Source organism: Cellulophaga fucicola (assembly GCF_900119145.1).
Taxonomy (GTDB): domain Bacteria; phylum Bacteroidota; class Bacteroidia; order Flavobacteriales; family Flavobacteriaceae; genus Cellulophaga; species Cellulophaga fucicola.
Window position 1 is genome coordinate 692,058 of the sequence record NZ_FPIY01000001.1, and the last position, 461,373, is coordinate 1,153,430.

Below are 461,373 nucleotides of genomic sequence, written 5' to 3' on the forward strand. Positions count from 1 at the left end.
TTAATCTTGGTGGCGGCGTTATTACAGATTTAGGTGGTTTTGTTGCTTCTACTTTTAAAAGAGGCATAGATTTTATTAATGTACCTACCACTCTGTTATCTATGGTAGATGCATCTGTTGGCGGAAAAACAGGCGTTGATCTTGGTTCTTTAAAAAACCAAGTTGGCGTTATAAACTTACCGAAAATGGTATTAGTTATTTCTTCTTTTTTGGAAACACTAGAAGAAAGGCAGTTACACAGTGGTTTTGCAGAAATGCTTAAACACGGGTTAATTAGAGATAAAAAATACTGGAACGAACTTAATCTTGTATCTGACTTTAATAAGTTAGACGAATTTATATATGATTCTGTAGTTATTAAGAACGATGTTGTTATGCAAGATCCTACAGAACAAAATCTACGTAAAATATTAAATTACGGACACACATTAGGACACGCGGTTGAATCTTACTTTTTAGAAAGTGAAAGTCATAAGACTCTTTTGCATGGTGAAGCAATAGCTGTTGGTATGGTGCTAGAAGCGTATTTAAGTAACAAGCTTACAGGTTTAAGTGACGATTCTTTAAACGCTATAAAAAAGACCTTTATAAATAGGTATGGCAAAGTTAGTTTTACTGATGAGGATATTAAAAACATACTTACTTATTTAAAGTTTGACAAAAAGAATTCTCACGGGAATATTAATTTTGTTTTATTAAAAACTATAGGAGAATGCCAAATAGACGTTATAGTTTCTGAAGATTTACTGTATAAGTCATTTGCATACTACAAAGTTTAAGTAGCACACCTACATAAAACACCTGTTACACAACTCTTTACAAAATTTACGTGAAAAAAGTTTTAGCTTAGATCTTATAACCTAAAACCAACTTATTATGTTACGTAAAATTGTAGATTACAAAAAGTTAGACCACACTATAGCCGCTAAATTAATAGAATCTTATCCGCACGGGTATGGAGACGGAGACATTATTATCTTTAAAAATAGTAAAGGAGAAAGTATAGAAGCTGTAGAGGTAAAAACAGAAGAGATTGTATATATGGTAAGAATAAGCAAAAGCTTATCTAATTTTATAGCAAACTTTGATGAGATTATAGAAAAAGAATTAGAAACTTCAGCATCTATTAACTTAGAAGATGTAGAGGAAACCGAATAAAAACAATCTCCCCCTATCTCTCTTAAATATATCTTTCTAATATTATTTTAGAATGATGTTCCTGATGTCCACATAATACAAAACCGGCAGCAGCAGTACTCATAGGTGAGTTACTAGCAGAACCTCTAAACCTTAACTGATCATCGTTTAAATGCTTAAACAAAGAAATAGTAGATGCTCTAACGTCTAAAAACTCTTGCAGTAAACTTTGTTTAGTTCTCTTATTTGCTCCAGATACGGGTACATAATCATCTTGTTCAAAACCAGGTAGAGGTGTTGCATCTAATCTAGAAAAGCGCATTGCCCTATACTGAAAAATACGTTCGGTATCTATAATATGTAATAAAGCTTCTGCAATTGTCCATTTTTCTGGTGCATATGCAAAAACTAATTTTTCATCAGGTATTGCGGCTAATAATTTTTTAAATTGCTCTCTTCCTTTTTCTAACGCTATTAATAAACTTACATCTTCAACTAAGTCTATATAGCCTTTGTAATAAGGATTGTAATCTTCAGGTGTTAATTCAGTTGCTTTCATATTATAAAAATAAAAAAAAACCCAATGTAAAAACATTGGGCTTCTTAGTTATTAATTTGTTTCAATTAAAAAAATTACAATTCATTAAAAATTGTATGCATTAAACGCTTTTTGTCGTTAATGCTTTCTTCTAAAGAAATCATTGTTTCTGTTCTACTAATACCATCAATATCATCTATTTTAAAGATAATATTTTTAGCATGTTGCGTGTCTCTTGCTCTAATTTTACAGAAAATATTAAATTTACCTGTTGTAATATGCGCAACCGTAACGTAAGGTATGCCAATTAAACGCTCTAATACAAATTTTGTCTGATGTGTTTTTTCTAAAAAAATACCAACATAAGCAATAAAAGAGTAGCCTAACTTTACATAGTCCAATGTTAATGAAGAACCTTGAATAATTCCGGCTTCTTCCATTTTCTTTACCCTAACGTGTACAGTACCAGCAGATATTAATAATTTTTTAGCAATATCTGTAAATGGTGTTCTGGTGTTATCTATTAACATATCCAGAATCTGGTGATCAATTTCGTCTAACTTAACTTTAGTCATTATATAATTAAATTTGGAACAAAAATAGTAAATTAAGAAGATATACGCACTAAATATGTATTTTTTTTATCAATAATGCAATTATTTTACATATACTAATTAAACTGTTAATTTCCAAGCAAACAATCACTTAAAAGCATATTGCTTTTTACGTATTCTAAATCGCTGTTTATTAATAGATTAAGTTTTTTGTGTGCAAAAAAAAGATCTAGATTATTTTCATCAACAATTGTTGGCTCAAAAACAACTTTTCCGTTTTTTAACACTTCCTTGTAAAGAACCCCTAAAGAATCTGCTTCTGGATGCGTAGTTGCTATAGATTTAGTATTATATATAATAAGGTCTAAAAATTGCTTACCATTCTCTGGAATATCAAAATAAGAGTCAACTTTATATAGGTCTAATTCATTATTAACAATAGTTTCTACTCCTTTTAATAGAGAATAAAAAATAAATTCTCTAGTTTTCTCTCTGTCATAGTCTTCTGGGTAGTGACCGGACTCAAATAAAATAGTAGGTGTATTTAACATCTGGAACGCATCGCCAACACAATTACTATTAAAACCATCATCATATCTACCCACTTGGCCAGGAATATAGTTCTGTAAAACGCTATTCATAGCTACAATTAACTGCATGCTTTTATCTCTAGAAGCAGACATACCTCTTTCTTTATTAAATGCTGGTGCTAAAAAAGAGACTGTAGCTGGCTTGTTTGTTTTACCAACATTAAATATTGTTCTTTGGTCATGAAGATTAAAACAAAAATCTGGTTTAAAATCTAAATATACTGCTCTAAGTATTTTACTCTCTGGCTGACTCCTGTCTTGTGCATCTCTATTTAAATCAATTTTATTCGCATTAATTCTTGTGTACGCAGCAGCGCCATCTGGATTTAAAATTGGAATAATACGCAGTGTGCAATTTTTTAAAATAGACAAAGAAAGATCTGAAGATTTTTCTAAAAAATGTATTAAATCTAAAACAGCTTTTGTGGTTGTAGATTCGTTTCCATGCATCTGAGACCACATTAAAATTTTTGTTTTTCCATGACCTATAGTTATCATTTTTATAGAGGCATTTAAAACAGATTTTCCAATCTCTTTTATTTCATCTTTAAAAACTGTCTGTTCTAAAAAGGGAAAAACATCTTCATTGGTAACATAACGCCCGGTTACATTTTTAACCTTAGACTCTTTAAATATTTTCTCAAAATTCATCATTACAAAAGCTACTATTATGGTATAAAGATAACGCTATATTAAGTTACATTTGTAACACTTTAAATTACATTTGTAATTTAATTCATTACAAATGTAAACTACCAAACTTAGTAATTAAGTTAAATTGATTACATTTGTAACGTAGTTATGTTGCAGGTATCAATATTTTTTATGCAAAACACATAAATAGCTATATTTCAAATACTTGAAGTACTTTATTTAAATTTAAATAAAGCTATATTGGATTTTTATCAAGAACTAAAAAGAAGAAATACTGAACAAAATAAGTAATACATAGTTACAATGGTAAATTCAGAAGAGTTTATAAAGAGATTAGAAAAAGTAATAAACTATTACGGTTTAACCGCAGCAGCATTTGCAGATAAAGTAGATGTGCAACGATCTAGTATATCTCACCTATTATCTGGAAGAAATAAGCCGAGTTTAGAATTTGTTTTAAAAGTAGTAACTCAATTTCCTGATGTAAATTTGTATTGGCTGCTTAACGGAAAAGGAACTTTTCCTTATGTAAAAAAGAAAGAGATTACCCCTGCTCCAAAACCCATTACGGAAGAGAAAATTTTAAAACGTGAGGTTAAAAAAGAAGTAAGTAAAGTGATTATTTTTTATACTGATGGCTCTTTTGAAACGTTTGATAAAAATGAAAAAAAATAAGCCTTATTTTAACAGATTAAAAATCAAAATACTTCCTTTAATTATTTATTTTTGTAGTATGAAAATAAAATATTTTTACCTGCTTATTACTGCTGTATGTTTTTCATCTTGCTATAACCCTGAAAGAAAATGTGCTGATTTTAAAACTGGAGAATTCACCTTCGATTATGAAATTAATGGTGAAGAAAAAACAGGAAGATTTACTAGAGACAAGGAATTTAGTGTTGAGTATTACGAAAACAAAATAGACAGCTCCTCTGTTCGCTGGATTAACGATTGCGAGTTTGTACTTAAGTCTTTAAACGATCAAAGCTCTATTCATTTTAAAATATTAGAAACAACCAAGGAGAGTTATACTTTTGAATATAGTAATGCAGTTAGAGATCCGAAAAAAGAACTAATTGTAAAAAGAGGAACAGCTACAAGAGTTAAATAATATCTTATAATGTATTTTAAAGCGATTTAAAGACGCTTAATGGTTTATGTTAGGCTGTCACGTGTTTTGAAATAAAAAATAGCGCAAAACAAGTTATTTTATATAATATTATTAAAAACAAAAAGCCTCGTTGTTATAAACAACGAGGCTTTTTTATTTACAAACATTTAAGATCTTAATTAGGACGCTCAAATGAAGATTCAGGATTTTGCTTAGTATGTTCTTTAAATTCTCTCTGCTGTTGCTTAACGGTCATTGTGCTACCATCATGGCTCCAGCCTGGAGGGCCAAATATATACATTAATTTATGAGATAGTTTTTTTGATTTTTTCATATCCATCCAGATATCTTTAAACTCGTGTGTTAAAATTACGATTGGATTGTTAGAGTTTGGCGCATGAATAACACCATACTTAACATCAATACCATCATCTAAAGGTAGCCAAGTACCAAACATTCTATCAAAAATATTTAAAAAACCGCCGTGATTTTTATCTAAATACTCTACGTTTTGCGCGTGATGAACTTGGTGCATTGTATGAGTATTCATAAATTTTTCAAAAATACCCAATTTAGGCAATAATACCGTGTGTAATTGAAACTGCCATAACGCTTCTATTCCTAGGCAGAATACAACCATTTCTGGAGAAAAACCAATTGCAGGCATCCACATATAAAACAATGGTTTGTATAAAAGTGTAAACCATCCGTTTCTAACAGCTGTACCTAAATTAAAGTTATCAGATGAATGATGTACTATGTGTGCAGCCCATAAGATTCTAATCTCGTGATTAGCTCTATGAAACCAGTAATATGTAAAATCATCTGCTAACTGACAAAGTAGCCAAACATACCAGGCATAACCAAAAGATTGATATCCCATAATATTAGTATGCACGCCATCTACTAAAGGATTAAAGAGTTCAAAAACAAATTCAAATATTACAATTGCAGAGATAACTTTTAAAGCTGCTGCTAAAATAGCCGAGCCAACACCCATAAATCCACTGGCAAAAAGGTCTTTCCAGTCGTACAAATCATGATGCTCTTCGTGATTTTTACTATATGTTAATTCTAGTAAGATAAAAATTATAAACGCAGGACCGCCATAAACTAACGGGTTTGTTAAATCCATAAAAATATTTTTTGTTTGCTAAGGTAACAATATTAAAAGTTAATTTTTCTAAAATAAAGTTGTTTGTTCTGTGTCGTCATCATTAGAATCATCATCAGAATTCGTTTTTTTAGAATCCCCTTCTTCATCTTTTAGCTCCTCTTCTTTTTCGGGCTCCTCTATTATTTCCTCTATCTCTTCATAAGGCAATGACTCTAATACATTCGCAGATTTTATCTTATCTGCAGTTAACTGGTTACCTAAAGCTTTAATTCCTTTAATTGATATAAAATCTTCTATATTAACTTCTTGATTTGGCTTTTGGTCTTTACCTCTTGGTTTTGTAAATTCTAATTCTACCATTGGTCTCCAATCTGTAGAAACTAATTCTAAAACAGATTTAGGGTGTTCAGATATAAATAATTCTTCTTTATTTTCTTGTTCTACAAGAAAACGTTTTACATAATAACGTTCTTTTGCTCCATCAAAATAAATAGCAGAAATTGGTTTTTTAGGATTCCATTTTTCTAAGACAATCATATCTTCATCAAAATGAATTGTAATTTCTGGCTTAATGGTTTTAACAATTCCTTTTTGTGTAATAATCAAAATTAAATCATCACCCTTAAATTCACCTAGTAACTCACCTCTTCCGTCTAAGTTAAGCCTACCTACAACTTCATCAAACCAAATTTTACGAGGCTTAAGTGTAGAAACTCCTTTTTCTTTTAAATCTATGCGCTTTACAGCGTATTTACTAACAATATTTCCTTTTGAAGACCTTCCTTTGATTAAAATATCAGAAAAATCCATATCCCATTTCAGCTTTTTAACACTACCAACCTGTCTTAGGTGCACTGTAACAACTTCTGCTTCTCCGTTAGGGTTAGCAGAAAAATACAGAACTTCAGAATGTGGCTTCCCGGTTGTTAGCGGATAAAGCCTATCTCTTGTGACAGATGTAACATTAAATCTTTTAATATAGCTAGGTCCGCCCTTACCATCTTTATAGATTAGGTTGTAAATGGTGCGTTTGTCCTTTTTCTTAAATACAGCTACGTGAATAATATTCTTAGCTACAAAAGTCTTAGAGTCAACCTTAGACACCATCATATTGCCATCTGCAGTAAATACAATAATATCATCTATATCACTACAATCTGTAACGTATTCATCTTTCTTTAAAGAGGTTCCAACAAAGCCTTCTTCCCTGTTTACATAGAGTTTAGTATTTCTGATAGCTACTTTTGTCGCTTCAATATCATCAAAAATTCTAATTTCCGATTTACGCTCACGATCCTTACCATATTTATCTTTAAGGTTTTTAAAGTAATCTATAGCAAATTGAACTAAATGTTCTAAATGATGCTTCACTTCTGCAATTCGCTCTTCTAAGCTATCTAGTAATTGTTGTGCTTTGTCTAAATCGAATTTAGAAATACGTTTGATACGTATTTCTGTTAAACGAGTAATATCTTCTTCTGTAACTGCTCTTTTTAAATGCTTCGTAAATGGCGCTAACCCCTTATCTATAGCTGAAATAACTCCTTCCCAAGTTTCTTCCTCTTCAATATCCCTGTAGATTCTATTTTCTATAAAAATACGTTCTAATGAAGAAAAGTGCCATTGCTCTTCTAATTCGCTAAGTTGAATTTCCAATTCAGCTTTTAACAACTCTACAGTGTAATCTGTAGAACGCTCTAGCATTTCTGTTACACCTATAAATAGCGGTTTGTTATCTTCAATAATACAACCCAAAGGCGAAATAGACGACTCGCACGCAGTAAAAGCATACAAGGCATCTATAGTTCTATCTGGAGATATACCAGAAGGTAAATGCACTAAAATTTCTACATCTGCAGCAGTGTTATCCTCAATTTTCTTAACTTTAATCTTGCCTTTTTCGTTAGCTTTTAAGATAGAATCTATTAAAGAAGAAGTGTTAGTTCCGTATGGTATCTCATTTATAACCAGTGTATTCCTGTCTAGTTGAGCTATTTTTGCTCTAACTCTTATTTTTCCTCCACGTAAACCATCATTGTAGTTAGAAATATCTATGATGCCAGAAGTAGGAAAATCTGGAAACAACTTAAATTTTTGACCTTTTAAATGTTTAATTGAAGCATCTATTAATTCTATAAAGTTGTGCGGAAGTATTTTTGTTGATAAACCTACAGCAATACCTTCTGCTCCTTGAGCTAATAATAATGGAAATTTTACAGGAAGATTTATTGGTTCTTTTTTACGACCATCATAAGACTGTTGCCAATCTGTAATTTTTGGACTAAAAACAACATCTAAAGCAAATTTAGATAACCTAGCTTCTATGTATCTAGATGCTGCTGCCCTATCTCCTGTTAGTATGTTACCCCAGTTACCCTGTGTGTCTATTAGTAAATCTTTTTGACCAATTTGCACCATAGCATCCGCAATACTAGCATCACCGTGTGGATGATACTGCATTGTGTGACCAACAACATTAGCTACTTTGTTGTATCTACCATCATCTAACTCTTTAAGCGAGTGCATTATTCTACGTTGCACAGGTTTAAAGCCGTCTTCTATTGCAGGGACAGCACGTTCTAAAATTACATAAGAGGCGTAATCTAAAAACCAATCCTTGTACATCCCTGTAACTTTGGTAAGTTCGTTTTTGGGATCGTCTATGTTACTATCTAGATTCTCGTTAACTTCTTCGTTCTCTTCCATAAAGAAAGACTCGTGTTTATCTGGTTTATAATTAGTTTTCCTCGACTATATCAAGTTCTACTTTAAGGTTTTCAATTATGAATTTTTGTCTGTCTGGCGTATTTTTACCCATATAAAAACTAAGTAATTGCTCTATAGACATTGACTTGTCTAGCATTACAGGTTCTAAGCGAATATCTGCTCCAATGAAGTGTTGAAACTCATCTGGAGATATTTCACCTAAACCTTTAAATCGGGTTATTTCTGGCTTACCACTTAACTTCTCCATAGCATCAGCTTTCTCTTCTGGACTATAACAGTAAAAAGTTTGTTTCTTGTTACGAACTCTAAAAAGTGGAGTTTGCAATATATATAAGTGGTTTTCTTTTATCAACTCAGGAAAGAATTGCAAAAAGAATGTAATTAATAATAATCTAATGTGCATACCATCTACATCGGCATCTGTTGCAATAACAATGTTATTGTAACGCAGATCCTCCATAGACTCTTCAATATTTAATGCAGCTTGAAGCAAATTAAACTCTTCATTCTCGTACACTATCTTTTTAGACATTCCGTACGAGTTTAATGGCTTACCACGTAAACTAAATACAGCCTGAGTATTTACATCTCTAGACTTAGTAATAGATCCAGATGCAGAATCTCCCTCTGTAATAAACAAGGTTGACTCTAATCTTCTATCTTTTTTTAAATCTCCTAAATGTACACGACAATCTCTAAGTTTTTTATTGTGTAAGCTTGCTTTTTTAGCTCTGTCTTTAGCTAATTTACGTATACCAGATAAGTCTTTACGTTCGCGCTCTGCTTGTATTATTTTACGCTGTAATGCATCTGCAGTATCTGTATTCTTGTGTAAATAATTGTCTAAATACTTACCAACAAAATCATTAATATATGTACGTACTGTTGGGTATTTACCCCCCATATCTGTAGAGCCAAGTTTTGTTTTAGTCTGACTCTCAAAAACAGGTTCCATTACTTTTATAGATACAGCAGAGATAATAGACTTACGTATATCAGAAGCTTCGTAGTTTTTTCCGTAAAAATCTCTTATTGTTTTTACTATAGCTTCTCTAAAAGCTGCTTGGTGAGTACCACCCTGTGTAGTATGCTGACCGTTAACAAAAGATTGGTATTCTTCACTATACTGGCTTTTACTGTGTGTAATAGCAATTTCTATATCGTCACCCTTTAAGTGAATAATAGGATATAGTAAGTCATCTGCATTATTGTTTTCTTCTAAAAGATCTTTTAATCCGTTTTCAGAAAAATATTTTTCACCATTAAAAACTATAGTTAAACCAGGATTTAAGTACACATAGTTTTTAAGCATACGAATTACATACTCGTTTCTGTACTTATAGTTTTTAAAAATAGCTTCATCTGGAGTAAAAGAAACTTTTGTTCCTTTTCTTTTTGAGCTTTCTACTGGTCCTTCTTCTGCAACAAGGTTACCTTGACTAAACTCTGCCCATTTTGATTGTCCCTCTCTAGAAGATTCAACCTTAAAAAAGTTAGACAAAGCATTTACTGCCTTTGTACCAACACCATTTAAACCAACGGACTTTTTAAATGCTTTAGAATCGTACTTGCCACCAGTATTCATTTTGGATACAACATCTACAACTTTACCTAGTGGAATACCACGACCATAATCGCGCACCTTAACAACATTGTCTCTTATGCCAATTTCAATGGTTTTACCGGCGCCCATTACAAATTCATCTATACAGTTATCTAAAACCTCTTTTAGAAGTATATAAATACCATCGTCTGCAGATGAACCATCACCCAATTTACCAATATACATTCCAGGACGCATACGAATATGCTCTTTCCAGTCTAGCGAACGGATATTGTCTTCTGTATATTTAGTATTGTCTGACATTGATTTAGGATAATTTCACTTTGCACGCTAATATAGTAAGTGTTAGAAAAAAATGAAACTCCTACGGCTTAAAGTAATTAACAATAGTACTTTTTATTTTGTTGATAGATAAAAATTAAGTAGTTACAAAATCATATTCCTTTTAAAAATGAGTATTTTTAACACTAACTCATAAAAAAATGCCACAACTTTTGTTGTGGCATTTTTTTTATTTCATAAGAGTATGTTTAATTACACATTAAATCTAAAGTGCATTATATCTCCGTCTTTAACTATGTATTCTTTACCTTCTACACGCATTTTACCTGCTTCTTTTACTTTAGCTTCACTACCGTAAGTAACATAGTCGTTGTAACTAATAACTTCCGCACGTATAAAGCCTTTTTCAAAATCGGTATGTATAACTCCTGCAGATTGTGGCGCAGTAGCTCCTACTGGTATTGTCCAAGCGCGAACTTCTTTAACACCTGCGGTAAAATAAGTCTCCAAGTCTAATAATTTATAAGCACCTCTAATTAATTTAGCAGAACCAGGCTCTTCTAGGCCTAAATCCTCTAAAAACATTTGGCGTTCCTCATAGCTCTCCAACTCTGTAATATCTGCCTCTGTACCTACTGCTAAGAAAATTACTTCTGCATTTTCTTTAGCAACAGCCTCCTTAACTTTTTCTACAAATGCATTACCACTTACCGCTGCATCTTCATCTACGTTACAAACGTACATTACCGGTTTGTCTGTAATAAACTGTAAAGGCTTTACAAACTCTATTCTATCCTTCTCATCTATTTCAATAGCTCTAATAGAAGTCCCTGCTTCTAAACCTTCTTTTATTTTTAAAAGAACAGCTTCTTCTTTTTGTGCTTCTTTATTTCCAGTTTTGGCTGTACGCTTAACTTTTTCTAGCTTTTTATCTACAGTTTCTAAATCTTTTAACTGTAATTCCATATCAATAGTCTCCTTATCCCTAATAGGATCTACAGAACCATCTACGTGTACTATATTATCATCATTAAAACAACGTAAAACGTGTAAAATAGCATCAGTTTCGCGAATATTTCCCAAAAACTGATTCCCTAATCCTTCACCTTTACTAGCTCCTTTAACAAGACCTGCAATATCTACAATCTCTACAGTAGCTGGTAAAACGCGCTCTGGGTCTACCAATTCTTCTAATTTCTGCAACCTTGCATCAGGAACGTTTACTACTCCAATGTTAGGCTCTATAGTACAAAACGGAAAGTTTGCACTTTGCGCTTTTGCATTAGATAAACAATTAAAAAGGGTAGATTTCCCCACGTTTGGCAATCCAACAATACCTGCTTTCATTTCTAATTCTATTTTTAGTGCCGCAAATATACCATTTATAAATTTTCAAGAACAAATAAAACGTTTTTGATTACCTTTAGATTAATAAAAACCTAAATATCAACCTATATGAAAAAAAATTGCATTCTTATTTTTAGTCTTTTGTGCTTCTCGTTCGCGTTTAGCCAAAGCACAATTACGGGTACCGTAGTAGACGACCAAGGAGCTCCACTTGCTGGAGTAAATATCCTTGAAAAAGGAACTACAAACGGAATATCTACAGATTTTGATGGTAAATACTCCATTGACACCCAAGCAAACTCCACACTTGTATTTAGTTACATTGGTTTTACAACGCAAGAAATTAGCACGTCTGGTAAAACAACAATTAATGTAACTTTATCTGAAGGTATGCTTTTAGACGAAATACAACTAGTTGGTTCTAGAAGCCCAAGAAGAACAGCTACGGACACCGCTGTACCTATAGACGTTTTAGATGTAGCAGAAATAGCATCTAATACGGGGAAAGTAGAAGTTAATGATATTCTACAGTATGCTGCTCCTTCTTTTAACGCCACTAAACAATCTGGATCTGATGGTGCTGACCATATTGTACCTGCTTCTTTAAGAGGTCTTGGTCCTGACCAAACGCTTGTTCTAGTAAACGGAAAAAGAAGACATCAATCTTCTTTAGTGAATATCTTTGGAACAAGAGGTCGTGGTAATTCTGGAACAGACTTAAATGCTATTCCTGCTTCTGCAATTAAAAGAATAGAAGTTTTAAGAGATGGTGCTTCTGCACAATACGGCTCAGATGCCATTGCGGGTGTAATTAACATTGTATTAAAAACCAATACAGATGGTTTTTCTGGCGGTGTAACTTACGGAGCTTATAGTACTGCTATTGGAGATGGATGGGCAGAAGAAACTGGTGAAACTTTATATAATGTAGAGGGCGAAAATAGATTAGATGGCAAAGACAAAAGGTTTGATGGAGCTACAACTAAAATAGACGTAAACTACGGTATGCCTCTTGGGCAGAATGGTGGTTACCTTAATTTAACTACAGAGTTTTTATCAAAAGAAAAAACACTTAGACCTGGTTTCTCTTGGAGAAAAGGGTATGGTGGCGCTGCTATTGACGGATTTAATTTTATGATTAACTCTGCTGTTCCTATAGATGAAAACACAGAGGTATATGCTTTTGGTGGCAGAAATTACAGAGATACTAATGCAAATGCTTTTTCAAGAGATGGTTTTGCAGATGGCGACAACAGAGCTGTTCCTAGCATCTATCCTAATGGTTTTACTCCACAAATTACGTCTTTAATTACCGATGCTTCATTGTCAGCAGGTGTTAGACATAAGATGGAAAACGGATGGAATATGGATTTTAATAATACGTATGGTAAAAACAATTTCCACTATTTTGTAAAGAACACAAACAATGCTTCCTTAAAAGATGCTTCTCCAACAGATTTTGATGCTGGTGGTCACTACTTATCTATGAATACTACAGGATTAGAGTTTAATAAGTATTTTGAAGATGTTGCAGCCGGTTTAAACGTTGCATACGGATTTGAATACAGAACTGAAAACTTTGGTATTTTCTCTGGAGAAGAGGCTTCTTATTCTTTATATGATGATAATGGCGTTGCCGTTACAAATCCAGCTACACAATCTGCTGCGCAAGATGGTAATGGAGACGATTTACCTGGTAGTTCACAGGGTTTCCCTGGTTATGGCCCTGCTAACGAAGTAGATCGTAGTAGAACTAATTATGGTATTTATGTAGATTCAGAGTTAAATGTATCTGAAGAATTTATGGTTGGCGGCGCTTTACGTTATGAAAACTACAGTGATTTTGGGAGTACATTCAACTTTAAACTTGCAAGTAGATATAAAGTAAGTGACAATTTAGCTTTTAGAGGTTCGGTTTCTTCTGGCTTTAGAGCTCCTTCTTTAGCGCAATTATACTACAACTTAATCTTTACAAATATTGTTGCTGGTAGATCTGTTCCTTCTTTATTATCTGCTAACAATAGTACAGTAACTAAAGCTTTTGGAATTGGACAGTTAAACGAAGAGAAGGCTTTTAATGCTAGTTTAGGTTTTACATATACAAACGGTGGTTTTTCTGCGACTATAGATGCATACTCTATTTCTGTAGATGACAGAATTATTTTAACAGACAATTTTACAGACCAAACTGTATTAGGCCCTCTAGGCGTAGATGCTGCACAATTCTTTGCCAACGGTGTAGACACTAGAACATCTGGTTTAGATATTGTATTAAACTATAGTACCGCTCTTGGTAGCGATGGAAAATTAAACATTGGTCTTATTGGTAACTTAAATGACCTTGAAGTAAAAGAGATACACAATGGCAACTTAAATGAATTCACATTTTTTGGACCATTATCTCAGGCTTATTTAGAAGCTGCAGCGCCAGATTACAAATTTGGACTTAATCTTGGTTACTCTACTCCTAAATTCAACATACAGTCTACTTTAACACAATTTAGTGAAGTGCAACTACAAGATTTTCAATGGGTAGATACTCCCGCTACAACACAAGCAGAAGCAGATGCTTTATACCCTGTAGCTACAGATATTTATGAAGCTGCGTTAGTAGTAGATCTAAGTGCTGGATATCAATTTTGTAAAAATCTAAAATTAACAATCGGCGCTAACAACTTATTTAACAAGTACCCTACTCCACAATTTGATGGATGGACAGATCAAGGTGGTTTAGCAGATTCTGTACAAATGGGCTCAGATGGAACCTATATTTTTAGTAGAATTAATTTTAATTTCTAAAAAAGAAAATATATAAATGCAAAAAGCGAGGACAATTGTCCTCGCTTTTTTTATGTAATAGAATTAAATACTATTCTTCAGGATGCATAAAACGTTGCTTCCCTAATAACTCTTCTTCTGTTTCAACAATATCATCATCTGGCACACAACAATCTACAGGGCAAACTGCAGCACATTGTGGTTCTTCATGAAAACCTTTGCACTCTGTACACTTATCAGGAGAAATATAATAGATCTCATCGCTTATAGGTTCTTGAGATTCATCAGCATCTACTTCTTTACCGTTAGGCAAAACCACCTTACCTTCTAAAGATGTACCATCTGCATATCTCCAGTCATCTGCACCTTCATAAATTGCTGTATTTGGACATTCTGGTTCGCAAGCACCACAATTAATACATTCGTCTGTTATTATTATTGCCATAATTTATATCAATTTTTAGACTGATATTTAATCAGTATATCTACTTTTGCACAAAGGTAAACCCTATTAAATCACTATACAAATAAAATGGCTAAACTTGAAGATAGAATAGTTGCTTTTTCTAAATTAGGAACTTTGTTTGCAGATTATTACGAATATGCAAGCTCTGAGAAACAGATAGAAACTAAAAATAAATGGGTATCTAAACTGCATGATGCTGTACACACAGCTAGCTTACATAACGGTTGGTTTACTGAAGAAAATATTCTTTTTTGCTTGCAAAGTTGGAGTAAGTTACTAACCCAAAAAGAGTTAAATAATTGGTTTAGAAAATATAACTTAAATACACTAAAAAACAAGCGTGTGGCTATAATAATGGCAGGTAACATTCCACTTGTTGGTTTTCACGATTTTTTAGCTACTATTTTAACAGGCAACACTACACTAATTAAGTTATCATCTAACGATAAAATACTTTTACCTTTTGTTTCTTCATTTTTAATAGAACAACTACCTAGTCTTGCAGATTCTGTAGTTTATATAGAAGGAAGGTTAGATAATTTTGATGCGGTAATAGCTACCGGAAGCAATAATACAGCCCGTTATTTTGAACATTACTTCGGCAAAAAGCCAAATATTATAAGAAAAAGTAGAAATTCAGTTGCCGTTTTAACAGGTAGTGAATCTAAAGAACAACTAGAAAATCTTAGTGAAGATGTATTTAGATATTATGGTTTAGGCTGTAGAAGTGTGTCTAAATTGTTTGTTCCTAAAGGATACGATTTTGACTCGTTCTTTAAAGCTATGTACCCAAAACAAGATATTATACACCACGTTAAATACGCTAATAACTATGATTACAATAAGGCTGTGTATTTAATGAGTGAGTTTAAAATTTTGGAAAATGGCTTTTTAATGATAAAAGAAGACCCTAGCTACGCCTCTCCTATTTCTTCTGTTTTTTATGAGTATTATGATACTATTGAAGAGTTAAAAGAAAAATTAAATACAGACAAAGAAAAAATACAATGTATTGTTTCTAATGGTTTATTAGATAATGAAGTTGACTTTGGGCAAACGCAACTGCCTAGTTTAACAGATTATGCAGACAATGTAGACACTGTTGAATTCTTGTTGAAAACATCCTAGAATTAATTAAAATTAAAAAAGGTCTATTGCTATAAAAGTTAGACCTTTACTCAATATTTAAATAAATTTATTACAGAGTTAAATAATTAGCATATAGCTAACTAACTCACAAACATTAATTGGTTTGCATGTACCAATTACAAACAAATTCTTACAAATGAAAAAACATAATTTTAGCGCAGGACCTTGTATATTACCACAAGAAGTATTGCAAAAAGCATCAGAAGCTTTATTAAATTTTAATGACTCTGGATTATCTTTAATAGAAATATCTCACCGTAGTAAAGACTTTGTTGAAGTAATGGACACTGCTCAATCTTTAGCCCTAGAACTTTTAGACCTTAAAGGTAAAGGTTACAAAGCTTTATTTTTACAAGGTGGTGCTAGTATGCAATTTTTAATGACAGCTTATAATTTATTAGAAAATAAAGCAGGTTATTTAAATACAGGTACTTGGAGTGATAAGGCTATTAAAGAAGCTAAGTTATTTGGAGAAGTAGTTGAAGTAAGATCATCTAAAGATAAAAAATTCAACTATATACCAAAAAATTATATGGTTCCTGCAGATTTAGATTATTTTCATTTAACATCTAACAATACCATATTTGGAACTCAGATAAAAGAATTTCCAAAAACTAAAATACCAATGGTTTGCGATATGAGTTCTGATATTTTTTCTCGTAAATTAGATTTTTCTCAGTTCGATTTAATCTATGCCGGAGCACAAAAAAATATGGGTCCGGCTGGCGCAACTTTAGTTGTTGTTAAAGAAGATATTTTAGGTAAAGTAACAAGACAAATACCTTCTATGTTAGATTATAAAGTACATATTAGCAAAGAAAGTATGTTTAACACACCTCCTGTTTTTGCCGTGTATACATCTATGCTAACCCTACAATGGCTAAAAAACCTAGGTGGCATAGAAGCTATTGAAGAAATTAACAATAAAAAAGCGCAGCTTTTATATTCAGAGATAGATTTAAACCCATTGTTTAAAGGGTATGCAGAAAAAGCAGACCGTTCTAATATGAATGCTACCTTTAATCTAACAGATGAAAAATTAAAAGGTTCTTTTGATGCTATGTGTAAAGAAGCAGGTATTAATGGCATTAACGGTCATAGATCTGTTGGTGGCTATAGAGCATCTATGTACAATGCACTTTCTTTAGATAGTGTTGGTGCACTGGTAGACGTAATGAGCGATTTAGAAAGAAACGCATAAGTTGTTATAAATAATTTAAGATTAAGTATGAAAAAAATATTAGCAAACGACGGTATATCTCAAAATGGTATAGACGCATTAGAAAAAGCTGGTTTTTCTGTAAGCACAACAACTGTAGCACAAGAACAGCTTGCTAATTACATAAACGAGAACAAAATTTCTGCTTTACTAGTACGTAGTGCCACACAAGTACGTAAAGATATTATAGACAGTTGCCCTACTTTAGAATTAATAGGTCGTGGTGGTGTTGGTATGGACAATATAGATGTAGATTATGCCAAAGAAAAAGGCCTACACGTTATAAACACACCTGCAGCCTCTTCTGCTTCTGTAGCAGAACTGGTATTTGCTCATTTATATAACGGTGTTCGTTATTTATATGATGCCAACCGTATTATGCCTTTAGAAGGAGATAGCAAGTTTAAAGATCTTAAGAAAGCCTACGCTAAAGGAGTAGAGCTAAGAGGTAAAACTATAGGTATTATTGGTTTTGGAAAAATAGGACAAGCAACAGCACAAATAGCACTTGGTGTTGGTATGAAGGTGATTTATCATGATATTAAAGTTGAAGAAGCTACAGTTGCTGTTTCTTTTTTTGATGGACAATCAGTTTCTTTTAAGCTAAAAAATACACCTAAAGATCAACTTTTAAAAGAATCTGACTTTATTACTATTCACGTTCCTGCACAAAAAGGGTACACTATTGGTGAAGCCGAGTTAGATAAAATGAAAGATGGTGTTGGTATTATTAATGCAGCTCGTGGTGGTGCTTTAGATGAAGTTGCTTTGGTTGATTCTCTAGAAGAAAACAAAGTTTCTTTTGCTGGTTTAGATGTATATGAGTCCGAGCCAAATCCAGAAATTAGAATTTTAATGCATCCAAAAATTTCATTAACACCACATATTGGTGCTGCCACTAAAGATGCACAAGATAGAATAGGTGAAGAATTAGCACAACAAATTGTTTCTTTACTGAAATAATTGCAGCTTATCGGTTATTCTATAATAGCATTATTTTTTTTTGTAAATTGAAGCATTATTAAACATTAACTAAACAAAAGAAATGTCAGGATTATTAGATTTATTAAACAGCCCATTAGGGTCGCAGATTATTAAAGGTGTTGCTGGTCAAGCAGGAGAGTCTGAACAAAAAACAGCAGGTGTTTTAAGTATGGCGCTACCTTTATTAATGGGTGCAATGAAAAAAAACACAGCTACTCCAGAAGGAGCTCAAGGATTAATGAGTGCTTTATCTGGTAAACATGACGGTAGTATCTTAGATAACTTAGGAGGTTTATTTGGTGGTGGTGTAGATGACAATGTTATGAACGATGGTCAAGGCATTTTAAATCACGTATTAGGAGCAAAACAACCACAGGTAGAAAATGCATTAAGCCAAAAAGCTGGTGTAAGTTCTGATACTGTTGCAACTATTTTAAAAATTGCAGCTCCTCTTTTAATGGGGGTGTTAGGTAAACAAGCTAAAAATGAACAAGTTGTTGAGTCTAACGGAATAGGAAACCTACTAGGTGGCTTATTAGGAAATGATGACAACAGTAATAAAGAACAATCTTTAATTGAATCTTTTTTAGATTCTGATGGAGACGGTAGTATTTTAGACGATGTTGCTGGTATGGTACTTGGTGGAGACAATAAAAGTGGAGGTTCTGGAATTGGCGGCTTATTAGGCGGTCTTTTTGGAAAATAAGAACACTTAAATTATATGTAAAAAAGCCACTTAATTTTATTGAGTGGCTTTTTTGTATCTTAGAGTAAATCTAAAAGCTATGAAAAAACAAATTTACTTGTATAGTCTATTGCTAGCTACTACTCTATTTTTAAATAGTTGTGTTAGCTCTAAAGAAGTTGTAACTATTTCTGATGCAGAAAAAGAAATCTTTACAGAAAAAGAAGGCGAGCCTGTTGTAATTGCTGATGAAGAATCTGAATACGAAATAACAATTATAGATCCAGGGTTTAGCGCTTGGCTAGTTAGTTATGCAAGGCCAGAGCAGTTTTATTCACAAAATTACCTTGAAACAAGAAATAGAGTTTATGTAACTGAGTGGAATGCAAGAGCAACACAGCCCTTTAGATACGACCCTAATTTGTACGAAATGCAAATAAATTACAATTCTAATACAGATTACGGCTACGAGGTTAACTATAAACTATACAATTACTTCATTTATTTTCAAAGAAAGTACAATCAACGTCTAGGGTATTTTGTTCCTCGCATATAAGCTATTATATTTGCGACCGATTAAACACTACTATGGAAAAATTAAAAAAACGTTGGGGAATAGATTCTAATTTCGCCATTGTTATGATACTTCTTGTTTTTGCCGTAACAGGATCTTCTTCTTTAAAAATTGCAAGACCATTTTTAGAGTTCATAGGTTTTACAAGAGAAATTTTTCCTGAGGACTGGTATTACGCTATTCCTTACTGGGCAGTACGGATTTTAGTTATTTTCCCAATCTACCAAATATTGCTAGTTGCTTTTGGTTGGTTATTTGGTCAGTTTAAATTCTTTTGGGCTTTTGAAAAGAAAATGCTTTCCAGACTGGGTTTAGGACGTTTTTTTAAATAAGAGTGCTTTATCAATTTAAAATAATAAAAACTTTTTAAGCCATTTACTAATTCAGCTCGTACCACTCTACATTTTCTAAATTAGCACGTCTGCCCATACTTTTAGGCGCGTAATTTTTAGCTAAGTAGTTTACTATTATATCTTCATTTTTACCCAAGTCCCAAAGGTTTTGGGTTTCTTGCATCCAACGTATTGTAGCAACCCATCGCTCTTTAGTCATTCTATTTTGAGTAACCATTTTGGCAGAGTGGCAGCTAGTACAATTATTCACTACAGTCATTAATCCGTCATCATCAACAAAACCTGTTCTTAAGTGTATGCCATCTTCAATTTTGTCCCAATCATCTTCTTCAATAGTATTTTCTACTACAACAGGTTGCAATTCTTCATCAGTATTAAAAGCAGATAAACTAGGATCTACAAGCGCATATATAGCAAATACAGTACCCAAAAGTACAACGCACCATACCATAATAAGCATTCTGTAGACTTGCTTAGCTTGGTCTTTAAATTTATTTTCTTCGCTCATCTATTTCACTTTTACAGCTATTCTATGACAAGCATTGTTTAAATATCCTTTAGGATTCCATCCAGGAACCAACATTGGTTGCCCTACTCCATTAGCATCAGTTGCTCTAGCCCAAATTTCATAATACCCTTTTTCTGGAAATGTAATTGTAGCATTAAAATGTTGCCAAGCCAATCTATTTATTGGTTTTTCTATAGCACATGTTTGCCAAGTAGCACCAAAGTCTATAGAATATTCCATTTTATCAACCTCTAATTCTCCTGCCCAAGCATGACCACGAACGTTTAGTTTTTTTTCTAAATCTATCATTGCTCCAGATTTAGGATAAGTTATTAAAGATTTTACAGGCATAGACTCAATAATCTTCATATCCTCATCTTTTACCTTTTCTCCTGGAGCAACAGTGTTTTTTGGAACCCTATAAGCTGGCGCTTTCATTTTAGCTCCGTCGTGCTCAATATTACGCACGCTAATACGGTTTAACCATTTACCAGAAGTAGATGCAGGCCAACCACCACAAACCAATCGTAACGGATATCCGTGAGCTGCAGGGATATCTTCTCCATTCATTTTAAAAGCCACTAAAGTTTCATCTTGTACTGCTTTACGCATTGGTACACCTCTAGAAATAGGTTCTTTATTTGGGTCTCTACTGATATGAGAATCCGCTGCGTGATACCCAATATATACCGCAGAATCTTTTACACCAACATCATTTAGAATATCTTTAAGTCTAACTCCGGTCCAGTTTGCACAAGATACTGCACCAACCGTCCATTGGTTGCCTTTTGCTGGCGGATTAAACTCTGATCTGCCATTACCACCACATTCTACAGTAAGTTGATAAGTATACTGCTTAAATTTTGATTTTAATTCTGATAAAGTATATGTTTTTTTCTGCTGTATAGATTCGCCATCTATGGTAAGTGTCCAACTAGAAACATCTATATTTTCTGGAGGAATTCCGTTATTTCTGATAAACATATTTTTGTTAGATGTTACTTTCTCATCTAACAAATGTGCTTTAGCTTCTATATTCCAAGGTTTATCATTTAAAATTACCATTTCCTTATCTAACCCAAATAAAGTAAATGGGTCTGTATCTTGCAAAGCTAAAGGTTGGTAATTAAGTGGCATTTTAGAACCAAAAACAATATCTGCTCCAATAATACCTGCCATAGTGGTTAGCGTGGCTTTTTTAACAAAATTTCTTCTCTTCAAATCAGTTCTAGGATATAATTATTACTCAATTTCTCCCCTATTTCTTGCCTTAATATTAAAAATCATTGCTACAGTTACAGCAGCAGCTGAAATAATACCAACATAAAAACCAATGCTTAAGTCGTTATAATCTGCAGTAAGTAGGTGCATTAAAATTAGTAATAAACAGAAGAATATTACAATAAATGGTATAATTTTTTTACTCATACTATTTTTTAGTGATAACTTTATCTAGTTTAGATCCGCTAATTACATAGGTATATAACCACATTAAGGTGAAAGATGGTATAAAATCTGTTCCTGGTATTAACTCTTCTACAAGAGATACCATACCAGCTGCTTTACCTGCAGTACCTTTATACATTCTAGTCATTAACCAAAAAGAAACTGGCGCCCAAACTACATCAGAAAATTCTCCTATTCCTAAAACGGAAAACGATAGCATTCCTACCGCATCAAAAAGAAGACCTAAGAACAGGTCTCTATATTTGTTATTTTTATTATTTGTCATATTAAAATAGTTAGTGTACTCTACTAATATACAAAAGTAATGCCAGTGTTTTTTATGACAAGCTAGAGCTAATCAACTTTAAAAACTCATTACGTGTTTCTTGCTTTTCAAACTGACCTCTAAATCCAGATGTAGTTGTAACAGAATTTTGTTTTTGTACTCCGCGCATCATCATACACATATGAGAAGCCTCTATAACTACAGCAACACCTTGTGGTTTTAATGTATCGTTTAAACACTCTAAAATATCGTGTGTTAAACGCTCTTGCACCTGTAATCTTCTTGCAAATACATCTACAATTCTTGGTATTTTACTTAAACCAACAATGTGTCCGTTTGGTATGTATGCAACATGTGCTTTACCAAAAAATGGAAGCATATGATGTTCGCACAAAGAATACAACTCTATATCTTTAATTATAACCATATCGTCATAATCTTCCTTAAACATTGCAGCCTTTAATATTTGTACTGGATCTTGCTCGTACCCTTGTGTTAAAAACAACATTGCTTTTGCTGCTCTTTCGGGTGTTTTAACTAAGCCTTCTCTTTCTATATCTTCGCCAACGCCCTTAATTATTTTAGAATAATTATCCTTTACTTCGTCTGCGGCTTCTAAATTATACTCCTCAAAATTTTTATAAAAAGACATAGTATATATTTTGTTTAAATCTAGTTTTTAATCTGTTTAAGAACTTATAAATAGAAAAAGTCCTCTTCTCTTTCAAAAATAGGTATTAAAATTGAATATTAAATACCGCTTTCTTTTATTTATTTTTGCCATATCACAGCTAATGACTACTTTCATCGGCGAAATAATAAGGGAATGATAAAAGCTAAAAATATTAGAAAGTTTTACGGGAAACTTCAGGTTTTAAAAGGTGTAAATCTTCATATAAAAAAAGGTGAAGTTGTTTCTATTGTTGGTGCTTCTGGAGCCGGTAAAACAACACTATTACAAATATTAGGAACTTTAGATAATCCCGATTTACAAAAAGATTCTTCTTTAGTTATTAATGATACAGATATTACATTATACAGTGAAAAAAAAGCTAAGAAATCTGCTCAATGGTTATTTTTTCTAAAAATAATATACTCCATACTTGTTGTTGTTTCACTTTTTATAAGTCCTGGAAACCTAGATGAATATGTAATGCTTACTATCAGAATTATTTTAGTTATACCCTTATTAATATTAGGTATTTTTCGTTTTATTAAAAAAGAAGAAAAATCTAATGATCTTTCATCATTTAGAAACGAACATATTGGCTTTATTTTTCAATTTCACCAATTATTACCAGAATTTACAGCTTTAGAGAATGCTTGTATCCCTGCTTACATAAGAAAAACACCTAAAGAAGAAGCTGAAAAAAGAGGAAAAGAACTTCTAGATTTTCTTGGTCTTTCTCATAGATACCACCATAAACCTAGTGAATTATCTGGAGGGGAACAACAGCGTGTTGCTGTTGCAAGAGCTTTAATAAACAACCCTTCTATTATTTTTGCTGATGAACCTAGTGGTAACTTAGATTCTGAAAGTGCTGATAACCTGCATAAATTATTTTTTAAATTACGAGATGAATTTGGACAGACCTTTGTTATTGTAACACACAATGAGGAACTTGCAGATATGGCAGATCGTAAATTAGTAATGGTAGACGGACAAATAAAAGAGTAGAATGCTAAAAGAAGTTTATCAGTTTTTAAAAGATCCTGAGAATACCAAAGACGAGAATACCAATTTTACATACAGAATAACCGTTTTTATAAAATTGCTCTTTTGGGGCTTGGCCATAGGTGTTGGTATTGTAATTTTTAACTCTATATGGGAAGTTACAGGTATTTTAGAACCTAATAAACACGCTATAAGCAAGGCTTTTGAAGAATATAGTACTCCTGTATTAGGATTACTAATAGTTATAGTGGCTCCTGTGTTTGAAGAACTTCTTTTTAGAGGTCCGCTTGGCTTTTTTAAAGACAATAAAACATTTAGAATTATACTATACATCTCTATTATACTATTTGGAGCAGTACATATTACAAATTTTGAAATTACACCAACGGTTTTAGCATTATCACCATTTTTAGTAGCTCCACAGTTGGTTTTAGGTACTTTTGCATCATTTATACGTGTTAAGTTTGGCTTAGTTTGGTCTATGCTATTACACGCTAGTCATAATTTTATGTTGTTTTTACCAATTCTAGCTCTTAAAATCTTAGATATTCCTATTGAATAATGACAAAAGCCGAATTAAAAGAGTTTTTAGATCTAAAGGTTATACAGTATAACAATCCAGACTTTATAACCTCAGATCCTATACAAATTCCTCATAGTTTTACTAAAAAGGAAGATATAGAAATTGCGGCATTTTTAACCGCTACAATTGCTTGGGGTAATCGTAAAAGTATTATTAAGAATGCAACACGAATGATGGAGCTTTTAAATAATTCTCCGCACGACTTTATACTACACCATTCTGATGATGATTTGGGAAATTTTAAAGGTTTTGTTCATCGTACTTTTAATGAAATAGATTTAACCTTTTTTGTACAGAGCTTAAAAAACATTTATATAAATCACGGTGGCTTAGAAGCTGTTTTTAAAACGCATACCAAAGAAAACGACTTACAAACTGCTATTTCTAAATTTAAGACTACTTTTTTTGAAATAGAACACCCTTTACGTACTACAAAACATATATCTGACCCTTTAAAAGGTTCTGCAGCTAAACGTATTAATATGTTTTTACGTTGGATGGTGCGAGACTCAAACACAAATGTAGATTTTGGTATTTGGAAAACCATTGACCCTGCACTACTCTCTTGTCCGTTAGATGTGCATTCTGGTAATGTAGCTCGTAAATTAGGATTATTAAAACGAAAACAGAATGATGCTAAAGCTTTAGCTGAATTAGATAAAAGCTTGCGTAAACTAGATCCTAAAGACCCATCTAAGTACGACTTTGCTTTGTTTGGTTTAGGTGTTTTTGAAGGGTTTTAGACTAGGTTTTTAGTTTTTCTCTATTCTCTTAATTCTTGACTCTTAACTTCTAACTCTAAATCACCTCAAAAACAAGTTCATCTCCAGTAAATTTCTGAGCTAAAGTATGCAAGGCTGTATTTGTAAGCTGTAATACTCTTGGGTAACCACCTGTGGTTTGGCAATCTTTCATTAAAATAATAAGTTGTCCAGATGGCGTTAATTGTACTGTTCCAGGTAAAACTACAGAGGTAATTATAGGTTCTAAAGTATTAGGCAAAAGCTCTGTTAGTTGGTATGCCATTCTACTATTATTTTTTGAAACCCTAAACACTGCATTTAATAGTTTTTTCTGTTGTTGAATAGTTAACTTATTAAACTCTGGCCCTTTATGCACAGTAATGATTTTTTCTTCTAAATAAACATTATTTACAGCTAAACTAGCGTTTGATTGTTTTTCTATAGTTACAGCATTTTTAATAGGTAAAAGAAGATTTTTTTGTATGGTTTTATGTTGAGTTACGTTTTTAAACATACTTCTACTTTTCATAACAACATCAGTTAAAAATCCGCCTAAAACAGCAATATAGCCTCTAAAACCACTCTTTTTTACTCCAAAAGACAAAATATCGTCCTTTTTCACAACAATTGTACTATTATTATTTATAGGTATGCTATTTAATTTTGGCTGAAAATCACCTCCTGAAATACATATTTTAGTAGTACATAAAAACTGAAGTTTTGGACCTGTCATTGTAAACTCTAAAACGGCATTATTTTTAGCATTTCCTAATAACAAATTAGCTATTAAAGCAGCTCTTTCATCCATTACACCTGCGTAAGGCACTCCGTATTGCTGATAGCCAAACCTACCTAAATCTTGTACCGAGGTAAAAAAACCTGTTTGCAACACTTTAACCATTGTAATCCTCACTTTCTATTTGAAAAACATTAGCATTAATTAAAGTTTTAATATCATCATACTTCTTTTTTGTAACCGAATAAAACTGAATAGCATCTCCTGGTTTAGCAAAACAAGGAACATCTTTGGTTACATCAAAAAAAGGAAGTGGCGAGTTGCCAATAATATTCCAACCTCCAGGGCTTTCTACAGGGTAAACTCCCGTTTGGTTACCTCCTATTGCCACCGCACCTTTTTTTATTCGTAACCTAGGCGTTGCTTTTCTGGGCATTATTAACTCTTCTGGCAATCCGCCTAAATACAAGAACCCTGGTAAAAAACCAATAAAGTAAACGGTATATATTGGAGCAGTATGTTGCTGTATTATTTTTGAAATAGAAACTCCCTTTTCTTGTGCTACAAATTCTAAGTCTATTCCGAAATCGGCATCATAACAAACCGGAATTTTAAATAAGGTTTTAATTACTGATGCCGCACTTAAACCTTCTGCATACAAATCCTTCAAAAGAGTTACTTTGGCACTTAAATCGACCTTAAAATCATTAAAAATAACCAATAAAGAGTTGTACGCAGTAGTTACCTGTACGTTAGTTGTTATTGTTGCTTCTATTTTTGTTTTAAACGCCAAAATATCATTTAAAACATCTTTATCTATAACAGGGTTCCACTCTACTAAAATAGAATGTTCACTATATATTTTATAGGTTAGTTTAAAACTCATAGATTAAACAATATCAATATTATAAACCTCTAGTTTTTCTTTTAATTGTTTTAAAATTATAGCTGCATTTGGGTTGTCTCCGTGTACACAAAAAGTAGTTGCTTTAATTTTCTTTTCGGTTCCCTGTACAGTTATTACAGATTGATGCACATACATTGCATATACGTGATTAAATAAATTATCAAAATCTTCTATAACTGCATTTTCTTTAGACCTAGAAACCAAGGTTAAATCATCATTATAATTGCGGTCTGCAAAAGCTTCGTAAACAATTTTTACATTATTCTCTAATGCTACGGTTGCAATGACAGAATTGTATGGCACATATAACTTTACTGGTAAATTAATGCTTTTAACCACATTTACCACTACAGTTGCTGTTTCTAGATCTACAGCAGCTAAATTATACAAAGCGCCGTGTGGTTTAATATGGTGTAGTGTTGTTTTTTCTGCTGCAATTATCCCTAATAAATCTAAAATCTGTTTTTGAAGAGAATCAAAAAGAGCACTGGGAGACATTTTCATTGCAACTCTACCAAAATTCTCTTTATCCGGAAAAGACGGATGCGCACCAATTTTAACACGGTATACCTTAGCTAGTTTTACAATGTGTTCCATTAGCTTTAAATCGCCCGCATGACCACCACAAGCTATGTTGCAAGAAGAAATAAAAGGCATTAATTTAGACTCGTTACCAATACCTTCTCCTAAATCTACATTAATATCTATTGTTTTACTATTCATTAAAATAAGTTTAAAGAAAACACTTTGTTTAGGGTTGCTACAGATAATAAAATGCTTATAGCTAGTATTATAAAGCCAAGAATATTCTGTATTATATTGTTTTTGTAAATTCCTAAAACCGATTTTTTATTCATTATCCACAACAAAAAGGCGGCGATTATAGGCAATAAAATACCGTTGGCTATCTGTGCAAATTTTATAACATCTATTGGCTTAATTCCAAGAGAAGAAAAGAGCACACCTAAAAGTAAAATAAACATCCAAACGGCTCTAAACTTACCAGATTTAAGACTTGTAGACCAACCCAAACAGCCAGATGTAACATAGGCAGCTGCTAACGGAGCTGTAATTGCGCTAGTAATACCAGCCGCAAACAAACCAATTGCTAAAAAGTACTTAGCAAAACTGCCAAACAAAGGCTCTAAACCTTTTGCTAAATCTGCTGCAGAATTAATTTCGCTACCTTGTATAGCAGCAGCAGAAATTATAACACACATAGACACTACACCACCTAAAATAACGGCTATTATTGTATCTTTTTTAGCGTGATTTAAATCTGATACGGATTTCCATTTCTCGGTAACTAATGAAGCGTGTAAAAACAAATTATATGGCACTACTGTTGTACCTATTAAAGCAATTACAGTTAAAATACCTTCTTTAGGTAACGATGGTTTAAAAATACTACTAAATATTGCTGTAATAACTGGTTTTGTTATAATTGCAGTTATTAAAAAAGCCAAACTCATTGATATTACTAGTGAAATCAATGCTTTTTCTAACACCTTATAATTACCTATATAAAGCAATACAAATGCAATTACCCCTATTAACAAGCTTAGATAGTTAAAAGAAAAAGTACCAATATTAAAATAAGAATTACCAACTATAGTCTCTAAGCCTAAAATACTACCGCTAATATTACCTGCCTCGTATACCGCATTACCAATAACAATTGCAGATAGTATTAATACAATAGTAAACCATTTTAAAAATGGGTTCTTAATTTCTGTTCTAATAATTTCGCTTAGTCCTTTTTGAGATACAATACCTACTCTAGCAGACATTTCTTGCAAAACAATAGTAGCAACAATAGACAAAACCATTGCCCAAAGCAATGCAAACCCAAAATGAACACCTGCTAACGTACAAACTGTTATGGTACCAGGGCCAATAAAAGCTGCTGCTATTAATGGGCCTGGACCTATATTTTTAAACCATTTTTTTATCATTCTTATTGGTTGACTAGTTATTTGATAAAATAATGCTACTTAGACAAACAAAATAGTAAGCTTTTTATATGTAGAGTTATTAAATCTTAGTTGAAAGATAAAAAAACTTATACGCAATAAGGTTTAAATAGGTATAATATTAAAATGAATACATATAATTAAGCAAATAATACCTGCCTAATAAATTCGTTTTTTGAGAGTTAATAGAAAACTCATTTACATTTCTCTGTATAAATGAAGTGTTATCTAATAAATTAACCCCTTTTAATCCCAATTGCCAATTTTTATTTTGAGGCCTATACATTATATCAAAATTTAAGAATGAATTGGTTGTATCCTTGTCTGTAAAATTTGGAATAAAATAATTATAAGAAACAGTACTAAATAAAGACCTTGATGGTTTAAATAGTAGTTTAAAATTATTTTCTAAAGACCTATTTACAAATAAACTCTGGCTTACGGTTTCCTGATAAGTAAACTTAGTTGTATTCTCAAAATTAATTGATGAATTAAAAGCGGTTTTTAAGAAAAGACTATTAAACAAATAAAGAGCTTTATTGTCTCTTAATCCTGAATTATTAATGATGTTTTTATAATTATAAATTGAATAGTTTGATGAAATTTTGAAATTGGTTTTTATTGATGGTATTAATTTTGAAAAATTCAAGAAAAAACTAGTATTATCTGTGTATTCATTTAGAAAAAAACTTGTTGTTTTTATAGCGTTTTCATTTATATCTGTATCTGAAAAATAATTACCTTTTTGCTTTAAGTAATCTACTCCAAATGATAATGTTAACTGATTAAAAAGATCATTTTTAGAGTACATAAGACTATATTTTTGATTTTTTCGTGTTGTAATATCAGGAATATTATTTTTTACCATACGATTACTAATTAAAACTTGGTTCTCAAATACATTCTGAATTTCCTGTGAGTTTTGATTAAAACCTGTATTCAAATTTAAATACGAATTTCCATTAAACTTATACATCACTGATAATGAAGGCTCAAAAATAAAAATATTTTCATCTAAGGGGTTTGTAGCGCCTTCAAATTCCTGATAAAGTTGCTGAAAAGAAAGTTTAGGCGAAAAAGAAAATTTTCCTATTTTCCAATTATATGATCCTTGAGTGTATATGCCATTTTTAATAAAATTTACATCATTTAAACTACCATCAACTGCTAACTCTTGCGTGTTATTTTTGCTAATTAAATTAGAATAAAAAGTTTCTTTATCTAAATTAAATCCTACTAAAACACTGTATTTATTGTTTTTTTTGCTTTTACCTAGCAAAACTGTTTTAAAAGCCGTGTAGTATTTTTTAGAAGAATTACTTTGTATATCACTATTAAAATTTTCAGTATTAAAAACAGAAGGATCAATGGTAAAATTTTGATCTAAATTATTAAAAGAGTTTGCTAAGTTAATCTGTAAAGCCTTGTTTTCTGACACCTTGTTGGTATACTCCAAGTTCTGTTTAAACAATTTATTTTGGGTATTAAGTAGTGAATTAAAATCATTTTCTTGGTTAGATATAGTTCTATATTCTGTATCTATCGTTTCATCTCTAAAACTAACGTTATACTCTAACAAAGAAGTTTTAGATGTGTTGTACTTTAATTCTAAATCTCCTCTGTACTGTAAGGGTTTTTTGTTTATATGATTATCATCAAAAATTGCAAAATGCTCATTACCAGTAATTATAATACTTTCTGAGAACTGGTTACTGTTAATTTTATCTAACAAATAATATAAATTTACTTTAGCCTTTAATTTATCATTTAATTTATAAATACTATTAAAATTAGTAAACAACTGACTATTTTGATTTGATAAATTGTTATTAGTAACCTGATTAATATTATATTCTGGAATTATACTTTGAATGTAGTATTTTTCATCCTTTAACTGCTCTTGCGTAATTTGATTACCAGAATAATTAAAAGGAGACGAATTTTTACCAATAGTATTGTAAGTACTTACAGCAAAAGATTTATGTATTTTATTTATTGCTAATAAATTTGTTGATACATCTAGCGGGCTTTTTTTAGAAGTAGTAAAACCACCTAGTCCAATGTCTATACTACCAGAAATGTCACTTCTGTCTTTTTTTAGTTTTAAATTTAAAGCAACTTTTTGACTATTTTCAATTCCTTTTAAAAGTCTGTTTTCAGAGTAGTTTTCTATAGCTTCAATTTCTTCAATTAAATCTATATTTATATTTTTAGTACCTATAGTATAATTGTAATCAAACAAATTATCTCCTTCAATTGTGACAGTTTCTATAGATTTACCCCTATAACTAATATTACCCGTACCACTATCAACCTCTATACCCGGAAGTTTCTTTAGTAAGTCTTCTACTTTTCTTTCTGTACCATCTACATAAGAATCTACATTATAAGTGACTGTATCTTCTTTTATTGTAAATGCTTTCTTTTTTTCAACTACAACTTCATTTAAATATTCAATTTTTTCTTTAAACAATACAAACTTAAAATTTAATGTATCTAATGGTTTTAATATTTTTATCTCCTCTGTATAATCCGTATACCCTGTGGCTTTAACAGTTAAAAAGAAACTGTTGGTGGAGTAACTTTTTTTAAGTTTATAAGTAAATGTCCCTTTAGTAACAAGTATAAACTCTTTAATTACATTATCATTACTAGGTTCTTTTAACAGTATTTGTGCGTTTATAGGTGTATTATCACTAGTAGTAACAGTACCTTGTATTACTTGTGAATAGCTTAATGCTATACTACCAAGTAAAAGAAATGGTATTAGTAAAATTTTAGAACAAAAGAAATTTTTCAAAAGTTATGTGTGCTATTAATTTTTAGAAAATTTCTTATGGTATTTATCTAATGCATCATTATACTCTTTGTCGTCTTCATCTATATATAATTCAATACCACCTCTAGAAGATACAACACCTCCAATATTTTCATTAGGCCTATAACTTAAAAGCTCTATTGCTTTTTTTTTGTACAAGTCTTTATAATCCTGCCAAGTTAGTGCGTCTTTTGTATCAAAAGGATTTTCTAAAACAGCTAACTTTACCTTGGTATTTTTAATGCCTATAGGTTTAAAAGATATAAAGTTATCTATAGATTTCATCTCTAAAATCATACCTGGTAAGCCATCATATTTATAAGGGCCACCAACAGGAAGATCTGTCGTAAACCAAGCCTCATACTTTCTCCCTCTAAAATCCATTGTTGCCAATTGGCATTTAAAACCTAAAATTTCTTTAGTATTATTTAGTATACTCCAATTAAAAACATTTAGACTGTCCTTAACAACAAAATATTTGTAAGCAACTTCATGTTTAGAGTAAAAGGTACCATTGTTGTAATCCTTAAATAACGTAGTTATATTTTTACCTGTTGGCGTAAAAGTTAATCTAGAATCGCCATCTTCATCTGTAGTTACAACTTCTGTAATTTTTGATTTGCTTTTTTTTGAGTAAAATGATTTATTTAGCTCTACAAATTTATTTAGCTCATAAACACCTATAAAAGGTCTTCCTCCTTCTTCAATTGTTAAAGTTCTTTCATACTCTATTTGATATATATTGACAGAATCTTTCTGCGCAAATAAATAAAATGAGCTAATTGTAATAAAAATTAGACTAAGTACTTTTTCTTTCATACTATATTGAATGTCTTTAAATCAAAAAACAAATATAGTATTTTTCTTGCTTAATAGGATATTAAAACTTACCCTAACCACCCCTCTCTGTCTAAACTACGGTATTGTATGGCTTCAGAAATATGATCTCCCAAAATAGCGTCTGAGCCTGCTAAATCTGCAATAGTTCTTGAGACTTTTAAAATTCTATCGTAAGCTCTGGCAGATAAATTTAAACGTTCCATTGCTGTTTTAAGCAATTCTTTAGAAGGTACATCTAAAGGACAATACTCCCGTATTTGTTTGGTATTCATTTGGGCATTATAATGTATGGTTTCTAATGCTTCAAAACGCTTTGTTTGTACTTCTCTTGCTGCTGTTACACGTTTACGAATTGTAACACTACTTTCTCCTTTTCGTTCTTCAGAAAGTTTATCAAAAGGAACCGGAGTAACTTCTATATGTATATCTATACGATCTAACAAAGGCCCAGATATTTTACTTAAATACCGTTGCATTTCTGCTGGTGAAGATGATACTGGAGCATCTGGATCGTTAAAATAACCACCAGGACTAGGGTTCATACTCGCAACCAGCATAAAACTACTGGGGTATGTTACCGTAAAACGTGCTCTGGCAATGGTTACTTCCCGATCTTCAATAGGTTGACGCATAACTTCTAGGACTTTACGCTCAAACTCAGGAAGTTCATCCAAAAATAGAACTCCGTTATGCGACAGCGATATTTCTCCCGGTTGAGGGTAACTTCCGCCACCGACTAAAGCTGCGCTGCTAATTGTATGATGGGGATTTCTAAACGGACGCTGGTTCATTAGTCCAGCGTTTTTAATTTTACCAACCACACTGTGTATTTTTGTAGTCTCCAGAGCTTCATGCAACGTCATTGGAGGTAAAATTGAAGGCAAACGTTTGGCAAGCATTGTTTTTCCTGCTCCAGGAGGGCCAATTAAAATAATATTATGTCCGCCTGCTGCAGCAATTTCCATACTACGTTTAATACTTTCTTGTCCTTTAACATCGCTAAAATCGAACTCAGGAAAATCTAAAGTTTTATAAAATTCCTCTCTAGTATCTACTATGGTTTGCTCTAAAGGCACATCTTTATCAAAAAAATCTATAACCTCTGTAATATTTTCTACACCGTATACTTTTAAACCAGTAACAATAGCTGCTTCTTTTACGTTTTGCTTAGGTAAAATAAATCCCTCAAAACCTTCATCTTTTGCTTTTATAGCAATGGGTAATGCACCTGTTATTGGTTGTAAACTTCCGTCTAAAGAAATTTCCCCCATAATAATATACTTTCCTATAGCATCAGATTTAATCTGACTAGAAGCACTTAAAATACCTAAAGCAAGGGTTAAATCGTATGCAGAACCTTCTTTACGTAAATCGGCCGGAGCCATATTTATAGTTATTTTCTTTCCTGGAATTTTGTAACCATTGTTTTGTAAAGCCGCAGCAATTCTATAATTACTTTCTTTAATGGCATTATCTGGCAAACCTACTAAATGGTAGCCAATACCTTTACTAATATTTACTTCTACTGTAATAGTTGTAGCCTCTACCCCAAATACAGCACTACCAAAAACTTTTGTAAGCATTCATTTTTAATTTTCTTAAAAGTAAGAAAATTATTCTAAAAGTTAACAAGTGTTAATCAAAAAGCAACTGTACAATAATTGACTCTATCTTAAAATCAATTTTACTTCTCTTCTGCTTTAAAGATCAATAAAGATTTTTTTGTAGAAATAATCTCTTCTTTATTCATCATCATTTTACGAAACTCGCCTTTATTATACATTTTAGCTTGGTCATTGTAATGAGAGCTAAACGGATTACCAGATTGCCCCGTAGGCAATATACTTATACTATTTTCTATATCAGAAAAATCTATAACCCTACGTGTAGATGGTCCAGATGTTACTTTGTATTCACCAGTTTCATCATAGGTAAAGCTCATATTGTTTATTACTTCTTTTGTGCCATTTATAGGAAAAGGCCCCACATTAAAGTATTTGCGTAATGTTTCTACTTTACCAATAGGGTGCTCGTGTTCTAGGGTGTGTATTTTACCCCAAGTCCAAGTAGATATGTCTTTACCAAACTGTTTTTCTAATGATGCAACTGCTTGCTCAAAAGAAATTTGAAAAATATCTTTTGAGGTTTCTACTTTTTCAGTTGCTACATTATCCCACCAAATAGAAGTTGTATTGTTTACCAAAGGCGCAATTAATCTCTTATGAAAATGTGTTGATAGTAGTTGTGTAAAAAGCGCATCACCCAACTCATCTTTAAACGTATTTTTAAGCATATAAAACACCCAACGTTGGTACACACTAGATTCTACGCTGTTTACCGTGGCCTCGCCTTCCCATTTACTTAAATCGTCTAGGAGTTTAATATAGCTTTTATCTAAATTGGTAATATCTAAATCCTTAGCCATACTTGTTGCTAAAGACGGGTCTACTGCAGAGGTTACATCTGTTATCATTTTAGAAACAGCTTCTTTATCCCAATCGTTTTTAGGCTTTAGCAGTTCTACAATTCGTTTTGCTCTATTTTCTGGTAAGTAATATCCAGGAAAAAATAGACCATTTACGGTGTCTGGCTGGTTGTTTGCAGAATACACATAGTTCCAAGTCGGGTTTTCTGCGTGCGGATTTTCAGAAAAATCTAAAAACTCACCACGCTCTTGTTTGCCACTTGCTCCATCTAAAACAAGTTTTGTATTGGTGCTATCAGGCATTCTATACAGTTTTGCAGTTGCCCACCAAGCCACATTACCTTCTGCATCGCCATACATAATATTTAATCCAGGTGCGTGTATATCTTCTAAATGACGTTTAAAAGTGTTCATCGTCTCAGAATGAGACATTCCGTACAAAGCACTTAACAACTTATTTTCTACCTTAGTATAAATCCACGAGATAGTCACTGGTTTTTCTCCTGTAACACTAGCAGCAACATTGTTTACAACAGCTCCGTGCCTTGTAGATTTTACAGTAAATTTAACATCATCTTCTCCTTTAACCTTTATTATTTTTTCTTTGTACGTGTATTTCTCCCAACCATTTTCGGTTCTGTACAAAGTAGAGTCTTGTGGGTTTGTTTCTTCAAAATAAAAATCGACATCGTCATTCTCAAACATAGTTAAACCGTATGCCAATTGGCGACTATGAGCCAACAGCGGAAAAGGAACACCTGCTAAATGGTATCCGTATTTTTTATATGTTGGCGTACTAATATGAGCCTCGTACCAAACAGATGGTTGAGAAAAGCCTATATGCGGATCGTTAGCAAGAATTACATTTCCATTTTTTGTTTTTTCGGGTGATATAACCCAACTATTACTCCCCTCGAACATTGGTAAAGGCAAATCTTTTAAGGCAGAAGCTAATTTTGAAGACAATCCAAGTTGAAGCGTATCTTTTAAAGGATTGTAATTTTTTATATAGGTTGATGTTGGAATGGTTTCTATTGATAAATCTTGCAAATATGCGGGCCCTAGTTTGTCTTTTATTGTAGTTAAAAAAGGATCTGTTTTGTGTGCCATAGCAAAACTAAAACCAATGTAACCAATGGTATTGTACACATCTTTAAGCTCAAAAGGTCTTTTTTTAACACCTGTTAAATAAAACTCTACCGGAGTTGGACCTTCTTCTATAAACTGATTAATACCATCTAAATAAGCCTCTGTAAGCAGAACATAATCGCTATTAGGGTCTAAGTTAGCTACTGTTTCTTTAGAATAATCGTCTATACCTAAAGCCAAAAACAGTTTATCTGTTTCTACTAAGTCTTCTCCAAAAATTTCTGATAATTGACCTGCACTAATACGCCTAAGCAACTCCATTTGCCACAATCTATCTTGTGCATGTACATAACCTAAAGCACGTGTAGCGTCTTTTTCACTAACACCATAAATATGTGGTATTCCGTAAGAATCGTAATAAACATCTACGTTTTCTGATAAGTTTTTGAGGTTTGCTTCTCCTTCGTAAACAGGAGTTAAAGAGTAAAGAAAAATACAAAGTCCTAACACTAACAATCCTAATATTGGAATTGTTATTTTTAGTATCTTTTTTAATCTGCGCATAACCTTAGGTTGTTTGCCTAAAGGTAGAATTAAATTTTATAAATAGAAATCTATTTTTTAATGTAAAATGCACAAAAAAAATAATAACTACTGTAACAAACTGATTTTTAAAATACTAGAAACGCCATCTTTTACGCTAAATCTGTTATCTGCCCTTTTACCAACAACCCAAACAATTTTATTTCCAGAACATAAAAGCCATTGCTCTTCTTTAGCAACCACACTTAGTTTAATATCTTTATAATATTTACTTAGTTTCTTTTTTCCTTGTTGTCCAAACGGATAAAAAACGTCTCCTTGCTCCCATTTACGTAGCACTAACGGAAATTCTAACTTTGTTTTATCTATGTAAATTGTAGCGTCATTAGTTGCATCTAAAGCAGAAACCTGTTCTAACTTTAAGTAAATCGGGTGATCTACTTCTGCTTGCTCTTCGTTTATTAAATAGACATCAGAACTATGTTCTTTTAGCTCCTGTAAGAGCAATACGTCTCTATCTTTAACCAATCGATGAGTTTTAGACAAAACCTGCTTACCGCTCATTGTAGTTAGCAAATTGGCAACATCTTGCCATTCTGTAAAACCATACTCGTTAAACAAAGCGTACATATAGGTTTTAGTAGGCTTGTATTGCAACAATTCTAGAACAGAAATCTCTGTTACAGTGTCTTTTTGCACAAACAATTGCTCTTTAATTTGCTTTATATGGTTATTAGCAAGGGTTGCTGTTTCTTGTAAATTAGATTGAGTATTTTCAAAATTCTGCAAAAAAGTAGGATGTAATTCTTTTAATACAGGAACAATTTTATGGCGTATTTTATTTCTTAAATACTTGGTTTCTTTATTGGTTTGGTCTTCTCGCCAAGTTATAAAATTTGCCTCTGCAAAAGCAACAATTTGTTCTCTTGTAAAAGGTAATAAAGGGCGTGTAGCAAGTTCTGTTTTTGCTGGTATACCAACCAAACCATCTACACCTGTACCTCTAGAAAGATTAATTAAAAAAGTCTCTAAATTATCGTCTGCTTGGTGGCCTGTAACTACAGTTTTTAGTTTATTTTTTTCTAGTAATTTAGCAAACCAATTGTACCTTAGCTCCCTAGCAGCCATTTGAATAGACACTTTATTACTATCAACATAACCATTTGTATCAAAATTAGTTACATAAATTTCTTTATTAAGTTTATTTGCTAATTGTCTTACAAAATCTTCATCACCATCACTAGCAGCATCACGAAGTTTAAAATTACAATGTGCTATAGAAAAATCTAAATTACATAGAGCACACAAGTGCGTTAAAACCACACTATCTACACCACCACTTACTGCCACTAAAAAAGGATATTTTAGTAGTAACGGAAAGTTTGTTTTAATATGATTTTTAAATTCTTCTAACACAATACAAATGTATATAAAGTTAAGACACTTTACCTTCTAAAACCTGCCTCATTGCCTTTGCCTTTAGCAAACACTCCTCATACTCCTTTTCTGGGCTTGCTTTTGCAGTAATAGCACCACCTACAGAGAATGAAACATACTTTTCTGAAGCATTATACAAAATACTACGAATAACTACATTAAAATCGAAATCTTGATCTGGCGTAATATACCCAACGGTACCACTATATACTCCGCGTTTTGTAGCTTCTAATTCTTCTATAATTTGCATAGCAGAAATCTTAGGAGCACCCGTCATACTTCCCATTGGAAACGTTTCTCTTATAATATCTACAGGGTTTTTATCTTCTTTTACAGTTGAAGTAATAGTTGAAATCATTTGGTGTACTTGACTAAAAGTATATACTTTGCATAATTCAGATACTTTAACACTTCCTTTCTCTGCACTTTTAGATAGATCGTTACGCACCAAGTCTACAATCATTATATTTTCTGCGCGTTCTTTCTCGTCTTCAGCCAAAGTAACACGTAATTTTTCATCTTCAACTTTATCTAAAGATCGTTTTGCAGTTCCCTTTATAGGCTGAGAAATTAGTTTTGTTCCTTCTTTTTTTATGTATCGTTCAGGAGAGGCAGAAGCCAAATATTTATCGTTTAACTTAAGAAAAACAGAAAATGGAGCTTCAGATATTTTATTAAGTTCTGTATACGTTTCTAAAGGATTTATCTGTGTATCCTCTGCATAGAATTCCTGACAAAAATTTGCCTCGTAAATATCTCCTCTATGTATTTTTTGAAGCATTTTATCAACCCTACTAAAATAATCATCCTTAAAAATTCTCATTTTAATATGTATATTTTTTTCTGATGTTGTTTCTGCTTTTTCTTTCTTAAATCCTGTTATCTCTTTAAAATCGGGCTCTATTTCGTCATCAACCATATTTAAATACAAAAAATGAACTGTATTTCCCTGTAGTTGAATAATTTTTTTAGGTTGAAAAAAATACAATTCTGGAAAACGAAGTCCATCAAAATTAGCCGATTTTAATCGTTCTACATTATTCTTTAAATCGTACGTTAAATAACCAAAAATCCAATCTTTAGTCTCTGTTTGATACGTTTTTAGATCATCAAAAGCATTAAAACTATCGGTAGACAGAGCTGTAAGCGCATCTGTAGCCAACATACCGTCATAAGAACTGTATTGGTCTTTGTGCCCATTACTATCTAACCAAACTACTTCATGAAATTGCTGACTCCATTGCAATAGTTGTGTTTTAAAGGCCAAAACATTATCAACGGTAAAAGAAAGAGATGTTCTCAATATTTTAGATTTTTGCTAAAAATTGGTCAATTGCTTCTTTGTGGCTTTTATTAAGATCTGGATCTATAATGCCATCTTCTTTTAAGTTATCATAAAAAGATGGTAAAGAGAACGTAGCTGCAATTTCTGCTCCAAAACGAGGTAACATACCACTAGCCTGCTCTTTTGCGCTAATAGCTGCTCTTTTACCCGGAGAAGTAGATAATAATAGTACTTTTTTGTTTTCTAAAAAATTACGATCGTATCTAGACAACCAATCCAAAAGGTTTTTAAAAAATGAAGACAAACCACTATTGTGTTCATTTACAGATAAAACAAGTGCATCTGCATTGCTAATGGCTTCTTTAATTTCTTTTAACTCAGCCGAAAAACCCTCGTTCTTTTCTAAATCTTCACTATATAAAGGAAGGTTAACCGCAGCCATATCTAACAAAGTTACATTATGATCACTTAAAAGACCAGCTGTAAAATTTACTAATTTGTAATTAATAGAAGAGCTAGAATTGCTTCCTGCAAAGGCTAAAATTTTACTCATTTTATATAGTTTTTAACGAAAATACCTTAAATAAGGATCAATTGCGAGCATTTTAGCTAATTTTGCAAACGAAAAAACCAAAACCACTTGTAAAACAAGCAAATAGCTTTTTTATAAAAACCGAATGAAAGAGAATAAGTACAGATTATACTTTATAGACGCTATGCGTGCTTGGGCAATTTTAATGATGTTACAAGGACATTTTATAGACGGACTTTTAGATTTTGAATACAGAGATAAGACAATTCCGGCTTACGCTATATGGAGCTATTTTAGAGGAATGACGGCTCCTGTTTTCTTTACAGTATCTGGTTTTATTTTTACATATTTATTAATTAGAGGTGATAAAAAAGGATTTAAAAATCCGCGTGTAAAAAAAGGAATTAAAAGAGGTTTACAGCTATTACTTATTGGCTATTTACTTAGAATGAACCTTTTTAGTGTCTTATTTGGTGAAATTTTTGATTCTTTCTTCTATGTAGATGTTTTACATTGTATTGGATTTTCAATTTTAGGCATTATAGGCTTGTATATACTTACGAGCAAAACTAAACCCGTTGTTTTTTCATCAATCTTATTAGCCATTACTATAGTCTTGTTTATTTTTGAACCTACTTACGAAAAGTTAACGCACGACTATATACCTAAAGCACTTGCTAATTACCTAACCAAAGCAAATGGCTCTGTATTTACCATAATACCTTGGTTTGGCTATGCTACTTTTGGTGCATTTATGGCAATGTTATTTACAAAATACAAAGCATACAAAAAATTATATACTTCCGCAATCCTTATCTGTAGTGTAGTTGGCTTGTTTTTAATTTTTGGATCGTCTCCTTTATTTACTTTAATAAGTGATTTTACAGGAAGTAATTTTCTAGAACCTGTTTACACCAATAATTACTTATTTATCCGATTAGGAGATGTACTTCTTATATTTTCAATCTTTATGATATTACGCTCTTACATAACCAATAAAGTTGTTTTAAAAATTGGACAAAACACACTTGCTATTTATGTAATACACTTTATTATTCTTTATGGTAGCTTTACAGGTCTAGGGTTTTATCATTTCTTTAAATATTCTTTAAATCCCATTCAAGTTATAATTGGTGCTATTTTATTTATGGTAGCATCTACTTATTTGGCGTTATTGTATGATAAACACGAACTTAAAATTAAATCTAAAATAGAAAAGCTGAAATCTGCTACTTTAAAGCTATTTAGACTAGCTAAAAATTAAGTCTTGCTATTTTTTGATCTATTCTTTTAGGCTATGTTTACAGCCAAAATAACTATAAAAATGAGCGACGACAAACTATATACTCCAATTAAAGTAGCATTAGAAAAAGATAAAAACTACGGATGGTGTACGTGTAGCCACAGTAAAAATCAACCATTTTGTGACGGTTCTCACAAAGCACACAATGCAACTCCTTCTTTACGCTTTTCTGTAGAAGAAGCTAAAGTTTACAATATGTGTACTTGTAAATTAACGAGTAACCCTCCTTTTTGCGACGGGTCTCACAAAAAATAAAAATATTACGCTTATAAAAGAATCCTTAGGTAACTACTTAAGGATTTTTTTTGTTTAAAAAGATAGTTTAATTTCAATTCTATTAGTGCCAGAATTAAAAGTTATATAATTTTGCGATTAGATACTATTTATAGAATGAAAAACACTGAAACCATTTACAAAACTGTATTAACTATTGCTGGAAGCGACTCTGGTGGTTGTGCCGGCATACAAGCAGATATTAAAAGTATAAGTGCAAATGGCGGGTTTGCAACATCTGCAATTACTGCAATTACAGCGCAGAACACTGTGGGCGTTAATACCATATTTCCTATTCCTGTATCAGAAATTAAAAACCAGATACACGCGGTGTTAAGCGATATATCTGTAGATACAATTAAAATAGGAATGTTACAGTCTGCAGAAGTTATTGAAGCTATTGCACAAACCTTAGCTCAATACCCAATAAAATCAATTGTTTTAGATCCTGTTATGGTTGCATCCTCTGGTCAGCTTTTAGTAGATACCTCTGCTATGGATGCCTTAAAGTCATTTTTACCAAAGGCAACACTAATAACACCAAATATCCCTGAAGCACAAGCTTTATTAGGGATCAATGCTGTTTCTGCAGATACTATGCCCGATATAGCCAAAAAGCTAGGAAAAACCTTTAAAACGTCTGTACTTTTAAAAGGTGGACATTTAGAAAATTGCACCACTTTAATGGATGTATTGTATGTCTACGACACAGACAGCCTACACAACTTTACAAAAACGCAAATAGACACTAAAAATACGCACGGTACTGGTTGTACTTTATCTTCTGCTATTTCAACACATTTAGCATTAGGAAATACACTTAAAGAAGCAGTACAAAGAGGAATTACTTATACACACCAAGCTATTGTAGCTGGTAAGAGCAAGGAATTAGGAAAAGGTAATGGCCCTGTAGATCATTTTTACAAACTACACTAAACAATAAAAGGCTGCTCAATAGAGCAGCCTTTTATTTATATTACTAAAAATGGAGCTTATATATGTAAAGCTCTATCTCCTGTAGCAGCTAAAGCCGCTTCTTTTATTGCTTCTGTAAATGTTGGGTGAGCGTGAGACATTCTAGATATATCTTCTGCACTAGCTCTGTACTCCATAGCAACAACCGCCTCTGCAATCATATCTGCAGCACGTGCACCAACCATATGTACCCCTAAAATTTCATCTGTAGTTTTATCTGCAAGTACTTTTACAAATCCGTCTAAATCCATACTAGCTCTAGATCTACCTAAAGCACGCATAGGAAACTGACCTACTTTATATGCTACACCAGCTTCTTTTAACTGCTCTTCTGTTTTACCAACAGCAGCAACTTCTGGCCAAGTATAAACAACACCTGGAATTAAGTTGTAATCTATATGTGGTTTTTGACCCGCAATAGTTTCAGCAACAAAAGTACCTTCTTCTTCTGCCTTGTGAGCTAACATAGCACCTTTAATAACATCACCTATAGCGTAAATATTAGGAACATTAGTTTGCAAATGCTCGTTAACATCTACTAAACCTCTATCTGTAAGTTTTACACCTGCAGCTTCTGCATTTAAACCATCTGTATATGCATGACGCCCAACAGCTACTAAACAGTAATCTCCTGTAAATGTAACTTCTTCGCCTTTTTTATTATCAGCTTTAACTATAACTTCATCTCCTTTTCGCTCAACAGATTTTACTTTGTGAGACAAATTCATTTTAAACTTCTGCTTCTTTAAAACTTTATTAAGTTCTTTAGAAACACCAGCATCCATTGTAGGTACAATACGGTCCATATACTCAACTACAGAAACTTCTGCTCCTAATCTTTTGTATACCTGCCCTAATTCTAATCCAATAACACCACCACCAATAACAATTAGGTGTTTTGGTATTTCTTTAAGTTTTAATGCCTCTGTAGAAGTTATTATACGCTCTTTATCTAACTTAATAAATGGCAATGTAGATGGCTTGCTACCAGTTGCTATAATTGTGTGTTTAGCTTCAATTTCTGTAGACTCCTCACCAACTATAGAAATATGCGTAGCATCTTTAAAAGAACCAATACCTACGTAAACATCAATTTTATTTTTCTTCATTAAAAAATCAATACCACCAGTAGTTTGGTCAACAACTGCTTGCTTACGAGAAATCATTTTCTCTAGGTTGATTTTAATTTCGCCAGGAATATCAATTCCGTGCTCTTCAAAATGCTTTACTGCATCTTCATAATGATGAGAAGAGTCTAATAATGCTTTAGAAGGAATACAGCCTACATTTAAACATGTACCACCTAAAGTTGAATATTTCTCTATTATTGCTGTTTTCATTCCTAATTGTGCACAACGTATAGCTGCAACATACCCTCCAGGACCTGAGCCAATTATGGCAACATCATATGAATTCATATATTTTTCTTTGATTAAAGTTGTAAAATTAGCACTATTTTTTGTGGTTATAAAATTATAAGACCACCGTATTTTTATTATAACAAATTTTTAGCTTTTTAGATAAATAAAACACGTAGTTATCTAAACGCCCAATTCTATTGCTGTAGTATGTTTAACTTCATTTATAACAAAAGAACTACGTGTACTACCAATATGGTTTAACACGGTTAATTTGGTTACCATAAAATCTCTAAAAGCATCCATATCTTCTACATAGACTTTTAATATATAATCATAATCGCCACTAACATGATAACACTCAACTACTTCCTTTAGTTTTTGCACTTCCTTTTCAAACTGTAATAAAAACTCTTTAGAATGTTGTATTAATTTAATATGACATAGAACCACAAAAGATCTCTTTACTACTTTCTTATCTAACAAAGCTACGTATTTTGTTATTGCTCCCGTACGCTCTAATCGTTTAATACGCTCATAAACAGCAGTTACAGATAAATTTAAATGCAAAGCATACTCTTTTGTTGTCTTTTTACAGTCGCTCTGCAGTAATGCCAATAATTTTACGTCTGTTTCATCAAAACTTGCCATATTTTCTTAAAATTGAAGTAATTCTGATTAAAAATAGATTAAAAATCTATAATATTTAAATTAGATAGATTTATTTTAATCAAATTACAAAATAGATTGACAATACTACTGCTTAAATCTACTTTTAGTACATAACTAACAACTTAAAATTTGTAAAATGGACTACAAAGCATCAGACAAGCTACTAGATTTACAGTACTTTGGAGAATTCGGAGGTGTTAACCCTTCTATTTCAGACTCATCTACCTATACATTTATTTCTGCCAAAACAATGTCAGACACATTTGAAGGTAACACAGAAGGTTGTTACTTATACAGTAGACATTCTACACCTTCTAATTTATATTTAGGTGAAGCTTTAGCTGCTTTAGAAGGCACAGAATCTGCTAACGTTTACGCGAGTGGTATGGGCGCCATAACATCTGTAATTATGCAGTTGTGTAGCACTGGCGATCATATAGTTAGTAGTAGAACTATATATGGAGGAACTTATGCTTTTTTAAAGAATTTTGTAAAAAAGTTTAATGTAAATACATCTTTTGTTGACATTACCAATGTTGATGCTGTTGTCAATGCTATTACACCTAATACTAAAATGATTTATTGTGAAGCAGTTAGTAATCCGCTTTTAGAAATAGCCGATATAAAAGCATTAGCTGCACTAGCAAAGAAGCATAATATTCCGCTTGTGGTAGATAATACATTCTCTCCATTATCTATTCTTCCTGCTAAACTAGGAGCCAATATTGTAATACATAGTTTAACCAAGTTTATTAACGGAACTAGTGATACAGTTGCTGGTGTGGTTTGTGGTACTGCGGATTTTTGTGCTAGTTTAAAAGATGTAAATAATGGTGCAGCAATGCTTTTGGGTAGCACTTTAGACAGCTATAGAGCAGCATCAATCTTAAAAAATATGAGAACGTTACACATCAGAATAAAAAAGCATAGTGAAAATGCTTTGTATCTATCTCAGAATTTCGAAAAGGATGGTTTACGAGTTGTATATCCAGGGTTAAAATCGCACCCAAGTCACGAAAAAATGAACAACCAAATGGTTGCCGAATATGGATATGGTGGTATTATGACTTTAGATATAGGTTCTCTAGAAAATGCCAATAAATTAATGGAACTAATGCAAGAACGCAATTTAGGGTATTTAGCAGTAAGTTTAGGGTTTTACAAGACATTGTTTAGTGCTCCGGGTACATCTACATCATCAGAAATACCGATGGAAGAACAAGAGCAAATGGGACTTTCTAATGGTTTAATACGTTTGTCTATTGGCTTAGATAACGACATAGATAGAACATATAAAATGATGAAAAAATGTATGGTAGATTTGGGTATTTTAAAATAACTAGACCTAGCACATAACATTTTAAAAACTTGCAAGAAACGCACCAAAATTGTAATATTACAAGGTAATTAACTAACTAATTTTAATGCATAACCAAAACCTAAGTACCTCAGACCCTAAAAATGAGCACATTGTAGAAAACAAGGAATTAAATTTCTTTGAAGCTTTAATCCCGGTTATTATTTTAATGTCGCTTTTAGCATACAATATATTTTTTGTAGAAGGTCAAGAGTGGTTTGGTGGTTATACCAACCAAATAATACTTTTAATTGGTGGTGGTGTTGCTGCAATTGTTGGTTTATACAACAAAACCTCTTTGCTTACAATGGCAAAAGAAGTTTGGGAAAACCTTAAAAGCGTTTTTATACCAATTCTAATCTTAATTATGGTTGGTGCATTAGCAGGTACTTGGCTTGTTAGTGGTATTATACCTGCTATGGTATATTATGGTTTACAAGTACTTAACCCCGCTATATTTTTACCTGCATCTGTTATTATAGCTGCCATAATATCTATTGCTACTGGCAGTAGCTGGACAACTTCTGCAACTGTAGGTATTGCGCTAATAGGTATTGGTACTGCCTTAGGCATAAATCCTGGTATGATTGCTGGAGCTGTTATTTCTGGAGCATACTTTGGAGATAAAATGTCTCCTTTAAGTGATACAACAAACCTTGCTCCTGCTATGGCTGGTACAGACTTGTTTACTCATATAAAATACATGACTATAACAACAGTCCCAACACTAATAGTTACGCTTATATTTTTTGGTATTTTAAGTGCTAATATAGACACCTCTGGTACTACAGACACTGCATTTATATTAGACACTATAAACACAAACTTTACTATTACGCCGTTATTATTTATAGTTCCGGTTGTAGTTGTTGCTTTAATCTTATTAAAAACAAAGCCAATTGTAGCATTGCTTTCTGGTGTAGGTTTAGCTATTGTTTTTGCTTTTATTTTTCAGCCTAAACTTTTAGATAAGTTAGGTGAGTCACAAGTAAGTTCTATTGTTACCGCTGTTTTAACAGATACCTCTGTTTCTATAGACGACAGTGAACAAATAGCTAATTTTTCTACTAAAGAGTTAGCGTTAATTAAAGAAAATGAGGATTTAAAAAATATTTTTACAGATACTGATCTAGAACACATTTACACAAAGGAAGATTTAGCAGCTGTTTTTACTACTCTTACAAAAGATAAAGCAATCTTAGCAACTAAAGCAGACAACCTAGATAAGCTAATCACTAAAAAAAGATTAAAAAAATTATTTAGTGCTGGTGGTATTAATGGTATGCTTTGGACTATTTTACTTATTTGTTGTGCAATGGTTTTTGGCGGTATTATGGATGGTATTGGAGCATTAGCTAGAATTACAAAAGCTCTACTATCTGTAGCAACAACCACCTTTGGCTTGTTTGCAAGTACAGTCGCTAGTTGTTTAGGTCTAAATGCTATTGCAAGCGACCAGTACTTAGCTATAGTTATTCCAGGTAAAATGTTTAAAAAAGCATACGAAGACAAAGGTCTTGCTCCAGAGAATTTAAGTAGAACCTTAGAAGATTCTGGTACCGTAACATCTGTATTAATTCCTTGGAACACTTGTGGTGCTTACCAGTCTGGTGTTCTTGGTGTTGGCGTAGGAGAATACTTTATATATGCTATGTTTAACTGGTTAAGTCCGTTTACAACTTTACTTTTTGCTGCTTTAAACATTAAAATTAGACAGCTAAAAGAGAAAAAAGCATAAAACTAAATACTGCATAAAGAAAGCTTATTGTTCTATAAACAATTAAAATTTTATTGTTCCACAGAAGGATATTTGTGGGTTATATTTGCATTAATAAAATGTATAACCTTAAATAAAAAATAAAATGGCTTTTGTAGGAAAAAAATTCCCGGATTTAAATGTTAATGCAATGAATGAAATGGGTGACACTTTCAAAATAAACGTTTTGGAAGAAGCTCAAAAAAACAACAAAAAAGTATTATTATTCTGGTATCCTAAAGATTTTACTTTTGTATGTCCAACAGAATTACACGCTTTTCAAGCTGCATTAGCAGAATTTGAAAAAAGAAATACAATAGTAATTGGAGCTTCTTGTGACACTGCAGAAGTACACTTTGCTTGGTTAAGTACTCCAAAAGATAATGGTGGTATAGAAGGTGTTACTTACCCAATATTAGCAGATAGCAACAGAAACTTAGCTTCTACTTTAGGAATCTTAGATATATCTAACGAAACTTACAATGATGAAACAGGAGTTATAACTGTAGATGGTGACAATGTTACTTACAGAGCAACATACTTAATAGATGAAGAAGGTACTGTTTTTCATGAAGGAATTAACCACATGCCTTTAGGAAGAAATGTAAATGAGTTTTTACGTTTAGTAGATGCTTACACTCACGTACAAAAAAACGGTGAAGTTTGTCCTGCAAACTGGGAAGAAGGAAAAGATGCTATGCAAGCTAACGCTAAAGGTACAGCAGAATATTTAGCTTCTCACTCTAACTAATTTTGGTATGTTACTAGAACTAGAAAAAGACAACTTAGCAGAACTAATTGCTGAAAACGACAAAGTTGTTGTACAGTTCTCTGCTACTTGGTGTGGAAACTGTAGAATTATGAAGCCTAAATTTAAAAAAGAGGCTGCAGAAAACGAATCTATTACATTTATTTTAGCTGATGCTGAGAAATTTCCTGAATCTAGAAAACTAGCCAATGTAGATAATTTACCTACGTTCGCTACATTCGAAAATGGAAGTATAAAAAACCAGACGCAGACAAATAAATATGATGTTTTAAAAGAATTAGTACATGAAATTGCCAGTAATTAAACACCTTACAAGTTTTATAAAAGAGAACGATGAAGATTACGTTCTTGAAACAATTGAAACATTAGAGGCGCTTACAGAAGTTTCTTCTATTAAAGATGAAGAGCTAGATGTTATTGGAGAACTAATTTCTAATATGTATGGTGCTTTAGAGGTGCAAAAATCTATAAAAGAAGGCGTACCAGAAAAAGAGGCCATTAATCAGTTTATGAAACGTGTATTAGGTTCTATAGATAAGTAAACAGTTTAACTACTGTTCTTAAAAAGCCACAATTCTAAATTAGAATTGTGGCTTTTATATTTTAAAACGTATTTCTTTTATAAACTCACTATTTAAAATATAAAAACCCTGAAAATGAGCTTCAGGGTTTTTGTTTCTTATGAAAAATTGTACTTATTGTTGCCTATGACAATAGTGCAACTAAATCATCTAAACCTTGCATTTTAGCGTGATCTAAAGCAGAGTTCCCTCTCTGATCCTTAACTGTTTTATCTGCATTTTTAGACAGCAACATTTTAATAATAGATTGTCTATTAAAAGTAGCTGCATAAATTAAAGCAGTAGCTCCAGATAAATTTACAGCATTAACATTTGCTCCTTCAGCAATTAAAAACTCAGCAATAGCATCAAAACCTTTAAAGCAAACTCCCATTAAAGCAGTATTACCAGATGCATCTTTATCTTCTATAGACGCATTATTTGCTAATAATACCTTTGCTACATCTAAATAATTATAATATGTAGCCAAAATTAAAGGCGTAGAGCCACGGGAATCTTTTATGTTCACTAATTCTGGATTAGCAGTAACCATTTGTGTTACTTCCTCTAATTCATTAGCACGTATTGCATTAAAAAATGCAGTTGTTATATCTGTCATATTATTTATATAAAAAAAGGGATAAATAGTGTAACACTATTTATCCCGTATTAAACTGTTATTGTTCTTAGTAGTTTTCTAATTCAGAAATACCTAAAGCTCTACGGACACCGTTTCCGTATGCAATATCTGCTTTGTCAAAAAGACCTAACTGTCTTTCTATAACTGGCATAGAAACTCCTTGCATTGCAGCAGCTATATTGTTAAATAGTCTATTTTTTTGGTCGTCATTAAACATCCTGAATAAATCTCCTGGTTGCCTAAACTCACCATAAGTATCATTCTCTTCATAACGTTTAACATCACCGCTAATTTTCATTGGTGGCTCTTCTACGCTAGAATCTTCAATTGGTCCGCCTTTAGAATTTGGCTCATAATACGCATCTGGATTACCAAAATCGTTTGTAAAGAAACGCATAGCTCCATCTTTATGGTAGTGATTTACTTCTGACTTAGCAGCATTTGCTGGTAAAGCCTCGTAATGTGTACCTAATCTATATCTATGTGCATCCGCATAAGAAAATATACGTGCTTGTAATACTTTGTCTGGAGAAAAACCAATACCCGGAACAACATTAGAAGGCGAATAAGCTGCATTTTCTACAAATTGCCAGTAGTTTTCTGGGTTTTTATTTAACTCCAGCTCCCCTACTTCTATTAATGGGTAATCTGCGTGCGGCCAAACCTTAGTTAAATCAAACGGATTGTATGGTGTTCTTTCAGCATCTGCCTCTGGCATTACTTGTATTTTTAAAGTCCACTTAGGGTATTCTCCTCTTTCAATAGCTCCAAAAAGCTCTTCTTGATACTTTTCTCTAGTCTCACCAATTATTTTAGCCGATTCTTCATTTGTATAATGTTTATGTCCTTGTTGCGTTTTAAAATGAAACTTCACCCAAAAACGTTCATTATCCGCATTCCAAAAACTAAATGTATGAGACCCGTAACCGTTCATATGCATAGGTGTAATTGGTATACCTCTATCAGACATTAAAATAGTTACTTGATGTAAACTCTCTGGAGATAAAGACCAATAGTCCCACATTGCTTCTGGAGAGCGCATGTTTGTTTTAGGATGTCTCTTTTGTGTATGTATAAAATCTGGAAACTTATAACCATCTCTTAAAAAGAATACTGGTGTATTATTACCAACCATATCCCAATTACCTTCTTCTGTATAAAACTTTACAGAAAAACCACGTACATCTCTTTCTGTATCAGCAGCTCCCATTTCACCTGCAACGGTAGAAAATCTATTTAAAACAGGTGTTTTTTTACCTACCGATGAAAATATTTTTGCTCTAGTATATTTACTTATATCGTGTGTTACAGTAAATGTACCCATTGCTCCCCATCCTTTGGCATGCACAACACGTTCTGGTATGCGCTCTCTATTCTGATGCGCTAATTTTTCTAATAATTTATAATCTTGCATTAAAACTGGACCTCTATCACCAGCTATTTGTGAACGCTGATTGTTTGATACTGGAGCTCCTGCAGATGTGGTAAGTTTTTTATTTTCCATAACGATACTATTTATTTGTGTGGTAAAATTAGTAAAATATCTAGCGGAACATAAGTTAAGAAATTGTTTGATCTTATCAAAGAATAAATTTTACTTATACCAATGTAAGAAGCAATTGTTTTGCCTTATAATTAATTAGTTATTGGTGTTGGATACTTTTTTATTCAAAATAGTTACATATCACTCATATATTTTTTAATTTCACACCAAAATTAAAACACATCAATTATGGCTATAGTTACATTAAAAGGAAATAAAATAAATACAATAGGGAATTTACCAGAAGTTGGAAGCTCAGCTCCTGATTTTAAACTAACTAAAAACGATTTATCTACAGCTACTTTAGAAAACTACAAAGGTAAAAAGGTAGTTTTAAATATATTCCCAAGTGTAGATACAGGTACTTGTGCGCAGTCTGTTAGACAATTTAACAAAGATGCTGCTACATTAAACAATACAGTTGTTTTGTGTGTATCTAAAGATTTACCATTTGCACAGGCTCGTTTTTGTGGCGCAGAAGGTTTAGATAATGTAGAAATGTTATCAGATTTTAAGGATGGTAATTTTGGTTCTCACTACAACGTATCTTTTTCTAACGGACCTTTAGAGGCTCTTTTATCTAGATCTATTGTTGTTTTAAACGAAGAAGGTAAAGTTATATATACAGAACAAGTTGCAGAAACGACAGAAGAACCAAATTATAAAGCGGCTTTAGAAGTTTTATAATATGCCTAAGGAAAATTTTGCATTAAACAGAATACGTAGTGTTGGTTATGCTTTAAAAGGTGCTATATTACTTTTAAAAACAGAAGCTAGTATTAAAATTCAATTTTTTATTGGTATTTTAATTACCGCTTTAGGTTTTTATTTTAATATATCTAGCTCTGAATGGATTTTTCAGACATTTGCTATTGGTATGGTAATGGGTATTGAAGGCCTAAATACAGCTGTAGAAAAAATAGCAGATTACATACAACCTGAATTCGATGTAAAAATTGGCTTTATTAAGGATGTTGCTGCTGGTGCTGTTATGATTGTATCTATAGCAGCATCAATAGTGGGGTGTATTATTTACCTCCCAAAATTTTTTAACTGGTAACCAATACATTGGTTATTTATAAATAAAGGAATACATATTTAATGGCAAAACAGACTACTAAAAAGAAAGCAGCTACCCCTAAAAAGAAACGCAGTCTTGGCTTATCTAAACAAAATAAGATATTGTTAGGTAGTGTTATAATGCTGTTTGCTATTGCTTTATTTTTCTCTTTTACCTCTTTCTACTTTACGTGGCAAGAAGATCAGAGTTTGTTATCTGAATTTGCAAATAGAAACGAACAAGCAAAAAACCTATTAAACAAATTTGGAGCCAGTATTGGTCATCTGTTTTTATACAAAGGTTTTGGTGTATCTTCTTTTATAGTACCCGTACTTTTATTTTTATCTGGATTAACACTCTTTTTTAGTTTACCTAAAAACGGTTTAATTAAAAAATGGATTTGGGGACTAATATTTATTTTATGGTTTTCTGTTGCTTTTGGCTTTTTTGCTAGTAGATGGCCTTTGCTAGGAGGTTTAGTTGGTTATGAAATGAATGATTTTCTTCAAGATTACGTTGGTAAAATTGGAGTATTGCTGCTGCTTATTTTTGGGTTGATATTTATTTTGGTTCGTCTATTTAAATTTACCCCAGAAAACGTATTGCATTACTTTAAACAGAAGAAAACTGCCATATCTGAAGAATTTAACTCTGCAAATGATATTAAAGAAGATACTGCTGAAGAAGATAAAAAATCTTCTGTTACAGAAAAAGTAAAAGAAGAAGCTCCTGTAGTTGTAGAAACATACACCCATAAAGAGAAAATACCACCTCTAGAAAAAGAAGTTATTAAAGAAGATAATAGCTTTGAGGTAACGGTTGCTAAAGAGGAGGAAGAAATTATTCCTGATAGTTTAGATATACAGGTAGAAAAAATAACTGAAGAAAAAGAGGAAATAGATAACCTTGCAGATAAACTAGTTGATGATTTTGGAGAATTTGATCCTACCTTAGAATTGGCTAATTACAAGTTTCCACATATAGACTTGTTAGACCAACACGGAACTAACACTGGTATTACAATTAACCAAGAGGAATTAGAAGAAAACAAAAACAAGATTGTAGAAACTCTTAAAAACTACAAAATTGGAATTGCACAAATAAAAGCTACTATTGGACCAACAGTTACATTGTACGAGATTGTTCCGGATGCTGGTGTGCGTATTTCTAAAATTAAAAACCTAGAAGATGATATTGCTTTGTCTTTAGCTGCATTAGGTATACGTATTATAGCCCCAATCCCTGGTAAAGGAACTATTGGTATAGAGGTTCCTAACAAGAACCCATCTATAGTATCTATGCGTTCTGTAATTGCCAGTACTAGATTCCAGAAAGCAGAAATGGAACTGCCAATTGCTTTTGGTAAAACTATTAGCAACGAAACTCTAGTAGTAGATTTAGCTAAAATGCCTCACTTGCTTATGGCGGGAGCTACAGGGCAAGGTAAGTCAGTTGGTTTAAATGCTGTATTAACATCACTTTTATATAAAAAACATCCTGCAGAGGTTAAATTTGTATTGGTAGATCCTAAAAAAGTAGAACTTACGCTATTTAACAAGATCGAACGTCACTTTTTAGCCAAATTGCCAGATTCTGAAGATGCCATTATTACAGACAATGCCAAGGTTATAAATACCTTAAATTCGCTTTGTATAGAAATGGATAACAGATACGAGTTGCTAAAAGCTGCAATGGTACGTAACATAAAAGAATACAATGTTAAGTTTAAGGCTCGTAAATTAAATCCGAACGACGGACATATGTTTTTACCATACATTGTATTGGTAATAGATGAGTTTGCAGATTTAATTATGACCGCTGGTAAAGAAGTAGAAACACCTATTGCACGTTTAGCACAGTTAGCTAGAGCCATTGGTATTCACCTTATTATAGCAACACAAAGACCTTCTGTAAACGTAATTACAGGTATTATAAAAGCCAATTTCCCTGCTCGTATTGCATTTAGGGTAACCTCTAAAATAGACTCTAGAACCATATTAGATGCACAAGGCGCAGATCAATTAATTGGTCGTGGAGATATGCTTTATACACAAGGTAACGATGTTATACGTGTACAATGTGCCTTTGTAGACACACCAGAAGTAGAAAAAATAACAGGATACATAGGATCGCAGAGAGCATACGCAGAAGCGCTTTTATTACCAGAATACGTAGGTCCAGATGAGTCTGGCACAAGTATTGATAATAACATATCAGACAGAGATATTCTGTTTAGAGATGCTGCAGAAGTTATTGTAATTGCACAACAAGGATCTGCCTCTCTAATACAAAGAAAATTGAAGTTAGGTTACAATAGAGCAGGTAGAATTATAGATCAATTGGAAGCTGCTGGTATTGTTGGTCATTTTGAAGGAAGTAAGGCTAGACAAGTTTTAGTACCAGATATGATGGCTTTAGACCAATTATTAGACAACGAGAAAAAATAACAATTAATAACCATTACGATGAAAAAATTAGGAGTTTTAATATTTATTTTAATAGCAAATGTATCCTTTGCTCAAAATTCCGCTAAGGCAAAAACCTTGTTAGATCAGGTTTATAACAAAGTTACTAGTTACAATAACATTTTTGTAGACTTTAAACACTCACTAAACAATAGTGAAGCAAACATAAATAGAGAAACAAGAGGAGACGTTACGCTACAGGGAGAAAAATACCTTTTTAATTACTTAGGTTCTATGCAGTTATTTGATGGTAAAAAGGTATATACCGTTGTTCCAGACAACGAAGAAGTAACTATAGAAGACAAGTCTAACGACGATAATGCTATGACGCCTTCTAAGATGTTAACTTTTTACAAATCTGGACATAATTATGCTTGGGATAAATTACAAACTATAAACGGAAGAAAAATTCAGTATATAAAATTAATTCCTATAGATTCTAATTCTGAGATAAAATCTAGACTTTTAGGTATAGATGTAGAGACAAAGCACATCTACAATCTTATAGAAACAGGTGACAATGGTACAAAAACCACAATTACTGTTAATTCTTTTAAAACAAATCAGACTTTATCAAAAAGCTTATTTACTTTTGACCTTAAAAAGTACGAAGATAGCGGGTACTATATCATAAGAAACTAAGCCATTGAAATTATTAGATCGTTACATTCTAACAAAATTTTTATTCAACTTCTTCAGTTCGTTTGCAATATTGATGTTAATCTTCATATTTCAAACGATCTGGTTGTATATAGGAGACTTAGCTGGTAAAGGTTTAGACTTACTTATTATAGGTAAGTTTATTTTTTACTTTATGCCAAGTCTTATAGACAAAGTATTGCCTTTAACGGTGGTACTTTCTTCTATTTTAACATTCGGTAATTTAGCCGAAAATTATGAGTTTGCTGCGATGAAAGCTTCCGGTATTTCTCTACAACGTGCAATGCGTACCATTGTAGTATTTGTTTTATTGCTTGGTGTTGTTGCTTTCTTTTTTGCAAACAACGTAGCTCCTGCTGCTGCACATAAAGTATATAATCTTAAACGTAATATTGGTAACGTAAAACCTGCAGCTATAATTGCTGAAGGAATTTTTAGTGATTTTGAAGGTATGAATATTAAAGTTGATAAAAAGTATGGAGAAAACGACCGCTTTTTAGAGAACATTATAATTCATAAAAAATCTAATAAGGTAATTAGCAATGTTGTTATTAAAGCCAAAAAAGGCGAATTAGTTAGCAGTGAAGGATCTGATATTATAAAACTTATTCTTAAAGACGGTAATTACTACGAAGATGTACAAAGTAAGAATAGTAAAACAAAGCTAAAGCTACCATTTGCCAAAGCTAAGTTTAACGAGTATATTATTAATATACAGCTTACGGGTATGGGCGATAAAGATTTAGAAGAAGATCGTAATGTAGATACTGAAAAAATGAAAAAAGTATCTAGACTTATTGTTGATATAGATTCTATTAAACAAGACAATGTAAAAACCATAAAGGCAATTGCTAAAAATATAAGCGATAGAGCTGGGGCTTTTAAACCCGATTATGGTTTTAACAATCTTAAACCAAAATTACAAGATAAAGAAGGTGGTGCAAAACTACCTAACAATGATAAAAAAGTAGTTAAAAAAGATACTGTACTATATAATGGTGACATTGTAGCTCTTTTTAAAGAACCTATGCAAGCACAATTATATAGCACAGCTCATAGCTTAACAACAGCAGTATTAAGCTCTGTTAGTGCTAGAAAAAAAGAATTAGAAATAAAATATCAACGTTATAACATACACGTATTGGCTTTGCATACAAAATATGCTTTAGCTTTTTCTTGCATTATATTATTTTTTGTAGGAGCTCCTTTAGGTGCTATTATTAGAAAAGGTGGTTTAGGATTACCAATGGTTATTGCCATTGTGCTATTTTTAGCTTACTATTTTTTAGGTGTTTTTGTTGGCAATTCAGCTAAAGTTGGTAAAATATCTCCTGCCCTAGCGGCTTGGATTCCGGCTTTGGTAATGCTACCATTAGGTATGTTTTTAACAATAAGAGCAACAAATGATAAAGGCCTAATTTCTTTTGGCGATATTATTTATATGATTAAAAAAAGATTTATTAAAAATTCCAAGACTAAAACTGATGGAAAATAAAGTACAATTAAATACAATTGAAGAAGCAATAGAAGACATCCGTAAAGGAAAAGTTATTATTGTTGTTGATGATGAAGACAGAGAAAATGAAGGAGATTTTATTGCAGCAGCAGAAATGGCAACTCCAGAAATGATAAACTTTATGGCTACTCACGGTCGTGGTTTAATCTGTGCCCCTTTAACAGAAGATCGTTGTGAGGAATTAGATTTATCTATGATGGTGAAAAACAATACTGTTCTTCATAACACACAGTTTACCGTATCTGTAGATTTAATTGGACACGGCTGTACTACAGGTATATCTGTTCATGATAGATCTAAAACTATAAAATCTTTAGTAGATAATACAACAAAACCAAGTGATTTAGGAAGACCTGGTCATATATTTCCTTTAAAGGCTAAAAATGGAGGTGTTTTACGAAGAACAGGACACACAGAAGCCTCTGTAGATTTAGCTCGTTTAGCCGGTTTTAAACCAGCTGGTATTTTAGTTGAAATTCTAAATGAAGATGGTACAATGGCTCGTTTACCAGAACTTTTAAAAGTTGCTAAAAACTTTGATTTAAAAATTATTTCTATAGAAGATTTAGTTGCATACCGTATGCAACACGATTCTTTAATTGTTAAGAAAGAACATTTTACAATAGAAACTCGTTTTGGAGAATTTAAACTACATGCATACGAGCAAACTACAAATAACCAGATACATATAGCACTTACTAAAGGTAATTGGAGCAAAGACGAACAAATACTTACGCGTATTAACTCTACCCTGGTAAACAATGATATTTTAGGTACGCTAACAAACAATCCTGACAAAAAGTTAGAAGATATGTTTGCGGCTATTAATAAAGAAGGCAAAGGCGCAATGGTATTTATTAACCAACAGTCACAATCTTTGAACTTATTAAATAGATTATCTCAGCTTAAAGAATTACAAGGAGACGGATTAGTAAAAGCTCCTAATGTAAATATGGATAGTAAAGATTTTGGTGTTGGCGCACAAATACTACACGACTTAAATATTAGTCAAGTTAAATTATTAACAAACACACCACAAACTAGACGTGTTGGTATTGTTGGTTACGGTTTAGAAATTATAGACTACGTTACATACTAACTAGCATACATTATTTATAACATATAAAAAATCCCTTAAAACTTAGTCTTAAGGGATTTTTATGTATATAGAACCTTGTATACAAATTACAATTTAATTACTTACAATACAGATTTTATTGCTTTTACCATATTGGCAGCTCTTTGCTCTACTTCTTCATCTGACCATCCTAATTTAACCAAACAAGATATAGTTCTGCTTATCCAGTGATCAGATTTAGAAAAGTCTGACTTGCTATAGTCTGGCAATTGCTCTTTAACCTCGTTAGGTAATTTACCTAAAGATGTTAAGTTTGTTAAGTGAGCCCATTTTTTGTAGTAATGCCAGTTATTTGCATACCAGTAGAAACAAGCATCAACACTATTTTCTCCTAAAGCTTTATGCGCTTTCTTTGTCAATTCTTCTGTTGGTAAAAATATAGATAAGAAAGAGTAGTTTTCTTCACCTCCTTCTGGTACAGCTCTAAATGTTACTTCTGGTATTGTAGACAATGCATTACGTAAAATAGTATACGTTTTTTTCTGTATTGCAATAAACTCATCTAATCTTTTAACCTGCGCTACACCAACAGCTGCGTGTAATTCAGAAATTCTATAGTTGTATCCTAAAAATGGGTGATCTTCCGCTCCCCTATCTTTTCCTATATGATCGTGACCATGATCTGAATAATGATCTGCGTTTTTGTAATACTGTTCATTATTAGTAATTATAGCACCACCTTCTCCACAAGTAATTGTTTTTACGTAATCAAAAGAAAAACAACCTAAATCGCCATAACTACCTAAAGGTTTACCCTCATAAGTACCACCAATTGCCTGGCAAGCATCTTCTAATAACAAAAGGTTGTGTTTGTCGCAAATAGCCTTTAATGCACTTAAGTTAGCCATAGAACCGCACATATGCACAGGCATAACTACTTTTGTTTTTGGTGTTATTGCTTTTTCAACCGCTTCTGGATCTAAAGTTAACGTATTATCAACATCAACTAAAATAGGAACCGCTCCTAATGCTAAAATAGACTCAAAACTAGCCACAAAAGTAAATGTTGGCATAATAACTTCGTCACCTGCACCAATTCCTGCACTAGCTAAGGCTACAGTTAAAGCAGCAGTACCACTACTAACCAATTGCGCATAACCTACTTCCATTCTTTTTGTTAAGGCTTCTTCTAGTTCTAATGCTTTCCAGTGGTTGTTACGCATACCGTCAAAACCATAACGCATTAAAACTCCTGAGTCTAGCACATCTTGTACTTCTGCTCTTTCCTTATCTCCAAAAAATTCAAATCCTGGCATATTGTATATTTTTCTTATTTGTAATTTACTCTTACTGCAGAATAAAGCTGCATCAATTTATTTGTAAAGTTAGTAACTTTTACGCTATTTCTATAACGCAATCTACAGTCTCTTTACGTACTTTTTTAAAGGTTGCAAACATATCATCATCTGCCCTATATCCTATTGGTAAAACTAAAACAGAAGCCACATTTAAATTAGCTAAGCCCAATACTTTATCATATTCACTTGGTATAAAACCTTCCATAGGGCAAGCATCTATGTCTTCTACAGCACAAACAGTTAGTAAATTACCCAAGACCAAATATGCTTGGTTTACTGCCCACTGTACAACTTCTTCTTTTGTTTTAGTTTTAAAACTCTGTATTAATTGCTCTTTAAATGGGTCTAATATGGTAGAACTTGTGCCCCTAACCTCTTGTACACGCTTAAAGTAGTTGGTTATATAAGTTGCATCTATTTCTTTTTCTATACACAAGACTAATACGTGAGAAGCTTGCGCTACCTGTGGCTGATTGTAAGAACTTGGCACCAATTGTTGCTGAATATCCTTATTTTTTATTACCACCAATTTAAGAGGTTGTAAACCGTAAGAAGTTGCTGTTAAATTAAATGCTTCCTTTAGCAAAGCTACTTTCTCGTCTGTAACTAATGCGTCTGCATTAAATTTTTTAACAGCATAACGCCATTCTAATTTTTTTATAATGCTCATTTTTTATCAACTTAATTAAAAAAACCAAAGTTTTACCGCCATAACAATTATCATAAGCATTAAAAACTTTTTTATAAAACCGTCTCCTCTAGCAACAGAAACTCTACTTGCCAACCAAGCACCAGTACCATTACCAATTGCTAGTATTAGACCTATTTTCCAAATTACCTTATCGTGGTAAATAAATACTGCCAAAGAAGAAAATGTATATATTAAAACCACAGCTACTTTTGTTGCATTTGCACGCACTAAAGTCATATGGTTTGCAAAGTGTAAAAATAAGATAACAATAAACCCAAGACCAGCATTTATAAAGCCGCCATAGATACCAAAAAAGAAAAAGGCAATAATACCCACCCACAAGTACTTACCTGTTATACGCTCTTGTATATCTGCTGTTTTTAATTTGGGCTTAAATATAATGATGAGCAAAACAACCATCATAACCACAGCGAGTATTTTATTAAAAGTAGCACCACTAACATCTACGGCTATGTTTGCGCCCACAATAGAGCCCAGCATTGCGGATATACCCAAGTATATGTTAAACGGGAATGTACTTACACCTTTGCTCTTAAAACCAGCAACACCCAAGATAGATTGTATAAAAACAGCTATTCTATTAGTACCATTTGCAACACTAGGTGGCATACCAAAAAAAATAAGTACCGCTAAAGAAATTAGCGATCCACCACCTGCTACAGTGTTTATAAAACCTACTACAAAGCCAACTAGTACTAGTAGTAGATAATGATACCATTCTTCCATAGCGTGCAAAAATACTGTTTTATGGTCTTTTTATATAGTTTTTAAGTGATTAGTACTTTTATGCGATAGAAAAGATAAAAAATCTATACTATTAAAAGCATTGAAAAACACGTAATACATTAAAAATATGCTGCTTACTTTTTATATAAAATATTTTAAAATTTTATTATTGCATATTAGTTGCATTAAATTAAAATAATAATAATATATTTGCATCTTGTTAACGCAACATAGTTGTAATAAAAAAGTATTGCTTGTAGTCATTTATGAAACTGAATAAGTTTAAAAATAACATTACATATTTATTACTTGCCATTTTCTTTACAATGAAAATAGCAGGGCTACATTCTTTTACTCATCTAGATAATAATCATGAGCATACAGACTGCGCTATTTGCGAATTTATAGCGTTACAAAATAGCACTCCAATACTTTCTGTAGATCTCAATTTTACAGAAACCAATACGCACCTATTTATTTTTATACAGGAACCTATTATAGCTTACAATGTATATTTTTCCGGCGTAGCTAATAGTGTTCAGTTATTTTGTAGGCCTCCTCCCCTTTATTGCTAATTGTCTTTTATGCTTATGGTTTTCTTTATACAAAATAGGTCCTGTTTGTTTTATTGCAGCGCCAACCTTATTTCGTATAAAAAATAATACATAAAGTTATGGACGCATCCATTAGTTAAACATCATTATAAAAATATATAACAGCTAATTATGCTTTATAAAATGCTGAGTATATGCTTATTCATTAGCGTATGCTCTATTGCAAATGCGCAAGATTCTTTTAATATAAAAGGTTCTGTGCTAGATGCCAACACCTTAAAACCAATAGAGGGAGCTAATATTACGGGTACAAATTTATTTGCCATTTCTACCTCTACAGGAGAATTTTTTATTAAAAATATCAAAAGACAAACTAGTTCTATTACGGTATCTCACATAGGTTATGCTTCAGAAATCGTTACTATCACTACAAATAAAGATATTAAAGTACTTTTAAAAGAGTCTTCTACTGTTTTAAATGAAGTAGCTGTTACTGGAAAATCTAACATCAAAAAGGCAAAAGAAACACCTATGGTTACACATACGGTTACCAAAGAGTTTCTAGATAAAAACAGAGAAAATAGTCTTATGCAGACTTTAAGTAAAATACCAGGTGTTAGCACTATTAACATTGGCTCCGGACAAAGTAAGCCTGTTATAAGAGGACTTGGTTTTAACAGGGTTGCGGTTGTACAAAACGGAATAAAACACGAGGCACAACAGTGGGGTAATGATCACGGACTAGAAATAGACCAACAAGGAATTGAAAATATACAAATTATAAAAGGTCCAGCTTCATTGCTTTTTGGGTCAGATGCTATTGCTGGTGTAGTTCATATTCAACCAAATAAAGTCCCGCTACAAAAATCTTTTAAAGGCGAAGTAAATATTCTTGGAGAAAGTAATAACGATTTATTGGGCATTTCAGCAGGTATAAGAGCTAGAAAAGAAAAATGGTTTTACCGTACTAGATTAACGTACAGAGATTATGCAGATTATAAAGTGCCTACAACTAAAATTAACTATGAAAATTACGTTTTTGAGCTTCACAATAATAATTTGAGAAACACTGCCGGCAGAGAAGCTAACGCTAGTGTTAGTATTGGTTACGTAGACAATACCATAAAAACCGAAACACTGTTTAGCAATGTAAATGCTAAAAACGGATTTTTTGCAAATGCACATGGCTTAGAAGTTAGAACGTCTAAAATAGATTATGATAGCTCTAACAGAGACATAGACCTTCCGTACCATAATGTAAATCATTTTAAAATTAGCAATAACACTACGGTAAACACGGGTAATCACATATTACATTTTGATCTTGGTTTTCAAAATAATAAAAGAGAAGAACACTCAGAGCCTATTCCGCATGGGTATATGCCCAAGCCACCAAATACTAAGGAACGTGTTTTTACTAAAAATACCTACTCCTTAAATGCCAGAGATGCATTTAATATTAACAACAAACATAATGTTGTTCTGGGTGTAAATTTAGAGCACCAAAACAATACAATTGGGGGTTGGGGATTTTTAATTCCGGAGTATAGCCGTTTCACCGCTGGTGTTTTTGGGTACAATCAATATAAAATAAATAAAAACTGGCATATTTTAGCTGGTGCTAGGTATGATTATGGAGTACTAAAGACTAGCGCTTATAACGATTGGTTTAGATCTACTGTAAAAAATGAAGACAATACCACTTCTCAGGTATACTTGCAAAGAGCAAAAAACAAAACACTAGATTTTAAAAATATAAGCGCTTCATTTGGTGTTAGTCACATTAAAAACAACACAACGTACAAAGTAAATTTAGGTAAAAGTTTTAGAATGTCACTAGCTAACGAGTTGGCATCAGACGGAGTAAACTACCATATGTATAGGTTTGAGAAAGGTAATCTTGACCTAAAACCAGAGGTAGCTTATCAACTAGACTTAGATATAAATCACACTAAAAAACAGTTTAGTTTAGGCATTAGTCCTTTTCTTAATTTATTTGAGAACTACATCTATTTAAATCCTACCTCTAATTATTTTGAGACTTTACAAATTTACGAATACACACAAAGTAAAGTTTTTAGAATTGGCGGAGAATTTAGTGCCAGTACCTCCGTTATTAAAAACTTAGAGCTAGCTGCATCTGCAGAGTATGTGTACTCAAGACAAACAAGCGGATTAAAAAAAGATTTTACACTTCCGTTTTCTCCTCCTTTGTCTGGACTGTTTTCTGCGAGCTATAAAATTAAAGATTTTTCAGTTTTTAAAACACCTGCAATTAGCGCGGACTATAGAATTACTGCCGCGCAAGAAGAAATTGTACCACCAGAGCAAACAACGGACGGTTACAATGTGTTACATATGTCATTTACATCAAAATTAAACATCTTTAAAAATAATGCACCAGTAGATGTACGGCTAAAATTAAACAACGTATTCAATACCAAATATTACAATCACACTAGTTTTTATAGACTGATAGATGTTCCAGAAGCTGGTAGAAACATTTCGGTGTCATTAACAATTCCATTTAAATAAATATAAACAACAATTAAAATTAAAAACAATGAGAACAAACATTAAAATTTCCAACTTTAAATTTTTAGCAATCGTTGCTTTTCTAGGACTCTTTTTACAATCTTGTAGTAGTGATGATGATTCTAATGCTTTAAATGCTCCTACTATTACAGATTTTGAGTATGGTGAAGGTGGTGATCATTCTACAGAACAATACGTTTACAAAGGTTCTGACATTCATTTAGAAGCAAAAATTAATGCTGAAGCTACAGTAAAAAGTATTTCTATTAGCATTCATGCACACGACTTGGAAATAGGTGAAGATGAAGTTGACTGGGATTTTGAAAAGGTGTATACGGATGAAAAATACCTAGCAATAAATCCAACTTTTCATGAACATATAGATGTACCTGCAAACATACCTGCTGGTGAGTACCATATAGAGCTGGTAGTTACAGATGAAGAAGGTAATAGCACAGAAATTGAAGGTCATATAGATGTTAAAGATCCTATAGAATTAAGTGAAATGTCTATTGATGAAAGCGTTGCTAGAGGAACAGATTTTCACGCAGAATTTATGATTAATGCTGTTAATGGCATACATAATATTACTGTAGATGTACACGCTCACGGACTTACTTTAAAAGACGGTGAAGAAGAATGGCATTTTGAAAAAGAGTATTTAGAAAAGTACCATGAGAAAACTGAAGCTGAATTTCATGAGCATATAGATGTACCTGCTACTGCACCCGCTGGCGAGTACCATATGGTTTTTACTGTTGAAGATGAAGACGGTAATTCTAAAAAATACGATACACATATAAATGTAACTGAATAATAAAAAAATACCGCATAGAGAAAAACACTCTATGCGGTTTTAAAGTCATTAAAAAATGAAAGTTAAGCTAAAATACCTTTTCTTTTTATCATTGTTTGTTATTATAACTTCTTGTTCTAGTGATGATAATAGTGATAAAGATGAAGAAAAACCAACAATTAGTATCAATTATACTCAAGGTTTTCCGCAACCTTGTGTGCAATTAGTGAAAGGAGAAACATATAGTTTTAGAGCACAGGTTACAGATAATAAAGCTTTGGCATCTTACAGCTTAGATCTTCATAATAATTTTGATCATCACACACACGATGATCAAGAAGGAATATGCGATTTAGAACCTGTAAAACAAGCCGTAAACCCTTTTATTTATATGGAGAATTTTACGGTACCAGAAAATTCTATCAGTTATGAAATAGCCGTAAACCTAACAATTCCGGATGATATTGATACAGGTGATTACCATTGTGCCTATTCTGTAACAGACCAAACAGGATGGCAGTCTAGAACATCTATAGATATAAAAATAATAGACTAGTTGCTTCAAAAAAGTAGTTTTAATACTGCTATTTTTAAGTTAAAACTATGCTTAATTTTGTTTTGCACTCCAGTTGCATTATTTTTGTACTATGGGTATTGTAAGAAAAACAAAGTCGGTTAAAATTTTACACGATGAATTTGAAAAAAGTTTAGCTGCAATTTCTGTAACTACATTAATTGAGCGTTTTAGTGCTCAAATGAATAAAACTACTATTTATCGTGTTTTAGATAAGTTTGAAGATGACGGCTACTTGCATTCTTTTTTAGGTAAAAATGGCCATAAATGGTATGCAAAATGTAACGGATGCTCATCTAGCAATCATTCAGATGCCCACCCGCATTTTCAGTGTTCTAACTGTGGTAAGGTAGATTGCCTGCCTGCAGATGTTGTAATACCAAAAATTCCTAACAGAATTGTAGATGTTTCACAAGTACTATTACAGGGTAAGTGTGAGCAGTGTTACTCGTAAACAAATAATATAATTAAAGTATACTAAAGAGATAATCGTGATTATCTCTTTTTTTGTTTATAAGTAGGTACTAACACAAAAGGGATTACTACATTAACGCCAGTTCATATTTAAGTCTGCAAAAATATGTTCATTCTATTTGATTTGTATTTACTAAATTAGGTGCTTATACAAATAACCAATTAAATAAATAACCATATCAATACATCTGAAAGAACTTATAAAATGAATAAAATAATCGGAATTTTATTGATAATTCTATTTTTGATTTCATGCAAGAATTCTGAAAAAAAAGAAACAGAAAACAATACTGAATCTAAATACGAAATCGCTCAAGAGGAATTGACAAAATGGAAAATAAACCAAACCGAATCGATTGCCCAGAAAATTCTTGACTTACCTAAACTTCAATGGATTTATCATTCTGAATTGAAAGAAAGATTACCTGTAAAAGTTATGGAAACAGAGATAATTGAAAAGAATTTTAATCTTAATAAGTTTGGACAAAAAGTTAGAATATTATCGTTAACCGAATTAGAAAACGAAGGAATTAAAGATTTTGTGATAATTGACAAAATGAAAATCAATAAAGACACAATTAAATTTGAACTGTCTTATAAAATAGAAGGTACTGGTTGCAGCGGAAAGTTCTTAAAACAAAATGGAAAATGGACAATTCTCGATTATTCAGTTTGGGAAAATTAAAAACGTAAGGCAACAGCGCTGTATTTAAGAAAAAACAATGAACATAACTAAAATAACATACAAAATATCCTTTATAACCGGATTAGTTTTCTTTCTAATTGGTCAGATTATATTGTCTAATGGTAATGATTTTGTATACGCTCAAGAACCTATTGATTTTGCTCATTGGTTTTTATTACTTGGAGTAGTTTTACTAATTCCTCAAGTTGTTTCTTTTCCAAAAAAAATCTTTAGCCTAATTGGAATTCCTGTAACATTAATAGGTATTACTTGCATTATTGGAATGTGTGTAATAGATTTTATTTGGTGGAGCTTTCCAAACGAAGAAATGCGTAATGAGTTCACTAATCATATCTCGAAAGTCCCATCAATTTGGAAACCTTTTATGAGCATAGGACCAAACTCTAAAATTTTTAATCTTGGTTTATTGATTTTAAGTTTTAATTACCTAAAAAACAGCAAGATAGGAATAGTGATTATTTTAATAGCTAATCTAATTTTGTGGCATATTATCCCATTACCTTTTAGACTAATTTTTGGATATACATTAACTTTAATTGGTTTTAGTCTAATTTTAGTTAAAAGTGGTAATAAAAACATGCTACAATAACGTCTATAATACATTGCTACCCCTCGCCTACTTACTATAATCCTCGCAGACTTTCTATTCTGTTTTTATTTCCTAAATTAGGTGCTTAAACGCGCCACTATTCATATACATAATCGTTCGTTAGCAGTAATTAAAAAAAATATTAAGATGAAAGAAGCCGATTTATTAGATTAACAATACCTTCCTGTGATTACGATTAACATATAGATTCTAATTTAGAATTAATTAAACCTTATGAATAAACCAGTAACGTATACCTATATAACTGTTCTTATAAATGTTCTTTTTGCAATGCTTCTTTTTTTTAGTATGTCAGGAGGAACTATAAACCCAATAAAAGAATTTTTTGATTATATTATATATTTCTATTTAAATTTTACAGCAGCATTAGTTGCTTTATTTGTTTCAAGTTATTACGCTGGAAAAAAAATGGGGAAACTTATTTGTGAAAAAAAATGGAATTCAATTCTTGTTGGTATGATTGGACTAATGGTTATTTTAATTTGCGGAGTTCTTGGCGGGGCAACTGTTGGGTTTCTAGAAGAAGGCATAATGAGAGGTCATAATGTTTCTGATTCTATTGTTGATTATTATTTTAAACCATTATTTTGGATTTTAATATTTGGATTTATCCCAACATTTATTTCTGGAGCATTTTTAGGTAAAAAAATAAAGAAAACGTGTTGCAAAACTATATAAAATTAATTAGTACTTCTTACCTACTTCTACTTCCTATAGCTTCTGCAATTCTATTTGGTTTTTATATACTAAATTAGGCAATTTAAACACGTAACAAACACTATAAAAACAAAATACAGAAGAACTAAAAAACCTAAAATTAAGTCCAAAACAATTTTATAAAATATGTCTGCAAAAAACTATCTTATTATTATATACGCTATATTTTCAACATCATTAGTTGCTCAAGATACTATTATGCTTAAAGAAGACTTATTATCTGATCGAGAAGATGGCCTGTACATTACTTCTTCTCAAGATTATCAAAAATTTCCAATTAAGGGTTCTAAAGAGCAAAAGTCAATTTTAAGATTTAATAATGGTTTAGGTCTTTCCTTATTTAAATCATTAATTGTGAACAAGGATAAAATTGGCATTCAACTAGATAAAGAGTTAATTGATGGGTATTTTAGATCTAAAAAAAACACTATAGCTTTTGTTTTTAATGATACTATTTACCAACTAAGTAAACCCAATAAACTTTTTATAAATAAGGCCATTTTTAATGTCGAAAATTTATCCGAAGATGATAAAAATAAGATCATTAATTATTTTAAAAAATTACCAACTTCAGAAACTCAATATGAGTTTCAAAATAGTCTAAAAGAACGTAATTATGAAAAAGCAGACTCTCTTTTTAAAAATGGTGCGTATGCCTTAAAAAGTAATTATTCTGATGCCTATAATGAAAGAGACACACTATTAATTAATTATTTAAAAAAAATAAAATATACTCCAAAAGCAAGAAGCTTGGAAGAGGCTATCGAGCTTAGAGACACAGAATACTTATATAACTCTGAAGATTTTATAAAGAATACACCACAAAATCAAGACATGTTAGATAACCTTTTTATGAAAGCTTCTCGACATAGTTCAAAAGAAATTGTAGCCTTTTTTTTAAATCTTGGAGCTAACATAAATTTGAAGCGCACAATGATACACCTTGATTCAGATGATACATATGTTAATGCTTTAGATTATGCTGTTATTTATGGCGAAATCGAAGTGTTTGATTATCTAATTTCAAAAGGCCTAATTGGAGCAGACCAAACAGCATTTATAAGCGCTTGTCTTAACAATAATCAGTTTATGATAGACCACTTACTAAAAAACGGTTATAACATTAATATCCAAGATTCAAAAGGTCGTAATTCCTTACATTATTTATTAAATTACGCAAAAATAGACCGAGCAATACTAATTATAAGCAAAGGAATTAATGTGAATTTAGCAGATGAAGATGGCAATACAGCTTTGCATAAACTAGCTTCACTTACACATAAGCCATTATTAGAAAGTTACCGTACTGTTGTTATAAATCGTTATGATTTAGAAAAGGTAGCCTATAACCTAATAGAACATGGAGCTGACGTAAATTTAAAAAATAAAAATGGCCATACCGCATTAGAGATTGCAAAGGGAGCTGATGGTGAAATAAGCCCCTATCATAGTAACACAAATAAAGAATTAATAGAACTACTTAAAAGAAATATAAAAAAGTAAAGACTAATTCCTTTTGAGAAGTACTAGTACAAGAATATAGAACTAATCAAGATTTAAGATAAGTAACATTTACTTAATTAGATGCTTTAAACACATAAAACCGTTAAAACTAACTTATATAATTAAAAGAATGAAAGCATTAAAATATCTAAATTTATTGATAATTGTTGTTACTTTTTCAGGCTATTCGCAAGTAAGTAAGAAAACCATAATAACAATTGATAAGAATAGTTATTTAGAATACCCAGCCGTTTTTCTTGACTTATCTAGCGGATTATTAATTAAAGTTGATCGTAATTTAAAAGAAATTGATGCTGACCTTTGGATAGAACCAAATGATCCTGAAATTAATGGATTAGAAGAATCTTTTGATGGAGGAATTACACATATAGGAGATAATGTATTGCTAAGAGTACTTGAGAATGGGGAAAAGGAAATGGAGGTTAAAAAAATGTTTCCAGACACATATGTAAACAGTGTTGATAGAGGAAAAATTAAAGCAGACCTAAAATTTATAGTACACACAAGTGAAAGCTTATTTTATATCATTAAAATAATTTCGTTTAGCAAAGAGAATCAAGAGATAACATTAGAATATCAGAAAATATAGTAACAATAGACATAAGCATTACGTGTAATTTATAATAAAAAATGAGAACTGAAAAAAGCCACTTTTGGATAGGTAAATTTGAAAACGAAAGTCTATACTATAATTTTATTGCTGAGGATGACAGTAGGTATGAATTAGAAGACTATGATGCTATTCCTGTCTCTAAATTTGCAAAATCGCAAGGAGAGATATGGATTGATCACGATTTTATGGAATCTAGATTTGAAAAACCAACAAAGGATATAAAAAATCAGTTTAATAAATACTCTTATTCTAACCATTGGGAATCCGAACTTGAAAATAGATGTTCTAAATTAAGTGAGTCTGAATTTAATACTCTAATTTTTATAAGTGAAGACCAAATTAAAAACCCAAAATCTATAAAAGAGACTGGAATAACTCTTGAATACCTTGGAGTTATTGAATACGAAATATAAAAATTAACTCAATAAAAACTATAAAGTATGAAATACATATTATTACTAGGGCTATTCTTATTTCAAATCATTGGTTATGCCCAATCTGCAGATGTTAAAACCCAACCTGAAAAAGATGAAGAAAAGCTGTTACTAACAGTTTTTCTTAAACACGATCAGAGTATGAATTTAAACGAGATTGAAAAGATAAGAACAGAGCAAGGTTTTTATGAAAATTTTCCGCCAGAAGGTGTTTCTGTTGTTAATTGGTTTGTAGTTATGGGTGTTGGCCAAATGGTAGTTTTAGAACTACCTGCTTCAAAATTAGCAGCTGTTAACTTGGCTATTGAGAGAACTGCCTGGAAAGCTTTTAAATCAGAGTTTTATCCAACGTACGACCTATACCCTATTATGGAAAAAAAATTAAAGAATAAATCAAAGGTAACGTACTAGATTCTTAACTGTTATAAACAGTCTAAAAAATTAAACACAAAAAAATATGGGATTATTTTCATTCTTCAGCAGTAAAAAGAAAGAAGAAAAAGAAGAGTTTACATTTATTACAGATTTTAAAAAACACTTAATAGACAATTTGCTTATTGTTAATTTACCAGTGAATTGGATACCTTATGATAGTGATAGGTTTAGAGCAAAAACAGATGACGGAAAGCTACAAATGTCTCTTGTAAACTATGAAAATAAAGAAAAGAATAACGTAGCAATAAATAGTCAATTTTTTAAAGACTTAAAATTAGACTTGTATGATGTTTTTGTAACAGAAGGCGAATATGAAGCTTATGATGACTTAAAAGTATCAGATTCCTATATAACCAAAAGCTTTAAGGTAGACGATGAAACACAATATTATTATACAACTGCCAAAAATGTAAATGGTAGGTTAATTATAACAGATATAATTGTTAGAGACATTGGAGCGTATGATAAAAAAATGCAACCATTGCTTCAAATAATAGGACATTCTATGGAAGTAAAATAAACTTGATCTTAATTGTACAACAGAGAAAAAAAAGTTCAAAATTAAAAAACACCTAACTAATTACTATTCATAATAATAACTTAAGTTTTCAGGAGATAAACTACCCTAAATAAATTTATTTTCAAAAATAATTAATTCTAAAGTGTAACAAATACTATTTTTTTAATCAAAGGGATACAAACAATTAAAAAACAATAGTATTATGAGAAAATTAATTAGAATTATTACCCTATTCGTTATTACCATAAGCAGCACTACTAGCTTTGGCCAAAATAAAGAAGTAACTCTAGGCAAGACAAAAGAAGCTAAAGCTTTTACCGTAGAAACTGTTGGACAAGGTGAGCCAGTTTTATATCTTCCAGGATTTGCAACACCTGGCTCTGTATGGAAAGAAACTGTTGAGAACTTAAAACTAGAAAGAAAATCGTACCTGTTTTCTTATGCAGGCTTTAATGGCAACCAACCTATAGAAATGCCTTGGTATTCAAATATAAAAAATGCTATTATTAACTATGTAAAAGACAATAATATGTCTAACATTACTATTGTTGGTCATAGTATGGGCGGAAATTTAGCTGTTGATATAGCCGCTAAATTACCTAGTAACGTTTCTAAAATTATTATAGTTGAAGCATTACCTTGTATGCGAGAAGTAATGATGCCTAATGTACCTGCAGAAAACTTTTATTACGAGAGTCCGTATAATAAACAAATGCTAGAAATGGATGCGCAGCAATTTAAAAATATGGCAACTATGATGGCGGCGAATATGACCTTAAAAGAAGATAAAAAAGAAATAATAGCAAATTGGATAGCTGAGGCTGACAGAAAAACGTGGGTTTATGGATATACAGATTTATTAAAACTAGATTTAAGAAACGTCTTAAATAAAGTAAGGTGTAAAACCTTAATAATAGGTGCATCTTTCCCAGACGTAAAAATTGCAAAACAAAACTATGAAAAGCAATACCTTAACTTACCAAACAAAACAATAGTTATAGCAACTAACAGCAAACACTTTTTAATGTTAGATCAACCAGAATGGTTCTATAAAACCGCAACAGATTTTTTGGTAAATGAAAAATAATAAAAACGAACCTTTTGAAACAATTTATCGCCAACACCATCCAATGGTTTTACAAATGTGTTTGGGTTTTGTTAAAGGAGATAAGGATACTGCCAACGATTTGTCTCAAGAAATATTTATTAGTGTATGGAACAATCTAGATAAATTTAGAGGTACATCTTCTTATAAAACCTGGATTTACAGAATAACAGTAAACACCTGTTTGCAGTATGTAAAAAAGGATAAAAAAGAAAAAACAGTAACAACAGTAGACCTAGAGAATAAGGCTGCTACCATAGAAACTGAAAGCACAAAAAACAACAATGTTTCTGACTTATATAAAGCCATTGGAGAACTAAAAAAAATAGACCGTTTAATTATTATGATGGTTTTAGAAAACCAAGATTATGATAGTATCTCAGAGGTTATAGGTATAAAAGCAATAAATGTGAGAGTTAAAATCCACAGGATTAAAAAACGTCTTGAAACAATTTTAAAAAATAATAAAAATGAATAGCGATTTTAAAGAACTGCAAAACACCTGGGAAAGCAGCAAAAATAATCTTGATCTTTCTGCTACAAACTTTGACCATCTATATGCCAAAATAAAGAAGAAAGAAAAAGAAAACTATTTTTTCTATTACGGTACAATTACAATCTTGTTAACCACACTTATAGTAATTTCTCTATTCTTTTATTATGTTGCTCCTGTAAAGGAAGTATTAAGTAAGGTTGGTGCCGGATTAATGATTTTTGGTTTGGTATTTAGAATTTTAATTGAAGTGATTAGCATCTATAAAGCAAAACAAATTAACAACTTAGATACTACCTTAAAAACCACTGAAAACACTGAGAATTTCCATCAATTTAGAAAAATAATTCACAAAGTTATTGCGCCTATAATTATAGGGTTATATACTATCGGTTTTTATATGATAACGCCTGAATTTAGTGCACATATGGAATCTTGGAATATTATATTAATTGATGTTTCTTATGTTGTTATTGCCATCATTCTTTTCATTGTAATTAGAAAAGGAGTTAAAAAAGAAATGCAGAAACTAGCAGATATTATAAAGTTAAAAAAAGAAATAACTGAAGAAAATTAAGACTAAAACGCTAGCAATGTACTTAAACATTGCTAGTACTTGCTTACTTCCTAAAGTTCTTTTGGGTTTTACGCTAAGGTTTGTCTATATTTAATTTACCTGCGTAATACACAGCCCAAAAAAAGCTAACTCTTACAAAGCATTAAAAATTAATTGGAGGAGAATTAGCTAGCCTAACTCAAGGTCTTGTGAGCTATACCTCTAGTATAGGCATTAAATATGATGGTTGGGGAACAGCAATTGAGAAATAATATAAATACGAATGTTTAAACTACATAAAAGAGACGCTAAAAACAATTTACTATATGTAGAATGTTGGACTTCTGAGGAAAAACTAGGAATTGTACACACAGGTAAAGTTGGTAAAGACGGAGACACTGAAGAGTTTGCTATTGGAGAAAAATTTAAAACAAGTTCTGAATTTCTTAATCATTTTAAAAATCACTTTAAAAAACTAGGGTATGTAGAGTTTAATGAAGCTGATTTAACCTGGTTAGTTGTTCAGTTTGAAATGAAAAGTCTGAAAGGAAATAAAAGAGACCATTGGCTAAAAGATAAAGTTTCTGAATATCTTAACGAGGAATTAGGTTGGAGAGGAATTGGACATATAGATGGGTTTGATATGGGAGAACAGATTGCTTTTAAAGGCAAGTATGCGCTTAACATATTTTGCGAAGTATATGATGAAGAAAAAGGAATTGCTGCCATTAAAAGGTGTCTAAGGGAATATAGGTTAGACTATACTAGAATAAAAATTGCTTCTCGTCCATATCTGTCAGATGGTGGTTTTCAATTAAAGTATTCAGCAAAGAAAAAAGACCAAACATTTAGTATATAAAAGTTATTTGCTAAAAAGTAGTAAGGTTATAAAAAAGTGTATGAAATATAAAATAGTACTAATAGCATTATTATCATTAAACTGTAATTGTAAAACAGTAACGTGTTCTCTTCCTATACAAAATTACAATCTTGATAAACTTACAACCACATTGGTTGAGTTAAAAGAAATTGATAGTTATGGTACTACTTTAACCATACCGGCCAACAACTACCCTATTTACCCTAATTGTAATTCTAACATTTCTAAAAAATGTTTTGTAGATGTATTAAATACCGAAGTACAAAAACATTTTACCAATGAACTTGCCAAAAATTTAGACTTAGTTAATGGAAAAAAAAGAACTAATATCTTCTTTGAATTAGATAGTATTGGAAATATAATTAATATATCAGCAAGATCTCCTCATCCTAAACTAAAGGAAATAGGAATTTCAATTATTGAACAAATTCCTAGGATGAAACCTTATCTAAAAAATGATAAACCTACTAACCTTAAATTTGATTTTACTATTTTGTACGTTGTTGAATAAATACTAAAACAACAAATACTGAAAAGTTGGACTTCTAAATAAAATTAGTTTAAAAAATGGAAGTCATATCTAATCAAAAATGCTGCTATCAGCCTAAAAAATTATTATGAAAAAATTAGTACTCGTTTTAGTTGGTGTTGTTTTAACATCTTGCACAACCAATTACCTTGAAAAAAAGTACGAGAAATCTTCAAACAGCGATAATTTAAAAGAGATTTCAAATTTAATTCCTGAAGCTGATTTTAAAAAATTAAAAGATTACATAGCAGATTCTGAAAGTAAATATATCAACTTAGGTGAAAATACATATCAAAATTTACTTTTAAAGGCACAAGAAACGTATCGTGAAAAAGAGCTTCTAAAAAAAGAAGCAGAAGAAAAAGAAAAGCTAACAACATTTTTGTGTACAGAAGAATGGACACAAGAAGATTATGCCATACAAATAAAAATACCTAGCGATTCTGAAGAAAACGTAAACAATGCAAAAGAACTGCTAAATATGGGCATTATAGGATTTAAAGGAGTAGAATTAATCTATAGTGTAGAGAAGAATGTGTACGGTACTTTTTTAAAAGCTAAACTTGGTGGCGGTTTTAAAAAAACGTACTCCGGAAAAAATAGAAGCTTTAAAAAGTATTACCCAGACGGAACTTTTATTAATTATTTTAAAAACGATAGTTTAAATGCCTACAAAGGAAGTTGGGAATTTACAGATACAAATTATATAAGTGAAAGTCAACCAGAAAGATTAATAGGACGATTTAGAAAAAAAAATATGTACCATAAAATTATTCTTTTAGACGAAAAAACATTTTTGTTTTACAACGATTTTGATAAAGACATTATTACGTCAATTAAAATGGTACACCAGATTAAAGAGTAATTTAACAAACTGGGTTTTTAAAGTACATTAAGTAATAAAGATTCACTGCGTGCATCCCAAGTAAGTATCCCTAGCAAGCATAAAACCCTAACAATTTTTATTTTTTAAAACTACTAGTGAACTACAAGCAAAAGGGATTACTACGTTATCCCTCCTACGGCATTTTGCAAATGCCTAAATCTTAAAACCAAAAAAACCGCTAGAGTAAACTCTGCGGTTTTTAGTTTTCAAGCTTTGCGCTTGTCTGCGGAGAAAGAGGGATTCGAACCCCCGGAGGTGTGACCCTCAATAGTTTTCAAGACTACCGCATTCGACCACTCTGCCATTTCTCCAAGTGTCTCATCAGGTATTCCCTGATTGCGGGTGCAAATATAAGAACCTTTTTTTATTCTATAAAAGATTTTAGTGCTTTTTTCTGCTTTTTTTATTGTCAACTGCGGTAAGTCTTTGTTTCTTAAAAAATTAGACACTAAAAAAAATTACAAATTAACTTCTTGGTTTGCCAAGTTGCCTATCATAAAGTACAATACTGCCTGCAACTGCTACATTTAAACTTAAGGTAGATTTAAATTTTACTAAAAAGTGCGACTCCTCTATGGCTTCTTTGCTTAAACCGTGATCCTCTGCTCCCAATAAATACACACAACGTCTTGGGTGCTTAAATTCTTCTAGATCTAGAGCAGTATCATCTAACTCCACTCCCACTATCCTTGTACCAACAGGAATATTATTTTTAAACTCAGTAAACGTGTTGTAATGGTAATACGGAATAGACTTTACAGCATTGTGTGTATCGCACGCTTGTTTAGCATATCTATTGCCAATAGTAAAAATAAAACTTGCCCCTAGGTTTTGAGCAGTTCGCCATAAAACTCCCAGATTCTCTGGTGTTTTACCGTTCTGAATACCTATACCAAAGTATTCATTTACAAAATTGCTATTCATACCACAAAAATATTAAACTTTTAATAATTCTAAAAGGCATTTGTAGTGTTGCACGCTAATTTAACCAACCATTTGTCCATTTTACACTATATTACAACCTATAAAAAGCACAGTAATAACCATTATATACCAATAACACATTGAATTTTAAAACTATAAGCTACCCGTTTTTAATCCTTATTGTAACTTTTCAACTTTCTTGTGGCTCAGATAATAGCCCAGTAGAACAACCAAAAGAAGAGTCACAAAGTCAAGATACAAACACAGAGGAAAGCACAGAAGAAACCAATACTAATGATTCTGAAAACGCAAATGGTTTAAATGGTGATGTTGCACCCTCAGAAAACTTTAATCTTACTACCTGGAATATTAGTATCCCCATAGATACAGATGCCAACAACAAGGCCGATACTGTAAAAGAAGACGAATTAAATAACGGCTATGAAAACACAGATTACTTTTACACGGCTACTGATGGCGGAATGGTGTTTAAATGCCCTGTAGAAGGCTTTAAAACATCTGAAAACACAAAATATACTAGAACAGAACTAAGAGAAATGCTACGCGCTGGCGATACCAACATAGAGACACAGGGTATTACTAAAAACAATTGGGTTTTTGGTAGCGCACCACAAGAAGATATAACTAATTCTGGCGGTTACGATGGCCAATTAAATGCTACACTAGCCGTAAACCACGTTACCACAACTGGTGACGATGACCAAGTAGGAAGAGTAATTATTGGCCAAATACACGCTAATGATGACGAGCCGCTGCGTATATACTACCGCAAACTACCTCACAACACTTTAGGGAGTATTTATATAGCACATGAAGAAAATGCTGCCGATGAAACGTTTTATGACCTTATTGGTAGTAGATCTAAAAGTGCAACCAACCCAGAAGATGGTATTGCTTTAGATGAAAAATTTAGTTATACCGTAAAAGTTACAGGCAATAGTATGTGGGTTACCATTAACAGAGACGGCAAAGATGCTATTGAACAATTTGTAGATATGACCAACAGTGGTTACGATGTTGGCGGACAGTATATGTATTTTAAAGCTGGCGTGTACAACCAAAACAATACCGGTACTGCTACAGATTATGTACAGGCTACTTTTTATAGCTTAGAGAGTGGGCATAGTGAGTAGAAGATATTACTGATTTATTATTTTATCTCTAAAAGAATATTTACCAAAATGTCTTGTAATTCTTTTGTTTTTCTAAATTTATGTTTAAAAAAATTTAGAGTAAAGATATGTGGTAAAATAGAAAAGAAAGTATAAACTGCTAATACCAATATTAATAAATAAAAATATTTTAGATCAGATTCTTTATATATACTATCTTTTATTTTTTCTATCATATCCTCTTGAAATACAGCATCAACTATTTCTTTAAAAAAAGCAGATGCTATTAATGCTATAGCTCCAATAATTAACAGTAGAATTGCTAGCTCTGTATTTTGTCTATGCCTAAGTCTAGATATTATATATGCTATATTTTTCTCACTAAATTTTATTTTCTCTTTTTTAAAAAAACTTTTAATTTTCTTTTTTCTTATAAAAAATAAAACTGGAGCTAAATCTCCATTATCAACATTAGCTTTTTGTTTAGAGTTTAGTTTATTATTTTTATGTTTAAGCTGAGTTTTTATACTTTTTACCCTTTTATTATCTAAATAAAAAAATAAACCTTTTTTTCTATTGTAAAAAAACAGAATGTCCAATTGAAACAACAGTAATATACTGTAAGAAATGATATGATTTAGTTGTAAGGCAATAATAAAAAGTATACCAACACTAAGTATGTATATAAATACAGCATAATTATATAATTTTTGTAGTGGACAAAGCTCACTCACAACTAACTTATTGAAAGACAGTTTTTTGCTATGAAAACTAACTAATTTATCTACCATATTAAAGTTTTTAAATTTAAAAAAAGCAATTCATCTTTTGTTTTTTGATGAATTTATATCTTTAAACGAAAATATCTTCTCTTATTTTTTAATATTGGCTTTACTATTCCATTTCACTATTTATGGTTCCCATTATTTCTCTAAAACTATTCAATCCTGATTCTATGTTTTCAATTATTTCATTTGCTAAAATGTCTGGGTCTGGTAGATTGTCTAAATCAGTTAAACTTTTGTCTTTAAGCCAAAAAATATCCAAACTCGTTTTGTCTCTAGCAATGATTTCATCATAGGTGTATTTTCTCCACCTTCCTTCTTCGTTTTCTTCGCTCCAAGTTTCTTTTCGTTTGTTAATGTTCTTGCCATTATACAACTCGATAAACTCTTTTAAATGCTCTTGACGCATTGGACTTTTCTTTGGCGTGTGATGTACGTTTGTTCTGTAATCAAAAAACCAAACCTCTTTTGTCCAGGCTTCTTTACTTGCAGGTTTGTTGTTAAAAAACAAAACATTTGCTTTTACACCTTGAGCATAGAATATTCCTGTTGGTAATCTTAAAATTGTGTGCAATTCTGTTGTTTTCATTAATTGCTTACGCACTTCTTCGCCAGCTCCACCTTCAAACAAAATATTGTCAGGAAGCACAACAGCTGCTTCTCCGTTAATTTTTAATTGTGTTTTTATATGTTGCAAGAAGTTTAACTGCTTGTTGGAAGTTGTTTCCCAAAAATCTTGACGATTATAACTTAAATCTTCTTTTACAATTTCACCTTGTTCGTTGGTAAACGTCATACTGCTTTTTTTACCAAAAGGCGGATTTGCTAACACATAATCATAGCGTTCACCATCATCTGAAATTAAAGCATCATTTGGATTGATAAACGATTCGCCATCTATTTCTCCAATGTTATGCAAATACATATTCATCAAGCACATTCTACGTGTATTGGCAACAATTTCGTTTCCGTAAAAGGTTTTGTTCTTTAAAAATTCTTTTTCTTCTCTGTCTAATTTATTGTTGGCTACAATCCAATCGTAAGCAGCTAAAAAGAAACCACCAGTTCCACAGGCTGGGTCAACAATAGTTTTCATTGGTTTTGGCTGAATACAAGCTACCATTGTTTTTATCAATGCTCTTGGCGTAAAATATTGACCAGCTCCACTTTTGGTATCTTCTGCGTTTTTCTCTAAAAGACCTTCGTATATTTTACCTTTTATATCTGCTCCCATCATTGACCAATCTTCTTTGTCAATTAGATTGATGACTTTTAGCAATTTGGCTGGGTCTTGTATTTTGTTCTGACTTTTGGTAAAAATTTGCCCAAGCGTTCCTTTTTCTGTAGAAAGTGTACGCAATAATTGGCTGTAAAACGATTCTAATTCTGCACCACGTTTGCTAGATAAGGTTTCCCAATTACAAATTTCTGCATCTGCAATCTCGTTGCCTTCTACGTCTTTTAGCTTTGGAAAAACCAAACCTTTATTATAAGGTGGTTTGTTTAATTCATCTGCCATTTTTAAGAATAGCAAATAGGTAATTTGTTCTAAATAATCTCCATAACCTACACCATCATCACGAAGTACATTGGCAAGGTTCCATATTTTTGATATTATGCTTGAATCTGTCATTTTATTTATTTCTATTTAATACGCTAATTACTAAACGTTTTACAGTTTCCATTTCTTCGGGTTTACTTGAAGCTATAAAAAGGGTTAAACTCGCTAGTGTATCATTACTAATTATAGGTTGTTTTTTTGTATTGAAAAGCATATTGTTTTGCTGTAAAAACTTCAGAAAACAGGCTGCTGCTATCCGTTTATTGCCATCCACAAACGAGTGATTTTTCACGATTAAATATAAAAGCATTGTTGCTTTTTCTTCTAATGTGGGGTAAAAATCATCTTCTCCAAATCCTTTTGCAATTTGGGCAACAGAACTTTGAAAGCTTTTATCTTTTTCTTTACCAAATACATCACTATCAAATTCTGCTAGCATCTGATTGATTAATTTTTGATAATCTTCTAAATTTGGGTAATCAGCTTTTCTTTTAGTTAAACCTTTAGCATCTAATTGTTCGTGGTCGTAATCATCTAATAAGCTTAAACCTTTGGCAAAAACAGCCAGCCATTCATTATCTGCCGATTTTTCTTCAATAGCTCTACTTAAAATGTTAATGCCATTTTTTAGTATTTGTACTTCTTGTTCTTTTTGTGCTAACCGTTTTTCGTTAATGGTATAACCTTTTACCAAATGGTCTTTTAAGGTTTGTGTTGCCCAAATTCTAAATTGTGTTCCTCTTTTTGAATTAACTCTGTAACCTACAGAAATAATCGCATCTAAATTGTAAAATAGAATATTTCTATTCACTTGCCTATTTCCTTCGGTTTGAACTACCGAGTATTTCTCGGTAGTTGCTTTTTTGTCTAATTCTTTGGTTTTAAAGATGTTTTTTAAATGCAAGCCAATAGTATCCGAATCTTTGTCAAACAATTCTGCCATTTGTTTTTGATTCAACCAAATAGTATCGTTATCCAATCGTACTTCTACATTGGGTTTGTCACTATATAATACTATTTCTCCTTTATTATTCATATTTAATTTTGAACTGTCTCATATTTTGCGATTGTTGCTAATTTATATTTTAAAGATATTGCAAAAAACGCAACAACTCTATTAAATGAACTGTTCGGAAATTCCGACTAGTTGCTTTATTTCTTCTTTTTCTCTGCCTTTATCTTCTGTAGCAAAACACTAGCAGGCTCATAATTCTTATCTGCTTTACATTTAGCAATTTCTGCTTCACTTAATAACTTACCCTCAAAAGCTTTTTTAAGAATACTTTGGCGTAAGGCTTGGGATTTTTCTAAACTGTCTGCAATATCTTTTTCTACGGTATCACAAACCGATAAACGACTTTCTATTTCTTGGACAATTTGGTGTTGTTCTTCTAGTGATGGAAATGCTATTGGTGCTTGTCTAATTGTTCCCATAGATAAAGATGGTTGTGCTACTGCTTTAACAGCAGACATCATTAAACTCTTACCAAATGCAGATTGAAGAAATAATTCTAAATATTTTGAGTTTAAATCAAAATAGGGTCTTGCCATTCCAATATTTGGACCTAGAAAATATCTTTGATTGAAAGGTACCATTGCAACATTACCAGTACCAGCACCAACAAACACTATTAATAATTCTCCACCGAAAATTTGTGAACGCTTAAGTATTTTAACGCTTTCAGATTTTACTTTTGAAAAATCAGTTTTTTTAAAACCATTTGTACCAGCATTTTCAGCTTTTAATACAGGTAAATCTCCATCTTCATCATAGTTAACATAATCAGTATATTCAAAACCAGCTAACTTGGTAACAAAGCATAAACTTCCTATTTGAGCCCAAACCCAATTGTTTGGTATGACCCATTTTCTTTCGTTATGTCCGTTATTTGGTGCATCTGGAATAGTTAAAGGTCGTGGCTTTTTAGGTTTTTTTCCAACCTCTCCTGTTTCTTTCCATCTTTTTAACTCGATTTCCCATTCTTCAATTTGGTTATTGTAAAAAATCTGTCTTCCAGTTTCGATTTGCTCTAACAATTCATAAGCAGAAGGTAAATCTGTTTGTTTCTCTCTCCATTCTTTTGTCAATTCTCCCTCAAAAGCCTTTTTTAAAACCGCTTGTCTATAAATAACCAATTGTTCTTGTGCTATTTTAAGGTCGGCAATTCCGCTATCTAAACTGCTAAATAATTCTTCTATTTTGTTGACAATTGCTTTTTGGATTGGTAAAGGTGCAATTTTGAATTTTACAGAATTAAAACTCGTTTTATTCACTAAAGCAACAGTAGTAGAAGTACTTAATTTTTCTAACTGATTTCTAAAACTAACAGATTGAGCTTGATAAAATGTATATTTAGGGTCAATACCAGCAATTGGCTTTATAGCATTTATTTGCTGATTAAAGGCAACTTCTTTTTTATTGATTCCAATTCTCCCTAAATTACCTATGCAGGTAACTAAAACAGAGTTTATTGGCAAAATTCGCGCTTTGATTTTACCTTTTGCACTCAAAAATTCAGCCGAAGTTTTGAGAAAATTATTATTTATTTGGGGTGGTTTTATAAATGGTATTTCAGAACCATAATTGTCTTTATCTTTTTTTGAAGGTGTATTTCCTGTAACGGTTTCAAATGCTTCTCCCAACGCAGCTTCTATCCAATCTTCTCTCATTATGCTGCTAATACTTCATTGAGTTCGTTAATAATTTCATTCATTTGGTTACCAAATAATTGGTGCATTTTTCCTTTTCCACCTTTGGCATCAAAAGGTGTGTAATCTAAATCATCTATTTCTATATGATAACTACTCACAACGTGGTCTTTTATCATTCGTAGCCAGTCTAATTGTTCTTTTGTAAAGCGATTGTGTTGTCCTGCATTTTGCTTAAAAATCCACGTTTTAAAATTGTTTTCTATGGTTTTGTCGTAGGCTTTTAATTCGCTGTCTATTCCACAACCTCTTCTAATTAACGAAACTAAAGCAGTTAATTCGTCTTTTGGTTGTTTGCTTTTTACGACTTCTAAAGTTGAATACGCATCCCAAACATAATCAGGTGCTAATAATGGTTTTTCTAATTGTAGTTTTTCCATCACCTCTTTTATCATTTTAAACGTAATGTCTCTACGATTGTAGGGTTGATTATAAAAAATACTCAATGCTTTGATTTCGTCTTTGTTTGTTTCTAAATATTCGGTAAAATCTTTTACAATTTCAGTTGCTTTATCTACAGAAGTGGTTTCCCATTCGCTTTTTGTAACTGTATCTATGTTTACGCTATCAATAATTTGTTCGTGTTGTTTACGAACATTATCTAAATAACCATTTAGCTCTCCATTAAATGTTTTGCTTGCTTCTAGAATCAATTGTTCTTGCGCTTCATTTCGGCTACGCTCAATGAGCGCTGGCGTTCTATCTTCTACTGGAATTTTGTCAATTTCAATTTGTGCTTTGGTTTCAATTTCGTCTTGGTCGAAAGCTGTAATTAACTCTTTGGTAATTTGTTTTAAGTTTTTACCACCAGAAAATTCTAATAATCTATCTTTTTCTTTTTCTGTAATTTGTTTCTCTAAACGAATTAAACGGTTTGCCAATGACAAAAACAAATCTTCGTCTGCAACTCCCATTGTTACTGCTCCCAATAAATCTTTCATTGGAACAGATGGTTTACGTTCTAAAGGTCTGCTGTCTGTTTTTTTAGACTTGGTAGCACCCACAGCATCTACAATTACGAAATGTGTTTTGGTTTTAGCCGTTTTGGTTACTAATTGTAAAGAATCACTATTAATAGTTCGTGTTCCACGACCTTTCATTTGTTCAAAATAGTTGATGCTTTTTACATCTCGCATAAACAATAAAACCTCTAATGGTTTTACGTCTGTTCCTGTTGCAATCATATCCACTGTAACTGCAATTCGTGGATAATAAGAATTTCTAAAACGATTCAACACCGATTTTGGGTCTTCCTCAATTTTATAAGTTACTTTTTTACAAAAGTCATTTCCTTCATCAAATTCCTCACGAATGATTTTTATGATATCGTCTGCGTGACTGTCTGTTTTTGCAAATACTAATGTTTTTGGTACTTCGTATTCGCCATTTTCGTCAATACGATTTGGATAAATAGTCGTTTTTAAAGCCTTTTTGTATTCACGAATGATGTTTCTAATTTGACTTGGATTGACAACTTTTTTATCTAAATCGTTGCGTTTGTATTCGGTGTCTTCATCTTCTTGTTGCCAACGTTTTTTACGTGTCAGTTTATCTCGTCTATCAACAAACCAACCTGCTTTTATGGTTTCTCCTTTTTGAGAAATCTCCGTTTCAATCGTATACACATCATAAGGAACGTTTACACCATCTGTTACAGATTCTTCATAAGTATATTGGCTAACTACGTTTTCATTAAAAAAACCGAAGGTTCTTTTGTCTGGTGTTGCAGTTAAACCAATAAGAAAAGCATCAAAATAATCTAATACTTGTTTCCACAAATTATAAATAGAACGATGCGCTTCGTCAATGACTATAAAATCAAATTGTTCAATGGGTACTTTTGGTGTGTACTCAACAGGAACAGCCTTGTTTTTTGACATTTTATTTTGAAGCCAAGAATTTTCGTTTGGATTTTCTAGTTCAGCACTTTCGTCTAATTCTTCTCCTTTTAAAATAGAGTAAAGGCGTTGTATTGTTGAAATGCAAACCTGACTATCTGAAGCAATATAACTTGACGATAGACGCTGAACATTGTACAATTCTGTAAATTTTCGGTTATCGTCATTTGGCTGAAAGGTCATAAATTCCTGTTCTGCTTGTTCTCCAAGGTTTTTGGTGTCAACCAAAAATAAAATACGTTTTGCATCTGCGTGTTTTAACAAACGATACACAAAAGTTGCTGCTGTAAATGTTTTTCCAGCACCAGTTGCCATTTGAATTAAAGCTTTTGGTCTGTTCTTTTTGAAAGAATGTTCCAGATTGTTTACTGCTACAATTTGAGCCGGACGAAGTCCTGTTTCATCTAGTGCAGGTATTGACAACAATCTTTCTCGAAGGCTTTTTCCTTTTTTTAACCATTCTGCAATTGTTTCTGGTTTGTGAAAACTAAAAACATTTCTACCTCTAGGTTTTGGGTCTCTGTAATCTGTAAATCTTGTTATGGTTCCTGTGCTTTCATAAACGAAAGGCAAAAGGTCGTTATTTAAGTATTTTAGTTTGGAAGTAGCATAGCCTTTTGATTGTTCTTCAACAACTGTAAGTCTGTGTCCTTCGTCTTCACGTTTCGCTTCTATAATACCAACAGGTTTTCGGTCTACGAACAACACATAATCGGCAGGTCCAACATCAGTTTGGTATTCACGAACTGCTACACCTTTATTTGCAGATAAATTAACCTTGCTCTTAGATTGTACAACCCAATTGGCAAGACGAAGCATTTCATCTATCTTATCGCGTGCAATTTGTTCTGGGGTTTGATTCATCAATTATCTAGTAGTTACAAATAGTAACTTTTTTAAAAGTTTAAATATACTTATTTACTATAAATTCTTACTCGTAAATATCCTAAAAAACAATATATCTTCATTACGCTTTTCCGTAATGTTCTCAAAAAAAATAAATCTACATTAGTTAATATTAACCACTGTTATTTAACTTAATAACAACTGTAATTGCAAACGCAGATATATTATAATTTTAGCCAAGTAATGTAATTCTATTTTATATAAAACAAGACTACTAATGTATAAATGGGTACAAATACTTTATAGTTGGCAACCTTATAGCACTAATTGTCTTTTTGGGCTTCTAAATAGCTACAAAACTGTAGTAAAAAGAAAAAGCCACTACAATGTATTGCAATGGCTTTTTATAATGTGTTGTTGGTATTACTCCACAATCTCGTAATCTATATCTAGTTTACGTAACGCACGTAAAGCAGAGCCTGTGTTTTTATCTTCTATTTCTATATCTACGGCATCGCCTTCTAAAAGAATTTCTGTTAGCTCATTGGCCAAGGAGTTATCTGTTGCAGAAATTTCTGTTATGCATTTGGCTATGGCTCTTTTATCTGGTCTTTGAGCATCACAGGATAATAGGTTTATTTTCATAATTGTGCTTTATTATTGTACCGGGTATACTTACTGTTTGTGTGTTTTACACAATTTAGGCAATAAAAACCCAAATTAGGGATATACTTGACTATTAAACACAAAAAAGCCCAAAAAGGGCTTTTACAACTAAATTTATATAGGGTTGCTTTAGTGTTCTAAATTATGCAATGCTAGTATGGGCACATTTGTATTGTTACCTAGGTCTTTTACCATTGGGTTAGAGAATATACTACCAAAAAAATTGTGTTTTTTGTTTACAAAAGCTATCATACCACTATCTCTACTTTGTACAAACGAGCGCACACCATTGTGCAGATTTTGGTTGTATAATTTATGATGCGTAAATGTAGTGGGTGCTAATATTTGGTTTAACACCGCTTTATTTTCTATTTGCAGTTTGCTAAAATCTATGTCTTTCTGTATATACAACACACGTATTGCTGCATTTGCCAACTTAGAAATTTCTAGTAAAGCTGCCAATTCTGTTTCTTTATAGGTTGTTTTAAAACTGGTAGGAAATACAATTTCTGCGGCTACTTTAAACTTAATATGCCCAGGAATGGCTAGTACAGGGCAGCCTCTAATTTTTTCCATTGTTACTACTGCATTACTACCTAAAATTAAGTGTTTGCTGTCTGTTTCTCCTCTTGTACCCATAAGTACCAAAGCAATATCTTTACTTTTAATAATCTCTTTTAGGTTGTCTGTGAGGTCACCAATTTCTATAAGATACTCAAATGTATGGTTGGTGTTTTTAGCGTTAAAAGGAGGTTGTGTTTTTAACGCTTCCATCTTTTTTTCTGCTTCGGCTTTGGCTGCAATTAAGGTCTGGTCTACATTATCTAAGCTTAACAGGTTGCTTTTGGCGTACCCTGGAACGTAACAAGAGTGAAAAATAAAAAACTGACATTCCTCCTCTTTGTAAAGCTGGGTTGCATAGTGTATGGCGTTATTAGAATTTGCTGAAAAATCTGTGGGTAATAGTATCCTTTTTATCATAATAACTATAGTTTTAAAATTGATTAAAAATTGAATGTAACGTCCATAAACTTTATTGCAAACGCGCATAAATTAATGAAACTGAATGCACATCAACCTATATAAAAAATCTACGCTTTGTATTTGCTGCCGTAAAAACAGCTTATAAATTAGTAACGACTAATGTTCTGTAGTACTAAAAATGGTATTTTAATTTGTAGTCCAATATCCTCTATGGTAGAACTGTATAGTATGTTCTCTAGATAAGAATGTCTGCGGTTTACCATTACTAACATATCTATTTTTTGATCTGCTATGGTTGTATTTATACTCGCTGTTATATCTGTCCCAGCTGTTTTTAAATTAGTACATCTATTTTCTTTAAATGAGCTGTCTAAAAACATTTTATTGTCTAATTGTCTGTGAGATGATGGTTTAAAATCTGACACATATAAGAAATTTACAGTCGCACTATAGTTTTTTGCTAAGGTGCTTAATAACTTTAACTCTCTGCGTCTGTAAGATAGCATATAATCTGTAGGAAAAAGTATGTTTTTAGGATACTCTCTGTGGTAGGCTGCTGGTACTGCTAAAACCGGACATTCTACATATTTTATAACTTGTAAGGTGTTGCTGCCAAAGGTAATGTTACGGTCGTTTGTTTTGCCTTTAGTACCCATAACAACCAAGTCTGCATTTTGTTTGTCTACAATTTGGTTTATCTCATCTACCAAACTACCAAAACTAGCAGTGTACTTATATGTATGTTTTGGGTTAGGTGAAACTTCTAATATTTCTGCAACTTCTTTTTGTAATGCTTTTTCTATTTTTTGCTGATAAGCATCTTTATATTCATCAAAACCTTCCCTATCTAATGTAGTCGTATTTTTATATACTTCGTCTGCATAGGCGTGCAGAATAGTAATTTCACTTATATCATGCTTAAATAAATGCACGGCATACATTATAGCATTCATAGATGTTTCTGAAAAATCTGTGGGTATTACTATTTTTTTCATCTTGATTGGGTTGTTTTAATTATGTTCTAATTTAACCTCTAATCACCAGATATAAAATGACTTATATCATATTTTAAAAATACCTTACGTTAAAAAATCAGGATTTTTATACTCCGGGTCTGGGTATTTGTAAAAACCCTCCCCTGTAGAAACCCCTAATTTATTTTTATCTATATAATTCTCTTTTAAGAATTGTACTGTTTTTATTTTTAACTCATCCTTAGTTTTTCCTGCTGTTATTTTATCAATATTATAGGCGGTTGTAATGCCTACAACATCTAAAATACCAAAAGGACCTAAAGGAGCGCCTGTGGCTTTCATCCACGTTTTGTCTATGGTTTTTGGATCTGCAACCTCACTAACCAATAAATCTGTTGCAGCTGTAAGTAATGGTACCAATAAGGAATTAAGAATGTATCCTGGTTGCTCTTTATGTAATGGCAAAGCTAGCATACCTATTGCTTTGGCAAATTCTACTACAGCGTTAAAAACATTTGGGTCTGTGGTAGCGTGTCCCATAATTTCTGCCGTATTATGTATCCAAATGGTATTGGCAAAATGTAACGCTATAAATTTTTCTGGTCTCCCAGTTGCCGCAGCAAATGTACTTGGTAAAAGTGTAGATGAATTGGTAGCAAAAACGGTTTTCTCTGGTGCTACTTTTGCTAGTTTATGATAAAAATCTATTTTTATCTCAGGGTTTTCTGGTACTGCTTCTATTAGTAAATCGGCATTTTTTACTGCTATTTCTAAGTCCGAGTTATACCTTAGGTTTTTAAACGTTTTACCTATCTGTTCTTGAGTTGCATTTAAATCTGTTTTAAAAGCATTGCTCATTGTTTCAAATTTTGCTTTTGCTTTTTCTAAAACAGCATCATTTATATCGTAAACAGTTACATTAAAGCCGTAAAAAGCAGCCTGAAAAGCTATTTGATATCCTAAAACACCACTACCAGCTATGGTTATATTCTTGAAATTCATATGTATTATGTATTTGTAGTTACAACAAAACCAACATTCTAAATTTTAAGAATATCTGTTGGTGTTTCTATTAAAATGGTAATATCTCCTCTTAATGCAATGGGTTGTTTCATTATATTAGGGTTATGTTGTATCATTTTTATCCAATCGTTAGTAGATAAACTATGAGGCTCAAATTTAGAGGTATACGCTGGGTGTTCTTGGTTTACAAGGTCTGATACCGCTATATGCAACCGGTCTGCTAGTTCTATAATTTGTATTCCTGTGAGTTTTTCTTTTAAGATATCTATTTCATGTATACTATAGCCTTCTGTTTTTGCATAGGCTAGGGTTTGCTTTGCCCTAACAGATTCTGAACTGTAATACAGTGTAATTTGCCTATTAGACGTAGCTATTTCTCCCATAACTTTGCATTCTGCTTGTTATACATTTTTTATATATGATGCTTTAATAACTCCTTTAAACCCTCTAAATAGTCTTGTAATGCTTTTTTATTTAAATGAGAACTATGGGCTTCTTTAAGCGTAATTGGGTTTTCATCCAAGTTGCGATAAAGTTCTGGGTAATTGGTCTCTATCTCTGTTGTAAGGTCTGTAATTTCTTTTAAAATATCATCTACACTTTTCATAGTTTTTATTTTTAAAAGTTACAACTTAATCCACCAAGTCTGTGTATTGTCTTACTAATTTTTCACCATCAATAATATATTCTGTGATACCAAAAATTTCCTTTCTGTTTTTTCTAAAATCTTTTACAAAACGTGATAAATTGTCCTCTAAAATACCGTGTTCGGTTCTAAACTTATGAGAATCATATGCAAAAGGGTTTTCTATAAGCTCTGTTAAATGGTGTAAATGTTTTGTGGTACGCTCTAATAAGCTGGTGCATTGTTTGTCTACTACCAACAGACTAATTTCTATCTCCTTAACCAAGTCTAAATTCTCTTTTTTAGAAATCCACATTAAATATTTCTCTATAAGTTCATGTAAAAACTTTAAATCGTCCTTATAAAACAAAAGATCAGATTTCCAATGCTCTGTTAATACGTATAACTCTTGCCAATTAGCTTCATTAATATATTGGTCTTTTGGTCTGTTTCTAAAATCGCTCATACTATTAATTTTTATAGTAAAAGTAGGTACGTAAGTTTGCTTATAATATGACTTAAGTCATTTGTAAAACAAAAAGAATGCTGTAAATTATTCCGTTATTAAAGTAATTTATGCTTTATGTAGAATGAACTTTATTCTTCTTTTAAATTTAAAAATAGAGTACTAACCTCCTTGTCCGTTTTCTAAATGTAGAGAAAAATAATATTCTAGCAACAAGAACAATACACACAAACCACCATATAAAATTAGCATCAATCTTGGTTTTATTTGTTTATATAGTGCTACAATAAATACAATTACAAATATTGCATTAATCGCTAAATAGATGGGAAATAAAATATCCTTACAGAACCTAGTGTAGGTAGTTAAATGTCCGTCTGGAAACCCTAATAAAGCTTGTTTGTAATAATAAAACAATGTTACTATTACTGAAACAACCAAGCCTGTTACCGCTACCCTATTCTTTACTACTATTGTTTTTTTGTTTTTCAAAAACACGTATGCATTTAGTCTAATAATTACAGAGGCATTAGCTTTTATACTTTCTTAATAAAAGCATTCTAAAACGTAATATACCCATTAATACAAGAGCTGGTAGTACAACAATTAAAAAACTAAGTATACTAAACATCCACCAAGTAAAATCTAAACCGTGACTATATGCCGTGCCAATTATTAGACCTGCAACTATACTTGTTATTACTGCACTACCGCATACAGCAAGTATGTATTTTTTGGGAGAAACAGAAGCATAATTTTTACGTATACCTAAAATTAGTGCACAGATAAGAGTTATTCCGGTTATTAGTACATATATCATTTTTACAATTTTACGTTACTATCTCTAGACGTTTATTCTTTTTTTGCGTGTGTTGTTTACTCTTTACTTGTTACTTTTTTATGCTCTATATTGTAATTGTTACTACTGTTGTTAAAAGGATAAAAGAAATAAACTGTTCCTATATCCGTTTTTTTAAAGTCTGTTATTATAGTATTTCTGTTAAGAAGCCCTATTCTAAACTTAGATGAGTAATACTTATTCACAAATATAGTTGGTATGGCATACGTTATTCTTCGTTGTTCAAAATAGCCATTTTTTACTCTACCCTTAATATCAAAAGACTTTAATATGCTATCTTTTACAGTAATAGTAACGTTTAACCTCTTTTTACTAACTGATTTTAATGTAATTAAAAAAGGCTCTTTTTCTTTATAAACTAAATTATAGACAGACTCTTGTTCTTTTCTAGTGTAAAAAGAACCCCAAAACAACTCTAAAGAATATGCAGGGTTCTCTATATTATTTTGATAAGTGCCATCTATTAAATGCAAATTATCTTTAGTTAACTGTATTGTATTGTCTGGTGTTTTAACCTTTTTAAATGGTGCACAAGAACATATTAAAAGTAAAAAACATAGATATGTGGTAATTTTATATAAGTTCATACAGCACATTTTTATTATTAAGCTTTACGTTCTATTATTTTAAAAATTAAAATACTTAGTAATGTACCCGTAATAAAACCGAACATTAAATAATATCCAAAATCTACTTCTTTTAAATTATCAATTTCTCCAGAAATAATACCTTGTATGTACATATTAATTCTAAAAGACCAAAATAAGATACCTGTACTACAAATAATAAAGTAAACCAATCCAGATATAGATTTTAGTTGTGTTACCTTTTTAACAAATAAATACAGCAAAGGTACACTAGCAATAGTTACTGGTATTATAAGCCTTTTAAATACACTATCTTTAATATATTCACTAGCTAACGTAACCTTTGTACCTGCTACATAAGAAATAGGAAAGTCATACGTATAGTCTTGTATTAAAAAACCTGTTACACCAAGTATAACAATTAAAATTACGTACTTAACTATATTAATCATTTAAAAAAGTAAGGTTATGGCATACTATTAACATTACAAAGTTAGTGCTAATTATAGTGCAATATAAGCCTATTAATAGCGAGAACAAACTCCCTTTTTACAGGGTGCTTGTAGAGTTATAAAAGATTAGATTATATATGATGTAGTAATTTTACTTGTCCAATTCTTTACATCTTCAATTGAAGCCTTATCTGCATTATCTACATAAAAATGGTTGCAAATATCTAATCCGCAATAGTTAAAAATACCTGTATCAGATGTCAATTTTAGTGCTTTATCCATACCAATACTCTCGTATTCTAATTTAGATTTTCCGTGTGTGTTTATAATTGTAATTTTAGTTCCTTTAAGCAAGCCACATTGTACACCGTTATTATAACAATATGCAAAGCCATAGCTAAAAACACGATCTATATATCCTTTTACTATAGCTGGCATCCCTGTCCACCAAATAGGATAAATAAAAGTAATATGATCTGCCCACAAAATTAAGGATTGTTCTTTTTGTACATCTTCTGCCACCTGTGCTTTACGTTGCCCAGCCATATCTTGTAAAGACAAAACAGGATTAAAATTAAGCTCGTATAAATCTCTTACAACAACTTGGTGTTTGTTATCTAGTAAGTTTTGCTCAATATTTTGCTTAAATAAATGATTTAAACTTGTATTATTAGGATGCGCGTAAATAATTAAATGTTTCATTTTTTTATCTTTTTTTAGTTTGATAAAACAAAATTAGCGCAATAAAACACCCTAAAATTGTACAAAAACGAAACTACTTCTTGGCATTGCAAACATCTTTAATAGATTTTAAATAGTGTTTAGGAGAGTGATTTGTAAAATAATTAAAATCTCGTATTAGCTGACTTTGATCGTAATAACCACAAGCATCTATAATAGTAAACCAATTTACTTTAGTATTCGACTTTTCTAACAACTCTATTGCTTTTATAAACTTTAAATACCTACTTTTTTCCTTAGCAGAATAGCCAAAATACTTTTTGTGTTTTAATTGTATTGTTCTTTCACTTTGTTGAGTATCTAGTGCTATTGTTTTTATAGGATTAAAAATAGAATAGACGTTTTTATAGTCTAAAAAAGAATTAAATGCTGTTTCACGATTTTTAAGATACGGCTTGCAGAAGTCTAAAATTAGACTAATTTTTTTATTTATATTTTCAGCTTTAATTAAATGCCAAAGATTTACAAAACAGTTTAAATTTAGAGAAGCATCTAAATTTAATTGCACGTTATTAGAGAATAGTACTTTACCAAAAAACCGATAAAATGCATCGTCCTTAAAACTTACAACTAGCATTTCTGATTTAGCTGACAATGTATACTCCAACGCTTTTTTAATGGGCCCCAAAACAGTAAATTTTTCTATGCATACGGTAGAATTATCATCTGACTTAAAGAATATAGGAGTACCAAAACTAAAAACCATAATAATATTAAAGTTAGGTAATAGTGATTTAACAATAGGCTTTTTTGTATTGTTTTGAGAAAAATAAAAGTGAGAAAAAATGTCTTTAAAATCCTGAGGAACAGGCATTCTTTTACTCACATAATTTAGTGCTTCTTTTTGCATAGTATCATATTTAATACTTCTTAAAATTAATATTTTAATTAAACTCCTCCTATTCTCGTTCTTCTATTTTTATAACTAAAAACAAAAACACTCAACTAAAACACAAAACAATAGTAATAGACTATTGTAAAATGTAAAAGTTGAGTGTTTGGTGTGTATTGGCAAAAACTCTATTACCTAAAATCGTCGCAATTTATTTTAGTAATAGTAGTTTCTAACCCTAATTCTGGTGCGCCGCCTTCTATTACAGCAGTAGTATCTTTTAAATAAATTTTAAGTGTTGTTTTACTTTGTTTTCCTTCTTGAAAAAAGTCGTACCTAGCATCTATAACATTATCTTTTATAGTGCCCATTAACATACCGTTACGTCTGTCTTTTTCAGCAGGCAACCAAACATAGCTGCCTATTACAGTATCGCCTTTAATTGTAAGTAGTAGCTCTACAACATCTTTTTTAGTAGTATCGGTCTTGTATACAAACTCATTTCTATAACAAAGAGTGCTACTAGTAACAACAGGTTTATGCTCTTCTGTTGTAGTTGCGTCTTTTTCTAAACTCTCTTCTTGCTTTTCTATGCTTTGTTCTTCTATATGTTGCTCTTGCTTTTCTGTGTTTTTACAAGCTGTAAATAGCAAGCTTGCAAACGCAAGCACAGCGCTTATTTGTAGTATCTTTTTCATATTAAAATCAGTTTTATAAACTATCTATTTTTAAATCATATTTTGTAAAATAATAGTAGTGGCAAAGGTATTCCAAAAAGAACAAACTTTAAACTTAAACCCCTAAATATGCCCGTATATATTGCTTTAGAAATACCTGTATACTAGTTTTTTAAAAGCTATCTTTGTCGCATATATTATTTATATGTTTATGTTAATTATCGCTTACTACTTCTAAAGCGCATTATAAAGACAATTTCTTTATGTCTTTATTCTAATTAATGAAACTCTAGTGGCCAACTTAATGCCTGATTGCTAGTAAGTAACTATTTAGTAATGGTTTTTAATCTTACGCTTTGCTAATCTCATTAGTCTGCAATCCGTTTCAATTTAATAGAAATATGACATTTTTAAAAATGGGTGTTATTGGTACATCTAAAAAAGAAGATGAAAGGCGAGTTCCTATTCACCCTGAACATTTAAAAAGGCTGCCAGAAAATATACGAAAGCAACTAATTTTTGAAAAAGGTTACGGCATACCATTTAATGTACAAGACGAAGAAATTAAAGAATTAACTGGTGGTTTGGCCTCTAGAAATGAAATTCTAGCAGATATTGGTGCTACAATTATAGCTAAGCCTATTTTATCAGACTTTAAAGAAATAAAAGAAGGTGGCATTATTTGGGGGTATCCACACTGCGCACAACAACCCATAATTACACAAACAGCCATAGATAAAAAATTAACCTTAATTGCTTTTGAAGATATGTATGTGTGGCATCCTAATGGACAAATAGGCAGACATACGTTTTATAAAAATAACGAAATGGCAGGCTATAGTGCTGTTATACATGCGTTACAATTAAGAGGCATAGATGGCCACTATGGTAACCAAAGAAAAGTACTAATTTTTAGTTTTGGTGCTGTAAGCAGAGGTGCTATTTACGCCTTAAAAGCACATGGTTTTAGAGATATTACTATTTGTATACAAAGGCCAGATCATGAGGTTAGAGAAGAGGTTTTAGACGTACATTATAACAGACTTAGACGTGGTAAAAAAGGAGAACCTAGATTGGTTGTTGTAGAGCATGACGGTACAGAAAAGTCTTTGTTAGAGGTAATTAATGAATCTGAAATAATAATTAACGGAACATACCAAGATATAGAAGATCCTATTAATTATATTAACGAAGATGAAAAATCTATGCTTAAACCTGGTACGCTTATTATAGATGTAAGCTGTGATGACGGTATGGGATTTTACTTTGCTACACCTACTACGTTTAAAAACCCAATTATAAAGGTAGACAAGATAGATTATTATGCTGTAGACCATACACCTAGTTATTTCTGGGAAAGTGCTTCTAGGTCTATTTCTGCCGCTTTAATAGTACACTTACCTTCTATTATTTCTGGACGCGAAAATTGGGATAAAAATGTCACTATTAAAAACGCTATAAATATAGATAAAGGTGTTATTGTTAAAGACAACATTTTAAAGTTTCAGAACCGAAACAAGAACTACCCGCACCACATTAAGAGTTAGTAAAACACCCAACTAAACTCTATTCTTTTTAACTACAAAGCCTGTTTTAAAAACAGTACAATAAGCACAAGTAACTATAATTATGAGTACAGATATAACTATAAATAAACCAAAACCTATACCAACAAAAAAAGGATTGCAATTGTTTAATAGGTCTGCAGATGTAAAAAATACAATGCAAACATTAGAAGCAGGTAAATCTGTATTAATTACCGATTTTTATAGTAATGGTTTAACATTGCTTAAAGAGGTACAATTGTACCTTAAAAGAAGAATGCCTAACAAAACGTTTAACGAACAACGTGCCTTTAGAGCTGCATACCGTAAATTATCTAATCTAATTTTAATAGAAATTGCAGACCAAAAACTAACGGTAAGCAAAGCACCCTCTATTGGTTGGTTGCAAAAATTTTATGCGGAAGAAAAAAGTAGTTTTTTACTTCCTTTTCCGCAAGTGCAAGGTTTAAATAGCTCTTGGCAATGGTATACAAACGGAATTATTATTCCTGTTTTGCGTAACAAAATACACCCATACTACGGTACATATTTCCCTACTAGATTTGACCATCTAATCCTTTTCGATAATTGGTTAAAACGATATTCTGGACCTAAAAAAACAGCTATAGATATTGGTATAGGCAGTGGTATATTATCTTACCAAATGGTAAAACACGGTTTTCAGAAAGTATTTGGTACAGATACAAATCCTAATGCTATTGCTGGTTTAAAAGAGTTTTTAGGTGATACTAAACTATCTAGAAAAATAGAATTAGACCAAGGACATTTATTTGGTGCTTGGGAAAAGCAAACCGAGTTAATTGTATTTAATCCGCCTTGGTTGCCTAAAACTAGTGAGAACGATAAAAACGATGAAGCTATTTATTATAATGAGACCTTATTTCCTGATTTCTTTACTGAAGCAAAAAAAAGGTTATTACCTGATGGAAAACTCGTAATTTTGTTCTCTAACTTAGCAGAAATTACTTCTGTTACCAAAGACCACCCTATTGAAATAGAATTGGCCAAAGGAAACAGATTTACATTAGAAAAGTGTATTAAAAAAACAGTAAAAACTGCATCAGACAAAACAAAAAGAGATCAACATTGGCGTGCTTTAGAAGAAGTACAACTATGGATCTTAAATCATAAATAACAGAGTTTACTAAAGATACCAACAAATGCCTAATCTTGATATAATATATGAAAACAACGATTTTATAGTTGTAAACAAAACAGCCGGACTTATAAGTGAGAAAAGCCCTTTTGAAGACATAACTATAGAAAGTTTGGTACATAGCCATATTTTAAAAAGCAAGAAAAAGCCTTATATAGGTGTTATACATAGGTTAGACCGTGTAACAAGTGGTGTGTTGGTTTTTGCTAAAAAGAAAAATGTTTTAGTCGCTTTTAACGAACTTTTTAGCAGTCGCAAAGTACAAAAAACGTATTTGGCTGTTGTTAAAAATAAACCCGCAAAAGACAAAGGTATCTTGCAAAACTTTTTGGTGAAGAATTACAAAGAAAAAAGAGCAGATATTGTAGCATCTAAATCTAAAGAAGCCTTGCAATGCAGTCTTTCTTACGAGATTATAGATCAAAACAATTATGGTTATTTATTAGAAGTAAAGCCTAAAACGGGTCGTTTTCACCAAATAAGAGCGCAATTAGCACATTTGGGATCGCCTATTCTAGGAGACGATAAATATGGTTCTAAAGAAGTATACGCACCATTATCTGTATGTTTACACGCTTGGAAATTAACGTACCAAAAACTAGACACTAACGAACAAATTACATTTGAAGCTCCTTTGCCTAAAAATGCGCAATGGTCTTTTGATAAGGTATAGATTTTAGTACTTTAAATAAGAAACAAAAAAGCCGCAAGTTGTATTAACTTGCGGCTTTTTATATAAAAAAACTGTAATTAAAGCTTATTTTACTACTTTTTGCATAAAATTCCTCATTTTTTCAATAATGATGTCTGCATCCTCTTCCAAAGCAAAATGTCCCGTATTTAAAATGTTGTAATCTATCTCTTTAACATCTTTTTTAAATGCTTCTGCCCCACTTTCTGGAAAAAAAGCATCGTTTTTACCCCAAACAATTAAAAGTGGCGGTTGGTTGTCTCTTAAATATTGTTGCCATTTTGGGTACAATTTTACGTTGTTTTGGTAATCGTAAAACAAATCTATATTAACCTTATGTGCGTTTGGTCTAGACAATCTTAAAAAATCTAAATGCCAAGTATCTGGATTTACATTTTCTGGATTTCTTGTACCGTGAGTGTATTGCCACTCTAAACCTTCTAAAGTAAATGCATGTAATAGAGCATTCTCGGTAGCTGTAGTCCTGTTTGCCCAAAGTTGTCTTGTACTTGCCCAAGCATCTCCTAAACCAGCCTCATACGCGTTACCATTCTGGTTTATAATAGCTGTAACACGCTCTGGATGTGCTGTTGCAATTCTAAACCCAATTGGTGCGCCATAATCTTGGATCATAAGTGCATAAGAGTTTATTCCTTTTTTCTCTAAAAAAGCATCTATAGTAACCGCAATATTGTCAAAAGTATACTCGTAATCTTTAGATAAAGGAAAATCACTAGCACCAAAACCTGGATAATCTGGAGCAATTAAATGGTAGTTATCTGCCAATTGATTTAATACTTTTCTATATTGATGAGATGATGACGGAAAACCGTGTAATAAAACTATAGTTGGGTTATCTGGATTACCAGCCTCACGGTATGCTATATTTATACCGTTAATTTCTGTTTTTTTAAAAGTTGTATTGTGCATATTTATTGTGTTTTTTGTTTCTGTTATGTTTTGGACTGTATCTTTTTTTGTACCATTACAGCTAAATAATAGTACTGATGCTGCTACGCAAAGAGGAATTATTTTTTTCATTTACTTGTTTAATTAGTGTTATAATTTTCGGTCAGATTCTTTAATAGACACATCGTTAATACTGGCATATCTTTTTTGCATTAAACCATTAGCATCAAACTCCCAATTCTCGTTACCATAAGCTCTAAACCATTGTCCTTGCTTGTTTTTATACTCGTACTCAAATGTTACAGCTATTCGGTTATCATTAAATGTCCATAACTTTTTATGTAATTTATATTCTAGTTCGTTGTTCCATTTATCAGCTAAAAAAGCTTGTACTTCTGCTCTACCGTTTATAAATTTATCCCTGTTGCGCCATTCTGTATTTAAGGTATATGCTTTAGATATTTGTATTGGATCTTTGCTATTCCAAGCATCTTCTGCTTTTTTAATTTTCTCTATGGCCGTTTCTTTGGTAAAAGGTGGTAACGGGTATTTTTTCTCCATAATTTTATATATTTTACCGAACGTTCGGTAATTAACTTTGATAAAACTTTTAGTGTTTTAAATATCTGTTTTCAATATTTTTTAAGGTGTTTTCAAAAATTGAAGTATCATTTAACCCTTTCGTTAAAATTAAGCTTCCTTGAATTTCTATTAACGTTTGTACTGCGTGTTCTTTAGCCTCTTTTTCATTAAACTTTAAAGCCAAACCTACATTTTTAAAAGCTTTTATATACTCTGTTATACCACCACTAATATGGCCCTCAAACAATTGCAAACCATTATCCATAGAAAATGCTCTAAATACGCACGTATCCTTACCTCCGTTGTAAAGTATTCTTATATGGTCTATTGCTTGTTTTAAACGTGCTTGTGGTACAATAGATTCATCATTTAAAGCAAAAAAAATAGTCTCTTTTACCCATTCTTCAATATGACTAAAAACAGAATTTGCCATTTCTTCTTTCCCATCGGGGAATCTATGGTACAAACTTGCTTTTTTTAAACCTGTTGCTTCAGATAACTCTTTAATACTTGTCCCCTCATACCCTTTAGCTCTAAATACTTTACCTAAGGCAGTTAACAAATCTTTATCTAATACTTTCTGTGGTCTCATATTGCAAAATTAGAATAAATATTTTACTTTACCAATCGTTCGGTAACTAATTTTGATTTAAAAACAATCTTATATTTTTGAATGAAAATATAACAGCTGTAAATACAAGAGCTTTATATTAGTAAGAATTACCGTAAAAAATTATAAACTAGTTATTTAATTAAAGCTTAATTGAATAACTAAATCCCTAAGTGCCATTATGTCTTTCTTTAGCTCATCTAAAGATTTTTTAGGGGTATAATTATCTTCTTCTCTTGGTTTAAAAGCTGCATTGGGATCTTTTTTAAGCTCAACAATATAGTAATTAAGTCCTATGTTATACGTTGTAAGATTTGTTATTGGATAACTTATGTCACCAGCTTTTTTTATACTGTCTGCTAATTCTTTAGACAATCTTTTTTCTATAGTAAAATTTGTTGTGTTATAAAATACCAGTTCACTCAAGTTATCAGAATTAGAACCTAATGTTTGCAGCACTTCTCCACTTTCTAAGTTGTAGAGTTCTATGATGTAAATATAGCCAGTTTCTTTACCTTCTTCAGTATTACTTATAAACTCCATTTTTATCTGTAAATGGTCGTAATCATAGATTGTATAACTAGTCATTTCTACGTTTTCCTTTTCAGATTTGTTTTTTAAAACCGCTCTTCTGTCTTTAATCTCTTTTTCTAAATACTTTATTCTTTCTTTTTTTTCTGCTACATAGTCATTCGCAATTTTTTCTATATCTTCAAAGGATTTATCTTCTATTGTTTTTAAATAAATTTCATTAATAGATGTACCATCATATAGCGCTGCTTTATTTATCTTCTCTCTTGTAGATATGGTCTTAATTACCATTAAATTATGATCTAACTTTTCTTGCTCTAATGTACTTTTACCTTGCTTAAGTTCTTTTACTATATTTTCAATTTTTACATCTTTATCTAACTCTATGCAGCTTGAGAAAGCAATGAATAAAAAAATTAGTAGAAGGCTTGCTTTATTTTTTAACATCTTATATTGTTTTTAATTGAATATTTAATCAACCACTATGCTCTATTCTATTTGCTGCGACCAATTTTATAGTATTGGAAGTAGTTTTATGTAATTACTAAGCAATAGTTTTTGTAAACAACAAAAAGTTACTAGAAATAACAGTCGCTTAAAGTTATTCATCTTCAATTAATTAGTTATTTTTTTGTTGATCTACGCCCATTTAAAGGTGTGCTATAATATCTGTGTAAACACCTTTATCACTAGGAACATCGCCGTTAGGAAATAATTAGAACATAGGTTACATTATCCTTGATTAATTGTAATGCGGCGTCTAACAAGTTAATTTCTTTAGCTTCTGTTTGGACAAACCCAAATTTCAAAACTAAAAGTATTTTTTTTATAAAACTATAATTTTATTTACAATCTGAAGACTTTAATTGTCTTAACTCTAAGACATTAGTAAACGCGTAAGTACCATCATAATCTGCAGCAAAACCATATTTTTCCTTACCTCTATCTATAATTTCAATAGTAGTATAAATTGGTGTGTATGGTTCCTTTCCTAGAACTAAAGCATAGTAAAGTTTCTCTAATTTACCTGTTTCTTTAGAGTTATCAGTAATCCAAAATACTTTATCACTACCACAAGGCTGAAAACTAGCAACTTCTACTCCAAAGATTAATTTTCCGCTTATGGTCTCTGTTTTATATGCAGTTAAATAATCTACCTCTTTTTTTAAACCTTTTATGGTATCTTCTAGCCGTGCTATTCTACTACTCATAAAAATATCGCTCTTTGTTTTATTGCTTTTTTCTGTATGTAAATTAGAAGCATATTCTTTGTCTTTACAAGAAGTAAAAAATAGAGTAGTTAGTAATATTAGAGATAAAGTGTGTTTTAGTTTCATACCATCTTTTTAAAATTGCACTATAATACTGCGGTTAACACTATTTAGATACTGCAAAGATGTAGTTATTTTAGTAATCTTGTAAACCTATATATAGTGAAAACGGCACCCATTTTACAGGGTATTTTTACAATTTAAACTACAATTAATTATTTTATATAAATATTTCATTAGCCAAAAGACCTATAACAAATCCACCAATTATTAAAAAAACAGAGAAAATAATGGATAAAATTGATAAAAGCATAAAAAAGCTAGAATGTTTTTTATTGACTTGAACCATAGCTTTAGAGTCTCCTGAGTCTTCACCCAAGTTTGGAATACCATTATATAGTGCGCGTTTAACTTTAGAAGCATCTTCTAAACTAATAGTATATTCTCCTTTTTCAGCATAAAAGTGATACATCTCTTTTATACCTGTATCAAAATTATTTACCCTTGGTCCAAAGAAAGAAATTCTTATTTTTAGTTCTGCTTTTGTTTTAAAATTAATTATCCGAGGCTTTTTAGTGTAAAGAATATTTTTTTTAAATGCTACAGCTTTATACCAAACAGCATAGTTCCCAGGTTCATCTACTATAAAATTAGTTTCTTTTTGATGAAAAGAAAATTCTGTTATTAGATCTCCTCTAAACTTTTTTCTTAAAAGCTTAATGCTAAAATACAATGCTACTGATCCTAAAGGAATAAGGCAAAAGAACAATACTTTAATAATTATTATTTTCAATTTATTTATTTGTTTTTTACACTACTAAAAAATTATTCTTTTATTGGTGTTATTTTTCCGTTTGACGCTATCTTAAAATACGTTATTTCTTCTTGTTTGTCATCAGTCCAAAGAATATCTGTAATGGTAAGTTTATCTCTTTCAATTTTAGATTCTGTTCTAGACCAGCCTTCTGCTATTTCATCATAAGAAATTGTTTTATAATCTATTAATTTGCCATTTAAACTGTAGTTAATTAAAGTAGATTCCATTTCGTGGTCTCCTTTGTATGTAATTATAACTAGGGAATAAAAATCTTTAGAAAATTCTAATCTATATGATGCAATAGATTTGTTGTCATACCCTTCTTTAAAATAATTGGGAAATATTTTTTGTAACTGAAGTACAGCAACTGCTTCTTTGTTATAAAAATTGTCTTGACTAAAATTATCAAAGTTAGTAGTATCTAAAGTTGGTAATGTTCTTATTTTAATTAAACTAGCGATAGTTTTAAAATTACTTGCTTGTTGTGTTGTTGGTGTTTTATCTTCTATTCCTCCCGTATAATACGTTAGTCTCGGATTCTTTTCTGCATAATCTTCAGGAAATATTAATGTATATACAAACTGAGTATCATTAACCCATTGAAAACTATTAAATATACAAATGTCATAATCCGGATTAACCTTACCTAAATAAATAAATTTACCATCTATTTTTTTTTGAAGAGAATATATAACACATTCCTGACCACTATAGTAACCGTTTAGTCGATACTTATTTGTAGGAGACGGAATTAAGTGTTCTGGATTACCAATGGTATTATTAGACTCTCCTGTTTTTATATTTAATACCATATCTGAAGAATGCCCACCCTCTAGCAATAAAATACCTAGATCGGGATAATAACCAGACCATCCTTTAGAAAATCCATAGTCATTAGATTCTTGACTTACTATTAGTTTTTGTCCATTATCTAATGTAATACTTTCAATAGCATCATCTCTTAAATAATGATCATCATAAAAAATTGTTTTCCAAATAACCTTATCTTTTAATAAGGTTTTTATAGAGTCTAGATTGCCTATTTTTTTATAAGTATGCGTTGCTTTAGGCAATTTTGAAACTATTTTTTTGTACTCTAATTCGTTTATTTTTTTAGTTACAATTTTTAAATTAGGGTTGTTATATTGCTTTAAATAACCATCAAAAACATAACCTTCTTTTTGTATTTGTTCCTTTTCTTTAGAAACCAAATATAAATAATTATCATATTTAATTTTAACCCATTTACCCATAACTGGTTTGCCGTTATCATAAATGGTTAATGGTATAGCGGTATCTTCAATTTTTTCTACTAAAACTCCATACGGTATTTTAGCAATTTTGCTTGCGTTTACACTTGGTTTTTCCCTAACGTTTAGTCCGCTTTCTGCGTTAATTAAGTATTGCTCTTGTGCATAACTGTTAAAACTAAAAAAAAGCAACAACAGTAATATATTTGGTAATTTCATAAGTAATGATTTAGTGCCTTTCTTAATTTTATAATTAGACATTGCAAATTACCGTTTCTAATGAATTAAAATATCACTGTATTAAGGGATTATAATAAACTAGTTATAAAGTGCTGTAACTGTCTCTAAGTTGGTCTTGTTGTTAATACTATAAAAGTAGTTTAATTGCCATTCTTGAGTTTTTAATGCTTGTTTGCTTATTACTACATCCCAACTAGGATACACTCTAAATGCCCTTTTACCTTCTTTCTTATCTGTAGATAGTATTCCTTTTTGTAGTAGAATAGATTTAGGAAATACAAATTGCCCCATTTTATCTTTATACACAACGTTTACAATAAAAAAATCTATTGTATCTGTTTTATTAAATGGTATTATTGGTCCATCATTGCTACGTTTCCAAAAGGTAACAAACTGACCTGCTTTTTTAGGTGTAATTTTAGCGTTTCTGCTAATAATAGTCCTTCCATTTAACAGAAACCTACAGGCCTCATACTCCTTACTTTCTAGCTCCTCTATAAAATTTGATATTTGAAACCCACAAGCATCATAAATTTTAGTTTTTATTAGGTTTAGGTTCATTATTTTGGTCTAAATCTTTATCTATTATCTTTTTAATGTAAAGTGACCTGTTAAAACAATGGCACCATCTAAGCTTGTAAATTTATACCAATAGTCTGCAGATGGTAATCTTTGCCCATTAAAAGTTCCATCCCAGCTACCATTTACAGCATTAAACTGTTTTAAAAGTTTACCATAGCGATCGTGAATTGTAACTATACCTTCGAGAGTAAATAATTCTTGATCTACTTTCCAAACGTCATTAATACCATCTTGATTTGGTGTGAAAAAATTAGGGAATTTAGATTTTATAGCTTCTTCTGAATCTTCACAAGCCAACAAATCTATTCTTACCTCAAAACTTGTTTCTTCTGTACAAGAACCTCTCTGGTTAAAAATATAAATTGTTTGCGTTTCTGTTATACTATCTCCTGAGCTTAATCTTAAACCTTGTCCGTTTGTTTCTGTAAAATAGTTTCCATTCATAATAGTTGGCAATATGTAAACGCCACATTCTGTTACATCTTCTAAATCGCCTACCAATAATGGAGGTTCTACTGTAATTCTAAAATTAGTTTCGTCTGCACAAGAGCCAATTCCTGTATGTATATAAATAGTCTGCGTGTTAGTTATAATATCTCCCGCTTGCAATTGCATACCATTAGTATTGGTTTCTGTATAATAGTTGTTACCAACACTTAGTTCTGGCAAAATGTAACTGCCACAAGCAATAACATCACTATTACTATCTGCAACTATAGGTTGCGTAGCTATAAGTTTAAAATTAGTATCATTATAACAACCACCCATATCTGTTACTCTAACTGTTACGGTTTGGTTATTAGGTATTGTATTTGTATAATTATTAGTTAAAGTTAAGGGTGTTCCGTTAGGGTTTAGGTAAGAAACAACAACACCACTCTGCAAACCTACGGCTTGAGATTCTATACTTGCTAGGTCAAGTGTAAAATTAGTATAACCATCTTCATCTAAGTCACAAGAAAATATATCATTTACAGTATTAACTGCGGGGCCTGTTAGGTTTACTGTTAACGTAATAGGATTACGCTCTAGACTTAAATCCGTTACAATTGTACTAGTTATTATACAAGTATAAGTGCCAGAATCTGTGGTACCTAAGGAATTTAACACCAAATCTGCGCTAGTTGCTCCAGAAATAGCAGTGCCATTTTTAAACCATTGGTATACGTTAGCTCTACCACTAACTACGGTAGAAAGTGTAATAGAAGACCCAGAACAGCTAGTTAAATTTTCTACATCATTTACATTTGCTTGTGGACTATAAAAAAAACCAAAAAGTTGTTCATTATAATGAGTAAACTGATCTTCAAAATCACCAAACTCAAATTTATTACCATTAATTTTTAAATTTTCTCCATTAGAACCTGTTGGATCTGCAGTAAGAATAGTTGTAAAATCTGGTATTACCCCTTCAAATTCATTATTTCTAATATCAATTGAATTTATATTAATCCAGTTGATAAAAGACGGTGATAACTCTCCACTAAACTCATTATCTGCTAAATTTATTTTTTTTAAATTGGTAAAACTTGAGTAGCTCCCTGGAAGTTCTCCAGAAAAAGAATTTAATTGTAAATCTAGAGTTTCAATAGTTGTCCAACTAGAAAACAACGGTGATAGTTCTCCTGACATTTGGTTTACTGATAGATTTAATGTTTTAATATTTGTAAAATTTTGGAAACTCTCTGGTATATTCCCTGTAAGTTGATTTTCATATGCCTCAAAACTACTTATATTGCTCCAGGCTCCAAGAGTAGAAGGTAATTCACCAGAAATTAAATTTAGCTTAACACTAAATCTATTCATTTGTGTTAAATTACCTAATGAGGATGGTATGGAACCTGAAAGAGAATTACTAGTTAATAACATAGTATTAACGCTAGTTAAATTACCAAATTCTGGGGGTATAGATCCAGAAATACTTGTTGCATATATGTTAATATATTGTAAATTGCTTAAGTTACCTAAACTTGGTGGTAGTACTCCACTTAAATCATTACTTCCAAGGCTAAGTGATCTTAAACCCGTTAAATTTCCAAATTCTGTTGGTATAGATCCCGTTATTAAATTTCCTGAAAAGTGAAATAGATTTAAATTTATTAAATTTCCATATTCGGGATACAAAAATCCCGTAAAAGGGTTGTTAGACAATTGCAGAACTCTTAAATTCAACATATTAGTAATCTCTATAGGAATTTCGCCACTAAAATCATTATTGCTAATCTCAAATACCTGTAATTGATTCAACGTAGTAAATTCTATCGGAATTTCACCACTAAAATCATTTCCAGATAAATAAAGAGATCTTAGATTGGTAAGTTGGGCAATTTCTGGAGGCATTGTTCCAGAAAAATTATTTCTGGCTAAGTCTAAAGTAACTAAAGATGTAATGTTATATAAACTTAATGGTATTGTACCTGTTAAATTTTCTGCAGGTAATCTTAGAGTCTTAAGTGAACTTAAATCTTCTATTTCCGGAGGTATTACTCCTGTTAAGTTATTTGCTGCGTTACTGTTCCTTGTAGGGTTCATATCAATAGAAACAACGTTTCCGCTTGTAACCGTAACTCCATACCAATCGCTAGTAACATTACCACTAAAATCCCAATCGTTGGTTGGGTCTGCATCGGTTTCACTAACCCAATTAGGACCATCTGTTGCAATATAAAAAGCTAATAAAGCAGCTTTCTCCTCAGGAGTAACTTGGGCAATTAATACAGTTGTAAAAAAAAAGAAGAGTATATATGTAAAAAAGCGCATCAGATATATTATTAAACTATAGTTAAAAAAGGTTAATGTGTTTAGCTAAAATACGATTTTAGAATTGTTAAATAGACATAACTAATTAAATAATACTTACAATTTAAACTAAGAATAATTCTACACTAAGAAACAAATTAAAAATAAAAAACCCTATAACATTACTGTTACAGGGTTTAAAAAAATGTATAAAACAATTGTAAACCTACTATAATTTGGCACTTAAGGACTCTAACCTTCCTAATTCATCAAACTCAGCGGTTATAATTTTACCATCTTTTAATCCATCAATTTTATTATTATTGATATAAAGTTTAAAATCGCGATCTATTAAATAGTTTTTAAATGCCTTTTTATGGTCTATTGTAATAGCACTAATTAATTGCGGAAAACAAGTTAAAACCATCTCTAGTTCTGCCTTGTTTATTGCTGGTACTTTACTATCATCTATTGTAACAATAAGTGTTCCTTGTCCGTAGTTAGCACTATAATAACTTTTAGAGTTAAATACTCCGCTAGCTAGCATACCTATTTTATGCTCAAAACCTTCTTCTACATTAAAATGACCGTCTGTTAGTTCTTTAATGCTCTTCTCTTCACCTATCTCCTTTAGTTTATTAGACTGTACTAATAAACTTTCTGGAATTCCGCTTTGCGTATTTGCCCAGCCCCACATCCAAGAATTGGAATTAAAAGATAACGAACCAATTACCTGTATAGGAAATTCTAAATCACCAAAAAGAATACTTTCTTTGCCCATATCTAATTGCCAACCATTATCCCCAATAATATCCCCAAATATTAATTGTTTTTCAAATGATAAACCAGCATGGGCTTCAAAAGCATCTTCTAGTGAATTAAAATCTACCTTATTCAAGGTTTCAAACTTATGTATATCAATTTCTGTATTGTCTGTATTTTGTTCCATTCTTATTTTTAAAATAAATTAGTCTTTTAGAGTCTTACTATTCGTTTTCAGGATTAAAAAACAAACCATAATCTGACATTCCTATTGGAAATTTAGTCCTTGCTAACCAGTTACCGTCGTATAAAAACTCATTAGGTTTCATCTTTAAATAACGGTCGAACCTATTTCTTGCTAATTTTACTATTTCCTTGTCTATACTATGAGTTGTATTTTTTATGTAATTCACAAATTCTACATTAAAATTTAATAACGTAATCTGTGTTTTATCTCCAACGGTATAGACATCTAATACTTTATAATAAGAAGGTTGCTTAATAAGATTAAAACCATACTTAGCTACATCAGGATTAATTTTTGCCATATCAACAGCCTTATTACTTGCTATTGCAAACCTTAAATTTTTACCCAAACCTTCTGCAAAAGAAGATACGTCTGTTAATCCTTTTTCTTTAACAATCTGATTTATTTTGTACTTAGCTATTAAACCTGCATACAAGTCACAATCTCTATAATACAATAACAAACCCACGTAGGTATCTTTGGTTGCCGCTTCAGATATCTTTAATTCATCTTCATAACTCATCTTCACAAGGGTTTTTCTATTTATAGAAAAGCAGTTTAAACAATCTTATCTATTTAGATATATTGTGCTTCATTGTTGCCATTATAGGTTCAAAAAAACTGGTCTCTTTAGATACCGTTCTTTTTTGTACTATAGAATAAGGGAACGTTGTATATTCTGGATTTTCATGACGTATACAAATCTCTGCACCATACTCGTCTGTAATATGTTTCCAGTTTGTTTTAAACTCCGTATTTAACACCTCGCCATATGCACTACCAAGACCAAACTCAATCATTCTATCGTTTGGCTTTTCTGCACTGCTAGAATTAAAATCATCTATATTTTCATTTGAAATATATGCAGCTGTATCTGCCAACCAAAGTCCAAAGACTTCTGTTAATAATTTAGCTGTAAATGTGCCGTCAAAACCTGGTACATATTTTTTACAAATTGAATATCCTAAATCTAAATATAGCTCTAGTACATTATATTCGTCCTCTGTTAAATCTCTAAGAGTAGATTGCATATAAACTAGTATTAAAGGTTATTTTCTAATAACTCTATAAGTACTTTTGTTCTTCTGCTTACATCTGGTGCATTACTAACAGGACAATGGTTTACTTCTAAAACACCATCTTTAAAAGTATAAGCATGTGTTGGGTTGTGGTGGTTGTCTCTATTTACAACAACAACTTTTTTAAGACCTTCTTGTAACGCTTCTTTACCTAAATCGTCTGCAGTAATTGCTGTAAAAGCTTCTATAAATGGCTCAAAATAGATTTGTGAGTACGTGTCCATATATAAATGAGTAAAACGATCTTCAAACAAAGTATCCCATTCTACTTCTAAAGGAACATCAAAACCAGCAGCTTTATCTATTTGCTCTTTTAATGCAGGAAGTTTTTCATCTTGGAATTGTTTTGTGATTTTTTTCTCTTTAAGTCCCATATTACTATATTTTAAGGTTATTTTTTTATTTAATACCCTAAAACTATACTAAATATGGTAAGACTTGTAAACGGTTTTACAAGCGTAGTTTTTTGTTTTAAATTCGTTACAATGCAACTATAGATTCGCTAAAAATTGTTTTAAATAACTTTTTTTTCTTGAAGACACAGGCACCTTATCACCGTCTTTTAAAACAATATCGTTTACAACAATAGAGTCTATATATTTTATATTAATTAAGTGAGATTGATGCACTCTTACAAAGGCTGAATCGTTTAGCATACTCTCATAATACTTTAAATTTCTGGCGCTCATAATTTTTTTATTCTTTGTATAAAAAATTGTGTAACTCCCATCAGACTGGCACCTAATAATATCATCCATTACCAAAACGTGCTGCTCCTGTGTTGTTTTAATTAGTAATGTATTTTTTGCATCGTTCTCTTTTTCTTTACTTGTAGTAGTGTTAAGCAAAGTGTTGTATTGTTTTTCTTTTTTATAGGAAGCTTTAAACCTATCCATAGAAGCTGTTAGTTCATCAGAGTCTATTGGTTTTAGTAAATAATCTATAGCATCTATGCGTATTGCTTTTATGGCAAAATCGCTATAAGCCGTAGTAAATATAATTTTAAAGTTTATACTATCTAGCGCATCTAATATGGTAAAAGCATTACCACCAATTAATTCTATATCTAAAAAAACTAAATCTACAGTGTTGCTTTTTAAAAATGTAATTGCATCACTAACCGTATCTATTTTGGCTACAATATCTACTCCTTTTTGAGTATATTGTAGCAGTTTAGATAAGGTGTTTAGTGCATTAAACTCATCTTCAATTATCGCAATTTTTATCATATAAAATAAATTTTAAAAGATACTTTAGTTCCAACTGCTTGTTGTTCTAAATTGTATAAATCTTCTATTTTAAACGTTTTTTCTTCACCTTTTTTACGCAACTTTAATCGTTCTATAAAAATATCTGTAGCGTGTAACTCTGTAGACTTTTTCTGTTCTTTAGCTTGATGTGATCTACCTATACCATTATCTGTTACAACAAAACAAAGAGCATTGTTCTCTTTAAAAATTTGCAATGTTAAAACACCTCCAGATTTTTTATCCTTAAGCCCATACTCTATTGCATTCTCTAAAAATGGTTGTAAAAGCATAGGAGGTACTTTTAAACTTTTTATATCTTGATCCTTGGCAAGGTCTAATTGATACACAAAAGAGTTATGAAAACGCAATTGTTGTGTTTCTATATAGTTCCCAATCATACTAATTTCTTGCTCTAACGCAATTTCTTCTTTACGTACATAATCAAAATTTTGACGAATAAGTTTAGAGAATTTTGCAATGTAGTTTGATGATTTTATAGGATCTTGATCTAATGTTACATTTTGTATTGCAGCAAGCGTATTAAAAATAAAGTGCGGATTCATCTGTACTCGCAATAAACTTTGTTCTAGTTGTGATGCTCTATTTGCTGCCTTAAGTTTTGTTATATACAAATAAGAACCTACTAGAATTAATAGCAATACTAGAGCAACTAAAACACTACCATAAAGCAGCCTGTTCTTTTTATTTAGTTGCTTTTGATATAATAAATCTGCCTCTTTTTCTTTAGCTTGGTACTTAACAGTAGCAAAATGCAATAAACTCTCTGTTTCTTTAGCTTGGTTATCTATCTGTAACTGATCTCTTTGTAATTGGTAATTTAAAGCTTGTTCAGAATTATTACCACGAATAGCAATTGTTATCAGCTTATCTAAAATTTGTATTTGCTCTGGTATATTTTTATTTTGCTGGTATATTGTAAAAGCTTCATTGTAGTAGAGTTTAGCTGTTTCAAAATCGTTATTTACAAAATAAGCGTAACCCAAACCTTTGTATGGTGCACCGTTAATTGCACCTATGTTTTGGTTTAATTTAATTGCTCCTTCTAAAAAGGTAGCCGCAGTTGCATATTTTTCTGTTTCTATATATGTGTAACCTATATTATTAAGTATGCTAACAATGGTCTGCGGAGACTTAGAATTTTGTCCCAATTGCAAGGCTTCTTGGTAAGTTTGCAGTGCCTTGTTGTATTCTTTAAGTTTTAAATAAATACTTGCAATATTTCCTTTTATTGCTATAATAGAAGTTGTGTCTTTCTGGTCTACAAAAATACGATCTGCTTTTTTTATGTATTCCATTGCTTTAGGATAATCTTCCAAACTAAAATGCAACTGAAATAACTGATTGTTCGCCTTTGCTAGTAATCTTTTATCTTCTAATAAATTGGCATTTTGTAAAGCTTCTAAAGCAAATTCTTGAGCTTTTTCTATATTTTTTAATCTTAAATTTGCCGCACTTAAAGTTATTAAACTCCTAGTTTTATTGTAAGTATCTTTTTGTTTTGCAAATAATTCAGTTGCTTTTTGGTGCTCTAAAATAGATTCTACATACAAATCGTTTATGTAATAAATCTCTCCTTTTTTAAATAACAAAAGCGCTTCTTGCTCTGGGGTTATTTCAGGGAAATTAAGTTTTAAACTGTCTAAATTTTGTATGCCTTTTATAGCATTATATTGCGCTAGGCTGTCTGCAATGTCTATACTAGTAGTAAACTCTTTTTGGCTAACATTAGATTGGGTACAACTGTATAGTAAAAAGAATAAAACTGCGTAAATTAAAACTTTACTTAAAAAGCAATATTTCATAAATATGTTATGCTGTTCTTAGAAAAACGAAACTACTGTATTCCTTTTAAAAGAGAAATTATTTTAACATCTAAAATAGCAAATACAAAACAATTAGTAGCACTTATAAAAGGTAATCTAAATTGTATAAAATCAACACTACTTTAGTTTCTTTAAATAAAATAAAATGGATTATACAAAGACAGTAGATGATATATGCATAGGTGGTGGTTTTGAAATAACACACAAAATAGAAGTAACCAAAAAAATTACTCCTAAAATTAGCATTGATGATGCCTATTTTTTAATCTATGACTGGCCAGACGATAAGGAAGGTGCCAATACAACCATTACTATAAGCTTAACGTACTTTTTTGTATTAGAAGATAAAAAGTATGAAATAGGTACTAAAAATACATTTTATGATTATAATGTTTCTAGTTACAAAGACAATTTAAAGAATTGGTTTACTAACGATGTTTATCCTTTAATTGTAAAAAGAGCTTTAGAAATTTCTAAAGAAAAATTAGAAGAAGAATTTGGGGTTTCTTTAACTAATACAACACCTTTTGACACACAAGAAACCAAAGCAAAAAGACTAGCTAACAAAGCTTTAAAAAGCTGTTTAATAGATACTGTTTAAACAACGAACACTACCTATTTAGAACCGAAGTAAAAATTAAATTACCATATAAAAATGAAAAACGATTTACTAAAAAAACAAGAGACTTTATACGGTAATTTAAACTTTGCTACAGAGATAAAAAAGGACAACATTGGAATTATAAAGCATTTTATAGCGAGTGAAAAAGAAGCGTACGAAAACAATTTTCAAGGGCAATTTTATCCTTCATATCATTACGAGATTAACAGAGTAATGAGTACTAAAATGCTTAAAATTTCTGATGAAGATATTTACCTAGCATTTTATTACCAACTTAAATTAGGAAATATATACAAGCCTTTAGAAAAGCATTACAGCTTATTTTTAAAAGCTGTTGCACATAATATTGAAGATAACGATTTAGAAAACACTTTTTTAACCGCAGATATTTTATATCTATTGTTTGGCATAAAAAACAATGAAAACTCAGATTCTATATATGATGTGCTTTATAATGATTATGTAGATCTTTTAAAATTTACAGGGCTTTGCAATAGCTATACCACCTACCCTAACCTTAGAAAAAAGCACGCACGTTTCTCTCCTTTTTTAAACAACAAAATACTAGTAAATCGCATAAAAAATGGGTTCGACTATTATTTTAAAAGTAGTTTTTTAACAGCTGGGTCTCTATTATTACTGCTGCTAGACACTAATACAGAGTCTAAGACTGTTTTGTTAGACTTACATAATAGCAACTTAAAAAACACCGATGTTTGGTTTTTAGGTAGCTTTTATATGGATTTTAAGAAAACAGAAGCGAACAAACAACTTTTAAAAGATTTGTATAGCAAATACCCTAAAGAATGGATAGATGAATACCAGAAAACAAATTGGGATTTATAATTATCTAAGTTAACTTTTATTTAAAAGAAGGTTTTAAAGTAATCCTCTTTTTTGAGTAGCAACATTTGCTATTTTTATTTTTAATACCATATTGTGTACTTGTTTCTGTATTCCATTTTACAGTAAAACTATCTGTAAACAGTGCATACACTTCTTCTTCGTTAATTTATATGTCTATACTCAACTCATAATTAATATTAACTAAAAAGGCAATAAATTAACTAGACAAAAACTAGACAAACACATATTACCCGCAAGTTACAACTAGACTTACCTTAATTTTTACCTACTTTTATTTCCTGTAAATTTTACAATCAACCAAACCAATTAACATTTTATTACTAAACCAGGACTAAAACAATACGCTATAAAAATTTTTAACTACGTATTTAAGCGCTTAAATAAATAGGAAAATATTAAAAATAGCAGCAGAAAATAGCAAATTTATATTTTATGATGTTTTCAACACTTAAACTAAAAACCGGAGTAAAAACAGCAATCTTAATTTTAATTCTGTTTAACCTAACAAGTACTTACAGCCAAAACAATAGACAAAAAGAAAATATTTTAAAAACAGCCAGAGAATTGGCTCACAAAAATCCTGATAGTTCTGCTTATTATTTTAATCAAAAAATAGAGTTAGATCTTAAAAGCAGAGATACTATTTCTGCCATAAAAACTTTAAAAGAACTATCAATTTTATACTCTCATAATTTAAACTACAGCAAATCTTATGATGGGTACTGGAAAGCACTTTTATTAGCCGATAAAATTAAGGAGAACAAATTAACTGCAGACATATACCAAGAAATTGGTTGGTTATATAGTTTTTACAAACGAGATGATAAAGCCTTAGAGTATTTTAATAAGAGTATTAAACTTAGAAAAAAAGAATTTGCTAAAAATGAGTCTAATGCCCACTTTATAGCTAGTGATTATTTTTCTATTGTAAACCTACACAGATGTAATAAGGACTATAAAAAAGCTACACAATACTTAGACTCCTGTATTTTCTATCAATCAAAATTATATCCAAAAATAACTAGTTATTATATTATTGCAGAACAAGCATATTTAGATGCTGTTAATGGTGATTACGACCTTGCATTAGAAAAACTAAATCGTTGTAAAGAGCATTATAAAACTAAAGATAAAACTTACCTAGTAGTTATATACAGCCTTACTGCGGATGTTTATAGAATGATGAAGGAGTACGACAAAAGCATCTTAGAATATAAAAAATCTATAAGTCTATCTGAAAATAGTAAAAGTCATTTAAACTATAAGCTAAAAGCTTATGAAGGTCTTAAAGATATTTATCTAGATTTAAAAAATTACAAAGAAGCATATTATTACCTAGATAAAGTAACCACACTAAATAATAGAATATTTGGTATTACTAGTGAAAACAGTAAGCATCTTTTAGAAATTAAAGATAATTATAGGCTAGAAAAAGAAAAACAAGAAGATGCGCTACAAGAACAATTAATTGCAAATTATGAGCAAGAAGATAAAATATGGCTTTTAAAGTCAATTATTTTAATAATACTTATAATATCATTGCTTTTTTACGGCGTTGTTTTAATAAAACAAATAAAAAACAAACATAAAAACGAAAAGCAAATAATTGCCGAAAAGCAAAAGTTAAAAACTCAAAAAACAAACGAAGTTTTAGAGTTAAAAAACAAAGAACTTACCCAAGCTGCATTACGATTAATAGAAAAAGATGAATTTATTGCTGGTTTGCACAAAAAAATAGAGAGTGCAGGAGATACAGTAAATAAGAAAGTTATTTTAAGAGCTCTTAAAACGTTTCAAGGAACTCCTAGTAAAAACTGGACAGAGTTTGAAGCTAGATTTACTACCATAAACCAAAGCTTTTACGAGAATCTTAGAATTAAGTTCCCAGAGCTTAGTCAAACAGATCAAAAAATTTGCGCCTTAGTTCGGTTAAATTTTCCTAGTAAAGATATGTCTAAGCTATTAGGCATTTCAGTAGAAAGTGTACACACATCTAGATATAGATTAAGAAAAAAACTAGGCTTAAAGAGAGAAGATAATCTAGAAGATTTTATAAGTAGGTTTTAAACAATAAACCACAATCCAAGCTGAGTATAAGTTCAGAAATAAAAGAACTTACTGTATAAAATTGAAATCATAAAATGCTGATGTTAAAGACTTAACAATAACAAATAAAAATAAATTGTTCATAAGAAGTCTAGTTAAAACAGTCTTTTAGCACCTTTTGTTTAGTTCTAGTCTAGTTAAAATAACACACATATAGGTTAATATAAACAACATTTGTAAGTGATTAACTTAAACAAACTATTTATGAAAATTAAAATTAATTTAACAAGAAGGCTGAAACCCAAATTACTCGTTTGGGCGCTGTTCTTCAGTTTTACCTTTGGGTATGCGCAAACTAGTGAAATTAAAGGTACTGTTATAGCCGAAGGTTTTCCAATTGGAGGCGTAAATGTAATAATTAAAGGTACAATTAACGGTACTTATACAGATTTTGACGGTAACTATACAATTAAAGCAGAAAAAGGAAGCACACTTCTTTATAGCTATGTTGGTTATAAAACCAAAGAGATTTTAATAACAGATCAAAAAAACATTAATGTAACCTTAGAACCAGATGCTGCTGCTTTACAAGAGGTTATTGTTATTGGATATGGTACACAAAAAAAGAAAGAAGTTACTGGTGCTATTGTTAGCGTTAGTAATGATGTAATAGAAAAAACAGCTACATCAGATCTTGGTACTGCTTTACAAGGGCAAGTTGCTGGTGTAAACATACAAGCTAGTAGCGGTAGACCTGGAGAAGCTGCTAACGTACAAATTAGAGGACTTGGTTCTGTAAGCCCTAATGCATTAGGTCCATTATACGTTGTAGATGGTATTCCTTATGAAGGCAACCCAAATATTTCTCCAGAGCTTATAGAAACTGTAGACATTTTAAAAGATGGCGCTGCGGCATCTATATATGGTACAAGAGCATCTAATGGTGTAATACTTATTACAACCAAAAAAGGAAAATCTGGGAGTGTTAAAGTAGATTTTAGTACTTACACAAGTATACAAGATATTACTTCTGGTACGCCGTTAATGAATACGCAACAACAGATCTATGCAGAGAATGTTATGCTTAAGGCTTTAGGTCGCGATCCGTTAATATTCTTTTTTAACCCTAATGCTTTAGATTATGATTCTAATTTTGTTAAGGATGTTCAGAATGATGGCGCACCTATAAGAAATTATAGTTTAGGAGTTTCTGGTGGTAGTGAAAATTTAACTTTAAGTTTTAATACAAACTACTTTAACCAAGAAGGTGTATTAGTTAACTCTGGGTTTGATAGGTTATCTACACGCTTTACAGGAGAGTTTAGAAAAAATAAATTCAAAGCATTTGCTACTATTGGGTATACTAACGAAAATAGAGAGCAAGAACCTTGGGGATTGTATGAGTATTCTATATCTCAAAAACCTTGGCAACCACCACTAGATAATTTAACAAATGTTGGTGGTAATGGAGTTCAAATACCAGTACGTAACGCCATTTTATATAGTTATTTATCTCAGCAACTAAATAATGAAGATGAGCGTAAATCTACTAGCGTAAACATTGCTGCTAATTTACAATATGAATTTTTTGATGGATTTACGTATAAAATAAATCTTGGTAGAAACACGTATGATTATAGACGTTTTTTCTTTCAACCACAGTATTTGGTTTATGATAATGATGGTTTAAACGCTACTGCATCTAGAGAAAATGCAAGACTAAATGAAGATTTTCTATTTACAGAAAGAAATGTAATTGAAAATATGTTCACTTATAAAAAATCTTTAGGAAAACATAATTTAAACTTTTTAGCTGTTTTATCTTATGAAGATTTTAAATCTAAAGCATTAGGTTTAGGTGTTAATTTTAGTGAAGAATCTGGTAACAGTTCTAAAACATTAGGTTCTGGTAGTGATCCTATAGCTCCTACGTCTTATATAGATGAAAGAAAATTAGCTGGTAAATTAGGAAGAGTACAGTATAATTTTGATGAAAAATACTTGCTTTCTGCAAGTTACAGAAGAGATGGTTCTTCTCGTTTTTCAGAAAAAAATAGATATGGCGACTTTTTTGGTTTCTCTGCTGGTTGGAATCTGCATGAAGAAAATTTCTTAAAAAATGTATCGTTTGTAAACCAGTTTAAACTTAGACTCAGTTATGCAGAATTAGGAAACCAAAACATACCATCATACTCATACATCCCTTCTATAGAAAGTGGTGTTAACTATCCTTTTGGTGGTAACGAGTCTTTAAGCTTTGGATTAACACAAAGAAGGTTTGTAGATCCTAATATTAAATGGGAAACAACTATATCTAAAAACATTGGTTTAGACCTTACTTTATTAGACAACAAGCTAAATATTACAGCAGACGTTTACCAAAACGATAAAAATGATATGTTACTAGAGGAGCGTTTACCAGCATCTGTAGGTACTTATCATCCTAACTCTAATGTATATGATACTAAGGTTATTAACGCGGGTAATATGGTTAATAAAGGTATAGAATTAGCTGCTAGCTTTAAAAACAGATCTAAAAAAGGAGATTTTGGATACACAGTTAGCGCTACGTTTACTAAAAATGATAACGAGGTTACCAACCTTAATGGTACTTCTAGAGGTTATGGTAACGGAACTCCTTCTACTGTATTAGGTGGCAATACAGATTTTACTACATTTTTAGCTGAAGGTTATGAGGCAGGTTCTTTTTTCTTAGTGCAACACGCTGGTGTTATTAAAACACAAGATCAGTTAGATGCCTATAAGGTAATTGACAAAAGTGCACAGCTAGGAGATATGATGTATAAAGATATAGATGGTAACAATGTTATTGATGATAATGACCGTGTGTACTCTGGATCTGGACAAGCAGATTTTGAGGCTGGTTTAAGTTTAAATTTAGATTATAAGAATTTTGATTTTTACATTCAATCTTACTTTTCTAAAGGAGCAGAAATTTATAACGGAGCTAGGTACTACGCATATACACAAGGTAGACATTATGAGCAATTTTATATGTGGAGTCCTCAGAATCCAACTTCTGATGTTCCTACAGACAGACAAAACTCTATACACAACAACGTAAGATCTAGATCTGATTACTTTTTAGAAGATGGCTCTTACTTTAGAATTAGAAATATAAGTCTTGGTTATACTCTTAAAGACATACCAGAATTAGGATTAAACTCAGCAAGACTATACATCTCTGCAACTAATCCATTTACGTTTACAGAATACACAGGTTATGATCCTGAGGTTGGTGGCGATGGTATATTTACTAGAGGAATTGATAAAGGTAACTACCCAGTTGCAAGACAATTTTTACTTGGAGTGCAATTGCACTTTTAATAACTGATTAATTTACAATTATGAAAATATCAAAAATACATTTAGCTATAGCAACATTAGTTTCTATACTTATATTCACAAGCTGTAATGAAGACAGGTTTTTTGATCAAGAAAACCCAAACGCTATTACTTCTGAAACTTTTTGGAATACACAACAACAGTTTAATAGCGGATTAACCACAGCATATGGTGCTCTTCAGTTTCAGAGCATAAGTGGTGGCGATTTACAATTCGAAATGGCTCTAGGAGACATTGCTGGTACAGAATCTTGGTACAGACCAACAACTTTTAGAAATTTAACGTATACAGATGCTACGTATTACGTTACCGATAAATGGAATGAACTTTATATTGGAATATTTAGAGCAAATCAAATCATAGAATTTATAGAGCAGGCAGATGATGCTAACTTTATAGGCAACAGCAAAGCAGAGATTGAAGCGCAAGCAAAATTCTTAAGAGCTTTTTTCTATTTTCAGGTAGCCAATACTTACGGTGGTGCTATTTTACACACTAGTATTCCTAAAACAGATGAAGAATTAAATAAACCTATGTCTAGTATTAGCGAGGTTAACTCTACTGTAATAATTCCAGATTTATTATTTGCACAAAGTAATTTACCAACATCTTGGGGACCAGATGATACTGGTAGAGTTACTTGGGGAGCAGCAACTTCTTTGTTAGGTAAAGTATATTTATATGCAGAAGATTGGCCAAATGCAGTTACACAATTTAGAAATGTAATTAATTCTGAGTTATACCAATTAACTCCTAATATAATGGACAATTATACAGACGAAAACGAATTTAATAGCGAGTCTATTTTTGAAGTAGCCTACTCAGCAGATCTTAGTCCGGGTGTATCTGGTGGTAATGTAGATGATACTCCTGGTACTACAGGTGCAGAAGCTTCTAATATGGCTACAGCTTTAGGTCAGTTAAGTTTTGGAGCTTTTAATACTCTTTTACCAACATACTATTTACACGAGCTTTTTACAAATGATGAAGTAGATTCTACAAACCCAATTAATGATGGTAATACGTGGTCTAAAAGAATGAATTCTAGTATTGTACCTATCAACGGTGAAGGCTTGTATTACGGGTTAGAAATAGGAGAAAAAGGCGGTTGGGCTTTTGGACAAAGTGCTTACATAAAAAAGTTTACCAATTGGTACAGCTTAAAGGCAGAAGATAGTAACAATAGATCTGGTATTAACTTTAGACATATAAGACTTGCAGATGTATACTTAATGTATGCAGAAGCTGTAATTAATAATAGTAACGACTTTAATACTGCTATTACATATATAGACCTTGTTAGAAGCAGAGCTGGTGTAAAAACATTACAACAGTATATGGATGAAAACGGAGGTATGTTTCCGCAATTACACATAAGTAAACAAGTACATGGTACACAACCAATGGTTACTGCATCTCCTAATACGGTAATGACACATATACAAAGGGTAGAAAGACCTTTAGAGTTATGTTATGAAGGTCACCGCTGGAAAGATTTGGTAAGATGGGGAATTGTTAAAGAAGTATTTACAGAGCTTAGAGCAGATGAAGTATGGAGAACTGAACATTTAGCAGAATTAGAAATAGATAACAACGGTATAGCTCCTTTATTTATTAAAGAGCGTATAAGGCCAGATTTCTTTTTATCTTCTGGTAATTATGATTCTGCTACACACGATTACTTGCCTGTACCTGCGCAAGAATTACAAACAAACGACAATTTTAACGACTAAATAACACAACATGAAACATATATTAAGACCTAAATTAATGGGGTTGGCTTTTATGTCTTTTCTCTTTATTGCTTCTTGTAGTGAAGACGATACAGAAAACTTAACAGAGCCTAGTCATAGGATAGTACTAACTTCTGAAATGGATTTTGAAAACAAAGTAGAAATTAACAACAGTATTACTTTTGGTGATGCATCTCCTGGTGTAGTGTCTAGAGAATGGAATTTTCCTGAAGGCGCAGCAAATGTTACTACATCTACAGAGCAAAATGTAAAAGCAGTATTTAAAAAAGCAGGAATACATAATGTAACTCTTAATCAAACTTTTAAGAACGATGCTTACGTTGGTACTAAACTTAAAGGCAAAGAGTTAGACACAACAATTGTTGTAACTGTTTTAAATCCTGTAAAAACATCTATTATAGCTAACTACGTAAATCCAGACGGTACTTTAGGTGCTGCTCTAAATATTAGCGAAAACGCAGAAAACGAGGTTGTAGCTAGCAGATCTGTACAGTTTTCTTATGTCGTAGACGGTGAACCAGAAAGTTTTATTTGGAATATAGAAGGTGGCGATCCTGAAACTTTTAATGGTGCAGATACAGAGGTTAATGTTAAGTACAAAAGACAAGGTATTTACGATCTAAGGTTTGCTGCAACAAGACAAAGACCTTTTGGTGGAGACACAATTTCTTTTAAAAACTTAATAAAAGTAATACCATCCACAGACCCTGTTGACTTAGAAAAAGTTGCAGATAAAGACGGTTCTATTGCACTTGTATTTAGTAGAGAAATGGATGAAGCATCTATAAACCCTGCAGACTTTAATGTAACAATAACGAATAACGATGTAGATATACCTAATACAATTGGGTCTGTTTCTGTAGATAGCAATGAGGGTAACGTTGTAATAATTACATTAGATGGCACCACTATTTATAATAACGACATTGTAAAAGTGAGCTATACTAAAGGTGATTTACAAACATTAGATGGTGTAGCTGCAGATAGCTTTGTAGACAGTCAGCTTATATTTGATAAAGTAAATATTTTAAAAGAAGCATCAGATTATGATTATAGTTTTGAAAATTCTACTGCATCTAACTGGCCATATATGAATTGGGGTGCTCCTTGGGATGCTTATAGCTTAGAAATTTCTAGTGACCAAGCTCAAGACGGTACTAACAGTGCTTATATAGAAATGGATGCTGCTGGCGGAATGATTATTGGACACAGAACAACTGCTGGTGAAGACATTACTTTTCCTGTAGAAGCGGGTAAAACGTACGAAATTGGCGTATGGGTTTACGTAACAAGTTTAGGTAACAATAATGCTGCTGGTTTTGATCCGGATTTACGTTTCTTTTGGTTTCCAGATACAGATTGGGCCGTTGGTGGTAACCCAACTTTTGGCACAGACTTTTCAGTAGGCGAATGGGTATATAGCTCTACTTTTGTTGAGTTTAGCACAACTGGTGATAAAACTTTTCAGATAAGAGGTTATAACCAAGATAATGCTGATATAATTAGTTTTTATATGGATAACTTAAGTGTTTCTGAAGCTTCACTAAGACCATAAAGAACAACTATATTTTTTAAAACTTGCTCTTGTTTATTACGCCAAACAAGAGCAAGTTTTGTATTTTTATAACTCATACTTTTTATTAAATGAAACTAAAATATGTGTGTCCGTTTTGGGGCCAAGAAGGTACAACTGCTAAAGAGTTTATAAGTAAAGTTATAAATGCAGGTTACAATGCGGTAGAGGTTAATATACCAGCAGACAATAACTTTGAAACCGAACTAAAATCTGTTTTAAACGACTCTAAACTAGACCTTATTGGTCAGCAATGGTTGCAACCATTAAACCAGTCTGCCAAAGAATATAGTAAACGGTTAGAAGATAGGTTGTATAAACTAGCCGAGTTTAATCCTATTTTTATTAACTCTCATACTGGTAGGGATTTTTTTAAGTTTGATGAAAATTGTGATATCTTAGAAACTGTTTTTAAGTTTGAAGAAAAAACAGGTATTTCTGTTTACCACGAAACACATAGAGGTAGGTTTAATTATAGTGCAAAAGCAACTGAAGACTTTATACAAAAGTATTCAAATTTAAAACTTACAGGAGATTTTTCGCATTGGACAGTAGTATCAGAAAGCTTACTAGAAGACCAAATACTATCCTTAGAAAAAGCAATAAACAACACAGAATATTTACACGCTAGAGTTGCAGACACACAAAGGTCACAAATAAATTATCCTTTCTCAGAAGAAAACAAAATATACTTACAAACCTTTACCAACTGGTGGAAACAAGTTATTGCAAATGCACAAAACTCTGATAAAGGCACTTTTTATATTTGTCCAGAATTTGGTCCAAATCCGTATATGCCATACCAACCAAACACCACTACTCCATTGGTTAGTCAATGGGATTTAAATGTAAAAATGATTGAGTATTTAAAACAACAAAACCTTTTAGACAAATAAGCTTTTATCTTTATAAAAAAGCAACAGCAAACTCTTTTGATAAAGGAATACTAGCATCTGCTAGTTTTTCTTTATCTACTTTTTTTCCTTCTTTTATAAATTTTGTTCCAAAAACATATGCTTTTGTATGGTTTATAGCATTTACAGCTAATAATTCATCATTATTAAAATACCAAACCGATATTACATTTTCCTTATCCTGCTCTTTTCTAACTACAATATCTGTATAGTTATCTGCTAAGCCAACTATTTGAAACTTTACGTTATATTGATCTGACCAAAACCAAGGAATAGTATTATAGTTTAAAATAGCACCACAAATGTTAGCTGCTATTACTTTAGATTGGTCTACTGCATTCTGCACAGATTCTAATCTTACATACGTTTTGTAATGTAAATTATAATGATAACTACAATCACCCACAGCATATATATCTGGATTACTAGTTTCACCTTTATTGGTAACAGATATGCCATTATTTAGAGTTAACTCAGCCTGTTTGGCAAGGTCGGTATTTGGTACTACCCCTACTCCTAAAACAATAACTTCTGCTGTAAAATAAGATTTGTCTGTACAATAAACCTTAGTTACATTAATACCATTCTCTAAAGTATTTTCAACTTTATTTACTTCTTTATTTTCAAAAATTTGAACTCCATTTTTAGTGTGTAAATCTCTAAAATAATCTGATATTACAGTTGTAGCTACTCGTTTTAAAATTCTAGATTCACGCTCTAAAACTACCACCTCTGCTCCTATCTTTTTTAAAGATGCCGCAGTTTCTAACCCAATATATCCACCGCCAATAATTACTACTTTTTTAGTTTTACTAGCATTAAAAGCCTTTTTAATTGCTACAATATCTGCTGCTGTACGTAAACAAAAATAAGAAGCGTTAGCTTGTAAACCTGTTATTGCTGGTATTATAGGTTTAGCACCAGTTGCAAGTACTAATTTTGTATACTCAATTTTAGTTTCATCATCTAAAACCAAATAATTATTTGCAGCATCTAAACGGACTACTTTTTTGCCTAATAGTAGTGTTATATCATCTTTTTTATAGCTTTCTACAGGTTTTAATAAATTTGTAGTAGAGACAGCATCTGTTAAGTATGTTTTAGATAAAGGAGGTCTGTGATATGGTAACTCTGGGTCTGCATCTATTAAAACAATTTTACCCAACCATTTTTCCTTTCGCAAGTTAAATGCAGTATTTACACCTGCGTGACTTGCTCCTATGATTACGCAAATATCTTTAGAAGTACTCATACCTATTTTGCTACGGTAAGAACAACATTATCTATTGCATCTGATACTGAAATTTGACAACAAAGCCTGCTATATTCATTGGCATCATCTGCTAACTCTAGCATATCGGTTTCTATTTCACTTGCTACACCAACCTTATCTACATCTTCTGGCGCAACAAATACGTGACAAGTAGCACAAGAACAAACACCACCACAGTCGCCATCTATACCTTGTATATTATTATTTACTGCCAACTCCATAACAGAACCCGCAGTAGCTTCTACAGTTATTTTTTCGTTATTACTTGTTATAAATGTAATTTTTGCCATCTTATCTTTTCTTAAATGTTGCTTTTAAAGAGTTGTACCCAACTTTACGGGTAAACTCTCCTAAATTTTCTATATTTTCTTCAGCTTCTAAAACAGTAATATCACCTACTTTTTCTGCTAATAATTTTAATGTGATTCTCATAATTTGTCTAGCGTGCGTAGCGCCTAAGCAATTGTGGTGACTAAAACCAAAACCAACGTGTGGGTTAATTTTTCGGTCTAAAACAATTTCATTAGCATTCTCAAAAACCTTCTCGTCTCTATTAGCAGAAGCCCAACATAATGATATTCTACTATCTGCTTGTACAGCGTGCTCGCAAACTGTAGTATCTTCTGTTACTACGCGCCCCATATGTGTTAGTGGTGAAAAATACCTTACAAACTCCTCTACCGCATTATTAATAATTTCTGGTGTTGAATGTAACTGTTCTAATGCTTCTTTATTTGCAGAAAAATAACTTATACTATTAGTTAGTGCATTAATTACCGTATCTCTTCCGCCAGCAAAGGTTAATATTAAAACACCTTTAACTTCTTCCTTTGTAAGCTTTTTGCCTTCTACTTCTGCGGCCAACAATGTGCTATATAAATCGCCTGATGGGTTTGCAATAGCCTTATCTATTTCTTCATCTATATAATTATACAGAATAGCTGCTTTATCACCGTCTAAAGCTTCTCCTTCGCTTCTAAATACGTGAGTTCCCCAAGAAATCCATTTAACTGATTTGCTAAAGGGTACGTTTAATAAAAGAGTTAATGCTCTAGACTGTATTACCAACGCTAAATCTGTAACAACATCTACCTTATCTCTAGACAAAACATCGTCTAAAACTGTACTAATAATAGTAGTTAATTCTTTTTTATAAGCATCTTGTAACGGTCTTTTAAACCAAGCATCTAGCAGAGATCTATATTCTTTATGCATTGGTGGGTCTACCTCAAAAGGTATTTGGCGTGTGGTACGTATATTTACCTCAGAAGGCACAACAATACGACCTGGAACAGCTTCTGAAGAAAAAGATTTGTAGTTATGGGCTGCCTTACGTACATCTTTATGCTTTAAAAGCATAACAACCGGATCTCCTTGATCGTCCATTTTTCCTATTCCAGATTTTTCTCTCTCTTCTTTAAAAGCATCTGCAAATTCACATTTACCCATAAGTATTGTTTTTGTTGTTTATAGACCAAAACAAATATCTGCCTTTACTTAGATATATAAATTCTCTATTTCATCAAAAAAATAAACTATTTTATCAGCATTTAATTTAAATAAAATATTAATCAATTAAATAAGCTATATTTAATTGATTTTTAAGAGTTATTTACTAATAATATTTAGCATTAAATGAAGCCTATATTAGAAACAATTCCGTTAGGAGTAGAAAAAAGTATTATAGCTTTTAACTACATAAATAAAGATTTTGAAACCCCTTGGCATTTTCATCCACAATTAGAACTAACCTATATTGAAGAAAGCTATGGAACAAAATTTATAGGTGACTATGTTGGTGCTTATGAACCAGGAGAAGTAGTTCTAATACAATCTAATGTACCACATTGTTGGACAAACGATAAAAATACAACAGCAAATTCTAATTCTTATGTTGTACAATGGAACAAAGATATTTTTACAAAAACACCTGAATTACAAGAGTTAAGCACCTTATTCCATTTAGCCTCTAAAGGCTTAATTTTTAATGTAAATGAGTGTAAAACACTTGTTCCTTTGTTCAAAAAAATTATAACAGAAGAAGGAAGCAGCTTGTATGTATCTTTACTGCAACTCTTATTAAAGTTAACAACTATTGAACATAAACCGTTATCTAACAGTAGTTTTACAAAAAACATATCTAACGAGTATACTAGCAAAATATCTAAAATTCATTTATTTATAGCTGAAAATTATAGTCGAAAAATTTACTTAAAAGAAGTAAGTAAAGAGGTAAATATGTCTGAGCAATCTTTTGCTCGGTTTTTCTTGAAAATTATGGGCAGAACTTTTTTTGTTTTTTTAAACGAATACCGCATAAATATAGCTACTAGAATGTTACTACATACCAATAAATCTGTGTCAGAAATTGGTTATGCCTGCGGATATGAGTCTCTACCTTTCTTTTTTAAAAAATTTAAAGAAATACACAATTCTTCTCCTGGCAACTATAGAAAAGGCTAAAATAAATTAATTGGTTAGTATCTAATTATTTTACAAAATGCCATTCAAAATTATTGAATTTTTGAGAAGAAAAAGTAGTCATTAACTTTGTAAGTTCTTCTATAGACTCTATATCTATTTCGCACTTATCTGTATCTAAAACAAGTTTTTTACTTTGTTTAAACTTCTCCTTAAAATCTGAATTTTTAGTAAGTTCTTTTAGCTCTTGTAAATTACAAGAATTTATATGTTCTGTTTCTTTTAGATATCCTTTCTCCTTAGTGTTTATGTGTTCCTGACTCGTTTTAACTAAGGAATAAAATTTCTTGGCAACAATTTCTCCTATTCGTTGTAATCTATTGTTATTTATAACATTACCATATAAATTGTAGTTATCTACATTGGCACTTATGTATTTTACATCTTTCGTTTTTAAATACTTCTTAAAGTTTTTATCGTATAAATTATGTAACTCTTTATTGTATTTATCTAGAAGATCATCGTTAATTAAATCATCTATATAAACGCCATTAAAATTTACCCAAATAGGTGTAGATGCTATTAATTCTATATGAATATTTATATAATTACTAGCTTCATCAGATGCTTTAAAATGATACTCGTATGCCAACGGAACTTCTTTAAATGGAGTAAAATTAAAATCGGTTTGAAGAAATTTAAAGTGTGTTTCTACAGCGTATTTAACTTCATAAAGTAAGCTATTCATAAAAAACAATTTTTAGCCTGTATACTAATATTCTTCAATAGTTGTAATTATTCCGTTTCTATAAAAAACTCCTATAACATCAGTGGCATTGGAGTTTATTGACTCTAGTGATACCTCAAAATCTAAACTTTTACCATTCATTGAGTATATTGCAGCTAGATAAAAATCTTGTTTCCAATTTAGATGTTTCTCAATTTTTCCGCAATTACCTTTAGCTATCTCTACCTCTAACTTTGAAATAAATTTGGTCTTCCAATTCTCTATTAATTGACTCGCGAAATTTAAATGGTTTGCAAACGGACCAGATTCATTTCCTTCTAAAAAAATAGAAGTTTCTTCTGCTTTAGGCTCTAATGATACCGTTGTAGACCAAGAATAAATTTTAGTCTTGTCTTTTCCTCTAACACGGTCACTTGTAATTTTACCTAATATAGGGTGAGTAATAGTCTTTTTTTTACCAAGAAAAAAGTCAAGCATAGTTGTTTGTTTCTAAGATTTAAAGATAGATTTTATTTGGTAAAGAATTAACTCTCTAATTCTTTCATTTTTTTAAGTATTAGCGGTACAAACAATGCAAATTTAGCATTAAAATCTTCTTGAGATGTTGCCTTGTTCATAGTTTCAACCATTGTAGACCAAGCTTTATGCAATGCATCTTCTATAGTCGTGTTATTTTCTGCAAACTCTATATTTAAAGCTTTTAAAAGGGGTAATGTATCATTATCTTCATAAAAACCAGATTCTTTTACCATAAAAAACACTTTTTCTAGTGTTGCTTCTCCTTTTAATAAATCTGTTACCGCTAAATTTCCTTTGTTAGCTCCCACAAGCTCAAAAGTATCTATCATTAAGTTTTGTACTTGTGGGTCTATATTTTCTTTTAAACGTAATTCGCTCATCAATTATTTATATTTTAAAATTTGCTGTTACTCACTAATAACAATTCCGTTTTTCATTTCTTCTTTGCTTGGTTTTTGAAACCAAGTTTCCATAAAATCAAAATTCTCTTTACTTACTTCAAACTCAAACGTATCTCCTTTTTCAGCATTTCGTTTCATTACTCGGTTTAGCCTAGTTTCTTTAGAAATATCTAAAAAGTGAGTTTTAAGCTGGTATCCATTAATCTCTGCAAAATTTCTAAACTTTTCTCTGTGATCATATTTAGAAAGACCAAGGTCTAATATTGCATCTGTTTTAGAAGCTTCTAACTGCTGTACCAAATTCATAATTAGTACTTCTGCCCTATCAATTCTTTCTAAAAACCACTCTAAACCGTCTTCTGGTTTTTTATCGGCAAGAAATAATGCATTATTCCATGTATCAATAGAGAAAATTATTCCGTTTGTTTTACTTTTCAACTCGTTTGCATAAGTTGTTTTTCCGGAACCAGTATTTCCTACTATTAAGTGAATCATTTTTATGTTTTACAAATTATTAGTAAACTTTTTACTTTTTATTCTTCTAACGGTACGTGACCAACAATACTACCTTCTTTAACTACAAAAAGCATATTAGCTATAGGTGCATTACCAAAACTATCGTCTTCCCAAGTGTGCTTATGTAAATATAGAAATGCGTTTATTAATCTTTTATCTGCATCTTTAGAAATAACCATCATACAAGTTCTTCTTGGTATAGATACTAATAATTCTTCTGCTTCTAGCATTTTATGAGCTTTTAGCATATGATTAACAGACAAGATTCTTTCACTAGCAAAATCGGTTCCGCTAGAGGCTAAAGATTTATTCTCTAATGCTTCACAAAATTCGAATTCAGTTTCATAATTTTCTAAGTTAGCAAATGCTTCTTTTAAGATTTCCTGACCATCCTTTTTTTCTAAATCTCTTTTTGTAAGAAAGATAAAATTATCTGGCGTATCGTAACCATAACCAACTACAACTTCTAAATCACCATCTTCATCACTCCCAATTAAATTAGATTTTAGAGCTCCTGCCTTAATACCAACCCAATTGGCAGGCTTTAAAATTGGATAAATTTTATAATCTCCGCTTTCTGCTTGTTCCGCTAATTTTGCTATTTCCTCTTCAGATTTGTCTTTACCTACTATAGTTTTACTCATATTATTTGTTTTAAATTACTTAAACTTATAATGAAATTATAGTAAATACTTTAAGTAATAAAACCCTTTTTATAAGTGTAGCTAACGGTTTTATATTTGATGTTTGTTGAACTAATTTAAATTTTCGCGTTTAATTTTTTTTAGGATTTGGAGTAAGGCTATTGTTCATCCATTCTAATTTTAGTTTCATTTTAGATGATTTCTCCCAGTTAAATTCACTATTACTATCTTCAGAGTCTTGACCGTTTTCTTTTATGTAAATAATCTTATTTTTTTCTCCTAACTCATCATTAGAAAAGTAAATGTTTTCTGATTCCCAATACCCTATCAACTTTAAAATTTTTTATCTACTCCAAGGTAATCGCATTCTTGTGCGTTTCCTAAATAGTACAGTATTACTATTAGTATAAATAAAAAGTGTTTCATTATTGATTTTTTAGTGTTTACACTACTCTATTTTATGCTGATAAATTAATTTCTAGTTTTTAACTCTTCCTTTATTTTTTTCATACTAATGATGTTAATAGGGATCATACTTCCTGTTGAAAAAGCAACCACCATTAATGGTATAAATACACCGTTATTATCTTTTAGTATTAAACCGTATATACATATTGTAAATAACAAAAATACAACCACACTAAGTGCTATGGTTATTGCTTTTGTCATATTTAATTCTCCTGTTAATTTATCTGTTGACTTATCTTTTAGATCTTGTGTTTTCATCTTGGTTTTTATTGTTTGGTTGGTTTGTATTTAAATATACTTTAAAAGAAAAGCTACTAACGCCATTATCATTAAATAAGTAATATTCCCTAAAGCGTATGCAAAAAATGATTTTAAATAATTCTTAATTTTAAATTCTCCAAAAAATTGACCAATAGCCCAAATAATATATATAAAGTAAACTAAAGTGCCAATAAGACCTATTATCGCACTATTTAAAACTGAAGCCAAAAGAATAAAAACTCCTAGAATTATAAAGGATTCTCCTAATACAAATGATAAGAGAATAAAAATTTCATAAATATTATAATTTGTTTTTCTATAAAATAGCTTTATCCAAAATGCAATAAAAACTCCCATTATTAACTGAGAATAGCCAAGATTATTTTGCGACCAATCTCCAATTTCTTTAGATCTTAGTTTTCCTTTTAAGCCTTCAATTTTATCAATATTAAACAGGCTAAAATTAATATCTAATAGACTAATAATTAAAGAAAAAAATAAGGATGTAAAAATTAGAAATATAATTGGTTTTACATACTTTTTTCTATCTTCAAAAAGAAATTCTCTAACCGATTTACCAGGCTTAATCAGTAAATTTTTTATTGTTAAAAAAAGTCCTTTTTCTAAATTAAGTAAACCTTTAATTTCATTGTACAGATAGTCCTTGTCAATCCTTTTTAACTCAGATTTACGCCCTGCAGTATCTCTTAATTCTTTATTCATTATAATTTATTAATCTTAAAAAGTTAAAAGAAAATGCTTTATCATCTACAATATTTCTGTTTAAGTTAAACCTTAATTATTTACTGCTATTAACTATTATTTTTTCTTTTTAGGCATAATAAATAGATAAAAAATTATTGTTGCAGCAATAGCAACAATTATAATAAGTGTAACTCTAGGCATATTTTAGGTTTTTATGAATTATAAAATTTTAAGTATCACAAGAAACATCGTCCCATTCTGCATCCATATGGTTTACAAGCCAATTTAGCGCATAATGTCTCTCGTACACAACACCACCGTGAACTTCTTCTAACTGTTGTTCGTTTATTCTAGCATCTACACAGGCCCAATCTAAACGGTAATACAAATCGTTTACATCTAATATTTCTGATGTGCTTCTTAATTGAGTTTGTGCATTAATAAAATCCCACGGGTTTTTATTTTTTCCTATAGGATAATCTTCTATTGGCACATTATTTAAATCTGCTAATTGATTAGGAAAACCTAAATCATCTACCTTATTTAAAGCCCAATAAAGCGTCCAAATGCACTCGCATTTCCAAGTTTCGTGATTTTTTTGCTCGTCTGTTGGGTTTTCTAAAAATACTTTTTCTTTGGCTGTTACCAAATTAGACAAATTATGTTCTAAAATATAGTTAATTGCATCTGCAGCAGACATTGTATTAAATGCAACCTGATTGGTAATTGCTAAAATAGTTAGGCGTTCTGCTACTTCTTTAGCAGAGCGTATTTTTACATTATTTTCACTATCTATAAACGGCAAGTGTTTATTTACTTTTATGTTTTTAGACTGAATAAAAGCATCGTTTTTCTCTTTTCTTATTTTTTGATCCTCAGTAATTTCTACTTGCGGCTTGTCATAATACTTAGAGTCTATATTTACGGTTAAATCTTCTATTTCGCACTTACCAGTAGCGTCTATAATTAGGTCTAAGTTTTTATCTAAAAAATGCTGACCATTAGATTTTGATATAATAGTATCTGGTTGAACAAAAAGGATAGCATCTAATTCCTGAGCCAAGTTTTGTATCACCTCCTTTAGATTTTTAGTTGTTCCACTTTCTTGCTGAATAGAAAACTCTGAGTTTATTGTTTGCACTTTAGCCAAGCACAAACCTTTTACCTTATCGTTAGTTGTTGGCAACGAGTTTATATACCCATACAAACCTTTTAGATTCTCGTTTAAAGGGCACTCTTTACTTTCGTGAATTTGATAATCTGGCTGTAATCTTTCTCTTTTATTAATTACCAGCTTACTGTCTTTACCAAATAACCCACCTTTAGTTTCTGCTGTTATTAGGTTAGAATTATCTGTAGTAGTAACGCTTATATTTACATTAGAAATACCTTTTTCTAGTACTTCTACAATTTTATCTACACCTATTTTATGTGTGTATACGGTACAAATCATATTTATTTACTATTAAGAATTTATAGTTTTTTAATTTTTATATATTGATGTTAAGATTTAAACAATCATTCCTGATTTCTTGTTATTTACAAGCTGCACATAACCAATAAAATAAAAAGGGATATTATCTTCTACTCCATTTACTAAACGCTTTTCAACTTTGTCATTAGCTATAATTGAAGCTTCAAAATTAGGCTGACCAGTAACAAGAATTGGTTGATTTAATTTATCATACCAAAAATATTTTCCTCCAAAATTTTGTCTTGCTACTTCAAAAATATATGAGCCAACTGACGTAATTATATTTTGTTGTTGTTCATTATTCATCTCAGTATAAAAACCTGAAGCTTCTTCTAAAATATTTTCAACAACTTCTAAACTCTTAACGGAATAATCTAACCCTTTAAAATTTTCTGAACTGCTCCTAACAAAGAATTCAGCAGACTTAGTCATATCACTTATAAATTTGTTTTGTTGATCATCTTTAGATGTTTCACTTTTATTTGTATTGTTATCTTTCTTTCTAAAGAAATTAAATAGACCCATTTTTTATTTTAATTATTTTTTATTAGCCATTGCTAAATTGTATTCCTTAACTAATTTTTTTAGTTTAAATTTTAAAGTAATTGTGTCTTTAAATCCTAAATCTAAATTTTTCATAATATGATTAGGATTTTGCTTTCTAACATAAGCTGTTTGTATTATTGTTTCCTGCACAACTTTAGTACTAATATAACCAACTTTGTGTTTGTGAGTCTTATTTCCTATTTCTATTTTTTCTTCGTGATATCCATTGTGTAGTAAAAATCCAAATCCACAATAAACGGCATTCAATTCTGTTAAAAGTTCATTCTCTTTTACAAACTCTTTTTCAATGTTATGTTTTCTCATTAAATAATAATGCGACATTTCGTGAGCTAAAATTGCTATTTTTTGATGAAAATTTTGAGTATTTGTATTTGCATTAATATAAATACAATTTAAATCATCTATCATTTCAAACTTTCCGGCTTCAACATTGTTAAGTGTTAAGATCTTTATAGGCTCTTTAATTAATAAATGTTCACGCATTTCGTCTGCAATTATTTGCAATTTTTCCTGAAGATTTAGTTCATAACTAAATGGTTTATGCAATAAATTTTGCGTAAGTTGATAATTACTTTTTGTGCATTTTTTAGGTAAAGATTCTTTTAAAAACATTAAAATTTTTAAAATTCTTGGTTTCTCAACCTCATAAAAATAATCTTTCAAATTTGGGTATATTTTAAGTTATTTATGAACTCCTTTTATCACATCTTCGTATTAAATAAAAGTTATTACTCTCAAAAACAAAAGATAGTTCTTACAGTGAGTAATTTAAAAATTGTTTTTTAATGTGGCAAGCAATTACTCTATATAAGTATTTATAGAGCAGTCTAGGTTGCAATTTTTTACAAGCATTTTTCTAAAACCTATAGCTAGGTCATAGTTATCAAAAATAAGAGCTTCAGTAATACTATCACTCAATATTAGTTGCTGCAACAAATACTCTACTACGTATTTATTTTCTGCTGTAAAAAGTACAAATTTAGTTGTATTCAACCTGTTGAGTTTGTTTGTCTAAGATTTTTCAAATGTAATAAAACCAAATTAAACTTATAATATAAAAAGCCCTTCTATAAAAATAGAAGGGCTTTTACATCAATCTAAAAAATTGATATTATCTGTATAATGTAAAGTGACCAACAAACTCTCTAGTATCGCTTTCACCATTTAACTTAATTACATACCAGTAGTCTCCGGTAGGTAAATCTGTATTTTGGTATAAACCATCCCAGCCTTGTTCGTTATCTTTTAACTTATAAACTTCTCTACCATAACGGTCAAAAATAGTAATATAAATATCTGGAAACTGATCTATGTTTTTAGGTATCCATAAATCGTTTTGTCCGTCACCATCTGGTGTAAAGAAATTAGGAATTTCTATATCTATAAACTCCATAAATATGGTTTGTATAGACTCGCATCCGTTTTCATCTACTACTCTTACAGTATACGTATCGGTTTTCTTAATATAGAACGTATTATCTTCTCCGTTATTAACATCGTTAAAGTAATAAGTATATCCTGGTTTACCGCCAGTACCTAAAGCAGTAATCTCGTTTATACTTTGCTGCTCTACAAATAACGTTAATGGAGCAAAATCTTCAATTTCAAAATTGATTGTATTTGTACAACCATTTGCGTGTGCAATTGTTATAAAGTGCATACCAGGTGCCATATTTGTAAAGTCTGGACTTAACACCATTAACGCAGGGTCTGCAGTATCTAAACCATATAACACATCTGATGTTACTGTTGGATCTTCAAAAATAAGCGAAATGCTATTGTTTGGAGTATCGCCAGTACACTCGTAAATTACTTCTGGAGTAACATTTAAGTTTGCACCTGCTTCTATTTCTATAACCTGGTTAGTTATACAACCCATTGCATCTTTTACAAATATTACATAACTACCGCTTGCTAAATCTGTAAACAACATTCTGCCTTCTACAAAATCTGCATCGTCGTTACTATTTATACTTGTACTGTATGCAGATGTACCACCAGTTGCTGTAACCGTTATAGTACCATCTTCTTCACCTGCACAAATTTCTGGTGTAGATGTTAAACTCATACTTAATACTTCTGGTTCTGTAATAGTAAATTCTACTAACTCAAAACAACCCTTAGCATCTTGTACAATAACACTGTAATTCCCAGCTATTAATTCATCAAACGTATTTTCATCATCAAACTGATTTAAGTTTGGAGATATTGCATATTGATAATCACCTGAACCACCTGTTACATTTAAAACAATACTACCATCATCATCACCATTACAACTAACGTTAGTAATTACTGGAGTTGCATTTAATGCTGTTGGTTCTGTTATTGTTATTACAGAAGACATTGTTTCACAATCTTTACTTTGTACGTTTACATAATAAGTACCCATTGGCAAGTCTGCAAATATTTCTGATGTTTGGTATGCTCTAACCACTGTTGTTAAAGCTACATCAGAGAATAAACCGTATTGGTAATTACCAAGTCCGCCATCTGCTCTTGCACTAATTAATGCTGTACTTTCTCCGTTACAGTTAATTATTGCTGCACTAGTATCTATTGCCAATGTTAATGGCGCTATTGGAGCAATTACAACCTCGTTAGATAATGTAGAAATACAGTTAAAGTCATCTTTAACAAAATATTTATATGTACCATCTGCAAGACCTGTAAACAGATGTGTATTTGGTCCGTTTGCATTGTTCATTGCTGTATATGTTACACCATCTGCACTCCACGTATAAGGACCTGTACCACCAGTTGCAGATAATTCTAATTCTGCACCTGTTGTACAACCTAATGCAGTTGTTGTAACTAATCTTCCGGCTGGTTTTAATGGATCTACAATTTCTAATATTGATGATTCAAAAGAACAGTTAATGTCATCAAAAACACTAATGTTATAAAAACCTGGTCCTATGTTAGAAAAGGCTGCTGTAGTCTGACTAACTGTGCTTGATAGCAAAGTAGTACCAGCTGCGTCATCATATGTATTTAAAATATACCTGTAATTAGGTGATACATTTCTTGTATTTAAACTTATAGATATAGATGCATCATTATCTCCAGCACAAACTAAATTAGTTGCAGCTATTGTTCCTGATATTGCATCTGGTACTAACAGCTCAAAAGCATTAGAGAATGTGTCTGCACAACCTAAAGTATCTTCTATAGTTACAGAATATTCACCCGCATCTAAATTCTGAAATATGAACGAGTTAACATTAGTTTCTGTAGTACTTACCATAGTAACATTATTTACAATAGTAATAGTATATGGTCCAACACCACCTGTTGGCTTAATATTAGCTGTTCCCATATCATTAGTACAACCTGCTTCTTGATATACAACTGGCTCTAAACCTAATGCTGCACTTGGCGTAGTGATACTAAATATTCTGTTTTGAGTACAACTTGGAAAACCATCTTGTATAACCTCTACTCTGTAGTTACCTGCAGGTACATTTACTGGAGCAGTTGGTCCAAAACCAGTAGAGTTACCATTTCTAATTGCAATACCATCATCTGTTGGATCTGCTGGCGTACCATTTGTTTGGTAAACTCTAAAAGTGAAATTACCAGTATACGTAGGATCGCTCATTGTAAGTCTAATTTCACCTTCATCCCCAAAACAAACCACATTAGATAATACCTCTACATCTACAGTAAACGTATTAGGTTCTTCTACAATATGCTCTACTGTAATTTTACAACCTGTAACCGTATTTTCTACTAAAATAGTATGTGTACCTGGTTGTAAATCTGCAAATACATTTGAAGCCTGCGGTGTTCCACTTGGCAATAATGTAAATTGATAATCTCCTGGATTAGTTGCATAAGTTGAAATACTACCAGTAACATTTATACTAATATCTTCTCCTAGATTAGCACAACTAATAGCATCGTCTACAGTTACTGAAGCCAAAATTAATTGATCATAGGCATTAACAGTTACTGTTTCTTCTGCACTACATCCATTATCATCAAAAACACGAACAATAACATTTCCACCAGCATAATCTGTATATGTGTATGTTGTAGCAGTACCATTTTGCAAGATAGTACCTGTTGCAGCATCCTCAAACTCATAACGAGCATATACGTTACTACCTCCTAAGATACTTGACGCATCTAAAACAATAGTTGCATTGTTACTTGTATTATCTGTTGTACATCCAAACTGATTTACTGTAGGTATAGCAAACGTAATTATATTTGGCTCACCTACTATAATAGTAGTTTTAGTTGTAACACATCCGTTAGGGCCTGTTCCTGTTACTTCATATGTAGCAGCCGCAAGATTTATAAACGAATTTGTAGCTGCATCATAAGTTGCAGCAGGTGTTATTGTATATGTTAATGGGTTATTTCCATTGTTTATTTCTACAATTTTAATAACACCATCTGTTCCTCCATTACAAGTAACATCTTTAGGTGTTGCTGTAAAGTCTGGTTGTATTGCCGCAGGAACATTTACAGTAAAGGTTCTTAAACATTCTGGTGTAGATGTGTTTGTATCATAAACCTCTACAGTATAAACATCTGCATTAGGTAAAGAAGCAGTATCAGATGTTGTAAACGCTGTTCTTGCTATAACTTCTAATGCTGATGAGTTTAAAATTCTATACTCATAATTACCAGAACCTTGTGATGCTCCAATTAAAATTTCTGCGTCATTAGTACAACCTAAGCTTTTTTCTAAAGTTGCCGATGCTTGCAATGTAGGGAATACCTCTACTGTATCTGAATCTGTACAACCATTACCATCTTTAACAAAAACAGTATAGGTATTTACAGCTAGATTGGTAAATACTCCTCCATTGTCTACATACGTAACACCACCATCAATAGAATATAATAATGTTGTTGAATCACCAGCAGTAGTATTTATTGTTACCGTTGCAGATGTATTACAATTATCTACATCTACACTTGCTATTGCAGGTGGAGCAGATAAAGACATATTTATAGTTCCTAAAGGATACTCACAACCGTATTGATCACTAATGCTAACAGCGTAATCTCCAGCAGCAGAACCAGCAGGTATCTCTAACGGATTATCTGTTGTACCAGTTGCTACAGGGTTTCCTAAATCATCTGTAACTGTAAACGTATATGTACCTCCACCACCTGTGATATTATCTACAGAGATAAGACCTGGATTAGCACAGGAAATATCTTCTAATTTATTTAAAGTTGCAGTTATAGGCTCTAATTCTTCTAACAATAAATTCTCTGAAGCTGATATACACGTATCTGTAGCACCATCAATTTCTGTTATTTGAATAAAGTATTCTCCCTCTGGTAAGCCAGTTATACTAACATCTTGAGGAGAAACAAAACCTGTGTTTCCTCCACTATCCGTAACTAAAGTTGCTGTACCTGTAGACATATCATATAGCTCCCATCTAAATTGAGAACCATAAGGAGCTTGATTATCTGTAATTGTATATGTAATACTACCATTAGAAGCACCATCACAAGAAGGTGTAGAAACAAAATCTATTTCTAAAGGTAGTGGGTCTATAATATCATTTACATTTCTATCACTCTGACGCACACAACCGTTAAAATCACGTACATAAAACACATAAGTTCTACCTGGCACTAAACCTGTCCATGTATAATTACCATTACCTGCGGGAACAGTTACTGCAGAACCTGAAGTGTCATTAATCGTCCCACCTGCAAACCAAGTAGCAGTAGCAGGGTCAAAATTTGATGGATTATCTGAAAAAGCATACTCATAACCAGGTGTACCCTCTGTACCTTGTACTTTTACTTGTAACTCGTTACAATCTACCACAATTGCAGTTAATTGAATATCTAAATCATCTAAAGGATAAGGGATAGTGAACCTTGGGAAATCTGTTTGACAAATTGTATTTCCAAAACCATCTACCGTTCTCATAGAAGGATAAACACTTTCTCCTGATAAATAACCTGTTAATATATCTGATGTTCCTGGAACCGAATTATCTGCAGTCCAAGTAGCACCTCCATCAGCACTAAATTCAACTGTTCCTAATGTACTTGTATAGTTAAAAAATTCAAAACCATAATCATTAGGGTCTACACTAGAACAAGAAGATGGTAAAACACCTCTATATTCACCTGTTAACTCATCTGGGTTGTTAATAGTTACATTAGGAGTAGTTGTAACTGTACACCCACTAGCATCTGTAATATTAATTGTATAATTACCAGGCGTTAAATTATAAAACGTTTTTGTGTTATCTATTACGTTGGTAGCTGTCTCATTTGAAGCTCCTGCGTTATCTAAATCTATAATTTCATACGTATATGGTGCTATACCAGACGTTACCTCTACAGCTATAGTTCCTAAACCATTATAACATTCAGGATCTGTTGGTGTAGCAGTAAAAGTTAAAGGAGTTGCTGGATTCACTGTTACGGTCTCCATAAACTCACAATGTGGGTCTGCTGCACCGTTGTCCCATACATATACATCATAAGTGCCTGCATCTACAGCAGCTACAGTTAATGTATTTGTTGTGCTAAAGTCTGCAGCCGTTACTGGAGTTGTAGTTGCAACAAAAGCATAAGCTAAATTACCATCTCCACCAGTTGCATCTACAGTTATACTACCATCTGCACAAGAACTAACATCTACAACATTTACTGTTGCATTTAAAACAGGTTGTATATCTATTGTCTTTAAAACTGATACACAACCAAAAGCATCTGTTACTTCTACATCATAACTACCATTAGCTAAACCTATAAATGTATGTGTTACACCCGTTGCTGGTGTTGGAGTAATCCAAGAACCACCATTTATTCTAAAATTATAGTCACCATTACCACTTGTAACTGTAACAGTTACTGTAGCGTTATTAGCACCATCATAACAAGATGTAGCAGTTAAATCAAAATCTATATCATCAAATTTATCTACTGTTATAGCTATAGTTGATGCAACCTCGCACCCTTTTGCATCTTTAACACGAACTACATAATCTCCTTCAGTAACATTTATAAAATCTACTTCTGTTTGGTATGCTCTAACTATAGAGTTATCTGCAGCTCTTTCTAACTGATACTCATAACCTGGAGAACCACCTGTAGCAGAAGCTGTTAATGTTGCTCCTGTATTAAAACAAGTGTACTCTGCAGTTTCACCTAAACTAGGTACTATTGCTGATGGCTCTGTTAGGGTTGCATTAAAGTTTGTAATACAAGCGTTATCACTAACCTTACGAACTTGTACATTATACGTACCATCTGCTAAACTTGCTGCAGTTGTTACTGGTGATGTTAAAGATGTTACCCAGTTTGTACCACCATCTACAGAATATTCAAATCCTGTTGCTGCATCAAAATTAGAAACTTCAAAACGAATATTACCATCTGAACCACCATTACAATTAGGATCTTTTGTTCCTAGTAATGCTGCACTAAACTCTTTATTATCTTCTACTACAACAGTAACATCTGCGGTTTTTTTACATAATTCTGGTGCCTGTGAAGCTTGTATATCATCTATAATTAAATCATTACCATCGTTACTGTTTACATTGTTACGTATAACAATACCTACAGTAGTATTAGCACCTGGGTTAAAGGTTACTGTACGGTTATGCCAATCATCTACATTTGTATTTTTAGGAATCTCTGCTGTTGCAACACTAGAAATAACAGTACCAGAAGCATTTACTAACTCTATTGTCATTTCTGGATTATTACCACTACCACCAACTTGCATTAAGTTGTATGCCCATAAAGAGAAGGTAATATCTTGATTAGGTAATACCTCTATTCCTGTTCTAGACCATAAAACACCATTTAAAACAGGTGAAGCATATACGTCTGAAAATGTACTAACATCTATAGCTAAGAAACGACCGTCTGTTAAACCTGTATGATCATTAGGACTTCTAAAAGTAGGAACAGGATTGGTTACTAAATTAGTAACAGTATATTCACCATTAACTAAAATACCTGCAGGACCTCGGTTACAAGCTGTTGCTGCACCACTTTGTGGTTCATAACAATAATCTGATCCTATTTCTGCTATTTGTGTAGTTACACCTGCTCCAAAATTCTCTAAGAAAAGAGTACTTTGACCTGGCGTTATTGTTGTTCCATAACCTACTGTAATAGTTTGTGTACCATTAGTTACTCCAGTAAATATGTTATTATCTGCTGGTGTATTGTCTGTACCATTAAATTTATAAGTAAATGTAAAATCTGTTGTATTAGAAGGTGTTATAGTTATAGTACCATCACCATTACAAGCATAATCTACTACACTCGTAAAGTTTGGATCTGCCATTACTGTTGGCACTGTTAAATCCATAGTAAAAGAACAACCTAAAGCATCTTCTAAAACCAATGTATAATTTCCAGGAGCAAGATTTTGAGAATCTAAAGCACTAAAACTAGCACCGCCGTCAAAACTATATTGGTAAGGACCTTGACCACCAGAAGGGTTTAATATTTTTACTAAAGCACCCAATGGATTACAAGAAGCGTCTTCTATAATAGAAGCTGAAGCCGTTAATCTAAATGGTTGATCTATTTCATAATCTACAGTTGTTATACAACCCGTAGTTGGTGTAGTACCACTAGAATCCATAACAGTAATAGTGTGTATACCAGCAGCTAAATTATCAAACGTATTTGGTGTTTGGTACGTTGTACCACCGTCTAAACTATATCTATATGGAGCTGTACCGCCTGTAACATTAATTGTTAAGGTTGATGTAGCAGAATCTGCACACGTAATTGTACTATGTGTCGCTGTTATTTCTGGTGCTCCTAAATCTTCAATAGTAACCGGAGATGAAATAGCATAACAACCATTACCGTCCCTTAACACAAAAGTATATTCTCCTTCTTCATTAGGATAATATGTTAATGGAGTTCCACGGTATCCAAATAAGAAACTAGTATTTTCAGTAAAAGCAGAATCTGGAACAGAAGCCTCATCAGCATACAATAACACACCATTTTTACTATAAATAGCCATTTCATAAACAGGACTTGGCAATCCGCCTGATGGTGTTAGATTAATTATACCTGAATTACACGTAATGTTTTCTGATGTAACAGCTACTAATTTTAGTTCTTCTATACTTGTAACGGTTATGCTTTGCGAGTTTTCACAACCATCCTGCGTTGTTGTTAATACAATATAGTTTCCTGGAGTAAGTCCTGTAAATTCATGCGTGTTATCTTTTTCTGTAGGATGATTACTTATTGGAGAACCATCACCACCATTAGTACCATCGTCTAAACGAAGTTCATAACTATAATTAGGTAATGCATTTAAGACTTGTACACGTATTACACCACCAGTATTACAATCTTCTGGTGTTGTACTTACTGTTACTGTAAAATCATCTTTTCTTATACCTATATCTTCTGTTTCAAAAACACAACTACCAACGATAGGTGTATTATCTGCTGGGTTTAATTGTGTAGCTTGTACTTTATATGTACCGCTAGCAGCAATGTCAAAATTTGGTCCGTTACTGGCAGAAAAAGGAACAACAATAGCTCCACTAACTGCATCTACTAACTGAAAACCATACCCTGATCCAACATTTGTAATTCTAATGTTACCATCTGTATCACATAAAATGTTTTTAGAGGTATATTCTATATCTAACTCATTCTTATATACTGTAAAATAAAAACGACTAAAACAACCATTGTTATAACGAATAACAACTCTAAACTCTCCACTATCTGTAATAGTAAAATTGTCTAAATTAGATACTTCGTTCCAAGTACAAGTACCATTTTTATTACCACAATCATCACCTGCATCTGAACAACTAGTTTCATCTAATTTTTCCCAAGTAATACTTAATGCATCTGTAATACCTAATTGTATCGTAGCTTCGTCCGAAGAACCACATAAAAATATTTTAGGTAATAAATCTCCATCAATAGGACAAGTAGCAATTTCTCCTTGTAAATCATTATCTGGATTTACATCGCTATTTACTCGGTTAAAATAATCTACTACAGGGTTTGTTTGTGTTGTTCCAAAACGTTCAACTTTTATACGTTCTATTAAATTAGGACAACTACCATCTGATGTTTTCTCTACTATAAAATCGCCAACAACTGTTGTACGGTATGTAGCAGGGTTACCATCTGGATCACCGTCATTTAATACTGTATCTGCAGCATCTACAACGCCATTATTGTTTGTATCTAATACCCATTTGTAAGATACAAAGCCTGCTCCTGCAGTTAAAATAGCATCGTCTCCACAAAGTTGAACTGTTCTTGCTAAATTACATCCTGCTAAATCATTTAAAATAGAATTACTAGCAACCTCTACTGTTCTAGAACAAGCACCAATAGATGTTGAGCCACCCTCGTCTGTAAATGTATTTGTATTAATTGTTCCTTGATATGTAGAATATGCAATGTTTTCTAATGTAGAAGAACAAGCTGCTACAAAATCTGAACAATTTGCAGTAATTGAAACTTTTATTCTTATTACATATTCTGTATCCCCTACTTCTACTAAGTTATTTGGAATAGTAAAATTTAATGTATGGTTAGCAACATCTTCTGTATAAGATGCGCCTGGCGCACCAGAAAAATCTACTCCGTCTAAAATAACGTTCTCTGGTAGTATATTTCTAATAGTATAATTTGTAGCATTATCATCTCCTGTATTTTGAAAACGAAGTACATATTGCATTGTTTGACCAAGGCTCACTGCATCACCGTTAATATCATTACCCGATAAATCTTCAACTGTATTACCTAATAAAATTTCTGGTGCTAAAACGGCAACATAAGGTGCTGCTATTACTGTACCATCTGTAGGATCTACAGCTGGTGTTCCCGCACCGTATACTCCATCATCACCACCATCTGCATTATCATCTTTATAATATTCATTAGCATCACTACAACCATCACCATCACTATCTAGATCTAAATGATCTGGAATACCATCATTGTCTGTATCTAAATTAGCACAAAACCCTGTGAATGAATTTGTATTGTAGGCTAGAAAAGCAATATCTGCATTACTAGATAATTCTAAACGTAAAAATGCAACATCATTTATACTGCTAGCAGGTATACCAAATTCTGATAATTCAATGGTTGCTAAACGATAATCTCTGAATGTATTTGAAGAGAAAACACTCCCATTAGAGTTGTAAACATCTAAATTGTAAGAACCCACTACGGTAGATAGAGCTCCACTTCCAGAATCTTTTACCTGTACAGCATTACCTAAAGGGGCACCACTAGCATCGTATAAGCTAATAATATGGCCAGATCCTCCAGGTTGAGCAATTTGTGTTAATAAAATGTCCGGAACACCATCACCAATTGTAGATGCTACAATTGGGTCTATTTCATATACCCAATTATTTCCAATATTAGCTATTGCAGTACCTAAATCTAAACTATTTTGACCATTGGTTAATAATGGATTTAATGGGTCCGAGGTAGGATCGCCTACTACAGTTAAACCTAGTGCGTTATTAGCATCACCATCATTAAGGCTAGCTTCTATAGTCATTTCGCCATAGATATTATTAGAAGGTGTTAATCCCAACCAGTTAGATTCTGAAATATTTAAATCAACCGAACCGTCATTATTAGTATCAATACCATCCATCAAACCATTGTTGTTGGCATCAAAAATATCGTCATCTATAACACCTGTAGAAAAAGTAGTACCACCAGATGTAAAAGCTAATAATTCATGAGAAAGATTTGGTCTTATACTATTTATACTCGTAGAAGAGCTTCTCCATAAATCATTAAAATTTGTAAAAATTTCAGTTATAGGGGTTCCACCTTGAACTGTTGAAGCAGGAGTACCAAAAGTTACATCACCAGAAATAGTACAAAGTTGTTCTACAGAATCATAGATACCATCATTGTCATCATCTAAGTCTATAGAATCAATAACACCATCCTTATCATAATCATTATGCACAATAATTCTTGCAGAAGGGTTATCTGTAGTAATGTTTGTGTCAGTTTGGTCTTGCGTATTAGTAACTATATTTACTAAGCTCAATAAAGGTAATATATCTATTTCATCTCCACGAACTACTAATTCTAACTCTGCAGTATCACCACCATTAAGTGTTCCAATATTCCAAACATTACCACTAAAAGAGCCGGTAATTGTAAAGTTAGATACTAATGTTAATCCTGTTGGAATATTATCTGTAATTTGTAAATTTGTTATTGGGCCTAGGCCTAGGTTACGTACTTTAATAGTAAACGTAGCTGTTTCACCCTCCACAATTTCGGACTTATCTACCGTTTTATCTACCACAACATCTGGGTCACAATACAGTGCGTTAATTGGTTGAGAATCATACGTACAAGGTCCTTTAGTTCCTCTTACAAAGAATTCTCCTGCTCCCGATGGAGCATAATTAGGACTATTTGCTCCAGGAATAAGTACTCCATCTTCATACCATTGATATGCGTCAAAATTACCTGTGGCTTCAAATATTTCAGAACCAACAAAGCATCCGCTTCCTCCTCTAATCTCTAGAGTAACCTCAGGAACTGTATCAAAACCAGAAAAATATCCGGCAACACCTTTAGCCCCATCATATCCAAAAAATCCAACAGCTACTGGACCTGTAGATTGTACACTTATATTTCCATTTAAGTTAGGAATAAAAAATGTTTTCCAATCTGATGTACCTGCAACAGGTACAGAAGCAGGCATTGATGTAATCTCTGTACCATTTTCATACACCTTAATATTTGCATCTGGTGTATTTACTGCTGCAATAATAGTTACACCACCAGTTACTGTAGTTCCTCCCATATTTCTAATGTCTGGAATATTATCCATAACATCTGGCAACAAACAGTTTACTGGAGCAACAAAATTTAAACCTTGTGTGTACACTGCTGACGCACCTGCCATACATTGGTATGCGTAAGCATCTTTAGAAGTTTGCACAAACATATTTGCACCAACAGTATTAGACGAATAATAACTACTTGGTATTTCAAAATAATCTCCTTCATCTATGGTTGCAATTGGTGTTGTACCACCATTTACATATATATTAGTATTATCTGCTGTTCCTATTATTAAAGGAAACTCGGTAGTACCATTTGTATTACCATTACCTCTAACAAAAACATAATCTTTTCCTAATCTATTTTCTGGTACAGGCTGATCTATACCTGCATCACGATTTGATGAGCCAACCTGGCGACCAAAATTCATAGCACCATTACTAATAACGATATCCTTAGTAGAAGTAACAGAAGCACCAATCCAACCATCTCTTTGTGCTTGTGTTGGTGAGTTACCTACGTATGCTTCAAAAACAAAAGATTCATTTGCATTTAATGTTATTTGGTATGTATTATCTGTAATTCCTGCTACATTACCACCTAATCTAAATTCACAATTAGGATCGTACCCAGAAACAGTAACCAAAGTATTATCTTCTGTAGCCATAATACCTAATGTATTAGATTTAGAAGAGTGTTGTCCTAAATTTGGTACGCCTCCCCATTTAAATCTAGTACCCATTGCAACCCTTCCTTTAGATGTTAAAGATGCTGCCTGTGATGGTGAATATCCTCTATAATTTACGTAGAACTTATTACCACTAGGAGATTCAAATCGTAATCCACTATTGTTTAAAACAACACCAGTATTATTATTGTCTACGAGCGTTATATTATTATCACCATTGCCAAGTGTATATACAGCCGGACTAACATTTGATATATTAAATGTTGCTATTGGTGTTGTACTTGTTCCTCTATAGGCATTAACAGTAAATGTTGTTGGCTCTGGAGTAGACAAATAAACAGCTTGCTGTTGTATAGCTTGGTTGTTTTGTCCTTGCTTTAGCGGCGGTAAGTAATGAAGATCACTTAACTGAGCCTTCATAGATAAACTAAAGCCTAACGCTACTAAAATAAAAATAAGAATTCTTTTGATCATTGGGTATTTTTTGGTTCTCACTACGCGTGTTAATACTATCAAAAAGAACATTAAGTAGGCATAAAAACAATATTTTGTTGTAAAATGGCTATAGGTTGTTGCCACAATAACAATTGTGAACATCAGTAAAAATAAAAAGTAAAATGATTTTTTTATTTATGTAAAAAACATCGGTGAATGCACTGTTCTTTACCAATCGGAAGAAATTTGATAGCAGAAAAACAAAGTGAACTTCATCGCGTTTTTACGTATTTCATCCGATTTTTATTTTGTGTTTTTCAAAAGTTTTTAAAAAAATAGCAGGTTAGATTATAGTAATAATCTAACCTGCTATTTTTTGTTTTTAGAAGTGAAAATTATTTATTCTCCCATAAATCATTCATTTCTTCTAATGTTTTCCCTTTTGTTTCCGGAATAAATTTCCAAACAAATAATGCTGCTAAAACCCCCATTAAACCATAAATCCAGTATGCAAAACCGTGATTAAATTTTTCAATTAAATAACTGTTTTTATCTATCATAGGAAACGTCCAAGACACAAAATAATTGGCTATCCATTGCGCTGCAACTGCAACAGCTAATGCTTTTCCTCTAATATTATTTGGGAAAATTTCAGCCAAAAGAACCCAAGCAACCGGTCCCCAACTCATAGCAAAACCAGCAACATAAACTAGCATACAGGCTAAAGCAAAAACACCTAATGAACTGGTGTAAAATGCTGTACCTAAAGTAAACATAGCAATAGCCATACTTATGGCACCAATAATCATTAATGGTTTTCTACCAATTTTATCTACAGTTTGTATAGCCAAAACAGTAAAAAGTAAATTAATTGCCCCAACAATAATGGTTTGTAATAGAGCTGCATCTGTACCTGACCCCATACTCTTAAAAATTTCTGGCGCATAATACAATACTACATTTATACCCACGAACTGTTGAAAAACAGAGAGTAATACACCTATTATAATAACTGGTATACCATATGAAAATAATTTTGCAGAGTGATTGGTAACTGTATTTTTAATCTGATCTAAGATCAACACTGCTTCTCGTTCACCATTTACCTTAGTTAGTACATCTAATGCCTTTTTAGTGTTGTATTTTAAAACCAATGATCTTGGTGTATCTGGTACAAAAAATAATAAAAATAAGAATAAACTTGCAGGTATTATCTCTGAGGCAAACATCCACCGCCATCCAACGGTATTTAACCAAGTATCATCTCCTTGACTAGAAATAAAGTAATTAACAAAATATACTATTAGCATACCAAAAATAATAGCAAACTGATTCATTGAAACTAACTTTCCTCTTTTATTAGCTGGAGCAATTTCTGCAATGTACAAAGGTGATAACATAGACGCTAAACCAACACCTATACCTCCAATAATACGATAAACAATAAAAGTATACATAAAAGTATGGTCTGCTTCTCCTATAGGTTTCACAAACAATTCTGGCATTGCGGAACCTATTGCAGAAACTAAAAATAGAGAAGCAGCTAAAATTAACCCCTTTCTTCTACCTAAGATTTTGCTAATTAAACCTCCAAACACACCCCCTATTATACAACCTATTAAAGCACTAGAAACTAAAAAACCCAAACGAGCATTAGCAGCTGTTTCTGATAAACCAAAAGGCAAAACAAAAAATTGTTCTAATGAACTTACTGTTCCAGATATAACTGCAGTATCATAACCAAAAAGGAGTCCTCCTAAAGTTGCTACCAAAGTTAATCTCCATAAAAAAAAGGTATTAGTGGATGTTTCCATAAGTCTGCCAGGTTGTTATAGGTTAGTAAAGGTGTTTTTAACTAAAAAAGATGTAAACTATAGTAACTAGTTTACATCTTTTTTCTATTGATCTATATATATTGATTTATAATGTTTTCAAACAATTCTTGCTTTCCACTTTTTAAATCTAGTTCACCATTTTCTTGTGCAATTTTATACAAATCCTGAAGGTTAAGCTTTCCTTCTTCAAACTCCTTACCTTTTCCTTCATCAAAAGAAGCGTAGCGTTGTGTACGTAACTCATCATAAGTAGAAGAAGTTATAATTTTATCTGCAGTTAGTAATGCCCTAGCAAAGGTATCTGCCCCTCCAATATGTGCTAAAAACACATCTTCTAAATCTGTAGAATTTCTACGAATTTTAGCATCAAAATTTACTCCACCTCCTTGTAAACCACCAGCTTTTAAAAATACCAGCATAGCCTCTGTTGTTTCTTGTATATTATTAGGAAACTGATCTGTATCCCATCCATTTTGATAATCGCCACGGTTTGCATCTATACTACCAAGCATACCTTCATTAGCTGCTACTTGCAACTCGTGCTGAAAAGTATGCTGTGCCAATGTAGCGTGATTTACTTCTATATTAATTTTAAAATCTTTATCTAATCCGTATTTACGTAAAAAACCAATTGCAGTAGCAGAATCAAAATCGTACTGATGCTTCATTGGCTCCATAGGTTTTGGCTCTATAAAAAACGTACCTTTAAATCCTTGAGCTCTTGCATAATCTTTAGCTGTAGTTAAAAACTGTGCCATATGGTCTAATTCTCTGCCCATATCTGTGTTTAACAAAGACATATAACCTTCTCTACCACCCCAAAACACATAGTTTTCTCCGTTTAAAGCAATAGTAGTGTCTAATGCTAACTTTACTTGTGCTCCTGCCCTAGCAACCACATTAAAATCTGGATTAGTAGCAGCTCCGTTCATATACCTTGGGTTAGAAAAACAGTTTGATGTTCCCCAAAGTAACTTCACTTTTGAAGCTTCCATTTTATCCTTTAGATAATCTGTAATACTATGAATTCTTTTTTCTGACTCTACTAAAGTTGAACCTTCATTAATCAAATCAAAATCGTGAAAACAATAATAATCAAATCCCATTTTTGTGATAAACTCAAATGCTGCATCTGCCTTATCTTTTGCTGCTTGTAAAGGGTCTGATGAAGTATCCCAAGGAAAATTCTGAGTTCCTGGTCCAAAAGGATCAGAGCCTTGACCACAGAAAGTATGCCAATATGCAATGGCAAATTTAAAGTGCTCTTTCATTGTTTTACCTGCAACTACTTGGTCTGGATTGTAGTATTTAAATGCAAGCGGATTTGTAGATTCTTTTCCTTCAAACTTAATGTCTCCTATACCTTTAAAGTATTCTTTGTTACCAATTAACGCCATATTATTTATGTTTTAAGATAGTTTCTAATTCGTTTTTCCATTGCTCATATGCCAATAGATATAAAGCTTTTTCTTTTAATGGTTTATATGTTTTTACAAGATCATTAGTAATACTATTATTTTTAAATGCTGTAAAATCGCCATCTATTACGCCTGCCGCTCTTGCCGCTCCAACAGCTCCTGTTGTATTATATATTTCTATTTCGTGACCAATTAATGTAGCCACTGTGATTGAAAAAATTTCGGATCTAAACAGGTTGTCGTTCCCTGCTCTAATTACATTAATAGTAGTATTATCATCTTTTAATATTTGCATTCCGTAAGCAAATGAAAAAGCAATCCCCTCTAAAGCTGCCCTAAATAAATGTGCTTTTGTATGTTTATTTAAATTTAGATTACAAAAATGGGTACCTATAGTTTTATTATTATACATACGTTCTGATCCATTACCAAAAGGAATTAAACTTAAGCCGTCCGAGCCAACAGAAATGTTAGATGCCATTCTATTCATTTCCTCATAACTACTTACTCCTAAATTATCTTTTAGCCAACGGTATTGTATTCCTGCTCCATTAATATTTAAAAGCTTACCCAATATGGGTTGTTTTTGAGTATAGTTAACGTGCGCAAAATGATTAATTCTAGATGTTTCTTTAGACTCTACATTGCTTGTAACAGCGTACACCACCCCAGATGTACCACCTGTAGCTGCAACTTCTCCATGTTTAAGCACATTTAAAGAAAGAGCGTTATTGGGTTGGTCACCAGCTCTATAATTTACAGGAATACCAACAGGCAAACCAGATGCTATGGATGCTTTCTGCGTTACAATACCCTGATTGGTAAAATTTGATACAATAGTTGGAGTTAAATCTGCACTAATACCATAATGTTCTAGTAAAAATGATGCCAATTCATCATTTTTAAAATCCCACAAAATTCCTTCAGACAATCCGTTTTTTGTAGTGTTTACTTCCCCGGTAAATTGCATAGCAATAAAATCACCTGGAAGCATATACTTATAAATCTTATTATATAATTCGGGTTCGTTATCTCTAACCCACTTTAATTTAGAAGCTGTAAAATTTGCAGGTGAATTTAGTAGTCTTGTTGCGCATTCTTTTTCTCCAATCTTATTAAACGCATTTTTTCCTATTTCTACGGCTCTACTATCACACCAAATAATAGAATTTCGTAAAGATTTTAATTGTTTATCTACAACAACTAAACCGTGCATTTGGTACGATATTCCAATACCTTTTATTGTTGATGCATTTATACCTGTTACTTTAATGGCTTTTTTTGTAGCCGTACAAACATGTTGCCACCATACATTAGGATCTTGTTCTGCCCAGTTTGGATAAGGAGCAATAATTTCCATTTCGGTTTCTGGTTCATTAAGTACAATTACCTTTTTACCTGTAATAGCATCTACTAATGCTACTTTTACTGAAGAACTACCAATATCATACCCTATATAATACATACTTATAAAGATTCTCTTATTATTAACTGTGTTGGAATATAACTTTGTAAAGGCCCTTCATTAGTAACAAAAGAAGCTGCTGTAGAGCCTAATGCCTTAAAATCTGTGGATATTACGCTTATGCCCTTGTAGATGAATTTTTTCATAGGGGTTTCATTATAAGATAAAAAACCTACATCCGTACCAGGTTCTAAATTCTGCTCTTTACATTGTTCTAAAAAGTTACCTAAAACTCTATCACTAACACTTATGTAAGCCTCATTTTTAACTACCTTAAAGTCATTTACATCTAAAACAACATCATAATCTAAATTGCTTTCTTTACAGAATTTTTTAAAATATGTAACCGTTTCAAACGGGTGATATGTAAATGTAGGATACACAAAAACTAAACGTTTGTATTTTTTAAAACTAGGGATAGCATCTTTTAATGCATTAGAAAACGAAGCTCCAAAATCTTGAAAAACATAATTATTATTTTCCTTTGCAAATATGTTCCAGTCAATTAAAAGTAAATTACTGGTATCAAAATCAGACAAAACCTCTGCTACTTCCTTATTATTAAAATTCATAACAACATACTTATAGTATTTACCTTTACTATTATTAAGTATGGTTTTAAAATTGTCTATTTTATAATGATGAAACTGTACATCTACAATTATGTTTTTAGGTAAATTATTCACAAAAGAATGATACAAAACCTCTTTATAAGCCTTAAAAGTATCTAAAACCAAAAGCACTTTTTTGGTTTCATTAGCTATATAATATCCCTTGTTTGGAACGGATACTACTACTCCATTTTCCTTTAAAATGGAATAAGCTTTAAATACTGTATCTCTAGATAAACTAAAATCTTTACATACTTTATTTACAGAAGGTAAAGCATCACCGTTTGTTAAAGCATTACTAGCTAAAGCATCATTAATTGCATTTACAAGTTGTAAGTATTTTGGAATATCACTATTAGAGTTAATTTTAAATTTCATAATCCGTTCTGTTCTGTTCTGGTTTGTCAAATATAAAATAAATTTTCTAAAAATAGTATTGACATTAAAATTGTAGGTAAATTCTTGTTTAGGATATGTTATTCAACCAAGAAAAGTATCACTTCATCTAAAAAACATAATACAAGGTCACTATTTCCTATTATAGTTAAAATAATGTTAATACTCAAAAACTATAATAAGCGTAATTAACGTATATGTATTGTAATCCATCAAATATATATTAGATGACTTACTAAATAAAAGTTAAAACCTTATAATGAAGGTAAATTCCTATATTGCGTCTTTATAATTTATTTTTGATAAACCCTACTTATGAATTACAACAAAAAGTTTAAATCTGTTTTTTTGTTACTAGTCTTATTGGTTTACCCTATTTTTAGCTTTGGAAAGCTTAATCCCGACTTACCAAAAGCAACAATAGATAGTATTTTAAAAAGTACAAACGCTACAGGTTCTACTTTAGAGTTGTTCAATTCTAAAAACGTATTTTCTTTTCAGAGTATCAAAAATGAATTTTCCGTTCCTACACCTATTCTTAATGATAGAAATGAAGCTGCAGCAGTTTTAGAAGAAATAGACTTAAAAGATACTTGGGTTAACACTCTTTCTAATAATGATATTGTAACCTTACCTGTTGGTATTAAAACCACCGTTAGTGAAGTAGAATACTCTATTGGTATAGCAAAAGCAACAATACACAAAGATTATACAGAATTAACCGTTTTTGCTAGAGTTAGATTGCCGCAAACTGATGATAATGGAGATCCATTAGAAATATTTTTTGGCGCAAACAATGTAAAGCTTTCTCATGATGGTGGAATTTTTGGTGATGCCAACCTTGTACTTTTAGGTGATGTGCAAATACCTTTTAACGCTGGGAATTGGTTGTTAGAACTTAAAGGTGGTTTTGACTATAAAACAGGAAATACAGATAACCTTACATACGTTACTATAGACTGTAATGGTGTAAAAGAAATGGGTTTAGCAGCTGAGGTACAATTCTCAAGGAGTTTAATTATACCTGTTACAGACCTTGGCGAACCGGAAGAAAAGTTTAAAAGCGTAAAAAGAATAGATGGTTCTACGGCACAAATTGACAATAGAGTAACAGGTAAATTTTCTATGGTCGCTAGTGGATGGAATGATATTGTAACTACCATAGATCTTCAACCATTTGCACTAGCAAAACACCCAGATAAATTTGTTTTTAATTTAAATGAAGCTACATTAGATTTTAGCGATACTCGTACTCCCGATATTCCTTTTCCTCAACATTACCAAGAAAAAGGATTACTATTGCCGAATGCCGAATTGTGGCGTGGTGTTTATGTACAATCTTTAGAAGTATCATTACCAAAAACCTTTAAAACATCAGAAAGTATAGCCAAACAAGAACGTGTTAAGTTTACTGCGACTGATATGATCATTGATAATAATGGTGTGTCTGGTCTATTCTCAGCAGAGAATATTATTCCACTAGATAAAGGAAGAACCAACGACAAAAAAGCTTGGGCCTTTTCTGTTGACTCAATTGCTGTAGAACTTACTACTAATCGTATAACTAGTGCTGAGTTTAATGGGCAAATAGTGCTACCAATTTCGGCTAAAAAAGAAGATACTCCTACGACCAAAGAAGAAGGCAAAAAACTAGGATTATCCTATAAAGGTTTAATAAGTGAAGAAGAATACCTTGTACGCGTTGCTACTGCAGATACATTAAACTTTAATGTATGGCAGGCTGAAGCACAATTACTACCTAATTCTTTTATTGAACTAAAAGTAGCCAATGGCAACTTTAAACCTAAAGCCGTATTAAATGGTCGTATGGCTATCTCCGCTAGCCAAAAAGAATCTTTAGAAAAGGAAGGTACCAAAGATGCTGATAGTACTATGGTTAATTTTAAAGGGATAGAGTTCCAGAATTTAGTACTACAAACAGAAGCCCCTATTTTACAAGTAGATTATTTTGGATATAAAGATGAAGTTAAACTTGCCAATTTCCCTGTTTCAATAGCAGATATTGCTTTTAACTCTAATGACCAAGAGGCTGGTATTTCATTTGATTTAAAAATAAACCTAATGGGTAAATCTGATAAAGGTTTTGCTGCGGATGCAAGATTGGGTATCATTGGTAAGTTTAGTGAGGAGAATTTTGTTCAAAAATGGAAGTACGATCGCATAGATCTTTCAGAAATAAATATTGAAGCCAATATGGGCGCCGTTAAAATAAAAGGAGGGTTACTCCTTATGAACGATGATCCTATTTATGGCAATGGCTTTTCTGGCAATATAGAAGGTACTTTTAGTGCTTTTGGACCAATTACGTGCAAAGCTATTTTTGGAAAAAATGAATTTAGGTATTGGTATGTAGATGCTGCGGTACATGGCCTAAAAATACAAGCAGGACCTATACAACTATCGGGGTTTGCCGGTGGTGCTTTTTACAAAATGACAAGACGAGCTAATGCTGGTCCAGACTTTTCTCCTTCAGGACTTTCTTATATTCCTAATGATGATACTGGCTTAGGTGTAAAGGCAATGATTTATGGTGGTATTCCTGATGAAAAAGCTATTAAAATAGGTGCTGGTTTTGAAATTGAATTTAATAGTAGTGGCGGTGTAAACAGGTTAGGTTTCTTTGGAGAGGCAGTTGTGATGCAAGCTTTTGAAATTGAAAATCCAGTTGCTAGCTTATCAGAAAAGCTAAATGAAATGGTAGACACTGAAGCCCTTAACGGTGTTATGGATAGTAAAATGGGAAAAACTTTTTTAGATAAATCAGTTGATGAATACAAACCCATAAAAGTTGGTAAACAAGGTATTACTGCTAATATAGGAATCGAATTTGATTTTGCTAATAAATCTTTTCATGCCACAATGGATTTATATGTAAATGTTATTGGTGGTGCTTTACAAGGTAGAAGTTCTGGAGGAAGAGCTGGCTGGGGTGTTGCTCATCTATCAGAAGAAGAATGGTATGTATACATGGGAACACCAACAGACAGACTTGGTTTAAAATTAGGTATTAATTCTTTATCTGTTAAAACAGGTGACTATTTTATGTTAGGTGATAATATCCCTGGTAGCCCTCCTCCTCCTGAAATTGTAGCCGAAATTTTAGGTGTAGATGCTGAAACACTAAACTATATGAGGGATGAAAATGCTTTGGGAGACGGACGTGGTTTTGCCTATGGAAGTGATTTTTCTATTGACACAGGAGAAATGAACTTTCTAATGTTCTATGCTCGTTTTCAAGCTGGTGTAGGGTACGATATTATGTTAAAAAATTATGGTGATGCTCAATGCGTTAATACTGGTGATCAAGTTGGTATTAACGGTTGGTATGCAAACGGACAAGCTTATGCGTATTTACAAGGAGAATTAGGTATCAACTTAAAGTTATTTTTTGTAAAAAAACGGATTCCAATTATAAAAGCTGGCGCTGCTGTTTTATTACAAGCCAAAGCACCAAATCCTATTTGGATGCGTGGTTATGTAGGCGGACATTATGATTTACTAGGAGGTTTGGTTAAAGGTAAGTTTAACTTTAAAGTAACTCTTGGTGAAGAATGCGAGTTTGACAATGGGTCTCCACTAGGAGGTTTAAAAATTGTAAGTGATTTAACTCCTAGAGATGGTGAAACAGAAGCTGATGTTTTTGCAACTCCACAAGCAGCATTTAATATGGCTGTGGAAAAAGCTTTGACAATTCCTGAAGCAGATGGTGACCATATTTATAAAATTACCTTAGACGAGTTTAAAATTACAGACGAAAATAATACAGTTATTCCTGGAGCTTTAGAATGGGGAGAAAACAGTAACAATGTTACTTTTGTTCCTGAAGATATACTACCTCCATCTACTGCTTTAAAAGTTAGTGTAACGGTTGGTTTTAAAGAGAGAGTAAATGGAGTTTACCAAATAGTAATGGTAGACGGTGCTCCCGCTAAAGAAACTGAAGAACGTTCGTTTACAACAGGTGGGGCTCCTGAGTATATTCCATTAAAAAACATAGTATACTCCTACCCTGTTATAGATCAAGAATATTACTACCCAAAAGAATATAATAATGGGTATATACAATTAAAACAAGGTCAAGATTACTTGTTTGACGATTCGCAATGGAAAAGTGAATTGGCATTAATTAGTGAAACTGGAGAAGCAGAAAAACCTGCATTTTCATATAATAATTCAAGTAATACTATTAATTATACATTACCAACATTAGACAAATCTACTACATATTCATTATCAATTTTTAGTAAACCAAAAAATGTAAGTTCAGAAACTACATCTACTAGAACAGAAAACAATACAGATTTAGGAGATGATAACACTATGACTGTAACAGACAACAATGCGCAATCTGTTTCTAAAGATGGTAGTATAGAACGTATTGGTTATAATTTTACAAGTAGTGCTTACAATACATTTGCAAAAAAAATAAAGGCTATAAAAGTGGACAATTATGGTTGGGGCAAAATTGCAAATGACGTAGTTTATCTATACAATGCTATAGATAACCACGAGGCTTTTGAAACAGCAGAATTGGTTGGTACAGCGTACACGGATAATATGCCAATGGTAGTTGCAGAGTCAGATTTAAATGACAATTATTTTAAGCAAGATATTAATCCAATTTTATATCAAAAATATAGTTCTGGATCTTATAAAATAGAACGTCCAGAAGATCCATATGGTTTACCACCAAAAAGAGCATTACCGTTGTTTACTAATTATGTTACTAACATTGCTTATGGTATTAATAAAGGATGGACAAGAACACATTTTCCGTTTAGATACAATTTACCAGAGATTTACAAATTAGATTACACTACTACTAAAACTAACGTTTTAAATGATTACGTAGATGGTATAATTACGTTAACCAATCCCAACACAGCAATACTAGACACAGAGTATATTTTTATTCCAAAAGGTACTTATACTATAAAAGTACAATATGTTTTACCTGGTAATAAATTAGGTAGCTCTGCAACAATGAATTTTAAAAATCCATTAGACCTAGACTAATAAAGTCCAAATAAAAAAGAAGATAAAAAGCTAAAAATTTAAATATGAAAAAAACATTTTTGATTGCAACACTTATGCTAAGTTCTTTATTCATTTCTTGCAATAGTGATGATGATAATAAAAGCGAACAAAAAGTTTTAGATCCAATAATTGGAGAGTGGATACAGACTAATTTTACAACTAATTTAATAATAAATGGTGAAGAAGGCCCTACTAATGTAGAAGACCTTGAAGATTGTGAAGGAAATGATTTCATCTTAAATATTAATGAAGATGGTTCTTTTAAATCTGGCAAAATTGAAAACCTTGATACGGGAGAATGCGATTTTCAATTGGGCTCTTGGAAAAATATTGGTGACGGCAAATATGAGTTTTCCGGCACCTCATTTACTACATTTATTTTAACACCTGAATTTGTTGGAAATTCTTTTAAACTAGAAACAGAAAGTACTGATGAAGATGGCACACAACTTTCTAGAATTACATACTCAAAAAAGTAATTACATATAAAAACAAATTGTCTAAACCAACTAATTTTTTAAATTAAATGAGATTATTATTAGTCATTAGCTTCTTTTTCTCTGTACTGTTTTCTTTTGCTCAGCAACAAGACAGCATTACATCGCCATCTATACAGGCTATTGCCAGAGCGCAGCAAGGCAAAATTCTAGTGCGTTGGGCGCCAACAGATGCTATTGTATGGCAAAGAGCAAATACTTACGGCTATACACTAGAGCGTTTTACTGTATATAGAGATGGTAAAAGATTAGAATCACCAGAGCAAAAAATAATTGCTACAGGCACTTTAAAACCTGCTCCAGTAGAATCTTGGGAAGAAATTTCTATGACTAATGATAACGCTGCCATACTAGCACAAGCAATTCACGGTGAAGATTTTGAAGTTGGTACAGATGAAGGTGAACTAATGGCAATTGTAAATAAAGTAGAACAATTAGAACAACGTTATTCTTTTGCCTTATTTGCTGCTGATATGAATTTTGAAGCTGCAAAATTAGCTGGCTTAGGGTTTGAAGACACTAATATAAAAAGTAACGAAGGCTATTTATACCGCGTAAAATCTGCTATTCCAATCGAGTTAGCGGCTAACGTAAAAGAAGGTTTAATATATATTGAAGCTTCTAACACAGAAGCATTACCAGCTCCTATAGATTTAGTGGGTGTTTTTAACGACAAGGAGGTATTACTTACGTGGGAATATGAGCTTTTTAAAAGTATTTATGCAACGTATTATGTAGAACGTTCTGAAGACGGTACCAATTATAAACGTTTAGACGACTTACCATTAGTAAATCTAAACAACACAGATAAATCGCCTACAAAGCGCATGTATTATGTAGATACATTAGCTCAAAACAATAAAAAATACCATTATAGAGTATTAGGTGTTTCGCCTTTTGGAGAGCAAGGTGAACCTTCAAAATCTATTGTTGGCCAAGGTCAAAAAGCTCTTACTGCTACACCTTTCGTTACAAATCATAAACTAATAGGTGAAGCGGATGCTGAAATTTATTGGGAATTTCCTAAAGAAAAAGAAAATGAAGTAGCAGAATTTCAAATAAGAGCTGCGACAAAAGATAATGGTACTTATGAAACAATAAAAAAAGGAATTACACCTCAAACAAGAACAACAACGTTAACTACACCTTATTCCACAAACTACATAAAAGTAGTTGCTATGGGTAAAGACAGTACAGAAACAGCATCGTTTTCTGCTTTAGTGCAACTTATAGACTCTATTCCGCCTGCAAAACCAGTTGGGTTAATTGGTGTTATGGATAGCTTAGGAATAACCACTATTACTTGGGAACCTAATAGAGAAAAAGATATGTTGGGCTACCGTGTTTTTAGAGGGAATATTAAAAACGAAGAATATGCACAAATTACAATAGATCCTGCTACTACAAATAAGTTTACAGATACAGTACAAGTTAAATCTTTAAATGATAAAGTATACTATACTGTAGTAGCTGTAGATAACAGATACAATAACTCCGACTACTCTGAAGTGTTGGAAATTAAAAAACCAGATGTTGTACCTCCTTCCTCTCCTATTTTTAAAGAATATAAGGTTAATAAAAATGGAGTTTCGCTTTCTTGGATTAAAAGTGTAAGTGCAGATGTAGACAAACATCAATTATACCGTAAAAATAAAAGTACTGTGAGCGAATGGGAGTTGATTTTTGAAACCAATGACACTATCACAAATTTTGAAGATACTAAAGTGGCAGCTGCAACAAAATACACCTATAAAATTCAGGCTATAGATGATAGCGGACTGATATCTGCGGACTCACCTAACCTAACCATAGAAACAGCTTCTAATACAGAAGACAAAGTTTTAAAGGGTTTAAATGCTACAGTAGACAGAGAGCAAAACAGCATTACACTAAACTGGCGAAAATTACCATCTGAAATTAAAGAGTTGGTCATTTTTAAATCTAAAAAAGAAGGAAAACCTTCTACTTGGAAGCAATTGCCAGCAACACTTACAAAAATTATAGACAACAATATATCTCCTAATAACATCTACATCTATCAAGTACGTACCGTATTTGCAAATGGTAGTTTTGGAACTTTAGAGACTATAGAAGTAAATTATTAAGCTATGAAAAAAATACTATTTATATTATTTATATTAATTAGCTGTGCTATTAATGCACAAAAATCAACAATAGAAATCACTAATTTCAGCTATGAAGTAGAAGGAGATGAAAGAGTTTGTGGTAGTAATATTGTTTTAACAGCTGTTTTTGATGATGGTTCAGAAGAATTTTTCGCCCATAGGAAAGGAAAAGAAAGAAAAGGTACACACACTTATAATTATGATAATATATTAATAGAATATTCAGGTAGAAAGTTAAAATCTTTAAAAGTTTTTGCAGATGTAACAGAAAAAAGAGCTTCTTGTAATGGTAGTAGAAATTCCTATTTAAAATTTGATCCTGAAATAAAGTTAGAATCAAATTCTTGTTTTAATAATACTATTAATTACACAAATCGAAATGAAGGGGAATTTGAAGTTAGACACGATGTTAGATTTGATTATAAAATTTCTACTTCGGTTGATGTTACGAGTAGTAGTGGTTCCCTTGGTTATGAAGATGCAAAAACTATAGAGGCAGATCCTTCTTTTAGTGATGATTCTTATAATTGGCAATACCAAATAGTAAATAATACTACTGCAATGCCAAATCCTAATTTATGGACAAATATAACAAGACCTGCAACTCCTAGCTCTTTAGAATTTGTAGCTAGTGATATTTTAACAGCTAATCCACCGGAATGGTATTTTAATAAATATATTTATTTTAGAATTAAACCTTGTTATGATAACCAGTCACCAGGAAGTACTCGTTTCTATAAAATCCTCCCATCTGCACCCCACATTACAGCTATTGAAAATAATACTGGCTTACGCTGTAACGGCACAGATGATGCAGAAATAACTCTTGTTTTTGATAAAAATTTAGAACCTGGTGAAAGTTTTGCATTGGAAGTTTTAGACTTATCTGTTGAAACAGGTACCAATGAAAATGGAGAGCCCTTGTATGCTAAAATAACTATAGATCCTAAATTTGATAATATTACAGCTGATGACATCATTAATGATAGATTAACCATAACTGGGTTACCAGGAAGTACTGATGATGGTTTTCGTATTGAATTTCTTGGCGGTACTACCCTTTTTGCGGATGGTGATAATCATAAAATTGAATTTAATGTTTATGAGCCTGAATTTGTACAATTTACGCTTTCAGACCCTACCGATGTAAACTGTAACGGAGGACAAGATGGTACTGTTTTAATTACCGCTGAAGGTGGTACAGATAGTAACTACCAATACCAACTAACAAGACCAGATGGTACTGTTGAAGATTGGGTTAATTTTGATAATACATTTACACATACAGTTAGTGATTTATCTGCCGGACTTAATAAAATTAAGGTTAGAGATGGCAATGAATGTGTTGCAAAAGAATTAGTACCTGATGAGGATGGTAATGATACTCCAGATCATGATAACGATTTAACTTTAGAGCAATTAATTGAAGAACCTGCAAACGTACTTGATTTAGAATTTTTACCGGTAACAGTTGATAGATTAAACGATAGTAACGACGCTACCGCAAATGGCTTCACTGATGGCCGTATTATTGCAGTAGTTACTGGTGGTACAGCACCTTATAATGTAGTATGGACGAATAAAAATACTGGAATTGAAGTTACAACTGTTTCTAACTCTACATATGATGCAGATGAAGAAAGTCAAACTTTTACTTTAAACAATATTGGAGAAGGCACGTATACTTTAACTGTAACAGACGCTAACCATACTCAAGCAACACAAAAAACTACTTGTTTTGCAGAAGGTGAATTTTCTATTGAAGATCCTGATGAATTACTACTTACTATTGAAGAAACAAACCCTGTTTCATGTAATAGTACAAACGAATTTAACAATCCTGTTGGAGACGGACAATTAGTTGCCCACGGCACTGGAGGTATTAAATTAGATGCTTTTGCAAATAACGGATTACCATATTATTATACTTGGAAAAAAGAAGATGAAAATGGCGTTTTTCAAGAACTTACAGAAGAAAAAGATAGCATTATTAGCAATTTAACTGCCGCTCGTTATGCAGTAAATATAAGAGATGCAAACGGTATTGTTATTGGTAACTATGTAAACAATAGTTTGGTTAATGAGACTGATGTTATTCACGACTTACTAAATCCAGAACCTTTTGTAATTACTTTCAACAAAGGAGATTTACTATGTTCTGATGGTACTGAAGGTTGGGCAGAAGCCTCAATCACGGGTGGAACTGGTTCGTATACTTTAAACTGGTCTAATGGGTCTACAGAATCTAGAATTGAAAACCTAGAAAAAGGAACTTACCTTCTTTTTGTAACTGATGAAAAAGGATGTCAGGCTACAAGTCAGGTTATAATTGATGCTCCTAACCCACTCCAAGTTGCTATTTTAGAAGAAAACGATCCCGTTTGTAACAACGGATCAGACGGTGTAATATCTTTAGGTATAAGTGGAGGGTTAGAAGATTACACCTATAATTGGCTTAAAGACGGTGATGTCATATCTAGTCAGACTGGTTTTTACGCCAATAATTTAACCGCAGGTACATACACAATTACAGTTTCCGATGCTAATTTATGTTCAGAGACAGTTGAAATTACACTTGAAAATCCTAATCCAGATTTAATTAGTTTAGGAGAAGACAGATTACTTTGTGGCGGACAAAGTGTTGTTTTAGATGCAACATACCAAGGGAATGGTACCACATACTTATGGACATCGGATAATGGATTTACAAGTACAGAACCAAGTATAGAAGTTGCCGAAGCTGGCACCTATACTGTAGAAGTTACAACTCTTCTTGGTTGTAGTGGTGGCGATAGTATTATAATTACAACATCAGATACACCAATAGATGCACACTTTATTGTAAGTACACAGGCTTTTGCTGGTGAAGAATTAGCCTTAGTAAACATTAGTGAACCTATAGGCGATAAAGTAGAATGGTTTTTACCAGAGGAAGCTGTAGTTATTGCTAAAACAGATGAAAATGTTATTCTTCTGTTTGATGAACCTGGCTCTTATGAAATATTACTACGATCTAACCAAGGAACTTGCTTTTTAGATTATATGAAGACTATTATTATTGGCGAAGCAGAAAACATTCCAGATATAGGCGATGCTGTAATTCCTTTTATTCAGGAATTTAAAATATACCCTAACCCTTCTAGCGGAGAATTTTATGTAGACATTTTACTTTCTGAGGCTAGTTCTATATCACTTAAAATATTTAGTATGGCTTCTCAAGGTTTGGTACACGAGCGTAAAGAAAAAGCTGCAGTTAATTTCAATTTAGAGTATGGTACAACATTGGCCTCTGGAACATATGTTTTGTTACTAGAAACTGCTAAAGGAAGTGAAATAAGAAAAATTATTATTAAATAATATGCAACACCTAAAAAACAGTATTCTTCATTTTTTCTCTGTGTTAACAATGTGTCTTTTTAGCGCTAGTTGTACACAAGAGCAAGCTGTACCTGTTGTTATAGATTTTGAAATAGCAATAATTAACGAAGATTACTCTATACCAGTTACGGTTAAAGTTTTAAACAAAACTGTTGGCGCAGACGCCTACTCTTGGTCTTTTGTAGGAGCGGATAGGGAATCTAGTACAGATAGGAACCCTGGTGCTTTAGTCTACAATACTAAAGGTGATTATACCATACGTTTAGATGCTTCAAATAAAGACGGATCTGCAGATAGTAAAGAAGTTACATTTAGTATAGATGCAGCTGTAGAAGTTGCTTTTGATGCCGAAATACAAACTAATAATTTTGCGCCTGCATCAGTTTTAATAACTAATAACACAAAAGGAGCTACAACTTATAATTGGACGTTTGCAGGTGGTACACCAGAAACATCTACAGAAGAACAACCGGGAACAGTAGTTTTTAATGAACCTGGAGATCATCTTATAACATTAGTGGTTGGTAACGGAAAAGAAACGCATCAACTAGAAAAAACAATAACGGTTGCAGATGGTTTAGTAGCAGATTTTGATTGGGAAGTTGCTTTTCAGGATGATGATCTTCAGATTCCAGTAACGCTAACAATGCAAAACAATAGTACAGGTGTTTTAACGTACAACTGGACTTTTACAAATGCTACACCATCAACTAGTACAGAAGAAAACCCAACTGTTACTTTTAACGCAGAAGGCACACAAACGCTTACGTTAACAGTTTCTAATGATAAAGAATCAAAATCGATTTCTAAAACTATAGAACTTATAGCCGATACTAATATTAGAACTTTAACCAATGTAAAATTCGGAATTAATACAGCGCATAACAACAATACTATTGGTGCTTTTTATTCTGCCACAAATAGAGAAATCTACAATAAAGAAGAACTTGGTGCCATAGATGGTAGTCTAATAGACATAGTCTTTTTTGGCTTAGGCGAAGACTTTTCGTTTAACAAATTTGTTTCTCCAGACGATTTAAGCACTACTACGTTTCCTGCATTAGCAAATGCACAAAACACACGTATTATAAATTCTCAAGAACAATGTGGCTGCTCTACATTACTAACTGTTGCACAATTTGATGCCATAACAGATGATAGTGTATTAAACGGTTTAACCGTTACAGAAACAAACGGAGGATCGCAGCATTTTACAGATGCTACAGTACCTAGAATTGTATTATTTACTACTGCAGACGGTAGAAATGGTGCTATAAAAATAAAAGAATATGTAAAAGACGGACAAGCCTCTTACATACTAACCGATATTAAAATACAGAAACAGTAAGATGAATATACGTAATTTAATACCTTTTAAAACAAGCATATTAAGTGCATCTATAAACAAGTTTTTAGGTGTCGCATTAATATTGCTCGTACTACTTACGAGTTCTGTAGCATCGGCACAAGTATTCCCCGTACAAGTATCACCACAGTTAACACCTCCTTATAGTTTAAAACTGTCTGACTACAGTACTACTACCGCAGAAAAACTATTGGTAAACTTACTTTTAACAGATGTTAATGAGTCGGACTTACAAGTTCGATTACGATTTTCGATTTCTGGAAACAGTGTGCGTATACAATCTAAAGATTTTGTGCAAAATGCCGCTCCAATACAATTAACTGGTGGTATTCCGTTGCGCTTATCTAACCTAGATTTACAGCCCTATTTTGACTTACAAAACTTAGATGGCATTACACCTAGCGAATACAGCAAACCACTACCAGATGGACTATATCAGTTCTGTTTTGAGGTTTTTGATTGGACTACAGGAAGACCTTTATCAGAAAAAAAATGCTTTCCTGTATATTTGGTCTTAAACGATCCTCCTTTTTTAAATTTACCACAAAACGGAGAACAAGTACCGGCTAGAGACCCTCAAAATCTTATTTTTCAATGGACGCCAAGACACGTAAATGCTACTGGTGTAGAATATGAGTTTGAGCTGCGTGAACTTTGGGATACTCAAGTAGACCCACAGACGGCTTTTTTAGCTTCGCCCAACTTATACCAAACTACTGGTTTTGCCAATACCCTACTCTACGGTCCTGGAGAAACTAGCCTTTTAGAAGGCAAAACATACGGCTGGCGTGTGCGTGCTGTTGTTAGCGATGGTATTAGTGAAACTGCGGTATTTAAAAATGGTGGTTACAGTGAAATTTTTTACTTTACCTATACTGGCAAGTGTGATGCTCCACAGTATATTTTAGCAAAGTCAGAGGGAACAACCACAGAAGAAATTACCTGGCAGCAAAACCCAGACCATATCAACTACCAAATACAATTTAGAAAAGAAGGTGGTAGTAATAATGTGTGGTTTGAGTCTGAAACGGTAGAAACTAAAAAGAAATTGTTCTTTTTAGAAGCAGAAACTACATATGAATATAGAGTTGGTGGCCAATGTGTACAAAACGGTGGCTATAGCTACTCTGCTGTTAACACCTTTACTACACCTGGCAAAGAAGATGCTAGTGAGTACAATTGTGGCATACCACCAGAAATTGTAATTACAAACCAAGACCCTTTACAGCAACTTGGTGTTAATGATGTTTTTACAGCAGGTGATTTTCCTGTAACTGTAAAAGAAGTAAACGGTGGCAATGGCAATTACACAGGTTGGGGCTTTATTGTAGTTCCTTACTTAGGAGACACACAAATAAGGGTTAGTTTTAACAACATACAAATTAATACAGACAAGCAATTAACAACTGGCCTTGTAGAGACAGAGTATGATGAAAAGTTTGCTACTACCGGTGGTGCTGGTATGTCTGATGTATCTGAACTAACTGAGCTTATTGAAGGTGATAATGATATTGATAATATAAATGTAAACTTTGTTATTCCTCCAGATTATTTTGAAGATTACATTACTGTTGAAGACGGACAAGTTGTAATCACGAACCCTAATGATGCACAAGTTAGAACTTCTCCTTTAGGTGATGATAAAGTTATTGTAGATAGTGCTGGCAACACCTACCACGTAGATGCAGAAGGTAATGTAACCAAAGGTGGTAAAATAGACGAAGGCGGACCTGTAAATGCAGATAATGTAGAAGGTGTAACCAAAAACGGAGACATAGAGTCTTTAACTGCCAAAGGTATTACTGTAACTTTTAATACTAAAGGAACTTACGGTTATGATAAATTACCAACAGGAATAAATAATACCAAACTAAATGAAGAATACAAAACTATAAAAGATGCACAAGGTGGCAATTATGAGATTGTAAACCACGTAGCAGAAAAAAACGTACCTTCTTTAATTACAGCAACGGTTGCAATATCTAACTCGGACTACAACATTGATGATCTTATTTTTAAGACCAAACAAGGAGAGTTATTAACGCATACAAAAGCTACCAACAACACTATTAACTTAAGTGTACAAGGAAGGTATACTTTTGAGAACGAACCTATTTACGCTGTTGTAAAATCTAAACAAGATACTACCAAGCAGCAAACAGCTGGTGCCTTTAATTTGTGGCATTTATCTAGAAAAACTGTAGACGTTGTACTCGTTTCTGTAGACGGTGCACAACTACCAACCGCTTTGGAGTTAAATACAATTTTTAACCAAGCTGCAACTACGCTTAATATAGAAACTAAAAGTGTTTCTTTAACTAATGGCTTATTAGGAGCCGACAATAAATTAGAAATTGGAGACAAACCTTGGTTAAACACCTATAACCAAGAGCAAAAAGCCATTATAGCAGATTTAAAACAAAAAATAGACTACCAAAAAGATAAATACTACGTCTTTACATTTAATTCTAACTTTATTACAACTAAATCTATAGCTGGTTTTATGCCACTAAAACGCCAGTTTGGTTTTGTATTTAATGGCGGATTAGATGCTACTGAGGAAGGAAAAGAAGATTTAGCAAAAGTAACAGCACATGAAGTTGCTCACGGTATTTTTGCCTTACAACACCCTTTTACAACTTATGGAGATGACATAAAAGGAAAAACTCTTTGGCTTATGGACTATGCCAACGGTGACCTTTTAAGCCATATGGACTGGGCACAAATACACAACCCAAATTTAAAATTCTATATTTTTCAAGATGAAGAGGATGGGGAGAGTGCTACTTTTTATAATTTAGAATTACTAAAACCATTTGCAAATTTAGATGGTACATATACTTTTATTTCAATGGCAGGTAAGCCTATTACTTTACCTTCTAATATTACAAGAATTGAATTTTCAACAGGAGATGATGTTAATCTTGAAAATTGTCAAGATAATTTCTCAATTATTCCATTTGGTGCTTTAAAGAGTTTTTCGATTGAAGATGATAAATATCGTTTTTGTGCAGTTTGTAATTCAAATGAGTTTACAGGTTATTATAAAAGTTATTCTGAAGGAAATTGCTCGGGACTATTTACAGAGAACAGATCAAAAGAAGGAAATGTAAAAGCTATAACGGGATTACCGTGTCTTAGTGGTGGCCAAACAACCTTTCAGTTTATTCGGTTGAATAATTATTTTAAAAACTATAACTATTCAAGTTTAAAAGATAATAGTGGTGCTGGCAAAAGATTACCATACAATCATATTATTGATTATTTAAGTTATGAAGAATTAAATAACAATGATAAAATAAATATGATTGCTGAATTCAAGCCAAATTATGACACAGACATCATCAACTATCTAACCTCTCTTAAAATCTGTGATTGTGGTGATACAAATTTAAATAAACGTGCATATGCTTTTACTTATGCCACGCAATTACAAAAAAATAAACAATATCTTGAGTGTTTCGAATCAGGTATTCCATTATTCTTTTTTAATGACAATACAGATCCGAACGCTGATTTGTCTTATGTTTATTTTTCTGACTGGCAAAGTTCAAACATAAATGGTTTTTCAACTTTAAAATCGCATATTGAAAAGTTTAAACATTTATCTGAGCATTTTCCAAATTGGAATGGAGTTTCTGACTATTTAACAAAATTTGTTCCTGAGGAATTTGCTCCTGAGGTTATCAATGAAATGTTAAATTCTATCAGCTTAGCTCCAACTTCGAATGACGAATACCTGGATGACACGATATGTTTATGGAAAAGTATAAATCTTATAGATAGGCTAGACCTAATACATTATTTTGCTGATAATAATGGTATTTCAGATAGAACTGAGGAAATTCTATTAAATCTTATCATCTATTCTGGTTATGATGCAGAGTTTATCATAGATGAACTTAAAGGGTTTAATAATGATTTCAGTTTACTTAAAAAAGTTTGGAATGTATTAGACGGTAATGAAAAATCTGTGTTTGTAAATTATATAGCAAAATGGCTACTTACAAACGAATTTAAAAACTCTGGACAATTAGTATATGATACTTATAATAATGAATGTGTAAATTCATTTAGAAATGAACCTTGCGATTTAAATCTTTACAAAGTTTTACCATTATTTAGAGCAAACTTTTTTGATATAGATTCTTTCAATATTGATATAGGTCCAGGGGGATCAAGTTATGAAGTTGATTATTATTTGGAGACTAAATTTAATGATTTAAATAAAATAAATATACAAGTTAAATCCAATGCTATTAATTTCTCTAACATAGAGGATTATTGGGATTACTTTAGTGGTGCAAAAGAGATTTTCAATCAAGAAATAAATCCATTTCAGCCAATTGTACTTGAGGTAATGGAAGACATCCAAGTAGGTAGTACTTCTTTAAAAAAAGGACAAGTTTTAACAGTACCTGCGATCTTCTTACATTGGTTCGATAGCACTGTAGACTTAGAACAGAATCTTATTGCATTAAAAGTAATTGCTGACATTGCTGCTATTTATTTAGCACCATTTACTGCTGGAGGATCAACAATATTAGCTTCAATAGAAATAGGTATGGCCTCTACAGATATTGCCATTACATTATTGAATGAAACATCTGATAATGTTAATCCAGAAATGATTGAAACTTGGAATGCTATTTATGGACTATATAATATAATGTTTTTACCAAAAGCATTAGTCTCGGCTGGAGAGTTAACGGCTAATGGCACTAAAACTTTATTTACGTTTGTAAAAAGTGCCACAAAAGCATCAAAAATTAAAAAAATATTAATAAATAAAAACTTTTTAAATTCATTTCTCACTGATTTTAGAGCGCTATCATCGACTAAAAGATTAGCTCAAATTACCAAAATGGATAATTTAATATTGGCTTTAAAGAATTTAAAAGGAGTAAACTCTATTTTAACTAGAGATTTATACCGAGTATTAATTGAGGTAAGAATGAAGAGTTTTAATGTTCACCTTCAATCTTCAACTAGGTATATTGAATTATTTGTTGAAAGCTCATCAACTGCTTTTCAACCTTACTTAGCTGTAAAGGACGGGAATACATTATTAAGCTTAGCTAAAATAGAACTAACAAGTAATAAAACAATAAAATTCTTAAGTGATATCAGATGGCTACCTTCAAATATTACAACTACAACAGCTATTGCAAGGTTAGATGATATAGAGGTTATAAAAAATAATCTAACTGAAATAAAATTTCTTGAAATAGTTGAAGACATAAGTAATCCAGGACAATTTTATATCAAACCTATTACAGATGTTTTAAATACCAATCCGTTATACAAAACAGTTAAAGTATCTCCAAATAACAGTAATCTATACCCAGAAGGCTTTAGAGATATAGCTATTAATGAAATTGTTCCAATGCACGGTCCTCGTAGAAATACTAACCCGAATGGTGTATCTGACGTTATAAAAGTGCTTAACACAGAAGGTTTTAAGGTTCTAGAGCCAACTTTAATTAATCCTGTAAGGGTTGTTGAGTTACCTGACGGAACTAAAATAATTATGGATGGTCATCACAGGGTCCTAGGAATGAAAACCCTTGAAGAAACCAATGTTCCTGTATTATATACTACCTATGATAAAATTGTAGAAAATATAAGTCGTGGAGGATCAATTGAACCAATATCAAATTTATATTATGTACTTACAATAGGTAAAAAAACGGGTAATTATGAAGGAGACTGGCTACCTGAACATACTTCGTTAACTAATGCAAAAAAACAAGAACTAATAAATGCTGCAGAAGAATTTATTAGAACTGATTTTCCAGAATTCGCTACAGGATTATCCCAGGAAGATTTTGATATACTTCTTAATAATGTACAAGCGAAACTTGGAGATAATATTGAGTTTGATAGTTGGTATGACAATATCGGTGAAGACCTTTTAACTAAATTAGATAATTTATCTGCTGATAAAATCGAAAATTTAGGGAAACATTTAAAAGAATCATCTAAGCTTGCTATTGAAATTAAAAAGAATCCTAGTTTAGTTGATAGTTGGGATCTTATAATTACAGCAATAGGACAAAACACAAAATTCGCTACTGATAATGCTACTTTGGCAAAAGTTAGTACTATGTTAAAGGAAGGGTCTATATTGCGTCAAAGATATCCTGACAATTATGAACAAGTCTTAAAAGAAATTTTAAAAGCTGCTGAAAACTCGCCTTGTACAACTTGTCCAGAGGCATCAGGATTGACTAAAGCATTTCCTTCAATGGAAAAACACTTAGATAATGTCAATTATTTTATCGAAAATTTTGAGATTAATGGTACAGCTGATAAGTTTTTTAATTGGATGAGAGGTAAGGCTAAAAACGGGAGTAATCTTTCAGAAAATAGCACCTTAAAATCTGAAATGGCACAAACACTAAGTGAACTAAAAACAAGAGGCTTTAAAGAAGCTGATGTAGAATTAGGTGCTAGGTTTAAACCAACAAGTAGTACTTCTAAAATGTCTGATATTAGAAATAGTAATTTAGATATAGAACTTAAAAATAAAGATTTTCCAAATGCAAATACTGCAGATGGTAAATTATCAAAACAAGAAATAGAACAGGTATTTGGTGCAGAGGGTGCATTTTCTGTAAAAACTAAATTATCAGATTATGAATGGAAAGTAAATCCTCTTAGAAAAAATGCTAATGAAAATAATTTAAAAGAACTTTGGAAAAAAGCATTTCAAAACACAAATGCTTCAAAAGGACTAACTAAGACACAGATTTTTAATAATATGAATGACGAATTAAAACAAAGTTTAAATCTTACAGGTTTAAATGCTCAATCAAAATTCACTGAACTAATTGGTGATGTTAATTCTAACTTGTATAGTTTTATAAAATCAGAATAAATGAATTTTTACAAAAAAAAGGAGATATCGAAAGTAATTAAGTATTCTAAAAATAATAACTTATATTTTTTAACGAATAAAAAGTTATTTTTTAACGAAAAATCATTTTCGATATTTGACACACCTGTTGATGGTTTTGAAATATTTAATAATAAGGTATATATAAATGACTGGAATGGCAACTATAAAATTTATAAAACTTCTGGAGAAGTTATTGAAAAAGGAGAAGGAAAAGCATTTTTCCATTCAAGCAATTCATATTTAGGGTATCAATATCTAAAAGAAGGGAATATTCAAGAAGCATTGATTGATAAAAATGAAGTAATTCTTAACTTGGATATTATAGATAAAAAAAACTCTATTAATTTTTCAAATAAAAACATTTACTGTTGTTTAATAAACAACGAAATCTACGCCTATACTCTTCCTAAAGCAAAATTGCAATGGAAATTTGAATTATCAACACTAGGTAAGTTTGAAGACAGAGATGGCAACTTACAAAACTATGAAGTTCTTAAATTTATAGGTGTTTGGAAAGACTCTTTGCTAGTAGCCTGTTCAGGTCAAATGATTCTTGACATTAATATTCAAACAGGTGAACTAAATAGAAAATGGCAAGCATTGCCTGGTTATGGAAGTTCTGCTTTTCAAGGGCGTTTGCAACATAAAATACCTTCTACTGATGGTTTTCAGCTAGATATTTCTAAATCGTACCTATACCACTTAGCAGGTGCTTATTTAGTAACAATAGATTTAGTTACGGGCAAAGCAGCTTATCAGTCATTAAAAAAAACTTTAGAAGAGCACGTCTTTTCTGGTTTTAGATGGAGTACTGGCTACGCAGAAGATGAAACTCACATTTATACTATAGCAGAAATGAACCGTTTAGAGTTAGGTTTAGACTATATACCGCAATGTATTGTTGCATTTAATAAAAAAACACTAAAAATAGATTGGCACTATAGGTTTGAAGGAGATTGGGTAAAAACTGATATTCCTCAACTAGCCAATAATAAACTATACCAACTTAGCGGAGATAACACATTGTATATTTTTGAAAAAAAAGAATAAATAAAACAAAAAAACACCCAAATAAAGTAAACTCTATTATGAAAAAACAATTGCTTATTGCCTCATTATTTTTAGTATCCCTTGGTGCCACGGCGCAAAAAATAAAAGAAAAAAAAGGAGAGATATTTTTAGATAAAGTAAAAGTTGCCAATATAGAAAAGGTAAAAACGGAGACACCTAAATACTACCAAATATCAGACGTAGATGGTAATCCGCTATTTAAAGTAAAAACTTTTGTTTACAAGTCTATTTTATTTCATGATGATGAAACTACAGACTACCACGTGGTTACAGGAGACAAAATACAAGACACACTTGCTATAGTAGAAAAAGGCTTTTACATTACGCAAAAAAGAATTGTAAAGTACTTGGTAGAAGCTGGCTTTTTAAATAGTAATGGCTATAATGAAGCTAATATTCCTAATTTAATTGCAAAATCTACCAAAATACCAACAAAATTGGTAGAGTTACAAAACAACGAAAAAGAGCTTAAAAAACACATTGGCTACAAAGTAGAAAGAGACTTTGAAAATCGTGATATTTTTATAAAAACCTATGCTCCTAAACAAACAACTAGTATTAAAAGTACTATGGTAGTTACTGCTACTGAGTTAGAAATTTACCAAAATACTGCTACAGAAGAAAACCCAGATAGTGAGCCTTTATTAATTGGTTACGGTGTGTATGAGTATAGTCAATTATTAAATAACACTACCTATAAAAAAACGTACTTATTAAATGCTAAAAGAGTGCCTTTAGCATCATACGTAACCTATAATTACAAAACATACGTTCCTTTTAGAAAAGAAGAAAGTGACAAATTAGACAAGTTAAAAACCAAAGAAGAGGTTTTAAAAGCTATGGCTATAAACCATATTTTAAGAGAAAAACTATAATTCTTGTTTTTATTAGTACTATAAACACCAACCAACTTTTTTCTTGAAAAACTTACTACTTTCACTTTTTATACTACTACCTACACTTGCCATATCGCAAAGTGTAGATTTAGAGACTTTTGGAAAATCTTCGCCTTTTAAAGTAGGCGGAGGTATTTCCGCTAGTTCTGTATTTTATAGTAGCAACCAAAGAAACAACAGAGAACCTTTTACATATTACGCACAAGGAAATTTAAATTTTAGCTACTATAATTTTTCTATTCCTGTTAGCTACAACTACTCTAACCAAGGGGAACAGTTAGGCTACCAATTGCCTTTTAATTTTAACAGGTTAAGCTTACACCCTAAATACAAGTGGATTACTGCACACATTGGAGATGTAAATATGACATTTTCTCCTTACACCTTAAGCGGACACCAGTTTACTGGTGGTGGTGTAGAACTAACACCTAGCAAAGGTTTTACATTTAGTGCTATGTATGGTAGACTTTTAAAGGCCACAGAGCCTGTAGAAGATGAGCGTGCTGTTGTTGCATACCAAAGAATGGGTTATGGGTTTAAAACGGTGTTAGAGCAAGATAAATACAGTGTAGGCGTGTCTACTTTTTATGCATCGGACAAAGAAAACTCTATTGATATTAATCCAGATGAAGAAGGTGTGTTACCTAAAGAAAACCTTGTTCTTGGTTTTGAAGGTAGTGTAGACCTATCTAAAAACTTAGAGTTGCGTGCAGAATATGCTACAACTGCCATAACACAAGACACTAGAGCACAAGAAACCTCTAGCGGTAAAAAAGGATTGTTGGGTAGTTTTTTTAAAAATCGAGCTTCTACAGAATATTACAATGCGTATAAATTAGGTGTAAATTACTCGTTTTACCAAGCAAATCTTGGTGTTAATTATGAGCGTGTAGATCCTGGTTATGAGACTTTAGGTGCTTATTTTTTTAATAACGATTTTGAGAATATTACACTAAACTTATCTAGACCATTATTTAACAACAAAGTAAATTTAAGCTTTAATGTCGGTTTTCAGAGAGATGATTTAGACGACCAAAAAGCAAACCCTACAAGCAGATTTGTTGGTGCTGCAAATGCAACTTACACTGCATCAGAGCGCTTAACATTTACTGGCTCCTACTCTAACTTTAGTACCTATACCAACGTTAGAACCAATCAGTTTGATGATATTAATGATGATAATTTACTAGACAACGCTACTGATTCTTTAAACTACAAGCAGATATCGCAGAATGCAAATTTAAATATCAACTATATTTTATCGAGCTCTAAAACCAAAAAAGAGAATGTAAATTTAAATTACAATGTTAGTGATATTGCCAACGAACAAGGCGGAATTGTTAGAATTGGTGATGCATCTACTTTTCATAACATAGCTACCTCCTACACCATTGGTTTTACAGAATTAAACCTAAATATTACACCGTCATTAAATGGTACATACAATACTATTGGTCGTGAAGATGCTACAACTTGGGGTCCTACCCTAAGCGTTAAAAAAGGTTTTTTTGACAACAAATTAAAGTCGGTTTTAGCATCATCCTACAACAAAACTCAAAATACAGGTGGTACCACAAACATTACCAACCTTAGAGGTGGTGTGTCTTACGTGTTGCTAGAGAAACACAACCTAAGTTTAAATGCAATTCAGCTTTTTAGAACTACACCAACGGTTTCTGGTTTAAAAGAGTTTACGGCAACTTTCTCTTACAACTATTCTTTTGATGTTAAAAAGCCTAAAATTAAATGGGAGAAAAAAGACAGAAAACGTAAAACTAGAGACAGTATTATTACTATTAATTATAAAAAATACAAATACGTAGATTACGCCAATAATATTACAGACACCATTTTACAACTAACCAAAGATCCTAACTTTGGAAAAATACCAGACGATAAAAATCTTGAGTTAAGAGGCTTGGCAGATAATATGATTAAAGCCATTGGTAAAAAAGATGCCGTTTACAAAGAGCAAGCTATTATCTATTTAAAGTCCTTAGAAGATTTTAAAGGTTTTCAGGAAAAATACAACGACTTTGTACTACGTGCTTATAACAAGTTGGTTAAAGATGCTGAAGATATAGACTACAAACTAGAAAAAGAGTTTATACGTTTAAATGCAGAGAACAACGACCCTAAAGTTAAAAAAACAAAAGCTTCTGTAGAAAAACTAAAGGTTGTTAATGAACGTTTTGACAACCATAGAGATATGTTAGAGGGTATGCGTACTTGGGACATTATGGAAGAGATTAATAGTACACGTTTAACTGCGTTTAAAGACAAGCATATAAACAAAGTTTATTTAATGTACACCAATGGTAAAACCGAAGTAGACATTGTAAACTTTTTAGAGTATTATTTAGCTGATTTATACCATAAGCAGATTAAGAAATAGGTTATAATGAAACTCTCAGAAAAAACACAAGAGCTGTTACATAACTTATTTGTGATACTCTGTTTAGAGTTTCTCTACTATATATATGACTTTTGGACACCTATGGAGGAATTTCCTTCTGGTTGGAGAGCCGGTTTGTTAGAAGCAATATTAAGATACCTACACAACAACAAATTTGGTGAGTTTTTAGGTAAAGGAACTTTACTTGCTTTAAGCACGTACTATATTTATAAAATAATAAGGGACTTTAGTAAAAATAAGTAAAACTTTTAGTTTGTTTAACGGCACAAGCAAGATGCTTGCGCTAGCGGGGAAGTTCAATAAATTAATTGTATGGAGAAAGTTTATAAAATTAATTCAGTTAAAAACCCTAAGGTAGATACTGATTATGATGCTTATTGTAATGAATTTGATGGTAAGGAAATAATTGGATCTAATATGATAGGAGTTCGTGATTATGATAAGCCTAAAATGTTATATTTTACAGCTGATTTTTTATCAATTCCTGATTCAGATTTTCCATTTACAGACGTATCATTTCCTATTATTAGTAATCGAATGTTTAGTATTTTAAAAAATGTAAAACAATTTGATTGTGATATCATTCCAGTTTGTATGCTTGATGACTCCTTCATAGGTAATCAATTTGATAGAAAAGGTAAGTTAAAAGAAGAAGTGCCTAGTAACTGTAATTATTTAGCCTTACAGTTTAAGAGTTGTGAAAATGTTTTTGATTACTCAAATTCTGACTTCACAAAAAGTTTAATTTTTCCAGAAAAAGTAGGTACGATTAAAAGATTAGTTTTGAAAGTTCCTAAAGATGGCTTCAAGCCTTTATTTAAAATAAAGGAAGCAATGGAGTATGTTTTTGTAAGTGAAAAAGCAAAACAAGCTTTAGAATTAAATAATATTAAAGGATGTGCATTTGAAGAAATAGAAACTCTCACCTAGCACAATCATCCAGCTCCTGCCGTAAAGAGTAAGCAAAGCAACAGAAAATTAAAAAACCACCCAAATGTTACATTCAGGTGGCATTTTTACTAATTTTTAAAGTATTACTGTTTATAAAACTGTTTACTTTCTGTTCCTGGTATAGAAATAATATACATTCCAGTTTTTAAATTATCTAAAATAATAACTGTTTCTTTTGCTGTTGCATTCATTTCTTTTACAACAATGCCACTCATATTTCTAACTACAAGCTTATCTCCTACTTTTACTCCTGCTATCGTAACAAATTCAACTGCTGGGTTAGGATATACTGTTAAAGTCACAGCATTACTTCTTAAACTAGCTGTTGTTGGTACTATTTTCCATTTTTGGTTGCCATTTCTTTTTTCATAAGTATAAGTTATAGCATTGGTATTAAGTGTTCCGTTATTACGGTCTAAACCTTGTGTTTGGCAGTGGTTAGGCAATAAGCCGTATACATTAGTTCCGTTTTCTATAACTTTCCATTGTTGGTGTGTACTTGTTCCGTTTGTATACGTTGCTACTTGAATTCCGTTTTCACATTTAGCATAAGGCACTTCTAAAAATCTATTGTTTGCTTTGTTTTTTATAGTATATACATTATCACCTAAATGCGTAAAAATCCATTTTTGATCATCATAATTACCCGGATTTACCATTTTAGCGTTAAATGTCTCTAAGGCTCTAGACAATAATCTTTGGTTAGAAGTTACAGACTCTATAGTATACATTCCATTATCTATTAACTGAGAGGTTACTGGCGAACCTGCATCTGCTTTTCCTTTTAACAATACAATAGCAGAATAAGGAGCTACTGTTATATTTCCTGTGTAATTATTATGCTTTGCATCTACATAATCTGTAGATCCTAAACTTACAGATTTTGCCACACCTGTTGTATTTACTACAAATTTTATAAAAGTATTTGGGTTTACTGTTGCTGCAAACTTAACCGGAGCACCCTTCCCTTTTTTCTCGTAATTAGGATATTTGTTTTTAAACTCATCTAACGTATATTCATTTGTCTGCCTAGCTAACGTAATACTTAATTCTTTTTGACCTGAATAAGGCATACAGTAATAATTACTATTTACATCTCCTAAAAAGGTATTAAAACCAGCATCTGTTATTTGGTTGGTATACCTTGCAGAAAACTGATTTGGTTTTTTAGAAAACAATATATTATTAGTTACAGTGTTATTTGTTGATTTTGCTACACTACCACCAGCACCAAAACTATTGTTATAGGTAGATAACACCAAACCATTATCGCAATTGTAAACCGTATTATCTCTAATAGTATTTTTACTAGACAAGTTTGCCATTAAACCCCAACCTACTATATTATATACTGTATTCTCATAAATTAACTGGTTTTGAGAATCATTATCTATATAAATACCAGCTGTTTTAAAGCCTCTACCACTTGGTATACCTCTAATTGCACCAGGAGAATCGTGTACCATATTTTTATAAATACTGTTATTTCCGTTTTTATTACCAACAGAATATATACCGCCACCATCATCTTTAGTATAACAATAATTACTAATATCGTTATACCTAATTTTTAAATTACCACCACCAAAATTTAATGCATGATAACCTATATCTTTAATTGTGTTTTTTTCTATAATGTTAGTAGAAGATCCAGATTTACTAATAAACCTAACTCCTGTATAACCAATAAAACCTGGTGCACCCATACCAGAGCGCATACCAATATTTTTGACTGTATTATTGCTAAAGGTTAATCCGTTTACCCCTTCCCAACGTATTGCTACATTATTACTTTCTTCAAAAACAGTATTTGTTACTTTAATATTGCTTAAGGTAAATCCTAAAGACAAGTAGTTATTACCATTGTAAAAATTACAGTTTGTAATAGTTAAGTTAGATGCACCGCTAATAGATAAAGTCTGACTTAAACCTCCTTCTACTCTTAAATCCTGAATTTTAATATAATTGGTATTATTTAAAGCCAATGCCTCATCCCCTGCTGGTATTTCTACATTTAAATTGTTAGGGTTGCTATTGCTATACAAATACAAAACACCAGCGTTTGTATCATGTGCCCACTCACCATTTTGGTCTAACGTATTTACATGGTTCTGAAAAAAGTATCCAAAATTGTTTTCTAAATTATTTTCAAAACCTGCACTAGGGTCCGATAAACTAAAATTTACCGTTGTACCTCCGTGAGATGTCACAGTTTCTACCTTTACATTATCATCTGTAGTTCTAATAGTAATTTCACCACCTTTAAACCTATTTGATGCATAAGGTAAACTTGATGCTTCTGAAATAGATTTATTATTTCCTGCGTGAGATTTTATTGTTCTGTAACCACCATTAGCTGCACTAACATTTGGCTCCCTACCTATTTGCTGTGCTTGGTTGTTTAAAAACAGAGACGCAATTCTACCATTGTTGACTTTAGTCAAATTTGTTTTCCAAATATTACCATTATGGCGTGTCCAGTTATTTATTTTTTTAGCCGCCCTAAGTACTGGCTTGTTCCCAGACCCATAAGCTTTTAAAACAATAGCTTTGCTAGATGAACCTTTCTTGCCTTTTAAATCTAATGAACCATAAAAGACGTCTCCTTTATTAAAATTGATAATATCACCTGCATTAATATTGTTTTTTGCGTTATTTACTTTGTTTATAGTTTTCCAGGGCGTAGCGGCAGATGTACCGTTATTAGAGTCGTTACCAGAGGCACTTACATAGTAGTTATTTTGTGCTACTAAGGAGAGTCCGCTTAAAAGTAAAAAAGCGCACAGAATGTATGTCTGTATTTTTTGTTTTGTAAATATCATAGTAAGATGTTTAAAAAGCCGCCAAACTATAGTAGTCAGGCGGCATATGGTTGTTATTTTTTTATAAATTGAATACTTTCTTTACCTTGAATGGTAATTATATATTTCCCTGATTTTAAACTGGAAGTATCTAAGGTTTCATCTGAACTACTAGCCACTTTTTTAAATACTACATTTCCTGAAAAATCGTAAATAACAAGCTCCTGCCCTGCGTTTATGTTAGAAACTGTTATATAGTCTTGCGTAGGATTAGGGTATACCTTAATGGCTGATGTAACTTCTTCTGCATTTAAACTTAATATGCTTTTAGAAACAGCTAAATTACAATCTAACTTTAGCTCTAATTTTGGTGGTTTTGTTCCCTCTTTAGACCAAAATGAAACATCGTTACCACTAACTTGTCTAACGATTATTGTAACGATTTCTCCTGCAGTAATACCCGATAGGTTCCATTGGTAGTTTGCCCCTACATTATAGGTGCCGGTTTTAGTTCCTAATAGAGCACCTTGTACGGGTCTGTTACCGCTAGATAAGTTGTCTTCTGTCCAATTCGTAGATTTTCCTTTAAAAATATCTATACGTCCGTTTCCGTTATCGGAAGACACGGTTAGGTTTAAGGTTGCAGCATTGTTAGCTTTAAAATTAGTAGGGATTTTAAATTTCAGGAAAACCAATCGTTTTCCGTTTTCTACACGAAGCTGATTGCTATTATAACGTGTAGTTCCTTGAAGGTAGGCATCTTCAGTAGGGGATACGTTTAACACCTCCGTACACGGTGTACTTCCTCCGGTAGCTCCTCCTAATTTTACAGGATACAAAGTACCTCCTTTTGGACTTAAACTTGCTGCCAAAGCAGGAAAATTTGTGGCAGGATTAGCTGGTTTCACCTCTTTAGGACCTTTGTATAATAAGGTAGGGTCTGACCAAGGTGTTGCATTGTTATGGTTTTTTTCTAAGCAAGTATTTTTATAAATGAAATTAGGGTATTTAGAGTTTTGATGTTGCGAAGACCAAGGCCCCATAATGGCATAGTAATTAGGCTCCTTACTATTGTTATATACAGCATTAGGCGTATCTGCTTTTGAGTTAGGCATGTCAGAAGGCAAGGTTATTCTGTTGTTTTCTATTAAATTATTGCCTTTGTCCCCACTATGAAAACTTACTTCTTGTTTAAAATCATTGTCATACACCACATTGTACTCTACATTCCCCCCTTGAAGAGAAATATGTCTTATATGCGTAATTTCACAACCAGTAACTAAGTTATAAGCTCCTTGAATAAAAAAGTATCCTTGTGCTCCTCCTGCTTTTTTATGCGCTCCTTCTACTTTTAAATCTCTTAAGGTTACATAGTTTGCAGGTACTCGGATCGGATCTCTAGCGCAGTTTAAGATCGTCACTTTATCTAACCAACAATCTTCTGAAGTACTAATTTTAACAGAGATATTATCGTTATTTGGTAGTTCATCATTCTCATCTAAACCATAATTCCAATCGTATTTTGGTTTTCCCCAACTACCCTGTATGGTTAATGTATAAATACCACTTTTACGTACTTTGTAAAAACTAAATGCATCACCATTATTCATTTTTATAATGCATTTTACTTTGTTTCTATCTTCACCAATTAATGAAACATTAGATTTCATTACAATTCGTTTATCAATAGTATATGTACCGTTTTTAAGTAACACAGCTACCAATCCGCTTTCTTTAGACGCATCAACAATTGATTTATTTATAGCGTCACTATTTGCTCCGTTTGTAAGTGTTTTTACAACTTTTACATCTTTTAAAAAAGGAATTCCACCTCTTACACCGGCTTTTTGCCATTCTTTCATTTGCGGATACCTATTGTCATACTTATTAGAGTCAAAACGTACTCCTGGATCTCCTACTTTTAATTGTGCATTTACCTTAAAACCTATACATAATAGAAAAATAAGGCTGCAAATAATTATATTTTTATGCTTAAAAAGATAAGTCTTCATACTATTTAAATTAAAAAAAGCTACTTAGAAAATTAATCTCTAAGTAGCCTTATGGTTATTATTTTTTTATAAAATGAATTCCTTCTTTTCCTCTAATAGAAATAATATATTTACCCGATTTTAAGGCTGAAACATCAATGGTTTCTGCTGTAGTACTAGCTACTTTTTTAAGCACTACAATACCCGTAAAATCATATACCATAATTTGTTCTCCATTAGTAACACCAGAAATGGTTATATAATTTTGTGCCGGATTAGGAAAAACTTTAACCTCGCTGTCGATGACTTGTAAAGCAACATTAGCGATTTTAGAAGTAGAACAACCCTCTAATACTTCTTCTGGTCCAGCTCCAACAGGCTTAGTATAGGTTTTAGAAAGTACAAACTTATCCATCTCAAATCCATCCTCTCTCATTGAAAAAGAAATTGTATGCACTCCTGCTGTTGGTACATCAATAAAGATTTTTTGCGGTTCCCCACAATGATTTGCATTTGTACGTTGTTTACTCTCCCAAGTCCATTCTTGTTTACCAGTACACCATTGCATTTTTTGTCCAGAAGCTGGCCAAGTTCCGTTAATACCCACGTGCACACCGTTATCTTCAGATCCTGTAGAATGTGCTCTTACCCAAACAAAATATTTTCCAGGACTAGTGAACTTAACTTTGTAATCTACTATTGCTATTTTTCCTGGTTCATTAGAAAAATTTTGAGCATTAAGAGGGTCACTATGAGTTACTCTTGTATCTGGTAGAATTTCTAAATACCCATTACCACTTGCTTCGTTAGAATGATTTGGGTCTGGATCAGGAGTTGGAGTACCTGTTGTTGTTTCATCAAAAGTATACCATTTTCTATCTCCATCTTTAGATTGACTGTGAAAATGTTCTGCTTCTACAGCTACTACTCCATTTTTTTCTACTGCAATACAATCATTGTTAGGCTCTACAGAAGTAACAGCTTCTACAAAACTTAGGTTATTTACATTAAATAAATAACCAGAACCACCTGTGAAATTTAATTGAAGCGTTTGCTCTCCGGCATTTAACGTAACAGTTGTAGTCACCGTTTTCCAAGCTTGCCAACCTCCTGTGTTTGCAACAGTAAGTTCACCAACATTGGTGCCATCTGCTTCAATTTTAATTGTACCTCCTGTAGTGTTTGTAGCTACTTTTGCTTGTACTTGGTAGTCACCAGCTTCTGCAACAGTTACTTTATAATTGGTAAAGTCTCCGTTTTCTATATAGCCAATATTTTTTCCTCCACCTACATCAGATGTATTTTCTACCTCAATACCAGACTGATTAACAAAATCTTCTACCTCTAAAGTTCCTGGTAAAGAAATAGCATTATCAACCGCACCATTAGCATCATCACACTCAACCTCTAAAATTAATTTAGGAGCAGAAGAACCTTCTTTAGCTGAAAATGATACATCATTACCACCTGTTTGTTTTACTACTAATGAAATTGTTTCTCCAGGTGTAACATTAGATAAATCCCAACTGTACGTACTACCAACACTATAGTTTACATTTAACTGTCCTAATTTAGTACCTTCTGATGGTTTGTTAGCATTAGACAAGTTAGCCTCTGTCCAGTTAGTAGAGCTTCCTTTAAAAACTTCGATTAAACCACTACCAGAATCACTAGAAACGGTAAGTTGTAACTTGGTACTAATAACATTTTTAGTAGTAGATGGTACTGTAAATTGTAGGTATGCAATTCTTCTACCACTTTCTACTCTAAGTTCTGCATTATTAAACTTAGTAGTACCTTGTAAATAGGCATCGTTTGTTAACGTAGCTGTAATTTCATTATCACAACCTGCTCCGTTACCATCATCATCTTTACTAGTAATTAGAGCTACCCAGTCATTAGTATCTGGCGCTACTAAGTTATTACCCAAAGTAGTTTTAGAAGATAAGTTACCACCTGATCTAGGGTTAAACCATTGCACATTGTACTTGTTATTGCCACTAGGTAAACTTAAAGATGTACTACCACCGTTTGGCCTGTATATAGCATATATTTTACCTTCTTTAGTAAAAACATAATCTTTATTATCTGCCGTAACATTGTCTGCAGATACCATATCTACAAGGTCTGTTAATAGGTTATTATTAAAAAATTGTAACGCATAACTACCCTCTTTATACTTTACTCCTCTTTTTCTATGATCTTGACCATTAAGGTCACCATCATTACTTGTATAACCACTGTAGTATTCTACACCTGCACCACCGGCAAGAAAAGTTGCCCAAAGTACCTTTTCTCTAACTTGCTTATCAGAAACCATAATACCTTCTGATGCGCTACCTTGCTCATCATTTGCAACAACCCATTTTCTACCAGCATTTTTAGAGTTTTCTACCCATCTACGTACATCTTTATGTACATTATTTTGACTTGTTTGTACAGACACGCCTGTTAAGTTAGACTTGCTGCCTATTAGCGGGTTGTATCTCTGGTCTTGTTGCCCTGGATAGGTATGTAATACAATATGATGCTTGTAAGGATCTAAGTTTTTAATGTAATTTACTGTAGATTTTACAACATCATCTTTAATAGTTGTTTCTTCAGATAAGTTCCAGTTTAATGCTAAATGATGTCCAAATCTAGCAATTAACTCACGATAATACAGTTTACGTTCTCTACCAAAAGTATGTCCGTCCATTTTTTCACAATTTTCGGTTTCCATTGTTTTAAAATGCAAATACATTCCTTTTTTATCTGCGTATTCCATTACTTTTTCCCACTGTGCTAGCTTAGAAACATCAAAACGGTCTTTATGTAATTTATTCCATTGATCTGGTTTTCCTGCACTTGAGTAATCTGCAGAAGATCCTTTTAATATATGCGGAAAAACTGCACCATCATCTCCACCAGCTGCCCAAGTAAGAAAAGACATTACATTTGCTCCTTGACCAGATAAGTAATTAATAGAACCTAGCATTCCTTTTCCTTTTCCGCCATTCCAAGTATAAGCACTAGCATCTGTAGCTACATAATCTCTGTTATGCGCTTCCCAAGTTTTACTTTTATTACCACCTGCTGTGTTGCCCGGAGTACCGTCAAAGTCTACATAGTGAAAACGATTTTCAGGAGAATCTGCACCCACTTTTAAAAACCAAGGGCCGTTTGGCTTATTAGAATTTGTACCAGTGTGCTTTAAATAATGCTCATCCACATACTGTAATCTACCTAGGTTTTTACTTCTAAAATCTCTGCCAGATTTGTTAGATTCTTCTATAGAAAAACTGCCTGTAACACCATCCATAAAACCACCACTAGCACCACCACCATTAATAGCAACGTTAGAGCCAGATTTAAAAACTGCTGTCCAGTTCCAAACTCCTACATCATCCGGAGCAAAATTAACTCTCCACTTGTTACCAGAATCGCAACCAGTATTTTCTGCATCTCCGCAAGCAGCATAATAACCAGGAACAGTATAACTTCTGTTGCTATTTTTGTGCGTAAAGGTAACCTCTAGTCTATAATCTGAAAATGGATTAGGATTAGAGGTTTCTGTTGTATTTGGACCATTAAATGTTAATGATAACTTGTGCCACCGTTTTAACTCTCCGTCCGGAGTTTGGGCTCTTAGAAACATACCTAGTAGTATGAATCCAATAAATAGATAAGGTTTAAAAAATTTCATAGTAGTAAAATTTAAATTATTAATTAATGAACTATAAACGAGCTCCTATAACAACTAAAAAGAGTTTAAGACTTTGATTTTTTAAGACTAATATTAAGACATAACAGTTCTATTGCCCCTCTGCTTATATCATAAATAATTAAGCATAGAGAACTTTCTAACATCTCTTTATTTTTATAAAAAACTGAAGAAAAGAGTTATAAGATTCGTTATTTTATATATAATAACAAAAGTGTTTTTACACAAAAAAGGTATATTTATAACATAAATAATAGCCCATAATATTAGCTGCATAAATTAAATTACATCTATAAAACTTACGTTTTAAATGTAAATTCATTTTATATAAACTAACTTAAAGTTTACTAATACATTATAAACTAAAATTTACATTACAATTATTATTGTATAATAATTAAGAACAACTGTGTTCTAATAAATTAGCTTATCCTTTTTTGTAAAAAATAACTCTTAGCTAATATGTTTAAGTAGAAGTAATTTATATTTTAACCGATTAAAGATGAGGTTATCACAAGATGATAACTTGTTTTTAGCGCTTAAGTAGGTTTCGAGTAAAGATGTTTTCATTCTTATAAAATTAAATTAATAAAAAATCTTTGGGGGTTACAACAAAGGTAAGTTTTTTCTTACTGTAAACAAAGCGTATTTTATCACAAAAATTAGAAATAAACCAACAATTAAGAGTGTGAATCCTATTCCTTTTAAAATTTAACAAAGTTTTAACATTTTTACATAAGAATTAATAAAACATAAGAAAGTGTCATTTATACATAAAAACTTACCATCTATAATTAAAAGAGTACCTTTTATCATATTACAACAAAAAAATGATAATTAAGCGTAATAAAAAGACTACTATTTATGCTTCAATTTTTGTATTTTTATAGATATTCCTAAGCTATTATTAATTTTGTAAATCTTTTTCTTACCCCATGGAAAAAAAACTAACATTTATTTCTGTAGTCTTATTTATAATTGTTTCTGTAATTATATGGAGCATTTCATATAAACAGGTAGTTATGTATACCAAACACATAACTCTTACTGAAAATATAAAAACCAATAATAAGTTAGACGAAGCAGAATCCAGAATTTCTGAACTATATAATTTAAGTAAAAAAAACATATTATATTTAAGTAAATTAATAGAGTTAGACTTAAAAGAAAATATAGATTTAAGCATAACTAAAAAAAAACTAAAAGGTTTTATAGATTTAGATTCTAATTATTTTCAAGCAAGACTAATTAATAATGAAGGGCAAGAAATTATACGTACAACTAATGACTCCATTCATTCTTTCGATCAAAATCAAGATAAATCAGAAAGATATTACTTTAAAGAGGCTATAAAATTAAGAAAAGGAGAGGTTTTTATATCTTACTTAGATTTAAATATAGAAAACAAAAAAATTGAAAAACCTTATAGACCAACAATACGCTTTTTTAGTCCTATATATGTAAACAAAAAACTAAGAGGTGTTGCTGGTATAAATCTTAATGCTAAAACTTGGCTTAATAACTTAAAGAGTTTAGATATTAACCTGTTAAACTCTAAGAATGAAGTTTTTGTTGCTACTAATCAAGATTTATATCAAAAATCTACAATAGATTTATTAAGTAAAGATGAGAATGGTAATAGTCTTTATTTTTCAAAGAAAATTAGCTTAGAAAATAATTACGTTTGGACACTTTATACTAGTCCAGATATGCAGGATATACAAGATAAGCGAGTAGCCTATATATTTGAAACCTATAAAAATGCTGCATTACTAAATATAGGTGGACTTTTATTTTTAATTATTGTTTTTAGTTTATATAAAAAAAATAAAGATATAACACACCTTAGCAAGACTGTAGAAAACCGTTTGTATGAAAGGGATACACTATTAAAAGAAATTCATCACAGAGTAAAAAATAACTTACAAGTAATTACTAGCCTATTAAGTTTACAATCTAGTTTTATAAAAGACGAGGAAACTAAAGCTTTATTTAGATATAGCCAGTATAGAATTAATTCAATGGCTATAGTTCATGAAATGCTATACAGATCTAATGACCTTAGTAGAATTAATTATGGCAACTATTTAGAGCAGCTTACATCTACAATGTTATTGTCTATGAAAGGTAATAACAGTGCAATTAAGCTAAATATAAAAACTAACGATCTTTTCTTAAATATAGATACATCTGTACCATTAGGATTAATGATTAACGAAATTATTACAAATTCTTTAAAATACGGATTTAAAGAAAACAATACAGGTACATTATCTATAGAAGTAAAAAAACTAGTATATCCTAACTTTTTGCTCCTTATAGGGGACGATGGTACAGGATTTCCTAAGAGCATTAATTTTAGAAATACTAAATCTCTTGGGTTAAAACTAATACACAAGCTGGCACTTCAGCTTAGAGGTAATATAGAAAAAGACAACTCTAAGAAAGGAACTCATTACATCATCACATTTCAAGAAATCGAACAAACATCATAAGTTATGGCTAAAAAAGTACTAATTGTAGAGGATAATATGATTATCCAAATGTTTATAGAAAGTATAATAGAAGGTATGAACTGCGTTGTTAGAACTGCTAGTAATAGTAACGAAGCATTATCTACATTAAAACACTTTACACCAGATGTAATTTTGCTAGACATTGGTTTAAGCGGTGACAAAGATGGTATAGAAGTGGCAGAGATTATTAATATAGAATATAAAATACCTTTTGTATTTATTACAGGAAATTCTGATGTGTCTACAATAGAACGCGCAAAAAAAACAAACCCATTACATATTATTCGTAAGCCAATTGATGAAAATCAGCTTAAAGCTGAGTTCGAAGTTATATGTAGTAAATTGAGTGCAAAACAGTAAAAAAGTGTTATTCACCGTATAATTAATTGATTTTATCGATGAAATGACCAAAAAAAGTAAAAACCTATGAATATTTACTAATAACAGTATAGAGCAATTGTAAGATCTTTGAGGTAACAATAATTTAACCCCTATCTTATGAAAAATTTAATAACCCACAAGATTGCTTTAGGATGTTTAACTACATTTTTATGCTATTCTTTATCGGCTCAAAAAACTACTGCTTATAACACTTCTAAAACTGCTACTATAGAAGTTCAAAAAAGAGTAGACAATTACAAAAAACTTAAAAGTTTAGGTTACACGGACAAAGAAATTTATGAAGATTTAGGTAACGCAAACTTTTTAGTAAAAAAATACAAGACATCTTTGTTCTGGTATAAAAAACTAAAAGAAGTTAGTAAAGACCAAATGCTTAATACTAGTTACCAAGAGCGTTACCAATTTGCTCTTAAACAAGTTGGTGTTAAAGCAATTGCTACTACAGATAATAAAGACTGGATGGCTGCTGTAGCATCTGACTATAAAACAAGCAAACAAAAAAGCAACGCTACTTATAGAGGTAAGTATGGTGAGTATAGTTTTAACCCTAAAGGAAACTCTTCTTTAGAAACGGTTACACAACAAAACAACTATACAGAAGAAATTAAAGACAAGCAAAACGCTTACAAAACTCCTGTTGCTGTTACTGCTAATGGCAAAACAGCATACTTTAGTAAAGGTGTTTATGAAAAACCTGCTACTGGTCTTTTTTCTAAAAAAGAATTGGTTCACAAAATTTACAAAGCTGAGAAGATAAACGGAGAATGGAAAAACGTAAAAGAAGTTGCCTTGGCTCCTAAAAGCTACTCTGTTATGCACCCTACAGTATCTGCAGATGGTAAACGTTTATTCTTTGCTTCTAATATGCCTGGTACTTTTGGTAAGTTCGATATTTATGTTGCTTCAATTAAATCTAACGGAGATTTTGGAGTTGCAAAAAACTTAGGGAAAAAGGTAAACACAGAAAAAAACGATCTATATCCTAAAATAGTAAATGGTAACTCTTTATTCTTTGCTTCTAATGGTCATAAAGGTTATGGCGGACTAGATATTTATATGGTAGAAGTTGGACAACGAAAAGTTGGTATTGCAGCTAACCTAGGTAGTAAAATTAATAGTGATAAAGATGATTTTTCTATAGATATTATGTCTAACAAAGGAACAGGATATGTAATGTCTAACAGAGGACAAGGTAATGTACAAAGAGTTGCTTTTAGCTATCCTAAAAACAATGATAGAGACTTTAATTCTTTAGAAGCTGCAAACGATGAGTCTTCTATTAATTACTCTACTTCAGTTTTTGAAGATTAAGACCTAAGTACTGTAAACATCTATTACCCCCTAGTTTACAATACTAATACCTGTGCTTTGGCAAAAAGTACTTGCAATATTACCCCCCAAAATAACCATAATTTTTACTACTATGAAAAGTAACGTTTCATCATTTAACAAAATCTGTTTACTAGTGTTAGTATATGTAGTACTAAGCTTGCAAGCAGTAACAGCACAAGAAGCTACGGTTTCAGAGAATAGTTCTAACAATTCTTATCACAACCAATTGTTTTTTAATCGATTTTTAATTAATCCTACCTTTTCTTTGGTAAGAGAAAACAAATCATACTTAAACATATTGCACAGAAATCAGTATGCTACTTTTGATGATAACGTACAAAACTATTTTGTAGGTTTTAGTAGTAAAATTAATGACAATACTGCTTTTGGGATCGGTATTTACAGCCAGTGGGCAGGTGTTGTACAAGAGTTTGGCTTTAATGCTAACTACGCAACAGCAGTACAATTAGGAGCAAAAAGTAAACTTACTTTTGGAGCTAACGTTACTTATTTTAACGAAGGTTTAGATAAAAACAGAATTGTAGCAGAAGACAACGATATACAATTGGTAGATTCTAAAAAAGAAAGCAAATTAGCTATACAACCAGCTATTACATTATCTGTTGGTAGGTTTGATGTTGGTATCTACGCTAAAGATTTATTAAAGTACAACCAAACAACAAATGCTTTCTCTACTAATTTTAATGATAGAAGTGTAAAAGCATCTTTACAATACACACAACCATTTAATGCAACTAGAGGTTTGTTTGCAGATGCTAGATTTATGCCTTTAGTACAAATGGGTAAAAATGAAAATGGTAATTTATCTTATGTAGGCTCTATGCTTTTAGATTTACCAAAATACGGATGGTTACAATCTACAATAGATAATGAGCACGGAGTTTCTATGGGACTTGGGTTTAATCTAAGTAACAAAATGTCTTTAGGTTATTTACTAGAAAAAGATGTTATGCAAGACAATACAGATTTAGGATGGAACCACGAATTGTCTTTAGCTTATACATTTAAGAATAACGGACCTGCTTTTGCTACAAATGATGAGCAAAATTCTCAAGACCGTAAAATAGATGGTATCATTAGAAACTATGAAGAGCAGATTTTAGCTCTAATGGAAGATCAAAAAAGAGATAAAGAAAGAATAGTTGCTTTAGAAGGTGGTAAAAACTCAACTAAAATGGCTATTTCTAGTAAAAAAAGAGAAAGAGAAATATTAGCTTTAATTACAGAACAAAATAATTTAAAGAAGAAACAAAGTAACACAAAAGAATCTAAGAACTCTACAGTAGCGCCTAAAGCTACTTATGCTAGTACAACTAGTACAAGAGTGCCACAAAGTAAGGTACAAGACAAATACAATACAATTGTTAAAAACTTTGAGTCGCAAAGTGTTACTTTAAATAGTAAAAAAAGAAAAGAGAATAGAAATAATAAAAGAGCTAGTAAAAACAATACGGTTACAGAAGAGACTTTACAAGAAGATACAAACTCTTTAGCATACCAAAACAGATTAATTTTAGATGAACTTATATTAAGACAAGATTCTATAGAAAATGCACGTAGTGCAGAGTTAGAAAAGAAATTTGAGACTATTGTACGTATTCTAAGAAACGATATTAAACAAAACATAAATACTACTGCACAAGATGTAAACACAGTACCAACTACAGCTGTAGCTGCTACAACAACTAAAAAAGTTACATACCAATTAGATGCTAACAAAAAAGATACAGATAAGTTTAAAAAGTTACCATTAAAAGTGGTGAATGAGTCTGATATTGATGGTGTAAAGTCTGGTTACTATGTAATTGCAAATGTGTATAAGACTAAAAAATATTTAGATGCTTTTGTTACTAAGTTAAAAGAACAAAACATTAATGCTAAGCAGTTCTACAATAAAGAAAATGATCTTTACTATGTATACTTAGCAGATTACAATTATGAAGAAGAAGCTGAAACAGCATATGCATCTAACTTAAATGGTAAATACCAGGATGAAAAGTGGATCTTAAAAGTAGACAATCCTACTTTTTCTACATCAACTGCAACAGCATCAAACATATATGAAGATTAATACAAATTAAGTTACCTCTTCCAAGAGGAAAAATTGGGTTATTTTATAAGTAAAATTACGCATCGGGGGTTGCGGGTAGTCCTAAAAGACAAAGTATATAACGTTCTTATACTTGTCTTTTGGACTATTTTTTTTGATTAAAAGTGTAGTTCATCTAAAAACTAAACTTTAGAATCATTCTTAATAAGGTGTGCTTTTTTTAACACTTTATCGATTAGCCCCTTTTAAATAAGCGATTAAATGCAATTGTTTATCGATGAAATGCATTTTAACATTGTTTAACACAGAATAGCCCTACAGAAACATTTTGTTAGCTAACTCAAATTTTCTATCTTTATTATAGAGATAGAGAAAAATAGTGTATAACCTATTTAATAGTTTCTTTTTTAGTTTTAATAATAGAACGTAAATAAGAAATTAGAAAAGTAAAAAACTATTAAACTACAGTGTTTTTCTTCTCTAAAAAGTAAATTTAGAAACCGATAAAAAGGTTTCTTTAACCCCCAAAACCCAAATTATATGAAGCTTTTTTACGCTCTAAAAACTACCAAAAAACAATCTTACACAACCTATGTTAATTGTTCACCTTTTTCCCCACAAGAAAGTGACAATCTCCGCTGTAAACAGTTTTTACATCGCAGTATTTAATCCTATTTATTAAGCTTAGAAACTAAATTTAAAAAGATTTTTTTCAATCTAAAACTAAAAAAGTATTACCCCTACCCTTTAGTTTTAGTTGCAAATTGCATCTATTAAATTGCACTTAATTATTTTAAAAAATAATTAAGAATGGTATACTATTGCTTTTATTTAAGAATAAATACACCCCAAATTTTACTTATTTTACTTAACCCGTATGCTGGTAACAGTATGCAAAACCCCCTACTTATGTTACTAAAAAATTTAAATGTTATTGTAATAGATAACGACAAAAACTTTACCAAAACCTACAACAACTACTTTAACCTGTATTCAGATTACAATTTAATTGGCACTTATAGCTCTGCTAAAGAAGCTTTAAGATCTTCTACAACTGCTATACCAGACATTATTATTACAGATATTCCTGAAGAAGAGTTAGGTGGTATAGATGTTTTAATTAAGTTTAAAAAGAAAGCTATAAACGCAAAAATTATTGTTATTAGTGAGCAAAACGACTTTAACCTTATTAAAAAGGCCTTTAAAAATGGAGCCAATGGTTATTTAACAAAACCTCTTACTGAAGAAAGGTTGTACAATGCATTAAACTCTATTAGGTTTGATGGTGCTGCAATAAGCAATGACATTGCAAAGCAAGTTATATCTATGTTTCAGAGAAAGTCTTTTAATGAGTTTTCTAAAAGAGAAAACGAAATTATTGACTATTTGTTTGAAGGCGAGACCTATAAAACAATTGCAGAAAAATTATTTGTAACTGCAAGTGCGGTAAATTTTCATATTCAAAATATATATTTAAAACTTAATGTTAACTCTAAGTCAGAGGCATTAGACAAACTTAGACAATTAGATTGTGCATAATATTAATACGCTATATAAGGACATATTTTTACCTACTTATGCTATGTCCTACTTATGCTAAAGCTTAAATAGTTTTATACTATTTATTTAGATTGTCCATATTTTACCATAAAGCCCTTGAAATTGTTGATTTTCAAGGGTTTTATATTTTCAATCGGTAAAAATTGTTTCTCCTTTTACCAACCAAGATATTCCAAAGCATTCTATAGCAACTGTTTCCATCCAAAAGGTTAAATGATTAGTTGTGTAAATATCTGCGGGTATAACTTCTAATAAACCTAATAATACCACTACTAGAGCAGACAGCATTAATATGCCACAAAATTTATAAATAGTATTACGTTGTCTTTTTTCTTTAGTTCTCTCCCATTTTGGCTTATTAGATCTTGTAAAAATAAAGAGCGACATATAGTTAAGGCTCAATAAAAAAATTGCTGCTGCTATGTAATGAAAACGTACACGCCAAATACTATCCTGTATATAGGTTACACTATAAGCTGCATCTGCATCGCAACAGGTAATTGCTATATTATCCGTAGGAAAAAGCAATAATAAAATAGCAAATAAACCCGCTGTAAAAGAAACATAAAAATCTATTGGCTCTCTACCTTTATAAACCATTAAAAATATAGCCAACACACTTACAACTATAATAAAAATAGGGTTTGCTCTAGTATAGTAATAATGACTAATAGATTCTAAGGTTACGGTGTGCTCTGCCGTTATCCATAAAAAAACATATAACAAAACAGGTAAAGCAATACCTAAAACACCTATTAGCTTACGTAATGTTTGAGTGTTCGTGAGCCAAATATCATCATCTCTTCTATAGTCTAAATTTAACATTTTTTGCATCTTAGAAGTAGATTCTTACTTTGTTTTATATTCCATAAAAAATGGCTTTCTAAATTGATTATGACAATTGTTCTAGCATATATTTGTAGCCTAATGCTATTACTATAGCTAAGCCAAAACTTATTAAAGTACCTATTAATATGTACTCTGTAAGCTTACGATCGTTAGACTTAGATAAATCTCCAAATCTAAAAACAGATTTTGCTGTTAGTAAAAACCCAATACCACTCCACTGTCCTAAAATAATAAATACAAAAATGAATAAACGTTCTAGCACACCAATATAAGCACCTGCATTTTTAAGAGATTTTTTAGTAGCATCTTCTAGTTTCCACCTAGATATAATTACCTTCATTAGTATAGAAGACACATTTGTTAATAGAAAAATAGCTATTAAAAATAAAATTAGCTCTGGAGTGAACATATTAGAGAACTCAAAAGTATAATCTGTGTAACAGTACGCAACTACAAACAATACTATTAAATGCAAAACTTGGTCTAAGAAAAAAAAGGTTCTTGCATTTTTTTTAGTTTGCAGCTTTAGTTTTGCTAGATCTATACAATAATGCGATATAACAATAGCAAAAATCCCTAAAAAATAAGTTGTATTAAACTCTAAAATTAAAACTAAAGCAACTAAATGTATTAGTGTATGCCAGTATAAGTAAATAGATCTATGTTTCTTTTTTTGTTTGTCTTTTATCCAACTATTTGGCTGTAGCACAAAGTCGCCAAGAATGTGTGCTAAAACTAATTTTAAAGTAAGTACTAACATAGTTTTTTAGTTTGGGAGTTATAGTAGTCTAGTATTTTTATAATTTCATCAAAACCAGCTTTCTTTAAACTAGTACTTATATTGCTTTGCTTTTTATCTAGCTTTTGTGCAAGTTCTTTCTGTGTTATAGTTGTGTTTGCTAGGCTTTCTTTTATCAATAGCGCATAGTTTGGTGTCCAATTATCTATTGTTAATACAAGTACATCTAATAATAGGTTTAGTACAGTATTAAAATCTTCCCAGGGTGTTTTTATAGCAATCGTTTGTTTTTTTAACTCCTCAAAACATTCGCCTGAATTTACATAAGCCGTACCATTAGACTCTGTTATCTTATCTGCTAAATAGCTTTCTTCTCCTATGCCAATAGCCATTCTAACATCTAAAGTTTTAAATTCTTTTATAACTGCTTTTAATTCTAACGCAGTTTTTAATGCCAAAGCAGGAGTCGTTTTTATTTGAAAACTATCTCCTCTGTATATTTCCCAATCCTTAGGTCTCTCTCCTATCTTTTGCAACTCTTCTTTTAATACAGGCATCCAAAGGGATACATCTTCTGCCCTAGAGTTTATTATATCTCCTGTTATTACAGCTATCATTCCTCAAGTTTTACCAAATATATGCTTTTTTACATATAATTACAAATATATGCTTATTTGCATATAAATTAAAATATATGCTATTTAACATATAATTAAACTTTAAAGTATTTATCGTTACAAAATACCTTTACTAAGCCTATAAAAGAGCATTATTATAATTCCTGAGTTTGTGTCTTACGGCTCATTATTTCATCAATCTTAAAATTATCAAAGACAAAAAAGATAAATTCTTTTAAAACCACTATTTTTGCGGTATGGTAAGAAACATTCAGCTTAGAACTACATTATTAGAAGAACCTATAAAAGGCATTCTAACAAAAAAAGCTGCAAAATATTTAGGCATTCCGGTATCAGAAATTACGGCAGTAAAAGTAGATCGTAAGTCTATAGATGCCCGTAAAGCAACTATTTACTTTAATTATAAAGTATCTGTTTATATAAAAGAACCTGCCCCAGAAAGTAGTAATTATACTTTTGATTATAAAGATGTTTCTAATGCCAAAGAAATACACATTATTGGTTTTGGACCTGCAGGTATGTATGCTGCGCTACGTTGTATAGAACTAGGTTACAAACCTATTGTTTTAGAGCGTGGTAAAAATGTACAAGACAGACGTAGAGATCTAAAAGCCATTAACCAAGAGCATATTGTAAACGAAGACTCTAACTACTGCTTTGGCGAAGGTGGTGCTGGTACCTATTCTGATGGTAAATTATATACCAGAAGTCTTAAGCGTGGAGATGTACGTAGAATTTTTGAAAACTTAGTATACCACGGAGCTACAGAACAAATTTTAATAGACGCACACCCACATATTGGTACCAACAAGCTCCCTAAACTTGTACAAAATATTAGAGAAAATATTATAAAGTACGGTGGTGAGGTCCATTTTGATACTAAAGTGGTTGACTTTGATATACAAAACAACACTTTAAAAGCCATAATTTTAGAAAACGGAGATGAAATGGCTGTAAATAGTGTAATTCTTGCAACCGGACATTCGGCTAGAGATATATACTATTTATTACATAAAAAAGAAATTGCATTACAAGCAAAATCGTTTGCAATGGGTGTACGTATAGAACACCCACAACATATAATAGACAGCATACAATACCATTGCAGTGGTGAGCGTAACGAGTTATTACCCGCAGCTGCTTATAGCCTTGTAGAACAAGTAAAAGGTAGAGGTGTATACTCTTTTTGTATGTGTCCTGGTGGATTTATTGTACCTGCAGCAACGGCTCCAGGAGAAGTTGTGGTAAACGGTATGTCGCCTTCTAAACGAAACAATTTATATGCAAATTCTGGTATTGTTGTAGAGATAAATATTGATGAAGATATTCCTAAGTACAACAAGTTTGGTGTTTTAAAAGGGTTAGAGTACCAAAAAGACTTAGAAAAATTAGCTTTTACCGCAGGCGGAAGAAGTCAAGTTGCACCCGCACAAAGACTTACAGATTTTGTAGATGGTAAATTATCTACGAGTTTAAACGATACATCTTACCAACCAGGACTAAAGTCTGCTCCACTACACTCACTTTTACCAAAGTTAATTGGTAGTCGTTTACGAGGCGGATTTAAAGCTTTTGGTGATAAAATGAATGGATACTATACTTCCGAAGCCAATATTATTGGTGTAGAGTCTAGAACCTCATCTCCTGTAAATATTCCAAGAACAGAAAAATTAGAACATCCAGAAATTAAAGGCTTATTCCCGTGCGGAGAAGGTGGTGGTTATGCAGGCGGTATTATTTCTGCAGCTATGGATGGTGAAAGATGTGCTGAAGCAGCAGTGACTGGTATATAACTTAATTATGAACAACTAGCCTTTAGCACTTTTCTTAAGGCTTTTTTGTTTATACTGTTTACTTTACTCAGGACTCTCACTAGTTTCGTGCGCTTTTTTTATAATAGCTTTAAGTCGTTCTTTACGTAATGCCTCTTCTTTTTTCTTCTTATTAATTTTTCTTGCCATTAATTTAGAGTGTTTGGCTTTGTTTAATGTATTCTTCTCTCTTCCTTTTTTTGCCATAAGTACCTTATTTAAAACCTTCTACTATCAACCTAAAAACAAAAAAGCATATTTTTTTTACTTTTTTTAAAACCCTACTTCAAATTTTCTCGTTAGTATGGTAAGAGTGTATAAGTTTTTATAGCTTTGGTAGCTGCAAAAATAACACTTAAATAAACAATAATAACAAAGTGTTTTAAAGCGTAAAATGAGGAACATTAAGCAGCATATAGTACAGTTAATAGCAATTAGCATAAGCTTATTGTATGTACTTCATCCGTTGCAAGACCAAATAAAAGATGCTTTACACGCCGTTTCTCATGCTATAGAGACACATACAGTAGCAACAGCACACTCACACAGCAATACCTCAACTACAAATCATAGTCATTCTCATAACCAAAATCACGAGCACCAGATAATAACTTTTATAAATAATCTTTTTGGCGCACCAGATAACGATTCTAAAGATGTACTTGTATTAGATATTAAAATAGACAAGCATATAATAGATACATATACTTACGTATTTAAAAATAACACCACATTAACTATTAACTATATTTATACTAACCCAGATAAAACTACAAAGGGTTATATAACAGCTGTAGAAAAACCTCCAAAAAGCGCACTAGCTTAATACTGCTTTTACTAGCAGAAAAAAAATTATTTATACAAGAACTGCAAGTTACTTTAGGCTAAACTATGCCTATGGCTAAACTATGCGCTTACAATTCTAGTATTTAGATGTAGAACATTTTTCTAGATCCAGATACTACTTACAACAAACTACAACAAATGAAATATTTTATAGCATTAATACTGCTCCTTACAACCATTGGAAGTATACAAGCACACGAACTTAAAGGTACTGTTGTATCTAATAGCAATACACCTATAGAAGGTGTTAGTGTGTACAACCAAACAACAGGTGACTACACCTATTCTAGCACTTCTGGTTTTTTTAAGTTGAATGATATCTCTTTAAACGACGTTATTTTCTTTTACAACCTTGGGTACGCTACGCAACAAATTACAATTACAGAAGAACATTTAAATACAACAATAAGAGTTAACTTAACAGAAAGCGCTGTGTCTTTAGACCAAGTAGTTCTAGTATCTAAAGTAAACTCACTTAGTACGTTTTTAAATGTAGATGTAAAAACAAACCCTGTTAAGTCTTCACAAGAGATCTTACGTAAAGTTCCTGGACTAATTATTGGTCAGCATGCAGGTGGTGGTAAAGCAGAACAAATATTTTTACGTGGGTTTGATATTGACCATGGTACAGACGTTGCAATTAGTGTAGATGGCTTACCTGTTAATATGGTGTCTCATGCACACGGACAAGGTTATGCAGATATGCACTTTATTATACCAGAAACCGTAGATAATATAGATTTTGGTAAAGGTCCTTACTACGCTAACGTAGGTAACTTTAATACGGCTGGTTATGTTAATCTAAAAACTAAAAAGAAATTAGATAACAATTTACTTTCTGTAGAAGCAGGACAATTTAATAGCTTACGTGCTGTAAGTATGCTTAAGTTATTAGATGAAGAACAAAGTAATATGTATTTAGCCTCTGAGCTTGTACTTACAGATGGAGTTTTTGATGCTCCTCAGAATTTTAATAGAATTAACTTAATGGGGCGTTATAACTTTAATAACTATGACGATCAAGAGTTTACTATTACTGCTAGTCATTTTCAAAGTAAATGGGATGCTTCTGGTCAAATACCTCAACGTGCAGTAGACCAAGGATTAATTGGTAGGTTTGGCGCTATAGACGATACCGAAGGCGGTAAAACAAGCAGATCTAACCTATGGTTTAATCATACCAAACAATTTAACGAGCACGAGTCTCTTACTTCTAAGGCATATGTATCTAAGTACGACTTTGAGTTGTTCTCTAACTTTACTTTCTTTTTAGATGATCCTGTAAACGGAGATCAAATAAAACAAAAAGAGTCTCGTAGTATTTTTGGAGCCGAATCTATTTATGCTCATAATTTTCATTTTGAGAAAGACAACTCGCAATTAAAATTAGAAGCTGGTGCTGGTTTTAGGTATGATGATATAAATGACGTAGAACTATCGCACACAGCAAACAGACAAACTACCTTAGAAACTTATGCTTTAGGTGATGTTGATGAAGTAAATATGTATAGTTTTTTAAACGCTACGTACAAGAAAAACAAATGGACAATTAATCCTGGTTTGCGTTTAGATTATTTTAAAAACGATTATATAGACAAACTACAAACTACTTATACTAGTTTAAGTGAAGACAAGGTCTTTGTAAGTCCTAAGCTAAACTTTATATATGCTGCCTCTCCTAGTGTACAGTTATTTTTAAAATCTGGTATTGGTTTTCATTCTAACGACACACGTGTAGTAACAGCTAACAATGGTAAAGAAATATTACCTGCTGCTTATGGTAACGATTTGGGTGTAATTCTTAAACCATCATCTAAGCTAGTTATAAACGCTGCTTTATGGAGCTTATTCCTAGAACAAGAGTTTGTATATGTTGGTGATGCTGGTGTGGTAGAACCTAGCGGAAAAACACAACGTTATGGTGTAGATTTAGGTTTTAGATACAACATAAACCCTAATTTGTATTTGTATAGTGATGCAAACTACGCTTATGCCAGAAGTACAGAAGAAGCAGATGGTGAAGATTACATACCACTAGCACCTTCTTTAACTGCCGCTGGTGGTTTAACATTTAAAAACATTGGTAAGTTCTCTGGTGGATTAAATTACAGGTACGTAAAAGATAGACCCGCTAATGAAGATAATTCTATTATTGCAGATGGCTACTTTTTATCAGACTTTAATATGGCTTACAGTACAGGTAAATGGACATATGGTGTTATTATAGAGAATTTGTTCGATACAGAATGGAACGAAAGTCAGTTTGCTACAGAAACAAGATTGTTTAATGAGACTAACCCTGTAGATGAAATTCATTTTACACCAGGAACTCCTTTCTTTTTAAAAGCTAAAGTTTCCGTAACTTTTTAAAAACGGTATTTTATTGCACTTTAAAACCCATAACTATTGTTGTGGGTTTTTCTTTTTATCAAACTAAAGCAACATAGTACTATTAAAAAAATATAGTATATTTAATTCTTATACATTGGTTCTATAAATGATAAAAAGGTTTTTAATACTACTAACACTAGCTCTTATTTTCTCTTGCTCTAATAAAAAAGTGAAGAAAGAAGAAAGTCCGTATGTTTGGAAAACACATAGTGTAAGAGCCACCGCATACAACTCACTGGCATACCAAACGTCTTTACAACCTACAATTGCTGCCTGGGGAGATAGTCTTAAACCTGGAGATAAATATATAGCTGTTTCTAATGATCTTTTAAAATTGGGACTAGACAGAAATACAGAAGTAAAACTAGAAGGGTTTAGTGGTACTTTTCTAGTTAAAGATAAAATGCATTCTAAATGGCGCAACCGTATAGATATTTATATGGGTGTAGATGTAGATAAAGCTATAGAGTACGGTGTCAAAAAAATTAATATACAGTACAAAACTCTTAAAGATAGCTTAAAAACCCCTTAATTTCTTAGCGTTCTTCTTACCTTTAAGCTATATACTGTTTTTGTAGCTTTACTATACTTTCTCTTTGTCTTTAAATTGATAGGAAAATAGCTTTAGTACGACAAAACATACAAGTAAAATAACAATAGTATAACAATTAATAAAACAGAAAGGATTTTGGTTTATGCTAACTTGGAAAAATGTAATTCATTATGCGGTTAAAGGGAATTTAGAACCAGATTTTAAAGTTATAAAGTCTGATGAAGATTGGAAACTATTACTGACACCTGAACAATATAGAATTACACGTAAAAACGGAACAGAGGCTGCGCATACAGGAGCATTATGTAGTTTGTTTGAAGACGGACAATACAACTGTGTCTGTTGCAATACCCCTCTTTTTAGTGCGGATATTAAATTTAAATCAGATTCGGGTTGGCCAAGTTTTACCCAACCTATAAAAGAAAATGCCATTAAATACGTAAAAGACATCAGTTTTGGTATGGTTCGCGTAGAGGTTTTGTGTAATACGTGTAATGCACATTTAGGACATATTTTTCCAGACGGACCAAAACCTAGTGGTTTACGTTATTGTATAAATTCTGAAGCTTTACAGCTTCAAAAAATAGAGGAAGAAAATAATGAAGAATAGAAAATTAGAAACATTAACTGTTGGCGGAGGCTGTTTCTGGTGTACAGAAGCGGTTTTTAATCACGTTAAGGGAATAGAAAAAGTAGTTTCTGGTTATACAGGTGGTATTGCTCCTGGTAGACCAACGTATAGAGAAATATGCTCTGGTTTAACTGGGCACGCAGAAGTTGTACAGGTTACGTACAATGCGGCAGAAATATCATACCAAGATTTACTAGTTGTATTTATGACTACTCACAACCCTACTACACTTAACAGACAAGGTGCAGATGCTGGCACACAATACAGATCTGTAATTTACTACCACAATGCTATGCAAAAAGAGGTAGCTGAGGTAGTTGTTAAAGAAATGGCTCCGTATTATGCAGATCCTATTGTAACAGAGATTAGTCCAATAGGTGTTTTTTATGAAGCAGAAAAAGATCACCAAAGTTTTTATCAAAATAATAAAACAATGGGGTACTGTACTGTGGTTATAGATCCTAAGTTGGCTAAACTAAGACAAATGCACGCAGATAAGCTAAAAAGTGTAACTGCGTAATTTATGAACAATACCTGTAGAGCTAAATGTCTTTACAGGTATTTTAAATTTATAAAACAATGAGTATAATTCACGATAAAGAAAACAACAAATTTACTATGGATGTAGATGGTGCAACCGCATTTGTAGATTATAAGATAAAAAACGATAAAATGTACCTTGTTTATTCAGAAGTCCCTACCAGCTTAAGAGGCAAGGGAATTGGCAAACAATTGGTTGAAAAAACGTTTGAAAAGCTTACTCAAGAAGGATACAAAGCTATTGCAGTATGCGGTTACGTTAAAGCTATTGCTAAGAGAAGTGATAAATGGAATACCATAATTGAACAAGCATAAGTAATGAAGTTTACATTAAACAACAGGTTTACCAAGCAATTACCTGCAGACCCTATTCTAGAAAATACTAGAAGGCAAGTTACCAACGCTTGTTTTTCTTATGTTACTCCTAAACAAACTGCAAACCCAGAAATGGTACACGTATCTCATGATATGTTGCAAACACTTGGTTTAACAAAAGAAGATAGCACTTCAAAAGAGTTTTTAAACGTCTTTACGGGCAATAGCATTTTACCAAATACAAAACCATACGCTATGTGCTATGGCGGACATCAATTTGGTAATTGGGCCGGACAATTAGGAGATGGTAGAGCTATAAATTTAGCTGAGGTAGAACACAACAATAAAACTTGGGCTTTACAACTTAAAGGAGCTGGCGAAACTCCATATTCTAGAACTGCAGATGGTCTAGCTGTTTTACGTTCTTCGGTACGTGAGTATTTATGTAGCGAGGCTATGTACCATTTAGGCATACCAACCACAAGAGCTTTGTCTTTAGCACTTACAGGAGACCAAGTTTTAAGAGATATGCTATACAATGGTAATGCTGCCTACGAAAAAGGTGCTGTAGTATCTAGGGTTGCTCCTAGTTTTTTACGTTTTGGTAATTTTCAGTTATTAGCAGCTAGAGAAGATATTACTACCTTAACTACGCTAGTAGATTATACTATAAAAAATCATTTTGCTCATTTAGGCAATCCATCTAAAGAAACATACATTGCTTTTTTTAAAGAAGTAGCAGAGAAAACATTGGAAATGATTGTACACTGGCAACGAGTTGGCTTTGTACACGGAGTAATGAATACAGATAATATGTCTATTCTTGGCTTAACCATAGATTATGGTCCATATGGCTGGTTAGAGGACTACGATGTAGATTGGACTCCTAACACTACAGATGCAGAAAACAGACGTTACCGTTACAGCAATCAGCCTAACGTTGGTTTATGGAACCTTTTTCAACTGGCCAATGCATTGTTTCCGTTAGTTAATGAAGCCGCTCCGCTAGAAGCCATTTTAGATACCTACAAATTAGAATACGATGCTTCTTCATTAAAAATGATGCGTTCTAAAATTGGTTTGTATGATGAGTTTGATACTGATTTTACTTTAATTCAAGAATTAGAAGCTAATTTACAGCTTGTAGAGACAGATATGACTATCTTTTATAGAACATTAGCCAACTTTGATGTTAACGCTCCTAATGAAGCTCTAAAGCTGTTAGAAGATGCTTTCTACAACCTTGATGTACTTACTAATAACATAAAAAGCAAATGGAACAAGTGGTTTGCAGCTTACGCAAGTAGATTAAAATTAGAAAATACTAGTGCAGAGAAACGCAAACAACAAATGAACTTAGTTAATCCTAAATATGTGTTACGCAACTATATGTCTCAACTAGCTATAGACGCTGCTAACAATGGAGATTACACTTTAATTAACGAGTTGTATACCATTCTAAAACAACCATATAGCGAACAGCAAAAATATAATAAATGGTTTACAAAAAGACCTGAATGGGCAAAGCATAAGGTAGGCTGCTCTATGCTGTCTTGCAGCTCTTAAACTCTGATAAAAACTAAAAATAAACACTATGAAAAAAACAGATTTCAGTAACTTAAAAGCAATGTACATTAATTGTACACTTAAAAAATCTCCATCAGAAAGTCACACTTCTAAACTTATGGATGTTTCTAAGCAAATAATGCAGAAAGAGAATGTAACTGTCGAAGAAATACGTCTTGTAGATCATAACGTAGCTAGTGGTGTTTACCCAGATATGACAGAGCACGGATGGGAGAAAGATGAATGGCCAGAGCTATTTAAAAAAATTATAGACGCAGACATTCTTATAATGGGTACTCCAATTTGGTTAGGCGAAAAATCTTCTGTAGCACAAAAACTTATAGAAAGACTCTATGCTATGAGTGGTATGACGAACGAGAAGGGACAATATTTGTTTTATGGAAAAGTTGGCGGCACCATTATTACCGGTAATGAAGACGGTGTAAAGCACTGTGCTATGGGTATTTTATATGCTATGCAACACATTGGTTATTCTATACCGCCACAAGCAGATGCTGGTTGGATTGGAGAAGTTGGACCTGGCCCTAGCTACGGAGATACCGAATGGAAAGGAGAAAAACTAGACACTCCAGTTGGCTTACAGTCAGACTTTACAAACAGAAACACAACCTTTATGACCTACAACCTTATGCATTTAGCTAAGATGCTAAAAGAACAAGGCGGGTATCCTAGCTACGGAAACTCTAGAGAAGACTGGGATAACGGTGCAAAATGGAATTTTGACAATCCTGAATACCGTTAAAAAAAGAACATTAACCTTTAAACAATTATAAATTAAGCAACTAGACTCTATTGTAATTTTAAGAAGGTTTAACCGACAAAATTTAGACAATACAAATTAATACAATACAACTTATGAAAGCAATTTGGAACAATACCGTAATAGCAGAGAGTAGTGATACTGTAGTTATAGAAAACAATCATTATTTCCCTAAAGAGAGTATTAAACAAGAGTTTTTTAATGCTACAGACACACACACAACTTGCCCTTGGAAAGGTAAAGCACATTACTATACAGTTACCGTAAATGGTAAAGAAAATAAAGATGCTGCGTGGCACTATCCAGAAGTATCTAAAATGGCAAAACCAATAGAAGGTTATGTTGCTTTTTGGAAAGGCGTTGAGGTAGTAAAATAATTTTTTTTTAGATTAGAATGATAAAAGAACAACTTCCTAAAATTGCACTTGGCGGTGGTTGCCATTGGTGCACAGAAGCTGTTTTTAGTTCACTGCTTGGCGTGTATAATGTAGAGCAAGGTTTTGTATCTTCAACCAGAGACAACACTAATTTCTCTGAAGCAATCACACTTAAATACAAACCAGAAATAATAAGCTTAAAAACACTGGTTAACATACACTTAATAACTCATAAAAGCACATCATACCATTCGTTTCGTAAAAAATACCGATCGTTATTTTATGTATATTCGTCAAATCAGAAAAAAGAAATAGAAGAAATTATAATAGCATTACAATCTAATTTTACGAAGCCAATTATTACCAAGGTGCATCCTTTTTCAGAATTTAAACCCTCTAAAGAAGAGTTTAAAAACTATTATTACAACAACCCTAATAAGCCATTTTGCAAAACTTATATTACACCTAAATTACAAATGTTATTACGTACATTTTCTAAGCAAATTAACACCAAAAAATTACCCTATGAAAAGCACTAGATTACATATAGAAAATAAAAACGGATTACAACTACAAGCCTATTTGGAATTGCCTGCAAACCAGAAACCAAATTACTTTGCCATTTTTGCTCATTGTTTTACGTGTAGCAGTACATTAACTGCTGTAAAAAATATTAGTAGATCTTTAACTACTCACGGCTTTGGTGTACTAAGATTCGATTTTACTGGACTTGGGCGTAGTGAAGGTGAATTTGCAGACAGTCATTTCTCCGCTAACGTAGACGACCTTATTGCTGTAAACAACTACCTAACACAAAATTATGATGCTCCTTCCCTATTGGTTGGTCATTCACTTGGTGGTGCAGCTGTTATTGTAGCAGCCTCTAAATTACATAATATTAAAGCAGTTGCTACAATTGGGGCACCATCTACCGCTAATCACGTTACACATTTATTTACACACGATGTAAGTGCTATCCCCGAAAAAGGAGCTGTAGAAGTTAACATAGGTGGCAGACCTTTTAAAATTAACAGAGAATTTGCTGAAGACTTTAGTAAAACCAATTTACCTAAGATCACAAAGGAGCTACGTAAGCCTATATTAATTCTACACTCACCCATAGATGCCACTGTTAGCGTAGATAACGCACAGGAGCTCTATTTAAACGCCCACCACCCTAAAAGCTTTGTTAGTTTAGACCAGGCAGATCACTTATTAACTAATTCTAAAGACAGTATCTACGCAGGTAATGTTATTGGCACTTGGGTACAGCGTTATTTTGAACCAAAAGAAAACCAAATGCTCTCTACAGACGGAGAACAATTAGTTGGTCACCTTAATTTACTTGAAGACAATTTTACAACAACCATACAAACCAAAAAACATACACTAATTGCAGATGAGCCAGAAGATATAGGAGATGATTTTGGTCCGTCTCCTTACGATTTTCTAAGTGCTGGTTTAGCAGCTTGTACAGTAATGACTTTAAAAATGTACGCCCAACGTAAAAAATGGGATTTACAAGAAGTTTTTGTTTATATTACGTACGCAAAAAAACACAGTGCAGATTTAATGCTAGACGTAGACAAACCTACAAAGTATGATCATCTTTCTAAGAAATTAAAGTTTGTTGGAAACCTAGATGACAAACAAAAACAAAGACTTAAAGAAATAGCCTCTAAATGCCCTGTTCACAGAACATTACAAAGTGACATTATAATAGATACCGTATTAGTAAATGATTAATATAAAAGAAGCATATTTAAACACTCGTAACCGCTTTATAACATTGTGCTCTAGCTTAGAAACCGAAGATTATTCTGTGCAACCAACAGAATTTGTGTCGCCTCCTAAGTGGCATTTAGCACATACTACTTGGTTTTTTGAGCAGTTTGTTTTAAAAGAATTTAGTGCAAATTACGCCGTTTACAACGATGATTTTGCATACCTTTTTAATAGCTATTACAACAATGCAGGCGAGCGTGTTTTACGCCCTAATAGAGGATTAATGACACGCCCAACCGTAAAAGAAGTTTACGCTTATAGAAGCTATGTAGATGCTAAAATGACTGTTTTTTTAGAGGACACACCCCCTAAAGAAGCTTTAGAAATTATAGAACTTGGTATAAATCATGAACAGCAACACCAAGAGTTGTTTTATTATGATATTAAGTACATTTTTGGCAATCAACCTACATTCCCTACTCTAGAGAATAATATAGCACTAAAAGACATTACAGAAAAACAAGAGTTTATTACTATTGAAGAAGGCGTATACCAAATAGGTCACGATACTTCTGGTTTTAGTTTTGATAACGAACTAGGGATACATAAGACCTACATTCACAAGTTTAAAATTAGCAACAACCTAACTACAAATGCAGAATATATTGCTTTTATAGAATCCGGTGGTTACACCAACTTTAACCTTTGGCACGCAGAAGGTTGGGATCACATTACTAAAAATGAGATTGCAGCACCTTTATACTGGCACAAAATCAAAGGAGTGTGGCATTACTATACGTTAGACGGATTTAAACCTGTAGAACCCAATAAACCGGTTACGCACATTAGTATGTTTGAAGCTTATGCCTATGCAGAATGGAAACAAATGCGCTTACCAACGGAGTTTGAGTGGGAAGTTGCGGCAGAACACCTAAACTACGGACAGCTTTGGGAATGGACCAATAGCGCCTATTTACCTTATCCAAACTTCTCTAAAGCTCCTGGTGCTTTAGGCGAATACAATGGTAAATTTATGATTAACCAACACGTGCTTAGAGGAGCCTCTATAGCAACACCAGAAAACCACAGTAGAAAAACATACAGAAACTTTTTTCAGCCAGATATGCGTTGGTTATTTTCTGGAATAAGACTTGCACAATAATATGGACTATACCTTTGACAAAGATATATTAGACGGCCTTACTGCGCCAAAAAAACACCTATCTTCTAAATACTTTTATGACGATGCTGGAAGCAGAATTTTTCAGGAAATTATGCATATGCAGTCGTATTACTTAACAGATAGTGAATTCGAGATTTTATCGCTTCAAGCAAAACAAATTGTAGATGCACTAGAGTTTAATGTGCCTTTTAACATTATAGAATTTGGTGCTGGTGATGGGTTTAAAACCTTTAAACTACTAGAGTATTTAGAGGAAAATAATATTGCTTTTCACTATATACCAATAGATATTAGTAAAGAAGCTATAGATATGTTAACCGAGAAGCTTAAAGAGCGTTTACCAAACGTATCTATTAAACCTAAAATTGGTGACTATTTTAAAATGCTTAAAGAGCTTAAACAAGACACCACACCTAGCTTACTCCTTTTTTTAGGTAGTAACATTGGTAATTATTCTTATGATGAAGCAACAGAGTTATTACAGCTTTTTAATAATAACATGAAACCAAAAGACAAGCTGTTAATTGGTATAGATTTAAAAAAGAATCCTATTACCATACACAATGCTTATTTTGATAAAGACGGAATTACAAAGCGTTTTAATTTAAATCTTTTACTAAGAATTAACAGGGAACTAGAGGCCGATTTCAAAATTGATGATTTTGATTTTTATTGCCATTACAATCCAACAAACGGAGAAGTAAAAAGCTATATAGTAAGCTTAAAAAAACAACAAGTTTACCTAAAAAAACTAGACAAAATGATTAGTTTTAGTCAAAATGAACTTATTTGGACCGAATTATCTAAAAAATACAACCTTATAGATATTGAAGATTTAGCAACAAAAACAGGATACTCTGTTGCTACTAACTTTTTAGATTGCAAACACTATTTTACAGATAGCCTTTGGGTTAAATAAAGCATCAATTTTGAAAACCACTAAAATAGGACTTGGCTTAGCTGCTTTAGGAAGACCAGACTACATAAACATTAGAAACTCTACTGTAGACAAGTCCGTTATTGCCTTTAAGCAAAAAGCCTTTACTATGCTAGACCACGCATATAGTTTTGGTATACGATATTTTGATACCGCACCATCTTACGGAAAAGGAGAAGAATTTTTATTGGACTGGAAAACAACCAGAAAACGCAATGACCTTATTCTAGGCACAAAATGGGGCTATACCTATGTTGCCAATTGGGAAATAGGCTACAGTGGTAAACACGAAATTAAAGAACACTCCTTATCAAAATTACAAGAACAATGGCAAGTATCTAAACAGTTACTACCAGAACTAGGTATATACCAAGTACACTCCGCTACTTTAGAAAGTGGTATCTTAGACAACACCACAGTTTTAGAAGAATTACACGCTATTAAAAAAGAAACGGGACTTTCCATTGGTATTTCTACAAGCGGAACACAACAAACAGAAGTCATAAAAAAAGCTTTAGAAATTAAAGTAAATAACGAAGATTTATTTACAAGTTTCCAGGTAACATATAATGTTTTAGAGCAGTTTACCTACCCTATTTTAAAGCAATTATTAAAAGAAAACAAAAAAGTAATTATAAAAGAGGCATTGGCTAACGGTAGAGTTTTTAAGAATGATAATTTTTTGCATTACCAAAAAAATTACAACATACTATACAGCTTAGCCAATAAATACAATGTGGGTGTAGATGCAATTGCTCTGCGTTTTATTATTGAAGCCTTACAACCAACCTACATACTAAGTGGAGCTTCCGAACCAGAACAACTAACTAGTAATTACAAAGCTTTAGACATATCATTAACCAAGCAAGAAGTAAAACTATTACAGAAATTAGCAACTAATGCAACCGCGTACTGGAAAGAACGTAGCGATTTAAAATGGAACTAACCTACTCCTTCTGCTCTTCTTTATCTTTAGTAAAACCATATAAGTTTTGCTTAACAAACCCTTTAGGAAAATGTTCATCGCCCTCAAAACCTAAACGTACATTGCCACTTTCTTCTGGAATGTAGTTTGTTTTAAAAATATAATCCCATAAGCTTAAACTAATTCCAAAATTAACACCATAAGAACCTTCTGGTATTGTGTATGCGTGGTGGTATAAGTGCATTACCGGGTTGTTAAATATATACCTAAAAGGTCCCCACGTAATTTTTATATTAGAATGATTAAAATGACCTATAGTTATTGCAAAAAAGTGCACTATATACGCTTGCTCTGGCTCAAAACCACCCAAAATTAAAACTCCAAAGGTTTTTAGCGGTTTATACAATATATTTTCCATCCAATGGTAACGTAAATGCGCAGCAAACCCCATTTCTTTTACACTATGATGCACTTTGTGGAAATTCCATAATGCAGGAAACTTATGCAACATTACGTGTGTAAACCACTGTACAAAGTCTAAAACAATAAAGAAAATTAGTAATTGCCAAGCCATATGCAGCTTAGATAAGTCTACAATAGCCAAGCTTTTAATTGGAATACCATTAGAACTAAACAACAATTCTAACACTTTGTAGAAGCCGCTAATAATTATTGAAAAGACAAAGAAATTAAAAAACATATAGAAAAAATCTAACCAAAAATCTTTTCTAAATATAGATTGATTTTTACGCCAAGGAAACAAAATTTCTAAACTCCAAACCACCAAAGAGATAAGTAATAATCCCCAAAAATAATTGGTGTACCAAGGTACATCAAAAACAATAGATTTCCAGGTCCAACTTAAAGAACCTGAAAAAGCGTTGATAAAAGCATCTAAATATTTTGTCATACTACAAATAAGAGTCGTAAATATCTATATTTTCTAACAAATAGAATGTAACAAAGGTTACATATTAACTCGTATTTAACTTCGTTAAAAAAATTACATCTACTAAACTACCAAAAGTCAATTGCAACCACTTAAAATATTTTTTAACATTTTCTATTTAATTTCTTTAAATTTACCCAAAACAGAAAAACCATATATGGCAATATTTACTTCTCTAGGACTTATTTTAATTACCTGTATTATTATTTGGAGAGCCTGCGATGGCTTTGAAATGGCTTCTAATTATTTAGGTAGAAATATGAAAGAAGGTATAAAAGGCGCTACCATAAATGCCATAGGTAGTAGCTTACCAGAACTTTTTACTACACTATTCTTTTTATTTGTTTTAAAAGACAAGGATGGTTTTTCTGGAGGTATTGGCACCACAGCTGGTAGTGCTGTTTTTAACGCTATGATTATCCCTGCTGTTGTAATACTCGTTGTTATAGGTAAAAAAATAACTTCACAAATAGAGATTTCTAAAAAAGTAATATATAGGGATGGTATAGCATTAATATTAGCTGAATTAGCCTTAATATTTGTTATTAGCGGCACATCTTTAAACTGGACACACGGTCTTATTTTAATGGCTCTATACTTTATTTACGTTGGATACATGTTATTAAGTCAAGGCCCAGGAGAAGTAGAAAACGATTACGAAGAAGAAGCAGATGGTGGCAACAGAGCTATAGCTTTATTTAGGGGTGATTTAGCAACTGTAGTTCTTGGAGACTCTAAAATAAACAAAGTAAAAGCTATTGGCTTATTAATAGTTTCTGTATTATTTATAGGTTTAGCTTGTTTTTGGCTAGTAGAAGCTTGCCAAGAATTTGGAGTTGCTACGGGTATGCCTATTTACTTTGTATCTGTAGTACTTGCATCTGCAGCCACAAGTGTACCAGATACAATTATGTCTTATAAAGATGCTATGAAAGGTAATTATGATGATGCAGTTGCAAATGCACTAGGTAGTAATATTTTTGATGTTTGTTTTGCCTTAGGTTTTCCTTTATTCTTGTTTACATTAATATACGGACCTATAGAAATGAGTCCAGAAACTATAGAAAACATAGGACAACTACGCGTATTACTATTAATATTAACCGTTATAGTATTCTTTATATTTATCCTTTCTAAAAAGGGAATTAAAGGTATACACGCAAAATTATTACTAATGCTGTATGTTTTATTTGTTATCTATTCTGTAGGCAAAGGACTAAGCTACGACATACCTTTAATTAATGAGGTTTCTAATGGTTTATCTCAGATATCCCATTGGTTTACAGGTCTTATATAAAATATTTACAATCCTAAAAAAGGTGTTTATTCGATTGAATAAACACCTTTTTTAGATTTAATACTATTCTATTTACAATTCATCCTCAGACAAGACAATTAAGAAGTCGTTTTCTAACAATTCTATTTCTGTGTCTTTTGAAAGATTTAAAGTGATACCAAAATTATTTTTAAGAGATTTACTTAAATCTCCTTTTCTAATACCCAAGCAGATTTCACCTCTTTGTTGTGCACAAAAAATAGCATCTGCAAAGGTTATTTTCTGAGGAAAAGTATCAAAATAAAGTGTTGCAGGCTTTACGTAGATTTCACTACCATCTTCAGAGAAAATATCATCATAAAAAGTTTTCATTAAAGCTTCTTCACTTAGCTGTGCTAAAATCATAGTAATTAACTTATTACTAATTATAAAATCATCTACATTTGTCTGCGTTATAATCTCTTGATTTTCAGAATTTAAAACCTGTGTTATTATATGCAATCCGTTAGCATCTTTTACAACCTTACGCAATAACAATAAAATAATTAAAGTATCAGAATCTATCTTATCTGCAGACTGTTCTTCCATACTTTGCGATAATATAACAATAGTATCATAAGACTCTGGATTAATTTTTTCTAAATTATCTAAATCTAAAGGATTAGAATCGTGTAAGTTGATGTTAAAATCTGGATATGTCCCTGCAATTTCATCAATAGCGCTTGTAAGTTCCTCCGTAGGCGCATCAAACAAAATATCAAAATCTGACCCATCTAATAGGTAATCTGTAGCTTCTTCTATAAAAACTTCAGCAACCTTATGCCATCCTAAAATTAGAATTCGTTTTTTCTTTTGCTCCAAACGAACATCTATTATTTTCTTATCTCTATTTGGAAAGAAGTACTGCTTACCTTCAAAAGAAATAGTAGAATCATCTTCAGCTAAAATAACAACAGAGTCTCCATTACTAAGAATAGTATCTACTGGTGGTCTAAGAACTAAACCTTCTTTTTCTGAGTAAATACCTAATGGAATACCATCTTTTAAATAATAACTTAACTCACCAAATTGCAAGTTATTCCATTGGTCTTCATAAAAGTATATCTCACAACCATCAAAAGATAAAATCTCCTTGTAAACAGTATCTAAACCACTAGTTAAAGAAGTCTGTATTAAAAGTTTACCCATAATATTCCAGCTATCAATAGCAATAATATTATCGTCTTCAAAAAAGCTTATAATATCTCTTTTTTCTTTAGTAAATATTTCTGCAATTATAGGCAGCTCATTTTTACCGTTCTGGCAAGCTGTAATTGCCAAGATAGACTTAACAGATTGCACATCACTTGCTTTCTTTTTACTTAAGGTTGCACTTTCTGAACAGCCCGCTAATATAATAATAGACCTAGCCGACTCTAAATTTATACGTTTAAGCTCGTTTATATTGGCATAGTCTCCTTGTGTTGTAATTACCTCAGTAGTCATCATATCTGGTAGACGCTTGGTAATTAAGTTATCCATTTCTTCCTTATCTTCATTAGATAAAATAACGACAGATGCTTTAGACTCGCTCTCGTTTGCTAAAATTAACTCTCTAATTACATCTACTACACGCTCGTTCCAACCTAATATAATGGTATGGTTACTTTCTATTACTTTACCTCTACCCTTTCTAAAATCGTATAACATTGTATCTAAAGCTGTTGTTATAAAACCAATAAGCATAGACAGTAAAATAACTCCCGTTAAACCAGACAAAACAGTTAACACCTTTAAAAAAGTAGGTGCATCGTTATCTTGGTTCATATTTCCAGGATCTGTCATTTCTAAAAATGTAACCCAGATATCTCTAAAAATATTACCTGTATAGTCTAAACTTGGAAAAATATTTATAAGTATTAAACGTAAACCTACTAGTACTACAAAAACTACAATAAATATTATTAAAAGGCTTTTAAATATTGATGAACCTCCTTTGCTTAAAAAGCGTTCTGCTTTATAATTTAAGCGATCTGCAAACGAATTTTTCATAAATGGTAATTGGTTATTTTGTAAATTAGTATTGTTAGTTCATTTTTTCTAAAGCTTCAGCCATAAGACCTTTTATATGAGCAGAAGACATTTCCATTATTTCTCCCATCTTAAATAGCAATTCTTTTTCTGTATCATCAAAATGCCCATCTGAATAAGCAACATCTAAAGCAGATTTAATTAGTAACTCTTTACCATGGTCGTTTAACGAAGGACCAACGTGCTTTAAATAGGTAGATATATCCTTGCCATCTGTTTGCACTTGCTTTATATAATCTTCTAACTGAAAAGAAGACATATCGTTATGTCCATACTTATTAATTATATGTAAAACCGCTATTTTCTCATTTTCATCTATAACACCATCTGCCAACATCATTTTAACCATTACGTGGCGTATAGCTTGTTCGTACATTGCCATAAAGGCTTTTTTATCTGTAGTTTTTACACCGTCTAAAACCCTAGTTATAAATGTGCCTTTACAGTGGTTACACTCTACATACTCTCCTTTACTACCTAATGGAATAAGCGGTATAAAATACAACGTAAAAAACTGTGTAACCTTTCTATGTCTATACTCACGATTTAACTCGCATTGCGGACAATTAAAGTTTCCTGTAGCTTTTGTAGAGCGCACACCTCTTGTTCCAAAAATAATCATAATTACAAAATATTATAGGTTATAGTCTATATAAGTAGTAAGCCAAAAATTACAAAAAAATAAATAGACACTAATTAACAATTAAAAGTCTAAAAATCAACCAAATACAATTAAATAATAAGCTATTAAATGCCTAATGTTTTAATAAAAAAACGTATAATTAACTGTAAATCAATTTTTTATTTAGGTTAAAATAACTTTTATATTGATGAGATATTGCATGCAAGGTAAAATTCTTAACTAAATGTTAACTCTAAAACATTACCAACACTAAGAACTCTAATAATAACTATTGGTTGTTCTTTTTTTTAATAAATAGCCTAATTAACAAGATAGATTAGAGAAAAAAAATAATAAACTAAATAATGTATTATCATATTTTTTATTATTTAAATAAGAATAACACAGATATAAATAACCAATTAAAACAATTTATTAATCTATTTTTATTTTAATTACATTTTTAATAATCCGAAAGACCAATATTACTTATCTCCCCTTTTTTTAGTACTTTTCACATTACAAGAACAATTAAAAATCCAAACATGAAAAAACTAGCATTTATAGCCTTAGCTTTGGCTGTAAGCTGTAATTCTACTCAGAAAACTACAGGTGAAAAAAAAGTTGACAAAGCCGAAGCGGTAAATCCGGAGACTTACGGTAACACAATTACAGAAGCTGAATTAAAAACTCACTTATACACGTATGCTTCTGATGAGTTTGAAGGTCGTGAAACTGGAAAACCAGGGCAAAAGAAAGCTATTGCATACATAAAAAAAGAATACATTGACTTAGGTATTAAACCTGCTAAAGCAGATGGCAACTATTTCCAAGATGTTCCATTAGAAATTTCTAAATTACCTACAGGTACACTTAGTATTAATGGCACTACCTATACTTTAGGTGAAGATTACGTAGCTACAACTGCATCTACAGGAGATTATACTTCTGTAATTTATGCTGGTTTTGGTATTGAAGAAGATGACTATTCTGATTATAGCGGTTTAGACGTAAAAGGAAAAATTGTTGTTGCAAAAACTGGAGAGCCTAAAAATACAGATGGTACATTTAAATTATCTGGTTCTAGCGAAAAATCTTCTTGGAGCAACCCTTCAGAAGCTTTAGCTAAACGTGTAGAACTTGCCACTAAAAAAGGTGCTGCTGGTATTGTTTTTTATGATGAAACAAATTACCCAAGATACCAACAGTACTTTGCACAAATGCAAAAAAGTGGTAGAGAAAGAATTTCTCCAAAACCTACTAGTCCTAACGAGTTCGCTACAATTTTAGTAAATGCTAAATTAGCAAATGCTTTTGTTAAAGATATTTCTAAAGATGATACTCCTAAAACGGTTAGTACTGATCTAAAATTAGATTTAAAAAGCGGGAACACAGATGTAATGTCTGAAAATGTTGTTGCATACATTAAAGGTTCTGAAAAACCAGATGAATATCTTGTAATATCTTCTCACTTAGACCACATTGGCATTAGCGCAGACGGACAAATAAACAATGGTGCAGATGATGATGGATCTGGTACTGTAGCTTTATTAGAGATTGCAGAAGCTTTTAGAAAAGCTCAATTGGACGGTAATGGACCAAAGCGTTCTGTTGTGTTTTTACACGTTACAGGAGAAGAAAAAGGCTTACTAGGTTCGCAACATTATACAGATGTAGATCCTATCTTTCCTTTAGCTCAAACTGTAGCTAACCTAAATATTGATATGGTTGGTAGAATAGATCCAAAACGTGAGGGAGACAGAAACTACATTTACCTAATTGGTTCTGACAAATTGAGTACAGAATTACACAACCTATCTGAAGAGGTAAACAAAAAATATGCAAACGTAGTTTTAGACTATACTTATAATGATGAAAACGATCCAAATCGTTTTTACTACAGAAGTGATCACTATAACTTTGCTAAAAATAACATTCCAATTATTTTTTACTTTAATGGTACACATGATGATTATCACCAACCATCTGATACGCCAGATAAAATTAATTACGACTTATTAGAAAACAGAACTAGATTGGTTTTTTACACAGCCTGGGAAATTGCTAACAGAGCAAATAGACTAATTGTAGATAAGCCTACAGAATAAACATTTTTTTAGAATAAGAATAAAGGCCTTTGTATTTTACAAAGGCTTTTTTTTGCTAGATTTTTATGTAAAGAAAGTATTAAAAACAAAAAAGCCTTGTCAAAATTGACAAGGCTTTGCTTTTTGGGTGGAAGACCGGGTTCGAACCGGCGACCCTCGGTACCACAAACCGATACTCTAACCAGCTGAGCTACATCCACCATTTGTAAGCGGATGCAAAGATAATTTTTTTTAACTAATCTATCAAAATAATTTGGGTCATATTTTTAAAAAAATTAAAAAAAAATTGTAAAAGGCTAATTATCAATATTTATCGTATTTTTATGCCCGTTTATAATTTTTTTAGTTTCGATAAAAAGCATATAATAATAGATAAAACACACAAATAATGTCGTTTCACAACATTATTTAGCTAATGAACAAGCATCCGCATAAATTCACGTTTAAGTTAATGAATACTAAGTTTTATACATATTAATGTCCCCATTAAAAAACGACAAAGTGTCTTTTAATAACTATAGCTTTAGGCTTACATCCTTAGTGCTACTTTGTATTTTTATGCATAGTAGTCTTTTGTTGGCTAATAATAGCTATAAACCTAACTTTAGTGATTTAATTACCAAAGACACCATATACATTAATTCTATTAATGATAGAGCCGCAAAATTAAGGTTCTATAATTCTGATAGTTTATTAATATTAGCAAACGAAGCACTTAAACTAAGTGAAGAGTTAGATTATAAATACGGAATAAGCAAAGCACTATTACAAACAGCTAATTATTATTCTGATAACGGAAAAAGCAAAAAAGCAGTTTTTCTCTATAAGAAAGCTCTAAAAGAAAGTAAACAAATTACCAATAGTAGTTTGCAGCTTTCTATAATGAACAACTTTGCAAAATCTTACTATTACTTTGGAGATTATGCAAACTCACTTGCTATATATTTAGAAGGTGTAGAATTAGCCGAGAAAAGTAATAATAACAGAATGCTTTCTGTTATGAATGAAAATATAGCTAACCTATACACAGCACAAAAAGATTACGAGCAAGCTTTAGTGTTTTTAGAAGAATCTATAAAACTAAATCTTATTGTTAAGGATGATTACACTACTGCTAAAACATTATGTAATTACGCTTCTCTACAAAGTGAGTTAGGTAACATAGATAATGCTATGTTTAACATTAATAAAAGTATTGGCATTTTTGAAGAGTACAATAATATAAGGTGGATAGCGCAGGCATATAGAATTAAAGGAGATATTTATTTAAAACAAGAAAAATATTCTTGGGCTATACGTTGGTACGATCAAAGTTATATTCTTTACAATAAAATTAAAAACAATAGAGATAAATTATATCTACTTAGCGGTTTAGCTTACGCATATTACGGCTTAATTAATGATGATACTGCAGAGTTTTACGCAGTAACAGCTTATGAAGAAGCACAAAAGATGCACTCTATAACTAATATAGAAAGTACAGCCGATATTCTTCATAAAATTAACAAACGCAAGAAAAAATTTGAAAAATCTCTTTTTTTCCATGAACTATATAAACAAGTAACCGACTCTTTATCCAGAAAAGAAAATAAGCATAGTCTTTCTATGCTTAAAACCAAAATGGAGCGAGACAAACAGAAAGAGACAAAAGTTGTAATTAACAAATTGGAAAACGCTAAAATGCGCAGCGCTATTTATATAGGTCTAGCATTATTAATTATTTGGGGCATTATTACTTATATGATGTCTAAGAGTAGAAAAGCTCACAAAAGACTAAACGCAGAATTACAATTAAAACAAGTAGTATTAGAAAACAGAGAAGAAGAACTAGAGGAAATAAACCAAACAAAGGATAAGCTTTTTTCTATAATTGCTCATGATCTTAGAGGTCCTATAGGCGCATTACTAGAAGTTTTAAAGATGATGAAATCTGGAGATTTAAATATGTCTGAGTTTAGAGATTTTGTGCCCAAATTAATAAAAGATGTAGATCATATTTCTTTTACACTTAATAATTTGCTGTCATGGGGACAAACACAAATGAATGGAGCTACAACAAACTCTACCATAGTAAAATTAAATACATTAGTAAATAACAATATTAATTTGCTAGCAGAAACAGCAAAGAAAAAGTCAATTTCTCTAATAAATGAAATGCCCGATAATATTCTAATTTTCTCTGATCCTAACCAAATAGATATCGTTATCAGAAATATTATTAGTAACGCTTTAAAATTTACCCCTAAAGACGGTAAAATAACTATAGATGCCCAAGAAAAGTATCAATTTATAGAAGTTACAATTAAAGATACTGGCATTGGTATGAGCGAAGAAGACTTAAGTAAAGTTTTTGCAACTAATCAAAGTCATACCACATTTGGCACCAACAATGAAAAAGGAACTGGACTAGGTATATCTTTATGTAAAGAAATGTTAGAGAATAATGGCGGTAATTTATGGGCTAAAAGTAAATTAGGAAAAGGAACTATTTTTTACTTCACCGTTCCTAAAGCAGATAATCAATCTTAAAAACTATAAAACTTTACACTTTAAAAAACATATTTTTTTTGACTAAAATAATTTGCTGAAATCTTAAGTTATTTATACCTTGTAGTATCCCCATCATTGTCCCAACCAACCTATGAATAACCAACTACATAGTAACATAAAGTATATTCTCGTATTTCTTTTTATATCTATACAACATAACTACTCGCAAACCAAAGTAGATAGTATAAGAAAATTAGTAGTTACTGCAGAAAAGCAAATAGTAACAAAAGATCAAAAGCAGCATTATATAGATTTATTAGTTTCTTTAGCTAACTACTACCAATATGAAAGTATTGACAGTTTAAAAGTAATAGCAGATAAAGCACTAAACCTAAGTAAAGACTTAAAATACGACAAAGGCATAGCAGATGCACTTGCAACACTTGCTTACTATAGTTCTTACCAAGGTAATTCTGATTTAGCTTTACGACAATTAAAACAAGCTCTACAGAAAGCAGAAAAAATAGATCTAAAAAGTGCTCAAATAGACATTCTTAATCAGATTGGCACAGAATATTCATATATAGGTAAAAATGGAGATGCCCTAAAAGCTTATTTAAAAGCAACAGATCTTGCTATAGAAGAGAACGACATAGAAACACTATCTCTTATAAAAGATAATACAGCGGGCCTCTACGCCTCACAAAAAGACTTTAATCAAAGCCTAGAGATATACAAAGAAGTTGAAGCTTTAAATGAGAAAATAAACCATCCCTTATTTACTGCTGAAACAAATGCTAATATGTCTGATATTTATATTAAAACAAATCAATTAGACATAGCAGCAAAATACTTAGATTTTAGCATCAAGGCTTTTGAAAAAGTAAATGACAATGGTTGGCTATCTTATTGCTACATAAATAAAGCAAGAATTTTAATTAAACAAAACGAACCAGAACTAGCTCTAAAATGGCTAGATATAAGTGAAGGTATCTTAAAAAAGTTGACAGATGACAGATCTCTTATATCACTATATAATACTAAAGCTAAAGCTTATTTAGGTTTAAATAATATTGACAAAGCAGAAAGTTTTGCTTGGAAATCTATAGAACTATCTAAAAGATTAAGCTTATTAGAAGAAATAGAAGATTCTTATAAAACGCTATACCTTACCTATAAAAAAAGTGGAGATACAGACCTAGCGCTAAAAAATTTAGAAAAATACAAAAGTATATCTGACTCAATCTTAAAGAAAGAAAACACAAATAGTCTTGGAGCTTTAAAAACCAGAACAGAATACGAAAGAGAGAAAAAAGATGCAGAAGCATTAGTAAAGAAAGAGCTCGAAAAAAGACAAAACTATTTATACGTCACTATAATTGCTTTAGCTATCTTATTTTTTATTCTTTTACTTATTAAAGTTCAAGCAAACACAAGAAAAAGACTCTACAATCAACTAATAGAGCAAACTGAAATACTGAAAAAGAGAGAAAGTGAGTTAGAAAACATCAACAAAACTAAGGATAAGCTATTCTCTATTATTGGGCACGATTTAAGAAACCCTATTGCTGCACTACAAAGTCTTTTAGATATGTTTGTATCTAAGGACGTAGGTGCTGAAGACTTTTTAAGTTTTATACCAAAGTTAAAGGGAGATGTTGACGCGCTGTTCTTTACGCTAACAAACCTACTCTCCTGGAGTAAAACACAAATGAACGGTGGTTCTACCACTCCTACCCTAACCAATCTTTATAAAATAACAAAAGACAATATTAATTTACTTGCAGAACTAGCCGAATTTAAAGATATTACCTTAACCAATAATATGAACACAGAAGTTCTTGTTTGGGCAGATGAAAATCAGATGAGTGTTGTTATACGCAACTTACTTAGTAATGCTATAAAATTTACCAAGCAAAAAGGCACTATAACTATAACATCTAAAGAAACCAATACCAACTGGATTGTTATAATAAAAGATACCGGAATTGGCATAAAACCGAGTATGCTAGATAACCTATTTTCTTATGATAGCTCTATAGCGGTATCTTACGGCACCAATAATGAAAAAGGAACAGGCTTAGGCCTACCTCTTTGCAAAGAAATGATTACCAACAACAAAGGAACTATTTGGGCAGAAAGCACATTAGACAAAGGAACTAGTTTTTATTTTACAATCCCTAAGGACAAAGAATATTATGAAAATTTAAGTTAAGCCCTCTTAAAATTACACTTTCATTACTTTAAAAGCTTAAAATTAAATACAATTCATTTCAGTAAATTTATTTGTTAAATTCTTTAGTTATCAATATCTTGTAATGCTATTTAATTTTTTCTACATATAATATGACCAACCGTTTATCTGAGAACAAAAGCAAAATAAAACTCACCCTTATACTATTGCTTTTTTGCATATTTTATGGTCAGTCGCAAACTAAAATTGATAGTATGCGCTCTTTGGTAAAAAAAGCAGAAGTTAACTTAGATACTAAAAAAGATAAACAAGCTTACATAGACCAACTTTCCGCTCTCGCTAGTTTTTATCAATATGAAAATATAGATAGTCTTAAATCTATTTCTGATAAAGTATATAAATTAAGTAATAATATTAACTATGATAAAGGAAAAGCAAATGCATTATCTGGTTTTGCTTATTATAGTTCTTATCAAGGAGATCCAAATTTAGCATTGCAACAATTAGAAGAAGCATTAAAATTAGCAAAAAAAGCAAAATATATAAGAGGCCAAATCAACATATTAAATCAACTAGGTGCAGAATACTCTTACCTAGGAAGAAATAATGACGCCCTTAAAGCATATTTAGAAGGCTCTGATATCGCAGAAAAAGATGGTAATATAAAATTACTCTCTTTTATTAAAGACAACACAGCTAGCTTATACGCATCTCAAAAAGATTACAAACAAAGTCTTGAACTCTATAAAGAGGTTGAAAAACTTAACTTACAATTGGCAAACCCAATATATATAGCACAAACAAATGCTAATATGTCTGATGTCTATATTAGAACTAATCAACTTGACTTAGCACAAAAATACATTGATAATAGTATTGAAACTTTTGAAAAAGAGAACTACAAAGAGTGGTTATCATATTGCTACATTAATAAAGCACGAATTTTAATTAAACAAAGTCGTCCGGATTTAGCTTTTAAATGGCTAAATATTAGCGAAGGAATTTTAGAAGAGCTAACAGATGACAGAACAGTTATGTCTTTGTACAATGCTCGAGCAAAAGCTCATCTTAGCCTTAACCAAATAGATGAAGCAGAAGAAAACGCAAATAATGCAATTGCAATATCTGAAAGATTAAAGCTATTAGAAGAATCTGAAGAATCTTACAATACACTTTATCTTATTTATAAAAAAAGCAACAGACCTGCTCTTGCTCTAGAAAATTTAGAAAAATTTAAAAGTATATCTGACTCTATATTAAAGAGAGAAAACACAAACAGTTTAGGTGCCTTAAAAACAAGAACTGAATACGAAAGAGACAAAAGAGAAGCTCAAGCAAACGTAAAAAAAGAGATAGATAAGCATCAAAACTATTTATACTTAGCAATTGCTGCTTTAGTTGTACTAAGTTTTATACTACTACTTATTAAGTTACAGGCAAATACTAGAAAAAGATTATACGACCAATTAATAACACAAACCGAAACTCTAAAGAAAAGAGAAAACGAGTTAGAGAACATTAATAAAACAAAAGATAAATTATTTTCTATAATTGGGCACGATTTAAGAAACCCTATAGCTGCTCTACAAAGCCTTTTAGATATGTTTGTTTCTAAAGATGTAGAAGCTGAAGATTTTTTACGATTTATACCTAAATTAAAAAGTGATGTTGATGCATTATTTTTTACACTAACCAATTTACTTTCATGGAGTAGAACACAAATGAATGGCGGATCTACATCCCCCAGTAAAGCAAAAATTTATAGCCTAACTAAAAACAATATTAGTTTATTAGCTGAAATGGCTGAGAAAAAAGAAATATCCATTAGCAACAATATTAGTGAAAATACTGTTGTTTGGGCAGATAAAAATCAAATGAGCGTAGTAATACGTAATTTACTTAGTAATGCAATAAAGTTCACAAAAACAAAAGGCACTATTAATATTGATGCTGTAGAAACTGAAAAAACCTGGATAATGAGCATTAAAGACACTGGTATTGGTATAAAACCAGAATTAATAGACAAAATATTTTCTAATGACAGTACAATGTCTGTTTCTTACGGCACAAATAATGAAAAAGGTACTGGCTTAGGCTTACCATTATGCAAAGAGATGATTACAAACAATAAAGGCACTATCTGGGTAGATAGCACCTTAGGTGTTGGAAGTACATTTTTCTTTGAATTACCTAAAGAGGAAGCTTAAAATAATTAAATTAAATCATCTAAAGTATTTACAGCTACATAACGTTCTACTGTAAAACCTTCAGCATAATCTGTTCCTATTAAACGCCCTAAATCTTGAGCTCTATACGTTATACTTTCTAAAAAATTCTGACTTGTAATAGGTGTTTGCGGCGCAGTGCTATTTGTATCGTAAAATTGTGTTTCGTAAGCTAGTACGGACTTAACTTTTATATCTATAAAACCGGTAACATCTACCACAAAGTCTGGCTCAATATTTTTCCATTGTATGTAATGATAAACGTGCTTTGGCCTCCATTTTTCTTGAGGTTCACCATCAAGCTCGGTTTCAATCTTTAACAAACCACTTAAAAAACAAGCATCACTAACCAATTTACTGCCTTTTCCATGATCTATATGCCTATCATCTATAGCATTACATAACACTATCTCTGGCTTATACTTACGTATCATTTTAATTACCTCTAGTTGATGTTTTCTATCGTTTACAAAAAATCCATCTTTAAAAGCTAAATTTTCTCTAACAGAAACACCTAAAATTTTTGCAGCAGTAGCAGCTTCTTTATCTCGAGTTTCTGCAGTACCTCTAGTACCTAGTTCTCCTCTTGTTAAATCTACAATTCCAACCTTTTTTCCGTTGGCTATTTCTTTAGCTATTGTAGCTCCTGCTCCTAATTCCGCATCATCTGGGTGTGCCCCAAATACTAATATATCTAATTTCATTTTACTACAAATCTTATTTAACTTTTGCTATTGCTTGTTCTATATCTTCAATTAAATCTTCTACTTCTTCTATACCAACAGAGAAACGAATTAAACCATCTTTAATACCCTGCCTTGCTCTCTCTTCTTCACCCATTAATGCGTGCGATGTTTGTGTAGGCGATAATACTGTACTTTCTACTCCTGCTAAACTCATAGATGGTTTTATAAGTTCTAATGCATTTTGGAAATCCATAGCATCTATGTCGCTTTTAAGTTCAAAAGATAACATACCACCAAAACCTCGCATCTGAGATTTTGCCAATTCGTGATCTGGATGAGATGGCAAACCTGGGTAATACACTTTTTCTACATCTTTACTTTGATGAAGATATTCTGCCATTTTTTGTGCATTTTCATTCTGAGCTCTTACTCTAATACCCATTGTTTTCATACTTCTTTCTAACAACCAAACTGTATAATCACTTAAACTACCTCCAAAATTTTTAGCTAGTTGAAAAATTCTATCTATATGTTCTGTCGTAGATGCAACTGCTCCAGCACAAATATCTGAATGCCCACCCATATACTTGGTTGCACTATGTATAACAACATCAATTCCAAAATCTATCGGATTCTGATTTACAGGACTTGCAAACGTATTATCTATCATAGAAACCAAATTGTGCTTTTTAGCCAATGTAGCCACTGCTTTTAAATCTGTAATAGTAAGCAAAGGGTTAGACGGTGTTTCTATATAAATTACTTTGGTATTTTCTTTTATTTTAGCCTCAAAATCTTCTACTTGTAAGCCATCAGTAAAAGAATATTCTATTCCAAACTTATCAAACTCCTCGTTTATTAAATTATAAGTACCACCATATAATGTGTTTTGTAAAACAACATGATCACCAGCTCTTAAAAATGCCAATAAAGCTGTACTTACTGCAGCCATACCACTTCCAAAAATTAAACCAGCCTCTGTATGCTCTAATGCTGCAACTTTTTTACATAAAGCTTCTTGGTTAGGTGTATTAAAATACCTAGGATATCTTTTAACATCTACACCTTCAAAAGCATAAGAAGAACTCATAAACAAAGGAGAAACTGCCCCTCTAAATTGCTTATCTTCAACTTCTCCGGTATGTGTACAAATTGTATTTAATCGTCCTTTAGAATGCTTCATCTTATTCTGCTTTTTTAAGTTTAGTCGTCTTACCAAAGTTACAAATTTAGAACCTAACCAGCATAACAAAACTATTTTGTAATCTGTTGCGTATATAAATATAACAACTCTATATAATTTTGATGAAACAAAACATAATGAACTTTAAAAACACAATCTACACCGTATTAATTGCTTCAATTTTTGCAGCTTGCTCAACAGATAGCACAGATAATAACCCTATAGATGATAATGGCATTATTACAGAAGAAACTAAGGAGTTAAACAGAAAAAATGTTGGTAAATCTGCTAACGACTTATTGTCTGACGATACATACAAATCTGTTGTTTTTGAAATATTTTATGTTAAAGACCATAAGCCTACTGATGAAACTATAGCCAATTTTAAAAGTTTTATTACAGAACGATTAAACAAATCTAAAGGTTGGGAATTACGTCTTGAAGAAATCACAGTTCCTGCTAAATCTGCATACACTATTGATGACATAAAAGCAATGGAGAATAACTTACGTACCCAATACAACACTATAAATAAAGTTGCTGTATTTGGAATTTACTTAGACGCAGAATATGCAGATAATACCCCTGAAGGATCTGTTTTAGGAGTTGCTTATCAAAATACATCATTTGCAATTTTTGAAAATACAGTAAAGCAATTTAGTAACAAACCCCTTGCTCCCAGTAAAACAGTATTATCTTCTACAGTTTTACAGCACGAAATTTGTCATTTACTAGGTTTAGTTAATGTTGGCACAGATATGCAAACACTACACCAAGATACTGCTCACGGCAAACACTGTGATATAGAAAACTGTCTAATGTATTGGACCGCTGAAACTGGTGAAGGTCTATTAAACTCTATTACAGGAGGAAACATACCAACTTTAGATGTACAGTGTATAGCTGACTTACAAGCTAATGGCGGAAAGTAAACTATTTAGAATAGTTTACTTTATACCTCCAAAAACTAATTGCACCAAGTACTAAAACACTTGCTGCTGTATACCATATAAATACTGGTGTTATTACTTGTGCTCCACTAGCGTAACTATGTAAGCCAACAAGGTAAAAGTTAACACCAAAATAAGTCATCATTATGCTCCCAAAAGCTACCACACTAATAAAATTAAATAGCCATTTGCTACGTAATCCTGGAACAAGTCTCATATGCACAACAAAAGCATAGATCATAATAGATACTAATGCCCAAGTTTCCTTAGGGTCCCAGCCCCAGTAGCGACCCCAACTTTCGTTAGCCCACATACCTCCTAAAAAGTTACCAATAGTTAGCATTACTAAACCAGTTGTTAAAACCAACTCGTTAATTATAGTTAACTCTTTTAAGCTAAGCTCCATACGAGCTTTGTTCTTTTTATTTGTTAGAATAATTAGTAATAGTGATGTTACACCTAGAATCATCCCAACAGTTAAAGGTCCATAACTACCCACAATAACTGCAACGTGAATCATTAACCAATAACTATCTAGAACAGGAACTAGATTAGATATAGAAGGATCTACCCAGTTCTGATGCGCAATCCACAATAACATAGCAGTTACAAAAGTAGCAGCTGCAATTGTTAAATTACTTTTACGAGCAAACAATAAGCCCATACCTAAAGTAGCCCAAGCTACATAAATAATACTCTCGTAAGCATCACTCCAAGGAGCGTGACCAGATATGTACCAACGCAATACTAAACCAGCTGTGTGCCATAAAAACAATAAGTATATAGTTCCTTTAAAAAAGTAAACAGCTACACGCCAAATACTACGATCTTTAAATATTTGAAAAACAAGAATAAAGAATAACAATAAACCAACTACCGCATAAGCTTTATATAGAATATTAAAAATATCTAACTTGTTATAAATTACTTCTGTTTTTATTTTTTGTTCTGATGGCAGTACGTCTTTACCATTATTAACCTGGTTTTGTTTAAAAGCAGCCAGTATTTTATCAGCTTCTGTATAATCTCCAGATTGTCTTGCTTTTTGAAGAGACATTATATAATAAGGAACAGAATTTCTTATAAAGTTGCCGTACAAAGTATCTTGAACAGGAAATTGTTCACTATTGCTTCTATATTCTAAAGCAGAAATCCACTTATTATTATCATCATTTAATAATGGAAAAATCTTTACAATTTCACCACTTAAAGCTCTATTTAAAAGCCCTAATCTAATATTTAAGTCTTTATAATCTTGCTGAAATTTATTAGGATTATTAGTTGCAGTTGCTTCAGCTAAAAACGGATCTAACTTATAACTCTGCTTCTCATCAAAAAAGTCCATTAAAGTAGCATAACGCTGTCCTTCTGGAACACCTAAAACTTTTCGTATACTATCATTCTGCCCTTTTTTATCAATAGCAATTATATGCGTATTAGCCCATAGTTCTTGATTAGACATCATAGATAAAAATACCTGATCAGAACTTAAGCCTAGGTATTTATTCTTTAGACTTAACTTACGTAGTAATTCAGATGTAAAGGTATTTATTGGCTTCATTCGCCCTCCTTCATCTTGTATTACCAACTTACCAAACTCTTCCGCATGTTCTTTAGATACTGCAGTAGCAATAATTATAGAATCTACTACTTCTTGACTTGGCATTTCTGTATGGTTGTGCCCATCTCCTGCACTGTGTTCTTCTGTATGGTTATGACCATCTGTAGTCTGTGCTGTTAGATTTAACAAACCTCCTAACACTAAAATAGTAGTTAGCTTAGCTTTTTTAGCTTTTATTTTATCTAACGATGCTCCTAAATCTTTAAATCTTGTTTTTCCAAAAAACATAATACCCAATAAACCTGCGTATAACATAAAATAACCAATATAAGTAATCCAAGTTCCCCAGAAATCGTGATTTACAGATAACCTAGTTCCCTGTTCATCTGGATCAAAACTTGCTTGAAAAAAGCGATATCCCTTATGGTCTAAAATATGATTCATAAAAATATCGTAATCAAATGGCTTTTCATCTTCAATAGTAACTTTACTCATAAAAGATGCATATCCTTTTTCTGTACCAGGGTATTTTTCTGCTATAAAATCATTCAACTTAATACCAAAAGGAAGTTCATACAACTTAGAACCATAACTCATTCTAAATTCTAAATTACCTACAGTAAAAAGATCTGTAAACTGCATCATCCCTTTAGACCCTAGTAATTTTTTCTGTACAGTTTCTCCGTTTACAGTAACATCTAAAATTAAAGCATCTGGCATATTTTCTGTACGCTCTTCGTCTGGTATACGTATAATTCCGTTTTTACCTTTTACAATAGAGTCTGGCATTACAAATTGCATATTAGCCATTTGATATAAAGCACGGAGTTGTAATTTTTGTACTGTATCTTTTTTAACACCACCTTCTAACCTATCTGCCATACGCATAAAAGTACCTTCAAAAGGGGTTTTTATTGTATAACTAGAATCTGTTGCTGTAATATTAATAGCGCCTTCTGTAGGTTTATTTAACGCAAACAATACATTGTGTATGCTTTGCACTACACCTTCTTCTAGGTAATGATCGTGACGACCGCCACTACTAGATTCTACTATTTTTAAAAAATTTTTACCTTCATCACCAATTATTAAGCCTTCTTTAGCACCGTCTATAAAACCTGCATACTTAATAGAATACTCTGTTTCGTGAAATTTTTTGGTTATTGGTAAATCAGATTTTAAAGCTTCTGCTGTAACTAAAATAGGAAACTCTTCCTTTTTTTGCATTTTAGTACCATCCTTATCTCCATAAACTATAGTAGAAATATATGTTTTATCAGAAAAGAATACATTTTCAGTTTCACCTTCTCTAATAGGCATCATACCTTCAAAACTAATATATCTAGTTACAAAAGCACCTATAATAATAAATATCCAAGATAGGTGTAATAATAAAACAGCCCATTTTTCTTTACGCAATAATTTATATCTAGATATGTTACCTATAAAATTAATTACAAAAAAGACCATAATAGCCTCGAACCAGGTTGCATTATAAATCCAAATTCTTGCCGTTTCTGTGCTATACCAACTTTCTACAAATGTTCCTAAAGCCAGTGCTGTAGCAAAAGCAATAAAGAGAAATGACATTAAACGTGTAGAGAAAAAGAACTTCTTTATTAAATCTATCATCCTTGATAATACTTAGTGAATTTGGTCTGCAAAAATACGTCCTTTTTACGTCTTTTTAGACGTAAATAGGCAATAAATGTGTTAATGAAACCATAATATTTAGCAAAAAATTAACCTTGGTTATTTCTTGCATTAAAAATATGAATATGAATGTTTGATCCCATATTACGAGCCCTATTTTTGGCAATATTTGCATTTTCACCTTCAAAGAGTTCGTCTATTGTTGCAAACCAATGGTTAATCCAAATACCAAAGTGCAACTCGTTTATAGTATTATCTGTATAAGCATCTACTTTTTGGTGCACAGCAATAGGATTACCTTTATATGTGCCGCGCTCAATAAATAATTGATTGCTCCAAAATTTAGTTAAATGCTTTAAATGATGATCCCAATCTGTAATTATACCGTTAAAAATAGGTCCAAGAGTTTCATCTTTTCTTACTTTAGCATAAAAACTAGAAACTAATAAAAACACATTTTCCTTAGTTGTAAGTTGTAATTTTTCCATTTTTGCAAAGACTTTAATACGTTAGCGAATAATATGGCGTGGTATTAGTTACAAAATTAAGCAACAAAGCCTTAGTAATTAGATAAAAAAGTATAATTATGAATATAATTACCCCTTTTAAAAAGTCTGTTTTATGTACAATTTTATGTATTCCCTTATTTATAGTTTTAAGTTGCTCTAGTGATGACAACTCTAAAGAGGAAGAAGATGGACCTAAAGGAAACTGCATAGAAAATGGTGCTATAACAACAGTTGTTGGGAATCACGGGCATTTATTAGAGGTTACAAAGCAAGACATAACTAACGGAACAACAAAAACCTACAATTTAGAAGGTTCAGCCGGACATATGCATATGCTAACAATTACTACAGAAGATTTTGCTACCCTAAAGACTAATAATGCAATTACAATTGCTACAAGTACAAATGCAGGACACACACACGCTATTACAATTGGCTGTGCAGAATAAATGAATTAAACAGATTAGCTTTACTTTTGTAGTATGATTAGCGTAGTTATTATAGGATTAGGAAATATTGGCTCTCACTTATACACTGCTTTTAGCAAGCTAGATAATGTATCTGTTGTAATGCTTTACAACCGCACAGAGGAAGCCTTACTCCCGTTTAAAAACAAAGTAAAGAGCACTACAGATAGTAACCAATTACCAGATGCAGATATATATATTATAGCCACCTCCGATGACAGTATTGCTGCTGTATCTAAACAATTATCTCTAAAAAACAAATTAGTTGTGCATACATCCGGGAGCGTTTCTATTGCTGTTTTAGATGATAAAAACCGAAAAGGATCTTTTTACCCATTACAGACGTTTAGCAAAGGAGCAACTGTAAATTTTAAAGAAATTCCTATTTGTATTGAAGCAGAGGATAAGGCCGATGAAGCTTTACTTCTTCAACTAGCAGAGAGTGTTTCTGATAATGTACATAAGATATCATCTGAGCAGCGAAAATCTATGCATTTAGCAGCTGTTTTTGTTAATAATTTCACCAATCACTTATACCATATAGGGAAAGAAATTTGCGAAGAAAACAAGGTTCCTTTTTCAATTTTATCGCCCTTAATACAAGAAACTGTTACAAAGCTAAATAAGTTATCGCCATTTAATGCGCAAACTGGACCTGCAAAACGTAATGATACTGGCACTATGCAACGCCACTTAACAGAATTAACAAACAATACGCATAAAGAAATATATAGCGTTTTAAGCAAATCTATTACCAATACTTATGGAAAAAAGTTATAAAGAATACTTACACAATGTTACCACTTTTGTTTTTGATGTAGACGGTGTTTTTACAGATGGTTCTGTACTTATTACAGAGCAAGGGGAATTATTACGTAAAATGAATGTTAAAGATGGCTACGCACTTAAAACCGCTATACAAAAAGGCTTTAATGTATGTATTATTTCTGGTGGCACTAGTGAAGGTGTGCGCACTAGGTTTAAAAGTTTAGGCGTAACAGATATTTACTTAGGTGCACATTTAAAATTAGAGCCAATAAACGAGTATTTAACAGCTAAGAATATAGATGCTAAAAACGTTTTGTATATGGGCGATGATATGCCAGATGTACCACCAATGCAACTAGTTGGTATGCCTACGTGTCCGCAAGATGCAATACCAGAAATCAAGACTGTTAGCAAATATATTTCTCAGAAAAATGGCGGTAATGGCTGCGTTAGAGATGTAATAGAACAAGTACTTAAGGCTCAAGGTAAATGGAATGATAATTATAGTGCTAAAAACGATTAATAATGCTTTCTAAAAAACTAAAAGATTACAACATTATTTTGGCTTCTGGATCACCAAGAAGGCATCAGTTTTTTAAGGAATTAGATATTAATTTTAAGGTTGATGTTAGACCTATTGAAGAGGTTTTCCCTGATCATTTAAAGGCCGAAGAAATTACAGATTACTTAGCTGCACTAAAAGCAGAGCCTTTTAAAACATCACTCCAAGAAAAAGACATTTTAATAACATCTGATACTATTGTTTGGCACAATAATGAACAATTAGGTAAGCCAAAAGATGCTGCAGATGCTATTGCTATGCTTACAAAATTATCTAATTCCTGGCACCAGGTAGCAACATCTGTCTGTTTTACATTAAAAGATAAACAGATTACAAAAAACCACATTACCAAAGTAAAATTTAAAGCCCTTAGCTTAGAAGAGATTACTTATTATGTAGACAATTTTAGTCCGTTAGACAAAGCTGGTGCTTATGGCATACAAGAATGGATTGGTTTAATTGCTATAGAAGAAATAATAGGCTCCTACCCTAACGTTGTTGGCTTACCAACACATTTAGTTTATAAAACTTTGTTAACTATAGCAAATGCATAACATTTTAAGTAATTTTACTTAAAATGTATTTGTTATGAAAAAACTATTAGGCCTAAGTATAGTTGCCACTACGCTACTATTTACTTATGCATGCAAAGGAAAAGTACAAGAAGAAGAAAAAACAACTAATATAGTAGCTGAGACTACAGAAAAAAAAGCTGAAGCTAAGCCAGTTTCTAACGAGTTTAAAAAGTACTGGTATAATGGCACTGCAGAAATTACATCGTACAAATTAAAACAAGCAAGATATGGCGAGCTTAGAGATGGCTCTGCGGTTTTGGTGTACGTAACCGAACCTTTTAGCGCAACTAAGCAAGTAAAAGCAGATAACCCAGATAAAACAAATATTCCCGTTTTAAAATTAAACAGCACTAAGAAATTCTATACCGGAATTTACCCATATTCTGTTATGTCTAGTACATTTTACCCGGTAGCAGACAACTCTAATTCTATAAAAATTACAAATTCTGTGCAAGAATGGTGCGGACAAGTATTTTCTCAGTTAAATAATAAAGATAAATTTGAAATTTCTTCTTTTTCTTATTTTGAAAGTGAAGGCGATAAAAATTTTAGCTTAGATAAAAACATTTTAGAAAACGATTTGTGGGCAAAAATTAGAATAGATCCTACTAGTTTACCAACAGGTAATTTAGATGTTATTCCTTCTTTTCAATATATAAGATTTTCTCATAAAAAATTAAAAGCTTACAAGGCCAATATTACTAAGATTAGTAAAGATAATTTAACAATATATAGTCTAGATTATCCAGAGTTGCAACGCAATTTAAGTATTACATTTACCACCGCTTTTCCGCACACAATAGAAAGCTTTACAGAGACACATAAAAGTGGCTTTGGAGCTAATATTAAAATGCTAACAACAAAAGCAACTTTAAACAAAAGAATAAACACTGCTTATTGGCAACAAAATGGCAATAAAGATTTACATTTTAGAGATAGTTTAGGATTATGAAACAATTTATAGATACGCATCAAAATCAGCTTATTAATACCTTAATTTGCCTTTGCGCTTTTATTATTATACGCTTTCTTATTGCAAAAGCAATTCGTAAAATTGGCCGAATAAGTGACATAAACAAAGTACGTACAAAGCTAATTATTAGATATGTAACTATTTTATTAATGTTTATATGTTTTGGAACTCTAGTTTACATTTGGCAAGTTAATTTTGAGGATTTAGGCATTATATTTTCATCTGTTTTTGCTGTTCTAGGTGTTGCTTTATTTGCTTCTTGGTCTATTTTAAGTAATATTACAGCTGGCGTTATTTTATTCTTCTCTTTTCCTTTTAAAATAGGAGATCGTATTAAAATATTAGATGGTGATTTTGCAGAAGAAGTAGATATTTTAGATATAAAAGCATATCATATTTATTTAAAAAAAGATAACGGCGAGCTACTTACCTACCCAAACAATTTACTATTGCAAAAAGGAGTGGTAATTATTAATAAAGAAGATAACGACGAAACTACTGAAGGAGATTACATCTAAATAGTTATTATATGAAAAGGAAAAACAGACGCAGAGTAAATCCGTATTCAGATAAAAAAACTATTAATATTGAAGATTTTTTAGTTAACTCATCTTTAATAAATTATTCCAAAGACAGCTATAACTTACTTAAAGGAGAAGATTTAAAAGAAATAGATATTACAAAAAATACTTCTGTAATATCGTGGTTAAACATTTATGGTTTTCAGCATTCGCAAGCCGTGCGTAAAATAATTGCTGATAATAATATGGATGAGTTTTTAATAAACTTAGTTATAGACAACAATCATAGAAATAAGGTTATAGAGTTAGATGACTGTTTTTTTCTAACCTTAAAATCGCCCTATTACTCGGCAGAAAGCAATGAAACCAAGTTTGAGCAGATGGTTTTTGTTGTTGGTGAAACTTATGTTTGGAGCATACAAGAGGTAGAAGGCGACCATTTTCAGCATTTAAGAGAGCGTATAGAAAAAAACTTAGGTATTATTAGAAAAAAAGGTGCAGATTACTTGTTTTACCTTTTAATGGAAGCTATTATAGACAACTACTATATTGCTTATGATAAGCTTACAGAGGCAAATATTGGTTTAGATAATTTAAATGATACCAAACCAACTCCTGAGTTTGCCATAAAAGTTGAAAATAACAAAAGACAGTTAAATCAAATTAAAAGAATGACTATTAGCATTAAAGACGCTATAAATCAGCTTGAAAATATTGACTGTTTTGATTTTGATATTAAGTATTTTATAGAAATAAAAGAACAAATTGGTTTAATGAGTGATGAAATTGACTTTAATCTTAGTCAACTCGAGAGTTCTTTAAACCTAATGTTTAGCATACAAAATCACAGACTAAATGAGGTAATGAAAACCTTAACTATATTTTCTGTAATTTTTATACCACTTACTTTTTTGGCTGGTATTTATGGTATGAATTTTAAAAATATGCCAGAATTGCACACAGATGATGGTTATTTTATACTTTTAGGTGTAATGGTTTTAGTCTCTTTAGTATCAATATTTTTTATCAATAGAAAAAAATGGTTTTAATCATTCTTCATCAAAATTAAAAAATGTTAATAAACCTTTTAAAAACGTTGTTAAAGAACCTTTAAAATTGACTTTCTAAAGCGCAGAACTTGTTATATTTGAGCATCAACCAAAATTAACATTTATGCGCCATCTATTGGTATCATGCGTAATTTTTACATTATGCATCAATTTAGGAATTTCACAAGCTCCTAAAAAAAGTTCATCTTCAGAAATATATCATTCTTTAGAAAAGTTAAACTTCTTAGGATCTGCCTTATACATAGCAGCACATCCAGACGATGAAAACACTAGGTTAATATCTTACCTATCTAACAATGTAAAAGCAAAAACAGCGTATTTGTCATTAACTCGTGGAGACGGAGGGCAAAATCTAATTGGACCAGAAATTAGAGAGCAATTAGGCGTTTTACGTACACAAGAATTACTTGCTGCCCGTAGTAAAGATGGCGGCGAACAATTTTTTTCTAGAGCAAATGACTTTGGATACTCTAAACACCCAGACGAAACTTTGGCTATTTGGAACAAAAAAGAGGTTTTAGGAGACGTTGTACAAATAATTAGACAATTTAAACCAGATGTAGTTATAAACAGGTTTAATCATAAAAATCCTGGATCTACTCACGGTCACCACACAACTTCTGCAATGTTAAGTGTAGAGGCTTTTGACTTGGTTAACGATCCAAAAGCATATCCAGAGCAATTAAAAACAACAGATACTTGGCAACCACAACGTTTATTTTTTAATACATCTTGGTGGTTTTATGGTAGCGAAGAAGCTTTTGACAAAGCAGATAAGAGTAAATTATTAAAATTAGATGTAGGTGTTTTTTATCCGATGTTGGGCGTATCTAACAACGAGATTGCATCTTTAGCAAGTAGTCAGCATTTATGCCAAGGCTTTGGCCGTATTTCTACTAGAGGTAGCCAAGACGAATATATTGAGCTTTTAAAGGGTGATATGCCTAAGAATGAAGATATTTTTGACGGAATAAACACAACTTGGTCTAGAATAGATGGTGGCGTTGCTGTTGGAAAAATCTTAAATAAGGTTGAAGAAAATTTCAATTTTAAAAACCCCACGACGCACTTACCAGAACTAATAGAAGCTTATAAATTATTACAAAAATCTACAGATACACATTGGAAAATTATTAAATCTGAAGAGCTTAAAAATATGATCTCTTCTATTACCGGCTTGTATTTAGAGGCTAATGCTAACAAAACAAACAGTACTCCAAGTGGTGACTTTAAAGTTTCTATAGAGGTATTAAATAGAAGTGTTGCAGACATTACACTAAAATCTGTACGTATTGGTACTTCTACCCTATCTCCTAACGTAGCACTAAAAAACAACATTAAAGAAAATTTAAATTTAGATGTTACTGTGCCTGCAAGTACAGACTATACAAGTCCTTATTGGTTAATGGAAAAAGGAACTTTAGGGATGTATACTGTTAATGATAAAGCATTGATTGGCAAACCAGAAACACCTAGAGCATTTAATGCTGATTTTGAGCTTAGCATTAACAACTACAGTTTAACTATTACAAAACCTGTTGTAGTACACTACTCAGAACCAGACAAAGGAGAGTTATACAGACCTTTTGAGATTTTACCAGAAGCTAGTGCGAGCATAAAGGATAAAGTTATTATTTTTTCTGATAATACACCAAAAGAAATACCTGTTACAATAAAAGCATTAACAGATAATATTACAGGAGAATTAGAATTATGTTTTTCTAAAGAATGGAAAGTTAGTAACGCTAAACAAGCATTTACTATAGCCAAAAGAGGAGATACAAAAACATTTATGTTTACAGTAACACCACCTGCTTACGAAGCGGAAAGTGCTATCTCTCCATTAATAAAGATTAACGGAAAAGAACTTAGTAAAGAGTTAATTGTTATATCTTATGATCATATTCCAACACAATCTGTTTTATTACCATCTGAAGCAAAGGTTGTACGCTTAGATATAAAAAAAACAGGTAAAAACATTGGTTATATTGCTGGTGCTGGTGATAAAATACCAGAAAGTTTAGAACAAATTGGTTACTCAGTTTCTACTATAGATCCAGATAATATAAACACAGAATCTCTAAAAGAATTTGATGCTATAGTTGTTGGTATTAGAGCTTACAATGTAGTAAATCAATTAAAGTTTAAACAACACTTTTTACTAGACTACGTAAAAAATGGTGGAAACTTAGTAATACAATACAACACAGCTGGTCGTGGTAGCCTAGGAATAGACAACCTTGCTCCTTACACACTAGAACTCTCTAGAGACAGAGTTACAGACGAGAACGCAACAGTAAACATTTTAGCAAAAAAACATTCTGTAATAAACTCACCTAACAAAATAGAAGCTAAGGACTTTAACAACTGGGTACAAGAACGTGGTTTATATTTCCCTAACAAATGGGGAAAAGAGTTTACTCCTATTTTAGCAATGGCAGATAAAGGAGAAGCAGCTAAAGAAGGTAGTATTTTAATTGCTCCTTACGGAAAAGGAAATTATATATACACAGGAATAAGCTTTTTTAGAGAATTGCCAGCAGGTGTTCCTGGTGCCTATAAATTATTTGCTAATATGTTATCACTACCTAAAAATAACTAAGACACTATGGAGAATAAATTTGTTTGGAAAAAAGAATATTCCTTGGTCTTACTTTTAAATATAGCATATGGAGTTTTGTTTTTTGTAATAATGAAAATTTACAATTAATATGGCTTCAATAGATTGGTATTTACTTATAGGAACACTACTATTTATTGTAGGTTTTGGCGTGTATAAAACAAAAGGAAGTAAAAATGTAAACGATTATGTTTTAGGAGGTAATCAGTCTAAATGGTGGACAATTGGATTATCTGTAATGGCCACGCAAGCAAGTGCTATTACATTTTTATCTACTCCAGGACAAGCATACCACGATGGTATGGGTTTTGTACAGTTTTACTTTGGACTACCACTAGCGATGGTAGTTATATGTATGGTTTTTGTACCATTATATCATAGATTAAAAGTTTACACAGCATACGAATTTCTAGAAAATAGATTTGATGTTAAAACAAGAACATTAGCCGCATTTTTATTCTTAATTCAACGTGGTTTAGCGGCAGGTATTACAATTTATGCACCATCTATTATACTGTCTGCAGTACTTGGTTGGGACTTAAGAATTTTGAATATTTTAATAGGTATTTTAGTAATTATCTATACTGTCTCTGGAGGTACAAAAGCTGTAAGTGTTACCCAAAAACAACAGATGTTTATTATAATGCTGGGTATGTTTGTTGCTTTTTACTTTATTCTAGATTACTTACCAGATGATATTACATTTAGCAAAGCTTTAAAAGTTGCTAGCGCTAGTGATAAATTAAACATCCTAGATTTTAGTTTTGATACGCAAAGCAGGTACACTGTTTGGAGTGGTTTAACAGGTGGATTTTTCTTATTTATGTCTTATTTTGGAACAGACCAAAGCCAAGTACAACGTTACTTATCTGGTAAATCTGTAAGAGAGAGTCAACTTGGTTTAATTTTTAATGGTATTTTAAAAATACCAATGCAATTCTTTATTTTATTGGTTGGTGTAATGGTTTTTGTTTTTTATCAATACAATACATCACCTTTAAACTTTAATCCGGCAGCAACTTCTAAAGTAACAAACTCTGTTTATGCAGAGGATTATAATTTATTAGTAAAAGAGCACAAAGTAATAAGTGATAAAAAAATTACTGCTCAAAATAATTTATCTGTTGCATTAGACAACAACGACCTTAACAGACAAGAAACTGCTAAAAAAGAGATTGTTGCTCTAAACGCTCAAGAAAAACTTGGTAGAGATGCTGCAAAAAGTTTAATAAAACAAGCAGATAAAGATGTAGAAACTAATGACACCGACTATGTATTTATTCACTTTATACTAAACTATTTACCACAAGGTATTATTGGTTTATTATTGGCTGTTATTTTATCTGCCGCAATGTCTTCTACCGCATCCGAACTAAATGCCTTAGGTACAATTACTGCATTAGACATTTACAAAAGAAGCATTAGACAAGGTAAATCTGAAGAGCACTACGTAAAAGCATCAAAAGTACTTACTTTAGTTTGGGGTATTATTGCCATACTAATTGCCTGTGTTGCAAGTTTGTTTGATAATTTAATACAATTGGTAAATATTATTGGATCTATATTTTACGGAAACGTTCTTGGTATATTCTTACTAGCCTTCTTTTTTAAGTATGTAAAAGGAAATGCTGTATTTGTAGCAGCAATAATTACACAAGTTATAGTAATTGTTGGCTGGTGGCTAGACTGGATGTCTTATCTATGGTTAAACGCTTTTGGTTGCCTGCTTGTAATTGCCATTGCTTTACTACTAGAAAGCTTTGATAGAATGATGAGAAGTGACGATGAAAACAGTATTGAAAGCATACAATAGAAAACATAAAAAAACCCGTAAAACTAAAAGCCTTACGGGTTTTTAAATTATATAGAACAAAAATTATTTTGCTCCCCACTCTTTTAAAGAGTCTTCATTCATTTTAACGTAATCTGCATTACCAGCTTCTTTAGAACCAGCTAAAGATTTTTTAGCAGTCTCTATAGCTTTTTTCTTATCTCCAGCTTTAGCATAGATTAAAGACAATTGTCTTAATTGGTAAAAAGCAGGCTTTTCCATCATACTCATTGCTTTTTCCATCCAAGTTTTAGCTTGATTAATATCCTTACCTTCTGCAGAATAGTAAACAGCAGATGCATAGTAATCTTGCGCAGACGGACCATTCATAGATCTTGTAATAGCAGCAGTTACTTTTTTGTCTGTTGGCACTTCAAATTTAACACCTACATAAACATCTTCCCATAAAATACCTAAAACAGCAGAGCCAGAAGTTAAATCATCAAAAGTCATTGTAAATGTTTCAACTTTCATTGGCATTTTTACAACATCAGCTTTAATAGTAGCAGCAACTTTAGACTCATCCCAAGCAGATGGTGTACCCCAGTTATTTGTATCAGCATAAAAAACAACTTCCCAAGAAGTAGCTCCAGGCTTAGTAAAAACAGCATAAGAACCAGCTTTTACTTCCTTACCACCAATAGTAACAGCGTCACTAAATGTAATTATTGTGTTTTTATTAGCTCCTGTTCTCCATAATTTATCAAAAGGCACTAAGTTTCCAAAAACTTCTCTACCTCTAGCAGATGGTCTAGAATACTCTAATGTTACGTCTGTTAAGCCAACTTTCTGTTCCATTTTAGTAAACGGACTTGGTTGTGGCGTTTCAATTTGTGCTTGTACCCCTGTTAAGGCAAACACTGCAATTAATACTAATGCAATTTTTTTCATTTTATAAAATAGTTTATTAAGTTTCCTCAAAATTACGGCAGACGGAAGCCTTTAAATGTTAAGGAAAACTTAAATTTTAAGATATAAAAAATGAGTAAAGAAAGAATTATTTGTTTACTGTAAGTTTAAAAACACTTGCAGAAGCACCTAATTTTAAAAAGGATTCCGAAGAAATATAATATGTATTATTATCTAAATTGGTAATCCCTTCTACTTGAGCAAAACCAATGTCTAAAGGTGTTTTTTTAACAGAGCCAGAAAATAAATTAGCAGTTGTAAGACCAGTAACCTCTACAGCAAAAGGTAACATAAACATATTATAACCTACTAAAACAACTTTATCCGTTTTACTATTATAATTAGCACCTGTAACCATACCATTGGTTTTATAGCTACCAACACTTACAGCTTTATAAGTACCTTGCTTTTTAGGTATTTTATAAGCACTAGTACCTTTACCCTGCCATTGTTTAGTTAAAACAAATAAATTGTCTCCTTTACTAAACAAAGCTTCTGCATCAAAATCACTTCTAGTTGTTCTAGTAAATGAATCCTGATCTGGATAGCTGTAATATATCTTCTCTGCTGTTACCTTGTCTTTTGTATATATATCTTTTTTAGAAATTTTATAAATACAAAGATCTTTTCTATCTCCATTAAAATTACCAAAATCTGCAACATAGATAAAATGCTGATCTTGGGTAATATCTTCCCAATCTATATTCTTTGCGTTGGCAATAACAACTTTTCTTTTTACCTTAAATGTATTTTTATCTAAAAAATATAAGGTAGGTGTATTTCCAGAGTCGTTATGCGTAATTAGCTCATCATTATAAAACAACAAACCAGAAGACTCAGAAACCACCTCTGGCAAAGCCCCCACAAGTTTACTTGTAAGTTGCGAACATATAGCGCCAATAAGAACTGCTGAAGTATAAAGGATTACTAATTTAAATTTCATTCTTGATGTATAAAAATTCTATTATCACCAAAATTACTTCTTATTAATTAGATAACTATAAATTTTAAGTAAACCCTAACAGAATAAGGGTTTAATATACAGTAAAACTATTATAATTTTATTTTGTCTAATATTTAACATAAATAGTTAGACATTTTTATATCTTTGTTGAACAGATACTTTAATTATGGCAAAGAAAAAGAATATAACTGCAGATGATATTGTTAGTTTTTATATGGATTATGTATTAGAAAACGAAAAAGAACCTTCTTCTATATATAAATTTAGTAAGACTAATAACTTTGAAGAATCTATATTTTATAAATATTTTAATTCTTTTGAAACTTTAGAAAAGCATATATTCAATGCCTTTTTTAATCATACAATAAAAGCATTAGAAGCAGATGAAGCGTATGCTACTTATGATAATAGAACAAAGCTTTTAAGTTTTTACTATACTTTTTTTGAGATGTTAACTGCAAACAGAAGCTATGTTGTATATGCACTTAATAAGCACAAAAACAAACTAAAATCTGTTAGTATGCTATCTAAACTAAAGGAAAGCTTTGGTCATTACATTTCTAGCCTAGAGATTAAAACAATAGATTTAAAACAAGAAAAGCTAGAAAAAATTCAGAATAAGACAATTATGGAATCTGGTTGGATACAACTAATTATAACTTTAAAGTTTTGGTTAGATGACACTTCTTCTTCATTTGAAAAGACAGATATTTTTATTGAAAAGAGCGTAAACACTACGTTTGATTTGTTAGACACAAAACCACTACAGAGTATTATAGATTTAGGAAAGTTTATATACAAAGAGAAAATTAATATGAACATATAGCCTATGAAAACGCTAGACAAGATTCCGACTTCTAAAATACAACGTGCCAGTAAATTAGTTACTACAGGTGCAAAAGTTGGTGTTAATTATCTTAAGTACTACGGAGATAAATTAACAAGGTCAGAAACAGAGGCAAAAGATCGCTTAAATAAAAATAATGCAGAAGACATATACGATAGTCTTAAGCAGTTAAAAGGAAGTGCTTTAAAGGTTGCACAAATGCTTAGTATGGAAAAAAGCATATTGCCACAGGCTTATGTAGAAAAATTTTCTTTAGCTCAGTTTTCTGTTCCGCCATTATCTGCTCCATTGGTACAAAAGACGTTTAAAAAATATTTTGGAAAATCTCCTAACGAGATTTATGATACTTTTAATTTAAACTCTGTTAACGCTGCTAGTATTGGGCAAGTACATTATGCCGAGTTAGATTCTAGAAAACTAGCCGTTAAAATACAATATCCTGGAGTTGCAGATAGCATCTCTACAGATTTAGCTATGGTAAAACCTATTGCCATTAAAATGTTTAATATTAAGGGCAAAGACTCAGATAAGTATTTTAATGAGGTAGAAAACAAACTTATAGAAGAAACCAATTACTTGTTAGAGATAAAGCAAAGTATAGCTATGGTTTCTGCTTGTAAACACATACCAAACCTTAAGTTCCCTAAATATTATGAAGATTTATCGTCTGAACGTATTATTACCATGGATTGGATGGTTGGTGAACATTTAAGTGAGTTTACAGCTCGTAATACAAACCAAGAACAAGCAGATAAAATTGGGCAAGCACTTTGGGACTTTTATATGTATCAAATGCACGTACTTAGAAAAGTGCACGCAGATCCGCATCCTGGAAATTTTCTAATTTCTAAAGAAGCAGAATTAATAGCGTTAGATTTTGGATGTATAAAAGAGGTTCCTAATAGTTTTTATGTTCCTTATTTTGAGTTAGCAAAGCCAGAGATTATTAATAATCCTGTTTTATTCTCTCAAAAAATGCACGAATTAGAAATTTTAAAAGAGGATGATACTAAAGAAGAAACTGAATTTTTCTCAGCCCTTTTTTATGAAATGTTAAGTCTATTCACCAAACCTTTTCACGAAGAAACGTTTGACTTCTCTGACCCTGTATTTTTTAATCAGATAGCAGAACTGGGAGAAAAATATAGCAAAAGTGCAGAATTACGTAAAATGAACGGCAACAGAGGATCTAAACATTTTATTTACATCAACAGAACCTTTTTTGGACTTTATAATTTAATGTTCGATTTAAAATCCAAGGACATTAAGATTAACAATTATTTATCTCTTTAATAGAATGATATCGTATTCTAAACAAAACATAGAAGAGCTAGAACATCTGTTTAAAATTAACTTAATAAACAGTGCAACAGGATATAAATCGGCCAATTTAATTGGCACTAGATCTGTTAATGGACAAGAAAATATTGCTGTTTTTAGCTCTGTTATTCATCTAGGATCTAGTCCTGCTTTGTTAGGCTTTATATGCAGACCTACTACTGTTCCAAGGCATACGTATAAAAATATATTAGAAACAAAAACATATACTATAAACCATATACATTTAGATATTTTAGAAGAAGCACACCATACATCTGCTAAATATCCTGAAGATGTATCAGAATTTTCTAAAGCTAATTTAAAGCCAGAATACAAGAACAATTGTAAGGCTCCTTTTCTAAAAGGTGCTCCAGTACAACTAGAGTTAAAATTTATAGAAGAAATACCTATTAAAGCTAACGGAACCATTATGGTTATTGGCGAAATAGTTAACTTATATGTAAATAAAGAATTACTACAAAAAGATGGATTAATAGATTTATCTAAAGGAAATGTAGCTGCAATTAATGGCCTAGATACCTATGCTGTAGCAAAAACAAATAAAAGGTTTGCATACCAACGCCCTAAATAAATAATATGAAAATTCTAGTAACAGGTACAACTGGCTATATAGGCAAAAGATTAGTACCCCTTTTAATACAAGAGGGTCACAATGTTGTATGCGTTGTTAGAGATAAATTAAGAGCAGAAGATTGGTATAAAGAAGAGCCTTTAATAACAGTTGTAGAAGCAGACTTTTTACAAGAAGAGACATTGCATACAATACCAAAAGATATAGACATAGCATATTATTTAATACATTCTATGTCTAATTCATCAACTAATTTTAAATCACTAGAAGAACAATGTGCCATCAACTTTAAAAAATACATTGAAAAAACCACAACTAAACAAGTATTATACTTAAGTGGTATTACCAATGATCCTAAGTTGTCTATGCATTTATCATCTAGAAAATTGGTAGAAGAAACTTTAGCTTCTAATGTATATGCTCTTACAACATTTAGAGCAGGTATTATTGTAGGCTCTGGAAGTTCTTCTTTTGAAATTATTAGAGATTTAGTAGAAAAACTACCTATAATGGTTGCTCCAAAATGGTTAGATACAAAAACACAACCTCTAGCAGTTAGAGATGTATTACTATTTTTATCTAAAGCAATTGGTAAAGAAGAACTATATAATAAAGGAATAGATATTTTTGGACCTAATGTACTTACATACAAACAAATGTTATTGCAGTTTGCCAAAGTAAGAGGTTTAAAAAGATATATAATTACGGTTCCTGTTATGACACCTAAACTATCTTCTTATTGGTTGTATTTTGTAACATCTACATCTTACAAACTTGCATCTACTTTAGTAAAAAGTATGGGTGTAGAAATTATAGGTAAACCAAGTGATATAAATTCAGTTTTAGACATACAACCTATAACTTACAAAGAAGCGGTTGAGTTGGCTTTTGAGAAAATTGAACAAAATAGCATCTTATCTAGTTGGAAAGATTCTATGATAAGCAGTGGTAGATTAAAAGGGAGCATACATAAGTACATAAATGTTCCAAAATATGGCTGTTTTACAGATTATAAAGAACGTAAGGTTTTAAACAAAAAGAAGACTATAGATAAGATTTGGGCTATAGGCGGACCAACAGGTTGGTACTACGGTACTATTTTATGGAAATTTAGAGGTTATTTAGACAAGTTATTTGGTGGCATAGGCCTAAGAAGAGGTAGAACTAGCCCCACTGATTTAAGTGTAGGAGATGCATTAGATTTTTGGCGTGTTATTTATGCAGATAAAGAACAGCAAAAATTACTATTATATGCTGAAATGAAACTACCTGGAGAGGCTTGGTTAGAGTTTAAAATTGAAAATGATATACTTAAACAAACGGCTACTTTTAGACCAAGAGGCTTAGCTGGTAGGCTGTATTGGTATAGTGTTTTACCTTTTCATATATTTATTTTTAACGGAATGATTAACAAATTAGCCGCATAGAATATGAACTTAACTATAGAACAAATAGACCGTGTTATAGAAATGGCTTGGGAAGACAGAACCACTTTTGATGCTATAAAACATCAATTTGGATTATCTGAAAAAGAAGTGATTACGGTAATGCGTCAAGAAATGAAACCTAGTAGTTTTAAAATGTGGCGGAAACGGGTACAAGGCCGTAAAACAAAGCACGCAAAACTAAGAACTTTTGTAAACGGAAGGTTTAAATGTAGTAGACAAAAACAAATTACTAATAACACTATAAGCAAAAGATATTAAAGAAGTACATTTTTTAAAATAAATAGTGCTTTATTGCTAAAATTACTATATATTATAATGAGTTTAGATACAGTAGACATAACAAACACAAAAAGTAACATATCTGTAGAAGATATTGGTGACGATCATTTATATTCGGGATTAAACACTCCTATTAAAAAAAATGCTTTTGCTTTAAGTGATGAGCAAAAAAAGGAGAAAATAGAAGTGTTATTTGGTGAAATAATGGATGTTATGGGCTTAGACCTAACTGATGATTCTTTACAAGGAACACCAAAACGTGTTGCTAAAATGTATATTGATGAAATTTTTTCTGGTTTAAACCCTATAAATAAGCCTAAAATTGCTTTATTTGAAAATAAATACCAATACAACCAGATTCTCGTAGAGAAAAATATTACATTTTACTCTAATTGCGAGCATCATTTTGTGCCAATTATTGGCAAAGCACACGTTGCTTATAAATCGTCTGGTAAAGTAATAGGATTGTCTAAACTAAACAGAATAGTACAATACTATGCAAAAAGACCACAAGTTCAAGAACGCTTAACAAACCAAATTGGTGTTGAGCTTCAAAAAATATTAAAAACAGAAGATGTTGCTGTAATAATAGATGCAAAACATTTATGTGTTGCTTCTAGAGGCATTAAAGATGATGCTTCTACCACAATTACATCTTTTTACGGCGGAGAATTTAATAGTTCCGCAAAAATAACAGAAATACAAAACTATTTAAAACATTAAGAGTATGGAGATTATAGATAAAGCATTAGAATTTGAGAAAAGAAAAATGAAGTCGCTTTCTAACAGTGAGAGAGTTGAAATTTCTCGTGAAGCTAAAGCTCTTATTCTTGAGCTTAACCAATTATACAAAGAAAACAAAGACGAGGAGATTATGGACTTAATGAAACGTCTTACTGTTATTAAGCGTAAGGTTGAGAAAAGACTAAATATGCAGCCTCTACCATAGCATTATTTAAGTAAAACATTTAAGAATACCTTATATAATTGGCAAATTACACTTGTCCAACTAGACATTCTTTGCCTAATTTTAAATAAAAACTAATGAAAACAACAGTTATTATTGGTGGCAGCAAAGGAATTGGATTTGCCATTACAAAAGAACTTTTAGCTACAAATAAAGTTATTGTTATTAGTAGAACAGCACCAGATTTAGAACATCAAAATCTAACGCATTACACTTGTGATGTTCTCACAGATGAATTACCAGAAATAGAATCTATAGATGGCTTAGTATACTGCCCAGGTAGTATTAACCTTAAACCAATTACAAGACTCAGTATTGAGGATTTTAAAGAAGATTTTGAAATTAATGTAATTGGAGCAGTTAAAACAATTAAGCATTATTTAAATGCCATAAAAAAAGGCACTAATCCATCTATAGTTTTATTTAGTACAGTAGCAACAAAATTAGGAATGCCATACCACGCAAGTATTGCAACTGCTAAAGCAGGTGTAGAAGGACTTGTAAAATCCTTAGGAGCAGAACTAGCTCCAAACATACGTATTAATGCAATTGCACCAACTGTAACAAATACAGATTTAGCAGCTAAGCTTTTACGTAATGATAAAATGATCGAAAATATCAAAGAGAGGCACCCTTTAAAACGTTTTTTAGACCCTAAAGATGTTGCACATATGGCAAGCTTTCTTCTAAGTGAAAAGACATTAAATATGTCTGGTCAGATACTAGAGATAGACTGCGGAATTGTAAATTTTAAATTATAAAATGAAACCATTAGTTATGATTATATTACTCTCCATATTTTCTTCTTGTTCTTCTAAACAAAAGGCAGAACCTATGACTAGTATTTATGACATTAAAGTAACTGGCTTAGAAGGCAAATCTATCAACTTAGCTGATTATAAAGGCAAAAAAATACTTTTTGTAAATGTCGCCTCTAAATGCGGCTTTACGGGTCAGTATGAAGAATTGCAAAAGCTTTATGATACATATAAAGATAATTTAATGATAATTGGTGCTCCTTGCAACCAATTTGGAAGTCAAGAATCCGGAACTGAAGAAGAAATTAAAACATTTTGCCAAAGAAACTATGGAGTTACTTTTTTAATGACCGAAAAATTAAATGTTAAAGGAGAAAACCAGCATCCGTTATACGCATGGCTAACACAAAAAGAACTTAACGGAAGCACAAGCACATCTGTAAAATGGAATTTTCAAAAATATTTAATAGATGAAGAAGGTAAGTTTATAGACTACTACTACTCTACTACAAGCCCGTTAAGTAAAAAGATAACAAAACACTTAAGCAAGTAAATTATGTTTGGTCTATTTAAAAAAAAATCACCAGTAGTTAAATTACAAAAACAGTACGAGCAACTAATGAAAGAATATCACGCCCTTTCTACTAGTAATCGTAGTGCTAGTGATGCTAAATTTGCCGAGGCAGAAGCTATACAAGACAAAATAGTAGAACTAATGAAAAATAGTAATGAAACTAACTAAATACATTATTCTATTCCTAATTTTAAATTTTAGCGCTTTAGCAATAGGAGTTTTACTTATGGACAACGGTGCACAATCTACTTGGTACTTAAACCTAAACAAGGCACCTTGGACTCCTCCTGGATGGGTTTTTGGAGCAGCTTGGACAACTATAATGATATGTTTTGCTATTTATTTAGGCTATTTAGCAAAAGTTAACAATAGTTTTAAATTTATGATTGTTTACGCTATACAATGGTTTTTAAACGTAGGTTGGAATTTTGCTTTTTTCAATCAACATAACATTAAAACAGGTCTTGTTCTTATTACAGCTCTAACATTTCTAATTATATACATTACCAACAAATACAAGAATAAAACAAAAGCGAAATGGCTTCTATTACTGCCTTATATAATTTGGCTTTGTATAGCTACTTCATTAAACGCCTATATTCTAATCTATAACTAATATGAAGATTTATACCCTACACGAAAAGCAAAAGTTACCCATTAGTTTAGAAACTGCTTGGGAATTCTTATCTAAGCCAGAAAACTTAAAAACAATTACGCCAGACTACATGGGATTTATTATTTTATCTGGTGCAGACAGGCCTATGTATCAGGGGCAAATTATACAATACATAGTTACTCCCGTTTTAGGTATAAAAACAAAATGGGTTACAGAAATTACACATATGGTAAAAAATAAATATTTTGTAGACGAGCAACGCTTTGGACCATATGCACTTTGGCATCACAAACATTTTATTAAAGAAATAGATGGCGGCGTAGAAATGGAAGATATTATAGATTACAAAGTCCCTTTTGGGATTTTAGGCCAACTTGTACACCCTATTTTAGTTAAACCAAAATTAGAAGAAATCTTTAATCATAGAAAAAAGAAATTAAACGAAATTTTTGGAGTCTACAAATAATGACTTAGGCTTATATATCATAAAACATAAGTTACACTAGAAAAGATACATTTTTTACGTACCTTATATCTTGGAACAATATTTATCCTGCTTTTTAATTAAAAATTGGCATAAACTCAATTAAAATGATAGATATATTAAGACTTATGTTTGAATTTTGCGCTGTAATTGTATTTGGTATGTTGCAGCTTATAGTCTACCCATCTTTAATGTTTTACTCAAGAGAGGAATTATTAAAGTGGTACCATTCTGGAAGAGACCGTATATTTATTTTTGCCATTATTTTAACTCCTGGGCACTTAATTACTTCTGTTTTACAACTTATAGACAGACAAAATCCGTATACTATTGTTAGTGTTTTATGCATTGCCTTTATGTGGTTTCAGCACATTGTTATTATAGAGCCAAAACACGGTAAAATAATAGCAGGCGTAGACTCTTCTATAGAAATAAGAAAAAGCATAGCAAAACAAAACCTAGTAAGAATAGTTATAATTACATTCTTACTAGGTTGGACTCTTTATAATACTATACAAAGTACTACTATGTGGTTATAAACAAAGTTATACTCGCGTAATTTTAGCTCCTATAGCTCTTAAACGCTCGTCAATATTTTCGTAACCTCTGTCTATTTGTTCTATATTGTGTATTGTAGATGTTCCTTTTGCAGATAAAGCTGCAATTAATAAAGATACACCAGCCCTAATATCTGGAGACACCATTGTAGTAGCCTTTAATGTAGATTTAAAATCGTGACCTATAACTGTTGCCCTGTGCGGATCACACAAAATAACTTTAGCTCCCATATCTAATAATTTATCAACGAAAAACAAGCGGCTTTCAAACATTTTCTGATGTATTAAAACCTCCCCTTTAGCTTGCGTAGCAACTACCAAAATAATACTTAATAAATCTGGAGTTAATCCTGGCCAAGGTGCGTCTGAGATTGTTAAAATTGAACCATCGATATAGTTCTGAATTTCATAACCATCTTTATGTTCAGGAATATAAATATCATCACCTCTACGCTCTAAAGTAATACCTAATTTTCTAAAAACAGTAGGTATCTGCCCTAGATCGTCCCAACTTACATTTTTAATTGTAAGTTCACTTTTTGTCATAGCTGCTAAACCAATCCAACTACCAATTTCTATCATATCTGGTAGCATTCTGTGCTCTGTACCACCAAGAGCATCTACACCTTCTATAGTTAAAAGATTAGACCCTACACCAGTAATTTTAGCACCCATGCGATTTAACATTTTACAAAGCTGTTGCAAGTAAGGCTCACAAGCTGCATTGTATATTGTTGTTGTTCCTTCTGCTAAAACCGCAGCCATTACTATATTTGCTGTACCAGTCACAGAGGCTTCATCTAAAAGCATATAAGTACCTTTTAGCTTTTTAGCTTCTACTCCGTAAAAATACTCTTCTTTGTTGTATCTAAATTTTGCTCCTAAATTAATAAAACCTTCAAAGTGCGTATCTAATCTACGACGACCAATTTTATCTCCTCCAGGTTTAGGAATATACCCCTTGCCAAAACGCGCCAATAAAGGACCAACAAGCATTATAGATCCACGTAAACCACGACCATCTTCTTTAAACTGGTCAGATTGTAAATAATCTAAGTTTACATCATCTGCTTTAAACGTATAAGAACCTTTACCTCTTTTTTGAATTTTTACACCCAAGTCTTCTAGTAAAGCTATAAGTTTATTAACATCTACAATGTCTGGTATGTTATTTATTTGTACTTCTTCAGGTGTTAATAACACTGCACAAAGTATTTGTAAAGCTTCATTTTTAGCTCCTTGCGGAGTAATATCTCCTTGTAGACGGTGACCGCCCTCAATTTTAAATGTCCCCATTTAAGATTCTATTATTTAGTACCGTTTTTTACCACGGTTATTATTGTTATTTCTTTGATTGCTTTTTGCGTTGGTGTATCTAGCATTAGATTTTGCTATTCTATTCTTTAAGAATTGTCCGCTATCTGTTAACGTTTCTTCCTTTTTAGCTAAATCTATTCGTCCTTCGCTTAACTCGTATAAATGTTTAAATATAGCACTATCATCTACCACATCTTTATTCCAGTTTAGGTAGCACTTTTTCATATGGTTTGCAATAGCATACTCTAAACCATCTCTCATATCACCTTCTTCCCACTCTACAGCAACATCAATCATACGTTTTATGTTATTACCATAAAACCTATATTTAGGAAAATTTTGAGGATATTCTAGTGGTTCTGGACGCTCTTGCAGCATTTCCTTGGTTGTAATAGGAAAAGGAGAATCTACATCTAATTTAAAATCAGACATTATAAATAACTGATCCCATAGTTTGTGCTGAAAATCTGGCACATCTCTTAAATGAGGCTGCAAATTACCCATTACACTAATAATAGCTTTAGCTACCTTATTGCGTTCTTCTGCATCTTCTATAGATATTGCATAGTCAACCATTTTTTGAAAATGACGACCGTATTCTGGAATAATGAGCTGATCGCGCTCAGTATTATACTCTAAGTTTTCTACTAAATTCAAACTAAAAAGATTTATGCTAATTTATATTCTAAAACGTGAAGTTCTACGTTTATGTTCTGCAAAGTACTAAAATAAATAAAACAAACACCAATTACAGACGGTTTTATAACGATATAACTCCTTTTATCTTACCTACTTCAATATATTTAGCAATAATAGCATCAGAATCTTTCATATTTACAGTGATAGACACACTTGTATATTTACCGTTTTTAGATTTTTTAGACTCTATTACAGCACCTGTATTATTAAAAATTTGTTCTATTTCTTTAAACTTTTCTGGATCTGTTGGGATAATAAATTTATATAGGTAATTAGCTGGCCAAGTGCTACTTAAATCTAACTGCTCTTTTAATCTTGCGTAAAATTCTTCCGGATTATCTGTATTCATACCATTTTTTTTACAAATATAGTGCAATGCTGTATTTTACACCACTTTTTATGTAGTTCCTATTTTAGTTATCTTTGCTGTATTAAATTAGCGTATTGAAACAAAAAAAGATAGTTATTACAGGAGGTCCTAGTACAGGAAAAACAACAGTTATTAATAAAATTGATGCTTTAGGCTATACCTGCTTGCATGAGATTTCTAGAGATGTTACTTTGGCTGCCAGAGAAGAAGGCATAACACAGCTTTTTATCACCAATCCTTTGTTATTTAGCGATAAGCTATTAGCTGGGCGTTTAGACCAATTTAACACCGCAAACACCATAGAGGAAGAGGTTGTTTTTCTGGATCGTGGCGTACCAGATGTTGTTGCTTATTTAAATGGAACAGATATTACTTATGGCGAAAATTATAAGGAAACTTGTAACACAGCTAAATATGATGTAGTTTTTATTTTCCCCCCATGGGAAGAAATACATTCTAACGATAATGAAAGGTATGAGGATTTTGAAGAAGCAAAACGCATACACCAATTGTTAGACCAAACCTACAGAGACTATGGCTATACTCCTATTATAGTACCTACAGGAACAGTAGAAGAACGTACTAATTTTATATTAAAAACCTTAAACATTAGCTAGTGCAGAAAAGTCCGCAAGATATTTTACAACAATACTGGGGATATGCTAGCTTTAGAGGCTCGCAAGAAAAAATTATAACTACTGTTTTAGATCAAAAAGATGCTTTAGCATTATTACCAACTGGTGGCGGAAAATCTATTTGCTACCAAATACCCGCTTTAGTACAAGAAGGTATTTGTATAGTAGTCTCGCCATTAATTGCCTTAATACAAGACCAAGTAGATAGCTTAAAAGAAAAAGGTATAAAAGCCATTGCTCTTACCGGTGGTATTTCTATAGATGAAGTTATAAACTTACTAGACAATTGTGTTTTTGGTAACTATAAGTTTCTATATCTGTCTCCAGAACGTTTACAACAAGACCTAATAAAAGAGCGTATTCTACAGATGAATGTAAACCTTATTGCTATAGATGAGGCACATTGCATTTCGCAATGGGGAAATGATTTTAGACCTGCATACCAAAATTGTGGCGTATTAAGAGATATGTTTCCGGCAGTACCTGTATTGGCTCTTACAGCAACAGCAACTAAAAAAGTAGCAGAAGATATTATACAAAGTCTTCAATTTAGAGATTCTTTAATAATTAAAGATTCTTTTTCTAGAGATAATATTACCTATAAAATTGTTTGGAACGAAGATAAATTACATCAACTAAAACAACTTTGTGCGCGAACTGAAAATAGCGCTATTGTTTACGTAAGATCTAGACGTTTAACAGAACAAATATCTGCTTATTTAAATAATAATGGTTTTACAACTACGTTTTTTCACGGTGGTGTTTCTAGAAAAGAAAAACAAAATAGACTTACCAATTGGCTTAAAAATAAAAGTAAAATTATTGTAGCTACCAATGCATTTGGTATGGGTATAGACAAACCAGATGTTCGTTTGGTTGTGCATTATCAAATTCCAGATAGTATAGAAAATTATTACCAAGAAGCCGGTAGAGCTGGTAGAGATGGTCAAGAATCTAATGCTGTATTACTTTTAAACAAAGAAGATGAAACACAAGTAAAACAACAGTTTCTAAGTGTTTTACCAGATATTACTTTTTTAAAACTGTTATATAATAAGTTAAATAATTATTTTCAGATTTCTTACGGAGAAGATAGACCAGAAAAGTTTCAACTAAACTTTAATGCATTTTGTAGCACCTATAAGCTAAAAGGTATGCTAACCTATAATGCACTAAAAATATTAGATCAGCATTCTGTTATATCACTAGAAGAGAATTATAACAAACAAGCAACTATTCAATTTACAGCTACAAAACCAACACTTAATCAGTATTTAAGCACACATAAGAGTTTGGTTGCTATTGTACAAACATTGCTAAGGACGTATGGTGGTATTTTTGAATATGAAATAAAAATTAACACGGTATTACTATCTAAAAAATTGAACATAGATGAAAACACCATTACACTAGCGCTTGAAAAATTACAAAAAGACGAAATTATAGCCTATACTGCACAAAACAGTGATTTAGAACTTACTTTTTTAGTGCCAAGAGAAGATGATTTAACTATAAATGCATTTTCTAAAAAAGTAAAAGAATTACAACAAGTAAAGGTTAACAACATAGATGCTATGTTAACGTATATTAAAACTGATACTATTTGTAGAAATGTACAACTACTAGCTTATTTTGGAGAAAAAAAGAAACGTTGTGGCAAATGCGATGTTTGCTTAAAACAAGGTCCGCCAACAAATAATTTAATTTTAGAGCTAGTTGCCGTAGAAATTACTACAAAGTTAAGTTCTGCTAACTTAAGCTCTAGAGAACTAATACAAATGCTACCTTATAAAGAAGAGGTAGTTTTAGACACCTTACAGTCTTTATTAGAAGACAGTAAAATAGCCGTTAATTCACAAAACCAATATACAATACAATAATATGAGCAATTTACGCATTGTTTTTATGGGAACACCAGATTTTGCTGTGACCATTTTAGATAGTTTATTACAAAACAAGTATACAGTAGTTGGTGTTATTACCGCTCCAGACAAGCCAGCTGGTCGTGGTAGAAAAATACACACTTCTGCCGTTAAACAATATGCAGAAAAAAACAACCTTAATATATTACAACCAACAAACTTAAAAGACCCTGGTTTTATTAAGGAACTAGAAGACCTAAAAGCAAACCTACAAATTGTAGTCGCTTTTAGAATGCTACCTAAGGTTGTTTGGCAAATGCCAAAACACGGGACATTTAATTTACATGCATCTTTATTACCACAATATCGTGGAGCAGCACCAATTAACTGGGCTATTATAAATGGAGAAACAGAAACAGGTGTTACTACATTTTTTATTGATGATAAAATTGATACAGGTGAAACCATTCTACACAAAAAAATAAACATTACCGCTACAGAAAATGCGGGTGTTTTACACGACAGGTTAATGAATCTTGGAGCAGAACTAGTAATAGAAACATTAGTACAGATTGAAAATGGTAGCGTAAACACCAAAAAACAAGAAGATAACAGCGATTTAAAATTGGCTTACAAGATACATAAGGACACTTGTAAAATAGATTGGACAGCAAATACCACAAAAACCTACAATTTAATAAGAGGTTTAAGTCCATACCCAGCAGCTTGGACTACCTTATATAATGATGATAGTGGTACACCTTTAAAGGTATACACAACAGAATTAGAAGAAACAGAACACAACCTAACTCCAGGTAAATTAGTTTTTGATAAGAAAACAATTAAAGTTGCAGTTCCAAACGGCTACATAAAACTGTTAGAAATACAGCTTTCTGGCAAGCGAAGAATGAAAACCAGCGATGTTTTAAACGGCTTACAATTAAAAGAAACTGCATATTTAGACTAGCTAACACGATTTTTGGTCTAAAAAAGCGTAGAAAAAGCCCTACTTTATTAACAAACACTCTTAGTTATTAACAAAATGGCGTATTTCCCTGCATTTTACTTGCGTTAAAGTTAAATCCATATAAATTTGTTAGAAGAATATAAGTTATTAAAACAACAATTAATTTAATTTAATTATGAACAAAACAGAATTAATCGATGCTATGGCAGCTGACGCTGGCATCACTAAAGCAGCAGCAAAGAAAGCATTAGAGTCTTTTTTAGGAAACGTTGAAGGATCACTTAAAAAAGGTGGTAGAGTTTCTTTAGTAGGTTTTGGATCTTGGTCTGTAACAAGAAGAGAAGCTAGAGACGGTAGAAACCCACAAACTGGTAAAACTATCAAGATAGCAGCTAAAAACGTTGTTAAATTTAAAGCTGGTACTGAGTTAAGCAACTCTGTAAACTAAGCAATAGTTTTTTAAGATATAAAAGCGCTTCTCTTGAGAAGCGCTTTTTTTATGTGCTTATTTTTTATTTCTCGTAAAATTTATTTACTTTAATTGAATAAACACGATTATATGCCAACTAACCACCCACAAAAAGGAAACCTTCTTGTTGCAGAACCGTCTTTAACTGGCGATGTTTCTTTTAACAGGTCTATTGTATTATTAGCAGAGCACAACAAAGAAGGCTCTGTAGGCTTTATTCTTAATAAGCCCTTATCCTATACTATAAACGATTTAGTAGAGGATATTAAAGCTTCTTTTAAAGTTTATAACGGAGGCCCAGTAGAACAAGACAACTTATATTTTATACACAAAGTACCGCACCTTATAGAAGACAGCATAGAAATATCTAATGGTATTTTTTGGGGCGGTAATTTTCAAAAAATAGTAGGATTAATAAATGACAATACCATTACCCATAAAGATATCCGCTTTTTCCTTGGTTATTCTGGTTGGGATTCTCTTCAGTTAGACTTTGAGTTAAGTTCTAAATCTTGGATAGTAACACGCAACATATACAAAAGTGCTATTTTAGAAAAATGTACAATTGATCTTTGGAAAGAAAAGATGGATGAACTTGGCGGCGATTATTTATTATGGTCTAACGCTCCAGAAAATCCTGCATTAAACTAAGACAACCTAGCTAATGCATTTAATTTTCCTAATAAATCTTTAGCAACCTCATTGCTAAATTCTTTTTTCCTGTACTTAGTAATAGACTGTATACCAGTAATTGCGTTCGTTACAAAAAGTTCGTCTGCCTTTTGAAGTTCAAAAGGAGAAATAGAAGCCTCTTCTAGTGTGTAATTTTCTAATTTTTCTAAACTTGCTATTAACTTTTTACGAGTAATACCATTTAAACATCCATCTTTTAAAGGCGGTGTTTTTATAACTGAGCCTTTAACCAAGAATAAATTGCCATTTAAAGCCTCTACAACCTGTTTTGCATTGTTTAGTAGCAAACAGTTGTCATAACCATTTTCGTTAGCGTAAATGCTTCCTAAGACGTTTATAATTCTATTATTAGACTTTAATGTAGATAACAATCCTGTATTAACATAATGATCTTTAAAAAGCTCTACTTCATAGGCTCCGTCTTTATGTACATAAAAAGGGTTCTCTAGTGCTTTAGCCTCTATGATATAACTAATATTATTTGTAGTTGGCAAATACAAACCGCCATTATCTCTATATACCGTAATACGTATACGCACAGCGCTATTTTGTAGTTGACTAGCTTCTATAGTTTCTAGAATTTTTTCTTCTAGATATTCCATAGTAAAATTCATTGGTATTTCCATACGTAGAATACGCATAGATGCCATAAGGCGTAGATAGTGATCTTCCCAAAAGTAAATTTTACCGTTTACAACACGTATGCTTTCAAATAGTGAATCGCCATAACGCAAGCCCCTATTTTCTTCATTTAAAAATAATGCGTTGTTCTCTAGTAATTCTCCGTTAAAATTGATCATAAAAAAAGCCTTGAAAAAAATTCAAGGCCAAAGATATTGTTTATTTCATAATTTCTAGGCAGATCCTAGAACTTGTTTTAAACTAGAAATCTGGTTTGTCCACAATAATTTACCTTCTTCTACTTCATCTTCTTCAGCAAAGTCGGATATAAACAAAGAAACATCAGATGTTATGTCATCTACTTTTATGCGCAGCTCAAAATAACAGCTATCGTCTTCTTCTTCTTCCCAAGTAAAACGGATAAATTCGTCGCTTTTTTTCTTTAGTAAATTAGCAACTTCTTCAGATCCATCCCAAATAAAGGTAAATTTTTCTCCTCTAGAGTTAACGTTGTCTGCAAACCATTCTGATAATCCAGATGGTGTAGATATATATTGATAAAGCATTTGTGGTGATGACTGTATCACAAACTCTAGCTCATAGTTAATTTTATCACTCATTCTCGTAATGTTTAAGAAAAGGCAATATATATATTTCTCTATGATAAAAAAACAAAAAATGCTATAATATTTTTATGAAAATTTATTTTGATTATCAGGAAAAAGATATATATATTTGCAGCCGTTAAAAAAAACACCTGGCGAGGTAGCTCAGTTGGTTAGAGCGTCGGATTCATAACCCGGAGGTCACGAGTTCAACTCTCGTTCTCGCTACAACAGAAAAGCGATTTAGTTCTACTAAATCGCTTTTTTTATGCCTTTTTTTTTCATTTAAAGGCTTTTTAACAACAAATACACGCTTTTTTGCTCTTTTAGAACTTTATTATTTTTCAATTACGTTTAGTTTTCAATTTAAAAAAGTAATTAATTTCTATTCTACGCTCCTACTCTTTTCTTCTGAGTGCTTATTATCGACTTAAAAATACTGGACTTAAATCAGTTGTTTTTTTATCTAACTCTTAACAGATTTAATTTATTTTACAATAAATATTGAAAAGGAATTGCGTTAATAATAGATTCATTTGAATTAAAGGCTACAGAAAAAAAGTTAGATTTTTGATTGTGTAAAGCACCATAAAAATGAAACAGTTAGACAATTCTCATAAATTTAATCTTAAAGAGCTACCATCATTACTAAGTAAAACGTACAAATCTTGGATGGCAGACGATCCTTTTAGACTAAGTGCTATTGTAGCCTATTATACTGTTTTAGCACTACCCGCTTTATTAGTTATAATAATTAATGTTGTTGGCTCCATTTGGGGAATAGAAATTGTTCAAGGTCAATTAACAGACGAGTTTACTTCTGCCTTAGGAAAAGATGCGGCAACTGCAATAGAGCAAATAATTAGCGAAACGCAGGACTCTGATAAAAACCTATTATCTACTATAATTGGTATTGGTACGCTGTTATTTGGTGCTACAGGTGTGTTTTATCAACTTAAAATATCATTAAATGAAATTTGGAAAATTAAACCGAATCCTAAGGCTAGTATTTGGAAAATAATAACCGATCGTGCTGTAAGTTTTGCTTTTATTTTGGTCATTGGTTTTTTACTTTTAGTAAGTTTTATTGTAACCGCAGCTATTAGCGCTTTAAATAGTTACATACGTGACGTTTTACCAGATGTATTACTATATGTAGCCTATATCTTAGATTTTGTTTTATCCGTGGGTATTATTTCTGTGTTGTTTGCACTAATGTTTAAATACCTGCCAGACGCAAAAATTAAATGGAAAACAGTATGGATTGGTGCTATTTTAACAGCAATACTTTTTGTGATAGGTAAATTACTCTTAGGAATTTATTTTGGGCAAGCAGATCCTGGATCTACTTATGGCGCTGCTGGTAGCATTGTTCTAATTCTCTTATGGGTTTCTTACTCTTCTCTTATTCTTTTCTTTGGAGCAGAATTTACTTATGTATACGCCAAACGATATGGTTCTGGCATAGAGCCAAAAGGTATTGCCGTAAAAAAATAAACAGTCTTTTATTTTATAAGAGTTAACCTTTTGTGTGATACAACTAAAACATATTGCCGTAAGTTTTCACTTTTGTAGAAATAATCATTCACCCTTTAATCCACTACAATGAAACATATTAGTCCTAATATTATAAGACAAATTTTTGTTTTGCTACTCATAATCCTAATGGGTGCTCTTATTTTTGAAGAAATGCTACCCTATTTTAGTGGTGTTTTAGGAGCAATTACCATATATGTTATATTAAGAAAATCTATGAAAAAACTCGTAGAAAAAGGATGGTACCCTAACCTTGCCGCTATTTTTCTAATGATCTTATCTTTCTTGTGTATAATGATTCCTTTAGTAGGCTTAGGTCTTATGATGGGGAGTAAAATACAGTATGCAGTAGATAACTCACAGAAAGTAATTAATGCAGGTAAAGAGCAATTAGGTAAAGTAGAGTCTTATTTTAATATAGATATAACATCAGAAATAGACACAAGCGCCATAACATCTTGGTTATCAGATCACCTTCAGAATTTTGCAGGAGGCACCTTTAATATGGTTATTTCTGTAACTCTTATGTACTTTCTTTTATTTTTTATGTTAACAAACAGAAAAAAGCTAAGAGATTCATTATTTGAATATATCCCTATTAGAGATGAAAATTTAAAAATAATTAGCAAAGAAACCAGTGCAAATGTAAAAGCAAATGCACTAGGAATACCTTTAGTTGCCATAGGACAAGGTATTGTTGGTTTAATAGGTTTTTTAATTTTTGGTATACCAGACCCATTTTTCTGGGCAGCTATTGTTACTGTTGGCTCTATGATTCCGTTTGTAGGTAGCGCATTGGGTACAGTGCCTGTATTTTTATTAGCATTATCTAACGGAGATAGTTTTCAGGCCTGGGGTATTTTTATTTATGGTATTGTTGCTATTGGAGCCACAGACAATGTTTTTAGATTGTATATTTTAAAAAGATTAGACGATGTACACCCTATAATAACTTTAGTTGGTGTTTTAGTTGGTGTTCCACTATTTGGTTTTATAGGTTTAATTTTTGGTCCTTTATTAGTAAGTTTATTTCTTATTGTTGTTCGCATTTACAAAAAGCAATACGGTCAAGAACCAAAAGAAAACAACTAACCCACAAGCAAATTTTTAATCTAATCTAAATCTTACAATTCTAAATTTATTTTTTTAGGTCGATTTTTCACTCTTTTTTTTGATTGCATCAAAGATGAAATGGAACCAGTTAACCTTTACTACAAATCAGTTGTAATATTGAGTAAGTAAAAAATGTATAACATTCTGAATCATCAGAATAAAAAAATAGAATTATGAAAATAGGAATTATAGGAAGTGGAAAAATTGGAGGAAATTTAGGTAAACACTGGGCAAAAGCAGGTCACGATGTACTTTTTAGTTCTAGACACCCAGAGCAACTAGGAAGCCTTATTAAAGAAGCAGGTACAAACGCAAAAGCAGTTAGTATAACAGATGCTTTTGAAGCTAAAGCAGACATATATCTATTAGCAATGCCTTTTAAAGCAATAGACAAAATATCTGAACTCTATGCTGGTGAGTATGCCAATAGTGTTATTTTGGATGCCACAAACCCTTACCCAGAAAGAGATGGAGACATGGCACAAAATGTTAGAGATGCTAATTATAATGCATCTGAATATACTGCTATGAAATTTAGCTCTGCTAAAACAGCAAAAGCTTTTAATACCATTAAAGCAGAACACTTAAGAGATAGAGCTTTTAGATCTCTAGACAAATTATCTGTGCCATTTGCAGCCCAAGACCAACAAAGCAAAACAGTTGTACAAAACTTAATAGAAGATATTGGGTTTGATGCTGTATATGTTGGAAATTTAAGCGACACAAAGATTATGGATCCTGAGCAAGAAATTTACGGTGTCTCTACTTCTAAATCCGAGCTTTTAGAGACTGTTAACTCACTAAAACAAAAATAAGCAGTTACAAATACTGCTTAAAAATTAAAAACAAATAATAACAAAAACACAAACATATGCAAATTATATACGAATACAATGATGTAACTGCTAGTAGTAGACTAGAGGCCATTGCTAAAGAAAAATTAGAACATTTACATAAAAAATTCAATTTTATTCATCGTGCAGATGTGTTCTTTAAAGTTCAAAACCGTACAGATGATATGCAGCAAATTTGCGATATACGCCTTAGTATGCCTGGACCAAGAATATTTGCATCTACACACGCAGAAACTTTTGAATCTGCTATAGCTGAAACTGTTAGAGATTTAGACAATCAGCTACAAAAAACAAAAGATAAAATGGGAATAAGATAAACACATATTAAAATATGTAATATCTAAGACTATAAAAAAAGCATTCAGCACAAATGCTAATTATTTACAACACCATAAAATTTATGACAATGAAAACTGAAGAAAATATAAAAAAAGAAAACTCCCAAGCAACCTATAATTCTAATATAACGGAAGACGATATTAGTGCTTTAGGTGAAAAAGGATTACGAGCAGACTCAGAAGACGATAGGCTATTATTAGACCGAAAAGAGTCTATAGACTTTCAAGGAAAAGATTTAGATGTACCTGGCAGAAACCCCAGCAAACTAAATACAAAGAAAAGTATTACAGATGAAGAAAACACCTTATTTGCGCAAGGCGGAGAGCATAACGAAAACTTAGAAGCACCAGAAAGAGCAAATACAAGCAAGTAATATCTGTAGAATAAAGGAGAACTTAAAAAAGAATGAAAATGAGCGATATGAATAATGAAAATGAATTTAAGACAATTAATCCTGCTACAGAAGAAACTATAGCGCAGTATACATATATAAATAGTGAAGAAGCTACTAAAAAAGTAAAAGAGAGTCACAACGCTTTTCTAGAATGGAAATTAACCTCTTTAGAAGAACGTGGCAAAATAATAAAATCTATTGGCCAAGCACTAGAAAAAAAGAAGGACGAGTATGCCCAACTTATGACACAAGAAATGGGAAAATTACTAAGTCAAAGTTACCAAGAAATAGAACTTTGTATTGGTATTTGTAACTATACTGCAACAGAAGGTATAAAACATTTACAAGATGAAGAAAGACCGCTTTACGATGGCGGAAAAGGTACAATTCACTACTCGCCAATAGGTGTAATATACGGAATTCAACCTTGGAATTTTCCACTATACCAACCTATTCGCTACTCAATAGCCAATTTAATGGCAGGTAACGGAGTGTTATTAAAGCACGCAAAAAATGTAACAGGTTCAGCATTAAAATTAAAAGAAATTTATGAAGATGCAGGTTTACCAAAAGACTTGTTTCAAGTACTGGTTATTAACCACGATGTGTCTGATGAAATAATTGCAAACGATCTAGTTAAAGGTATAACCTTAACAGGAAGCTCTGGAGCTGGTAAACACGTTGCAGTAAAATCTGCAGAAGTATTAAAGAAAACAGTTTTAGAATTAGGTAGTAATGATGCCTATATTGTTTTAGATGACGCAGATATAGATATGGCAGCACAAATTTGTGCAGAAGCTAGAATTTACAACAACGGGCAAACGTGTGTTGCTGCAAAAAGATTTATAGTTGTAGATAGTGTTTACAACAAGTTTAAAACCAAATTTGTAAGCATTATGGAAAGCATGCAGCTTGGAGATCCTACAAACGAAAATACAACTTTAGGACCAATAGCACGAAAAGATTTAAGAGAAGAACTGCATGATAAAGTACAAAAAAGTGTAGAAAAAGGAGCCAAAATATTATGTGGAGGAGAAATACCTAACACAAAAGGGTATTACTACCCATCTACAGTAATAGAAAATATTACTCCAGATCAGCCAGCATATAGCGAAGAACTTTTTGGACCTGTAGCCTCATTAATAAAAGCTAAAAATAATGATGATGCTATGCGCATTGCTAATGATAGTAAATTTGGTTTAGGTGGCGGAATCTTTAGCAAAGACGAAGACAAAGCAATTAACTTAGCTAAAAACTATTTTGATACGGGTATGATACATATTAACTCTTATGGTCTAGCCTATCCTAATATGCCATTTGGAGGTGTAAAAAACTCTGGATATGGAAGAGAGCACGGAGGCTTTGGTATTCGCGAATTTGTTAATGTAAAATCTATAACACAGAAATAAATTATGATGTAACAATCGTAACCAAAACACTAATTATTATACGCTGCATCATTTTTATATGGCGCAGCGTATTTTTTTGCCTCAACTTTTATTATATGAGTTAATCAAGTAATTATATCCGTTAAGGCTTGGTCTTAATAAGTGGTAAATTTGAGTATGATATTAAATAAGCTGTATCTCTAAAAAAAAGCTTAGTAATTAACAATAATCATAAACCATGAGCAAATACACAGAAAGCATAGGAGAAAAATTAAACAACTTATTAGAGAAAACATACGATGCTGAAAAAGGCTACAAGAAAGCAGCTGAAAATACAGATCACAACACATTAAAACCTTATTTTAGTAAACGTAGTGAAGAACGTAATAATTTTGGTCGTGAGTTAAAAGCTGAAATTCTTCAATTTGGTGAAGAACCAGAAAAAGGCGGTAGCATTATGGGTAGCGCACACAGAGCTTGGATGGATACCAAAGCTTTCTTCTCTGGAGAAGATGCGGAATCTATGTTAGAAGAATCTATTAGAGGTGAAAAAGCTGCTGTAAACGAGTATGAAGAAGTTTTAAAAGACAAATTACTGCCGCCAAGCACAGCTTCGCTTTTAAATGAACAAATGAATAGCATTAAATCTGATTTAAAAACGATACAATTTTTAGAAGATATAAGTTAATAATGACTTTATATAAAGTAAAAGGATGCTGTATATAGCATCCTTTTTTGTTCGTATTATTTTTTATAAAAAATAGTTTCATCAAATTAAAAAAACAAATGAAGCCCTTAATTTTTATCTTATTATTTATGAGTGTACAAAACACAATAGCGCAACATATTATACCAGAAATTATAGAGAAAGAAGCCCGTATTGCACTATCATACTATCCACAATTAAAAGATACCCAAATAGAATTTAGATTTAAAAAAAATATTAAAAAGTCTACAATGCAGGCACAACCTGTTTTTTGGAGTCTTATAAAATCTAGTAAAAAAAGAAAATATCTGGTCTTATTAAGTAGAAAGTTTAAAATATCCGGAAAAGAATTTAAAACTACAGATGTAGATAGCGACATACTAATTGGTTGGCTAGGTCACGAGCTTGGGCATATAACCGATTACCAAAATAGAAGTAGCTTAAACTTACTATGGTTTGGAATTAAATACTCTCTTTCAGACAATTATATTAAAGAAGCAGAACGCGCTGCAGACTCTTATGCCGTAACCTCTGGTATGGATAAGTACATTTTAAAAACAAAACGATTTATTTTAAACAATGCAGATATAGACGAATCTTACAAAGCGCGCATTAAAAAATATTATTTATCTCCCGATGAAATTATGGTTTTGGTAGAGGAACGAGAAGCCAAAGAGCAGTAACTATTTTTAGATTTTTGATGCTACAAAAGTTTCCCACTCGGCAAATCTATCTTGTCCCATAACACGTTCCATTTTTACTTGTCCGCCTTTCTTTTTATTGGCCCCACTCCAATCGTGAAAAATAGAAGGCGACACCGTATTTACCTTTACCCCTTCTAAAGCTTTAGAACGCGCTACTTTATAATTTTTATTGGCATCCTTCAGAAAATTATCTAAAGATTTAGATAATTTTTCAGTATCTATTTTAGAATCTGTTCCTAAGTACCAACAATGGTAAAAATCGTCCTTAATACGATTAGCACATAGTGTATACTCAGGGATTTCAATATCATATTCTTTTTCTAAATGCTGCACAGCATCGTTTAGTTTATTAACAGATAACTGAGAACCTACAGTGTTTAAAAAGAACTTAGTTCTACCTGTAATTTTAATTTCTGCTCTTTCAATATCTGTAAACTCAATGGTATCACCAATAAGGTAACGCCACGCTCCTGCCACAGTACTAATAACCAATACATAATCTTGGTTTAATTCTACTTCAGAAATTGTTAAAGAAGGTGCATTTTGTACCAAAGATCCATCTGGTTTAATGTAGTCTGGATTAAAAGGTACAAACTCAAAGTAAATTCCGTTATCGGTCACCAATTTCATAGCATCTGTCTCTGGACGGTCTTGAAAAGCAATAAAACCTTCAGAAGCCAAATAGGTATCTATAACCGTAATTGGTTTACCTAAAAGAGCATTAAAACTCTTTTTATAAGGCCCAAAAGCTACTCCTCCAGAGGTATAAACCTGTAAGTTTGGCCAAATTTCGTGTATATTATTTAAACTGTTATAATCTATAACTTTTTGCAACATTAACTCCATCCAAGAAGGAATACCACTTAGTGCACCTATATCCCAATCGGCTGCTTTTTCTGCAATACGTTGTATACGCATATCCCAATCGTCTATTTTTGCAATTTCTTTTCCTGGTTTGTAATAGTTTTCAAACCAAAACGGAATATTACTTGCACTAATACCACTTATTTCACCCTCCAAAGCATTATTATACTCTTCTAAATCTGTAGAACTACCGAGCATCATAATTTCTTTTTCAAAAAAATCTGCAGGTAAATCAAAATTTCTAAGAGCCAAAACTTGCTGTATTCCTGCTCTACGTATTGCGCTTACCATAGCATCTGTAACCGGAATACGCTTATTGGTTTTCCCTGTAGTACCAGAGCTTAAAGCAAAATAATCTGGGCTACCTGGCCAAGTAACATCTTTTTTTCCTTCTTGCACATCTTCCCACCAATTGGTAGTAATTTGATTGTAATCAGAAAAAGGAACTTTCTCTCGATATACTTTCTCTGGATTGTTTGACTCTAAAACATCATTAAATTGATATTTTTCTCCAAATTTGGTCTCTTTTGCCGTTTCTAGAAGGTTTTTTAACACAGAACGCTGCTCTTCTGCAGCATTATATTCTGATGAAATAATATCTGTAGCGTGTATAATTCCTTTTATTATGTTTCCTATTATAGCCATTTTATGTGTTTGTGTGTGTGTGTGTGTGTGTGTTGCTGTTCTACTTTCTTTTATTCACAATTTTACCTTTAACCATATTATTTAAAAAAGATACGTCTAAAAAAACTGTGAACTTAGAATATCAAAATTCTATAAAATTTACAAAACTCTTTAACGCTATCAAAAGAATTGTTAATTCTAAACAAAAAGCATCAATAAAAAGTGAAAATTAATTTTTCTTCTATTTTTAAAAATCGAATACTTTCTTAATCCACATTTAATCAAGTAACTACAAAAAATTTACTATAAATAAAATGAGCACTCTGTTTTTTAGCTACAATTAATTGCAATTATTGTTTACATTTGTAGCATTATGATTTTTATAGCAACTAACATTCGTCATTTAAGAAGCTTAAAAGGCGCTACACAAGAAGCTTTGGCAAAAGATTTACAAATTACCAGAGCACGTATTAGTTCTTATGAAGAAGGCCGTTCTGCCCCAACCATAGAAACACTTATACAATTGGCAGACTACTTTAGACTGCCTATAGATATTCTTGTACGCAACGATTTAAGTAAAGCTGCAGATGCATCTTTTATAGAAATAGGAAACCAACGTGTTCTTTTTCCTATAACTGTAGATTCTGATAATGAAAATCTTATAGAAGTTGTACCAGTTGCTGCTTCTGCGGGTTATTTAGCGGGTTATGACGATCCTGAATATATAGAACAACTAGCTAAAATTAAATTACCTTTTTTACCAACAGGTAAACACAGAGCTTTTCCTATAAAAGGAGATTCTATGTTACCAATGAAAAGTGGCGCTTTTGTTATTGGTAAATTTATTGAAGATAGAAGAGATATTACGAGTGGTAAAACCTATGTTTTAGTTACACTAAACGATGGTATGGTCTACAAAAGAGTATATAGCCAAATTGAAGAAAAAAATAATCTAAAACTAGTCTCTGATAATACTGATTACCAACCATACGAGGTTTCTATAGATGAAGTTTTAGAAATATGGGAATTCACCTGTAGTATTAATACGCAAGAATACACAGAAGAAGAATTAAAAATAAGCAGCATTATTACAATGTTTAATACGCTTGGCGTAGAATTAAAAGCACTAGAAAAGTCTTTATCATGATGTACACTATTATTGATGTAGAAACTACAGGACAAACCAATAGAATTACAGAAATTTCTATTTTTAAGTTTAATGGAGAAAAGGTTGTAGACGAATTTACTTCTTTAGTTAATCCAGAGTCTGTAATACCATATTATATTACTACTCTTACAGGCATTGATAATGCTATGGTAGCCAATGCACCAACTTGGGCAGAGATTGCAGATCAGGTTTTAGAAATTACTGAAGACACTATATTTGTGGCGCATAATGTAAATTTTGATTACAATGTTATACGTAACGAGTTTAAAGCTATAGACAAAGATTTTAGACGAAAAAAACTATGTACTATTCGGTTATCTCGTAAGCTGTTACCAGATCACAAATCTTATAGCTTAGGCAAACTTTGTTCTAAACTAAACATTACAATAGAAGGCAGACACAGAGCAAGAGGAGATGCAGAAGCTACTGTTACTCTTTTTAAAATTTTACAAGCACAAGAAAATGCTGAGACTGTTTTTGATAGCTTTCTAAAAAAAACATCTAAAGAAGGTGCACTACCCTCTCACCTACCAACTGAAGTTTTTAATAAAATTCCTAATACACCTGGTGTATACTATTTTAAAGATAAAAAAGGAAAAATTATATACATTGGCAAAGCTGTAGATTTAAAAAAACGAGTACTTTCTCATTTTTATAGCAAAACGCAGAAGTCTCTAGATATGTGTAGAGAAACTGCAGATATAGATTTTGAACTTTCTGGTAGCGAACTTGTAGCATTACTTATGGAAGATGCTGCTATAAAAGAACATTATCCTGAGTACAACCAACTTGCAAAAAGAAACCTTAAAAACTATGCTGTTTTTAGTTATGTAGACCGCAAAGGCATTTTGCATTTAGCGTATAACACTTTAAAAACTACACCAAATGCTCTAAAAGTATTTGCTAATGTTCGCCAATGTATTGCATATATAGAGGAATTATGCTTTTTATTTAATTTATGTCCTAAATACTGTCATTTACAAGACGGAACTAATGCTTGTAATCACCATAAAATTAGTGCGTGCAATGGCATTTGTAGAGACCAAGAAACTGTAGAAGATTATAACTTACGTGTTACACAAGCTATACAACATATTAAAGATGTGGCAGAGTTAACTGTTTTAAAAGAAGCAGGTCGTTCACCAGAGGAAGATGCTTTTATACTCTTAAAAAACGGAACTTACCAAGGTTATGGTTTTAAAGCAAAAACAGAGGTTATAGAGCGTAACGAAGATTTAGAAAACTTTCTTATTCCTCAGAAAGATAATTTAGATATTCAGAAGATATTGCGTAGCGTAAAAAAGAAAAAAACAGTAACAGCTTAATTACTACCATCCACGTAGACCCAATGACCGTTTTCTTTACAGAAGTTAGACTTTTCGTGCAATATAATAACCTGCTTATCTTCCATAAAAAAGGCTTTAAACTCAACAACACCTTTAGTGTCTGTTTTTAAACCATCTATGGTATCTACAATTGCTAATTTAACCCAGTGTACAGAATTAGTCCAATCCTCTATTTCCTTTTTTTCTCTTTTAGATGGCCTAGTTTTACTATAGTGACTTTTTTGCAGATAATCTATGTTTGCCAATACAAAAGCACTGTATCTAGATCGCATTAATTCTTCTGCTGTCTCTACTGTTCTAATATCTGTATGTGCTTTTTCACAACAATTTTTATAAAGTTGGGTAGGATTACAAGGACATTGCATACGCTAATTGATTATTGCTAATTAACTGATTTAAAGATCATAAAATTAATAAATACTTTGTTAAAAATTATAGTATTTGTAACTATTATTTATTTTAATACTATTAGCATAGTTTCATTAAAAAAATCAACAAATAGTTCATGTAACACTATAAAAAATTACATTTACTCAAGTTAAAACTTACAAATTAAAGAGTGTAAAAATTTAATTGCAAAATTCTAAATAGTCAATCTATATAAAAAACAAATTGTGTTACGTTTTAAAATAAATTGTATAATTATAAAAATGAAAGGTTTATAATTTATATATTGATTAAAAATAGATTGATTTATGCAGTTTATCGATAAAATGTCTATTTTTTGATAATTATAATGAACGGCCGTTAATATTATACAATAATTTGGCTATTTTTAAGTCATGTAGTAAATACTTACTTGCTATAAAGTCATACTTACAATATAATGATAATGCAAAAAGCTATTCAAGAAAATCCTAAAGTAAAACATACACTAGAGCGTATTAATGGCGCTGCTAGAGTTGGCATATGGGAGTTAGATTTAAATACTAACTTATATGATACAGACAATATCACTTGCGATATTCTAGATCTGCATATTAACCAGAAGTTAACATTAAATGACTGTTATATTCTGTCTAAATATAAGTATGCAGGAGAAGAAATGTCATTACTAATGAGTAACTTAATTAATAAAGGTGTTGAATTTGACACAGAGATAGAATTTGTTACGCAATTGGGAAATATAATATGGGCTCGTAAAATTGGATTGGCAGACGTAGAAGATGGTATTGTTAAAAGGGTTTATGGAATTTTTCAAGATGTTACAAGTATAAAAGAAACAGAAAGAGAGTTGCAGTCTACAAATAGTGAGCTAAGTTCTATTATTAACTCTAGTGCTGTTGCTATTGTATCTATCAATAGAGATAACAATATAAAACATTTTAACTCTGGAGCAGAAAAACTATTAGGCTATACTGCAAAAGAAGCTATTGCTTCTCTTGATCCACAATCTCTTTTACTACCAGAACAGGTCTACGATTTTAAACTAGATTTAGCTAAATTATACAATAAAAACCCTGATAAAATACAGCCTTTTAAAGAACTAGCTAAACAAAATAAAAGTGACACACGAGAATGGACTTTTCGTAAAAAAAATGGAGATCTTGTTCCTGTAGAATTGTCTTTAACTCCTTTAAAAAATGAAGAAGACAAGCACTTAGGTATTTTAGGTATTTTTTATGATATAACTGATAGAAAAAAGGCAGAGAGTGAATTAATTCAGAAAAATCAAATTCTTAATTACGCTGAGCAAATTACAATGATGGGTAATTGGCGATGGGATATGATTACGGCAGACATTTATTGGTCTGATAATATGTATTCTATTTTTGGAAGAGATAGAGAAAAAGATGATGTTGTTTTTGATACTTATTTTAACTACATACACCCAGAAGACAGAGACAAAGTAAATAACTTTATAACAAAAACTGTAAATGATAAAAAATTTACAGATGTTCTGCACCGCATTGTTTTAGACAATGGTAGTGTTAGAACTGTACACTTATTAGGAGAACTTGTTCTTGACGATTTTGGAGAACCAACACATATGATTGGTACTTGCCAAGATGTAACACAGTTACGGATGGCAGAAATAAAATTTAGAGGGCTATTAGAGTCTGCTCCTGATGCTATGATTATAGTAGATGAAAATGGTATTATACAAATAAGTAATAAACAAACCCAAAAATTATTTGGATATACATCTTTAGAGTTAGATAAAAAACCTGTAGAACTTCTTATTCCAGAGAAGTTTATGCATACATACGAAACAAACAATAATAATTTTTTTACCACGGCAAAATACAATGGCTTAGAAAAAAGTGAAGAATTCTATGGAGTAAATAATAAAGGGGAAAAAATACCTATACAAATAAACCTATCTCCACTAGAAACAGAAGAGGGTTTATTAATTTCTGTAGCAATAAGAGATATAACAGAGCAAAAGCAAGCCGAATATAAAATATTAAAGTCTAAAGAAAGGTTAGAAGTATTAACTGATAATTTACTTAATAAAAATAGACAACTAGCAGATTTTGCACATATAACATCTCATAATTTACGTGCACCAGTAAGCAACCTTAATTCTCTTTTAGGCTTTTACAATACTTCTGAAGATGAAGAAGATAAAGCTGTTTTATTTGAAAAGTTTGAAATAGTTGTTGGTCATTTAACAGAAACACTAGACACACTTGTAGAAGCTTTAAAAACATCTAATGGTGCACCAACAGAATTAAAAAAATTAAAGTTTGAAGACGCATTACTTAAAACAACAGAAATATTAACTGGAGAAATACACGAAACTGGGGCAATAATAAAGAGCGATTTTACTAATGTACCTGCAATTTTATATAGTAAAGTATATTTAGAAAGTATCTTTTTAAACTTAGTTAGTAATGCTTTAAAATATAGATCTCCAGATCGTACCCCAGAAATTACATTAAAATCTTTCCTTGTAAGAAATAGAGTTACCTTAACAGTAGAAGATAACGGCTTAGGAATAGACTTAGAAAGACACGGGCATAAATTATTTGGCCTAAACAAAGTATTTCACAGGCATCCACAAGCAAAAGGCATTGGTTTGTTTATGACTAAAGTACAAATAGAATCATTAGGTGGTATTATCACTGCAGAAAGTACAGTAAACAAAGGAACTACATTCATCTTAACACTAAACTAAACATTATGACAAACCATTTTAACGTATGTATTATTGATGACGACGACATTTATCAATTTACAATTGTAAAAACAATTAAAGCGCTAGATTTAGCAAAAAAAATAATGGTTTTTTCTGACGGAGAACAGGCCTTAAATTTTATGCTAGACAATCTAAAAAACAACTACGATTTACCAGATGTTATTTTCCTAGACAATAATATGCCCATTATGGATGGGTTTCAGTTTATGGAAGAATACACAAAGGTAAAACCACAAATTGACAAGAAAATAACCGTATATATGGTTTCTTCTTCTGTAGATCCTGTAGATATAGAACGTGCTAACAGTGTAGCAGAAATAAACGGTTACATTATAAAGCCTATAAAACCTGGGCAATTAAAGTCTATTATAGAGAGCTTAGAAGTTTAATAAAACAACAAAAGACCGTAGAAATACGGTCTTTTGCTATTTTTATCTATATTTTATAATGTTTTTAAATACCCTAAAACATTATTTTCTATACGGTCTTGTATATTAGTAACATCTGCTTTTACAAAAGTTTCCCCAGTTATGTTTTCATATAATTCTATATACCTTTCAGAAACAGTTGCAATATACTCATCTGACATTACAGGCAATGTTTGTCCTTCTAAACCTTGAAAATTATTGCTAATTAACCATTGGCGTACAAACTCTTTAGATAATTGTTTTTGTGCTTCTGCTTTTTCTTGACGCTCGGCATAGCCGTCTGTATAAAAATAACGAGAAGAATCTGGTGTATGTATTTCATCAATTAATACAATTTTACCGTCCTTAGTTTTACCAAACTCATATTTAGTATCTACTAAAATCAACCCTCTTTTAGCTGCTATTTCTGTACCTCTATTAAATAAAGCATAGGTGTAAGCCTCTAATTGTTTGTAATCTTCTTCAGAAACTATTCCGCGTTTTATAATATCTTCTCTAGAAATATCTTCATCATGGTCTCCCATTTCTGCTTTAGTTGCAGGTGTAATTATTGGTGTTGGGAATTTATCGTTCTCTTTTAAACCTTCTGGCATTGCTACACCGCAAAGCATTCTTTTGCCTGCCTTATATTCTCTAGCTGCGTGGCCAGACATATAACCACGTATAACCATTTCTACTTTAAAAGGCTCACAAGCGTGACCAACAGCAACATTGGCATCTGGTGTTGCTAGTAACCAATTTGGAACTATATCTGCAGTTTCGTTCATCATTTTAGTGGCAATTTGGTTTAGTATTTGCCCCTTGTATGGTATTCCTTTTGGCATAACCACATCAAAAGCAGAAAGCCTATCTGTTGCTACCATTACCATAATATCATCCTCTAAACGATATACTTCTCTAACTTTTCCTTTGTAAACGTTAACCTGCTTAGGAAATTTAAAATTGGTATCTGTAATTGTATTCATTAGTATGTGTTAATTTTGATGCTCTATATTTTTATATGCTTCTATTACTTTTTTAACCAATTTGTGTCTTACGACATCCTTATCATCTAGATAAATAATTTTTATTCCATCTACATTAGACAAAACTAACAAAGCTTCTTTTAATCCCGAAATTATTCTACGTGGTAAATCTATTTGTCCTGGATCACCTGTTAATAAAAACTTTGCATTTTTACCCATACGTGTTAAAAACATCTTCATTTGGGCATGGGTTGTATTTTGTGCTTCATCTAAAATAACAAAAGCATTATCTAAGGTTCTACCACGCATAAAAGCCATTGGTGCAATTTGTATGGTACCATTTTCTATGTAGTGCGATAATTTTTCTGCAGGAATCATATCACGTAAAGCATCATACAATGGCTGCATATACGGATCTAATTTTTCTTTTAAATCGCCCGGTAAAAAACCTAAATTTTCACCAGCTTCTACCGCAGGTCTTGTTAAAATAATACGCCTTACTTGTTTTTCTTTTAACGCCTTAACAGCTAAGGCTACACCTACATAGGTTTTACCTGTACCCGCAGGTCCAATAGCAAAAACCATATCGTTTGTTCTAGCTGCTTCTACCAGTTTACGCTGGTTTGCCGTTTGTGCTTTTATAAGTCTACCACTAACGCCATGTACTAAAACATCTCCACTACTTTCTGCTGTAGTATAGTCTTCCTTGCTTTCGCTTGTAAAAACCCTTTCTATAACATTTTCGTCTATTTTGTTGTACTTAGCAAAGTGTGTCATAAGCATAGCTAAACGCTTATCAAATTCTTCTAAATGCTCATCATCTCCGTAAGCTTTAATTTTGCTGCCACGTGCAACAATCTTCAGTTTTGGAAAATATTTTTTCAGTAAATCTATATGCGCATTTTGATGCCCAAAAAATTCTCTAGGACTTATTTCTGTGAGTTCAATTATGATTTCGTTCAAATGAAAAAATGTATTAAAAGGTTAGGACGTAAATATAAATTTCAGTTGGCTATTTTTTTATGTAATTTTGTATAACAAATTTAATCAAAATCACTGCACCACGGTAAAAAACATATCAACAGTCATAAATGACAATACTAACACTAACTACTGATTTTGGATACAAAGACCATTTTGTTGGCGCATTAAAAGGTGCAATTTTTAGCGAATTAGAAAATGCTACTATTGTAGACGTCTCGCATAGTATAAATCCTTTTAATATTCAGGAATGTGCCTATATTCTTAAAAACTCTTATAAAACCTTTCCTAAAGGCACTATACACATTGTGGGTGTAGATGCCGAATTAACCAAAGAAAATGAGCACATTATAACGTATGTAGACGGACACTATTTTATAAGTGCTAACAATGGTGTTGTTTGTTTAATAACTTCTGAAATTAAACCAGACAACATTGTTTCTATTAATATACCAGATACAAAAGACGGGTCATTCCCAACCTACGATGTATTTGTAAAAGCTGCTTGTCATTTAGTTAGAGGCGGAAAAATGGAGGTTGTTGGCAAACCCTTTAATGATTTAAATACTTTTAAAGATTTTGTACCCCAGCTAACAGATGGCGGTAATACAATTATTGGCAATATTGTTTACATAGACAATTATGGCAATGTTGTAAGTAACATACAAAAAAAACTATTTGATGCTTATAGAAACGGTAGAGACTATGAAGTACGAGTACGTGGTAAAGTCTTAAAACAGATATTTAATAAATACAGTGATATTATTAATTATGAAATTGATAAAAATTACCGCAAAGGCCCTGGAGATTTATTAGCTTTATTTAACTCGTCTTTATTTTTAGAGCTGGCTATTTACAAAAGCAATTTAACTACAGTTGGTGGCGCGTCTACCCTATTAGGACTAGATTATAGAGACACCATAACCATTAATTTTTTATAAATGATAGTACGCATTGTAAAATTGACGTTTAAAACTGAAAATATTGTTAGCTTTGAAAACATATTTAACGAGTCTAAACATTTTATCAGAAATTTTGAAGGCTGTAATTTTCTAGAGTTGTACCAAGACAAACACAACCCTACTATATTTTTTACATATAGTTATTGGGATAGTGAAGCTGCCCTAAATGTTTACAGACACTCAGATTTATTTACAAGTGTTTGGGCAAAAACCAAAGTATTGTTTGCAGATAAGCCAGAGGCTTGGACTGTAAATAAAAACGAAACCTTAAATTAATTAGATGTACGCCATTTACAAACGAGAAATACAATCGTTTTTTACGTCGCCTATTGGCTATATGGTCATAGGCTTATTTTTAATATTTAGCGGCCTGTTTTTGTGGGTCTTTAAAGGAGAGTATAATATTTTTGATTACGGTTTTGCAGACCTTAGTAGTTTCTTTTTTCTTGTGCCTTGGGTATTTTTGTTTTTAATACCAGCTATTACAATGAAGAGTTTTTCTGAAGAACGCAAAACAGGAACCTTAGAACTCCTTTTTATAAAGCCAATATCTTTATGGCAAACCGTTTTTGGTAAGTTTTTAGGAACTTTAACTTTGGTTGTTATAGCTATAATACCAACCTTTTTATATGTTTATACCCTATCAGAACTAGGTACTACTGTTGGCAATTTAGATATGGGTGTTGTTTTTGGTTCTTATTTTGGTTTATTATTTTTAATGTCTAGCTATACGGCTATTGGTATTTTTGCCTCTACCCTATCGCAAAATCAAATTGTTGCCTTTTTATTAGCACTTATACTTTGCTTTGTCTGTTTTTACGGTTTTCAAGGAATTAGCACTTTATTTACAGAAGGTAACACTGCTGTAGCTGTAGCATCTTTAGGGATGAAAGCTCATTTTGAAAGTATTGCACGTGGCGTTATAGATACAAGAGATTTAGTCTATTTTATTACATTAACTGTCTTTTTCTTGTTTTTAACTGTTGTACAACTTAAAAACTTAAACCGATAATGAAAAAGACACTCACCTCCGTAGCTATTGGTTTTATAGCATTAGTACTCCTTAACATAGTATCTAGCTTTATATATACAAGAGTAGATGTTACCGAAGATAGCAGGTACACCTTATCTACTGCTGCTTTACAAACGGTAAAAGAATTTAGTAATCCTGTTATAATTGATGTTCTTTTAGAGGGCGAATTACCAGCAGAATTTGTAAAATTAAAATTTGAAACAAAACAAATACTAGAAGAATTTGCCGCAGAAAACAATAATATAAAATTCAATTTTATAAACCCTTTAGAAACTACAGGCTCGTCTGATAATGCTATTTTAGAAATGCAGAAGTTAGGCTTAACACCTGCTAATGTTACTGTAGAAGAAAACGGAAAAGTATCTCAAGAATTTGTTTTTCCTTGGGCAATGGTTAACTATAACAATAAAACTGTTAAAGTTGCTTTGCTTAAAAACAAACTAGGTTCTACAACAGAAGAACGCGTTACCAATTCTATACAGCATTTAGAATATTCATTTGCAGATGCTTTTACAAAGCTGAACATTAAAGAAAAAAAGAGAATTGCAGTTTTAAAAGGTAATGGCGAATTGCAAGATATTAACTTGGCAGATTATTTATCTACCATAAGAGAATATTATAATATTGGAGCCTTTACGTTAGATTCTGTAGCTACTAATCCTCAAAAAACATTAAAAGAATTACAGAAATACGACCTAGCTCTTATTGCCAAGCCTACAGAAGCCTTTACAGATAAAGAAAAGTATGTTTTAGATCAGTTTATGGTTCATGGCGGAAAATCTATGTGGCTTATAGATAACGTTAGTATGGAACTAGATAGTTTGTATAACGAAGAAGGCAAATCTTTAGCCTACCCAAGAGATTTAAACCTAAAAGACTTTTTCTTTAAATATGGTTTACGTGTAAACCCTGTATTGGTAAAAGACATCTATGCTACACAAATTGTATTAGCTAATGGTAATGGTAATAACTCGCAGTACAATCCTGTTCCTTGGCCATTTAATCCTATGGTTTTTTCTAGAAACGATCATCCTATTAATAACAATTTAGAAGCTTTGCGCTTTCAGTTTGCAAACACAATAGACCTTTTAGATAATAACGATTTAAAAAAGACAATTTTATACTATAGTTCACCTTTGTCTGCTGTAGTTGGCACACCTAATATTATTAGTTTAGAAAGCACTACAAAGAGTCCTAATAAAGAAGAATACAATAATGGAAACAAACCTTTGGTTGTTCTTGTAGAAGGTAATTTTAAATCGGTTTTTACCAATCGTGTTAAGCCTTTTAAAATAGAAAACAACAAAGAAGTTGGTGGTCCAAATAAAATGTTGGTTATTGCAGATGGTGATGTTATTAAAAATCAAGTAAGCAAAGGAAAGCCATTAGAGCTTGGTTATGACAAATGGACAAACAACGCTTACGGGAACAAAGAATTTATGGTGAACAGCCTAAATTACCTGCTAGATGATAGCGGACTTATAAACATCCGTACTAAAAAAGTGGCTGTACCATTCCTTGATAAAGAAAAAATAGCGACGCAAAAAACAAAGTGGCAACTTATAAACATAGCATTACCAGTGGTTTTAACGCTGCTTTTTGGTTTTATATTTAATTATTATAGAAAACAGAAATACGGTAAATAAGTGTTAATAAGTTTGTTTTCGTTAAAAGCACAATTAAAATATCTTTGTTTCAAGGATTTTTTAAGATTTTTAAGAAGAACTTAAGGCATTTGAGAGCCTAACCATAAATGAAGAAAATTATATAGCTGATGAAATTTATAGTATCTAGTACTTATTTGTTAAAGCAATTACAAGTTTTAGGTGGTGTTATTAATAATAGTAACACATTACCAATTTTAGATAATTTTTTGTTTGAATTAAAGCAAAACAGTCTTACTGTTTCTGCCTCTGATTTAGAAACTACAATGAGTTCTGTTTTAGAAGTAGATTCTGATAATGAAGGTACAATTGCTTTACCAGCAAAATTATTATTAGAAACGCTTAAAACGTTTCCAGAACAACCTTTAACGTTTGTTGTAGAAGAAAACAATACAGTAGAAATTAGTTCTAACCACGGTAAATATGCATTAGCATATGTAGATGGTGCAGAATTCCCTAACGCTGTAGAATTATCTAACCCTAGTACAACAACTATTTTAGGTGATATTTTAGCTACTGCTATTAACAAAACTATTTTTGCAGCTGGTAATGACGATTTAAGACCTGTAATGAGTGGTGTATTTTTTCAGTTTTCTCCAGAAAACTTAACGTTTGTTGCTACAGATGCACACAAACTTGTAAAATACCAACGTACGGATGTTACAGCTAGTCAGGTAGCAGAATTTATTATGCCTAAAAAACCTTTAACATTATTAAAAGGTATACTTGGTGGTAGTGAAAACGATGTTACTATAGAATATAATGAAAGTAACGCTAAATTTACTTTTAACAACACAGAGCTAATCTGTAGATTAATTGATGGTAAATACCCTAACTATGAAGCGGTAATACCAAAAGAGAATCCTAATGTACTTAGTATCTCTAGAACTCAGCTTTTAAGTTCTGTTAGACGTGTTTCTATTTTCTCTAACAAAACTACACACCAAATACGTTTAAAAGTTGCTGGTGCAGAACTAAATATTTCTGCTGAAGATATAGATTACAGTAATAAGGCAGAAGAACGTTTAACGTGTTCTTACCAAGGAGACGATATGCAAATAGGTTTTAACTCTCGTTTTTTAGTAGAAATGCTAGGGAATTTAAATTCTGATGATGTTTCATTAGAGATGAGTTTACCAAACAGAGCAGGTATTTTAACACCTATAGATGGTGTAGATGAAGGTGAGCACGTAACAATGCTTGTAATGCCAGTTATGCTTAATAACGGATAAACGAAAATACCCAATATAAAAAACCAAAAAAGAGGACATAATGTCCTCTTTTTTTATGCCTTTAAATTTGTAAAGAATTATTGTTTACGCTCTAACTTTGTAAGCTTAATATTCTCTTTTACCAATTTAAGTTTTGTTTTTGCTATAGAAGATTTTAGCTTTTCTATAGCTACAGGAGACAATTTACCTGCTGCAGTGTCCTGAGATAATTTGTTCTCTAGCTTCGCAATTTTTCTTTCTACCTTAGAAATGTTTTTGTTTTGCTTTGCGATAGAGTTTTTAAGTTTAGCAGCTTTTTTTGCTTCCTTTTCTTTGTTCTTAATCTCTTTAGCTTCTTTCTTAGCCTTTTTATCAGCTGCTTTCTGCTCTTTTTCTGCTTGCTTTGCAGCTTTCTCTGCTAATTTAGCCGCTTCTTCAGCTTTTGCTGCTGCCGCTAATTTTGCTGCCTCTTCTGCTTTTAAAGTTTCTTCTGCTGTTTCTGTAGTTTCAGTAGTTTCTGTTTTCTCTACTTTCTCTGTTTTTTCTTCTTGTGCTACTAAGTTTGTTGCACTAAAAGCTACTAGCATTGCTGCCATTACAATCTTCTTCATAATTTATATTATAGTTAATGTGTGTGCCGCAAAATTAAACTATAAATCTGATATAAAAACAAAAAAAATCTACCTCCAAATTAAATTTAGAGATAGATTATATAAGCCATTTATTTCTAATGTGTTATGATATAAAAGAGATGGTCATAAACTTACTAGGCGCTTCGCCATTTGCAGCTCTTACCGCATTTACTATTGGCATTACAAAGCCAATTATACCTACAAACAAGAATCCTAACAGCCCTAAGCCAAATAGTAATATTCCTGGAACACTAATTATAATGTATAATAATAAACTTAACTGAAAGTTTACTATTGACTTTCCGTGCTCGTTCATACCTTCTACAGTGTCCTTTGTTGTTAACCAAAGAACCAAAGGAACTATAAAGCCCCCTACTCCTGTGCAGTAATGTAATAGTTGTGTTAAATGTGTAACTGCTAATAATCCGTTATCAGACCTTGTTGTTGTTGTTTTGTGTTGATTGATGATTTCCATTTTTTGATTGATTTTGATGTTATACTATATCAGTAGCATAATTATTTAAAATGTTACATTAAAATCTTAAAGTTTTATTTTAATTAAAAAATACTCATCACCCTAAAAGCAAAAAAACGCCCGTATTTGTTACAATACGGGCGCTTATTATACAATAGTGCTTTTCTGTTTTTTAATGCTTAGGAACAGCTCTATTCATCTCTAACATATCTACATTAGTAGCTTCTACACCTAAAAAGTGTTTGCTAAAATAATCTGCTTTTAACCAAAAGAAATACTCCGTCATACTACCAAAACCGTGTCTTTGACCTGGCATCATCATAAAGTCGAATCTTTTATTTGCTTTAATTAATGCATTTGCCATTCTAATTGTAGCACCAGGATGTACATTGTTATCTACATCACCCGTTACTAACATTAATTTTCCTTTTAAGTTTGCTGCTAAAGTCTGGTTCTTATCAATATCATACTTATAACTAATAACACCATCTGCATCTTTAACTTCTTCTACTCCGTGGTGCGTTTCACTCCACCAACTGTTGTACATAGAGTTATCATGATTACCAGCAGAAGAAACTGCTACTTTAAAAAAGTCTGGGTATACAAGCATTGCGGCAGTAGACATAAATCCGCCTCCAGAATGACCAAAAATTCCAACTTTATTAATATCTATATAAGAATGCTGATCTGCCAATTGCTCTGCAACATACTTTTTATCTGCCAAACCATAATCTCTTAAGTTACCATAACCATAGTTGTGGTACCACTTAGACCTGTCTGGGTGACCACCTCTGTTACCTAAGGTTACAACAACAAAACCAACTTGTGCCAACCTATCTAACCTGTTCATAGAAACAGAAAAAGATTTGTTTACAGCCTCTGTTTGCGGTCCAGGATATACATACTCTAAAAGTGGGTAACTCTTAGTTTCATCAAAATCAAAAGGTTTATACATTACTCCATAAAGATCTGTAATACCGTCGTCTGCTTTTACTTTAAAAGGTTCTGGAAATTTATAACCCGTAGCCATAAGCGCAGATAAATCTGCCTCTTCTAACTTTAAAACAACTCTACCATTACTAGATCTAAGTTCAGATTTTGGAACTGTATTTACTCTAGAGTAGTTACTAACAAAAAACTGGTTAGAATCTGACATACTAGTATTGGTAGTAAAATCTCCTTTATTAAGATTTTTTAGTCCTGTACCATTTAAGTTAATTTTAAAAAGGTGCTCGTAATAAGGATCTTGATCTGGAGTAACTCCATTTGCTGTAAAAAACAACGTACGATCTTTCTCGTTTACACCAACAAAATTATTAGAGTGGTAACTACCACTAGTAATCTGGTTTTTAAGATTACCATCTGCATCATACAAATAAAAATGTGCCCAACCGTCTCTCTCTGACCATTGAATAATTTCTTCTTCGTTATTAAACAAAACAATGTCTTTAGCCTCTACATACGTATTAAGCTCTTCTGTAATAAGTGTTTTAACATCACCTGTATTAATATCTGCTACGTTAACAGTTACTTTTTTACGATCTCTGCTTGTGCTGCTAAAGTATATTTTACCTTTTTTAGAAAGTAATAATGATGGTCTAAAGTCATCACTATAATTCATTTTTTTAGTTGGCGCACTGTATACGCTTATGCTTTGTTGTATTGTAGAATCTAATTTTACAGAAAGTACATCTTTAGCAGGAATATCAAAAACCAAAATCTCTGATGTAGAAAATTCCTTTTCTCCTGGCATATGGTATTTATATGTTTCTAGAGTTGGCCTTTTTTTAGCCACAGAATTTATAACCCATAAATCTTTTAAATCTCTAGAGTCAGATCTTTGGTATACAAACTTTTTAGAATCGTGAGACCAGTGCCCTCTTATTCCCTTACGTTTGTCTTTGTTTTCTTCTTTAGTCTCGTTATTTTCTCCCCAAGAGCCACCACCGTAACTATAGTTCTCTACACCATCTTTGGTCCATTGGTGTTCTACAATTGTGGTATCTTTCTCGTCTTTTATAGCTTTTAAAAAGTTGGCCTTATCCATCCAATATAAATTGTGCTGCTTAGAAAATAATACAACGCTACTATCTGGAGCTATGTTAGCCCAACGCTTTCTGTTTTCGTCTTCTTTTTTATTGTTGATAATAGTTAAGCCATTACCACCTAATTTATACTCTAAATAGTATACTTTATTCTCTTTTTTAGGTGCTTTTTTAGGCTTTTTAACCTTAGTAGAATCTTTAGTAATAGTATCGTTCTCTACCTCTTTTTCTTCTTTCTCTTCTTTTTTATCGTCTACAACAGCTACTTTTTCTTTAGAAGTAACTCTAAAACGTATAGCAGTTTCGTTTTTAACAAATTTAAAGTTTAAACGTGGTAAATGCTTAGCATCATAAGGGTCTTTAGTAATTAGAGTAAGCCACTTTGCCATTTTAGCATTATCAAATAATTTTGTTTTTGTACCCCTATCGGCATCAACTAAATAATAATTGGCACCTTTTGTAGTTTTATACTGGTACCAGAATTTATTCCCTTTTTTTAACCAGTTTGGGCGTACGCTAGTAGAGTGTACAATTTTCTTTAAGTTATCTGGAGAAAATTTTGCTGCCTGCCTGTAATTGGGCGTAGGTACATTTGTAGTTTCTTCTTGTGCAAATGTTACAGTAGTAGCTACTAATAACAAAAGCAACAAGGCTGTTTTTTTAATCATTTTTTAGTTTTTGAGTGAGTTAGAAATTGTTTTGGTGGTAACAAAAATATCATTACACATTACAACAAGCTTACTTTTAACGTTTTGTTAAGATGTATAGTTGCTTTTTTATGACCTAAGAATACATTTAACACGTTACACCTTACGGCTCTTTGTTATTGGTACTATTTTATTTAATGAAAAATGAATACACATCAACTTTAATAATTTGTATTTTTGCATTTATGTTTTCACAAGATACTATAGTTGCATTAGCAACACCATCTGGAGCTGGTGCCATAGCCGTAATTAGGTTATCTGGACCAGACGCAATTACACTAGCAAATGCTAAGTTTAAGTCTATACACAATAAAGACTTAACCAAGCAAAAAACCCACACCATACATTTGGGACATATTGTAGATGGCACTAAGGTGTACGATGAAGTTTTAGTGTCTCTTTTTAAAGGACCAAACTCTTATACGGGTGAAAATGTAATAGAAATATCTTGTCACGGATCGCAATACATACAGCAGCAAATTATACAATTGTTTTTGCGTAATGGCTGTAAAATGGCAGATGCAGGTGAGTTTACATTACGTGCCTTTTTGAACGGAAAAATAGATCTTAGTCAGGCTGAAGCTGTGGCAGATTTAATAGCGTCTGATAATGAGGCTAGTCACCAAATAGCAATGCAGCAAATGCGTGGCGGATTCTCTTCTGAAATTAAAAAACTACGAGAAGAACTTCTAAATTTTGCCTCTTTAATAGAGTTAGAACTAGACTTTGCAGAAGAAGATGTAGAATTTGCAGACCGTACACAGTTTATAACACTATTATCTAAAATACAACACGTTTTAAAACGATTAATAGATTCTTTTGCTGTTGGTAACGTACTTAAAAACGGAATTCCGGTTGCTATTGTAGGCGAACCTAATGTGGGTAAATCTACCTTATTAAATGCCTTTTTAAACGAAGACCGCGCAATTGTAAGTGATATTGCAGGTACTACAAGAGATACTATAGAAGACGAAATATCTATTGGTGGTATTGGTTTTAGATTTATAGATACTGCGGGTATACGAGAAACGCAAGATGTGGTAGAGAGTATTGGTATTAAAAAAACGTTTGAAAAAATAGAACAAGCACAGGTTGTGTTGTATTTAAGTCCGCTTACACCAGCTATAGAAAATTTAGAAAGTATAAAAATAGAGATTGAAAAAATAAAAAATCAGTTTCCGTTAAAAACACTTGTTGTAATTACCAATAAAAAAGATTTATATACTCCAGAGCAAATAGAAGCTATAGAGACCGAAATACCTGCTACGCTCTTTATATCTGCTAAAACAGGTGATGGCGTAGAGACATTAAAAAACAAACTTCTAGAGTTTGTAAATACAGGTGCATTGCGTAATAACGAGACTATTGTTACCAATACCAGACATTATGATGCTTTACTAAAATCTTTAGAAAGTATAGAAAGAGTACAACTTGGTATGGATGGCGGTATTTCTGGAGATTTACTATCTATAGACCTTAAAGATGCGTTGTACCACTTGGGTGAAATTACCGGACAGGTTTCTAATGATGAGTTGCTTGGTAATATTTTTGCTAATTTTTGTATTGGAAAATAACTAGCTAATCTACTTTATTATTAACTATTTCTATATATTAATTGCGTTTAAAAACTAGGCAATACCAACAAACAGTATACAAGATGATTATAGAACAAGAGCAGAAATTTAAAGAAGTACTTTCTAAAATAGAAGGACAAGTTAACGAACAAAGTTTTTTTAATAAGTTCTTGGAATTGTACCCTAAAGTTTGGCAAAAACTAAAAGCCAACTATTCTAAATTTAATAGAAGCAAACAATCTAGACAAACCATACCATTACCAAAACCTGAAGTTTCTTTACGTAAAGAAATTAGAATGTGGTTGCAAAAACAATAGACCAAACTATACCTAAGCAAACTTATAAAAAGGGCATTCTCTATTAATTTATACCATTTATACATATATCTGGGTCAATTACACAAATCCGTAATTTTTGCCAAAAAAATAGTTTTACATTGTACTAAACTTTAGGAACTAAAGTTATTTTCTAAAAATTACACACAAAACCATATATAATTAATTGCTCTTCCTCTCGCCTACTCTTATAAATTTTATCTTATTTTCTATTCGGTTTACAATTGCTAAATTATACGTTAAACCACGCCACTAACCATACACAAAAACCGTTCTACGCAATTTAAGATCAGGTACATTGTAACAAATTAGTATTTTACTCTACTAATTCAATAAACAAAAACATAGTAAAATGAAAAAAAATAATGGAACGATTTTTATGGTAATAGGATTGATGTTTACAACTCTTGGATTAACGATTCTGAATGAATATCAAATTTTACAATATGGTGCTCTAATTCTTGGTCTTATTTTAACAATATATAGTGTATTTGTATCTGACAAATGGAAGAAAAGTCAAAAAAATATAGAAAACAAAGATTCTATTAAATAAAAAACAAACCAATTGAAAAAAATACTGATACTACTCCTTATTGTTACTTCTGCAATTTGTATGTCAATGGTTTCAACTGGGCCATCAACAATTGAGTCAGAAATTATACCAATTTCTATAAATAAAAAAGGGCAAATTCTTTGTAAAACTCGTTTCACTCAAAATAAAATGGGATCTTATAATCCTATGATAGTAGAATATGGTTTTTGTATTTTAACTAACGAATCAATACTAGAAATTAAAACTAAAGTTCTTAACCCTAATAAGTTTAACAATGAAGATAAATACTATGAAGAACTTAAATATTGGGATAAAATATTTAGGGGAAAAACAAGTACAGAGCAATTGTATACCATTAAGAACAAGATACTAAAAAACAACTATAATTTTACAGAAATTAATACAGACCAATATAAAGTAGATAAAGAAATTTCTATAGTTGAGTTTGAAAAAGAAAAGAAAATATCTTTAAAAGAAAAAAGGCAAAAAGCTCTAAAAAATGCTAGGAGTACAACATATCATTCAAAAAAAATAGTCCATATTCTGTACGACTTTGGCTCTATTATATGCTTAAAAAACAAAACTGATTATGATGATAATGAAATTGGAGCTTATTTTGATTATCTAATTTCTTGGGGAGATGAAAATGGTATAGAACAAAAAATAGATTACGATATTACTACCATTGTAGGAGTGCTAAACTTAAAGTAACATAGTTATAGTTTGCTAAGCAACAAACCAACACCATAGTGGCTACTACCTGCTCTATTTGCCATAAATAATCTTATTATAGAAGAATTAGATACTGTAGAGAAATTTATAACCGATACAGATAATTATATTTACACATCTTCTCTAAAAGCATATACAGATGCGCCTAGGTTCTCTAGCGAAATTACAATACGAGATAAGGTAAATTATAAAATAAGAGTTGCAATGGGAACGGCAACAGAATATTATTCTGATGCCTATAACGGAATGGAATACAAAAAAAGGGTTTTAAAATACCTTGAGTTGTTATCTTCAAAAACAAAACGAGAAGATTTTTTAAAGGAAAAAGTCATTACAAATCTCACTACACATATCTACATAATGGATTTTACAAACTTTTTGGAACTGTACCAACTGGCACTTTTAAGTTTTGGAAAAACAACAACTAAAATAAATATAAGGTAATTACTTACGAATATAAATTGACCTTTGGTTGATTTGTAAACAGTAACTAGTATTGTAAAAAATTGCAACTACATTGTTTATTACCAATAAGAGCAATTGTTTTTTCCATTTTATAAAAAAGCATATAATACAATATTAAATGAAACAACTTTTAAGTATACTACTTTTCTCTTTATTTTTTTTAACTGCTCATAGTCAAGTAAGAACAAAGAATGAAATTTTAGAAAAAATTCAGGATAAAACTTTAGAAGAAATAAAAGAAGAGTTTAAAGAAATAAAACAAGAAGTTGAAGCCTCTATAAACTTATCTAATATAAGAATTTCTGGAGGCCCTTTAAACGATACTGAAACAAAATATACTGTACCATACACAGCAAAAGAAGATGTAGATCTTGCTGAGTATTATAGTAACCGATTAAGTGAACTAGAGTTTTCTCAAGAAATAAAAAACAATAAAACCGAACTTTCTTGGTTTAATGATTTTTATTTAATTGTCTACCCTAGATCTTTTAATACTAAAGGATTAGAAAATCCTAAAATTTTATTAGACACTATATACTATTATGATGGTACTAAACAACATACATCTTTAACCAACTATAATACTGTTAACACCTTAAAGAAAATAGACAGTATTAGTATTTTATATAAATACCAACGTTACAAAAAAGCCGAATTTATAGAGTTAAACAACAAGCACAATAAATCTAATGATGGTAAATTGTTTTTAAGTTTAATAGAAGATCATAAAATAGAACTACAAATAGATTCTATTTTAGAAAGTAATATACTCTATATAGAGGCTTTAGACGCTAAAGGAAAACCTTTATGGGAAAAAAGTACTTTTAAATCTAAGTCTAATATTAAATCTCAAGAAAAATACTTAGAAGAAGTTATTTTATTTTTAACCAATGCAATAGAAAAGATTGAAACAAAAGAAATTACAACTAAAGAAAAATACGCAGAATATATCTATAATTACCAACCAAGAAAAGAAATAAAAATAGATTATACACCAAAAACTATATTATTTAATAGTTATGCGGGTAAAGTATCTACAATAAAAGTTTATTTAAACCCAGGAATAGTTAATGTAGAAAAACGTTTAAACATTACTAACTCTACTATTTATAGCAACGGCGTAACTGTTGGTAGTTTAGATAATAATGATGGATTAATAGATAAAGCAGGAAAGTGGGTAATTAAACCAATTTATAGATCAATAACTCACAAATTACTAAATCACTATACGGTAACAAAAGAAAATGATAGGCTTTTACATCAATTTAATAAAGAAAAAAAAGAATTAAGGCCGGTACCGTATATAATAAAAAATACAGAAGTATATAATAATAAGTATATAGAAATATTTGTTCCTACTAACCAGAATAGAAAAACAGGTCTGCTAGACACAGAAACTTTAGAATATGTTTTAAAACCTGAAGAGAGAGAGTTGAAATTAAAAAAAGAGTATTACATATCTATTAAAGAGTCTGATACTGCTTCTGATTTTTTTGAGGTCTACAGGTTTGCAGATCACAAAAAAATATTTGAAGGTCACTTTTATAAAATAGAAATAGACAATGACCTTTTTATTGTAGAACATATTGAAGAAGCCTCAAAAGATGCATCTCGTTATATTCATAAAAAAGGTAAGTACTACTCTTACTATTATGATATTTACAATAACGAAGGAGTTAAATTAAATAAGGAATCTATCAACTATTTTCCTGACAAAGAAAATTTTGGAAAAGATGAATTACTTTTAGTAAATGATTCTAAAGACCAAATATATTTTATTGATAAAAAGCTAAGAAAACAAAAATTTAAATTAAAAAGGTTTAAGCAAGTAAAATCTTTTTCTAATGGCTTTGCAGCTGTTCAAGACCATAACAACAAATGGGGATATATAAACACTAAAGGAGACATAGTAATACCTTTAAAATATTCTAGAGCAAATTATTTTATAGGCAATTCTGCTTTAATAATGTTTAACAGTCAAAGCCATTTGATAGACACTAATGGTAAAGTTATTTTTACTTTTTCAGGCAACATTATTAGATATTCTAGTGAACCAGATGCAACCAAGGCTACTTACACCATACAAAGCGGACAACTGTTTAACCATTTAGGCAAACTTTTAAATTAATATTAAAGTATAAAATAACTATAATCCAAAGAATGAATCAATCTAATTTATAACTTATGAAACGCTACTTAAAATTAACTTTAGTATTAAGCTGTATTTTACTATGTACTAGTTGTGTAGAACTAAATACAAATTATGATACTTTTTACATTAATACAGACCTAGAAGACGTGCTAGAAACGCCTACTGATGCTGATATTAAAAATTTACTATCAGAACCATCTGTTTGTACATATGTAACCTTAGAGGATAAAAAGTTATTTGTTCCTGTTAATTACAGAGCAATTGAAAGTGGTGTTGGTAAGTATAGAGTTAAGGTAGGAGATTTAATGATTACCGAAGAGGTTAACAACTATAATCCAATACGATTTTTTAACAACCAACAAGATTTAAGGGCAGATGGTTTAAGAAATACTTTCTTGTTTTTTATACCCAGTAAAGACTCCTTAGCCATAACTAAAGAAAAATTAATAAAGCAACGTGATAGAGTTGATTATGCAGACAGTACAAGCATAATATCTGGTTTAGAATTAATTCACTTTAAATATAATAAGTTAAAAAAAGGTTTTGATCTTTTTCATAGTCAAAAAATACCAGGTTTAGATAAAGACATTACAACGACAGAACTTTTATATGAAAATATTGACATACTACGTATGGCAAAACATTTAAATGATGAAAACCAAAAAGAACTAAATTGGGAAAAACTACACAATGTTGTTCCAGTACATTTTCCAAGATATTTTAACTCACTAATAGATACCGTTGTGGCGTATACAAAACAACAACCTAATAATTATAGGTATACTTACGACCCTAATGATTTGTTTTTTGAATTTTCAATTGTAAAAGATTCATCTCTTGTTACGTTACTAAAAGACTTAAAGGAAACACCAATTAAAGAAGAAATAAACATAAAAAATAAATACGCTAAAGAATCTTTACGTGTACTTAAAGATCATGCTAGTTACAGATCTAACTATATCGAAATTTTATACACCGAAGATGAAAATACATTTTTTATGAATGATGGTTTTGATGGCCATATTTTATCTTTTTTACCAGGCAAAGAACTATTATTTGTTTTAGATAACGATAATCCTAAATATTATAATAATGAAATTTATTATAAATATTTTAAAGAAGTATTGCTCCCTAAATTATAAATTAAGCAGTAAAGTATAAACAATAATGCCTCTAGACTTAATATATACAAAAACCGATAAGTGGATTTTATCTAAAGTCACTGCCAATTATAAAACTTGGCAAGAAAAATTCTATTTTTATACCACACATCTAAACTTTACAGATGTAGAAAATTTAGTCCTTTTTTTAAAGGACGATTTTAAGTTGTCTGATAAAAACAGAACTGACATATTTAACGATGTTACCAATAGTAATAAAGACTTTTTTGAGTTAAAAGTGCTTAATAACACCATAACTATTACAGAACTACAATTACAGCTACTACAATCTAAAGAAACCCTTATAGATTGGGAAGATTGGTCTTTTATATTTAGAAAAACTAATAACAACGATTATTATCTGTGGGTTTTTCTTGGTGGTATTGCAAACCAAGTTCGCGAAATAAAATTAAGCGCTACCCAAATAAAAGAGTGGAAAGAAATAGGAAATACATATAGTAAAAAGTTGGCTTTAGAACTTAAACAAAAAAATTCTGAAACCTACAATAATGCTATCAATAACAATAGAAGAGTACTCTAATTTATAACTAGATATACATTTCTAAATTTTAGTTTAAAGCCTATAATTATACTAAAATACAACAAACACTTACGAATATTAATTGTCTATTAAATACGTAAGCTAATATAGTTAGTATTGATTATTATTTAGTCTGTTATATTTTAAAATAGACAAACCTAGAATTTAAAATAGCAGCAGAACTACAATAATTTAGTAGATGTATTATGAAAAACAATTTTAAACTATTTGTTGGTTTCACCACACTAATAATCGCACTTCTGTATTTTTTAAAACCTAGCAAAGAAACTACAGATACTCAACAAAAAGATACTTCTACAAAAAAATCAGAATCATATATTATAGAAGAATTACCAGAAAAATATAAAAACTACAAAACGCTAGATAGCATTACAAATAAAGACTTAAGTATTACAACTTTTAAAAGTATTAACGAGAAATTTGCTTTTAGGGTTAATGACTCTATAATAGGCTTAAAAACAAATACAGAATTAAACAATAATAAAGATAGTATTGTAACAAGTTTTTATAGGATAGACCAATTTGGTACTGTTTTAGACTCTATTTCTTTTTTAAATACATATGTATTTCAGCACAACTCTTATCTTGTATATGCAAAAAAAGATTACTATTTAAGTTTTCTTATAGATGGTGATAAAACACTAAAGCCAATACATTTAAAAAATGACAACAATACTTATAGCGAAATAGAAGCTAGAGAAATTGCAGAGAATAGTGATTCTGCAACAACAAGCTATGTAAATGATAGTACCACTAATAAACATTTACTTAAAGTTACATTCCTAAAACAAGGTGTATGGTCTTATATAACTGTTGACGATAGTTTTTCTGTTTCAGAAAATTACGGAGAATATAACACCATGCAATTTAAAGAATTAGACCAGAAAACCAATCTAGACTATTTTCATAAAGAAGAATGGGAAAAAAACACTATGTCTGGCGGGTTATATGCTACTGGAGGAAGATCCCAACACTGGATAGGTACATCTTACTTTACTATTTATTCATTCCAAAATATAAAGTTTAAAAAAGGATTTACTAGATGGTTTACAAATGATAAAAGATTGCTAATGCCTTATGAAATTTATGAAAATCCTAACAAAAAATTTATTTTAATTAGAGAAATGATGGATACTTATGGGTGTGAATATACTTTAATTAAGAATACTAAAGAATAACTTTTACATACCAATCTATTATTTATACTAACCGCCTAAAATTAAAACCAAATGATTAAAAAGTCAATATTATGTTTATTACTTTTAGTAATAGTGTCTTGCAATAAAGACAAAAATACTAGTGATAAAATAACGGAATTAGAGAATCAAATTAAGCATCAAAAAATAATAAACACCTCTCTAGAAGAGTATAATGAACAGCTTAAAAGATCTAAAGAAAACCTTAAAAATAAGAAATCTGAAAGTCTAGAACTGAAAAAGACCATCAGCTTTGTAATAGCAGAAAGTTTAGACATTCTTTCTGATAAAAAAGAAATGATTCAGTATGTTTTTGATGATTTTGATATTAAAACAAATGATGCAGGCAGAGCTATAGCAATGAACAGTTCTTTCTTCTATTGCTATAACCCAGATTTGTTCGGTTTTGACACAAAAGATGATTATTATTCCTTTTTAATTTCTAAAATAGATAGAAGTCCCGAGAATTTAAGAAAAATACTAACTCCACAAGTAAAAGACAATATTTATAGCTTATTTAAAAATAATAATATTTATAAAGAATCTGGATCAGAGGCAATGTTAAAAGCTTCATTATTAATTTATGAAGACTTAAGAGAACAAGAAGATTTAATGGCTCAAATATATACTCTAGGTGTAGCGCAAAATAGAACAAAAACTCTAGAGCTAGTTTCTGAAATTGCCTCAGAAGAAGTACAATCAATTTTAAAGTATGAAAACTACACTAGTTATGATCGTGCAGGATATTTAAAATTACAAGATAGAATTTGGTATTTATATACTTTTTGGGCTAGAAGACATCATGAAGGTAATGCAGATTATGTTTATGAGTTACTTAAAGAGTTTCATACTAATGTAGCTGCAGAAGAGTTAGTTACAGATGATATAGAGTTGTAAACAGCACATAATATTGTTTTACTATATCTAACAGATATTTAAAATAGATTAATTACATATGAACAAATTTTACTTTATTTTACTGGTACTCTTAACCGCATCTTGTAGTGGGCAGGATTTTTCTATAAACGATTTTATAACGCAAAAATTAGAATCAAAAAACAAAAAAATCCTTATTGTAGAGTGTTATTGCGATAATGGCGTTACTGTTAAAAAAACAGATGATACGCTTATAACTATTAATGTAAAAGGCAATTTATCTAGTTTAGGCTACCACGGAAAACAAACAGCACCTAAAAAAATTGATAAAGAAACGTTATTATTTAGGGTTGTAGAAACCAAGGATACTTTAACAATAATTAGTAAAGAATGGACACATATGCACCATAGATATCTAATTAAAGATTTAAATATTAGTATACCTAAAAATATGAAATACGAGATTAAAAAAATATTGGGAGTAGATCTTGAAGGCAGAAAAACAAACTGATTTATTCACTCAAAAAAAACCTGTTTAACCTTATAAAAATATACACACAATTATTAACCATTTTATATAAAACAATTACTTAATGAAAAAATTACTTTGCGCCCTAGTTTGTGGATTACTATTAGTTTCTTGTTCATCTGACGACGACAATACCACTAAAACTCTTGATGAAAAAATAGCTGAAGACTCTTGGTATTTTCAAAGACATGGAGAAACTTGTTCTAATGACTTTGACCTACAAGAAGGCGGTCTTTTTGAGTTACGCTTTTTACCAGATAATACCTTAGAATTTACAGATCCAGGTTATTTAACTAGTTCTTCTTATATGCTAAACGGAGAAGAACTAACGGTTACTACAGTATACACTTTACCTTCTGGAAGCACACGAGAATTTGTTGGGAACTATGTATACTCTGCAGAAACAGATTCTTTTACAGGCAACAATACATTTACAGCTTATGATAATACAGAGGTTCTTTGGACTTGCCAAGGTACAGCTAGTATTTTTGGTAAGCAGTAAAACATTTATTACTAGTTAGTTTAGCTAGCTACTGCCCTATTTATGATATGTTAAGGGTGCAAATCTAAAAGGTTTGCACCCTTTTTTAATTTACATCATTTTGCAAAGTTGTAAACCTAAATATACATTAAGTCCCCACGAAAATATATTGTTATATAAAAACGTCTTCACTATATGGTATCTTTAAAATACTATAAAACACAACACTAATTTTAGTACTTAAAAAATGATGATTAAAAATTCAATTTTACTTATAACTCTATTTACAATACTAAATTCTTGTAACTCTCAAAAAAAGGAAGATCCACTTATAACAGAAATAAACACAGATATTTCTGAAATAGAAAATTTAATTAAAGGTGGAAATTCACCTTTAGGAATTAGTTTAAGTTCTGGAGATAGTGAGCCATTTAACCCCGAAAACAAACACAACTTTGAGAATAAAAAAGAGCAACAATCAGATAGTATTATAAACGCCTTTATAGATTCAATAGCTGTTGATCAAACTATAATTGAGCCATATAATTCTATAGATATAGATTTTGATGACTTAGATATTATACAGCGAACTGGTATAAAACTATTTCATTATCATGATCATCCAGAAGATATTCCGTTTTATACAATGAAAAATATAACTTTTTTAGATGGTACTACTACTAAAGCTAAAGGCAAGAATATTACCGATAAGGAAATAATGAAAAGGTATTACAACGGAGAAGAATTAAGTGATATTGAACTATATGTAGAAAATAAACAAGCTTTTAAAGAATGTTTTATTATTAAAGATGATAAGCCAGTTAAGAGTATAGAATTTGAATTTACTAGATTCAAAAGAAACAGAAAAACCTATACATTAAAAAGCAAAGGAGATACAATAAATACCAAATATGGTACAATTTATCTTGAAGGTATTACCAACAACTCAGTAGCATTACGCGTACCTACAGAAATTGCAGATTTCACTGAATTAAATGCCTTATATAAAGATGGTAGATCTCTAAAAAGAACAGGAGGCTCAGAGAGTACTTCTTTTTCTAACAAGAAAAAGGAATACTATAAAAATTATATAGACGTATTAAAAAAAGCAAAAATAGAAGTTGCTGAAAAAAGAATACAAACAGAGAAACAGTTACTAAAGTACATAGAAAAACAAAGTGCACCTTTTAAAGAGGATGTAGCTTATACGCTATTAAATGTGAATTACAAAGGACCAGTTAACTCTTTAAAACTAACAGTTTCAGATATTAAAAGTCAAAAAATTATACATAATGTAACTTATAATTTTAAGATTGAAGACATTTTATATAAAGAATTATAACAACAGATACTATTACTACTATTAGAGTTTAAATGCATACAAACACTAATTAAAGCATCTTCTAAATCTAATAAAATGAAAAATATAAGCATCTTAATCCTAATTTTTAGTATTGCTACATCTTGTAATGATGATAGTAAAATGAAAGACCTAGAAAACAGAATTTTAAATATTGAAAACAAGAATAAAATACTATCTGACAGCCTACATAATGTAACTACCAAATTTGTGACACCTTTTCAGCTTTATGAAAAAATAGTTTTATCAGAATTAAAAACTCCTCCTAATAAAATAATAGCAAATTACGAGGCTTTAATAAAAAATTACCCAGATTCTTTTTGGCAGCACGAAGCAAAAAAGAGAGTAGAAAATATTAAGAATAGAAAAGAATACTGGTCTGAAAAAGATGGTTGGAAATTACCTAGCAAAAAGACCCCTAAAATAAAAATTCCAAAAGTAATTATACCTCCTCCACTTTACGAGCCAGATCCAACAATAAATTGTCCTGGTTGCTAAATAAAGTTAACTTGTAAATAAGAGCTATTTTTATTTTATAATTAAAATTAGATATACATTAAGTGTACACGAAAATAAACTCTAAAGGGAACAAAATATATTGCTGCGTAAAAACACTTAAACTAAAGCTTACCTTTAAAAAAGATAATAACATTACCATAAAATAAAACCTTTTATAAAATGAAAAACATTGTACTTATAGTAATCTTTCTACTAGCAACAAACATAAAGGCCCAAGTAACATATCTTATGTGGGAGAACGTAGAAACACAACGTTTTGGAAAAGAAACACTATTTAAGGCCAAAAATGAGTTTTTAAATGGTAGTTATAAATTAGCAGAAAGTAGTGGCGCGTATACAGATGTTACCTTTGCTAATGGTAAAATAATAGGTACAAAAAAAGATTATGATTTTTCTGGAAACTTAATACAAGAAATGTCTTTTGATGCTAACGGAAAAGCAAATGGCAAAAGCATATCTTACTTTTCTAACGGAGAAGTCTCAGAAAGTTTAAGCTATAAAGACGGTTTAAAAGATGGCGAATGGAAAACCTTTGACAAAGAAGGCAATATTAGAAAAACCGAAGTCTATAAAAAAGATTTAAAAGAAGGTAAATGGGTTGCTCACTTATTAGATGCCAGTATGGGTACAAAACTAATAAACACTAGTTATTATAGCAATAATGAGCCAACAGGTAAATGGTCTCAAAAAACAGAAGACAACCGCTTAATTTGGGAAAAAGAATATACTGCAGCTAAAGACTATACTAAAAAAGAGTATTTCCCTAATGGTAAATTAACCTCTTTAGAGTCTTTTAAAGACAACAAGTTAGATGGTATTTGCAAGTATTATAGTTCTGCTGGTTTATTACTAAGCGAAAGAAAATATGCTGCTAGTTATTTAAAAACAGAAACAAGTTTTTACGAGAACGGAAATAAGAAAGAAGTAGTTAACTCTAAAGACGGCTATAAAGATGGACTATACCAAGAGTATTCTAAAATAGGAGACCTAAAGTTAGAAGGTTATTATAAAATAGGATACAAGTCTGGTGAGTGGAAGTATTACAATAGTGATAATATGTTAGAGGCTACTTATACTCATAAAGACGGAAGAAAAAACGGAAAAGCTAAAATATATAACGACGCTGCCAAAGTAGAAAGTGAAGGTGTTTATACTAATAATGAAAAAACAGGAACCTGGACATATTATAAACTAAACGGAAAAGTTTCTAAAGAAGTTGAATACAAAAACGGCAAAGTAATTTCTGAAAAAAAGTATAACTAGTTTTTAAAGATCATTAAAAAGTAGACAACCTTATCCTAATAAAAATGAAAATTTTAATAAAGTGTATACTCTTACTAATGTTACTTGTAAGCTGTAATAGCAACCAAAAACAATTAGATATTATAGAGGTTAACCTAACTAACGACTGGGCTAAAATTTCAGAAAAATTAGAGTTAACTGAAGGTGATAATAGCACATCAGAATATTTAAACTCCTACATTACAAAAAACATTGACAATATTAAAATTAATACTTTTAGTATCCCTACCATAAAAAAGACCGCTACTATACAATTACCTACAGAAAACAAAGTGGCCTTTTTATTTAACGATAAAGAAAAAAAACAATTAGTTGAAATAGAAACCAGTTTAAATTACCTAGACAACAATACAGAAATACTAGATTTAATTTCTAAGAAATACGGCAAGGGAAAATTATTAAGTGAAGAAGGAACCGTTAACAAGATTAAAGGAATAGAGAATTATGTGTGGGAAAATCTTGAAAATAATCAAACTTTATTTTTATCCACTTTTTCTTTAGGTAATATCCAAGACTTACAAACAAAATCTAGTAAAAAACAATACTCTTGCATACTATATTTAGCAAATAATAATGCAGAAATAATATATCCAAACGGACAAAAAGAAACTATTGTAGAACGATTAATTAATAGGTTATCTAGCTAAAACATATCCAATGAAGGTTGTAAAACAGATATTAACCTACTTAATTTAAACACTACTCTATTGGTTAACTGGTCTAGTTTATATTAAAGTTGATTAGGACCAACATCATCTTAATAAGAAACTTAATTCTACCAGCAAACTAAAACTTATTTGTCTTTATTGCAATAGTTATTATTGCCACTTTTTTGGAAGTTATTTAGGACACTTTAAATAAAATTATAATTTAAGGCAAATATAATATGCCTCTAAAATCTTGTAAAAAGCAAGTCGTAAGTAAATAAAAAAAAATGAAAAAAAGTATAGTTTTAATTTGTGGCTTTTTAATTGGTGTTTTTTCTATTAAAGCCCAACGTACGACCTCCGTAGAGGTAAAACATAATACATATGGAAAAGCTATTGTTGAAAGTAACTATAACAAAAACGATATTTTAATACAAAAGTTAACCTATACTACGGATACCGTTTTCACAAAAGAGTATAAAGAAATAGGAGAAATAACCTACTATAACGAAAAAGGAAATTTACAAGCCAAAGGTAATTTCTATAGCAAAAAAGATGATGAAAACAGCATTTTTAATACAGGCCGAAAGAAAAATGGAAAATGGTCTTTCTATAATGATGAAGAAAAACTAACAGGAACCGTAAATTACATTAATGATATAAAAAATGGTGTCTATATTTTTTATCATAAAAACGGAAAGGTAGCAAACACTGGTACTTATGTACAAGGTCAAAATACAGGAACTGAGAACGTTTTTTTTAATAATAGTCAGTTACATAAATCTGTAGAATATAAAGAAGGTTCTATCTATAATATACTTTCCTTTATGGATAAGGAAGGTAATAAAATAAATCACGGTACTTTAAAAGATGGTAATGGAACGTTACAAAATTATGATTTAGTAACAGGTAAGTTAATAAACACCTATACTTTAGAAGATGGTATGCTAAACATAATAGATACCAAAGTAATTAAAACGGCTAAAGGAGAGGTGACTGAAAAAAAGTATAAGAATAATAATGGTAGTACTAAAAAAATTGTTAGAACTCTTAATAATAAACTAGAAGGATTACAAGAGTCTTATAATTACAAAGGACTGTTAGAAGAAACTATCAACTATTCTAAAGGAATAAAGAACGGAAAGCATACCAAGTTTAATGATGATGGCACTTTATTTTATGAATACACCTATGTAAATGAAAAAAAAACAGGAGCATATAAATTTACTCCAGAAGGTTTTAAAGACAAATATTATGTCTTAGATGAAGGTTTTTATGACGAAAATCAAAAATTTACAGGAAAATTTACTCGTTACCTACAAGACAAAAAAGAGGTAGTAAATTTAGGGAAAATGAATACTGAAAAAATTGTTATTGAATCTGGAACCTACAAGAACCATATTAAAACAGGGATTTGGAAAACTTTTGATGAAAGTGGAAAACTAATTAAAGAAACAAATTTTTCAAATAACAAAAACGATCTTTATGTAAAAAAAGAGTATTTTAAAGATAAAAAAACTCTTAGATCCATAGTTGAATATGACAACCAAAAAGATGAAGGTCTTAAAAAAGTTTATTATGAAAATGGACAATTAAAATTTAGTGCTACATATAAAAACGAAGAACTAGATGGTGAGTATAAAGAATATTATGATAATGGACAATTAAAAGAGGTTGGACAAAGAGAAAGGGGTCGTAAAATTGGCAATTGGAAAGATTACAATGAGGAGGGTAAAATAGAACACGATAATACATACTCAATTGATTATTGTTGTTTTCCCTCAAAAAGAATAGCTTACTTCTACCGTTATGACGGTACATTATCTTCTATAATAATTCAATCTGATAAAAAAAAGAATCCGTTAAACGAGAATGAATCTTACTATGGCACTACTATAAATAAGAACTATTCTGAGAATAAAATCCTAAGAGAGTTAAAATCCAAAAAGAAAGCTAATTACAAATCCTATGGTGTATTAGATGGTTTATATCAACTATACTATACTTCGGGGAAATTAAATATCGAAGGATATTATAAAAATGATGAGAAAGATGGAATTTGGATTTACAACGACTTTGAAGGTAAGTTAAAAAGAAAAGTTACATATGTTTTAGGTGACGAAATAGGACCTATTGAGAGTTATGAATATCACCCTAAAAGCAAAAACAAAAGCAAAGCTTCTATTGGAATTAATTCTAAAGATAAAAGCACACGAACTATAACCCGTTATTATGATTCTGGTAAAATAGAAGAAGTAGGGAACTATATTAGTCTACCGAAAAGCAATTTAAGTGGCAGAGATGGCTTGTGGAAATCTTATTATGAAAATGGAAGTTTAAAAGAAGAACGTTTTTACGAAATAGGCAAAAAAGTAGGAACTTGGAAGCAGTTTAATGAGAAAGGAAAAGTGATTAAAAGAACTAAACATAAATAAAGTAATAAGTCCTAGAAATAGCATTATTAAAACAACTCTACTTATCTAAAAAAATAACTAATACAAATGGCTACAATTATAATAGAGAGTGAGACAGATGCAAGATTATACATTGGTAATAAAAGTATAGGCAGAATAAAAAAAGGCACAAATGAGTATGAGTTTGAAAACAAAAAGTTTAAAATTTATGCAAAACTTGCGTGGTGTAAAAGTCAGGAGATAGTAATAAACGCTGTAGATAATGACATACAAACATATACACTAAAAAGCTGTATAAATGAACCTTTGATAGGATGTGCTTTAATGTTTTGTGTTGGTTTATATGTTGTTACACAAATTTTATTTTTTGCCATTTTATTTTTTATAATCTTGCTTTACCCATTATATTATTTGCTTTTAAAACAAGATGAATACCTTGATTTAAAATAGAGTATCATTAGTTGATAAAGAATTTATCACTGAATACAGGCTGTTTTAAATAGTTCTTTGTATCTATTTTTGATGCATTATATACTCATAAAACACATATAAAACCATGACCCGATATCTAAAAAAAGTCTTTTTAACCCTAGTCTTTATAAGTTTTAGTTTCTGTTATGCACAAACAGAAACGAGTCAAATTAGTCTGTCAGACAGTGCCATAGAACTCACAAAACAAAAGGTTACCTATGACCCAAGCTACTTTTCTATTGAGTACCCTAACGGAGATGTTCCAAGTGATAAAGGTGTATGTACAGATGTAATAATACGTGCTTATAGAAAAATTGGAGTTGACTTACAGAAAAAAGTACACGAGGATATGAAAGCTAATTTTAGTACCTATCCTAAGCTCTGGGGACTAAAAAAAACTGATAAAAATATAGATCACAGAAGAGTACCAAATTTAATGACTTTTTTTAAACGAAAAGGTGCAGAAAAACCAATTACTAAAGATGCAAAAGATTATGAACCGGGGGATGTTGTTTGTTGGAATTTAAGTGGTGCCATAACACATATTGGAATTGTAGTTGATAAAAAATCAACAGACGGAAAACAGAACCTAATTGTCCACAATATAGGTGGCGGACAAGTTTTACAAAACTGTCTTTTCAGCTTTAAAATTATTGGTCACTACAGGTATATAAGATAAAAAACAACACTTATGAAATACTTTTTTCTGATTTTTAGTTTAGTAATTTTAATTTTTAGCTGTAAACCTAAAGCAGAAAACAAGGTTAAAAATACAAGCATTGCTAAAGTTGATGTTGTACAACAAGATACAATTAAGAAAACTAATGGGTTCGATTTTCCTGTTGGAAAACCAAATGCAAAAGGATATTATAATGCTCAAAAATTTACAGAAAATAACCATTTGGGTGATGACTGGAATGGTATAAAAGGTGGTAATTCTGATTTAGGAGATAACATTTACACTATAGCTAATGGTTATGTTTCTTTTGCTAAAAACATAGAAGGCGGCTGGGGAAATGTTATTAGAATTGTGCATTATATTAATGATACCGAAAAAGTTGAATCTCTTTATGCCCATTGTGACACTATACAAGTAAAAAAAGGAGATTATGTAGCTAAAGGAGATTTAATTGGTACAATTGGCAATAATAACGGACAATACTGGGCACATTTGCATTTAGAGTTAAGAAATGAAGTTGGCTTGCCTATAGGGGGCGGATATGATACCGATACTACAGGATATTTAAACCCTACAGAATATATAAAAAACAATAGAAACTAGATTTTTTATAATAAAAATACCCTTAAATTATTATAGCTTTTTCTTTCTTCATTTTAAAAACTTGTATAACTTGTAGTACAATTAAGACGATACTTTTCCTTAGCATATTTTATTTATTGCTAAAGCATAAATCATATTAAACAACACAATATCTGTTTTAATAAGACGTGTGTTGTCTTAAAAATTTAATTCTTCTGCTCAATTAAAAAAACAATAAATAATGGCATTTATAGATTATTATAAAACCCTGGGCATTTCAAAAACAGCAACCGAAAAGCAAATTAAAACTGCTTATAGAAAACTTGCTCGTAAGTATCACCCAGATTTAAACCAAAACAATAAAGAAGCCGAGTTAAAATTTAAAGAAATAAACGAAGCTAATGAGGTTTTAAGTAATCCTGAAAATCGTAAAAAGTACGATAAGTACGGAAAAGACTGGAAACACGCAGAAGAATTTGAAAAGGCTGAACAGCAACAACAATATTCTCAGCAAAGAACTCATCAGCAAGGTAATAGTAACGAAGACTATTCAGATTTTTTTGAATCTATGTTTGGAGGTGCAGGTAATGGCAAATCATCATTTAATAGATCTCGTCAACAGCAATTTAAAGGACAGGACTACAATACAGAGTTACAGTTAAACTTAAAGGATGTATACTCCTCCCAAAAGAGAGTATTAACTGTAAACAATAAAAAAATTAGACTTACAATTCCTGCTGGAGTAGAAAATAGTCAAGTAATAAAAATTAAAGGTCAAGGAGGTCCAGGAAGTAACGGAGGCCCTAACGGTGACTTGTTTATTAAATTTATTATAGACAATGATACAGAGTTTAAACGAGAAGGAAATAACCTGTATTTAAATGTTGATCTAGATTTGTATACCTCTATATTAGGAGGAGAAATTAAAGTAGAGACTTTTAATGGCAAAGTAAAACTACCTATTAAGCCCGAAACCAAAAACAATTCTAAAGTAAAATTAAAAGGAAAAGGGTTCCCTGTTTATAAAAAAGAAGATCAATTTGGAGACTTAATTATCACCTATAACATCAAAATACCTACAGACTTAAGTGAAAAAGAAATTGAGCTATTTAAAGAATTACAACAAATTAAAGAAAAATGAGCGAAAAAACTTTAATACTAGTAGAAACTCTTTGTTCTCATTATAACATAGAAATTTCATTTATGGATGATCTAAATAATATGGGACTTATTGAAATAGAAATTATAGAACAAAACCAATTTATTCATCAAGATCAAATAAGTAATCTAGAAAAAATAATAAGGCTTTATACCGAGCTAAACGTAAATCTAGAAGGTATTGATGTTGTTTTTAATTTATTAGAGAAAGAAAGAGCATTGCAAGACAAAATAAACACATTAAAAAATAGATTAAGGCTTTATGAAGATGATTAAAATGTAACCTTATTTACTTTAAATAGAGAACTAAACATAATGAAGAAAACCTACTCTAAAAGTCTAAAATACTTAGCATATGTTGTTTTAAGTGTATTGGCATTTGCTGGTATAGTAATAGGTTTGTTTTTCTTTTCTATAAGTCAGAATAAAAAACAATTAAATAAAGAGGCATCAGAAAAATCTAAGAATTGTAATTCTATTCTTTACGTAACAGAACAGCCAGAAATTACGTTTTTTGATTTTAAAGATATAACCTCAAATCATTTAGAGTTTAAAGTAATACGTAATAATAAAGTCATAAAAGACACAGTAATTTTAGACACAACAGCTAATAAAAACATAATAAATTATATAAATATTCCTTTTAATAGCTTTTTAAAAACAGATAGTATTTTAATAACCGTACATAAAGAGTTTCATTATTATATTTCAGATTTTAAACATACTGTTGGTTTAAATTACGGAATGTTTGGTCCTGTAGCAACATCTGACTGTGAGCTATTAAACTCGTTTACAATTAATGGCAACAAAAACAAAACTAATTTAAATAAAGCAATAGCCATTTCAGTTGATAAAGAAAACACCTTTGATACTACAAAATAAAAACTAACCAAAAGAAACCATTCTAATGTCAATGATATTTCCTCTATTACTTATCTTATTTTTTGTACTAATATACTTTACGATTAAAGGATTAAAAAAGAAGAAAGAAAATATAACTACTATAGAGATTCTTATATTCGTTTTATATATGCTTTCTTTTCTATTATTTGGCATTGGCTTAATCACCCATAGCAATCAACATACAGATGCAATAGACCCTGTAGACTTAGAATGTTATATTCCGTTTGGAGAAAAACATATAATAACTCTTATTCTTTATTTTATATGTTTTAATATTTCGGCAGGTTTTATCTGGGTTAAAGGTCGTAAACTACCTCCTTTATCTCTTGTTCTTTTTTTAATTTTCTTGTTTATAGGTATTGTAATAAATAGTGCTATTCTTATCCAAATTACAACTCATAACACAGAAACTTTGGACGTATATAAAGAAAACATAGGAACATTTCTTTTTATTTTTACACCTGCACTAAGTTTAATTATTGCTATTGGTCTCCTTATTAAAGTAATAAAAGAAGAGAAAATAGAAGCCAAAAACAAAACATACAAAAACAAATTTATTAACTATTGCAATACTTTTTTAGCTGATAAGTTTAATGAGTCTATATGGGCATTACTTTTTTTAATTCCTGTTTTTATTACTATTACAATAATATTAATGTTGTTTGGACAAGATGTAAATTCTATCTCTAAAGTATTTACAGATACTACAACTTGGGCTTTGTCACAAAAAAGCCACCCTCCTATTCTAGACCACAAAGGTCATTATTTATGCACTGTAGCTGCTAAAGGTAGCCCAGATATTGTAAAGCCTATTAGATTAGGAAAAAGGCATAAAAATATAATAATTGTGAATAGACAATTACAAATTGCTAATGCTTTTGAAGAAATGATAACAGATATTTCTCCTAAACTTCATAGGTTTATTAGAAGCAACTATGACAAGTACGGATACAACCTTTCATTAAAAATAAATTCTAAAATGGGGTCTAACATTACTTATATTTTAATGAAACCTTTAGAATGGATTTTTCTAATCTCCTTATACTTACTATGTCTTAACCCAGAAAAAAAAATAAATAAACAATATAAAATATAGTTTTAAAAAATTACACACTAACTAACATATGAAAAACATAGGATTACTACTTTTTACCCTGCTAACAACAGTATTTACTAACAATGCGCAAACTATTGAAAAACTAGTAGAAGACAATACTGCCAAATCTTGTAAGTGTATGAAAAAAATAGATATTGTAACTAGTAAATTAGACTTAGAAAACAAGGTTTATTCTTGTTCTAGACTTAGTAAAAATGACTCTATTGCAATATTAAAAATCACCACTTTTAAAGAGTATGAAAAGTTTGTATTATCTAAATTACCTGCAGACTGTGATGGCTTAGAAGCTAAATTAGAACAGTTAAGGCAAAGTTATACTTCTACTACTTACACAGACGATACAGAAGAAAAATATGAAAACGTAGAGAAAAAAATAATAGGAAGTTATGATTTATCTTTTGGACACAAATCTCCAGAAGGTAGTCCAACATTAATACTTTATAATCAAAATGAATATGTTATTGAAACTTTTGATGCATTACAAGTAGGCACTTGGCAAGTTGTAAAAGGGAAATACTTACATTTATTTCCTAATAAAAGTAAATCTCCGCTTACGATCTATGGTCGTCACAACCCAAATATAGGGGACTCTACTTATACCTCTTTTTTGGGGGACAGATTTAGCTATAAAACACTTATTACTTACCAACAAGCAACTAAAAAACCTATAAACTTAAGTCCTATATTTAATAAAGATGCCAATTGTTTTAGTTTTCCGTATATACACAAAACTAGCGGTAAACCAGATCAAATATCATTAGCATATAATCAAAATTATGAGGAATTTACAGAGCAAGAAGTAACATTGTACACATTTAAAAATTCTAAGAGTTTTAACGACTTCATTATTTTTGAACACACAAGAAATATAAATGGTATGCCAGCTGACATTCTAATTGGTGACAACAAACTGATATTTGATGAAGACAGTATAGCCATAAAATATTCTTCTACTGGAGAAAATACCACGGATGATACTAATTCTAGATTTATCTATTACAATACTGGCTATAAAATATTTAAAAGCGAGCTTATAAACTCTAAGCAATACAGTTATAACAAAAAAGATAATAACTATTTGTATGATAAAAGTTTAGAAACTACTTATGAGCCAGATATAAGCAATTATCATAATTACTATCAAGTAAATAAATACGAAAAATTACAAGACCTAACTAAGGAACAAAAACGGTTTACAATAGCTGAGAAATCTATTATTTATACCGTTTGTGATTAAGTTAATAATTAAAAAAACATACCAATAAACCGATGAAAGACATAAAATCATTAATTTTTCTCTTATTTACAACTATAGTTACTGGTAATGCGCAGAGTATTGAAAAAATTGTAAAAGATAAAGCATCTTCTACTTGTGACTGTATAGAAAAAATAGAATACATAGACAGCAAAGCAGATTTTGAAGTTAAGGTAAAATCTTGTGCAGCACTTAGTGCAAAAGATTCTACCAGAATATTTAAACAAACTACGTTTCACGAGTATGATAAACTTCTACAAGCTAAATTATTTGAAGACTGTGATGCTATACAAATTAAATTAGAACAGCTAAGACAAAGCTATAATACAACTAACATGGACTCTTTATACTCAGCAGAAAAAAAGTACAAAGAAATAGAGAAAAATATAATGGGGAGTTATAGTTTATCTTTTGGTCATAGATCGCCAGAAGGCAGCCCTACTTTATTTCTTTACAAGGAAAATAAATATGTAATTGCTTCTTTTGGTGAAGTACAAATAGGTACTTGGCGCGTTATAAAAGAAAAATATTTACACCTTACACCTAACAAAGCAAAAAAACCTTTTAATGTATACGGTCGTTACAATCCTAGTATTGGAGATTCTACCAAAAGCTCTTTTTTAGGTGACAGATTTAGCTATAGAACACTTATTACGTACAATGAAACAAGTAAAAAACCAGTAAACCTATTTCCTATTTTTAATAAAGATGCCAATTGTTTTGATTTTCCTTATGTGCATAAAACAACAAGTGTACCTAAGCAAATCTCCTTAGCGTTTAATCAGTCATATGAGGAGTCTCCAGATCAAAAAGTAATGCTAACCACATTTAAGAACACCAGCAATTTTAATGATTTTATAATTTTTGAACATACAAGAGATCAAAATAAGATGCCAATTAGAGTTTTAATTGATGGCAACAAATTAATATTTAGAGAAAGCCAAGTAACGGAAAAATCTCCTTTACCAAAAGCAGGCTCTGAGGACGATACCTTTTTAAAAGAAATGTCTACTATTAATAATACACCTGAAACTATTTATTACAATTTTGGATATAAACAGTTTAAAAGCGAGGAAATAAACTCTAAAAATTATAAGTATAATAAAAAGCTAAATAATTATGTTTATCGAAGAAAAGTTCCGCCTACCTATGAAAAAAATGTTAGTGAATATCATAATTTTTTACAAGTAAATAAATATGAAATGTTACAAGATGTAACACAACAACAAAAACAGTTTACAATAGCCAAAAAATCTGTTATCTATACGGTTTGTGATTAAGTAACTACTTTTAAGTTAAAATTATTATACTTTACTAATACAGCTATATTTCTTGGTAAAAAATATAATATCTAGTCTATATTTGCTGCTATAAATAAGTGCATAATGGGATTAAGTATTACAAGCGGAATTTTAGCAGATTTTTTAGAAAACGAACCAGAAGGTTATGAAGCCTACAAAATTGAGTTTGAACAACTAAATAAATTATTAGAGTTAAATGGCTACAAACCACATATAGAACCAAGCAAATTAGACGTAGATCCTATACACGTTGGTGGCTTTCCTTATTCTTTTCTTCATTATTTAAGACGATTTTTTGCTTATTATATGAATGATGAAGACTGGGTTGTGAAACCTTTTAATACAGAGTTAGATCCTGCAAATGACCCTATAGTAGAAGAAGAATCTTCTATGTTTTACAGTCATCTTTTAGTACACTCGGATTGTGAAGGATACTATATTCCTATAGATTTTGAAGAAGTTATTTTTGATACAGATGAAATTACTGTACCAGGCGCTATGGTTGGTTCTTCTTTTGGATTGTTAACAGACCTAAAAAGCATTGCTAAAAAATTAGGAGTAGAATTAAATGAAAAATTAGAAGTACAAAACAAAGAAGACCTTTACAAAACTATTGATGATCAAGGCGATTTTTGGATAGAAAAAATGGTTTGGCTAACACTTTTTGAAGCTGCTAACTACAGTATAGCAAATAAAACTGCCATTGTTTTTAATTAACACACTACAATTTACATAAATAAAAAAGCCTCAATTTTATAAAATTGAGGCTTTTTAGCTATAAATATAATCATAAACAAAACTCTAGAGTGTAAAATCGGCCTCTAAAGCAGTATAAGAACTTCCTCCTATAAAAACTTTAAAATCTCCTGGTTCTAAAAGAAACTCTCCTTTATTATTAAAAAATCCAAGTTCTTTGCTTGTTAACTTTAATGTAATAGTTTTAGCTGTATTTGGCTCTAGTTCTACCATTTTAAACCCTTTTAACTCCTTTACGGGTCTAGTTACACTTGCAAATAAATCTCTTATATACAATTGTACCACTTCTTTACCTTTGTATTTTCCCGTATTTTTTAATTTTACAGAAACCTCAACTTCAGTATCCGAAAGTTTGCTCACATTTAAGTTTGTATACTCAAAAGAGGTATAGCTTAAACCGTGACCAAAAGGGTATAACGGAGTATTACTTTCATCTATGTAATGAGACCAAAATACAATATCAGGATTATCTGTTGTTGGTCTTCCTGTGTTTTTATGATTGTAATAAATTGGCACCTGCCCTACACTTCTAGGAAACGTCATTGGTAGCTTTCCACTAGGATTATAGTCACCATATAATACTTGCGCTACTGCATTACCACTTTGCGTTCCTAAATGCCAAGCTTCAACAATTGCAGGTATGTGCTTGTCTGCCCAAGGTATAGTTAAAGGCCTACCATTATTTAACACTAGGACTATGTTTTTATTAACAGCATAAACAGCTTCTAAAAGTTCTTGTTGTACACCTGGTAAATCTATATTTGTTCTACTTCTAGCTTCTCCACTCTGAAAACCGTGCTCTCCTAAAACCATAACTACAACATCTGCCTGTTTAGCAATAGTAATGGCCTCTTCAAATTCACTTTTATCTGTTGTATTAATCTTTAATTCAAACGCAAACTCTGTTTTCCCCGTAACTACATCTGCTCCTTTTGCATACGTAAGAGTATTATTAGGATAGTTTTGCATACCCTCTAAAACAGATACTGCTGTATTATCATCAGCTGCAATTCTCCAACTACCTAAAGGACTTGTTTTGTCTGCCGCCAATGCTCCTATTAATGCAATTTTTTGCCCGTTTTTCTTTAGCGGTAAAACGTTATCTTCATTTTTTAATAAAACAATAGACTTTTTTGCCACATCTAGTACAGCTTCATTAATAGCTTTGTTTCCTGTAATTTCCTTTTCTCTTTTCTCATCACAATACTTATAAGGATCATCAAAAAGACCTAGTTCGTACTTTACTTTTAAAATACGTTTTACTGCATCATCTATAAACTCTTCAGAAACTTTATTTTCTTTTACCAATTTACTTAACTCTGCAACATATGCATAAGACTCCATGTCCATATCCGAACCAGCATTTACAGAAATCTCTGCGGCTTGCTTTAAATCTTTAGCGTGTCCGTGAGCAATCATTTCTTTTATAGATCCCCAGTCTGATACTACAAAACCATTAAAATTCCATTGGTCTTTTAAAACATCTCTTTGTAAGTATGTGTTTCCTGTGGCAGGTATGCCATTTAACTCGTTAAAAGAGTTCATAAACGTTCTAACTCCTGCATCTACACTTGCTTTAAAAGGAGGGAAAATAATATTATTTAAGGTTGATGTACCAACGTCTACAGTATTATAATCTCTACCAGATTCAGAAAAACCATAACCAGCAAAGTGCTTAGCACAAGCTACAATTGTTGCTTTATCTGATAAATCTTCTCCTTGAAAACCTTGTACACGTGCTACTGCAATTTTAGTACCTAAATAAGTATCTTCACCTGCACCTTCCATAACACGTCCCCAACGTGCATCTCTAGAAATATCTACCATTGGTGCAAATGTCCAGTTTATACCTGCAACTGAGGATTCTAATGCAGCTACTTCTGAAGATTTTTTAATAGCATCTAAATCCCAGCTAGCTGCTTCTGCTAAAGGAATTGGACTTATAGTTTTGTATCCGTGAATTACATCAAAACCAATTATTAGTGGTATGCCTAGCCTAGTTTCTTCTACTGCTATTTTTTGTACTGCTCTAACTTCTTTTACACCTCTAACGTTAAGCATAGAACCTACAAAACCTTTTCGTAAGTGTTCATACTTTTTAGCTGCATCACCTTCTGCAGGTGTAGGTCCTGTAACATCCCAGAAACCATTATATTGGTTCATTTGGCCAACTTTCTCTTCTAAAGTCATTTTAGAAAGTAAGGCATTTACCTTTTGGTCTATACTTAGCTCTTTGTTATTTATGCTTACGGCTACTGTCTTGTTTTGACTTTTACAAGAAGTTATACCAATTGCCATTGCAATGGGTATAACTAATAATCTAAATATTCTCATCTTAAAATTTTACTGGTAAACTCTAACGTAATCTATTTCCATAGAATCTTGCACAAAACCTGGTTCTACTGTACCTCCTAAAGTACCACCCATAGCTACATTTAGGATCATAAAAAAGTCTAAATTAAATGGTGTACTGTCTGTATTAGCAAAGCTTAAAAAAACAGTGTCATCTACTAAAACTTTAATTACATCTGTTGTCCATTCTACCGAGTAGTTATGAAACTCTGTTGTAGATGTTGCATTTGCTGTCTGATCTGTAAATGCATTTCCTGCAAAATTATCTGGATAGTGAAGTGCTGCAGAAGTTATACTTTTATCCTGACCTGTTTGTTCCATAATATCTATTTCTCCACAATTTGGCCAGCCTACAGTCTCAAAATTAGCTCCTAACATCCAAATAGCAGGCCACGTACCCTGTGCAGCCGGCAACTTTGCTCTTACTTCTACTCTACCGTAGGTAAACTCGCTTAAATTTTCAGATTTCAGTCTTGCAGATGTATAACCACCATTTTCTGCTATTGCAGTTATTTTCAATAATCCGTCTTCTACAATAACATTTTTAGCATCATTAGTATAGGTTTGCAACTCTTGGTTTCCCCATCCGCCAGCACCTAAGTCATAACCCCACTTAGTTGCATCTGGCGTTCCATCAACATCAAACTCGTCTGACCAAACTAAATTGTTATATACAGACTCAAACGTATCCTCTGCAGGACTAGTCTGAAACTTGTGATACCAATATAAATCTGGATTTAATCCGTCTTGTGTTCTTACATACATTTCTGTATCTGATATTTCTAAAATTTCGTAAGAAGAAGAACTTACATAATACCCCATAAAGGCATCGTTGGAAAAGTTCATTACCGTACCTCTTGGTCTAAAATCTGGATCTGGTACTGTTTCCCAGTCAATACTAGATGGTGCTAAAGAAACAATACTTGTTCCTGAAGTATCAAACTCAAAACAAGCATCTTCTCCTGCATTTTGACCAATTACGTCTTGATGTCCTGCGTTAAAAAATGTTCCGCTATTGTTATTAAGTTGGTATGTTAATTGTCCGTTTGCATCTAATGAAAAAATAAGCTCATCATCACACAAACAATCACTAATTTCTATTCCACATTTTTCAAAAGGTTGTGCTGCAAAAAACGACGGAAACCAAAAAGCATCTGGTGCAACAGCCTCATTACCACCTACACCTAAATGTGCAACTTCTGATGCTGCTAAGTACCACGTTCTAGTAGAGCCACCAGATAAAAATTGTTTAACTTCTGGATCATCAAAAGAACTAAAAACCTCTACATCTATAGAAGTACTAGATGCTAAACCACCTGTACCAATTGCATTAACTACTACTGTAAATGTGTTTACACCTACTACACTAAACCTATGTGTTATTTCTCCTGAAGGAGACACTTCGCTAATACCATCTCCAAAATCGAACTTATAACTAATAGCATTCGTTGCATTTGCTTTTAAAGTTACAAAACCACTACCATCTCCATTAGGATTTAAATCATCTACGCCAACTACTTCTGCTGCCAAAGTAACATTTGTTGGTGCAATTATATCTCCTATTGTTGCATCATCTTCTTGACAAGAAAACAACATCAATAACATAGAAAAAAAGAATCCCATTTTATATTTAAAGTTTTTCATTTTATTAATTTTTAGATTCTTACTAATTTATATTGCCAAAACACTCCTGAACCTGCTTCTACATAAACAGACATTGTATTTGCATCTATAAACGTAGCTGTATACGTAATAGAAGATGGCACTGCTACATTTGGTAATTCTCCTTGATTATTTGCTTTTGCTAATCCTATATAAGCTCCTGTACCGTTTATGGTAACTGTGCCTGTTGCAGCATCATAAACATATGTTGCTGCTGCAGAACCGTCATAAGGTGCTACTGGTGCACCGCAAGAGTCAGATCCGCCTTGCCAGCCTTCTATCCAAGATTCTGCCCCTAAATTATTAGTAAAAGAACCATCTGCGCCAAAAACGTAGGTATCGTCATAATAACAAGCTCTTAGGTCTACACAATCTGCATCACAATTAAACCAACTAATATCTCCAGGGTTTGGACCCACACCTAAAGCGCCAGCCTCTTCTGCAAGTTTCCAAGTTCCCGTTACCGGAGATGTAACTGCTCCTTCTCTAACTAACTTATACTGCCAAAACACTCCTGAACCAGCTTCTACATATACTTCTATTGTATTTATGTCTGTAAAACTTACTTTATAAGTAATTGATGATGGTACCGCTACGTTTGGTAATTCTCCTTGATTATTTGCTTTTGCTAATCCTATATAAGCTCCTGTGCCGTTTATGGTAACTTCACCTGCTGCTTCATTATACGTATACGTTGCTGCTGCAGAACCATCATAAGGTGCTACTGGCACACCACAAGAATCGGATCCGCCTTGCCAGCCTTCTATCCAAGATTCTGCTCCTAAATTATTAGTAAAAGAGCCATCTGAACCAAAAATGTAAGTATCGTCATAATAACAAGCTCTTAGGTCTACACAATCTGCATCACAATTAAACCAACTAATATCTCCAGGGTTTGGACCTACACCTAAAGAACCTGCCTCTTGTGCAAGTTTCCAAGTACCAACAAGACCTTCTGGCACATTAGATGGTGCTTTGTAAAAATAAATATTATCTATAAAAACGGTACCTGTAGCCCAAGGTTCCCCAACAAATTTAAGTTGAAAAATTTCTGAAACTGTAAGCCCTTGATCTGTATAGTCTGATAAAGGAATCTCTATTGTTGTCCACTCACCTGCAGTTAAGCTAGATGATACTGGTGCTTCTGTTGTTGTACCAGAAGCGTTATTTATTAATGATGTTTCTAGGCTAGTAATATCTCCTGCAGTCCATACATCTAAATGTAAATATTCCATTTGTGAAACATCTACAGAAGTACCATCTGCTAAAGCAATACCTTGGTAACTTAGGTTTATGTATTGTAACATAGTATCTCCGTTAAGGCTAAACTCTGACCAACCACTACCTTGACCACCTTGTCCCCAATCTGGAAAATAATTAGTCCCTGCAACATCTTCATAAGCTGCACTATATATAGATATAACATCTTCTGGATTTCTACTTGGTGGTGTAGCTGCAGAATTTAAAGGTTGTACTATTGCTGTAACAACAAATTCTTCTTCATAATCTGTAGTTGCAATTGCTGCACTCATAGCCACAATCTTAATTGTATACGTACCAGCTTCTTGGTATGTATAAGAGATTGTCTCGCCAATTGTAGTTTCTATAGGTTCTTCACCTTCTGTTTCTCCAAAGTATACCTTGTATGCCAATGCAAAGTCTGCATCTGCTGTAACATTGACTTGTTTAGATACCGCAGCATCATTCTCTATAGTTACTACTAAATTCTCTGGTGAATTAAAAGATACTTCAATATTTTGCGTTGTTGCTGTTTTTTTATCATTTAAACCAATGGCCGTTACAATAACATCGTAACTACCTTCTGCATAAGTATGTGCTATAGATTGTCCTGGTTTAATTAAGTCTGATATTGCAGAACCATCTCCAAAATCTACTGTGTAATTTGTTGCTCCTTCTGCTAATGGTGTAATATTTACTACACCTGTATTGTCTTGTGAAATGCTTACTTTGGCAGTAACATTTGTTGGTGCCGCAATACCATTTACATAATCTGTATTGTCATCTTCTGAGCAACTTATAAAAAGCAGCGTAGCAAGTAACAATGTATATTTAAATATTTTCATGGCTATATGTTTTAATAATTAGGGTTTTGTTGCCAATTACCATTTGAAAACTGAATTTCTTCAATTGGAATTGGAAATACTTCGTTTTTACCTTCTGTAAAGCCTTCAATTTCTAATGCGGCTTTACCTGTTCTAACCAAATCAAAAAAGCGGTGCCCTTCCCCTACTAATTCTACCCTTCTTTCTTTTGCAATTGCATCTGTAAGTGCTGCTCCTGTAGCTGTAACATTGTTTGGTGCTCCAAAAGCTCTTTCTCTTACTCTATTTAAGTATGTTTGGGCTTTACTATCATCTATACTACCCCTGTTGTAAGCTTCTGCTGCCATTAATAAAACATCTGCAAAACGAATTGCTCTGTAGTTATTAGGATTTGTTAAATTTTGATCTCCTGTATTTAAATCTCCTTTTCTAGCAATGTACTTTCTGTTGTAATAGCCTGTATGCTCATTACCAGTACCAAATGTTGCTCCTGTTTGTGCTGCCCAACCATCTATATCTAAAATAGCTACTTCTTTACGTAAATCTCCGTCTTCAAAAGCATCTACTACTTCTTGTGTTGGTAGGTTAAAACTAAAACCTGAATCGAACTCAGGTCCAGAATAATTTCTTATTCCGTTAAAACCAACAGCTACGTTACCCTCACTACATTGTAGACAACTAAAACCAGCACCTTCTGCATCTGAATATTGTACTTCAAAAACAGACTCTACACCGTTTTCACCGTCGTTTTCAAAAATAGTATTGTAATCTGTTACCAAATCGTAAGGGCCATTTAGAATTAAATCATCTAAAACAATAGCAGCCTCAGAGAATTTATCTTGGTACAAATATGCTTTTCCTAATAAAGCTTGTGCTGCTCCTTTTGTAACTCTACCTAGTTCTGGTGCCGTATAGTCTAAGTTATCTATTGCATATTTTAGATCTTTTTCTATTAAAGCATATACTTCTGAAACTGGCGCTCTTGGTATTGTAGTTTCTTCGCCAAGCTCAAAACGAGTTTCTTTAACTGGTACTGGACCAAACCATTTTACCAATTCAAAATAATAGTATGCTCTTAAAAAGCGAGCTTCACCTATCATTATTTCTTTTCCTGCAAAATCTGTTTTATCCTGAAATTCTAAAATAAAATTAGTTCTACTTACACCTGCATACATCCAGTTCCAAATGTCTCTTATATTACTATTCACAGGAGTATGTATCATATCATCAACCTGCTGAAAACCTACAACGTCTGTTGCACTTTCTCCACCTGCTAATGTATTGTCTGATGCTATTTCACCTAAAAGAACATTTACATAACTAGACTGTAACAGATCATAAGCTCCAATTAATGCATTGTAATAATCTTCTTCTGAATTAAAGTAACTTTCTGAATCTATACTGTATCTATCTACTTCTTCTAAATAAGAATCGCTACAAGAATTATTTGATACTACAAACAGTAGAACAAATAAGCTTGTGAAGGTTTTATTTATATATGTTTTCATTTTTTATATGTTTTATATGGAAAGATTTAAACCTAAAATAAACTGTCTTGACACTGGGTAAAAACCATAATCAATTCCACTAGAAAAGACATCTAATTTTCCGTCTTGATTAACACCTTGCGCTGCTGGATCAAAACCAGTATATTTTGTAAATGTAAAAGCGTTATTTACAGATCCATATATACGTAGTTTACTTACTCCTATTTTCTCTAAAAATTCATCTGGTAAGGAATAACCTAACTGTATATTTTGTATTCTTAAGAATGATGCGTCTTCAACAAAAAAGTCTGAAAACAATCTGTTTGTTGTAGCACCTATTGTTGCTCTTGGAACTGTATTACTTGTACCTTCCCCTGTCCATCTATTTAAATAAAGATTAGACCTATTTATATTAGGTTGATCTCTCTCGTAATTACGAACCATTTCTTTACCTAGTTCTGCATACATATAGGTTCCAAAATCTAAGTTTTTGTAATTAATTCTTAAATTAAGTCCCATTATATAATCTGCTTGTGCTTTTCCTAAATTTGTTCTGTCTGCAATGGTAATTTCACCATCATTGTTAGTATCTACATACTTTAAATCTCCTGGAGAAGCAGCAGACCCTAAACCTGCTTGTGATGGTGCTGCATCAACTTCTGCCTGATTCTGAAAAACACCATCGGTTTTAAGCCCATAAAAATACCCTATTGGTTGTCCAACTTCCATTCTTGTAATTGATGGCTGGCCAACACTGAAAGAACCACCTTCCGAAATAATATCATTACTAACAGATGTAACCTCGCCATCTACTTTTGTAACATTATAGCTAAGATCTAGAGATAAATTTTCTGAAAAGTTCTCTTTATAATTTACGAAGAACTCTATACCTTTTGTTCGTGTTGTACCAGCATTAACTGTTGGTAAACCTGCTCCTGGTGCAGAAGCTCCTAAAATACCAGATACTGGGAAATTAGCAATTAACAAATCGTTTCTGTCTTCTAAAAAGTAATCTGCTGTAATTTGTATTTTATTATTAAACAAGTTAAGGTCTAAACCAATGTCTAACTTATCTGCAGTTTCCCAAGTAGCATCAGGATTTGGAATTCTACCGTTTGCTGTACCTGTTACTAGACCACCGTTTAATACATATGTAGCTTCACCACTAAGTAATGCTCTGTACAAATCGTCACCAACATTGTTCCCTAAAGAACCGTAACTAGCTCTAAGTTTTAGAAAATTAATTACATCTGAATCTTCTAAAAATGATTCCTCCGAAAGAATCCATCCTGCTGTTGCAGATGAAAAATAATCTATTCTGTTGTCTGGTGCAAAATCTGATGCTCCGTCTCTACGAATCATTGCTGATAAGAAATACTTACCTTCATAATCGTATTGTAATCTTCCAAAGAATGAAGACAATCGTGTATCATAAATGTAAGAGCTACTTGTTTTTGCTTCACTTAAACCATTTGCTAAAGATATATCTGCAAATTCCCATTCATTATTAGGAACATCAAAACCAGTTCCTTGTAAATTATCTCCCCAAGCTCTTTGTGCACTTGTACCTATAGTAAAACTAGTATTGTGTTTTTCTGCAAAGTTTTTGTTGTAAGTAACAAAAGTATCCCAAGTATAAGAATTGTTTGTATTTTTTGTTTGGGTTACACTACTACGGTCTGTATTAAACACTTTACCAGAACCATAATTTACTATTGGTGCAAATATTTTTTGAGTGTCTTTATATGATTTTAACCCGATACGAGATGTAATTTTTAATCCGTCTATTGGCTCATAATCTAATTGAAAAGTACCCTCTACAGAACTACCGTCGTATTTATTATAAGTATTTGCTATTTGCGATAGCGGATTAATAACCTCATTACCTAAAAAACCTGAAACATCTTCTTGATCTAATGCATATGTTGGTGCGTAATTAAGTGCATTAAACAAAGGAGAACCCAGTGCATTCTCTCCAATTGTTTTTCTATTATTATTAAAGTAGTTTGCAGATGTAGTAAACTTTAGTTTATCACTAAGATCAAAACCAAGTTTAACTTTAACGTTTCCTCTACTAAAATTAGATTTATCGCTAGCAATAATACCATCTTGTTCTAAAAAGGAACCTCCAAAATAATAGGTGCTTTTTTCTCCTCCACCAGTAACAGAAATACTATGATTGGTAATAGGAGCAGTATCAAAAAGCTGGTCTTGCCAGTCAGTACCTGTTCCTAAATTGCTTACATTAGGATAAGGTAAATTACTGCCATTTGCAGCATAACTTTCATTTAATAAAAGACCATATTCTGTAGCATTTAAATAAGGTAACTGACGTGTAGTTTGTTGTATACCTGTATAACCGTTATAATTTATTTTAATTGCCGAATTTTTTCTTCCGCTTTTTGTTGTTACTAAAACAACTCCGTTTGCGCCTTCTATACCATAAATAGCAGCCTGCGCATCTTTTAGAATAGAAAAAGATTCTATATCACTTGGGTTTATACTGTTTAAATCTCCTTTGTAACCATCTATAACTACCAATGGTCCATTGTCTCCATTAGAGTTTATACCTCTAATAGTAATGTTAAACTGACCGCCTGGAGATCCTGATGGCGCTGTAACTGACACTCCAGCAGAAGTTCCTTGTAATGCTTGCGCAGCATCTACAGGTCGTAACTCCTCTATTGTTTCTGAACTTACAATAGATACAGCTCCGGTTATGTCTTTTTTCTTTTGTCCTCCATAACCTATAACAACTACTTCATCTAACTTAGATACATCCTCTATAAGAACAATATCTATTTTTTGTTGATTGTTTACCTTAATTTCTTGGCTAACATAACCCAAGTAACTAAATTGAAGTATTGCATTTTCTGGGACATCTTTAATGGTATAATTACCATCAAAATCTGATACCACTCCTTTAATAGAGTTTTTTATAATAATATTAACTCCAGGAATTGGTAACCCTGTTCCTTGTTCTGTAATAGTACCCGAAACACTGCTTTGTTGCGCGTAGGATACCATACAAAAACTAAAGATTAATAGTAAGGTGAGTTTTGTTTTCATAAATATAGTTTTGTTGTATTCTCAAATTTAAAACACTTTGTTAATGATTTCTTAAAAGAAACCACTACAAAAAACATACACAGCAAAAAAAATCCTCTTAAAATAACAATATCACATAAACTAAGCTATATATACTAGCAAAATAGGGCGTTATCATAATATTTTAGTAATATGCTAAAATCACAAAAAATATACTAATGTTGTGGTGTTGTATAGGTAAATTTAAGAGTTGTAGTAGTATTACAACTCAAGAATATAGTTTGTTAAACTGGTTTCATGGGGTAAATTCATCTTTTTTCGCAAACGATATCGTTTTACCTCTACACTTCTAGAAGAAATATTAAGTAAAGGAGCTATTTCTTTAGAAGATAAATTTAGCCTAAGATAAGCGCACAACTTTAAATCATTAGGAGTTAATGTATTGTGCTTTGTTTTAATTTTATTTAAGAAATCTTTGTCTGCATTATTAAAGGCTTCCTGAAAAAATTTCCAATCGTCTGTATTGTTTATATTCTTATCTATAATTTTAAGAACAGCAGCTACATTACTATCTAATTTAGCTTTTGTAAGTTCTTTTTTTATAGTATTTAAGAATTCATTTTTCTTAATTATGCTCATTGTAGATATAGCCAACTCTCTGTTCTTATTTTCTATATCTAGCTTTAGCTTTTCATTAGTTAACTGCGTTAACTGTTGCTTATTTTCTAACTCTTTTCTAGATAATTTTCTTTGTGTGTTTAGCAACACTCGTTTTTGTTGCTTTTTATAATACAAGTCTATTGCTTTAAATAAAAACAAACATAAAATAACATAAATGCAAATAGCTATATTAGATAAGTAAAAAGGTCTTTCTATTGTAAATTTATAACTCGCAGTATTTGTTGTGTTATTTCCAGAATTTCCTCTTACATTAAAAGTATACTCGCCATAGGGTAGGTTTTCAAATAATTGTGATGTATTCTGTGTCCAACTAGACCATTTGTCTGACAATCCTAATAATTGATACTGATACTTGTTTTTTACTATTGTATTAAAAAAGGGAAAACTATAATGAAACTCAATATTATTTTGCTTGTTCTTTAAATCTATAGTTCCTATGTTGCTTATTTTAAATTTAGGCTCATCAATTTTATACACCTCTATAGCATCTATATTTATATTTAAGTCTATGGTATTAGACTTATTTAAATTATTAAGAACCAAATAACCATTAGAAGTACCTATTAAATAGTTGTTATTATCTACTTGGGTCATATTCTCAAAACCAGCAACACTATTCACTAAGTTTTTATCTATTGGTATATTAATTAGTTTAGGTTTATTACTTATTGTACCATTACTAATTATAGAAATATTATCATCGCTATACCTCCACAATTTTGTAGTGTCTTCCTTTATATTCATTAAGGTAGTAAGCCTATTGTAATTAGAAAAAAGACTCGTATAAAGAGTGTCTTTTTTAAATTCTTTATCAACTAATTTATATACACCTGTAGACGATGCATACAATAGCTCTTTATTAAATTTTATTATATTAGAACCATTACCAATATCTGAAAATTTAAGCTGTTTTTGTTCTAAAATTTCATCAAAATTAGAATCTACTTTTAGCTTATACAACCCTTTTAATTCGTGATTTACATAAATTGTAGTATCTATTGTTTCAAAAAAACGACTAGACATATTTAAACCTTTTAATTGATTTCTATATGTCCATTTATTATTTTCCTTTTTAAGGATATGTAACCCTTTATAGTTTCCTTGTAAAATAAGTTCTTTACTATTGTTTATAGGCTTAAAGTCCCAAGTACCCGGAACTGTATCTATAAGCTGTTTTATAGCATTATTTTCTATAATTAAGGTTCCTTTATCGTGACCACAAAACAATGTGTTATCTATACTTTTTAACATCCATACTTGCCCTTTGGTACCTTCTATAAAATTAAAACTTGTTGCTTTGTTCCTGTTTTTATAAAAAACTCCTTGATTGGTTCCAATGTATAAAAAATCATTATGAACTAATGAAGTATATATAGTTCCTAATTTACCATCGTTATCTGTATAAACTCTAAACCTAGAAGAATTATTGATATAGTTTATACCATTATCTAGTCCAAGCCATATATTTTTATAATTATCTTCAAATAAAGAAAGTACCGTATTGTTACTAATACCCTTTTGTCTATTAAGTTTATATTTTAGGCTACCATCAGGATTTAAAAAGTAAACTCCGTTAGAGATTGTGCCTATTACGATATTGCCATTTTTAAGTTTTATGGCATTGTACACACTAAGCTTATCGGTATCTAATGGAGTTTCCCATTTTATAGCTTGGTTATTTACAAATCTATAAAACCCTTTATTCTCTGTTAAATAAAGCAACTCATTTTCTCTTTCTAGTATTGTAATTATCTTATTTTCTTTAAAAAATGGCTCATCATTTACTACAGTTCCTTTTCCATTTTTAATTTTAAAAAGCCCACCACCCAGTTCTTGGTAGTATACATTGTTATTTACATTAATTATTTTACCTATAGAAGTTTTTGCCTCTATAAGTCTAACCTTTTGATTCTTTAAATTGATTAAATAAATTCTAGATAGTGATTGAAAAATTAACCAATCGTCTACATATTCTATATTCCAAAATTGTTCACCTTCAATTAATTCTAGATTGAAAATTTCTTTTAAGGAGTAATATTCTAAAACACCAAGTTTATTTTTTTGCCAGTAACCAAAATCCATAAAACTGCCTGTAAAAACTTTATTATCTATAGCTTTTACAGAGCGTACAATAGATTTGTTAGGAACAGCGTAAAGTTTCCATTCTGCTCCATTATACTCTAATAAACCACCATTATTAGCTACATATATTAAATTGTCTGCACTTTGCGATATGTCCCAATTCTGATTTTCTGCACCATATTCTTGGGGTGTAACTATTTTTATTGGAGGTAACTCTTGTGCTTTTAGATTATTAAAAATCAGAAAACACAAAATAGAACAGCAAGTTTTATATAAAAGTAAAGTTTTGGTAGGCATATAAAAATAGTATGCTACAATATACAATTTTAAGTATTTAAAGACCAAAAAACCGAAGTGCTATTATTAGTAAACCTTGAATAAGATTATATTAAATTAGTAACTTCATTTTCTAAAATTTCTTCTAAAGTAAGATGATCAGATATGGACACAAAATTAATATGCTGTGCTAGTTTTTTATCTAAATTCCAATACACAACAACGTAACCATTTATTGGCGAAACATAGACTCCTTTTTCTGCTTCTTTAACTTCTTTTGCTGTTCTTTTGTTCTGTGTATATTCTACATAGATAACTCTGCCAAAATCGGCCTTATTTACAAAGGTACTATAGTAATTGTGCAACATTAATTTTGAATCTAATTTTGCTAAATAGTGCTCAATTTTAACTTTAATAGCATCTCTTGTTTCGTTAAAATTTGTATCATCTTCCTTTAACTTAATATCTTTTAAAAGCCACACACCGTTTTCTTGCGATACATAATGTATTAGATTAGGAAATGCATTATCTAAAAAGTTTAATTCTAATTTAAAACTATGGTAGTACCCAAATTTGTCTGTATCCTCTTTACTAAATAAATCTATAAAATAGTGTTCTTTTTCTAGCACTTCTGCTTCTGCATAACTTTTATCAAAAGTTAAAGTAACAAGCTCATAATCCCAATCTAGGCTAACGCCAAGTGGTTTCATTTTATCCAAAATTATAGCCTGTGACGCTACAACTTCTTGTTTTTGTATATACTCTTCATGGAAAGATAAGCCGTCTGGATACATTGACTTTACATCTTTTTGAGTTGCAATTTCGCTAGCATCAAAAGTTAAATACATTTCTACTTTTGGGTTTTCAACTTTATTTATTACAGCTTTAAAACAATTAGGGTTCATTGTTGCCGTATTAAAAAACCTGTATAAATCGGTATACTTTAAATCCGTACCATAATTAGCTTTTAAAAAAGCTTCTAGGTTTTTAGCTGCTACTTTATTAGATAACATATACTTAGATTTTACTCCATAAAAAAGTAGAACAAGTAAAACTAAAATTCCTATCACTATTTCTTTAAATCCTATATCCATAAAGTCAAATGTACTATTTCATTTTCTGTTTACAACCCCAGTTTTCAGTGAGGATTTTAGCGCAATAATTTATTTAAAATCGATTTAAAACTAGCAGGACTAGTATTTTCTATTTTTATCTTAACACAGTCATTAAACAGCATAAAAGCTTTTAATTCTTGAGCCAAAGCCATAGCAAAATCTTCTACATCTTTTAAACTAGACTCTAAAAAAAGATGATGTATTAGTAAAACACCAGAGCTTCTATCTGCTTTGCAATCTACTCTAGCAACCAAATCTGTGTTCCATAAAATAGGCAGTACAAAATAGCCATATTTCCTTTTTTCTTTGGGTACATAACATTCTAACAAATAATTAAAGTTAAAAATATCTTGCATTCGTTTTCTCTGAATTACCAAATTATCAAAAGGAGAAAGAATCTTCAAATTACCTTTTTTTAAAGGGTTATTTAGCATTTCTAAAACAGAAGGCAATGCATAGTAACTTATATCATTTATTTTTAATTCTAGCACATCACCATTTAAAACCATTGCTTTTAAGGTTGCAATTATATGCTGTTTGGTGTTTTTAAGCAAATATGCCATTTCTGCTGCTTGTCCTACTCCATTAGCTTTTAAATACTTGGTAATTATAAATGTAAAATACTCTTTTTGTGTAGGTAAAGAGGTATCTATACCTTCTGGCAATACCAGTTCTGTAATATTATATACTTTATGAAAATTAACTCTAGAGCTTATCATTAATTTACCTTCCATATATAAGTTCTCTAAGGCTTGTTTAGCTGGTTTAGTTGCCCAATCTCCTACTTTTTTGCCTTTTCCATCAAAATCTTTAGCCATTAAAGGACCTTCATTTTTAATTCGCTCTAAAACTGAGTTCATTAATTTAGTATCCTTTTTGTACCAGTGTTTTTGTTCTCCACTTTTAATAGCTTCTTTACGTGGCAACGTAAATCTATAGTCTTTAATAGGCAAATATGCTGCTGCGTGAGACCAATACTCAAAAACATCTTTACTCGCCACCAAATCTGTTAAATGCTGTTTTCTATAGTTTTGGTTTCTGTTCCAAATAGTATGGTGGTGTGCGCGTGCTATTGTAGAAATTGTATCTATCTGTATATACCCTAAATGTTCTATTGCAAAAAGTGTAGCGTCTATGTCTGTACCTATTTGTTTTGTTACTGGTAACTGCTGTGACTGTACTACTATTTTTCTGGCATCTTCTAGAGATAAAAATTCTATTTTATGCTGCATACGATCTTACTTCTTCTTAATTATTCTAGCTACTAAATATACTGTTATATAACTGCTAGGCAAATATGATTTAAGAAAATTAAATACCGTTGTTATCTCCCTAAAAAAGCAGTACTTATTTAATAAACTTTATCTTTGCTTAAACCTAAAAAAAATACATTTGGGAGTTTTAACTACAAAAAAAATTAGCAGTACAAAGCAGCATTTAATATGTGTGTTATTAATTGTTTTCTTATCTGTATTATCTTATTCTTTTAAAGATATTATTGGGTATCGTGTTGTTGCTTTAATATTACTGTTAGCAGTTTCTATTTCTGCTATTTTATTTGATATTTTACCTGTTATTGTAACTGCATTATTAAGTGCTTTAATTCTTAACTTCTTTTTTATACCGCCTACTTTAACGCTGCATATAGATACTGCAGAAGATATTTTAATGTTTGCAATGTACTTTGTAATTGCTTTAATAAATGGTGTGTTAACCTATAAAATAAGACAGTTTGAAATTAAAAAGCAAAACGAAATTGAGAACGAAAAAACAATAGCACTTTACAACACTATACTAAATTCTCTATCGCACGAATTACGTACTCCTATTTCTGCAATAATTGGTGCTATTGATACTATTACAGATAAAAACATAAAGTTATCATCTGAAAATAAAATTGAATTATATAGTGAAATTGAATTGGCATCTAACCGTTTAAACAGACAAGTAGAAAACCTTTTGAGTATGAGTCGCCTAGAAGCAAAAACTATTAAACCAATTTATGATTGGTTTGATATTGATGAGCTTATTTTTAGTGTCTTAAAAGAAAATAAAAAAGACGCTACCAACCATACTATTACCTACACTCCTGAAGAAGATTTGCCTTTAGTTAAAATTGATGGCGGACTCCTAGAAACAATGTTGCACAACCTAATACACAATGCGTTGCAACACACACCAAACGAAACAACAATTACTGTTTCTGCAACGTGTAAAAACAATGCATTAACTATTGTAGTTGCAGATAATGGTATTGGTTTTCCTAAAAATACCAAACAACACGTATTTAATAAATTTTACAAATTAAACACCAAAAATACAGGTGGTACTGGTTTAGGCTTGTCTATTGTTAAAGGGTTTACAGAGGCACTAAATGGTTCTATTGAATTAAAAAATATAAAACCTAAAGGAGCTAAATTTACAGTAACTATACCTGTAGAGATTTCTTCTATAAAAGTTTTAGAAAATGAATAAAGCACAAGTACTAATTATAGATGACGAGCCACAAATTAGAAAATTACTCCAGATAAATTTAGAGAGTAATGAGTATAAAGTGTTACAGGCAGATACAGCTAAAGAAGGCATTACACTTGCTGCTAGCCACTTACCAGACGCTATTCTGCTAGACATTGGTTTGCCAGATAAAAACGGACATATTGTACTTAAAGAATTAAGAGAATGGTACAACAACCCTATTATTATTTTGTCTGTGCAAGACAGTGAAATAGATATTGTAAAAGCACTAGACAATGGTGCAAACGACTATTTAACTAAGCCTTTTAGAACGGGTGAATTGTTAGCAAGATTAAGATCTGCAATACGTAGCAATCAAAACATAGAGAATAATTCTTGCATTACCACAGGAGATTTAGAGATAGATTTGGTTGCTCGCACAGTGAAAAAGAATAATGAAATAGTAAAATTAACTTCTACCGAGTATAATCTACTGGCTCTCTTTGCTAAAAACGATGGTAAAGTATTAACACACCAATATATACTTAAAGAGGTTTGGGGTAACGGTTATAGTACAGAAACACAATACTTAAGAGTCTTTGTAGGTAACCTTAGAAAAAAAATTGAAGACAATCCTAATAATCCACATTATATTATTACAGAAAGTGGTGTTGGTTACCGATTTGAGTAATCTTTATAAAATCTTTATATCTCATCTAAAAACTTGATTTTAAACATATAGTTTTTAGATGAACTTTGCAGTCTTAAATTTAAAATTAAACCTACTGCAAATTGAGTTTTTTAAATAACTACATTAACTATTTTAAACAACTATACCGCATTGCATTTATTTGTAGTGTACTTGGGTTACTTCTATTTGTAATAGATTTTGGATACGATAAATCTTCACAATTACAGTACATTTTTAATATCTATTATTTTATAGTTATAGCATTAGGTATACTAGCCACAATACTGCGTTATATTAAACGCCATAAAACTATAAAACTTGGTGTACTTATTTTTGATAGCCTAACCATACTTGTTACCCTTACTATTTTATATGCCCACTTTTTAGGAGAAGAAGCACACAAACATATTTCTTTTTTATATAATGACAATTGGGTTAAATTTGCCATTATACTAACCTTTATAAGAGAGTTTTCTGAACAGAACGTAAACTATAAGCGTACTGTATTTAATCCTGCACAGCTCTTTATAATTAGTTTTTTGGGGATTATTTTTATGGGTACATTATTACTAATGCTACCCAATGCAACCTACACTAGCATTTCTTTTTTAGATGCTCTTTTTACAGCCACAAGTTCGGTTTGTGTTACGGGCTTAATTGTAGTAGATACAGGCAGTTATTTTACAACATTTGGGCAATCTGTAATCTTATTTTTAATACAAGCTGGTGGTATTGGCATACTTACAGTGGCTAGTTATTTTAGTTATTTTTTTAAAGGTGGCGCTAGTTATGAGAACCAGCTCTCTTTAAGTGATATTACTGGCTCATCTAAGTTAGGAGAAGTCTTTTCTACCTTAAAACGTATTTTAATAATTACATTCTCCATAGAAATATTAGCCACATTATTAATTTATACTAGTGTAGATAAATCTTTGTTTAGCTCTTTTTTTGAACGTTGCTTTTTCTCGCTATTTCATTCGGTTTCTGCATTTTGTAATGCTGGTTTTTCTACGCTACCAAATAGTCTTTATCAAACAGGATTTAAAAACAACTATATGCTTCACAGCATTCTAATGGGTTCTTTTATATTAGGAGGGTTAGGGTTTCCTATAGTTGTAAATCTAATTAAGTATTTAAAGTACTTTTTTGTTAGAAAACTGTTTTATTTATCGGGCAAAAAAGAAACTCATAAACCTTGGGTTTTAAACATAAATAGCCGTATTACCTTGGTTACTACAACAGCCCTAACTATTGTAGGTACAATTATTTTTTATAGTAACGAATACAACAATACACTAAAAGAACATAGCGGAATTGGAAAATTTGTAACAGCACTTTTTGGTGCTGCCACACCTAGAACGGCAGGCTTTAACACCATAGATATGTCTGCCTTAAACTTTTCTACCATAATGCTTATCTTTTTACTAATGTGGGTTGGTGCATCACCTGCTTCTACGGGTGGTGGTATAAAAACGAACACATTTGCCATTGCAACACTTAACTTTTTAAGTTTAGCAAAAGGAAAATCTAAAATAGAAGTATTTAGAAGAGAAATAGCTGAAGTATCTGTACGTAGAGCCTTTGCTGTTATCTCTTTATCGCTTTTAGTTATAGGAACAGGAATAATTATGATTTCTATTTTTGATAATGATAAAAAGCTACTAGATATAGCTTTTGAGTGCTTTTCTGCATACAGTACAGTAGGTTTAAGTCTTGGTATTACAGCCAAGTTAAGTGCTGCAAGTAAGGTTGTTATTATTGGTATTATGTTTATTGGTAGAGTAAGTATGCTTACACTCCTTATTGCATTGGTTAAAAAAACCAAACAAAGAAATTACAAATACCCAACTGAAGAATTGACTATAAATTAAAATAAGATGAAATATATAATTGTAGGCTTAGGAAGTTTTGGCTCGTCTTTAGCCATAAAATTAACAGAAAAAGGTAACGAGGTTATTGGTATAGATACCAATATGGGTCGTGTAGATATGTACAAAGAACGTATCTCTCATTGCATTTGTATGGATGCTACAGATGAGCATACAGTATCTGGTTTACCTCTAAAAGATACAGATTTGGTTGTTGTTGCAATTGGCGAAAACAAAGGTGCTAATATTATGGCTACTGCCTTATTTAAAAACTTGCAAGTAAAACGATTAATAAGCAGAGCTATAGACTCTTTACACGAAAAAGTTTTACACGCTATTGGTATTGATGAAATTGTACATCCTGAAGAAGAATCTGCCGAGAGGTGGGCTAAAAAACTATGTTTAAAAGGGGTTTTAAACTCTTTTGAGCTTAATGATGACTTTAGTATTGTAGAAGCTGTATTACCTCCAGAATTTGATGGCAAAACAATTAGAGAAATAAATATTAGAGAAAATTATAATTTAATTGTTTTAACTACAATTTCTAACAAAGAAGTAAAAAGTATTATAGGTAAAACTAGAAATATTACAAAAGTAAAAGGTGTTGCTAATCCAGATAACACACTCTACTTAGATGATATTTTAGTCATTTACGGCAGCAACAAAGACATAAAACGATTTTTGAATTAACTACTTTTTTATGCGTAATCCCGTGCCAAAATAAACAGTATTCTTTTTATCTACAGTAGATACCTTATCGTTGTTTTTATCTCTTAGTTCTGCAGACTCCATAAGTACGCCAGAAAAGTTACAAAAAAACTCTAAATGTTCTTTAATCTTATACTCGTATCGTAAACCTCCTAGAATAAGTGAAACATTAATTTTCTTAGCTAAATCTTCTTCATTATTAACTGGTAAACCTTCTTGTATATTGGCAGTAAAACCATCTAATTCTGTCACCAATTTTAATCTAGATTTTTTAGAAATATGATATTGTAAATTAGACTTTGGGACTCCTAAATTATAAGACCACTTTGGGTGAAACTTACGGTAATAACTTATAAACGGTAGCGGAAAAGAAATACCCCTGTTTTGCGAATAAGAGACTCCAACTATTAAACGGTAGGGTTTGTCTATTGTAGTATCGTCTCGTTTATCATTAATAAATACTACATCTCCTGCAAAAACAGCATCTTCAAAAGTAATTTTACTACCTAAATTAGAACTAAAACCCGGTGTAAAACGTACTCCCAAACGCCAATCGTTTTTTAGTTTTTTTATATATGCCAGATTAAACTCTAGCATTTGAAAATCCTGAATAATATCTGTATTAAATTTTACTATATCAGAATCAAAAGACATTTCTATATTACTATAATCTAATCCTAATAGTAAATAATTGCTGTTTTTTAGCTCTATTGGATAATTAACAGCTGCACGAATACGACTATAACCAAAATTAGAGCTTCCTCTTGGTAGTAATTTATATTCTACTCTTGCAAAATCGGAAATCTGTGCAGACACGGTTACAAAACATAATAACATTACAAACAACAGACTTTTATTCCTCATTCAAATTAATTAAATTACTACTAAGATCTATAAAACCTTACAAAGTTATCAATAATAAATGATTAAGTATGTTTGTATTTACAACTGATTACTTATTAAAAGCAACATTTTAACAAATTCTATAACAATAACTACGCAAGTTTATAGAAAAGATAAAAACAAGAGTCTTACATAAAGTAATTACCAAACATTAAATGACAAGCAATAAACCCTATAACAGCTAAAATAATTCCAATTAGGAATACGTGAAAAGAAGCTCTAAGCAATTTAAATTTTCTATCAATGGTTTTCCCTAAATGATAGGTATCTTTAGCAATAGCTTTGTAAAGATCGTCTCCCTTGTACATTAAACTAGTAAGTTCCTCTGTATATTGCTCCTCTTCCATTGTATTAAAATTTCCGTAGAATAATAAATTATTGGTATTCTTATTTCCGTGTGTAAGCTCTGGTCTTGTTGCAAATACAGCATACCCAATAGAAATTAAGTTTGTAAATAACATAATACTTGCCGGAAATATAAGATGAGGGTCTTTATCTAACTGGCTAAGTACAGTACCTAAAATTATAGAAAGAATAAGTGCGTTAATAGAAATAAGAATATTAGATTTTCTATCAATCATTGTGTTTAAAGTGTACTGATTTTTAGACACCAAACGAAACAATGTTTCTGCACCACGTTCAGAACGTGGCTCTACTTTTAAAAGCTTTTTCTTAAGCTCTTTTAATTTTTCTTTATCAATCCCTAACTCTTTAATTAGTTCTTTATCTATACGTTTATCCTCTTTCTTAGTATCAGTCATTTTTATTTATAAAGCTATTAATTGGTCTTTTAAAAAATCTGGCATTTTTATATTAAAATGGTCATAAACCGACTTTGGAATTCCTAAATCTGCTACAAACACTTCTACTGCACTTGGTAATTTTTCTAATATAGTTTTAGGAGCTGCCAAAGTCATTACTTGGTTTGCTTTAAATCCTGTAAGTTTACCATCTTTAGAAATACCCACAGGAATATCTAAAGAAATTTTAAAGGCTGATGATGCATTTGCTACTTCAATTTTATTAGTAAATACAGCTGATAATGGCAGTCTTTGAGAGAAACCCAAATAGGCATCTACCCAAATATCTGTTTTCTTTGGAATGCCTTCTTTTGCACCAAACAATAACGCTCTTTCTAATTGTGCCTTGGGTAATTCTTTAGTGATAGAAACCGCTAAATCTAAATTAACATTAAAACCCCAAGCAGCAAGTCTACGCGCGGCTACTAATCCGCCACCTCCATTGTTTCCATTACCAACACCTATAGTAATAACTGAGCCTTTTGTTGCTTTTTTAGCCACTAGCCTAGCCAATTGTAAACCTGCATTTTCCATCATTAGAGCAATAGACAAATTGTACTTTTCTAAAGCCCAATAATCCATTTCTTTAAAAGCATCCAAAGAAAGACTGCTTACTTGCATACTTATTTTTTATAGGTGTTTATAGCTTCAATAAAAAACTGAATCAATTCTGTTTTGCTTACTCCAGAAGCTGGTAAAACTGCTCCTTTAAAGCCTTCATTTTTCCATTCACCTATAGAAAGTGCATCAAAATTTGAAGTATCTAATCCAGAATGACCTTTATATCCACTAATATAAAAATAATGCTCGTTAACCATACTATCTGGCACAGCCAAACCAAAACCTATAGCTATATCCGCAGTTAAGCTGGCATAAGCTCCAGAATCAAAATGATGCGGCCAAATACGAACGGTTGATTCCAATTCTGTTTCTTTTAGTGTTTTCTCTATACTAATCTGCGCTAAAGTTCTTAACCCTGCTAATTTTTTTAATTCTGATGCTTCTAGTTTATAAGTAAAAGAATCTTCAATTGAATAAGGCAAATCGTAATGAAAACCATACGTATATTTCTTACCCAAAAAAGTCTCAGCAGAACTAACCAACCACTCTAATACTTGTGTATGTGTTTTACCATCTAACAAAAAAGAATCTTTCGTTTTAGCTGAAATCCATTCTAATGAAAACGTTTTATAATTTAAAACAAGTACATCTCCGTTTACAGATAATGGGTGAGTTTCTAGTTGTTGTTTATCTACTAAAAAGCCAAGGTTTGTATGGCTATCATCATCCTTTTTATCAACAAAACTTATTCCTGCAGCAGCTAAATATTGTGCCGCTAAGTGCATCATTTTTTCCATTTTTGTATCTTTTTAGGCGTTAATACCAGCGTAGTTAATTCCTGTTAGTTTATGCATATCATAATTAAAAGTAGATAAATCATCAAAGTTAAATTTAGAAACATCATCGTGACCACAGGCTCTTGCTACTACTTTTATTAAATTGTTTGTTGCATCAAAATAATTGTGTAATTGCTTTGCCGAGGAGTCAATAATTAATCTACTACGTAACGATTCTTTTTGAGTGGCAATACCAACCGGACAGTTGTTACTACCGCAGGCACGCATACCCAAACAACCAATTGCCTGTAAGGCAGAATTAGATACTGCAATGGCATCTGCGCCTAACATCATAGCTTTTGCAAAATCTTCAGCAATACGTAAACCTCCTGTTATCACTAAGGTTACATCCGTAGCGCCTACTTTATTTAAATATTTACGAGCTCTTGCTAAAGCCGGAATTGTTGGGATGTTTATGTTATCTCTTAAAATAGTTGGAGCAGAGCCGGTACCACCACCTCTACCATCTAAAATAATATAGTCTACGCCTACATCTAGTGCAAACTGTATGTCTTTTTCTATATGACTTGCTGCAATTTTAAACCCTATTGGAATACCACCGGTACGTTCTCTTACTTGTGCTGCAAAATCTTTAAAATCTTCAACTCCGTGAAAATCTGGAAAAGTAGCAGGTGATATTGCTGTTTCACCCTCTTTTAAGCCTCTAACCTCTGCAATTTCTTTACTTACCTTAGAACCTGGTAAATGTCCGCCAGTTCCTGTTTTAGCTCCTTGTCCGCCTTTAAAATGAAACGCCTGCACATTGTCTAGCTTATCCCAAGAAAAACCAAATTTTGCTGATGCTAACTCATAAAAATACTTGCTATTGCTTTCTTGCTCCTGGGGTAACATACCGCCTTCTCCAGAACAAATGCCTGTACCAGCCAATTCTGCTCCTTTAGACAATGCTATTTTAGCTTCTCTAGATAATGCTCCAAAGCTCATATCACTAACAAATAAAGGGATATCTAAATGCAATGGTTTTTTAGCTTTAGGGCCAATAATTACTTTGGTTGCTACATTTTCTTCATCTAACAAAGGTCTACTTGCTAATTGTGCTGGTAAAAATTGAATATCGCTCCATTTTGGTAACGTATTTCTATCTACTCCCATAGAGGCCGAAAACCCGTGATGCCCTAAATTCTTTAACCCGTTGGTAGCTAATTCTTTTATATACCCAGTGTACGGTTCCGTTTCTTCTGGGTGTGTATCTGCGTAAGCGCCTAAATATGCATCTCTATTAAATGGTTGTGGACTATCTACCAAATAAGCATCTATCTCTGCCTCATCTACAAAAAGACTATCTCCTTCTATTTTTGTGGTAAACTTATGTAATACCTCAGCATTATTATACTCAGACACTCCAGTATCAACTCTATAATCCCAACCGTGAACACCACAAATAAGATTATGACCGTCTACGTGACCATCTGACATTAAAGCTCCTCTGTGCAGACATCTACCGTACAATACAGAAATATCGTCATCAAACTTTACTATTACTAAATCTAAACCATTGACTAAAGCGTGTTCTGGTTTTTTATTTTCTAAAGAGTTTACTTGGGCAATTGCAATTGGTTTTTTCATAGAATATGTGGTTGTGGCTGTTATTAGTGGTTATTCTTATATTGCTTAAATTACAAAAAGGATATAATATTGGACGAATAAATGATAGAAGCCTTTCAATACTAAAAAAACAAATCTTACATAAATAACAAAAGCACCGCTTATGCGATGCTTTTACTATTGAATAACCATTATAATAACTTTTTATTTAGCTATAAAAAACAACTTAAGACAGTTCACCAACCTTCGCATATTCCTTAACAACACTAGTAAAAAACTGTATTGCTTTGTCTTTCTCTACCTTTTTTACAGGTAATACAGCTCCTTTAAAACCATTGTTTTTCCACTCACCTTCTGTAAGTATCTCCATATTAATTGTTTCTACGCTTTTACCTTCTTTATACCCACTTATATAAAAATAATGCTCATTAACAACTTCATCTGGTATAGCCATACCTAGTCCTAAATCTAACTTACTATTTAAACTAGCATATGCACCAGTATCAAAATGATGTGGCCAAACCCGAACCTCTGACTTTAAGTTTAACTCTTTTAGAGTCTCTAATATTGTAGATTGTGCTACTGTTCTTAAAGAAGCTAATTCGCTTAATTCTGATATATTTAATTCGTAAATAAAAGAATCATCTATAAGATTCGGTAAAGCGTAATGAAATTGATATTTGTATTCTTTACCTAAAAAAATCTTAGCGGAATTATGCAACCACTCTAATGCTTGTAAATGTGTTTTATCTTCTAGAAAAAAAGAAGCACTAAATTTAGGTGAACTCCAATCTAGAGAAAACGTATTATAATTTAAACAAAGTACATCTCCGTTCGTGGATAAAGGATGTGTTTCTAATTGTTGATTTCTTACTGAAAAGCCAAGGTTAGTGTGACTATCATCTGCCTTTTTTTCAATAAAACTTATTCCTGCAGCAGCTAAATATTGTGCTGCAAAATGCATTATTTCTGTCATTTTTTATAGTTTTAGGCATTAACAAACAAAGAGCTAAACTCTATTGCATTGCAGGCTATACAAAACCTATCGCTCTATAATTCAATAAATTATACTCTTTTAAAGATACTCAATTTAATTTTTAACCTCAACTATATTCTTATTACATCCCTACATAAACTACTATTTTAATAGTTCTTTTGCATTAATTGCTTTGGTATAATTAGCTTTTATAGTAGGGTGACTGTTAAAAAACTTTTTGCTGTTTTTACGCTTTAAAGTAACCTCTACATTACCATCTGAGTTTGTATTAACAGCTGTAACCACAACAGTTAAATTTTTTAAACTCTTATAGTTTGCTAAACCTCCACTTTTTATAATAAAGTTTTTTCTTGGTAAGACTAAATGTTGATAGTTTGCTGCAGAAGCTGCTCCTATTTTAAGTTCTGTACCTATTTTAATTTCAGAATTTAAAGGTGCTGTATTTGCGTGTAAAACAACTGCTAAACACAAGCTCATTACTAGTGATATAATTTTTTTCATCTTTGTAAAATTTATCTTTCAAAATAATAAATTATGCACTAAAAGGCTACCATTTTATATTTACTTTAACATAAATAAAGCACCGAAACACGGTGCTTTATTAAAGATTTGGGGGAAACTATACGTATTTTTATTTCGCAACAATTATAAAGTCAGATCTTCTATTAATTAAATGTTCTTGTTCAGAACACTTAACACCGTTGCTACATTTATTTTTAAGTCTTAATTCGCCAAAACCGTTGGCGCTTTCTATACGGTCTATATCTATTCCTTTAGACACTAAATACCTTCTGGTAGATTTTGCTCTATCATCAGACAATTCTAAATTATAAGCATCTTTACCTCTAGAATCTGTATGCGATTCTATTTTTATTTTAGTATCTGGAAATTCTCTTAATACAAAAAGTACTTTTTCTAGTTCTATCTCTGCTCTTGGTGTAATATTAGATTTATCGTAATCAAAATAAATAGGTTCTACATTTATCTTTTCTACATTATCTTCTTTAACTATTAAGCTCTCAAAAGGAGTTAAATACACCTTATTGTTAAAAGATGGCTCTTCAGGGTTTTCTTTAGTTGTAATGGTAACCGTTTTTTTAGAGTACTTATCTTTAGCAAAAACTATTTTACTGGTATTATTACACGGTAAAACAAAATTGTAATAGCCATTTGTATCTGTTTTACTGTTTTGCAGTAATTTATCATCCTCATCATAAATAGCAACAGTAACTCTCTCTAATGGTTCTTTAGTAATATCATTATAAACATTTCCAGAATATTCTAAACAGTTTATAGGTTTTGCTCCTTCAAAATGATAAATATCATCATCTCCCATACCGCCATAACGGTTAGACGCTATGTAACCACTGGTAGATGCCATTTCTCTGATAAATGAAAAATCGTCCATATTACTATTTATAGGCTCTCCCATATTTAGTGGCAATGAATATTCTCCTTTAGGTAAAATTTTAGAAGCAAAAATATCTAAACCACCTAAACCATAATGTCCGTCTGATGAAAAATACAGTTCTTCTTTATCTACAAAAGGAAACATTTCTCTTCCTCTGGTATTTACAGTAGGCCCTAAATTCTCTGGTTTAGAAACAACATCTCCAGAAGCAGATAGTTCTACCACATAAATATCACTATCTCCATAACCACCATCCATATTAGAGGTAAAGTATAAAGACTTACCATCTGCGCTCAATGCAGGGTGTCCGCAAGAATAATTTTTACTATTAAAACTTAAAGACATTACATTTATAAGCTTATTATCTGCTATTGTTCCTTTTAATATTTGCATATTAGACAGGCCATCTGCATTGGCATTAAGTTTGTTTTTTTTGATAAAATTACGTGTAAAATATACAGTTCTTCCATCATTAGAAATAGCAATTGTTGCATCATGGAAAGTAGATTCCATATTCTCTAAAAACTTTTCTGGAACAAAATCTTCTTGCTTAGGATTTGTAAAATACAAGTCTAAATATGGCTGCTTGTTCCAAGGATATAATTTGCTAGATTTAACTGTATCTCTTGCAGATGCAAAAACTAAACCTCTAGAATACATTGCAGGTGCAAAATCTGACTTTTGACTATTAAAAGGCATATTTTTAATAGTGTATTTTGGTTTTGTCTTAGAGATACTATCTAAATACGCCTTTTGCAACATAATCATTTTTAGCTTTGTTGGGTTGGTGTAGTACTCTTTTAAAAGCTCATCTGCTTTTTCTACTTGCATACTAGCTTTTAAGCTTTGCACCAATTTTATGAGGTTGCTCTCTCCTATTTGTTTTCCTTTTATTGCATACAACTTACTGTACCATTGTTCTGCATTTTGATAATCGTTTATATTAAAATAACTATCTGCTAAATGCTGAATAACGTCTAACGATGGTTTCTTTTTTTCTGACGCTATACTTGTGTAAACTTTAATAGCTTCACTAAATTTAAAATCATCAAAGAAATCGTTTGCTCTCTCTTCTTTACTTTGTGCTACAGATAATGAAGCAAAAAGTATACTTAAAATGAATAAACTTTTTTTCATATCTATATTTTTAAAAGAATCTTGGTGATAGTGCTCTCTTTTTTGAATTGAAAACACTGTACTTTAAAATAATCTCATGAGAACCGTTATTGTAGTCTCCTAAATCTGTTAAAGAATAATCGTAAGCATAGCCTAAGAACAACTCTTTAGTGATATGAAAACCTGCTAACGCACTAACTGCATCATCATAACGATATGCTGCTCCTAAACTAAATTTTTCATTTATTAGAAAATTTCCAGAAACATCTACTGTTACTGGTGCTCCAGATACGTGTTTAGTTAATATAGATGGTTTAAACTTTAAGTTTCTAGACAAATCAAAAACATAACCAGCCATAGCATAATATTGACTTTTACGGTCTGTTACTATATCATCCTTATCATTATAGATTTCAGAATTAAAAAGGTTTTGCGTAGATAAACCTGCATACCATTTTGTACCATACATAAAAGCTCCTATTCCTAAAACAGGACGTACATCTTTATTGTTCTGGTTAAAAATTGGATCTAAATTATTTGAATAACTACCCTTAGACCAATCTATGTTTAAAATATCTAAACCGGCATTTAAACCTAAAGATAATTTTGTTGTGTAACCTAACGGAAGCTCATAAGCAAAGTTAGCATTAACTACTATGTTGTTAGATGCTCCTAGTTTATCATTAACAGCACTTAAGCCTACTCCTATTCTCTCCTTTAATTTTCCTTGTATAGAAAAAGACTGACTCGTTGGTGCACCATCTAAACCAACCCATTGTGAGCGGTGTAATAATGTTGCTTCTAATTTGCCTCCTGTTCCTGTATACCCAGAGTTTAACGTCATTGTATTATACATATATTGAGTATACTGCGGGGCTTGCTGTGCATTGACTATACTTATACTGCATAGTATAACTACTAGCACTAAATGCTTTATATTTTTGGTTAAGTTCATTTTAATATTAATTTGGGGTTGTCGTCTTGGTTAGGTTTATCTTGCTAATTGTATCCAGCCTTTTAAAGTTCTGTTTAGCTCTGGAATAGCAAGGGTATAATAATAGGTTCCTGAAGGTAAATGGTTTCCTTTACTTAACACACCATTTACGTTTGCAACACCATTCCAATCGTTTTTATAATTAACAGTTTCAAAAACTCGGTTTCCGTTTCTGTTAAATATTTTTAATGTATTAGACGAGTAATCTTCAATACATTTAACTTCAAAAAAGTCGTTGTAACCATCATTATTTGGTGTAAACTCGTTGTAAACAAACAAACAAAACTCTTCACCTAAAACTTCTCCACAAGAAATTACAGCAACCTCTAGTGTGTTTTCTGTAGATGTGCAACCAGCTGCATTGTCATAAGAAACAACAACCGAAGTATTTTGTAGATCGTCCCAGGTAACAGTAATAAAACTATCTGTACTTGTACCTCCTTCTGTAATTGTACCGCCAGCAACTGTCCATACATAATTTTGCTTACCAGATTCTGTTGTATACATATAAGAATCTTCTAAACAAGCATCTTCAAAAATACCAGTAATAGTTGCTACTTCTTGTTCTTCAACCAAAACAGTAACAGCTAACCTTGTTGTACTTTCACAACCGTTTTCTGTATTAGCAACATAGTATGTAGTGCCATCTACTAAAGCCGTAGAAGGATCTAACATTGTACCATCTGTAGCACTATCGTAAAAAATAACACTAGATTCGTTTACTTGTATGTCTGCTACAACTGGATTATTAGCTACACAAAAAGTTTGAGTTTCATTTATTGTAGTTGGTGCAGGTGTATTTAAAATTGTAACCGTTACTGCTATACGTGGTAAAACAGATAATGGAACATTTAACAGACCTACATAATATGTTCCTCCGTCTACTAAAGGAGCATTAACATCTAATTCTGCACTACCTAAAAGACTATCAAAAAACAACACATTGTTTCCGTTTACGTCTAAATCTAGTAGTGTTACATCATCTGAAGCACAAAAAACCTGATTTAAATTATCTAGTATAAAATCTGGAATTACAACAGTAATATCATCTGTACTAGTACAAAGTCCGCCTGAAATAAAAGCCTCTAAAATATTATCTATGTCTGATAAAAGGTTAATACCATCTACAGCTACACTAAAATCTAAATTAGCATCTAGTATACCTGTGTAAGTTTCTCCATTTACTGCTAAAGTAATCTCATCTCCTGGAGATGCATCACCCGTTACAGAACCAGTTACATTTGTTGCTGGATTACCTTGAAAAATACTAATTAAGCTAGGTAGGTTAATAACAGAATCTAAAGTAACACTTACTGCATCTGTAGAGTCTACAATAGTTACAGGTACAGCTTTTACATCTCCAGGTGCGTTTGTACAACCAGCAGCAGTGTCTGTAGCACCTACATAAAATGTATAAGGACTATTAACTTCTGTTAAACCACTAACAGTTAGTACACCGTTAGCGTCTATGTTATATGTTGCTCCGTCTAAAACCATACCATCTGTAATAGGCATAGTTTCATTAGCGTCTAAAAACCAATTAAAAGTTAAATTATTAGAACTAGAAGGAACTAAAACAACATTGTTTTGTGAACAAATAGGATTATCGTTACCAACTACAGTTATATCTGTAGCTGTTGGTATTGCTGCTACTGTTACAGGAACTTCTACTCTAGGTGATTCTTCTGTACAACCAATATGCGCAGCTGCAACATAATAAGTTTGATCTGCATTTAAAACGGGTGTAGTGTAAGGATCTCCAGAGTTTACGGTTGCAAGTAAATTACCTCCAGTTTCTGCATCATACCAACGTAGCTCTGTTGCTGTACCGTTAGACTCTGCTATTAAATCTACTGTAGAACCACTACATATATTTACATCTGTAGATGACGCAGCAAGCTCTGGCTGTTCTGGAGCTCTAAAAATATCATAAATACGTAACTGCTGACCAACAGCTACATTTAATAACGATTCTAAATTTACGGTAACTCGGTCTACAGCTCCTCCTGGATTAAAAGCAACAATTGCATTATCTCCGTTTTCTAACAGACCTAATAAGTCTACATCTAATAAACTAGATAAATCTCCAGAGAAAACATTTTGCACACCATTTCTAGCGCTTACGTCTACATTGTTTAGTAAACCTACATTTATTAATGAAGGATCTGCACCTAAAATAATATAAACATTATCATTGGGGTCTGAATCCGTATCATAATATACCGTTTGTTGCATATTAGCAGCAACACCAATAATACCTAATCCTAATTCAGAATACGTAGTTGGGTCACCATCTATTGCTAAATGTGGATCTTTTACTCCTGCGCCTCCAAGATCTAATAGATCTAAAGAAACACCATTACCACTAAAAGAAGTGTAACTTGGTAAGCCACAAGCACCAGCGCCTGTAGTATAATACGTTTCGTAAACACCAAGTTCTCTAGTATTGCCTAAGCCTATTAAAGAACCCATTCTGTTTTCTATACGTATTCTATTGTATTCTTGTTCTGGGGTTACTGCTAAAAAATAATCGTTGTTTTTATCTGTTACTACGCGTACATCATCTGTAGAGAATCCGTTTACAGCATTAGATTGTTTTTCTAAAACAGTAACAGCATCATTTTGTGCTAGTACAGAAAATTCCTGATTTCCTAGAAGTAGAATACCTGTAATTTCTGATAACAAACCACCTAAACTACCACCTAATAAACTAGGTAATAGATCATCTTCTGTTTCAATTTTTGTAAAACTAGTAGTGTTGGCTGGTAAATTTGCAGGATACTCTAGATCTAAGTGACCACTGTAAGCTCCTATACCTGCAAGAACACCAGATCCTGCATTAATGTCCGCTTTAGTGACTAAATCACCATCAACTGCATTAGTTGCGTTATCTACTCTACTCTCATTTGCAACTACAGTTGCATACGTTTTTGTTTGTGCCTTTAAATTTGTGGCAAATATGAGGACTATTGCTACAAAAATGAATTTAATTTTTTGGGGTAAAATTAGTTCCATACAGTATAATTTTGGTTAAGTAATAATTTGGTACTTTTATAACGTAACCTTTGCTATACGTATTTTCCACTTATTGCATTTACTCGACGAAATACACCCCATTTCGATGAAATACACATAATTTTAAGACTTTGAAGATAATTTAGCTATTCAAAACTTTTATTAATAATAACGCAATGTTTTAAAAATTAACTATTTATATGTTTTTGTAACAAAAAAAACTCTTTTAAAACAATAAACATTGCTTTAAAAGAGTTGTCAAAAAGAGGTTTTTTTAATCTAAAAAAATCTTATTTGTAATATAATTGTGTAAAGTATAATTTACCGTTTTCATCTGCTTTAATATTAATAGCAGTATAAGTAAAATCACCTTCCATTACTTTCTTATGTGTTGGACTATTAATCCAAGCTTTAACAACACCATTTGCAGTTTTAAAATCTTTAGCTAAATTCTCTGATACAAAATCTGCATTTGCCTCTACAGCTAAATTAGATGCACGTAAATTAAAGTTATCGTGGCTAATTTTACCTTCCTCAATCATATAACTATTATGCTCTGCTGCAAAGTTGTATGCTACTTTACCATATTCTAAAGTATTTAAACCTTGAGATGCTCTGTACTCGTTAACTAACTCTATAACTTCATTTTCTAAATCACTAGATGTATTAACCTGTGCATATATTGCATCTTCTTGCTCAATACTTTCTGTAGTACAAGAAGTCATTGTGATAAATAAAGCTAATAATCCTAAAGTTAAAAAATTAAATTTTGACATCGTAATAAACATTTGTAGGTTAATTCTGGGACAAAGTTACCACGGATAAAAAGCTAAATATTCAAGAATCAATTGAATGGATCCTTTTGAACGTTGAAATGCAAAAAAGTGTCCATTAGACCGTTTTAAAAAAAACAGAGAAAATTTTTCAACCTAGAAACGTGCAGATTATCTAGGGTTAGTCATATTTTATCAATCTATAAAAAAGTTAAAAGGAGAATACATTTTTGTTCTACATACTTATTTAGCTACTTTTAGTTTTTAACTTCAACAATAAAATAAATAACTATGAAAAAGTTGTTCCTTGTAAAAGCTTGTTTACTTACTACCTTTATATGTATCACACAAAAAAGCATTAGTCAAGATTTAAAAATTGCTGTAGATACCACAGTAGTAACAAACCACTCTGCTACAATAAACAATACTAAACTTACCTATTCTGCCACTACTGGTACACAACCAGTTTGGGATAAACAAGACAATGTGGTTGCTACTTTATTTTATACCTATTATAAAAGGACAAATGTTAACAAAGGAGAAGAACGCCCCTTGGTAATATCTTTTAATGGTGGTCCTGGATCTGCATCTGTTTGGATGCACATTGCTTATACTGGACCTAAAATTTTAAATATTGATGACGAGGGTTACCCTGTACAACCTTATGGTATTAAAGATAATCCGTATTCTATTTTAGACGTAGCAGATATTGTTTACGTAAACCCTGTTAATACGGGTTACTCTAGAATGGTGGCCCAAAAAGAAGGGAAAATGCCAGACCGCAAACAGTTTTTTGGTATTAATGCAGATATTAAATACTTGGCTGCTTGGGTAAATACATTTGTTACACGTAATAATAGGTGGCAATCTCCTAAATATATTATTGGTGAAAGTTATGGCGGTACCCGCGTGTCTGGTTTAGCATTAGAACTGCAAGAGTCTCAATGGATGTATTTAAATGGTGTAATCATGGTATCACCAGCAGATTATAAAATATACAACGCAGACGGACCTTTATCTTCTGGTATAAACTTACCTTATTTTGCTGCTGCTGCTTGGCATCATAAAATGTTACCTGCTGCTTTACAACAAAAAGACTTGTTAGAGGTATTACCAGAAGTAGAACAATATACTATAGACAAGCTTATGCCTGCCATTGCAAGAGGTGGTTTTGTAACAGATGCCGAGAAGCAAGCTGTTGCAGAAAAAATGGCGTACTACTCTGGTATGTCTAAAAAAGCAATTTTAGACCATAACTTAATGGTACCTACTTCTTTTTTCTGGAAAGATTTACTGCGCAATAAAAGCGGACATACTATTGGCCGTTTAGACTCTAGATATTTAGGTATAGACAAAATGGCTGCTGGTACAAAGCCCGATTATAATGCAGAAATTACCTCATGGTTACACTCTTTTACACCTGCAATTAACTTTTACCTTAGAGAACACTTAAACTTTAAAACAGACCTTAAATACAATATGTTTGGTAATGTACACCCTTGGGACAATAGCAATAATAATGTTAGAGAAGGTTTGCGCAAAGCAATGGCAGAAAACCCATACCTAAAAGTATTGTACCAAACTGGTTATTATGATGGTGCCACAACCTACTTTACCTCTAAATATAGTATGTGGCAAACAGACCCTAGCGGAAAACTAAAAGACAGATTTACTTTTAAGGGCTACAGAAGCGGACATATGATGTACTTGCGTAAAGAAGATTTAAAATCTGCTAACCAAGATATAAGAGCTTTTATTAAAAACAGTGCTGCTAATGGTAAAGCAGCTAAGTATTAGAGTTTGTAGTGATATTAAATAATTTTAGTTGGTTTAACGGCACAAGCAAGATGCTTGCGCTAGCGGGGACTTTTAAATATGATAACAATTAACGATAGAATTTCTGATAAATTAAAGAGTACTGATATTTGGATTCAACATATTAGTGATGATGAGAGAAATTTAAAGACAATGGGTTTGAATTTTAGATTCTTGGAGGTGGACTTAGCTGTCAAATCAATTAATGATAAAGATTATATGCAAAGTAAACTACATTTCTATTTAGCATCACTTCTTGACAAAATGAGAGTTGAAAAATTTAATGATACATTATTTGATTTTGGACTTCCTTATATTGTCTACCCTATTTTGAGCGATAATGAAATTTTAATTGAGACGTATTCGAAATTAAGATATAATGCTTGGGGGCGAATGCCCAGTATGAATGAAAACGTGTTAAAAGGAAAAGATGCTGTTTGGTGTAATACAGTTCAATTTTTTATGGTTAATGATGTCCAAGGGATCGAAAGAAATCTAAATATCATTGAAACTTTAACGCTCTCTAAACTACCAAATAATAAACAAGAATTAAAAATCGATTATGATTTTTATAAGGCTCTTTTTAACCAGGACAAAGGGAAATGTGAGGAACTTTTAGAGCATTTGGTAAGTCCTAAAATTCATAAGAAAAGAAATATTAATGATGTTTTAGCTCAATATGTTTCACAACCTGCATTAGGCTATGCAAAATTAGCTTGGCGTTTAGGTATTGAAGTTGAAGTTAACTCTCCGCTCATTCCAAAAGAAATATTACCAATTGAGCCTTTAGATAGTTATGAAATACCTTATAATTTTTTAAGACAAGAATCAATATAAAAACAAAAATCCCCACTAGCGCGAGCGTCACGCTCGTGCCGTAAAGAGTAAGCAAACAAGAAAAATGCTTGCGCTAGCGGAGGACTTTTTTAATGCCAATAGCTTAAACGATATTACACAATGGCATATTTTTGAACAAGTTTTTACGCAAAGTGATTTAAAAAATATACTGTCTACAACAAAAGCTAAAGATGCGTTAAAAGAATTAGCTAAAATTAATAAACTTCAGGAATTTTTTCCAAATGAAGAAATAAGCTCAATAGATCATTTTATAAATAAAATAACAGAAATAAATGTATTTGAAACAATCTATAAATAATATTAGTAATTTTTACTTAAGTTATAAGTGTATATATTTATTCACAAAAAAAGATATTTTAATCAAATATGATGATAAAAATATATGGAAGAAAAACATTGATACACAACATTTACTTTTTGAACATAAAAATTCAATTTTTATTTATACAAATTACAAAAAAATCGAAAAGTTAAATAGCCTAAATGCTAAACTAATTAAAAAAATTGAGGAAGATATATTTCCTATAGAAACTATAGAGGATAAGTTATGGGTTGAGACTTCAATTAATAATGAGTATCGTGTTTCTTCAGTGACATTAGATGATTTTGAAGTAGTTAATCATACAAGTATAGGTAATAAAAGAGTTAAGAAAATAATACATAATACATTTCTTTCTAAAAATGACACAGATATAAACTGTTATTATTTAGATACAGGAAAAGAAGTGTGGAGTTTTAACTTTCAACAGTATACTAAACAAATTAACAATCACTTAATTTCTAACGAGTTATTAGTAATAAATAATTTGTTGTTTTTATCTTTTGCAAATAGCAGTTTAAACGCCACAGGAAGTATTATAATAAACACAGATACTGGTAAAGTACACAAAGAAATACCTAGCCTTAAAGGCTTTTTATATAATAACAATAACAAAGAAGTTATTGCTACTTCTGGCATTTTTAATAACATACAAACGTTAAGTATTTTTAATTTAGATACAGAGGAGTGCAAAACAATAACGCTAAACACTATTTTTCCTGCTAATAATTGGAGTATTAAACACCAATCTAGTGCTATTCATAATAATAAATTATACTTAGCTATACAGCAAGGAGAAACCTTAATAGCCAGTATATTGGCTGTCTTAGACCTTAAAACAAATAAGATTATAGATTATTATGAACTCTTAAAAGATCCCAAAAAAATTTCTAATGAAGATAACTGGTATCATATAGATAAAATTAAGGTAAATGATAGTATGATTGCTGTATTGACAGCAGGTGGAACTCTTCATATTTTTGAGAAAGAAGAAACTGATTTAATTTAGTTAGATGCCCCGCTAGCGCGAGCGTCACGCTCGTGGCTTAAAGAGTAGGCAAATAAGCAAAATAGTTGCGATAGCTGAAGAAACTAATTTACTATAATTAAATAAAAAAATAACTCTTAAAAATTATCAGTATCAGCTTAATAGCTACAAAACCCTTACCATTGTTAATAAGTAGTGCTTGGTAGTAAAGCAAAAAAGGGATAATCGTTCTATTTTTGCGATCTCTTTGTAAAATAAATTATGCGATATTTAGAAGTTGGCGATAAGCTTTTTAATGTAAAACGAGATGGTTTTAACGACTTTGCACGTTACTCTTTCTCTGAGGTTGTTTCACTTACCAAAACCTTAGCTGTTTTAAAAAACGGAGTAAGATTGGTAAATCAGCCTCGTAAATCTTACATTATTAGTGATGTTGGCTATCCGGTTTCTAAAAACAAAGGAGCACATTGGCATATTGTTACCATTGAAGCTATTAGAGATGCACAAGTAGAAAATGCCAAAATTGAGGCTTACGATTGGTTTCAAGAAAAAGAGTTTTCTTTAAAAGAAATTATGTTTATTCATAGAAAGTTTAAAGAGTTAGAAAAGCATTTAGAATAACCTAAATGCTTTTTTAATTTAACAATACACTGTTTAGGCTATTTCTTTTCGCCATTGTAAAAGTGTCTTTACTAATAATACACTTACAACTCCCATTAATGCTAGTATTAGTATTTCTGATATGTTAGAAGCCTCATAAGCTATAGCTGTTATAAAGTGGTATATATTAAAAATACCTAATAAAATTGCCCAAATTATAGAAGTTAATCTAAACCATTGTTTAGATACTTCTAAGGTTGCTATGCAAAAAAGCATTGCTATGCCTTCAAAAAATATACGGTACAAATGGTGATCTACTGGTACATCTCCTGTAGCACCTTCTATCATTAAACTCTCATTATAATACACACCAAATAAACCGTAAACGTGGTGTATAATAAAGCCTACTACTATTAATAGCCAGAATATTGAAATTTTTGTTCTCATAAATTTTATTTTTTTAGATTGATCTTCTTCAGTTTCTAATTGATTTTCTTGTTCTTTTCTTTGATCTAAAACTGTTTTCTGGTATTCTGCTACTAGTTTAGCGTGGCTAACCTTTGGTACTTTTCGTTCTATTTTAAAATAAACAGCCAACGCAACTGATGCTAATACCAGCCAAAAGGCATCTATTGTAAAAACATCTAATTGGTTATTTGCAAATGTTTTCCAAAACCAGTTACCAGAAACCAAACCATTAACTATTGGTATTAAAAGTCCTAAAATACTGCCCCATAACAAGCTGTATTTGTTAGTAATGTAATTGTCTCTTTTGCTTTTAAAGTAAATGGTTAACAATAGCCAACCTACAAAAAACACTACATATAAAATAGTTTGTCTGCTAGCATCTAAGTCTCTTGGTATTAGTTTAGATGCTATAAATGATAACGCAGTTATAGGAAACATACTTAAACATATGGCCAAGTACACGTGCCCTACTCGCCTATTGTACAATTGCTTTGCTGCAGATATATTTTTTTTGTTACGTGCCTCTAGCCAAATAAGTACTCCAGATATAATTACAAAACAAGTGATTAATGCTAGTATAAAGTATATTACCTTTAAGTACATACCACCAAAATCTCCAAAATGTAGTTTACGTATGGTAAGCTCTACATCCTCTACATAACTGTTTACATATGGGCTTTTTTCAGATTCGATAGTATTGGTTGCCATTTTATAAACGACTCTTCCGTTGCCTAAAAACTTCTCTTTAGAGCCTAATAAACCATCAACCTGAAACATCATATTAGATGCTCCGTAATTCTTAATATAAATTTGCTGTGCTGTAAAGTTTTCCCATTTTTTATCGGCCTTAGCCATAAAAGAATTTACATCTAAAACAGTATCCATTTTTTCTTCTAACGGATAAGTTTTCATCATTGGACGTATGTCTTCTAATAACTTTTCTTGGTTATTATTATACACATAATTTGCTGGCAACAACACAAAAATAGACATACATAAAAAGCAACTAGTTACAGCATATATAAACTGAAAAGGAAGTCCTATTACACCTAACGCCGTGTGTGCATCTGTCCAAATTGTTTTAAGCTTTGTTTTAGGTCTAAATATGAAGAAATTAGAAACCATTTTTTTCCAATGTACAATTACACCTGTTACAATGGCAAACAAAAAAAAGAATGCTACAAAACCTGCTATATAAATACCTATCGTTGGTAGTTGATGAAAAAAATGCAACCTGTACAATAGCTCACCTACACTGTAAAAAGAGTAATACTCACTTATTTTATAGCTTTCTTGATCTGCATAAAAATAAGTAGGTTTATTGGGTACATTAACAATTGTGGTGTCTTGTGAGTCCGTTAACTGTACGTATATTTCTTTTTTAGCATCTGCTGGTATTATGCGTATGTCTCTACCATAAAGTGTATGGCCTTCTGCTTCTATACTTTTTATAAGCCTATTAAAATCTATATCTTCAGGAGCTAAAATTTCTGCTGTGTTTCCTTTTTCCCAAGCAGTAATTTCATCTTTAATAAGCGCAAAGGCTCCTGCAAAAAATATAATATATAAGGCTACACTAATTACAATACCACTAACGGTATGTGTATGAAAAAAAACATTGTAATTACGTTTACTCATTATACTAAAGGGGAATTAAGTTTTCCAAAATAAATAGCAAAACTGCAGGCTATAATTAAAACCAAATATAACGCCCAAGCAAGCCAACCGTTTTTAAACAGAAAAGGAATAATCATAAATACCCCCCATACTATAAAAATAGAATACATAGATGTTGCTAATACTATTTTGGGGTTTGGCAACCATAATGCTAATGCAATATGCAAAACAGAGGCTAGTATATAACCGCCTAAAATACCTGATGATATTTTTGCAAAATGTTGCCAAGGGCTTGTTGTTAAATATTTAGAATTTGCTGGCATAGTTTATAAAGTTTGTTCTAGAAAAAATGAAATTAAAATAATGGCAAGCAGTAGTTTGTAGTTTACTATTTGCAATGGTGCTAACAAGACCAACAGACTCCAGACTAGCATAACTAGTATAAATAAAGTGAGTATACCCGCCGCTATACCAAGTGCATATATAGCAAAAACAGTACTAAGTATAAAAAAAACTATAGTTGTTATTTTTGTTATTTTACTATTAGAATGTAACCAAAACAACAATTTTGTTTCTTTAGTAATTACAGCGCGTTTAGAGGTACTGTAGGCTAAAAAACAAGCAATGCTTGTTACTAAAATTAATAAGCTCATTTGTATAATTTTATAATACTTAGAAACACCTTAGCCAAGTAAAAACTAGACTAAGGTGTCATTGCAAAAACTGACTTAAACTATCTTTTTAAAACTTATAGGTAAAGTTTGCCAACAATACTCTTGGTTGTTGTGGCGTAATGGTTGTCCATCCTTTGTAATACGTTTCATTAAACATATTATTAAGCTTTAACCCTACTCTATATTTATCTGCTTGGTAAAAAACAGATGAATTGTAAATGGTGTAGCTAGGCAAGTCAAAAGTTCCCCCAGGACCATAATTAATAATAGAACTTTCACTAGCTCCATTTAATCCAAACCCAACTCCAAAACCATCTAAGTTCCCTTCTTGAAACTCATAATTAGTCCAAAGGTTATATAAAGTTTCTGCTCCTGCTTCTATAGGACGTGTTCCTGCTAAAATTGCATTATCTGTTTTTGTAATTTCACTATCGTTATTACTAAAACCGGCTTTAATATTTAATCCGTTAATAGGGTTTGCATTTATTTCGATCTCTATACCTTTACTTTCTACTTCTCCGTCTTGAATTTTATTAAAAGCAGATGTTGGGTCTGTCATTACTTTATCAGACACTGTAATGTCATAATAACTAACCGTTGCATTTAACCTTCCGTTAAACAAGTTGGTTTTTAATCCAAATTCTAATTGGTTTGCTTGTTCAGCATCAAATGTCTTTAACGTTTGTGGTCCATCTGCAGGATCACCAACTAAACTAGGCGCTACGTTTGTAAATCCATTTTGATAATTGGCAAAAACAGATAGTTTATCCAGTATTGGTTGGTATAAAACACCAAACTTAGGAGACAATGTTGTTTGTGCGTAATCATCTGCATCTGTAGTAATATCACCCTCATTATCAAACCTATCTACACGTAAACTTGCCATTGCAGATAAAGCTGGCGTAATATTTAAAACATCAGACACATAAGCACTATATGTACTTGTTTCAGATTTAATATTGTTTGCTGTTTGTGATGCCAATACAGACAATACACCTGCTTCTGTTAATGGGTATGCATCCGTTTCTACATCTGGTGTAAAAGGATTATCGCCATTAGTATCTCCGTTTGGTAATACATTGCCATAAAAAGCAAAACCAGAACCTTGATTTATGTTTGTAGCTTGGTAATAATCTAAACCAGCTACTATTCTATTACGTAGCGTACCTAATTTAAAGTCGCCTATAAAATTTTGCTGAATATCAGTTGTATATGTTTTACTGTTTTCTTTACTTATTTGTCTCGTAAAAGTATTCGGATCTAATATTCCGTACTCATATAAGTAAGAGTAATATCCTTTAGATGATGTATTACTTTTAGATAATATAGTTTGTGACTGCCAAGCATCAGACAACTTATAATCCATTTCTACTCTGTAGTTAGATGTTGGATTTTCAATTGATAAATCGTTAGATGTGTAAGACAATTTATTATTATACCCCATTTCTTCAACAGTTGTAGATGCAGATACTGCTGCTCTATTTAAGAACAACGATGTTGCATTTGTTTGTTCAGCCTCTGAAATTTCAGCATAAAGAGAAAAAGATAATTTATTGTTTACACGATATGATAATGATGGTGCTACAAAAAACGACTTTTTAAAGCCAGCATCTTGGAAACTATCTTCTGTGTGGTATGCTGTATTTAATCTAAAATAGATATCGTTATTTTTATCTAAAGCAGTATTAAAATCTGCAGAAAGTACAGATAAACCATAAGAACCTGCTGTTAAGGATATTTCTCCTCCATATCCTTTGTAAGGCTTTTTAGTTACTGTATTTATTAATCCTCCGTAAGATGTTACAGAGCTTCCAAATAATGTTGCAGAAGGCCCTTTTATTACCTCTATACGTTCTATATTAGCTGCGTTTATAGTACCGTTTGTTAAACCTGGCATACCATTTACCAACTGTGGTTGTACACTAAAACCTCTAATACTGTAATATCCAGATCCGTCTCCACCACGCCCTGTAGAACTCCATAATTTATCTACACCAACAGCATTTTTTAAAGCATCATCAAACTTTGTTGTAATTTGTGACACAAGCAAATCAGATGTTATAGTATTATAAACCTGTGTGTTTTCTAAATCTTTTAAAGGGAGTTTAGCAACGTATGCTGTTGACTTTCTAGAAAACTTGTTTACACGTTCGCCATTAACAATTACTTCTTTTAAAATTTCATTTCCCTCATAAAGCTTAATTGTATCTATATTGTTTTCTACATTACCTGCAATTGTAACTACAAGCTCTTTAGTCTTAAAACCAATATAAGATACTTGTAATGTATATGTACCTGCCTCTACATTTTGGATACTATATGCTCCATCAAAATCTGTTTGTGATCCCAAACCTGTACCTACTACAGAAATATTTACACCCATTAACGGACTATTGTCTACGTCTGTTACTTTACCTGTTAGTTTATTATTTTGTGCTTTAGCGCTTACTACGGCTACAAATAACAGTGCTAACGTCATCAAATTTTTCATTATCTTTATTTAGATTGATTTAAAATAATTTTTTGTTTTGCAAACATATTGCAACAAGTAATACAAAGCAAGCTTATTCATATTAAATCTAAATAAACTTAATGTATACAATATTATTCAACTAATTATGCAACCTATGTTACATAACTATCACCCTAAAAAACAGAAATTTGTAGTCTATTTATATGATGGTTACTAACTATTGTTTAATTTTGATAGTACTATGATTCAGGAATTAAAAAACAGCTACGGAACTCTATTTGAAGAAGAATTGCTTCAAGAAATTATAGCATCTGCAACTTATAAAGAGGTTCCAGAAGGATTTAAACTTATAGAAATTGGCGATTATGTAAAATCTATGCCATTATTGGTTTCTGGTGCCATAAAAATTTTACGAGAAGACACAGATGGCGATGAGCTACTACTCTACTATCTAGAAAAAGGAGAAACTTGCACTATGACAATGGCTTGCTGTATGGGACAAAAGAAAAGTGAAATTAGAGCCATAGCAGAAACAGATACTAAGCTAATAATGATTCCTATAGAAAAAATGGAAGTTTGGACTGCCAAATATAAATCTTGGAGAGATTTTGTTTTTGAAAGCTACCATAACAGAATTAACGAATTATTGCTAACTGTAGACAGTGTTGCTTTTTTAAATATGGATGAGCGCTTACTTAATTACTTAAAAGAAAAAGTACGAGTAACCAATACTTCTATATTAAAAAATACACACCAAGAAATTGCCTATGACCTGCACAGTTCTAGAGTAGTAATATCTAGACTATTAAAAAAATTAGAAAAACTAGGAAGCATAGAACTACATAGAAATTATATTAAAATACTAGACTTAAACAAAGTGTAACCTAAGTTACTGTACACTAACATAGTGTAACTTAATTTTGTAGTATTAATACTAAACTACAAAGTTATGATTATAGAACAAATATATACAGGTTGCCTTGCACAAGGCGCATACTACATAGAAAGTAATGGCGAAGCTGCTATTATAGATCCTTTAAGAGAAACTTCGCCTTATATTTCTAGAGCAAAGGAAAATAATGCGACTATAAAATATATTTTTGAAACTCATTTTCACGCAGATTTTGTAAGCGGACACGTAACATTATCTAAACAAACCAATGCTCCAATTGTTTTTGGGCCAAATGCAAATCCTACTTTTAAAGCTATTATTGCTAAAGATAATCAGGAATTTAAACTTGGAGAAATTACAATAATAGCACTACATACTCCTGGGCATACAATGGAGAGCACAACTTACCTTTTAAGAGATAAAGAAGGTAAAGACCACGCTATATTTAGTGGTGACACATTATTCCTAGGAGATGTTGGCAGACCAGATTTAGCACAAAAGGCAGGAAAAATTACAGCTCAAGATTTAGCAGGCTATTTATATAATAGTTTGCGTACTAAAATTATGCCTTTAGCAGATACTGTTATGGTATATCCTGCACACGGAGCTGGTTCTGCTTGTGGTAAAAACTTAAGTAAAGAAACCGTAGACACTCTTGGTAACCAAAAGAAAACAAACTACGCCTTACGTGCAAATATGACAAAGGAAGAGTTTATAGAAGAGGTTACTGATGGCTTATTACCGCCACCAGAGTACTTTCCTTTAAATGTAAAAATGAACAGAGAAGGTTATGATGATATAGCTGATGTTTTAAAACGAGGAACAGTAGCACTAGATCCCAATATGGTTGAAACATTAGCAAATACGACTGGTGCAATTGTTTTAGATGTTAGACATCAAGACGACTTTGCAAAAGGACATATTCCTAGATCTATATTTATTGGTATAGATGGTAGTTTTGCTCCTTGGGTTGGTGCATTAATTGCAGATGTTAAACAACCAATTATACTTGTAACTCCAGAAGGTAGAGAAGAAGAAACAGTAACTAGATTATCTAGAGTTGGGTTTGATAATACTTTGGGTGTTTTAAAAGGAGGTTTCTCTGCTTGGAAAAAAGCCGCTAAGGAGTATGATACTGTTAGTACCACCACAGTTAAAGACTTAAAAACTATACTAGATAGCAACACAAAAGTTTTTGATGTTAGAAAAGAAAGCGAATACTTATCTGAACACATGATAGGGACTATTAATACTCCCTTAGATTATATTAACAACTACATTAAAGAATATCCTACAAATAAAAGCTTTTATGTGCATTGTGCTAGTGGCTACAGAAGTATGGTTGCTGCATCTATTTTAAAAAGTAGAGGAATACATAATTTAGTTAATATAAATGGCGGATTTGTTGCTATAAAAGAAAGCGGAATACCTGTAAGTAATTACGTTTGTCCGTCTACGTTATAAAAATTAGTTAGCAAAAGGAGTGTTACTAAAAAACACTCCTTTTTTTTAGGACAAAACCATTAGAATTTTATCTAAAACGATACTGTTTCGGTATCTTTGTTAAACACCCTATTCTTAAATATTGTGCTATGGAAGATATGCTCTTTTATGACAGAATGCAGTTTGCATTTACAATTACATTTCATTATTTGTTTCCGCAATTAACAATGGGCTTGTCCTTATTAATTGTTTATTTTAAATGGAAATTTTTAAGAACTAAGGAAGACACCTACAATGATGCAGCTAAGTTTTGGATGAAAATCTTTGCTTTAAACTTTGCTATGGGTGTGGTTACTGGTATTCCTATGGAGTTTCAGTTTGGTACCAATTGGGCAAAGTTTTCTGAACTCACTGGTGGTATTATTGGTCAGACTTTAGCTATGGAAGGTATGTTCTCTTTCTTTTTGGAGTCGTCCTTTTTAGGCTTGTTTTTATTTGGAGAAAAACTACTTGGACATAAACTTCATTTTTTAACCGGATTTTTAGTGTTTTTAGGTTCCTGGGCAAGTGGTTATTTAATTATTGCTACGCACTCTTGGATGCAACATCCTGTTGGTTACGAAATTCTAGAAAACGGAAAATTTGTTCTTACTAATTTTAGTGCTCTCTTTAGTAATACTTGGCTTCTACCCTCTTATTTTCATAACCAAGCAGCTTCTTTAGTCACAGCTTCTTTTGTTGTTGCTGCCATTGGCGCATTTTACATCTTAAATAACAAACACAGTAATTTTGGGAAGTTATTTTTAAAAACAGGTGTTATTTTTGGCTTTTTTGCTAGCGTTATTGTTGCTGTTCCTACTGGAGATTTAGTTGCAAAAAATGTGGTTAAATACCAACCTGCAACTTTTGCTGCTATGGAAGGTATATTTAAAACAGAAGATGGTGGGTCGGAAATAGTACTTATTGGACAGCCTAATATATTAGAACAAAAATTAGACAATAAAATTGCCGTTCCAAATATACTTAGTTTTTTAACGTACCAAGATTGGAATGCAGAAATTAAGGGTCTTAACGAGTTTGATAAAAGTGTACACCCTACTAACATCCCTGGTTTATATTATGCGTACCATATTATGGTTGGTTTAGGAACAATTTTTATAGGGTTACTACTTTTTGCTGTTGTTCAATTATTCAGAAAAAAACTATATACTACAAAATGGATTTTATGGTCGTTGCTTTTTATGCTTCCTTTTCCGTATATAGCAAATACTATGGGTTGGTACACTGCAGAATTAGGCAGACAACCTTGGTTAGTTTATAACTTACTACGCACAGCAGAAGGTGCATCACCAACAGTATCATCTGGTAATACATTGTTTACACTACTAGGTTTTATAGGTCTATATCTTTTATTAGGCTTATTATTTTTAATGTTAGCAGGTAAAATAATTAATAAAGGACCAGAACTTAAAAAACACTAATTATGGAGCTTTTTTGGTATATCGTTTTAATGACAATGTTAACCATCTACGTTATCCTAGACGGATACGATTTTGGTGCAGGAATTATACATTTATTTTTCGCTAAAAAAGAGAAAGATAAAAAGGCAATTACTAATGCTATTGGTCCGTTTTGGGATGCAAACGAGGTATGGCTTATTGCTGTAGGTGGCGTATTATTTTTTGCATTCCCTACACTTTACGCATCATCATTTAGTGGCTTTTATTTGCCCTTAATTATTATTTTATGGTTGTTAATTTTTAGAGCTATTGGGTTAGAGTTAAGAGGACAAATAAACAATACATTATGGCATACCATTTGGGACAAAGCTTTTGGTATTGCTAGCTTATTATTAGCATTATTTTTTGGCGTAGCACTTGGTAATGTAGTAAGAGGCGTAAATCTTGGTAATGTTGTAGACGGTGTATCTACACACGAGGGGCACTATTTCTTTTTACCATTATGGAATACAACATTTAGTCCGCAAGCAGAAGAGCTAGGCATTATAGATTGGTTTACGCTTTTATTAGGTATTATTGGAGTTGTGTCTTTAGCAATACACGGAGCAAATTGGATTATATTTAAAACTAATTCTGACTTAAATACAAAACTGAGAAAGGTTATTTTTAACCTTAATTTTGTGCTATTAGCATTAGTTGCTGTTTCTATTCTTGTATGGCACGTAATAGAACCTAAGCCTTTTCATAATTTTATAGACAAACCTTGGTTATGGATTTTTCCTATTCTAACCTTTACGGGTCTTTTTGGGTTATTTAAAGTAAAATCATTTAAAAAAGATGGTATCGGATTTATATTTTCGTCGCTATTCCTTTTTGGCGGTATAACAACCACAGTGGCATCAATTTTTCCAAAGGTATTACCATCAACAAATACAATAAACCCCTCTTTAACACTTTACAATACAGCAGCAGATAGTTATGGGCTGGGTGTTGGTGTGTATTGGTTTGCCATAGCTGCTGTACTAGTTGCTGTATATATGTTTATACAATACAAAGTCTTTAAAGGGAAAATGGATGATATTGGCTACGGAGATCATTAATTACCTTTAAGACGTTGCCATAATTCTCCTAGCATTTTTTTAGCTTGGATTCTATTTTTTGGTTTTTCATAAAAAGCAATATCACCATTACCATATGTTTTTATTTCATAGCTAAAAACAAAATCACTAGCATTATAAGCTAAACTTAATGTTCCAAAACGCAAATCGTTATAATAAATAGTACCGTTGTAGCTATCTATAGTATACCATCCTTTACTAATTGCAATCATCCGTTGCATTTTAGGATTGTCTTTTAAATCATCAACTAAAATATGATTTTTATAGTATTTTGAAAATCGAATTGGCTGTGTATCAAAAAACGAATAATGTCCTATATAATAAGCATCATCAGTCTCTACATTAGCTGTCCATAATATGGTGTTTAAAGGAGACGGCTTAGTTTCAATCTCTGTGTATGCTATATTTTGTTCTTCTAATTGTTTTTTAAATTGATAAAAAGCTGCACCTTTTAAAACAAAGGTTAATAGTAAATAACTACTACTTATTATTAAACCAAGTCTATTGTATTTTTTACGTTTTAGACTTTCTTTTTTCTGAAACATTGTTAGAATTAAAAACACCAAAAAAGGAACTGTATATAACGGATCTATTACAAAAATGGTTTTAAATGCCAGTCGGTTTTCTAATGGCCAAAACAATTGTGTTCCCCAAGTTGTATGCGCATCTAAAATAGGGTGTGTTACAAATGCTAAGAAGAAAAGCCAGCACCAACCTTTAAAATCTTTGTATTTCTCGTACCTAGTAACTAACCAAGTAAAAATAGGAGCAAATAAAACAGAGAATAAAACAGAATGTGTAAAACCACGGTGCATTTCTAGCCCGGTAACCGTATCTGTAAAAAAAGAAACAAAAGTATCTAAGTCCGGAATTGTACCAGCTATAGCACCATAAAGCATTGCTTTATTTCCTATTTTTTTTCCTAAAACGGCTTCGCCAACAGCGGCACCTAATACAATTTGTGTTAAAGAATCCATACTATAATTTAAAGAATGGTAAATCTAAACAATTAAACTTGTTTGTATATAAAATATATAATCTACGGTCTTTAGTAACCTAGGTTACTTACAATACCAATTAAAAGAATTTACTTTGCCACTTAATAGAACTAAAATTAAAAAATGAACGCAATAATGCAACCTTGGCCTTGGTATGTTTCTGGCCCGCTAATTTCCTTAGTCTTATTTTTATTGCTTTGGGTTGGCAAAAATTTTGGAATGTCTTCTAACCTTAGAACATTATGTACTATTTGTGGTGCAGATAAAACATCTGACTTTTTTAAGTTTGATTGGAAAGCACAACGATGGAATTTAGTGGTTGTTCTAGGTGCCATTATTGGTGGTTTTATAGCTTCTACCTTTTTAACAGATACTGCAGTAGTGAATATAAACCCTGAAACTGTAAAAGATTTAAAAGAACTAGGTTTCTCTAGTGCTGGTAATGCGTATTTACCAACAGAACTATATAGTTTAGATGCGTTAACAGATATTAAAAGTGTACTAATTTTAGCTATTGGCGGACTTCTAGTGGGTTTTGGAACTAGATATGCTGGCGGTTGTACTTCTGGACACGCAATATCTGGACTAAGCAACTTACAGTTGCCATCTTTAATAGCTGTAATTGGCTTTTTCATTGGCGGTTTAATTATGATTCACCTACTATTCCCTTTAATTTTTTAAGACTATGAGAACCCTATTATATTTACTTATCGGAATTTTCTTTGGTATTACAATGTTTAAATCAGAAGCAGCATCGTGGTTTCGTATATACGAAATGTTTCAATTTCAGTCTTTTCATATGTACGGCATAATGGGCTCTGCTCTTGCTATAGGCATTGTTGTAGTACAATTAATTAAGCGCTATAAACTAAAATCTATTTACGGCGAAAGAATACAGTTTATTCCTAAAAACAAAAGTATTAGCAGGTACTTAATTGGTGGTATTATTTTTGGTTTAGGTTGGGCTCTTGCAGGTGCTTGTCCCGGTCCTATGTTTACATTAGTAGGCGCTGGCTTTGCTCCTATTTTAATTGTAATTGTTTTTTCTGTACTAGGAACATTTTTATACGGTGTTTTAAAAGATAAATTACCCCATTAATTCTATAGTTTAATGTTTTATTGAAATCAACATCAAACTATAAACATATAATTTTTAAACAAAAAAGGCTTCATTTTACAATGAAGCCTTTTTTTTATATGTGAGTTTGATAATTTTTGTATTAATACCTACTTACTCTTTATCTATAACTAAATGCTCTATAAAGAATTCCATCATTCTTCTAGTATCCATAGCTGTATGTCCTTTATCTGGACCTATTTGTACTTCAAAACTCTTACCCGCATCTTGTAATGCTTTTATAAATTGTAGCGAGTTTGCTGGGTGTACATTGTTATCACTAGTACCAAAGAAAATCATTAACTCTCCTTTTAAGTCTTTAGCCATAGTAATTAAGCTACTTGCCTCGTACCCTTTTTTGTTTTCTTCTAACAAGCCCATATAACGCTCTGTATAAACGTTATCGTAATTACGCCAATCTGTTACTGCAGAATTTGCCACTGCTGCATGAAAAACCTCTGGGTAACGTAATAATAAGGTTGCAGATGTAGTACCCCCGTAAGATGTACCATAAACACCAACTTTATTTTTATTAAAGTAAGGTCTATTGTATAAAGATTTTATACCTGCTGCAAAATCGTCCATTTCTGTAAAACCTAAGTTTTGGTATAAATTATCTAACAATCTTTTACCTCTACCTTTAACGTTTCTACCATCTACTTCCGCTACTAAAAATCCAAATTCTGTTAATGCATTAGGCGTTGTAAAACGCTCCGTAAACTCATTAGTTGCAGGACCACCGTAGTTACTTAAAAGAAGTGGGTATTTTTTGCTTGGATCAAAATTAGAAGGAAAATGTAAAAATCCGTGTAATTCTGTTTTTCCGTCTGCAGATGTAAATGTAAATGCTTCAACAGTTTTTAAACCTAATTTTTTAAAATCTGATACGTCTGATGTACCAACTTCTGCTACCTTTTTACCTTTAATACTCATTAAATTAGTAACTGGTGCAACATTATGTGTTTCTGCTACATCTACAAAATAAGCATTATTTGGTGCTAAGTATACTGTGTGGTTAAATGCGGGATCTGTTAATCTCTTATCTCCAGAACCATTTAATTTTACACTGTGTAACTGTATTTTCATATGGTTTTCTCCACTACGTGCTGTGTAATAAAACATCTTTTTAGCTTCGTCTACACTAACAATACCGTCTACTTCAAAATTATGTTTTGTTAATTGCTTTACCAGTTTACCACTAAAATCATATAAATAATAGTTGTTAAAACCAGAACGTTCTGATGCCCAAATAAACTGTTTCCCATTTTTTAAAACGTGCATTTCTGGGCTATTTTCTGTATAACTTGGCAACCACTCTTCTCTAATTACCGTTCTAGAAACTCCTGTATTTGGGTTAGCTGCTCTAAGTTCCATAACATTTTGCTTACGGTTGGTACTGTGGTATAGTAATTCTTTACCATCTGGTGTCCAACTAATATCGTAAATATATGTACCTAAATCACCATCATTATATGGTTTACCTTCTCTTAAATCTAATGGTGTAATTTTCTTTGTTTCTAAATCGTACACCATTAAGTCTACAGGTAAATTTTTAGCACCAACTTTAGGATATGCTTCAATTTCTACAGAATCTTGTATTTGTGTTTGATTGTATAATACGTAGTATTTTTTAGACTCTTTTTCATCAAACTTATAAAAAGCAACTTTTTTACTATCTGGAGACCACCACATTGCTGTGTTCTGACTCAATTCTTCTCCATAAACCCAAGTAGCAATACCAAATTTTAATTGATTTTCTTCATTACCTTCTGTTGTTATAGCAACAACATTGTTACCATCTGCATTACTAAAAAACATATTTCTGTCTTTTGTAAAAGCCTTGTACTTTCCGTCTGGAGATTCAGCAGATGCATATTGTCTACCACGAGCTGGTCTGTTTGCCCAGTTTGCGTATCTATCATCTTTTAGTTTTGTTGTAGCTGTAGCTTCTCCTTTACCAATAGTAAACTCTTTAGCTTCACCGTCTTTCATATATTGAAAAGCAGTTCCGGCATCGTTCCATTTTATATATTTTGGAGATGTCTTAACAGAACTTCTAATCTGCGGAGCTATTTTAGTATACTGCTCATAACCAGGCATTTCTTTAAGCTTATCTTGTGCAGATACCACTGTAATTGTACCTAAAGATAGTGCTGCACAAAAAGCAGCTTTAAAAGTGTTCAATTTCATTCTTTTGAGTATTTAATTTGGTTGCTAAATTTACAATTATTAAACTAATTTGTAACTATTACTAAAATTAAGTTCACTTTAGAGCACTATTTCTATCATTTTTTTATTTCTAGCCTCATAAACTTTTAAACTCATAAACCATAGAACAAACATTATCCCTATTTTTGTTAAAAATTGATTTTTATGCTTAAAGTTGGAGTTTTAGGAGCAGGTCATTTGGGGAAAATCCATTTGCGTCTACTTAACGAATCAGAAAAATATTCTTTAGTAGGGTTTTATGATCCAGATGTTATAAATGGTAAAAAAGTAGAAGCCGAATTTGGTTATACATATTATGACAATATAAACAAACTAATGGATGCTGTAGATGTGCTAGATATTGTTACGCCTACACTTTCGCATTTTGATTGTGCTAAAAAAGCAATTGAAAAAGGAAAGCATATTTTTATTGAAAAACCAATTACCAATACTTTAGCAGAAGCAGAAGAACTTATTGCGCTAAAGAACAAACACAATGTAAAAGGCCAGGTAGGACACGTAGAGCGTTTTAATCCTGCTTTTTCTTCTGTAAAAGACAGCATTGTAAACCCAATGTTTATAGAAACTCATAGATTAGCAGAGTTTAACCCACGTGGTACAGATGTTCCTGTGGTTTTAGATTTAATGATACACGATATAGATGCTATTTTAAGTGTAGTTAATTCTGAAGTTAAAAACATTAACGCAAGTGGTGTATCTGTAATTAGTAAGTCTCCAGACATTGCCAATGCACGTATAGAATTTGAAAATGGTTGTGTTGCTAACTTAACCGCTAGTAGAATTTCTTTAAAGAATATGCGTAAATCAAGGTTTTTTCAGCAAGATGCCTACATTTCTGTAGACTTTTTAGAGAAAAAGGTTGAAGTTGTAAAAATGAAAGATGCACCAGAACAAGCTGGTGATTTTGATATGATTTTACAAAATGCTGAAGGAGAAAAAAAACAAATTTATTTTGAAAATCCAGAAGTTGCAGGTAACAACGCCATTTTAGATGAGCTTGAAACTTTTGCAGATGCCATAAACAATAACACTACTCCTATTGTAACTTTAGAACAAGGAACAAATGCATTACGAGTAGCTTTACAAATTATAGAATCTTTTTAATATAAAAATACAGATGAAAAATATAGCAGTTATAGGTGCAGGTACAATGGGTAATGGTATTGCTCACGTTTTTGCACAAAACAATTACAAGGTTAATTTAATTGATATTGCACAAGCATCTTTAGATAAAGGCTTAGCTACCATTACTAAGAATTTAGACAGAATGGTTGCTAAAGAAAAAATATCTGAAGCAGATAAAAATAATACACTACAAAACATTACACTACATACTGTACTTGCAGATGGTGTAAAAGGTGTAGATTTAGTAGTAGAAGCTGCGACAGAAAATGTTGACTTAAAACTAAAAATTTTTAAAGATTTAGATGCTATTTGTGACGCTAAAACAATTTTGGCAACCAATACATCATCAATCTCTATTACAAAAATTGCTGCCGTTACTAACAGACCAGAAAAAGTAATTGGTATGCATTTTATGAACCCTGTACCAATTATGAAATTGGTTGAAATCATTAGAGGTTATAATACATCTAATGAGGTTACAGCAGCTATAATGGACTTATCTACTAAACTAGGTAAAACACCTACAGAAGTAAATGATTATCCTGGTTTTGTTGCTAACAGAATTTTAATGCCAATGATTAACGAAGCTATAGAAACTCTTTACAACGGTGTTGCTGGTGTAGATGAGATTGATACGGTTATGAAATTAGGTATGGCACACCCAATGGGACCATTACAATTAGCAGATTTTATAGGCTTAGATGTTTGCTTAAGTATTTTAAATGTAATGTACGACGGCTTTAAAAACCCTAAATACGCACCTTGCCCATTATTGGTAAATATGGTTATGGCCAAAAAATTAGGTATAAAATCTGGTGAAGGTTTTTATGATTATTCAGAATCTAGAAAAGCAGAGAAAGTAGCTTCTCAGTTTGCTAAATAAGATCTATTGGCAAATATAAAACCATTTAAAGCAGTACGCCCAACTAGAGATAAAGTTAGTTTGGTGGCTTCACGTTCTTACCAAAGTTATACTCAGGCAGAACGCGAGGCTAGATTAGACCATAATCCGTTTTCATTTTTACATATTGTTAACCCTGGTTATAAGTATGATAAGGAGATCTCTGGTGTGGCACGCTACCAATTGGTAAAAAACAGATATTTAGAGTTTAAAGAAGACGGAGTATTTACGCAAGATACTACTCCGCTCTTCTATATTTATAAAGTTGTAGATCGTGACAATCACGTATTTAACGGTATTGTAGCTGCTGCTAGCGTAGAAGATTACCAAAACAATCTTATTAAAAAACACGAAGACACTATTACTAGTAAAGAAATCATTTTTAAAGACTATTTAAAAACGGTTGGCTTTAATGCAGAGCCTGTTCTTATTACCTATCCAGATAATAAAGATGTATCTGCCATTATTAGTAAAAAGCAAGAAGAACGCGCAGAATACGAGTTTACAACTACATATAGAGATACACATTACCTTTGGCTTATTGATAACAAAGAAGATATAAATGCTATTATTGATGCATTTAAAAACATCCCTACTCTTTATATTGCAGACGGTCATCACAGATCTTCGTCCTCAGAACTATTATGTTTAGATTGTAAAGAGCAAGATAAAAACCATAACGGCACAGAGAATTATAACTTTTTTATGAGTTACTTAATTCCTGAATCAGAATTAAAAATACACGAATTTAATAGATTGGTAAAAGACCTTAATGGTTTAACCAAAGAAGAATTTTTAATACAGTTAGACACTATTTATCGTATAGAAAATCGTGGTGCTATACCTTACAAACCAAACAAAAAGCATCATTTTAGTATGTATCTAGATGGCGAGTTTTATTCGTTACACCTACGTAAATCTATCTATACATTTAAAAATTCTTTAGACAGGTTAGATGCTCAGCTACTATACAATACCATATTAAAGCCTATTCTTGGAATTACAGATCTACGTAAAAACAATAGAATAGATTATTTAAGTGGTAAAAAAGAGATTGTAAGTTTAGTTAATAAAATAGATAGTGGTAAATTTAGGGTTGGCTTTGGTATGATACCTGCCGATATTGAAGAATTAAAAAGCATTGCAGACGATGGTTTAAAAATGCCCCCAAAGAGCACTTTTATAGAACCAAAATTAAGAAGCGGTGTTACTATTTATGAATTTTAGTTTTTAATTAAAATTATGTCCATTAAAGAATCCTTACTAGAAATAAAAAATAGTTTACCAGATACAGTAACACTTGTTGCGGTGTCTAAAACAAAACCTGTTTCAGATTTAGAAGAAGCCTATGCTGCTGGTCAGCGCATTTTTGGCGAAAACAAAATTCAGGAAATGACCCAAAAATGGGAGGTTATGCCTAAAGATATTCAATGGCATATGATTGGTCATGTACAAACCAACAAGGTAAAGTATATGTCTGAGTATGTGAGCTTGGTACACGGCGTAGATAGTTTTAAGCTATTAAAAGAAATAAACAAACAAGCAAAAAAACACAACAGAGTTATAGAGTGTTTACTACAAATGCACATTGCAGAAGAAAGCACCAAATTTGGTTTAAATAAAAGTGAACTAAAAGATCTTATAGCATCAGACGATTTTAAAAGTTTAGATAATATAAAAGTTACTGGTTTAATGGGAATGGCAACATTTACTGAAGATACAGAACAAATAAAAAAAGAGTTTGGCACATTAAAACAGATCTACAACACACTGCAAGACATAAAATCTACTAACTTAGACGTAAAAATACTGTCTATGGGGATGAGTGGCGATTATAAACTTGCCATAGAACAAGGAAGTACAATGGTCCGTATAGGAAGTAGTATCTTTGGAAGTAGAAATTATTTATAAAACAGGAGAAATTAATTAATGTACGTAATCTTAGATATTGAAACCACTGGTGGTAAATTTAATGAAGAGGGAATAACAGAGATTGCTATTCATAGATTCGACGGCCACAAGGTTGTAGATAAATTTATCAGTTTGGTAAACCCAGAAAAGCCTATACAACCATTTGTTGTTAAGCTAACTGGCATAAATGATAAAATGCTACAAACAGCTCCTAAATTTTATGAGGTCGCCAAACGCATTGTAGAAATTACTGAAGACGCCGTACTTGTAGCTCATAATGCTCAGTTTGATTATAGAATTCTAAGAACAGAATTTAGACGTTTGGGCTACAATTTTGAACGTAAAACCTTATGTACCGTTAATTTATCTAAAGAGTTAATTCCAGATAAAGAATCTTATAGTTTAGGAAAACTAGTACGCTCATTGGGCATACCTGTAAGCGACAGACATAGAGCAAATGGTGATGCATTAGCTACACTGCAATTATTTAAACTATTGCTAGCTAAAGATACAGAGAAGACTATTATTAAAAGCGTTATTAAAGAGGGCTCTATGGGAGAGCTTTCGGACAGACAAATAGATCTTGTTGAACAATTACCTACAGAAACTGGAGTGTATTATATGTATGATAAAGATGGAGATTTAATCTTTATTGGTAAATCATCTAACATTAAAAAAAAAGTAAACAAGCATTTTACAGGAACTTCTAACGTTGCTAAAAAATTACAAAAACAAACACGTAAAATCACTTTTGAAAAAACAGGAAACGAGTTAATTGCCTCCTTAAAAGAGAATGAAGAATTACGTAGAGTTAAGCCTAAATACAACAGTAGCCTTAAAAAAAACTTATTCTCTTATGGTATTTTTAAAAAAGAGAACGAAAACGGCTATATATCACTCTATATAGATAAAACAACTACAACAGACCACACAATTGGTACGTTTAGCAGTATTATTGGTGCTAAGAATTTTTTGGCAAAAACTAGCAAAGAGTTTACATTGTGCGACAAGGTTAATCTAATTTCTAAAGCAAAAACTAATTGTGGCAATTACAATGATACCAACTGCAATGGCGCCTGTATTAATTTAGAAGATAAAACAGTTTACAATAACAGAGTAAAAGAAGCTATTGCTAAATATAGCTTTACAGATAAAAATATATTAATAAAAGATAAAGGAAGAGAAATAGGCGAGTATTCGGCTATTTTAATTCAGAACGGTGAATTTAAAGGGTACGGATATTACAATTTAAATCATCAAATAAATAATATTCATATCTTAGAATCTATTATTACAAAAATGAAGAGTACTCCAAATACACTTCATATTATATTAGCGTACATAAGAAAAAGTAATAGATTACAACTAATAGAACTAGATTAACCATTGAAAAACGAGAAACCTCTTAAAGGCTGGAAAGCTAAAATACACGAAATAATTTACGGCACGCACACGCCTGCTGGTAAGTTGTTCGATATATTATTGCTTGTACTTATTATGTACAGCATACTAATTGTAATGCTAGAGAGTGTACCTCGTTTTGATACTGATTATCACGAGTTTTTTAATATCTCTGAATGGGTGGTTACCATTTTATTCTCTATAGAATATATTTTACGTATTATATGTATTAACAGACCTAAGAAGTACATTTTTAGCTTTTTTGGTATTATAGATTTTTTATCTACAGTACCTAAATACTTATCGTTCTTTTTTATGGGATCGCAATACTTTACTGCGTTTAGAGCATTACGATTATTACGTGTTTTTAGAATTTTAAAATTAGTACGTTTTGTAGGTGAATCTAACAAACTAGCAAATGCTTTAAAAGCGAGCAGAACTAAAATTTCAGTTTTTGTATTTTTTGTTTTAATTGTTTCCGTACTATTAGGAACACTTATGTATTTAATAGAAGGCCCACAACACGGCTTTAACAGTATACCTCATAGTGTTTACTGGACAATTGTTACTCTAACCACTGTGGGTTACGGAGACATATCTCCGCAAACACCACTAGGACAATTTTTAGCAACATTAATTATGATTATTGGTTACGGCATTATTGCTGTACCAACAGGTATTGTTTCTGCCGAGTACGCCTCTAATATGAAACAAAATAAGAGTATGGACGAAGGTAGATCTTGCCCTAATTGTAGTGCAGAAGTACATAGATCCGATGCTGATTATTGCAGAAAATGTGGATACAAATTAGAAGAAGATGAGGATGATAATACAGAAAAAAAAGCATAGTGAACTCTAAAACCCTAATTTCTGTTGTTGGCCCTACTGCTATTGGCAAAACCAAATTAGCTATTGTATTAGCGCAACATTTTAGTACCGAAATAGTATCTGCAGACTCTCGTCAGTTTTTTAAAGAAATGACTATTGGTACTGCTGTACCAGATACAGATGAACTTGCTGCAGCACCACATCACTTTATTCAACATAAAAGCATTTTAGAGTCATACTCCGTAGGCAATTTTGAAAAAGATGCTCTTAAAAAATTAGAACAACTTTTTACAGAAAAAGATATTGTAGTTATGGTTGGTGGTAGTGGCTTATATGTAGATGCCGTTGCTAAAGGACTAGATAATTTCCCTGCTGTAGATTCTAACATTAGAGAAGACTTAAACGTGTTGTTTAACAATAAAGGCATTATTGCTTTACAAGAAAAATTAGCAACATTAGATCCTGAATATTATAATAAAGTTGATAAAGACAACCCACATAGACTAATTAGAGCCTTAGAAGTTTGCATAGGTTCTGGCAAAGCCTACTCTACTTTTTTAAATCAAGAAAAACCAAAAAGACCATTTTCTATTATTACTGTTGGTATAATGGCAGATCGTGAAATAATTTATGACAGAATTAATACCAGAGTAGATATAATGGTACAAAACGGGTTACTAGAAGAAGCTAAAGCATTACTAGAACACCAAAACCTTAATGCGCTACAAACTGTTGGCTACAGAGAGTTATTTCAGTTTTTTAGTGGTGATTGGACTTTAGAGTTTGCAATATCTGAGATTAAGAAGAACACTAGGAGGTTTGCAAAAAGACAACTCACTTGGTTTAAAAGAAATAAAGACACACATTGGGTGAACTACGATGATGATTCTAAAGAAATAATAGAAGCAATTGAAGATAAATTAAAAGCATAAAAAAACCATCCGTAAAGGATGGTTTTTTAATTTATATATATGACTTAAAAAAAGCTTAAGAATCCTCTTCAGTTTTAATTACCAAACGGAAACCTTCACCGTGAATGTTCAAAATTTCAACATTCTCATCTTTCTTTAAATATTTTCTAAGTTTAGCTATATAAACATCCATACTTCTAGATGTAAAATAGTTGTCATCTCTCCAGATTTTAGTTAATGCTAATTCTCTTGGCATTAAATCGTTTTCATGTAAAGCTAACAAACGTAAAAGATCGTTTTCTTTAGGAGATAATTTAACAGCTTCTTCTTCCTTAAATTTTAAGAATCTAAGTTTAGAATTTAATTTAAAATCACCAATATTAAATTCAAACTTTTTACTATCTGCCATTGTATTAGATGTCTTTCTTTGAAGTATAGCCTTTAACTTCATTAAAAGAACCTCAGAATCAAACGGTTTATTTAAGTAATCGTCTGCTCCTGCCTTGTATCCTTTAAGGACATCTTCTTTCATTGTTTTAGCAGTAAGAAAAACTATTGGCACATTCTCATTCTTTTCTCTAATCTCTCTCGCCAACGTATAGCCATCTTTGTAAGGCATCATTACATCCAAAATACAAACATCGTAAATGTCTTTTTTGAACTTTTCAAAACCTTCCATTCCATTTTTAGCCAATACTACATCAAAATTATTCATTCCTAAATAATCTTTTAGAACAATTCCAAAATTTGGATCATCCTCTACCAAAAGTATTTTCTTGTTTACTGTTTCCATATCTATTAAATTATAGGTAATTTTATGTAGAAAGTACTTCCTTTTCCTTTTTCACTTTCTGCATAAACTTCACCTTGGTGATCTTCTATTATTTTTTTTACGTAGGCCAATCCTAATCCGTGACCTTTTACATTATGTATATCTCCTGTGTGTTCTCTATAAAATTTCTCAAAAACTTTTTTAAGAACAGCCTTACTCATTCCTGAACCTTGATCTTTTATTTTTATAACAATACTATTTTTAGTACTCTCTGTGTAAATATCTACTTTAGGAGCTTCTGGAGAATACTTTATAGCATTATCCATAACATTTACCAAAACATTTGTAAAGTGCATCTCGTTAGCTAAAACATCTGTTCTTTTAGCATTTAAATGTGTGTTTATATAACCACCCCTATCACTAACAATTAATTCTACGTGTGTTACTGCGTCTTCAATTATGTCGTGAACATCTACTCTTTCCTTACTTATATCTAGCTGATTTCTTTCTAACTTAGATATACGAAGTACATTTTCTACTTGAGCATGCATTCTTTTATTCTCGTCCCTAATCATCTGCAAATAGCGACCTACTTTCTCTTTATCTCCTATAATTGATGGGTTTTTTATTGCTTCTACTGCTAAATTTATAGTAGCAATTGGCGTTTTAAACTCATGCGTCATGTTGTTAATAAAGTCTGTCTTTATTTCAGAAATTTTCTTTTGTCTAATTAATTGATAAATAGCACCTACATAGGTAATAAGTATAATTGTAGTAAACAAAAAGGTAATTAATGCCATTCCTAAAATAGAACCAATTAAATACCCTTTTTTATCAGGAAAAGAAACCAATAATGAAAAATCTGTTTTTCCTTCGGTATCCCTAAAAATTGCAGTTCTATTTACTGTTTCTGGGTCAAATTTAAATTTTCTTGATTTTACAGATGTTGGTAAACCTTTGCTGTAAATACCATACTCAAAACCAATTTCTATTTTTCTGTTTTTAAATTCTTGTTCTAAAAGAAGTTTAATTTCTTCTTTAGAAACCCTTTTATGTACTGGTAATTTATTTGCTATATCCCTAAAAAATTCTTCAAATTGTAATTTCTCGAATCTAGAAATATCTCCAAATTTTGTTATTTTTTTTATTGGTGTATAGCTGTAACTTTTACCATCCATACCAAAATTTTCTTTTAAAACTGTTTCTACAGTTTTACTGGTATAACTAGTTATAGTTGTTGCACTATCACCTAAAAGATCATTGTCAAAGAACGAAGGCGGAATGTTATAATTCTCTTTTAATATACCATGGTTATATATGGTAACTTCTCTAGAATCTTCATCCACTTCTCTATAGAAAATATCTCGTATCTGATATTCAGATGGCTTGCCAACACTATCTTTTAGTGCTACAAAACGTTTTCCATAATCACTTATCTCTCTACTTTCTATTTTACTTGCTACATTATCTAAAACCTGAGATACTGTTTGGTAAAATTGTTCTTCCTTATCTTCTATAGATTTCTTTATCCAATATGCTTGAACGAATATTATCCCTAGCAAAGACAAGGTCATTAATACAATAAGTAGAATTAATAACTTCTTGTTCATTTGGACAAAATTAAGATTTTAACATATAAAGTATGCGCTGTTTAACCTAACCTTAACACTAATCGTTAAACTTTAGCAATTAAGAGGACTTAGACCTTAATATACAATGAATTTCTTTAATTTTTAACTTTAAATTTACAATATCTTCATTTATTAACTTAAAATCAGACATTTTTTCTTTTTTTTCATCGGTCCATTGATTCCCTATTCTGGAAAGAATATTTTCTCTTGTAGTATTATCTCTTTTTAAAATTCGTTCTATACGAACCTCAATTGGAGCAGTAACCAAAATTATGTAGTCGTAAAAATCTTGATTATTATTTTCAAATATTATTGCACTTTCTTGAATTACATAGTTGCTTTCTTGCTTATTAGTCCACTCTAAAAAATGCAAACGAACTGCAGGGTGTACAATTGCATTTAGTTGTTGCAATAAACTAGTACTTGCAAACACTTTTTTTGCAATGTACTCTCTATTTAAAACACCTTCTTTATATGCATTTTCACCTAAAAGCCTTATTATTTCTTTTTGCACTCTAACCGAGGTACTCATTAGCTTTTTAGCCTCTAAATCCGAGTTATACACAGGCACACCCAGTTCTTCAAACATTTTAGCAGCCGTACTTTTACCACTACCAATACCTCCTGTTAAACCAACTATTATCATTGTCTATTTAAAATAAATTCTACAGTATCTTCTTTTAACTTAACACCATAAACACCCTGTGGCTTTTTTGCTAATTTTAATTTTAAAATTGGTAAGTTCTCATCCTTGTAATCTTTAAAATCTGCTATAACACTAAAATCTGATGGTTTTACCTCTCGCAGCACATCTACTTTAGCTTTACATAAAATCGATACCTTATTAGGAAAAGTTCTTATCTCTACACCTTCCGGAAGATTTATAACATCTACAGAAACTGTTAATATTTTTTCTGAAAAACGATAGACTTCTCCTGACAAAACAACTCTATTGGCAGAAAACTTTGTATTACTTAATTCTTGCGGTAATTGCAATGCAACTTCAGCTTCAAAATTAGCTGCTATATTTTCAAAATCATAAGCTTCCGCCTCTATCTTAACTATAGAATCTATTTCTGCTTTTGGTCCAGATATTTTAATAGTATCTGGTGTAATTTTCAACCCACCTTCTATAACATAATTCTGCTTTAACCCTACCTTACTATTAGCTACAACAGGCACCTCTTTTGTATGTAACTTATATAAGTCCAGAAACAAAGTATCTAACACTCCAACCTCTGTAAGCGACAATGAATTTGACAACTGTCCTTCTATCTGTTTTCTAAAAACAGATTGACGTAAAAAATATTTTTCTCTTTTATTTTCAAGCTGAGAAAGATCTACTTGTATTTTTTTTCTAAAAACATTTAAACGCATTAATTGAAAACCACCTGCGTTTAATTTTACCTGAACTTCTTCCTTGTAATTATCAGCAAAAAACAAACTGTCTGGCACATTAATATACTCTAAATTAAAATAGGTATTTGCCGTATAAGATTCTGATAAATTACTAATAAACCAAGCCATTGTTGCACACAACAGAAAGAGTGAAAATATTTTCACCTTTCTCTTATTTAATCCACTTTTTATTTTTTTTATCACACTTATAATTTAAAAAATAATTTAGGAAATAGCTCTTGAGCTTTCTTTTTACTAGAGTTTAAAACTAAAGTAGATTTTACAAAGCCATAACCATAACCTACAAATTGTATTACAACAGCCACTATAGATAAAAACGCAATAATTACACTTTTATTCTTAATAAGAGAATCTACAAAAAGTACTGTAAAGTATAAACTATAACAAAACAAAAACCAAGGCAACCCTATAAAAGAAGCTAATAAGGATAGTAAAAATCCAAAACAAAATAACGCAGGAAACCAATAGGTAACTTTAGCTGTTTCTGGGTGCCATTTATTTAATATGGGACGAACCATACCAAACTTATTTACTTGTATGTAAAATTTATTCCAGTCTATTCTACGTTTATGATATACATAAGCTTCTGGTATTAACTTTGTTTTAAAACCATTATTCCATATTCTAATAGTTAAGTCTGGATCTTCACCTGGGTGAATGTTTCCATAACCTCCAGTTTTTTCAAAAGCTACTTTAGAAATACCCATATTAAAACTACGAGGCTGAAACTTATCTACTGCTTTTTTACCTCCGCGGATTCCTCCAGTAGTCAAAAAAGACGTCATTGCATAATTAATAGCTTTTTGTACGGTAGAAAAAGATTCGTGCGCTGCATCTGGACCACCATAACAATCTACATACTCTTTTTGCAAAGATGCTTCTGCAGTTTCTAAATATTGCGGTGGCAAAATACAATCTGAATCTAAAACAATAAAATAATTTCCCTTTGCTTTACGCATACCGTAGTTTCTAGAATCTCCTGGACCTGAGTTTTCTTTTTTATAGTAAGATATTGGTAGCGTAGAAAAACGAGCCACCTCTTCTTCTGAGCTTATTGTAGAACCGTCTTCTACAATAACTATCTCATAAGGTTTAGTATAAGTCTGTTTTTCTAAACTCTCTAACAACTCTCTAATCTCGTTAGGTCTGTTGTAAACTGGCACTATAAAAGAAAACAAAAAGTCCATCTATTACTACTGTAAACATAAAAGCCACCCCTAAAAAGGATGGCTTTTACTAAATTATATAATTCTTATTCTTCTGTAAAACGCTCTATAACTTCTTGACTAACTCCTGTGTTAGAAAAACCACCATCATGAAATAAGTTTTGCATTGTTACTTTCTTTGTTAAGTCTGAAAACAATGAAACTGTGTAATCCGCACAATCTTGAGCAGTTGCATTACCCAACGGAGACATTTTGTCTGCATAAGCAATAAAACCACCAAAACCTTTAACGCCTTGACCAGCTGTTGTTGGTGTTGGAGACTGAGAAATAGTATTTACACGTACTTGTTTTTCTTTACCAAAGAAATAACCAAAACTACGCGCAACAGACTCTAAATACGCCTTATTGTCTGCCATATCGTTATAATCTGGGAACGTACGTTGCGCAGCCATATATGTTAAAGCTACAATACTACCCCATTGGTTCATTGCATCTGCTTTGTATAAACTTTGCATTACTTTATGAAAAGACAATGCAGAAACATCCCAACCTTTTGCAGTAAAATCATACTTCTCATCTGTATAAGCACGACCTTTTCTTACGTTTACAGACATACCAATAGAATGTAAAACAAAATCTAATTTACCTCCTAAAATCTCTGTAGCTTTTGCCACCAAGTTATTTAAATCTTCTTCGCTAGTTGCATCTGCAGGTATAATTTCTGATCCTGTTTTTTCTGCTAACTGATTTATTTGCCCCATACGCATTGCTATTGGTGCATTAGTTAACACAAAAGTACCACCTTCTGCGTGTACTCTTTCTGCAGTTTTCCAAGCTATAGAATTCTCATCTAAAGCTCCAAATATAATACCTCTTTTTCCTTTTAATAAATTGTATGCCATTTGCTATTTATTTTGGTCATTTATGTGCGCGTAAAGATATTCAAAAAAAATAGAATGCAATGCTTCTAATTTAATAACTGCCTTGCATGCGCTATAGCAGAATCTGATAAATCTTTACCACCCAACATTTCTGCTAACTCTACTACTCTTTCTTCTGTAGTAAGCTGCTTCATTTGCGTGTGCGTTACATTATTTTTATCTTCTTTATATACTTTGTAGTGGTGATTACCTTTAGAAGCAACTTGCGGTAAATGCGTAATAGAAAATATTTGCATACCACCACTCATTTCTTGCATAATAGTTCCCATTCTGTTTGATATCTCTCCAGATACTCCTGTGTCAATTTCATCAAACATTAAGGTTGGTAAATGCTCATACTTTGCTAAAACAGCTTTAATAGCCAACATAATACGAGATAGTTCACCTCCTGAAGCTACTTTCTTTAACTCACCAAAAGCAGAACCTTTATTTGCCGAAAATTGAAAAACCAACTCGTCCTTACCATTATAAACAAAATTAGGAGTTGCATTTAATTCTATCTTAAACTCTGCGCTAGGCATTCCTAATGAAGCCAAAATAGATTCTAATTGCTTCTTTAATTCTGGTATTATAGCTTTCCGTTTCTTAGATATTTTTACACAAACAGCGTTTAAAGCCTTCTCTTTTACCTTAATCTCTGTTTCTTTTGCCAATATTGTAGCATCTATATTTTCTGTTGCATCTACTTTTACAGCCAACTCTTCCTTAATTCTTAAGAGTTCTTCAATTTCTGAAACACCGTGTTTCTTTTGTAAATCGTACAACAATTGCAATTTTGTATTTACCTCTTCTAAAACTTTAGGATTGGCTTCTATATTATTTTGTAGAGATTCAAATTCTTCAAAAATATCATCAACCTCTATAAAAACAGACTGTACACGTTCATTTAACGTAGAAAACTGTGTGCCATAACTTGCTAATTTTGAAGATGCTTGTTTTAATTCTGCTAACAAATTTAAAATACCTACTTGTTCATCAGATATTAAATTATGTCCTTTAGACAGCTGTTCCATAATGTTTTCTACATTATTCAACTGTTCGTATTGCTCTTCTAACTCTTCAAGTATACCTTCTTTTAAAGGCGCACTTTCTAATTCACTTAATAAAAATGTATTATAGTCATGTTCTTTAATACCTTCTTGTTTTGTAGCTAATAAATTTTCTAAAACTTTTGTTTCTTTTTTGTACAAACGCAAATCTTTAGCATAACTCGCCAGTAAATCTTTATTAGAAGCTAAACCATCTATTACTTTAAATTGGTATGCATTATCTCCCAATTGTAATGTCTGGTTTTGCGAGTGCACATCTATTAAACTATCTCCTAAAGCTGCTAAAATTGTAAGCTTAACGGGTGAGTCATTAATAAAAGCTCTAGATTTACCACTGGGTAAAATTTCTCTTCTTATAATGGTGCGTTCCTCATAATCTACGTCGTTTTCATTAAAAAATGGCTCAAGGTTATATTTTCCAACAGAAAACTCTGCCTCAATAACACATTTTTTCTCTTTGTCTCGTAAAGATGATAGATCTGCTCGCTTACCTAAGACCAATGCCAAGCCACCTAACAAGATAGATTTACCAGCTCCGGTCTCCCCTGTTATTACAGTAAAACCGTTGGTAAAAGACACATTTAAATGGTCTATTAAAGCGTAATTTTTTATAGAAAGTGATACTAACAATTTGTGTAATTAAATATTACATCAAATATAATTATAATATAAAAAGGGAAGGTTAATATTTTATTTTATTCCACGTACTAGAATAAAAAGGTGCTGCAGTGTTTAAAACTTCTTTTAACTTAACAACATCTGTTTTTGGACCATCAGAAAAAATACTAACAATTTCTTCTGACTTTGCATCAAAAAAAGTTTGTAGTAAAAAGGCATTTGTTCTACGCTTAGCAATAGTAGACAATAAACGCATAGTACCAGAAATCACCTGTTTACCTGTACTATTATTATCTGCTAAAACATCCATACCTTTTCTATGGTAATTATACATAGCTACTCTATATTCTCTGTAAGCATTAGACAAGATATTATCTACCAACTCAAAACGAGTTCTTTTGCCTGAAGACTGACTCCATCCTGCAGAATTATTTCCTTGTGCCTGTGTTACAATATTTTGTGCTTTTTTAAAGTATTCTGTACCACCTTCTAACGCAAAACTATCTGCATCTAAACCTAGCATAATATATGCGTAATAAGACATTACACCCACTAAATTAGAATCAAAAGAATTCTGATTATATACTAATGGCTGAAATTCTATATAGGTAAAACTAAATTCGTTGTCTTTATAATTAAAAATAGGAGTCTCGTAAGAGGTATTAAAAACAGGCCTAGAAGATTGTATCTGTATATCTGCTTTAAATCTATTAGACTCATATTCAGATATTGTTATAAACATTCTAGAGTTTACACGCTCTTGATCTTTATAAATACGATTTGTCCACTTAGTTTTATTCATAAAATCATTAAGTGAACGCTCTAATGTTTTAAAAACTTGCTGATTTGTTTGCCCTACTTTTTCTGAGTTAATAGTCACCGTACAATTAAGCTCCTGCGCAGTAGCAGTAGAAAAAATAGTAAAACAAAAAAAAGTAATTACAAGTTTATACATTCGTTTTTATAATAATTTCATTTATAATATCTAGGGCAACATCTGCCTTTGTCTTTAGTTTAAACGTTTTTATATTTAATTTGTTATCTATTATAGATATTTTATTGGTTGATTTGCCAAAACCAGCTCCTTTATCATTTAAAGAGTTTAAAACTATTAAATCTAAATTTTTCTTTTTTAGTTTTTTGGTAGCGTTTTCAACCTCATTTTGAGTCTCTAAAGCAAAGCCTACTATAAACTGATGCTTTTTTTGATCTCCTAACGACAATAGAATATCTTTATTTTTCACTAAAGTTATCTGTAACTCAGAATCACTCTTTTTTATCTTTTGATCTGCGATAGTTTTTGGCTTGTAATCTGCAACTGCCGCTGCACATATAGCAATATCTGTAGCCGCATAATGCTTGTGTACTTCACTATACATCTGATCTGCAGATGTAACACGTACCAATGTAATGTTATCATGCGCTATTGATAAATGAGAAGGACCAGAAACTAAAATTACTGAAGCTCCTTTATTTGCAGCTGCTAAAGCAAGTTTGTATCCCATTTTACCTGAAGAATGATTCCCTATAAAACGTACAGGATCTATAGCCTCGTAAGTTGGTCCAGCAGTAATAATCACTCTTTTACCACTTAATGGCAATCCTTCATTTAAAGACTGTTTTAAATGCGCTACAATATCTTCTGGTTCTGCAAGTCTGCCTTCACCATACAAACCACTAGCTAACTCCCCTGCTCCAGCAGGAATCATAATATTACCAAAAGAGAGTAACTTATCAAAAGAAGCTAAAGTAGACGGATGTTTATACATATCCAAGTCCATTGCCGGAGCAAAAAAGACAGGACACTTGGCAGATAAGTATGTTGCCAATAATAAATTATCGCAAACACCATTTGCCATTTTAGACAATGTATTTGCTGTTGCCGGGGCAATAACCATTAGATCTGCCCACAACCCCATTTCTACGTGATTGTTCCAAGATGTTCCTTCTTCTTTATCCTCATTAACAAAAGATGTTAATACAGGATTTTTAGATAGCGTAGCTAACGTAAGTGGAGAAACAAAAGAGCTGGCGCTATCCGTTAAAATAACTTTAACGTTAGCGCCAGCTTTTATTAGTAAGCGAACAAGAAATGTTGTTTTGTATGCGGCAATACCTCCGGTTATTCCTAAAAGTATATTTTTACCACCTAACATACCTCTATAAATCTTTCGCTGTATTTCTATGATATATTCTATCCTCTAACCACTCTGTTACTGCTAAAGCGTGTGGCTTAGGAAGTTTTTCGTAAAACTTAGAAACTTCTATCTGTTCTTTGTTTTCAAAAATTTCATCTAAACTATCGTTGTACGTAGCAAATTCTTCTAACTTTTCTAAAAGCTCTTTTTTAATATCAGAGTTAATTTGTATTGCTCTTTTAGAAACAATAGAAATTGCTTCATAAATATTACCTGTAGCAGCATCAAACTCATTTTTATTAATGGTTGTTGTAGATACAGCTGCTTTTGAATTTTTCAAGTCGTTCATATTCATAGCCTAAATGTATTTATTTTGAATAATTTTGTAATTCTTTATCAATTCTTTCCGCCATATTATTTGCCTTTTTAGCAAATTCTGTTTCCGGAAAAGTTTTTATAAACTTGCTGTAAGCTTCTTTTGCATTATTTAAACGTTCTTCCTTTTTCTGAGGATGACTATTTAATGCTAAATTGTATGCTGCAAGTGTCTTGTAATATAATGCTTCTTCTTTATAAATAGAGCCTGGGTTATCTACAACAAAATTCTCTAATGCTTTTATAGCAGAAATAGAATACTCTAAATCGTAAAACTCTCCTAGCTTAGTAAACTGCTTTGCTATCTCTAAAGATTTTTTTTCTTTTTTCTGAACTAAATCTGCCGCAATTTCGTTGGCTTCAGGTAAAAATTCTGAATCTGGATATGTATTAATAAAGTTCTGCAATTTTAACAAAGCTTTATCTGTATCTGTCTGATCTAAAGAATACTTACGAGATAAGTGATAGTAACTTTTAGCACTCATAAAAGATGCTTGTTGTACTTTTTCACTTTTAGGATACGCCTTTAAAAAACGTTCAAACTGATATCCTGCGTCATTGTACTGCCCTATTTCATAATATGTATTAGAATAGAAAAACATAACACGTTCACCTTGAGCTTTACCTATATATTTAGGAGCTATTTGCTCAAATAAACGGTTTGCTCTTTTAAAATCGCCTTCTTCATAAAACTTTTCAGCCATTTCATATTTAGGCTTTATCTCTTGGTTTTTTAGCACCTTCTGGTATTCACTACAAGACGCTAACACTAGTACCAACGATAAAAGGGGTAATAATTTCCTCATTCTTAAAAACATTTTGCAAAATTAGTCATTCTATACGGATATAAAAAACATTTTTTATACTGCTAAAATAGGAATGTGAAAATTCTTTAGCGTAGTTTTTGGCTAAGTTTTAACTTTAATTATCTACAATAACCAAATTACTACGCTAATTCCTTCTTAAAAGTACGCATAAAATCATTAATTATTGCCTTTAATTCTGGTGTTGCCTCCATTAACGGTAGTCTAACCTTAGCTGTTGAAAGACCTAAGTTTTCAAAAATAGTTTTAATTCCTGCAGGGTTACCTTCTCTAAATATATAATCTATACTATCATGCAGTTCACTATACAACAAGTGGGCATCTGCAGCATTATTATTTAAACCTAAAGAAATTATTTTAGAGAACTCTGCTGGTAAACCTTGACCAATAACAGATATTACTCCAGATCCGCCTGCCAAAACAGTAGAAAGAGCCGTAAAATCGTCCCCAGAGATGACCATAAAATCTGCTGGTTTATCTTTTATAATAGATAAGATTTGCACCATATCTCCACAAGCCTCCTTTATTGCTACAATATTAGCAAAGTCTTTTGCCAACCTAACTGTTGTAGACGCTAGCATATTACTACCTGTTCTACCAGGTACATTGTAAACTATTATAGGTTTTGGAGAAGCTAATGATATTGCTTTAAAATGCTGATATATTCCTTCTTGAGTTGGTTTATTATAGTATGGAGAAACTGATAGCACAGCTGCAAAAGGACTTAAATCTCTTTCTTTTAACTCAGCAACAACAGCCATTGTATTATTGCCACCAACACCCAACACTAAAGGTAACCTACCTGCATTTACCTTAACAACGGTATCTATAACCAATTGTTTCTCCTCTGCTGTTAGTGTAGCCGGTTCTCCTGTAGTTCCCAAAACTACTAGATAATTAATACCGCTAGCTATATTATACTCAACAATATTCTGTAATGCTGTAGTATCTACAGACAAATCTGCTTTAAAGGGTGTAACTAGCGCAACACCAGTACCAACTAATTCTTTCACACGTATAAATTTTAATAATCAAAATTTAAGAACGCGCTTTGTAGTACGTTCTTATTTTATTTCATTTAAAACCGAGAGATATTTACCCAGTTCCTTTTTAAAAATGCTAAAATCCTTAATCGGTACATTAAGAATTAAATCATTTAATTTTTCATCTACTTCTCCAAAACCAACTTTTAACCTGGCTTTAGACTGTACAGTCATTAGTTGTAGCAATAAATTGTCTTCTGTATAATAGCTTATTAGCAAATCATACTCATTATCTAAAAACTCTAATGCGTAACTATTTTCTATTTTTGCCCCCCAACCTAAATCTTCTTCCGAAAAAACCGGAGTAGAATAAGGCGAGTTTTTATCTTGCTCTTTTTTGTACCCTATAATCTTTAATGCGTTTGGCTGTAAAGAAAACTCTTTTATAAACTCATTAAAAACAGTACCGTCTGCAACATTGTCTAGATCCACAATACAACCTATTTTACTTATTCCTTTAGTAACTCTAGAACAAGCAACAACTTTGCTTTTGTTTTCGTTTAAAAACTTTAACGCCGCCTTACGCTTTAATTTATTTTTTATGCCTTTTAACATGCAATTTTACATTTACACAAATGTAATTATTATCTAGCACAATTTAAGGCAAAGATACAAAGCTAGTTTGTTTTTTAAATAAAACATTTTGTTATAAATGTAACAATTTGAATTCAAAAAACCCCAAACAACTTGAAAATAAGCGTTTAGGGAATATTTATATTATAAAACTTTACTTAAAAATTCTTCTTCTGTAATAATTGGAACATTTAAACTCTCTGCTTTTGTACGCTTACTTGGCCCCATTTTATCACCCGCTACTAAAAAAGTAGTTTTTGAAGAGATTGAAGAACCTACTTTTCCTCCATTATCTTCAATAAGTTTTTTAAGGTCATTTCTACTCATTTCAAAAACTCCAGAAACAACATATGTTTCCCCTTTTAATTTTTCGGTTTGATTTAATAATTTATCAGCAGAAAGTTCAAACTGAAGCCCATAACTTTTCAACCTATTTATATTATCTAAATTAATTTCGTTCTGAAAAAACTCAACAACACTAGACGCTATACGTTCTCCAATTTCATCTACAGTAGCCAATTCTAAAGCAGAAGCATACATTAATGCATCTATATTTTTATAGGCCTTAGCTAATTTTTTAGCTACTGTTTCACCAACAAAACGTATTCCTAAAGCAAACAAAACACGCTCAAACGGAATAACAACAGAAGCAGCTACACCCATAACCAAATTCTCGGCAGATTTCTTTGCCATACGTTCTAACGGTAATAATTGATCTACAGTTAACGTATATAAATCTGCGTAGTCTTTAATTAAGCCTTCTTTAAAAAGTAACTCAACCGTTTCACTACCCAAACCATCTATATCCATTGCTTTTCTAGATATAAAATGCTGAATTCTGCCTGTTATCTGTGGCGGACAACCATATTCATTAGGACAAAAATGCTTAGCATCTCCTTCTGTTCTTACCAGCTTGGTATTACACTCAGGACATTCTTCTATATAATGCGTTGGTAAAGAATCTACTGGTCTTACAGATAAATCTACACCAACTATTTTAGGAATAATCTCTCCGCCTTTTTCTACAAAAACAGCATCTCCTACTCTAATATCTAATTTCTCTATCTGATCTGCATTATGCAAAGAAGCCCTTTTAACCGTTGTACCAGCCAATAAAACCGGAGTTAAATTAGCAACTGGAGTAATTGCTCCTGTACGACCAACTTGGTATGTTATTTCATTTAAAACAGTAGAAACTTGCTCCGCTTTAAATTTATAAGCCATAGCCCAACGTGGCGACTTAGACGTATAACCTAACTCTTCTTGATGACGTAACATATTAACCTTAACCACTACTCCATCTGTCTCATAAGGCAACTCGTGTCTATGCACATCCCAATATTCAACAAATGCCATTACTTCGTCTACACTTTTACATAGCTTAGCAACTGTAGGCACTTTAAACCCCCAAGAACGGGTTTTCTCTAAAGCACCAAACTGAGTATCTAAATCTAAGTTAGCACCCACGACACTATATAACAAACACTCTAATGGACGTTGCGCAACTAAAGAACTATCTTGTAATTTTAAACTCCCTGAAGCTGTATTTCTCGGATTCATATAAGGATCCTCACCATTAGCAATACGCTCCTCGTTCATCTTATGAAATCCTTCAAAAGGCAATACAATTTCTCCTCTAATATCAAACTTAGCAGGGTAATCACCATTTAATTGTAAGGGTACAGATTTTATTGTTTTTATATTAGTAGTAACTTCATCTCCTTGAAACCCATCGCCACGGGTAACCGCACGCACCAGTTTACCGTCTTCATAAGTTAAACTAATAGAAGCACCATCATACTTTAACTCGCACGTAAATTCTATATTAGAGTCTCCTAATATTTTCTCTACTCTTTTTTCCCAATCTAATAAATCTTCTTTTGAGTACGAGTTATCTAAAGAATACATTCTGTGCTCATGCACAACTGTGTTAAAGTTTTTAGTGATTTCACCACCAACACGTAGTGTAGGCGAATTAGCATCATAAAACTCAGGATGTTTAGCCTCTAAAGCTTGTAGTTCTTTCAACTTTATATCAAAATCGTAGTCTGATATTGTTGGTGTATCTAAAACGTAATAATTATGATTGTGTTGACGCAACTCTTGGCGTAATGCTTCTATTTGTTCTTTTACTGACATTCTTATTCTTTATTTTTCATCACACTAAAAAAAAATTTCTTTAGTTTGATGTCATTTTACCTATTACTATTTTATCAATTGTCCCCTTAACATTCTATCATTACCAAACATATCTTTCCGTAATTCAATCGTTACAAAATCTTGCTTCTCTAATACCTCTTGAGTTTCACCCCCTAAATATTGGTTAATTTCAAAATACAATTTACCATTCTCATTTAAATGTTTAACCGCAAAATTTGTAATTGCATTGTAAAAAGTTAATGGCTCTTTATCTGATACAAAAAGAGCTAAACTAGGTTCGTTCTTCAAAACATTAGCCGTCATTTCTTTTTTCTCTAGCTCCCTAACATATGGCGGATTAGAAACTATTATATCAAATTTTTGCTGAAGGTTTGGCTCTTGCAGTATGTTGTGCTCTAAAAAAGTAACAAGTACACCATTATTATCTGCATTTTTCTTTGCAACTAACAGAGCATCTTTAGAAACATCTAACGCAAAAACTTTAGCGTTTGGTAAATTTTTAGCCAATGAAATAGCTATACAACCACTACCTGTACCAATATCTAATATATTTACCTCTCTATCTAGCGGTGTTTCACTTAAAATCCAACTTACCAATTCTTCAGTTTCTGGTCTAGGAATTAACACATTAGAGCTTACATTAAAATCCAAACCCATAAAATGTGCTGTACCTAAAATATATTGTATTGGAACCTGCTTTTTTAATAGGTTTATAGTCAAAAACAAAGAAGCCTCTTCTTCTTTAGCAACCACATAATCTGGTTGCATAGCCAATATAAATCGCTGTAAACCAAGATAATGCTCAATTGTCATATAAAAAAAACTATTTACCTCCTCTACAGGGTAAATAGCGTCTAATTCTGTATGATAAATTTTCTTTATTTCTCTTAACAACATACTAAAAATCAGTATTTTAAATTAACTTATTAAAAACAGCACATGAAATAAACTTACAAATCTAACAACATATAAACAGGACAAGAATAATGACCAGTATCTCCCATAGGAGCATCTATATATTTAAAACCTGTTTTTTTATATAGTTTCTGAGCACCTTGCATATAAGGCATAGTCTCTAAGTAACACTTATCAAAACCATATTCACGTGCTTTAGCAATACAAGCATCCATCATCTTACTCCCTAATCCTTTGCCTCTGGCTTCTTCTAAAAAGTACATTTTTTGTAGCTCACATACATTGCCTTCATAATTATCTAATTGCGCCACTCCTGCACAACCTATAATTTTACCTTCTTTTTCTGCTACAAAATAAGTTGCTTTAGGAATATTATAGTTTTCGTACATACTATATAATGCCTTATCTGCATAAGCAGTTCCTACTTTAGGTGCTCCAAGATCCATTAAAACACTCCTAATAACCTCTGCAACAGCAACATTATCCTTCTCTAAAATAGGCCTAACAACTACATTCTCCATGAAACAAATACTATATCTTTTTATTATTCTATTTTTGCGAAGTGAAGATACATGAAAAATACATTTTACGCTGTATACAAATTGCCAAAAACGGATTAGGATCTACTTTTCCAAACCCTATGGTTGGCGCAGTAATTGTACACAATAACACTATTATTGGGGAAGGTTTTACCTCTCCCTACGGAGGTTCGCACGCAGAAGTAAATGCAATTAACAGTGTAAAAGACAAAACACTACTAAGCAAAGCTTCTTTGTACGTAACCCTAGAGCCATGCTCACATTACGGTAAAACTCCACCTTGCGCAGACTTAATTGTAAAGCACAAAATACCAAATGTAATTATTAGCCTTACAGATCCGCATGAAAAGGTTGCTGGTGCTGGAATTAAAAAACTAGAAAACGCAGGTTGCAATGTCATAACTGGTGTTCTAGAAAAAGAATGTCGCGAGCACCACAAACGCTTTTTATGTTTTTACGAGAAAAAGAGACCTTATATTATATTAAAATGGGCAGAAACAAATGATGGTTTTATTGCTCCCCTAAAAAGTAAAAGAAATATAAATCCAGAACCCTTTTGGATAACAACAAAAGCATCTAGACAACTTGTTCATCAATGGAGAAGTCAAGAACAAGGTATTTTAGTTGGTACAAATACAGTTTTAGAAGACAATCCAAAGTTAGATGTTAGAAATTGGTACGGAAAAGCACCTACCAGAATTATTATAGATCGAAACTTAAAAATTAAGGTTAACAAAAACATACTAGATTTGTCTGTAAAAACCATTGTTATTACAAGTAAACTAGACAAAGAAAAACAAGTAGATGGTGTTTTTTACGAACCAATTGATTTTAAAAAGCCTATAGCTAAAGAGATAAATAACATCCTTTACAAACACAGCATACTTAGCGTTATAATTGAAGGTGGATCTAAAACACTACAAACCTTTATAAATGAAAATCTTTGGGATGAAGCCCGTGTATTTAAAGGAATATCTACTTTTAAAGAAGGCATAACTGCACCAAAACTTGCAGAAAAACTAAAAGCTAACACCAACATTAAAACTGATACTTTAAATATTTACTATAATGATTAAAAATATAATATTTGACTTTGGTGATATATTTATAAATTTAGATAAAACTGCAACAGCTTTAGAATTAAGTAAATTTGGTTTTACAAAAATAACTCCAGAGTTAGATTCACTAATGAAAGATTATGAAAAAGGGTTAATTACTTCTTCAGATTTTATTAGCACTACAAATTTAATTTTACCAAATGCCACCCCAAAACAACTACAAGCTGCGTGGAACAAAATTATTTTAGATTTTCCTGAAGAACGATTATTATTTATAGAGTCTCTTGCCAAAGAAAACAATTACCGCTTGTTTTTACTAAGCAACACGAATGAATTACACATAGAACAGGTTATAGAAAATATGGGAATAAACAGATACAATAGATTCCAAAACTGTTTTGAAAAATTTTATTTATCACACAAAATAAACTTAAGAAAACCAGACTCATCTATTTATCAGTTTGTTCTAGAAGAAAATAATTTAAAAGCTGAAGAAACCTTCTTTATTGATGACACAAAAGAAAATACAGATACAGCAGAACAACTAGCGATTAAAAGCTGGAATTTACAAGTGGGCAAGGAAGATATCATCAACCTAAAAAGTAAATTATAAATATGATTAATTTAGCGCTAAGCATCTTATTCTCCAGTTTAATCTTTATAGTCTTTAAGCTTTTTTACACATACAAAATACAGACACTTTACGCCATTATTGCCAATTATTTTGTGGCTTGCTTGGTTGGCTTGTTTTTCTACAAAGACCCCGTAATAGTTAGCGAAATTCCATACAAACCTTGGTTTATAGGTGCTTTTTTTCTTGGATTTTTATTTATAGTTGTCTTTTATGTAATGGCAAAAACTTCTCAACAACTAGGTGTTTCCGTAGCTTCTGTAGCCACGAAAATGTCATTAGTAATACCTGTAATTGGCGGCATTTACCTATATAACGAACACTTAACACCATTAAAAACTTTAGGCATACTACTAGCCTTATTTGCCGTATACTTTGCCTCTATAAAAAAAGGAAAAGGTGTTTTTAAACCTAAAACTCTATTATTGCCTTTTTTAGTTTTTATCGGGTCTGGAACTATAGATATTAGTCTTAAATACCTAAAAGAAGCCTTTGTTAGTGAAGCAGAGATACCACTATTCTCTTCATTTACATTTTTAACTGCTGGTATATTTGGCGTAATTTTCATTTTAATAAAAGCAAAAAAGCAACCTATTAAAGTAAATTTTAAAAACGTAGTCGCAGGTATTTTCCTTGGCATACCCAATTTTTTTTCAATTTATTACCTAATAAAAGCATTAGGAGAATCTAATTTTAGCAATGCGTCTATTTTTACAATAAACAATGTTGCCATAGTTTTATTTACCACAATAATTGGCATACTGTTTTTTAAAGAAAAATTAAGTTCTAAAAATTGGATTGGTATTAGCCTTGCAATATGTAGCATAATCTTAATGGCAATGTAGTATGAGTAAACAAGAAGACACTTATTTAACTGTAGACGTACCCGGGCCAGAGATTTTATATAAAGATAGAAAAAGTAAATTTTTTGGATACGTATTCCCCATAACAAGTGAAGATGATGTAAAGCCAATAATTGAAGAATTAAAAAAGAAACACCACACAGCAAATCACGTTTGCTACGCATGGCAATTAGGCACAGATACCGTACGGTACCGTGCAAATGACGACGGAGAACCAAATAACTCTGCCGGCCTACCTATTTATGGGCAAATACAAGCTTATAACGTTACAAATGTATTAATTGCCGTTGCACGTATATTTGGAGGCACAAAACTTGGTGTTGGAGGTTTAATTAGCGCATACAAAACAGCTGCACAAATTGCATTAGATGAGTCTACAATTAAGAAAAAAATTATAACACAACATTACAAAATTACATTTGAATACAAAGATATGAACAGTGTAATGCGTGTAATAAAACAAAAAAACTTAGATATTGTATCTCAAAAATTAGAAGCAAGTTGTAGCTATGTTATCTCTGTAAGAAAAACAAAAGCAAATGAAATTTTTGACATCTTTAATACCATGCAGTATATAAAAATTGAATCTTAAAAATCGTAATGATTTTTTATCTTTTCTAAAACATAATCTGGACACTTAATTGGTCTTTTTGTCTCCTTATTTAAAAAAGCCAATACGGTATTTGCAGTTACCAAAAGTTCTTTCTTTTCATTATAGATTTCATAATCAAATTCTATCTTAACAGAAGGTGTTTTTTTAAGTTTTGTAACCACGGTTAAGAGGTCATCATATAAAGCAGATTTCTTAAAATTAATTTGTAAGGAAATTACTGGCAAAATAATACCACTCTCTTCCATTTTTTTGTAAGAAACATCTAAATCCCTTAACCAGCTTAACCTTCCAAGCTCTAGATATTGTGCATAATTACCGTGATATACAACTCCCATCTGGTCAGTTTCACTATATCTTACCGTAAAAGAAATTTCATTTTTATGCATAATATTGAATCAAAAATTATATATTTAAAGGATGTAAATATTGAGTATGCAACATGCGAAAAAAAAACTTCAAATTCAATAGTAATTGATTTTTTTTTTAGGAATTTTGTTCACATATTTGCCTCCCCTGATAAGAGAGTCACTATTTCCCATTTTCTTACAGCGAGAACAAAAATACTAACCAAAAAAAAGATTATCAAATAATGAGTGTTACTGCAGAATCAGTATGGAATAATTGTTTGTCTTTCATCAAAGACAACATTCAACCCCAAGCATTCAAAACATGGTTTGAACCTATAAAACCCGTTAAATTATCCGATAATTCTTTGAGCGTACAAGTGCCTAGTAAATTCTTTTACGAATGGCTTGAAGAGCACTATGTTAAACTACTTAAAGTATCTCTTACTAAAGAACTAGGAGAAAACGCTAAGTTGGTTTACATTATTAGAATGGAAAACACGTACGGTAACAGAGAACCATTCACTGAAAAAATACCTAGCTCTAACAGAAGTACCGTTTCTGCACAAGAATTAGATGTTCCTATAAAATCTAAAAATCCAGAATTAAGAAATCCGTTCGTTATTCCTGGTATTAGAAATATAAAAATTGAATCTCAACTAAACCCTAACTATAATTTTGATAACTTTTTAGAAGGTGACTCTAATAGATTAGCTAGATCTGCTGGTATGGCAGTAGCTAACAAACCAGGAGGCACTTCTTTTAATCCGTTATTAATATTTGGTGGTGTAGGTTTAGGTAAAACGCATTTAGCACATGCTATTGGCGTAGAAATAAAAGATAAATACCCAGAAAGAACTGTTTTATACATTTCTGCTGAAAAGTTTACACAACAATACATAGAGTCAGTTAAAAAGAATACAAGAAATGATTTTATTCATTTTTATCAATTAATAGACATTTTAATTATTGATGATGTACAATTCCTATCTGGTAAGTCTGGCACACAAGATGTATTCTTTCATATTTTTAACCATTTACACCAAAACGGAAAACAGGTAATCTTAACATCTGATAAGGCTCCTGTAGATATGCAAGACATAGAACAACGTTTGTTATCTAGGTTTAAATGGGGATTATCTGCAGAGCTACAAACACCTGATTATGAAACTAGGGTTTCTATATTGAAAAACAAGCTTTACAGAGACGGTGTAGAAATGCCTGAAGAAATTATAGATTATGTTGCTAAAAACATCAAATCTAACATCAGGGAACTAGAAGGTGCTGTTATTTCTTTAATAGCTCAATCTTCTTTCAACAAAAAAGAAATTACAATAGAGCTTGCGCAGCAGATTGTAGAGAAATTTGTAAAAAACACAAAAAGAGAAGTATCTATAGACTACATACAAAAAGTAGTTTCAGATTATTTTGAAATGGATGTTTCTACATTACAATCTAAAACAAGAAAAAGGCATATTGTACAAGCTAGACAATTAGCAATGTTCTTTGCAAAAAGATTTACAAAAGCATCTTTAGCCAGTATTGGCTCTCAAATAGGAAAAAGAGATCATGCTACTGTATTACATGCTTGCAAAACTGTAGATAATTTAGCAGAAACAGATAAGCAGTTTCGTAAATACATAGAAGATCTTACTAAAAAATTCTCTTAAATTCTTAAGATGAAAACAAAAATACTAATGGTTTGCCTAGGAAATATCTGTAGGTCGCCATTGGCAGAGGGAATCCTTAAAAACAAGGTTAACCCTAATACAACTTTTGTAGATTCTGCTGGTACTGCCGGTTACCATATTGGTAATCCTCCAGATCCTAGATCTATTGCTGTTGCCAAAAAATACGGTATAGACATAAGCAAGCAAGTTTGCAGGAAGTTTACAGCTGCAGATTTTAAAGAGTTTACTACTATTTATGTTATGGACAAAAGCAATTATGACAATGTAATTGCACTAGCCAAAAACGAAGAACAAATAGCCAAGGTAAAATTATTACTTAGCTACATAAACACAAATGTTAACGAAGTGCCAGATCCTTATTATGGAGGAGATAGTGGTTTTGAAGATGTTTACAACCTAATAGACCAAGCCTGCAGCAATATAGCCAAAACACTTAAAGACCAACAAACTAATGGATAACACAACCAAAATAGGAAAAGTATATTTAATACCTACCACATTAGGAGATAACGAACCATTAGAAGTGTTGCCAATTTCTATAAAACGCGCTATAGAAAACATAGATTACTATATTGTAGAGAACGAGAAAACAGCCAGAAGATTTATAAAAAAAATAAGCTCCGGAAAATCTCAGCCTAGTCTACATATAGAATTAATAAATAAATTTACAGATCCGCAAAGTATCCCTAGTTTTTTAGATCCGTGTTTAGAAGGCAAAAATATAGGAATAATATCTGAAGCTGGCTGCCCAGGAATTGCAGATCCCGGAGCAGATGTTGTTAAAATTGCGCATCAAAAAAAAATACAGGTAGTTCCTTTAGTAGGCCCTTCTTCTATTTTTTTAGCTCTAATGGCAAGCGGACTAAATGGACAAAGTTTTGCTTTTAACGGATATTTACCAATAGATGGTGGCGAAAGAAAATCGACCATAAAAAAAATGGAACGCATCTCTAAAGAACTAAACCAATCACAGATTTTTATAGAGACACCTTATAGAAATGATAAGCTACTTGCCGAGTTCTTAAAAACACTAGGCAACCAAACGCTTTTATGCATTGCAACAGACATAACACTCCCAACAGAGCAAATAGCTACAAACACAATAGCGGACTGGAAAAAAATAAGCATAGACTTAAATAAAAGACCAACAATCTTTATTTTTCATTCATAGAAATAAAAAAAAGCCTAACAATTAAAATTGTTAGGCTTTTTAAATTATGTAGTACTTTTAAATTCTCGGGTTTCTTACCGGCTTTACAGCAGATACATCATAACCTGAAAAAATTTTCATGTAATAACTAATACTAGAACCGTATGCATCTTGCACTGTGCGTGTTCCTCTAGAACGTAAAAATTTCTTTACGTTTCCTGGTCCCGCCAAATGAGCTGCTGCCAAAATTCCAGATTCAGTAATATCTAATCCAGCTATTTTACGACCTGCAAATCGTTTAATGTCTCTACGCAAAATCCATTTGTTTCTAGACAAGTTGGTATAAAATACCTTCTCTTGCAAGATTGGATTTCTTAAAAAGGATGCCACATTTGTAACCCCTAGTAACTGCAGTGTTTCTGCTCCAAACTGATACTTTCCTAAGTATCCTAATGTGTTTGTCACAAAATAATCTCCCTGAGACTCTTTAAATGCAAGAGCTTCTTTAAATGCCGTGTAAGAATCTCCTAAAAAAGGCGGATTAACACTCAGCATTTCATCATCATCAACAGTAGTTTTGTATTTGGGGTACAAAACTTCAGTAGGTTCATTTATTTTAAGCGTTTTAGGTAACGTTACTTTGGCTGTACTAGGAACCATTATATTGTAACTAAAACTCGTTAAAATAAAAATCATGATTAGGGGGATTAATTTACTAATCCACTTTCTCATATAGTTTTATTTCTTAAGACTAACGGTCTAATATTAAATTAATATTAAGGCTGCTTAAATTTCTCGGGTGCAAATTTACCTCTCATATTGTTCTCAAAATGTTAAAAAAGCATAAAATATGAGATTTTTAGGATATTCGGCACCAATTAACGGATAAAGTGACTATCTGTTAATCTTTTGCTTGTTTATCCATCGGATATACTGCTCCTTATTTCGGTTATGTTGCGATAAATTCTTCGCAAACTTGTGATAACCAAAGTTTTCTACGTTAGCAACAAAGTAATAATAGTCGTGTTTTTCCGAATTTAACACCGCATCTATAGCAGAAATATCTGGCATTGCAATTGGTCCTGGTGGCAATCCCGTAAACATATATGTATTGTAAGGCGAATTTAATTCTAAGTCCTTATATAGTACTCTTTTAATAATTTGCTGAAAGTTATTCTGATGTAATTTTAATGCATAAATAACAGTAGGATCTGCCTGTAACAACATTCCTTTTCTTAATCTATTTAAATACACACCAGCAACTCTAGGCCTTTCATCTACTTTTACAGTCTCTTTATGCACAATGGCAGCAAGAGCTACAACTTCATTCTCTGTTAAACCTAAAGACTTAGCTTTAGCTTTTCTATCTTCATTCCAAAAACGCTTATATTCAGCAAGCATTTTATCTCTAAACCCTTCTGCAGATGTATTCCAGTAAAACTCATAGCTATTAGGTATATACATAGCCAGCCTACTATCTTTAGTAAAGCTATTTGCTTTTAAAAATTCCGCATCATTAAATGCATTTAACAAAGACAAACTATCTGCCTCTATTTGCACAGAAATTCTACCTGCTAAATCTTCTATTCTTTCCTGATTATTAAAAGAGACCTTTACAGGTATATTACCGCTACGCAAAGCTCCAATAATCTGGTTATTGTTCATTCCTTTTTTAACACCAAATTTACCTGACTTAATATTAGAAGTATACCCTTTACGTTTAGCAGCAGATTCAAAATCCTCTATATTTTTAAGTAAAGGAGCTAATTGCTCTTTAACATCTGCATATTTATCTGTAGACTTAATATAAACATAAGCTTCATTATTATTAAAGTTGGTATTAGCTGTAAAAAACACACCATAAACCATATAAGCAAATACACTGCAACCAACTAAGCCTATTAGTAAAACTGCTATTAAAATCTTCTTTATATACATTAGTTATTTATCTTTTGATATAATATTTCATCCTTAAAATTTCCGTTGGCAAAAATCCAATCTTTTTTTATACCAACAGCAACAAAACCTAATTTTTTAAACAAATGCTTACTAGCTTCATTATCCTCTAAAACATTAGCATAGATTTGATGCATATGCAAAACACTAAAAGCATAAGAACAAACTAATTCTAACGCCTCTGCTCCAATACCTTTATTTCTTTTCTTTTTTTCAGAAACAATTATACCTAAACCTACTTTTCTATTTGTAGGGTCAAAATCAAATAAATCTACAAGGCCTATTACATTATCTTCTGTATCACAAATACACAAACGCAACTGTTTAGCTTCGTAAATATCTTTATATGCGTTTTGCAAGTACAACTCTAATATATGTTTAGCATAAGGCACCATTGTACCACTAATTTCCCAAATTCCGGTATCATTCTCTAATTGATACAAGAAATCTAAATCATTAGGTTCAATTGCACGCAAATAAATACGCTCTCCTTTTAACTTTAACATTCTATTTCTCCTTTAAAAACCTGTGTCGCAGGCCCTGTTAAGAAGATATTTTTATAACCTTCATTAGATGGCTCAAAACTTATTTCTAGATCGCCACCCATAGCTTTAATTGGTATAACAGTATCTGTTGTACTTCCTGTTTTATGCATTGCCAAAGCAACAGCAGTAACACCAGTACCGCAAGATAGAGTTTCGTCTTCTACTCCCCTTTCGTAAGTACGTACCGTAAAACCTTTATCATTTTTAGTAACAAAATTTATATTGCTGCCTGCTGCACCATACAAACCATATCTTAATTTTTTTCCTTCAGCAAAAACATTAAATTCGGTCACATTAGAAACCAATTGCACATGATGTGGAGAGCCTGTATCTAAAAAAGAATAACTATCTTTTTGCTTTATCTCTGCAACATCTATCATCTGTAGGCTTACAATACCGTCCTTTATAGTTGCATTATGCAAACCATCTACTGCATTAAAAGCAGCTTTATCTTTTATTACTCCTAAAAAATTAGCAAAAGCCACAAGACATCTTCCGCCATTACCACACATAGTACTCTCGTTACCATCTGCATTGTAATAGACCATTTTAAAATCTAAGTTTTCATCATTCTCTAATAAAATTAAACCATCTGCACCTATACCAAATCTACGGTCGCATAATTTATTTATTAGCTCTATATTTTGTTTAGGAAACGTCAATAATCTGTTATCAATCATTACAAAATCGTTTCCTGTACCCTGATATTTATAAAATGTAATTTGCATAGTCACAAATATATAATTTGTTAAGGTTTTTTTAGCAGTTAAAAAGACGTTAAATTCAATCTTTTAAAATATAAAATTGATAATTTTACTTTCGAAAATGTTAATATATTGAATGATTATGAAAAAGATAACAGGTTTACTAGTCGTTTCTATACTTGCAGGTGCAATTACATTAGGAGCATATAAATTATTTTTAGAGAAGCAGAATTATCATATTATAGCACAAGATTCTAGCGCCTCTACTTTTACCACCAGTAATATGCCAGTTTCTTACAAAGGTGCAGGTATAAATGAGGTAGATTTTACAACCGCAGCAGAGAATACTGTAAATGCTGTTGTACACGTTAAAAATGTATCTATAAACGAAGAACAGAATCGTGTTCTTAAATTCTTTTACGGACAAAATGTTACTGCAAAACCAGAAGTTGGTACAGGTTCTGGCGTTATAATTTCTGAAGACGGGTACATTGTAACAAACAACCACGTAATAGATAATGCTACACAATTACAAGTTACCTTAAACAACAACAAAACTTACGTTGCAGAATTAATAGGCACAGACCCAAATACAGATATTGCTCTTATAAAGATTGATGCAAAAAGGAAATTACCTTACTTAGCCTTTGGTGATAGTAACAATGCTAAAGTTGGCGAGTGGGTTTTAGCCGTAGGTAACCCTTTTAACCTAACATCTACAGTAACAGCTGGTATTATAAGTGCAAAAGCTCGTAATTTAGATATGAACAATAAATCACAATCTTTTATACAGACCGATGCTGCTGTTAACCCAGGTAATAGTGGTGGTGCATTAGTAAATACAAACGGAGATCTTATTGGCATTAACACAGCTATCACCTCTAGAACAGGTTCTTATGTAGGCTACTCTTTTGCTGTACCTAGTAACATAGCAAAGAAAGTTGTAGATGATATTATTGAGTATGGTAATGTTTTAGAAGGAATTCTTGGAATTTCTACTCCTAAAGCAAATTCTAGATACGAGCTAGATAATGGTTTAAATGAAGTAGATGGTGTTTACATTGAAGATGTAACAGAAGATTCTGGTGCATTTGAAGCAGGACTACAAAGTGGTGACATAATTAAAAAAACAGATGAAGTAGAAATACATAAATTAGCTGATTTAAATGGCTACCTATCTTCTAAAAGACCTGGGGACACTATACAAATAGCAATTAAAAGAGATGATGAAGAAATTATAAAACCTGTAATTTTAAAAGAAAGACAAACTATTATTATAGAAGGACTAGGTCTCGAGGTTAAAAACCTTAATGATAAAGATCGTAAAAAATTTAAAACCAAAAATGGGGTAAAAATTATTGGCGTACCAGAAATATACAGAATGTATAATTTAGAAGGTAAAGTACTTATTGCTGTTGGTAAAAAAGAAATTAAAAATGTTTACGATGCCAAAAATCTCTTTAGTTCTATAGGGAAATACGGCTATACAAGTATTACTATGGTAAACGAGAAAGGCGAAAGAGAACGTCTTATCTTTCAATAAACTACATTAAAAAATTATCCTTTAAACGAAAAAAAATGCAGACTCAACGAATCTGCATTTTTTTTTGCAAAACACTTTACGAAAACGTTTGAAATATAGTATTTTTGCGCAAAATTAAATTCATTTTAAATCATATTTAATGAGCGCCAGTAAATCGTATGAAAAGGAATTAGCTTTTCAAGCAGACCGTAGAAAAGCAACTACAGAGTTTATCAAGATTGTAAGTAACCTGTGGTATGACAAGTCTATTGAAGTAGTTCTTTTCAAAAATCAAATAATTGATAGAAATGTTAGTGACATTATTAATCTGCATGAATACGCGGGTGAATTTGTACAAAAACCTATTTCAATTTTTGATTCTGTTGAAATTCTAAGAGCAATTAACGACATTAAATTACCTCCTGCTAAATTAGACATAGGTAAATTAACTTATGAATATCATGCAGATGATAAAAACCATAGCAACGTAAAAGCATTTGTTTTAGACAAATTAAAAGATGCTAATGGAGCTAAAACTATTAAGCCAAAAGACGTTGTTCTTTATGGTTTTGGTAGAATTGGTAGATTAGTTGCAAGAGAGCTTATGGCTAAAACTGGTAAAGGAAACCAGCTACGATTAAGAGCAATTGTAACTAGAGGTGCAGTTACCAAAGATATTTTAGAAAAAAGAGCTAGTCTTTTGCGCACAGATTCTGTTCACGGTCACTTCACCGGAACTATAGATATAGATGTAGAAAACAGTGCTTTAATAATAAATGGTACAACAGTACATATTATTTCTGCACAAAAGCCAGAAGATATAGATTATACTAAATACGGTATTATTAGTGCTTTAGTTATAGACAACACGGGTGCATTTAGAGATAAAGAAGCTTTAAGCAGACATTTAGAGTCTAAGGGTGCTTCTAGAGTTTTACTAACGGCTCCAGGAAAAGGCATTCCTAATATTGTACACGGGGTTAACCATTTAGAACACAATCCAGATACAACAAAAATATTCTCTGCTGCATCTTGTACTACAAATGCTATTACTCCAATATTAAAAATTGTAGAAGATTCTTTAGGTGTTAAAAAAGGACACTTAGAAACTATACATGCATATACTAACGACCAGAATTTAGTAGATAACATGCACAGTAAATACCGTCGTGGTAGAGCAGCTGCTTTAAATATGGTTATTACAGAAACTGGTGCTGGTAAAGCTGTATGCTTAGCATTACCAAGTTTAGAAGGTAAACTAAGTTCTAATGCTATTAGAGTTCCTGTACCAAACGGATCTTTAGCTATATTAAATTTAGATGTTAATACAAAAACATCTAAAGAAAGTTTAAATACAATTCTTAAGAAATATGCTTTAGAAGGTGATCTTGTAGAACAAATTAAATATTCTTTAAGTAACGAGTTGGTGTCTTCTGATATTATTGGTACATCTGCACCATCAATTTATGATAGTCCTGCAACAATAGTTTCTAAAGACGGAAAAAACATTATTCTATACATTTGGTATGATAATGAATATGGATACTCTCATCAAGTAATAAGGTTAGCTAAGTACATCTCTAAAGTAAGGAGATTTACCTACTATTAATCGATTATGTGTTGGAAAACTTCGTTGTAACTCATAAATTGAAGAAATTTATAGGTATAATCTTATAATTATCTTCAAGTTTCAGCGGAGTTTTTTTCTTATCTAAAAATATTAAATTACTTTAGCCGTCTTATTAGAATTTTTTAAAATAAAACACAATATGAAAGGCTTAAAGCTATTACCTATATTTATTGCTCTACTTGTATGGAACGTACAATATGCTCAAGAAGATACAGAATCTGAAGACGAGGAAACAACTTTTTCTTTAGAGAATGGAACTATTGAAACACAATTTGAATACGTTGCTAAAAAATCTGGTAATTATAGAGCTGCTGGTGTTAGATACGAAGTTGTTAAAGTTACTAATTTAGCAAAACTTAAAAGTAACGTACTAGACTCTTTAAATGCCTACGGAAAAACAGAAGCATCATTAAAAAGTACCATTAAGGAACACGAAACAACTATTGGTGATTTAAACCAAAAATTAGATGCTACTACTAAAAACCTTTCTGCTATAACAGAAGAAAAAGATAGTATGTCATTTTTAGGAATGCAAGTTTCTAAAGTAAGTTACAATCTTACCTTATGGTCTATAATTGGTGGTTTATTAACCTTATTACTCCTATTTATATATAGGTTTAGAAAAAGTAATGTTTTAACACAAGAAGCTAAAACAAACTTATCTGAATTAGAAACTGAGTTTGAAGATCACAGAAGAAGAGCTTTAGAACGAGAACAAAAAATAAGCAGACAGCTTATGGATGAACTTAACAAGCACAAAAAATCTTAATATAAAAAGCTCCTAATTTAGGAGCTTTTTTAATTTTATAGCTATGGTAGTAATACAAAAAGCAACTGTTAAAGACGTTTCTATAATAGCGCCACTATTTAATAGTTATAGAGTTTTTTACAAACAAGAATCTAACCTTGTTGCCGCTACAGAATTTTTAACAGAGAGGCTAAACCAAAATCAATCTTATGTTTTTATTGCTTTTATAAATAACAAAGCAGTTGGTTTTACGCAACTGTTTACTTCTTTTTCATCTGTTTCTCTAAAATCTGTTTTTATTTTAAACGATTTATATGTTGATAAAAACTATAGGTCGCAAAAAGTTGGTGCCTCTTTACTTCTAAAAGCAAAAGAGTTTTGTAAAGAAAAAAGATATAAAGGCATTGCACTAGAGACAGCTATAGATAACCCTGCTCAAAAATTATACGAAAGATTAAACTGGAAAAAAGACGCAGACTGTTTTCATTATTTCTGGACTGCCAATTAGCCAAATCTAAATTGTATATTTGCTGCCAATAATTTAATATGAGAATAGATATTATTACGGTTTTACCAGAGTTATTAAAAAGTCCGTTCGAGGCTTCAATCTTAAAAAGATCTATAGAAAAAGGTCTTGTAGAAGTACACTTTCATAACTTAAGAGACTATACAGACAAAAGTTACAACCAAATAGACGATTATCAATTTGGTGGTGGCGCTGGTATGGTAATGATGATAGAACCTATAGACAAATGTATTACCGAGTTAAAATCTCAAAGAAGTTACGACGAGGTTATTTATATGACACCAGATGGTAGTACATTAAACCAAAGAATGGCAAACAGTCTATCTTTAGTAGAAAATATAATTATTCTATGTGGTCACTATAAAGGTGTAGATCAACGAGTAAGAGACACCTTAATTACAAAAGAAATATCTATAGGAGATTACGTATTATCTGGAGGTGAATTAGGAGCAGCAGTTTTATGCGACGCAATAATAAGATTAATTCCTGGTGTTTTAAATAATGAAACATCTGCATTAACAGATACGTTCCAAGATGATTTATTAGCACCACCAGTATACACAAGACCTGCAGAATACAAAGGTTTAAAAGTACCAGAAGTATTACTGAATGGCAACTTTCCAAAAATTGAAAAATGGAGAGAAGACCAAGCATACGAAAGAACCAAAAAACTAAGACCAGACTTATTAGATAATGATTGATAATTTACAACTACTCTACGGAATTACCTCTGTATTTTATGCTATAATAGCCATTACAACAATTATTGGCTCAATAATTTATACAACCAAAAAAAGAGGAATAGCAGGTTTTTTAATGATTATAGGTAGCGTCGTTAATTTGTTTGTTATAATTGCACACCCTATTTTATCTGCACTAGCTAATACAGCAGAACTAGAGCAAGATCTTTTTCTGTTAATCAACTATAGTATAACTGTAGTAAACTGTATATTTTCTATTATTTTTGTAATCGGTTTTCTTTTAGCTATAATTAAACTAAAAAAAGATTCGTAAAATTATCTTTTAGCTTAAAAAACAGAAAACAAAACTTGCTATATACAATTAATAATGTATTTTTGCACTCGATTTAAAATTAACCTCTGGCGAAATCCGTGAACTGTTGATTTTAATAAACTTATATAAAAAAACATAAGATGGAAGCATTAATTAAATTTGTTGAAGACGAATTTGTTCCAAGAAAAGATTTTCCAAAATTCTCTGCTGGAGACACAATTACTGTGTATTACGAAATTAAGGAAGGTGAAAAAACACGTACTCAGTTCTTTAGAGGTGTAGTTATCCAAAGAAGAGGTAGCGGTGCAACAGAAACTTTTACAATACGTAAAATGTCTGGTACTGTTGGTGTAGAGCGTATTTTTCCTGTTAATTTACCTGCACTTCAAAAAATTGAAATCAATAAGAAAGGTAAAGTACGTAGAGCTCGTATCTTCTACTTTAGAGGTCTTACTGGTAAAAAAGCAAGAATTAAAGAAGTTCGTAAATAATACAACTTCTTTTATAATATTAAAAAGTCTACTTAACAGTAGACTTTTTTTTGTTAAAATAATTACCACATACACATTTTGGAAAGCTTATTTAAATAAAATGTTAAAAAAATAGGTTTAAAAATATATAATACTTATTTTTAAGTGTAATTTACTAAGAATATCATTTTTAATGATTAAGTGTTCAGTAGATTTCTATAAAGCAGCGTTCTTTATATTGTTATAAGACCTCATATAAACTAATTAATGCACATGCTTAATTACTTTAACAAATAGGCTTACAATGGGTTGATAAAACCTTATTGTAAACTTTTAATTTACGTAAAAAGATGCATATTCTTTATACTATATTAAAAGTAGTAACAAGAAGAAACATAAAGCATAGTTTGTTATAATAGAAAGTTTGCATTATGTTTTAAACGTAGAAACAAGATTGGCTGCAATCAATGGTTGCCGTTTTATAAAAAATATAAAACAAAAAAAAGCTAACAGATTGTTTCTAAAAGCCATATCAATGTATATAATACAATGATATGGCTTTTGTTTTTTATTGATTTATTATATTATAGTTAGCTTTTTAAGCAGTTTTTTAAAAATATCTCATTCCTTAAGAAAGCTTAAAATCGTATATTTGCTACGCTTAAAATAAATCATTTCAATATGCCAAAAATAATATATACAAAAACTGATGAAGCTCCTGCTTTAGCAACACAATCCTTTTTACCTATAGTACAAGCATTTACGAATACTACAGGTATTAAAATGGAAACAAAAGACATTTCTTTAGCAGCACGTATACTTGCTGTTTTTCCAGATTTCTTAACTAAAGAGCAGCAAATTGAAGATGCATTAGCAGAATTAGGAGAATTGGCAAAAAATCCTGAAGCTAACATCATTAAACTTCCAAACATCAGTGCTTCTATTCCTCAGCTTAAAGAAGCTATAGAAGAATTACAATCTAAAGGTTACGCAATTCCTAGTTATCCGGACGATCCTAAGGATGCTAAAGAAAAAGAAATTAAGGGTCGTTATGACAAGATTAAAGGTAGTGCTGTAAACCCAGTATTAAGAGAGGGTAACTCTGACCGTAGAGCGCCTAAGGCTGTTAAAAACTACGCAAAAGCTAACCCACACTCTATGGGTGCTTGGAGTCCTGATTCTAAATCACAAGTTGCTACAATGGCTTCGGGTGATTTTAAAGCAAACGAAAAATCTATTACTTTAGAAAAAGCAACAAATATTTCTGTTGTTTTAACAAAAGAAGATGGCTCTAAAGAAGTATTAAAAGAAAACTTAGCTCTTTTACAAGGCGAGATTATTGATGCTACTGTAATGAGTAACAAGGCACTTTTAGCTTTTTTACAAGAGCAAATGAAAGAAGCTAAAGCAGCTGGAGTATTGTTTTCTTTACATATGAAAGCAACTATGATGAAGGTGTCTGACCCAATTATTTTTGGTCATGCTGTAGAAGTTTTCTTTGCTGATGTATTTAAGAAATACGGTAAAGTTTTTGAAGAAAACGGTATTAGCCCAAATAATGGTTTAGAAAGCTTATTAAATAAATTAGATAAAATTTCTAATGGAGCAGAAATCAAGGCTGAAATTGAAAAGACTATAGAAAATGGTCCTGCTTTAGCAATGGTTAATTCTGACAAAGGAATAACAAACTTACACGTACCTAGTGATGTTATTATAGATGCTTCTATGCCTGCTATGATTCGTAACTCTGGTAAAATGTGGAATAAAGAAGGTAAAGCTCAAGATACTTTAGCTGTTATTCCAGATAGTAGTTATGCAGAAATATACTCTGCAACTATAGATTTTTGTAAAAAACATGGAGCTTTTGATCCTACTACAATGGGTACTGTACCTAATGTTGGCCTAATGGCACAAAAAGCAGAAGAATACGGATCTCACGATAAAACTTTTGAAATTACTAGTAACGGAAAAGTACAAGTAATAGATGCAGATGGTTCTATTTTAATAGAGCACAATGTAGAAGCTGGCGATATCTGGAGAATGTGTCAGGTTAAAGATGCTCCTATTCAAGACTGGGTTAAATTAGCAGTTTCTAGAGCAAGAGCTACAGGTACGCCTGCTGTTTTCTGGTTAGATGAAGAAAGAGCACATGATATTGAATTAATTAAAAAAGTAAATACATATTTACCAAATCATGATACTTCTGGTTTAGAGATATTAATATTATCTCCTTTAAAAGCTACAGAGTATACGCTTTCTAGACTTAAAGATGGTAAAGACACAATTTCTGTATCGGGTAACGTACTTAGAGATTACCTAACAGATTTATTTCCAATTTTAGAAGTTGGTACTAGTGCAAAAATGCTTTCTATTGTTCCTTTAATGAATGGTGGTGGTTTATTTGAAACTGGCGCTGGTGGATCTGCTCCAAAACACGTAGAGCAGTTTACAACAGAAGGTCATTTACGTTGGGATTCTTTAGGAGAGTTTTTAGCTTTAGAGGTTTCTTTAGAGCACGAAGCAGAAAAAACAGGAAATAAAGACATACTTGTTTTAGCAGAAACTCTTGGTGATGCTACTGAAAAGTTTTTATTAAATGACAAGTCTCCTTCTAGAAAAGTAAACGAACTAGATAACAGAGGTAGTCATTTTTACCTAACATTATATTGGGCAGAAGCTTTAGCTAACCAAACTAAAAGTCCAATGTTACAGACTAAATTTAAAGAGGTATACAATGCTTTAAAAGAAAATACAGATAAAATTCTAGAAGAGCTTATTAACGCTCAAGGATCTAATGTAAATATAGAAGGTTACTACTTACCTAACCCTACTATTTTAGCTGAGGCAATGAGACCTAGTAAAACATTCAACGGTATTATTAATAATATCTAATACATTAATAGACAATTTAAAAGGCCTTTTCATTTAGTTGAAAAGGCTTTTTGTTTTAAATAAATGTTAACTATTATTTTATAGGCTATAAAGTGGTTATTTTTACAAAAAACCATACCAATTATGCACAGACCGCTTGTCTGCTTTTTAATAATTGTATTTTCTTTTCAAGCCCTAGTAGCTCAAGAAAAGATTACATTATTTGGCACTATTACAGAAGCTTCTAGTAACGAAACCTTAATTGGTGTTTCTATAGCTGTACCAGAACTACAAACGGGTGTCATTACCAACGAGTATGGCTTTTACTCCTTAACACTTCCTAAAGGTAAGCACACGCTTATTATAAGTTATATAGGCTTTAAAGAAGTAAAAAAGGAAGTTGATTTAACTAAAGACACTACTTTAAATCTTCAACTTAATGAAGATATACAAGAGTTAAATGAGGTTATACTTACAGAAGATATAGAAAAAGTAAATATTAGAAAACCTCAGATGAGCGTAAACTCATTATCATCTAGCAGTATAAAAAAAATACCTGCAATACTTGGCGAGGCTGATGTTCTAAAATCTATATTATTATTACCTGGTGTTACTAGCGCTGGTGAAGGAGCATCTGGCTTTAATGTACGTGGCGGATCTGTAGATCAGAATTTAATTCTATTAGATGAAGCTACAATTTTTAACTCCTCTCACCTATTCGGGTTCTTTTCTGTTTTTAATCCTGATGCCATAAAAGATTTAAAATTATACAAAGGGGGCATTCCGGCTAAATATGGTGGTAGAATTTCCTCAGTATTAGATATATATCAAAAAGAAGGAAACAGTAAAGAGTTTAAAGCCAATGGTGGTATTGGTATTGTTTCTAGTAGATTGTTACTAGAAGGTCCTTTAAAAAAAGACAAAGGAGCTTTTTTAATTGGTGGACGTAGTTCTTATGCGCATTTATTTTTACCTCTTTTTGATAATGATAACAAAGCTTATTTTTATGATTTAAATACTAAGTTAAACTACAAAATTAATAAAAACAACAATCTTTATGCTTCTGGTTACTTTGGTAGAGATGTGTTTAGTATCTCTAATAGTTTTGTAAACACTTATGGTAACTCTGTTATAAACTTAAGGTGGAATCATTTATATTCAGAAAAACTTTTCAGTAATTTATCTTTAATTTATTCTGATTATTTCTATGGTTTAGAATTAGATTTTGTAGGTTTTAAATGGAATTCTGGCATCCAAAACTTTAATTTAAAATACGATTTTAAGCATTATCTATCTAACAACTTAAAACTAAACTATGGTATTAATAATACCTATTACAGATTTAACCCTGGAGAAATAAAACCCAACCGAAGCGACTCTGGTATTTTACCTAAAAAATTAATTGATAAATATGCCAACGAATTTGCCGCTTATATAGATGCAGAACATAAAATAACAAATAATTTAACGCTTCAATATGGTTTACGTTGGAGCAACTTTACAAGACTAGGACAAGATGAGTTATTTATTTATGAAAATGACCAAGCTGTAAACTTTAATTCTGATTTTCAGATATATGAAAGTGCAGAACCTATAGGAAAAGAACGATTTAAAAAATCTGCCCAAATAACTACTTTCAATAATTTAGAGCCTAGACTAGCATTATCATACGCTTTAAACAATAACAATTCTATAAAAGCAAGTTACAATCATATGGTGCAGTATTTGCATTTATTATCTAATACCAGCTCTCCTACTCCATTAGACGTTTGGACACCTAGCGGAAAATATATTAAGCCACAAATTCTAGATCAATATGCTGTAGGGTATTTTAAAAACTTTAAAAGCGGCGACTATTCTATAGAAACAGAAGCTTACTATAAAGATGTACAAAATAGAATAGATTATATAGATGGCGCAAACCTTATTGCTAATGACGCAATAGAGCAAGTAATTTTAAACGGAAAAATGAGATCTTACGGGTTAGAGTTTATGTTTAAAAAGAATAGTGGTAAATTAAACGGATGGTTGTCTTACACCTTAGCAAAATCTGAACAAAAAACTCCTGGTAGAACAGCTGCAGAAACAGGTATTAACAACGGAAATTGGTACGCAACTTCTTTTGATAAAACTCACGATTTATCTATTAATACTAGTTACAATTTAAATGAAAAATGGAGTTTTAATAGTAACTTAATTTATCAGACAGGGCAACCTACGAACTACCCAGTAGGTAAGTTTGAGTTTCAAGATTTAAGTATTCCTATATATGGTGATCGTAATGACCAACGCCTACCTAGTTACCACAGGCTAGATATTTCTGCAACATTAACTCCCAGAAAAAATAAAAACAGAAAATTACAAGCTCAATGGATTTTTGGTATTTACAATGTTTATAATCGTAAAAATGCCGCATCTATTAGTTTCTCTAGAAATGAAGATTCTGGTAATAATGAAGCTTTAAGAACATCTATTTTTGGTCTAGTACCATCTGTAACCTATAATTTTAAATTTTAATAGTAATGAAAAAAATCTTGTATTACATACCTCTATTATTATTTATCTGTAGCTGCGAAGATGTAATAGACTTAGAACTAGAGTCGTCTAAACCTAGATTAGTTATAGATGCACAATTTAGCGTATACACTACAGAAACACCTGTGCGTACAAACGGACTAATAAAACTATCTTTAACCACAGACTTTTTTAGCACAGAACAAAGTCCCGTTACTAATGCTACTGTTTCTATAACAGACCTTAATTCTGGCACCGTATATCCGTTTACATCTAATGGCACTGCTGGTTACTACCAATCTTTAACTACAACGTTTACACCTGAGTTTAACACAAGATATAAGTTAGATATTAATTACGATAATGAAGATTACACATCAGAAACAACTTTAATACCAACTGTACCTATAGATAATGTAGAGCAAGGTGATGGTATTCTTTTTGATGAGGACGATACAGAACTAATTGTTTCTTTTACAGATAATGTAAATAGAGACGACTTTTATATATTCGATTTAGATTTTGGTGAGTTTCTAACCACTTCTGATGAATTTTTTCAGGGAGAAACTTTTAAATTCTCATATTATTATGATGATTTATCTTCTGGCAAGGAAGTTGTTGTAAAAATAAACGGTGCAGACGAACAGTTTTTTAATTATATGGACTTAATTCTAGCGCAAAGCGGTGAAAGTCCTGGAGGACCTTTTCAGCCGGCACCATCAACAATTAGAGGTAATATAATTAATAGCACCAATGCAGATAATTATGCTTTAGGATACTTTAGTATTTCTGAAACTTACGAATATACTATTACAATAAATTAAAATAAAAAACTCTATGCCCACTACACAAACAGATTCTTTTTACAAAAGCATAAAGTTTTTTGGTATAACTGTATTACTTATGTTTACAGGTCCTGGCGCTATTTACGAAGCTTTTAAGAACGAAAACCACCCTTTATACTTACCAGTACTTATTCTTGGCTTTATACTCTCTGTGGCTGCTATGGGTTTATTTTATTATAGTCTTCGTTTAATGATGACTGCTATTTTTGGCAAGAAACAAAAAAAGTAAGTTTAAAAAATACCAATAAAACTATACTAGCGTTTATTTTTATAAAGTAGCCTACCTATGTCTAAAAAGAAAGTAAAAACTAGAAAAAAACCTATCTCTAAAATAATTTTTGCATTTGCTGCGCTACTTTCAATTTGGGGTCCTGTCTTGGTTTTTCAAAAATTATTTTTGAGTAAAATGGAGTATTACAATCCGTATAATAATGAGTTAGTATTGCCGCTTTTATTATGTATAACTTACGTATTATTATGTATGTGGTTTGTTCCTAAATTTAAAAAAGCAATTTTAAGAATTATAGTGTTTATTGCATTACCGCTAGTATTAATTTCATACATTTTTTTTGATATTGCTTACGCTAACAGAATAGAGTTTGGAAACTCTTGGACAAATACAGAAGTATTTTTAGAGCTCGTTTGTACACAAAGTTTTTTTATACCTTTATTACTAATTGGTATGTCTTTAAACTTTATAGTAAATCTATGGTATTTAAAAAGTAAAAACAGAAAATTATAAGAGGTAACACCATCAACTAGTTTAGTTGGTCTTTTCTCTTTTATAATTAAATAAAGTAAGTGCTGATTATAATAATAATAATAATATATAAAAAGCCTCTGCAGCAAATGTATTATTCATTTTACAGTATTAGACAAAAATTAACTCCCAATTTAGAAGCAAAAGTAAAATTACTTACAACTTATACTACTCTTTTTATTCTTATAAGATATGTCACGAAAATTATCAAATAAATCTTCTTAACCTTAATTTAATTTAAAAGGAATTTTAAATATGTAATCTAGCAGTAATTTTTTTTAATATTGCTGAAACACATGTCATCAACCAAAATAATAATACCTTTTTTAATTGTTTTAATATGCTTTAAAATAACTGCACAAACAAAAAAAGTAGAAATAGCTTTTTTAGCAGATATTCATTTTCAGGATTTACATGGCTCTTTTAACGATATTAATTACAATGGCATTAAAAATCCGCATAATAACAAGTATACGATATTAAGAACAATGCAATCTCAATTAAACTCTACAAGAATATTTAATGAGAACTATTTTGCTTTTAAAACAGCTCTAGATGACATTGTTAGTAGAGGCATTACTTATGTTGCATTACCTGGTGATTATACTGATGACGGGCAACCAATACACTTAAGAGGGTTGCAGAAAATACTAAACGAGTACAAAAACAAATACGGACTACAATTTTTTATAACCACTGGCAATCATGATCCTGCAGGACCATACAAACAGGAATCTGGAAAAAGCGATTTTTTAGGTGCAGAAGGTAAAAATCAACCTATATATAGTAAAAAAGGGATGTATGTATCTAAAAAAAATGAACATCCTGTATTAATTAGTAATGATATTGCTAAAATGGGATATACAGGAGTACTTAATATTTTAGGTGAATACGGTTTTAATGCTATGCCTAATTATAAATTTTGGACCACTCCGTTTGCTACCTATAACTACGACAATTACTCTTATAAAAAAGCACAAGTTGCATCTAACTTAAAACTAAGAACATATACTACTATAGACAGTTTACAAATGGTAGATACTAGTTATTTAGTAGAGCCTGTAAACGGTATTTGGTTACTAGCTATAGATGGTGATACGTTTTTACAAAAAAAAGATGGCAGTTTTTCTAGTGCTAGCGTGGGTTATAACAACACTATAATACATAAAAACTACTTAATTAAATGGGTAAAAGATATAGCTACAGAAGCTAAAAAAAAGAATAAAACATTAATTGCTTTTAGTCATTTTCCTATGGTAGATTTTAATGATAATGCCACTAACGACATTAAAAATTTAATGGGTAAAAACAAATGGCAATTAGAACGTGTTCCTATAAAAGAAGTAGCAGAAACTTTTGCCGATACTGGCCTAAAAGTACACGTAGCTGGACATATGCATATTAATGATACTGGAGTACACAGGTCTAAAAAAGGAAACTTATTAGTAAACATACAAACACCGTCATTAGCGGCTTACATACCCGGTTATAAAATTTTAAAAATTAATAACAGTAGTAGCATAGAAGTAAAAACTGTTACTATAGCCAATACAGAAAATTTTAAATTGTTATTTGATTTGTATAAAGTAGAATACAACAAACTAAAACTAGAGCACAATAACAATGTTTGGAACAAAAAAATACTAGAGGTTAACACCTATAAAGATTTTACAGCTTGGCACTTAAAAGAACTTATACGTTTACGCTTTTTACCAAATGATTTTCCTGTGGATTTAAATATATTTTTAAGTAATGTTACTGGTGAAGAGTTATTACTTCTTGCTACAAAAAATAATGAACAAGACTTTTCTAAAGCATTAAAAGAAATGCGTTACAATACCAAAGCAAGAAAAAATCAATTAAAAATTATTGCCAACTCTTTAGCTAAAAATAATTTAAAAGCAAAAGATTTTAGAAAATGGAAAGGCTTAGATTTAGTTTTTGATTTTTATAAGCTTAGAAATGCAGATGAATTGGCTTTAGAAGATATTACCGAAGAAAAAATAAAGCAGTATAAATTTATTTACAACGCAATTACTTCACAAACCAAGTATATTAATAAAGAAGATACCACAGCCAAACAATTACTTTTATTCTTTAAAATTTTTAATTCGTTTTTAAATAGCGAACCTTCTAACCACTTTAGTATTAATTTAGAAAACAATACTATAACAGACCACAGTAAAAACATAAATTAACCCATAGGTTTACAACCTGTTTTAAAAAGTTAATTTAAAGATAACATTTGCATAATCAATTTTAAACTTTAGGGTCTTTAATTTACAAGAATTAATTCCAGAATTTTTTTGTCCCTATGAAAACCTCCCAAGAATTTGAAGATATCTATTCTAAACATTGGGAAAAACTTTATGCTTTTTCATTTAAAATTACAAGAGACAGCAACTTATCTAAAAACATTATACAAGACGTATTTACCAATTTATGGGAGCGTAAAAATAGCTTAAATATAAACTCTGTTGAGCATTTTTTATTTAGAGCAGTAAAAAATCAAATTTTAAAACATTATAATCAAAATAGTTTTAACACTACTTCTATAGATAATGACTTTGATAGTTTTATTGTTGAATCTCCTTTTGTTTCCGAATCAGATTTATCTGAAACCGTTTTTCATATTGTAGATAAGCTACCTGCAAAAAGAAAAGAAATTTTTTTAATGAACAAGCTACAAGAAATGAATGTAGAGCAAATAGCAGAAGAGCTAAAACTATCAAAACAAACGGTTAAAAATCAATTATCATCTGCAATTAAACAGCTTAGACTAGAGCTCAAACAACTTAGTTGGTTACTATTTCCGTTCTTTTTTTAAAAAAACATTTCACTTAATGTTTGCTTAAACTTTTGGTAACATTTGCCAATAGTACTAATTACTTGTTTTGGGTACTTACCTATATAAAACAAGTTTATGCAACAGAAAAAAAGCACTGTATTAAAAAAACTTATTGCAAAAAGCGCCAAACAAAAAACTAGTGCTAAAGAAGAAAAGCTATTACATACATTTTTAAAAAAAATGTATAATCAGTCTGTATGGGATACAAATAAAATGGGTAATGCAACTTTTATAAAAGATGATATCCGTTCTAAAATTATACTTAAAGAAACTAAAAGCACAAAAACTAATATATATAAATATGCTGCTATAGCAGTTACAATACTTACGCTTGGTGGCATACTATTATCTACTTACAAAACTAACCAGCCAAGTTTTGTTACTGTAAATACTGGTGCTGCAATAGACTCTGTTTTTTTAGCAGATGGCTCTACCATTTACCTAGCTCCGGGATCTAGTTTTAGTTACCCTAATACATTTACCAATACTACAAGAGAGGTTAACCTAATAAAGGGCAATGCATTTTTTAATATTGCTAAAAACCCAAATAAACCATTTATTATAAACTCTGGAGAATTGGTAACAAAGGTATTAGGTACTTCTTTTCATATAGGCTTACAAAAAGAGCAAAGCAAAGTATCTGTAGTTACTGGCAAAGTACAAGTAAATTACAAAAACAACCAACAACAATTAGTATCAGGGCAAGAAGCCCTTGCTACAAGCAACTCTTTACGCAAACAAAAATCATCAGTTTTAATGACTTCTAACTGGTATACTAAAGATTTAAACTTAACAGAGGTATCATTAAAAGAAACTTTAGACTTATTAGAGATTAAATACAATGTAAAAAGTGCAATTAAAAATAAAGATGTATTGGCACTTAAAATAACACTATTTCTAAAGCAAAATGCTACACTAAATGAGATTGTTGAACAATTAAATTATATAACCAATTTAAAATTACTGTATGAGAATGAAATAATTACACTTAAAACCAATTAAAGAAAAAACCGCAGTTGCTACCAACAACTACGGCTAAATTTTCAAGTATTATTAACTAACACTTAAATTAATGTATTTTAAAAATATTCCTTTTAAATTAAAAACCATACTTTTTTTTGCATTATCTGCAATTTTTTGCCAGACAATACAATCTAATAATGGTGTTTACAAAAAACAAAATATAACTGTAAACTATAAAAACACAAATTTAGTAACTCTTTTAAAAGAGGTAAGTAACCAAACGGCATATAATTTTAGCTATGGAGAAGATATTATAAAAGACAAAAATAAATACACAGTATCTTACCAAAATATTAGCCTAGAGTCTGCCTTAAAAGACCTAAGTACAAAGGCTAATTTTAATTATAAAGTAACAAATAAAATTGTTTTAATTAAAAAGAAAGCTACATCTAAAACCATCAGCAATGTTCAAAAAGAAATAACTGGTACCGTTGTAGATGAAAACGGAGATCCTTTACCAGGTGCAACCATTCATGAAGTAGGAACATCTAATGGTGTTACTACAAATTTTGATGGAGAATATGCTATAACTGCTACTACCGGAAGCATTTTAAAATTCTCTTATATGGGATATAAGAGTAAAGAATTAAAAGTTACTCAAAGTATTGTAAATATTCAGTTAGAATTAGATGCTGCTGAGTTAAATGAAGTTGTTGTTGTAGGCTACGGTAGTCAAACAAAGTCAGATGTTACTGGAGCTGTAACGCAACTTAAAGAAAGTAGTTTTAGACAAGGTATTAACACATCTCCAGATGCTCTTTTACAAGGTAAGGTTGCTGGTGTTAGGGTTGTTAACGCTAGCGGAGAACCAGGTGCTGGTATTAACGTTACAATACGTGGTGTGGGGTCTATTAGAAGTGGTAGTAGTCCATTATTTGTTGTAGATGGTGTACCATTAACTAATGATAATGTTAGTCCGTCTGGTAGCAATGTAGGTTTTGGTGCTTCTAGCGCAAAAAACCCTCTGAACTTTTTAAATACTAGTGATATAGAGTCTATTAACGTACTTAAGGATGCTTCTGCTTCTGCAATATATGGTGCAAGAGGCTCTAACGGTGTTGTAATAATTACCACAAAAAAAGGTAAAGCAGGTAAAGGCTCTTTATCTTTAGACTCTTACATTGGTATATCTACGGTTGCAAACAAAATAGACTTGTTAGATGCTAATGAATATAGAAATGCACTAACAGACCCTACTTTTGACCACGGTAGCTCTACAGATTGGCAAGATGTTATTTACAGAACAGCAATTACAAAAAATAATGTGTTGTCTTATTCTAAAGCATCAGAAAGTGGCAATTACTATGTTTCATTGGGGAATATGGACCAAGAAGGTATTGTTAATAATAGTGAATTTTCTCGTACTTCTGGTAGAATAAACGTAGAAGAAAGCTTTTTAGACAACAAACGTTTAAAACTAAAAGTTAATCTTACTGCTAGTGAAACTAAAGATAATGGTGTACCAACTAGTGATGATGGAGGCTCTAATGGACAGTTAATTATACACACGTTAATGGCCAACCCAACAAGGCCTGTCTTTGATGAAGACGGAGCATATACTAACTTTAATATGAATGCACATTACAATCCTGCATACCTATTAAGTATTTATGAAGATGAAACAAGAACGCTGCGTGTTTTAGGTAATATAGAGGCTTCATTACGCATTTTTAACGGCTTAGAGTACAAATTAAATTATGGTGTAGACAAGTCAGTAGCAGAGCGTAACACTACGGTTTACCCTAACTTAACAGATTTAAATCCAACAGGTATGTATGTTCAAAATAACTTAGAGTCTCAGAGCTCTTTGTTAGAGCATTACTTAACATTTAATACTACAATAGCAGATAAACATAAGCTAGAAATTTTAGGTGGTTTCTCTTATCAAAAGTTTGAACGTTCTGGTACGAGTTTTAATTATGATAATTTACCAGAAAAAGGAACTGGTGTTAAACCTGTATACAATCCAACATCTAATAACTCACAAATAGACATTAATGGTTTTGCTCAAGAAAACGAATTACAATCATACTTTGGTAGATTAAATTATTCTTATGACAGTAAATACCTTTTAACGGCATCTATGCGTGCAGATGGTTCTACTCGTTTTGGTAAAAACAATAAGTACGGGTATTTCCCTTCTTTTGCATTGGGTTGGAATATCTCTAAAGAAGATTTTTTAATTAATAGCAATGTAGATAATTTAAAACTTAGAGCAAGTTGGGGACAAACAGGTAACCAAGAGGTACAAAATAAAATAACTCAGGCTAGTTACGCTATATCTGGTGCAGATGGTTATTATTTGTATGATGATCAAACACTAACTAATGGTGTTTCTGTTTTAAGAACTCCAAATCCAGATTTAAAGTGGGAAGTAGTAACACAGTACAATCTTGGTGCAGATTTTAGTTTATGGAACAGAAAGTTATATGGTTCTTTAGATTATTTTAAGAAAACAACTACAGATGCTATTTTAAATATCCCATCACAAGTATTAAGCCCTACTAACAATATATGGGTTAACATAGATGGCGAGATTGTAAATAACGGATTAGAATTTATGTTAGGTTCTAACATCATATCTACAGAAAATTTTAACTGGGATGTAGATGTAAATGGTGCGAAACTAAAAAATGAAATTAAGAATTTACCTGTTTCAGAAATTTTATCTGGAACTATATCTGGTCCAGGACAATCTGGTGTATTAGCTAATATCTATAAAAGTGGTTACGCAGCAGGTTCTTTTTATTTACTAGATCATACAGGCTTTAACGCCAATGGAGAAGATGTATATAGAGATGTTAACAATGATGGCAATATTACGGGTGATGACAGGATTATAATTGAAGGTGCTCTACCAAAATTCTCATACGGTTTTAACAGTCAAATGAAGTATAAAAATTTCGATTTTTCTTTTTCAATTATTGGTCAAGCTGGAGGGTATTTGGTAAACAATACAGGCTTAAATGCTTTAAACATAAACAATTTAGCATCGGACCGTAACGTGTCTAAAAAGTACTACGAGTCTGGAGCTAATCAAGAAAATTCACCTCAATTATCAACTTTGTACTTAGAAAAATCAGACTTTATAAGACTTAATACAGCTAGATTAGGATATAATTTAAAGTTGAACAATCTAAACTGGTTAAATGGTATTAATTTTTATGTTACTGGACAAAACCTTTTAACCATTACCAACTACTCTGGTTATGACCCTTTAATAAACAGCCAAAAAGCAAGTGGTGGCAATCAATCTTTAGGTATAGATTACTCTAGCTATCCAGGTTCTAAGACATTTATATTAGGGGCAATTTTAAAATTTTAAAAGATAATAATGATGTATAAAAAAATAAAAATAGTAGGTATAACTTGTCTGTTGCTAAACTTTTTAATTACAAGTTGTACAGACCTTGAAGAAGTTGTTTTAGATGAAGAATTAGGAGAAGAAGTAGCAGATCCAGAAGGAGTATTAGCTGCTGCTTATGATCGTTTAGGTGATAAAACATTTGTAGACCATGGCGGTGTATTTGCCTTACAAGAGTATTCTACAGACATTGCAATGCTTGCAACAAGAGGTAGTGACTGGGGAGATGGTGGTAAATGGCGATCTATGCATGAGTTTACTTGGACACCAGATAACAGTATAGTAACTGGTAACTGGAACAACTTAACAAACGGTATAACTAGAGCATTAACAGCCGTAGAAAGTATTAACCAAACAGAATTTAGTGATAAAGAATTGTTTTTAGCAGAAGCAAGAGGTTTGGTGGCTTTTTATACCTATACAACCTTAGATTTATTTGGACAAGCACCATACAGAGACCCTTATGGAGGAGACCAAACTATACAAATTTTAAAAGCAGAAGATGCAATAGATGACTTAATTATAGAGGTAGAAACGATACTTCCTAACTTAGCATCTATAGGAGAACAAAATACGTTTAACGGTAGGTTTACTAAAGAAGCTGCTTATGGCTTACTAGCTACAATGTATCTAAACAGAGCTGTTTTTAAAGATAGATATAATAGTGGTTCTACCTTTAATTTTACTGAAGCATCTTTAGAAGCTGGTAAAACAGATATGGATCAAGTAATAAAATACACTTCTTTAATTGTTGATTCTGGTAAATTTAACCTAGAGTCTAATTACTTCTCTAATTTTTCTATTAATAACAATCAAAGTTCAGAAATGATATTTGCAGTAGTACAGCAAATAGAAGCCGTAAGATCTGGTGACAATGACTTTGGGTATGTTTGCGTAGCTCGTAACCAAAGACCTTCTCCTTCTAATAGAGGAACAAATGCAGCTTGCACTACTCCAGAGTTTTTTGCAACATGGAACAATAATCAAGACGACCCAAGGTTTTCTAGAAAATATCAATACACAGATGGTACTTGGTTTATGAATGATGGTTCTGATGTTAGCGTACCTGCAGAAGATATTGTACCAAATTCAGATAATTTACCTTGGTTTCATTTTAATAGTGGCTTTTTATACAATCAACAATATGGTCCTGTTTTAGATGGTAATGGTGGGTATATTATGACAAGTGATGGCCGTATAGAAGTATCTTCTTTAGTAATGGAAAAAAGTGCTACTACACCAATGAATTTTACACCAGAGTTAGATTTTGATAATCCTGTGCAAGCAATTTTTGCTCAAGACCAAATAAACCGTGGAGCACGTATTTTTAAGTTTGAATATGATCCAGAATCTGGTAACGGAAGAAGTAAAGTAGATATTCCTTTATACCGTTTAGGCGGAATTTATGCTATGAGAGCGGAAGCTTACCTTAGAAATGGGCAAACTGCATTGGCTTTAGATGATATAAATATGTTAAGAACTAGCAGAACTAGAGAATCTTTATATGGTAACACTCCTGGCCAAGCGCTTACTAGTTTAAATGAAGAACAACTGTATAATGAAATTGGATTTGAGCTGTATTGGGAAATGAAAAGAAGACCACAAATGATACGTTTTGGTAAGTTTGATGAAGCTTATACTGCAAAACCACAAACGGAACCTTTTAGACGTATTTTTCCTATACCACAAGAAACTACAGACGTAACCGAAGATTTTACACAAAACACTGGTTACTAAGTAACCATAACTTGCTAATTATAGTTTTTTAGTTTTTTTATTACCTCGTTAAGTAATTAGCAATAAAGCCAGGCAAATTTTGCCTGGCTTTTTAAATTTTTAACCTCTATTACTGACATATATAATACAAAATTTAGCGACCTTTAAATCTTAAGCTGAATAAATAAGTTTACAATATCTTCTAAAAAAGTAAAAACCAGAAAAAAACCTATCTCAAAAATAATATTTGCCTTAGCTGCGCTACTTTCAATTTGGGGTCCTGTCTTGGTTTTTCAAAAATTATTTTTAAGTAGTATTAAATATTACAACCCGTACAACAACGAACTTGTTTTACCTTTAATGTTTTGTCTTTTATACATTTTACTTTGCATATGGTTGGTTCCTAAAATGAAAAACACAGTTTTTCAAAGTATCTTTTTTCTACTAGCACCACTTCTAGTAATCGCTTATGTCTTTTTTGATATTGCAGATACTAATAAAATTGAATTTGGTACAATATGGACAGCAATAGAAGTTTTTATATCCTTAGTTTGGAGTAAATCCTATTTTCTGCCTTTACTTATAATTGGGGTTCTTTTAAATTACATAAGTAATTTATGGTATTTTAAAAGTAAGAATAGGAAGTTATAAAAGGTAACACCAGTAACTAGTATAGCTCGTCCTTCTATAATTCTATTAAGTCAAAAACATTTTATAATACATTCTCTTGTAATAGTAAAGATCTATTAGCATTACTAAAAACTAGTAACAGAGCAATACTTTTTTAAAGAAGGTAATATTCTGCTCATAAAAGATATAATAAGCTTATTCTTACAAATTTATAGGTTTTATATTTGATTATATTATTAATTTTTCAAATTTTACTACTATGAAATTACAAAACTTTACAAGAAAAAAAGTAATACAAGCCTTTTTGGTGCTCTTTATTACTAGTTCTAGCGTTGGCTCACTATTTGCTCAAAATAATGGATCTAACAAATTACCTTCTGCCAGATCTGAAAATGAATTTTTTACAGATAATTCTTCTAGTATTCCTAATTCCAGAAAAGAAACACTTACAAATATATCTGGAGACGATTCAGCTACATTACAAAATCTAATAAACAACTTATCGCAGCAAGGTAATGGCATAATTACAATTCCTGCTGGAACTTGGCACTTTGGAGAAATAGAGATGAAGTCTAACATACATTTACGTATACACCAAAATGCAATAATAAAACCAACCATTAATTCTAATTTACCAAACTACTCTATCTTTAGAATAGGATATACTAACTATAAGTCTACCAATGTAAGTATTAGATCTATAAGTGGTTTATTTACAATAGACTTAACGGGACTTGCACCAGAAACTAGAATAACTCCTTTTAATGTTAAAGAAGCTGAGAATTTTATGGTAGCAGGCTGTAACGTAAAAGATAAACAAACTATACACGCTACATTAAACTGCTCTGCTAGTCAACGTGGTGGTGTTTGGAGAGGGCCTATAAATGGACTAGTAAAAAATATTACTGTACAAAATGCTCATGGAGGCTATGGTGCTATACAAGTTAGAACAGGAGAAAATTTATTCTTTAAAAATATAAACTCCTTATCTGGTGGCGTGTCTTTACGTATAGAAACTGATGATGTATCTGCATCTGGTGGAAGAATTCCGCAAAATGTAGCAATAGCAAATAAAATATCTGGTTATAATATAAGATGTAAAGATGGCAATGCTGCTGTTATGATACAACCCTGGGGAGCAAAAAATGGTTGGTTTGATGTTGAAAAAATTGAAGCTATTGGTTGTATGGCAGCAGTAAGAATAGATAAAGCATACGTAGAGCTAAATGCTCCTAGCATAGGTACTTTTAGCAACAAATCTCGTATTACAGATATCACTAAAGTTACATATGGTGTTAAAGCACAAGTTAAGCAAGGCGTATTTCCTTGGGTTCCATGTAACCTAAGAACAAATAGAAATATTTTAAAACCCAACCCTATTCCTAATATGGAAACATATCATCAAGGACCAAGTATAGCCCCTGTTTTGTACAGAGCATCTAACTCAACATCTTCTAACGATCCTAGGTTGTATACTGTTAATATTCCATCAGAAAATGCTATAAGCTCTGTTACTACTGGTTTTCCAAACAATTCTTTAATTATTTCTAGAGAAAATAATCAAGTTGGTACTTGTACTAATTCTAATATAGTATCATCTGAACTAGAAGAAGAAGTTAAAGTGTATCCAAATCCAGTTTCAGGAAATAATGTAACCATTGCCGTTAAATTAAAAAAGCAAGGTAATTTAGACTTACGTGTTTACGATTTTAATGGCAAATTAGTTTACAATAATCAATTAGGAAATTTTAATGCCGGAAATCAAGAGTTTACATTTACAAAACAAGCTCTAAACATTAAAGAAAAGGGTATGTATATTGTAGAAGTAAGTAGTAATAATACTATTCTAAAAAAACATAAGGTTTTGGTTAAATAAACTTAATACAATAAAAAAGCCACCTATTAGGTGGCTTTAATTTTTTTAGATTACAATGAATTTATAACCATCTCCTTCTGAGAAGTAAAGGTTCTTATGGTTTTTCTTAAACCAACTTATCCACTCCTTGTCCGTTTTAAATGTTTGCTTAGTATATCTTAATAAAATACGATAAGCCATTTCTTTTTTACTCTTATCCTTAAGCATTGTTATTGCTTTATCTAGTAATTTAATATCATCATTTGCTATACCAAGAGATTTTGCATCTTCATCTAAAATCATTTTGTACCAACCGTACTTCTCTGGATAAAAATAATCTAGGTTTTCTTTATAATAGTTTTCATAAGCAGACCAGTCTTCTCCAAATTTATCTTTTAATTCTTGTGATTGATGACGTATGGTCCAAGCCCTAGTTTCTTTTCTAATAGGCATTTTTAACATCATTTTTTCCATATCAGAAAGCTCTTCACCAGAATCTTTTCTCTCCTGTAACTTTAATTTATTTTCTTTCGCTTGTACAGTATCTTTATTAATGTAATGTAACCAAGCTGCAGAACCTTTGTCTGACAACGTCCATTGTTGCTCTCTTAAGTACTTTTTTAACTGTACTCCCTTATTTTTTTTTGTGACTTGTTTTGCCCCTTTAAATGGCGCTATGTAATGTATAGAATTTATAAAAGCTAGTTTAGCATTTTCTGTCATAAATTCTGGTGCAGCAGCAAAGCCCCAATGAAAAAAGTTTGCATGACGACCAATAGCAGTTGCCTCTATACCTTTATCACAAGTACCACTAGAAATCCACTCAGCATCTATACCATTATCAAAATTATATCCAGTAGAAACTAGTCCAATTGGAAATCCTTTACCATCTCTATATCCTTCTGTTTGCATACGTAACATTGGCATTTCCTCCCCTAAATTACGTCCACCATAACGCACTTTATAATTACCTGTTAAAGTAACATCTTCATAAGCAACATTAACCTTATTTGGCGTATTAAAAATAGGGTGATCTAATTTCATAGAATGCGCGTGTGCATCTAAACACAAACACAAATGATCTATTTTAAGTTGTCTTCCTTGACCAATAAATGCAGATGGCTCACCTATCATAATTGTTGCAGCCGAGTACGAATTTGATAAATAAGTAGGTTGTGTATATACTTCTTTTCCTGCTTCCTTAATAAAAACCATTCCACCTTCTGTTAATTTAGGTAAATAAGCATCTATAATAGTGACATCAAATTTAGCAGACATTTGTTCTTTATAATCCTCAGCATAAACTACTATAACATTTTTAAAATAGTTTTCTAAAAAAACTTTAAAATCTGCAGTTCTTCTTTTCTGTAAACTTTCTGCTCTTTTAGGGTAAGCTGTTATAGACAAATCTCTTTTAGATAAAGGTTTCTCAGGATTAACGCCAACATAAAGCACTTTTAAATTAGATTTTTTAACAACTTTTTTACTTAACGCAAGGTTACTGTAACCTGCATTATATACTAGTGAGAACACTAATATTGTAATAACAATTTTTAAATTTTTCATTTTTGTTAGAATTATAGCGTTAGTATTATTTCTTTTTTAATTGGAGGCAAGCACATATTAACATCGCAGCTTTGATAGTAAATCCAACATGTAACTGTTGATCCTTTTATATCTTCTCTACTTAATGCTATGTTTTGTTTAAAATCTACTTCTCCTACGTACACAAACAAGTCTTTTTTCCCTGGATAAGCTTCAGGCGAAGGTTTTTTCATCTCCCCTACATTTACAACTCCTTCTGGTAGTTCTATTCCTATTTTAGAATTAATATATGGGTCTTTAGGAGATACATAAGCGTATATATGAAACCCCTCTAAAATCTGTGCTCTTAGGACAACTGTTTTAACCAAAGAATCATCAGTATCTAATAACATTGCGCCAACACTAACAGGGTCTAACATTGTTGGTTCTTCTAGTGGTATTACAATTTTATTTTCTTTCCCTTGCGATTGTACTGCTGTATAAAACAAACATAGAAACACAACCATTATTAGTTTTTTATTTCTCATATCTTAATATCCAAATAGCTCTTCTAATTTTTCATCTAGACTTTTATCTCTTAACTGGCGTGCAATAATTACTCCATTTTCATCTAACAAAAATGTTGTTGGAAGAAAAGGAACTCCATATTGTTTAGCTATTGTACCATAACTTCCGTTTCCGCTTGGATCAACATCAAAAACGTGATTCCAAACAGTCTCATCTTCTGCTATAGCTTTTCTCCATTTATCTTCTTGATCTGCAGTACCAACAGCAATTACATTAAAACCATCTTTTTTGTACTTAGCATATACTTCTTTTAAATGAGGAAAAGAAGCTCTACAAGGAACACACCAACTAGCCCAAAAATCTACAAAAATGTATTTTCCTTTTACACTAGAAAGTGCTAGGTCTTTATTGTCTAAGGTTTTTAACGTAAAATCTGGAACTTTAGAACCTTCTCCAAAACTTTCAAAAATTTCTGTATATGTTTTTTTGAAATATTGATACATTGCTGTTTTTGTAGCGTCACCTTTAAAAAGTGGGTAGATCTCTTTCATTTCCTCCTTAGACATACGCCCTTCACTAAACTGAAAACTTAATACGTAAGAAGAAACAGCAGATGTAGGATTATTTTTTACATAATTAATCTTAGACAGTTGGTACTCTTTTTGTCTCTCACTAGATAAATGATTTAAAGAAGCTAATTTTTTTTTAACAGCATTAATTTTAGCTTCATCTTTAGAGTTATAAGCATCTGTCATTTCTTTACGCAAAGCAACCAAAGGTCCATACTTTTTAGCGTTAAAAATACTTTGTGCTTTTTCTTTTTCCGCTGCAAAAGTATCTTGACTTTTAGATCCACTTACTTCTGCTTCAAACTGTCCATATTTGTCTGCTTTTTCAACATCAATAGTCAAAGATATATTGCTATTTTCTAGAAAAAAGCCTCCCATTGTATTGTATTTTTCATTTATAGAGATACTTACCATATCAATATAATCTACAGTTCCAGACATTTTAAAATGACCATTCTTTATTTGAGCACTATCTACTACAACTGCTTTTGCAGATCTATCTACAATGTTAGGTCTTATAATTTTAACCCAACCTTTTTCTACTCCTTTAACTGTACCAGTTATAGTATATCCTTTACTTTTTTCTGATGCAAAACTACTACTTACAGTAATAATGGTAAAACACAACAATAGTAGTGTACTTATTTTATATCTTGTTTTCATAAAAACTGTTTTATAAATTAATGTCCAAATACTTCTTTAAGTTTCGCATCTAATTCTTCTTTAGATGGATTTCTTAAAATTATTTTTCTGTTGCTATCTACTAATAGTGTTGTTGGTAAATGTGGTACACCGTAAGATTTTGCTACTGGACCATAAGCGTGGTTTTCACTAACGTCATAAACGTGGTTCCAAGGAGTATTATCTTCTTTTATTGCCTTCTTCCACTTCTCTTTTTCATCTGCAGTACCAACACCTACTATTGTAAAACCTTTATTTTTATATTGTTTTCTTAATTCTTTTAAATGAGGAAAAGAAGCCCTACAAGGCACACACCAACTAGCCCAAAAGTCTACTAATATGTACTTGCCCTCTACCTTAGATAAGGTTAATTCATCTCCTTGAACTGTTTGTAATGTAAAATCTGGTGCAATGTTACCAACACCTACATTCTCAAAATTATCTTTATATATTTTTGTTATGAATGTTTTAAAAAAAGTGGCCTTACGTGCATCCCCTGTAAAAAGCTCATAATATTCTTTTAACTCTTCTCTAGACATTCTACCCTCTGTGTACTGAACTCCAAGAACATAAGGAGCTACTGCAGAACTTGGATTTGCCTTAACAAAATCGTATTTTATATTTTTATACTTAGCCGTTCTTTCCTCTGCTAAACTTTGTAAACTCTCTTGCTTCTTTAAAGCTTCATTTATCAACTCTTCACTACCCTCTTTTTTGGCTTTAGCAAACATTTGTCTAACCTCATTAAAAACATCATATTTTGGATCTTTAAAAACAGCTGAGGCTTTTTCTTCTATTTCTTCATACTTATCTTGCCCCTTAGATCCTTTTACATCTAATGCAAACCTATTATTTCTGTCTTTCATCTTCTCAATATCCGCAGTGATCTCTATAGCACTATTCTCTAGATAAAAATTTGACGTATATTCTCCTAATTCTAATGTTACCATATCAGGAAAAGCGATCTCACCAGTAAACTTAAATTTACCGTTTACAATTGGTACACTGTCTATAACATTAATCTTGTTTTGATTAAAAATTTGATAATCTGTAATTTTAGCATAAGAATTATCTAACCCTTTTACAGTTCCTGTTACAACATAACCATCTTCTTTTGGCTGCTCTTTTTTCTTGTCTTTACAAGAATAAAAAACAGTACTTACACATATTATTGCAGCCAATATTTTTATTGCTGTTCTCATATTTTAAATTTTTATTTTAATAATTCTTCTAACATTTCAAAAGCTTCTTCTCCACCTCCAACAAATCTTTTAACAATTTTTCCTCTTCTATCAAGAATAAATTTGGTTGGAAAACCTTGTACATTAAATCTGTTTACAAAATTGTCTGGTGTATTTGCTTTATCACTTAAAAGCTGTAACCACTCATATTCGTTTTTAGCTGTAAATGCTTTAATTTTCTCTTTAGTATCTCCAGAGTTTATTCCTACTACAACCAAATTATCTTTATATTTTTCTTGAAATTCTTTTACTTGTGGCATTTCTGCTACGCAAGGCCCACACCATATTCCCCAAAAATCTATTAGCACATACTTACCTTGTAAAGAACTTATATTAAACTCTTTACCAGATAATGTTGCTGTAGTTTTTATTGATGGTACAGGAGAACCATCTACAGTAGCTTTAATACCTTTTATACGCTCGGCAACATTTTTATAATCTGGGTATTCTGCTAAATCTGTAGATAAAGAATTAAATAACTCCTCTGCCTCCTCATTAGTTACTTGTGTACGTAACATTAAATCGTTTAAATACCAAGCAGAAGCTATAGAATTAGGATTGCTTTTTATATGTTTTTTTAAGGCTTCTATAGATTTTTTAAAAATTGTTTCTGCTTGTTTATCGTTTGCCTTTATTTTCACAGAATCTGTCTCATACGTATTTTTTACAGCTAAGTTTCCCATTTGGTTATACATTGGGTACATTAACTTGTTTACTGCTGCTAAACTGTTATTAAATTTATCTCCGCTTGGGTAAGCATCCATAAAATCTGTTGCTTCACCTGTTACAGTAACATTTGCTCCTGGAGAAGCATAAAATGTTAAGTATGCACATTTTACAGGAAACATTCCACGGCCACCTTTTGGTTTCTTAAAAAGTTTATCATCTGGACCATTAAATCCTGGGTAAACTCTAATTTGAGACAATTCTGAAATAGTGCTAGAAAAATTAAATTTACCATCTACAACAATTATTGAGTCTGATGGTGTAGTTCTAGTATACTCTTTATCTGGATGCCTGAAATATAAATTACCTACTAACCCTTTAATTTCTCCTTTTAAAGTAAATGTATTTTTAACGTCTTGCGCATTAATATCATTAGAAAATGATACTAATACAATAGCAAGTAAGAATGTGATATTTTTGAATAGTTTAGACATAATGTTAGAATAAAAATGTTTTAAATGACGAAAAGTTATTGAATAAGAACCCTATACCTATTATGTTTTGTACATACAAGTAGTCTTTAGCATAAAATAAAAAGGAAGCAACCAAAAAGGTTACTCCCTTTACCTATTTTTAATATTGATTTTGTTTTAAAACACCGCCAGAGGCTATAATATCTGTCTCTGGAATTGGGCGAGCAAATTTTCTAGAATTTTTATCTAATGTAAAATTAATAGGTGTTTCTGATGATAAAACTGTACCACCGGTATATGGGTAAAAAGTTCTACTTAAAGTAACATCATCAGTAGCTACTTCGTTATTATTTAATCTTCTAATATCATACCACCTATGCACAAAAGGCATTTCTCTTCTGCGTTCTTCTAATACTTTAGTTAAAGCATCTTCTTGTGATGTTGCAAATAAATCTCTAACATTGGCAGGCGCACTTGCATCTATTCTATATCCTCTTAAAATATTTGCAGTTTGTATACCATCTGCCCAAGATCCTTGTCTTACTTGGCATTCTGCTTTTATTAATAACATTTCTGGTACAGACGGGCCACTTAAAATATCTGACTTAAAAAAGAAAATATAACCAGGATAACTAAATGCAGGGTTTACTGCTCCTCTATCATACGTATAATCTTCTACAATATGATATTTGTAACGTAAGTCATAATCTTGATCATAAATACCTAAAAGATCTGTTGATGGGTAATAGTTCCATGAATAATTACTTAAAAATCTGTAGTAGTAAGATTCTCCCCACTCTAACTTATCTGTAGGAATAGTTTGCAAGTCATGCGTATAAGGATAATCTATATTTACTACCTCAGGATCTGGGTTAAAAATAGTTACAGGATTTGGTCTTGTAGAAAAGCTCATATCTGTATTATAATCTCTTAAAAAGTTATGCAAGTCTAATGCGTCTTCTGCATAAGATTGTGCTTTAGTGTAATCATTTAATGCTAAATAATACCTAGCTGCAAAACCTAAAACGGCTACTGTACTTGCTCTCCAAGTTCTGTTTTGACCATTAATAACCTCTAAATCCATATTTAACTCTAAAGCTATTTGTAAGTCTGTTTCTATTTGAGCATAAGTTTCTTCTAAAGTAGCCCTTTCTATATTTTCTTCAAAACTAGTTGTTTGTTTTAAAGGTAAGCCTAACTCTGCTTTATTGCCATTAGTGTATGGCAAACAGTAAATATTTGCCATTTGAAAATAACTATACGCTCTTATAAAATGAGCTTCGGCCTTTAATTGTTGTTTTTGAGTTTCAGATCCAGAAACATCTGATACATTTTGCAAAATTAAATTTGCTATAAATATTTTTTTCCACTCTTGTGTCCAATATGGTCTAGTTGTAGTGGGTAAATATTCTGTATCCCAAGTGGCATAATGTACATTTGTTGTTGATATAGAAGCCGGTATACCATCAAACAAATCTGTGGTTAGTGCAAAATCATCTGTTCCAAAAATCAATTCAGATGCACCTTCTGCTGCAAAAGTGCTATAGTCATTTAACAAACTCTCTAAATGGTCTATAGTTTCTGGCACTACAGATGTTGATTTTGAAGGGCTTTCCTCTAAAAAATCATTACAACTAACAGAAGCACCTACTAATACAATGCCTAATATATATTTATAAATTTTCATAGTTTCCTTAATTTAAAAGTTAAAATTTAATCCAAAAGTTAATGAGCTCTGCAAGCGTAAACCTCCTTTAGGATATTCAGGATCTTCTCCAAAATCATTAAACAAAATAGTACCTACGTTGTTTGCTTGTGCATAAAAACGCATACTATTAACACCCATTTTTTGAGTAACTTTTGAAGGTAAAGAGTATGATAAACTTATTTCTTGAAATCTTATATGTGATGCATCTTCCGTTAAATAATCCATATAAGGATAATAACGTTCATAAAAATAGTATCTACCTTCTTCCTCAGGAATAGGGATAATGCTGTTTGGGTCTCCATTAACAACCTCACTATATTTTTCATTTATTTGAGAATTACCTCTTATAACACTTGGGTAATTAAAGCTTTGTCTTTTAAACACATGACCAAATTTACCTGTTACAATAAATGAAAAATCAAAATCATAAATTTTAAAAGAGTTTCTCATACCTACAGTTGTAGGAGCCACAAGTGTACCTTGTGCTTTCATAAACTCTCTAGAGTCTCCTTGAGCAAAATTAATTACTGTAACAGCTTCTCCGTTTTCTCCAATAACAGATGGTTTTAGCACTGGGTTAGCTTCTGACCCCACATTGGTTAAACCTGCGTACTGAAAAGACCATAAAGTATTTGCATCATAACCTTCTACATAAGATGTTGTAGGACCACCATATAATTCATAAGATTGGTAATTGGTTTTAAAAAAACTATTTATTTCATTTTTATTGTGTGCAAAATTTACAGAACCAGACCAAACAATATCATTATTTTTTATTGGTAATGTTGTACCTAAAGTAACCTCTATACCCTTATTAAGCATTTCTCCATTATTAAACTTTTGGTTAGTTGTACCATTAACAGATGCTATAGATTGATTCACAATTAAATCAAAACTTTGCTTATTGTAAACATCAACAGATCCAAAAAGTTTACTTCTAAATAATGAAAAATCTACTCCAAAGTTTAATGTTTTTGTTTTTTCCCATCTAAGTGTTGGGTTTCCAAAACTAGAAATAGTTGCCGTATTTTCTTGTGTAAACACATTTAAAGATGGGTTTACATTAATTAATGGTTTAAAAGAAGTAGACCTATCTACATTACCATTAAAACCGTATGTTGCTCTAAGGTTTAACCTGTTTAACCAAGTAGCACCAGTTAAAAAGTCTTCTTTATGCGCTTTCCAACTACCACCTACAGACCAAAAAGGGTTGTACCTAAATGAAGGGTCATCTGTTATTAGGTTTGATGCATCTGTTCTGTAACTACCTGTTACAGTGTACTTGTTATTAAAAGTATACCCTAAGTTACCAAACAAAGAAAAGAACCTGTTTGTATACTCTTGGTATGTAGTTGTTGGTGTTATATTAAACGGATAAAAGAAACTAGCATAACGTAATGGATAACCATTCCACATACTTGCAGTTTCTACAGGATTTAATAGTTCTGATGATGCTAAAGTTTCATCATTATAACCAAAAGAATCTGGGTGTATTGTACTAGTTGTTACTCTGTTAGACAGCTCTGTACCTGCTATAAAACTTATAGTATGCTTGTCTGCAAATGTTTTATTAAAGTTTAACTGATTTCTAAAGTTATATGAATTTACTGTTGTTTCAGATTTTTTTAAAACACCTCCTGTAGGCACATTCTGTGTTGGAACGGTATTATAATCGTAATTCCAACCAGATGTTTCATTTACAAACTGACGAACATCAAACGTTTTTTCATTATAGTAATTATCTACGTTAGTCTTAAAAATTTCATATTGTATTTTAGAAGATACAGAAAGGCCATCTATAATTTTAAAATTTAAACCTGCCTGTATACGGGTATTTAAACTTTTTGTAGAAAAATCTCTGTTTTCTACTTCTGTAATTGGGTTGTAAGACCAATCTGAATATGGAAAAGCTTCTGTAGGCACAAACATATCAAAATTTGGTTGGTAATATTTTAGGTATGATAAATCATTATAACCACCATCTTCATTAACCAACATATCCCAAGGAGCTAAAGATCTTATTGTACTAAGCATATCTCCTTCTCCATATATATTTTGCGTACCAGAGTTATTTCTTACATCTCTGTACTGAAACATACCCGCAAAATCAAAATCTAACCTATCATTTACTTTTATTTTACTAGTATAGTTTATAAGGTATTTATTTTGCTCATCTCCTTGAAAAAAAGTGCTGCTATCCTCAAACAATAATGACAAGTTGTTTTTCATAGTCTCACTACCTCCTGCTACACTTATGTTATACTGCTTTGTTATTGGTGCATTAAGCAAATAATTTTCTATTTGGTCTCTATTATTTAAACCAGATAAAGCAGCTAATTGAGCATCTCTTTCTTCATTAGTAATTCTCCCTAAACGAGCTTCGTTCATTGCTGTTAAAGGCAATGAATATGCCTGTAAATTAAAAACTGTTCCTCCTTGAGGTCCGCCAATAATACTACCAAAGAAATCCGAATCAAAAGAACGTTTTTCATAAGCAATAATATCACTTGCCGGAGCAGATGCAATAATATAGTCTAAGTCTAACTTGCTAGATGTTTTAATAAATGTATTAGCAGATATTGTTGTTTTACCCTGTTTCGCTTTTTTTGTTGTTACAACAATTACACCATTTGCAGATTTTGCTCCCCAAATAGATGCTGCTGCTGCATCTTTTAAAACAGTAATGCTTTCTACGTCGTTAGGGTTAATAGTTTCAAAACCATCTTCTATAGGAAAGCCATCTAAAACAATTAAAGGTTGTTGGTCTGCAAATAAACTAGACTGACCTCTTATTTGAAAATCTATACTACCATCTGAATTAATTGTACTTTGTAAACCCGCAACCATACCAACTAATCTTTCTGATATACTAGATGCCGGCTTCTCTAATTGACTTTTTTTAATTGTCTCAAAAGCACCAGTAGATCTCTCTTCTGAGATTTGCTGATAACCTGTAGAAATTACTGTAACCTCATCTAAAACATTTACGTTTTCTTTTAAAACTACATTAATTACACTTTCATTTTCCTTAACCTTTATTTTTTGAGTAAGATAACCCACGTAAGAAAAACTTAATACATCACCTGCTTTGGCTTTAATTAAGTAATTACCATCAAAATCTGTAGTAACACCATTTGTTGTACCCTCTACTAGTATTGTTACACCTAATAATGGTGACGTATTTTCATCTAACACCTTACCAGTTATTTGTAATTGCTGATTAATAGATGAATTGCCAGGTTTTTTTACTATTACAATTGTTTTGTTTGGTAAAAACTCATAAGACACATCACTATTTTCTAGTGTTTTATCTAATAATGCATTAGCCTTTATGATTCCTTTATGTAGCGCCACTTTTGGATAAGCATCAAAAAAACCTTCACTATAAATAAACTTATAGTCGGTTTGTTCCATTATAATATCAAAAACCATATCTACACTAACAACAGCATCTGCTTTAATATTAATTTTAGCATTCTGCGAAAGCACATCTGTAGTTGTGAAACTAAAAATAGTGGTACACCATAAAAGGATAAAAGCTTTCATAATTTTCAATAGTAGTTTCCTTCCGGAATGGAAGAAAACATTTTTTAATTTAATTTTCATAAATTTGAGTGTTTTTTGGTTAGTTATTAATTAATCGAGATTCAAATAAAAACGGGGGATAAAGTGTTATTCTTTGGACGGCATAAACTTTGTTCCCTTTATTTTATGTAAATAATTCTATTTTTTATTTCATAGGCATTTATATTACTTGTGTTTTTAATAATTTGTAAAATTGTTTCTATATCCTGTGTTTTTCCCAGTACTCCTTTAAAATTAATATTCTCTAGCTTTTTGTTTTCAAAAACTACATCTACATCATACCATCTAGATAGTACTTTCATTATTTCTTTTAAAGACTTATTTTTAAAGTTAAAATGACCCTGTCTCCAAGCAATTTCATTTTCTACATTAACATTATAAACTTCTACTTTTTGAGCAATACCATTGGCTATTACAGCTTGTTGTCCTGGCAGCATGTCTGCATTATAAGCTCCGTTTTCTAAAACAATATGTCCCTCTACCAGAGTAGAATAAATAAAAGATTCATCTTTATAAGCTTTAATGTTAAATTCAGTTCCTAAAACAGCAATGTTTTGTTGGTTTGTTATTACATTAAAACCATCTCCATTATGATTTTCACTAGAAGAAACATCAAAATAAGCTTCTCCATATACTAATTCTACAGATCTAGGTTCACCTTCTATAAAATGAACAGGATATTTTAACTTAGACTCAGAGTTTAACCAAACCTTTGTGCCATCTGCTAATTGCAAGGCAAACTCCCCGCCTCTTGGTATTGTTAATGAGTTATAAATTAATTTATCTTTTTTACCTTCACTAGATACGTAAGTAAGTTCTTCTCCATTACTTGTTGCAGTACCTAAATTTACTTTTTTACCGTTTTCTAAAACTATTAAAGATCCGTCTTCTAAAGAAAGTGTTGCTTTAGTAGAACCAGCCTCTATTTTATTAGCTACAACAGTAGGTGCAACAGTTGTTTTGTTTAATAAAGAAGATTTAAAAAACAATGCTGTAATTAATACTCCTGCAAACATAGCCGCCGCCGCATACTTTACTAGCTTAATAACTTTTGCTGTTCTTACCTCTCTTTTATGATCTGCAATTGCTTTTAACAATACTTGTTTTGTTTTTGTAGAGTCAAATTTTTGTAATGCAATATCTGCTGCAACATTTACTTTTATAAAATCTTCTAGAACCTTTTGGTTGTCTAAATCTTGGTTTAGTAACTTATCTAAACCTTCTAATTCTTTTTTAGACGACTCCCTTGTAAGATACTTAGCTATTAATTTATCTAGTTTTGAAACTTTTTTCTTCATTATATTTCTAACATATATATCTTAATACGTAAGCATTTTACATAACCCTAACATTTTATTAAACTTTTTTATATATTGGCAACATATTTAACCAATTATTGTCTTTTTATATGAGTCCCCCATTAAATAGCGACATTAATTTTATAAATGCATTAAAGTCTGGTGATGCTTCGGCATACAATAAATTAGTTAACAACTATCATCAAAAACTTTGTGTTTATGCCTATAACCTTGCCCACGACCGGAGCGAGGCAGAAGATATTGTCCAAAATGTTTTTATGAGAGTTTGGCGAAAGAGAGATAAGTTAAAAGCTGATTTTTCTTTACAAAGCTTTTTATACAAATCTGTTTATAACGAATTTATAGATCACTACCGTAAGCAAAAAAGTGTTTTTCCGTTAGAGAAAAAATATTTAGACGCATTTCATACCTTAGTTGAAGAAACAGATGTCTCTTCTTTTGATATTCTTATAAAAAAAGTAAAACAAGAAATACAAAATTTACCTCCAAAGTGTAAAAAAGTATTTTTATTAAGCAAACAAGAAGGTTTAACCAATATAGAGATTGCTGAATATTTAGAAATTTCTATTAAAACGGTTGAAGCACAAATTACAAAAGCCTTTTATATATTAAGAACTAAGATCAATAAAACAGATAGCAACGTCTTTTTGTATTTATCTGTTCTAAAATTAAAAAAAGTACTTCTCTTTAAAAGCTAAAAGGGTGTAACAAAACTGCTACACCCAATTAACTAAAAAACGAATTACTAAAAAACTATTTTTCTATTTCTAAAACTTCTAAGATTTTAGAAAATACTTCTGTATTTTCATAGACACCAGAAAAATTAGCAGAATATGGTCCATATGCAAATATGGGCACCATAGCTGCTGTATGGTCGTGTGTTACAAAACCTCCTTCTATTTTATGTGCTACCATATTACCTCCAGAAACACTTAAACCTCCTGTTTCGTGATCTGCTGTAATAATAACCAAGGTTTCTTTATTTTTATCTGCAAACTGTATTGCTTCTGCTATGGCTCTATCAAAATCTATTGTTTCTGCAACAACACCTTCTGTATCGTTATAATGACCAAAAGAATCTATCTGTGCAGCCTCTACCATTAAAAAGAAAGGTTTGTTTTTATTTTCTAAAAAACTGATTGCTTCTTTTGTTGTTTGGGCTAGTAAATTACCTCTACCGCTTTTTATAGATTTTACACCTCCATCAGCTAAAAAAACACCTAATTTATCTGCTTTATTTTTATTGATTTCCGAAATATTATTCACCAACGTAAACTTTTTATTCAAGGGTAGTTCTTTATATAAGTCTGCCCCACCTGCAGCAAAAAAATCTAAATCTGTATTCAGTAAATCTCTTGCTATTTTTTCTGTTTCACCCCTGTCTTTTTGTTTGGCGTAAAAGGAAGACGGAGTAGCTCCTGTTATTTGATCTGTTGTTATAATTCCGGTTGAAAAATTAGCCTTAGCTAGTATATCTACTAAAGTTGGTAGCGGTCTGCCATCTATAGCTGTACCAATTGCTCTATTATTTGTTTTTTGTCCTGTAGCAATAGCTGTACCAGCTGCTGCAGAATCTGTAATTAAATCGTCTGCAGATTGCGTTTTTATTAGTCCAACAGATTTAAGTTGTGTAAGGGTTAAGCTGCCGTTATTGGCTAAAACGGCAGCCGAAATTTGAGATAACCCCATACCGTCTCCAATCATTAAAATTACATTTTTAATTGGCTTTTTACTACCATCTAAAGCATAAGTAGGTTTGTAAACATTAGATGTAATTAAAGCTGTTGTAGTACGGTTTTTTAATGTTTTTACATAACTAACACATTTGTATGGCATATCTGTATTAATAACATCTACACCAAGATCTATAAAGGTTTTCCACGCAGTTTTAGAATCTGGTGTTGCCCAAAAACGGAAAGGTTTATTAAGTTCTTTTGCTTTTTTAATAGCAGCTGTAACCTTATCATAATCTGTATGTGTTAACCTGCCTTTACCATTCCATTCAGAATATTTTTTAAAACTAGTACTAACCATTGCTACCTTCTCCCAATCTTTAGAGTCTAGTGTATTACTAAGTTCTTGATGATCAAAAGAAATAAAATCAGGATAATTACTATATGTATTTTGCTTAGGTCTATTTCCAGATATTATAAATTGTATATTTTTATCTGTAGTAAGCTGTGGATATTTGGCTAAAACAGAAATCACTTTTTTTAAGGTTTTCTCTGCATCAGACTTAATATCTATCATTAAAATTAAAGGAGATGTACCCATCAACTTATTTTTAACTACCTGCTGTAAAGGATCTATATATAAATTTTGTAATGTATTATTCTCTATAATTTCATTCTCTGTATGTGCAACGTATAAAGCACCCTTTTTTAACCAAACGTCTGCTTCTAAAATATTAGCTCCGCTAGAAAAAGCATTCCAAAAAGGTACATTCTGCAAATAATCATTATGAGAATGAATAAGAATTTGATTCTCTTTTTGAGCAAAAGAAATCATTGAAAAAAAGCCAACGGCAAGTATGATACATTTTTTTTTAAATGCGAACATATAATTGTATTATAAAAAAGGTGCTGCTTTACCACAGCACCCTTTTTGTGTTAAAAAAAACTAATTTAAATTCTTATTTTTACCAACCTTTATTTTGTGGTATACCAGAAGATTCTATTACTGTATTTGGTATTGGCCATACGTTCATATAAGACGCATCAAAATTTCTTGCAGGCCATACTATTTCTGACGTATAAGGAGAATCTGGATTAGACCTGTCTGTATGTATACGACCATAAATAGGTTCTGCATAAGTTGTTGCTGCATCTCCCCAACGTACCAAATCAAAATGTCTGTTTGCAAATTCACCTGCTAATTCCACTCTACGCTCGTGCTTAAGATCATCCATAGTTGCATTAGTTATTGGTGCTAAACCAGCTCTATCTCTAACCATATTTAATGGTGCATCTCCGTTTTTACCATCGGCAATTAATGCTTCTGCTTTCATTAATAACACCTCTGCGTAACGCATTAATGGTACATTGTAAACTGTAGTTGGGTTATCTCCGTTTGTATTTAAATATTGTCCTATTGGGTCTTCAAACTGAAATTCGTACATATATTTATTAAACTGAAATCCAGATATAGAATTTTCAGACTGATACCTTCTATCTTCTCCAAAATATTTAAAGTCGTCACCAAAATTTAAGATAGTAACACCTCTACGTACGTCTCCTGCTTCATACTCATTATATAAACCTTCAGATGGTGTATAGTAACCCCAGCCGTTGTATTTACCCCAACCTTTGTTCTCTAACATTACACCTGTTAAAATACTACCACGGTCTACACCAGAGTTTACAGACCAAATGTACTCGCTTGTCCAGTTATTTAAATTACTGTGTAATTCTCTGTAATCTACCTCTGGATTATCTGTATCTATTAATGCTCTACCAGAACCAGAAGTTGTTACTGCATCTGCATACTTAACTACCTCTGCATTTCTAGAAGCATCATAATTAGACCAGTACAAATTAGTTTTAGCTAAATAAGCTAATGCTGCATCTTTATGAGGACGACCATAATCTGCACCGCTATAATCTGTAAATAATGGCAATAGGTCTGCCGCTTTTTTAAGATCTTCTTCAATTTGCTTGTAATTTTCTACTACAGATTCTGGTCTAGAGTACGTACCTCCTTCATTAAACATATTATCTACTGTAATAATTGGCACACCTCCATTTACATCATCACCATAAGTATGTGCAACCCAGAAATAGCTAAAGGCACGCATAAAATAAGCTTCCCCTAAGACACGGTTTTTTGTGCTTTCTGATATTTCCATTTCTGGAACATTTAATAAAATATCATTAGCACGTCTAATAATATTATAACATTTAGCATAACAAGTAGAGGTGTAACTACCCTCACTACCATCTATATTAAAATCTTTAATAACGTCTGCCGTTGCTTTAATACGACCAGTTATCATATCATCGGATGCATTAATGTACCAGAAAAAACCTCTACCAAACATTTCTTGGTCTCCCATTAATTGGTATAAACCGTTTGCTGCTTGTACAGCATCCGAATCTGTTTTCCAGAAACTTTCATTAGATACTTTTCCTAGCGGTTCTAGGTTTGTAAAATCGTCTGAGCAAGAGGTTAGGTTTAAGCCTAAAACACCCAATGCAATTAATCCTAATTTTTTATATGTATTTTTCATTGTATTCTTTGTTTTGTGTGATTATAATGACAACAATAACCCTAATGTAAATGTCTTAGCTACTGGATATTTAGCAATATCTAAACCTTTACCACCAACTTCTGGGTCTAAACCAGAGTAGTTTGTAAATGTTACCAAGTTTTCTCCTGACACATACATTCTTAATGATGATCCTTGCGACAACTTATCCATAACTTTATTGCTAAAAGTATAACCTAGAGATATATTTTTAATACGTACATAAGAAGCATCTTCTAAATACCAGCTAGATGCTGTACCAAAGTTTTTATTATCATCTTTTGTAGAAATAATTGGTATAGATGCATTTGTGTTTGTTGGCGACCAAGCATCTAATACTCTGTTATCTAAGTTGTAACCAGACAAGGCTGCGTTATATGTTGTAAACTTATAACCGTTAAAGGCTTTTACACCACCTACACCTTGTAAAATTATACCTAAATCGAACCCTTTATAATCTAAGTTTGCTCCTAAATTATAGGTTATTTTTGGTTGATAAGAATCGAAATACACACGATCTTCTGATCCTATTTTACCGTCGTTATTGGTATCTTGAAATTTAAAATCTCCTGGTTGTGCATTAGGCTGAATTAAGTTGCCATCTTTACTATGTGCATCTATTTCTGCCTGTGTATTAAAAATTCCTAATTGCGGAATTAAATATGGGGTGTATAATGCGCCACCAACTTTTGTTTGGTAAGGTACTAATACACTTCTAACATTATCACTATGGTAAAATACATCTTGCCCTATAGATGCATAACCGTCTAAGTTCTCTAATTCGTTTTTAATAGACGTTGCATTGGCATTAATACTATAATTTAATTCGCCATTTGTATTTGTATACGTTGCAGAAACTTCTAGACCTGTATTTTTAACCTGTCCGCCATTTACATCTGCAGGATCTATACCTTGATTTACATCTGCTAAACCAGGAATAATCATACCTTTTGTAGTTTTCTCAAAATAATCTACAGTTAAACTTAAACTGTTATTAAATAAGGCTGCATCTAAACCAATATCTAAAGATTCTGATGTTTCCCATTTTAAGTTTCTGTTTGCATTTCTTTGTACATAACTACCAACAGTATCAAAATAAGCACCATTTTCTCCCATAACTACGTTACCACTAGCTACTGGCACATCAAAAGGATAATAACCTCTAATAGACTGTATATTTCCTATTTCTCCCCAAGATGCTCTAAATTTTAAATCGTTTATTGCATCTACATTAAAGAAAGATTCATTAGATATTCTCCATCCTGCAGAAACCGATGTAAAAGTATCCGTTTGGTTTTCTTCTGCTAACCTAGAAGACTCATCTGTACGTATACTACCAGAAATATAATATTTGCTTTTGTAATTATACATTACCCTACCAATTGCAGACGTTAAAGCTTCCTCAAAAGGATTGTTACTTGGTTTATTTAATAACTCTGCATTTTGTAAATACTGATTGAAAGATTCTTCTGATGAAAATCCTGTACCACGTAAAGAAATAAAATCTCCTTTTGTGTTTTGTGCTGAGTAAATTGCCGTAGCATTTAAACTATGATCGCCAAAGGTTTTGTTGTAGGTAAGTTGATTGTCCCATATCCATTTATTTTGTGTGCTATTTTCTTGCAATAATGTATTCTGACTATTGCTACGTCCTAACTCTGGAACACGTGGATAAAACTCTTTTCTTTTACTATCTCTGTAAGAATAAGAGTAGCTAGATTTAAATGATAAACCATCTAACAAATCATACTTAAAATAAACGTTTGCATTTATAAATGTACTTGGAGATTCTTTAGTTGGTCTTAATAATAATGATAATGGGTTGTAAACATCTCCATAAGCACCAGCAAACTGAGACAAACTCTCTGGAACTACACCCGCAAAACTACCATCCTCATAACGAGTTGGTGATGCAGAAGGCATATAAATAGCATTTATAATTGTACCAGAATATGGGTTATCTGTGTTTGTACCGTACGCCTCATCTCTAGAGAAATAAATATTCTCGCCTACTGTAATTTTATCGGTGATATTAAAGTCCGACTTTAACCTTAAACTATAGTTCTGAGAACTTGTGCCCTCTAAAACACCTTCTCTGTCTCTAAAAGCAAAAGATGTATAATAGTTATACTTATCTCCTGCCCCACTTAAATCTACATTTAAGTTATTTACAACTGCATCTCTAAAAATAGCATCTATCCAATTGGTACGGTTTTCTTGTCCGTAAGGATTTTGTGCTGCATCGTGGGCAGACTGTCTTGGCGTACCTGCATTATCTGCTGCTAAATTATATACTTCTGACTGTTGTTGTGCCGTTAATGGTGTTGGTAAATTAGCAGCTGTTTTTATACCTGTATAATAGTTAACACTTAACCTTGGCTTACCAACTTTACCTTTTTTAGTTTCTATAACAATTACACCAGATGCCGCTTGTGCACCATAAATTGCTGCAGATGCTGCATCTTTTAATACAGATATAGAGGCAATATCATTTGGGTTAATCTCTGGTCCGCTATATGGTAAACCATCTACAACTACTAATGGTGCTTCTGAGTTTAATGTACCAATACCTCTAATTTTAATACTAGCAGTACTTGTTGGGTCGCCACCAGAACTTAATACTGTAACACCCGCTATATTACCTTGTAAAAACTCTTTGTAGTTTGTAACAGGTCTACTTGTAATTGTCCCCACATTTGTTGCTGAACCAATTGCAGAGGTTAAATCTCCTTTTTTAGTAGAACCGTAACCAATTAATACTACTTCGTCTAAAGAATTAGTAGCCTCATCTAATCCTATAGATACTGTTTGGTTACCAGAGTAAGCAATTTCTTTGCTTGCAAAACCTAATGAAGATATTACTAACACTCCATTTTCTTCTTTTAACTCTAATAAAAAGTTACCATCAAAATCTGTTGCAGTACCTGTTGTAGTTTTACCTTTAATAGTAATTGCAGCTCCAGAAATTGGCATTCCGTCTGCGTTAGACACTACTGTTCCTTTTACTGTAACCTGCGCTAACATGGTAGATAAACACCCTAAACTGAGTGTTAGGAAAAAGTATAATTTTTTCATTTTAATATATAGTTTTTGTTTTTTTCAAATGTATAGTAAGACACTTTCTAGAGGGGGTAAAATTGTTTCAGTGAGGCGGACTTTTAGTACAAAAAAGCCTTTGTAAGCATCAAAAAAGAGGACTTTTATTACAGTAACATTTAGCTAACACACAGGTAATCCTAAGCAAACAATGACTCTTATATTTTTTGCTCTTTATATGTTTTAGGACTTACTCCAAAATGCTTTTTAAATGTGCGTCCAAAGTATTTACTATCACTATAACCACACTCAAAACCAATTTCTGAAATATTAAACTTCTTATTCTTAAGTAGATATTCTGCTTTTTGTAAACGCAAAGATGTTATTACGTCAGACGGTGATTGCCCTAAATGTTCTTTAAACAATCTGTAGCATTTAATTCTAGATATTTCTAGAATAGAGATTAGCATTTCTATATTAAACGATGGGTTTGATAGTTGTTCTTTAATTATCTCTAAACTGCGCTTTAATAATTTCTCGTTACCAGATTGCAAATCGTTTTCCTCTGTTAATATTTTAAATATCTCTTGCTGAAACTTATTATGCCCGCGCTCTAAGCTTCTGTTTATTAAAGAAGTTATTTTATTGGTAATAAAACTTTGACTAGCCGGCAATTGTATAACTACATCTATTCCAAACTCTAATGAGGTCTCTTGTAATGCATAGTTTATTTCTTCTGATATATAAACTAAAGGAACTCTATCCTTTTTAGGAATCTCTTTATATTTTTGTAAAAAATAAGCAGTTTCTTTTGTAAACCCTATTTGATAAAAAACCAAAACATCTATACGTATTTGTTTTAAGGCTGATGATAAATTGGTTACCAAATCATCAAACAAAAGATAATTATCATCATTCTTTAATAATTGATTAGCAACTTCAAAATTTGAAGCATCTGTAAATACTAGAATATTATTTTTATTAGGCGGAAGCTTTTCTTTTAGATCTAAGTGTTTCCAAGAAATAGTCTCTACAGCCTTTACATTTTGCTGCATTACTGCTACTGGTAAACTAAACTTAAAATTAAAAAGTTGTGTGTTTTCTATATTACAAGCACCATTAACATCTTTAATTAAAACCAAAAATGCTTTGTAATACGGACTGTAGTTTAAAATGTTTTTTATATTACTTTGTAAAACAACACTAGTAGAGCTGACACTAAATTCTAGTTGATTATCTACTAAGCTTACAGCTACATCTAACGTACTTTTAGCTTCAGAATACTTAATAATATCATTAAAGATATATTTAAGTAATAGTTTAAAGCGCAATAAATCTACTTCTACCCAAGCAATATTAGAATCTAACTCAGCATTAAAATTTGCATTATTTTCTTTAAATTTTTCTTGTACGTTTGTGCAAATTCCTTTTAAAATAGGAAGTAAATTAACAGATGTTAGTTTTATTTCTCCTAACTCCTTAATATGGTCTAAATAGTTCCATTCTGATACTAAATCTATTATTTTACCTGACTGTTCTACCAACTCTTTTTTTATAGAATCGTTATTTTTTATATCGTGCGACGATTTTAAAATAATAGACAATGGCTGCTGAAACTGAGATAAAACAAAGGTTTTAAATTTATCTACTTCAAAATCTTGATTCTTTAAATTATTATGCAAATTCAATAAGCTTTCTTTCTGAAGCAGAATTTCCTTGTTTTTATCGTCTAACTCCGTATTTATTTTTAGTAAATCTTCTTTTTGTTTCTCTATAAGTTTTGTTCTATTAACAATCTGTTCTTCAAGTTTTTTACGTTGTACTTTTGTTGCCTTATTACGCAGGTAAAAAAAAGCAACTGCCACACCGATAAATACGAGTAACACAAGTATAAAAAAAGTGATGGTTTGGTAAAAAGCTTTTTCAATCTGTAATGTAAAAATTTCTACGGCAGCAGCATCTTTATTCGTTTTAACTAAAAAAGTATAATTTCCAGACGCCAAATCTAAATACTGAATATTTTTTTTCCCTTTAGCTAAGACCCAATCTTTATTCTGTCCGTGTAATTTGTAATAATAACTACTATTTTTAGCTACGGGAAAAACTACTGGCGTAATGCTCACATTTATATCGTTTTTACTGTATGGTCTAGATAATATTTTAGATTCGACTTTTTTTCCATTAAATTCAACTCTCAATTTAGGTGTCTGTCTTTCAAAACTTAGAGCATTAGGATTAAAATAATTTAGGCCATTAACGCCACCAAAAAATAATAAGCCTTTGTTGTCTTTATAATAAGCGCCTTCAGAGAATTCTGGTGCCTGCCAACCTTCTTTAGGGTTAAAAGCTGTTACAACATAGCTCTGTTTATCTATAGCAGCAATACCCTTAGTGGTACTTACCCATACCTTATCTTCATTATCTAACAAACCATAAACCATATGGCTTGGTAAACCGTCTATATCTGTAATATTTTTTAGTATACCTTGTTCTTTATTGTAAATACTAATGCCCCCTAAAGAAGCTATCCAATAATTATTAGTTGCCGCATCTATATATAAAGAATAGATACTATTACCTAAGAGTCCTTCTTTTTTATTAAGCGTACTTAGTTTCCCCGTTATAAGATCTAAAAAAAAAACACCGTTTTCTTCTGTAGCAACTACAAGTTCGTTTTTATACTTTTTTATGTTTCTTATATGATAATGTTTAAGTAAATCTTGCCCTTTAAAAACTTGAAATTCATTCATTTTTAAATTATACATTGCTACACCACCCCAACAGCCAATCCACAACTGATTACTTGTATCCTCAAAAAAAGAATAACTTCTATTGTTTGGTAACTCCGGTATTTTAGAAGCCTCGAATCTTGTATACTTATTATTTTTTATTCGCAATAAACCAGCATACGTGCCTGCCCAAATGCTACCATCATTAGCCGTATAAATGCTCCTTATACGTTCCCACTCATAATTATTTTTAGATTCTTTAATTTCAAACTTTACGTAACACTCAGTAGCTTCATTATAATGGTACAAACCTCCATTGTAGTAGCCAATCCAGATATTACCATTTTCGTCTTTAGTTATAGCTCTTGTGGTTTCTACCGGTAAGTGAGGAAATTTATTAGGATGAGGAACAACAGAAGAAATTTGCTCGGACCCAGAATATGCCATACTTAAACCACCATCTTTTTGTCCCAACCATACATTACCATAAATATCCTGATTTAGAGTATTTATTTCGTTACTGTAAAGCGTATAAGGTGCGTAAGAATCGTAAGTGTAATGGTGAATTACACTGGTATTTAAGTTGTTTGTATGGTTTGGTATAATGTACAATCCGTTTTTAAAAGTAGCAAACCAAAGATTACCTTGTTTGTCTTTTAAAATATCATTAATAATAAGATCTGGATACTTATTTAATAGTATTTTTTTATAAACATTGTTCTTATTTTCTACACTTAAGGTTGATGTGTTTTTAACAAACTCACCGTTTACATATTTGTAAGCCACACCACCAACTATGACATTTAAGATACCATTACTAGACACTACAATTTTAGATGGTCTTTGTGTAAACTTAAATTGTTTAAACTCGTTATTACCTAAGTATTTACAAACAAAACCATCATTACTAAAGGTCCATATAAAACCATCCTTATCTTTTTCTATACTGGTAAGGTAATTACTTGGTAAAGATTTTGGATTATTAATATCATGTTTAAAAGTGGTAAATGTGTAACCATCAAAATAATTAAGTCCGTCCCAAGTGGCCATCCACAATCCGCCATCATTATCGTTCTCTATGTCTAAAACAGAGTTATTAGATAAACCCTGATTTGTAGTATAGTTTATAAATTTTAACTGTTGCGTGTAGCCAGAAAAACTTAGTATTAAAAATAGAATTAGAAAGTAATGTAGTGTCTTCATGCTGTTTTTACAAACAGCTAAAATACCCTGTTAAGGTCAAGTTAATATTAGGTTTAGATTAACAAAACCTTTATTTAATATTAGCATATGCACTTACAAAACAATGTTTCTAAGGAATTAAAATAGCGTGAAGTTTTTGATTATATAAAAAGGAAACGCTGATAACAAATTGCTATCAACGTTCTCCAGAAATAAAAACTAAATTAAGTTCTTGTGTAAATTTTACAAACTAAACCATTTGCAAACTTCTTGTTTTATATCTTGATCTCCTCTTTGTAAGCAGTCCCACTCATTAGTTGCTTGGTTGTACTGGTAATCTTTTTTCCAAAGGACAATCTTTTGTTGTATCTCTTTTATTGCATCACAAATAAATAATAACTCTTTATTTGTCATTAAAGGATGTAAAGACAAACGTACCCAACCTGGTTTATTAGTCAGGTCTTTACGTATAATATTACGTGTAATTTTTTTAGATTCTTTTTTATCTATATCAAATAAATAATGACCATAAGTACTAGCACAAGACCAGCCACCTCTTACTTGTATTCCAAATCTATCGTTTAATAAACGTACCAATAAATTGTAGTGTATATTTTCTACTGTAAAAGATATACACCCAATTCTAGGTACAGATATATCTCCTAAAATATGCAAGCCATTAACCTCTAAAAGATTTTTATAACTAATTTCTAAAAGTTCTTCTTCCCTTTTCTGAATTTTAGAGACATTCATTTTCTCTTTTAATCTAATAGCTAAAGCTGCTTTCATAGTTTGTAAAAAACCTGGTGTACCACCATCTTCTTTAACCTCTATATCTTCAAAATAACTATAACTACCCCAAGGATTGGTCCATTTTACATTACCACCGCCTGGAGTATCTGGACATTTAGCATTATACATTTTTTTATTAAATACTAAAACGCCGCAACTTCCTGGTCCTCCTAAAAATTTATGCGGAGAAAAAGCAATTGCATCTAAATAAGCTTCTGGATCTGCTGGGTGCATATCCATTTTTACATACGGTGCAGATGCAGCAAAATCTACCACACAGTAACCATCATGTTTATGCATTATTTTAGCCAACTCGTAATACGGAGTAATAATACCTGTAACATTAGAACAAGCAGTAAAAGCTCCTATTTTTATAGGTCTGTCTTTGTATTCTAATAACTTTTGCTCTAAGCTATTTACATCTACAAGCTTATCTTCATTACAATCTAAGATCACAACATCTGCCAAGGTTTCCATCCAAGAAACGTGGTTAGAGTGGTGCTCCATATGTGTAATAAAAACTACAGGTCTCTCAGATCTATTTGGCTTATGTTTAAAGCTTTTACGAATACCTATTATACGTTGCAATTTTACAATTGCCCCAGTCATACCAGTACCTGTTGTAACTAAAATATCATCTTCACTAGCATTAACGTGCTCCTTAATTATTTTACGTGCTAATTTATAAGCATACGTAGAGGCTTTACCTGTTTCACTAGAAAAAGAATGTGTATTGGCTACCATTGGCCCAATTTTATGTTGCATTGCATTTTCTATAGGCGTATATAATCTTCCACTAGCTATCCAATCTGCATAAACTAATTTTTGCTCGCCATATAATGTTTTAAAATAATGGTTGCTTCCTATAACTCCGCTAGAAAATTGCTGAAAATAATTCTCTAAATTTTCTTGTACTAAAACTTCTTCTTTAACATTCACAACGTTTGCATTTTAACCGTTCTTTAGTCCAATTTTTTTTTTATCTTTTAAAAAGGGCTACCCACTAAAAAATAGCCCTTTAAACAACATTCTTCCATTTTTTATTGATTGACTAATTCAAAAATTTATACTGAAAACAAAGCATAAAGAAAGGTGTTGTTATATTTTATATTATTTGTTGTTTTTACAAACAAACTATAGTTTTTTATTTTCTTAAAGGTTTATGTTCCTCTCTTTTAAGACGAAAAAAAAATAGTAAACCCTTACTTTAATAATGTTAATTTTAATTAATTGTTAATTTTAGTGACCTAAAACGTCATTATTACCAATACAATAGGTTCTTTATATTTAGATATAATTTTATTCTAATGGTAATCCTTTAGAGTCTAAAGAACCCGATTTAATAACTATTAAGTTATTTACATCTACATACTTTTTAATAGCAGCGTTTACTTGTTCTAATGTTACCGCTTCTATCTCTTTTGAATATTGATCTATATAACTAGGCTCTAATCCTCTTTGAACAAAATTTAATACTGTAGCTGCTAAACCAGATGTTGTAGCTAAACCAACTTTAAAACTACCTGTTATGTTTGTTTTTTTAGCCGCTAACTCGTCTGCCGTAACACCATCTTTAGCCCATTTTTTTATCTGTACCATTGTAGCATCTAATTCTTTTTGAAAAAGAGAAGGGTTAAACGATGCATTTACAACCCAGTAACCACCAGTATTAGTGTGTCCTGAATGTATTGCGCTTATGCTATTAGGAGTTCCCTTAAAATTTAAATGCTCTAATAAATGCTTCATTTTCATATAATGTATAGTTAATTTTTTGATGTGCTTTTTTAACCCTCTTGCACAAGAGGGTTAAAATTAGTTTGCTTTTCTAGTTTATTTTAGATTTCTAATTGATTAAATAAATCAATTAATTTAGCGTCCGAAGGTCTTGGAGCACTAGATTTAACTATGTTTTCGTTAGGGTCTAGTAAAATAAATTTAGGAATACCCATTACAAAATAGTCTTCAATAAATTCAGATTTAAAGTCGTTTCCTGTAAACAATTGTATACCTCCTAATTCTTTGTCTTTAACCATAGCTTTCCATTTGTCATAGTCTTCTTTTCTATCAACAGAAATACTAACAAATTCTATGTTTTTACCGTGGTATTGTTCTTCTACCTTTTGTAAAAAAGGAATTTCGGCTTTACAAGGACCACACCAAGTTGCCCAAATATCTATGTAAACATACTTCCCTTTTAAGTCGTTTAAAGATGTAGTACCACCAGCATAGTTCTCATAATCTACAAATTTTGGAGAAGGCTGACCTGGAGCTACTGTCTTTAATTTATTAAAACTGTTTGTCCATCTATTTTATATTGATTTATAAAGTTTGTATTTTGTATTAGCGTTAAAACCTCTTCTATTGTTTGTTTTTTATTAAAAACGCCTTTAAATTCTATATTTTCTAAGTCTTTATTTAAAAAGACAACATCTACATTATACCAGCGAGATAATGTTTTCATTATTTGTTTTAAAGACTCTCTTTTAAATGTAAATAATCCTTTTTTCCAAGATATTTCTGCAGCAACATCTATGTATTGTACTGTAACTTCACCTATACCTTGTTTTGTAACAGCTTGTTGACCTGGAGCTAAAAATGATTTTACATTTTCCTTCTCTAAAGATACTTTACCCTCTACTAAAGTGGTATAAATTTTATCTTCGTCTGTATAGGCCTTAACATTAAATTCGGTTCCAAGAACCTCTATATCTTGGTATTTAGACAATACCTTAAATCTTGCTCCTTTATGATCTGTACTAGGTGAAACATCAAAATAAGCTTCACCATATACTAACTCTACTTCTCTTACTTTACCTTCTGTAAAGTTTTCAGGATATTTTAGTTTAGAATCCGAGTTAAGCCAAACCTTAGTACCGTCTGCTAGTTGAACAAAAAACTGACCTCCTCGTGGCACTGTTAAATAATTAAAAGCAATTTCTTTAGAAGAAGACGGACTATAAACCAATTCTTCACCATTACTATTAAGATTATCTTTTTTGTAATTTTCTCCCTTTTCTAATGCTACAGAAGTACCATTTGCCAAAGTTAAAATAGCTTTATCTGTGCCGGGCAAAATTGGTTCTTGAACAACAATAGCCGGACTATCTTTAAGATCTTCTTTTACCTCTTTTGTTTTATTGATATACAAAAAGCCAGCAACAAAAATAATTGAAGCTGCAACTGCATATTTTATAAAACTATGCAAACGATTTTCTTTTGCTTTTTTAGAGTCTACAGTAAACTTTTCTGTATTGTTTAATTTAGTAACAATAGAGTTCCAAGCATATTCTGTGTTGGTTTGTTTTACAAAATTTGCTTCTTTAGCTCTTTTGTAGATAGTAACATATGAATTAAAAGTTGCTTTATTTTTATTGTCTTGGTTTATCCAATCCTCTAGCTCTTCTAATTCTTTTAAACTAATATCCTTAGCCGTATAATTAGCTATTAGTTTTAAAATATGTTTTTTTTTATTGTCCATTAAATACCTATTATATTATAGAGATAGGTAAAAACGTAAAATGGGTGACAAGAATTTAATTATTTTTTAATATAAGAGCAACAATATAATAACATCTAAAGATTTTCTAAGTTTTTTTAATGCTCTAGAATAATGTGTTTTAACCGTATTTACAGTAACTCCAAGCTGTAATGCAACTTCTTTATATTTTAAATTTTCTAAAACAATTGCTTTAAAAACTTCTTTGCTTTTTTCTGGTAAGGCTTCTATTTCTTGCAATAATTTTTTTTGAGCCTTTTCTATAGCTTCAATATCGTTCTCTTTTTCTTCAAGAATAAAACTTTCTACTACAGCATCTAATTTTTCAAAATTATAACGGTCTTTCTTTTTTAACGCCTGCAATGTATTATTCTTTACAGCTTTAAAAAGATAACTACGTATAGAACCCTCAACTTGTAAATATATTTTTTTATTCCAAATAGTAACAAAAAGATCTTGCACTATATCCTCGGAAAAATCATATGAATCAGAAAATTTTAAAGAGTAAACGCATAAAGGCATATAAAACATATCAAATAAATCTTTGAATGCTTTAGGATCTTCTTCCTTTAGGCGGTTTACTATTTCTTGTTCTCTAAGGTTCATTATTATTGGGGTTGCCTCAGTACTTATTAACTGTCAATTTTAGTGGTAAAAAGAATTTTACATCATTAAAATTATAGTCTATAAAAACCAAATATAGATGAATAGAAAATAAAAAATACTACAGATTTAAAATAATAATTAATAATATTTTTACATTTTAATAATTAAAAAATAAAACAAAACAAGTAAACATTGCTTGGCTTAAATTGATTAACAATCTTTTTATTACAAGATAAAATTAAAATATTACCAAAACTTGCCGCACTATAAAATGCATAAAAAATTAACCTCTGTATATTAGCAATAAACAGCCGTTAACCTTTGTAAAGCCTATAAAAATACTTAACAGTATTATCTTTTACAGTAAAAAAACACAACAAACCTCTATACATATACAAATCTCTGGTATTCACAACATTATTATATACTAAGGAGTGTTTTGCTAGTAAATTAGCGTTTTAATATTGAATAACTTTTTAACTAACCATTTACTTATTCATAAAGTGCACTATTTATGATGCTACATAATTCAACAATTATTTTATTAAATAAAAGAAAAGCAGTGAAAGCTATATTGCTTTTTGCTTTCTTATTCTTTGCGCAAGCATTTTATGCACAAACCTCTGGAGTATGGACAGATGCAGGTGGAGGAAAATGGACATCTATAAGTTCTGACGGTTTAGTACGTATTGAAGTTACTGTTACTGGCTATGTAGATATTCTTGGCGGCGATACTATGCTTTGTTCTCCTGATGCTTTTAGTGACCCAACTATTACAGGGACACCTTCTCTGGCTTTAGATATTGATGGTAGTAATGGTACTATTTCTTTTGAGTTTTACGATACAAGAACAAATACATTAGCAGATATACAAAAACCTATTTTACACGTTGATAAAATTGGAGCAACAGGAGGAATATTGACTAATACAACTGGTATATTTTATTTACAAGACGGATACACTTGGAATGAACTAAGTGGCACAGATAGATTTCTTTCTGACCCAACATTTTTTAGAGGCCAAAATTTATTTGAAATATTAGGTGGAAGTGGTGAATGCGGAAATACTGGAGGTGGTAGTTTACAAATAACAGATTTGACAAACACAATAAATATTAATACGGGTTTAGAAAAAAATCCAACATTAGTTGTACCTGCACCAGACCGAGACGAAGTAGAATTTGCCTTTTCTAACTTAGTAATAAATCCTTGTACTTCTGGAGCTATAATTGGTACACCTACAGATAACGATACAGATGGTGATGGTATAAATAATAGTTGCGATTTAGATGATGATAATGACGGTATTTTAGATACTGATGAAGGTAGTTGTACTCCTGTACAATCTGGCGCTTGGACTATTGCTGGTAAAACAGCTTCTTTTGATTATGGTAACGGAGTAATCGCTAATATTACCACAACAAACTCTACCAACTTTGTAAGTGGTAATTTTACAAGTCCAGCTCCAAATTTCTGGACAGAAGACTTAGCAGCTGATATTTCTCTTGCTGCTACTTATGATAGCGGAGTAACAGTTACGGTTGAGTTTGTAGATGCTGCCAACAACCCTGTTTTTGTAGATAAGCCTACGCTTCATATAGACCGTATTGGTGGTAACGATGGAAGTGATAATCAAACCTCAGCAGAAATAACCCTTTTAAATAGTTTAACGTGGTCAAAACTTGCCGGTACATTCGATTTTGTTTCTACAGGAACCACTGTAAGAGATGGCGGAACAGGTTTACCATCAGATGGTTATGACCCTGAAAGTTCTTTAAAAGATAGTGATGGTTCTGCCGCTGGAACATTACAAATTAACCAAAGGGTATCTACTTTTACTTTACAATTAGCTCAGACTTCTGCAACAGGAGTAGAAGATGAAATAGAACTTATACTTTTTGCTTGTAAGGACAGAGATTCTGATACAGATGGCGTTCCAGACTTATTAGATTTAGATTCTGATAACGATGGTATTTTTGATGTTATTGAAGCCGGACATAAACAACCGCATACAAATGGAATACTTGGCACAACTGTTAGTGACGATGGTATTTTTGATGCCTTGCAAACAACTAGTGGTGTTAATAGTGGCACTGTAGATTATACTTTAGCTGACTCAGAAACCACACCAAACGGAACACCCGATTATTTAGAATTAGATGCAGATGGCGATGGTTGTAATGACGTTTTAGAAGCAGGATTTACAGATCAGAATAACGACGGATTACTTGGTAACCTACCAACAGTTGTTAACGCTACTACTGGTGTGGTTATTAGCGATATGGTTATAGATGGTTATACTACTCCTAAGAATGCAGATAGTGGTTCTGGAAATACAGTGTTAGATTTTCAGCAACCTGGAGAAGCACCAACAATAACAAACACAGCAAACCAACCACAAGATATTTTAACCAATGGTACAAACCCAGAAACTTTTGTGGTTACTGCAACCGGACAAGCTTTAACATATCAATGGCAAATAGACCGTTTAGATGGTAATGGTTTTGTAGATATAAATGATGCTAACACTGTAGATATTTATACAGGGAGCACAACTAATACACTTACACTAACTGGAATTACAGCTAGTTATGATGGGTTTTTATATCAGGTTATTATTAATGATGAAACTTTTTCTTGTGACACTCTTACTTCTAGTAGTGCTAAAATTATTTTTGATGATACACCACCTAGCGCTCCTATTGTTGTTATTACTGAAGACATAAATAATGACGGGTTTTTAAATATAAGTGAATCTATTGGAGATGTTGATGTTACTATTACTTTACCTGCTGATGCAGTTGAAGGTGATATTTTAACCATAAACGGAACAGACCAAACTTTAACAGCTACAAATATTAGCGACGGAGAAGTTCTTGTAACATTTACTCCTCCAGCAGAGGATGGTTCTTTAACAGTTACTGCAACTATAACAGATCCTGTAGGTAATATTAGTAACCCAGGCACAGATACTGTTAACGTAAATACAGTTGCTACTTCTGCTCCTACAGTTGTTATTACTGAAGATATCAATGATGATGCTATCATAAACAATACAGAATTAGTTGGTGATATTGATGTAACTATTACGTTACCTGCTGAAGCTGTTGCTGGAGATATTTTAACCATAAACGGAAACAATCAAACTTTAACTGCGGCAGACATTACAGCAACAGAAGTAACAACTACATTCCCAAACCCTGGCGAAGGAAACACATTAACGGTAACGGCGTCTGTTACTGATACTGCTGGTAACACAAGCACAAATGGAAGCGATTCTGCTACAATAGAAACAACATCTGCTGATGCCCCTACGGTTGTAATTACAGAAGATATTAATAATGATGCTATTATAAATAGTACCGAATTATCTGGAGATATTAATGTAACTATTACATTACCTACAAATGCGGTTGTAAATGATATTCTAACTATAAATGGTACAGATCAAACTTTAACAACTACAAATATTAGTGATGGTGAAGTACTAGTAACTTTTCCAAGTCCTGGTGAAGACAATACCATAACTGTTTCAGCTACAATTACAGATGCATCAGGAAATGTAAGTACTGATGGAAGCGATTCTGCTACTGTAAATACTACGTCAACTTCTAATCCTTTAGTTCAAATAACTGAAGATATTAATAATGACGCTATTATAAACAGCACAGAATTGGTTGGTGATATTGATGTAACTATTACATTACCTGCTGAAGCTGTAGAAAACGATATTTTAACCATAAACGGAGTAAATCAAACTTTAACTGCTGCCGACATTACTGCAACAGAAGTAACAACTACATTCCCAAGCCCTGGCGAAGGAAACACATTAACAGTAACGGCTTATGTTACTGATGCTGCAGGAAATACAAGTACAAACGGAAGCGATTCTGCTACAATAGAAACTGTTGCTACCTCTGCTCCTACAGTTGTAATTACTGAAGATATTAATAATGATGGAATTATAAGTAATTCTGAGCTTTCTAGTGATATTAATGTTACTATTGGTTTACCTGCTGAAGCTGTAGAAAATGACATTTTAACTATAAACGGAACAGATCAAACTTTGACTGCTGCAGAGATTACTGCTGGTGAAGTTCTAGTAACTTTCCCAAGTCCAGGTGAGGGGAATATAATAACCGTTACCGCTACTGTAACCGATTCATCTGGAAACACAGGTCTAGAAGGAAGTGATGCTGCTTTATTAGATACTACTTCTACCCTAGCACCTACTGTATTAATTACTGAAGACACCAATAACAATGGTATTATTAATAGTACAGAGTTAGTGGATGAAATTAATGTAATTATAGACTTACCTGATGATGCTATTGTTGGTGACATTTTAACTGTAAATGGAATAAATCAAACCTTAACTAGTGCAAATATTACTGCAGATGAAGTTCTTATAAGTTTTGTTAGCCCTGGTGAAGGAAATACAATTACTGTTACTGCGTCCATAACAGATACTGCAGGAAACACCAGTGCAAACGGAAGCGATTCTGCCATAATAGAAACTGTGGCTCCTACAGCGCCTATGGTTCATATTACTGAAGATGCCAATAATGATGCAGTAATAAATAATACTGAGCTTGTCGGAGACATTAACGTAACTATTAACCTTCCTGGTGATGCTGTTGCTGGAGATATTTTAACTATAAACGGAACAGATCAAACTCTAACCGCATCAAATATTACAGCTGGTCAAATCCTTATAACTTTGCCTAATCCCGGTATGGGAAATACAATTACTGTTACTGCCTCTGTTACAGACGCATCAGGAAATACAAGTACAGAAGGGACAGATTCTGCTTTAATTGATACTACAGCAACCACAAATCCTCTAGTAGAAATAACTGAGGATATTAATAATGACGCTATTATAAATAATACTGAATTGGTGGGCGATATTGATGTAACCATTACATTACCTGCTGAAGCTGTTGTTGGAGATATTTTAACTATAAACGGAGTAAATCAAACTTTAACTGCGGCCGACATTACTGCAACAGAAGTAACAACTACATTCCCTAGCCCTGGCGAAGGAAACATATTAACAGTAACGGCTTCTGTTACTGATGCTGCGGGAAATACAAGTACTAACGGGAGCGATTCTGCTACAATAGAAACTATTGCTACTTCTGCTCCTGGAGTAGAAATAACTGAGGATACAAATAATGATGCCATAATAAATAGTACTGAGTTAATTGATAATATTAACGTAACCATTAGCATACCGCTAGATGCAGTTGTTGGTGATATTTTAACCATAAACGGAACAGATCAAACTTTAACCGCTGCAGATATTTCTGCTAAAGAAGTTCTAGTAACTTTCCTAAGCCCAGGCAATGGAAATACAATTACAGTTACAGCGTCTATAACCGATGCTTCAGGTAATACTAGCTCGGAAGGCTCTGATGCTGCTTTAATTGACACTACAGCAACCACAAATCCTTTAGTTGAAATAACTGAAGATACCAACAATGATGCTATCATAAATAGTACAGAATTAGTAGGCGATATTGATGTAACTATTACGTTACCTGCTGAAGCTGTAGCAAATGATATTTTAACCATAAACGGAGTAAATCAAACTTTAACTTCGGCAAACATTACAGCTGGTAATGTAACTACTACGTTTCCTAGTCCTGGAGAAGGTAATACTATTACAGTGACGGCTTCTGTAACGGATACTGCTGGTAATACAAGTACAAATGGCACAGATTCTGCTACAATAGATACTACTGCTCCTGTACCTACTTTAGTTATTAATGATATAACAACAGATAATGTTGTGAATAGTACAGAAGCTACATCAACCATAAATATAACTGGTACTGTTGCTGGTGAATTTAATACAGGTGATACAGTAACACTTGTTGTTAATGGTAATTTGTTTTCTAATACAATAGATGCTTCTGGTAATTTTAGTATTTCTGTTCCGGGTAGTGATCTTGCTGCTGATTCTGATACAACGGTAGATGGTAGCGTTAGTTCTACTGATTCCGCTGGTAATATTGGTACAACAACTGCTACTAAGTTTTACAATGTAGATGTTACTGCACCTACTCCAATACTAACTATAAATGATATAACAACAGATAATATTGTAAATAGTACTGAGGCTACATCAATCATAAATATAACTGGTACTGTTAGTGGTGAATTTAATACAGGCGATACAGTAACACTTGTTGTTAATGGCAATTCGTTTTCTAATACAGTTGATGCTTTGGGTAATTACAATATTAATGTTCCAGGTAGTGATCTTGCTGCTGATTCTGATACAACTGTAGATGGTAGTGTTAGTTCTTCTGATTCGGCTAGTAATATTGGTACAACTGTAGCTACTAAAATTTATAATGTAGATGTTACTGCTCCTACTCCAATACTAACAATTAATAATGTAACAACAGATAATGTTATAAATAGTACAGAGGCTACATCAACCATAAATATAACTGGTACTGTTAGTGGAGATTTTAATACAGGTGACACAGTAAGTCTTACTGTTAATGGCACTTTATATACAGACACTGTAGATGCTTCGGGTAATTACTCAATTTCTATTTCAGGTAGCGAACTTGTTACAGATACAGATTTAACTATAGATGGTAGTGTTAGTTCTACTGATACCGCTGGCAATACAAATACTATTACAACTACCAAAGTTTATAATGTAGATACTACTTTGCCAATACCTACAATAACCATAGATGACATTACAGCCGACAATACTATAAATGCTATTGAAGCCTCTGGAAATATTACAATTACGGGTACTGTTAGTGGCGAATTTAATGTGGGTGATACCGTTTCTCTTTTAATTAATGGGGTCACCAACACTGGCATTATAAACAATGTAGGTGCTTTTAGTATTGTAGTTTCTGGTTACAATTTAGCTTTAGATAGCGATACAACTGTGGATGCAAGTCTTATAACTACAGACGTTGCTGGCAATACAAATACAGTTGTAACTACTAAGATTTATAACGTACAAACGGCTACCATTACAACCCCCGCAATTACAGCTATTAGTACAGACACAAATGTTCCTGATGACGGAATTACATCTGATAATACCTTAGTAATTTTTGGAACATCTGAACCTAACAGAACTATTGATGTATTTATTGATGGTACTTTAGTTGGAACTACAACGGCAGACGCATCTGGTAACTGGACTTTAGATTATACTACTAGTATTTTAGCAGATGGTACTTACGATATTACAGCTATTGCTAGTGATGCTTTTGGTAATATTAGCTTTAGTTCTTTAGTTTTTAAAGCAGAAATAGATACGCTGGCGCCTATAGTAAATGATGCTATTACAGACAATCTTACACCAACAATAACTGGTGAAGGTTCACCTAATGAAAAATTAATTATTACAATAGATACAGATGCAGATGGTACTCCAGAAGTTACATACACCGTTACTACAGATACATCTGGCAATTTTAGCCTAAATACAAATACAGCTACACCAGATAGTGGCTCTTTACCTGTATTAGCTTTTCCTAGCACATTAGATGTTACTGCTACAGACATAGCTGGCAATACAAATACTGCTATTATTTCTATTACAAATGATTTTGATAATGACGGATTAACTAATGATGATGAAGCTGCTCTTGGTACAGATCCTAACGATGCAGATACAGATGATGATGGCGTTACAGACGGACAAGAAGTAACTGACAATACAAACCCATTAGACGATTGTGATTCTCTAAACGGTACGCCTTTAGATACATCTGATTGTGATGCTGACGGATTAACCAATGCAGAAGAAAATGCTATTGGTACAGATCCAGAAGATTCAGATACAGATAAAGATGGTATACTAGATGGTCAAGAAGTAACAGATAATACAGACCCATTAGATGCTTGTGATTCTGTTGGTGGCACACCTCCTTTAGGCGTTGCTTGCGACATTAAAATTCAGAATGAAAATATTACACCTGGGACAACAGATGGCACATTTCTAATTGTAAATATTGAAGCTTTTCCAGAAAACACCGTAGAAATATTTAACAGATGGGGTGTAAAAGTATATAGTACCAAATCTTATGATAATTCATCTAGAGCATTTACTGGTATATCTAACGGCAGAGCTGTAGTTAAATCTAGCAGCACGCTACCAACAGGTGTGTATTATTACATAATTAACTACGTAAAAAAGGGAGAGCCTAAAACTAAAAACGGGTACTTATACCTTAACTAATTGTATAAAATGACAGTAATTTTGAAACATAAAAAACACGTATTTAGCCTTATTGGTTTACTGCTCCTTACTTTTGGGTTACACGCTCAACAAGATGCGCAGTATACACAGTATATGTACAATACAATTTCTATTAACCCGGCTTATGCTGGCTCTAGAGGAGCTTTAAGTATTGCTGCCTTACACCGATCACAGTGGGTAGGATTAGATGGTGCTCCTGTTACTCAAACTTTTAACATTCACGCTCCTATTTCTGCAAAATCTGGATTGGGTATTTCTGTTATTAATGATGAAATTGGTAATGGTACCAACCAAGACACGTACATAGATGTCTTATACTCTTATACCATTAAAGCATCAGAGAAGGGGAAAATTTCATTTGGATTAAAGGCAGGCGGACATTTTTTAAATATAGATCACAATAAATTACGAGCTAACAACCCTACTGTTGCTGCACCAGATAATGGTGTAGACAAACAATTTTCTCCTAATTTTGGCGCAGGAATTTATTATCACGAAGATAAATTTTACGCAGGTATTTCTATTCCTAATTTTTTACAGACTAAACATTTTGATGAATCTTCTACAAACACATCTTACATTGCCGAAGAACAAATAAATTGGTATTTAATTTCTGGGTATGTTTTTAATTTAAATAGTGATTTAAAAATGAAGCCTGCCACATTACTTAAAACAACTTATGGTGCGCCAATACAAGTAGATATATCTAATACGTTTTTATATAAAGACAAATTTTCTATGGGTGTTGCTTACAGATGGGATGCTGCTTTAAGTGCCCTTATTGGTATACAAGCTACAGAAAGGTTAATGATAGGTTTGGCCTACGATAAAGAAACTACTACTTTAGGAGGCACCAACTTTAATGATGGTTCTTTTGAGGTTTTTCTTAGATATGATTTTAAATCTAAATTTAGAAATGCACTAACACCAAGATTCTTTTAATATGAAAATAAAAAAAATCATAACTAGTATTTTCTTGTTAGTCGTTACATACAACTCACTAGTTGCACAGACTAAACAATTAGACCAAGCAGATTATTTGTTTAATACTAAAGCTTATGCACTAGCCATAGATGCTTATAAGAAAGTGATAGAAAAAGGAGAAACTTCTTTAGACATTTACAAAAAATTAGGTGACGCTTATTACCTAAATGCAAACTATAAAGAAGCAGCAAATTGTTATGCAAAGTTAATAACACCTGATATTAAAAACTCTGATTCTGAATACTTATTTAAATATGCACAAACGCTAAGGTCTATTGGTAATTATGAGGAAGCAAATAAAATAATGCTTCAATTTAATAAAATAAAAAATCAAGACTTAAGAGCTTCTAAGTTTATTGAAAAATCTAATTACTTAGAAAACATTAAAAACATCAAACAAAAATATATTTTAACTAATTTAGAGTCTAACTCAGCTGAGTCTGACTTTGCTCCATCGTTTTATAAAGACACACTAGTTTTTTCTAGTGCAAGAGATACCGGTTTTCTTGTAAATAATGTACACGAATGGAACAACAGACCTTTTCTAAATTTACATACAGCAGTTAAAAAAGATAGTTCTAGTTTTGTTTATGAAGGTAACTTTGCAAAAGAATTAAATACTAAAACTCACGAGTCTTCTACCACTTTTACTAAAGACGGTAAGACTGTTTACTTTACTAGAAACAACTCTGAAAAAGGTAAATTTTCTCCAGATAAAAACGGTTTAAGTAGACTAAAGGTCTATAAGGCTACTTTAGAAAATGGCAACTGGACAAATGTTACCGAATTGCCTTTTAATAGTGACGAGTATTCTGTTGCTAACCCAACATTAAACTACGCAGAAGATAAACTTTACTTTGCTTCTGATATGCCTGGTACTCTTGGTGCTTCAGATATTTTTGCAGTAGATATTAATACCGACGGTAGCTTTGGAAATCCTGAAAATTTAGGAGATAAAATTAATACAGAAGGTAGAGAAACTTTTCCTTTTATATCTGAATTTGAGACATTGTACTTTGCTTCAGACGGTCATCCAGGTTTGGGTGGTTTAGATATTTTTTATATCAATCTAACAAAAAAAGATGATGTATATAATATGGGAAAAGGTATCAATAGTAAACAAGACGATTTTTCTATAGTAATAGATGAAACTAAAAATGAAGGCTTTTTAGCTTCTAACAGACCTAATGGTAAAGGAAGTGATGATATTTACAGTTTTATTGGCGACCCCAATTTAATGTTAAAAACAAGCACTATAAAAGGTACTGTAGTAGATAAAGAGTCTAACGATGTTATACCAAATGCAGCAATAACAGTTTATAATTATACTACTAATGCTGTGGTCGGTACAGCGACTAATAACAACGGAATTTTTATATCGGAAATAAAGCTTCCTGAAAAAAAATATAAAATCACCGCGAAAGTACCTGGATATGCTAATACAGTTATTTATGTAACTACACCTGGAGTTAAGGACCCAATTGAAGATTTAGTTTTAGAAATGGAAAAATCTAAGGCAGATACTTCTGTAGGATCTGATTTAACAAATTACTTAAAATTAAAATCTATTTATTTTGATACTAACAGCTCTTATTTAAGAGTAGCATCATATCCAGATTTAGACAAGGTTGCTAAATTTATGAAAGAAAACCCTACTGTTGCTATTGAAGTTGGCGCGCATACAGATAGTACAGAGAGTGACACCTATAATCTATGGTTATCTAAAAGAAGAGCAAAGTCTACCGTAAATTATTTAATTTCTAAAGGTGTAGATTCTAGTAAAATTACGGGAGTTGGTTTTGGAGAATCTCAATTACTAAATAAATGTAGTAATGGTGTTAAATGCTCTAGTACAGAACACGCTATAAACAGAAGATCGGAATTTATTATTATAAATAAATAAAACACTAAAAAATATTTTACTAAAAAAAGGGTCAAAAATTTCTGTTTTTGACCCTTTTTGCTCTATAATAAGTAATTTTATTGCATATCCTTGTTATACTTGGCTTTTTTACTGCCCTCGTACATTACGTATTTTACCAATCTAGATTCTAAGTGACTGTTAAATACTTTTATTTTTCTAGATGGTCTTAGACCAACATATTTTAATGCTTCTAAGTTAGATGTTATAAACCAAGAATCTGTTCCTGGGTAGTTTTTCTTTAAGGTATCTCCTATACTAGCATAAAACTCTTCCATCTCTATATTAAGTCTTTCTCCGTATGGCGGATTAAAAACCATATGTAACTGGCCTTCTGTTTCCTTTTCTGTCTCAAAGAAATTTTTACGTTCTACAGATATGTAATCGCTTAAATTAGCATTTTCTACATTGTCTATTGCTTTTTTAACAGCAGACGGAGCTTTATCAAAACCTTTAATTTCAAATTTAAAATCTCTAGTTTTACTTAAACTACTATCTACAATTTTCTCAAATAAATCTTCATCAAAATCAGACCACTTTTCAAAAGCAAATTCTTTTCTATTTATGTTAGCCGGTATATTACAAGCAATCATTGCTGCTTCAGTTAAAAAAGTACCACTACCACACATAGGATCTATAAAATTACATTGGCCATCCCATCCGCTTAATAACAAACAACCTGCTGCCAAAACTTCATTAATAGGCGCTATGTTTGTTGCTGTTCTATAACCACGCTGGTGTAAAGATCTACCAGAAGTATCTATAGCAACATTACACGTTTCGTTTTGTATATGTATGTTAAAACGCATATCTGGGAATTTAACATCAACACTAGGTCTCTCACCTTCTGTGTCTCTAAATTTATCTACAATAGCATCTTTTACCTTTTGCGACACATATAAAGAGTGCGTAAACATATCAGACTTTATTGTAGTATCTATAGCAAAAGTAGTATCCGTAGTTAAATACTCTCCCCAATCTATTGCATAAATTTTTCTATACAAATCTTGTTCGTTATAAACCTGAAAAGATTTTACTGGTTTTATAATTTTTATTGCTGTACGCAAACACAGGTTAGCTTTGTACATAAACCCTTTATCGCCTTCAAAAAAGACACAACGTACCCCTTCTTTTACATTTACTGCGCCTAAGTTGCGCAATTCTTTTGCCAAAATTTCTTCAAAACCAAACAAGGTTTTGGCTATCATTTTATAATTATCCATAGGTATATTAAAGAATAGGCAAAAATACATTAATTTTGCCCCTTATTACATTTTGTCGACAAAATTGTGTAACATCCATATTTAATATGATCTACATTTTACCCATTCTTGGTGTATTACTTAGTTTTATTTTTGTTTATATAACTAAGCCTAAAAATAAAGAAATATTTAAATTGCTACTAGCTTTTAGTGGTGCTTTTTTATTAGCTATTACCGTTTTTGAACTTTTTCCGGAAGTTTATGAACACGGAGACTCTAAAGAAATTGGAGTCTTTATTATGCTGGGTATTTTGTTGCAAATATTTTTAGAATTTTTCTCTAAAGGAGCAGAACACGGTCACGTACATATAAACGCAGAGAGTGTTAATTTACCTTGGATGCTTTTTTTAAGCTTATCTATACATTCTTTACTAGAAGGTATGCCGTTGGGGCACCACCACGACCATAATTTTATTTATGGAATTTTGGTACATAAAATTCCTATTGCTATTATCTTAAGTATCTTTTTACTTAACTCTAAAATAAAATTAGCACAAGCAATATTGTTTATTAGTTTGTTTGCTATAATGACTCCTTTAGGAAGTTTATTAGCTAGTAGTTTACCTTTTTTACAAACTTACCATATACAAATAACAGCTTTAGTTATTGGTGTATTACTACACATATCTACTGTTATTTTATTTGAGAGTTCTGAAGGACATAAATTTAACCTTAGAAAACTAGTTGTTATTATACTAGGCATAATTATAGCTTATTTTATTTAATATGTTTAGTAGAGAAGAGTCTAAAAGGCTTAGAGAAGAGTTCTGGATTTCCTTTGGAAAATCTTTTCCTAGAAAGTGGATTTTGTACAACACAAAAATTAAAAATTTATCTTTTAAATTTTATTTTGATAAAAAAACCGCAATGGTATCTTTAGATTTAGAACATACAGATTTAGAAAAACAAATAGATACCTGGGAAAAACTAACTTCTTTAAAAACGGTACTTACATCAGACTTTTTACCCAATGCAATTTTTGAAGATTCTTATATTTTAGAAAACAAAAAAGAGATTTCTAGGATTTATGTTATAAAAGAAAACGTAAGTATACACAACAAAAATACGTGGCAAGAAACTATGGTTTTCTTAAAAGAAAATATGCTACAGTTTGAAGCTTTCTTTGAAGATTATAGCGATATAATTAGATATTAATTCCCTGTTTTTTTTTTAATAAACGTTATATTAAACGAAGTATAAAGAAGAAATGAGAGATGCTACCTCCTAGCACAAATAAATGCCATATAAAATGATTATAAGGTATTTTTTTTACTGCATAAAAAATTAT

General features: G+C 31.5%; 397 protein-coding genes, 3 tRNA genes and 1 pseudogene (2 of these 401 running past the window's edge). 220 read left to right on the forward strand and 181 right to left on the reverse strand.

Annotated elements, in window-relative coordinates; translation table 11 throughout:
* Positions 1-779 carry the 3' portion of a 3-dehydroquinate synthase gene (aroB, locus tag BT107_RS03055; RefSeq protein ID WP_072302280.1) on the forward strand. It extends 283 nt beyond the left edge of the window, so 779 of the gene's 1,062 nt are visible here — the last part of the coding sequence; its start codon lies beyond the left edge, outside the window; its stop codon occupies positions 777-779.
* A gap of 97 nt (positions 780-876) precedes the next feature.
* The gene (locus BT107_RS03060) at positions 877-1,158 is read left to right on the forward strand and encodes a hypothetical protein (protein ID WP_072302281.1); all 282 of its coding nucleotides are present in this window, start codon (positions 877-879) and stop codon (positions 1,156-1,158) included.
* A gap of 22 nt (positions 1,159-1,180) precedes the next feature.
* Here BT107_RS03060 and BT107_RS03065 read toward each other — a convergent pair whose 3' ends face one another.
* The 3 genes from BT107_RS03065 to BT107_RS03075 all read right to left on the reverse strand — a co-directional run bounded on the left by BT107_RS03065 (position 1,181) and on the right by BT107_RS03075 (position 3,473).
* Positions 1,181-1,696: a DinB family protein gene (locus tag BT107_RS03065; protein ID WP_072302282.1), complete on the reverse strand. Its 516-nt coding sequence runs from the start codon at positions 1,694-1,696 to the stop codon at positions 1,181-1,183.
* A gap of 74 nt (positions 1,697-1,770) precedes the next feature.
* Positions 1,771-2,250, reverse strand: a complete 480-nt coding sequence (locus BT107_RS03070; protein ID WP_013622539.1) for an Lrp/AsnC family transcriptional regulator — start codon at positions 2,248-2,250, stop codon at positions 1,771-1,773.
* A gap of 107 nt (positions 2,251-2,357) precedes the next feature.
* The gene (locus BT107_RS03075) at positions 2,358-3,473 is read right to left on the reverse strand and encodes a M14 family metallopeptidase (RefSeq protein WP_072302283.1); all 1,116 of its coding nucleotides are present in this window, start codon (positions 3,471-3,473) and stop codon (positions 2,358-2,360) included.
* A gap of 303 nt (positions 3,474-3,776) precedes the next feature.
* Here BT107_RS03075 and BT107_RS03080 point away from each other — a divergent pair, with 303 nt between their 5' ends.
* On the forward strand, positions 3,777-4,148 hold the full coding sequence (locus BT107_RS03080) for a helix-turn-helix transcriptional regulator (RefSeq protein ID WP_072302284.1): 372 nt from the start codon (positions 3,777-3,779) through the stop codon (positions 4,146-4,148).
* Between the two features lie 58 nt (positions 4,149-4,206).
* Entirely contained in the window at positions 4,207-4,584 is a 378-nt protein-coding gene (locus BT107_RS03085) for a hypothetical protein (protein WP_072302898.1), read from the forward strand.
* A gap of 175 nt (positions 4,585-4,759) precedes the next feature.
* On the opposite strand, the gene BT107_RS03090 is transcribed toward BT107_RS03085, so the two are convergent.
* From BT107_RS03090 to ychF, 4 genes are all read right to left on the reverse strand, one after another.
* Positions 4,760-5,719, reverse strand: coding sequence for a sterol desaturase family protein (locus BT107_RS03090; RefSeq protein ID WP_072302285.1), 960 nt, complete (start codon positions 5,717-5,719; stop codon positions 4,760-4,762).
* Between the two features lie 48 nt (positions 5,720-5,767).
* Entirely contained in the window at positions 5,768-8,407 is a 2,640-nt protein-coding gene (locus BT107_RS03095) for a DNA gyrase/topoisomerase IV subunit A (RefSeq protein WP_072302286.1), read from the reverse strand.
* A 31-nt stretch (positions 8,408-8,438) separates the two neighbouring features.
* Entirely contained in the window at positions 8,439-10,295 is a 1,857-nt protein-coding gene (locus BT107_RS03100; protein WP_072302287.1) for a DNA topoisomerase IV subunit B, read from the reverse strand.
* Between the two features lie 231 nt (positions 10,296-10,526).
* Positions 10,527-11,621 carry a redox-regulated ATPase YchF gene (gene ychF, locus BT107_RS03105; RefSeq protein WP_072302288.1) on the reverse strand — a complete coding sequence of 365 codons (1,095 nt, stop codon included), beginning with the start codon at positions 11,619-11,621 and terminating at the stop codon, positions 10,527-10,529.
* 108 nt (positions 11,622-11,729) lie between these two features.
* Here ychF and BT107_RS03110 point away from each other — a divergent pair, with 108 nt between their 5' ends.
* Positions 11,730-14,420, forward strand: coding sequence for a TonB-dependent receptor (locus BT107_RS03110; protein WP_072302289.1), 2,691 nt, complete (start codon positions 11,730-11,732; stop codon positions 14,418-14,420).
* 70 nt (positions 14,421-14,490) lie between these two features.
* Here BT107_RS03110 and BT107_RS03115 read toward each other — a convergent pair whose 3' ends face one another.
* Positions 14,491-14,844, reverse strand: a complete 354-nt coding sequence (locus BT107_RS03115; RefSeq protein ID WP_072302290.1) for a 4Fe-4S dicluster domain-containing protein — start codon at positions 14,842-14,844, stop codon at positions 14,491-14,493.
* Between the two features lie 87 nt (positions 14,845-14,931).
* Here BT107_RS03115 and BT107_RS03120 point away from each other — a divergent pair, with 87 nt between their 5' ends.
* From BT107_RS03120 to BT107_RS03145, 6 genes are all read left to right on the forward strand, one after another.
* Positions 14,932-15,993: an acyl-CoA reductase gene (locus BT107_RS03120; RefSeq protein WP_072302291.1), complete on the forward strand. Its 1,062-nt coding sequence runs from the start codon at positions 14,932-14,934 to the stop codon at positions 15,991-15,993.
* Positions 15,994-16,150: 157 nt separating this feature from the next.
* The gene (gene serC / locus BT107_RS03125) at positions 16,151-17,215 is read left to right on the forward strand and encodes a 3-phosphoserine/phosphohydroxythreonine transaminase (protein WP_072302292.1); all 1,065 of its coding nucleotides are present in this window, start codon (positions 16,151-16,153) and stop codon (positions 17,213-17,215) included.
* Between the two features lie 27 nt (positions 17,216-17,242).
* The gene (locus BT107_RS03130; RefSeq protein ID WP_072302293.1) at positions 17,243-18,196 is read left to right on the forward strand and encodes a D-2-hydroxyacid dehydrogenase; all 954 of its coding nucleotides are present in this window, start codon (positions 17,243-17,245) and stop codon (positions 18,194-18,196) included.
* A gap of 82 nt (positions 18,197-18,278) precedes the next feature.
* A complete protein-coding gene (locus BT107_RS03135; protein WP_072302294.1) occupies positions 18,279-18,923 on the forward strand; it encodes a DUF937 domain-containing protein in 645 nt (214 codons plus the stop codon).
* A 79-nt stretch (positions 18,924-19,002) separates the two neighbouring features.
* A complete protein-coding gene (locus BT107_RS03140; RefSeq protein ID WP_072302295.1) occupies positions 19,003-19,458 on the forward strand; it encodes a DUF6146 family protein in 456 nt (151 codons plus the stop codon).
* Positions 19,459-19,490: 32 nt separating this feature from the next.
* On the forward strand, positions 19,491-19,808 hold the full coding sequence (locus BT107_RS03145) for a DUF6787 family protein (protein ID WP_072302296.1): 318 nt from the start codon (positions 19,491-19,493) through the stop codon (positions 19,806-19,808).
* 46 nt (positions 19,809-19,854) lie between these two features.
* Here the strand turns inward: BT107_RS03145 and BT107_RS03150 are convergent, their stop codons facing one another.
* The 5 genes from BT107_RS03150 to folE (BT107_RS03170) are packed head-to-tail and all read right to left on the reverse strand — an operon-like array spanning position 19,855 to position 22,721.
* Positions 19,855-20,337 carry a monoheme cytochrome C gene (locus BT107_RS03150; protein WP_072302297.1) on the reverse strand — a complete coding sequence of 161 codons (483 nt, stop codon included), beginning with the start codon at positions 20,335-20,337 and terminating at the stop codon, positions 19,855-19,857.
* Positions 20,338-21,558 carry a sulfite oxidase gene (locus BT107_RS03155; protein WP_072302298.1) on the reverse strand — a complete coding sequence of 407 codons (1,221 nt, stop codon included), beginning with the start codon at positions 21,556-21,558 and terminating at the stop codon, positions 20,338-20,340. It lies immediately after the preceding gene.
* 21 nt (positions 21,559-21,579) lie between these two features.
* Positions 21,580-21,765, reverse strand: coding sequence for a hypothetical protein (locus BT107_RS03160; protein WP_072302299.1), 186 nt, complete (start codon positions 21,763-21,765; stop codon positions 21,580-21,582).
* 1 nt (position 21,766) lies between these two features.
* Positions 21,767-22,069 carry a hypothetical protein gene (locus BT107_RS03165; RefSeq protein ID WP_072302300.1) on the reverse strand — a complete coding sequence of 101 codons (303 nt, stop codon included), beginning with the start codon at positions 22,067-22,069 and terminating at the stop codon, positions 21,767-21,769.
* 52 nt (positions 22,070-22,121) lie between these two features.
* Positions 22,122-22,721 carry a GTP cyclohydrolase I FolE gene (gene folE / locus BT107_RS03170; RefSeq protein ID WP_072302301.1) on the reverse strand — a complete coding sequence of 200 codons (600 nt, stop codon included), beginning with the start codon at positions 22,719-22,721 and terminating at the stop codon, positions 22,122-22,124.
* 174 nt (positions 22,722-22,895) lie between these two features.
* Here folE (BT107_RS03170) and BT107_RS03175 point away from each other — a divergent pair, with 174 nt between their 5' ends.
* The 3 genes from BT107_RS03175 to BT107_RS03185 are packed head-to-tail and all read left to right on the forward strand — an operon-like array spanning position 22,896 to position 25,070.
* Entirely contained in the window at positions 22,896-23,747 is an 852-nt protein-coding gene (locus BT107_RS03175) for an ABC transporter ATP-binding protein (protein ID WP_072302302.1), read from the forward strand.
* Between the two features lies 1 nt (position 23,748).
* Positions 23,749-24,306 carry a CPBP family intramembrane glutamic endopeptidase gene (locus tag BT107_RS03180; protein WP_072302303.1) on the forward strand — a complete coding sequence of 186 codons (558 nt, stop codon included), beginning with the start codon at positions 23,749-23,751 and terminating at the stop codon, positions 24,304-24,306.
* Positions 24,306-25,070, forward strand: a complete 765-nt coding sequence (locus BT107_RS03185) for a TIGR02757 family protein (RefSeq protein ID WP_072302304.1) — start codon at positions 24,306-24,308, stop codon at positions 25,068-25,070. Before BT107_RS03180 ends, BT107_RS03185 begins: the two co-directional genes overlap by 1 nt.
* Before the next feature lie 55 nt (positions 25,071-25,125).
* On the opposite strand, the gene BT107_RS03190 is transcribed toward BT107_RS03185, so the two are convergent.
* The 11 genes from BT107_RS03190 to BT107_RS03240 form a co-directional block, all read right to left on the reverse strand.
* A complete protein-coding gene (locus tag BT107_RS03190) occupies positions 25,126-25,983 on the reverse strand; it encodes a 5-oxoprolinase subunit C family protein (RefSeq protein ID WP_342039449.1) in 858 nt (285 codons plus the stop codon).
* Positions 25,964-26,692, reverse strand: coding sequence for a 5-oxoprolinase subunit PxpB (pxpB, locus tag BT107_RS03195; protein WP_072302306.1), 729 nt, complete (start codon positions 26,690-26,692; stop codon positions 25,964-25,966). Before pxpB ends, BT107_RS03190 begins: the two co-directional genes overlap by 20 nt.
* A 3-nt stretch (positions 26,693-26,695) precedes the next feature.
* Entirely contained in the window at positions 26,696-27,436 is a 741-nt protein-coding gene (gene pxpA, locus BT107_RS03200) for a 5-oxoprolinase subunit PxpA (protein WP_072302307.1), read from the reverse strand.
* The gene (locus tag BT107_RS03205) at positions 27,436-28,668 is read right to left on the reverse strand and encodes an Nramp family divalent metal transporter (protein ID WP_072302308.1); all 1,233 of its coding nucleotides are present in this window, start codon (positions 28,666-28,668) and stop codon (positions 27,436-27,438) included. The genes pxpA and BT107_RS03205 overlap by 1 nt, the downstream gene beginning before the upstream one ends.
* A gap of 139 nt (positions 28,669-28,807) precedes the next feature.
* A complete protein-coding gene (locus BT107_RS03210; protein WP_084639090.1) occupies positions 28,808-31,486 on the reverse strand; it encodes a peptidase associated/transthyretin-like domain-containing protein in 2,679 nt (892 codons plus the stop codon).
* A gap of 15 nt (positions 31,487-31,501) precedes the next feature.
* Positions 31,502-32,323 (reverse strand): GLPGLI family protein, encoded by an 822-nt coding sequence (locus tag BT107_RS03215; RefSeq protein ID WP_072302309.1) that lies wholly within the window; start codon positions 32,321-32,323, stop codon positions 31,502-31,504.
* 68 nt (positions 32,324-32,391) lie between these two features.
* Positions 32,392-33,927 carry a YifB family Mg chelatase-like AAA ATPase gene (locus tag BT107_RS03220; RefSeq protein WP_072302310.1) on the reverse strand — a complete coding sequence of 512 codons (1,536 nt, stop codon included), beginning with the start codon at positions 33,925-33,927 and terminating at the stop codon, positions 32,392-32,394.
* Between the two features lie 101 nt (positions 33,928-34,028).
* The gene (locus tag BT107_RS03225) at positions 34,029-36,422 is read right to left on the reverse strand and encodes a penicillin acylase family protein (protein ID WP_072302311.1); all 2,394 of its coding nucleotides are present in this window, start codon (positions 36,420-36,422) and stop codon (positions 34,029-34,031) included.
* Positions 36,423-36,509: 87 nt separating this feature from the next.
* A complete protein-coding gene (gene tilS, locus BT107_RS03230) occupies positions 36,510-37,817 on the reverse strand; it encodes a tRNA lysidine(34) synthetase TilS (RefSeq protein ID WP_072302312.1) in 1,308 nt (435 codons plus the stop codon).
* A 19-nt stretch (positions 37,818-37,836) separates the two neighbouring features.
* Positions 37,837-39,141 carry an aminodeoxychorismate synthase component I gene (pabB, locus tag BT107_RS03235; protein ID WP_072302313.1) on the reverse strand — a complete coding sequence of 435 codons (1,305 nt, stop codon included), beginning with the start codon at positions 39,139-39,141 and terminating at the stop codon, positions 37,837-37,839.
* Positions 39,142-39,145: 4 nt separating this feature from the next.
* Complete coding sequence (locus BT107_RS03240) at positions 39,146-39,676, reverse strand: NADPH-dependent FMN reductase (RefSeq protein ID WP_072302314.1); 531 nt, start codon at positions 39,674-39,676, stop codon at positions 39,146-39,148.
* A gap of 124 nt (positions 39,677-39,800) precedes the next feature.
* Between BT107_RS03240 and BT107_RS03245 the strand changes: the two genes are divergently transcribed.
* From BT107_RS03245 to thiD, 3 genes are all read left to right on the forward strand, one after another.
* On the forward strand, positions 39,801-40,919 hold the full coding sequence (locus BT107_RS03245) for a heparan-alpha-glucosaminide N-acetyltransferase domain-containing protein (RefSeq protein WP_072302315.1): 1,119 nt from the start codon (positions 39,801-39,803) through the stop codon (positions 40,917-40,919).
* Positions 40,920-40,979: 60 nt separating this feature from the next.
* Positions 40,980-41,213, forward strand: coding sequence for a CDGSH iron-sulfur domain-containing protein (locus BT107_RS03250; RefSeq protein WP_072302900.1), 234 nt, complete (start codon positions 40,980-40,982; stop codon positions 41,211-41,213).
* A gap of 135 nt (positions 41,214-41,348) precedes the next feature.
* Positions 41,349-42,167: a bifunctional hydroxymethylpyrimidine kinase/phosphomethylpyrimidine kinase gene (gene thiD / locus BT107_RS03255; protein ID WP_072302316.1), complete on the forward strand. Its 819-nt coding sequence runs from the start codon at positions 41,349-41,351 to the stop codon at positions 42,165-42,167.
* 56 nt (positions 42,168-42,223) lie between these two features.
* On the opposite strand, the gene lpdA is transcribed toward thiD, so the two are convergent.
* Together lpdA and BT107_RS03265 are read right to left on the reverse strand one after the other, a co-directional pair.
* Positions 42,224-43,624 (reverse strand): dihydrolipoyl dehydrogenase, encoded by a 1,401-nt coding sequence (gene lpdA / locus BT107_RS03260; RefSeq protein WP_072302317.1) that lies wholly within the window; start codon positions 43,622-43,624, stop codon positions 42,224-42,226.
* A gap of 123 nt (positions 43,625-43,747) precedes the next feature.
* Positions 43,748-44,215: an Lrp/AsnC family transcriptional regulator gene (locus BT107_RS03265; RefSeq protein WP_072302318.1), complete on the reverse strand. Its 468-nt coding sequence runs from the start codon at positions 44,213-44,215 to the stop codon at positions 43,748-43,750.
* A gap of 157 nt (positions 44,216-44,372) precedes the next feature.
* Between BT107_RS03265 and BT107_RS03270 the strand changes: the two genes are divergently transcribed.
* The 5 genes from BT107_RS03270 to BT107_RS03290 all read left to right on the forward strand — a co-directional run bounded on the left by BT107_RS03270 (position 44,373) and on the right by BT107_RS03290 (position 48,660).
* A complete protein-coding gene (locus BT107_RS03270) occupies positions 44,373-45,575 on the forward strand; it encodes an aminotransferase class I/II-fold pyridoxal phosphate-dependent enzyme (protein ID WP_072302319.1) in 1,203 nt (400 codons plus the stop codon).
* Positions 45,576-45,660: 85 nt separating this feature from the next.
* Positions 45,661-47,331 (forward strand): Na+/H+ antiporter NhaC family protein, encoded by a 1,671-nt coding sequence (locus BT107_RS03275; protein ID WP_072302320.1) that lies wholly within the window; start codon positions 45,661-45,663, stop codon positions 47,329-47,331.
* A gap of 124 nt (positions 47,332-47,455) precedes the next feature.
* The gene (locus BT107_RS03280; RefSeq protein ID WP_072302321.1) at positions 47,456-48,100 is read left to right on the forward strand and encodes a peroxiredoxin; all 645 of its coding nucleotides are present in this window, start codon (positions 47,456-47,458) and stop codon (positions 48,098-48,100) included.
* 7 nt (positions 48,101-48,107) lie between these two features.
* The gene (locus tag BT107_RS03285; protein WP_072302322.1) at positions 48,108-48,422 is read left to right on the forward strand and encodes a thioredoxin family protein; all 315 of its coding nucleotides are present in this window, start codon (positions 48,108-48,110) and stop codon (positions 48,420-48,422) included.
* Complete coding sequence (locus BT107_RS03290; RefSeq protein WP_072302323.1) at positions 48,403-48,660, forward strand: DUF6952 family protein; 258 nt, start codon at positions 48,403-48,405, stop codon at positions 48,658-48,660. The genes BT107_RS03285 and BT107_RS03290 overlap by 20 nt, the downstream gene beginning before the upstream one ends.
* A 163-nt stretch (positions 48,661-48,823) precedes the next feature.
* On the opposite strand, the gene BT107_RS03295 is transcribed toward BT107_RS03290, so the two are convergent.
* The gene (locus tag BT107_RS03295; RefSeq protein ID WP_072302324.1) at positions 48,824-49,297 is read right to left on the reverse strand and encodes an ankyrin repeat domain-containing protein; all 474 of its coding nucleotides are present in this window, start codon (positions 49,295-49,297) and stop codon (positions 48,824-48,826) included.
* 67 nt (positions 49,298-49,364) lie between these two features.
* On the reverse strand, positions 49,365-50,822 hold the full coding sequence (locus BT107_RS03300) for a catalase (RefSeq protein ID WP_072302325.1): 1,458 nt from the start codon (positions 50,820-50,822) through the stop codon (positions 49,365-49,367).
* Positions 50,823-51,050: 228 nt separating this feature from the next.
* Between BT107_RS03300 and tpx the strand changes: the two genes are divergently transcribed.
* The 6 genes from tpx to ribB are packed head-to-tail and all read left to right on the forward strand — an operon-like array spanning position 51,051 to position 57,661.
* Complete coding sequence (tpx, locus tag BT107_RS03305; RefSeq protein ID WP_072302326.1) at positions 51,051-51,548, forward strand: thiol peroxidase; 498 nt, start codon at positions 51,051-51,053, stop codon at positions 51,546-51,548.
* 1 nt (position 51,549) lies between these two features.
* Positions 51,550-51,921 carry a diacylglycerol kinase gene (locus tag BT107_RS03310; RefSeq protein WP_072302327.1) on the forward strand — a complete coding sequence of 124 codons (372 nt, stop codon included), beginning with the start codon at positions 51,550-51,552 and terminating at the stop codon, positions 51,919-51,921.
* 41 nt (positions 51,922-51,962) lie between these two features.
* Positions 51,963-54,368 (forward strand): FtsK/SpoIIIE family DNA translocase, encoded by a 2,406-nt coding sequence (locus tag BT107_RS03315; RefSeq protein WP_072302328.1) that lies wholly within the window; start codon positions 51,963-51,965, stop codon positions 54,366-54,368.
* 18 nt (positions 54,369-54,386) lie between these two features.
* Entirely contained in the window at positions 54,387-55,028 is a 642-nt protein-coding gene (gene lolA1 / locus BT107_RS03320; protein WP_072302329.1) for an outer membrane lipoprotein periplasmic chaperone LolA1, read from the forward strand.
* Between the two features lie 25 nt (positions 55,029-55,053).
* Positions 55,054-56,541 (forward strand): LptF/LptG family permease, encoded by a 1,488-nt coding sequence (locus BT107_RS03325; protein WP_072302901.1) that lies wholly within the window; start codon positions 55,054-55,056, stop codon positions 56,539-56,541.
* Positions 56,531-57,661: a 3,4-dihydroxy-2-butanone-4-phosphate synthase gene (ribB, locus tag BT107_RS03330; RefSeq protein ID WP_072302330.1), complete on the forward strand. Its 1,131-nt coding sequence runs from the start codon at positions 56,531-56,533 to the stop codon at positions 57,659-57,661. The genes BT107_RS03325 and ribB overlap by 11 nt, the downstream gene beginning before the upstream one ends.
* 101 nt (positions 57,662-57,762) lie before the next feature.
* On the opposite strand, the gene BT107_RS03335 is transcribed toward ribB, so the two are convergent.
* The 3 genes from BT107_RS03335 to BT107_RS03345 form a co-directional block, all read right to left on the reverse strand.
* Positions 57,763-58,956, reverse strand: a complete 1,194-nt coding sequence (locus BT107_RS03335; protein WP_072302331.1) for a DegT/DnrJ/EryC1/StrS family aminotransferase — start codon at positions 58,954-58,956, stop codon at positions 57,763-57,765.
* 79 nt (positions 58,957-59,035) lie between these two features.
* Positions 59,036-59,668 (reverse strand): nitroreductase family protein, encoded by a 633-nt coding sequence (locus tag BT107_RS03340; protein WP_072302332.1) that lies wholly within the window; start codon positions 59,666-59,668, stop codon positions 59,036-59,038.
* Between the two features lie 15 nt (positions 59,669-59,683).
* Positions 59,684-60,436 (reverse strand): sulfite exporter TauE/SafE family protein, encoded by a 753-nt coding sequence (locus tag BT107_RS03345; protein ID WP_072302333.1) that lies wholly within the window; start codon positions 60,434-60,436, stop codon positions 59,684-59,686.
* 737 nt (positions 60,437-61,173) lie between these two features.
* Between BT107_RS03345 and BT107_RS03355 the strand changes: the two genes are divergently transcribed.
* The 18 genes from BT107_RS03355 (at position 61,174) to BT107_RS03440 (ending at position 75,356) form a co-directional block, all read left to right on the forward strand.
* Positions 61,174-63,525 carry a TonB-dependent receptor gene (locus BT107_RS03355; protein ID WP_084639094.1) on the forward strand — a complete coding sequence of 784 codons (2,352 nt, stop codon included), beginning with the start codon at positions 61,174-61,176 and terminating at the stop codon, positions 63,523-63,525.
* A 28-nt stretch (positions 63,526-63,553) separates the two neighbouring features.
* A complete protein-coding gene (locus tag BT107_RS03360; protein WP_072302336.1) occupies positions 63,554-64,342 on the forward strand; it encodes a DUF4625 domain-containing protein in 789 nt (262 codons plus the stop codon).
* A gap of 55 nt (positions 64,343-64,397) precedes the next feature.
* Positions 64,398-64,877 carry a DUF4625 domain-containing protein gene (locus BT107_RS03365; RefSeq protein ID WP_072302337.1) on the forward strand — a complete coding sequence of 160 codons (480 nt, stop codon included), beginning with the start codon at positions 64,398-64,400 and terminating at the stop codon, positions 64,875-64,877.
* Positions 64,878-64,968: 91 nt separating this feature from the next.
* On the forward strand, positions 64,969-65,349 hold the full coding sequence (locus BT107_RS03370) for a Fur family transcriptional regulator (RefSeq protein WP_072302338.1): 381 nt from the start codon (positions 64,969-64,971) through the stop codon (positions 65,347-65,349).
* Between the two features lie 225 nt (positions 65,350-65,574).
* On the forward strand, positions 65,575-66,054 hold the full coding sequence (locus BT107_RS03375; protein ID WP_072302339.1) for a hypothetical protein: 480 nt from the start codon (positions 65,575-65,577) through the stop codon (positions 66,052-66,054).
* 37 nt (positions 66,055-66,091) lie between these two features.
* On the forward strand, positions 66,092-66,664 hold the full coding sequence (locus BT107_RS03380) for a hypothetical protein (RefSeq protein WP_072302340.1): 573 nt from the start codon (positions 66,092-66,094) through the stop codon (positions 66,662-66,664).
* A gap of 234 nt (positions 66,665-66,898) precedes the next feature.
* On the forward strand, positions 66,899-67,363 hold the full coding sequence (locus BT107_RS03385; protein WP_139254265.1) for a hypothetical protein: 465 nt from the start codon (positions 66,899-66,901) through the stop codon (positions 67,361-67,363).
* 165 nt (positions 67,364-67,528) lie between these two features.
* The gene (locus BT107_RS03390; RefSeq protein WP_072302342.1) at positions 67,529-68,905 is read left to right on the forward strand and encodes an ankyrin repeat domain-containing protein; all 1,377 of its coding nucleotides are present in this window, start codon (positions 67,529-67,531) and stop codon (positions 68,903-68,905) included.
* A gap of 130 nt (positions 68,906-69,035) precedes the next feature.
* The gene (locus tag BT107_RS03395; protein WP_072302343.1) at positions 69,036-69,515 is read left to right on the forward strand and encodes a hypothetical protein; all 480 of its coding nucleotides are present in this window, start codon (positions 69,036-69,038) and stop codon (positions 69,513-69,515) included.
* 41 nt (positions 69,516-69,556) lie between these two features.
* Positions 69,557-69,952 carry an immunity 22 family protein gene (locus tag BT107_RS03400; RefSeq protein ID WP_072302344.1) on the forward strand — a complete coding sequence of 132 codons (396 nt, stop codon included), beginning with the start codon at positions 69,557-69,559 and terminating at the stop codon, positions 69,950-69,952.
* A gap of 27 nt (positions 69,953-69,979) precedes the next feature.
* Positions 69,980-70,384: a hypothetical protein gene (locus BT107_RS03405; RefSeq protein ID WP_072302345.1), complete on the forward strand. Its 405-nt coding sequence runs from the start codon at positions 69,980-69,982 to the stop codon at positions 70,382-70,384.
* Positions 70,385-70,430: 46 nt separating this feature from the next.
* Entirely contained in the window at positions 70,431-70,928 is a 498-nt protein-coding gene (locus tag BT107_RS03410) for a hypothetical protein (protein ID WP_072302346.1), read from the forward strand.
* A gap of 202 nt (positions 70,929-71,130) precedes the next feature.
* Positions 71,131-72,015 carry an alpha/beta fold hydrolase gene (locus BT107_RS03415; protein ID WP_084639096.1) on the forward strand — a complete coding sequence of 295 codons (885 nt, stop codon included), beginning with the start codon at positions 71,131-71,133 and terminating at the stop codon, positions 72,013-72,015.
* Positions 72,005-72,511, forward strand: a complete 507-nt coding sequence (locus BT107_RS03420; RefSeq protein ID WP_072302347.1) for an RNA polymerase sigma factor — start codon at positions 72,005-72,007, stop codon at positions 72,509-72,511. Before BT107_RS03415 ends, BT107_RS03420 begins: the two co-directional genes overlap by 11 nt.
* Positions 72,504-73,103, forward strand: a complete 600-nt coding sequence (locus tag BT107_RS03425; protein ID WP_072302348.1) for a hypothetical protein — start codon at positions 72,504-72,506, stop codon at positions 73,101-73,103. The genes BT107_RS03420 and BT107_RS03425 overlap by 8 nt, the downstream gene beginning before the upstream one ends.
* 262 nt (positions 73,104-73,365) lie before the next feature.
* Positions 73,366-73,941: a hypothetical protein gene (locus BT107_RS17605; protein ID WP_211435260.1), complete on the forward strand. Its 576-nt coding sequence runs from the start codon at positions 73,366-73,368 to the stop codon at positions 73,939-73,941.
* A gap of 40 nt (positions 73,942-73,981) precedes the next feature.
* Positions 73,982-74,473, forward strand: coding sequence for a hypothetical protein (locus tag BT107_RS03435; protein WP_072302349.1), 492 nt, complete (start codon positions 73,982-73,984; stop codon positions 74,471-74,473).
* 106 nt (positions 74,474-74,579) lie between these two features.
* Complete coding sequence (locus BT107_RS03440; protein ID WP_072302350.1) at positions 74,580-75,356, forward strand: hypothetical protein; 777 nt, start codon at positions 74,580-74,582, stop codon at positions 75,354-75,356.
* A gap of 247 nt (positions 75,357-75,603) precedes the next feature.
* Here BT107_RS03440 and BT107_RS03445 read toward each other — a convergent pair.
* Together BT107_RS03445 and BT107_RS03450 are read right to left on the reverse strand one after the other, a co-directional pair.
* Positions 75,604-75,688, reverse strand: a tRNA-Ser gene (locus BT107_RS03445).
* A 154-nt stretch (positions 75,689-75,842) separates the two neighbouring features.
* A complete protein-coding gene (locus BT107_RS03450; protein WP_072302351.1) occupies positions 75,843-76,301 on the reverse strand; it encodes an RNA methyltransferase in 459 nt (152 codons plus the stop codon).
* A gap of 140 nt (positions 76,302-76,441) precedes the next feature.
* Between BT107_RS03450 and BT107_RS03455 the strand changes: the two genes are divergently transcribed.
* On the forward strand, positions 76,442-77,455 hold the full coding sequence (locus BT107_RS03455) for a polysaccharide lyase family 7 protein (RefSeq protein WP_072302352.1): 1,014 nt from the start codon (positions 76,442-76,444) through the stop codon (positions 77,453-77,455).
* 17 nt (positions 77,456-77,472) lie between these two features.
* Here the strand turns inward: BT107_RS03455 and BT107_RS03460 are convergent, their stop codons facing one another.
* The 19 genes from BT107_RS03460 to BT107_RS03550 all read right to left on the reverse strand — a co-directional run bounded on the left by BT107_RS03460 (position 77,473) and on the right by BT107_RS03550 (position 94,140).
* Positions 77,473-78,225, reverse strand: a complete 753-nt coding sequence (locus BT107_RS03460) for a hypothetical protein (protein WP_072302353.1) — start codon at positions 78,223-78,225, stop codon at positions 77,473-77,475.
* Between the two features lie 103 nt (positions 78,226-78,328).
* Positions 78,329-79,852 carry a class I SAM-dependent DNA methyltransferase gene (locus BT107_RS03465; RefSeq protein ID WP_072302354.1) on the reverse strand — a complete coding sequence of 508 codons (1,524 nt, stop codon included), beginning with the start codon at positions 79,850-79,852 and terminating at the stop codon, positions 78,329-78,331.
* Between the two features lies 1 nt (position 79,853).
* Entirely contained in the window at positions 79,854-80,816 is a 963-nt protein-coding gene (locus BT107_RS03470) for a virulence RhuM family protein/type II toxin-antitoxin system death-on-curing family toxin (protein WP_072302355.1), read from the reverse strand.
* Positions 80,817-80,932: 116 nt separating this feature from the next.
* Positions 80,933-82,450 (reverse strand): restriction endonuclease subunit S, encoded by a 1,518-nt coding sequence (locus BT107_RS03475; protein WP_072302356.1) that lies wholly within the window; start codon positions 82,448-82,450, stop codon positions 80,933-80,935.
* Entirely contained in the window at positions 82,450-85,251 is a 2,802-nt protein-coding gene (locus BT107_RS03480) for a type I restriction endonuclease subunit R (RefSeq protein WP_072302357.1), read from the reverse strand. Before BT107_RS03480 ends, BT107_RS03475 begins: the two co-directional genes overlap by 1 nt.
* A gap of 405 nt (positions 85,252-85,656) precedes the next feature.
* Complete coding sequence (locus tag BT107_RS03485; RefSeq protein WP_072302358.1) at positions 85,657-85,878, reverse strand: hypothetical protein; 222 nt, start codon at positions 85,876-85,878, stop codon at positions 85,657-85,659.
* Positions 85,879-86,028: 150 nt separating this feature from the next.
* Positions 86,029-86,880, reverse strand: coding sequence for a universal stress protein (locus BT107_RS03490; RefSeq protein WP_072302359.1), 852 nt, complete (start codon positions 86,878-86,880; stop codon positions 86,029-86,031).
* Positions 86,881-87,029: 149 nt separating this feature from the next.
* Positions 87,030-87,878, reverse strand: coding sequence for a universal stress protein (locus tag BT107_RS03495; RefSeq protein WP_072302360.1), 849 nt, complete (start codon positions 87,876-87,878; stop codon positions 87,030-87,032).
* Positions 87,879-87,962: 84 nt separating this feature from the next.
* Positions 87,963-88,859: a 3-hydroxyacyl-CoA dehydrogenase gene (locus BT107_RS03500; protein WP_072302361.1), complete on the reverse strand. Its 897-nt coding sequence runs from the start codon at positions 88,857-88,859 to the stop codon at positions 87,963-87,965.
* Between the two features lie 38 nt (positions 88,860-88,897).
* Positions 88,898-89,263 (reverse strand): arsenate reductase family protein, encoded by a 366-nt coding sequence (locus BT107_RS03505; RefSeq protein ID WP_072302362.1) that lies wholly within the window; start codon positions 89,261-89,263, stop codon positions 88,898-88,900.
* Positions 89,264-89,292: 29 nt separating this feature from the next.
* Positions 89,293-89,487 (reverse strand): hypothetical protein, encoded by a 195-nt coding sequence (locus BT107_RS03510; RefSeq protein WP_072302363.1) that lies wholly within the window; start codon positions 89,485-89,487, stop codon positions 89,293-89,295.
* A gap of 25 nt (positions 89,488-89,512) precedes the next feature.
* Positions 89,513-89,971: a hypothetical protein gene (locus BT107_RS03515; protein WP_072302364.1), complete on the reverse strand. Its 459-nt coding sequence runs from the start codon at positions 89,969-89,971 to the stop codon at positions 89,513-89,515.
* 162 nt (positions 89,972-90,133) lie between these two features.
* A complete protein-coding gene (locus BT107_RS03520) occupies positions 90,134-90,463 on the reverse strand; it encodes a hypothetical protein (protein ID WP_072302365.1) in 330 nt (109 codons plus the stop codon).
* Positions 90,464-90,500: 37 nt separating this feature from the next.
* Positions 90,501-90,791, reverse strand: coding sequence for an acetyltransferase (locus tag BT107_RS03525; RefSeq protein WP_072302366.1), 291 nt, complete (start codon positions 90,789-90,791; stop codon positions 90,501-90,503).
* Between the two features lie 56 nt (positions 90,792-90,847).
* The gene (locus BT107_RS03530; protein ID WP_072302367.1) at positions 90,848-91,417 is read right to left on the reverse strand and encodes a hypothetical protein; all 570 of its coding nucleotides are present in this window, start codon (positions 91,415-91,417) and stop codon (positions 90,848-90,850) included.
* 17 nt (positions 91,418-91,434) lie between these two features.
* Complete coding sequence (locus BT107_RS03535) at positions 91,435-91,869, reverse strand: hypothetical protein (protein ID WP_072302368.1); 435 nt, start codon at positions 91,867-91,869, stop codon at positions 91,435-91,437.
* A gap of 126 nt (positions 91,870-91,995) precedes the next feature.
* Positions 91,996-92,571 (reverse strand): NAD(P)H-dependent oxidoreductase, encoded by a 576-nt coding sequence (locus BT107_RS03540; protein ID WP_072302369.1) that lies wholly within the window; start codon positions 92,569-92,571, stop codon positions 91,996-91,998.
* 73 nt (positions 92,572-92,644) lie between these two features.
* Positions 92,645-93,460, reverse strand: coding sequence for a helix-turn-helix domain-containing protein (locus tag BT107_RS03545; protein WP_072302370.1), 816 nt, complete (start codon positions 93,458-93,460; stop codon positions 92,645-92,647).
* A gap of 173 nt (positions 93,461-93,633) precedes the next feature.
* Positions 93,634-94,140 (reverse strand): hypothetical protein, encoded by a 507-nt coding sequence (locus BT107_RS03550; protein ID WP_072302371.1) that lies wholly within the window; start codon positions 94,138-94,140, stop codon positions 93,634-93,636.
* A gap of 380 nt (positions 94,141-94,520) precedes the next feature.
* Between BT107_RS03550 and BT107_RS03555 the strand changes: the two genes are divergently transcribed.
* The 3 genes from BT107_RS03555 to BT107_RS03565 all read left to right on the forward strand — a co-directional run bounded on the left by BT107_RS03555 (position 94,521) and on the right by BT107_RS03565 (position 97,513).
* Entirely contained in the window at positions 94,521-95,666 is a 1,146-nt protein-coding gene (locus tag BT107_RS03555) for a N(5)-(carboxyethyl)ornithine synthase (protein ID WP_072302372.1), read from the forward strand.
* A gap of 82 nt (positions 95,667-95,748) precedes the next feature.
* Positions 95,749-96,819 (forward strand): methyltransferase, encoded by a 1,071-nt coding sequence (locus BT107_RS03560; protein ID WP_072302373.1) that lies wholly within the window; start codon positions 95,749-95,751, stop codon positions 96,817-96,819.
* Between the two features lie 25 nt (positions 96,820-96,844).
* Complete coding sequence (locus BT107_RS03565) at positions 96,845-97,513, forward strand: RluA family pseudouridine synthase (protein WP_072302374.1); 669 nt, start codon at positions 96,845-96,847, stop codon at positions 97,511-97,513.
* A gap of 84 nt (positions 97,514-97,597) precedes the next feature.
* Here the strand turns inward: BT107_RS03565 and BT107_RS03570 are convergent, their stop codons facing one another.
* From BT107_RS03570 to BT107_RS03640, 15 genes are all read right to left on the reverse strand, one after another.
* Positions 97,598-98,572, reverse strand: coding sequence for an alpha/beta fold hydrolase (locus BT107_RS03570; RefSeq protein ID WP_084639098.1), 975 nt, complete (start codon positions 98,570-98,572; stop codon positions 97,598-97,600).
* An 18-nt stretch (positions 98,573-98,590) separates the two neighbouring features.
* Complete coding sequence (locus tag BT107_RS03575; protein ID WP_170854693.1) at positions 98,591-99,001, reverse strand: nuclear transport factor 2 family protein; 411 nt, start codon at positions 98,999-99,001, stop codon at positions 98,591-98,593.
* A gap of 49 nt (positions 99,002-99,050) precedes the next feature.
* A complete protein-coding gene (locus BT107_RS03580) occupies positions 99,051-99,614 on the reverse strand; it encodes a TetR/AcrR family transcriptional regulator (protein WP_072302376.1) in 564 nt (187 codons plus the stop codon).
* A 156-nt stretch (positions 99,615-99,770) separates the two neighbouring features.
* Entirely contained in the window at positions 99,771-100,610 is an 840-nt protein-coding gene (locus BT107_RS03585) for a hypothetical protein (protein WP_072302377.1), read from the reverse strand.
* A 395-nt stretch (positions 100,611-101,005) separates the two neighbouring features.
* On the reverse strand, positions 101,006-101,500 hold the full coding sequence (locus BT107_RS03590; RefSeq protein ID WP_072302378.1) for a hypothetical protein: 495 nt from the start codon (positions 101,498-101,500) through the stop codon (positions 101,006-101,008).
* A 154-nt stretch (positions 101,501-101,654) separates the two neighbouring features.
* Positions 101,655-102,227: a hypothetical protein gene (locus BT107_RS03595; protein WP_139254266.1), complete on the reverse strand. Its 573-nt coding sequence runs from the start codon at positions 102,225-102,227 to the stop codon at positions 101,655-101,657.
* Between the two features lie 32 nt (positions 102,228-102,259).
* Entirely contained in the window at positions 102,260-103,720 is a 1,461-nt protein-coding gene (locus BT107_RS03600) for an SH3 domain-containing protein (RefSeq protein ID WP_170854694.1), read from the reverse strand.
* A 99-nt stretch (positions 103,721-103,819) separates the two neighbouring features.
* The gene (locus tag BT107_RS03605; RefSeq protein WP_072302381.1) at positions 103,820-104,302 is read right to left on the reverse strand and encodes a MepB family protein; all 483 of its coding nucleotides are present in this window, start codon (positions 104,300-104,302) and stop codon (positions 103,820-103,822) included.
* A 24-nt stretch (positions 104,303-104,326) separates the two neighbouring features.
* A complete protein-coding gene (locus BT107_RS03610; RefSeq protein WP_072302382.1) occupies positions 104,327-107,083 on the reverse strand; it encodes a T9SS type B sorting domain-containing protein in 2,757 nt (918 codons plus the stop codon).
* A gap of 208 nt (positions 107,084-107,291) precedes the next feature.
* Entirely contained in the window at positions 107,292-108,011 is a 720-nt protein-coding gene (locus BT107_RS03615; RefSeq protein WP_072302383.1) for a DUF6882 domain-containing protein, read from the reverse strand.
* A gap of 37 nt (positions 108,012-108,048) precedes the next feature.
* Positions 108,049-108,594, reverse strand: coding sequence for a hypothetical protein (locus BT107_RS03620; protein ID WP_072302384.1), 546 nt, complete (start codon positions 108,592-108,594; stop codon positions 108,049-108,051).
* A gap of 49 nt (positions 108,595-108,643) precedes the next feature.
* The gene (locus BT107_RS03625; protein ID WP_072302385.1) at positions 108,644-109,102 is read right to left on the reverse strand and encodes a DUF3806 domain-containing protein; all 459 of its coding nucleotides are present in this window, start codon (positions 109,100-109,102) and stop codon (positions 108,644-108,646) included.
* An 11-nt stretch (positions 109,103-109,113) separates the two neighbouring features.
* A complete protein-coding gene (locus BT107_RS03630; RefSeq protein WP_072302386.1) occupies positions 109,114-109,524 on the reverse strand; it encodes a hypothetical protein in 411 nt (136 codons plus the stop codon).
* A 117-nt stretch (positions 109,525-109,641) separates the two neighbouring features.
* Positions 109,642-110,379 (reverse strand): LytR/AlgR family response regulator transcription factor, encoded by a 738-nt coding sequence (locus BT107_RS03635; RefSeq protein ID WP_072302387.1) that lies wholly within the window; start codon positions 110,377-110,379, stop codon positions 109,642-109,644.
* Positions 110,376-112,223 (reverse strand): tetratricopeptide repeat-containing sensor histidine kinase, encoded by a 1,848-nt coding sequence (locus tag BT107_RS03640; protein ID WP_072302388.1) that lies wholly within the window; start codon positions 112,221-112,223, stop codon positions 110,376-110,378. Before BT107_RS03640 ends, BT107_RS03635 begins: the two co-directional genes overlap by 4 nt.
* A gap of 166 nt (positions 112,224-112,389) precedes the next feature.
* On the opposite strand from BT107_RS03640, the gene BT107_RS03645 reads away from it, so the two are divergent.
* The 7 genes from BT107_RS03645 to BT107_RS03675 all read left to right on the forward strand — a co-directional run bounded on the left by BT107_RS03645 (position 112,390) and on the right by BT107_RS03675 (position 123,368).
* Entirely contained in the window at positions 112,390-112,845 is a 456-nt protein-coding gene (locus BT107_RS03645) for a hypothetical protein (protein ID WP_072302389.1), read from the forward strand.
* 54 nt (positions 112,846-112,899) lie between these two features.
* On the forward strand, positions 112,900-113,712 hold the full coding sequence (locus tag BT107_RS03650; RefSeq protein WP_072302390.1) for a hypothetical protein: 813 nt from the start codon (positions 112,900-112,902) through the stop codon (positions 113,710-113,712).
* Between the two features lie 453 nt (positions 113,713-114,165).
* Positions 114,166-115,800 carry a hypothetical protein gene (locus tag BT107_RS03655; protein WP_244543092.1) on the forward strand — a complete coding sequence of 545 codons (1,635 nt, stop codon included), beginning with the start codon at positions 114,166-114,168 and terminating at the stop codon, positions 115,798-115,800.
* 243 nt (positions 115,801-116,043) lie between these two features.
* Positions 116,044-119,127 (forward strand): SusC/RagA family TonB-linked outer membrane protein, encoded by a 3,084-nt coding sequence (locus BT107_RS03660; RefSeq protein ID WP_072302392.1) that lies wholly within the window; start codon positions 116,044-116,046, stop codon positions 119,125-119,127.
* 20 nt (positions 119,128-119,147) lie between these two features.
* Positions 119,148-120,878 carry a RagB/SusD family nutrient uptake outer membrane protein gene (locus BT107_RS03665; protein ID WP_072302393.1) on the forward strand — a complete coding sequence of 577 codons (1,731 nt, stop codon included), beginning with the start codon at positions 119,148-119,150 and terminating at the stop codon, positions 120,876-120,878.
* A 10-nt stretch (positions 120,879-120,888) separates the two neighbouring features.
* Positions 120,889-122,454: a PKD domain-containing protein gene (locus tag BT107_RS03670; RefSeq protein WP_072302394.1), complete on the forward strand. Its 1,566-nt coding sequence runs from the start codon at positions 120,889-120,891 to the stop codon at positions 122,452-122,454.
* Between the two features lie 89 nt (positions 122,455-122,543).
* Entirely contained in the window at positions 122,544-123,368 is an 825-nt protein-coding gene (locus BT107_RS03675) for a sugar phosphate isomerase/epimerase (protein WP_072302395.1), read from the forward strand.
* Between the two features lie 10 nt (positions 123,369-123,378).
* Here the strand turns inward: BT107_RS03675 and BT107_RS03680 are convergent, their stop codons facing one another.
* From BT107_RS03680 to BT107_RS03690, 3 genes are read right to left on the reverse strand one after another with little or no spacing between them, the layout of a single operon-like run.
* Positions 123,379-124,638, reverse strand: a complete 1,260-nt coding sequence (locus tag BT107_RS03680) for an NAD(P)/FAD-dependent oxidoreductase (RefSeq protein ID WP_072302396.1) — start codon at positions 124,636-124,638, stop codon at positions 123,379-123,381.
* A gap of 2 nt (positions 124,639-124,640) precedes the next feature.
* Complete coding sequence (locus tag BT107_RS03685; RefSeq protein WP_072302397.1) at positions 124,641-124,949, reverse strand: 2Fe-2S iron-sulfur cluster-binding protein; 309 nt, start codon at positions 124,947-124,949, stop codon at positions 124,641-124,643.
* Between the two features lies 1 nt (position 124,950).
* The gene (locus tag BT107_RS03690) at positions 124,951-126,108 is read right to left on the reverse strand and encodes a cytochrome P450 (RefSeq protein WP_072302398.1); all 1,158 of its coding nucleotides are present in this window, start codon (positions 126,106-126,108) and stop codon (positions 124,951-124,953) included.
* A 186-nt stretch (positions 126,109-126,294) separates the two neighbouring features.
* Between BT107_RS03690 and BT107_RS03695 the strand changes: the two genes are divergently transcribed.
* Positions 126,295-127,122 carry an AraC family transcriptional regulator gene (locus BT107_RS03695; protein WP_072302399.1) on the forward strand — a complete coding sequence of 276 codons (828 nt, stop codon included), beginning with the start codon at positions 126,295-126,297 and terminating at the stop codon, positions 127,120-127,122.
* Positions 127,123-127,147: 25 nt separating this feature from the next.
* Here BT107_RS03695 and BT107_RS03700 read toward each other — a convergent pair whose 3' ends face one another.
* The 17 genes from BT107_RS03700 to BT107_RS03780 all read right to left on the reverse strand — a co-directional run bounded on the left by BT107_RS03700 (position 127,148) and on the right by BT107_RS03780 (position 152,996).
* The gene (locus BT107_RS03700) at positions 127,148-127,828 is read right to left on the reverse strand and encodes a hypothetical protein (RefSeq protein WP_072302400.1); all 681 of its coding nucleotides are present in this window, start codon (positions 127,826-127,828) and stop codon (positions 127,148-127,150) included.
* Positions 127,829-127,852: 24 nt separating this feature from the next.
* Positions 127,853-128,305 (reverse strand): hypothetical protein, encoded by a 453-nt coding sequence (locus BT107_RS03705; RefSeq protein ID WP_072302401.1) that lies wholly within the window; start codon positions 128,303-128,305, stop codon positions 127,853-127,855.
* A gap of 47 nt (positions 128,306-128,352) precedes the next feature.
* A complete protein-coding gene (locus BT107_RS03710) occupies positions 128,353-128,727 on the reverse strand; it encodes a hypothetical protein (RefSeq protein WP_084639100.1) in 375 nt (124 codons plus the stop codon).
* Positions 128,728-128,754: 27 nt separating this feature from the next.
* Entirely contained in the window at positions 128,755-129,243 is a 489-nt protein-coding gene (locus BT107_RS03715) for a P-loop nucleotide/nucleoside kinase family protein (protein WP_072302402.1), read from the reverse strand.
* Between the two features lie 38 nt (positions 129,244-129,281).
* Positions 129,282-129,908, reverse strand: a complete 627-nt coding sequence (locus tag BT107_RS03720) for a DUF1444 domain-containing protein (protein ID WP_084639102.1) — start codon at positions 129,906-129,908, stop codon at positions 129,282-129,284.
* Positions 129,909-130,038: 130 nt separating this feature from the next.
* Positions 130,039-130,239, reverse strand: coding sequence for a hypothetical protein (locus BT107_RS03725; RefSeq protein WP_072302403.1), 201 nt, complete (start codon positions 130,237-130,239; stop codon positions 130,039-130,041).
* A gap of 140 nt (positions 130,240-130,379) precedes the next feature.
* The gene (locus tag BT107_RS03730; protein WP_072302404.1) at positions 130,380-130,634 is read right to left on the reverse strand and encodes a hypothetical protein; all 255 of its coding nucleotides are present in this window, start codon (positions 130,632-130,634) and stop codon (positions 130,380-130,382) included.
* Positions 130,635-130,664: 30 nt separating this feature from the next.
* Positions 130,665-131,360, reverse strand: coding sequence for a DUF3667 domain-containing protein (locus BT107_RS03735; RefSeq protein ID WP_072302405.1), 696 nt, complete (start codon positions 131,358-131,360; stop codon positions 130,665-130,667).
* Positions 131,361-131,571: 211 nt separating this feature from the next.
* On the reverse strand, positions 131,572-132,795 hold the full coding sequence (locus BT107_RS03740) for a DUF4272 domain-containing protein (protein WP_072302406.1): 1,224 nt from the start codon (positions 132,793-132,795) through the stop codon (positions 131,572-131,574).
* A gap of 57 nt (positions 132,796-132,852) precedes the next feature.
* Entirely contained in the window at positions 132,853-133,341 is a 489-nt protein-coding gene (locus tag BT107_RS03745) for a hypothetical protein (protein ID WP_072302407.1), read from the reverse strand.
* A 12-nt stretch (positions 133,342-133,353) separates the two neighbouring features.
* Entirely contained in the window at positions 133,354-134,046 is a 693-nt protein-coding gene (locus tag BT107_RS03750) for a hypothetical protein (protein WP_139254267.1), read from the reverse strand.
* 135 nt (positions 134,047-134,181) lie between these two features.
* Positions 134,182-134,376 (reverse strand): hypothetical protein, encoded by a 195-nt coding sequence (locus tag BT107_RS03755; protein WP_072302409.1) that lies wholly within the window; start codon positions 134,374-134,376, stop codon positions 134,182-134,184.
* Positions 134,377-134,494: 118 nt separating this feature from the next.
* Complete coding sequence (locus tag BT107_RS03760; RefSeq protein WP_072302907.1) at positions 134,495-147,328, reverse strand: T9SS type B sorting domain-containing protein; 12,834 nt, start codon at positions 147,326-147,328, stop codon at positions 134,495-134,497.
* A 356-nt stretch (positions 147,329-147,684) separates the two neighbouring features.
* Positions 147,685-149,103: a D-xylose transporter XylE gene (gene xylE / locus BT107_RS03765; protein ID WP_072302410.1), complete on the reverse strand. Its 1,419-nt coding sequence runs from the start codon at positions 149,101-149,103 to the stop codon at positions 147,685-147,687.
* Positions 149,104-149,195: 92 nt separating this feature from the next.
* On the reverse strand, positions 149,196-150,521 hold the full coding sequence (xylA, locus tag BT107_RS03770; protein WP_072302411.1) for a xylose isomerase: 1,326 nt from the start codon (positions 150,519-150,521) through the stop codon (positions 149,196-149,198).
* A 1-nt stretch (position 150,522) separates the two neighbouring features.
* The gene (locus tag BT107_RS03775) at positions 150,523-152,007 is read right to left on the reverse strand and encodes a xylulokinase (protein ID WP_072302412.1); all 1,485 of its coding nucleotides are present in this window, start codon (positions 152,005-152,007) and stop codon (positions 150,523-150,525) included.
* 2 nt (positions 152,008-152,009) lie between these two features.
* Complete coding sequence (locus BT107_RS03780) at positions 152,010-152,996, reverse strand: GntR family transcriptional regulator (protein WP_072302413.1); 987 nt, start codon at positions 152,994-152,996, stop codon at positions 152,010-152,012.
* A gap of 333 nt (positions 152,997-153,329) precedes the next feature.
* Between BT107_RS03780 and BT107_RS03785 the strand changes: the two genes are divergently transcribed.
* The 11 genes from BT107_RS03785 to BT107_RS03830 all read left to right on the forward strand — a co-directional run bounded on the left by BT107_RS03785 (position 153,330) and on the right by BT107_RS03830 (position 177,653).
* On the forward strand, positions 153,330-158,051 hold the full coding sequence (locus BT107_RS03785) for a hypothetical protein (protein WP_072302414.1): 4,722 nt from the start codon (positions 153,330-153,332) through the stop codon (positions 158,049-158,051).
* 44 nt (positions 158,052-158,095) lie between these two features.
* A complete protein-coding gene (locus BT107_RS03790) occupies positions 158,096-158,551 on the forward strand; it encodes a hypothetical protein (protein WP_072302415.1) in 456 nt (151 codons plus the stop codon).
* A 47-nt stretch (positions 158,552-158,598) separates the two neighbouring features.
* A complete protein-coding gene (locus BT107_RS03795; RefSeq protein ID WP_072302416.1) occupies positions 158,599-160,674 on the forward strand; it encodes a fibronectin type III domain-containing protein in 2,076 nt (691 codons plus the stop codon).
* Between the two features lie 3 nt (positions 160,675-160,677).
* Positions 160,678-164,052, forward strand: coding sequence for a T9SS type A sorting domain-containing protein (locus BT107_RS03800; RefSeq protein ID WP_072302417.1), 3,375 nt, complete (start codon positions 160,678-160,680; stop codon positions 164,050-164,052).
* A gap of 1 nt (position 164,053) precedes the next feature.
* The gene (locus BT107_RS03805) at positions 164,054-165,421 is read left to right on the forward strand and encodes a PKD domain-containing protein (protein ID WP_084639105.1); all 1,368 of its coding nucleotides are present in this window, start codon (positions 164,054-164,056) and stop codon (positions 165,419-165,421) included.
* Between the two features lies 1 nt (position 165,422).
* Entirely contained in the window at positions 165,423-172,319 is a 6,897-nt protein-coding gene (locus tag BT107_RS03810; RefSeq protein WP_072302419.1) for a hypothetical protein, read from the forward strand.
* Positions 172,320-173,390, forward strand: coding sequence for a hypothetical protein (locus BT107_RS03815; RefSeq protein WP_072302420.1), 1,071 nt, complete (start codon positions 172,320-172,322; stop codon positions 173,388-173,390).
* A gap of 38 nt (positions 173,391-173,428) precedes the next feature.
* Positions 173,429-174,286 carry a hypothetical protein gene (locus tag BT107_RS03820; RefSeq protein WP_072302421.1) on the forward strand — a complete coding sequence of 286 codons (858 nt, stop codon included), beginning with the start codon at positions 173,429-173,431 and terminating at the stop codon, positions 174,284-174,286.
* A 43-nt stretch (positions 174,287-174,329) separates the two neighbouring features.
* The gene (locus BT107_RS03825) at positions 174,330-176,702 is read left to right on the forward strand and encodes a TonB-dependent receptor (protein ID WP_072302422.1); all 2,373 of its coding nucleotides are present in this window, start codon (positions 174,330-174,332) and stop codon (positions 176,700-176,702) included.
* 6 nt (positions 176,703-176,708) lie between these two features.
* On the forward strand, positions 176,709-176,966 hold the full coding sequence (locus BT107_RS17410; protein ID WP_139254268.1) for a hypothetical protein: 258 nt from the start codon (positions 176,709-176,711) through the stop codon (positions 176,964-176,966).
* Between the two features lie 69 nt (positions 176,967-177,035).
* Positions 177,036-177,653, forward strand: coding sequence for a hypothetical protein (locus BT107_RS03830; RefSeq protein ID WP_072302423.1), 618 nt, complete (start codon positions 177,036-177,038; stop codon positions 177,651-177,653).
* Between the two features lie 104 nt (positions 177,654-177,757).
* Here BT107_RS03830 and BT107_RS03835 read toward each other — a convergent pair whose 3' ends face one another.
* From BT107_RS03835 to BT107_RS03845, 3 genes are read right to left on the reverse strand one after another with little or no spacing between them, the layout of a single operon-like run.
* Positions 177,758-180,496, reverse strand: coding sequence for a right-handed parallel beta-helix repeat-containing protein (locus BT107_RS03835; protein ID WP_072302424.1), 2,739 nt, complete (start codon positions 180,494-180,496; stop codon positions 177,758-177,760).
* Positions 180,497-180,549: 53 nt separating this feature from the next.
* Positions 180,550-182,487 (reverse strand): T9SS type A sorting domain-containing protein, encoded by a 1,938-nt coding sequence (locus BT107_RS03840; protein ID WP_072302425.1) that lies wholly within the window; start codon positions 182,485-182,487, stop codon positions 180,550-180,552.
* A 58-nt stretch (positions 182,488-182,545) separates the two neighbouring features.
* Positions 182,546-186,151: a carbohydrate-binding protein gene (locus BT107_RS03845; protein WP_072302426.1), complete on the reverse strand. Its 3,606-nt coding sequence runs from the start codon at positions 186,149-186,151 to the stop codon at positions 182,546-182,548.
* 1,040 nt (positions 186,152-187,191) lie between these two features.
* Between BT107_RS03845 and BT107_RS03850 the strand changes: the two genes are divergently transcribed.
* From BT107_RS03850 to BT107_RS03870, 5 genes are all read left to right on the forward strand, one after another.
* Positions 187,192-188,664 carry a sensor histidine kinase gene (locus BT107_RS03850; RefSeq protein WP_170854695.1) on the forward strand — a complete coding sequence of 491 codons (1,473 nt, stop codon included), beginning with the start codon at positions 187,192-187,194 and terminating at the stop codon, positions 188,662-188,664.
* A 3-nt stretch (positions 188,665-188,667) separates the two neighbouring features.
* On the forward strand, positions 188,668-189,045 hold the full coding sequence (locus tag BT107_RS03855) for a response regulator (RefSeq protein ID WP_072302428.1): 378 nt from the start codon (positions 188,668-188,670) through the stop codon (positions 189,043-189,045).
* Between the two features lie 138 nt (positions 189,046-189,183).
* Entirely contained in the window at positions 189,184-190,398 is a 1,215-nt protein-coding gene (locus BT107_RS03860; RefSeq protein WP_072302429.1) for a TolB-like translocation protein, read from the forward strand.
* 112 nt (positions 190,399-190,510) lie between these two features.
* Positions 190,511-192,511 (forward strand): PorP/SprF family type IX secretion system membrane protein, encoded by a 2,001-nt coding sequence (locus BT107_RS03865; RefSeq protein ID WP_072302430.1) that lies wholly within the window; start codon positions 190,511-190,513, stop codon positions 192,509-192,511.
* A gap of 888 nt (positions 192,512-193,399) precedes the next feature.
* Positions 193,400-194,029: a response regulator transcription factor gene (locus BT107_RS03870; RefSeq protein ID WP_072302908.1), complete on the forward strand. Its 630-nt coding sequence runs from the start codon at positions 193,400-193,402 to the stop codon at positions 194,027-194,029.
* A gap of 150 nt (positions 194,030-194,179) precedes the next feature.
* On the opposite strand, the gene BT107_RS03875 is transcribed toward BT107_RS03870, so the two are convergent.
* The 3 genes from BT107_RS03875 to BT107_RS03885 are packed head-to-tail and all read right to left on the reverse strand — an operon-like array spanning position 194,180 to position 196,255.
* The gene (locus tag BT107_RS03875; RefSeq protein WP_072302431.1) at positions 194,180-194,884 is read right to left on the reverse strand and encodes a hypothetical protein; all 705 of its coding nucleotides are present in this window, start codon (positions 194,882-194,884) and stop codon (positions 194,180-194,182) included.
* A 58-nt stretch (positions 194,885-194,942) separates the two neighbouring features.
* Positions 194,943-195,659: a DUF3307 domain-containing protein gene (locus tag BT107_RS03880; protein WP_072302432.1), complete on the reverse strand. Its 717-nt coding sequence runs from the start codon at positions 195,657-195,659 to the stop codon at positions 194,943-194,945.
* On the reverse strand, positions 195,653-196,255 hold the full coding sequence (locus BT107_RS03885) for a transcriptional regulator (RefSeq protein WP_072302433.1): 603 nt from the start codon (positions 196,253-196,255) through the stop codon (positions 195,653-195,655). The genes BT107_RS03880 and BT107_RS03885 overlap by 7 nt, the downstream gene beginning before the upstream one ends.
* Before the next feature lie 257 nt (positions 196,256-196,512).
* Here BT107_RS03885 and BT107_RS03890 point away from each other — a divergent pair, with 257 nt between their 5' ends.
* Positions 196,513-198,069: an NAD(P)/FAD-dependent oxidoreductase gene (locus BT107_RS03890; RefSeq protein WP_072302434.1), complete on the forward strand. Its 1,557-nt coding sequence runs from the start codon at positions 196,513-196,515 to the stop codon at positions 198,067-198,069.
* A gap of 63 nt (positions 198,070-198,132) precedes the next feature.
* Here the strand turns inward: BT107_RS03890 and BT107_RS17490 are convergent, their stop codons facing one another.
* Entirely contained in the window at positions 198,133-198,294 is a 162-nt protein-coding gene (locus tag BT107_RS17490; protein ID WP_170854696.1) for a hypothetical protein, read from the reverse strand.
* A gap of 187 nt (positions 198,295-198,481) precedes the next feature.
* On the opposite strand from BT107_RS17490, the gene BT107_RS03895 reads away from it, so the two are divergent.
* The 14 genes from BT107_RS03895 (at position 198,482) to BT107_RS03960 (ending at position 210,878) form a co-directional block, all read left to right on the forward strand.
* Positions 198,482-198,913, forward strand: coding sequence for a hypothetical protein (locus BT107_RS03895; RefSeq protein WP_072302435.1), 432 nt, complete (start codon positions 198,482-198,484; stop codon positions 198,911-198,913).
* Positions 198,914-199,071: 158 nt separating this feature from the next.
* On the forward strand, positions 199,072-201,303 hold the full coding sequence (locus tag BT107_RS03900) for a TonB-dependent receptor (RefSeq protein WP_072302436.1): 2,232 nt from the start codon (positions 199,072-199,074) through the stop codon (positions 201,301-201,303).
* 127 nt (positions 201,304-201,430) lie between these two features.
* Entirely contained in the window at positions 201,431-201,856 is a 426-nt protein-coding gene (locus BT107_RS03905) for a 3D domain-containing protein (RefSeq protein WP_072302437.1), read from the forward strand.
* Between the two features lie 163 nt (positions 201,857-202,019).
* The gene (gene msrB, locus BT107_RS03910) at positions 202,020-202,487 is read left to right on the forward strand and encodes a peptide-methionine (R)-S-oxide reductase MsrB (RefSeq protein ID WP_072302438.1); all 468 of its coding nucleotides are present in this window, start codon (positions 202,020-202,022) and stop codon (positions 202,485-202,487) included.
* Positions 202,477-203,028 (forward strand): peptide-methionine (S)-S-oxide reductase MsrA, encoded by a 552-nt coding sequence (msrA, locus tag BT107_RS03915; protein WP_072302439.1) that lies wholly within the window; start codon positions 202,477-202,479, stop codon positions 203,026-203,028. The genes msrB and msrA overlap by 11 nt, the downstream gene beginning before the upstream one ends.
* A 59-nt stretch (positions 203,029-203,087) precedes the next feature.
* Positions 203,088-203,363, forward strand: a complete 276-nt coding sequence (locus BT107_RS03920; RefSeq protein ID WP_072302440.1) for a GNAT family N-acetyltransferase — start codon at positions 203,088-203,090, stop codon at positions 203,361-203,363.
* A gap of 3 nt (positions 203,364-203,366) precedes the next feature.
* Positions 203,367-204,929 carry a protein adenylyltransferase SelO gene (locus tag BT107_RS03925; RefSeq protein WP_072302441.1) on the forward strand — a complete coding sequence of 521 codons (1,563 nt, stop codon included), beginning with the start codon at positions 203,367-203,369 and terminating at the stop codon, positions 204,927-204,929.
* Between the two features lie 28 nt (positions 204,930-204,957).
* Positions 204,958-205,692 (forward strand): flavodoxin family protein, encoded by a 735-nt coding sequence (locus BT107_RS03930; RefSeq protein WP_072302442.1) that lies wholly within the window; start codon positions 204,958-204,960, stop codon positions 205,690-205,692.
* A gap of 113 nt (positions 205,693-205,805) precedes the next feature.
* Positions 205,806-206,087 carry a DUF427 domain-containing protein gene (locus BT107_RS03935; protein ID WP_072302443.1) on the forward strand — a complete coding sequence of 94 codons (282 nt, stop codon included), beginning with the start codon at positions 205,806-205,808 and terminating at the stop codon, positions 206,085-206,087.
* Positions 206,088-206,104: 17 nt separating this feature from the next.
* Positions 206,105-206,626, forward strand: a complete 522-nt coding sequence (locus BT107_RS03940) for a peptide-methionine (S)-S-oxide reductase (RefSeq protein ID WP_072302444.1) — start codon at positions 206,105-206,107, stop codon at positions 206,624-206,626.
* A complete protein-coding gene (locus BT107_RS03945) occupies positions 206,613-207,833 on the forward strand; it encodes a bifunctional alpha/beta hydrolase/OsmC family protein (protein ID WP_072302445.1) in 1,221 nt (406 codons plus the stop codon). The genes BT107_RS03940 and BT107_RS03945 overlap by 14 nt, the downstream gene beginning before the upstream one ends.
* Positions 207,826-208,974: an ergothioneine biosynthesis protein EgtB gene (gene egtB, locus BT107_RS03950; RefSeq protein WP_072302446.1), complete on the forward strand. Its 1,149-nt coding sequence runs from the start codon at positions 207,826-207,828 to the stop codon at positions 208,972-208,974. The genes BT107_RS03945 and egtB overlap by 8 nt, the downstream gene beginning before the upstream one ends.
* Position 208,975: 1 nt before the next feature.
* Positions 208,976-209,914 carry an L-histidine N(alpha)-methyltransferase gene (locus BT107_RS03955; protein ID WP_072302447.1) on the forward strand — a complete coding sequence of 313 codons (939 nt, stop codon included), beginning with the start codon at positions 208,976-208,978 and terminating at the stop codon, positions 209,912-209,914.
* A gap of 10 nt (positions 209,915-209,924) precedes the next feature.
* The gene (locus tag BT107_RS03960; protein WP_072302448.1) at positions 209,925-210,878 is read left to right on the forward strand and encodes an aldo/keto reductase; all 954 of its coding nucleotides are present in this window, start codon (positions 209,925-209,927) and stop codon (positions 210,876-210,878) included.
* A gap of 1 nt (position 210,879) precedes the next feature.
* Here BT107_RS03960 and BT107_RS03965 read toward each other — a convergent pair whose 3' ends face one another.
* Positions 210,880-211,767, reverse strand: coding sequence for a sterol desaturase family protein (locus BT107_RS03965; protein WP_072302449.1), 888 nt, complete (start codon positions 211,765-211,767; stop codon positions 210,880-210,882).
* Between the two features lie 196 nt (positions 211,768-211,963).
* On the opposite strand from BT107_RS03965, the gene BT107_RS03970 reads away from it, so the two are divergent.
* Positions 211,964-213,103 (forward strand): sodium:calcium antiporter, encoded by a 1,140-nt coding sequence (locus BT107_RS03970; protein ID WP_072302450.1) that lies wholly within the window; start codon positions 211,964-211,966, stop codon positions 213,101-213,103.
* Positions 213,104-213,175: 72 nt separating this feature from the next.
* On the opposite strand, the gene BT107_RS03975 is transcribed toward BT107_RS03970, so the two are convergent.
* The gene (locus BT107_RS03975) at positions 213,176-215,113 is read right to left on the reverse strand and encodes a CASTOR/POLLUX-related putative ion channel (protein WP_072302451.1); all 1,938 of its coding nucleotides are present in this window, start codon (positions 215,111-215,113) and stop codon (positions 213,176-213,178) included.
* Positions 215,114-215,147: 34 nt separating this feature from the next.
* Positions 215,148-215,774 carry a tellurite resistance TerB family protein gene (locus BT107_RS03980; RefSeq protein ID WP_072302452.1) on the reverse strand — a complete coding sequence of 209 codons (627 nt, stop codon included), beginning with the start codon at positions 215,772-215,774 and terminating at the stop codon, positions 215,148-215,150.
* Between the two features lie 545 nt (positions 215,775-216,319).
* Here BT107_RS03980 and BT107_RS03985 point away from each other — a divergent pair.
* Positions 216,320-217,882, forward strand: a complete 1,563-nt coding sequence (locus BT107_RS03985; protein ID WP_072302453.1) for a M28 family peptidase — start codon at positions 216,320-216,322, stop codon at positions 217,880-217,882.
* Positions 217,883-218,007: 125 nt separating this feature from the next.
* Here BT107_RS03985 and BT107_RS03990 read toward each other — a convergent pair.
* Positions 218,008-218,083, reverse strand: a tRNA-His gene (locus BT107_RS03990).
* Between the two features lie 357 nt (positions 218,084-218,440).
* On the opposite strand from BT107_RS03990, the gene BT107_RS03995 reads away from it, so the two are divergent.
* The 3 genes from BT107_RS03995 to BT107_RS04005 all read left to right on the forward strand — a co-directional run bounded on the left by BT107_RS03995 (position 218,441) and on the right by BT107_RS04005 (position 224,773).
* Positions 218,441-220,411, forward strand: coding sequence for a tetratricopeptide repeat-containing sensor histidine kinase (locus BT107_RS03995; protein ID WP_170854697.1), 1,971 nt, complete (start codon positions 218,441-218,443; stop codon positions 220,409-220,411).
* 112 nt (positions 220,412-220,523) lie between these two features.
* Entirely contained in the window at positions 220,524-222,587 is a 2,064-nt protein-coding gene (locus tag BT107_RS04000) for a tetratricopeptide repeat-containing sensor histidine kinase (RefSeq protein ID WP_072302455.1), read from the forward strand.
* A 233-nt stretch (positions 222,588-222,820) separates the two neighbouring features.
* On the forward strand, positions 222,821-224,773 hold the full coding sequence (locus BT107_RS04005; protein WP_170854698.1) for a tetratricopeptide repeat-containing sensor histidine kinase: 1,953 nt from the start codon (positions 222,821-222,823) through the stop codon (positions 224,771-224,773).
* Between the two features lie 5 nt (positions 224,774-224,778).
* Here BT107_RS04005 and bshB1 read toward each other — a convergent pair whose 3' ends face one another.
* Positions 224,779-225,495 carry a bacillithiol biosynthesis deacetylase BshB1 gene (gene bshB1 / locus BT107_RS04010; protein ID WP_072302457.1) on the reverse strand — a complete coding sequence of 239 codons (717 nt, stop codon included), beginning with the start codon at positions 225,493-225,495 and terminating at the stop codon, positions 224,779-224,781.
* Between the two features lie 13 nt (positions 225,496-225,508).
* Positions 225,509-226,660, reverse strand: coding sequence for a trans-sulfuration enzyme family protein (locus BT107_RS04015; RefSeq protein WP_072302458.1), 1,152 nt, complete (start codon positions 226,658-226,660; stop codon positions 225,509-225,511).
* 122 nt (positions 226,661-226,782) lie between these two features.
* Between BT107_RS04015 and BT107_RS04020 the strand changes: the two genes are divergently transcribed.
* On the forward strand, positions 226,783-227,592 hold the full coding sequence (locus BT107_RS04020) for a zinc metalloprotease (protein WP_072302459.1): 810 nt from the start codon (positions 226,783-226,785) through the stop codon (positions 227,590-227,592).
* Position 227,593: 1 nt separating this feature from the next.
* On the opposite strand, the gene BT107_RS04025 is transcribed toward BT107_RS04020, so the two are convergent.
* Together BT107_RS04025 and BT107_RS04030 are read right to left on the reverse strand one after the other, a co-directional pair.
* Positions 227,594-230,803, reverse strand: coding sequence for a cytochrome c biogenesis protein (locus BT107_RS04025; RefSeq protein ID WP_072302460.1), 3,210 nt, complete (start codon positions 230,801-230,803; stop codon positions 227,594-227,596).
* A 110-nt stretch (positions 230,804-230,913) separates the two neighbouring features.
* On the reverse strand, positions 230,914-231,312 hold the full coding sequence (locus BT107_RS04030; RefSeq protein WP_072302461.1) for a group III truncated hemoglobin: 399 nt from the start codon (positions 231,310-231,312) through the stop codon (positions 230,914-230,916).
* A gap of 98 nt (positions 231,313-231,410) precedes the next feature.
* On the opposite strand from BT107_RS04030, the gene BT107_RS04035 reads away from it, so the two are divergent.
* The 9 genes from BT107_RS04035 to BT107_RS04075 all read left to right on the forward strand — a co-directional run bounded on the left by BT107_RS04035 (position 231,411) and on the right by BT107_RS04075 (position 240,702).
* Positions 231,411-231,782 (forward strand): hypothetical protein, encoded by a 372-nt coding sequence (locus BT107_RS04035; RefSeq protein WP_072302462.1) that lies wholly within the window; start codon positions 231,411-231,413, stop codon positions 231,780-231,782.
* Positions 231,783-231,815: 33 nt separating this feature from the next.
* Positions 231,816-232,580: a Rossmann-like and DUF2520 domain-containing protein gene (locus BT107_RS04040; protein ID WP_072302463.1), complete on the forward strand. Its 765-nt coding sequence runs from the start codon at positions 231,816-231,818 to the stop codon at positions 232,578-232,580.
* Positions 232,564-233,091: a KdsC family phosphatase gene (locus tag BT107_RS04045; protein ID WP_072302464.1), complete on the forward strand. Its 528-nt coding sequence runs from the start codon at positions 232,564-232,566 to the stop codon at positions 233,089-233,091. Before BT107_RS04040 ends, BT107_RS04045 begins: the two co-directional genes overlap by 17 nt.
* A 2-nt stretch (positions 233,092-233,093) precedes the next feature.
* Positions 233,094-233,684, forward strand: a complete 591-nt coding sequence (locus BT107_RS04050; protein WP_072302465.1) for a Maf-like protein — start codon at positions 233,094-233,096, stop codon at positions 233,682-233,684.
* Between the two features lie 34 nt (positions 233,685-233,718).
* Positions 233,719-234,657: a septum formation inhibitor Maf gene (locus BT107_RS04055; RefSeq protein WP_072302466.1), complete on the forward strand. Its 939-nt coding sequence runs from the start codon at positions 233,719-233,721 to the stop codon at positions 234,655-234,657.
* Positions 234,654-235,196 carry a mechanosensitive ion channel family protein gene (locus BT107_RS04060; RefSeq protein ID WP_072302467.1) on the forward strand — a complete coding sequence of 181 codons (543 nt, stop codon included), beginning with the start codon at positions 234,654-234,656 and terminating at the stop codon, positions 235,194-235,196. Before BT107_RS04055 ends, BT107_RS04060 begins: the two co-directional genes overlap by 4 nt.
* A gap of 11 nt (positions 235,197-235,207) precedes the next feature.
* Positions 235,208-236,248 (forward strand): magnesium and cobalt transport protein CorA, encoded by a 1,041-nt coding sequence (locus tag BT107_RS04065; protein ID WP_084639107.1) that lies wholly within the window; start codon positions 235,208-235,210, stop codon positions 236,246-236,248.
* Between the two features lie 124 nt (positions 236,249-236,372).
* Positions 236,373-238,871: a PIG-L family deacetylase gene (locus BT107_RS04070; protein ID WP_072302468.1), complete on the forward strand. Its 2,499-nt coding sequence runs from the start codon at positions 236,373-236,375 to the stop codon at positions 238,869-238,871.
* Positions 238,872-238,980: 109 nt separating this feature from the next.
* Positions 238,981-240,702: a sodium:solute symporter family protein gene (locus BT107_RS04075; protein ID WP_072302469.1), complete on the forward strand. Its 1,722-nt coding sequence runs from the start codon at positions 238,981-238,983 to the stop codon at positions 240,700-240,702.
* Between the two features lie 63 nt (positions 240,703-240,765).
* Here the strand turns inward: BT107_RS04075 and BT107_RS04080 are convergent, their stop codons facing one another.
* Together BT107_RS04080 and BT107_RS04085 are read right to left on the reverse strand one after the other, a co-directional pair.
* Positions 240,766-241,611: a DUF2911 domain-containing protein gene (locus BT107_RS04080; protein WP_072302470.1), complete on the reverse strand. Its 846-nt coding sequence runs from the start codon at positions 241,609-241,611 to the stop codon at positions 240,766-240,768.
* A gap of 106 nt (positions 241,612-241,717) precedes the next feature.
* The gene (locus BT107_RS04085) at positions 241,718-242,572 is read right to left on the reverse strand and encodes a hypothetical protein (RefSeq protein WP_072302471.1); all 855 of its coding nucleotides are present in this window, start codon (positions 242,570-242,572) and stop codon (positions 241,718-241,720) included.
* Between the two features lie 187 nt (positions 242,573-242,759).
* Here BT107_RS04085 and BT107_RS04090 point away from each other — a divergent pair, with 187 nt between their 5' ends.
* The 13 genes from BT107_RS04090 to BT107_RS04150 all read left to right on the forward strand — a co-directional run bounded on the left by BT107_RS04090 (position 242,760) and on the right by BT107_RS04150 (position 251,017).
* The gene (locus BT107_RS04090) at positions 242,760-243,419 is read left to right on the forward strand and encodes a TetR family transcriptional regulator C-terminal domain-containing protein (RefSeq protein ID WP_072302472.1); all 660 of its coding nucleotides are present in this window, start codon (positions 242,760-242,762) and stop codon (positions 243,417-243,419) included.
* Positions 243,420-243,422: 3 nt separating this feature from the next.
* On the forward strand, positions 243,423-244,733 hold the full coding sequence (locus BT107_RS04095) for an ABC1 kinase family protein (RefSeq protein WP_072302473.1): 1,311 nt from the start codon (positions 243,423-243,425) through the stop codon (positions 244,731-244,733).
* Between the two features lie 4 nt (positions 244,734-244,737).
* Entirely contained in the window at positions 244,738-245,352 is a 615-nt protein-coding gene (locus BT107_RS04100) for a flavin reductase family protein (RefSeq protein WP_072302474.1), read from the forward strand.
* A gap of 5 nt (positions 245,353-245,357) precedes the next feature.
* Positions 245,358-246,779: an SDR family oxidoreductase gene (locus tag BT107_RS04105; protein ID WP_072302475.1), complete on the forward strand. Its 1,422-nt coding sequence runs from the start codon at positions 245,358-245,360 to the stop codon at positions 246,777-246,779.
* Positions 246,780-246,782: 3 nt separating this feature from the next.
* Positions 246,783-247,058, forward strand: coding sequence for a TIGR03643 family protein (locus BT107_RS04110; protein WP_072302476.1), 276 nt, complete (start codon positions 246,783-246,785; stop codon positions 247,056-247,058).
* A 57-nt stretch (positions 247,059-247,115) separates the two neighbouring features.
* Complete coding sequence (gene folE, locus BT107_RS04115; protein WP_072302477.1) at positions 247,116-247,802, forward strand: GTP cyclohydrolase I FolE; 687 nt, start codon at positions 247,116-247,118, stop codon at positions 247,800-247,802.
* 4 nt (positions 247,803-247,806) lie between these two features.
* Entirely contained in the window at positions 247,807-248,028 is a 222-nt protein-coding gene (locus BT107_RS04120) for a hypothetical protein (protein ID WP_072302478.1), read from the forward strand.
* A gap of 95 nt (positions 248,029-248,123) precedes the next feature.
* Complete coding sequence (locus tag BT107_RS04125) at positions 248,124-248,807, forward strand: SDR family NAD(P)-dependent oxidoreductase (protein WP_072302479.1); 684 nt, start codon at positions 248,124-248,126, stop codon at positions 248,805-248,807.
* A gap of 1 nt (position 248,808) precedes the next feature.
* Positions 248,809-249,357 carry a glutathione peroxidase gene (locus BT107_RS04130; protein ID WP_084639109.1) on the forward strand — a complete coding sequence of 183 codons (549 nt, stop codon included), beginning with the start codon at positions 248,809-248,811 and terminating at the stop codon, positions 249,355-249,357.
* Positions 249,358-249,360: 3 nt separating this feature from the next.
* Positions 249,361-249,546, forward strand: coding sequence for a Lacal_2735 family protein (locus tag BT107_RS04135; RefSeq protein ID WP_072302480.1), 186 nt, complete (start codon positions 249,361-249,363; stop codon positions 249,544-249,546).
* Positions 249,533-249,994, forward strand: coding sequence for a TspO/MBR family protein (locus BT107_RS04140; protein WP_072302481.1), 462 nt, complete (start codon positions 249,533-249,535; stop codon positions 249,992-249,994). Before BT107_RS04135 ends, BT107_RS04140 begins: the two co-directional genes overlap by 14 nt.
* A 1-nt stretch (position 249,995) precedes the next feature.
* Entirely contained in the window at positions 249,996-250,460 is a 465-nt protein-coding gene (locus BT107_RS04145; protein ID WP_072302482.1) for an SRPBCC family protein, read from the forward strand.
* A 125-nt stretch (positions 250,461-250,585) separates the two neighbouring features.
* The gene (locus BT107_RS04150; protein ID WP_072302483.1) at positions 250,586-251,017 is read left to right on the forward strand and encodes a hypothetical protein; all 432 of its coding nucleotides are present in this window, start codon (positions 250,586-250,588) and stop codon (positions 251,015-251,017) included.
* A gap of 6 nt (positions 251,018-251,023) precedes the next feature.
* Here BT107_RS04150 and murA read toward each other — a convergent pair whose 3' ends face one another.
* The 3 genes from murA to BT107_RS04165 all read right to left on the reverse strand — a co-directional run bounded on the left by murA (position 251,024) and on the right by BT107_RS04165 (position 253,400).
* Positions 251,024-252,331 carry a UDP-N-acetylglucosamine 1-carboxyvinyltransferase gene (gene murA, locus BT107_RS04155; RefSeq protein WP_072302484.1) on the reverse strand — a complete coding sequence of 436 codons (1,308 nt, stop codon included), beginning with the start codon at positions 252,329-252,331 and terminating at the stop codon, positions 251,024-251,026.
* A 15-nt stretch (positions 252,332-252,346) separates the two neighbouring features.
* Positions 252,347-253,009 carry a DUF4290 domain-containing protein gene (locus tag BT107_RS04160; RefSeq protein WP_072302485.1) on the reverse strand — a complete coding sequence of 221 codons (663 nt, stop codon included), beginning with the start codon at positions 253,007-253,009 and terminating at the stop codon, positions 252,347-252,349.
* Between the two features lie 103 nt (positions 253,010-253,112).
* The gene (locus BT107_RS04165) at positions 253,113-253,400 is read right to left on the reverse strand and encodes a DUF493 family protein (RefSeq protein ID WP_072302486.1); all 288 of its coding nucleotides are present in this window, start codon (positions 253,398-253,400) and stop codon (positions 253,113-253,115) included.
* 95 nt (positions 253,401-253,495) lie between these two features.
* On the opposite strand from BT107_RS04165, the gene BT107_RS04170 reads away from it, so the two are divergent.
* The 5 genes from BT107_RS04170 (at position 253,496) to BT107_RS04190 (ending at position 258,005) form a co-directional block, all read left to right on the forward strand.
* Entirely contained in the window at positions 253,496-254,038 is a 543-nt protein-coding gene (locus BT107_RS04170; RefSeq protein ID WP_072302487.1) for an AAA family ATPase, read from the forward strand.
* A complete protein-coding gene (locus BT107_RS04175) occupies positions 254,038-255,936 on the forward strand; it encodes a RecQ family ATP-dependent DNA helicase (RefSeq protein WP_072302488.1) in 1,899 nt (632 codons plus the stop codon). Before BT107_RS04170 ends, BT107_RS04175 begins: the two co-directional genes overlap by 1 nt.
* Position 255,937: 1 nt before the next feature.
* Positions 255,938-256,885, forward strand: a complete 948-nt coding sequence (fmt, locus tag BT107_RS04180) for a methionyl-tRNA formyltransferase (RefSeq protein ID WP_072302489.1) — start codon at positions 255,938-255,940, stop codon at positions 256,883-256,885.
* Positions 256,886-257,060: 175 nt separating this feature from the next.
* Positions 257,061-257,333, forward strand: coding sequence for an HU family DNA-binding protein (locus tag BT107_RS04185; RefSeq protein ID WP_072302490.1), 273 nt, complete (start codon positions 257,061-257,063; stop codon positions 257,331-257,333).
* Positions 257,334-257,444: 111 nt separating this feature from the next.
* Positions 257,445-258,005: a YqgE/AlgH family protein gene (locus tag BT107_RS04190; RefSeq protein ID WP_072302491.1), complete on the forward strand. Its 561-nt coding sequence runs from the start codon at positions 257,445-257,447 to the stop codon at positions 258,003-258,005.
* Here BT107_RS04190 and BT107_RS04195 read toward each other — a convergent pair.
* Both BT107_RS04195 and BT107_RS04200 read right to left on the reverse strand, forming a co-directional pair.
* Positions 258,002-258,847, reverse strand: a complete 846-nt coding sequence (locus BT107_RS04195; RefSeq protein ID WP_072302492.1) for an aminotransferase class IV — start codon at positions 258,845-258,847, stop codon at positions 258,002-258,004. The genes BT107_RS04190 and BT107_RS04195 overlap by 4 nt on opposite strands.
* A 54-nt stretch (positions 258,848-258,901) precedes the next feature.
* On the reverse strand, positions 258,902-259,288 hold the full coding sequence (locus tag BT107_RS04200; RefSeq protein WP_072302493.1) for an START-like domain-containing protein: 387 nt from the start codon (positions 259,286-259,288) through the stop codon (positions 258,902-258,904).
* 139 nt (positions 259,289-259,427) lie between these two features.
* On the opposite strand from BT107_RS04200, the gene BT107_RS04205 reads away from it, so the two are divergent.
* From BT107_RS04205 to BT107_RS04245, 9 genes are all read left to right on the forward strand, one after another.
* Positions 259,428-259,501 (forward strand) — tRNA-Met (locus tag BT107_RS04205).
* Between the two features lie 366 nt (positions 259,502-259,867).
* The gene (locus tag BT107_RS04210; protein ID WP_072302494.1) at positions 259,868-260,770 is read left to right on the forward strand and encodes a YihY/virulence factor BrkB family protein; all 903 of its coding nucleotides are present in this window, start codon (positions 259,868-259,870) and stop codon (positions 260,768-260,770) included.
* 108 nt (positions 260,771-260,878) lie between these two features.
* Positions 260,879-261,901 carry an AI-2E family transporter gene (locus BT107_RS04215; RefSeq protein ID WP_072302495.1) on the forward strand — a complete coding sequence of 341 codons (1,023 nt, stop codon included), beginning with the start codon at positions 260,879-260,881 and terminating at the stop codon, positions 261,899-261,901.
* 194 nt (positions 261,902-262,095) lie between these two features.
* Positions 262,096-262,737 (forward strand): NADPH-dependent F420 reductase, encoded by a 642-nt coding sequence (locus BT107_RS04220; protein ID WP_072302496.1) that lies wholly within the window; start codon positions 262,096-262,098, stop codon positions 262,735-262,737.
* Between the two features lie 56 nt (positions 262,738-262,793).
* Positions 262,794-263,093: a ribosome hibernation-promoting factor, HPF/YfiA family gene (gene hpf, locus BT107_RS04225; RefSeq protein WP_072302497.1), complete on the forward strand. Its 300-nt coding sequence runs from the start codon at positions 262,794-262,796 to the stop codon at positions 263,091-263,093.
* A gap of 89 nt (positions 263,094-263,182) precedes the next feature.
* On the forward strand, positions 263,183-263,488 hold the full coding sequence (locus BT107_RS04230; protein ID WP_072302498.1) for a hypothetical protein: 306 nt from the start codon (positions 263,183-263,185) through the stop codon (positions 263,486-263,488).
* Positions 263,489-263,535: 47 nt separating this feature from the next.
* Positions 263,536-264,918, forward strand: coding sequence for an NAD-dependent succinate-semialdehyde dehydrogenase (locus tag BT107_RS04235; RefSeq protein ID WP_425291837.1), 1,383 nt, complete (start codon positions 263,536-263,538; stop codon positions 264,916-264,918).
* Between the two features lie 217 nt (positions 264,919-265,135).
* The gene (locus BT107_RS04240) at positions 265,136-265,585 is read left to right on the forward strand and encodes a ferritin-like domain-containing protein (RefSeq protein ID WP_072302500.1); all 450 of its coding nucleotides are present in this window, start codon (positions 265,136-265,138) and stop codon (positions 265,583-265,585) included.
* 98 nt (positions 265,586-265,683) lie between these two features.
* Positions 265,684-266,286: a hypothetical protein gene (locus tag BT107_RS04245; protein ID WP_072302501.1), complete on the forward strand. Its 603-nt coding sequence runs from the start codon at positions 265,684-265,686 to the stop codon at positions 266,284-266,286.
* 6 nt (positions 266,287-266,292) lie between these two features.
* Here the strand turns inward: BT107_RS04245 and BT107_RS04250 are convergent, their stop codons facing one another.
* Positions 266,293-267,816 (reverse strand): GH3 family acyl-acid amido synthetase, encoded by a 1,524-nt coding sequence (locus BT107_RS04250; RefSeq protein WP_072302502.1) that lies wholly within the window; start codon positions 267,814-267,816, stop codon positions 266,293-266,295.
* Positions 267,817-268,168: 352 nt separating this feature from the next.
* Between BT107_RS04250 and BT107_RS04255 the strand changes: the two genes are divergently transcribed.
* On the forward strand, positions 268,169-268,942 hold the full coding sequence (locus BT107_RS04255) for an XRE family transcriptional regulator (protein ID WP_072302503.1): 774 nt from the start codon (positions 268,169-268,171) through the stop codon (positions 268,940-268,942).
* On the forward strand, positions 268,939-270,288 hold the full coding sequence (locus BT107_RS04260) for an exonuclease domain-containing protein (protein ID WP_072302504.1): 1,350 nt from the start codon (positions 268,939-268,941) through the stop codon (positions 270,286-270,288). The genes BT107_RS04255 and BT107_RS04260 overlap by 4 nt, the downstream gene beginning before the upstream one ends.
* Here BT107_RS04260 and BT107_RS04265 read toward each other — a convergent pair.
* Positions 270,285-270,674 carry a YchJ family protein gene (locus tag BT107_RS04265; protein ID WP_072302505.1) on the reverse strand — a complete coding sequence of 130 codons (390 nt, stop codon included), beginning with the start codon at positions 270,672-270,674 and terminating at the stop codon, positions 270,285-270,287. The two genes, BT107_RS04260 and BT107_RS04265, sit on opposite strands and share 4 nt — an antisense overlap.
* Before the next feature lie 467 nt (positions 270,675-271,141).
* Between BT107_RS04265 and BT107_RS04270 the strand changes: the two genes are divergently transcribed.
* Complete coding sequence (locus BT107_RS04270) at positions 271,142-273,430, forward strand: PAS domain S-box protein (RefSeq protein WP_170854699.1); 2,289 nt, start codon at positions 271,142-271,144, stop codon at positions 273,428-273,430.
* 5 nt (positions 273,431-273,435) lie between these two features.
* Positions 273,436-273,840 (forward strand): response regulator, encoded by a 405-nt coding sequence (locus BT107_RS04275; protein ID WP_072302507.1) that lies wholly within the window; start codon positions 273,436-273,438, stop codon positions 273,838-273,840.
* Positions 273,841-273,893: 53 nt separating this feature from the next.
* Here the strand turns inward: BT107_RS04275 and BT107_RS04280 are convergent, their stop codons facing one another.
* Positions 273,894-274,844, reverse strand: coding sequence for a phosphoribosylaminoimidazolesuccinocarboxamide synthase (locus tag BT107_RS04280; protein WP_072302508.1), 951 nt, complete (start codon positions 274,842-274,844; stop codon positions 273,894-273,896).
* 9 nt (positions 274,845-274,853) lie between these two features.
* Positions 274,854-275,807: a PhoH family protein gene (locus BT107_RS04285; RefSeq protein WP_072302509.1), complete on the reverse strand. Its 954-nt coding sequence runs from the start codon at positions 275,805-275,807 to the stop codon at positions 274,854-274,856.
* A gap of 128 nt (positions 275,808-275,935) precedes the next feature.
* Between BT107_RS04285 and BT107_RS04290 the strand changes: the two genes are divergently transcribed.
* From BT107_RS04290 to dnaN, 5 genes are all read left to right on the forward strand, one after another.
* Positions 275,936-276,766: an SAM hydrolase/SAM-dependent halogenase family protein gene (locus BT107_RS04290; protein WP_072302510.1), complete on the forward strand. Its 831-nt coding sequence runs from the start codon at positions 275,936-275,938 to the stop codon at positions 276,764-276,766.
* Positions 276,767-277,063, forward strand: a complete 297-nt coding sequence (locus BT107_RS04295) for a putative quinol monooxygenase (protein WP_072302511.1) — start codon at positions 276,767-276,769, stop codon at positions 277,061-277,063.
* Positions 277,064-277,067: 4 nt separating this feature from the next.
* Positions 277,068-277,799 (forward strand): gliding motility-associated ABC transporter permease subunit GldF, encoded by a 732-nt coding sequence (gene gldF / locus BT107_RS04300; RefSeq protein WP_072302512.1) that lies wholly within the window; start codon positions 277,068-277,070, stop codon positions 277,797-277,799.
* Positions 277,799-279,466, forward strand: a complete 1,668-nt coding sequence (gene gldG / locus BT107_RS04305) for a gliding motility-associated ABC transporter substrate-binding protein GldG (protein ID WP_072302513.1) — start codon at positions 277,799-277,801, stop codon at positions 279,464-279,466. The genes gldF and gldG overlap by 1 nt, the downstream gene beginning before the upstream one ends.
* A gap of 128 nt (positions 279,467-279,594) precedes the next feature.
* Positions 279,595-280,716 carry a DNA polymerase III subunit beta gene (gene dnaN / locus BT107_RS04310; RefSeq protein WP_072302514.1) on the forward strand — a complete coding sequence of 374 codons (1,122 nt, stop codon included), beginning with the start codon at positions 279,595-279,597 and terminating at the stop codon, positions 280,714-280,716.
* Between the two features lie 77 nt (positions 280,717-280,793).
* Here dnaN and BT107_RS04315 read toward each other — a convergent pair whose 3' ends face one another.
* From BT107_RS04315 to BT107_RS04325, 3 genes are all read right to left on the reverse strand, one after another.
* Positions 280,794-281,306, reverse strand: a complete 513-nt coding sequence (locus BT107_RS04315; RefSeq protein ID WP_072302515.1) for a hypothetical protein — start codon at positions 281,304-281,306, stop codon at positions 280,794-280,796.
* 124 nt (positions 281,307-281,430) lie between these two features.
* A complete protein-coding gene (locus BT107_RS04320; protein ID WP_072302516.1) occupies positions 281,431-281,802 on the reverse strand; it encodes a DUF4870 domain-containing protein in 372 nt (123 codons plus the stop codon).
* Between the two features lie 172 nt (positions 281,803-281,974).
* Positions 281,975-284,515: a S9 family peptidase gene (locus tag BT107_RS04325; RefSeq protein ID WP_084639111.1), complete on the reverse strand. Its 2,541-nt coding sequence runs from the start codon at positions 284,513-284,515 to the stop codon at positions 281,975-281,977.
* A gap of 224 nt (positions 284,516-284,739) precedes the next feature.
* Between BT107_RS04325 and mnmE the strand changes: the two genes are divergently transcribed.
* From mnmE to BT107_RS04465, 27 genes are all read left to right on the forward strand, one after another.
* Positions 284,740-286,128 (forward strand): tRNA uridine-5-carboxymethylaminomethyl(34) synthesis GTPase MnmE, encoded by a 1,389-nt coding sequence (gene mnmE / locus BT107_RS04330; RefSeq protein WP_072302912.1) that lies wholly within the window; start codon positions 284,740-284,742, stop codon positions 286,126-286,128.
* Between the two features lie 83 nt (positions 286,129-286,211).
* Positions 286,212-286,445, forward strand: coding sequence for a hypothetical protein (locus BT107_RS04335; protein WP_072302913.1), 234 nt, complete (start codon positions 286,212-286,214; stop codon positions 286,443-286,445).
* Positions 286,446-286,815: 370 nt separating this feature from the next.
* Positions 286,816-287,016, forward strand: coding sequence for a hypothetical protein (locus tag BT107_RS04340; protein WP_072302517.1), 201 nt, complete (start codon positions 286,816-286,818; stop codon positions 287,014-287,016).
* 12 nt (positions 287,017-287,028) lie between these two features.
* On the forward strand, positions 287,029-287,727 hold the full coding sequence (locus BT107_RS04350) for a hypothetical protein (protein ID WP_139254269.1): 699 nt from the start codon (positions 287,029-287,031) through the stop codon (positions 287,725-287,727).
* A 225-nt stretch (positions 287,728-287,952) separates the two neighbouring features.
* Positions 287,953-288,192, forward strand: coding sequence for a hypothetical protein (locus BT107_RS04355; RefSeq protein WP_072302520.1), 240 nt, complete (start codon positions 287,953-287,955; stop codon positions 288,190-288,192).
* Positions 288,193-288,331: 139 nt separating this feature from the next.
* Complete coding sequence (locus BT107_RS17610) at positions 288,332-290,341, forward strand: WG repeat-containing protein (RefSeq protein ID WP_072302521.1); 2,010 nt, start codon at positions 288,332-288,334, stop codon at positions 290,339-290,341.
* Positions 290,342-290,397: 56 nt separating this feature from the next.
* Positions 290,398-291,507, forward strand: a complete 1,110-nt coding sequence (locus tag BT107_RS04365; RefSeq protein WP_072302522.1) for a hypothetical protein — start codon at positions 290,398-290,400, stop codon at positions 291,505-291,507.
* A 25-nt stretch (positions 291,508-291,532) separates the two neighbouring features.
* Complete coding sequence (locus tag BT107_RS04370) at positions 291,533-292,066, forward strand: hypothetical protein (protein WP_072302523.1); 534 nt, start codon at positions 291,533-291,535, stop codon at positions 292,064-292,066.
* A 206-nt stretch (positions 292,067-292,272) separates the two neighbouring features.
* Positions 292,273-293,265 (forward strand): hypothetical protein, encoded by a 993-nt coding sequence (locus tag BT107_RS04375; protein ID WP_072302524.1) that lies wholly within the window; start codon positions 292,273-292,275, stop codon positions 293,263-293,265.
* Between the two features lie 51 nt (positions 293,266-293,316).
* Complete coding sequence (locus tag BT107_RS04380) at positions 293,317-294,180, forward strand: hypothetical protein (protein ID WP_072302525.1); 864 nt, start codon at positions 293,317-293,319, stop codon at positions 294,178-294,180.
* A 58-nt stretch (positions 294,181-294,238) separates the two neighbouring features.
* Entirely contained in the window at positions 294,239-294,670 is a 432-nt protein-coding gene (locus BT107_RS04385) for a hypothetical protein (RefSeq protein WP_072302526.1), read from the forward strand.
* Positions 294,671-294,752: 82 nt separating this feature from the next.
* On the forward strand, positions 294,753-295,190 hold the full coding sequence (locus BT107_RS04390) for a hypothetical protein (protein ID WP_072302527.1): 438 nt from the start codon (positions 294,753-294,755) through the stop codon (positions 295,188-295,190).
* Between the two features lie 226 nt (positions 295,191-295,416).
* Positions 295,417-296,511: a hypothetical protein gene (locus tag BT107_RS04395; RefSeq protein ID WP_139254270.1), complete on the forward strand. Its 1,095-nt coding sequence runs from the start codon at positions 295,417-295,419 to the stop codon at positions 296,509-296,511.
* 75 nt (positions 296,512-296,586) lie between these two features.
* Complete coding sequence (locus BT107_RS04400; protein ID WP_139254271.1) at positions 296,587-297,027, forward strand: hypothetical protein; 441 nt, start codon at positions 296,587-296,589, stop codon at positions 297,025-297,027.
* Positions 297,028-297,207: 180 nt separating this feature from the next.
* The gene (locus BT107_RS04405) at positions 297,208-298,311 is read left to right on the forward strand and encodes a toxin-antitoxin system YwqK family antitoxin (protein ID WP_072302530.1); all 1,104 of its coding nucleotides are present in this window, start codon (positions 297,208-297,210) and stop codon (positions 298,309-298,311) included.
* A gap of 77 nt (positions 298,312-298,388) precedes the next feature.
* On the forward strand, positions 298,389-298,997 hold the full coding sequence (locus BT107_RS04410) for a hypothetical protein (RefSeq protein ID WP_072302531.1): 609 nt from the start codon (positions 298,389-298,391) through the stop codon (positions 298,995-298,997).
* Between the two features lie 287 nt (positions 298,998-299,284).
* The gene (locus tag BT107_RS04415) at positions 299,285-301,432 is read left to right on the forward strand and encodes a toxin-antitoxin system YwqK family antitoxin (protein ID WP_072302532.1); all 2,148 of its coding nucleotides are present in this window, start codon (positions 299,285-299,287) and stop codon (positions 301,430-301,432) included.
* A 66-nt stretch (positions 301,433-301,498) separates the two neighbouring features.
* Positions 301,499-301,861: a hypothetical protein gene (locus BT107_RS04420; RefSeq protein WP_072302533.1), complete on the forward strand. Its 363-nt coding sequence runs from the start codon at positions 301,499-301,501 to the stop codon at positions 301,859-301,861.
* 106 nt (positions 301,862-301,967) lie between these two features.
* Entirely contained in the window at positions 301,968-302,561 is a 594-nt protein-coding gene (locus BT107_RS04425) for a DUF1287 domain-containing protein (protein ID WP_072302534.1), read from the forward strand.
* 12 nt (positions 302,562-302,573) lie between these two features.
* On the forward strand, positions 302,574-303,164 hold the full coding sequence (locus tag BT107_RS04430; RefSeq protein ID WP_072302535.1) for a M23 family metallopeptidase: 591 nt from the start codon (positions 302,574-302,576) through the stop codon (positions 303,162-303,164).
* Between the two features lie 220 nt (positions 303,165-303,384).
* Positions 303,385-304,284: a DnaJ C-terminal domain-containing protein gene (locus BT107_RS04435; protein ID WP_072302536.1), complete on the forward strand. Its 900-nt coding sequence runs from the start codon at positions 303,385-303,387 to the stop codon at positions 304,282-304,284.
* A complete protein-coding gene (locus tag BT107_RS04440; RefSeq protein ID WP_072302537.1) occupies positions 304,281-304,577 on the forward strand; it encodes a chaperone modulator CbpM in 297 nt (98 codons plus the stop codon). The genes BT107_RS04435 and BT107_RS04440 overlap by 4 nt, the downstream gene beginning before the upstream one ends.
* Positions 304,578-304,616: 39 nt before the next feature.
* Positions 304,617-305,183 (forward strand): heme exporter protein CcmD, encoded by a 567-nt coding sequence (locus BT107_RS04445; RefSeq protein WP_072302538.1) that lies wholly within the window; start codon positions 304,617-304,619, stop codon positions 305,181-305,183.
* 25 nt (positions 305,184-305,208) lie between these two features.
* On the forward strand, positions 305,209-306,300 hold the full coding sequence (locus BT107_RS04450; protein ID WP_072302539.1) for a DUF6688 domain-containing protein: 1,092 nt from the start codon (positions 305,209-305,211) through the stop codon (positions 306,298-306,300).
* A gap of 28 nt (positions 306,301-306,328) precedes the next feature.
* Complete coding sequence (locus BT107_RS04455) at positions 306,329-307,558, forward strand: hypothetical protein (protein ID WP_072302540.1); 1,230 nt, start codon at positions 306,329-306,331, stop codon at positions 307,556-307,558.
* A gap of 32 nt (positions 307,559-307,590) precedes the next feature.
* Positions 307,591-308,856, forward strand: a complete 1,266-nt coding sequence (locus BT107_RS04460; RefSeq protein WP_072302541.1) for a hypothetical protein — start codon at positions 307,591-307,593, stop codon at positions 308,854-308,856.
* A 105-nt stretch (positions 308,857-308,961) separates the two neighbouring features.
* Positions 308,962-309,594, forward strand: coding sequence for a hypothetical protein (locus BT107_RS04465; protein WP_072302542.1), 633 nt, complete (start codon positions 308,962-308,964; stop codon positions 309,592-309,594).
* Between the two features lie 84 nt (positions 309,595-309,678).
* Here the strand turns inward: BT107_RS04465 and bglX are convergent, their stop codons facing one another.
* The 8 genes from bglX to BT107_RS04505 form a co-directional block, all read right to left on the reverse strand.
* Positions 309,679-311,967 carry a beta-glucosidase BglX gene (gene bglX / locus BT107_RS04470; RefSeq protein WP_072302543.1) on the reverse strand — a complete coding sequence of 763 codons (2,289 nt, stop codon included), beginning with the start codon at positions 311,965-311,967 and terminating at the stop codon, positions 309,679-309,681.
* Positions 311,968-311,976: 9 nt separating this feature from the next.
* Positions 311,977-313,629, reverse strand: a complete 1,653-nt coding sequence (locus tag BT107_RS04475; protein WP_072302544.1) for a family 16 glycosylhydrolase — start codon at positions 313,627-313,629, stop codon at positions 311,977-311,979.
* Between the two features lie 11 nt (positions 313,630-313,640).
* Positions 313,641-315,731: a hypothetical protein gene (locus BT107_RS04480; RefSeq protein ID WP_072302545.1), complete on the reverse strand. Its 2,091-nt coding sequence runs from the start codon at positions 315,729-315,731 to the stop codon at positions 313,641-313,643.
* Between the two features lie 11 nt (positions 315,732-315,742).
* Positions 315,743-317,218, reverse strand: coding sequence for a RagB/SusD family nutrient uptake outer membrane protein (locus BT107_RS04485; protein ID WP_072302546.1), 1,476 nt, complete (start codon positions 317,216-317,218; stop codon positions 315,743-315,745).
* 12 nt (positions 317,219-317,230) lie between these two features.
* The gene (locus tag BT107_RS04490) at positions 317,231-320,266 is read right to left on the reverse strand and encodes a SusC/RagA family TonB-linked outer membrane protein (protein WP_072302547.1); all 3,036 of its coding nucleotides are present in this window, start codon (positions 320,264-320,266) and stop codon (positions 317,231-317,233) included.
* 240 nt (positions 320,267-320,506) lie between these two features.
* The gene (locus BT107_RS04495) at positions 320,507-323,260 is read right to left on the reverse strand and encodes a helix-turn-helix and ligand-binding sensor domain-containing protein (protein WP_072302914.1); all 2,754 of its coding nucleotides are present in this window, start codon (positions 323,258-323,260) and stop codon (positions 320,507-320,509) included.
* Between the two features lie 131 nt (positions 323,261-323,391).
* Entirely contained in the window at positions 323,392-324,378 is a 987-nt protein-coding gene (locus tag BT107_RS04500; protein WP_072302548.1) for a hypothetical protein, read from the reverse strand.
* A 56-nt stretch (positions 324,379-324,434) separates the two neighbouring features.
* On the reverse strand, positions 324,435-325,631 hold the full coding sequence (locus tag BT107_RS04505) for a winged helix-turn-helix domain-containing protein (RefSeq protein WP_211435261.1): 1,197 nt from the start codon (positions 325,629-325,631) through the stop codon (positions 324,435-324,437).
* Between the two features lie 160 nt (positions 325,632-325,791).
* Between BT107_RS04505 and BT107_RS04510 the strand changes: the two genes are divergently transcribed.
* The 4 genes from BT107_RS04510 (at position 325,792) to BT107_RS04525 (ending at position 330,102) form a co-directional block, all read left to right on the forward strand.
* A complete protein-coding gene (locus tag BT107_RS04510; protein WP_244543094.1) occupies positions 325,792-326,874 on the forward strand; it encodes a sensor histidine kinase in 1,083 nt (360 codons plus the stop codon).
* Entirely contained in the window at positions 326,867-327,544 is a 678-nt protein-coding gene (locus BT107_RS04515) for a response regulator (RefSeq protein WP_072302549.1), read from the forward strand. Before BT107_RS04510 ends, BT107_RS04515 begins: the two co-directional genes overlap by 8 nt.
* Before the next feature lie 101 nt (positions 327,545-327,645).
* Complete coding sequence (locus BT107_RS04520) at positions 327,646-329,415, forward strand: TrkH family potassium uptake protein (RefSeq protein WP_072302550.1); 1,770 nt, start codon at positions 327,646-327,648, stop codon at positions 329,413-329,415.
* Between the two features lie 6 nt (positions 329,416-329,421).
* Positions 329,422-330,102: a potassium channel family protein gene (locus BT107_RS04525; RefSeq protein WP_072302551.1), complete on the forward strand. Its 681-nt coding sequence runs from the start codon at positions 329,422-329,424 to the stop codon at positions 330,100-330,102.
* Here the strand turns inward: BT107_RS04525 and BT107_RS04530 are convergent, their stop codons facing one another.
* The 11 genes from BT107_RS04530 to BT107_RS04580 all read right to left on the reverse strand — a co-directional run bounded on the left by BT107_RS04530 (position 330,103) and on the right by BT107_RS04580 (position 343,095).
* Entirely contained in the window at positions 330,103-330,984 is an 882-nt protein-coding gene (locus tag BT107_RS04530) for a DUF6268 family outer membrane beta-barrel protein (RefSeq protein ID WP_139254273.1), read from the reverse strand.
* Positions 330,985-331,151: 167 nt separating this feature from the next.
* Complete coding sequence (locus BT107_RS04535) at positions 331,152-331,784, reverse strand: Pycsar system effector family protein (protein WP_072302553.1); 633 nt, start codon at positions 331,782-331,784, stop codon at positions 331,152-331,154.
* 6 nt (positions 331,785-331,790) lie between these two features.
* On the reverse strand, positions 331,791-332,444 hold the full coding sequence (locus BT107_RS04540) for an NAD(P)H-hydrate epimerase (RefSeq protein WP_072302554.1): 654 nt from the start codon (positions 332,442-332,444) through the stop codon (positions 331,791-331,793).
* Between the two features lie 2 nt (positions 332,445-332,446).
* Positions 332,447-333,172, reverse strand: a complete 726-nt coding sequence (locus BT107_RS04545; protein ID WP_139254274.1) for a hypothetical protein — start codon at positions 333,170-333,172, stop codon at positions 332,447-332,449.
* A gap of 21 nt (positions 333,173-333,193) precedes the next feature.
* Positions 333,194-334,807 carry a glutamate synthase-related protein gene (locus tag BT107_RS04550; protein WP_072302556.1) on the reverse strand — a complete coding sequence of 538 codons (1,614 nt, stop codon included), beginning with the start codon at positions 334,805-334,807 and terminating at the stop codon, positions 333,194-333,196.
* 205 nt (positions 334,808-335,012) lie between these two features.
* Complete coding sequence (locus tag BT107_RS04555; RefSeq protein WP_072302557.1) at positions 335,013-335,762, reverse strand: hypothetical protein; 750 nt, start codon at positions 335,760-335,762, stop codon at positions 335,013-335,015.
* A 162-nt stretch (positions 335,763-335,924) separates the two neighbouring features.
* Positions 335,925-336,284 (reverse strand): hypothetical protein, encoded by a 360-nt coding sequence (locus tag BT107_RS04560; protein WP_072302558.1) that lies wholly within the window; start codon positions 336,282-336,284, stop codon positions 335,925-335,927.
* Between the two features lie 130 nt (positions 336,285-336,414).
* Entirely contained in the window at positions 336,415-338,331 is a 1,917-nt protein-coding gene (locus BT107_RS04565; RefSeq protein WP_072302917.1) for an OmpA family protein, read from the reverse strand.
* Positions 338,332-338,341: 10 nt separating this feature from the next.
* Positions 338,342-339,265, reverse strand: a complete 924-nt coding sequence (locus tag BT107_RS04570; RefSeq protein ID WP_084639115.1) for a PorP/SprF family type IX secretion system membrane protein — start codon at positions 339,263-339,265, stop codon at positions 338,342-338,344.
* 36 nt (positions 339,266-339,301) lie between these two features.
* The gene (locus tag BT107_RS04575; RefSeq protein ID WP_072302560.1) at positions 339,302-342,319 is read right to left on the reverse strand and encodes an Ig-like domain-containing protein; all 3,018 of its coding nucleotides are present in this window, start codon (positions 342,317-342,319) and stop codon (positions 339,302-339,304) included.
* A 290-nt stretch (positions 342,320-342,609) separates the two neighbouring features.
* Entirely contained in the window at positions 342,610-343,095 is a 486-nt protein-coding gene (locus tag BT107_RS04580) for a CAP domain-containing protein (RefSeq protein ID WP_072302561.1), read from the reverse strand.
* A 288-nt stretch (positions 343,096-343,383) separates the two neighbouring features.
* Here BT107_RS04580 and BT107_RS04585 point away from each other — a divergent pair, with 288 nt between their 5' ends.
* From BT107_RS04585 to BT107_RS04605, 5 genes are all read left to right on the forward strand, one after another.
* Entirely contained in the window at positions 343,384-344,889 is a 1,506-nt protein-coding gene (locus tag BT107_RS04585; protein ID WP_072302562.1) for a S10 family peptidase, read from the forward strand.
* Positions 344,890-344,967: 78 nt separating this feature from the next.
* The gene (locus BT107_RS04590) at positions 344,968-345,744 is read left to right on the forward strand and encodes an immunity 49 family protein (protein ID WP_072302563.1); all 777 of its coding nucleotides are present in this window, start codon (positions 344,968-344,970) and stop codon (positions 345,742-345,744) included.
* 64 nt (positions 345,745-345,808) lie between these two features.
* A complete protein-coding gene (locus BT107_RS04595) occupies positions 345,809-346,063 on the forward strand; it encodes a hypothetical protein (protein WP_072302564.1) in 255 nt (84 codons plus the stop codon).
* A complete protein-coding gene (locus tag BT107_RS04600) occupies positions 346,038-347,093 on the forward strand; it encodes a hypothetical protein (protein ID WP_072302565.1) in 1,056 nt (351 codons plus the stop codon). The genes BT107_RS04595 and BT107_RS04600 overlap by 26 nt, the downstream gene beginning before the upstream one ends.
* Before the next feature lie 240 nt (positions 347,094-347,333).
* Positions 347,334-347,693 carry a pyruvate kinase gene (locus BT107_RS04605; RefSeq protein WP_072302566.1) on the forward strand — a complete coding sequence of 120 codons (360 nt, stop codon included), beginning with the start codon at positions 347,334-347,336 and terminating at the stop codon, positions 347,691-347,693.
* A 33-nt stretch (positions 347,694-347,726) separates the two neighbouring features.
* Here the strand turns inward: BT107_RS04605 and BT107_RS04610 are convergent, their stop codons facing one another.
* From BT107_RS04610 to BT107_RS04625, 4 genes are all read right to left on the reverse strand, one after another.
* Positions 347,727-349,778 carry a PepSY-associated TM helix domain-containing protein gene (locus BT107_RS04610; RefSeq protein ID WP_072302567.1) on the reverse strand — a complete coding sequence of 684 codons (2,052 nt, stop codon included), beginning with the start codon at positions 349,776-349,778 and terminating at the stop codon, positions 347,727-347,729.
* The gene (locus tag BT107_RS04615) at positions 349,778-350,080 is read right to left on the reverse strand and encodes a hypothetical protein (protein WP_072302568.1); all 303 of its coding nucleotides are present in this window, start codon (positions 350,078-350,080) and stop codon (positions 349,778-349,780) included. The genes BT107_RS04610 and BT107_RS04615 overlap by 1 nt, the downstream gene beginning before the upstream one ends.
* Positions 350,081-350,083: 3 nt before the next feature.
* Positions 350,084-350,410, reverse strand: coding sequence for a hypothetical protein (locus BT107_RS04620; protein ID WP_072302569.1), 327 nt, complete (start codon positions 350,408-350,410; stop codon positions 350,084-350,086).
* Positions 350,411-350,498: 88 nt separating this feature from the next.
* Positions 350,499-352,910 carry a TonB-dependent receptor gene (locus BT107_RS04625; RefSeq protein WP_084639116.1) on the reverse strand — a complete coding sequence of 804 codons (2,412 nt, stop codon included), beginning with the start codon at positions 352,908-352,910 and terminating at the stop codon, positions 350,499-350,501.
* Positions 352,911-353,145: 235 nt separating this feature from the next.
* Between BT107_RS04625 and BT107_RS04630 the strand changes: the two genes are divergently transcribed.
* The 4 genes from BT107_RS04630 (at position 353,146) to cydB (ending at position 357,799) form a co-directional block, all read left to right on the forward strand.
* Positions 353,146-353,787, forward strand: coding sequence for a Crp/Fnr family transcriptional regulator (locus BT107_RS04630; protein ID WP_072302571.1), 642 nt, complete (start codon positions 353,146-353,148; stop codon positions 353,785-353,787).
* A gap of 66 nt (positions 353,788-353,853) precedes the next feature.
* A complete protein-coding gene (locus BT107_RS04635; RefSeq protein ID WP_072302572.1) occupies positions 353,854-355,260 on the forward strand; it encodes an MBL fold metallo-hydrolase in 1,407 nt (468 codons plus the stop codon).
* Between the two features lie 128 nt (positions 355,261-355,388).
* Positions 355,389-356,720: a cytochrome ubiquinol oxidase subunit I gene (locus BT107_RS04640; RefSeq protein WP_072302573.1), complete on the forward strand. Its 1,332-nt coding sequence runs from the start codon at positions 355,389-355,391 to the stop codon at positions 356,718-356,720.
* A 2-nt stretch (positions 356,721-356,722) separates the two neighbouring features.
* Positions 356,723-357,799: a cytochrome d ubiquinol oxidase subunit II gene (gene cydB, locus BT107_RS04645; protein ID WP_072302574.1), complete on the forward strand. Its 1,077-nt coding sequence runs from the start codon at positions 356,723-356,725 to the stop codon at positions 357,797-357,799.
* Here the strand turns inward: cydB and BT107_RS04650 are convergent.
* Positions 357,796-358,794 (reverse strand): metal-dependent hydrolase, encoded by a 999-nt coding sequence (locus BT107_RS04650; RefSeq protein WP_072302575.1) that lies wholly within the window; start codon positions 358,792-358,794, stop codon positions 357,796-357,798. The two genes, cydB and BT107_RS04650, sit on opposite strands and share 4 nt — an antisense overlap.
* Before the next feature lie 144 nt (positions 358,795-358,938).
* Between BT107_RS04650 and BT107_RS04655 the strand changes: the two genes are divergently transcribed.
* Together BT107_RS04655 and BT107_RS04660 are read left to right on the forward strand one after the other, a co-directional pair.
* Positions 358,939-359,496, forward strand: coding sequence for a YeeE/YedE family protein (locus BT107_RS04655; RefSeq protein ID WP_072302576.1), 558 nt, complete (start codon positions 358,939-358,941; stop codon positions 359,494-359,496).
* Between the two features lie 4 nt (positions 359,497-359,500).
* Complete coding sequence (locus tag BT107_RS04660) at positions 359,501-359,914, forward strand: YeeE/YedE family protein (RefSeq protein ID WP_072302577.1); 414 nt, start codon at positions 359,501-359,503, stop codon at positions 359,912-359,914.
* Between the two features lie 132 nt (positions 359,915-360,046).
* Here BT107_RS04660 and BT107_RS04665 read toward each other — a convergent pair whose 3' ends face one another.
* Positions 360,047-362,122, reverse strand: coding sequence for a S9 family peptidase (locus BT107_RS04665; protein WP_244543095.1), 2,076 nt, complete (start codon positions 362,120-362,122; stop codon positions 360,047-360,049).
* Positions 362,123-362,305: 183 nt separating this feature from the next.
* Here BT107_RS04665 and BT107_RS04670 point away from each other — a divergent pair, with 183 nt between their 5' ends.
* Genes BT107_RS04670 through miaA form a run of 7 tightly spaced genes read left to right on the forward strand, consistent with a single transcriptional unit; the run spans position 362,306 to position 369,259 of the window.
* A complete protein-coding gene (locus BT107_RS04670) occupies positions 362,306-363,265 on the forward strand; it encodes a Gfo/Idh/MocA family protein (protein WP_072302578.1) in 960 nt (319 codons plus the stop codon).
* 13 nt (positions 363,266-363,278) lie between these two features.
* Positions 363,279-364,169 carry a 3-hydroxybutyryl-CoA dehydrogenase gene (locus tag BT107_RS04675; protein WP_072302579.1) on the forward strand — a complete coding sequence of 297 codons (891 nt, stop codon included), beginning with the start codon at positions 363,279-363,281 and terminating at the stop codon, positions 364,167-364,169.
* Positions 364,170-364,175: 6 nt separating this feature from the next.
* Complete coding sequence (locus tag BT107_RS04680) at positions 364,176-365,414, forward strand: DUF1015 domain-containing protein (RefSeq protein WP_072302580.1); 1,239 nt, start codon at positions 364,176-364,178, stop codon at positions 365,412-365,414.
* Between the two features lie 15 nt (positions 365,415-365,429).
* Positions 365,430-366,098: a YggS family pyridoxal phosphate-dependent enzyme gene (locus BT107_RS04685; RefSeq protein WP_072302581.1), complete on the forward strand. Its 669-nt coding sequence runs from the start codon at positions 365,430-365,432 to the stop codon at positions 366,096-366,098.
* 18 nt (positions 366,099-366,116) lie between these two features.
* Positions 366,117-367,481, forward strand: coding sequence for an exonuclease domain-containing protein (locus BT107_RS04690; RefSeq protein WP_072302582.1), 1,365 nt, complete (start codon positions 366,117-366,119; stop codon positions 367,479-367,481).
* A 3-nt stretch (positions 367,482-367,484) separates the two neighbouring features.
* Positions 367,485-368,348, forward strand: a complete 864-nt coding sequence (locus tag BT107_RS04695; RefSeq protein ID WP_072302583.1) for an ion transporter — start codon at positions 367,485-367,487, stop codon at positions 368,346-368,348.
* The gene (gene miaA, locus BT107_RS04700; RefSeq protein WP_072302584.1) at positions 368,348-369,259 is read left to right on the forward strand and encodes a tRNA (adenosine(37)-N6)-dimethylallyltransferase MiaA; all 912 of its coding nucleotides are present in this window, start codon (positions 368,348-368,350) and stop codon (positions 369,257-369,259) included. The genes BT107_RS04695 and miaA overlap by 1 nt, the downstream gene beginning before the upstream one ends.
* 55 nt (positions 369,260-369,314) lie before the next feature.
* On the opposite strand, the gene BT107_RS04705 is transcribed toward miaA, so the two are convergent.
* The 16 genes from BT107_RS04705 to BT107_RS04780 form a co-directional block, all read right to left on the reverse strand.
* Complete coding sequence (locus tag BT107_RS04705; RefSeq protein ID WP_072302585.1) at positions 369,315-370,031, reverse strand: response regulator transcription factor; 717 nt, start codon at positions 370,029-370,031, stop codon at positions 369,315-369,317.
* A gap of 5 nt (positions 370,032-370,036) precedes the next feature.
* Positions 370,037-371,620, reverse strand: coding sequence for a sensor histidine kinase (locus tag BT107_RS04710; RefSeq protein ID WP_072302586.1), 1,584 nt, complete (start codon positions 371,618-371,620; stop codon positions 370,037-370,039).
* 79 nt (positions 371,621-371,699) lie between these two features.
* Positions 371,700-372,287 (reverse strand): dephospho-CoA kinase, encoded by a 588-nt coding sequence (gene coaE, locus BT107_RS04715; RefSeq protein ID WP_072302587.1) that lies wholly within the window; start codon positions 372,285-372,287, stop codon positions 371,700-371,702.
* Positions 372,284-373,204, reverse strand: a complete 921-nt coding sequence (locus BT107_RS04720; protein WP_139254276.1) for a CdaR family protein — start codon at positions 373,202-373,204, stop codon at positions 372,284-372,286. The genes coaE and BT107_RS04720 overlap by 4 nt, the downstream gene beginning before the upstream one ends.
* A 41-nt stretch (positions 373,205-373,245) precedes the next feature.
* Complete coding sequence (locus BT107_RS04725; RefSeq protein ID WP_072302589.1) at positions 373,246-374,247, reverse strand: glycosyltransferase family 2 protein; 1,002 nt, start codon at positions 374,245-374,247, stop codon at positions 373,246-373,248.
* 65 nt (positions 374,248-374,312) lie between these two features.
* The gene (locus tag BT107_RS04730) at positions 374,313-375,128 is read right to left on the reverse strand and encodes an enoyl-ACP reductase FabI (RefSeq protein WP_072302590.1); all 816 of its coding nucleotides are present in this window, start codon (positions 375,126-375,128) and stop codon (positions 374,313-374,315) included.
* Positions 375,129-375,193: 65 nt separating this feature from the next.
* Positions 375,194-376,846, reverse strand: a complete 1,653-nt coding sequence (gene recN / locus BT107_RS04735) for a DNA repair protein RecN (RefSeq protein WP_072302591.1) — start codon at positions 376,844-376,846, stop codon at positions 375,194-375,196.
* Between the two features lie 52 nt (positions 376,847-376,898).
* Positions 376,899-377,789: a type IX secretion system protein PorD gene (porD, locus tag BT107_RS04740; protein WP_072302592.1), complete on the reverse strand. Its 891-nt coding sequence runs from the start codon at positions 377,787-377,789 to the stop codon at positions 376,899-376,901.
* Positions 377,782-378,990: a bifunctional phosphopantothenoylcysteine decarboxylase/phosphopantothenate--cysteine ligase CoaBC gene (gene coaBC, locus BT107_RS04745; protein ID WP_072302593.1), complete on the reverse strand. Its 1,209-nt coding sequence runs from the start codon at positions 378,988-378,990 to the stop codon at positions 377,782-377,784. Before coaBC ends, porD begins: the two co-directional genes overlap by 8 nt.
* Positions 378,991-378,994: 4 nt before the next feature.
* Positions 378,995-379,327: a DNA-directed RNA polymerase subunit omega gene (locus BT107_RS04750; protein ID WP_072302594.1), complete on the reverse strand. Its 333-nt coding sequence runs from the start codon at positions 379,325-379,327 to the stop codon at positions 378,995-378,997.
* Positions 379,328-379,340: 13 nt separating this feature from the next.
* Positions 379,341-380,153, reverse strand: coding sequence for an outer membrane protein assembly factor BamD (locus BT107_RS04755; RefSeq protein WP_084639118.1), 813 nt, complete (start codon positions 380,151-380,153; stop codon positions 379,341-379,343).
* Between the two features lie 140 nt (positions 380,154-380,293).
* Positions 380,294-381,184, reverse strand: coding sequence for a 4-hydroxy-tetrahydrodipicolinate synthase (gene dapA / locus BT107_RS04760; protein ID WP_072302596.1), 891 nt, complete (start codon positions 381,182-381,184; stop codon positions 380,294-380,296).
* A gap of 51 nt (positions 381,185-381,235) precedes the next feature.
* The gene (locus tag BT107_RS04765; protein ID WP_072302597.1) at positions 381,236-381,769 is read right to left on the reverse strand and encodes a DUF6913 domain-containing protein; all 534 of its coding nucleotides are present in this window, start codon (positions 381,767-381,769) and stop codon (positions 381,236-381,238) included.
* A gap of 162 nt (positions 381,770-381,931) precedes the next feature.
* A complete protein-coding gene (ligA, locus tag BT107_RS04770; RefSeq protein WP_072302598.1) occupies positions 381,932-383,926 on the reverse strand; it encodes an NAD-dependent DNA ligase LigA in 1,995 nt (664 codons plus the stop codon).
* A 66-nt stretch (positions 383,927-383,992) separates the two neighbouring features.
* Positions 383,993-384,844, reverse strand: coding sequence for a peptide chain release factor N(5)-glutamine methyltransferase (prmC, locus tag BT107_RS04775; RefSeq protein ID WP_072302599.1), 852 nt, complete (start codon positions 384,842-384,844; stop codon positions 383,993-383,995).
* A 53-nt stretch (positions 384,845-384,897) separates the two neighbouring features.
* Entirely contained in the window at positions 384,898-385,383 is a 486-nt protein-coding gene (locus BT107_RS04780) for a GNAT family N-acetyltransferase (protein ID WP_072302600.1), read from the reverse strand.
* Positions 385,384-385,424: 41 nt separating this feature from the next.
* On the opposite strand from BT107_RS04780, the gene ribD reads away from it, so the two are divergent.
* Genes ribD through BT107_RS04800 form a run of 4 tightly spaced genes read left to right on the forward strand, consistent with a single transcriptional unit; the run spans position 385,425 to position 388,545 of the window.
* Complete coding sequence (ribD, locus tag BT107_RS04785) at positions 385,425-386,477, forward strand: bifunctional diaminohydroxyphosphoribosylaminopyrimidine deaminase/5-amino-6-(5-phosphoribosylamino)uracil reductase RibD (RefSeq protein ID WP_072302601.1); 1,053 nt, start codon at positions 385,425-385,427, stop codon at positions 386,475-386,477.
* On the forward strand, positions 386,470-387,072 hold the full coding sequence (locus BT107_RS04790) for an HAD family hydrolase (RefSeq protein ID WP_072302602.1): 603 nt from the start codon (positions 386,470-386,472) through the stop codon (positions 387,070-387,072). Before ribD ends, BT107_RS04790 begins: the two co-directional genes overlap by 8 nt.
* 2 nt (positions 387,073-387,074) lie before the next feature.
* Positions 387,075-387,935 (forward strand): DMT family transporter, encoded by an 861-nt coding sequence (locus BT107_RS04795; protein ID WP_072302603.1) that lies wholly within the window; start codon positions 387,075-387,077, stop codon positions 387,933-387,935.
* Between the two features lies 1 nt (position 387,936).
* A complete protein-coding gene (locus BT107_RS04800; protein WP_072302604.1) occupies positions 387,937-388,545 on the forward strand; it encodes an IMPACT family protein in 609 nt (202 codons plus the stop codon).
* Here the strand turns inward: BT107_RS04800 and BT107_RS04805 are convergent.
* The gene (locus tag BT107_RS04805) at positions 388,542-388,952 is read right to left on the reverse strand and encodes an acyl-CoA thioesterase (protein WP_072302605.1); all 411 of its coding nucleotides are present in this window, start codon (positions 388,950-388,952) and stop codon (positions 388,542-388,544) included. The two genes, BT107_RS04800 and BT107_RS04805, sit on opposite strands and share 4 nt — an antisense overlap.
* 203 nt (positions 388,953-389,155) lie before the next feature.
* Between BT107_RS04805 and dnaA the strand changes: the two genes are divergently transcribed.
* From dnaA to BT107_RS04825, 3 genes are read left to right on the forward strand one after another with little or no spacing between them, the layout of a single operon-like run.
* A complete protein-coding gene (dnaA, locus tag BT107_RS04815) occupies positions 389,156-390,580 on the forward strand; it encodes a chromosomal replication initiator protein DnaA (protein ID WP_072302607.1) in 1,425 nt (474 codons plus the stop codon).
* Between the two features lie 9 nt (positions 390,581-390,589).
* Positions 390,590-391,060: a low molecular weight protein-tyrosine-phosphatase gene (locus BT107_RS04820; RefSeq protein WP_072302608.1), complete on the forward strand. Its 471-nt coding sequence runs from the start codon at positions 390,590-390,592 to the stop codon at positions 391,058-391,060.
* Entirely contained in the window at positions 391,053-391,772 is a 720-nt protein-coding gene (locus tag BT107_RS04825) for an SAM-dependent methyltransferase (RefSeq protein WP_072302609.1), read from the forward strand. The genes BT107_RS04820 and BT107_RS04825 overlap by 8 nt, the downstream gene beginning before the upstream one ends.
* Positions 391,773-391,829: 57 nt before the next feature.
* Here the strand turns inward: BT107_RS04825 and BT107_RS04830 are convergent, their stop codons facing one another.
* The 4 genes from BT107_RS04830 to dapF form a co-directional block, all read right to left on the reverse strand.
* The gene (locus BT107_RS04830; RefSeq protein WP_072302610.1) at positions 391,830-392,483 is read right to left on the reverse strand and encodes a hypothetical protein; all 654 of its coding nucleotides are present in this window, start codon (positions 392,481-392,483) and stop codon (positions 391,830-391,832) included.
* Between the two features lie 162 nt (positions 392,484-392,645).
* Complete coding sequence (gene mltG / locus BT107_RS04835; protein WP_072302611.1) at positions 392,646-393,689, reverse strand: endolytic transglycosylase MltG; 1,044 nt, start codon at positions 393,687-393,689, stop codon at positions 392,646-392,648.
* Positions 393,689-394,213 carry a GNAT family N-acetyltransferase gene (locus BT107_RS04840; protein ID WP_072302612.1) on the reverse strand — a complete coding sequence of 175 codons (525 nt, stop codon included), beginning with the start codon at positions 394,211-394,213 and terminating at the stop codon, positions 393,689-393,691. The genes mltG and BT107_RS04840 overlap by 1 nt, the downstream gene beginning before the upstream one ends.
* Complete coding sequence (gene dapF / locus BT107_RS04845) at positions 394,207-394,980, reverse strand: diaminopimelate epimerase (protein ID WP_072302613.1); 774 nt, start codon at positions 394,978-394,980, stop codon at positions 394,207-394,209. Before dapF ends, BT107_RS04840 begins: the two co-directional genes overlap by 7 nt.
* Positions 394,981-395,098: 118 nt before the next feature.
* Here dapF and BT107_RS04850 point away from each other — a divergent pair, with 118 nt between their 5' ends.
* The 18 genes from BT107_RS04850 (at position 395,099) to BT107_RS04940 (ending at position 419,313) form a co-directional block, all read left to right on the forward strand.
* Positions 395,099-396,499 (forward strand): S1C family serine protease, encoded by a 1,401-nt coding sequence (locus tag BT107_RS04850; RefSeq protein ID WP_072302614.1) that lies wholly within the window; start codon positions 395,099-395,101, stop codon positions 396,497-396,499.
* A 139-nt stretch (positions 396,500-396,638) separates the two neighbouring features.
* Positions 396,639-398,087, forward strand: coding sequence for a glyceraldehyde-3-phosphate dehydrogenase (locus BT107_RS04855; protein ID WP_072302615.1), 1,449 nt, complete (start codon positions 396,639-396,641; stop codon positions 398,085-398,087).
* A 160-nt stretch (positions 398,088-398,247) separates the two neighbouring features.
* Complete coding sequence (locus BT107_RS04860; protein ID WP_072302616.1) at positions 398,248-398,877, forward strand: tRNA (guanine-N1)-methyltransferase; 630 nt, start codon at positions 398,248-398,250, stop codon at positions 398,875-398,877.
* Positions 398,878-398,920: 43 nt separating this feature from the next.
* The gene (locus BT107_RS04865) at positions 398,921-399,364 is read left to right on the forward strand and encodes a GNAT family N-acetyltransferase (RefSeq protein ID WP_072302617.1); all 444 of its coding nucleotides are present in this window, start codon (positions 398,921-398,923) and stop codon (positions 399,362-399,364) included.
* Between the two features lie 38 nt (positions 399,365-399,402).
* Positions 399,403-400,083 carry a tRNA (guanosine(37)-N1)-methyltransferase TrmD gene (gene trmD / locus BT107_RS04870; protein ID WP_072302618.1) on the forward strand — a complete coding sequence of 227 codons (681 nt, stop codon included), beginning with the start codon at positions 399,403-399,405 and terminating at the stop codon, positions 400,081-400,083.
* Positions 400,076-400,396, forward strand: a complete 321-nt coding sequence (locus BT107_RS04875; RefSeq protein WP_072302619.1) for a hypothetical protein — start codon at positions 400,076-400,078, stop codon at positions 400,394-400,396. The genes trmD and BT107_RS04875 overlap by 8 nt, the downstream gene beginning before the upstream one ends.
* A 140-nt stretch (positions 400,397-400,536) precedes the next feature.
* On the forward strand, positions 400,537-400,887 hold the full coding sequence (gene rplS / locus BT107_RS04880; protein WP_072302620.1) for a 50S ribosomal protein L19: 351 nt from the start codon (positions 400,537-400,539) through the stop codon (positions 400,885-400,887).
* A 660-nt stretch (positions 400,888-401,547) separates the two neighbouring features.
* Positions 401,548-403,758 (forward strand): NADP-dependent isocitrate dehydrogenase, encoded by a 2,211-nt coding sequence (locus tag BT107_RS04885; protein WP_072302621.1) that lies wholly within the window; start codon positions 401,548-401,550, stop codon positions 403,756-403,758.
* Between the two features lie 123 nt (positions 403,759-403,881).
* Entirely contained in the window at positions 403,882-406,254 is a 2,373-nt protein-coding gene (locus tag BT107_RS04890) for a TonB-dependent receptor (RefSeq protein WP_072302622.1), read from the forward strand.
* Positions 406,255-406,259: 5 nt separating this feature from the next.
* Positions 406,260-407,075, forward strand: coding sequence for a DUF4249 family protein (locus BT107_RS04895; RefSeq protein WP_072302623.1), 816 nt, complete (start codon positions 406,260-406,262; stop codon positions 407,073-407,075).
* 13 nt (positions 407,076-407,088) lie between these two features.
* A complete protein-coding gene (locus BT107_RS04900) occupies positions 407,089-407,325 on the forward strand; it encodes a DUF6095 family protein (RefSeq protein WP_072302624.1) in 237 nt (78 codons plus the stop codon).
* 57 nt (positions 407,326-407,382) lie between these two features.
* Positions 407,383-407,838: a hypothetical protein gene (locus BT107_RS04905; protein WP_072302625.1), complete on the forward strand. Its 456-nt coding sequence runs from the start codon at positions 407,383-407,385 to the stop codon at positions 407,836-407,838.
* Positions 407,839-408,152: 314 nt separating this feature from the next.
* Positions 408,153-410,054, forward strand: a complete 1,902-nt coding sequence (locus tag BT107_RS04910) for a metallophosphoesterase (RefSeq protein ID WP_072302626.1) — start codon at positions 408,153-408,155, stop codon at positions 410,052-410,054.
* A gap of 116 nt (positions 410,055-410,170) precedes the next feature.
* Entirely contained in the window at positions 410,171-410,683 is a 513-nt protein-coding gene (locus BT107_RS04915) for an RNA polymerase sigma factor (RefSeq protein ID WP_072302627.1), read from the forward strand.
* A gap of 96 nt (positions 410,684-410,779) precedes the next feature.
* The gene (locus BT107_RS04920; RefSeq protein ID WP_072302628.1) at positions 410,780-411,706 is read left to right on the forward strand and encodes a FecR family protein; all 927 of its coding nucleotides are present in this window, start codon (positions 410,780-410,782) and stop codon (positions 411,704-411,706) included.
* A gap of 70 nt (positions 411,707-411,776) precedes the next feature.
* Positions 411,777-415,052: a SusC/RagA family TonB-linked outer membrane protein gene (locus BT107_RS04925; RefSeq protein ID WP_072302629.1), complete on the forward strand. Its 3,276-nt coding sequence runs from the start codon at positions 411,777-411,779 to the stop codon at positions 415,050-415,052.
* A 9-nt stretch (positions 415,053-415,061) separates the two neighbouring features.
* Positions 415,062-416,828 carry a RagB/SusD family nutrient uptake outer membrane protein gene (locus BT107_RS04930; protein WP_072302630.1) on the forward strand — a complete coding sequence of 589 codons (1,767 nt, stop codon included), beginning with the start codon at positions 415,062-415,064 and terminating at the stop codon, positions 416,826-416,828.
* Positions 416,829-417,696: 868 nt separating this feature from the next.
* Positions 417,697-419,313, forward strand: a complete 1,617-nt coding sequence (locus BT107_RS04940; RefSeq protein WP_072302632.1) for a T9SS type A sorting domain-containing protein — start codon at positions 417,697-417,699, stop codon at positions 419,311-419,313.
* Between the two features lie 45 nt (positions 419,314-419,358).
* Here the strand turns inward: BT107_RS04940 and BT107_RS04945 are convergent, their stop codons facing one another.
* From BT107_RS04945 to BT107_RS04980, 8 genes are all read right to left on the reverse strand, one after another.
* On the reverse strand, positions 419,359-420,858 hold the full coding sequence (locus BT107_RS04945) for a hypothetical protein (RefSeq protein WP_072302633.1): 1,500 nt from the start codon (positions 420,856-420,858) through the stop codon (positions 419,359-419,361).
* Positions 420,859-420,869: 11 nt separating this feature from the next.
* Positions 420,870-421,364 carry a protein-disulfide reductase DsbD domain-containing protein gene (locus tag BT107_RS04950; protein WP_072302634.1) on the reverse strand — a complete coding sequence of 165 codons (495 nt, stop codon included), beginning with the start codon at positions 421,362-421,364 and terminating at the stop codon, positions 420,870-420,872.
* A gap of 3 nt (positions 421,365-421,367) precedes the next feature.
* The gene (locus tag BT107_RS04955; RefSeq protein ID WP_072302635.1) at positions 421,368-422,576 is read right to left on the reverse strand and encodes an AhpC/TSA family protein; all 1,209 of its coding nucleotides are present in this window, start codon (positions 422,574-422,576) and stop codon (positions 421,368-421,370) included.
* 17 nt (positions 422,577-422,593) lie between these two features.
* Positions 422,594-423,796 carry a TlpA disulfide reductase family protein gene (locus BT107_RS04960; RefSeq protein ID WP_072302636.1) on the reverse strand — a complete coding sequence of 401 codons (1,203 nt, stop codon included), beginning with the start codon at positions 423,794-423,796 and terminating at the stop codon, positions 422,594-422,596.
* A gap of 11 nt (positions 423,797-423,807) precedes the next feature.
* Complete coding sequence (locus BT107_RS04965) at positions 423,808-424,995, reverse strand: TlpA disulfide reductase family protein (RefSeq protein ID WP_072302637.1); 1,188 nt, start codon at positions 424,993-424,995, stop codon at positions 423,808-423,810.
* A 139-nt stretch (positions 424,996-425,134) separates the two neighbouring features.
* Positions 425,135-426,661: a RagB/SusD family nutrient uptake outer membrane protein gene (locus BT107_RS04970; protein WP_072302638.1), complete on the reverse strand. Its 1,527-nt coding sequence runs from the start codon at positions 426,659-426,661 to the stop codon at positions 425,135-425,137.
* Positions 426,662-426,673: 12 nt separating this feature from the next.
* Positions 426,674-430,228, reverse strand: a complete 3,555-nt coding sequence (locus tag BT107_RS04975) for a SusC/RagA family TonB-linked outer membrane protein (RefSeq protein ID WP_244543096.1) — start codon at positions 430,226-430,228, stop codon at positions 426,674-426,676.
* 158 nt (positions 430,229-430,386) lie between these two features.
* Entirely contained in the window at positions 430,387-431,565 is a 1,179-nt protein-coding gene (locus BT107_RS04980) for a FecR family protein (RefSeq protein ID WP_072302640.1), read from the reverse strand.
* Between the two features lie 110 nt (positions 431,566-431,675).
* Between BT107_RS04980 and BT107_RS04985 the strand changes: the two genes are divergently transcribed.
* Positions 431,676-432,284 (forward strand): RNA polymerase sigma factor, encoded by a 609-nt coding sequence (locus BT107_RS04985; RefSeq protein ID WP_072302641.1) that lies wholly within the window; start codon positions 431,676-431,678, stop codon positions 432,282-432,284.
* A 55-nt stretch (positions 432,285-432,339) separates the two neighbouring features.
* On the opposite strand, the gene BT107_RS04990 is transcribed toward BT107_RS04985, so the two are convergent.
* The 9 genes and pseudogenes from BT107_RS04990 to BT107_RS05030 all read right to left on the reverse strand — a co-directional run bounded on the left by BT107_RS04990 (position 432,340) and on the right by BT107_RS05030 (position 447,670).
* The gene (locus BT107_RS04990) at positions 432,340-434,145 is read right to left on the reverse strand and encodes an alkaline phosphatase (protein ID WP_244543097.1); all 1,806 of its coding nucleotides are present in this window, start codon (positions 434,143-434,145) and stop codon (positions 432,340-432,342) included.
* Positions 434,146-434,224: 79 nt separating this feature from the next.
* On the reverse strand, positions 434,225-435,811 hold the full coding sequence (locus BT107_RS04995) for a RagB/SusD family nutrient uptake outer membrane protein (protein ID WP_072302642.1): 1,587 nt from the start codon (positions 435,809-435,811) through the stop codon (positions 434,225-434,227).
* A gap of 21 nt (positions 435,812-435,832) precedes the next feature.
* The gene (locus tag BT107_RS05000; protein WP_072302643.1) at positions 435,833-438,904 is read right to left on the reverse strand and encodes a SusC/RagA family TonB-linked outer membrane protein; all 3,072 of its coding nucleotides are present in this window, start codon (positions 438,902-438,904) and stop codon (positions 435,833-435,835) included.
* 179 nt (positions 438,905-439,083) lie between these two features.
* Positions 439,084-442,797, reverse strand: coding sequence for an AraC family transcriptional regulator (locus BT107_RS05005; RefSeq protein WP_072302644.1), 3,714 nt, complete (start codon positions 442,795-442,797; stop codon positions 439,084-439,086).
* 222 nt (positions 442,798-443,019) lie between these two features.
* Positions 443,020-444,507 (reverse strand): aminotransferase class V-fold PLP-dependent enzyme, encoded by a 1,488-nt coding sequence (locus tag BT107_RS05010; protein WP_072302645.1) that lies wholly within the window; start codon positions 444,505-444,507, stop codon positions 443,020-443,022.
* Between the two features lie 360 nt (positions 444,508-444,867).
* Positions 444,868-445,320 carry a M16 family metallopeptidase gene (locus BT107_RS05015; protein ID WP_170854700.1) on the reverse strand — a complete coding sequence of 151 codons (453 nt, stop codon included), beginning with the start codon at positions 445,318-445,320 and terminating at the stop codon, positions 444,868-444,870.
* 83 nt (positions 445,321-445,403) lie between these two features.
* Positions 445,404-445,823 (reverse strand): annotated as a pseudogene (locus BT107_RS17360) (TlpA family protein disulfide reductase); the annotation flags it as partial.
* Between the two features lie 23 nt (positions 445,824-445,846).
* Positions 445,847-447,046 carry a FecR family protein gene (locus BT107_RS05025; RefSeq protein ID WP_072302648.1) on the reverse strand — a complete coding sequence of 400 codons (1,200 nt, stop codon included), beginning with the start codon at positions 447,044-447,046 and terminating at the stop codon, positions 445,847-445,849.
* A 66-nt stretch (positions 447,047-447,112) separates the two neighbouring features.
* Positions 447,113-447,670, reverse strand: a complete 558-nt coding sequence (locus BT107_RS05030; protein ID WP_072302649.1) for an RNA polymerase sigma-70 factor — start codon at positions 447,668-447,670, stop codon at positions 447,113-447,115.
* A 514-nt stretch (positions 447,671-448,184) separates the two neighbouring features.
* Between BT107_RS05030 and BT107_RS05035 the strand changes: the two genes are divergently transcribed.
* From BT107_RS05035 to BT107_RS05045, 3 genes are read left to right on the forward strand one after another with little or no spacing between them, the layout of a single operon-like run.
* Positions 448,185-455,897, forward strand: coding sequence for an Ig-like domain-containing protein (locus BT107_RS05035; RefSeq protein WP_072302650.1), 7,713 nt, complete (start codon positions 448,185-448,187; stop codon positions 455,895-455,897).
* Between the two features lie 9 nt (positions 455,898-455,906).
* Positions 455,907-456,860, forward strand: a complete 954-nt coding sequence (locus BT107_RS05040; RefSeq protein ID WP_072302651.1) for a PorP/SprF family type IX secretion system membrane protein — start codon at positions 455,907-455,909, stop codon at positions 456,858-456,860.
* Position 456,861: 1 nt separating this feature from the next.
* Entirely contained in the window at positions 456,862-458,805 is a 1,944-nt protein-coding gene (locus BT107_RS05045; protein ID WP_072302652.1) for an OmpA family protein, read from the forward strand.
* Between the two features lie 77 nt (positions 458,806-458,882).
* On the opposite strand, the gene BT107_RS05050 is transcribed toward BT107_RS05045, so the two are convergent.
* On the reverse strand, positions 458,883-460,046 hold the full coding sequence (locus BT107_RS05050; protein ID WP_244543098.1) for a THUMP domain-containing class I SAM-dependent RNA methyltransferase: 1,164 nt from the start codon (positions 460,044-460,046) through the stop codon (positions 458,883-458,885).
* An 86-nt stretch (positions 460,047-460,132) separates the two neighbouring features.
* Between BT107_RS05050 and BT107_RS05055 the strand changes: the two genes are divergently transcribed.
* Together BT107_RS05055 and BT107_RS05060 are read left to right on the forward strand one after the other, a co-directional pair.
* Entirely contained in the window at positions 460,133-460,810 is a 678-nt protein-coding gene (locus BT107_RS05055; protein WP_072302654.1) for a ZIP family metal transporter, read from the forward strand.
* Between the two features lies 1 nt (position 460,811).
* Positions 460,812-461,240, forward strand: a complete 429-nt coding sequence (locus tag BT107_RS05060) for a DUF4268 domain-containing protein (protein WP_072302655.1) — start codon at positions 460,812-460,814, stop codon at positions 461,238-461,240.
* 25 nt (positions 461,241-461,265) lie between these two features.
* On the opposite strand, the gene trhA is transcribed toward BT107_RS05060, so the two are convergent.
* Positions 461,266-461,373 carry the 3' end of a PAQR family membrane homeostasis protein TrhA gene (gene trhA, locus BT107_RS05065; protein WP_072302656.1) on the reverse strand. It continues 501 nt past the right edge of the window, so the window shows 108 of its 609 coding nt (coding positions 502-609); the start codon falls outside the window, past its right edge; it ends in the stop codon at positions 461,266-461,268.

Excerpts from the sequence above, each read along its gene's own strand:
- BT107_RS03060 (WP_072302281.1), top strand. The coding sequence starts at position 877 with ATGTTACGTAAAATTGTAGATTACAAAAAGTTAGACCACACTATAGCC.
- BT107_RS03065 (WP_072302282.1), bottom strand. The coding sequence starts at position 1,696 with ATGAAAGCAACTGAATTAACACCTGAAGATTACAATCCTTATTACAAA.
- BT107_RS03070 (WP_013622539.1), bottom strand. The coding sequence starts at position 2,250 with ATGACTAAAGTTAAGTTAGACGAAATTGATCACCAGATTCTGGATATG.
- BT107_RS03075 (WP_072302283.1), bottom strand. The coding sequence starts at position 3,473 with ATGATGAATTTTGAGAAAATATTTAAAGAGTCTAAGGTTAAAAATGTA.
- BT107_RS03080 (WP_072302284.1), top strand. The coding sequence starts at position 3,777 with ATGGTAAATTCAGAAGAGTTTATAAAGAGATTAGAAAAAGTAATAAAC.
- BT107_RS03085 (WP_072302898.1), top strand. The coding sequence starts at position 4,207 with ATGAAAATAAAATATTTTTACCTGCTTATTACTGCTGTATGTTTTTCA.
- BT107_RS03090 (WP_072302285.1), bottom strand. The coding sequence starts at position 5,719 with ATGGATTTAACAAACCCGTTAGTTTATGGCGGTCCTGCGTTTATAATT.
- BT107_RS03095 (WP_072302286.1), bottom strand. The coding sequence starts at position 8,407 with ATGGAAGAGAACGAAGAAGTTAACGAGAATCTAGATAGTAACATAGAC.
- BT107_RS03100 (WP_072302287.1), bottom strand. The coding sequence starts at position 10,295 with ATGTCAGACAATACTAAATATACAGAAGACAATATCCGTTCGCTAGAC.
- ychF (WP_072302288.1), bottom strand. The coding sequence starts at position 11,621 with ATGAAAGCAGGTATTGTTGGATTGCCAAACGTGGGGAAATCTACCCTT.
- BT107_RS03110 (WP_072302289.1), top strand. The coding sequence starts at position 11,730 with ATGAAAAAAAATTGCATTCTTATTTTTAGTCTTTTGTGCTTCTCGTTC.
- BT107_RS03115 (WP_072302290.1), bottom strand. The coding sequence starts at position 14,844 with ATGGCAATAATAATAACAGACGAATGTATTAATTGTGGTGCTTGCGAA.
- BT107_RS03120 (WP_072302291.1), top strand. The coding sequence starts at position 14,932 with ATGGCTAAACTTGAAGATAGAATAGTTGCTTTTTCTAAATTAGGAACT.
- serC (WP_072302292.1), top strand. The coding sequence starts at position 16,151 with ATGAAAAAACATAATTTTAGCGCAGGACCTTGTATATTACCACAAGAA.
- BT107_RS03130 (WP_072302293.1), top strand. The coding sequence starts at position 17,243 with ATGAAAAAAATATTAGCAAACGACGGTATATCTCAAAATGGTATAGAC.
- BT107_RS03135 (WP_072302294.1), top strand. The coding sequence starts at position 18,279 with ATGTCAGGATTATTAGATTTATTAAACAGCCCATTAGGGTCGCAGATT.
- BT107_RS03140 (WP_072302295.1), top strand. The coding sequence starts at position 19,003 with ATGAAAAAACAAATTTACTTGTATAGTCTATTGCTAGCTACTACTCTA.
- BT107_RS03145 (WP_072302296.1), top strand. The coding sequence starts at position 19,491 with ATGGAAAAATTAAAAAAACGTTGGGGAATAGATTCTAATTTCGCCATT.
- BT107_RS03150 (WP_072302297.1), bottom strand. The coding sequence starts at position 20,337 with ATGAGCGAAGAAAATAAATTTAAAGACCAAGCTAAGCAAGTCTACAGA.
- BT107_RS03160 (WP_072302299.1), bottom strand. The coding sequence starts at position 21,765 with ATGAGTAAAAAAATTATACCATTTATTGTAATATTCTTCTGTTTATTA.
- BT107_RS03165 (WP_072302300.1), bottom strand. The coding sequence starts at position 22,069 with ATGACAAATAATAAAAATAACAAATATAGAGACCTGTTCTTAGGTCTT.
- folE (WP_072302301.1), bottom strand. The coding sequence starts at position 22,721 with ATGTCTTTTTATAAAAATTTTGAGGAGTATAATTTAGAAGCCGCAGAC.
- BT107_RS03175 (WP_072302302.1), top strand. The coding sequence starts at position 22,896 with ATGATAAAAGCTAAAAATATTAGAAAGTTTTACGGGAAACTTCAGGTT.
- BT107_RS03180 (WP_072302303.1), top strand. The coding sequence starts at position 23,749 with ATGCTAAAAGAAGTTTATCAGTTTTTAAAAGATCCTGAGAATACCAAA.
- BT107_RS03185 (WP_072302304.1), top strand. The coding sequence starts at position 24,306 with ATGACAAAAGCCGAATTAAAAGAGTTTTTAGATCTAAAGGTTATACAG.
- pxpB (WP_072302306.1), bottom strand. The coding sequence starts at position 26,692 with ATGAGTTTTAAACTAACCTATAAAATATATAGTGAACATTCTATTTTA.
- pxpA (WP_072302307.1), bottom strand. The coding sequence starts at position 27,436 with ATGAATAGTAAAACAATAGATATTAATGTAGATTTAGGAGAAGGTATT.
- BT107_RS03205 (WP_072302308.1), bottom strand. The coding sequence starts at position 28,668 with ATGATAAAAAAATGGTTTAAAAATATAGGTCCAGGCCCATTAATAGCA.
- BT107_RS03215 (WP_072302309.1), bottom strand. The coding sequence starts at position 32,323 with ATGAAAGAAAAAGTACTTAGTCTAATTTTTATTACAATTAGCTCATTT.
- BT107_RS03220 (WP_072302310.1), bottom strand. The coding sequence starts at position 33,927 with ATGCTTACAAAAGTTTTTGGTAGTGCTGTATTTGGGGTAGAGGCTACA.
- BT107_RS03225 (WP_072302311.1), bottom strand. The coding sequence starts at position 36,422 with ATGCGCAGATTAAAAAAGATACTAAAAATAACAATTCCAATATTAGGA.
- BT107_RS03240 (WP_072302314.1), bottom strand. The coding sequence starts at position 39,676 with ATGAGTAAAATTTTAGCCTTTGCAGGAAGCAATTCTAGCTCTTCTATT.
- BT107_RS03245 (WP_072302315.1), top strand. The coding sequence starts at position 39,801 with ATGAAAGAGAATAAGTACAGATTATACTTTATAGACGCTATGCGTGCT.
- BT107_RS03250 (WP_072302900.1), top strand. The coding sequence starts at position 40,980 with ATGAGCGACGACAAACTATATACTCCAATTAAAGTAGCATTAGAAAAA.
- thiD (WP_072302316.1), top strand. The coding sequence starts at position 41,349 with ATGAAAAACACTGAAACCATTTACAAAACTGTATTAACTATTGCTGGA.
- lpdA (WP_072302317.1), bottom strand. The coding sequence starts at position 43,624 with ATGAATTCATATGATGTTGCCATAATTGGCTCAGGTCCTGGAGGGTAT.
- BT107_RS03265 (WP_072302318.1), bottom strand. The coding sequence starts at position 44,215 with ATGGCAAGTTTTGATGAAACAGACGTAAAATTATTGGCATTACTGCAG.
- BT107_RS03270 (WP_072302319.1), top strand. The coding sequence starts at position 44,373 with ATGGACTACAAAGCATCAGACAAGCTACTAGATTTACAGTACTTTGGA.
- BT107_RS03275 (WP_072302320.1), top strand. The coding sequence starts at position 45,661 with ATGCATAACCAAAACCTAAGTACCTCAGACCCTAAAAATGAGCACATT.
- BT107_RS03280 (WP_072302321.1), top strand. The coding sequence starts at position 47,456 with ATGGCTTTTGTAGGAAAAAAATTCCCGGATTTAAATGTTAATGCAATG.
- BT107_RS03285 (WP_072302322.1), top strand. The coding sequence starts at position 48,108 with ATGTTACTAGAACTAGAAAAAGACAACTTAGCAGAACTAATTGCTGAA.
- BT107_RS03290 (WP_072302323.1), top strand. The coding sequence starts at position 48,403 with ATGAAATTGCCAGTAATTAAACACCTTACAAGTTTTATAAAAGAGAAC.
- BT107_RS03295 (WP_072302324.1), bottom strand. The coding sequence starts at position 49,297 with ATGACAGATATAACAACTGCATTTTTTAATGCAATACGTGCTAATGAA.
- BT107_RS03300 (WP_072302325.1), bottom strand. The coding sequence starts at position 50,822 with ATGGAAAATAAAAAACTTACCACATCTGCAGGAGCTCCAGTATCAAAC.
- tpx (WP_072302326.1), top strand. The coding sequence starts at position 51,051 with ATGGCTATAGTTACATTAAAAGGAAATAAAATAAATACAATAGGGAAT.
- BT107_RS03310 (WP_072302327.1), top strand. The coding sequence starts at position 51,550 with ATGCCTAAGGAAAATTTTGCATTAAACAGAATACGTAGTGTTGGTTAT.
- BT107_RS03315 (WP_072302328.1), top strand. The coding sequence starts at position 51,963 with ATGGCAAAACAGACTACTAAAAAGAAAGCAGCTACCCCTAAAAAGAAA.
- lolA1 (WP_072302329.1), top strand. The coding sequence starts at position 54,387 with ATGAAAAAATTAGGAGTTTTAATATTTATTTTAATAGCAAATGTATCC.
- ribB (WP_072302330.1), top strand. The coding sequence starts at position 56,531 with ATGGAAAATAAAGTACAATTAAATACAATTGAAGAAGCAATAGAAGAC.
- BT107_RS03335 (WP_072302331.1), bottom strand. The coding sequence starts at position 58,956 with ATGCCAGGATTTGAATTTTTTGGAGATAAGGAAAGAGCAGAAGTACAA.
- BT107_RS03340 (WP_072302332.1), bottom strand. The coding sequence starts at position 59,668 with ATGAGCATTATAAAAAAATTAGAATGGCGTTATGCTGTTAAAAAATTT.
- BT107_RS03345 (WP_072302333.1), bottom strand. The coding sequence starts at position 60,436 with ATGGAAGAATGGTATCATTATCTACTACTAGTACTAGTTGGCTTTGTA.
- BT107_RS03355 (WP_084639094.1), top strand. The coding sequence starts at position 61,174 with ATGCTGAGTATATGCTTATTCATTAGCGTATGCTCTATTGCAAATGCG.
- BT107_RS03360 (WP_072302336.1), top strand. The coding sequence starts at position 63,554 with ATGAGAACAAACATTAAAATTTCCAACTTTAAATTTTTAGCAATCGTT.
- BT107_RS03365 (WP_072302337.1), top strand. The coding sequence starts at position 64,398 with ATGAAAGTTAAGCTAAAATACCTTTTCTTTTTATCATTGTTTGTTATT.
- BT107_RS03370 (WP_072302338.1), top strand. The coding sequence starts at position 64,969 with ATGGGTATTGTAAGAAAAACAAAGTCGGTTAAAATTTTACACGATGAA.
- BT107_RS03375 (WP_072302339.1), top strand. The coding sequence starts at position 65,575 with ATGAATAAAATAATCGGAATTTTATTGATAATTCTATTTTTGATTTCA.
- BT107_RS03380 (WP_072302340.1), top strand. The coding sequence starts at position 66,092 with ATGAACATAACTAAAATAACATACAAAATATCCTTTATAACCGGATTA.
- BT107_RS03385 (WP_139254265.1), top strand. The coding sequence starts at position 66,899 with ATGAATAAACCAGTAACGTATACCTATATAACTGTTCTTATAAATGTT.
- BT107_RS03390 (WP_072302342.1), top strand. The coding sequence starts at position 67,529 with ATGTCTGCAAAAAACTATCTTATTATTATATACGCTATATTTTCAACA.
- BT107_RS03395 (WP_072302343.1), top strand. The coding sequence starts at position 69,036 with ATGAAAGCATTAAAATATCTAAATTTATTGATAATTGTTGTTACTTTT.
- BT107_RS03400 (WP_072302344.1), top strand. The coding sequence starts at position 69,557 with ATGAGAACTGAAAAAAGCCACTTTTGGATAGGTAAATTTGAAAACGAA.
- BT107_RS03405 (WP_072302345.1), top strand. The coding sequence starts at position 69,980 with ATGAAATACATATTATTACTAGGGCTATTCTTATTTCAAATCATTGGT.
- BT107_RS03410 (WP_072302346.1), top strand. The coding sequence starts at position 70,431 with ATGGGATTATTTTCATTCTTCAGCAGTAAAAAGAAAGAAGAAAAAGAA.
- BT107_RS03415 (WP_084639096.1), top strand. The coding sequence starts at position 71,131 with ATGAGAAAATTAATTAGAATTATTACCCTATTCGTTATTACCATAAGC.
- BT107_RS03420 (WP_072302347.1), top strand. The coding sequence starts at position 72,005 with ATGAAAAATAATAAAAACGAACCTTTTGAAACAATTTATCGCCAACAC.
- BT107_RS03425 (WP_072302348.1), top strand. The coding sequence starts at position 72,504 with ATGAATAGCGATTTTAAAGAACTGCAAAACACCTGGGAAAGCAGCAAA.
- BT107_RS17605 (WP_211435260.1), top strand. The coding sequence starts at position 73,366 with ATGTTTAAACTACATAAAAGAGACGCTAAAAACAATTTACTATATGTA.
- BT107_RS03435 (WP_072302349.1), top strand. The coding sequence starts at position 73,982 with ATGAAATATAAAATAGTACTAATAGCATTATTATCATTAAACTGTAAT.
- BT107_RS03440 (WP_072302350.1), top strand. The coding sequence starts at position 74,580 with ATGAAAAAATTAGTACTCGTTTTAGTTGGTGTTGTTTTAACATCTTGC.
- BT107_RS03450 (WP_072302351.1), bottom strand. The coding sequence starts at position 76,301 with ATGAATAGCAATTTTGTAAATGAATACTTTGGTATAGGTATTCAGAAC.
- BT107_RS03460 (WP_072302353.1), bottom strand. The coding sequence starts at position 78,225 with ATGGTAGATAAATTAGTTAGTTTTCATAGCAAAAAACTGTCTTTCAAT.
- BT107_RS03465 (WP_072302354.1), bottom strand. The coding sequence starts at position 79,852 with ATGACAGATTCAAGCATAATATCAAAAATATGGAACCTTGCCAATGTA.
- BT107_RS03470 (WP_072302355.1), bottom strand. The coding sequence starts at position 80,816 with ATGAATAATAAAGGAGAAATAGTATTATATAGTGACAAACCCAATGTA.
- BT107_RS03475 (WP_072302356.1), bottom strand. The coding sequence starts at position 82,450 with ATGAGAGAAGATTGGATAGAAGCTGCGTTGGGAGAAGCATTTGAAACC.
- BT107_RS03480 (WP_072302357.1), bottom strand. The coding sequence starts at position 85,251 with ATGAATCAAACCCCAGAACAAATTGCACGCGATAAGATAGATGAAATG.
- BT107_RS03485 (WP_072302358.1), bottom strand. The coding sequence starts at position 85,878 with ATGAAAATAAACCTATTATCCTGTGATGCTCAAAGACCAGATAAAAGA.
- BT107_RS03490 (WP_072302359.1), bottom strand. The coding sequence starts at position 86,880 with ATGATAAAAAGGATACTATTACCCACAGATTTTTCAGCAAATTCTAAT.
- BT107_RS03495 (WP_072302360.1), bottom strand. The coding sequence starts at position 87,878 with ATGAAAAAAATAGTAATACCCACAGATTTTTCAGAAACATCTATGAAT.
- BT107_RS03500 (WP_072302361.1), bottom strand. The coding sequence starts at position 88,859 with ATGAATTTCAAGAATATAACCATAGCTGGTAGTGGTGTTTTAGGATAT.
- BT107_RS03505 (WP_072302362.1), bottom strand. The coding sequence starts at position 89,263 with ATGGGAGAAATAGCTACGTCTAATAGGCAAATTACACTGTATTACAGT.
- BT107_RS03510 (WP_072302363.1), bottom strand. The coding sequence starts at position 89,487 with ATGAAAAGTGTAGATGATATTTTAAAAGAAATTACAGACCTTACAACA.
- BT107_RS03515 (WP_072302364.1), bottom strand. The coding sequence starts at position 89,971 with ATGAGCGATTTTAGAAACAGACCAAAAGACCAATATATTAATGAAGCT.
- BT107_RS03525 (WP_072302366.1), bottom strand. The coding sequence starts at position 90,791 with ATGATATATGTACTAATAACCGGAATAACTCTTATCTGTGCACTAATT.
- BT107_RS03530 (WP_072302367.1), bottom strand. The coding sequence starts at position 91,417 with ATGAACTTATATAAAATTACCACATATCTATGTTTTTTACTTTTAATA.
- BT107_RS03535 (WP_072302368.1), bottom strand. The coding sequence starts at position 91,869 with ATGATTAATATAGTTAAGTACGTAATTTTAATTGTTATACTTGGTGTA.
- BT107_RS03540 (WP_072302369.1), bottom strand. The coding sequence starts at position 92,571 with ATGAAACATTTAATTATTTACGCGCATCCTAATAATACAAGTTTAAAT.
- BT107_RS03545 (WP_072302370.1), bottom strand. The coding sequence starts at position 93,460 with ATGCAAAAAGAAGCACTAAATTATGTGAGTAAAAGAATGCCTGTTCCT.
- BT107_RS03550 (WP_072302371.1), bottom strand. The coding sequence starts at position 94,140 with ATGAAAAAGATACTACAAATAAGCGCTGTGCTTGCGTTTGCAAGCTTG.
- BT107_RS03555 (WP_072302372.1), top strand. The coding sequence starts at position 94,521 with ATGACATTTTTAAAAATGGGTGTTATTGGTACATCTAAAAAAGAAGAT.
- BT107_RS03560 (WP_072302373.1), top strand. The coding sequence starts at position 95,749 with ATGAGTACAGATATAACTATAAATAAACCAAAACCTATACCAACAAAA.
- BT107_RS03565 (WP_072302374.1), top strand. The coding sequence starts at position 96,845 with ATGCCTAATCTTGATATAATATATGAAAACAACGATTTTATAGTTGTA.
- BT107_RS03570 (WP_084639098.1), bottom strand. The coding sequence starts at position 98,572 with ATGAAAAAAATAATTCCTCTTTGCGTAGCAGCATCAGTACTATTATTT.
- BT107_RS03575 (WP_170854693.1), bottom strand. The coding sequence starts at position 99,001 with ATGGAGAAAAAATACCCGTTACCACCTTTTACCAAAGAAACGGCCATA.
- BT107_RS03580 (WP_072302376.1), bottom strand. The coding sequence starts at position 99,614 with ATGAGACCACAGAAAGTATTAGATAAAGATTTGTTAACTGCCTTAGGT.
- BT107_RS03585 (WP_072302377.1), bottom strand. The coding sequence starts at position 100,610 with ATGTTAAAAAATAAAGCAAGCCTTCTACTAATTTTTTTATTCATTGCT.
- BT107_RS03590 (WP_072302378.1), bottom strand. The coding sequence starts at position 101,500 with ATGAAACTAAAACACACTTTATCTCTAATATTACTAACTACTCTATTT.
- BT107_RS03600 (WP_170854694.1), bottom strand. The coding sequence starts at position 103,720 with ATGAAATTACCAAATATATTACTGTTGTTGCTTTTTTTTAGTTTTAAC.
- BT107_RS03605 (WP_072302381.1), bottom strand. The coding sequence starts at position 104,302 with ATGAACCTAAACCTAATAAAAACTAAAATTTATGATGCTTGTGGGTTT.
- BT107_RS03610 (WP_072302382.1), bottom strand. The coding sequence starts at position 107,083 with ATGCGCTTTTTTACATATATACTCTTCTTTTTTTTTACAACTGTATTA.
- BT107_RS03615 (WP_072302383.1), bottom strand. The coding sequence starts at position 108,011 with ATGGAACAAAATACAGACAATACAGAAATTGATATACATAAGTTTGAA.
- BT107_RS03620 (WP_072302384.1), bottom strand. The coding sequence starts at position 108,594 with ATGAGTTATGAAGATGAATTAAAGATATCTGAAGCGGCAACCAAAGAT.
- BT107_RS03625 (WP_072302385.1), bottom strand. The coding sequence starts at position 109,102 with ATGCAATCTACTCTTAGAGATTTAACAGAGGACGAATATAATGTACTA.
- BT107_RS03630 (WP_072302386.1), bottom strand. The coding sequence starts at position 109,524 with ATGGGACTTAAAGAGAAAAAAATCACAAAACAATTCCAAGATGAAAAA.
- BT107_RS03635 (WP_072302387.1), bottom strand. The coding sequence starts at position 110,379 with ATGATAAAAATTGCGATAATTGAAGATGAGTTTAATGCACTAAACACC.
- BT107_RS03640 (WP_072302388.1), bottom strand. The coding sequence starts at position 112,223 with ATGAAATATTGCTTTTTAAGTAAAGTTTTAATTTACGCAGTTTTATTC.
- BT107_RS03645 (WP_072302389.1), top strand. The coding sequence starts at position 112,390 with ATGGATTATACAAAGACAGTAGATGATATATGCATAGGTGGTGGTTTT.
- BT107_RS03650 (WP_072302390.1), top strand. The coding sequence starts at position 112,900 with ATGAAAAACGATTTACTAAAAAAACAAGAGACTTTATACGGTAATTTA.
- BT107_RS03655 (WP_244543092.1), top strand. The coding sequence starts at position 114,166 with ATGATGTTTTCAACACTTAAACTAAAAACCGGAGTAAAAACAGCAATC.
- BT107_RS03660 (WP_072302392.1), top strand. The coding sequence starts at position 116,044 with ATGAAAATTAAAATTAATTTAACAAGAAGGCTGAAACCCAAATTACTC.
- BT107_RS03665 (WP_072302393.1), top strand. The coding sequence starts at position 119,148 with ATGAAAATATCAAAAATACATTTAGCTATAGCAACATTAGTTTCTATA.
- BT107_RS03670 (WP_072302394.1), top strand. The coding sequence starts at position 120,889 with ATGAAACATATATTAAGACCTAAATTAATGGGGTTGGCTTTTATGTCT.
- BT107_RS03675 (WP_072302395.1), top strand. The coding sequence starts at position 122,544 with ATGAAACTAAAATATGTGTGTCCGTTTTGGGGCCAAGAAGGTACAACT.
- BT107_RS03680 (WP_072302396.1), bottom strand. The coding sequence starts at position 124,638 with ATGAGTACTTCTAAAGATATTTGCGTAATCATAGGAGCAAGTCACGCA.
- BT107_RS03685 (WP_072302397.1), bottom strand. The coding sequence starts at position 124,949 with ATGGCAAAAATTACATTTATAACAAGTAATAACGAAAAAATAACTGTA.
- BT107_RS03690 (WP_072302398.1), bottom strand. The coding sequence starts at position 126,108 with ATGGGTAAATGTGAATTTGCAGATGCTTTTAAAGAAGAGAGAGAAAAA.
- BT107_RS03695 (WP_072302399.1), top strand. The coding sequence starts at position 126,295 with ATGAAGCCTATATTAGAAACAATTCCGTTAGGAGTAGAAAAAAGTATT.
- BT107_RS03700 (WP_072302400.1), bottom strand. The coding sequence starts at position 127,828 with ATGAATAGCTTACTTTATGAAGTTAAATACGCTGTAGAAACACACTTT.
- BT107_RS03705 (WP_072302401.1), bottom strand. The coding sequence starts at position 128,305 with ATGCTTGACTTTTTTCTTGGTAAAAAAAAGACTATTACTCACCCTATA.
- BT107_RS03710 (WP_084639100.1), bottom strand. The coding sequence starts at position 128,727 with ATGAGCGAATTACGTTTAAAAGAAAATATAGACCCACAAGTACAAAAC.
- BT107_RS03715 (WP_072302402.1), bottom strand. The coding sequence starts at position 129,243 with ATGATTCACTTAATAGTAGGAAATACTGGTTCCGGAAAAACAACTTAT.
- BT107_RS03720 (WP_084639102.1), bottom strand. The coding sequence starts at position 129,908 with ATGAGTAAAACTATAGTAGGTAAAGACAAATCTGAAGAGGAAATAGCA.
- BT107_RS03730 (WP_072302404.1), bottom strand. The coding sequence starts at position 130,634 with ATGAAAACACAAGATCTAAAAGATAAGTCAACAGATAAATTAACAGGA.
- BT107_RS03735 (WP_072302405.1), bottom strand. The coding sequence starts at position 131,360 with ATGAATAAAGAATTAAGAGATACTGCAGGGCGTAAATCTGAGTTAAAA.
- BT107_RS03740 (WP_072302406.1), bottom strand. The coding sequence starts at position 132,795 with ATGATTTGTACCGTATACACACATAAAATAGGTGTAGATAAAATTGTA.
- BT107_RS03745 (WP_072302407.1), bottom strand. The coding sequence starts at position 133,341 with ATGGGTCTATTTAATTTCTTTAGAAAGAAAGATAACAATACAAATAAA.
- BT107_RS03760 (WP_072302907.1), bottom strand. The coding sequence starts at position 147,328 with ATGATCAAAAGAATTCTTATTTTTATTTTAGTAGCGTTAGGCTTTAGT.
- xylE (WP_072302410.1), bottom strand. The coding sequence starts at position 149,103 with ATGGAAACATCCACTAATACCTTTTTTTTATGGAGATTAACTTTGGTA.
- xylA (WP_072302411.1), bottom strand. The coding sequence starts at position 150,521 with ATGGCGTTAATTGGTAACAAAGAATACTTTAAAGGTATAGGAGACATT.
- BT107_RS03775 (WP_072302412.1), bottom strand. The coding sequence starts at position 152,007 with ATGTATTATATAGGGTATGATATTGGTAGTTCTTCAGTAAAAGTAGCA.
- BT107_RS03780 (WP_072302413.1), bottom strand. The coding sequence starts at position 152,996 with ATGAAATTTAAAATTAACTCTAATAGTGATATTCCAAAATACTTACAA.
- BT107_RS03785 (WP_072302414.1), top strand. The coding sequence starts at position 153,330 with ATGAATTACAACAAAAAGTTTAAATCTGTTTTTTTGTTACTAGTCTTA.
- BT107_RS03790 (WP_072302415.1), top strand. The coding sequence starts at position 158,096 with ATGAAAAAAACATTTTTGATTGCAACACTTATGCTAAGTTCTTTATTC.
- BT107_RS03795 (WP_072302416.1), top strand. The coding sequence starts at position 158,599 with ATGAGATTATTATTAGTCATTAGCTTCTTTTTCTCTGTACTGTTTTCT.
- BT107_RS03800 (WP_072302417.1), top strand. The coding sequence starts at position 160,678 with ATGAAAAAAATACTATTTATATTATTTATATTAATTAGCTGTGCTATT.
- BT107_RS03805 (WP_084639105.1), top strand. The coding sequence starts at position 164,054 with ATGCAACACCTAAAAAACAGTATTCTTCATTTTTTCTCTGTGTTAACA.
- BT107_RS03810 (WP_072302419.1), top strand. The coding sequence starts at position 165,423 with ATGAATATACGTAATTTAATACCTTTTAAAACAAGCATATTAAGTGCA.
- BT107_RS03815 (WP_072302420.1), top strand. The coding sequence starts at position 172,320 with ATGAATTTTTACAAAAAAAAGGAGATATCGAAAGTAATTAAGTATTCT.
- BT107_RS03820 (WP_072302421.1), top strand. The coding sequence starts at position 173,429 with ATGAAAAAACAATTGCTTATTGCCTCATTATTTTTAGTATCCCTTGGT.
- BT107_RS17410 (WP_139254268.1), top strand. The coding sequence starts at position 176,709 with ATGAAACTCTCAGAAAAAACACAAGAGCTGTTACATAACTTATTTGTG.
- BT107_RS03830 (WP_072302423.1), top strand. The coding sequence starts at position 177,036 with ATGGAGAAAGTTTATAAAATTAATTCAGTTAAAAACCCTAAGGTAGAT.
- BT107_RS03835 (WP_072302424.1), bottom strand. The coding sequence starts at position 180,496 with ATGATATTTACAAAACAAAAAATACAGACATACATTCTGTGCGCTTTT.
- BT107_RS03840 (WP_072302425.1), bottom strand. The coding sequence starts at position 182,487 with ATGAAGACTTATCTTTTTAAGCATAAAAATATAATTATTTGCAGCCTT.
- BT107_RS03845 (WP_072302426.1), bottom strand. The coding sequence starts at position 186,151 with ATGAAATTTTTTAAACCTTATCTATTTATTGGATTCATACTACTAGGT.
- BT107_RS03850 (WP_170854695.1), top strand. The coding sequence starts at position 187,192 with ATGTATACCAAACACATAACTCTTACTGAAAATATAAAAACCAATAAT.
- BT107_RS03855 (WP_072302428.1), top strand. The coding sequence starts at position 188,668 with ATGGCTAAAAAAGTACTAATTGTAGAGGATAATATGATTATCCAAATG.
- BT107_RS03860 (WP_072302429.1), top strand. The coding sequence starts at position 189,184 with ATGAAAAATTTAATAACCCACAAGATTGCTTTAGGATGTTTAACTACA.
- BT107_RS03865 (WP_072302430.1), top strand. The coding sequence starts at position 190,511 with ATGAAAAGTAACGTTTCATCATTTAACAAAATCTGTTTACTAGTGTTA.
- BT107_RS03870 (WP_072302908.1), top strand. The coding sequence starts at position 193,400 with ATGTTACTAAAAAATTTAAATGTTATTGTAATAGATAACGACAAAAAC.
- BT107_RS03875 (WP_072302431.1), bottom strand. The coding sequence starts at position 194,884 with ATGCAAAAAATGTTAAATTTAGACTATAGAAGAGATGATGATATTTGG.
- BT107_RS03880 (WP_072302432.1), bottom strand. The coding sequence starts at position 195,659 with ATGTTAGTACTTACTTTAAAATTAGTTTTAGCACACATTCTTGGCGAC.
- BT107_RS03885 (WP_072302433.1), bottom strand. The coding sequence starts at position 196,255 with ATGATAGCTGTAATAACAGGAGATATAATAAACTCTAGGGCAGAAGAT.
- BT107_RS03890 (WP_072302434.1), top strand. The coding sequence starts at position 196,513 with ATGGTAAGAAACATTCAGCTTAGAACTACATTATTAGAAGAACCTATA.
- BT107_RS17490 (WP_170854696.1), bottom strand. The coding sequence starts at position 198,294 with ATGGCAAAAAAAGGAAGAGAGAAGAATACATTAAACAAAGCCAAACAC.
- BT107_RS03895 (WP_072302435.1), top strand. The coding sequence starts at position 198,482 with ATGAGGAACATTAAGCAGCATATAGTACAGTTAATAGCAATTAGCATA.
- BT107_RS03900 (WP_072302436.1), top strand. The coding sequence starts at position 199,072 with ATGAAATATTTTATAGCATTAATACTGCTCCTTACAACCATTGGAAGT.
- BT107_RS03905 (WP_072302437.1), top strand. The coding sequence starts at position 201,431 with ATGATAAAAAGGTTTTTAATACTACTAACACTAGCTCTTATTTTCTCT.
- msrB (WP_072302438.1), top strand. The coding sequence starts at position 202,020 with ATGCTAACTTGGAAAAATGTAATTCATTATGCGGTTAAAGGGAATTTA.
- msrA (WP_072302439.1), top strand. The coding sequence starts at position 202,477 with ATGAAGAATAGAAAATTAGAAACATTAACTGTTGGCGGAGGCTGTTTC.
- BT107_RS03920 (WP_072302440.1), top strand. The coding sequence starts at position 203,088 with ATGAGTATAATTCACGATAAAGAAAACAACAAATTTACTATGGATGTA.
- BT107_RS03925 (WP_072302441.1), top strand. The coding sequence starts at position 203,367 with ATGAAGTTTACATTAAACAACAGGTTTACCAAGCAATTACCTGCAGAC.
- BT107_RS03930 (WP_072302442.1), top strand. The coding sequence starts at position 204,958 with ATGAAAAAAACAGATTTCAGTAACTTAAAAGCAATGTACATTAATTGT.
- BT107_RS03935 (WP_072302443.1), top strand. The coding sequence starts at position 205,806 with ATGAAAGCAATTTGGAACAATACCGTAATAGCAGAGAGTAGTGATACT.
- BT107_RS03940 (WP_072302444.1), top strand. The coding sequence starts at position 206,105 with ATGATAAAAGAACAACTTCCTAAAATTGCACTTGGCGGTGGTTGCCAT.
- BT107_RS03945 (WP_072302445.1), top strand. The coding sequence starts at position 206,613 with ATGAAAAGCACTAGATTACATATAGAAAATAAAAACGGATTACAACTA.
- egtB (WP_072302446.1), top strand. The coding sequence starts at position 207,826 with ATGATTAATATAAAAGAAGCATATTTAAACACTCGTAACCGCTTTATA.
- BT107_RS03955 (WP_072302447.1), top strand. The coding sequence starts at position 208,976 with ATGGACTATACCTTTGACAAAGATATATTAGACGGCCTTACTGCGCCA.
- BT107_RS03965 (WP_072302449.1), bottom strand. The coding sequence starts at position 211,767 with ATGACAAAATATTTAGATGCTTTTATCAACGCTTTTTCAGGTTCTTTA.
- BT107_RS03970 (WP_072302450.1), top strand. The coding sequence starts at position 211,964 with ATGGCAATATTTACTTCTCTAGGACTTATTTTAATTACCTGTATTATT.
- BT107_RS03975 (WP_072302451.1), bottom strand. The coding sequence starts at position 215,113 with ATGAAAAATTCGTTTGCAGATCGCTTAAATTATAAAGCAGAACGCTTT.
- BT107_RS03980 (WP_072302452.1), bottom strand. The coding sequence starts at position 215,774 with ATGATTATTTTTGGAACAAGAGGTGTGCGCTCTACAAAAGCTACAGGA.
- BT107_RS03985 (WP_072302453.1), top strand. The coding sequence starts at position 216,320 with ATGAAAAAACTAGCATTTATAGCCTTAGCTTTGGCTGTAAGCTGTAAT.
- BT107_RS03995 (WP_170854697.1), top strand. The coding sequence starts at position 218,441 with ATGCATAGTAGTCTTTTGTTGGCTAATAATAGCTATAAACCTAACTTT.
- BT107_RS04000 (WP_072302455.1), top strand. The coding sequence starts at position 220,524 with ATGAATAACCAACTACATAGTAACATAAAGTATATTCTCGTATTTCTT.
- BT107_RS04005 (WP_170854698.1), top strand. The coding sequence starts at position 222,821 with ATGCGCTCTTTGGTAAAAAAAGCAGAAGTTAACTTAGATACTAAAAAA.
- bshB1 (WP_072302457.1), bottom strand. The coding sequence starts at position 225,495 with ATGAAATTAGATATATTAGTATTTGGGGCACACCCAGATGATGCGGAA.
- BT107_RS04015 (WP_072302458.1), bottom strand. The coding sequence starts at position 226,660 with ATGAAGCATTCTAAAGGACGATTAAATACAATTTGTACACATACCGGA.
- BT107_RS04020 (WP_072302459.1), top strand. The coding sequence starts at position 226,783 with ATGAAACAAAACATAATGAACTTTAAAAACACAATCTACACCGTATTA.
- BT107_RS04025 (WP_072302460.1), bottom strand. The coding sequence starts at position 230,803 with ATGATAGATTTAATAAAGAAGTTCTTTTTCTCTACACGTTTAATGTCA.
- BT107_RS04030 (WP_072302461.1), bottom strand. The coding sequence starts at position 231,312 with ATGGAAAAATTACAACTTACAACTAAGGAAAATGTGTTTTTATTAGTT.
- BT107_RS04035 (WP_072302462.1), top strand. The coding sequence starts at position 231,411 with ATGAATATAATTACCCCTTTTAAAAAGTCTGTTTTATGTACAATTTTA.
- BT107_RS04040 (WP_072302463.1), top strand. The coding sequence starts at position 231,816 with ATGATTAGCGTAGTTATTATAGGATTAGGAAATATTGGCTCTCACTTA.
- BT107_RS04045 (WP_072302464.1), top strand. The coding sequence starts at position 232,564 with ATGGAAAAAAGTTATAAAGAATACTTACACAATGTTACCACTTTTGTT.
- BT107_RS04050 (WP_072302465.1), top strand. The coding sequence starts at position 233,094 with ATGCTTTCTAAAAAACTAAAAGATTACAACATTATTTTGGCTTCTGGA.
- BT107_RS04055 (WP_072302466.1), top strand. The coding sequence starts at position 233,719 with ATGAAAAAACTATTAGGCCTAAGTATAGTTGCCACTACGCTACTATTT.
- BT107_RS04060 (WP_072302467.1), top strand. The coding sequence starts at position 234,654 with ATGAAACAATTTATAGATACGCATCAAAATCAGCTTATTAATACCTTA.
- BT107_RS04065 (WP_084639107.1), top strand. The coding sequence starts at position 235,208 with ATGAAAAGGAAAAACAGACGCAGAGTAAATCCGTATTCAGATAAAAAA.
- BT107_RS04070 (WP_072302468.1), top strand. The coding sequence starts at position 236,373 with ATGCGCCATCTATTGGTATCATGCGTAATTTTTACATTATGCATCAAT.
- BT107_RS04075 (WP_072302469.1), top strand. The coding sequence starts at position 238,981 with ATGGCTTCAATAGATTGGTATTTACTTATAGGAACACTACTATTTATT.
- BT107_RS04080 (WP_072302470.1), bottom strand. The coding sequence starts at position 241,611 with ATGAAAAAAATTGCATTAGTATTAATTGCAGTGTTTGCCTTAACAGGG.
- BT107_RS04085 (WP_072302471.1), bottom strand. The coding sequence starts at position 242,572 with ATGAAATTTAAATTAGTAATCCTTTATACTTCAGCAGTTCTTATTGGC.
- BT107_RS04090 (WP_072302472.1), top strand. The coding sequence starts at position 242,760 with ATGGCAAAGAAAAAGAATATAACTGCAGATGATATTGTTAGTTTTTAT.
- BT107_RS04095 (WP_072302473.1), top strand. The coding sequence starts at position 243,423 with ATGAAAACGCTAGACAAGATTCCGACTTCTAAAATACAACGTGCCAGT.
- BT107_RS04100 (WP_072302474.1), top strand. The coding sequence starts at position 244,738 with ATGATATCGTATTCTAAACAAAACATAGAAGAGCTAGAACATCTGTTT.
- BT107_RS04105 (WP_072302475.1), top strand. The coding sequence starts at position 245,358 with ATGAAAATTCTAGTAACAGGTACAACTGGCTATATAGGCAAAAGATTA.
- BT107_RS04110 (WP_072302476.1), top strand. The coding sequence starts at position 246,783 with ATGAACTTAACTATAGAACAAATAGACCGTGTTATAGAAATGGCTTGG.
- folE (WP_072302477.1), top strand. The coding sequence starts at position 247,116 with ATGAGTTTAGATACAGTAGACATAACAAACACAAAAAGTAACATATCT.
- BT107_RS04120 (WP_072302478.1), top strand. The coding sequence starts at position 247,807 with ATGGAGATTATAGATAAAGCATTAGAATTTGAGAAAAGAAAAATGAAG.
- BT107_RS04125 (WP_072302479.1), top strand. The coding sequence starts at position 248,124 with ATGAAAACAACAGTTATTATTGGTGGCAGCAAAGGAATTGGATTTGCC.
- BT107_RS04130 (WP_084639109.1), top strand. The coding sequence starts at position 248,809 with ATGAAACCATTAGTTATGATTATATTACTCTCCATATTTTCTTCTTGT.
- BT107_RS04135 (WP_072302480.1), top strand. The coding sequence starts at position 249,361 with ATGTTTGGTCTATTTAAAAAAAAATCACCAGTAGTTAAATTACAAAAA.
- BT107_RS04140 (WP_072302481.1), top strand. The coding sequence starts at position 249,533 with ATGAAACTAACTAAATACATTATTCTATTCCTAATTTTAAATTTTAGC.
- BT107_RS04145 (WP_072302482.1), top strand. The coding sequence starts at position 249,996 with ATGAAGATTTATACCCTACACGAAAAGCAAAAGTTACCCATTAGTTTA.
- BT107_RS04150 (WP_072302483.1), top strand. The coding sequence starts at position 250,586 with ATGATAGATATATTAAGACTTATGTTTGAATTTTGCGCTGTAATTGTA.
- murA (WP_072302484.1), bottom strand. The coding sequence starts at position 252,331 with ATGGGGACATTTAAAATTGAGGGCGGTCACCGTCTACAAGGAGATATT.
- BT107_RS04165 (WP_072302486.1), bottom strand. The coding sequence starts at position 253,400 with ATGAATACAGATAATCCGGAAGAATTTTACGCAAGATTAAAAGAGCAG.
- fmt (WP_072302489.1), top strand. The coding sequence starts at position 255,938 with ATGAGCAATTTACGCATTGTTTTTATGGGAACACCAGATTTTGCTGTG.
- BT107_RS04185 (WP_072302490.1), top strand. The coding sequence starts at position 257,061 with ATGAACAAAACAGAATTAATCGATGCTATGGCAGCTGACGCTGGCATC.
- BT107_RS04190 (WP_072302491.1), top strand. The coding sequence starts at position 257,445 with ATGCCAACTAACCACCCACAAAAAGGAAACCTTCTTGTTGCAGAACCG.
- BT107_RS04195 (WP_072302492.1), bottom strand. The coding sequence starts at position 258,847 with ATGATCAATTTTAACGGAGAATTACTAGAGAACAACGCATTATTTTTA.
- BT107_RS04200 (WP_072302493.1), bottom strand. The coding sequence starts at position 259,288 with ATGAGTGATAAAATTAACTATGAGCTAGAGTTTGTGATACAGTCATCA.
- BT107_RS04210 (WP_072302494.1), top strand. The coding sequence starts at position 259,868 with ATGAAACAGTTAGACAATTCTCATAAATTTAATCTTAAAGAGCTACCA.
- BT107_RS04215 (WP_072302495.1), top strand. The coding sequence starts at position 260,879 with ATGAAACATATTAGTCCTAATATTATAAGACAAATTTTTGTTTTGCTA.
- BT107_RS04220 (WP_072302496.1), top strand. The coding sequence starts at position 262,096 with ATGAAAATAGGAATTATAGGAAGTGGAAAAATTGGAGGAAATTTAGGT.
- hpf (WP_072302497.1), top strand. The coding sequence starts at position 262,794 with ATGCAAATTATATACGAATACAATGATGTAACTGCTAGTAGTAGACTA.
- BT107_RS04230 (WP_072302498.1), top strand. The coding sequence starts at position 263,183 with ATGAAAACTGAAGAAAATATAAAAAAAGAAAACTCCCAAGCAACCTAT.
- BT107_RS04235 (WP_425291837.1), top strand. The coding sequence starts at position 263,536 with ATGAATAATGAAAATGAATTTAAGACAATTAATCCTGCTACAGAAGAA.
- BT107_RS04240 (WP_072302500.1), top strand. The coding sequence starts at position 265,136 with ATGAGCAAATACACAGAAAGCATAGGAGAAAAATTAAACAACTTATTA.
- BT107_RS04245 (WP_072302501.1), top strand. The coding sequence starts at position 265,684 with ATGAAGCCCTTAATTTTTATCTTATTATTTATGAGTGTACAAAACACA.
- BT107_RS04250 (WP_072302502.1), bottom strand. The coding sequence starts at position 267,816 with ATGGCTATAATAGGAAACATAATAAAAGGAATTATACACGCTACAGAT.
- BT107_RS04255 (WP_072302503.1), top strand. The coding sequence starts at position 268,169 with ATGATTTTTATAGCAACTAACATTCGTCATTTAAGAAGCTTAAAAGGC.
- BT107_RS04260 (WP_072302504.1), top strand. The coding sequence starts at position 268,939 with ATGATGTACACTATTATTGATGTAGAAACTACAGGACAAACCAATAGA.
- BT107_RS04265 (WP_072302505.1), bottom strand. The coding sequence starts at position 270,674 with ATGCAATGTCCTTGTAATCCTACCCAACTTTATAAAAATTGTTGTGAA.
- BT107_RS04270 (WP_170854699.1), top strand. The coding sequence starts at position 271,142 with ATGCAAAAAGCTATTCAAGAAAATCCTAAAGTAAAACATACACTAGAG.
- BT107_RS04275 (WP_072302507.1), top strand. The coding sequence starts at position 273,436 with ATGACAAACCATTTTAACGTATGTATTATTGATGACGACGACATTTAT.
- BT107_RS04280 (WP_072302508.1), bottom strand. The coding sequence starts at position 274,844 with ATGAATACAATTACAGATACCAATTTTAAATTTCCTAAGCAGGTTAAC.
- BT107_RS04290 (WP_072302510.1), top strand. The coding sequence starts at position 275,936 with ATGACAATACTAACACTAACTACTGATTTTGGATACAAAGACCATTTT.
- BT107_RS04295 (WP_072302511.1), top strand. The coding sequence starts at position 276,767 with ATGATAGTACGCATTGTAAAATTGACGTTTAAAACTGAAAATATTGTT.
- gldF (WP_072302512.1), top strand. The coding sequence starts at position 277,068 with ATGTACGCCATTTACAAACGAGAAATACAATCGTTTTTTACGTCGCCT.
- gldG (WP_072302513.1), top strand. The coding sequence starts at position 277,799 with ATGAAAAAGACACTCACCTCCGTAGCTATTGGTTTTATAGCATTAGTA.
- dnaN (WP_072302514.1), top strand. The coding sequence starts at position 279,595 with ATGAAATTTATAGTATCTAGTACTTATTTGTTAAAGCAATTACAAGTT.
- BT107_RS04315 (WP_072302515.1), bottom strand. The coding sequence starts at position 281,306 with ATGAAGAAGATTGTAATGGCAGCAATGCTAGTAGCTTTTAGTGCAACA.
- BT107_RS04320 (WP_072302516.1), bottom strand. The coding sequence starts at position 281,802 with ATGGAAATCATCAATCAACACAAAACAACAACAACAAGGTCTGATAAC.
- BT107_RS04325 (WP_084639111.1), bottom strand. The coding sequence starts at position 284,515 with ATGATTAAAAAAACAGCCTTGTTGCTTTTGTTATTAGTAGCTACTACT.
- mnmE (WP_072302912.1), top strand. The coding sequence starts at position 284,740 with ATGTTTTCACAAGATACTATAGTTGCATTAGCAACACCATCTGGAGCT.
- BT107_RS04335 (WP_072302913.1), top strand. The coding sequence starts at position 286,212 with ATGATTATAGAACAAGAGCAGAAATTTAAAGAAGTACTTTCTAAAATA.
- BT107_RS04340 (WP_072302517.1), top strand. The coding sequence starts at position 286,816 with ATGAAAAAAAATAATGGAACGATTTTTATGGTAATAGGATTGATGTTT.
- BT107_RS04355 (WP_072302520.1), top strand. The coding sequence starts at position 287,953 with ATGGGAACGGCAACAGAATATTATTCTGATGCCTATAACGGAATGGAA.
- BT107_RS17610 (WP_072302521.1), top strand. The coding sequence starts at position 288,332 with ATGAAACAACTTTTAAGTATACTACTTTTCTCTTTATTTTTTTTAACT.
- BT107_RS04365 (WP_072302522.1), top strand. The coding sequence starts at position 290,398 with ATGAAACGCTACTTAAAATTAACTTTAGTATTAAGCTGTATTTTACTA.
- BT107_RS04370 (WP_072302523.1), top strand. The coding sequence starts at position 291,533 with ATGCCTCTAGACTTAATATATACAAAAACCGATAAGTGGATTTTATCT.
- BT107_RS04375 (WP_072302524.1), top strand. The coding sequence starts at position 292,273 with ATGAAAAACAATTTTAAACTATTTGTTGGTTTCACCACACTAATAATC.
- BT107_RS04380 (WP_072302525.1), top strand. The coding sequence starts at position 293,317 with ATGATTAAAAAGTCAATATTATGTTTATTACTTTTAGTAATAGTGTCT.
- BT107_RS04385 (WP_072302526.1), top strand. The coding sequence starts at position 294,239 with ATGAACAAATTTTACTTTATTTTACTGGTACTCTTAACCGCATCTTGT.
- BT107_RS04390 (WP_072302527.1), top strand. The coding sequence starts at position 294,753 with ATGAAAAAATTACTTTGCGCCCTAGTTTGTGGATTACTATTAGTTTCT.
- BT107_RS04395 (WP_139254270.1), top strand. The coding sequence starts at position 295,417 with ATGATGATTAAAAATTCAATTTTACTTATAACTCTATTTACAATACTA.
- BT107_RS04400 (WP_139254271.1), top strand. The coding sequence starts at position 296,587 with ATGAAAAATATAAGCATCTTAATCCTAATTTTTAGTATTGCTACATCT.
- BT107_RS04405 (WP_072302530.1), top strand. The coding sequence starts at position 297,208 with ATGAAAAACATTGTACTTATAGTAATCTTTCTACTAGCAACAAACATA.
- BT107_RS04410 (WP_072302531.1), top strand. The coding sequence starts at position 298,389 with ATGTTACTTGTAAGCTGTAATAGCAACCAAAAACAATTAGATATTATA.
- BT107_RS04415 (WP_072302532.1), top strand. The coding sequence starts at position 299,285 with ATGAAAAAAAGTATAGTTTTAATTTGTGGCTTTTTAATTGGTGTTTTT.
- BT107_RS04420 (WP_072302533.1), top strand. The coding sequence starts at position 301,499 with ATGGCTACAATTATAATAGAGAGTGAGACAGATGCAAGATTATACATT.
- BT107_RS04425 (WP_072302534.1), top strand. The coding sequence starts at position 301,968 with ATGACCCGATATCTAAAAAAAGTCTTTTTAACCCTAGTCTTTATAAGT.
- BT107_RS04430 (WP_072302535.1), top strand. The coding sequence starts at position 302,574 with ATGAAATACTTTTTTCTGATTTTTAGTTTAGTAATTTTAATTTTTAGC.
- BT107_RS04435 (WP_072302536.1), top strand. The coding sequence starts at position 303,385 with ATGGCATTTATAGATTATTATAAAACCCTGGGCATTTCAAAAACAGCA.
- BT107_RS04440 (WP_072302537.1), top strand. The coding sequence starts at position 304,281 with ATGAGCGAAAAAACTTTAATACTAGTAGAAACTCTTTGTTCTCATTAT.
- BT107_RS04445 (WP_072302538.1), top strand. The coding sequence starts at position 304,617 with ATGAAGAAAACCTACTCTAAAAGTCTAAAATACTTAGCATATGTTGTT.
- BT107_RS04450 (WP_072302539.1), top strand. The coding sequence starts at position 305,209 with ATGTCAATGATATTTCCTCTATTACTTATCTTATTTTTTGTACTAATA.
- BT107_RS04455 (WP_072302540.1), top strand. The coding sequence starts at position 306,329 with ATGAAAAACATAGGATTACTACTTTTTACCCTGCTAACAACAGTATTT.
- BT107_RS04460 (WP_072302541.1), top strand. The coding sequence starts at position 307,591 with ATGAAAGACATAAAATCATTAATTTTTCTCTTATTTACAACTATAGTT.
- BT107_RS04465 (WP_072302542.1), top strand. The coding sequence starts at position 308,962 with ATGGGATTAAGTATTACAAGCGGAATTTTAGCAGATTTTTTAGAAAAC.
- bglX (WP_072302543.1), bottom strand. The coding sequence starts at position 311,967 with ATGAGAATATTTAGATTATTAGTTATACCCATTGCAATGGCAATTGGT.
- BT107_RS04475 (WP_072302544.1), bottom strand. The coding sequence starts at position 313,629 with ATGAAAAACTTTAAATATAAAATGGGATTCTTTTTTTCTATGTTATTG.
- BT107_RS04480 (WP_072302545.1), bottom strand. The coding sequence starts at position 315,731 with ATGAAAATATTTAAATATACATTGTTACTTGCTACGCTGCTTTTTATA.
- BT107_RS04485 (WP_072302546.1), bottom strand. The coding sequence starts at position 317,218 with ATGAAAACATATATAAATAAAACCTTCACAAGCTTATTTGTTCTACTG.
- BT107_RS04490 (WP_072302547.1), bottom strand. The coding sequence starts at position 320,266 with ATGAAAACAAAACTCACCTTACTATTAATCTTTAGTTTTTGTATGGTA.
- BT107_RS04500 (WP_072302548.1), bottom strand. The coding sequence starts at position 324,378 with ATGGATATAGGATTTAAAGAAATAGTGATAGGAATTTTAGTTTTACTT.
- BT107_RS04505 (WP_211435261.1), bottom strand. The coding sequence starts at position 325,631 with ATGCAGCATAAAATAGAATTTTTATCTCTAGAAGATGCCAGAAAAATA.
- BT107_RS04515 (WP_072302549.1), top strand. The coding sequence starts at position 326,867 with ATGAATAAAGCACAAGTACTAATTATAGATGACGAGCCACAAATTAGA.
- BT107_RS04525 (WP_072302551.1), top strand. The coding sequence starts at position 329,422 with ATGAAATATATAATTGTAGGCTTAGGAAGTTTTGGCTCGTCTTTAGCC.
- BT107_RS04530 (WP_139254273.1), bottom strand. The coding sequence starts at position 330,984 with ATGAGGAATAAAAGTCTGTTGTTTGTAATGTTATTATGTTTTGTAACC.
- BT107_RS04535 (WP_072302553.1), bottom strand. The coding sequence starts at position 331,784 with ATGACTGATACTAAGAAAGAGGATAAACGTATAGATAAAGAACTAATT.
- BT107_RS04540 (WP_072302554.1), bottom strand. The coding sequence starts at position 332,444 with ATGCAAGTAAGCAGTCTTTCTTTGGATGCTTTTAAAGAAATGGATTAT.
- BT107_RS04545 (WP_139254274.1), bottom strand. The coding sequence starts at position 333,172 with ATGATGCACTTAGCGGCACAATATTTAGCTGCTGCAGGAATAAGTTTT.
- BT107_RS04550 (WP_072302556.1), bottom strand. The coding sequence starts at position 334,807 with ATGAAAAAACCAATTGCAATTGCCCAAGTAAACTCTTTAGAAAATAAA.
- BT107_RS04555 (WP_072302557.1), bottom strand. The coding sequence starts at position 335,762 with ATGACAGAAATAATGCATTTTGCAGCACAATATTTAGCTGCTGCAGGA.
- BT107_RS04560 (WP_072302558.1), bottom strand. The coding sequence starts at position 336,284 with ATGAAAAAAATTATATCACTAGTAATGAGCTTGTGTTTAGCAGTTGTT.
- BT107_RS04565 (WP_072302917.1), bottom strand. The coding sequence starts at position 338,331 with ATGAAAAAAAGTTTATTCATTTTAAGTATACTTTTTGCTTCATTATCT.
- BT107_RS04570 (WP_084639115.1), bottom strand. The coding sequence starts at position 339,265 with ATGAACTTAACCAAAAATATAAAGCATTTAGTGCTAGTAGTTATACTA.
- BT107_RS04575 (WP_072302560.1), bottom strand. The coding sequence starts at position 342,319 with ATGGAACTAATTTTACCCCAAAAAATTAAATTCATTTTTGTAGCAATA.
- BT107_RS04580 (WP_072302561.1), bottom strand. The coding sequence starts at position 343,095 with ATGTCAAAATTTAATTTTTTAACTTTAGGATTATTAGCTTTATTTATC.
- BT107_RS04585 (WP_072302562.1), top strand. The coding sequence starts at position 343,384 with ATGAAAAAGTTGTTCCTTGTAAAAGCTTGTTTACTTACTACCTTTATA.
- BT107_RS04590 (WP_072302563.1), top strand. The coding sequence starts at position 344,968 with ATGATAACAATTAACGATAGAATTTCTGATAAATTAAAGAGTACTGAT.
- BT107_RS04595 (WP_072302564.1), top strand. The coding sequence starts at position 345,809 with ATGCTTGCGCTAGCGGAGGACTTTTTTAATGCCAATAGCTTAAACGAT.
- BT107_RS04600 (WP_072302565.1), top strand. The coding sequence starts at position 346,038 with ATGTATTTGAAACAATCTATAAATAATATTAGTAATTTTTACTTAAGT.
- BT107_RS04605 (WP_072302566.1), top strand. The coding sequence starts at position 347,334 with ATGCGATATTTAGAAGTTGGCGATAAGCTTTTTAATGTAAAACGAGAT.
- BT107_RS04610 (WP_072302567.1), bottom strand. The coding sequence starts at position 349,778 with ATGAGTAAACGTAATTACAATGTTTTTTTTCATACACATACCGTTAGT.
- BT107_RS04615 (WP_072302568.1), bottom strand. The coding sequence starts at position 350,080 with ATGCCAGCAAATTCTAAATATTTAACAACAAGCCCTTGGCAACATTTT.
- BT107_RS04620 (WP_072302569.1), bottom strand. The coding sequence starts at position 350,410 with ATGAGCTTATTAATTTTAGTAACAAGCATTGCTTGTTTTTTAGCCTAC.
- BT107_RS04625 (WP_084639116.1), bottom strand. The coding sequence starts at position 352,910 with ATGACGTTAGCACTGTTATTTGTAGCCGTAGTAAGCGCTAAAGCACAA.
- BT107_RS04630 (WP_072302571.1), top strand. The coding sequence starts at position 353,146 with ATGATTCAGGAATTAAAAAACAGCTACGGAACTCTATTTGAAGAAGAA.
- BT107_RS04635 (WP_072302572.1), top strand. The coding sequence starts at position 353,854 with ATGATTATAGAACAAATATATACAGGTTGCCTTGCACAAGGCGCATAC.
- BT107_RS04640 (WP_072302573.1), top strand. The coding sequence starts at position 355,389 with ATGGAAGATATGCTCTTTTATGACAGAATGCAGTTTGCATTTACAATT.
- cydB (WP_072302574.1), top strand. The coding sequence starts at position 356,723 with ATGGAGCTTTTTTGGTATATCGTTTTAATGACAATGTTAACCATCTAC.
- BT107_RS04650 (WP_072302575.1), bottom strand. The coding sequence starts at position 358,794 with ATGGATTCTTTAACACAAATTGTATTAGGTGCCGCTGTTGGCGAAGCC.
- BT107_RS04655 (WP_072302576.1), top strand. The coding sequence starts at position 358,939 with ATGAACGCAATAATGCAACCTTGGCCTTGGTATGTTTCTGGCCCGCTA.
- BT107_RS04660 (WP_072302577.1), top strand. The coding sequence starts at position 359,501 with ATGAGAACCCTATTATATTTACTTATCGGAATTTTCTTTGGTATTACA.
- BT107_RS04665 (WP_244543095.1), bottom strand. The coding sequence starts at position 362,122 with ATGAAATTGAACACTTTTAAAGCTGCTTTTTGTGCAGCACTATCTTTA.
- BT107_RS04670 (WP_072302578.1), top strand. The coding sequence starts at position 362,306 with ATGCTTAAAGTTGGAGTTTTAGGAGCAGGTCATTTGGGGAAAATCCAT.
- BT107_RS04675 (WP_072302579.1), top strand. The coding sequence starts at position 363,279 with ATGAAAAATATAGCAGTTATAGGTGCAGGTACAATGGGTAATGGTATT.
- BT107_RS04685 (WP_072302581.1), top strand. The coding sequence starts at position 365,430 with ATGTCCATTAAAGAATCCTTACTAGAAATAAAAAATAGTTTACCAGAT.
- BT107_RS04690 (WP_072302582.1), top strand. The coding sequence starts at position 366,117 with ATGTACGTAATCTTAGATATTGAAACCACTGGTGGTAAATTTAATGAA.
- BT107_RS04705 (WP_072302585.1), bottom strand. The coding sequence starts at position 370,031 with ATGGAAACAGTAAACAAGAAAATACTTTTGGTAGAGGATGATCCAAAT.
- BT107_RS04710 (WP_072302586.1), bottom strand. The coding sequence starts at position 371,620 with ATGAACAAGAAGTTATTAATTCTACTTATTGTATTAATGACCTTGTCT.
- coaE (WP_072302587.1), bottom strand. The coding sequence starts at position 372,287 with ATGATAATAGTTGGTTTAACAGGAGGTATTGGTAGTGGTAAAAGTACG.
- BT107_RS04725 (WP_072302589.1), bottom strand. The coding sequence starts at position 374,247 with ATGGACTTTTTGTTTTCTTTTATAGTGCCAGTTTACAACAGACCTAAC.
- BT107_RS04730 (WP_072302590.1), bottom strand. The coding sequence starts at position 375,128 with ATGGCATACAATTTATTAAAAGGAAAAAGAGGTATTATATTTGGAGCT.
- porD (WP_072302592.1), bottom strand. The coding sequence starts at position 377,789 with ATGTATAAACTTGTAATTACTTTTTTTTGTTTTACTATTTTTTCTACT.
- coaBC (WP_072302593.1), bottom strand. The coding sequence starts at position 378,990 with ATGTTAGGTGGTAAAAATATACTTTTAGGAATAACCGGAGGTATTGCC.
- BT107_RS04750 (WP_072302594.1), bottom strand. The coding sequence starts at position 379,327 with ATGAATATGAACGACTTGAAAAATTCAAAAGCAGCTGTATCTACAACA.
- BT107_RS04755 (WP_084639118.1), bottom strand. The coding sequence starts at position 380,153 with ATGAGGAAATTATTACCCCTTTTATCGTTGGTACTAGTGTTAGCGTCT.
- BT107_RS04765 (WP_072302597.1), bottom strand. The coding sequence starts at position 381,769 with ATGTTAAAAGGCATAAAAAATAAATTAAAGCGTAAGGCGGCGTTAAAG.
- ligA (WP_072302598.1), bottom strand. The coding sequence starts at position 383,926 with ATGTCAGTAAAAGAACAAATAGAAGCATTACGCCAAGAGTTGCGTCAA.
- prmC (WP_072302599.1), bottom strand. The coding sequence starts at position 384,844 with ATGTTGTTAAGAGAAATAAAGAAAATTTATCATACAGAATTAGACGCT.
- BT107_RS04780 (WP_072302600.1), bottom strand. The coding sequence starts at position 385,383 with ATGGAGAATGTAGTTGTTAGGCCTATTTTAGAGAAGGATAATGTTGCT.
- BT107_RS04790 (WP_072302602.1), top strand. The coding sequence starts at position 386,470 with ATGATTAAAAATATAATATTTGACTTTGGTGATATATTTATAAATTTA.
- BT107_RS04795 (WP_072302603.1), top strand. The coding sequence starts at position 387,075 with ATGATTAATTTAGCGCTAAGCATCTTATTCTCCAGTTTAATCTTTATA.
- BT107_RS04800 (WP_072302604.1), top strand. The coding sequence starts at position 387,937 with ATGAGTAAACAAGAAGACACTTATTTAACTGTAGACGTACCCGGGCCA.
- BT107_RS04805 (WP_072302605.1), bottom strand. The coding sequence starts at position 388,952 with ATGCATAAAAATGAAATTTCTTTTACGGTAAGATATAGTGAAACTGAC.
- dnaA (WP_072302607.1), top strand. The coding sequence starts at position 389,156 with ATGAGTGTTACTGCAGAATCAGTATGGAATAATTGTTTGTCTTTCATC.
- BT107_RS04820 (WP_072302608.1), top strand. The coding sequence starts at position 390,590 with ATGAAAACAAAAATACTAATGGTTTGCCTAGGAAATATCTGTAGGTCG.
- BT107_RS04825 (WP_072302609.1), top strand. The coding sequence starts at position 391,053 with ATGGATAACACAACCAAAATAGGAAAAGTATATTTAATACCTACCACA.
- BT107_RS04830 (WP_072302610.1), bottom strand. The coding sequence starts at position 392,483 with ATGAGAAAGTGGATTAGTAAATTAATCCCCCTAATCATGATTTTTATT.
- mltG (WP_072302611.1), bottom strand. The coding sequence starts at position 393,689 with ATGTATATAAAGAAGATTTTAATAGCAGTTTTACTAATAGGCTTAGTT.
- BT107_RS04840 (WP_072302612.1), bottom strand. The coding sequence starts at position 394,213 with ATGTTAAAGTTAAAAGGAGAGCGTATTTATTTGCGTGCAATTGAACCT.
- dapF (WP_072302613.1), bottom strand. The coding sequence starts at position 394,980 with ATGCAAATTACATTTTATAAATATCAGGGTACAGGAAACGATTTTGTA.
- BT107_RS04850 (WP_072302614.1), top strand. The coding sequence starts at position 395,099 with ATGAAAAAGATAACAGGTTTACTAGTCGTTTCTATACTTGCAGGTGCA.
- BT107_RS04855 (WP_072302615.1), top strand. The coding sequence starts at position 396,639 with ATGAGCGCCAGTAAATCGTATGAAAAGGAATTAGCTTTTCAAGCAGAC.
- BT107_RS04860 (WP_072302616.1), top strand. The coding sequence starts at position 398,248 with ATGAAAGGCTTAAAGCTATTACCTATATTTATTGCTCTACTTGTATGG.
- BT107_RS04865 (WP_072302617.1), top strand. The coding sequence starts at position 398,921 with ATGGTAGTAATACAAAAAGCAACTGTTAAAGACGTTTCTATAATAGCG.
- trmD (WP_072302618.1), top strand. The coding sequence starts at position 399,403 with ATGAGAATAGATATTATTACGGTTTTACCAGAGTTATTAAAAAGTCCG.
- BT107_RS04875 (WP_072302619.1), top strand. The coding sequence starts at position 400,076 with ATGATTGATAATTTACAACTACTCTACGGAATTACCTCTGTATTTTAT.
- rplS (WP_072302620.1), top strand. The coding sequence starts at position 400,537 with ATGGAAGCATTAATTAAATTTGTTGAAGACGAATTTGTTCCAAGAAAA.
- BT107_RS04885 (WP_072302621.1), top strand. The coding sequence starts at position 401,548 with ATGCCAAAAATAATATATACAAAAACTGATGAAGCTCCTGCTTTAGCA.
- BT107_RS04890 (WP_072302622.1), top strand. The coding sequence starts at position 403,882 with ATGCACAGACCGCTTGTCTGCTTTTTAATAATTGTATTTTCTTTTCAA.
- BT107_RS04895 (WP_072302623.1), top strand. The coding sequence starts at position 406,260 with ATGAAAAAAATCTTGTATTACATACCTCTATTATTATTTATCTGTAGC.
- BT107_RS04900 (WP_072302624.1), top strand. The coding sequence starts at position 407,089 with ATGCCCACTACACAAACAGATTCTTTTTACAAAAGCATAAAGTTTTTT.
- BT107_RS04905 (WP_072302625.1), top strand. The coding sequence starts at position 407,383 with ATGTCTAAAAAGAAAGTAAAAACTAGAAAAAAACCTATCTCTAAAATA.
- BT107_RS04910 (WP_072302626.1), top strand. The coding sequence starts at position 408,153 with ATGTCATCAACCAAAATAATAATACCTTTTTTAATTGTTTTAATATGC.
- BT107_RS04915 (WP_072302627.1), top strand. The coding sequence starts at position 410,171 with ATGAAAACCTCCCAAGAATTTGAAGATATCTATTCTAAACATTGGGAA.
- BT107_RS04920 (WP_072302628.1), top strand. The coding sequence starts at position 410,780 with ATGCAACAGAAAAAAAGCACTGTATTAAAAAAACTTATTGCAAAAAGC.
- BT107_RS04925 (WP_072302629.1), top strand. The coding sequence starts at position 411,777 with ATGTATTTTAAAAATATTCCTTTTAAATTAAAAACCATACTTTTTTTT.
- BT107_RS04930 (WP_072302630.1), top strand. The coding sequence starts at position 415,062 with ATGATGTATAAAAAAATAAAAATAGTAGGTATAACTTGTCTGTTGCTA.
- BT107_RS04940 (WP_072302632.1), top strand. The coding sequence starts at position 417,697 with ATGAAATTACAAAACTTTACAAGAAAAAAAGTAATACAAGCCTTTTTG.
- BT107_RS04945 (WP_072302633.1), bottom strand. The coding sequence starts at position 420,858 with ATGAAAAATTTAAAAATTGTTATTACAATATTAGTGTTCTCACTAGTA.
- BT107_RS04950 (WP_072302634.1), bottom strand. The coding sequence starts at position 421,364 with ATGAGAAATAAAAAACTAATAATGGTTGTGTTTCTATGTTTGTTTTAT.
- BT107_RS04955 (WP_072302635.1), bottom strand. The coding sequence starts at position 422,576 with ATGAAAACAAGATATAAAATAAGTACACTACTATTGTTGTGTTTTACC.
- BT107_RS04960 (WP_072302636.1), bottom strand. The coding sequence starts at position 423,796 with ATGAGAACAGCAATAAAAATATTGGCTGCAATAATATGTGTAAGTACT.
- BT107_RS04965 (WP_072302637.1), bottom strand. The coding sequence starts at position 424,995 with ATGTCTAAACTATTCAAAAATATCACATTCTTACTTGCTATTGTATTA.
- BT107_RS04970 (WP_072302638.1), bottom strand. The coding sequence starts at position 426,661 with ATGAAAATTTATAAATATATATTAGGCATTGTATTAGTAGGTGCTTCT.
- BT107_RS04975 (WP_244543096.1), bottom strand. The coding sequence starts at position 430,228 with ATGAAAGCTTTTATCCTTTTATGGTGTACCACTATTTTTAGTTTCACA.
- BT107_RS04980 (WP_072302640.1), bottom strand. The coding sequence starts at position 431,565 with ATGAAGAAAAAAGTTTCAAAACTAGATAAATTAATAGCTAAGTATCTT.
- BT107_RS04985 (WP_072302641.1), top strand. The coding sequence starts at position 431,676 with ATGAGTCCCCCATTAAATAGCGACATTAATTTTATAAATGCATTAAAG.
- BT107_RS04990 (WP_244543097.1), bottom strand. The coding sequence starts at position 434,145 with ATGTTCGCATTTAAAAAAAAATGTATCATACTTGCCGTTGGCTTTTTT.
- BT107_RS04995 (WP_072302642.1), bottom strand. The coding sequence starts at position 435,811 with ATGAAAAATACATATAAAAAATTAGGATTAATTGCATTGGGTGTTTTA.
- BT107_RS05000 (WP_072302643.1), bottom strand. The coding sequence starts at position 438,904 with ATGAAAAAATTATACTTTTTCCTAACACTCAGTTTAGGGTGTTTATCT.
- BT107_RS05005 (WP_072302644.1), bottom strand. The coding sequence starts at position 442,797 with ATGAAGACACTACATTACTTTCTAATTCTATTTTTAATACTAAGTTTT.
- BT107_RS05015 (WP_170854700.1), bottom strand. The coding sequence starts at position 445,320 with ATGAAAATGAAGCATTTATTAGAGCATTTAAATTTTAAGGGAACTCCT.
- BT107_RS05025 (WP_072302648.1), bottom strand. The coding sequence starts at position 447,046 with ATGGACAATAAAAAAAAACATATTTTAAAACTAATAGCTAATTATACG.
- BT107_RS05030 (WP_072302649.1), bottom strand. The coding sequence starts at position 447,670 with ATGAACCTTAGAGAACAAGAAATAGTAAACCGCCTAAAGGAAGAAGAT.
- BT107_RS05035 (WP_072302650.1), top strand. The coding sequence starts at position 448,185 with ATGATGCTACATAATTCAACAATTATTTTATTAAATAAAAGAAAAGCA.
- BT107_RS05040 (WP_072302651.1), top strand. The coding sequence starts at position 455,907 with ATGACAGTAATTTTGAAACATAAAAAACACGTATTTAGCCTTATTGGT.
- BT107_RS05045 (WP_072302652.1), top strand. The coding sequence starts at position 456,862 with ATGAAAATAAAAAAAATCATAACTAGTATTTTCTTGTTAGTCGTTACA.
- BT107_RS05050 (WP_244543098.1), bottom strand. The coding sequence starts at position 460,046 with ATGGATAATTATAAAATGATAGCCAAAACCTTGTTTGGTTTTGAAGAA.
- BT107_RS05055 (WP_072302654.1), top strand. The coding sequence starts at position 460,133 with ATGATCTACATTTTACCCATTCTTGGTGTATTACTTAGTTTTATTTTT.
- BT107_RS05060 (WP_072302655.1), top strand. The coding sequence starts at position 460,812 with ATGTTTAGTAGAGAAGAGTCTAAAAGGCTTAGAGAAGAGTTCTGGATT.